The sequence below is a fragment of the Pseudomonas sp. LBUM1673 genome (genome assembly GCF_059695645.1).
The window spans coordinates 5,731,719-6,193,091 of record NZ_CP166780.1; the positions used below are offsets into that span (position 1 = coordinate 5,731,719).

Genomic DNA, 461,373 nt, shown 5'->3' on the forward strand with positions numbered 1-461,373 from the left:
CATCACCGTGAACAAAAACTCGGTACCGAACGATCCACGCTCCCCGTTCGTCACCTCCGGTCTGCGTTTCGGTACTCCGGCTGTGACCACTCGCGGCTTCAAGGAAGCAGAGTGCAAAGAGCTGGCCGGCTGGATCTGCGACATCCTGGCTGACCTGAACAACGAAGCGGTGATCGACGCCGTTCGTGAGAAGGTCAAGGCTATCTGCAAGAAGCTGCCGGTATACGGCGCTTAATCAGCCCGCAAAACCGCAGCAAGGAAAAACCGGCCAACGTGATGGCCGGTTTTTTTTCGTCCGCCATAAAGCTTAAAAGATCGCAGCCTTCGCAGCGCCTACACGTGTACGTAATCCCATGCAGGCGCTGCCGAAGGCTGCGATCTTTTGAGCTTCAACGGGACCGGCATAACTGGTCAGACCGGTCATGCCAATTTTTCTTTTTTCACTTGTAATCCCGAAAATACTCAGCATAGACTGCGCCTGCACTGGACATACCGGTAAGACCACAATAATTAAGTCCTGAATCTGATGCGCTTCGCGCACGGCAGCCAGGACACCGACCAGGATTCCTCCCATGCTCAGATGGTGCTCGCGTTCAATCTTCCTCCAAGTGGTTCTCGGACTGATGCTCGGCATCGTCTGCGGGCTGACCCTTCCCGAATACTCCGCCCAACTCAAACCCCTCGGCGACGGCTTCATCAAACTGATCAAGATGCTCATCGGTCTGATCGTTTTCTGCGTGGTGGTCAGCGGCATCAGCGGTGCCGGCGACCTGAAGAAGGTCGGACGCATCGGCCTGAAATCGGTGATCTACTTCGAAATACTGACCACCATCGCGCTGGTGATCGGTCTGGTGTTCGCCTTCACTACCGGCATCGGCAGCGGTGCGAACATTCATCTGGAGCAACTCTCCGCCGCCGACATGGGCGATATCACCCAGCGCGGTCAGCACATGCACACCACCACTCAGTTCCTGATGAACCTGATCCCGACCTCGGTGATCGGCGCCTTCGCAGAGAACAACATTCTGCAAGTCCTGCTGTTTTCGGTGCTGTTCGGCAGCGCGCTGAACCTGGTGGGCGAAGCGGCGTCGGGCATTTCCCGGCTGATCAATGAGCTGAGCCACGTGATCTTCCGCATCATGGGCATGATCGTGCGCCTGGCGCCGATCGGCGTATTCGGCGCCATCGCCTTCACCACCAGCAAATATGGCCTGGACTCGCTGCAACACCTGGGCAATCTGGTCGGCCTGTTTTATCTGACCTGTGTGGCGTTCGTGACGCTGATTCTCGGCCTGGTGATGCGCCTTTCGGGCCTGAAGATGTGGCCGCTGCTCAAGTACCTGCGCGAAGAACTGATGATCGTCATGGGCACAGCCTCTTCCGATGCCGTGCTGCCGCAAATCATGCGCAAGCTTGAGCATCTGGGCATCGGCAGCTCCACGGTCGGGTTGGTGATTCCGACCGGGTACTCGTTCAACCTTGATGGTTTTTCGATCTACCTGACCCTGGCCATTGTGTTCATCGCCAACGCCACCGGCACGCCGCTGGCCATGACCGATCTGCTGACGATTCTGCTGGTATCGCTGATCACCTCCAAAGGTGCCCACGGTATTCCCGGCTCGGCCTTGGTAATTCTCGCGGCAACCCTGACGGCCATCCCGGCGATTCCGGTGGTGGGTCTGGTACTGGTGCTGGCAGTGGACTGGTTCATGGGCATCGGCCGGGCGCTGACCAACCTGATCGGCAACTGCGTCGCCACCGTGGCCATCGCCCGTTGGGAAAAAGATATCGATATCCAACGGGCGAACAAGGTGTTGTCCGGTCAGGTGGGTTATACCTTCCAGCCGAGAAAACCGGTCGCCCCGGCACATCAACAGGAATTCTAAAACATGGAGTGCCTGCCCACGGGCAGGCACATTCGTTACGACTTGGAGCAAACAGTGATTACCTCGTCAACCGTTGTAAATTCGGTGGTAGAAAAACTTCGGGCCGCACTGGCCCGCGGTCAGTGGCGCTCCGGTGAAATGCTGCCGGGCCAGCGTGAACTGGCCGAACAACTGGGCATCAGCCGCCCGAGCCTGCGCGAAGCCGTGACCGTGCTGGAAACCCTTGGGCTGGTGCGTTCCATGCCGGGCAAAGGCGTGGTGGTGCTGGAGGCCAATCTCAGCGACAGCCAAAGCCACGACATTGCGGTAGCCGGGGCTAGCCTGGAAGACGTACTGCAACTGCGCTACACCCTCGAGCCGTTCATCGTCGGTCTGGTGGCGCAGTCCATCAGCAGCAAGGAAGTCGGGCAACTTCGCCTGACTCTGATGGACATGCGCGAAGCCCTTGAGGCCAACGACAGCGAGGCCGGCGTGAACGCCTACATCGCGTTTCACGAAGAACTCTTCACGCTGACCTCGAACCCGATTTTCCAGAGCGTTGTGCAGCAGACCAGCAATGCCCTCAAGCAAAGCGCCGATGTGCTACGCAATTCTCCAGAGCATCTGGCTGAACGCCTTGAAGAAAATGAAGCCGTCGTGCGAGCGATCCGCAGCAAAAACAGTGCCCAAGCCAGCGCCGAGATGCGTCGGCATATCCTTCGGGAAGGGCAACGGATGGGCATCGAATTGAACATCCCGGACGACCACTTCGGCAGTTGACCCCCTCTTCGAACTGGAGACAGGCCATGAACAGCTTCGCCTCACCACAAATATTCACTGCCCTGCCCTTCTCCCGAATGGACACCGGGAAACTGCCAGCGGATGATCTCTATACACGGATCTTCGACGCCATTCTCGAACAGCGCATCCACGCAGCCAGTCGTTTTACTGAAGACAGACTGGCGCAGATGTTCAACGCTCGACGCAGTGACATTCGTAGCGTGCTGACGCAACTGTCTCATCAGCAGATCATTGTCCTTCGGACCAATCATCGTCCCCGAGTCGCCGCGCCCGATACCGAGCATACTCGGCAGATGCTGCATGCCCGACGACTGACCGAAATCACGCTGGTTCGATTGGCCTGCCAGCAACCTCGCCCACAAGACCTGAAACGCCTGCGTGCCTTGATCGACAGCGAACGCCGGTGCCTGGAGCGTGATCAGCATGGCCCAGCCATTCGATTGTCGGGAGAGTTTCACCTGCAATTGGCCGAAATGGCGGGGAACGCTCCGTTGGCGCATTTTCTCGGCAGTCTGGTGCCTATGACCTCACTGGCGATTGCGCAGTATGACGCGCAAGCGAGCGGTTATTGCGCGTGGCAGGAGCATGTCGCAATTGTCGATGCCGTGGAGCGTGGGGATGCTACGGCGGCCGAGATGTTGATGACCCGGCATCTGGATCATCTTGAGCAGGCACTGCTGAACGCTGGATCGGTAGTCAGCCAGAATCGTGTTGCCGGTTAGATCGCCTTCGCGAGCAAGCCCGCTCCCACATTTGATCCATGTTGCCCACTCTATCCGGGACGACACAAAGCCAATGTGGGAGCGGCGGTGCGACGATTCGACTTGCTCGCGAAAGCGAGCCTCAAACACGCTGAAGATATCCAACCTTACCCGGCTGCGACCCGCGCAAACCCCTCGCGAATCTTCTCTTCCGGCAAATCATCGGCAATGAACACAATCACGCTTTCACGCGATTCATCGTTCGCCCACTCGGTGTCCCAGTCGAATCCGTATAACTTCAAGACCCCTTGAAACACCATGCGCCGCGGTTCGCCAAGGATGTTCAAAACGCCTTTGTAGCGCAGCAGTTGCTTGCCATGGTCTTCCAGCAGTTCGTTCATGAACTCGCTGAGTTTGTCGATATCCAGCGGTTTGTCGGTGCGTAGCACCAGGCTGGTGATGCGGTCGGTGGACGGTGCCTTGCTCACCGGACGCAAACTCATACCACCACCGAGGTCGGCATTGAGGTTGAAGCCGCGCACGTCGAGCAGTTCGGCCAGATCGATCTTGCCGTGCTCGACCACGCGAATCGGCGCGCGACGGTTGATGCGGGTCAGGCGTTCGCTAAGGGCGGTGAAGGTCGGCTCGTCCACCAGATCCCGTTTACTTACCAGTAGCCGGTCGGCAAAGCCTATCTGCGCCTGGGCGATGGTCTGGGTCAGGTGCAGGTCGGCGTGGGCCGCATCCACCAGGGTGATGATGCCGTCAAGGATGTAGCGCTCACGCAGTTCTTCGTCGATGAAGAAGGTCTGCGCTACGGGGGCAGGATCAGCCAGACCGGTGCATTCGATCACCAGACGGTCGAAGGCGATTTCACCGCTGTCCAGGCGCTCAAGCAGCAGGTACAGCGCCTTGGTCAAGTCGGTGTGGATGGTGCAGCAGACGCAGCCGTTGGACAGCGTCATCACTTGCACCGGCTCGTCACCCAATAGCTGGGTATCGATGCCGGCGTCACTGAATTCGTTTTCGATCACGGCGATTTTCAGGCCGTGCTCGGCTTTGAGCAGGTGGCGCAACAGCGTGGTCTTGCCGGCGCCTAGAAAGCCGCTGAGGATGGTTACCGGGATGGGAGAGGACAAACGGGTTCTCCTGTTTCACAAAGTTAAAAAACAACACAAAACAAATGTGGGAGCGGCGGTGCGACGATTCGACTTGCTCGCGAAGAGGTCGTGTCAGTCGACATTAATGTTGAATGACACACCGCTTTCGCGAGCAAGCCCGCTCCCACAGGGATTGCATCAGCCAGGCTGTTGCATCAACAGCACTTCGGTCCACCCTTGCCACCGTAACGGGCTTCCTGACGTTCGCGAAAGAACATCTCGTAGCTCATCACCGGTTTGTCCGGGTGCTTGGTTTGCATATGCTCGACGTAGTTGTCGTAGTCGGGCATGCCGACCATCAGGCGTGCGGCCTGACCGAGGTATTTACCGAGGCGACTCAGGTCATTGAACATGATTGCAATCCTCGATTACGCATCCGGCTGAGCCTGGAATGGCGATTCTTTATCCGTCCGCTCTTTTTTACCCCAGGCGGCGATGCCAACCTTGAGCGCATAGAACAGAATGCTGAACACCACGAACAAGAACAGCGCGGTCAGCGTTGCATTGGTGTAGGCGTTGTAGATTACATGCTGCATCTGCTCGATGCTCTTGGCCGGGGCCAGGATCTGACCGTTGGCCAAGGCATCGCTGTATTTCCTGGCCAGCGCCAGGAAGCCAATCGCCGGGTTGGCGTCGAACAGCTTGATGAAGCCGGCGGTGGTGGTGCAGATCAGCAGCCACACCGCTGGCAGCATGGTCACCCAAATGTAGCGTTGGCGTTTCATTTTGATCAGCACGACGGTCGCCAGCATCAGCGCAATACCGGCCAGCATCTGGTTGGAGATACCGAACAACGGCCACAAGGTATTGATGCCACCCAGCGGGTCGATCACGCCTTGGTACAGCAAGTAGCCCCACATCGCCACGCAACCGGCGGTGGCAATCAGGTTGGCGGTCCAGGATTCAGTGCGTTTCAGGGCTGGCACGAAGGAACCGAGCAAGTCCTGCAGCATGAACCGTCCGGCACGGGTCCCGGCGTCCACCGCGGTCAGGATGAACAGCGCTTCGAACAGGATCGCGAAGTGGTACCAGAACGCCATGGTGTTTTCACCCGGCAGCACACTGTGCAGGATCTGCGCGATACCGACCGCCAGGGTCGGCGCACCGCCGGCACGGGCCAGGATGGTGGTTTCACCGATGTCCTTGGCCACCGCTTGCAGGGCTTCCGGGGTAATCGCGAAGCCCCAGCCGCTGACGGCTTGCGCCACAGCCACCACGTCACCGCCGACGACCGCCGCCGGGCTGTTCATGGCGAAGTACACGCCTGGCTCGATCACCGAAGCGGCAACCATCGCCATGATCGCCACGAAGGACTCCATCAGCATGCCGCCGTAACCGATGTAACGGGCGTTAACCTCGTTATCCAGCAACTTCGGCGTGGTGCCGGAAGAGATCAGTGCGTGGAAACCCGACACCGCGCCACAGGCGATGGTGATGAACAGGAACGGAAACAGACCACCCTTCCACACCGGCCCGGTGCCGTCGATGAACTGAGTCAATGCCGGCATTTTCAGCTCGGGCATGGTGATCAGAATGCCGATCGCCAGCGCGACGATGGTGCCGATCTTGAGGAAAGTAGACAGGTAGTCACGCGGCGCCAGAATCAGCCACACCGGCAGGACCGCCGCCACGAAACCGTAGCCGATCAGCATCCAGGTGATCTGGACCCCGGTAAAGCTGAACGCCTTGGCCCACACCGGATCGGCGGCAATCTGCCCGCCCAGCCAGATCGAACCCAGCAGCAACGCCACGCCGATCACCGAGATTTCACCGATGCGGCCCGGGCGGATGTAGCGCATGTAGATGCCCATGAACATCGCGATCGGGATGGTCGCCATCACCGTGAAAATCCCCCACGGGCTTTCGGCCAAGGCCTTGACCACGATCAGCGCCAGCACCGCGAGGATGATGATCATGATCAGGAAGCAGCCGAACAGCGCGATGGTCCCGGGGATGCGGCCCATTTCTTCACGGACCATGTCGCCCAGGGAACGGCCGTTGCGGCGGGTGGACATGAACAGGACCATGAAGTCCTGAACCGCACCGGCCAGCACCACCCCGGCAATCAGCCAGAGCGTACCGGGCAGGTAGCCCATCTGCGCCGCCAATACCGGACCGACCAGCGGCCCCGCGCCGGCGATGGCCGCGAAGTGGTGGCCGAAAAGGATGTGTTTGTTGGTCGGCACATAGTCCAGACCGTCATTGTTGAGCACGGCGGGTGTAGCCCGACGCGGATCGAGTTGCATCACATTGTTAGCGATGAACAGGCTGTAGTAGCGGTATGCGACAAGATAAATAGCGACGGCTGCGACTACGATCCAGAGGGCGTTGATCGCCTCGCCTCGGCGCAATGCCACTACACCCAGGGCGCACGCTCCTACGATCGCCAGCAGCAGCCAGGGTAAGTGGCGTAGCAGGCTATTATTATTTTTCATTTTATGATTCCAGCCAGAGTGGACAAGAAAGACAGCCATCCGGAGTTTAGCGCTACTGACGGCAAAGGCCATACCCCGACATCGATCCAAGGCCTGTCTTTGCTGGCAGGCTTTAACCATGCGGGTCTATAGTCAGCGGACATTCAGAGGATTGCGCCATGAGTGACCACCCTGCTGATCGCCGCCGCTTCAAACGTATTGCCTTCGATGCCCGAACCGAGCTGAGCCAGGGGGAATTCATCTGGCCGGTGAAGCTGATTGACCTGTCACTCAAGGGGCTACTTATCGAGAAGCCCGAGCCGTGGCTGGGTAATCCAGACTGGCATTTCCTGGTTGATATTCATCTTAACGAAGACGTCGAGATCAAGATGGATGTGATGTTGACCCACGATGACCATGGTCAACTCGGGTTTGTCTGCAAACACATCAGCCTGGAATCGATTGAGCGGCTGCGGCGATTGATCGAGTTCAACCTGGGCGATCCGCAAGAGCTGGAGCGTGAACTGGGCGCACTGATCGAAATCTGAAGACACGACGCAATACCTGTGGGAGCTGGGCTTGCCCGCGATAGCGACTTTAATCCCACCACAAATGTCGACTGACTAACCGCTATCGCGGGCAAGCCCAGCTCCCACAGGATTGTGTGTTGCTTGCAGCTACTCAAACAACGCGTCGAGGGCCTGTTCGAGACGCGTCACGGCAATAATCTGCAACCCCGGCGGCGCCTCTTTCGGCGCATTCCCCTTGGGCACAATGGCGCGCTTGAAGCCGTGTTTGGCAGCTTCCTTCAAGCGCTCCTGGCCACTCGGCACCGGGCGCACTTCACCCGACAAGCCGACTTCGCCGAACACCAGCAGATCATGGGGCAGCGGCCGGTTGCGCAAACTGGACATGACCGCCGCCATCAGTGCCAGGTCGGAGGCGGTTTCCAATACCTTCACCCCACCGACCACGTTGAGGAACACGTCCTGATCGTGAGTCGGGATGCCGCCATGACGGTGCAAAACCGCCAACAGCATCGCCAAGCGATTCTGATCCAGACCGAGCGTTACCCGGCGTGGGTTGGCCAGATGGCTGTCGTCCACCAGCGCCTGGACTTCCACCAGCATCGGCCGGGTGCCTTCCCATGTTGCCATGACCACGCTGCCCGGGACTTCTTCCTGAGCACGGGTGAGAAAAATCGCCGAGGGATTGGAGACTTCTTTCAGGCCCTTGTCGGTCATGCCGAACACGCCCAATTCATTCACCGCGCCGAAACGGTTTTTCACCGCCCGCAGCAGACGCAGGCGCCCATCGGATTCGCCCTCGAAATACAGAACAGTGTCGACCATGTGTTCCAGCACTCGGGGGCCGGCCAGCGCGCCCTCTTTGGTGACATGGCCCACGAGAAAAATCGCTGTGCCACTTTGTTTGGCGTAACGCACCAGCAATGCCGCACTTTCACGCACCTGGGAGACGCCCCCCGGTGCCGATTGCAATTGCTCGGTGAAGATCGTCTGAATCGAATCGATCACCATCACCTTGGGCTTTTCCTGCCGGGCGGTGGCGATGATGGTTTCGATGCAGGTTTCGGTCATCACTCGCAGCTGATCCTGAGGCAAGCCCAACCGCCGGGCACGCATGGCCACTTGCTGCTGAGACTCTTCGCCGGTGACATACAGCGCCGGCATGCTCTTGGCGAGGTTGCACAAGGTTTGCAACAGAATGGTCGACTTGCCGATGCCGGGATCACCACCGATCAACACCACCGAGCCATCCACCAGGCCACCGCCCAGAACGCGATCAAGCTCGCTGGACGCCGTGGAGAAACGCGGAATTTCTTCGACGCTGACTTCAGCCAGGGTCTTGATCTGCGCCTGCTGGCCGGTCCAACCGGTGCGACCGCTGGGGGCTGCGGCGCCGCCACTCTCCACCATGGTTTCGGTCAGCGTGTTCCAGGCCCCGCATTCGCCGCATTGGCCGGCCCACTTGGGGAAGGTTGAGCCGCACTCGGTGCAGCCGTACATGCGCTTGGCCTTGGCCATCTGAACTCCCGGCAAAAACCGCGATGATAGCTCAGCTGACGCGGATCAGCGCGGCGCCGCCGTGCGGATTTCACCGCTGGCCAGACGCGCGGCACTGTTGCCCAACGGATCTTCGGCGTTCATGTCCGCCCCTTTGGCCTTGAGTGCGTCCAACAACTCGACGCGCTTGAACAATCCGGCGTACATCGCGGCAGTCTGTCCCGCGCCATTGCGTTGGTCAGGGCTGCAATGGGCGGCCAGCAGGGTTCTGGCGATCTGCACTTCGCCTTTGAAAATCGCGCCCATCAACGCCGTGTTGCCGCGTTGATCCTGAGCGCAGGCGTCCGCCCCGGCGGCGAGTAAACGCTCCACGGCGGCGCTCTGACCGTGATAGGCGGCCAGAATCAGTGCGGTGTAACCCTTGCTGTCGCGGGTATCGAGGGAATAGCCGGCCTCGATGAAGGTCTCGAGCATCGGCACATCACCGCGTCGAGCGGCGTCGAAGTAGTAATCCTGTAATTGGTCTTTCAGCGCCTCGGGGTCCTGCGAGACTTGCGCGTCGGGTCCGGCGAGCACACTGAGCAACCAGCACGCCAGAAACACAGACAGATAAATACGCATGGCAACGCTCCTTGTATCAGACGGGACCTCGCATGAGGCCCCGCTTCAGGCAGATGGATCAGTCGACCAGCTTGGCCGCCAGCGCCTTGACCCGAGCCAGATCACCCTTGGCCACTTTGGTCACCCCGGTCCCGTATTCCGGGTCGGCTTTGTAAAGGAAGGACAGGATGATGTGCTTGCTCTCATCATCGGTGGTAGCCAGGGAGCCACCGAAGCTGTCGATCAGGTCCTGACGTTCCTTCTGGTTGAACGAGCGATACAGATCGCCGGCCTGCTTGAAGTTCTGCTCACGCTGAATCTTCGCCTGCTGCGTGCTGCCCGACAGGGCCGACTGGCTGTAACGCGCGGTTTGCGGCTCTTCACGAGACAGCAAACGACTTGGCTGGTAATTCACGCCCGTGCTGCTGGCGCCGATGTTCATTGCACCATCCTGATTACCGTTGTTCACGGCGATTTTTGGTGCGTTGATCGGCAACTGCAGAGCGTTGGCCCCCAGACGATACAGTTGGGTATCGGCATACGAGAACACTCGCCCTTGCAATAGGCGATCTTCTGAAGGTTCGATACCGGGAACTAAGTTGGCCGGCGCCATAGCCACTTGTTCGGTTTCCTGGAAAACATTCGCCGGATTACGGTTCAACACCATTTGTCCAACTTTTCGTTCAGGAATACCCGGCCAGATCTTGGTGGCGTCCAGTGGATCGAAATCAAACTTGGACAAATCTTGAGGATTTAAAACCTGGACGTACAAGTCCCACTTCGGAAACGCCCCCTTATTAATGTTGGCGACAAGGTCGTTAGTCATATGACTATAATCTTGACCTTGAACATTGGTAACTTCTTTAGGGTCGAGATTTTTTATCCCTTGCAAACTTTTCCAGTGAAACTTCACATAGTGCACATCGCCTTTAGCGTTAACCAACTTGTAGGCATGTACACCGTTGCCGTCCATTTCCCGATAACTGGCTGGCGTACCTGAATTGGAATACAGCTCGGTCAAAGTGCGAGTGGCTTCCGGAACATGGGAGAAGAAATCGAAACGACGGGAGTCGTCGTCAAGGTTCGTGCGTGGGTCCGGCTTGAAAGCATGGACCATGTCAGGAAACTTGATCGCATCACGGATGAAGAAGGTCGGAAAATTGTTGCCGACCAAATCCCAGTTACCGTCTGCGGTGTAGAACTTGGTAGCAAACCCCCTTGGATCACGCAGGGTTTCCGGCGAATGGTTGCCATGGACCACAGCGGAGAAACGCACAAATACCGGCGTGCTCTGGCCGCCGGCGAACACTTTGGCCTTGGTCAGGTCACTGAGGTCGTCTGTCACAGTGAACGTGCCATGGGCGCCAGTGCCACGGGCGTGCACCACACGTTCGGGGATGCGTTCACGGTCAAAACGCTGGAGCTTCTGGATCAGTTGTACGTCTTGCAATAACACTGGCCCGGTCGCGCCAGCGGTTTGCGAGTTCTGGTTGTCGCCGACGGCGGCACCGTTATCGCGGGTCAACGTCGCCGCGTTGACGGAAAGGGACAGCAGGCTGGCGGTCAGAACGCCGAAGGTACGACGCAAGGGAAAAGCCCCGAGGCCAAGGGGATTTGTCATAGCGGTTTCCTCTGATTTTATAAGGCGCATCCAGATGCGCCCCACAGAGGCTAGTGACCCAAAGGCCAAAACATAAATAGAAATCCCACACCGGGCCGATAGAGAAAAAGGTCTGGAAAGCCTGATCTAGAGCGAGTAGCCGCGCGCGACTGGTGGCACTTTGCAAACTAATTGCCGGAAGATGTGTCGATAAGAGCGAGCATTGTAAGACGGTGTTTCGAGCACGAGCCGATTTGCTGATTTACACTGCCGTCACCAACCTCATCTGTAACAAGGAAATAACCTATGGGCGTGATAAGTGAGTTCAAGGCCTTCGCGGTCAAAGGGAATGTGGTCGACATGGCCGTGGGAATCATCATCGGCGCAGCCTTCGGCAAAATCGTTTCGTCGTTTGTCGGCGACGTGGTGATGCCGCCAATCGGCCTGCTAATCGGTGGGGTGGATTTCAGTGACCTGGCCATTACGCTCAAGGCTGTCAACGGTGAGGTCCCCGCGGTGATGCTGGCGTACGGTAAGTTCATCCAGAGCTTGATCGATTTCATCATCGTCGCCTTCGCGATCTTCATGGGCGTCAAGGCTATCAACCGCCTGAAACGCGAAGAGGCCGTTGCGCCAACCCTGCCGCCGGTTCCGACCAAGGAAGAAGAGCTGCTGGAAGAGATTCGCGATCTGCTCAAGGCCCAGAATAATCGGCCCCCTGAAGGCTGATTGCACACCAAAAAACGGCGTTTTCAAGGCGCCGTTTGTTTACCAGTAGTTTTCCACCGCCACTTGGCCAGGTCGCCGACTGAGGCTCAAGTGCATGTCCCGTTGTTTGAGTAACTTGCGCGTGTCATCGATCATCTGCGGATTACCGCAGAGCATCACCCGCGAATGCTCGGCCGTCAGCGCTACGCCGGCCACCTGCTCCAGCTCGCCACTTTCCATGAGCCTGGTGATCCGCCCATTCAAGGCACCCGGATGCTGCTCTCGGGTAACGGTGGCGATGAACTGCAGCTTGTGCGCGTATTCGGCCAGATAGTCGCGCTGCACCAGCCCCGCAATCAGCTCCTGGTACGCCAGCTCCCGCGCTTCGCGCACGCTGTAGACCAGGATGATTCGTTCGAATTTTTCCCAAACCTCGAAATCCTGCAGGATCGACAGAAACGGCGCCAGGCCCGTGCCTGTTGATAATAACCAGAGATCACGGCCATCGACGAAGCGATCCAGCGTCAGATAACCAAAGGCCTGCCGGTCGACCAGCAGCGTATCGCCGACTTCCAGCCGACTCAACTCACTGGTGAATTCCCCTCCCGGTACAACAATGGAGAAGAACTCAAGGAATTCATCATAGGGCGATGAAACCATGGAATAAGCCCGCCACACCGTGCTGCCGTCTGCCTTGGTCACGCCCAGCCGGGCGAATTGCCCGCCGCGAAAACGAAAGCCTGGATCCCTGGTTGTGCGCAGGGTAAACAGGTTTGGGGTCAATGGCTGGACCTCAAGCAAGGTCTGGCGAGTGAATTTTTCCGCACTGGCAGTCATGGGTCGCTCCATTCAACAGATAACCCCAGTGTCCCGCAAAGCAAGCAGCGTAAACACCGATGATTTGTAATGTCTTTAGGCAACAAACCAAACACGACAAACAATAAACACGCGTTGAGTCTGTTTCTTCGCAGTAATAAAGCTAAGAACCGGCAATGCAGTTGCAGCCATTTCAAGAACGAAAAAATTCAGCATACATATAAGAATTCTCTTACAATCTGTAACGTGCCGAATCCCGGATCCAATCAGCACCCTCAAGAAAGCCGCATGGAGTTACCCAATGAAAGCGTGGAAGGAATCACAGCTAATGCAGCTTTCTTACGCCCAGAAATTAGAGACCGCGTACGAGATTTCTCTCAATCTCGTTAAAACCTTGGGCTTTAATTTTTGCGCATTTTCAATAATACCCCGAACACGAGGGCTCTCTCGCCGCAAGATAAATTTGAATAATTACTCTAGCGAATGGAACACCCAATATGAACAAGAGCATTTCAGTGAGATCGATCCAATACTAGCCCATTGCAATCGCTCCGAAATGCCGATTCTTTGGCAGGAGGACGTCTTCTCAAAGGCACCAACACTGTGGCAAGCACAAAAAGAGCAAGGTTTGTGCTATGGCTGGTCCCAATCCGTTCATGATAAGAACGGGCTTTGCAGCATGCTGAGTCTGGCCAGAGGCCACTGCCCGATCACTACGCATGATATGTATAAAAATCTGGGCTACGCGATGTTCATTAGCCGGCACCTGCATGGGCTTGTCGCGAAAGACCTGCCTGCTTCCTCGCTGAATCTGAACACTGTGCATTTAACATCCCGTGAAATCGAAGTGCTGCAATATTCAGCCAACGGCAAGACAGCGGGTGAAATCGCGATCATCCTCAGCCTGAGTGAAAGCACGGTACAGTTCCATATACGAGGCGCCATCCGCAAATTCGGTGTCAACAACAAGATTGCGGCGGTGATCAGAGCAGCAAGGGAAGGCGTTATCTAAAACTATTCGAATCAGGTAATCCCTGCGAGTAATCCAGACAAAAAAAACGTACCATCTGCGATCCATCCTGAGTGATGACGTGGGAAATCCCACGACGCAGTTCACTCGGATGGATCCGCCCGATACAACGCCCCTGAGCGACGGGCCCCCTCTTGATTATCCTTCGTTGACTACCCAGAGCCCCCTGCCTCATGCCTCTGCTCGAAACCCCCTTCGCTCGACTCGATCTGATCCGCCAGCCAGAACAGCAGAACGAACCGCTGCAAGCATTTGATGCCGCAGACGAATACCTGCTCAATCATCTGGCCGGGCAACAACCGACAGCCGATAGCCGAGTACTGGTGCTCAACGACAGCTTTGGCGCATTGGCCGCCAGCCTGGCAGGCAAGGTCCGGGTGACCAGTAGCGGCGATTCGTTTCTGGCCTTTCAGGGACTGGAAAAAAACCTGATACGCAACGGCCAGGCGTTTGATGCGGTGCCGAGGGTGCCTGCCAGCGAAGCGTTCGTCGGGCCGTTTGACCGGGTCTTGGTCCGGGTACCGAAAACCCTGGCCTTGCTGGAGGAGCAACTGATCCGGCTACAGGGTCAATTGGCTCCCGGCGCTCAAGTGATTGCGGCTGCGATGGTGAAGCATCTGCCACGCGCTGCAGGCGATTTGCTGGAGCGCTACATCGGCCCGGTGCAAGCCTCGCTGGCCGTGAAAAAGGCTCGGCTGCTGATCGCCACGCCCGAAGCCAAAGCCTGCGCGATCTCCCCGTACCCGACCCGCTATCGACTCGACGAGCCTGCGATCGAACTGCTCAATCACGCGAATGTGTTTTGCCGCGAAGGGCTGGATATCGGCACGCGGGCCTTTTTGCCGCACTTGCCGAAGAACCTCGGCACAGCGCGGGTCGCCGATCTGGGGTGTGGTAACGGCGTGCTGGCGATCGCCAGTGCCCTGCAAAACCCCGAGGCCCAATACACCCTGGTGGACGAGTCATTCATGGCCGTGCAATCGGCCGCTGAAAACTGGCGCACGGCGCTGGGTGATCGTGACGTGATCGTGCGGGCCGGCGATGGTTTGGCTGAGCAGGAACCTCAATCCCTGGACGTGGTGCTGTGCAATCCGCCGTTTCACCAACAGCAAGTGGTCGGCGATTTCCTGGCGTGGCGGATGTTCCAGCAGGCGCGTGAATCGTTGGTGGTGGGCGGTGCGCTGTACATCGTCGGCAACCGTCATCTGGGTTATCACAGCAAGCTGGCGCGGTTGTTCCGCGGCGTCGAGCAAGTAGCAGCCACCCCCAAGTTCGTCATCCTCAAAGCACGTAAATAAAAGCGGAAAAAAACCCTCCATCGGGAGGGTTGTAAATCCGTGCCGCAAGGCAACGGGATGGGAATTTCAGTGGGTGCTCAGGCCCGCGGCATTCATGAACATCCGCATCAGGCTGGCCACGATGAACAGTGCCACGACGCTGCCGGTCCAGATCATCGCCAGCCAGCCGAGTCGCTGCCAGAGCGGCTTTTTCTCGGCGGCTTCAATTTCCTGCAAATCAGGTTTGCCAGCCATCATCGCTTTCTCCTCTGCAACGGCGCCGGTATCAATCATGCGCCGTAGTCGGCTAGTGGTAACCATCTTCGTGGGTGACCTTGCCGCGGAATACATAGTAACTCCAGAAGGTGTAACCCAGGATGAACGGGATGATGAACAACGTGCCCACCAACATGAAGCCCTGGCTTTGCGGTGGTGCGGCAGCGTCCCAGATCGAGATCGATGGCGGCACGATGTTCGGCCACAGGCTGATACCCAGACCGCTGTAGCCGAGGAAGATCAGCACCAGGGTCAACAGGAATGGCGTGTAATGCGCATTGCGGGCCACCGCGCGAATCAGACCGTACAGGGTCACCAGCACCAGAATCGGCACCGGCAAGAACCAGAACAGGTTCGGCAGGGTGAACCAGCGAGCGGCAATCTCGGCGTGGGCCAGCGGCGTCCAGATACTGACGATGCCAATCACCGCCAGTAACACGAAGGCCAAGGGGCGTGCCAGGTCATGCATCTGTTCCTGCAGCTTGCCTTCGGTTTTCATGATCAGCCAGGTGCAACCGAGCAGCGCGTAAGCCACCACCAGCGCTGCACCGCAGAACAGGGTGAACGGCGTCAGCCAGTCGAGTGAACCACCGGCGAACTGACGGTTGACCACCGGCAGCCCATCGATGAACGCACCCAACGCCACGCCCTGGAAGAAAGTTGCGGCGATCGAGCCACCGATGAATGCCTTGTCCCAGAGATGGCGCTTATCGTCTTTGGCCTTGAAGCGGAACTCGAAGGCCACGCCGCGGAAAATCAGCCCGATCAGCATGAAAATCAGCGGCAGGTACAACGCCGAGAGCACCACCGAATAGGCCAGCGGGAAGGCGCCGAACAATGCCGCGCCACCCAATACCAGCCAGGTTTCGTTGCCGTCCCAGACAGGGGCGACGGTGTTCATCATGACGTCACGATCGCTCTTGCCCTTGATGAACGGGAAAAGAATCCCGATCCCCAGGTCGAAGCCGTCCATGACCACGTACATCATGATGCCGAAGATGATGATCACGGCCCAGATCAGCGGAAGATCAATACCCATGATTCAAATCTCCTTGGTCAGGCTGGGGCTGTTGTCAGCTTCGCTGCCATCGTCATCGGCTGCAGACAGCGGACGGGCCGGTGTGCGTTTCTGGCCAGGACCACCTTCGTTGGTTTCCTTGCCTTCGTCGATCTTCGGCCCTTTGCGCACCAGACGCATCATGTAACCAAGACCGGCACCGAACAGCGCGAAATACACCACAACGAACATGATCAAGGTGATGCTCATCTGCACGAAGCTGTGCCCGGAGGACGCATCCGCCGTGCGCATCAGCCCATAAACCACCCATGGCTGACGGCCGATTTCAGTGGTGAACCAGCCGGCGAGGATTGCGATCAGGCCGGACGGGCCCATCCACAGTGCCAAGTACAGGAACGGACGCGAGGTATACAGCTTGTCGCGTTTGCGCAGCCACAGGCTCCACAAACCGGTGAAGATCATCAGCATGCCCAGACCGACCATGATCCGGAACGACCAGAACACGATAGTCGAATTCGGCCGGTCTTCAGGCGGGAACTCCTTGAGCGCCGGCACCTGTTTGTCCAGGGAGTGGGTCAGGATCAGGCTGCCCAGGTACGGAATCTCGACGGCGAATCTGGTTTTTTCGGCTTTCATGTCCGGCCAGCCGAACAGGATCAGCGGAGTCGGTTCATCACCGTGGTTTTCCCAGTGGCCTTCGATCGCGGCAATTTTCGCCGGCTGGTGCTTGAGGGTGTTGAGGCCGTGGAAGTCACCGATGACGGCCTGAATCGGGGCCACGATCAAGGCCATCCACATGGCCATCGAGAGCATGGTGCGGATCGCCGGGTTATCCTTGCCGCGCAGTAAGTGCCAGGCCGCCGAGGAGCCGACGAAGAATGCCGTGGCGACGAACGCAGCAGTCGCCATGTGCATCAAGCGGTACGGAAACGACGGGTTGAAGATCACCGCCAGCCAGTCCACTGGAATGACTTGCCCGTTGACGATTTCGTAACCCTGCGGGGTCTGCATCCAGCTGTTGGAAGCCAGAATCCAGAAGGTCGAGATCAGGGTGCCAATGGCGACCATGACCGTGGCGAAGAAGTGCAGGTTGCGTCCGACCTTGTTCCAGCCGAACAGCATGACGCCGAGGAAACCGGCTTCGAGGAAGAAGGCGGTGAGTACTTCATAAGTCAGCAACGGGCCGGTCACGGAACCGGCGAAGTCCGAGAAGCGGCTCCAGTTGGTGCCGAACTGATACGCCATGACCAAGCCGGAAACCACGCCCATGCCGAAGTTGACGGCAAATATCTTCGACCAGAAATGGTACAAATCGCGGTAAGTGTCGTTGTGCGTCTTCAGCCACAGGCCTTCGAGCACCGCCAGGTAACTCGCCAGGCCAATGGTGATGGCCGGGAACAGGATGTGGAATGAAATGGTGAACGCGAACTGAATCCGGGCGAGATCAAGTGCCTCCAAACCGAACATAAGTCTTCCTCTGTCAGGTAATACCGGCTGAAGGCTTGCGGCCTACACCCACTGCCCCCACGGATATGGAGTGTGGCGAATTTGAATTCGTTCTTTTTGTACCATCATCACAACGTAGGGAGTCTGGCCATCTGGCCACCAGATCAATTCCCCGAAGGGTCTTGATCTGGATCAAGCAACGTTGAAAGAGTAGTCGCATTTTTGCCGATGGACGGTGTGGTCTTTTGCCGCGTGACAGGTTGCCTCATGGGTTTGGTCATGAGCTGCAATACATTCCCTGCGGCGAGGGAGCTTGCTCCCACTCGGCTGCGCAGCAGTCGTAAAACCGGGTGATGCGATATGCCTGTGGGAATGGGGTAGCAGGTTCAGGACTGCTTCGCAGCCCAGCGGGAGCAAGCTCCCTCGCCACAGGGGATTTAAGGGCTCCATAGATCGGTGTCTAGCTAACTAAATTTTCCGCTCTCGCAACTTCCAGTTACAGGTTGGTGATAATCTCGCCCTTCCCTCGCTCAAGATCTGCCCTCAGATGCCCATCCAAGCGCCCCTGCTGTTACGTCATCATCGCCCGTTCATCGCGTTCTGGCTGGCACGAGTGTTTACCGCCAGCGGTTTTCAGATGCTGACCGTGGCCATCGGCTGGAATCTGTATCAACTGACCGGCAACGTACTCGATCTGGGTCTGGTGGGGTTGGTGGAGTTTGCCCCACGGGTGTTGTTCATGCTGCACACCGGGCATGTGGCGGATCGCTATGACCGGCGCAAGGTCGCGGCGATCTGTCAGTCCCTGCAAGCGCTGATCGCCCTGTCGCTGGCCATCGGCAGCGCGACCGACCATGTCACCCGGGAGATGATCTTCATCCTCGCGTTCCTGCTCGGTGCCGCCCGCTCCTTCGAAATGCCCACCACTCAGGCCTTGCTGCCGAGCATCGTGCCTGGCACGTTATTCCCCCGCGCCGTTGCTGCGGCGCAATCTGCACAACAATCGGCGACCATCGTCGCCCCGGCCCTCGGCGGTTTGCTCTACGCCTTCGGCAGCGTCTGGGTGTATGGCCCGACGGTGATCCTCTACCTCATCGCCTGTGTGCTGATGCTCAACCTCCCGGCCCGGCAGACGCCGCTGAACAAGGGCAAGGCAACCCTGGATTCGCTGCTGGCAGGCATTCGATTCATTCGCAGTCGCCCGGACATTCTCGGGGCGATTTCCCTGGATCTGTTTGCCGTCCTGCTGGGTGGAGCGACGGCGCTGCTGCCGGTGTTCGCCAAAGATATTCTGCTGACCGGTCCCTGGGGCCTGGGCCTGCTGCGTTCGGCCCCGGCGGTGGGTGCGCTGCTGATGTCGCTATTTCTCGCGCGATTTGCCGTGGAGCGCAACGTCGGGCGGGTGATGTTCACGGCCGTGGGCGTATTCGGCGTGGCAACCATCGCCTTTGGCCTGTCGACTTCGTTCTGGTTCTCCCTCGCCGTGCTGGCGGTATTGGGCGCTGCGGACATGATCAGCATGGTGATCCGCGCCTCGTTCGTGCAACTGGAAACCCCGGACGAAATGCGCGGGCGGGTCAGCGCTGTGAATGGCTTGTTCATTGGCGCGTCGAATCAGCTTGGCGAGTTCGAGTCCGGCCTGACTGCCCACTGGTTCGGCACCGTGCCAGCAGTGGTTATGGGCGGCATCGGCACACTGATGGTGACCGGAGTCTGGATCAAACTGTTCCCGACCCTGGCCAACCGCGACCGCATGCATGTGCCGGTGGAAGAGGTCAGGGCCTGAAGCAGCTCAAGGCAATAGGAAAGTCCTGCAGCTACTTCCAAAAAGACTGGAAACCAGCACAAAGCATAAATTCTCCGACCAAGTGCAATACATAGATAGTGCATCGAGTGTAATGTATCGCCTTACACTTTCAGCATGATCAAATCCTTTCAGCACAAAGGCCTTCGTGGCTTCTACGAAACCGGTTCGACTCGTGGGATTCGAGCAGATCATGCGAAACGTCTGGCTCGCATGTTGCAGTTCATGGATCGCGCAGCGGTTCCCGACGACCTCGACCTTCCGGGATGGCGATTACACCCGCTCAAGGGCGAGCTGACCGAATATTGGTCACTCAGCGTTTCGGGGAACTGGCGGGTTATTTTTCGTTTTATCGGTTCGGATATCGAACTGGTCGACTATCTGGACTATCACTGACAGGAGGCAGGACCATGCCCATGCACAACCCGCCACACCCTGGCGAAACACTCTTGATGGATGTATTGCCCGAGCTTGGCATCAGCGTCACCGAACTGGCCCGGCACCTTGGATTCGCCCGCCCGCATCTTTCGCGAGTGCTGCACGGCCATGCGCCAATTAGTCCAGACCTGGCAGTACGTCTGGAGCGGGCCGGAATCGGCAAGGCCCGGATGTGGTTAGGGGTTCAGACCGACTACGATCTGTGGCAGGCGGAACAACGAGAGCAGCCGCTCATCGAACCTATTGCTGTCCACGCCTGACATTCACTAAACCACCAACTCCCCTGCCACCGCCGACCGCGTGGCTTTGCCGCAGAGTTGCTCCACCAGCGTCAGCGCAAACTCCAACGCGGCACCCGACCCCTGGGCGGTGATGCAGTTGCCGTCGACCAGCACCGGTTGGTCGACGAAGTTGCAGCCGGACAGTTGATTGCTGACGGTGGGCAGGCAGGTCATGCGCCGCTGACGCAATACGCCAAAGGTTTGCAGCGCCAGCGCCGGAGATTCGGCAATGCCGGCGAACAGCCGTCCGGCGGCGACCTGGTCCTTGACCAATTGTTGCAGGGGTTGGTGGGCCGCCAAATGCTGTGCCCCCACGGCACCGCCGGGCAGAACGATCAGGTCGAAGGGCTGGGCCAGTAAATCCACCAACATCGCATCGGCGGTCAGACGGGTGCCGCGAGCGCAGGTGAGCATGCGCCGCGACTCGATGCTGGCCACCACCACTTCAACCTTGGCGCGGCGCAGCACATCGATCAGGGTCACGGTTTGCAGATCGTCGATGCCCTCGGCGAGGGTAATCAGGGCTCTAAAGGTCATGGGCGCAGTCCACAGGATAATCTTTAAAGCGTAGTCAGCTTTCCTGCCCCTTGTTCGAGCCCCGCCGTTACTTGATGTAAAGCTGCGTCGACATCGTGTTGCCCGGCGCGTTGATCGAGGTGTTGCTGAACGTGAAGATGCCGCCCTGCTTGCCTGCCAGGTTGAAGATGTACAGATAGCCGACGGTTTTTTTCCCGGCGGAACACTCGGTCAGGTTGCCGGTATCAAAAGCACAGACAGGGGTTCGGGTGCCGTCCACTACGAAACCGTCCAGTGCGACATGGGCTTCACGGCCGTAGCCGACTTCCAGCACGTACACCTTGATGTTTGGCCCCTTGTGGTCGCAACGGGTTTGCGCTTGGCCGTCCGCGATATTTTCAAAGCCACAGCCTGGCGATTCGACCTTGAGTACCTTTACCTGGCTCAACGGTGGCGCCGTCGCTGCCGAGGCGGTTTGCGCGCCCAGCAACAACGCGATCAATATTGCACATGCGGCAACCACACGCGTCTTCATGCACTTAATACTCACCCCCACCTCCCCCCATAAAAACAGCGCGCAGTATGGCTCAGTTCCCTTTTGGGCAAAACATCGACGACGATCACAGCCATAAGCAGCCATAGCGCCACGCTGCTGGTATGATGCGCGGCTTTTTCCGACCCACAGAAAATTCCCCAGGCGCCTGCAGCGGTCTGTGCTTTGCTGTTGAGGTCGATACATTCACGGCGCCGGGCGCGCCACGGGGAGCAGACATGCTGGAAAGGCTGTTTCAACTCAAGGCACACAACACCAACGTGCGGACCGAGATTCTGGCGGGCGTCACGACCTTTTTGGCCATGGCCTACATTCTGTTCGTCAACCCTAGCATTCTCGGCGAGACCGGCATGGACAAGGGCGCGGTGTTTGTCGCCACCTGTCTGGCAGCCGCCATCGGCTCGACGACCATGGGCCTGATCGCCAACTACCCGATCGCCCTCGCGCCGGGCATGGGCCTGAACGCCTTCTTCACCTACACCGTGGTCCTGCACATGGGCCACACCTGGCAAGTAGCGCTGGGCGCGGTGTTCATCTCGGCCGTGATGTTTTTCCTGTTGTCGATCTTCCGCATCCGCGAATGGATCATCAACAGCATCCCGCTGGCGCTGCGCTCGGCGATTGCCGCCGGTATCGGCCTGTTTCTGGCGCTGATCGCCCTGCACAACGCCGGCATCGTGGTCAGCAACCCCGCGACCATGGTCGGCCTCGGCGACCTGAAGCAACCAGCACCGATCCTCGCGACCCTGGGCTTTGCCCTGATCGTGGCGCTTGAAGCGCTGAAAGTGCGCGGTGCGGTACTGATCGGTATTCTGGCGGTGACCATTGTTTCGATCCTGATGGGCTTCAGCCCGTTCGGCGGCGTGATGTCGATGCCACCGTCCCTGGCCCCGACTTTCCTGCAACTGGACATCAAAGGTGCACTGGACATCGGTCTGGTCAGCGTGATCTTCGCGTTCCTGTTCGTCGACCTGTTCGACAACTCCGGCACCCTGATCGGCGTCGCCAAGCGCGCCGGCCTGATGGGCAAGGACGGCCACATGCCGAAAATGGGCCGTGCCCTGATCGCCGACAGCACCGCGGCCATGGCCGGCTCCTTGCTGGGCACCTCGACCACCACCAGCTACATCGAGTCCGCAGCCGGCGTGAGTGCCGGTGGCCGCACCGGCCTGACCGCTGTCGTGGTGGCGATTCTGTTCCTGCTGGCGCTGTTCTTCTCGCCATTGGCGGCCAGCGTTCCAGCCTTCGCCACCGCGCCTGCGTTGCTGTTCGTCGCCGTACTGATGACATCCGGCCTGGCGGAAATAGACTGGGACGACATCACCGTCGCCGCACCGGTCGTGGTCACCGCCCTGGCCATGCCATTCACTTATTCCATTGCCAACGGCATCGCCTTCGGTTTCATCTCCTGGACAGCCATCAAGTTGTTGTCCGGTCGCGGCCGTGAGTTGAATTCGGCGCTGGTGATTCTGTCGATTCTGTTCGTGATCAAGTTGGGTTGGTTCAACGCATGACTTTTGATTCCCAGGCCTACGCCGTTCAGCTCGAAGAAAAGGTCACACGCCTGCGTGACCTGCTGGCCCCGTTCGATGCACCCGAACCCGCAGTGTTCGACTCGCCGCTGAAAAACTTTCGCCTGCGTGCCGAATTCCGCCTGTGGCGTGAAGCCGGCGAGCGTCACTACGCGATGTTTTCCCAGGAAGATAAACGCACGCCGATCCTGATCGAAGAGTTCCCGATTGCCAGCCTGCGTATCAATCAGTTGATGCCGCAGCTGAAGGCAGCGTGGCAAGCGAGTGCGGCCCTGAGCCACAAGCTGTTTCAGGTAGAGTTCCTGACCACGCTGGCCGGCGATGCCATGATCACGCTGTGCTATCACCGCCCGCTGGACGAGCACTGGCACACGGCGGCGTCGAAACTGGCAGCCGACCTGAACGTCAGCGTCATCGGTCGCTCGAAGGGCAAACGCGAAGTGATCGGTCACGATTACGTGGTCGAGAAGCTCGAAGTTGGCGGCCGCACCTTCAGCTATCGCCAGCCGGAAGGCGCGTTCACTCAACCCAACGGTACGGTGAACCAGAAGATGCTCAACTGGGCGTACGACGCTCTTGGCGATCGCCCCGACGATTTGCTGGAGCTGTATTGCGGCAACGGTAACTTCACCCTGCCACTCGCTACCCGCGTGCGTAAAGTGCTGGCCACCGAGATCAGCAAGACCTCGGTCAACGCAGCACTCAGCAACCTGAGCGAAAACGCGGTGAATAACGTCACACTGGTGCGTTTGTCTGCCGAAGAACTAACCGAAGCCCTGAACGAAGTTCGCCCGTTCCGCCGCCTGCACGGCATCGACCTCAAGAGCTACGAATTCGGTAGCGTGTTCGTCGACCCGCCCCGCGCCGGCATGGACCCGGACACTTGCGAACTGACCCGGCGCTTCGAGAACATCCTCTACATTTCCTGCAACCCGGAAACCCTCGCGGCCAACATCGCTCAACTGCACGACACCCACCGCATCACTCAATGCGCGATGTTCGACCAGTTTCCGTGGACCCATCACATGGAATCCGGGGTGTTGTTGACCCGCCGTTGATTGCAGCCTCTACACACAAGCCGTCCCGGGGACTAATGCCTGTCAGTTAAGCGAAATCCCTGTGTGCGGGCTTGCTCGCGAAGGCGGTGTGTCATTCAACATTGATGTTGACTGACCCGCCGCCTTCGCGAGCAAGCCCGCTCCCACAGGTTTCGTTCCTTAACTGACAGGCATTAATCCCCGGGACGGCTTTTTTGTAGGCGATTGAAACGCCCTGTATTTGTGCCCCCTTATTTGATAAATACAGTCTCAGGCATTTCATTTGATTCCCGGTGTAATCAATCATGCAGCGACATTTCGACGATCTTCAATTAGGCAGCATTGAACTATTTTGCCTGGCCGCCGAAGCTGGCAGCTTTACCGCTGCGGCCCTGGTGGCGGGCGTAACCCCGGCCGCCGTCAGCCGCTCGGTGTCGCGCATGGAAGAGCGCCTGGGCGTACGGCTGTTCGCGCGTACGACCCGCAGCGTCAAGCTGACCGACAGTGGCCGACGTTATTTCGAGGAGTGTCGCGAGGCTCTCGCACAACTGGTCGAGGCCCAGCGCGAAGTCATGGGCCAACAGCAAGAACCTTCCGGCACCTTGCGCATCAGCATTCCCACCACCTATGCACACCACCGTATTTTGCCGCTGCTACCGGCGTTTCGGGCGCGCTTTCCCGCAGTGAAAGTCGAGGCGCACATCAGCAATCGCAACATTGATTTCGTCGGCGAAGGCTATGACATGGCGATCCGCGTGCGAGCCATTCCCGACTCCGGGCTGATTGCCCGGCAGTTGGAAGACGCCACGCTGGTGATGATTGCCAGCCCTGATTACCTGAAGCGTACCGGCACCCCGCAGACCCTGAACGACCTGGCGCACCACGAATGCATTCAGTTCGAGTTGCCCAGCAGCGGGCGGAGGATTGCCTGGCTGTTCAACGACAACGGAGTGCCGCTGGAGATCCTGGCCGAGGGCAATTACTGCTGCTCCGATGATGTATTGGGCGGCGTGACGTTGGCGAAACATGGCGCCGGCTTGTTTCAAACCTATCGCTTCATCGTCGAAAACGAACTGGCTGATGGTTCGCTGGTGGAGGTGCTCAAGCCCTATGGCGGACGTTCCCGCCCCTTCACTCTGCTTTATCCACAAAGCCGCCATGTGCCGTTGCGGCTAAGAGCGTTTATCGATTTTCTGATTGAGCATCTGCCCCGTTGAAAAGGTCGCACCTGTAGGCGCTGCCGAGGGCTGCGATTTTTTTGTATATGTCCGATCACCGCACAAATAATCCAGGCGTGACACCCTCTTCAATTGACCTTATTAACCAGTTAGTACAATTTCTCCCCACAGGCTGAAACCCTCGGCCAATGCCAAAAATAATAAGTGGAGAAACCCGATGTCCCCTATCGTTCTGGTGCTCAACGGCCCGAACCTGAACCTGCTCGGTACCCGTGAACCGGCGACTTATGGCCACGAAACCCTGGCCGACATTTCAGCGCTGTGCGGTCGCGCTGCCGAAGAGTTCGGCCTGACCGTGGAGTTTCGCCAGACCAACCATGAAGGCGAACTGCTCGACTGGATTCACGCCGCCCGTGGCCGTTGCGCCGGGATCATCATCAACCCGGCCGCCTGGACTCATACCTCGGTCGCCATTCGCGATGCCCTGGTCGCCAGCGAACTGCCGGTGATCGAAGTGCACCTGTCCAACGTCCATGCCCGCGAACACTTCCGGCATCACTCCTTTGTCTCGTCCATCGCCACGGCAATCATGTGCGGTTTCGGCAGCCACGGCTATCGTCTGGCACTGGAGCATTTCAGCCAACGTTTGAAGGATTAAGCGTCATGACACAGAACACCGTGGTATTGGCCGGGCTGATCGGTGCCGGCATTCAGGCTTCCCGCACCCCCGCGCTGCACGAACATGAAGGCGATGCACAGGGTTTGCGTTACCTGTATCGGTTGATCGATCTGGATCAATTGAAACTCGACAGCAACGCCCTGCCTGACCTGCTGATGGCCGCCGAACGGATGAATTTCACCGGGCTGAATATCACCTTCCCGTGCAAGCAGACGATTATCCCGTTGCTTGACGAATTGTCGCCGGAAGCCCGCGGTATTGGCGCAGTGAATACGGTGGTGCTGAAGGACGGTAAACGCATCGGCCACAACACCGATTGTCTGGGTTTTGCCGAAGGATTTCGCCGTGGCCTGAAGGACGTTGCCCGTGATCGTGTGGTGCAAATGGGCGCCGGTGGCGCAGGCGCGGCAGTGGCCCACGCGCTATTGAGCGAAGGCGTACAGCTGCTGAGCATTTTCGATGTGGATCAAAGTCGCGCTCAGTCGCTGGCGAACAACCTCAATCAGCATTTTGGTGTTGGCCGAGCCGTGGCTGGTCATGACTTGCCGGGCACGCTGGGTCAGGCAGACGGGCTGGTGAATACCACGCCGATGGGCATGAAAAAACTGCCGGGCATGCCCGTGCCGGTGGAGCTGCTTCGAGCGCAGTTGTGGGTCGCAGAGATCGTTTACTTCCCGCTGGAAACCGAACTGCTGCGCAACGCTCGCGCGCTGGGTTGCCGAACCCTGGATGGCGGCAACATGGCGGTGTTTCAGGCGGTGAAGGCGTTTGAACTATTCAGCGGCGTGGTGCCGGATGCTCAGCGGATGCTGGCGCATTTTCAGAGCATGAATGGTTGAGGTTGAAAAAATTTGAGGGCTGCTTCGCAGCCCTACGGGGCGGTGCGGCGTTCCGACCAGCTCCCTCGCCATAGGTCAGGCCTGCAAATACCGCAAAACCGACTCGCAGATCATCTCCCGATGACGCTGCTTGATGCTTTCGTCCGGCAAGTCGATCTGAAAGATCTCACCGAAGGTATGACGGTTCGACACACGATAAAAGCAAAACGAACTGATCAGAAGATGCACATCCAGCCGATCAAGCCCGGCGCGGAATACACCCTCTGCGGCCCCGCGCCGTAAAATCTCGCCCAGTGAATCGAGGATGGTGTTGTTCATCGCCTTGATCGCATCGGAGCGCTTCACATACTCGGCATTGTGAATGTTCTCGATGCTGACGATACGCACAAAATCGACGTTGCGATCATGGTGATCAAAGGTGAATTCCACCAACCGCCGAATCGCTTCCACCGGTGCCAGTTCTGCCAGGTGCAAACGGTTTTCCGTGCTGCGGATATCCCCGTAGAGTTTCTCCAGTACCTCGACGTAAAGCTGTTCCTTACTGCCGAAGTAGTAATAGATCATGCGTTTTGAGGTATGGATGCGCTCGGCGATTGCATCGACGCGGGCACCGGACAGCCCCTGCTGGACGAACTCGACAATGGCCTCTTGAAGGATGTTCTCGCGGGTTTTTTCCGGGTTGTTCTTGCGACTCTTTCGAGGCTCGGCAATTGGCTTTTCGGGCACTACGGAGAGTTCTGAAATTATTGTCATTGCGGGCTCACGGCCATCACTGCACAAGCAGGCGATTATGGGCTGCCGCGCCCGGTGAAGGAAGCTGCGCAGCAGCGGTTTTGTACCCGTGTTTACGATTTTCCTACAACTTTGCCTGACGTACGCCACCACTTCTGGATTTGGCCATGGCCGCCAGTCGCACTGCCACGTTGGCCGCGCCATAACCCGCGTAGCCGTTTTTGCGCTGGATAATTTCAAAGAAGAAGCGTCCTTCGAACGGCTCGGTGTAAACATGAAACAGCTCGCCGCCCTGAGCATCACGGTCATAGAGCACGTTGAAATAGGCCAGCTCGCTGAGGAACTCATCGTCGAAATCGAACCGCGCGGCGAGGTCATCGTAGTAGTTGAGCGGGATATCCAGCAGCGGTACGCCAGCCTCCTTGGCGCGGCTGACTTCGGCAAAAATGTCGTCACAATCGAAAGCAATGTGATGCACACCGGAACCGCGATAACTCGACAGCGCGTGTGAGATGGCGGTGTTGCGGTTCTCGGAAATGTTCAGCGGCAGGCGGATCGAACTGCAACGGCTGCGCAATGCGCGGCTCTTCACCAAACCATACGGGTCGGGCAGCACCACTTCATCGTCGGCTTCGAAATCCAGCAGGCTTTTGTAGAACAGCACCCAACTGTCGAGGCTGTCGGCCGGCAGTGCCATCGCCATGTGGTCGATACGCTTGAGGCCACCACTGGCCCCGGCCGTCGATTGCAGATTGAAGTCGGTGCCGTAGACGTCGGCGTCCTGGTCCACCAGGTAAATCAGACTGCCATCCGGCGCACGCACCGCCGCCAGTTCAAGCTCGTTGGGGCCTACCAGCCCGCGATAGGGCTGGCCCTTGTACGCAACGGCACGCGCCAGTGCACTGGCACTGTCCTTGACCCGCACGGCAGTGGCGCACAGCGATGGGCCGTGAGCCTCGAAAAAACTGTGGGCGAAGGAGTATGGCTCGGAGTTGAGGATCAGGTTGATATCGCCCTGACGCAACAGGCTGACGCTTTTGGAGCGGTGTTGCCCGGCCTTGACGAAACCCAACCGCTCCAACCAATGGGACAGCTTGGCGCCAAGGCTTTCGTCCACCGCGAACTCAAGAAACTCGATGCCGTTGTATTCGCTGGCGCTTGGGGTGTCGAACAGAATGTCGAGGTTGGCCGCAGGCTTGGCTTCCTGCTCCAGACGCTGGCGGGTTTTCTCTTCCAGGTACAGCAACGAACGCAAACCGTCGGCGGCGTTGGCCCGTGGCGGCGCGGCGCGGAAGCCGTCGTTGAAGATCTCCAGCGACAGCGGGCCGGTATAGCCACTCTTGATGATCGGTGCGAGGAACCCTGGCAGATCGAATTCGCCCTGGCCCGGGAAACAGCGGAAATGCCGACTCCACTCCAGCACATCCATGGCCAGGATCGGCGCATCGGCCATTTGCACGAAGAAGATCTTGTCGCCGGGAATCTGCGCGATCGCCTTCGGGTCGCCCTTGAGCGACAGCGTATGAAAACTGTCCAGCAATACGCCGAGGCTCGGATGGTCGGCCTGGCGAACGATGTTCCACACCTGTTGCCAGGTGTTCACATGCCGGCCCCAGGCCAAGGCTTCGTAGCCGATCCGCAGGCCACGAGCGCCGGCCCGTTCGGCCAGCAGACGCAAGTCGTCGACCAGAATCTGCTCATCACCCATGGAGTCGGCCGCAGCATTGCTGCACACCAGCACCAGGTCGGTGCCCAGTTCCTGCATCAAATCGAACTTGCGCTCGGCCCGCTCCAGATTGCGTGGCAGGCGATCGCGGCGGCAACCTTCAAAATCCCGAAAAGGTTGAAACAGCGTGATGGCGATCCCGAGATCGGCGCACATCTGTTTGATTTCCCGCGGGCTGCCGTCGTAGTAGAGAAGGTCGTTCTCGAAAATCTCCACCCCGTCAAAACCGGCGGCGGCGATGGCTTCGAGCTTTTCCGGCAGGGTACCGCTCAAGGAAACGGTGGCAATGGAACGCTGCATATTTCGACTCCCGGTGGATGGACGGGTCTTGTTAGATAGGTAACAGGCTTTCTGTAGCAGCTGCGAAACCTGCGTTCGGCAGCTGCTACCTGCGGTCGGTTTTATCCTGGGGTAAATTATTGGCTTGACGAATCCACACAGCAATTCAAAGTGTACTACCCAGTTAGTTTTGCGGGCGATTATCGAACACAATGGCGGTTGGCGAATTGACGATTTTTCGTCCACTGCGCACCATCGACAGCACATTGAGTCCGGTCATGAACCCATGGACTCGGTTACCAAAGACCCTGAACACCACATAAAAATTTCAAAAAACGGGTACACACTCATGCACTCATTCAACGCCTTGTTTGCTTGCTCCACCGCCATCACGCCATGCCTGGCGCCCATCCGAACCTTGCGCCCTCTCGGCCGAACCGTGCCGCTCGCTGAATAACCCGTTGTCGTCAGTGCGACGAAAACACCTCAGCCGATCAATCGCACCCGCGCCTGTTGCCGTCGATTGATCACGCGCCCTTGAAGTCCCGACAAGCCTCGCTTGTCAGTCATTGAACGGATGGCACACACATGTTTCCTTCTCAAAGCTCTCAAACGGAAAGCTCTCGCATGGCTGCGGCCCAAGGTGTCGCCACTGGCGGCATCGGCGACAAAATCCGCGGCGCCATGGCGGTCGGCAAAACCCGTTGGGGAATGCTGGCGCTGGTATTTTTCGCCACCACCCTGAACTACATAGACCGCGCCGCCCTGGGCGTCATGCAGCCGATCCTGGCCAAGGAAATGAGCTGGACGGCGATGGATTACGCCAACATCAACTTCTGGTTTCAGGTCGGTTACGCCATCGGCTTTGTGCTGCAGGGTCGGTTGATCGACCGGGTCGGCGTGAAACGCGTGTTCTTCTGCGCGGTGCTGCTCTGGAGCCTGGCCACCGGCGCTCACGGCCTGGCCACTTCGGCGGTGGGCTTTATGGTCTGCCGGTTCATTCTCGGTCTGACCGAAGCCGCCAACTACCCGGCCTGTGTGAAAACCACCCGGCTGTGGTTCCCCGCCGGCGAGCGCGCCGTGGCCACCGGCATCTTCAACGCCGGGACCAACGTCGGTGCGATGTTCACGCCGATGCTGCTGCCGCTGATTCTCCACGTCTGGGGCTGGCAAGCCGCGTTCCTGTGCATGGCGGCACTGGGTGGCATCTGGTTGCTGTTCTGGGGCCTGAAGTACTTCAACCCGGAAGACCACCCGAGCGTCAAACAATCGGAACTGGACTACATCCAGAAGGAAGTCGAGCCGGAACAGTCCCGCGTGCCGTTCTCACGAATCCTGCGCATGCGTGGCACCTGGGCCTTCGCCCTGGCCTACTCGATCACCGCGCCGGTGTTCTGGTTCTACCTTTACTGGCTGCCGCCGTTCCTCAATCAGCAATACAACCTGGGGATCAACGTGACCCAGATGGGTATCCCGCTGATCATCATCTACCTCACGGCTGACTTCGGCAGTGTCGGTGGAGGGATCCTGTCCTCGTTCCTGATCGGTCGCGGGGTCAACCCGATCAAGGCGCGACTGATGTCCATGTTCCTGTTCGCCTGCTGCATCATCGGCGTGGTCATGGCCGCCGGCTCGAGCAGCCTGTGGGTCGCGGTGTTCGCCATTTCCCTGGCCATCGGTGCTCACCAGGCCTGGACCGCGAACATCTGGAGCCTGGTGATGGACTACACACCCAAGCACATGATGAGTACGGTGTTCGGCTTCGGCGGGATGTGCGCGGCAATCGGCGGGATGTTCATGACCCAGTTGGTCGGCCACATTCTGACGGTCACCAACAACAACTACACCGTGCTGTTCACCATGATTCCGGCGATGTACTTCATCGCGCTGACCTGGATGTACTTCATGGCACCGCGCAAGATTCCTACCATCACCGACTGAAATCCCCTCCTCCGGCAGGCCTGATTCCAGGCCTGCCTCACTCCTCTTATCGACGATGCTGCTGCCAAGCCGCCGCCAACCCGCTGCAGCAAATCACCGCGATCCCGATCACGGTGGTCAGGGTCGGCGTGTGAGAAAACAGCAACCATCCCAATAGACCGGCAAACACAATCTGGCAGTAACCGAACGGCGCCAACAACGCCGGCGCGGCGTGCCGGAAGGCCTGGGTCAGAAACAGATGCGCCGTCATCCCGCACGCCCCCAGCGCCACCATCAAAAAACCATGACCCAGGCCAGGCACCTGCCAGAAGAACGGCACCAGCGCGCTCATCACCAACGTGTTGCAGAGCCCGGCGAAAAAATTGCTGGTGGTCGGGCTGTCGATTTCGCTGAGCTTGCGGGTGAGCAATTGATAGAAACAGAAAAACAGCGCCGAGCAGAACGGTAGCAATACGGCGGGCGTGAACAGTTCGCCGCCGGGATGGACAATGATCAACACCCCGATGAATCCGCAAATCACCGCCAGCCATTGGCCGCGAGTCACCTGTTCACCCAGCAGCGGCACTGACAGTGCCGTCACCAATACCGGTGCGAGAAAATTGACTGCCGTGGCTTCGGCCAACGGAATGAACAGCAAACCGGTGGTGAACAGCAGACTGGTCCCCAGCAGGCACAACGCCCGCAGCAGTTGCAGCAATGGCCGTTTGGTCCGTAGGACACGCAATCCAGACTGCGGTAGAAAAATCCCGGCCATCAGCAGCGTGTGAACCACATAGCGGGCCCAGACCACCATGATGACCGGATAGAACCCCGAGAGGTATTTCGACAAAGCGTCGTGGCTGGAAAACAGGAAGGTGGCGACAACGATCAGCAGAATCCCTTTGAAGGGCTGATTGACACCGGAAAGCGGAGTGCTGACGGTCATGGGGTATCCCTTGGGGTCTTGAGATCAGAAGAGGCGATAACTCCAGCACCGTCAGCCAGGGATTGCAGAGGCTGGTAATGCTGCGGGCCCTTTGTTGTCAGTACCGATCAGGGCAATGCGAAGGGGCAAAGTCAAAACGCGAGTCCTCTTGTGATTTTTGCTGGGAAATGAATTCAAATAATTTAGAACCCGGTTCCAGATTTTCACAGGAGTAACAGCAAATAGTGTTCGAACAGCGCACAGATTCGTATGGTTCACACCTATAAAATGTGAGAGCGGGCTTGCTCGCGAAGACGGTGTGTCAGTCGACATCAATGGTACCGGACACACCGCTTTCGCGAGCAAGCCCGCTCCCACAATGAACCGGGGCTGGTTTAACCGAACAACTCCGACGCCAGACTCGCCGCCGAAAGCTCCTCGGTAAACTTCAGCAACAGCGGCGCCAACTCATGCAAACGCGCCCCCGGCATCCGCGCACTTGGCCCGGCGATACTGAGTACACCGATCACCCGACCGTCGCCTGGATGCCGTATCACCGCCGCAATCGCCGACGTGCCGACTGCCGAGCTTTCCTCGACCCAGGCATAGCCCTGCTCCCTGGCCATGCGCAGGCGCTCCAGCAATTCGATGTTGGAGCGCGGTGCGTTCGGCCCGAGGTCCTTGGGCCGGTCACTGCCCTGGCGTTCCACCAGCGACAAGGCCTCGGCATCGCTCATGCACGCCAGCCAGGCATGTCCCGATGCGGTGTAAAACAACGGTGCATCGCGGCCCATGTCCGGGTCATAACGCAAGCCGGATCGGGCACCCTGAGACTTTGCGATCCAGATCTGCCGCTCTCCTTCGATGACACCAAGGCGCACCAGCTCACCGGTTTCCTCAGCCAGGCGATCAAGCACCGGTTGAACGATATCCGCGCCGCTGCCCGACAGATAGCGAAAACCCATGGCAACCAGTTTGGTCGACAAGTGATAACGCAGGTTCTCCGGATTCTGCCGCACGTAGCCAAGCCGAATCAGCTCGGCGAGCAAGCGATGGGTCGCGCTTTTGGGAATATCCAGCTGCTCCGCCAGCGTCTGCATCGGCATACCGCGAGGGTCACTGGTAAGGCTTTCCAACACGCTGAAAACACGTTCGATCTGACTGCCAGCCATGGGAGGTTCCACACGAAATTTGCCCGATTCTAGAAGACAACCGGCCGAATGCGAAATCTGGAACCCGGTATCCGATAGCCGCCTGCCTTGTCGCAATACAACCTCCGAGACACGCATTCCTCCCCACTCGATAAAAACCCATCGCCTGAAGGAATTCGATGGGCCATCCGTGTTCAATACAAGTCTGAAATGTTGCGTGCATGGCAAAAGACGGACGACCGGACTGGCGCCACGCTTACTCACCAGCAACACTCATCACCATGTTCAAACGAGGATCCCCCCATGCTTTGGAAAAAAGGCCGACGCAGCGACAACGTGGTCGATGCTCGTGGCGATGATGTCGGTGGTGGGGGCGGCGGGATGCGCTTCGGTGGGGGCAAAGGCCTGAGCCTGACGGCGATCCTGTTGATCGTCGGGATCGGCTGGATCACCGGCCAGGACCCGTTGCAGATCCTCGGCCAATTGACCGGGCAGATGAGCGAACAATCGGCCCCGGCCACCCCCCAAACCCGCCAGGCGCCACCAGCCAATGACGAAGGAGCCGAATTCGTGCGCTCGATCCTCGGCGATACCGAAGACACTTGGCGCCAGATTTTCCAGCAGGCCGATCGGCAGTACAAAGACCCGACCCTGGTGCTGTTCAGCAACCGCGTCAACTCGGCCTGCGGCCTGGCGACTTCGGCGACCGGCCCCTTCTATTGCCCGGCAGACCAGAAGGTCTACCTGGACATGAGTTTCTTTCAGGAGATGTCCCAACGCTTTTCCGCCGCGGGGGACTTCGCCCAGGCCTACGTGATCGCTCACGAAATCGGACACCACGTGCAGACCTTGCTCGGCGTTTCAGCGAAGATTCAGACCGCTCGCCAACAGGGCCGACAGATGGAAGGCGACAATGGTTTGCTGGTGCGTCAGGAACTGCAGGCCGATTGCCTGGCCGGCGTCTGGGCGAACAACGCGCAAAAACGCCTGAACTGGCTGGAACCCGGTGACATCGAAGAAGCCTTGAACGCCGCCAACGCCATCGGCGACGACCGCTTGCAACAACAAGGTCAGGGCCGCGTGGTGCCGGACTCCTTCACCCATGGCACTTCGGCCCAGCGGGTGCGCTGGTTCAAGGCCGGATTCGCACAGGGCCAGGTCGGTCAATGCGATACCTTTGCGGCGAAGAATCTGTAATGCGTAAGTGGTTGCTGGTTCTGTTGATCACCTGCGCAAGCACCCAGGCTGCCGAGCAGGGGGCCAAGGCGATCAGTTCCGGGCGCCTGCTGTTGAGCGCTGGCGAAATCGCGGTGGGCATCGGCCCGACGCCAACGAAAATCGAACGCGTGCTGATCATCATCCATGGTCGATTGCGCAATGCTGAAACCTACCGCCAGAGCGCCGAGCACGCAGCCGAGCAGGCCGGGCAAAGCGTGAACACGTTGGTGCTCGCCCCGCAGTTTCTCAATGAAACCGACATTGCGAGCCATCCGGTGTCTGACAGCGTTTTACGCTGGCAAGGCAATGACTGGATGGCCGGCGGCTTATCCACCGCGCCGTTCACACTGAGTTCCTATGCGGCGCTCGATGAAATCGTCACTCGACTGGGTGATCGGCGACAGTTTCCCGACGTGAAGCAAATCGTCATCGCCGGTCACTCCGGCGGCGCTCAGGTGGTTCAGCGTTACGCCTTGTTGGGTCACCCTCAGCCAGCCCTCGACACGGAGGGCGTGAAAGTGCGCTATGTGATCGCCAATCCTTCGTCGTACGCCTATTTCAATGAGCAACGGCCGGTGGCGTTCAGTCACGCGGGGTGTCCGAATTTCAATCGCTGGAAGTACGGACTGACGGATTTGCCCGCTTATGCCGATGGGCAAACACCTGCGCAACTCGAAGACAACTACGTCAAACGTGACATCGTTTATTTACTCGGGCAGCAGGACATCGACCCGAATCATCCGGCGCTGGATAAAAGTTGTGAGGCCAAGGCCCAGGGCGCTTCTCGATTGATTCGCGGGCGCAACTATTTCAATTATCTGAAACGGCGCCATCCCCAAGGGTTGAGTCAGCAGCTGATCGAAGTGCCGGGGGTTGGGCACAATGGGGATGGGATGTTTACGTCGCCTGAGGGGCAGAAGGCGTTGTTCGGTCAGTGAGTTTTGTGGGGCCTGATCTGACGCCTTCGCGGGCAAGCCTCGCTCCTACGGGATTGAGGTCGTTCTCGAATAATGTGAACAACACAAACCTGTAGGAGCGAGGCTTGCCCGCGAAGAGGCCCTCAAGCCGAAAGCAGTCGCCGCAACTCGACGCAATCGCGCGCATGCCAATCGGTCAATTCCGGCCAGGGATTATCCGGCAGATTCACCAGCACCGTCCGTGTCCCCGCCGCCCGACCGCAATCGAGATCGAAGCGGTAATCACCGACCATCACCATTTCGCTCGACGGCACCTTCCAGGCTTCGGCCAGTTTCAGCAACCCACCGGGATGCGGTTTGGGCGGTGCTTCATCGCGGCCCAATACATCCTCTTGCGCAAAGCAGTCGGCCAGGCCAATCGCCTCCAGCGTGACATGCGCCAGCTCCCGAGCATTGCGCGTGAGAATGCCCAGGCGGTAACCGCGCCCGGCCAACTCACGCACCAGTTCCACCGCGCCCGGCGCCGGTTTCGAACCCAACGCCAGATCTCGCTCATGCTCCAGCAGCCACGCGTGCTTGGCCGCGGCTTCATCGGCCGGTAGAGCAGCAAGGTGGGTGAGGATGTCGTCTTCGGCGGGAATCGCCAACGCCACGCGGATCGCCGCGAAGTCATGCACGGCCACGGTCAAGGTGCCGTCCATATCGAACACCCAATGCCGCACTTCGGCCAGGCTCATGCCCAATCCTTGCGATGGCGAATCAGACCTTCCTGAGTGACCGAGGCCACCAGTTGCCCAGCCCGGTTGAACACGCTACCCCGGGAGAACCCGCGCGAATTGCCGGCCCACGGGCTGTCCATGGCGTACAGCAACCAGTCATCGGCGCGCAGGTCGGCGTGGAACCACAAGGCGTGATCAAGGCTGGCGACCTGCATGTCTTTCTGCCAGACCGATTTGCCGTGGGGCAGCATAGAGGTGGTCAGCAGGCCGAAGTCCGAAGCGTAGGCCAGCAGGTATTTGTGCAGCGCCGGAGTATCGGCCAACGCACCGTCGGCGCGGAACCACACGTATTTGACCGGATCGGCAGGCTGCGGGTTGTAGGGATCTTTTTCGGTCACCGGTCGGACTTCGATCGGTTTCGGGCACAGCAGTTTTTCGCGCATGTGCTCAGGAATCAGGTGTGCGCGCTGCTGGGTGAGTTCCAGCTCCGACGGCAGGTTTTCCGGGCCGACCACTTGCGGCATCTCAGTCTGGTGCTGGAAGCCTTCTTCGTCGTACTGAAACGAGGCGCTGCAAGTGAAAATCGGATTGCCCTTCTGGATCGCCGTCACCCGGCGCGTGCTGAAACTGCCGCCATCACGTACCCGATCGACCTGATACACCACCGGCAATTTGGCATCGCCCGGGCGCAGGAAATAACCGTGCATCGAATGCACATGGCGCGCCGCCTCGAGTGTCTGACTGGCCGCCGACAAGGACTGGCCGAGCACCTGGCCGCCGAACAACTGACGAAAACCCAGGTCCTGGCTGCGGCCGCGGAACAGGTTTTCTTCAATCGGTTCCAGGGTCAGCAGGTCTACCAGATCTTCCAACACTTGGCTCATTCAGACTCTCCTCACACAAAGCAATGCCGCGCAGTCTTGGCTGCGGCGGTCGATTCAGTTTATGGCCCGGTTCAACATGAGGGCCATTGTAAACGTCCGCGCCTGCTTATCCATGCAAGGTTTGCAGCCATTGCTCACGGGTGATGCGGTACAACACGTGCGGGCGCAGCGGATGATCGGCGGCAAGCCTTGGGTGCTCGAAGTCATCGGCGGGGTCATGGTGCATGCCGATCGCCTGCATGACTTTTTGCGAAGGCATGTTGGTTTCGGTGGTGAACGCCACGACCTCTTGCAGCGCCAAACGGTCGAACCCGCAGCGCAGAGCAGTCCACGCCGCTTCACTGGCATAACCCAGGCCCCAGTGCTCGCGCGCCAGGCGCCAGCCGATTTCGATGGCCGGCGTGAACGGTGCGTCGAAGCCGACCACACCCAGCCCGGTAAACCCGATGAACGCCCCGGTGTCCTTGCGCTCCAGTGCCCAGAGGCCGAAACCATACTCGGCAAAATGCCCGCGAACCCGCCCGATCAGCGAGGCACTTTCCAGTCGGCTCAAAGGTGCCGGAAAATAACGCATCACCTGTGGATCGGCACACATTGCCGCAAACGCCGGCAAATCCTCATCACGCCACTGCCGTAACAACAGTCGCGCGCTTTCGAGTTCCAGTATCGGCTCCATAGTGCCCCCCCCTTTCCATGCCGCAATACTACATCGCTGGTAGGATCCTTCACTCATTCCTACATGCCTTCCTGTATAAATCAGCCATGCCCCTGCCATTGATCTACCACGAAGACTACAGCCCCGAGTTCCCGGCGGATCACCGCTTCCCCATGGACAAGTTTCGCCTGCTGCGCGATCACCTGGTGGACAGTGGCCTGACCCGCGACACCGACCTGCTGCGCCCGGACCTCTGCCCCGCAGAGATTCTCGCCCTCGCCCATGACCCTGCGTATATCGAACGCTACATGGGCGGCGAGTTGTCCCGCGAAGACCAGCGACGCCTCGGCTTGCCCTGGAGCGAAGCGCTGGCCCGGCGCACGGTGCGAGCGGTCGGCGGTTCGCTGCTGGCGGCCGAACAGGCACTGGAGCATGGTTTGGCCTGTCACCTGGCCGGCGGCACTCATCACGCGCATTACGATCATCCCGCCGGGTTCTGCATCTTCAACGACCTGGCGGTGATCAGCCATTACCTGCTGGAAAGTGGCCGGGTGAATCGGGTGCTGATCTTTGACTGCGATGTGCATCAGGGTGACGGGACTGCACGGATTCTCCACAACACTCCGGAGGCAGTGACCGTTTCCCTGCACTGCGAAAAGAATTTTCCTGCACGCAAAGCCGAAAGCGATTGGGATATTCCGTTGCCGATGGGCATGGGCGATGCCGACTACCTGAAGGTGGTGGACGACGCACTCAACTATTTGCTGCCGCTCTACCAACCGGATCTGGTGCTGTACGACGCCGGCGTCGATGTGCATAAGGACGACGCCTTGGGTTATTTGAAGCTGACAGACGAAGGCGTCGCCGCTCGCGATGAAAGCGTGATGCGTCATTGCCTGGGCCGGGATATTCCGGTGGTCGGCGTCATTGGCGGCGGCTACAGCAAGGACCGCAAGGCCCTGGCACGCCGCCATGGCATTCTCCATCACAGCGCACAACGGGTCTGGCAGTCATCAGGTTGTCATTGATGTGTGGGCCTTTACCCACAATGCCTGTGGAACTGCCTGTGGATAACCTGAGTGAAAGGGTCTGCAGCCCATGCTGCCTATAGCGTGCAACGGAGTGGTTGTTTTTTGATCAGCTCTTGAACACACCAATGATCCCTGTGGGAGCGGGCTTGCCCGCGATGAGGCCGGTACATTCAACCTCATTGTTGCCTGACAGTCCGCTATCGCGGGCAAGCCCGCTCCCACAGTTATTGTGTACTGCTAGAATGCGCGGCTACTCCGCCATACCGCAGCTCTCGCCATGACCCAGTCCTCCACTTCCCTCCCCCCTCACGTCGCCATCATCGGCGGCGGCCCCGCCGGTTTGATGGCGGCTGAAGTGCTGAGCCAGGCTGGAATCAAGGTCGACCTGTACGACGGCATGCCTTCAGTGGGGAGAAAATTCCTTCTCGCCGGTGTAGGTGGCATGAACATCACCCACTCCGAAGCCTACCCGGCGTTTCTCTCACGCTATGCCGAACGGGCGCCGCAGATTGCGCCGCTGCTGCGAGCCTTTGGTGCCGAAGCCTTGTGCCAATGGATTCATGACCTGGGCATCGAAACCTTTGTTGGCAGCTCCGGCCGGGTGTTTCCTACCGACATGAAAGCCGCACCTCTGTTGCGCGCCTGGCTCAAACGCCTGCGCGATGCCGGCGTCGTTATCCACACCCGCCATCGCTGGCTCGGCTGGGATGATGACGGTGGCTTGCGCTTCGACAGCCCCGAAGGCGAAAAAACAGTTCAACCCGACGCGGCCCTGTTGGCCCTCGGCGGCGGCAGTTGGTCACGCCTCGGTTCGGACGGTGCCTGGATGCTGCCGCTGGAACAGCGCGGTGTAGGACTGGCACCGTTGCAACCGAGTAATTGCGGCTTCGAAGTGCAGGCCTGGAGCGAATTGATGGTCAGCAAATTCGCAGGCGCCCCGCTGAAAAACATCGCCATTGGCCTCAATGACGATGTGCCGCGACTCGGAGAATGTGTGATCACTGCCACGGGGATTGAAGGCAGTTTGATCTACGCCCTGTCGGCGCCGATCCGCGAAGCGATCAATCAACATGGTTCGGCAACTGTTCACCTCGACCTGTTGCCGGGCAAGCCTGTGGATAAAATTCAGGCAGCGCTGAGCAAACCGCGCGGCTCCCGTTCCATGGCCAAACACCTGCACAGTCAGCTTGGCCTTGATGGGGTAAAAGCGGCGTTGTTGCGGGAACTGACACCGGCTGACTGTTTTGCCGATTCGGCGCTGCTGGCCAAAGCGATCAAGGCATTGCCGCTGACGCTGGTGAAAACCCGGCCACTGGACGAAGCCATCAGCAGCGCAGGTGGCGTGATGTTCGAGGCGATGGACGAAGGTTTGATGCTCAAGCAACTGCCCGGCGTGTTCTGCGCGGGGGAAATGCTCGATTGGGAAGCGCCGACCGGCGGCTATCTGCTGACAGCGTGCTTCGCCAGTGGGCGAGCGGCGGGATTGGGGATGGTGGAGTGGTTGCGGCGCAAGGGCTGAAGACTGAGGCGCGCCCTTCGCGAGCAAGCCCGCTCCCACATTAATCGCATTCTTCCTGAAAGAGCTCGCTCCCACACTGGATCTTCATGTAGCGCCGATCAAATAATGTGGGAGCGAGCCTGCTCGCGATAGCGGCGTATCAGACGCAGCGGGTAATCAAGGCTTACGCTTACGCGGCCCAGTGTTAAACACCGGCACTTTACGCACAGGCTTGATCGACGGCTCCGGCGCCGAGGCATCGCCGCTCTCGACCCATTTACCCAGGTTGCGCTTGCCGCCACTGGAGGTTTTGGGCTTCTTCGGTTTTTTCGGTTTCTTGATCACCTGACCGCTGGCATCGGTATCCGGCACGCGATGCTCAGGCTCGAAGTCCTGCTCCATCTGACGAGTCAACGTCTGACGGGTCAACATCTCGATGGCTGACAGCTGATTCACTTCATCGGCACAAACCAGCGAAATCGCCTCGCCGGTTGAACCCGCACGGCCGGTACGACCGATGCGGTGGATGTAGTCCTCCGCCACGATCGGCAGGTCGAAATTGACCACCAATGGCAAATCTTCGATATCCAGACCACGCGCTGCCACGTCGGTGGCTACAAGGATCTGCACTTCGCTGGCCTTGAAACGATCCAGCGCCCGCTGACGGGTCGCCTGAGGTTTGTCGCCGTGGATGCCGTCGGCATTGATGCCCAGGCCCTGGAGTTTTTCCACCAGTGCGTCCACGCCGTTACGGGTCTTGGCGAACACCAGCACCTGCTTCCACTTGCCCTTGCGCATCAAGTGAACGAACAGCTCCGGCTTGCGCTTCTTGTCCACCGTCACCACCCATTGCTTGACGGTGTTGGCGGCCACGTTGCGCGGGCTGACTTCAATGCTCAGCGGGTCGTTGAGCATCTGCCCGGCCAGGGTGCGGATGGCATCGGAGAACGTTGCGGAGAACAGCAGCGTCTGACGTCTCGAAGGCAGGGCTTTATAGATATTCCCCAGCTCTTCGGAAAAACCCAGATCGAGCATGCGATCGGCTTCGTCCAGCACCAGGGTTTGCAACTGGTTGAACTTCAGAGCGTTCTGACGGAACAGGTCGAGCAAGCGGCCCGGCGTTGCCACCAACAAGTCGACGCCTTTACGCAATTTCATCATTTGCGGGTTGATGCTGACGCCGCCGTACACCGCGTACGAGCTCAACGGCAGGTTCTCGGCGTACTGGCGCACGCTTTCGTGAACCTGCTCGGCCAGTTCGCGGGTCGGCACAAGGATCAATGCGCGCACGGAGTTGGCGCTGACTTTCGGCCCTTCCATGGCCAGCAATTGCAGCAGCGGCAAGGCGAAACCGGCAGTCTTGCCGGTACCGGTCTGGGCTGCGGCCATCAGGTCGCGACCGGCCAGCACCGCCGGAATCGCTTGTGTCTGCACCGGTGTCGGAGTCTGGTAGCCGAGCGTCTCGAGAGCGCGCAGCAAGGGTTCGATCAGGCCAAGGGTGGCGAAAGTCATGGGAGTACCGTAGGAAAATTCAGCGCGGTTGTGCAAAACGAGTGTGCAATGGCGCGCAGTTTACCCTAATTCGCGCGGGATTCTGTCGGCACCACTACGGCAGGCCGATCTGCGCCACGGCGCCACTGCGGCAACCCGATCAACACCACGGCACTGATAATCACTGCCATGGCCAGTGCTTCCTCGATACCGATGGTCTCGCCGACAAATACGATGCCCAGCAACACCGCCACCGCCGGGTTGACGTAGGCATAACTGGTGGCCGCTGCCGGACGCACGTGTTTCAACAGGTACATGTAGGCGTTGAAGGCGATGATCGAACCGAAAATGGTCAGGTAGGCCAAGGCTGCCCAGCCTTCGATGGGTGGCATGCTCTCCAGGTGTTCACCGCTCACCGCGCTACCGATCAACAACACCACGCCGCCCACCAGCATTTCCGCGGCACTGGCCATCGCGCCCTGAGGCAACGGCAAGTGTTTACTCCACACGGAGCCGAAGGCCCAGGACGCTGCTGCGAACACCAGCAATGCTGCACCCAGCGGACTCGACTGCAGGTTGGAACCGAGGTTGAGCATCGCGATGCCGATCAGCCCGAGCACAATCCCGGCCCATTCGAGACGGGTATTACGCGCGCCCCAGAAATATCCGCACAGCAAAGTGAACAGTGGCACCGTCGCCACCGCCAACGCGGCAACACCGGAGGCGACACCGGTGTGTTCAGCCACACTGACCGCGCCGTTACCGCACGTCAGCAGCAAAATCCCGATGATCCCCGCCGCTTTCCATTGCGCCCACGTCGGTGCCGGTGCCCCGCGCCAACGCAGGAACGCGTACATCAACGTACCGGCGATCACGAAGCGAATACCGGCAAGCAACAAGGGCGGCCAGTACTGCACGCCGATTCGAATCACCAGGTAGGTCGATCCCCAAATCACGTACAGCGCGAAAAAAGCAGCGATCAGCGGTAAGGAAAAACGGCGTATGCCAGGCATGGGCAGCTCGAGAACAAGACAAAGAGAGCAGCTATTCTAGAAAGGCAACCCGCGGAAAATAAGCTACAAAACCTGTTTATAGCGCCGGTACACTTTTCAAAACACGGAGTTCAGCGCTATAAACCGTGCTTTCGAAAGTCAGTTATTTTTCAGGAATACCACGATGGACAAATACGACCGCATGCTCCTCAGCGCCCTGTTGGAAAATGGTCGTGCGTCCTACGCCGAACTGGCGCGCAAGGTGAACCTGTCCGCTCCGGCGGTGGCCGAGCGCGTTGCCAAACTTGAGTCCTGTGGGGTGATCACCGGCTACCAGGCAAAAGTCGACATGTCCAAAATCGGCCTGCCGATCCAGTGCGTCATCGAACTGCGCCTGAACCAGCACGGCAACCAGAAAACCTACGACGAACTGGTCAAAATCCCACAGCTCACCGAATGCCATCGCGTCACCGGCGACCCGTGCGTGATCATGCAAGCGGCGGTGGGCTCGATGCCGGAGCTGGAAGAGTTGATCAACCGGATCGCCACGTTCGGGTTCAGCAAGACCTCGATCGTGCTGTCGAGCGCCATCGAGAAGCGGGTGCCGTTGGGGCAGTTGGAAGGGAATGGGAAGACGATCTAAAAGGTGCAGAAGATCCAATGTGGGAGCGAGCCTGCTCGCGATAGCGGAGTGTCAGTCAATATCAATGCTGAATGATAAATCGCTATCGCGAGCAGGCTCGCCCCCACACTCGATCTGCGGTGTACTCAGAACCCGCGATGCCGCTTCAAATGCTCATTAATCTTCGCCGCCGGCACTTTCTGCAAACTGACGAGCAGATCATGGGACAACTCCCGCAACCCATGCTTTTGCCGCAGCTCCTGGGCCAGATGCGCCGTCAGGTTGGCCGCCATTTCGGCATCGGCCATGGCCCGGTGAGCTTTGCCTGTGTGGGGTAGTTTGGCGAACGTGGTGAGCGTGCCGAGTTTGTGGTTTGGCGCGGCGGGCATCAGCCGGCGGGCGAGTAACAGCGAGCAGGCAAAGTTCTGCAAGCGTGTGCGTTTGATTCGCCCGAGCTCAAAGTCCCAGAACTTCTGGTCGAACGCAGCGTTGTGCGCCAGCAGCGGCGTGATGCCAACGAATTCGTTGACCTCGTTCATCACCTGCTCGGCCGAGGGTGCGGTGCGCAGCATGGCGTTGCTGATACCGGTCAGTTGTTCGATGAAGGCCGGCACCCGCACGCCAGCGTTCATCAGGCTTTGGTAACGCTCGACGATGCGCCCCTGTTCAAGGATCACCACGGCAATTTCCGTGGCCCGGCAGCTGCTGCTCGGGGAGATCCCGGTGGTTTCAAAGTCGATGACTGCTATGCGTTCCAAACCTGTTTCCACTCCGTAAAAATCAATTCTTGAGCAGCAACGCGCCTTCGATCGGCACGTAACGGCTGGCGGCGCGGATCAGCGAGTTGGCCGTGAGACCCGGCACGCCATAGGCCACCGCTTGCACCCCGTGCTTGGCGATGATGCGTTCCAGCAGCATGTCGAAATCTCCGTCGCCGGAGGCCAGCACCACTTCGTCGACATGGTCGGCGGCGTCCATGATGTCGAGGGTAATGCCCACGTCCCAGTCACCTTTGGCCGAACCGTCGCTGCGCTGGATATAAGGCTTAAGCTTCACGATGAAGCCGAGATTGCGCAGGATCTGCTGAAACTGTTGCTGTTTGCTGTCGCCACGATCGATCGCATAGGCATAGGCCTCGACGATCTGCCCCTGTTTGCTGACGTCAGCCCACAACGCGGCGTAGTTGAAGTGGCAACCATAGGCCTGACGCACGGTGTAATAGAGGTTCTGGACATCGGCGAACACTGCGATTTTTTTCACCGTACATCCTCTTTAACGTGCCGAAGCGCGGGCAGGATCAGGCAGCAGGCCCGAAAAGTTGCCCAGTATGCCAGCCCGAGGGATTGTTCCGCGAATAATCGGCCATGTGGCGAGGGTGCTTGCTCCCGCTGGGGTGCGAAGCGGCCCCCTTGCTTTAAAACCCAAGGGGCCTGCTACGCAGTCCAGCGGGAGCAAGCTCCCTCGCCACAGATGTATCAGATGAAGGAATCGTCATCGCCACCGAAGAACGATGAGCTGTCATCGCTGTAGTCGGCGTCGGTAAAACCGCCCTGATCGTTGGCGTTATTGTCAGCCACGCGCTGATCGTCGCCCCAGCCGTTGCCGCTGTCGCTCTGATCGCTGACCTGAGCCGGTTCTTCCTTGATGACTTCAACCACTTCCGGCTGCTGATTGTGCTGAAACAGGCTGCTGATGCCTTGCGCCAGCATCACGCCACCGGCCACGCCGGCCGCGGTTTTCAGCGCACCACCGAGGAAACTGCTGCCGGCCGCCGGAGCTTGTTGTTGCGGTGCATAGTTCTGCTGCGGTGCGGCACCGAAGTTTTGCTGTGGCGGCTGAGCATTGAACGATGGCCGCGCCGGTTCACGCCAGCCGCCAGTATTCGCGGGGGCTGCACTTTGAGTCGGCGCAGGTTGTGGATCACGGGAGCCACCACCGAAAATGCTCGACAAAAAGCCACCGCTGCTCGGCGCCGGAGCCGCCGTCTGAGCCTTGGCCGATTGCAGTTCAGCCTGCAATTGCTGGACTTGCTGAGTGAGTTGCTTGTTCTGTTCGTCGAGGCTCTTGATGGCTGCCTCTTGCACCAGAATCGCCTGGGTCATGAAATAGCCCGCCGCTGGCTGGCGAGTCAGGTGTTCCTTGATCCGCGCTTCGGCCTGGGCATCGCGCGGGGCTGAGTCCGTTTCGGCCTGTTGCAGCCGGGAAAACAGTCCATCGATCAGGGTTTGTTCTTCGCTGTTCATGGCGACCTCGTAGATTGCCGGGAATATCGTTGCCCTCATCCACGGTGGATAAGGTGCTCATCCGTAATGGAGGCTAATACAGGATGTTTCAACGACCTTTACCGAACGTTTACGTTTGCGCCCCGAAGGGTTTCATCGGTTAAAGTGAGGCACTGCTTTCAACCTGCGATACCGACTGATGAATCCGTTCGATGTACTGCGTGACTCTCTGTATTTCTTCAAGCGCAATCTGCGTCAGATCGTGCAGCTGTGCCTGCCGCTGGTGATCTTCGAGGCGCTGCTGCAACAAGTGGTCGACCACTCCACCGAGCCGGACAGTTTCCCCGGCATCAGTGTGATGGTCGGCTTGCTGGTGTATCCGTTGTACACCGCCGCGCTGATCCTGTTTCTCGAGGCCCGCAGCCGTGGCGAATCGCCGCGCACCCGCGACTTGCTGGCGACCTCCGCGACCCTGTGGCCGCGTTTCGCCCTGCTGACCGCCCTCAACACGGTGTTGATCCTGATCGGCCTGTCGCTGTATTTCCTGCCGGGGATCTGGTTGATGGTGACGCTGGCGTTCGGTGAGTATCTGCTGGTGCTGCGCGGCCTGGCACCGCTGGCGGCGATGAAGGAAAGCCTGCGCCTGACCCGCGGGCATTTCCTGCGCATTCTGGTGTGCATTCTGTGCGTGATGGGCCCGCTGTGGGTGCTCAAGGGGGCGACACTGGCGGTTTACCCTGACCCACAGAACCCGGTGATCTCGCTACTGATCGACAGCGCTCACAGCTTCCTGCAACTGTTCACCAGCGTGGTGGTGTTCCGTTTATTCATGCTGATTAGCGATGCACCGGAGAAAGCTGACGGGGCGCTCTGAAGAACGATGCAACTCTTGTAGCAGCTGGCGAAGCCTGCGTCCGGCTGCGAAGCAGTCGTGAAATCAGTGTTCACGGTGCATCAGGTAGAACACGTTCGCTGGATTACGACTGCTTCGCAGCCGGACGCAGGCTTCGCCAGCTGCTACAGGGGTACGTGTCGCGGCTAATTGATGGGCATGCCGTTTGCTCTCGGTTATGCTCGGGGTCAATTCTGTAACGCTATAAGCCGAGCCATGATGACCCGTCTACTGCGCTACACCCTGCTGGGCCTGCTGATTGCCATCGGCCTGATTGTATTGCTGATCTACAGCCTGACCTGGCGCCCCGAGGCCAAAGAAGCGCTGCCGGTCAGTTGCAACGCCCAGGCGCCGACGCTGGTACCCGGCCAGGCGCTGAAGGTGATGACCTGGAACGTTCAGTACCTGGCAGGCAAGCGCTACGTGTTCTGGAACGACCTGGCCGCAGGAGACGACGAGCGCCCTACGCCTGAAGACATGGCCTTCAGCCTCGACGAAGTGGCGCGGGTGATTCGCGACGAGCAACCGGACATCGTGCTGTTGCAGGAACTCGATGACGGCGCCAAGGCCAGCGACTACCAGAACCAGCTCAAACTGCTTCAGGCTCGGGTCACCGACCTGTATCCGTGCACCGCTCAAGCCTTCGACTGGAAAGCCGACTTCGTGCCAGAACCGCACATCTTCGGCAGTGTTGGCCGGCAATTGGCAACCCTGAGCCGCTACCGGATCGAACACGCCGATCGCCTGCAACTACCTACCGCACCGGCCAATGTCATCCGCCGTCAGTTCAAGCCGAAAAACGCCTTGCTGGTCACTTACCTGCCGCTGAGCGACGGTGGCCAGATGGCCGTGCTCAATACCCACCTGGACCGCGCCACCCTGCCCGACGAAACCTTGCAAGCCCAGGTGACGGCCGTGGCCAAGGTCCTCGACAAGTTCGAAAGCCGCGGCACGCCGTGGTTGATCGGTGGCGACTTCAATCTGTTGCCGCTGGGCCAGTATCGGCGCCTGCCCGCCGAGCAACGCACGCCCTACTCCGCCGACAGCACGCTGCATGTGCTGTGGGACAAGTACCCGATGATCCCCACCAACAACGAAGCCAGCGGTATCGACCGGGCGCAATGGCTGACCCATTACCCGAATGATCCTGGCTTGAACGGCCCGGACCGAACCGTCGACTACCTGTTTTACAGCCCACACATCAAACGGGTCGAGGCGAGGGTGAGGCAGGACGATACCTTGCGCATTTCCGATCATCTGCCGGTGATTGCGCGGTTTCTGTTGCCGGCAGCGCCTTAAATCAAAAGCTTCGCGAGCAAGCTCCCACATTAGATCTTCAGTGAACACAGCATTGGTGGACCACCGAGATCCAGTGTGGGAGCGGGCTTGCTCGCGAATGCCGCACCACCGATGCAACTGACTACTTACGGGGTTTGATCCGGGCTGTAGCCTCGGCCACCAGCGGATCGTCCGGCCAATAATGCTTCGGATAACGCCCCTTCAAATCCTTCTTCACCTCGACATAGGTACTGCGCCAGAAGTTCGCCAGGTCCTGCGTCACCTGCACCGGCCGCCGCGCCGGGGACAGCAGATGAAGCTTGACCACTTGCCGACCACCGGCAATGCGCGGCGTCTCGGCCAGGCCGAACAACTCTTGCAAACGCACCGCCAGAATCGGCGGCTGTTCACTGTAATCCAGACGAATCGACGAACCCGACGGCACGCTCAAATGATGCGGTGCCAGCTCTTCGAGCCGTTGCGGCAGCGGCCAGGGCAGCAGGTTGTGAACGATGCTCGACAGGTCCAGATTGGCAAAGTGACTGAGCCGCGAGACTTTGCCCAGATACGGCATCAACCAGTGTTCGAGGTTTTTGAGCAACGCAACGTCGCTGACATCCGGCCATTCGCTCTGGCCCTGACTGCTGAGGTCCAACTGGCGCAACAACGCCACACGCGCCTGCCACTGACGCAACTCCGGGGGCCACGGCAACAACTCCAGACCTTTGCGCCGCACCAGGTTCACCAGCGCCTGACTACGAGCACTTTCGTCGAGCCCGGTCAGCGGTTCGCGACTGAGGATCAACTCGCCAACCTTGCGCTGACGCTCGGCCCGCAGCACGCCTTCGCGCTCATCCCAATCCAGTTGATCGACGCAACGCACCTGTTCGGCCAGCACCGAATCGAACAATGCCGGATCGAAATCCGTCGCCAGATAAATTCGCTCCTCACGCTGGCCCTGACGACTGCCCAGGTCAGCGATCACCAGCCACGGTTGCTTCATCAAGCTGTCCGCTTCAGCGAACAGCGCTGCCCGACCGTTGGCCAATCGATATTCAGCACCGCCAGCTCGCCGTTGTTGGGCGACTCGGTCGGGATAAGCCAACGCCAGCAACGCGCCGAGCCAGCGCGGATGTTCGGGATCGCTGACTGGCTCCGACGCTTTGCCCCGCAGATAACCGCGATACTGCCGCGCCAGTTGCCGAGCCCGTTGAACACCGCCCTGCGCGCCACGAGCGGGCCGTTCTTCACCGGACAACAGCACCAATCGACTGTGCAGGTCCGCGCCGACGCCACGCAAGATATCGCGCTCACCGAGCAACGCCGCGACATCACAGGCCATGTTCGCCAAGCCGAGCGCCTGGCCACGCAACAGCAAATGGGCGATCCGCGGATGCGCCGGTAGTTCGGCCATGGCCTGACCGTGACGGGTCAACGCTTCGCCCTCCAGCGCGCCCAAACGTTCAAGCAGATCCTGGGCCTGTGCATAAGCCGCTGCCGGAGGGACATCGAGCCACACCAACTGACCCGGCGTCACACCCCAACGACCGAGTTGCAAGGCCAGCCCGGCGAGGTCCGCCGAGAGGATTTCCGCACTGGCGTAAGCCGCCAGTTGCTCGTGCTGATCCTGCGACCACAGGCGATAACACACGCCGGGCTCCAGACGCCCAGCCCGGCCCGCACGCTGCGTGGCGCTCGCTTTGGAAATACGTTGAGTATCCAGGCGGGTCATACCACTGCCGGGGTCAAAGCGCGGTACGCGCGCCAGTCCGGCATCGATCACTACGCGCACGCCATCGATGGTCAGGCTGGTCTCGGCAATGTTGGTGGCAAGCACCACTTTGCGCTTGCCCACAGGTGCTGGATCGATCGCCGCACGCTGCGCCGCCAGGTCCAGCTCGCCGTGCAACGGGCAAAGCAACACGGGTGTGCCGTCGCCCAGCGCATCGGCCAATTGCTGATGCACCCGACGGATCTCCGCCTGCCCCGGCAGGAACACCAGCAGGCTACCGGTCTCATCGTTCAGCGCGTCGAGGATGGTCTGCACCACCCTTGGTTCAACAAATTCACCGGGCTGAAACGGCCGGCTCCAGCGCATCGCCACCGGGTACATGCGACCTTCGCTGCGCAGGATCGGCGCATCGTCCAGCAACCCGGCCAGGCGTTCGCCTTCCAGGGTTGCCGACATCAAAAGAATTTTCAGTGGCTGATCGTCACGAAACAGCTCCCGACCATTCAGGCTCAAGGCCAACGCCAGGTCGGCGTCGAGGCTGCGTTCGTGGAATTCGTCGAAAATCAGTAAACCCACGCCTTCCAGCGCCGGGTCATCCTGCAAGCGTCGGGTGAGAATGCCTTCGGTGACCACTTCGATCCGGGTATTGGGGCCGACTTTGCTGTCGAGACGAATACGATAACCAACGGTTTCGCCAACCTTCTCACCCAGTTCACTGGCCAACCGCTCCGCCGCCGCCCGTGCTGCCAACCGGCGCGGTTCGAGCATCAAGATGGTCTGCCCGGCCAGCCACCGCTCGTCGAGCAAGGCCAACGGCACGCGGGTGGTTTTACCGGCACCGGGCGGTGCTTCGAGCACGGCTTCGTGGCGTGTAGCGAGGGCTTCACGCAGGGCAGGTAAAACTTCATCAATCGGCAAAGAAATCATGCAGGCTCCCCAAGGCGTGCCCACAGTAAATTGCGAGTCGCGTTGAAGCTGTGGGCGTGCCAGGCAAGGCGCGGGATGCAGGTAAGGGTCGTTTCCTTGCCAAGTCCCGCAACGCAGCATGGCGCGTCCACAGCTTCAGCCCGGAGGGCCGAACCCCAATAAAATTTATCAGCCGTTACGCGTGGTCGATCTGGAAAAAACAACTTCAATACTCAACTATTCCAGGGAGGGGTGAGACGCGTCCGCAATTTACTGTGGGCACGCACTGCCGCCGCGAGTATAACGGCGAACTGCTCAGCGTTTGTCGCGGTCCTAATTCATACAGACGCCCCTTCGTTTCCAGATGACTCAGGAGATTTCAAATGCGTGCTCCCTTTCGCTTGATCGGCGGTGTATTAGTCGCGACCTTGCTGACCCAAGTGACCGCCTGTGGCTCGATTTTCTACCCGGATCGTCGCGGTCAGATCGACGGCAAGATCGACCCCGCCATCGCCGCGCTGGATGCCGTAGGTCTGCTGTTCTATATCATCCCCGGCCTGATCGCCTTTGCGGTGGACTTCGCCACGGGTGCCATTTACTTCGAGCCCGGCCGGACGGCTCAGGTGGCTCCGGAAAAACTCAAGGAAGCCATCGGTACCGACGGCAAGGTCGATAACCACAAGTTGCAGACTATTCTCGAAAGTGAACTGGGGCGCAGTTTCCCGCTGGACGATCCGCGCCTGATCCAGCACAAGGGCAGCGCCCAGCAACTGGCCATGTTCGGCCTGCAACCGGCCGCATAATGGGTGCATGTAAAGGAACACTTAAGGAAAAGCCGCACTGATGACCACCAGCACCGAACACGCCCGCTTGCTGCGGCTGGCGACCCGCGCTTCGGTGGCGGTCGCATGCACGTTGATCGTCGCCAAAGCCATCGCCTGGTGGCTGAGTGGTTCGGTGAGCATGCTCGCCGGGCTGACCGACTCGGCGCTCGATGGCGTCAGCTCGCTGCTCAATCTACTGGCCGTGCATTACGCCTTGCGCCCGGCCGACGACGATCATCGTTATGGGCATGGCAAGGCCGAATCATTGGCGGGCATGGCTCAGGCGCTGTTCATTGGCGGCAGTGCGGTGCTGATTGCCTTGCAGGCGATCGAACGATTGAAACATCCGGAGCCGATAGGCGCAGCGTGGCTCAGCATCGGGGTGATTGTGTTCTCCCTCGCCCTGACCGTGGCCCTGCTGATGTTGCAGCATCGGGTGATCAAGGCAACCGGTTCCAACGCCGTGAGTGCCGACTCCTTGCATTACCGCTCAGACCTGCTGCTCAACGGCAGCATTCTGGTGGCGCTGGTGCTGGCCGGGTTTGGCTGGCATCAAGTCGACCCCTGGTTCGGCCTGGGGATCGCCGCTTACATCCTCTGGAGCGCCATTCATATCGCCCGGCAGAGTTTTGCAGTGCTGATGGATGAGGAACTGCCGCCCGATGTCAGCCAGCACATGCTTGAACTGGCCTGCAGCGTACCGGGTGTTTTGGGCGCCCACGACTTGCGCACACGGATCTCCGGCAACCAGTGGTTCGTGCAGTTGCATCTGGAATTGCCGGGGGACTTGACCCTGTCGGTCGCCCACGGCATCAGCGATCAAGCCGCCGATGCGATTCACGCCGCCTACCCGCGAGCCGAAGTGCTGGTGCACGCCGACCCGCAGGAAGTGGTAAAGGCCGCCAGGGCTCAGTAACTCACCTGATAACCGCGACTGCTCAGGCAGTTGCCCTGGGCCTGTCGGTAGACTTGCACCACCGACGGATCCGGTTGATAGGTGACAGCGCGCGGATCGAAACCGCTCTGCTCCACGGCCCAGCGATAGCACTCGTAACCGTCCCGACTGACCTGCTCCGGCGACTGGCCGTTGGCCGGATACGCCACCACGTCATAGCCACTGCTCACCGGTTGCGGCTGCACGGGTGGTTCGACCACGACGTAATCCTGAGTGCTCTGCTGATAGGCGTAATACGATCCCGCCGCCAGGAACAACAGCGCACCGCCGATCCACACTTCACGGGCGTAATCGGGCAAGTAGCTGACACGAATCCCGCGAGGCGGCTGAACCACCACGTAACGCGGGCCTTGTGGGCGATACCAGTAACCACCGGAATAGAAATAATCCTGGCCACGATATGGCACGCGGTAGTTGCGCTCCGGGAAGCGATCGATCACGTACCCCGGACGATACTGCGGGCCGGGGCCCCAGCCACTGCCGTGCCCATCCGGGCGACCGGGCCAGCGACGGTCATCGTGACCTGAGCCCGGACCGCCGGTCTGCCAGTGCTGATTATCATTGTTGCGCCGCGGTTCGTCCTTATAGTAACCACGCCGGGGCTCCTGGGTCTGGCGCACGGTGTCGGGCCGGCCCTGGATCGGCAGATTGTTACTCGGTTGTTGCTGCGGCCGGCCCTGAGTATTGGGATCGTGCGACGAACGGTTTTGCCGCTGCTCGCCCTGATTCTGGTCGTGGAGCTCGAACTGGCGGCTGTTGTCGCCACGAATGATTTCGTTGTTCTGCGCACGTGGCGGGTTGCTACCGCGATGGCCCTGGTCATTGCCCTGATGATCCGGCCCACGTTGACCGCCATCGGGACCACGATTTTGCGGCTCATCGGCCAGCGATTGCGCAGTGACACTCACACACAGCAAACCAACACCGGCCAAACGCCAGATGCGCGACTTCATGCTTTTCCTCACTGCGGGTTAGGGCCTGTACATAAGACTGGGAAAGCACAGGCCGGTTCTGCAACAGGTTATCAGTCACGCAACTTATTTATTGAGGGGTCGCCCATAAATTCCGGGATCGAGTAGGAGGCGGGGTTGCCCCCGCCGTCCTCTCACACCGTACATACGGTTCCGTATACGGCGGTTCCTGCCTACTGACAAACAACGTCAGCGAGCTTGGTTCCGTTGATGTGTCGCCTGCGGTATCTAAGCGCCCAGACCGGCCCTCGGAGCTTCCGACTCCTACCTCCTGATGGTCTCGACCCCCGCTATGCGGAGTTTCTGCTTTACGCTCCAACAGAGATCACACCCGACTATCCACTCATGGCAGGTTCAGCCCTTCATTGCTCCGGTTTCGAGCAACTACTACGGCCTCTGCTGACTTCTGTCGCCCATCCCGTCATCTCGCGATGCCGGTAGCACATGGCAGGCTAAACAGATCTCCCAGGGTAATTCGCGCGACCTTCCTGCTTATGCCTGTCGGATCTACGTCACAGCGTTCCGTGCAAGTATTGGGCTTTGAAGATATTGGCCTTCTTACCCCGCTGCGCCACCTAATCCGCTTCCTGTTCGTCAGGCCAGCATTTTGCTTTCGGCTTCCTTCAGATTCGCAGTCACCCGCGACACCCTTGCCGTTCAGCTAACACTTCCCCTTGCCGGGTGTGTAGAGGACTTTCACCTCCAAGTCACCAGCGTGGCCACCACAGCCAAGCTGGTTGCGCTTGCGCGCAACGCGCCATGCCTGGCGCACCAATAAAAAAGGGAGACCCGTCGGCCTCCCTTTGAGAACTTCGTCCGTGCTCGACGCTTATGACGTCGGCTCACCTCACGCCGTCTTCTGGACAGTGTGTAGCTCGGGGGCCGACACATCCCCGGTGGGGTGGCGACCGCAGCTGGCCTGATTGAGCGAGCCGCACTGGACTGTTTGTCCGAGCAGTGATTCTGGTGATAAGCATAGGCCCGGAGCACCGGCAGAGGATTGCTAAGATTGCTCAAATAAACATCACTTGCGCAATTTTTAACTCAGGATAGATAATCCGCCGCAATAGTTATGACAAAGGCCTGACCGATGAGCAAACTCGACCGATACGACTTGAGCATTTTGGCGGAATTACAGCGTGACGCACGCATCTCCAATCAGGAGTTGGCCGAACGTATCGGTCTGTCGCCTTCGCCTTGCTCACGGCGGGTCAAGCAACTGGAAGACGACGGTTACATCTCCCGCCAGGTTGCCTTGCTGGACCGCAAGATGCTCGGCCTGAGCCTGACAGCCTACGTGCTGATCGGCATGGACCGCCATACACCCGAGCGGTTCGAGAACTTCGAAGCCGCCATTCGCACCTTGCCGCAAGTGCTGGAATGCAGCCTGGTGACGGGGATGGATGCGGATTATCAGCTCAAGGTGGTGGTGCCGGACATGGATCACTATCAGAAACTGTTGCTGGGGCACCTGACCCGGATTGAAGGAGTGACCAGTGTGCGATCGAGTTTCGTGCTGAACCAGGTGCTCAACAGCACCGAGTTGCCGCTGACTCATTTGCGCAGCTGAGAATGCCTTCGCGGGCAAGCCTCGCTCCTACAGGATTTGTGTCGGTCACGGTATTACGTTCGACACACCCCCCGTAGGAGCGAGGCTTGCCCGCGAAGAGGCCCGCACAGGCGACGAATAGCTGCGGCACACTGCCGCAGGTCAATGCCCCGCCAATCCCCCTTGCCGTATACTCCCCCCGCCCTTTTTAGCCCCACCCGCGCTGGAGATGTTCGATGGATCCTGCAGTACTCGAAGAGTGGATGATGACTGGCCTGGTCAGCATCCTGATCATTTTCATGGGTTTCATCGTCTGGGATCTGGCGAAAAAATCCAAGGCCGGGCGCTTCGGCTCGTTCATTCTGTTCTTCGTACTCGGTTTGGGCGTGGCCGCGTTCGTGATCAAAAGCGTGGTGATCGGCCTGATCGAATCCGGCACTCTATAAGCGCGCCGGCACTTCCTTCCACTGGCCCTGATCGAGCCCTTCGATCGACCAGTCACCGATTCTGACCCGCACCAGACGCAACGTCGGCAAGCCGACTGCCGCGGTCATGCGCCGTACCTGACGGTTGCGGCCTTCGCGAATCACCAGTTCCAGCCAACTGGTCGGCACGCTTTTACGAAAGCGCACCGGCGGGTTGCGTGGCCACAATTGCGGTTCATCCAGTTGTCGCGCTTCGGCCGGCAACGTCATGCCGTCGTTCAACTCGACGCCATCGCGCAAACGCTGCAACTGCTCAGCGCTCGGCTCACCTTCCACTTGCACCCAATAGGTCTTGGCCAATTTGTGTTTCGGGTCGGCAATCCGTGCCTGAAGCTGGCCGTCGTTGGTCAGCAACAGCAAGCCTTCACTGTCACGGTCCAGCCGTCCTGCCGGGTAAATCCCTGGAATCCCGATAAAGTCCTTGAGCGTCGCCCGCCCTTCGCCGTCGCTGAATTGCGTCAGCACATCGAAAGGTTTGTTGAATAGAATCAGCTTCGGCTCGGCCGGCGGCGCTTTGGCGACACGGCGCGGGGCTGTGGACGATTGAGCAGGTTTCACACCGGGGCGGCGGGAAACGGGACGTGGAGGACGAGACATGGCGAGAAGAACATCTAACGGTCAGGGCTGCTAATGCTAGTGCCCCAACCGCCAAATGACCATGACAACTCTCTATCAGCGGAAAGGCGGCTCGTCAAAGCTGCGCAGTTTGCGCGAGTGCAGCGAGTTGAGCTCGGTGCGCAGCAGGTCCACCGCTTCGATGCCGATCTTCAAGTGCTGGCTGACCGCGCGCTCATAGAAGGCGTTGGCCGAACCCGGCAGTTTGATTTCGCTGTGCAACGGTTTGTCCGACACGCAGAGCAATGTGCCGTATGGCACCCGCAAGCGATAACCTTGCGCGGCGATGGTGCCGCTTTCCATGTCCACCGCCACGGCGCGGGACAGGTTGATCAGCGGACGTTCCTGCGCCCAGCGCAGCTCCCAGTTACGGTCATCGTAGGTCAGCACGGTGCCGGTGCGCAGGCGCTTTTTCAGCTCATCGCCCTTCTCACCGGTGATGTTGGCCGCCGCTTGCTGCAACGCCATCTGCACTTCGGCCAGGGCTGGAATCGGAATGTTCGGCGGCACCACCCGGTCGAGAATCCCGTCGCGGCGCATGTAAGCGTGGGCCAGCACGTAATCGCCAATGGTCTGCGACTGACGCAAGCCGCCGCAGTGGCCGATCATCAGCCAGCAATGCGGACGCAGCACCGCCAGGTGATCGGTGATGTTCTTGGCGTTGGACGGGCCGACACCGATGTTAACCAGGGTCACGCCATGGCCGTCGCTGGCGATCAGGTGATAGGCCGGCATCTGGTAACGATGCCAGACCACACCCGCGGCAATCGCCGAGGCTTCGCCGTGGTCCATGCTCTTTTCGATGATCACGTTGCCCGGCAACACCATGCGTACAAAACGCGGGTCGTTGCGCAGTTGCTCCAGGCCATGAACGATGAACTGGTCGACGTAGCGGTGGTAGTTGGTCAACAGAATCCACGGCTGCACATGGCGCCAGTCGCTGCCGGTGTAATGCACCAGTCGGCGCAGGGAGAAGTCCACCCGCGCGGCGTCGAACAGGGCCAGTGGCAGCGGGTCGGTGTTTTCCCAATCGTACAAACCATCAGCGATGCCATCGGTGGCGGCCGACAAATCGGTACTCGGGAACACGCGCGCCAGCACCGCCGCCGTGACGCCGGAACCGGCCAGCTCATCGCCCTGCTCGACCACGTACGGATAAGGAATGTTCTGCTGACTGACGCCGACTTCCACGGTCACGGTGAAGTCGTGCATCAACGGGACAAGTTGTTCCAGCAGATATTTGCGGAAAGCCCGGGGATGGGTGACGGTGACGCTGTAGGTTCCCGGCAGTTGAACCTTGGCATAGGCGCGAGTGGTCTGTGGGACTTCGCCCTGGCAAAGGTAGGTCAGACGCAACTCGGGATAACGAAACAGAGCACGCTGTTCAGCGTCCGGCTCGACGCGATCCTTGAGATAACGCTTGAGCGCTTGATTCAGCGCTGTGGTTGCACGCTCGTGCAAGACAGCAAGCCGATCCACGGCTTGCTCGGCGGTTTGAACGACAATAAACGCTTCGGTCACGATCAGCTTCCTGTGTTCTGACTTGCAGAGCTTCATCTTGCCTGCATCGTCGCTTCACGGGAACAGTGGCGTGTTGGCTGCACATCAATTCTGAGACACAGATAAACCCTGTGGGAGCGGGCTTGCCCGCGATAGCGGTCTATCAGCCAACATCTCTGTTGAATGTATAACCGCAATCGCGGGCAAGCCCGCTCCCACAGGTTTCAGAGGTGTTCATCAAATCGTGGTCAAAACCCTTGCGGGGTCGACCGGACGACAATCGCCTCCACATCCAGCCCGCGTGGCAACGTGCCATACACCCGACCGGCCGAACCGAGGCGGCTGGCGATGAAGGCATCACTGACCGCCGCATTGCCAGCCTCCAGCAACAACTTGGCCTGAAGCCCCAAGGCAATGTCTTCGGTGAGCTGACGGGCGCGGTATTGAATGTCGTCGGTATCCTTGAACGCAGCCTGCAATTGGTTGATGTGCGCGGCCAGGCGTTTGTCGCCATGACCGTCACCCAATTCGCTGAACAGCACATCCAGCACACCCGGCTCTTTCGACAACGCGCGCAACACGTCGAGGCATTGCACGTTGCCGGAACCTTCCCACGTCGAGTTGACCGGTGCCTCGCGGTACAGCCGCGGCAGAATGCTTTCTTCGACATAACCGGCGCCGCCCATGCATTCAGCGGCCTCGTTGATCATTCCGGGCGCGCGTTTGCAGATCCAGTACTTGCCCACCGCCGTGACCAGCCGAGCGAATTTCGCTTCGTGGTCGTCACCCAGATGATCCAGCGCCCGGCCCATGCGCAGGCTCAGCGCCAGGGCGGCTTCGCTTTCCAGGGCCAGGTCGGCCAGCACGTTTTGCATCAACGGTTGCTCGCTGAGCAACTTGCCACCGACCTTGCGATGGGCGCAGTGATGGCTGGCCTGGGTCAGGGCCTGGCGCATCAGCGAGCTGGAGCCGACCATGCAGTCGAAGCGGGTCATGGCGACCATTTCGATGATGGCCGGAACACCTCGGCCCTCTTCGCCGACCATCCAGGCCAGGGCGCCACGGAACTCCACCTCGCTGGAAGCATTGGACCAGTTGCCGAGTTTGTTCTTCAGCCGCTGTATGTAGAACTGATTGCGTGTGTCGTCCGGGCGATGACGCGGCAGCAGGAAACAGGTCAACCCCTTGTTTGTCTGGGCCAGGGTCAGGAAGGCATCGCACATCGGCGCCGAACAGAACCACTTGTGGCCCACCAGTTCATACGCCTGACCGGGACCACTGGCGCCGACCGGATAGGCCTTGGTGGTGTTGGCCCGCACGTCGGTGCCGCCCTGTTTCTCGGTCATGGCCATGCCGATGGTGACCCCAGCCTTGTGGGCCATGCCGACGTTGCGCGGGTCGTATTCGGTGGCGAGGATTTTCGGCAACCATTGTTCGGCCAGATCCGGTTGCAGGCGCATCGCCGGGACGCTGGCGAAGGTCATGGTCAGCGGGCAACCGCTGCCGGCTTCAGCCTGACTGTGTAAATAGGTCATGGACGCGCGGGCAACGTGGGCGCCCGGTTGCGGGTCGGTCCAGGGCAAGCCAGTCAGGCCATGCTCCACCGCCGTGCGCATCAACTCGTGGTAGGCCGGGTGAAACTCCACCAGGTCGATGCGATGGCCGTAACGGTCATGGCTGACGAACACCGGTTTGTTCTGATTGGCCACAAACCCCGCTTCCATCAGCGGCCCGCCCGCCAATGCGCCGTAAGCGTCGATCCGCGACTCGGCCCAACCGGCATCGAAACGCCGCGACCACTCCTGCAACGGCTGGTCGATGCGATAGAGGTTGGTACCGTCCAGCGACGGTGGCTGGTTGGTGACTTCGTGGGTTTCGGCGAACTGATGCAGGTTCATGACGGGGCTCCTTTGGTCAGCCAAGGCACTTTCAGTTAAGCACCGCCCCGAGGTTGAACAAAGTGGCATATCTGCCTAACTGTCGGCGCTTTCGCCTTATCCAGGACAGAGCACCCGCCGATAGAGTGCCGCTTGCAAGTCTTCGAATTTCACCGGTTTGTTCAGGTAATCGACCAAGGTGTCGCTCGGGCAATAAGCTCGGTCCGCACTCAGGGCAATCATGAATACAGGTAATTCGGCGTAACCGGGCAAGGCGCGGATCCGGCAGCAGATCGAGGCGCCATCCAGTGGCGGCAACTGACAATCGAGCAGCACGGCGTCAACGGTTTCACGCTGCAAATGATCGAGCGCGGCGACGCCGCTGTCGGCGGTGCGTACCCGGAACCCAAGCTTGAGCAACATGCCACGCATCACCAATTGATTGATGCTGTTGTCATCGACCAGCAACACCGTGCAGTCCTGGGGTAAACGCAGACAGGCGGGTTGCCGGGTGATCGAGGGCGCAGATTCCACCACCGGTAGTTCGAACTCGACGTCCAGCTGGAAGCGACTGCCGCGACCCGGTTCCGAACGGTGGCTCAGGCGCCCACCGAGCAGTTCGACCAGCTGCCGACAGATCGCCAGGCCAACGCCCAGACCGCCGTATTCACGAGTCATCGAACCGTCGAGCTGGAAGAAGCGCTGGTACAGCGTCGCCGCCCCCAAATCGGTAAAACCGATGCCGGTGTCGATCACCGCAAAGGACAGCGCCAGCCGATCGGTCTCCACCGGTTTACCCGTCACCCGCAACGCCAGCCCGCCGACCCGGGTGAACTTGATTGCGTTGTCCAGCAGGCATTCCAGGCATTGCGTCAGCTTGCTGCTGTCGCCGTGCAAGCGATCCGGCAGCCCGGGCGTAACCTCGACTTTGAAGTCCAGCGACTTGCTCGACGCATTACCATCGAACTGCAGGCGCAAGGCCTCGACCACACCGCGCAAACTGAACGTGTCCGGATAGACCTTGAGCTTGCCGGCCTGCAATTCGGTCAGGGTGAGGATGCCGTTGACCATGCGCATCATGTCCCGCGCCGAACCGGCGGCCGTTTGTTGATACTGCTCCAGCTCAGGGTTCATCTCGACGGTATGCATCAACTCCAGCGAACCGATCACACCATTCATGGGCGTGCGCAGTTCGTGGGTCAAGGTGGCGAGGAATTCGTCCTTGAGCTTGTTACTGTGAGCCAGTTGCTGGTTCAGCACTTCGAGCTTCTGGCCGGCATCGAACAACGTCTGTGCCTGTTGCTCGCGCATGGCGTTGATGCGATCGGCCAGGGACAGGGACAGCAGCGCCACTTCGACCGCCGAGCCGATCTGGCTGGCGTACATGGTCAGGAACACATTGGGCAAATAACCCAGCACCATCATCGTGTTGACGATGCCACCGAGCAGGAACGCCGACCAGGCAATGATGAAGTACCGCGCCACCCGCAGGCCGCGCCACCAGGCGAAAATCCCGGCGGCGAAAATCACCACGGTAAAGACCAGTGCCAGCGCGGTCGCCAGGCGCAAGGCCAGGGCGTAACTGGTCATCAATGACAACCCGACCACCACCGCACTGAACGCAATCAACGCCAGCAGCAAACGGTCGAGCCAGCGACTGTGGGTGGCCGTCTGCAAGAAGCTGCGGGCGAACTGGCTGCCGAACAACCCCGAACAGCCGATGAAGAACGGCGTCGCGGCATTGGCCCACCACGGATTGTTCGGCCAGAGATACTCCACCGCCGCGCCGTTCACCGACAGCTGATACAAACCGAACGAGGCGATATAGACGATGTAATAGAGGTAGCTGGTGTCGCGCACGCTGAGGAAGATGAACAGGTTGTAGACCAGCATCCCCAGCAACACACCGTAAATCAGCCCCAGCGCATAGAGCCGGATCGGCTGCTCTTCAAGGTAAGCGGTGCTCGACCACAAGGTGACGGGCGCCTGAATCGACCCTTCACTTTGCAGGCGCAGGTACACGGTTTGCGCCTGTTCAGGCGCAAAGTCCAGATCGAACAGATAGTTGTTCTGGCGGATCTCGCGACTGGCAAACGGCAACGCATCACCAGTCTGTCGGACCAATTGATAGTCACCGCCGGCATCAGGCAAGTACAGATCAAGGCGATCGAGAGGCGGATAGGCCAGTTCCAGCAACCAGGTCCGTTGCGCTGCCGGGTTGGTCGGGCGGTATTGCAGGTCGATTTTCAGCCAGAACGCCGAACGCGAATAACCGGCGTTGAGCGTGGCTTTATCGTGGGGGTTGAAGTGTCCGGCCGCAGCTTGCGCACGGACATCGGCGATGGTCGCCTGACCGCCCGCGTCTTCATATACCTGCATCGTTCGGCCCAGGGGAAGGCTCTGGGTGAACTCGTCGAATTCGACGGCGCTCGCCAGGAGGGGCAAGCACAACAGCAACATCAGCAAATAGCGCATTTAAGCCCCAGCGTGGCCTGTCCGGTTCTGTCAGGAAGCCCCCCATTCCTTTTGAGTAGACGTAAACCGGTATTACCTGTTATTGGTTTGGATCCACTCTAGCATAGCCGTTGATGGCCATTGAACACCATTGAAATTTTTACTACAAAGGCTCTAGAACAAGCGTTTCAGCGCTATGCATTGAGTTAGAGCTGTTGGCTTGGTCAGGTTGTGACAATGACCCAGTGGGTGGTGAACATCTGTGGCGAGGGAGCTTGCTCCCGCCGGGCTGCGTAGCGGCCCCTTTGCCTTCTGCCTGGAACACCGCATCGGCAGGTTTACGACTGCTCCGCAGCCGAACGGGAGCAAGCTCCCTCGCCACAATGTATCGGCCGGGCCGAACGTCGCAACACCCGAAAAAACATGTTTGGTGGTAAGCTCGCGCACCATGAATATCTACAACTCTCGCCCCGTTGTCCTCTGTCTCTCCGGCCACGACCCAAGTGGTGGCGCCGGCTTGCAGGCAGATATCGAAGCCCTGCTCGCCCAGGGTTGCCATGCGGCTCCGGCCGTCACCGCCCTGACCGTGCAAGACACCGTCAACGTCACTGACTTCCGCGTCCTCGACCGCGAGTGGGTGCTGGCCCAGGCCAATGCCGTGCTCAATGACTCTGAAGTCGCCGCCGTCAAACTGGGCATGCTCGGTTCCCTGGAGATGGTCGACACCGTGGTCGAACTGCTTTCAGCGCACCCGCATTTGCCAGTGGTCTGTGACCCGGTACTGCGCGCCGGCGGCGGCGGACGACTGGGCAAGGACGAAGTCGGCTACGCCATGCGCGAACGCCTGCTGCCCTTGTCCATCATCGCCACCCCCAACCTTCCCGAGGCCCGCATCCTCGCCGAATTGCCCGAAGGCACCGCGGACGAGTGCGCTGAAAAACTCCTGCCGTTCGTCAAACACCTGCTGATCACCGGCGGCCATGGCGATGAACACGAAATACACAATCGCCTGTACAGCCGTGACGGCCACCGCGAAACCTTTACCTGCCAGCGCCTGCCCGGCAGCTACCACGGTTCCGGTTGCACGCTGGCCAGCGCCCTTGCCGGTCGCCTGGCCCTGGGTGAACATCTCGCCAGTGCCGTACAGAGCGCGCTTGACTACACTTGGCGCACCCTGCGGGATGCGGAGCAATTGGGCAAAGGCCAGTTCGTGCCGCGCCGCCTGCCGCTGGATTTCTGTTCGTAACGCCATGAGGGCTGTCCGATGAAACTACGTGGCCTGTACGCCATTACCGACAGCCAGTTACTGGCCGGGAAATTTCTTTCGTACGTGGAGGCGGCGCTCGAAGGCGGCGTCACCCTGCTGCAATACCGCGACAAGAGCAGCGACGAGGCCCGCCGCCTGCGTGAGGCCGAAGCCCTGCGCGATCTGTGCGAACGCTACAAGACCCAGCTGATCATCAACGACGACGCCGAACTGGCCGCACGCCTGAACGTTGGCGTGCACCTGGGCCAGACCGACGGCCCGCTGATGCCGGTTCGGGCACTGCTCGGTCGTCAGGCAATCATCGGTTCGACCTGCCACGCACAACTCGAACTCGCAGAACAAGCTGCCAAGGAAGGTGCCAGTTACGTCGCCTTCGGCCGTTTCTTCAATTCCAACACCAAGCCCGGCGCACCGGCCTGCAGCCTCGAATTGCTCGACCAGGCCCGCAGCAAACTGCATCTGCCGATCTGCGCGATCGGCGGCATCACCCTGGACAACGCCGCCCCGCTGGTGGCCCACGGGGTTGATCTGCTGGCAGTGGTGCATGGCCTGTTTGGCGCCGAGAGCACGACTGAAGTGACACGCCGTGCCCGCGCCTTTAACGAATTGTTCAAATCCTGATTTTTTGAGAGCCCGATCATGTCTCGTTCCGAAACCCTGTTTGCCAATGCCCAGAAACACATTCCCGGAGGCGTGAACTCGCCTGTTCGTGCGTTCAAAAGCGTTGGCGGCACGCCGTTGTTCTTCAAACACGCCGAAGGCGCCTACGTCACCGACGAAGACGACAAGCGTTATGTAGATTACGTCGGTTCCTGGGGTCCGATGATTCTTGGCCACAGCCACCCGGACGTACTGGATGCGGTGCGCAAACAGCTGGAACACGGCCTGTCCTACGGTGCCCCGACTGCGATGGAAACCGAGATGGCCGATCTGGTCTGCTCAATTGTGCCGTCGATGGAGATGGTGCGCATGGTCAGCTCCGGCACCGAAGCGACCATGAGTGCCATCCGTCTGGCCCGTGGATTCACCGGTCGTGACAGCATCATCAAATTCGAAGGCTGTTACCACGGCCACTCCGACAGCCTGCTGGTCAAGGCCGGTTCCGGCGCCCTGACCCAAGGCGTGCCGAGTTCGGCCGGCGTGCCGGCGGCATTCGCCAAACACACCCTGACCCTGCCGTTCAACGATATCGAGGCGGTAGAAACCCTGCTCGCCGAAGTTGGCCAGGACGTGGCCTGCATCATCGTCGAGCCAGTGGCCGGCAACATGAACTGCGTACCGCCGGCACCGGGTTTCCTCGAAGGGCTGCGGACCCTGTGCGACAAGCACGGCGTGGTGCTGATTTTCGACGAAGTGATGACCGGTTTCCGCGTCGCCCTCGGTGGTGCCCAAGCCCATTACGGCGTCACACCGGACCTGAGCACCTTCGGCAAGATCATCGGTGGCGGCATGCCGGTTGGCTGCTTCGGTGGCAAACGCAAGATCATGGAACAGATCGCGCCATTGGGGCCGGTCTACCAGGCGGGCACGTTGTCGGGTAACCCGCTGGCGATGGCCGCTGGCCTGACCACTCTGCGCCTGATCAGTCGTCCTGGTTTCCACGCCGAGCTGAGCGACTACACCAGTCGCCTGCTCGATGGCCTGCAACAGCGCGCCGACGCCGCCGGCATTCCATTCGTGACCACGCAGGCCGGCGGCATGTTTGGCCTGTATTTCAGCGGCGCCGACGACATCGTGACCTTCGATGATGTGATGGCCAGCGATGCCAGCCTGTTTGGGCGTTTCTTCCACCTGATGCTCGAAGGCGGCGTGTACCTGGCGCCAAGCGCCTTCGAAGCCGGTTTCACCTCGATCGCCCACGGCGAAACCGAGTTGAAGCTGACGCTGGACGCTGCCGAGCGTGCATTCGCCGCCTTGAAATAAAACTGCGACGCTGACGTTGGCGATTGTCAGCGTCAGCTTTCACCTACATTCCCGCCCTTTTTCCTACTCGTCTGCTAATAATCCGCCGCAAAGTGGGCGATATATTCCCCGCGCAGCAGAAAAACGAGTAAAGACTTTGTAAGGTTGGCCCTGCTTATTTCATAATGCGCGCTTATTGGATCCCTCGATGGGTCCGCGCGCCCCTCAGAGGTAAGTCGATTCCCATGAACCGCACCGGCCGCACCCTTGCATTGGGCTGCCTGTTGCTCCTTCAGCCCCTGCTCGCGCTCGCACAAGCAGGCGGCAACTCGTTGTTGATCCCGGCGATGGGCCGCTGCACCCTCAATACTCAGCCGCAAGACCTGACGCAAGCGCTCGCTGCCTGTCAGAAAGCGTCGGCTGAAGGGGATGCGCAAGCGCAATACGAGTTGGGTGAGTTCTACTACAACGGCAAAAACGCGCCGCGCGACCTCAAACAAGCCCTGAGTTACTACGAAAAAGCCTCGCTGCAAGGCCATGCCCAAGCGCAATTCAAACTCGGCACCATGTTTTTCCATGGCGAAGGCGTACCGGCCAATAACATTCAGGCGTATATCGTACTGAAGATGGCCGCGGTCAACGGCGCCGAAGAGGCGCTGGACACCGCCGATGAAGTCGCCGAGAAAATGCCCCGCGAAGATCTGGAAGTCGCCACCCAAGTGCTGGGGCAAATTTTCCGTAAATACCTGATGGAATTGCAGAGCGCCGATGGGCGTACGCCGTTTTCGCCACTGCCTTGAAGTAAACACGGCCCCCTGTGGCGAGGGGGCTTGCCCCCGTTCGGCTGCGCAGCAGTCGTAAAGTCAGCAGACGCGGTCTGTCTGGAAGGGAGCAGTGACTGAATTCAGGGCCGCTTCGCAGCCCAACGGGGGCAAGCCCCCTCGCCACAACAACCTCCTCCAACCACTAAACCTGCTTCTTACTTCTCAGGCATCGGCATCGGAAACGGCATGACATTGCCGACCGCGCCGCGGGCTTCGCTGATTTTCGGCGTGCCGAGGCGTTCGACCTCGTCGATGCGCACGATCGAATGCATCGGCACAAAACTGCGCACAACGCCCTCGAACTGAGCCTTGAGCTTCTCTTCGCTCGGATCGACGACCACTTGCGTGCGCTCGCCAAAGACGAACTCTTCCACTTCCAGGAAGCCCCACAGATCACTTTGATAGATCTGCTTGGCGTACATTTCGTACACCTGGCCCTGATTGAGGAAAATCACCTTGTAGATTGGAGCTTCACGTTTGGTCATGGTGGGCGGGTAACACATCGGGGATAAAAATGAGGGCGCGAACTATAGCATAGCCGCCGGACGCGCAACGGTAGGAACCTTGGTGCATGTTCCCTATAATGCGCGGTTCTTTGAATCACGTGATGACTCTATCCATGGCCAAGAAGCTTTACATCGAAACCCACGGTTGCCAGATGAACGAGTACGACAGCTCGCGCATGGTCGATCTGCTGGGTGAACATCAGGCCCTGGAAGTCACCGCTCGCGCCGAAGACGCCGACGTGATCCTGCTCAACACCTGCTCGATCCGCGAGCGTGCCCAGGACCGGGTGTATTCCCAGCTTGGCCGCTGGCGCGAACTGAAACTGGCCAACCCGGACATGGTGATCGCCGTCGGCGGTTGCGTGGCCAGCCAGGAAGGTGCCGCCATCCGTGACCGTGCACCGTACGTGGACGTGGTGTTCGGCCCGCAGACCCTGCACCGCTTGCCGGAAATGATCGACGCCGCACGCCTGACCAAGCTGCCACAAGTCGACGTCTCGTTCCCGGAAATCGAAAAGTTCGACCACTTGCCCGAGCCGCGTATCGACGGGCCGAGCGCTTACGTGTCGGTGATGGAAGGCTGCAGCAAATACTGCACCTTCTGCGTGGTGCCTTATACCCGCGGTGAGGAAGTCAGCCGACCGTTCGACGACGTGATTGCCGAAATCATGCACCTGGCCGAAAACGGCGTGCGCGAAGTGACCCTGCTAGGGCAGAACGTCAACGGTTACCGCGGCACCACTCATGATGGTCGCCTGGCCGATCTGGCGGAATTGATCCGGGTGGTGGCCGCTGTCGATGGTATCGACCGGATTCGCTACACCACCTCGCATCCACTGGAGTTCTCCGACAGCCTGATCCAGGCCCACGCCGATGTACCGGAACTGGTAAAGCACCTGCACTTGCCGGTGCAATCGGGTTCCGACCGGATCCTGGCGGCGATGAAGCGCAACCACACCGCGTTGGAGTACAAATCCAAACTGCGCAAGCTACGGGCCGCCGTGCCGGGAATCTGCATCAGCTCGGACTTCATCGTCGGCTTCCCGGGCGAAACCGAGAAAGACTTCGAACAAACCATGAAGCTGATCGAAGATGTCGGCTTCGACTTCTCCTACTCGTTCGTCTATAGCCAGCGCCCGGGCACTCCGGCCGCCGATCTGGCCGACGAGACGCCGGAAGAGTTGAAAAAAGAACGCCTGAACGCTCTGCAACATCGCCTGAACCAGCAAGGTTTCGAGATCAGCCGACAAATGGTCGGCTCCATTCAGCGGATTCTGGTCACCGATTATTCGAAAAAGGACCCCGGTGAACTGCAAGGCCGGACCGAGAATAACCGTATCGTCAACTTCCGCTGCGACAATCCGACCCTGATTGGCCAGTTCGCCGACGTGCACATCGACGCCGCGCAACCGCACTCGCTGCGGGGCTCGCTGATCCAATAATCACCACAAAACCTGTAGGAGCGAGGCTTGCCCGCGAAGGCCGACTGACATTCAACATATGAATCGTCTGTAATGCCGCCTTCGCGAGCAAGCTTCGCTCCTACAGGACTGTGATCGGCATTGCGTATTTAAGAGCTTTCGCACCCAGGCGACTGGCGTTATCCTTGATTTCATCATAATTGCCCCAGGGCGGCTAAATACGACCTTGAACGCACCCATAGAACCACATCGCTTCATCCTCGAGCCTTTTGAAGCTCGCCGCTTCGCTAATCTGTGCGGGCAATTCGACGAGCATCTGCGCTTGATCGAACAGCGCCTGACCATCGAGATCCGCAACCGCGGAAACCAGTTCGAACTGATCGGCGAGCCCAAGCACACCACCTCCGCGGAAAACCTCCTGCGCCGCCTGTACCGGGAAACCAAGGGTACCGAGCTGTCGCCGGACATGGTTCACCTGTTCCTGCAGGAATCGGCCGTCGAGGAACTGGACAACCACTCCCCCGCCGAACCGTCCGTCGCCTTGCGCACCAAAAAAGGCATGATTCGCCCTCGCGGCTTGAATCAACTGCGCTACGTGAAGGAAATCCTCGGTAACGACATCAATTTCGGTATCGGCCCGGCCGGTACCGGCAAGACCTATCTGGCCGTTGCCTGCGCGGTAGACGCGTTGGAACGCGAGCAGATTCGCCGTATTCTGCTGGTCCGTCCGGCGGTTGAAGCGGGCGAAAAGCTCGGCTTCCTGCCCGGCGACCTATCGCAAAAAATCGACCCGTACCTGCGCCCGCTCTATGACGCGCTCTACGAAATGCTCGGCTTCGAATACGTCGCCAAGCTGATCGAGCGTCAGGTGATCGAAGTCGCGCCGCTGGCCTACATGCGCGGTCGCACGCTTAACAACAGCTTCATCATTCTCGACGAAAGTCAGAACACCACCGTCGAGCAGATGAAGATGTTCCTGACCCGGATCGGCTTCGGCTCCACTGCGGTCATCACGGGTGACATCACCCAGGTCGACCTGCCCAAAGGCACCAAATCCGGGCTGCACCACGTGATCGAAGTACTCAAAGACGTGCCGGGTATCAGCTTCACCCACTTCATGCCCAAGGACGTGGTGCGCCATCCGCTGGTGCAGCGCATTGTCGAAGCCTACGAGCGCTTCGAAAATCGCACAGCCGACGAACCGGCGAAGCTCTCTTCCAAGGACACTCGCCCCGATGCTTGAGCTTGATCTGCAACTGGCTACCGAAGCGCCTGCTCCCAGCGAAGCCGAGTTCCGCCAATGGTGCGAACTGGCCCTGCGCCAGCGCACCGCCGACTCGGAAATGACCATTCGCCTGGTCGACGAAGAGGAAGGCCGCGAACTGAACCACACCTGGCGGCAAAAGGACTACGCCACTAACGTCTTGTCGTTCCCTGCGGATGTACCTGACGAGTTTCTCGACATCCCGCTGCTGGGCGATCTGGTGATCTGCGTAGCGGTGGTCGAGCGCGAAGCGGCCGAACAAGGCAAGGAATTAAAGGCCCACTGGGCGCATCTGGTCATTCACGGCTGCTTGCATCTGCTTGGTTACGACCATATAGATGACGATGAAGCCGAAGAAATGGAAGCCCTGGAACGAACGTTGCTTGCAGAGTTGGGTCATCCGGACCCTTATGCGGACGACGAAACAGACACATCCCCTATCGTTACAACAAAGGATTCAGAGTAATCGCTATGAGCGAAGATCGATCGAGCAACGGGCAGAAGTCATGGCTGGGTAAGCTCACCCAGGCTTTTGCCCACGAGCCGAAGAACCGCCAGGAGCTGCTGGAGCTGCTGCGCGACGCACATCAAAACAAGTTGCTGGACAGCGAAGCGCTGGCCATCGTCGAAGGCGCCATCCAGGTTGCAGACCTGCAAGTGCGGGACATCATGGTCCCGCGCTCGCAGATGATCAGCATCAAGGCGACCCAGACACCTCGTGAGTTCTTGCCGGCCGTGGTCGACTCGGCCCACTCCCGCTACCCGGTGATCGGCGAAAGCCACGATGACGTGATGGGCGTGTTGCTGGCCAAGGACTTGCTGCCGTTGATCCTCAAGGAGAACGGCGACAGCTTCAACATCAAGGACTTGCTGCGCCCGGCCACATTCGTGCCCGAGTCCAAGCGCCTGAATGTGCTGCTGCGCGAGTTTCGCGCCAACCATAACCACATGGCCATCGTCATTGACGAATACGGCGGCGTGGCGGGTCTGGTGACCATCGAAGACGTGCTGGAACAGATCGTCGGCGACATCGAAGACGAGCACGACGTCGAAGAAGACAGCTACATCAAGCCGCTGCCCAGCGGTGACTTCCTGATCAAGGCCCTGACGCCGATCGAGAACTTCAACGAGTTCTTCGACAGCGAATTCTCCGACGACGAATTCGACACCGTCGGCGGTCTGGTGATGAGTGCGTTCGGGCACTTGCCAAAACGCAACGAAATCACTGAAGTCGGCGCGTACCGCTTCCGTATCCTGAACGCCGACAGCCGTCGGATTCACCTGCTGCGTCTGACACCTATTGCCCGTTAAGGATTGACATGCTCCGCGTAACCCGCCCCGGCTGGCCCGGTAACCTGCTGGCCGTGGCGGCCGGTGCACTCACCACGCTGGCCCTGGCGCCGTTCGATATCTGGCCGTTGGCATTGCTGGCGGTCGGTTTCTTTTACGCCGGCTTGCGCGAGCTGAGCCCCCGTCAGGCTCTGGGCCGTGGCTGGTGTTTCGGTTTCGGCCTGTTTGGTGCTGGCACCAGCTGGATCTACTACAGCATTCACCACTTCGGCGGCGCTTCAGTGCTGCTGGCCGGTTTCTTGATGCTGCTCTTCACCGCAGCGATTGCCTGGTTCTTTGCGCTGCCCGCCTGGCTCTGGGCGCGCTGGCTGCGCCGTAACGAAGCGCCCCTGGCCGATGCCTTGGCATTTGCAGCGTTGTGGGTGGGTCAGGAAGCCTTTCGCGGTTGGTTCCTTACCGGTTTCCCGTGGCTCTATTCCGGTTACAGCCAGCTCGACGGCCCACTGGCCGGGCTCGCGCCGGTCGGCGGGATATGGCTGATTTCCTTCACCCTGGCCCTGACGGCCGCGCTGATTTACAACGCCGTGCGACTGGTCCGCACTGGCCGTAAAGGCTTCATCGCTGTCGGTGTGTTGCTGCTGGCGGGGCCATGGGTGGCCGGCATGGCGCTCAAGGAACATGCCTGGACCAACCCGGCGGGCGCACCGCTGAGCGTCGCGGCGATTCAGGGCAACATCGAACAAAGCATGAAGTGGGACCCGTCGCAGCTCAACGCGCAGTTGGCGCTGTACCGCGACATGAGTTTCAGCTCCAAACGCGTCGACCTGCTGATCTGGCCGGAAACGGCGGTCCCGGTGCTCAAGGAGTCTGCCGAGGGCTACCTGAACATGATGGGAAGCTTCGCGGCCGAGCGTAAATCCGCGCTGATTACCGGCGTGCCGATTCGCCAGGAAGTCCGTCACGAGAAGCGCTTCTTCAACGGCATTACCGTTCTCGGCGAAGGCGATGGCACTTACCTGAAGCAGAAGCTGGTTCCGTTTGGCGAGTACGTTCCGTTGCAGGAAGTCTTGCGCGGCCTGATCGCGTTCTTTGACCTGCCGATGTCCGACTTTGCCCGTGGATCAGCCGACCAAGCGCTGCTGCAAGCCAAGGGCTATCAGATTGCGCCGTTCATCTGCTATGAAGTGGTCTACCCGGAATTCGCCGCCGGCCTCGCCGCCCGCAGCGATTTGCTGCTGACCATCAGCAACGACACCTGGTTCGGCACCTCGATCGGCCCGCTGCAACACTTGCAGATGGCACAGATGCGCGCACTTGAAGCCGGTCGCTGGATGATCCGCGCCACCAACAACGGCGTGACCGGCCTGATCAACCCGTTCGGCCAGATCACCGCGCAGATCCCGCCGTTCGAACAAGGCATCCTGTACGGCGAAGTGGTGCCGATGCATAACCTGACGCCGTACCTGGAATGGCGCTCGTGGCCGTTGATCATCATTTGCGTGTTGTTATTTGGCTGGGCGTTGATGGCTAGCCGGATGGCGAAGACCGTTTAAAAGCTTCGCGAGCAAGCCCGCTCCGACATTTGATCTTCTGTGAACACACAATGTGTGAACGACAGAGATTAAATGTGGAACGGGCTTGCTCGCGAAGACGGCCTCACAGGCACAAATCAATCAGCGTCAACATCGCCTCGATAAAACACCCAATACCCGACCTGACCCACCGCCTCATTCAACAACTGCCCTGATTGCCAGATCGATTTGAATTCCGGCATCCAGCCGCCCAGCGGCCGGGCATTGTCCACACCTAAAAACCCTACCGGCGCTGGCACCACCTCAAATCCGGCCTGCTGGAAACTCCAGACCGCCCGCGGCATATGCCAGGCCTGAGTCACGACCACCACCCGCTTGACCCCCTCCGGCAACAATACCTGGGCACTGAATTGCGCGTTTTCCCAGGTCGTGCGGCTGCGCCCTTCCTGCCAACGCACCGTCACACCGAAATCATCGAGCAACGAGTCCGCCATCAGCTTTGCCTCTGTCGGTGGTGTGCCGTAATGCAGGCCGCCGCTGGTCAGAATCGGCAATCCGGACGCTTTGGCCAGGCGCGCGGCATAGCGCTCACGCCCCAGACCTACGCCGGTCGGCTGGTCGACGCCCCAGGCGAGGTCGCCACGCTCACGCCCCGAACCCAGCACCACAATCGCATCGGCGCGCAGGCCCAGCGTTGTCCACTCTTCGCGCGCCAGCGCGGGCTCGCGCTCCAGGACCCTGGCACTCCACTCCACCATCACGGGCAGGCTCATCAACCAGAAACCGCCCACGCCCAAGACGAAACACAACCCCGCCAGCCTCGGCCTTGAGCGACGCCACCACCAGGCGAGCACCAGTAACAGCAAAAGAATGCCAGGCGGCAATAGAAGTTGTTTAATGAAATAACGAAAAGGCATCGGGCATCTCCATAGATGCCCGAAGCCTAAGTGGGTTGACGCAACGCGACAACAAATGCGGAAGGACTTTGTTGCAGAAAACCATATTCCATGGCTTCAAGTGCCCTTACTTGAATTGCAGAGACCGGACCTTACCGCGTCCCTGCCGGGTGCCTTGTCCTTGAGCCAAATGATCTTGGCCGAATGTGGTGCATCGAGTTGCTTCACTGCGGCTGACAAGCATCCGTGCGTCTCACGTTCACTGCGGTCCAGATACGCCTTGACCAGTTCGAACTCTGCGGGGCTCAAACCACGCAGTTCCAGCTCCAGGGGGCGTTCGTCGCGAAGCCGTCTAGCGGTTTTGGCCGCGTCCAGGGCCATTCCCAAACGGTCGATCAGTCTTTCGTACAGCTCCGGTTTTGTGACTTTTCGTTGTGACTCAACCATCCATCACCTCATTGAAGATAAGACTCACTCCCCATTTAGAGCTTAGCTTCGCTGAACAAACCGGCTGAGCGCCGCGACCAACGGCCCTCGGGGCGGGCATTGCCGCCCTCTTGCGTGCAATCAGGGTTTCCCTCGGTAGAGCGCGGTCATGTATGCTACGGCGCTTCCTGTAACTCCACTTCCAGCTCGCCTGGACACCGAAACGCCGATTTGGCGTGCTCACCGTCCAGCGTTGCATTGAAGAGGATTAGGCCACCCCTATTCAGTTCAAAAGTAGCCATGCACGAACAATATCAGCCCCGTGAAATCGAAGCCGCCGCCCAGTCGTTCTGGGACGAGCAAAAGTCCTTTGAAGTCAGTGAACAGCCAGGCAAGGAGACATTCTACTGCCTGTCGATGTTCCCTTACCCCAGCGGCAAGCTACACATGGGGCATGTGCGCAACTACACCATCGGCGACGTGATCTCCCGCTACCAGCGCATGCAAGGCAAGAACGTCCTGCAACCCATGGGTTGGGATGCCTTCGGCATGCCGGCGGAAAACGCCGCGATGAAGAACAACGTAGCGCCCGCCAAGTGGACCTACGAAAACATCGCCTACATGAAAACTCAGCTGCGCAGCCTGGGCCTGGCGGTGGACTGGTCCCGCGAAGTGACCACCTGCAAGCCGGATTACTACCGCTGGGAACAATGGCTGTTCACTCGCCTGTTCGAAAAAGGCGTGATTTACAAAAAAAGTGGCACCGTGAACTGGGACCCGGTCGACCAGACCGTTCTGGCCAACGAGCAAGTGATCGACGGTCGCGGCTGGCGTTCCGGCGCGCTGATCGAAAAGCGCGAAATCCCGATGTACTACTTCAAGATCACCGCTTACGCGGATGAGCTGCTGGAGAGCCTCGACGAACTGACGGGCTGGCCTGAACAGGTCAAGACCATGCAGCGCAACTGGATCGGCAAATCCCGCGGCATGGAAGTGCAATTCCCGTACGACGTCGCTTCCATCGGTGAAACCGGCGCGCTGAAAGTCTTCACCACCCGCCCGGACACCCTGATGGGCGCGACCTACGTTGCCGTGGCCGCCGAACACCATCTGGCGGCCCTGGCCGCGCAGAACAACCCTGAGCTGCAAGCGTTCATCGCTGAATGCAAGGGCGGCAGCGTTGCCGAAGCCGACGTCGCCACTCAAGAGAAAAAAGGCCTGCCGACCTCGCTGTTCGTCGAGCACCCGCTGACCGGTGAGAAACTCCCGGTGTGGGTCGCCAACTACGTGCTGATGCACTACGGCGATGGCGCGGTGATGGCGGTTCCGGCGCACGACGAGCGTGATTTCGAGTTCGCCCACAAGTACAACCTGCCGATCAAGTCGGTGGTGCGCACAAGTGTAGGTGACACCAACCCGGCCCCATGGCAAGACGCTTACGGCGAGTACGGCACGCTGATCAACTCCGGCGAGTTCGACGGCCTCGACTTCGCAGGCGCTTTCGACGCCATGGAAGTCGCACTGATCAAGAAAAACCTCGGCGCCTCGCGCACCCAGTTCCGCCTGCGCGACTGGGGCATCAGCCGTCAACGCTACTGGGGCTGCCCGATCCCGATCATCCACTGCAATACTTGCGGTGATGTGCCGGTCCCGGAAGATCAGTTGCCTGTCGTATTGCCGGAAGACGTGGTTCCAGACGGCGCCGGTTCGCCATTGGCGCGCATGCCCGAGTTCTACGAGTGCTCGTGCCCGAAATGCGGCGCACCGGCCAAGCGTGAAACCGACACCATGGACACCTTCGTCGAGTCCTCGTGGTACTACGCCCGCTACGCCTCGCCGCACTATGAAGGTGGTCTGGTGGAAAAAGCCGCGGCCGACCATTGGTTGCCCGTGGATCAGTACATCGGCGGTATCGAACACGCGATTCTTCACCTGCTGTACGCGCGCTTCTTCCACAAGCTGATGCGTGACGAAGGCCTGGTGAGCTCCAACGAGCCGTTCAAGAACCTGCTGACCCAGGGCATGGTGATCGCCGAGACTTACTATCGTCGCGAAGCCAATGGTGCTTACACCTGGTTCAATCCGGCGGACGTGGAACTCGAACGCGACAGCAAGGCTAAGGTTATTAGCGCCAAGCTGATCGCAGACGGCCTGCCGGTGGAGATCGGCGGCACCGAGAAGATGGCCAAGTCAAAGAACAATGGCGTCGACCCACAGTCGATGATTGACCAGTTCGGCGCAGACACCTGCCGCCTGTTCATGATGTTCGCCTCGCCACCCGACATGAGCGCGGAATGGTCTGACTCCGGAGTAGAAGGTTCGCACCGCTTCCTCAAGCGCGTCTGGCGTCTTGCTCAAGCGCACGTTACTCAGGGCCTGCCAGGAAAACTGGACATCGCCAGCCTGAACGACGGGCAGAAAGCCATTCGCCGTTCGATCCACCAGGCCATTAAGCAGGCCAGCCACGACGTCGGCCAGAACCACAAATTCAACACCGCCATCGCCCAGGTGATGACGCTGATGAACGTGCTGGAAAAAGCCCCGCAAGGCACCGAACAGGATCGCGCACTGGTTCACGAAGGCCTGGAAACCGTAACCCTGCTGCTGGCGCCGATTACTCCGCACATCAGCCACGAGCTGTGGAATCAACTGGGTCACGCTGACCCGGTGATCGATGCAGGCTGGCCGGTGCTGGACGAAAGCGCCCTGGTACAGGACAGCCTGCAGCTTGTCATTCAAGTGAATGGCAAACTGCGCGGCCATCTCGAAATGCCGGCCAGCGCCAGCCGCGAAGAAGTCGAAGCCGCCGCACGGGCCAACGAAAACGTACTGCGCTTCGTCGATGGCCTGACTATTCGCAAAGTGATCGTAGTGCCCGGGAAACTGGTCAATATCGTCGCCAGCTAAATTGGATCGGGCGTCAGGTCATACCTGGCGCCGAGTAAAACCTTTCGGGCCGCTTGACCGGCCCACATGGTTTCAAGGGGAGCAACAAGATGATCAAACGCAATTTGCTGGTGATGGGCCTTGCAGTCCTGCTGAGTGCCTGCGGTTTCCAGCTGCGCGGCACCGGCACCACCGAACTGGCGATCAAGGAACTCGACCTGAGCGCCCGCAATGCCTACGGCGAAACCGTGACGCAAATGCGCCAGGTGCTGGAAAGCAGTGGCGTCAAGGTCTACAGCGGCGCACCTTACAAGCTGTATCTGGCTGACGAGCAGGAAAGCCAGCGCATCCTCAGTTACGCCGGCGCCGGTCGTACTGGCGAGTACGAGCTGACCATGGTGGTGAACTACGACATCCGCGGCCAGGGCAACCTGCCACTGCTCAGCGACAAGCTGCAAGTGCAGAAAGTCTTCATCCACGACGGCAACAACCTGGTGGGTTCCGACCAGGAAGCCAACGATGCCCGCAAGGACATGCGTCGTGAACTGGTTCAACGCATGATGCTGCGTCTGCAACAGCTGACCCCGACTCAGCTGGAACAGATGCAACAGACCGCTGACGCCCGAGCCAAGGCAGAGGCCGATGCGCTGGAAGCGGCGCAGAAGGCTGAAGCGCAGACGCCGCGTCAGTCGCCTGTCGAACTGCCGCAGCAATAAGCCTTACGGGGCGCTCAGGCGCCCCGTTCGCCTCTTCTTATGAAACTCGCCCCCGCCCAACTCGGCAAACACCTGCAAGGCGCCCTCGCGCCTGTCTACATCATCAGTGGCGATGACCCACTGCTGTGTCAGGAAGCCGCCGACGCCATTCGCGCGGCTGCCCGCCAGCAAGGTTTCGACGAACGCCAGGTCTTCGCTGCCGACGCCAGTTTCGATTGGGGTACGCTGCTGCAGGCCGGTGCCAGCATGTCGCTGTTTGCTGAAAAACGTCTTCTGGAACTGCGTCTGCCCTCCGGCAAGCCCGGTGACAAAGGCGCTGCGGCACTCATCGAGTACTGCTCGCGCCCGGCTGAAGACACGGTGCTGTTGATTAGCTTGCCCAAGCTTGATGGCAGTGCGCAGAAAACCAAGTGGGGCAAGGCGCTGGTCGAAGGTCCGCAGACCCAGTTCGTGCAGATATGGCCAGTGGACACCAACCAGTTGCCGAACTGGATCCGTCAACGCCTGTCCCAGGCCGGGCTTTCCGCCAGCCAGGACGCTGTCGAACTGATCGCCGCTCGGGTCGAAGGCAATCTGCTGGCTGCCGCCCAGGAAATCGAAAAGCTCAAGTTGATGGCCGAAGGTGGCCAGATCACCGTCGAAACCGTGCAAGCGGCGGTAGCCGACAGTGCGCGTTTCGATGTTTTCGGCCTGACCGACGCGATACTCAACGGCGAAGCGGCCCACGCCTTGCGCATGCTTGAAGGGTTGCGCGGCGAAGGCGTCGAACCGCCGGTGATTCTCTGGGCGCTGGCCCGGGAGTTGCGTCTGCTGGCCAACCTGTCGCTGCAATACAGCCAGGGCGTGCCGCTGGACAAAGCCTTCAGCCAGGCCCGACCGCCGGTCTGGGACAAGCGCAAACCGCTGATGAGCAAGGCGCTGCAACGCTACTCGGCGCAGCGCTGGGCACAGTTGCTGCTCGAAGCGCAGCGCATCGACGCACAGATCAAGGGCCAGGCCGCGGGCTCGCCGTGGATGAGCCTGAGTCGGTTGACGCTGTTGATGGCCGGGCAACGATTGTCGTTGCCTGCCGAGTAAGTCTTTTTGTGGCGAGGGAGCTTGCTCCCGCTGGGTTGCGAAGCGACCCTAAAACCAGTCACCGCGCGTCTTCAAATGTTCTTCGGTTATCAGTTTTACGACTGCTGCGCAGCCGAGCGGGAGCAAGCTCCCTCGCCACAAGTATCATTTCCTACACAATGCAGGGACTAGACAGAATCCCTGCTTCGGCAGATTATTCCCCCCGCAAAACCCACTCACTTGCGAGAAATCATCATGAGCAAAAAGCCATCCAGGCATGGCCCCAACAAGGCCAAGTCCATCATCGCCCAGCCACTGTTCCGCAGCCGTCAGGAACGAGCCGGCAAGGGCAAAGGCAGCTACCGCCGCGAAGCCTTCCAGTCTAATAGCTGGGAGGTTTCTTACTTTCTGGCGGCCTGAAAGGCAAGCCATCGCTCAACATGTTAAGGTCTGCACCTGATTCGTATCCTCTGGACCTGTGCATGCCCCTTTGTCTTTCCCGTCGTTGGCACCTTCGCCAACTGATAGCTGCCTCCAGCCTCGTTCTGCTTGTCGCTTGCGCGGAAAAACCCACCGCCGCCGACGCCCAACCGCTTCAGACCCGCACCGTTGCGACGGCCCCTGCGGTCATTCCACCGGTGGTTCCAACCGGTGAGAGTCTCGACATCCAGCCCACCCAGACCTTTGCCGAATGGCAGGCGGGTTTTCGTAAAGACGCCCTCGCCGCCGGCATTCGCGCCGACCTGTTCGACCGCGCATTTGCCAATGTCAGCGTGGACAACAGCGTGATCCGCGCCGACCGCAGCCAACCGGAATTTACTCGCCCGGTGTGGGAATACCTCGATGGCGCCCTGTCGCCGCTGCGGGTACGCAAAGGTCAGGTGCTGGTCAGCCAATACGCCGACATCCTGCAAAGCATCGAGCAGCGCTACGGAGTCGACCGTCAGGCGCTGGTCGCGGTGTGGGGCATGGAGAGTAATTTCGGCCAGTTCCAGGGCAGCAAGTCGGTGATCAACTCCCTGGCGACCCTGGCTTATGAAGGTCGACGTCCGGGTTTTGCTCACGCGCAACTGATCGCTGCCCTGCAAATCCTGCAACAGGGCGATATCGAACCTGAGAAAATGCTCGGTTCCTGGGCCGGCGCCATGGGCCAGACCCAGTTCATCCCGACTACCTACAACACTCACGCCGTAGACTTCGACGGCGATGGCCGCCGAGACATCTGGAACAGCTCCGCTGATGCATTGGCCTCGACCGCGCACTACCTGCAAAGCTCCGGCTGGCAGAAAGGCCAGCCATGGGGCTTCGAAGCGCAACTGCCGAGCAACTTCAATTACGCCCTGGCCGATGGCTCGATTCGCAAGAGCGTTGCCGAGTGGCGACAACTGGGGGTGACACTGCCCAATGGCGGCCAGGTTCCGGCAGGCTCCGAACACCTGTCGGCCGCCCTGCTGCTACCGGCAGGCTATCGCGGCCCGGCGTTCCTGGTCCTCGATAACTTTCGCGCGATCCTCAAGTACAACAACTCTTCGTCCTACGCCTTGGCCGTGAGCCTGTTGTCCGAGCGTTTCAACGGCGGCGGTTTGATCAGCGGTCTATGGCCAAAAGATGACTTGCCGCTGAGCCGTACCGAGCGAATCGAACTGCAAACCCTGCTGAGCGCCCGGAACTACGACGCAGGGACCGCCGACGGGATTATCGGCGCCAATACCCGTATGGCGATCCGCGCCGCCCAGCAGTTCTTCGGCTGGCCGGCGGATGGTTATCCGACGCACAAGTTGCTGGAAGGGTTGCGTAGCCGCTAGAAGCTTCGCGGGCAAGCCTCGCTCCTACAGGATTATGGCGACCCAACAATCCCGTAGGAGCGAGGCTTGCTCGCGAAGACTGACTGTCAGGCGATGAATTCCTAAGCCTTGATCACCACATCCTGCTCCAACACCAACGTCTTGTCCCCCGCATCCAGCCTGACTAGCGCACCCATCGGCAGCGTCAAATTCGGATCACAATGCCCGCTACGCCATCCGGCCAGCACGGGTATGCGAAGCGGTGCAAAGGTCTGCTTGAGCAACCTCTCCAGCGCAATCGCATCAACCCCTGCCACATCCCCCACAAGAACCCCACGCAGCTTGTGCAGCGTGCCGGCCAGACGCAAATGAGTCAGTAGCCGGTCTATGCGATACAGCGGCTCGTTAATGTCCTCGATGAACAGAATGACGCCCTCGGCATCGATCTGGTAAGACGTGCCCATGGTCGCGGCGATCATCGACAGATTGCCCCCCAGCAAACGCCCGTGAGCGATGCCGGGCTCGATTGTGGTCAACGGCCAGGCCACCGGGTGAGAAAGCACACTGCCCGCCTTTACCTGCCCGCGCAGCATGTTGAAAAACGAGAACTCAGTGGGTTGCTGCTTGTCACCCAGCAGGTCGGCGTTGAGCATCGGGCCATGAAAGGTCACGAACCCTGCATAACGACTGATGGCCGAGTGCAGTGCAGTGACGTCGCTGTAGCCGATAAACGGCTTGGCGTTGTTGCGCAGTAATTCGAAATCGATGCGATCAAGCAAACGCGGCGTACCGTAACCGCCACGCAGACAGATGATCGCATCGACCTCGCTGTCGGCGAATGCGCCATGCAAGTCATTGAGCCGCACATCATCGCTGCCGGCCAGATAACCCTCTTGCTCATAAACGCCGGGAAACACTCGCAGCGAATAGCCGCGAGCGCGCATCCAGGCAATCGCTTTATCGGTGTCCAGCGCTGCGGGGCCGGCAGGCGCGATCACGCCGATCAGCCCTGCAGGCGGCAAGGCCGGAACGGGGGCGTGGGGACAGAGGGTGTGGTTCGGTCGAGCAGTCATCCATGATTCTCCCTGTGTGAACGCTTCAGCACACAGTAGTCAGGAACGGAAATAAACAGAAGAGGGTCAGTCGCACCATAGCTTGCAGGAAAAGACTGTAATCGCCGTGGGCACTGCTAAAAAAGGCCCGCAAGGCCTGAGAAGCCTTGCGGGCCTTTTTTGTTCTCACCGCGGGATCAGGACGACATCAGCTCGGCCTTGACCAGTTTCGCTTGCTCGTCGGCGTGGTACGAGGAACGTACCAGTGGGCCGGAAGCAACGTTCTTGAAGCCCATCTTGTAACCTTCCTCGGCAAACCAGGCGAAGGTGTCCGGGTGCACGAAGCGCTGGACCGGCAAGTGGCTGCGGGACGGTTGCAGGTATTGGCCCAGAGTCAGCATGTCGATGTCGTGTTCGCGCATGCGCTTCATGACTTCGATGACTTCTTCGTCGGTTTCGCCCAGACCCAGCATCAAACCGGACTTGGTTGGAATGTGCGGCATCATCTGCTTGAAACGTTGCAACAGGGTCAGCGACCACTGGTAGTCCGAACCCGGACGCGCAGCCTTGTACAGGCGTGGCACGGTTTCCAGGTTGTGGTTGAACACATCCGGTGGCTCGGCGGCGGTGATTTCCAGCGCGACGTCCATACGGCCACGGTAGTCCGGGACCAGGGTCTCGAGCTGCACGTTCGGCGACAGTTTGCGGATTTCGCGGATGCAGTCGGCAAAGTGCTGGGCACCGCCGTCACGCAGGTCGTCGCGGTCTACCGAGGTGATGACCACGTACTTGAGTTTCAGGTCGGCGATGGCAATGGCCAGGCTTTCCGGTTCGTTGACATCCAGTGGCTTTGGACGGCCGTGGCCGACGTCACAGAACGGGCAGCGACGGGTGCAGATGTCACCCATGATCATGAAGGTTGCGGTGCCGCCAGAGAAGCACTCGCCCAGGTTCGGGCAGGACGCTTCTTCGCACACGCTGTGCAGCTTGTGTTTGCGCAGCAGGGCCTTGATGCGGTCGACCTCCGGGGAAACCGGGATGCGCACGCGAATCCAGTCGGGTTTCTTCGGCAGTTCAGTGGTCGGGATGATCTTCACCGGGATGCGTGCAACCTTCTCGGCGCCGCGCAGCTTGACGCCGGCTTCAACCTTGGCACGCGGGGCCGGACGCTCGGTGACATCGAGCGTCGGGATCATGGTTTGCACTGCATCAGTAGTCATATCAGTCGATTCCGCCCGTTAGGGTCGTCTGCTCAGCATAGTCGAGGTGTTTGACGAGCTGCGCGCGCAGCCGGGCACTTACCTCGGCAAATTCAATCGATCCTGCGTGATCGCGCAGCTGGGTCATCGCCAGCCCGGCGTAGCCGCAGGGATTAATCCGTCGAAACGGTTCCAGGTTCATATCCACGTTCAAGGCCAGGCCATGAAAGGAGCAACCGTGGCGGATCCGCAGACCCAGAGAAGCGATTTTCGCGCCATCGACATAGACACCCGGCGCATCCGGCTTGGCCACCGCGGTCACGCCGTAGCTGGCCAGCAGCTCGATCAGGCATTGCTCCATGCGACTGACCAGATCACGCACGCCGAACCCCAGCTTGCGCACGTCCAGCAACAGGTAGGCCACCAATTGACCGGGACCGTGATAAGTCACCTGACCACCGCGGTCGACCTTCACCACCGGAATATCCCCCGGAAGCAACAGGTGCTCAGCCTTGCCGGCCTGGCCCTGGGTGAACACCGGTGGGTGTTCCACCAGCCAGATCTCGTCGGCGGCATCGTTGCCGCGTTCGTTGGTGAAGCGTTGCATGGCATGCCAGACCGGCTCGTAAGCCATCTGGCCGAGCTCGCGAAAGCCCAGCGTGCCGGACATCACAGCACCATGTGCACGAAACCGGTAGCCCGCAACTCGCTGTTGATGTCGTACAGCTGTTCCTGGCCGGTGGCGATAATGTGCAACTGGATGGTCGTGTACTTGCCGTTGGTACTCTGCCGTTCGGCAAAGGTGTTGTGGTCAACGGTCGCGTGTTTCTCAAGGATCGCGATGATCTTGTCCTTGAAACCCACGCCGGTATCGCCGATTACCTTGATCGGGTAATCCGCGCAGGGGAATTCGATCTTTGGCGCCTTTACTTCGGAGTCTGTCATGGCGTAACGGCCTCGTAAGCCGTGGCAACGGACATGGCCCCGTTCCGGATTGGAACGGGGCCATGTGAGTCCACACTAATTCAGTTGAACAAGCCGTAGAAGAATAGACGGATGCTATCCCACATGCGGCGGAAGATACCACCTTCGTCGACCGCGTCCAGTGCGATCAGGTCGGCGCTGTGCACCACTTTGTCGTCCAGTTTCACTTCGACTTTACCGATCACGTCGCCCTTGGCGATGGGCGCGACCAGTTGCGGACTCATGGTCATGCTGGCAGCGAGCTTTTTCAGCTGGCCTTTGGGCAGGGTCATGGTCAGGTCTTGAGCCAGGCCGGCCTTGACTTGATTGGTGCTGCCTTTCCAGACAGGGGCCTGGGCCAGCTCGGTGCCTTTCTGATAGAAGGTCTGGGTTTCGAAGAAGCGGAAGCCGTAAGTCAGCAGTTTCTGGGTTTCAGCAGCGCGAGCCACTTCGCTGTTGGTGCCGAACACCACGGCGATCAGGCGCATGCCATCACGTACAGCAGAAGACACCATGCAGTAGCCGGCTTCGTCGGTGTGACCGGTTTTCAGGCCATCGACGGTCTTGTCGCGCCACAGCAGCAGGTTGCGGTTAGGCTGCTTGATGCCGTTCCAGAAGAACTCTTTCTGCGAGTAGATGGCGTAGTGAGCCGGATCTTCGTGGATGATCGCGCGGGCCAGCACGGCCATGTCGTGAGCCGACGAGTAGTGCTCCGGGTTCGGCAGGCCGGTCGGGTTCATGAAGTGGCTGTTGCTCATGCCCAGGTCGGCTACGGTTTTGTTCATCATGTCGGCGAACGCGTCTTCGCTGCCGGCGATGTGCTCGGCGAGCGCAACACTGGCGTCGTTACCCGATTGAATGATGATGCCGTGCAGCAGGTCGCTGACAGTCACTTGCGAGCCGACCTTGATGAACATCCGCGAACCGCCGGTACGCCAGGCGTTCTCGCTGACGGTCACCGGATCGTTTTCGCCGATCTGGCCACGACGGATTTCCAGGGTCGCGATGTACGCGGTCATCAGCTTGGTCAGGCTGGCCGGAGGCAGACGCTGGTCACCGTTGTTCTCTACCAGCACGTTGCCGCTGCTGGCGTCCATGAGTACGTAGGCTTTGGCGGCCAGTTGCGGTGGCGACGGCATCATCTCGACCGCGAAAGCGGCAGGCGAGAGGAGCAGCGGGACTAGCAGGCACAGGCGTTTGGCAAAGGTGGTGATGTTCATCCGTCTCTCGAAATCGCTAATGGAAACTGCCCTAAGGCAAAACTAATCAGACAGCCCTACGGGCCGTCGCGTGTTCAGTTGCTCACTCTGTAACCCTTGCCGGGCTTTTGTTCTTCACGAGCCAACAACCCGGTTCGCCCCCCAAACCGCAAGCGAACCGTCAAACAAGAACCAGGTATTACTCGGCGCTGACCAGGCTCGGCGAACCGAGATTGGCCAACCGCACGCTGTTCTGCACTTGCTGGATTTCACCCGGCGAGCCAATCGGCCCCAGGCGCACCCGATGCAATGTCTGTTGGTTACGCACGATCGAGCTGATGAACACTGGAGCGCTCACCATCCCGCTGAGCTTCGATCTCAGGAGTTCTGCAGCGTCCGGGTTGGCGAACGCGCCCACCTGCAGATACTGGCCAGAGGCTGGTACAGAAGCGTTTTTTTTTGCATCGATCTGCACCGGCACAACAGCCGCGGCGTGTTGCTGCGGCGGTGGCGTCCATTGCTCGACGGTGCCGGTGGAAGCTGTCACGGTCGGCGCGGCATTTTTCGCCACTTGCGGTTCGTTGAGCATCAACGGTGCCGGACGGCCCTTCTGTGCCCACCACTCTTGCGGGTCGATGCCTTCGACTTTGACCCGCGCCGTGCCGGTTTCAGCGTAGCCTAGCTTCTTGGCGGCCGCGTAGGACAAGTCGATGATCCGGTCCGAATAGAACGGCCCACGGTCGTTGACCCGCAAAATCACCGCCTTGTTGTTGTCCAGGTTAGTCACCCGAACGTAACTTGGCAGTGGCAATGTCTTGTGGGCGGCGCTCATGCCATACAGGTCATACACCTCGCCATTGGCGGTGTTCTGACCGTGGAACTTGGTGCCGTACCAGGACGCAGTGCCCGAGGCCACGTAGGTCTTGGATTCTTGCAACGGGAAATAAGTCTTGCCCAGTACAGTGTACGGGTTGGCCTTATAAGGACCGGAGTGCAGGGTCGGCGTGGCATCCGGGATGCGCGAAACGTCGACATCCCACCAGGGTGCGCCATCCTTGTGAGCCCGGTTGATATCCAGGCCGGGAGCCGAACGCACAGCGGTCGGGGATTTCTGAGTCGGCGAGCGGCTGGTCGAACAACTGGCGACCAGCACCGCCAACGCGGCGAATGCCATGAGCTTCAGGGGTTTATTCATAGGCAATGCCCGCATTACTTGACGCCCCGTGCTTGGACCAGCTGTTCAGACAGTTGATGTACGGCCATGGCGTACATCACGCTGCGGTTATAACGCGTTATCGCGTAAAAATTCGTCAGGCCCATCCAGTATTCCGGGCCATTGTCACCTTCCAGGCGGAAAGCCGTGACCGGCATATCATCGCGCAGCGCATCATGACTCGACCAGCCCAGCGCCCGCAACTCCCCGACGGTTTTCGTCGGTTCGATGCCCGCGGTCAGCCCGTCGTCCACCTGATCGCCGCGCACATCGGCGCGGCTGACCACAGGTTCGCCGGCGACCCAGCCGTGACGCTTGAAATAACTGGCGACACTGCCGATGGCATCAATCGGGTTGTTCCAGATATTGATATGGCCGTCACCGTCGAAATCCACCGCATAGGCGCGAAAACTGCTCGGCATGAATTGCGGCAAGCCCATGGCCCCGGCGTAGGAGCCTTTGAGGGTCAACGGATCGACCTGCTCTTCACGGGCCAGCAGCAGGAATTCACGCAACTCCTTGCGGAAGAATTCGGCACGGGGAGGATAGTCGAAACCCAGGGTCGACAAGGCGTCGATCACCCGAAAATTACCGGTATTGCGACCGAAAAAGGTCTCAACACCAATGATCGAAACAATAACCTGCGCCGGCACGCCGTATTCCTGCTCCGCGCGAGCCAGTGCTGCTTCGTGCTGCCGCCAGAAGTCCACACCACGGGCGATGCGCGCATCGGTGATGAACATCGGGCGATATTCTTTCCACTGTTTAACCCGTTCGGCGGGTTTGGAGATTGCGTCCAGAATCGACTGCTTGCGCTCGGCCTCGCGGAACACGCCCATCAGCTGTTCACCGGCAAAGCCGTAGTCACGGGTCATTTCACCGACGAACTCGGCCACCTGGGATGTGCCTTCGTAATCGCCGGCCAACGCTTCCTGCGCGGAACCAAGGATGCCTACCAGGCCGACCCACGGCGCGTATCGAGTCGCCCAGCCACGCATTACTTGCATTGAAATTTTCACCTTATTCAAACCTGTGCGATCCACTTACGATGGGTATGGATCGACATCAAAACCCCAAACGCTGACAGCAGCGTCACCAGCGAAGTTCCTCCGTAGCTAATGAACGGCAACGGCACCCCCACAACCGGCAACAGGCCACTGACCATACCGATGTTGACGAAAACGTAAACAAAAAACGTCATGGTCAGGCTGCCCGCGAGCAATTTGCCGAACAATGTCTGGGCCTGGGCGGTAATCACCAGCCCGCGACCGATCAACAGCAGGTAAATCAACAGCAATGCGCAGATGCCCACCAGGCCGAACTCTTCGCCCATTACCGCAATAATGAAGTCGGTGTGGCTTTCCGGCAGGAAGTCCAGGTGCGACTGAGTCCCGAGCAACCAGCCTTTACCGAACACGCCGCCGGAACCGATGGCTGCTTTCGATTGAATGATGTTCCAGCCCGTGCCCAGCGGATCGCTCTCGGGGTCGAGGAAAGTCAGGATCCGCTGCTTCTGGTAGTCGTGCATGATGAAGTACCACATGCCGACCGCCACCGGCACAGCCGCGGCAACCACGCTGAGAATCCAGCGCCAGCGCAGGCCGCCCATGAACAGAACGAACGCGCCACCGGCAAGGATAAGCAACGAAGTGCCGAGGTCGGGCTGACGTACGATCAGGATGAACGGTAACCCGATCAGAAACAGACTGACGCCCACATGCTTGAGCTGCGGCGGCAAGGAGCGCTTGGCCAGGTACCAGGCAATGGTCGCAGGCATCAGGATCTTCATGAATTCCGAGGGCTGGAAGCGAATCACTCCGGGAATGTTGATCCAGCGCGTGGCCCCCATGGCGTTGTGGCCCATGACGTCCACCACTACCAGCAAGAGCACGCCGATCACATAACCGACCGGCACCCAGCGGGCCATGAAGCGCGGCTCGAACTGGGCGATGACGATCATCGATATCAAGCCGATGCCGAACGAAGTAGCTTGCTTGGCCAGCAGATCCCAGCTCTTGCCGCTGGCCGAATACAGCACGAACAGGCTGCCGGCAGCCAGGGTCAGCAACAGGATCAGCAACGGACCGTCGATGTGCATGCGTTGCAGCAGCGTCGCGCGGCGACGCATCACATCCTCGCTGGAGAGGATGCGATCGAAATTACTCTTCACGGGCCGTAGCCTCCGCACTAATAGGGCTGGCGTATTCGGCTTTCAGTCGGCCGTCCTGGTCCAGGAGCCAGGCGTCCATGACTTGACGCACCACCGGCGCGGCGACGCCGGAACCGGACTCGCCGTTCTCGACCATCACCGACACCACGATTTTCGGGTTGTCGGCCGGCGCGAAGCCGACGAACAAGGCGTGGTCGCGGTGACGCTCCTGAACCTTGGAGCGGTCGTACTTCTCGCCCTGCTTGATCGCGACCACCTGCGCCGTACCACTTTTACCAGCGATCCGGTATTGCGCACCGATGGATGCCTTGCGTGCCGTACCGCGGGCACCATGCATCACCTGTTGCATGCCGTGGTTGACCTTGGTCCAGTCGGACGGGTCGCGCAGGATGATGTCCGGCATCGGATTTTCATCCACCGGCTTCGCGCCTTCGAGGGTCTTGGCCAGGTGCGGACGATTCCAGACACCCTTGTTGGCCACCAGGGCCGTGGCCTGGGCCAACTGCAACGGAGTGGACTGCATATAGCCCTGACCGATCCCGAGAATCAGCGTTTCGCCCGGGTACCAGGCCTGACGACGGGTCGCGCGCTTCCATTCCCGGGTCGGCATCAATCCCGGCGACTCTTCGAACATGTCCAGGGAGACCTTCTGGCCAATGCCGAATTTGCTCATGTAGGCCGACAACCGATCAATCCCCAGCTTATGGGCCAAGTCATAGAAGTAGGTGTCGTTGGACCGCATGATTGCCGTATCCAGATCCACGTAACCGTCGCCGGTACGGTTCCAGTTACGGTATTTGTGATCGTAATTGGGCAGTTGGTAGTAACCGGGGTCGTAGACCCGGGTCGATGCCGTGACCACGCCCGCATCCAGGCCGGCAATCGCTACCGCCGGTTTAATCGTCGAGCCCGGCGGGTACAGGCCGCGCAACACGCGGTTGAACAGCGGCCGGTCGATGGAATCGCGCAGCTCGGCATAGGCCTTGAAGCTGATGCCGGTGACGAACAGGTTCGGGTCGAAACTCGGCTGACTGACCATCGCCAGCACTTCGCCGGTGCTCGGGTCCAGCGCCACGACCGCGCCACGGCGACCGCCAAGCGCGGCTTCGGCGGCTTCCTGCAATTTGATGTCCAGGCTCAGGACAATGTCCTTGCCAGGAATCGGATCGGTACGCTTGAGTACGCGTAATACGCGGCCTCGTGCGTTGGTTTCGACTTCCTCGTAACCCACCTGGCCGTGCAACTCGGCCTCATAGAAGCGCTCGATACCGGTCTTGCCGATGTGGTGGGTGCCGCTGTAGTTGACCGGATCGAGCGACTTCAGCTCTTTCTCGTTGATCCGCCCCATGTAACCCACCGAGTGCGCAAAGTGCGCGCCCTGCGGGTAATGACGCACGAGTTGCGCGACCACTTCCACACCGGGCAGACGGAACTGGTTCACCGCGATGCGGGCAATCTGCTCTTCAGTCAGCTCGAACAAAATCGGCACCGGCTCGAACGGGCGGCGCCCCTGACGCATGCGCTTCTCGAAGATCACCCGGTCCTCGGGCGTCAGCTCCAGCACTTCGACAATCACGTCGAGCACTTGCTGCCAGTCGCCGGAGCGTTCGCGGGTCATGCTCAGGCTGAAGCTGGGCCGGTTGTCGGCCACCACCACGCCATTGCGGTCGAAAATCAGCCCGCGCGTCGGCGGAATCGGCTGCACATGGACCCGGTTATTTTCCGACAGGGTCGAGTGGTACTCGTACTGGATCACCTGAAGGAAATACAGCCGCGCGATCAGCACGCCAATCAGCGCCACTACCGCAATGGCCCCGAACACGACGCGGCCACGCACCAGACGGGCGTCTTTTTCGTGGTCCTTGATACGGATCGGCTGGGGCATGAGGGCAGAACTACTTGTGGTAAGGGTGGCCGGACAGCACTGTCCAGGCACGATACAGCTGTTCGCCGATCAGAATCCGCACCAATGGGTGCGGCAACGTCAACGGTGACAACGACCAGCGTTGATCCGCCCGGGCACAGACTTCCGGCGCCAGCCCCTCGGGGCCGCCGACCATGAAATTCACTGTGCGCGAGTCCAGCCGCCAGCGATCGAGTTCGACCGCCAGTTGCTCGGTGCTCCAGGGCTTGCCGTGGACTTCGAGAGTGACAATGCGCTCGTTCGGCCCGACCTTGGCCAGCATGGCTTCGCCTTCCTGACGGATAAAGCGCGCCACGTCGGCGTTCTTGCCCCGGGTGTTGAGCGGAATTTCCACCAGTTCCAGCGCCAACTCGGACGGAAGACGCTTGGCATATTCATGCCAGCCTTCTTCCACCCACTTGGGCATGCGGGAACCGACGGCGATCAGTCGCAGTCGCACAGCGTTCCCTTATTGCTGGTCTTTGTTGAGCTTGATGAAATGCTCATGGGTGTTTTCCGGGCTGTGGTGCGCGGCGCTGCCGGCACGACTCTGCTCGGCACCCTGCCACAACCGCTCCAGGTCATAGAACTGGCGAGCGCTGGCAGTCATCATGTGCACGATGACGTCATCCATGTCCAGCAACACCCAGTCGCTGTCGCCCTTGCCTTCTTCACCCAACGGCTTGACGCCCTGGGCCTTGACCGCTTCGCGGACCTTATCCAGCATCGCGCCGATCTGGCGGTTGGAAGTACCTGTAGCGATGATCATGAAATCAGTGATGCTCTGCTTTTCACGAACGTCGATCACCAGAACATCCTGGGCCTTGACGTCTTCCAGGGCCGCTACGGCGACCTTGACCAGCTCTTCGCCGCGCAGCTCCGGGCCGGTATTGGCCACTACTGGCAGCGGAGCGCTCTTGAACGTGCCCTTGCGCTTTACTTTGTTTACGTCTTTGTCAGTCATATAAAACTCGTTTTGCTCGTATGTTCGGGCGCTTCGATACACGCATTCACGTGCCTTGAAGCGCGCCCTTTTTCAGTTCGACGCACGGTAAAGTCCGTGCGCATCGATGTAGGCCAGGACCGCGTCGGGCACCAGGAAACGTACCGACTTACCGCTGGCCAGCAGTTGACGGATCTGGGTGGCGGATACCGCGAGCGGTGTCTGCCAGACGAATGCAATCTGTCCGCTCGGCCCGTTGAGGGCCAGCGGGTCGCTCACCGAGCGAGCCGCCAGCAGGTTGCGCAAGGCATCCGGCGGTTCGCTGTCGGCATCCGGGCGTTGCAGCACCAGGATGTGGCAATGCTGGAGCAACTCTTCCCAGCGGTGCCAAGTGGGCAGGCCGCAAAATGCGTCCCAGCCCAAAAGTAGAAAAACCTGGTCTGGGGCGGCCAGTTCGGCGCGCATCAGTTCCAGGGTATCGATGGTGTAGGACGGTTTGTCCCGCTGCAATTCGCGGGCGTCCACCACCAACGGTGGCACACCGGCCACCGCGCACTTGACCATCGCCAGACGGTCCTTCGCCGACACCTGCGGCGTGCCGCGATGAGGCGGCCTGGCACTGGGTGTCAGACGCAACTCATCGAGCGCCAGCGATTCGGCGACTTCCAGCGCACCGCGCAAATGGCCGATGTGCACCGGGTCGAAAGTCCCGCCCAGTACGCCAATGCGTCGAGGCTGGGGCTCGCTGGCGGTCAGTTGGGCTGACGGGTCGAGGTCGCCCAAGTCAGACCGACGCCTGGCCGCGCAACTGACCGTCACCGACCACGATGTACTTCTCGCAGGTCAGACCTTCGAGGCCCACCGGGCCGCGGGCGTGCAGCTTATCAGTAGAAATGCCAATCTCGGCACCCAATCCGTATTCGAAGCCATCGGCGAAGCACGTCGGGGTGTTGATCATTACCGAAGACGAATCGACTTCAGCCACGAAACGCCGGGTGTCGGCCAGGTTTTCACTGACGATCGAGTCGGTGTGATGGGAGCCGTACTTGTTAATGTGCTCGATGGCCTGATCCAGTCCGTCGACCACACGGATCGAGAGGATCGGCGCCAGGTATTCGGTGTGCCAGTCTTCTTCAGTCGCGGCAACGGCCTCGATGATCGCCCGGGTACGCTCGCAACCGCGCAGTTCGACGCATTTTTCGCGGAACTGGGCAGCCATCGACGGCAGGAACGCCTGGGCGACTGCCTGATCGACCAGCAGGGTTTCCATGGCACCGCAGATGCCATAACGGTAAGTCTTGGCGTTGAACGCAATGCGCTGGGCTTTCGGCAGATCGGCGTGGGCGCTGATGTAAACGTGGCAAATGCCATCCAAATGCTTGATGACGGGCACGCGAGCATCACGACTGACCCGTTCGATCAGACCACGGCCACCACGGGGCACGATGACGTCGACGTATTCCGGCATGGTAATCAGCGCGCCGACGGCTGCACGGTCGGTGGTTTCGACCACTTGCACCACGGCGGCCGGCAGGCCGGCCTCGGCCAGGCCGCGCTGGATGCAGGCGGCGATGGCACGATTGGAATGAATCGCCTCGGAGCCGCCCCGCAGGATTGTCGCGTTACCGGACTTCAGGCACAGGCTGGCGGCATCGATGGTTACGTTCGGCCGCGACTCGTAGATGATGCCGATCACGCCCAGCGGCACGCGCATCTTGCCGACCTGAATGCCCGACGGCCGATAACTCATGTCGCGGATCGCACCGACCGGGTCTGGCAGTGCTGCTACCTGACGCAGACCGACGATCATGCCGTCGATACGCTCAGGGGTCAGCGCCAGACGCTCAAGCAATGCCGGCTCAAGGCCATTGGCGCGGCCGGCGGCCAAATCCAGTTCATTGGCTGCGGTCAGCTCGGCACGGGAAGCGTCCAGCGCATTGGCAGCCGCCTGCAATGCGCGGTTTTTCTGCGCGGTGCTGGCACGGCCGATCACGCGGGAAGCTTCGCGGGCGGCGCGACCCAAACGGGTCATGTAGTCAAGAACGGACTCAGTCATGGTCTGCAATGGTCTTTGCTAAGGTCTTGGTAAAGAGTAAAGCGGCAGATTATAGCTGTCGCGTCCCCCGACTAACAGCGGTGACGGGCGGATGGTCGAAATGGAGGGCAATTTGCCGACGTTCAGCCGTGATTAAGTTGCATATTGTTATCATCACCGCTCAATCAGCCTTGATAAACGCTGTTCATCATGACCAACCTGCCTATTCGCCCGTCCGCTACGCGCCAGCCCAAGGGGCTGCCGGATGCATTTTTCGACCGCGATGCCCAAACGCTGGCCCGGGATTTACTGGGCAAAATCATCCGTCATCGGGTCGACGACCTGTGGCTCAGTGCCCGGATCATCGAGACCGAAGCCTATTACTGCGAAGAAAAAGGCAGCCACGCCTCCCTTGGTTACACAGAAAAACGTAAGGCTTTGTTTCTGGATGGCGGCCACATCTATATGTATTACGCCCGCGGCGGCGATTCCCTGAACTTCAGCGCCCAGGGGCCGGGCAACGCGGTGCTGATCAAATCCGCCTATCCATGGGTCGATGAACTGAGCGGGCCGGCAAGCCTGGCGCAGATGCTGCTGAACAATCCCGATGCACAGGGCCGCCCTCGCCCCTCACAAAAGCTGTGTGCCGGGCAGACGTTGCTCTGCAAGTCGTTGGGGCTGAAGGTGCCCGTCTGGGATGCCAAACGTTTCGACCATGAAGTGCTGCTGGTGGAAGATGTCGGGCCCGCGCCCGGCCACATCATCCAGACCACACGCCTGGGCATTCCCCATGGGCGCGACGAACATTTGATGTACCGCTTTGTTGATGCGGCTTATGCACTTTACTGCACGCGCAACCCGCTGCGCCGAGGGCAAGTCGAAGGTCGCGATTATTTTTTGCTGACTTGATGATGGAAAAATCCATTGTGGGAGCGAGCCTGCTCGCGATAGCGGACTAACAGTCGAAGTAGATGTCGTCTGACACTCCGCTATCGCGAGCAGGCTCGCTCCCACATGAGACCTGTAGTGTTTTGAAGATTGCGTTCGTCCCTTGGGACCGATTGATTATTCGATGGAGTTGTTTTTATGGGCCCATGGCTCGATAGCGTGACCGGTTGGTTGACGGTCAATCCGCAATGGCTGGCCGCGGCAGTGTTCGTAGTGGCTTGTATGGAATGCCTGGCGATTGTCGGACTGATCGTGCCCGGCACGGTGTTGCTGTTTGCCGTGACGGTGCTGGCCGGCAGTGGCGCGTTGTCATTGGGTGAAACGCTGTTGCTGGGCTTTCTCGGCGGCGTGCTGGGCGACATCGTTTCATATTTTCTCGGGCGACATTTCCACCAGAACATCCGGCGCCTGCCAGGGTTGCGCCATCATCCGGAATGGATGGCCGGAGCCGAGGCGTATTTTCAGCGTTATGGCATCGCCAGCCTGCTGGTCGGGCGCTTCATCGGTCCGCTGCGGCCCATGCTGCCGATGGTCGCGGGGATGTTCGACATGCCGTTCCCGCGTTTCGCCGTCGTCAGCCTGTTGGCTGCCGCGGGCTGGAGCCTCGCCTATCTCCTGCCGGGCTGGGCCACCGGGGCGGCGATCCGCTTGCCATTGCCGGAAGGTTTCTGGCCTGAAGCCGGGATTGTCGCCGGCAGCATTGCGGTGATGGTCGGTCTGAGCGCAAACAGCAGCCTGCGCCGCCATCGCCGGGCGACCATCTGGATCTGCAGCATGAGCCTGTTGATCCTGATCGGTCTGTTCATCGGCTACCCGCACCTGACCGCCCTCGACCAAGGATTGATGACCCTGATACAGGAACACCGCAGCCCGATGCTCGATGAAGTGGCCGTGGTGTTCACGCTGATTGGCGAATTCCGCAACATGTTTATGCTCAGCGCGCTGCTGACAGTCTTGCTGTTGCTGACACGACAATGGCGGCACGCGATCTTCGCTGGCGGCACCCTGCTGTTCACCGCGCTGGGCAACACCGCGACCAAGCACTTTTTCGCCCGTGTGCGCCCGGAAGTGCTGAGTGATCCACTGACCAGCTACAGCATGCCCAGCGGCCATGCCTCGGGCTCTTTCGCACTGTTCTTGACGCTCGCGGTGCTGGCTGGGCGCGGACAACCGCCGCGCATGCGCCTGACCTGGTTACTGGTGGGCTGCTTGCCGGCGCTGACGATTGCCTTGTCACGGGTGTACCTGGGCGCGCACTGGCCGACCGATGTACTGGCTGGCGCGATGCTGGCGGCGTGCGTGTGTGCGGCCAGCCTTTGGCTGATTCAACGCCAGACTTCGCTCACCGCCATGCCGCCAAGGATCTGGTGGCTGGTGCTGCCGTCATTGGTGGCGTTGCTCGGTTTCTTTGTGTTGAGGCACATGCCGCATGCGATGTTGCGGTATGCGTACTGAAGATCAAAAGATCGCAGCCTTCGGCAGCTCCTGTAACCTGTAGCAGCTGCCGAGCCTGCGTTCGGCGGCAAAGCCGTCGTAAAACCAGACAACGCGGTCTTTCAGGCAAACCCCATAAGCAGGATTTGCGAGGACTTTGTCCTCGAACGCAGCCTCGCAAGCTCGACAGCTGCTACGGGCTGCGATCTTCTAGCGGACGTCAGGTAAACAACTCACCCTGCAACTCATCCAGCAACGCCTGAATGGCATCCAGGCGCTGCTGCGGATCGTCGAGTTGCAGCAGGTCGATCTTGTCTACTTCGGCAAACGGCAACAGGTACGCCAACTGATTGGCCAGCGACTGTTGCCCGGTTGCTTCGGTGCCCATGTTCAACGCTTCGACCATGGGGTGTTCGGCCAGGGCCTTGAGCAGTGCGACCAGATCGGCGTCTTCATCTTGTAACGGTTGTTCCGGTTCGTCTTCCAGCCACTCGACCTCGGCGACAGTCAACTGATCGCGCTGAACCTCGGTGCACAATACGTGGAAACGCCGCCCGCCCTGCACCCGAATGCCCAACAGACCGTTGTCCTGCTGCTTGAAGTCGGTGATCAGCGCCTCGCAACCCACCAGCGCGTAGCCGGCCGGGGCGATGCCGACTTCTTCACCGTCGAGGATGCACACCACGCCGAAGCCGCCGCCCTGTTTCATGCAGCGACTGATCATGTCCAGGTAGCGCGCCTCGAATATCTGCAAGTCGAGGATGCAGCCAGGAAACAGCACCGTGTTCAGCGGAAAAAGCGGCAGACTCATAGATATTTCCTTACACCACCATCGACACCGCCAACGGCAGGAACACCGCCGTAGCCACGCCCATCAGACTCATCGCCAACGCCGCGAAGGCGCCGCACTCTTCACTTTCCTGCAAGGCCACCGAGGTACCGACCGCATGGGCGGTCATGCCCAGGGCCATACCGCGGGCCTCAGGGCTATGGACACCGAGCCTCGTCAAAAGACTCGGCCCGAAGATCGCACCGATCACCCCGGTGATCAATACAAACACCGCCGCCAGCGCCGCGACGCCACCGATCTGCTCCGCCACCAGCATGGCAATCGGCGAAGTCACCGACTTGGGCGCTATGGTCATCAGGATCATGTGCTCGGCGCCGAACCACCAACCCAGCAGCACACCCATGCCCGTAGCGACTACGCCACCTATCACCAGCGTAGTAAATATCGGCCAGAACAACTGCCGAATCCGTCGCAGATTGAGGTACAGCGGCACCGCCAGTGCAACGGTGGCCGGCCCGAGCAAGATGCTGAGGATCTCGGTGCTCTTACGGTATTCGGCATAGCTCAGGCCACAACCCACCAGCACGCCAATCACCAGCAGCATCGATACCAGCACTGGCTGTAGAAAGATCCAGCGGGTTTTCTCGAAAACCGCCAGCGCCAACTGATACGCGCCCAGCGTAATGCCGATGCCGAACAACGGATGATGAATCACCGACGTCCAGGCGCCATGCCAATCGAGGATCATTGGCTGTCCTCTTGATGAGCGTGACGCTTGATCAGGCGCTGCATCAGAACGCCGGCAAAGGCCATGGACAACACCAGCGACAACACCAGCGCTCCGATGATTGCCCAAAAGTCCGCAGCGATATCGGTGGCATAGACCATGACACCCACGGCCGGCGGCACCAGCAGCAACGGCAAATAACGCAGCAAGCTGCTGGCCGCGAGGTTCAGCGGTTCACCGACTTGACCGCGGATAATCAGATACCCCAGCAGCAACAGCAGGCCAATGATCGGCCCCGGCAGCACCGGCAAAAACAGATGGTTGAGGGCAGTGCCGAGCAATTGAAAAAGCACCAGCCAGGTCAGGCCACGTAACAACATCCATTATCTCCCGCGCGCGCTCCCCACAAAGAAGGGGCCCGACATTATAAGCACGCCAACGCTATGAATCGGCATTCGCCAAAAGCATGATTAGTTGACCGGAGCAATTTGCCATGTTGATCTAAAGTGGTTCTCAGGGAGGTCAAATCCTCCACCCGAAAAACTATAAAACCGATCACCCAAGGAGAGTCTCAATGCCCTACGTTCCAGTTGCGGAGCTCAAGGATTATGTCGGCAAGGAACTCGGACGTTCCCAATGGCTCACCATCGATCAGGAACGCATCAACCTGTTCGCAGAAGCCACAGGCGATTATCAGTTCATCCATGTCGACCCGGTCAAAGCCGCGCAAACACCCTTTGGCAGCACCATCGCCCATGGTTTCCTGTCGTTGTCGCTGATCCCCAAACTGATGGAAGACATCCTCATCCTGCCCGAAGGCGCGAAGATGGTGGTCAACTACGGTCTGGACAGCGTTCGTTTCATCCAGCCTGTGAAGGTCAATTCCAGGGTTCGACTCAAGGTCGACATGAACGACGTCACCGAGAAGAAACCCGGCCAATGGTTGCTCAAGGCCACCGCTACGCTTGAAATCGAAGGGTCGGACAAACCGGCGTTTATCGCCGAGCCACTGTCCCTCTGCTTCGTGTAAACCATCCCGGATGCGAAGCAGGTCACGCTGTTTCGCGCCGTCTGCTTTTCTACCAGCTATGTAAGGACACATAGCTGCGGCATACTCGGTCGCCTAATTGTCCGGATCCCGCTATGCGCTCACTTGCACTCCTTGCTCTGACCCTGTTGCTCACCGCTTGCGGCGATGGCGAATCGCTGATGCCCCCCGATGCCCGCCTGCCGGACGGCGGACGCTATCGCGGTGATCTGGTAAACGGGCTGCTGCAAGGCGAGGGCCGCATCGATTACCCGAACGGCAGCTGGTACGCCGGCCAGTTCGACAAAGGCCAATGGCATGGCCAGGGCGAATGGCACGGCAGCAATGGCGAGGTCTATCGCGGGCAGTTCCAGCAGGGATTGTTCGACGGCCAAGGCACGCTGACCACCACGGGCAGCCGCTACACCGGCGGTTTCAAGGCCGGTCGACGGGATGGCGAAGGCACCCTCAAAGAAAACACCATGACCTACCGCGGCGAGTTCAAAGCCGATCAATATTCAGGGCTCGGTCGTCTGGAACTCGAAGACGGCAGCCAGTACCAGGGTCAGTTCGCCCACGGCAAACCCAACGGCGAAGGCCAGCGCAGCGACGCCAGCGGCAATCAGTTCACCGGGCATTTCGCCGACGGTCAGCTGGAAGGCACCGGCACTTTCAACAGCGCCGATGGCGATATCTATGTCGGCGGTTTCAAGAACAATCAACTGCACGGCAAGGGTCGCTACGAGAACGCTGATGGCGATGTCTGGCTCGGTCAGTTCAAGGAAGGCGTGCTGAACGGCAAGGGCGAGTTGATCGGCGCCGACGGCAGTCACTATATCGGTCAGTTCAGCGACTGGCGTTTCACCGGCCAGGGCCGTTTGAACCTGGCCGATGGCAGTTTCTATGTCGGCCAGTTCGAGGGTGACAACTATCAGGGCCAAGGTACTTTGGTGTTGACTGATGGCACGGTGCTGAGCGGCACCTGGATCAATAGTCAGCGCGTGCGCGACGCCGACGACAAGCTGCTGCCGGACACCCTCGAACTCGGTTTGCTGGCCCAGGGCCGCTTGCTCGACGATGCACTGGCCAACGTGCCTGCCTCGACCCCGGCGGTCGAGCTGTACACCTTGACCCTGGGCGGTGACGGCAAGCAGAGCGTGTTCCTGCGTGAATCCGACTACGTCGCCAACATGCTCGCCAGCCGTTTCGGCGCCTTTGGCCAGATCCGCCTGGTCAACCATCGCGACCACCTCGGCGACCGACCAATGGCCACCCGGGAGAACCTGCGCCGCGCCGCCCAGACCCTGGCCGAACGCAGCGGCCCGGAAGACTTGTTGTTCATCTACCTGACCAGCCACGGCACCAGCGAACACGAACTGGTGCTCGACCAACCACGCATGGAGCTGGCCGATCTGCCGGCCGACGAACTCGCCGCCGTCCTCGAGCCCCTGAAAAAGCGCGACAAAATCATCGTGATTTCCTCCTGCTATTCCGGCGGCTTCATCCCCGCGCTCAAGGACGAACGCACCCTGATCATGACCGCCTCGCGCGCCGACCGGGTGTCCTTCGGGTGTTCGGAAGAAGCCAACTTCACTTATTTCGGCGACGCACTGTTCGCCCAGGCGCTGAACCAGACCGACGATCTGGAGCAAGCCTTCAAGCTGGCCAGGGGCACCGTGGCCGAGCGTGAGCTGGCCGATAACTTCGAAGCCTCCGAGCCGCAAATCTGGGCCCCGAAAACCGTTCTCGCCCACTGGCAATTGTTACGCAAACAGCAGGCACGAAAAGCACTGCAAAGTGTCTCTATCAGCAAGGATGAAAAGAGCAACTAAGCTGAATAGTATCAAGGGGGAATTACTATGTACTTGACGCCTCAGCATGTATTGCTTGCCGGAGCTACCGGGTTAACCGGTGAACATTTGCTTGACCGCCTGCTCAATGAACCAACGATTACTCGAGTATTGGCCCCCTCACGCCGGCCGCTGGCCGAACACCCTCACCTGGAAAACCCGGTCGGCGACCCAGCGGCGTTTTTGCCGCAATTGAACGGTCGCGTCGACATTGCCTATTGCTGCCTCGGCACCACGATCAAGCAGGCCGGCTCCGAGCAAGCGTTTCGCGCGGTGGACCTGGACATGGTCGTGGCCTTCGCCAAACGTGCGCGGGAAATGGGCGCACGGCACTTGATTGTGATCAGCGCCTTGGGAGCCGATCGCAGATCCTCGATTTTCTACAACCGGGTTAAAGGCGAGATGGAACACGCATTGCGCGCACAGGATTGGCCGCAGCTGACCATTTGCCGGCCTTCGCTGTTGTTGGGCGATCGCGTCGAGCCGCGACTAGGCGAGCGGGTTGCCGGCCCGTTGTCGAAACTGATTCCGGGCAAGTACCACGGGATCGAAGCCTGCCACCTGGCCCGCGCCATGTGGCGCCTGGCGCTGGAAGAGCAGGATGGCGTGCGGATTGTCGAGTCGGATGAGTTGCGCAAGTTAGGCAAATAATTTCAGGCCGACGCGGACCTGTGGCGAGGGGGCTTGCCCCCGTTGGGTCGCGCAGCGGCCCTCCGCTTCTTCAGCTGCACCGAGTCACCTGGATTTACGACTGCTTCGCAGCCGAACGGGGCGATGCGGCGTTCCGACAAGCCCCCTCGCCACAGGGATCGCAGCTGCCTTTACAATCCGCCGGTCGCTTGAAAACTTACGCCAATCACCGTCAACAACGACAGCGGCAACAGCAGCGTGTCGAGCAACGCACTCGCCGGCAGATCAACACCCGGATAACTCGGCGCTTCTGCGCCAAATCTGTCCATCGCGCAGCACCCGCCATTCATCGCATACAAATCCAGACGCGTCCCCGAATACACCACCGGTGCCCCTGGCTTGGCGGCATCGAGGGTGCGCGCCGTGGCGCAGCCCGTCAGTTGCAAAGCCAGCAGGATGATCAGCAGCTTATTCATCGCTGCTCAAATGGTGTTCACCCCAGCGCGGCAGCATGTCTTGTGGAATGTTCAGCAGATTGAGAATTCGCGCCACGACAAAGTCGATCAAGTCATCAATGGTCTGCGGCTGGTGATAGAAGCCCGGCGACGCCGGCAGAATCGTCACGCCCATGTTCGACAGCTTGAGCATGTGCTCCAGATGAATGCTCGAATACGGCGCCTCGCGCGGCACCAGAATCAGCTGGCGGCGCTCCTTCAAGGTCACGTCGGCAGCCCGTTCGATCAAGTTGTTGCAGGCCCCGGTCGCGATAGCCGACAAGGTCCCGGTGGAACACGGCACCACCACCATCGCCGCTGGCGAGCCAGAGCCCGAAGCCACCGGCGACATCCAGTCTTCCTTGCCGTACACCCGAATCTGCCCGGCAGCAGCGCCAGTGTATTCAGTGAGGAAGGCTTGCATCATTTGCGGTTTGGACGGCAGCGAGACATCAGTCTCGGTGGCCATCACCAACTGCGCAGCCTTGGAGATCAGGAAGTGCACCTCGCGGTCTTCACGCACCAGGCAGTCAAGCAGGCGCAAGCCATACTGGGCGCCCGAAGCGCCGGTCATCGCCAGCGTGATGCGCTCCGGACCGTTGTTCATTGCAGCGCCTCGGCCAGTTTGCCGTGCAGGCCGCCGAAGCCGCCATTGCTCATGATCACCACGTGAGTGCCAGGCTGGGCCTGGCTCTTCACGCGCTCGATGATGCCTTCCAACGAATCGCTGACGATCGACGGCACGGTGCACAACGCTGCTGTGGCGCCCAGGTCCCAACCGAGGTTGGCCGGCGAATACCAGATCACCTGATCGGCATCGACCACGCTTTCCGGCAAGCCATCACGGTGAGCGCCAAGCTTCATGGAGTTGGAGCGCGGCTCGATGATCGCGATCAACGGTGCGTCGCCAATACGCTTGCGCAAACCGTCGAGGGTGGTGGCGATGGCGGTCGGGTGGTGAGCGAAGTCGTCGTAAATGGTGATGCCACGAACTTCCGCGACTTTTTCCATCCGCCGCTTCACGCTTTTGAACGCACTCAGTGCCGCAATGCCCATTGATGGCACGACGCCGACGTGGCGAGCGGCGGCCAAAGTGGCCAAGGCGTTGGCGACGTTGTGCTGACCGGTCATGTCCCACTCGACCACACCTTGGGCGACGCCTTCGAACATCACTTCGAATTTCGAACCATCTTCACTGAGCAGTTTGACCTGCCACTGACCGCCGGCACCAGTGGTTTGCACCGGGGTCCAGCAGCCCATGTCGATGACCCGCAGCAATGCCGGCTCGGTGGTCGGATGGATCACCAGGCCTTCGCTCGGGATGGTCCGTACCAAATGGTGGAACTGCCGCTCGATGGCTGGCAGATCGGGGAAGATGTCGGCGTGATCGAACTCCAGATTGTTCAGGATCGCCGTGCGCGGGCGGTAGTGAACGAACTTGGAGCGCTTGTCGAAGAACGCGCTGTCATATTCGTCGGCTTCGATCACGAAAAACGGCGTGTCGCCCAGACGCGCCGACACCGAGAAATTCTGCGGCACGCCGCCGATCAGGAAACCCGGGCTCATGCCGGCATGTTCCAGCACCCAGGCAAGCATGCTGCTGGTGGTGGTTTTGCCGTGAGTACCGGCAACCGCCAATACCCAGCGGCCTTGCAATACATGATCCGCCAGCCATTGCGGGCCGGAAACGTACGGCAGGCCTTTGTTCAGCACGTATTCGACGGCCGGGTTGCCGCGGGACATGGCATTGCCGATCACCACCAGGTCCGGGGCCGGATCGAGCTGCGCCGGGTCGTAACCTTGGGTCAACTCAATGCCCTGGGCTTGCAGCTGAGTGCTCATCGGTGGATAGACGTTGGCATCGGAGCCGGTCACGTGATGGCCCAGCTCTTTGGCCAGAACCGCCATCGAACCCATGAAAGTGCCGCAAATACCAAGAATATGAATGTGCATAGTCGACCTCGTAAACATGGCCGCAGGTTAGCGTAGGGAGGGGAAAATCGCACCTTGTGTTTCAAGATCAAACACCACCCCCTCTGTAGGAGCGAGGCTTGCCCGCGAAGAACGATAACGCGGTGTATCAGGCAAACCGCGTGATGGCCTTCGCGGGCAAGCCTCGCTCCTACAGGGGGTGTGGTGTACCTAACGGGCGATACCGTGCTTGCGCAGTTTTCGATAGAGGGTATTGCGACTGACGCCCAACTGCTCAGCCGTGTTAGTCATGTGCCAGCGCTGCTGCTCCAGCACCGTCAGCAATGCCAACCGTTCGGCGTCGTCCAGCGGATACTCGGACGGTTCTTCAGCTGCCGACGCCGTCACCGGCCGGGCCTGGCGAATCATCGCAGGCAAATCCTCCAGCCCGATCCGGCCGTCATCACACAACGCCGCCAGGGTCCGCAACACATTGCGCAACTGCCGCACATTCCCCGGCCAGGCAAAGTCCAGCAAGGCCTGCCGCGCCGGCCCGTCGATCAATACCGTCTCCTCGCCCGCCTCTTCGGCCAGCAAAAAGTCGAGCAACTGCGATTTGTCAGAACGCTCACGCAACGCCGGCAATGCGACCTCCAGCCCATTGAGCCGGTAATACAAATCCTCGCGGAAACTGCCGTCCTGCACCCGTTCAAGCAGATTGCGGTGAGTGGCGCTGATGATCCGCACATTAACCGACTCCGGTTCGCCACCGATCGGTACCACCTGACGGTCTTCCAGCACCCTTAATAAGCGGGTCTGCATGCTCAGCGGCATGTCACCGATTTCATCGAGGAACAAAGTCCCGCCATCGGCCTGCTGCAACTTGCCGCGCATGCCTTCCTTGCGGGCCCCCGTGAAACTGCCGCCGCGATAGCCGAACAGTTCGCTTTCGATCAGGCTTTCGGGGATCGCGGCGCAATTGAGGGCGATGAAAGACTTTTCTGCCCGTTGACTGGCCTGATGCACGGCTTTGGCAAAGGCCTCCTTGCCTGAGCCGGTTTCGCCGTTGATCAGCAAGGGCACATCCCGTTCAAATACCCGCAAGGCCTTACGGAAATCCTCCTGTAACGCGGCATCGCCCAGGCAAATACCCGACAAGCGCGCACGCTCGGCAATCATCGGGCTTTGCACCACCGGCACCGGAATGCTGCGAGGCTGCCCGCGCAACACAGCAAACAGCCGCCGCCCGTCACGGGTGCGCAACGGCCAACTGGCGCTGGCATTGGCGCTCGCGCGGCCGAGCAATTCATCCAGCGAACAGTCGAAAAACGCCTCCACCGGTTTGCCCAACAGCCCACCACGAATATGCCCCAGCAAATTCAGCGCACTCTGGTTCACCGCACTGATCCGCCCTTCACCGTCGAACGCCAACAACCCTTCGCTGAACAGCCCGACGGACTCGGCCTGCAAGTGAAAACGCAGCAACCATTGATTGTCGAAGTAACGCAGGAAATAGCAGCTCTCGATCATCTTCGCCGACAGATTGACCAGGGCCATGGTGTGGAACTGGCTCTGACGCGAAACCTCGTGACGCGCCGAAGACACGTCGAGCACCGCCAGCAGCTCGCCGTGGGGGTCGAACACCGGGCTCGCCGAGCAGGTCAGGCCGGTGTGACGACCACGAAAATGTTCGTCCTGATGGATGGTCAGGGACTGACGCTCCACCAGGCAGGTGCCGATGCCGTTGGTGCCTTCGCAGGCCTCGCTCCAGTCGGCACCAAGCCAAAGGCCGGCACGCTCGAAAATCTTCCGTTCGGTGGGCGCGGTGACGCAGTTGAGGATCACCCCGCGGGCGTCGGTCAGCAGCACCGCATGGCCGGCGCCGGAAAGTTGCTGGTGGAGGCTGGTCATTTCGTTGCCGGCGATCTGCAGCACTTGTTGCAAGCGTTCGCGGCTTTCCAGCACGCGGCCATGCTCCAGCACCGTCGGCGCCATGGCCAGAGCCGGGTCGAGGTGATAATCCTCCAGACAACGCAGCCAGGAACGGGCAATGGACGGATCGCTGCCGGGACCGTGCAGGTGGGATTTACCCTGGGTCACGGTCAACACTTGCTGGGCATGGCGACTCAAATGGTTGTCGTGCATTTCTTATTATTCTCCCCGAAAGGTGAGTGCTTATCTGGCCACTCCTGTGGCGAGGGGGCTTGCCCCCGTTCGGCTGCGCAGCAGTCGTAAATCCTGAGCATGCGGTGTGTCTGGTAAATCGAGGTGAATGGTTTGGGGGCTGCTTCGCTGCCCAACGGGGGCAAGCCCCCTCGCCACAGCGGATTACCTGTGTGGCAATTTGAGGCTCAGCATCCTCCAGCCATCGATGCATTGCAATGCTGGCAAGACCCACCAGTCACAGGCTGCGCCACAAACGGTACAAAGTGTCACGGGGGCTGTACCGCAAGCGCCACAAACACCGCCCACCCGTCCGACAAAAAACACGCAAAGCCTTGATTTACCTGACCTGCAAGGCGCTGGCCCGACCTTTGCTCTACGCTTAATGCAGCGCTTTAGCGCGTCCTCCCTTATAAGCACAAAAGCCAAGGAGAAACCCATCATGCGTTACGCTCACCCCGGTACTGAAGGCGCTATCGTTTCGTTCAAGAGCAAGTACGGTAACTACATCGGCGGCGAGTTCGTCGCGCCTGTCAAAGGTCAGTACTTCACCAATACGTCGCCGGTCAACGGCCAACCTATTGCCGAATTCCCACGCTCCACAGCCGAAGACATTGAAAAGGCCCTGGACGCTGCCCATGCCGCCGCCGATGCCTGGGGCGCCACGTCCGCCCAGGCACGCTCGCTGGTCCTGCTGAAAATCGCCGACCGCATCGAACAGAACCTGGAAGTGCTGGCGATCACCGAATCCTGGGACAACGGCAAGGCCGTACGCGAAACCCTCAATGCCGACATCCCGCTGGCCGCCGACCACTTCCGCTACTTCGCCGGTTGCATTCGCGCCCAGGAAGGCAGCGCCGCCGAGATCGACGGCAACACCGTGGCCTATCACATCCATGAACCGCTCGGCGTGGTCGGGCAGATCATTCCGTGGAACTTCCCGATTCTGATGGCCGCCTGGAAACTTGCCCCGGCCCTGGCCGCCGGCAACTGTGTGGTCCTTAAACCTGCCGAGCAAACCCCACTGGGCATTACCGTGCTGATGGAACTGATCGGCGACCTGCTGCCGCCTGGCGTGCTCAACGTGGTGCAAGGCTTCGGCAAAGAAGCCGGGGAAGCCCTGGCCACCAGCAAGCGCATCGCCAAGATCGCTTTCACCGGCTCGACCCCGGTCGGCTCGCACATCATGAAATGCGCCGCCGAAAACATCATTCCGTCCACCGTGGAGCTGGGTGGCAAGTCGCCGAATATCTTCTTCGCCGACATCATGCAAGCCGAACCGACCTTCATCGAAAAGGCCGCCGAAGGCCTGGTGCTGGCGTTCTTCAACCAGGGCGAAGTCTGCACCTGCCCGTCCCGCGCCCTGGTGCAAGAGTCGATCTACGACGAGTTCATGAAAGTGGTCATGAACAAAGTCCTGCAAATCAAACGCGGCGACCCGCTGGACACCGACACCATGGTCGGCGCCCAGGCGTCCGAACAGCAATTCGACAAAATCCTTTCGTACCTGGAAATCGCCAAGGGCGAAGGCGCCGAGCTGCTGACCGGCGGCAAGGTAGAAAAACTCGAGGGCAGCCTGGCGACCGGGTATTACATCCAGCCGACCCTGCTCAAGGGCACCAACAAAATGCGCGTGTTCCAGGAAGAAATCTTTGGCCCGGTGGTGAGCATCACCACCTTCAAGGACGAAGCCGAAGCCCTGGCCATTGCCAACGACACCGAGTTCGGCCTGGGCGCCGGTCTCTGGACCCGCGACATCAACCGCGCCTATCGCATGGGCCGTGCCATCAAGGCCGGTCGTGTGTGGACCAACTGCTACCACCTGTACCCGGCGCACGCCGCGTTCGGCGGTTACAAAAAGTCCGGCGTCGGCCGTGAAACCCACAAAATGATGCTCGATCACTATCAGCAGACCAAAAACCTGCTGGTGAGCTACGACATCAATCCGTTGGGCTTCTTCTAAAAACCCGGGGGCGATACAGGTAGTTCTGTATCGCCCTTCAGATGGTCATCGCGGGCAAGCCCGCTCCCACAGTGTTTTGGGTCAACCCCAAAAGGTGAATTTATCCCATAACCCTGTGGGAGCGGGCTTGCCCGCGATGGCGTCCTTAAACGCACCGTAAATCATCGCCCTGCTGGTCTGGCACGGGCTTTGCGTACCCGCATCACACGAAAACGCCATACCCGAAAGTCCAACAGATCAAACAATAAAAAAGACAGCGAGGACTTATGACTTCTACGACACAGCTCAAACCCACACTCGGCACCCTGCACTTATGGGGCATTGCCGTCGGCCTGGTGATTTCCGGCGAGTACTTCGGCTGGAGTTACGGCTGGGGCACCGCAGGGACCCTGGGTTTTCTCGTCACCGCACTGATGGTGGCGACGATGTACACCTGTTTCATCTTCAGCTTCACCGAATTGACCACCGCCATTCCCCACGCTGGCGGGCCGTTTGCCTACAGCCGCCGGGCCTTCGGCGAAAGAGGCGGACTGATTGCCGGCATTGCCACCCTGATCGAATTCGTCTTTGCGCCACCGGCGATTGCCATGGCCATCGGCGCCTACCTCAACGTGCAATACCCGGAACTGGACCCGAAGATCGCCGCGGTTGGCGCCTATTTCGTGTTCATGACGCTGAATATCCTCGGTGTGAGCATTGCAGCCACCTTCGAACTGGTGGTCACTGTGCTGGCGGTCGCCGAATTACTGGTGTTCATGGGCGTGGTCGCACCGGGCTTCAGCTTCAGCAACTTCGTACTCAACGGTTGGTCGGGCGCCAACGAATTCACCATGGCCTCGATCCCCGGCATGTTTGCGGCGATACCTTTCGCGATCTGGTTCTTCCTCGCCATTGAAGGCGCCGCCATGGCCGCCGAGGAAGCCAAGGACCCGAAACGCACGATTCCCAAGGCTTATGTCAGCGGCATTCTGACCCTGGTGTTCCTGGCCATCGGCGTCATGGTCATGGCCGGCGGTGTTGGCGACTGGCGTCAACTGTCGAACATCAACGATCCGCTGCCTCAGGCGATGAAAGCCGTGGTCGGCAATAATTCGACCTGGATGCACATGCTGGTATGGATCGGCCTGTTCGGCCTGGTGGCGAGCTTCCACGGGATCATTCTTGGCTATTCGCGACAGTTCTTCGCCCTGGCTCGCGCCGGTTACCTGCCTCAAGGGCTGGCCAAGCTCTCGCGCTTCCAGACGCCGCACCGGGCGATTCTGGCGGGCGGCGTGATCGGCATCGCGGCGATCTACAGCGACGGCCTGATCAACCTGCAAGGCATGACGCTGACGGCTGCGATGATCACCATGTCGGTATTCGGCGCCATCGTGATGTACATCATCAGTATGCTGAGCCTGTTCAAATTGCGTAAAACCGAACCGAACCTGGAACGCACCTTCCGCGCGCCGGGCTACCCGATCGTGCCGGGGATTGCGCTGTTTCTGGCGGTGGTGTGCCTGGTGGCGATGGCGTGGTTCAACACCTTGATCGGGTGTGTGTTCCTCGGGTTCATGGCGGCCGGTTACCTGTATTTCCAACTGACCGCCAAGCAGCGCGCCGATGCACCGGCGGACGCTATGCTCGAAGGCATCTGAGTTGCACCGGCGCCGGGCCTGTCGCTTGGCGCACGCCCTATTTGAGGTCGGCAACCCGATCCTGTAGGAGCGAGGCTTGCCCGCGAAGAACGATAACGCGGTTTGCATGATGCACCGCGTTATCGTTCTTCGCGGGCAAGCCTCGCTCCTACGGATCATCATTTAATCAGGAGGACACCGTCCCATGGCCGCATTTGCCCATACCGTCGGCGCCCAGACCTACCGCTTCGACAGCCTCAAGGACGTCATGGCCAAGGCCAGCCCGGCGCGCTCCGGGGACTTTCTGGCCGGCGTTGCCGCCCTCAACGATGGCGAGCGGGTGGCCGCGCAGATGGCCCTGGCTGACATTCCGCTGACTCACTTCCTGCAGGAAGTACTGATTCCTTACGAGGCCGATGAAGTCACCCGACTGATCATCGACACTCACGACAAACAGGCTTTCGCGGTCGTCAGCCACCTCACGGTCGGCGGCTTTCGTGACTGGCTGCTCAGCGACGCCGCCGATGAACAGAGCCTGCGCGCCCTCGCTCCGGGCCTGACCCCGGAAATGGCCGCCGCGGTGTCGAAGATCATGCGCGTGCAGGACCTGGTGCTGGTGGCGCAGAAAATCCGCGTGGTCACGAAATTCCGCGGCACCCTGGGCCTGCGCGGCCGGCTCTCGACGCGCCTGCAACCCAATCATCCCACCGACGAACCGGCCGGCATCGCCGCGAGCATTCTCGACGGCCTGCTGTACGGCAACGGTGACGCGATGATCGGCATCAACCCGGCCACCGATAGCATCGCTTCGATCTGCGCCATGCTGGAAATGCTCGACGCGGTCATCCAGCGCTACGACATTCCGACACAGGCCTGCGTGCTGACCCACGTCACCACCTCCATCGAGGCGGTCAATCGTGGCGTTCCGCTGGACCTGGTGTTCCAGTCGATTGCCGGCACCGAAGCGGCCAACGCCAGTTTCGGTATCAACCTCAACGTCTTGCAGGAAGGCTATGACGCGGGCTTGAGCCTGAATCGCGGCACGCTGGGCCAGAACCTGATGTATTTCGAGACCGGCCAGGGCAGCGCCTTGTCGGCCAACGCCCACCACGGCATCGATCAACAGACCTGCGAAACCCGCGCCTACGCCGTGGCGCGCCATTTCAAACCGTTTCTGGTGAACACCGTCGTAGGCTTCATCGGTCCGGAATACCTCTACAACGGCAAACAAATCATCCGCGCCGGTCTCGAAGATCACTTCTGCGGCAAACTTCTGGGCGTGCCCATGGGATGTGACATCTGTTACACCAACCATGCCGAAGCCGATCAGGACGACATGGACACTCTGCTCACCCTGCTGGGCGTGGCCGGGATCAACTTCATCATGGGCATCCCCGGCTCCGACGACATCATGCTCAACTACCAGACCACGTCGTTCCACGACGCCCTCTACGCCCGGCAAACCCTAGGCCTGAAACCGGCGCCGGAGTTTGAACAGTGGCTGGCGAAAATGGGCATCTTCACCCAGGCAGGCGGCAAAATTCACTTCGGCGACAACCTGCCACCGGCCTTCCGTCAGGCCATGGCGCAACTGGGATGAGTATTGAGATGGATAAACCACCTGTCGATCCGAAAAACCCATTGCTGGAACTGCGTCGCCTGACCCCGGCACGCATTGCGCTGGGCCGCACCGGCACCAGCCTGCCCACGAGTGCGCAGCTGGAATTTCAGTACGCCCATGCACAGGCCCGGGATGCGGTGCATCTGCCGTTCGACCACCCGGGGCTCAGCTCACAACTGGCCGAACGTGGACGTGAGAGCTTGTTGCTGCACAGCGCCGCCACGGACCGGAACAGCTATTTGCAGCGCCCCGATTTGGGGCGCAAGTTGAGCGATGAGTCGGCGCAGACGCTACGCGATTACGCGCAATCCAATCCTGGTGGGGTGGATCTGGCCGTCGTGGTGGCCGATGGCCTCTCGGCGCTGGCCGTTCATCGCCATACCTTACCGTTTCTGGCACGCATGGAAGAACAGACAGCCGTTGAGGGCTGGACCCTGTCGCCGGTGATTCTGGTGGAACAGGGCCGGGTCGCGGTGGCCGACGAAATTGGCCAACTGCTGGGGGCAAAAATGGTGGTCATACTGATCGGCGAACGCCCAGGATTAAGCTCGCCAGACAGCCTGGGGTTGTATTTCACCTATAATCCCAAGGTCGGACTGACGGACGCCTATCGCAATTGCATCTCGAATGTCCGGCTTGAAGGCTTGAGTTACGGCATGGCGGCACACCGTTTGCTGTATTTGATGCGCGAAGCCTGTCGGCGGCAGTTATCGGGGGTCAGTCTGAAGGACGAAGCCCAGGTTCAGACGCTGGAGTCGGACTTTGATGCAGTCATGAAAGGTAATTTCCTACTCAGCCCGTCGGATGCCTGAACCGTTTCCGCATTGCGTTTCTATTCAGGTTTCAGGCAGGATCGATGCACGGCCGCCAAGGGTTTCCCATCGCCGTCACCATGTAAGACAGCCACTTGAAGACGAGACCTACCATGCGGATTATTCAAGCGACCCTCGAACACCTGGACCTGCTGACCCCGTTGTTCGTCAAATATCGCGAGTTTTACGGTTCCCTGCCATATCCGGACTCGTCCCGGTCGTTCCTTGAGAAGCGCCTGCGGCGCAAGGAATCGGTGATCTACCTGGCCCTGGCCGATGACGACAACAACAAACTGATGGGTTTCTGTCAGTTGTACCCGAGCTTTTCGTCGCTTTCGCTTAAACGTGTGTGGATCCTCAACGACATCTACGTCGCCGAAGACGCCCGCCGTCAGTTGGTGGCCGACAACCTGATCCGCACCGCGAAAAAAATGGCCAAGGAAACCAATGCCGTGCGCATGCGCGTTTCCACCAGCAGCAATAACGACGTCGCGCAGAAAACCTACGAATCCATCGGGTTCAAGGAAGACACCGAGTTCAAGAACTACGTGTTGCCGATCAGTGACGGGCTGTAACACACAGCGTGGGCTCTTGTGGTGAGGGGGCTTGCCCTAATGCCAGTCAGTTAAGCGCAATCCATGTGGGAGCGGGCTTGCTCGCGAAGACGGTAGCACCGTCAACATTGATGTCGCCTGACACACCGCTTTCGCGAGCAAGCCCGCTCCCACAGGTTCCGCTCCTTAACTGACCAGCATTAGGGCTTGCCAGCAAATGAGCTCGTCAGACAAACCGCGCATGTCAGGTTTTGGGAGTGCTCCGCACTCCAACGGGGGCAAGCCCCCTCGCCACAGAGGATTGTGCAAAGCCACAGACCTGTAGTCGACCCATCGACATCCCCCGCTACAAACTCGACGCGTTTTTCACCTCTCCCCCCGTATAATGCCCATTCTTCCGGCTCGTAAGAAAAATCACACTTAGCTGTAGTCTTACGCGAAGCCATCCGCACAGGCCTGCAGAGTCGGGCCATCACCACAGGTGCTTTCCATGGATTTCAACCCGATCGACCTTATCCTGCATCTCGACGTTTACCTCGACTTGCTGGTGACTAACTACGGGTCATGGATTTACGCCATTCTGTTTCTGGTGATTTTCTGCGAAACCGGTCTGGTGGTGATGCCGTTCCTGCCGGGCGATTCCCTGCTGTTCATCGCGGGCGCCGTGGCGGCCGGTGGCGGCATGGACCCGGTGCTGCTGGGCGGTCTGCTGATGCTGGCGGCGATTCTCGGCGACAGCACCAACTACCTGATCGGCCGAACCGTCGGTGAACGGCTGTTCAGCAACCCGAAATCGAAAATCTTTCGTCGCGACTACCTGCAACAAACCCATGACTTCTACGACAAGCACGGCGGCAAAACCGTGACCCTGGCGCGTTTCCTGCCCATCATCCGCACCTTTGCCCCATTCGTCGCCGGCGTCGCCAAAATGCCTTACCTGCGTTTCTTTGCCTTCAGTATTCTCGGCACCATCTTGTGGGTGGGTGGCCTGGTGACCCTCGGTTACTTCTTCGGCAACGTACCGTTCATCAAGAAAAACCTGTCGCTGCTGGTGGTGGGCATCATCCTGCTGTCGCTGCTACCGATGATCATCGGCGTGATCCGCAGCCGCCTCGGTCATACCGCGTCCAAAACCGAACCGCACTGACTCGCGATGTGGTCCCTTAGCGCCTGGCGACGCCAGCGCACCCTGGCCAGGCATCCGATTGCCGACGACCTGTGGCAACGGGTGCGCCATCACCTGAGCTTTCTCGATGGCCTCAGCGCAGCCGAAGACCAGTGGCTGCGGGAAGCCTGCGTGCTGTTCCTGCAAGACAAACACCTGACCGCCCTGCCCGGTGTGGAACTCCATCAGGAGCAGCGCCTGCTGCTCGCCGCCCAGGCCCAATTGCCGCTACTGCATCTGGGCGATCTGAACTGGTATCAGGGCTTTCACGAAATCATCCTCTACCCCGACGACTTCCTCAGCCCCCAGCGCCATCGCGATGCCAGCGGTGTCGAACACGAGTGGGACGGCGAACACAGCGGCGAGGCCTGGCAGCAAGGCCCGATCATCCTTGCCTGGCCCGGCGTGATGGCCAGCGGTGGCTGGGAAGGCTACAACCTGGTGATCCACGAACTAGCGCACAAACTCGACATGCTCAACGGCGACGCCAATGGCCTGCCACCGCTGCACGCCGACATGCGCATCAGCGACTGGGCCAGGGTGATGCAAGAGGCCTATGACGACCTCGACCGGCAACTGGACCATAACCCTGACACGCAAACCGCCATCGACCCGTACGCAGCGGAAAACCCCGCCGAGTTCTTCGCGGTCACCAGCGAATACTTCTTCAGCGCCCCGGATTTGCTGCACGAGGCTTATCCACAAGTCTATGAGCAGCTGAAGCTCTTCTACCGTCAGGACCCTTTAGACAGGCTGCGGCAACTTCAGGCTCATAACCCTGTCTATCAGGCACACGACTAAGGTCTACACGACCTCTGGTCCATAGCGTCGAAGGCGGAATATGCCTATAATCGCCGCCACTTTTTGGTCAATCCGGCCAAGTGTTTTTGGTCAACTAACGGGGGCACCGCCCAATGAGCTACAGCAAGATTCCGGCTGGCAAAGACCTGCCGAACGACATCTACGTCGCGATCGAGATCCCGGCCAACCACGCGCCGATCAAATACGAAATCGACAAAGACAGCGACTGCCTGTTCGTTGACCGTTTCATGGCCACCCCAATGTTCTACCCGGCCAACTACGGTTACATCCCTAACACCCTGGCTGACGACGGTGATCCCCTCGACGTGCTGGTCGTGACCCCTTACCCGGTTGCCCCAGGTTCGGTGATCCGCGCACGTCCGGTCGGCATCCTGAACATGACCGACGACGGCGGCGGCGATGCCAAAGTGATCGCGGTTCCACACGACAAGCTGTCCCAGCTGTACGTCGACGTGAAGGAATACACCGACCTGCCACCGCTGCTGATTCAGCAGATCGAGCACTTCTTCGCGAACTACAAAGACCTCGAAAAAGGCAAATGGGTGAAGATCGAAGGCTGGGCCGGCGCAGATGCCGCCCGCGAAGCGATCACCAAGTCGGTTGCTGCCTATAAAGGCTGAGAAGCAGCGGTAGGCTTCTAGCGGCGACGCTTGAAAAAAACCCCGGTTGATCCGGGGTTTTTTGTGGCCGATTGGAACCCGCCTTAAACAGCACGTTTAGCACTTCTTGGCTTCGGTTTTTTCTTGTTTAATTTCCACTAAAAGCGTCTTACATCCGGTCTTAAATTTCCCTCGAAATTTGAACGGGTCGTTTATTCAAACCCCCACCCCGCGCCAGTAGACTCGTGTTTATGAAAAAGAACACTAGCGGCCCACGGTTTAAAGCGCTCCTCGAAAAAGCGAACATCACGACGACAGGATTTGCTGCTTTTTTCGACACGGAAGCGCAAAACATCCATAACTGGTACACCCGCGGTGTGCCCGCCTACCGCATGGAAGAGGTTTCCAGACTACTGTCAGTAAACAGCGACTGGCTAAAAACCGGCGAAGGTCCACAAGACTCCAAACACCTGCGCCTGCTCGACGAGTCAGGCAACACCTTCGATGCCCAAGCCATCCGCGGCATCTACACAGTCATCGAGCCCACCGACGTCGAGCTGCCCTTCTACAAAGAAACAGCCACCGCCCCGGGCTCCAACAAAACCCACGTCATCGAAGACCCCAGCCAATCCATCCGCCTGCCCCGCAGCCACCTCGACTCCCTGGAAATCAATCATGCTGATGCCATTTGTACCTACATGATCGGCAACAGCATGGCCGAAAAGATTGAAGACGGCTCCACCCTTGCCATTGATCGCGGGCTTACGCAGATTGTCGACGGGGAAATTTATGCGATCGAGCATGACGGGATGTTACGGATCAAATACCTGCATCGAATGCCGGGGAACGCTCTGCGGTTGCGCAGTTACAACAAAGCCGAGCATCCGGATGAGATCTTCAGTGCCGAGCAGATCGACAAGCAGAACATCAGGGTATTGGGGTGGGTGTTTTGGTGGTCCACGCTGAATAAACGCAGGCCGCCGCTGCCGTTCCTGTGACTACGTAGCCCAGCGACCCAATGTGGCGAGGGGGCTTGCCCCCGTTCGGCTGCGAAGCAGTCGCAAAACCTATGCATGCGGTGCATCTGAATAACCCACTTCAGGGCCGCTCCGCGTCCCAACGGGGGCAAGCCCCCTCACCACAGGATCTGTATAAAGCACATCAACTGGCGATCCCGCGGCACAAGATCGCCCTCACAACGGCCCTACCCGCACTCCAAGCTGGGAATTCCCCAAAAAAATCAGTATGCTGCGCCCCACATTTGCGCATCGACCCTTCCCAAGGCTCAGATCGCACCGACAAGGCAGATCACTTTCTCGCCAAGTCCCACAGCCGGACGAAGATCCGGGTGTACGTTTTGAAGGCTGGCGCGGTTTACCAAAAATGAACCAAGCCAGTCCCCGAGAAGCCGGCCACAAGCCGGCTTTTTTAACGTCCGAAATAATCCTATCCCGACCCGGGATGCCTCCTGATAGCCTAGTTATGTCGCTGGCTTCAGGCATTCCCCTGTCCGATGACGTCCAACGCCATTTGACCTCATCCGACGATGAAGTGGGGGGACAGGTGGGGGGACAAAAGGGATCACAGGGGAAATCAAACGACCCGTTGATCAAACGCTTCGACCTGCGCCTGGAAACCCGCAGCTCCCGCCGCGACCACGACTTCGAAAAAAACCAGGCTTCGATGTGGGCGCTTGAATACAGCGGAAAAGGAACGACGTTGCTTGATCATCAGACAGCTATATCTGGCGAGCATTCTCGCCTCAACGGGTATCCAACTTAAGTCCACTACAAAAGGGTGATCGCTACCGCATAATCGGTCGATACATTTATGGCAAATTGCTTTGCGCCGCTAGTAAGAGCCGCCGGCAAGTCCCCTTCCCCAACTTTTGAGCGAAGTACAGATGATGCTCTCCATGGAAACGGACGCTTTAACCGCACGGACGGCGCAATCCCAACTGTTCGAGGCCACCTTCGATCTGGTGTCCTCCGCCCTGGTTCTACTTGATGGCCAGGGCCAGATATTGAAAGTCAATGACGCTTTTGCCGGGCTGTTCGGCTACACAGCCCCGGAATTGCTCGGCATCCCTTTTTCAGAGCTGCTCCATCGCATCGACCTCGAGGGCTTACAAGCCTTGCATGGTCACGTCTTGCCGGTTTACCTCGCTGATCGACCACTTGAACTGCGCTATCGGCGCAAGGATGGCAGTCTGCTGCACGGGCACAGCAAGCTGGTTGCCGTTGGCACATTACTGCTCGGCGAAATCGTCCCGGTTGAAGCCCCACAGAGCCTGGACGAGCGGCTGGAGCAGGATCAGTGGCTGCAACGGATCGTTGACACCACACCTGGCATCATCGGCACCTTTCGCTTGGGCAACGATGGCAAGGTTTCCATGCCCTGGGCCTCGCCCGGCTATGAAGAATACTATGGCGGGACCGTGGACGAACTGAAGCAGGACGCCAGCATCCTGTTCGAACGCATCCACGCCGAGGATGTCGCCCGGGTTCAAGACTCGCTCGCGGAGTCGGCGCGCACATTACGCCCTTGGCAGTGCGAATACCGGGTACGCCATCCGCTAAAGGGCGAGATCTGGCTCGAGGGCCGCTCCAAACCGACGCGAGAAGCCGACGGCGCGGTTCTCTGGTTCGGTTTCCTGCACGACATCAGCGAGCGCAAACGCATCGAACAGGCACTGCTGGAAAGCGAAGTGCGCCTCTCCCTGATGGATTTCGCCCTCAGTCATGTGCACGAGGCCGCCTACCTGATCGATAGCCAGGCCCGCTTCTGCTACGTCAACGACGAAGCCTGCCGAAGCTTGGGTTACAGCCGTGAAGAAATGCTGCGAATGACAGTAGCCGAAATAGATCCTGACTGGACCAACGAGCAGATACTGGCAGACTGGCACAACATTCCAGAGCGCCCTCCCGAGATCATCGAGAGCCGTCACCGAACCAGGGACGGCTGCATCTTTCCGGTCGAAATCAGCATCACTTGCATCGAACTCGGTGGTCAGAACTACAACTTGGCGCTGGCTCGTGACATCACCGACCGCAGGCGCCTCCAAGCTACCCAGTGGGACAGCGAAAGGCGCTACCGGGAAGTCTTCGACTACTCGGCGGACTGCCTCTATCTATTGGAGGTGACTGCGGATCATCAGTTTCGCTACGTCGAGATCAACGCCGCGTTCGAACGATCGTCGGGGCTCTGCCGCGAACAGTTGATTGGCCGCTACCTCGGAGAGTCGGCTGGAGCGGAAGCGTCGCGCGAGATACTCGCTCAACTCGACCACTGCCTCGTGAGCGGAAAAAATATCGAATGGGAAGGTGAACTTGAGCTACCCGCAGGGCTCATCGCCATGCATTCGACCTTCATTCCTGTACACGACGAGCGGGGCCACATTTATCGCATCGTCGGAATCAGCCGCAACATCAACGAGCGCAGGCAGATGGAGACCCGTCTGCTGACCAGCGAGCGGCAGTTCCGTGCACTGGCTGAGAACTCGCTGAACCTGATCATTCGCTACGACCTGAACTGCCAGCGCACCTACATCAACCCGGCCTTCGAGCGGGAGACCGGCATCCCTGCCGCCCGAGCGTTACAACTCCCGCTTGAAGACAGCTGGAGCGCGAACATGCCGGTGACCGAATACCTGGCACTATTGCGTCAAGTGATTTCCACTGGAGAGCCTCTGGAAACCGTCGTGGAGTGGCCAAGTCCCGAAAGCGGAGAGATCGTCGCACACGCCATACAGATGATTGCCGAACGCGGCGTGAATGGCACGGTGGTCAGCGTTCTGGTCAAGGGACACAACATCACTGCACTGAAGCGCCACGAACGCCTGGAAGAGGCCCGACTGTGTATTTTCGAGCGGCTGGCACGGGGCACCCCGCTGCCGGAAGTTTTAGCGCTGGTGACGAAATATATTGAGCAGGCCCGCCCGGACTTCCTGGCCAGCATCATGCTGGTGGACGACGACGGCCGCTACCTGCTCCTCGGCTCGGCACCCCGCCTGCCGCCCGACTATCAGGACGCTCTTGGTCGCATCGAGATCGGCGATGGCATCGGCATTTGCGGCACCGCCGCCTGGCGCGGTACTACGGTCATCGCCGAGGATCTGGCCTCGCATCCCTACTGCGACGCGTTCCGCGAACTGACCATCAATACCGGGTTACGAGCTTGCTGGTCGGAGCCGATTAAGGACTCAGTCGGGAAGGTCCTGGGTACCTTCTGTATCTATTTGCGCCAGCCGGGGCTGCCGACGGACGATGATCTCAAACTGGTGCATCAGGCCAGCCATCTGGCTGCCATCGCTATTGAACGTAAACGAGCCGAGACATTGCTGCTCGAGAGCGAACAACGTTACCGGGAAATCTTCGACAACTCCCTGGACTCCCTGTTTTTACTGGAGGTGACTGACGAAGGACACTTCCGCACCATCGAGGTCAATCCTGCCACCGAACGTAACCTAGGCATGGGGCGTGCCGAACTGATCGGCAAGAACATTGAGGAAATAGTGCCGCCACATATCGCTGCCGTTGCCATCGCCGAGTATCAACGTTGCGTGGATAGTGGTGCTCCTCTCGACTCGGAAATGGAACTCGATCTGCCCGCCGGGAACTTGACCTTTCACTCGACGCTGATCCCGGTACGCGGCGCTTACGGGCGCATCCAGAGGATCGTCGGTATCTTCCGCGACATCACCGAGCGCAAGCATGCGGAACGCATCCTGCACGTCCGCGAGCAGGAATTCCGCGCGCTGGTGGAAAACAGCCCCGATGTCATCGCCCGCTTCGATCTGCAAGGTCGCTTCATCTACACCAACCCGGTCACGCAAGCCCTCCTTGGCAAACCCTTGGACAAAATTCTCGGCAAACGCCCCGATGAGGCATTGCCCCACTTGAATGCGTCACGCGCCTTCCGGAACACGCTCGAACGCATTGTGCGAACCGGCGAGGCCACTGAAGAAGAGATCATCATGGATGCCGCACCGGGCACTGATGCGGCCCGTTACGAGGCCCGCCTGGTGCCAGAACGCGATCGACAGGGGCGGCTGGTTAGCATTCTCTCGATCGGCCGCGACATCAGCGCCATGCGCGCAGCAGAACGGCGCCTGAAGGAATCCCATGCACAACTGCGCCAGCTGTCCAGCTACCGCGAAACCGCTCGGGAAGAGGAGCGCAAGCGTATCGCCCGGGAAATCCACGACGAACTGGGCCAGCAACTCACCGCTCTGCGCATGGGCATTTCCCTGCTGCGCCTGCAATTCGGTAAAGACCATCCGCCGCTGGTAGAACGGGTCCAGGCGCTGATGACCCGGGTCGACGAAACCATCCAGGTGGTTCGCAACGTGGCGACCAGTCTGCGCCCCGCTGCCCTCGACATGGGCCTGCCCTCGGCGCTCGAATGGCTAGTTTCTGAGTTTTCCCGGAACACCAGCATTCCCTGCCGGCTGAAGGCGCCATCGGCTCGCCTGGAACTCGATGACGAGCGCGCCACCGCGGCCTTCCGAGTCATTCAGGAATCCTTGACCAACGTCGCTCGGCATTCTCGGGCTAGCCGGGTAGACATCCGACTAGAGTGCGGCCTAGAGCAGGTGCTGATCGAGGTGCACGACAACGGCAGGGGCTTCGATCCAAAGCAACTGACCAAGGGCACGCTTGGGATGCTCGGCATGCGAGAGCGCGGGCACATGCTCGGTGGTAAAGTTACCATAGACAGCAACCCAGGACAGGGTGTCCGTGTGCGGGTTCACATCCCTATTCAGGTAGACCCAGAGGCCCCATGATCCGAATGATGATCGCTGACGATCACGCAATTATGCGCGAAGGTCTGAAACAGCTGTTTGCCCTGGCTGGTGACCTGCAAGTCATAGCTGAAGCGGAAAACGGCACGATGCTGCTCGAACGGCTGCGCCAGGGCGACATAGATTTCCTGTTGCTCGACATGAGTATGCCAGGCATCAGCGGCGAAGATCTGGTTGCGCGCATCCGCACCCACTATCCACAACTGCCGATCCTGGTGTTGAGCATGCACAATGAAGTACAAATCGCCCAGCGTGCGCTCAAGTCGGGTGCTTCCGGCTATCTGACCAAGGACCGCGACCCCGAGACCCTGCTCGCGGCCATCCGCAGAGTGGCTGCCGGTGGGCGCTATATCGACGCCGGATTGGCCGAACAAATCGCCTTTGCCGCCAGCGGCCTGGGACCCTACTGTCAGCACGACACGCTCACCGACCGGGAACTGCAGGTCATGCGCCTGCTCGCCCATGGCTTCAGCGTCTCGCGGATCGCTACGGAACTGGCCATCAGCCAAAAGACCGTCAGCACCCACAAGGCTCGCCTGATGGAGAAGATGGGCTTCACCAGCACGGCCGATATCGTCCGCTATGCGATGACGCAACGGCTGCTCTGACCATTGGGGTCAGGGATCATACTGGCCGATCCCTGCCTTCAATGGATATTCCCCTACCCAAAAATCAGCCCCCCGCTTATAGCCGCAAGAGCCTGGGCATGTCGTTTCTCTAAAGCACAGACTTGCTCATGCAAGCACTGATGGGGTCATCAACAGATGTTTGTAGTGATCTGTACATCGATGAACTACCGTTCGACGTTGTGTACAGGGTATGAGGGAGAGTTAGGTCATGCAGGGATCGGTAAACCGCTGACTTTTGAACTTCAATGTATCCAGCAATTGGAGCAGGAAAATCACCAATTCAAAATGGACTGCGACATTCTGAGGGAGATGCCATCGCCTTCTTTGTCGCAAGCTTAAGGTGGCTCATCGACTGGTTCGACAACTCCCCAGAAGGCCAATGCGGTACAGAAATCTTGGTTGGTTGCAAATGGCCTCGAACATCTCTAAGTGCCGTGATGCAAGGCTTTGGCTCTATGTCGCCGCCTGCAGTTTATGGCTCTTAGCGGCACCTAAGGGCGGTTACCTGAGGCACAAAACACGAAATTTGAGCTGCCGGTTTTTGACCACTAGCCAGCACTGTCACTCGTCCTGCCGTCTGCATGGAAAACGTGCATGTCGACTAGCTGACGACTGGGGTAGCGGTACCGGGTACCCTTTAGCTGATAACGGCCGTTCAGCGAGTGATTATGGCGATATGAAAACATAAGGCGATCTACAAAGATCACTTTGGCCCAAGCTTCATCACCGCCAACGATACCGATCAGCGCAAGGTTGCTCAGGCTGGCCGAGGTGGTGCCGTCGTAGGTTTTATTGGCCGCGTCGGCGGTGGCGGTCAATACCTTGCGGTCGATCTGGCCAACATTACCGCTGACGCTAGAGGCATCGACCTGATAGCCGTATACCTTGACATCACCATTGGTCGCTTCGGACACGTCGACGTCGTCCACGGTTACCAGCTTGCCCGCACTAGCGTTCTTGTCCGCGTAATAGGCGTCGCCGAACGAAAGCACATCGATGGTATCGCCATCGATTGCACCACTCATGGCAAAGTTGGCGTCCGTCACGCTCGCGGTGGCGTCTCCATCATAGGTCTTGCGCACCTCCCCCTGCAGCTCAACATTGACCTTGGGCGCATAGCTGTAGAGGTTGCCATTGCCCGTAGTGCAGACCAAAACAACCACCTATCTCCTTCATACTGTAGCCGCCACTTGCCAAGTAAAAGGCAGGACCTGCCCCCAATTTCTTTTCTTGCCTGTCTCGTACGCGGTCAGGCCTGGGGGATGACCTCCCCGGCGGCCTCCACCCGGTTGCGACCCAGTTGCTTGGCCCGATAGAGGGCGAGGTCGGCCTGGTGGATCATGCTCTCCGGTGTGTGCCGGACGGCCTGACTGGTGTGGATAATGCCTGCGCTGGCCGTGAAGCGCACGGCCTCGCCGGTATCGGTGGGGGTGACCAACTCGGCGACGGCCTGTAGCACACGTTCGGCAAGCTGGAGGCTCTGCTCCAGGTCCATATCCGGCAGGATCAGCGCGAACTCCTCACCGCCGAAGCGGGCGGCGAGATCGCCCGGGCGCTGGCTGAAGCGGTGCAGCACACCGGCCAACTGGCGCAGGCAGTCGTCGCCGAGCAGGTGTCCGTGGCGGTCGTTGAGAGCCTTGAAGTGGTCTATGTCGATGAGCAGCAGGGTGAGGCCGTGGCCGTGGCGACAGGCACGGGCGTGTTCTCCGCCGAGCACGCTGTCGAAATGGCGTCGATTGCTCAGGCCGGTCAGGCCGTCCTGCTGGGAAAGCTGCATCAGCTCTTGGTTGGCGTGCTGCAATTGGCGGGTCATGTCGCCGTACTGGCGCACGCTCCGGCAGATGGTGTCCAACTCGCGGAACAGGGTGCGCTCTGGCAACTGAGCGGAGTGCTCGCTGTTCAGTTGCTCCAGCGCTTGGTTGCAGAGCAGGATCGGGCGCAGCAGAAAGCGCTGGAAGACGAACAGCACGACAGGGGTTATGGCGCCGAGCAGCAGCAGGATCAGCAGGCCGTAGCGGCGTACCTGGGTCGCTTCGAGGCCGACGGCGTTGGCGATCCGCTGGGTCTTCAGCGCGGTATCGGTATTCAGGGTCGCCGCCAGGTGCTTCTGCTGCTCGAGGACCTGCCGGTAAATCCGTTCGATCTGCGCCTCCTCGGCCTGCAACTGTGTGAAGTGGCGCTGTAGGCGAGCGAGGGCATTCGCCGTCTCTGCGGAGAAGGGAGCCGGCAGGTTGCCAACTTCCTGTTGCAGGGCTTGCCAGTCCGTGCCGACCAGGGCGAGCCGGGTACAGGCCGCGGCGAAACGTCCAACTCGATCGGTGCCGTCGCCGTGCCTCTCGGTATCGTCGTGCAGCAAGACGCCCGCCAGGGCCTGCACCTCACTCAGGCTGGTGCGCTGGCTGTCGCGCAGCCTGGCCAGGGTTTGGATGTTGCGGAGAATCCATCCGGACTGCTCCGCCAGCTCGCTGCTTGGGGCGAAGGCGAAGCTGTCGAGCAGCACTTGGGCCTGCAGGCGGCTGCTGCGCGCCACCTGGGCGTCGCTGCTCCAGTAGAGGGTCTGGATGAAGCCGTAGAGCTGCTCGACACGCTGGGTGTTGTAGCGCCAGCGGGTCAGGTCAGGTAGATACTCGTCGCGCACCTGGTTGGCCTTGTCGACGATGCCGCCGAGCAGCGGCAGGGACAGCCAGATGGCAAGGCCGAACAGCAGGAGCAGGCTGCCCAGCCCCAGCCGTACGGTGGTCGCCAGACGAGGGCAGAAGCGTGCTGGGCGCCGGTCACTCATTCGCTATGGTTCTCAGTAGATACTGAAGGGGAAGTAGTGGCGGTTGATGCGGTCGTAGACGCCATTGAGGCGGAGTTCCTCCAGCGCGCGATTGAGTCGCTGAAGCAGGCTTCCGTCGCCCTTACGCACAGCAATGTGCGCCTTGCTATTGAGGGCGGCGGCAAGCAGCGGGGGGCCGATGAAGTCGTAGCCGGCAGCCTTGGGCTGCTGCAAGAAGTCGAGCAGGTTGATGGTGTCGGAAAGCACCAGGTCGACCTTGCCGGCCAGCAGCAGGTCGAAGGCCTCCTCCTGGTGGGCGACCAGCCGCAGGGGACTGTGCGGGTAGTGTTTCTGGGCGAAGGTGGCCTGGATGGTGCCGTCGATGATCGCCAGGCGCAGACCCGCCAGCGACTCCGGCGAGGCGTCGGGGGCAACCCCGGTGCGACCGGCAAATACCGAGTGGGACTGGTAGTAGTAGTCGCTGAAGGCGACCCGCAGCTCTCGCTCAGGGATGCGTGCCATGCTGGCGACTATCATGTCCACCTTGCCGGATTCAAGACTGGGGATCAGGCCGTTCCAGGTGATCGCCTGGAGTTCACATTTGACCTGCATCTGGTGGCACAGGGCCTGGGCGATCTCGACATCGAAGCCGGTCAGCGTCCCCGACTCGTCGTGATAGCTGAACGGCATGTAGTTCCCCTCGGTGGCCACGTGGAGGGTTTCGGCATGGACGGACGGCATCAGCAGCAGGCCGAACAGCAGGGAAAGCAGGGGCAGCCGGGAGCGTATCATCGGAGAATCCTTTACTCGGGTTTGCGGCGCGAAACAAGAGGGGGCAGGTCGTGTCGTTTGCCTTCGCTATTATGCGGCTGACACGCGAATAGTGCAGACCAAAATAATCACCTATTTCCTTCGTGCTGTAGCCGCCTCGCGATAGTTGGCGCCCAACGTTCGAGGTAAGGGGCGGCTTGCGCCCTGGCGCAAGACGTCCCCTTGGCCGTACTCGATGATCTCCTTGACGCTCAGGCTACCGACGGCAAAGTTCTCGCCGGCGAGGGTGAAGGTCAGGTAGTGGCGGGTTGCCGGCGCGTTGCTGGTGTTTTCTATCTTGATCAACTGGCTCATGGCGGTTACTCCTAAAACCAGTGAAGACATTGCCGCAACCGAGCGCTCAAGCCCTGGGGTTGCTTGCCTCAGACAGGGCTGGGGGCTTAAGTTGATGACATTGACCATGACACCCCGCTGATCCTGGTCACCAACGACTTTTCCCGCAACGCAGCAGAGATCGCCGCGTTTTATAAAGAGCGCTGGCAAATCGAGCTGTTCTTTAAATGGCTCAAGCAAAAACTCAATCTTAAACGCCACCTCGGATTCTCCGAAAATGCCGTGCACATCCAGATTTACAGCGCCTTGATCACCTACTTTGCTGATGACGGTGTATCTACAGCGCTCAGACTACAAAGGGTCCATTTCCGAGCGGGCTATCATGTTGGCGCATTGCTTGTTTGAGCGAGCCGACACCCGCCACTTCCTTCAGCGGCGAAGGCGACAACAGGAAGAGGAACTGAACGGTATTCAGCAAAGCATCATTTTTCAGTGATTTTTACCAGACACTAGTGACGCAGAGCATGGGAACCAGTCCAATGAAATCCGTTCGCGGCCCCAGGCTACTGAAACAATTCCGGCCTGGCGACGCCATAGCCCTGAGCATAATCCACACCGATTTCCTTCAGGATGCGGATAATGTCTTCGTTCTCGGCGAACTCGGCTATCGTGTGCAAGCCCATCACATGGCCTACTTGACTGATAGAGGCGACCATGGCGCGGTCGATTGGATTGTCGGCGATGGCCTTGACGAACATGCCGTCGATTTTGAGGAAATCCACTTCCAGGTTTTTCAGGTAGGCAAAGGACGACAGGCCGCTGCCGAAATCGTCCAGTGAAAAGCTGCAGCCCAGTTCGCGCAGCGCCCGCATGAACTGGCGCGCCTTGTCCAGGTTGGCGATCACGGAGGTTTCGGTGATCTCGAAACAGAAGCGTCGAGGATCCAGGCGGTAGTGCCCGATCAGATCAGTCACGTAATCGAGAAATCCCTCTTCCGATAAGGTCTGGCCGGAGAGGTTGATAGCGCATACATAAGGAAAATCAGAGCCCTTGCGCGCCATGATGGAAAAGGCTTCCCGCACCACCCAGCGATCCAGTTGCGGCATCAGATGATAGCGCTCCGCCGCCGGCAGGAAATAGCCTGGCGGATACAACGTACCATCGTCGCCACGCATGCGGATCAACACCTCACAATGCGGTTCGCTGCCCTCTGTCAGGCTTTCCATGCGCTGGTAATACAGAACAAACTGATTCCTTTCCAGTCCTTGATGTATCCGCGACACCCATTCGAGCTGGCTGTAGCGTTGTTGCAAGTCCTGGTCGTCCGGTCGATAGACGTGGATACGATTGCCGCCCTCGTCCTTGGCTGCATAGCAGGCGGAATCCACCGTGCTCAACAATTCACTCAGGGTGTAGGCATGCGTCGGCGAAATTTCGGTAAGGCCGACGCTTGCGCCGATCTTGAACACCTTGTCCTCCAAGACAAAACGGAATTCGCGGACGATTTGCAGCAGGCCCTCGGTGACTTCCCTCGCTTTTTCCAGACCGCAGCCCATTAGCAATATGGCAAACTCGTCGCCGCCCAGACGCGCCAGCGTATCGGAACTGCGCATCCTGGCCTTCAACTGGCCCGCAAGCTGGCGCAGCAGCGTGTCGCCGGCCATATGGCCGCAGGTATCGTTGACGATCTTGAATTGGTCCAGATCAACATAGGCAATGCAATGCGCGCGTTCGCCTTGGGCGGCATCTTCTAGCGCAACCTGCGCCAGGCGGTCGAACTCGTAGCGGTTGATGAGTCCGGTCAGTGCATCGTGCCGTGCCTGGAAACTGAGCTGGTTGGAAAGGGCGCGCAGCATGGAAACGTCATGCAACACGGTCACGAAACCGAAGCCGTCACCGTTATAGTTATGCAACGGCGCCGTCGATTTACGCACGACGAATTCCTTTCCATCGGCACGTTGCAGGATCACCTCTTCCTGAGTTGCCGCCGGATCGGTCAACCAGGCGCCATCCACAGGCGTGGTTTTGTTCTCTGACATCAGCCGGAATAGCGATTGCAGCGATTTCCCGCCGGCTTCAATGGCAGAAATACCGGTCAGACGCTCCGCCGCCGTATTCATGTATACGACGTTGCCGGCCGCGTCGCTGGTGACAACGGCGTCGGCGATACCCGCCAGCGTGGTCTGGGCACGCTCTTTCTCGAAATGCAGGGCATGCTGCGACTCGTGGAGTCGTGCCAGCATGTTATTGATCCTGCTGGACAGCCTGGCGAGTTCGTCATTACCGCGCAATGCCGGGATGCGCACCGTTGTATCAGCGGATTCACCGATACGGCTGACGTGATCACTCAGATGGGCCAGCCGCACCAGCACCAGCCGGTCGAACAGCCAATGAAACACGCCCAACACCAGCACTATCAGGGCTGTAGCCCAGATCAGAAAATTCAGGCTGGATTGCCCTTGCTTGAAAATGCCGCGGTCGTCAACCGCGCGCACCAGCAATGGCGTGGTGCCGCCGACGTCATGCACCAAGGCATAACCGGCCACCTCCATATCGTTCAGCGGTTTTATCACCATGCCGCCCCGGGTTTGCATGTGCGCCAACGCCTTAAGCCGATCCGCGGCCAGTTCCTGCTCGTCGGCCCGTTCGATGGCAATCTGCATACCGAGCAATTGGCCGATATGATCCAGCAATGCCTGGTCGAGGCGGCGAACCATGATCAGCGTGCCGCGGCGCGCACCATCGACGCCACCACTGGGCCGTACATCGAAGGCGGAGACGATGAAGAGGCCTTCCGGCGTCCAGAAAAACCCCGATACATGATTCCTGCCGCCGGAGCTATCAATCAGTGCTCCACCCTTCGATGCCGCCCGCTCTATCATGGCCGGGATGCGCCACCGCTGCCCGTCTTCCACGCCTCTTTTGAACGCGATCTTGCCGTTGGCATCGACCAGCAGGAATGCGCTGATCTTGAGGTTATCGAAGGAGTCGTCAGTGTAGTTGGAGTCGATATAGTCCTGATTAGGCTCGACCATGTGCTGGTAGGTGTCGTCCCAGTGCGCCCAGTCAATGGCGATGCTGTCAAGCTGCCGGGATTGTTCTTCAAGCAGGCTCATCGCGCTGCCGACCTTGATCAGCATCTTGTCCTGCTCCAGTCGTGAGTATCCCTCCAGTAGCACCAGCCGCGCAGCGACGAATTGCACGGAGAACAGCAGCAGCAATCCTGCTGCCACCACCGCCAACACCTTGTATCGCAGTCCATTCAAACGCAAGCTTGACTCCCGGTCTGAAAACTAGTGAATAAAAAGGACAGCGCCGGATTATATTCAATCAACCCCAACATGCACTTTAAGGCCGATATTGCGGCCTTCCTGGATGAATATCTCTTAGCTCCAATGCGTTGGACAGATCCGCCCCATGTGACGCTGGGGAGCAAAATCAGTGCCGCCGGCTGCAACCGCATGCCCAAGCCCTGGGATTGCTTGTACCAGACAGGTCTGGGGCCTTAAGTTGATGACATTGGTGTGGGAGCGCCCCCACGGGGATGGCGGCATTCGCCGACGGCAACACTATGACTCTCGGGTAAAAGCACGTCTATGAGGGGGTTCTGGTTTTGTCGTAGGTGAATCGTTGCAGTGGGTAGGGCATGCGCTCGATACTTGTAGGGCATTGCCGAATCTCGTCGGGACCGGTCGCGATGTACGGAGGTATGTAGTGGTCGCGTAGTGGATGGAGCGTCGCGGGTGGTGTTCCCACGCGGAACGAACTGAATCGCGCGAGCACGGCTCGCCCTAGTGTGCCCCCGGGGCATGTTCCTGCTCCGGCGCGTGGCTGGCCGAGGCCAGCGCGACCAGTTCGTCCACCGAGAGTACCCGGCCGATATCCAGCAGGATGATGAATGTGCCGCCGACCTTGCCCATGCCCTGGATGAAGTCGGTGCGGATATGCGCGCCGAAGGCCGGCGGCGGCTCGATATCCGCCGGGGCGATTTCCAGCACCTCGTTCACCGCATCGACCAGCACGCCGATCACCTGGTGCTCGTCGCTGCGCTCGACCTTGAGGATGACGATACAGGTGCGCCGGCCGACTTCGGTCTGCCGCCCGCCGAAGCGCGCGCCGAGGTCGATCACCGGCACCACGGCGCCGCGCAGGTTGATCACCCCGCGGATGCTCGGCGGCATCATCGGCACGCCGGTGAGCTGGCCGTACTCGATGATCTCCTTGACGCTCAGGGTGCCGACGGCGAAGTGCTCGCCGCCGAGGATGAAGGTCAGGTACTGGCGGGTTTCCGCGGTGTCTCCAGGGCTTTCTGCCTTGATCAACTGGCCCATGGGATCACTCCTGGAAGCGCACGAAGCCGGCCGGTACGGCGGGAGCCGCTGCTGCTGGTCACTTTGCTGGGGGCTGGCGCGGCGGCCTTGGGGCGCGCGGCGGCGCTGGCGATCGGGGTGCCGCGCTCGCTGGCGGCGAGGCTGGCCAGGGTGAAGAAGCCCATCAGTTGCTGCAGCTGTTCGGCCTGGCCGCTCATCTCCTCGGCGGTGGCGGCCAGCTCTTCGGATGAGATGGCGTTCTGTTGGGTGATCCGGTTGAGCTGGTTCATCGCCGTGTTGATCTGGCCGACGTCGGCGGACTGCTCGGCAGAGGCTGCGGCGATCTCCTGGACCAGGTCGCTGGTCTTGGCGATGCCGGGGACGATCTCGTCGAGCAGGCCGCCGGCGCGTTCGGCCAGCGCCACCGACCCCTTGGCCACCTCGCCGATTTCCTGGGCCGCGACCTGGCTGCGCTCGGCCAGCTTGCGCACCTCGGCGGCGACCACGGCGAAACCCTTACCGTGCTCGCCGGCACGGGCGGCTTCGATGGAGGCGTTAAGGGCGAGCAGGCTGGTCTGATAGGCGATGTCGTCGATGATACCGATCTTCTCCGCGATGCTCTTCATCGCGTCGACCGTGTCCTTGACCGCTTCGCCGCCTTCGACGGCCTGCTTGGCGGCACTGCCGGCGATACCGTCGGTGATCCGCGCGTTCCCGGTGTTTTGGGTAATGGATGCGGACATCTGCTCCACCGAGGCGCTGCTGCGCTCCACCGAGGCAGCCTGTTCGTTGCTCGCCTGGCTCATGCCGTGGGCGGTAGTGGACAGCTCCTCGGAGGCGCTGTTCAAGGCGTTGGCCGCGCCGTGCACCTCGCCGATGATGCGTGCGAGCGTGGCGTTCATGCGCTTGATCGCCGCGAGCATGCTGCTCTCGTCGCCGGGCCGGGTGTCGATGGTCAAGCTGAGGTCGCCCGCCGCCACGCGCGCCAAGGCTTCCACGGCAATGGCCGGTTCGCCGCCGAGGGGGCGGATGACCAGGCGCCGCACCAGCAGGTTGAGCGCGCCGATCAGCAGCACGCAGAGCACGATGCCGCCGGCGCGGTCGAGCACCGCGACGAAGCCGCCATCAAGGATCCGTGCGCGGCCGACGATATCGCGCAGCACCTGCAACTCGATCTGGTAGCCGACGTACCAGATACCGATTACCTGGCCCTGTTCGTCGAGGATCGGCTCGTAGGCGGTGAGGTAGGGATGGCCGAGAATGTCGACCAGCCCGTAGAAGGCCTTGCCTTCGCGGATCGCGACGATCGCCTTGCCCTTGGGGTCGAGCATGGTGCCCACCGCCCGTGCGCCGTCGTCGAGCTTGACGTTGGTCGATACGCGCACGAACAGGGTCGCGGTGCCACCCATCAGGGCCGTCACGGTATCGACCAGGGCCATACAGTTCAATCAATAAACGAAGTCAACGGACTCGTTTTTTTGCGCGATGATCTGTACTCCAAAACTCTTGATACTGGGTAAGGTAGCATTGTGGTGAGCGATAATCTGGTTTGCGTCAGCATGTGCTTTGTCGTGAGTGGTATGAGCATCACTTACCAATGTGACGTCATACCCCAGAGCGGCGGCACGCCGAACCGTTGTCTCAATGCAAAACTCCGTGGCGTAACCACAGACGACGAGATGTGAAGCTCCGCACACTTCTAGAACGGCGCTGAGCGTTGTTCTCAAAAATGAGTCGGGGGTAGTTTTGCGGACGTAGTGATCACCCGTTCCTGTGATCAATCCCGCATCCAAAGCCCATGCCTCACTTTCATACTTGAAAAAATCGCCTTCCGTTGCCTCGTGTTGGACAAAAATGACCGGTGCTCCATCCGACCTAGCGCGCTGCGTTAACTCATTAATGCGAGCAACGATATTGGGCGCTGACGCAGGGCATGGTAGAGGCTTGAAAAGACCTTGTTGGACGTCAATAACAACTAGCGCTTTCACTATGTCTATCTCCTTTGAGAAAACGGATTAGCAATTTTTAGCAATCCCACATTTTCCGTTGCCTAGTGAGGTATTTGGCGAGATTAGACGGTATCACTCGTATACCACCTGTGCGGCAGCAGTGCACCGTTCTCACTCGCTCGGTGCATAGGCAACCGAGTCAGCACATCCGGTCGCGGTAGGGATGGCAGTTACCTGCCACCCCTCGCACAGATCCGTACGTGCGGAACTACCGCATACGGCTCCTGCCTCGGGTATGTGACGCGAAATGATCCTCAGGGGTAACTCCATTTGGCCGATTGATGCCCATTGTAACGAAGCAATCGGCGCAAAGCGGGCGGTGATGTTGTGAAACTGTATTGGTAGAGCGCATGCCAAGGCCTTGTGCCGCTCTACAAATATCTGGATCGGAGAAGGTTTTTCACCTCATCCGTAACGATAGAGATCAATCGCTCGGTAATCGGATCAAGCTCAGCTTCTTTACGATAGATGGACAACACGATTGAGGGCAAAGGGGGAAGGCCGCTTTCGGTCTCATCAAGCACTCTCACACTGGGCGGCAAACCCAGCGGTGTGCGGATAGTTAGTCCGAGACCGGCCTCCACACCAGCCCAGAGTCCTGACAGGTTTGGGCTAGTCAGCGTAATTCGCCATGGATGATTGGCGCGATCCAACGCCGCCGTACCGGTCGAACGGAACCAACAGGCATCGTCATAGGAGACTTTGTAAAGCCCTACGCGTCGTCACCCAATACACTAGGCTGACCTAACCACTCCCGGCGCACGCACAAGTAAGCCTCCATGCAGGTAAGGGCTGTCTCAGCAATAATCAAACCGAGGTTATGGTACTCGCGCCCTCTGGGCAGAATCAGGGACCGGGAAAATCGCTATAGCGCCCGGTTCCTGATTTAGCCATAACGTCCATTATGCGAGACTGCCTGCTACTCGGTGTTCTTCGACAAGGAGAACGTCATGATCTACAAGGACAAAACCGATTTAACCCTTAGGTGTATGCTTTCCCAGCCCTTAAGCTTGATTGTATTGACAGATCACTACGTTCATATTCAGCGCAATGGCATTTACACAGAGATCAGTATTCAGCTGGATCAAGACTGTCCGTTTGCGACCAGTATCGAGGTCAAAGTCGGCGATAAGGTCCTGCGTTTTTTTATTGATTCAATCACCAGTCTGGGCACGCTATACACGTTTCATTGTCTGCCCATAGTGATTGATAACCTCGACCTGTCCGCAGGACACAAGGTGCTACGCTCACGAGAGCCAGGCTAAGAAACCTCCGCGCCGGTACCCGGCAAAGTCGGCCGTTCTTCCGTCGAAAGAAAAACCCCAGCGATCGCCAAATCGCTGGTTTTTTTTATCGCGTGCAAAACTCTCCACCCTTGGCAGAATCGTCTGTTCAAGCAGAAAGTTACTTTCGCGTTTAAATGCGACAGTAATGTCGCCAGGACCTCTCGACCCCCTTCGGAGACTTTTCCGGGGGAGTATGCCTGTCGACTGCTAAATATCAGTTGATCCGGGTTTTATGAGGTGCATAACTAACCGCATCCAAGATGCCCGTGCCAGCGATTGGTTCCGTCGTTTACAACTCAAGGTATCGTTTACTGCCAGTGGAGATTGTTATGGCTGAGTTGTTAGCCCGACACCAGTTCGTACCTATAACCGTCGCCGAAGCCACCGAGACGCGCATGGCAGCACCATCATGCGCTGCAAATTCGGGCAGCGCGTCAGCCTGAGCGCCGTGGACTGGCATCTGCAAATAAGCCGCGAGCACCTGGGTCGACGCTATCGCCACCTGTTCGAAAAACCGTGACCTATGGTCTACCTCTGCCATGCAAACCGTGATCTATGCCTGGCACCACGCACCACCCAAACGTTAGCAACCACGTAAGACCAGACACGTTACATCCCTCCCCTCTACGCCAGACTGGCTGTACACGCCCCCCCTGCATGCCGGGCGCAGCCTGAGCCCCTGCCGAGGCATAGCTGATATACAGCGACGTACGTCCGCCAGTGGGCGCCACGCAATGTAGGGCCATGCCTACCGGCGCTACCAGAACTCCTACCAAAAATCAGCATAGCCCGATGGCCGACCGCTGCGCATGGCCTGCATTATGAATTGGCATTTTGCTATTACTGGCTTCGATGCAGATAAATCGGTGCAGATGTTAGCACGCAAAGCTGGTCAGCCAGTACGAGCTGGATGCCATCGTAAGCTCGCTGTGTGTTCCTTGGCCATCAAGGACTGGCTGCGTGAGGTGATGAAGCTTCGCCGAGCAGCTATGGGGGAAGGTCCAAGATGTAGGCAATATTGCCAAGGTTGAAGGGAAGGAGAAGTACGCTTGAGTCATGTCACCTTAGCTGTCAGGCATCTCCTGGATGAGCAGATACTGATGCGTCAAGGTGGGTTGTATTGGATGGTCATCGACCAGACCAGCGATGCCGAAGTACTGGCGCTACAGTTCCTGATGGCATTACCTGCGCAACATCGGGCCACTCTGGTGTGGTGCGGTCATTACCCCGAACAACTAGTTTGCGCTTTGGACGACCAATCCGGGCCTGCCGAGTTGCGGTTGTTCGAAGTGCCCGAGCCAGTCATCCGTTTGGCTCTCAAGTCGTTGCCGTCTGAGTTGAGACGCGCTGAAACGGCTCCGGGCAGTCAGGTACTGTTGATGCTGCCTGCTACCAGTTGGCAATCCTTTGACGCGGTGCAGCTACAGCACTGGTGTGAGGGTATGAGGCAGTGGTTACGCGAACAGAACTGCACCCTCCTGGTGCTGTGCCATGGACAGGCGCCGCGACTGCATGCAGAGCTGATCCGCCTCAATGAACATCTGTCCGGCTTGGGGCAGTTGTACCGGCGTGATGGTGGTATTCGCTATCAATTGCACTACTGGCACAGCGAACTGGGCGTGTGCAGCGGGCAGGAGTTCGAACTCGACTTGCAGTCCATGGGCTTCGGTCTGACCCAGGTCGAACGGGCCCGTCCGCAGCCAACACACACCGATGACCAGCGAATCTACCTGACCCAGCGTTCAGTGCTTGAAGGCTCGCCGCCGTTGTCGGATCAGTGGAGGCTGTTCGAGAACCGCGAGGACTTGCTCCAGCAAGCCAGCCACGCTCGGGCTGCCAGCATCATCGTGGCCATCGACAGCAACCAGCAGGTCGAAGAGTTGGCCCGCCAGATTCATGCCCTGCGCGAGCGCTGCGGCATCGCGCTGAAGATCATCGTACGTGAGATGGAGCCCTGCCTGCGTTATCGGGACGAGCGTCTGCTGGTGTCCTGCGGCGCCAACATCACCGTGCCCTATGGGACTACGCTGGCACACTTCTTCAGCATCATCGACAGTGCCCAGGGTCAGATCTGGCGCCGGAGCCGCACCAGCGACTTCCAATCGCTATTCGAACGCCTGCGGCCTCCCGCCGAGCGCGGTCTGTTAGCGCCCCGGGAATTCATCAGCACGGTGGAGCGCGTCTACGGCGGCGCCTCTGGCGAAATCAGCCACCAACTGCTCAAACTGATACCGCGCGGTGGTCTGGAAATCGAGCAGTACTTGAATCAAATTGGCTTGCGTCGTTTCGGTGACGTCGCCTGCGTGGTCAACGGTGCCTTTTATCTGTTCCTGTTTGCCTGTCGCGCGGACGGGCTGGAGCCCGCATTGGGAAATATCTGCCGGCTGGCCTGGCGCGATCTGTTCAGCGACTTCCAGATTCTCCCCGGCGTTGAAGCGTTGCCGCGCGAGGACTTCCTCACGGCAGCCTCGCTGCCTCCCACGTTCCTTCTGGCAGGAGAACGCACGGCCGGTAGCTCCACCGAAGCCGCTGGGCGTGGCGCCTACTCGCCTCAACGCACCACACTACCCATTACGGATCCCTGTTCATGAGTTATCCCGAGCTGATCCAGGTGATCGGCCTCAGCAGCCTGCTGACCCTGGCGCTGTTCGTGGTACTGACCAGGTTCGGTCGCCATTTTCTGGCCGTCGTGCAGGGCCTCTTGCCTCCGCGTTACCTGAAATCCCGTGGCGTGCGTCGTCGCGCGCCGGCTCAGAGCGAGCCCCATGAGCCGGTATGAAGTCATTAACCCGGCGTCAGTGCGCGTCTGGCCGGGCCTGGGTCCCTGGAATCTGTATTTCATCTTCAAGTTCGTACTGCTGTGGGCTGGCTACCTGAACCTGCAGGTATTGCCCAACCTGGTGTTCGCTGCGGCGTTGCTGCTGCCGTTGCCGCACCGTTATTTGCGCATCCTGCGCACGGTCATTGCGATCCCCGTGGGCGTTGCGCTGTTTTACCAGGACACCTGGCTACCCCCCTTCAGCCGCCTGCTGGCCCAGCCTGGTGTGCTGAGTTTCACCGGCGCGTACGCGGTCGAGCTGGCTGGTCGTTTCATCGACTGGAACCTGTGTGCGCTGCTGGCGGTGCTGGCGGTGGTCTATGCCTTCGTCCGTCACTGGCTGCGCCTGACCACCCTGAGCGTGCTGGGTTTGGCCTGGCTGGCCAGCGCCAATGTGCTGTCCCCGCACGCCAGCAGCGAGCCGGTCGAGGCGTCGGCCAGTGGCGCCTCCATGGCTGCGGTGAGCACGGCCGCCCCGGACAGCGCGACACTGGAAGCCTATCTGCAGAAGTTCTATAGCTCCGAGGCCGGGCGTCAGGTGGAGTTCAAACCTGCGACTTCTGCCGTGCAGCCTTTCGACCTGTTGCTGATCAATATCTGCTCCATGGCTTGGGATGATCTGGAAACCGTGGGCCTGCGCGATAACACGTTGTTCCAGCAGATGGACGTGATTTTCGACAGCTTCAACTCGGCCACTTCCTACAGCGGGCCGGCGGCCATCCGCCTGTTGCGCGCCAGTTGTGGGCAGGTTCCGCACAGCCAGCTCTACGGCACCGCCCCGGAGCAGTGCCTGTTGATGGACGATTTGAGCAAGCTGGGCTTTGCCAGCGAAGTGATGCTCAACCACACCGGGCAGTTCGAAGGCTTCCTTGACGAAGTCCGCGCCCAGGGTTCGTTGCCGGCCCCCGCCGTCAGTACCAGCAAATTGCCGCGTGCACTGGTGGGCTTCGACGGTTCGCCAATCCTGCGCGATGCACAGGTATTGGACACCTGGTGGAAGCACCGCGAAGAAGAAAAGAGCGATCGCGTGGCGCTGTTCTACAACACCACCACGCTGCATGACGGCAACCGTGTGTTGACCGCCGATGGCGGCACCAGGAGCAGCGATTACAAACCGCTTGCCCAGGGGCTGATCGATGACCTCAATGGCTTCATTAAACAACTGGAGCTCAGTGGCCGTCGGGTGGTGGTGGTGATTGTGCCGGAGCATGGCGCGGCGCTGCATGGCGACCGCATGCAGATATCCGGCATGCGCGAGATACCGAGCCAGTCCATCACCCACGTGCCGGTCGGCATCAAGCTGGTGGGCATGGGGCGCAACCCCGGTGCCGCACCACTGCACATCACCGCGCCGAGCAGTTTCCTGGCCTTATCGGAAATCATCAGTCGCCTGTACAGCGCCCAACCCCAGGTGGATGGCCAGGGGCCCAGCTGGTCGGCCCTGCTGAGCGACCTGCCGCAGACGGCGGCAGTCTCCGAGAACGCTGGCACTGTGGTCGTTGACTACGCCGGAAAACCTTACATACGAATCAAGGAGAAAGCAGGATGGCTGCCCTACCCACAGCGCTTCAAGTGAAGGCCAGGGTGCAGTCGCGTGCGGATCGTGCCGATGACATCGCCCGCCTGAAACTGGAGCTTGAGCTGCCCGAACTGGACTACGTGGACATTTCTGCGCAGATCGAATTGCAAAGGGCCCTACATCGCTGGCCGCTGCTGGCGGAGATGGAGTGCCGGCAGCCGGCGGTCCTGCCGCTGATGCACAAGTCCGAACTGGAGACGCTGTCGTGACCGCCCTTAGTCTGCGTGGTCTGCGCGGCGGCGTCGGCACCAGCTCGCTGCTAGCGGCCACTGGCCATGCATTGCATAGTCTTGGCGAGCGCGTGCTGCTGGTCGACATGTGCCCGGAGAACCTGCTTCGCCTGCACTTCAACGTCAGTGTCAGCGAACCCAGCGGCTGGGCGCGCGCCATGATCGACGGTGTGAGCTGGAACACCCAGGCCTGGACCGTGGAACCGGGATTGAGCGTGCTGCCTTATGGCCGCTTGAAACTGGAAGAGCAGGATCAAATCGAGCAATACCTGCTCAAGGAGCCGAAGCTGTGGCACCGCCGACAGGCCAGCCTTGCCGAACACTTTGACTGGATCCTGTTCGATGTGCCCTTGCGATTGCCCGGTCATGCTCGTGTCGGGCCCTGTGCGTTGCGCCTGCGGATTGTCGAGGCGGATGCCGCCTGCCATGTGCTGTTGCAGCAGGAAAAAGCCCCCAGCGGGCATCTGCTGATCAACCGCTTCGACCCGGTCAGCCAATTGCAGCGCGACCTGCTATTGATCTGGCGCAAACAATATGGTGCCTGCCTGTTGCCACTCAGCGTGCATCAGGATGAAGCCATGCGCGAAGCTTTGGCGTTCAAGAAGCCGGTGGGAGCTTATGCCGAAGCCAGCCTGGCTGCCCAGGATGTGATGAGCCTGGCTACCTGGTGCCTGACTCGACGCTTGGGGACGGTATGATCGCCCGCGTTTTCCCTTATGCTCACCTGCGTCGGCGCTATGACTGTGCGCCGCCAGTTGCGCTGCTGCTGGCGACAATGAGCGCCCTGGCGTGGCTGCTGTTGCGCCTGGAGTCACCGCACTGGCGCGCTGTGCTCGATCAGCCCAAGCGCTGGTATCCGCAACTGACCAACAAGACACCGAGCCTGGGCGACCCGTTGCGCTATGCGGTGCAAAGCCTCTGGCTGCTGCTGGTTCGCCCGGCCAGGCCGCAGGCGTGGACTCTGGCGACCCCAGCCTGGCTCAAAGCCGTCGGGGCGCTGTACCTGCGGCTGTGGACTCGGATCGGCAAGGCGCTGGAAGAGTTGCCCGTGCGCGCCGAGGCCAGTCAGCAGATTCGCCAGAGCAGCCATTGGTGGAAAGGCCTGGACCGTCGCAACCAACGATTGGTCAACTCGGCCATCGGTGTCGTCGCCTTCATTTTTACGTTGTTGTGCATCACCGAGCCCTTCGGCTACGTCGCCCAACTGGTGTTCGTCTTGCTGCTGTGGGGGCTGGCCATGCTGGTGCGGCGGGTTCCGGGACGCTTTCCGACGTTGCTGATGGTGGTGTTGTCGATCATCGTCTCGTGCCGTTACCTGTGGTGGCGCTACACCTCGACCCTGAACTGGAACCAGCCCCTGGACCTGGCTTGCGGGATGATCCTGCTGGTGGCCGAAACTTATTCTTGGGTGGTGCTGATCCTGGGGTACATCCAGACTTGCTGGCCCCTGGGACGCAAACCGGCGCCGCTGCCGCGCGATACGCGTCTGTGGCTCGACGTCGACCTGTTGATCCCGACCTACAACGAAGATCTGTCAATCGTGCGGGGTACCGTGTACGCAGCCATGGGCATCGATTGGCCCGCCGACAAGCTGAATATCTACATTCTCGACGACGGCAGGCGCGAGAGTTTCCGTCAGTTCGCCGCTGAAGTAGGAGTGGGCTACATCACTCGCAGCGACAATCGTCACGCCAAGGCCGGTAACCTCAACCACGCGCTGAAGCAGCTGAACAGCGAACTGGTCGCCATTTTCGACTGTGACCACGTACCTGTGCGCTCATTTCTGCAAATGACCACCGGGGGCTTTTTGCGTGATCCGAAACTGGCGCTGGTGCAGACTCCGCACCATTTCCTGTCACCGGACCCCTTTGAGCGCAACCTCGATGTGTTCCGCGAGCACCCCAACGAAGGCGAGCTGTTCTACGGGTTGATTCAGGACGGCAACGACATGTGGAACGCGGCGTTTTTCTGCGGCTCATGCGCGGTGCTGCGGCGCACCGCGCTGGACGCGATCGGCGGCTTTGCCGTCGAGACAGTTACCGAAGACGCCCACACGGCGCTACGCCTGCACCGCAACGGTTGGAACTCGGCCTATATCAAGGTGCCGCAAGCGGCCGGCCTGGCAACCGAGAGCCTGTCAGCGCACATCGGCCAGCGCATTCGCTGGGCCCGTGGCATGGCGCAGATCTTCCGCACCGATAACCCCTTGTTCGGAAAAGGCCTGACCTTCTTCCAGCGCATCTGCTACGCCAACGCGATGATGCACTTTTTGGCCGGCCTGCCGCGCCTGGTGTTTCTGATGGCGCCGCTGGCGTTTTTGTTCCTGCATGCATACATCATCTACGCCCCGGCGCTGATGATCCTGCTGTATGTGCTGCCGCACATGATCCACGCAAGCCTCACCAACTCGCGGATGCAGGGCGCCTATCGTCGGACGTTCTGGGGTGAGGTGTACGAGACCGTGCTGGCCTGGTACATCGCGCGTCCCACCACCGTGGCACTGTTCAACCCCAGGAAGGGCAAGTTCAACGTCACCGCCAAGGGCGGCCTGATGGAGCACAATCAGTTTGACTGGAAAATCGCCCAGCCGTACTTGCTATTGGCGTTGCTGAACATTGCCGGCCTGGGGTTTGCCATCTGGCGACTGATCTGCGGGCCGCTCGACGAGATCGTCACCGTTGTGGTGAGCATTCTCTGGGTAGTCTACAACCTGCTGATCATCGGGGGCGCTGTGGCGGTCGCCGCTGAAACGCGCCAGGTTCGCCAGACCCACCGTGTACACGTCAAGTTACCCGCTGCAGTGCGCCTTGAAAGTGGTCACTCTTACCCTGGCATGTTGCAGGACTATTCCGACGGTGGCGCAGGCATCCAGCTCGACACCTCGCTGTCGCTGGCGGTGGGCGGGAGCATCTCGCTGATGATGCAGCGCGGCACTCGTGAATTCCTGTTCCCGGGCTACATCAGCCGCAGCCACAAGAACTTCATCGGCATCAGCTTCACTGGCCTCAATGCACAACAGAAAATCGACTTTGTGCAGTGCACGTTCGCCCGCGCCGACGCCTGGCTCAACTGGGGCGAGAACTTCACCCCGGATCGCCCGCTGCACAGCTTTTTGGACATAGTAAAACTGGGCGGCACCGGTTACTACCGCCTCTACGAATACCTGCCTACCTGGATACGCCGCATCGCCGGCCCGCCTTTGCGAATGTTGCGTTGGCTGGCCAGTTTCCTGCCGCGCATGCCGGCGGCTGTCCCAATTTCCAACTCCCGATCAGTGAGCGCACCATGAGCCGCTACTTCAGCAAATCCCTTGTTGCCAGTCTGGCGCTCCTGGCCGCCGGTTGCGCCCAGGCCGCCACTGCACCTGCGCCTGTCGCGCCGGCCGCGGTCAGCAACGTACCGAGCTGGAGCACCGCGTACAGCTTCGAACAACTGGGCCGTCCCTCCGACAGCCTGTTGCTGGGCATCCACAATAGCGACCAGATTGAATTCAGCCTGCGCCGCGATCGCATCACCAGCGACGCGAAACTGCAGTTGGAGTACACGCCTTCGCCTTCGCTGCTGCCACAGATCTCGCATTTACGTGTGTATCTCAATGACGTGCTGATGAACGTTGTGCCGATCGAGAAGGACCAATTGGGCAAGAGGGTCAACCAATCGGTAGCCCTGGACCCGCGTCTGATTTCGGACTTCAACCGCATACGCCTGGAGTTCGTCGGCCACTACACCGATATCTGCGAAGACCCGGCCAACAGCACGCTATGGTTGAACGTGGGGCGCAGTAGCCAGATTCAATTGCAGGAGCAGGCACTAACCCTCAAGAACGACCTGGCCTATTTTCCGATGCCTTTCTTCGACACCCGAGGCCAGGACAAGCCGGTCATCAATTTGGTCTTCGCCGATGCGCCGACCCTGGGCGAGCAGCGTGCAGCCGGTATCCTGGCGTCCTATTTCGGCAGCCAGGCCACTTGGCGTGGTGCGCAGTTCCCTGTTCTGTTCGACCAGCTGCCGCCCGTCGATGAACACCATCGCGCCAAGTCGGCCATTGTCTTCGCCACCAACGATCATCGCCCGTTCTTCCTAGCTGACACAGACAAGTTCCCGGTGGTGGATGCGCCCGTTGTACAGATGATCGACAACCCACAGGATCCCTACAGTAAGGTGTTGCTGGTGTTGGGGCGCAACGACGATGACCTGGCCGTGGCTGCCCGCGCCCTGGCCTTGGGCGCAGGCGCGTTCCGTGGCTCGCACGTGACCGTCAACAAGGTCGAGCAGCTCAAACCTCGGGTGCCTTATGACGCGCCGAACTGGATGCGCACGGACCGCTCGGTACGCTTCGCCGAGTTGATCAAGTACCCCGAGCAGCTTCAGGTCAACGGTCAGCAGCCACGGTCCATCACGGTGGACGTGAATCTGCCGCCTGACCTATTCGTCTGGCGTAACCAAGGGATTCCGCTGCAAACCAAGTTCCGTTATACGCCACCGTCGGTTAACGACGAGTCGCGCTTGACCATCAGCCTGAACAACCAGTTCATCACCAGCCTGCCGCTGCAAAGCAAGACCGACAGCCGTCTGGAGGAGTTGCGTCTGGCGGTGTTGTCCAACGAGTCGGCTAACCTCAGCGACAAGTTGCTGGTGCCAGCGCTGAAGATTGGCGACCGTAACACCCTGCGTTTTGACTTCAACTTCGCCAGCACCTTTGGCAGTGCCCAGCGCGACCGTTGCCAGACTTCGCTGCCGGTGAACAACCAGGCCGTGATCGATGAAGAGTCGACCATTGACCTGTCCGGCTACCATCACTACATCGCCATGCCCGACCTGCGCGCCTTTGCCCGAGGCGGTTTTCCATACAGCCGGATGGCTGACCTGTCGGAAACCCTGGTAATGGTCCCGGCCCGCAGTCGTCCTGTGCAACTGAGCACTCTGTTCGAGACCATTGCTGGAATCTCTGCGCGCTCAGGCCTGCCAGCGTTTGGCCTGCGGCTGTCGGACAACTGGGACGACGCCAGGGCGGATGTCGACCTGCTGGTATTCGGCGCCATGGCGCCGGGCGTGGGCGATGGTGCCGATGCCAATCTGGTGCTGGACAAGACGCGTGCCTGGCTACTCAAACCGTCCAATGAGCAGAACGGTAAGTCGGCCCGCGTCGGGCAATTCAGCGATGAACGCGACCTGGGTGCCAACCGCGTCGAAGTCAGCGCTCAGGCACCGATCGCCGCCATCGTCGGTTTGCAGTCGCCGTATCACCCACAGCGCAGCATTGTGGCCTTGCTGGCCAGCGATGACGCCGATTACCAACTGCTGCGCGACACCTTGGGCGACACTGGAAAAATAGACGCCGTTACCGGTTCCGTCGCGCTGATCCGCAGCAGTGGCGTAGGCAGCAGTTGGGTGGGCCAGCAGTACTTCGTCGGCCACCTTCCGTGGTGGCTGTTGCTTTGGTTCCAATTGTCCGAGCACCCGATCCTGCTGGCGGCCATGGCCACCATCAGTGTGCTGCTGACGGCCTTCCTGCTGTGGCGTGCACTACGTTGGGCCGCCCGTCGTCGTCTGGCTGGTCAGGAGTAGTAGGGTGAAATCCTTTCTCACTCTGGCTTTGACCGCGATCATCGTAGCGCCTGGCTTTGCCGGTGCCGCGGAATGCGCCTGGCCGGCCTGGCAGAATTATCGCCAGGCGATGCTTAGCTCGGACGGACGAGTAATTGACCACTCCTCGGAGCAGTTGATCTCCACGTCTGAAGGACAGAGCTACGGGCTGTTTTTCGCCCTGCTGGGCAATGACCGCGAAAGCTTCGCCAAGGTTCTGCACTGGACCGAGGCCAACCTGGCCGGCGGCGACCTTAACCGGCAGCTTCCGGCGTGGCAGTGGGGTCGCGACAACGTTGGCCGCTGGCACGTACTTGATAGTAACAACGCCACCGACGCCGATTTGTGGATCGCCTATAGCCTGCTGGAAGCTGGGCGTCTGTGGCGTCAACCGACTTACCTGGCATTGGGCCGCAACCTGCTCTGGCGCAGTGCTGCGCAAAGCCTGCGCAAGCTACCAGGCTTGGGGCTGATGCTGTTGCCCGGCGACGTCGGATTCGACAATGCCGAGGGTTGGCGTCTGAATGCCAGCTATCTGCCACCGCAATTGCTGGCACGCTTCGCCCAGGAAGCACCGATTTGGGCGGAGCTGGCCAGCAACACCGAGCGTCTGCTGATCGAAAGTTCGCCCAAGGGCCTGGCATCCGACTGGCAACTGTGGAAAGCCGGTCAGGGTTGGGCCGTGGACAGTCAGAAGGGCAGAGTTGGAAGCTATGACGCCATTCGCGTCTACCTCTGGCTGGGCATGCTGGACAAGGATGCGCCGGGGCGCGCCGGGTTGATTGAGCACTTCAAACCCATGCTGGACCTGACGACGCGGCTGGGCCATGTGCCGGAAAAAGTCGACATAACCACCGGCCTCGACAACGGCACCGCCCCGGTCGGCTTCAGTGCCGCATTGTTGCCGTTGCTGGCCGCGAGCCCGGACAGTGTGGGTGCCCTCAAGGCCCAGCGCCAACGCCTGCAACAACAGCCTCCCTTGGCGGATGCCTACTACAACCAGTCACTGACGCTGTTCGGGCAGGGTTGGGACCAACAACGTTATCGCTTCGATAAAAACGGACGCCTCGTGCCAAACTGGACTGCCGCATGCACAAATTGACCGGTTTTGGGCTGCTGTTGAGCAGCGTTTACGGGGTCGCTCTGGGTCAGCCTCTTAGCCCACCCGACCAGCAGCAATGGCTGCTGGAGCAAGTACGCATTGGTGAGGCTCAATACCGAGAAGACCTGGTGCATGACTCGCTGGCTCGTCTGGAGCTGATCGCCCCGGACAATCCGCTGGTGAAAGTCGTTGAAGTCCGCCAGGTACTGCTGCAAAAGAACCAGCCGGAAGCCGAACGCCTGGTTGCCCAACTGCGCCAGCAGGCGCCAGGCACTGCGGCCCTGCGTCAGGCCGAGAGCTTACTGAAAATGCATAGCACCTATGGTCAGAGGGCCTTGCAGGAGGCGCGCCTGCTGGCCGTCGCCGGCCGTTCCGAAGACTCGGTCAAAGCCTTTCGGCAATTGTTCGGCGATGACATGCCAGACTTTGCCACTGGCCTGGAATACCTGAACGTGCGTAGCGGCATCAAGGCGCAGCGCCCGGTCGTGATAGAGCAGTTACGCGAGTTGGACCGGCAGTACCCCGGCAATGCCTCGCTGCGCCAGACCTTGGCCGGCCTGCTGTTTGCCGAAAAACGTGATCCCGAGGCGCTGGACGTCCTGCATCAATTGGCTGGCGATCCGAACGCCAGCAACAACGCTGCCGAACGCGAATACAACTATTGGCTCAAGCAGCCGGTAGGGCGCGAAACTACGCAGGGCTGGCGGGCTTTTCTGAAGTTCTACCCCTACACCAGCTTGCGCGCTGATGCGGCCAGGCAGTTGCAAGAGCAGAAACAATACTTGGCTGATCCGGCCTGGCAAGCCGGTGTCAAAGGCAAGGCATTGCTCGATGCCGGCGACAACGTCGGCGCTGAAGCCAGTTTGCTTCGGGCGATCAAGCGTTATCCGCAAGACTCCAGCCTGCTCGGTTCGCTGGGTATTTCGCTGATGCGCCAGAACAAGCACGAAGCGGCATACAACACTTTCGTCCGAGCCTCGGCCATTGAGCAGGACACCTACTGGATCGCCAAGTGGCAGGAACTCAAGGCTGCCAACTACCAGTGGATGCTGTTGCAAAAGGGTGATGAAGCCCTCGAGCGAAAGGATTATCCCGTCGCAAAAAAATGGTACCGGCAGGCGGGCAAAGCCAAGCCGAACAATCCTGCGCCGCTGATCGGCCTGTCCTACGCTGCTCGGGGCGAATCCGATGACATCACCGCAGAAGCGCTGTTGGTGCAGGCGCGCAAGCTCGATCCGAACAACGCAAGCGTGGTGCGTGCCATGGTCCGTCTGTACCAGTCGCAATCACCGAAAAAGGCCGAGCACTACCTCGACAGCCTGACGCCCAAGGAGCAGCAAGAGTTCCAAGGCGTGCGTCGGGGGCTGGCGCTGGATCGCCTCGACGCGCAGGCCGATTACGCCACCCGACGCAGCGATTGGGCGCAGGTGACGGTAGCCTTGAGCAAGGCTCGAGTGCTGGACCCGGACAGTCCCTGGTTGGTGTACCGCTTGGCCAATGCCCAGCGTGAACTGGGCCTCAATGCCGAGGCCGACCAGAGCTTCCAATTGCTGTTACAACGTCAGGGCCTGAACACCGAGGCGCGCTATGCCCACGGTCTGTTTCTCGCCAATGGTGAACGTGACGGCGATGCCATGGTCAGTCTGCAACAGATCCCCCGCGCCGCCTGGAGCGACAACATGAACGAGCTGTGGGCACGTCTGCAGCGTCGCCAGTTGCTCGCGAAGGCCCGGACACTGCGCGACCGCGGCCATGAGACCCAGGCCGAAGCGCTGCTGATGCGTGCGCCGACCACTGACGACTACCTGACCTTGGCCGACTGGGCCCAGCAGCGTGGCGACCTGGCGCAGGCCGAAAGCCGCTACCGCAAGGTGCTGGCCAGCGCGCCGAAAAATACCGAGGCCCAACTGGGCCTGAGCGAAGTGCTGATCGCCCGCGGTCAGCCGAAGGCCGCCAAGGCCAGCCTTATGGCAGTGACCGCGCCAGTACCGGTCGATTCGTCGCTCCAGCGCCGCGTGGCCAATGCCTGGGCATCGCTGGGCGACGAGACGCGTGCGAACGCACTGTTCGCGCAGTTGCTCGAGACCCCGCAAAGCGATCCGCTGGTATATCGGGATGCGGCGCGTCTGCTGTCCCGAGAAGAACCGCAGCGGGCTTTGGATGACTATGCACGCAGCATGGGCGCGGGAAGGATGATCGAACCTCAACAGACCGAACCGCGTGACAACCGTGCCATGACCTTGGCCAGCCGTGCCAGGGACAGTGATGACTGGTTGCAGCGCAGCATCCGCAGCGACGTCGACGAGCTGTACCAAAAGCAGAACCCGACGGTGAATCTGTACCATGACTTCGTCTGGCGCACCGACAACAGCTCATCGGGGGTCTCGGACCTGACCACCCAGACCACCATCCTGCGCATCGACGCGCCGGTGGCGCAAGGACAGGGTTTCGTCCAGGCCGAAGACATCAATCTGGATGTCGGGAATTTCTCCAGTGCCGACCCGTTCGGCTTGTGCGCGGTGGTGCAGGGTGGTTGTGCCACCGCTTCGCAGAGCGTGCGCGGCACCATGTTGGGCGTGGGCTGGCACGATGATCGCTGGGCCTTCGACCTTGGTCATACGCCACAAGAGTTCACGGTGTCCAACTGGGTGGGCGGTGTCACCTACAGCGGTGACTGGAGCAGCCTGGGCTTCCGCCTCACGGCATCGCGGCGGCCCCTGACCAACTCACTGGTGTCGTATGCCGGTGCGGTCGATCCGGTCAGCGGAACCAAGTGGGGCGGCGTTACGGCCAACGGCTTCACTCTGGGCCTGAGCCATGACAAAGGCGGCGATGATGGCGTGTGGGCAAGCCTGAGCAGTCATTGGTTAATGGGCCAGAACGTTGAGAACAACCAGCGGCGCACAGCCATGGGCGGCTATTACTATCGTCTGGTGGAACGCGCCGACGAACGTCTGCGCACTGGCCTGACCCTGATGTACATGGGATACGACAAGGACTTAAGCGAATTCACTCTCGGCCAGGGCGGCTACTACAGCCCACAGCAGTACTACTCGGTCAGCGTGCCGGTGAACTATGCCTGGCGCAACGCTGACTGGTCGGCTCTGCTTGAAAGCTCGGTGGGCTGGTCGTTCGCGAAAAACGACGGCTCAGACCTCTACCCCAAAGACAACCGCGAAGCCGAACTGCAAAACCTGCTAGCGCAATCGAATCAGACCCTGGTGGACAGCCCGTCCCTGACCAAGAGTGGCAGTAGCAGCAATGGCATCAACTTCCGTGTCCAGGGCCTCGTGGAGCGTCGTCTTTCCGACAGCCTGGTGCTGGGTGCCGGTATCACTTGGCAGCACAGCGAAGGCTATGCACCGAGTCGCGCCCTGTTGTACTTGCGCTACACCTTCGACTCCTGGCAAGGCAACCTGCCATTGCCGGTTGAGCCGATATCGTCATATGCGGATATGCGTTGAGGGGCTCGACCCTCCAAGGTGAAGTTGGAGCACGGGCGCTACCGTAAGCCTTCAACGGCGAAAACACCACGTGTCGGTGGGTATTTAAAATCTGTCGCAGAGATTTAATGCGGGCCAATACGCTGCCTTCGGAAGATGAGTGGAGAGGAGTTCGATAGATGGTGCAAGAAGCCCCCGGGTTCACATCCAATAAGAGCTCGCTCACCGCGCGAGCCCTCCGTCTGGCTGTATTACGGATTGGTCTGGTTTCGTTGTGTGGTGGTGCGATTTCCTATTATGTCAATCTATCCTCGATCGAAAGGGCTATTACCACGCAGCTGCTTCTGTCTACCGAGCAAACGTTGCAGCGCGAGTCCTTGCCGTTTAGGGAGATCAAGGATCTGCAGCAGAATTTCCTGAGTGAGTTCAAGAATATCCTCGCCAGCCCGGGCATGAATGCCACTCTGGTGCAAGACTTTGACCAGATTTTCTACCGCCACGAGGATGGCTCCTATACGCAGCGTCCGATGCTGTTCGAAGGAAAACCACTTGCCGACGGTCGCCGTTTCGCCGGGGTGTCGGCCACCTACGCGCCCGATATTCCACCAAACGATGACATCAAGGCACGGTTTGCCCTGTCTTACATCCTGTCCCACAAATACGGCTCCAGCGCCAAGGGGCGGCTGTTTAATTTCTATGGCGTGCTGCCTGAAAAAGGCTTCCCCATCTATCAGGAAGCGGATATCGCCAAGGTGTTTACCTACTCGGGCCCGGATGCCCTCAAACTCGAAACCTATGAGTTTTATGAGCGCGGCTTCGCTATGGCAAGTAACGAAACGCTGTTTACCCGTATGTATTGGGATTTCTCCAACAACGCTTGGATGACAACCATCGCCACACCCGACGTGGCTGATGCCTCCGGCAAGCACCACATCCTGGTCTGTGTCGATTTGCTGCTGGATGAACTCATGAAACGCACCGCCAGGACCTTCGTGCAGGGAGCGCACAGCACCATGTTCATAGCCGATGGCGAAGGCACGCTGGTCTACCATCCCGACTTCATGGACCAGGTCAAAAGCAGCGAAGGCAAGGCGTCCATCCAGTCGCTCAAGATTACCCAAGACTACCCGCTGCTAAAAGCCGTTCCCTCTCTGATGCCTGGCAAAGCGATGGTGGTGCAGACACGCGACGACATCGTCGCGATGGGTATCATTCCCGGTACGCCCTGGGTGCTCGCAGTCCACTACCCCCGAGCGCTGATGAGCCCGGCCATTTTGAGCAACCTGACCATCGTGATCGCTCTCGGGCTGCTCACCCTGCTGGTGGAAATCTTCATCCTGCGCTCCATTCTGCAGAAGCAGGTGGCCATTCCGCTGTCCCGGCTGATCCAGGCGACGCGGCTGCTCGGTTTGTCCAATGAGCGCCTGGGCCATGACACCCTGCCGACCCAGTCCACGGACGAAATTGGTGAGCTGGCCCGCGACTTTGCAAATATGGCGGACCGGATCCAGGACGCGCATGAGCAGTTTGAACTCAAAGTGCAGGAGCGCACTGCCGCGCTCGAAGAAGCCAACCGCCAATTAACGGTGCTGAGCACCACCGATGGCTTGACAGGCATTGCCAACCGCCGCCACTTCGATGAAGCGCTGGTCAACGAATGGCATCGCTCGTTGCGCGCGGGAACACTTTTGTCGCTGATGCTGATCGATCTGGACTACTTCAAGAAATATAACGATCACTACGGGCACCAGGCCGGTGACGATTGCCTGCGAAGCGTCGCCAGAACGCTGAAAGCCCATGCCCTGCGGGCGGGCGATCTGGTGGCGCGCTACGGCGGGGAGGAGTTTGTACTCATCACTCCAACATCCAACGCCGACAAGGCCCTACAGCATGCCCAGACGCTTTGCCATGCGTTGGAAAAAATGGCGCTGCCGCATGCGATGTCGCCGTTCGGCTTCGTTACAGCGAGCATTGGCGTAGCCGTCATGGCCCTCACGGAGGAGCGGACGGCAGAAGACCTGCTCAAGCAAGCCGATCAGGCCCTCTACAGCGCCAAGGCCCAGGGCCGTAATCAGACCGTGCTGGCCAATATTCTGTAACCCCTCAGGAGCCCGGAGCAGATGGCAAGCACGCCTGCACAGTCTGTTACAGACGTTCAGCGCCGGGTATGACAACACCACTCGACCTTGCACAAGTCTGGTGGATGCCCTGACCAGGCACAGTCGGCATAGACGCAATGCGCAAGTGGTCTGCTGGTGCACGCTTCGTCGCTGACCCGCGGTGAGCCCTGCGTCTTTCTACCTATCCCGTTACAGGCACGTAAGTAGTCATTAGCCTACCAAATAGCAGCAATAGCCTACCAAAAAACCAGCACTCCCCGATAGCCAGCCTACTAGCAACATGCCACTCTCACTCCAGCTTCAGGTCAGCTTTGGCTACCGGAACTCCCCCCTTATCGCCCACCCGGTTCGCTTAGCCAATGCATCCATAATCTATGCCCAAAAAAATCCGCCTGCTGATCGCCGATGACCACGCCATCATGCGCGAGGGGTTGAAACAGCTGTTCACCCTGTCCGACGACCTACGGGTAGTCGCCGAAGCCGAGAACGGCGTCATAGCACTGGAGCGGTTGCGCCAGGGCGATATCGACCTGCTGCTGCTCGATATGAACATGCCCGGACTCAGCGGCGAAGATCTGGTGGCACGCATCCACGCCCAGCATCCCAACCAGAAAATACTGGTGCTGAGCATGCATAACGAGCCGCAGATCGCTCAGCACACACTCAAGGCCGGAGCCGCTGGCTACCTGTGCAAGATGTGCTCACTCGAGACCCTGCTTAACGCGATCCGCCGCGTAGCCTCCGGTGCGCGATTCATCGACCCGCAAATAGCCGAACGCATAGCCCTAGAAGCCAGCGGACTGCAACGGCAGCCCCATCAGCACTCCCTTACCGAACGCGAGTTCCAAATTCTGCGCCTGTTCGCCCGTGGCGACAGCGTGACCCGGATCGCCGAGACGCTGACCATCAGCCACAAGACTGTCAGCACCCACAAGGCACGGCTGATGGAGAAGATGGGCTTTTCCAGTAATGCCGAGATCGTCCGCTATGCCTTGAGCCAACGGCTTATCGAGTGACAGGACCTCGGCCCCCACACAAAACATTCGCGATCATTTCCACGAATCGGCAGGCGCGAGACGGCGCACACAGCTTCCCACTCCATTGCGATAGCCCCATAGCATGAGCATTTCCCCCCCCATCACCTGGTTCGGCGGCAAGGCCAAGCTGGCCACCCGGATCATCCGCCATTTCCCTCCCCACCACACCTATGTCGAGCCTTTCGGCGGCAGCGCCGCGGTACTGCTAGGAAAGCCCGCAGCGAAAGTTGAGGTCTACAACGATATCGATCGCGAACTGCTCAATCTCTTTTCTATCCTGCGCGAGCCGGCCACCTACCAACGCCTGAAAACGGCCTGCGAAGCCACGCTCTACTCCCGCGCGGAGTTCGAGCTGGCCCAGCAAGCAACCACTGATCCGGTGGAAGCAGCGCGGCGCTTCATCGTCCGCCAACGCCAATCCCACAGCGGTATGGGCCGACGCTGGAGCTACTGCATCGAGGATGCCCAAAGCGGCATGTCGTCGGCGGTGCGTCGCTGGCTGTCCGGTGTCGAGCGCCTGCCGGCCATTCATCAGCGACTGCGTAGCGTACAGATCGAAGCCGACGACTGGTCCCATGTGATAGCCCGTTACGATGCCAGCCGGACCCTGTTCTATCTTGACCCACCCTATGTCGCCTCTACCCGGGTCGGCGGCGGTTACCGGCATGAACTGGCGCTTGGCGAACACCAGCGCCTGGTTGAGACCATTCTTGAGGTCAAAGGCATGGTGGTGCTGTCCGGTTACCAGTGCGACACCTACCAACCTCTGGAAGAGGTCGGCTGGCAGCGCGTCGATTACAACGTACCCGCCTATATTTCCCCGCAACGTGGCCGCCGCCAGGAAAGCCTCTGGCTGTCGCCGCGGACACTGGCTGCCGCCCGCCAGGAACCCACCCCCTTCATCGACAGCATGCGCGAAGGCGCCTACCACACCCACAGAGTCCGGGTCGAAGCCACCGAGGCGCGCATCCGTGCCAGCATTGCGGCATTGCGCAAATCCGGGCAGCGCATCAGCCTGAGCGCCGTGGCCCGGCACCTGCAAATAAGCCGCGAGCACCTGGGTCGACGCTATCGCCACCTGTTCGAAAAACCGTGACCTATGGTCCGCGTCTGTCGAGCAAGCCGTGATCTATGCCAGGCACCACGCACCACCCAAACGCTAGCAACCACGCACGACCACGTTGCATCCCTTCCTCATTGCGCGCAGCCCCGGCATGCCGGGCGCAACCTGAGCCCCCTACGTAGTAAAACTGCGTACGGCCAACCCAGGGGGGCCACCAAAGGGAGTGTCCCCTACCGATGGGTAGGGGGATTCCTTGTAAAAACCAGCATAAGCCGATGGACGAGCACTTCGCATGGTCTGCATGATGCACTTTGTCGCCAGCTTTCGACGGAAAACCGCCAGCGTAGACATGTATCGGCGCCGATTAATCCGCATCGAGGCAACAACCAACTCCGTTACCCCGGCAGGAGGGGGCATGAACCCCTTACCTATCCTGCACCAACCATTCACTATCCCAGGATCACACATGACAGTCGCGCGTCGCCTATACCTGCTGATTTTCACCGCTGCCCTCGGTTTGCTGTGCCTGGCGGGGAGCGCTCTTCACCAGATGAACCGCATCTATGAGAGCGTCAATCATGTCAACGTCAAGATTATGCCCAGCATGATCATGCTCGATGAGGCAGCGCATGCCCTGACCGATACCCGGGTACGTCTCGACCGTTATTTGCTGAATACCGACCCGGCACGGGTAAGCAAGCTCGAAGCGTCAATCCAGACCGGTCGTGACGATCTGCTCGACAGCCTACAACGCTACGAAGCCCTGATTAGCAATAGCGAAGACCACACGTTGTTGGCTGCAGACAAACAGGCGCTCACCGAGCATCTATTCCCTGCACTGGACAAAGCACTGGCCCTCGTCCGCGCAGGTCTGGTCTCACAGGCTGTCGAGAGCATGCTGACAGAGGTGACGCCCGGCGCCCAAGCGGTGGAGGCGGCGCTCGATTCACACAAGCAATTCAATATCGAGCAGTCCCACAAATTGGTGGTCGACTCGGTGCAAATACGTGAAAGCGCCCTGCTGGGATCGTCCTTGATTGCCTTGCTGACATTAGTGGTGGTGCTAACGATGGGCTTGCTGCTGGCACGCAACCTGATGCGCCAATTAGGTGGCGAGCCGCAATTCGCCGCCGACATCTCGCGGCGTATCGCCGAAGGCGACCTCAGCGTAGCGATTCCATTGCGCAAGGGTGACAAAGACAGCCTGCTCGCCACCATGAAGGGTATGGTGGAGAAGCTGGCACAAATCATCGGCGAGGTACGCAGTTCAGCCAATGCCCTGACCAGCGCCTCCGAGGAAGTCTCCGTTACCGCCCAATCAATGAGCCAGGTCTCCAGCGAACAGGCCGCCAGCGTCGAGGAAACCTCGGCCTCGGTCGAGCAGATGTCTGCCTCCATCGAACAGAACACCGAGAACGCCCGGGTCACCGACGGCATGGCCGGCAACGCCGCCAGGCAGGCCGTCGAAGGCGGCGCGGCGGTCAAGGACACGGTCAGTGCGATGAAGAGCATCGCCGAGAAGATCGGCATCATCGACGACATCGCTTACCAGACCAACTTGCTCGCCCTCAACGCCGCCATCGAGGCCGCCCGCGCCGGTGAGCACGGCAAGGGCTTCGCCGTGGTCGCCACTGAGGTGCGCAAGCTGGCCGAGCGCAGTCAGATCGCCGCCCAGGAAATCGGCGAGGTGGCCAAGAGCTCGGTGGACTTGGCCGAACGCGCCGGCGGCCTGCTCGACGAGATCGTCCCCGGCATCGCCAAGACCAGCGACCTGGTGCAGGAGATTGCCGCCGCCTCCGAAGAGCAGTCCTCCGGCGTCGGCCAGATCAACATGGCAATGAACCAGCTTAACCAGATCACCCAGCAGAACGCCTCGGCCTCCGAGGAGCTGGCCGCCACCGCCGAGGAAATGAGCGGCCAGGCCGAGCAACTGCAGCGACTGATGGACTTCTTCACCCTCGCCAGCAATGGCGAAAGCGAACGCAACACAACCACCACCCGGGCCAAGCCGACCGTGAACCAGTCCGAGCTCACCCTCGTCAAGGCAGCCCGCATCCCCCGGGACTCGGCCGTGCCGGCCGGCTTCGTGCGTTTTCAGGAGTGATGCCATGGCCCAGCGGTTCGAAAACCGTGATCTATGGCCTGTAGTCGCCGGACAAAGCGTGATTTATGCCCGGCGTGACATATCTATTTGTCGTCGGCAATTGGGGTGCGGCCAAGCACACTGCCTCACCCTCCTGATGCTTTCCCCTACAGCCATACAGTAGCCGGACGGAGCCAGGCGCATATCTGTCTGCGGGCTGGGCACCTATGGACGCAAAACTTCGCGGGATACGAGGTAGGGCGATACCTATCTATACCACCAGCATGCCTACCTAAAAACCAGTATATCCCGATGGCCGACCGCTACGCATGGCCTGCATCATGAACTGCTGGCATTTTGCAGCCAGTTTTTTCGACGCAGGACTACCGGCACCGGCATCTGCCAACAACTCCGGTCACCGGATGGAGCATCCACATTGAGCGTAACAATCGACTCCCCTAGCCCCTCATCATCAGGAGCGTCAGTGGCTTTCCTGGCCCTGGCAGTTCTAGGCGCCGCCTGCGTACTGGTGGCGGGAGGGCTGGACATCCAAGCTGCCGGGCTTGCTGCTTTGCTCATGGCACTGGGCACGGCTGCAGCCCTTTACTACCACTCGCACAACCGTACCCTGCGCCACGCTCAGCAATCAGCCGGCAAAGAACAGCAAGCGGTCAGGGAACGGGACAACCAGCCCACCTGCCGCTGCGGTCTGGAACCGGTGTGCCGCGGTGTGCTGCCGGTCTGGGCGGGGCAGATCGAAGTCGCCCGCAGCCAAACCGAAGAAGCTATTACCGCGCTGGCCGCGCGCTTCGCCGATATATCCCAGCGTGTCCATTTCGCCGTAGCGGCCACACAGGACGGCACCGCTGCGGATGGCGGACTGGTCGCGATGTTAGGCACCAGCCAGCACGAACTGGATGCCATTGTCACCTCGCTACGTGCCGCCCTGGCTACCAAGGAGATGCTGCTGCATGAGGTGATGGCACTCTCCAGCCTCACCGAACAACTGCAGACGATGGCCCAGGATGTCGGCAATATCGCCAAGCAAACCAACCTGGTCGCCCTCAATGCCGCCATCGAGGCCGCCCGCGCTGGCGAGGTAGGTCGCGGCTTCGCCGTGGTGGCGGATGAAATCCGCAAGCTCTCCAGCCTCTCTGGGGAAACCGGCAAGCGCATCGGTGAGACCGTGGACACGGTGAATGCGGCTATCGCCAGCACCTTGGCGATCTCCCGCCGGTATGCCAAGCAGGACGAAGCCATGGTGAGCAATTCCGGCCAGGTGATCGAACAGGTGATCCAACGCTTTCGCGGCGCCACCACCACTCTCCTCGACTCCTCCCGCGAGTTGCGCAAGGAGAGCCAGTCCGTCGGCCAGGAAATCGCCCAGGTGCTGGTTGGTCTGCAGTTTCAGGACCGCGTCAGCCAGGTGCTGAGCCTGGTCCGCGACGACCTGGAAAAGCTGCACCAGAGCCTTGCTCAAGGGCAACGGGACAGCGCCGCCGGCCATATCCCGACACCGCTCGACGCCGAGGTCTGGCTCGAGCAACTGGCCCGCACCTACACCATGCCCGAGCTGCATGACGTGCACCGGGGCGGCGCCCAGGGCGCACTCAGCAATGAATCCGAAATCACCTTCTTCTAGGAGCCCCCAATGGCCAAGACCATCATGATCGTCGACGACTCAGCCTCCCTGCGCCAGGTCGTCAGCATCGCCCTGAAAAGCGCCGGCTACGAGACCGTCGAAGCCTGCGACGGCAAGGACGCCCTGAGCAAGCTCGACGGCCGCAAGCTGCACTTGATCATCAGCGACGTCAACATGCCGAACATGGACGGACTTTCCTTCGTCCGCGCGGCCAAGCAGTTGCCGGCCTACAAGTTCACCCCGGTGATCATGCTCACTACCGAAGTGAGCGACGCCAAGAAGCAGGAAGGCCAGGCGGCCGGGGCCAAGGCCTGGGTAGTCAAACCCTTCCAGCCGGCGCAGATGCTCACCGCGGTTTCCAAACTCGTTCTGCCGTAAACACCTCTAGGGAGGCCCTAAGAGCAACCTGTCCCAGAGCTGTGCCAGATGCGACAGCCATAGATATCGACTAGAGAGAAGCCAATGAATACCGACGCTCATCAGCGCATCGCCATTGAAGGCGAGCTGAGCATCTACACCGCAACCGAATGGAAGAAGCGGCTGGACGATCTGATCGGCCAGGGCGGCAATCTCGAACTGGATCTGGGGGCGGTGCAGGAGCTGGATATGGCAGGGTTGCAACTGCTGATCATGGTCAAGAAAGCAGCGACCACCCGTAGCCAGCAATTGCGGCTTAGCAACCACAGCCCAGCGGTACTGGAAGTGTTCGAGCTGTGCGGCATGGCCGCCTTCTTCGGCGACTCCATCCTGCTGCAATCCAAGCAATTTTGAAAAGGCAGTGGCCATGAACCTGGATGACGCCCAACAGACCTTCATCGTCGAGAGTCTCGAATTGCTGCAGCAGATGGAGGATGCTCTGCTGCAGATTGAGTTGGCCCCGGACGACCCCGACACGATCAACGCGATTTTTCGCGCTGCCCACACCATCAAGGGTTCTGCCGGCCTCTTCGGTCTGGACGATATCGTCGCCTTCACTCATGTGGCGGAAAGTGTGCTGGATCGCGTTCGCGACAAGCAGTTGCACTTCAGCGAAGAGTTGACGGCGCTGTTCCTGAAGGTCTGCGACCACATCGGCGTGTTGGTGAAACTGGCCGCTGACAACAAGGTGGCAGAGAAAACCGTGCAGCGTAATGGTGCCAATCTGCTCAACTGGCTGCGTGGACTGTTGGATGACGTTCCTGAATCGGCGCCGGACGACTCCCTTGCGGAGCGAACCTTGCTGCCCGTCGAACAAGGCTTGGGCATCCAGCGCAGCGGCGGTGGCACGGAGGAAGCCGATCACTGGCATATTTCCCTGCGCTTCGGTCGTGACCTGCTGCGCAACGGCATGGACCCGCTGGCGTTCATTCGTTACCTGTCCACCCTGGGGCAAATCTGCAACATCGTTACCCTCAGCGACAACCTGCCACAAGGGGCGGAGATGGACCCGGAAAGCTGCTACCTGGGCTTCGAGATCGGCTTTCATAGCGATGCCGACAAGGCCACCATTGAGGGTGCCTTCGAGTTCATCCGCGAAGACAGCCAGGTGCACATTCTTCCGCCGCACAGCAAGACCGACGAATACCGGCAATTGATTCGGGAGCTGCCACAAGAGAGTCTACGTATGGGGGAAATCCTCCTCATACGCTGTGGCACCCTCACCACCTCGGAACAGAACGATGTACTGCGCGACCAGTCCCCCCAGCAGCAACAGCAGCAACAGCAGCTAATCGGCCAGGTGGTGGAACAGCCAATCGTTCACGCCCCGGAGATCGAAGATGCGGTAAAAAAGCAACCGCAGATCAAAGAGAACCGCAATGCGGAGAACAGCCTGATCCGCGTCGATGCCGGCAAGCTCGACCAACTGATCAACCTGATCGGCGAGCTGATCATCGCTGGCGCCGGCGCCAATCTCGCCGCCCAGAACGCCGGTGCCAGTGAGTTGATTGAAGCCACGGCGGTCCTGGCGCGCTTGGTGGAAGAGGTTCGCGACTCGGCACTGACCCTGCGCATGGTGCAGATCGGTTCGACCTTCAACCGTTTCCAGCGGGTGGTGCGCGATGTTTCCAAGGAGTTGGGCAAGGATATCCGACTGGAAATCAGCGGTGGCGAGACCGAGCTGGACAAGACCGTAGTGGAACGGATCGGCGATCCGCTCACACACCTGGTGCGCAACGCCATGGACCACGGCATCGAATTCGCCGAAGTGCGCCGGAGTCAGGGCAAACCAGCCCAAGGGCAGCTGCGCCTGAATGCTTTCCACGACGCAGGCAGCATTGTCATCGAGGTCGCTGACGACGGCGCTGGCTTGAACAAGGCTAGGATCCTGCGTAAGGCCGTCGAGAGAGGCCTGGTCAGCGAAGGGCAGAGCCTCAGCGACCAGGATATTTTCAAGCTGATCTTCGAACCCGGTTTCTCCACCGCCGAGCAGGTCAGCAATCTCTCCGGCCGCGGTGTCGGCATGGATGTGGTCAAGCGCAACATCACCGCCCTGCGCGGCAGCGTCGAACTGAACAGCGTGGAGGGGCAGGGCACCACTCTGCGTATCCGCCTGCCGTTGACCCTGGCGATCATCGACGGCTTCATGGTTGGCGTCGGCAGCGTCAGCTACGTGATCCCTCAGGACATGGTGGTGGAATGCATCGAGCTGCCCGCCAACGACGGGCTCGACTACCTCAACCTGCGCGGCGAGGTGCTGCCGTTTATCCGCCTGCGCGAGTTGTTCAACTACGTGGGCACTGCACCGCGCCGGGAAAACGTGGTGGTGGTGCAGTTCGCCGGGCAGCGTGCCGGCCTGGTGGTGGATCACCTGATGGGCGAATTCCAGACCGTGATCAAACCGCTCGGCAAGGTCTTCGGCCAGATCGGCGGGGTTGGCGGTTTCACCATCCTCGGCAGTGGTGAGGTGGCACTGATTCTGGACGTCTCAGGGCTGGTCAAACAGGTCGTCGGCAAGAGACAGCGGACCATCGCCGACAGTTGGCGATCGTAAATCTCCACTTTATGCGCAAATCCCCCTCAACTATCCAACAAAAGAGAACCCTATGATGAGCATTTTTTCCAGTATGAGGGTCGGCACTAAACTCGGTTTGGGATACGCAGTCGTGCTCCTGATGATGCTGACGCTGGCCATCACCAGCATGAGCGGTCTTTTTAACGTGCACATGATCGTGGACGACATCACTGACAATGCCTATCCGAAGGTCCAGGTCAGCAACGACATCAGCAGCGGCCTGAACGATACCAGCGCCACGCTCCGCGACCTGATTCTCAAGACCGACGAACAGCAACTGAAACAGCTTCGCGACCGATACCAGACGATCCGCCAGGAGCAGTCTGCACGGATGGACGCTCTGGAGAAGCTGCTGGACAACCGGCAAGAGCAAGACCTGTTCAAGAATATACAAAGCACCGGTGCGAGCTATGCCCGGATCGTGGACCGCCTGGTCGAGCTGGCATCGGCCAACATGAACGATCAGGCTACTGAGCTACTTTATGGTGACCTGGAGCGGGCACAAACAGAATACGCGAAGCTTCTCAACGACATGATCGAGCTGCAGGAAGCGTCTTTCGCCGATAACGATAAACAGGAACAAGCCGAATACGACCAGACTCGTTTTCTTTCCTTCACCCTGCTCGGCGTGGCGTTGGTCATCGGCGTTGGCCTGGCAATCTGGATTACCCGCAGCCTCATTCGCCAGTTGGGCGGTGAACCGCAATTCGCCGCCGACATTTCGCGGCGTATTGCCGAAGGCGACCTCAGCGTGACGATTCCATTGCATCACAACGATACCGGCAGCATGCTCGCCGCCATGAAGAGCATGGTCGAGAAACTCTCGCAGATCATCGGCGAGGTACGCGGCTCAGCCAATGCCCTGACCAGCGCCTCCGAGGAAGTCTCCGCCACTGCTCAATCGATGAGCCACGCCTCCAGCGAACAGGCCGCCAGCGTCGAGGAAACCTCTGCCTCGGTCGAGCAGATGTCCGCCTCTATCGAACAGAACACTGAAAACGCCCGGGTCACCGACAGCATGGCCGGCAACGCCGCCAAACAAGCCGTCGAAGGCGGCGAAGCGGTCAAGGACACGGTCAGAGCGATGAAGAGCATCGCGGAGAAGATCGGCATCATCGACGACATCGCTTACCAGACCAACTTGCTCGCCCTCAACGCCGCCATCGAGGCCGCCCGCGCTGGCGAGCACGGCAAGGGCTTCGCCGTGGTCGCCGCCGAGGTGCGCAAGCTGGCTGAGCGCAGCCAGATCGCCGCCCAGGAAATCGGCGAGGTGGCCAAGGGCTCGGTGGCCCTGGCCGAGCGTGCCGGCAGCCTGCTCGACGAGATCGTCCCCGGCATCGCCAAGACCAGCGACCTGGTCCAGGAGATCGCCGCCGCATCCGCCGAGCAGTCCTCCGGCGTCGGTCAGATCAACACCGCGATGAACCATCTTAATCAGATCACCCAGCAGAACGCCTCGGCCTCCGAGGAGCTGGCCGCCACCGCCGAGGAAATGAGCGGCCAGGCCGAGCAGCTGCAACAGCTGATGAGTTTCTTCAGCCTCACGAGCCACGGTGAAAGTGATCGTGGTACCCCTCCCGCTGCTTCTGCCAGATCCAAGGCAGTTGCGACCCTGCCCGCCCTCAGTCGGGTGGCTGATACTCGCGGCTCGGCCGTCCCGGCCGGCTTCGTGCGCTTTCAGGAGTGATGCCATGGGCCAGTTGATCAAGATGGAAAACCCCGGCAGCGCGCCGGAAACTCGGCAATACCTGACCTTCAGCCTCGCCGGCGAACCGTTTGCCGTGGGCACACTCAGCGTCAAGGAGATCATCGAGTACGGCCAGCTCACCGGCGTGCCAATGATGCCGCCAAGCATCCGCGGGGTGATCAACCTACGTGGCGCGGTGGTGCCGGTAATCGACCTTGGTGCGCGCTTCGGCGGCCGGCACACCGAGGTCGGCCGGCGCACGTGCATCGTCATCCTCGAGGTGGACCATGCCGACGAGCAACAGGTGATCGGTGTGCTAGTCGACGCGGTGAACGAGGTGCTGGAAATCGCCCCGGCGGATATCGAACCGCCGCCGGCCTTCGGCGCGCATATCCGCACCGATTTCATCCAGGGCATGGGCAAGGTCGGTGGCCGCTTCGTCATCCTTCTGGATATCGGCCGGGTGCTGTCGGTGGATGAACTCGCGGCCTTGAGCGACGTGTCGGGAGACCACTTGGTCGACGTGTGAGCAGCAGTTTTCCTCTACTCAAGGTGATCATCCACAATGAAGTACTTTCAGGATCTGACGTTGGGCACCAAGCTCGGCGGCAGCTACGCTTTGCTGGTGTTGCTAATCGCTCTATGTGCGGTCATCAGTTGGATGGGGCTGGTCAAGGTCGACCAGCACGCCGACTCCTTGACGCATGAGCTGTGGCCCAAGGTCAAACTCTCGCAAAGCGTGATCAACCTGATCAACGATAACGCGCAAGACGTACTGGCGACTATGTACCTTGACGACCCCACGCAGATCCGCGCGGAGATCAAGCGCATAACCGCTAAGGCGGTGACAAAGAGTAAGTACTACACCGAACTTGCCGAGCGTATGCTGACCACCCCCGAGGGCAAACTCTCGCTGACCAAGGTACTGGCGGCACGCAAGCAATACATCGACAGCAGCACGGCGGCGCTCGAGCTGCTGTCGACCGGAGAGCCGGCTGCCGCCCGCGCGAAGCTGATGTCCGAGACCATGCCCCTGCGACAGCAGTATGTCGATGCCATCACCACTGGCATCGAGCGTGAAGAACAGTCGATGGAGCAGGCATTGACTGCGCAGCGCAACGAAGTCGCCATCATCCGCCGCGCTATGCTGGTCGCCACGCTGCTCGCCATCGGCATCGCCGCGCTGATGGCCCTGGTGCTGACTCGCGCCTTGACCGGCAACATCCGCAATGCATCGCAGGCGGCGCAACGCTTGGCCAAGGGCGACTTCACCGTCAGGCTGGAAGCGACCTCGAACGACGAGGTCGGCCAGTTCGTGTTGGCGATGAAGGCCATGGCCGAGAAACTGGCGCAGATCATCGGCGAGGTACGCGGTGCGGCCAACAGCCTGTCGTTGGCATCCGCAAAGGTCAGTTCCACGGCTCATTCCATGAGCCACGCCGCCAGCGAACAGGCCACCAGCGTCGAGGAGACTTCCGCCTCGGTGGAGCAGATGTCCGTATCCATTACCCAAAACACCGGGAACGCGCGGATCACCGACGGTATCGCCGGCAGTGCCGCCAAGCAGGCCGTCGAAGGCGGCGAAGCGGTCAAGGACACGGTCACCGCGATGAAGAGCATCGCGGAGAAGATCGGCATCATCGACGACATCGCCTATCAGACCAACCTGCTCGCCCTTAACGCCTCCATCGAAGCCGCCCGTGCCGGCGAGCACGGTAAGGGTTTCGCCGTGGTCGCCGCCGAGGTGCGCAAGCTGGCCGAGCGCAGCCAGGTCGCGGCCCAGGAAATCGGCGAGGTGGCCAAGGGGTCGGTGGCGCTGGCCGAACGCGCCGGTGGCCTGCTCGACGAGATCGTCCCCGGCATCGCCAAGACCAGCGACCTGGTCCAGGAGATCGCCGCAGCCTCTGCCGAGCAGTCCGCCGACGTCGGCCAGATCAACACGGCGATGAACCAGTTCAACCGGATCACCCAACAGAACGCCATCTCATCCGAAGAGCTGGCCGTCACCGCCGAAGAAATGAGCGGCCAGGCCGAACAGCTGCAGCAACTGATGAGGTTTTTCACTCTCGCCGGCCATAACGCAACCGAACACGCCAGCGCCCCATCCGGGCAACGCGCCACGACGAGCGCCGGCCAGCCGTCGGTCGCTCGCGGCAAGACCGGTGGCCGTCCGGACATGGCCGTGCCGGCCGGCTTCGTGCGCTTTCAGGAGTGATGCGATGGGCCAGCTGATCGAGATGCAAACCTGCAATAGTCTTGCGCGCGCCCGGGCCCGTATCCCTGGCAATACAGGCTCAGCTCATGCGGTGGATGAAGTCGCAGACTTGACCCCTCCAGCCACGGAGCAGGGGAGTCGCCCGGCATGAATATCGTCCTGCTCCTGGTATTGCTGCTGTCTTTTGGCGTAGCAGCTGGCGCGGCTACTTCAATCGATATGAGTGATCTATCGTTCTGGTTGTTGCTGGCCGTAGCCCCCGGCATCGTGATGCTTGTCGCCTTGGGCATTCACTACCGGGGCAACCCGCGCATCAACGCTAAGCCGAGCGCTCCCATCGAGCCGCTTGCCGAGGTTGAACCCGACGAGCTGGAGCGGCTCAAGCGAAATGCGATCGAGCAGCTCAGCGTCATCTCTGCGGTTCTGCGCAGTTCCACGGCTACCACCTTGATAGCCGAGCAGACATCTGGCCAAGCGGCTTCCAGTGCAACGGGGCAAGCGCTTCTGTGCTTACAGGATTGCGATGGAAGCCGGGACTCGGCGATCGCGACAGAGCGCTTCGACAAGCCGGTCGATACACGCGAAGAAACTGTTTCCCAGACCCATTTGCTGGAGCTCAGCTCTGTCATCGAAGCGACACGTCACGTCACTCGTGACAAGGCCCTCACCGAACTCGCCGCCAAGATGCGGATAATGGCCGAGCTTACCTCTCGCCTACATGAAAAAAGGCAGACCCTTAACCATATTCCCATCGGCCCGCTTTCGGCATCTGACAACACAACACCAAACAGGCACTACCTTTCCTTCACTCTCGGCGACGAGCGTTTCGCGATGAGCACGTTGAGCGTCTACGCCATCGTCGAGGCCTCTCAACTCATCAGCAAGCCGAGCATGCCGAGCATGCCGACGAAGCTCCGCCGGGCGATCAGGTTGCGCAATGCGCTGGTGCCGGTGATCGACCTGGGCGCACACCTTGGTGGACAGCCCATCAAGGTTGGCTCGGGCACCAGTATCGTCATCCTCGAAGTGACCAGTGGCAATCGTATGCAAATGATCGGCGTGGTGGTCGACGCGGTCGGCAAAGTACTGGAAATCCCCCTCGTGGAAATCGGACCGCCAGCGTCCTCCGACAGCAAGATCCGCAATGACTTCACCCTAGGCTCGGTCACGGTCAACAACCATACGGTCACCTTGCTCGACATCGAGCGAGGGGTTTCGGCGAATGAATTCGTCGTGCTGCGCTCGGCAGTCCAATCGGTAGCACAGGAAAACATCCCGACATGAGCATTCGCCAACGCCTTCTCCTGCTGGCCAGCGTCAGCAGTCTGCTGTTGCTGCTTGTCGGTGCCACCGCCCTGTACCAGATGCAGGGACTCAAGAACACTCTGGTCGGCAGCCTCGACGAGTTCGACAAGCAGGCCCGCATGCTGATCGACATCGAAACGGCCCATAGCCATTTCAAGACTCAGGTGCAGGAGTGGAAGAACATCCTCCTGCGCGGCCAGGACCCGCAAAGTTTCAAAAAATACCGGACACACTTCGGCGACGAAGAAGGCAGGGTGCAAGCGCTGCTGGGCAAGGTGCGGGAACAGATGCAAACGCAAGGTCACGATAGCAGCGAGGTCGCGAACCTGATCGAGCACCATACTGAGTTGGGGCGGCGTTATCGCACAGCCCTGGACAGCTTCGATGCGCAGGCGATGAATCCGGGGCAACTCGTCGACCGTCAAGTCCAGGGCATCGACCGCTCGACCAGCGATGCGTTTCAGGCCCTCGTCGCGCAAATCGAAACCCGTGCGCAACAGCAGGCAGCCCAGGCGATCGCCGTTGCCGAGGCTCGCTTCGTTGACATGCGCAACTTCTCCGTGGTGTTGGGGCTGGCCGGTCTGCTCGGCGTCATAGCCCTCGCTATCGGGGTCATTCGCAGTCTGGGCAAGGGCCTGCGGGCCGCTATGAACAGCGCTCGGCATCTGGCCGCTGGCAATCTGGGTTTCCAGGTGGAGTACCGGGCCAACGATGAGCTAGGAGAGCTGTTGCAGTCCATGCAGGACACGGCCGGGCAGCTCAATCGCATCATCGGCGAAGTGCGCGGCGCGGCCAATGCCCTGACCAGCGCCTCGGAGGAGGTTTCGTCCACCGCCCAATCGATGAGCCAGGCCTCCAGCGAACAGGCCGCCAGCGTCGAGGAAACCTCGGCCTCGGTCGAGCAGATGTCTGCCTCCATCGAACAGAACACCGAGAACGCCCGAGTCACCGACGGCATGGCTGGCAACGCCGCCAAGCAGGCCGTTGAAGGCGGCGCGGCGGTCAAGGACACGGTCACCGCGATGAAGAGCATCGCGGATAAGATCGGCATCATCGACGACATCGCCTACCAGACCAACCTGCTCGCGCTCAACGCCGCCATCGAGGCCGCCCGCGCCGGCGAGCATGGCAAGGGCTTCGCCGTGGTCGCCGCCGAGGTGCGCAAGCTGGCTGAGCGCAGTCAGGTCGCCGCCCAGGAAATCGGCGAGGTGGCCAAGGGCTCGGTGGCCCTGGCCGAGCGTGCCGGCAGCCTGCTCGACGAGATCGTTCCCGGCATCGCCAAGACCAGCGACCTGGTCCAGGAGATCGCCGCCGCATCCGCCGAACAGTCCTCCGGCGTCGGTCAGATCAACACCGCGATGAACCAGCTTAACCAGATCACCCAGCAGAACGCCTCGGCCTCCGAGGAACTGGCCGCCACTGCCGAGGAAATGAGCAGCCAGGTCGAACAGCTGCAGCAACTGATGAGGTTTTTCACTCTGAGCGAAGCCACGGGCCCAAAAACCGCAAGTTCCCTGACAACGCGTCGAGAGTCTGCCTATGAAAGCGCTTGAACGTCTATCTTTGCCCGGCAAGTTTTCACTGCTGGCTGTGCTGTGCCTGGCGCTTATTGCCGCGCCGACCTCTCTGTATGTGCTCGGCGCCTTGAGTCAAAGTCGCCAGGCCGTGCAAGAGTCTCGCGGCATGCAACCCGTGCAGGAGTTGCTCCAGCTTATTCAACTGACGCAGCAGCATAGCGGCCTCTCCTCCGCTGTGCTGGGCGGCAACCGAGCGCTACTCGAAACGAGGCAGCGAAAGCAGGCCGAGGTGGAGCGCGAGTTCGAGCAAACCGAACGTGCGCTGCGCGAGTCTCTGGTCCCTTCCAGTATTCTGGATTCCCTGCGGCAGGTGAACCAGCAATGGCGCGAACTGGCCAACAAGATCTCGCAGGCCGCAGTCGACGGCCCTCAAAGCCTGATGCTGCATGTCCAGTTGATCGCGGCCTGTCTTCAAATCGAGGACTCGCTGCTCGATCACTTCGAGTTGTCGCTGGATCCGATCTTCGAAACCTACTACCTGATCACCGGCGCCTTGGTCGAATTGCCGCAGACCAGCGAATTGCTTGGACAGTTGAGCGCGACCGGAGCATTGCACCTGGCGCAAGGGCGGATCCAGCCCGAGCAACGTGCCGCTCTGAGCAGCCTGACTACCCAAGCGTTGAATAGCTTCGACAAACTGTCCCGCGCTTTCGCCAAGGTCAATGCCGCCAGCCCGGAGTTCAATGCCCTGTTGAGTGCTCCTCTGGCGACACTGCGTCCGCAGATCGAGCAGACGCTGAAACTGACCGACACACACCTGATCTCGGCCAGTGAACCCGGTTACCCGGTCGCCGACTATATAGCGGCCTATACCAAGACTGTCGACGCCCTGTTTGCCTTCAACCGTCCAGCGTTGGCCGCCCTCACCGAGGCGCTTGAAGCGCGGCGCGACAGTGCCCGGCACAGCATCATCCTGATGTCGGCCGGTCTGCTGGCGCTGCTGCTGGCCAGCGCTACGCTGGCAACGTTGATGGTGCTACGGCTGCTCAAGCAACTGACCGTCGCCTTGAAGGCGGCCGAACGCATCACCGGAGGCGACCTGAGCCATCCGATCGACTCGCTCGGCACCGATGAGCCGGCACGTTTGCTGAGCGCGCTGCAGCATATGCAAGAAGGACTGCGCGGCACCGTCAAACAAATCATGAACTCCGCCGAGCGCCTGGCCTCGACCGCCGGGGAGTTGAGTACGGTGACTCAAGGCGCCACTCGCGGCCTGAGTCGACAGAGTGGCGAACTTGACCAGGCTGTCACCGCTGTCACCGAACTGACCACAGCGATTGAGGACGTAGCGCGCAATGCCGTCTCGGCTTCTCAGGTCTCCCAGTCTGCCGACCAACGCTCCCGCCAGGGCCAGGAGAGCGTCGGCCGGACAGTCGGTGCCATCGAGTCGTTGGCCGGCGATATCGAACACACCACAGACACCCTGCAATTCCTGGCGAGACAGATAGGCGGCATCACCTCCGCGCTGGATGTCATTCGCGGTATAGCCGAGCAGACCAATATGCTGGCCTTGAACGCCGCGATCGAGGCGGCCAGGGCAGGCGAAAGTGGGCGCGGCTTCGCAGTGGTAGCGGACGAAGTCCGGGCCTTGGCGCAGAGGACTCAGGAATCGACCAAGCAGATCGAAAACATCATTGACTCGGTGCAAAAGGGCAGTCAGGGCGCCCTTAGCGCCATGCAGATCAGCAACGGAAAAACCAGGAAAACCCAGGAGGTTGCCCGCGAGGCTGGCATCGCGCTAGGCGTGATTGCAGAGGCCATCGTGCAGATCAACGAGCGCAACCTGAGCATTGCCAGCGCCACCGAAGAGCAATCCCACGTGGCCCGCAAGGTCGACAGCAACCTGCTCAATATCCGCGATGTTTCTGCGCAGACATCGATCGGGGCGAACCAGACCCATGCATCCAGCCGGGAACTCGCGGGCCTGGCCGGCGAGCTGAATGCCATGGTCAAGCACTTCATCGTCTGACGGAGATACGCCGCATCATGAAACACCTGCAAGGACCCATACAGAATGAATAACCTGGTGCTCTCCGATAAGGAGTTCCAGCAGTTCCGCGGCATGATCTTCGAGATCGCCGGAATCAGCATGTCTGACGCCAAGAAGCCGCTGGTCAGCGGCCGTCTGGCCAAACGTGTCCGCCAGCAAGGCCTGTCCAGCTATGGCGACTACTTTCGCCTGCTGATGCGCGAGCGTGCGGAACTGCAGATGGCGGTGGACCTGTTGACCACCAACGAAACCTACTTTTTCCGCGAACCCAAGCATTTCGGTTTCCTCCGTGAGCGAATCCTGCCAGAGCTTGTCAATTGCTCCACGCTGCGTATCTGGAGCGGCGCCTGCTCCACCGGCGAGGAACCCTACAGCATTGCCATGACCCTGGCCGAAGCCCTTGGTAATCGGCCCTGGGAGCTGCTCGCCTCGGACCTCAGCACGCGGGTATTGGAAAAGGCCCGCGCCGGCCTGTATCGCATGGTCGACGCCGAAGACATCCCGCGGCCACTGCTGGTCAAATACTGCCTCAAGGGGGTCGGCGAGCACGCCGGCACCCTGCTGATCGATCCAGCCCTGCGCAACCGCATGAGCTTCCAACAGATCAACCTGAACGCAGCACTGCCCGAGCTGGGTGAGTTCGAGGTGATCTTCCTGCGTAACGTGATGATCTATTTCGACCTTGAGACCAAGCGTCAGGTGCTGCGGCGCATGCTGCCGCTGCTGAGGCCGGGCGGCTACTTCATCGTCAGCCATTCTGAGAGTCTGAATGGCGTCTGCGACGAGCTGCAAGTCGTCGCCCCTTCCATCTATCGGAAGCCTCATGCGTAAACCCGACGGCATCATCGAGATTTTCCTGCAGCCAGGAGAGCTGTATTTCGGCGATCGCTACACGCGCATCCGCACCCTGCTGGGGTCCTGTGTGTCCCTGGTGTGCTGGCATCCCAAACTGCTGATCGGCGGCATGTGCCACTTCATGCTACCGACCCGGCCTCAGCCGCCGACGGATGAACTGGACGGCCGCTATGGCGACGAAGCCATCGAGCTGATGCTGCGCGAAGCCCGCATCCATGGCATCTCGCCCACGGAGTTTCGCATTCAGCTGTTCGGCGGCGGCAACATGTTCCCCACTATTGACAGACAAAAGGACAACCACGTGGGCAAGAAGAATGTCGACGCCGCCAAGCAACTGCTGCAGGTCCATGGCCTGACCTGCAGCGGCGCCCATGTAGAGGGCGTCGGCCACCGCAATCTGATCTTCGACCTGTGGAGTGGTCAGATCTCGCTCAAGCACATTCCGCCCACACTGGATGCACGCCAGGGTAAACGCGCATGAAGCCAATCAAGGTGATGATCGTCGACGACTCCGCCGTAGTGCGCCAGGTGCTCTCGGCCACGCTCGCCAAGCACCCGGGGATCGAGGTGATCGGAGTGGCCGCCGACCCGCTGTTCGCCCTGGAGAAGATGCAACGCCAGTGGCCCGACGTGCTGGTGCTGGATGTGGAAATGCCGCGCATGGACGGTATCACTTTCCTGAAAAAGCTGATGGCCGAACGACCGACCCCGGTGGTGATCTGCTCCACCCTCACCGAAGCCGGAGCACAGACCACCCTGCAGGCGCTGGCGGAAGGGGCAGTCGGCATAGTCAGTAAGCCCAAGCTGGGGCTCAAGCAGTTCCTCCACGATGCCGCCGACGAACTGGTCCAGGCAATCCAGAGCGCGGCGCGGGCCAACCTGCGCCGCCTGGCGCCCCAGGTCGCCGTCAAACTGTCCGCCGACGCCATCCTGCCGGCCACCAGCCAAGCCATGGCACAGACCACCGAGACACTGGTGGCCATCGGCACCTCCACCGGCGGCACCCAGGCTCTGGAGGCGATACTCACTCGCCTGCCGCGGGTTTGTCCTGGCCTGGTCATCGTCCAGCACATGCCGGAGCGCTTCACCGCGGCCTTCGCCGAGCGGCTGAATCGGCTGTGCCAGATCGAGGTGCTCGAGGCACGCAATGGCGATCGGGTAATGCCAGGGCGCGCGCTGATCGCTCCTGGCGGGCGGCACATGCTGCTCACGCGCAGCGGCGCCCAGTACCAGGTGGAGGTTCGCGACGGCCCGCCGGTCAGCCGGCACCGCCCTTCGGTCGACGTGCTGTTCCGCTCAACCGCCCGCGCGGCCGGCGGCAATGCCCTAGGCATCATCATGACTGGCATGGGCGACGACGGTGCGCGCGGCCTGAAGGAAATGCGCGAGGCCGGCGCCCGCACTCTGGCCCAGGACGAAGACAGCTGCGTGGTCTTCGGTATGCCCAAGGAAGCGCTCAAGCTGGGTGCGGTGGAGCGTGTGCTACCCCTCGGCGAAATCCCTGCGGCGATCCTCGCCAGCATGACCGGCAGGCGTTGAGCATGAGCATTCACCAAACCCCAATATGCATCGACAAGCCCTGGCGCCCCGATCGACCAGACCCGGCCCGGAAAGTTCTCATGACACGCGATGACGCCTTCACCGGCAAAACAAGGTGGCGAACATGAACGAAAAGCTACCTCTCCCCACCCCGCTCGACGGCATCCCGCCCGCCGAGCAAGCGGCTACCTGCGCCCGGCTCTATCATGAGGCATTCGAGAACAATCCGGATTGCCTGGCTTTTTACGAACTCGGCGACGACAATCGCTTACGCATCCACGAAGCCAATCCGGCGTTTGAATGGCTGCTCGGCCTGGACAGAGCTGAACTGCTCGGACGGTACCTGGATGAGTTGTTGCCTGAGACCATCGCCCGCCAGATAACGGCCGACAGCCACACCTGCGTCGCTACCGGCATGCCGTTCAACACCGAGTACGAACTCGACCTGGCCATCGGCCGCCGTTACTTCCTGCACAGCCTGGTCCCCCTGCGCGATGGGGCCGGGGGGATTGCGCGTCTCCTGCACATCACGCGCGACGTCACGGCGAGCAAGCGCTATGAACGGCAACTGCTGAGCGACAAGTTGGCATTCCGCACCTTGGCGGAGCATACCCCTGACACCATCGCTCGCTACGACCGCAACCTCCTGCGTACCTATGCCAATCCCGCATTTGCGCGCATGACCGGGTTCTCCACGAAGGACTTACTCGGCAAGAAACCCAGCCACGTTACCAACACCCCCGAGATACTCGCCTACGAAGCAACGCTGCTGGAGGTGCTGCGCAGCGGTCAGCCCGACGAATACGAACTGGCTTGGCCTGGTGCCGACGGCGGTCTGATCACCAGTCACATCCGCATCGTCCCGGAGCGAGTGGCCGGCGGCGAGGTGGTCAGTGTGCTGGCCGTGGGCCGCGATATCACCCAACTGCGTCGCACCGAGCAGGAACTGCGGATCAGGGAACAGGAGTTCCGCACCCTGGTGGAAAACTCGCCGGACGTCATCGTGCGCTACGACCGAGAAGGCCGGCGTGTCTACATCAACCCCGCCTACGAGCGGTTATACGGCATTCCGACCGACGAGATCATGGGCACGCCCATTACCCACAGAAGCCCTCTGCCGGCAGAGGTGACGAGGCGCTATCACCAGGGCATCCTGAACATCCTGCATAGCGCCCAGCCCATTGCAGTGGAGGCTACCTGGACCAAGGCCAACGGCGAGCAGATCGTCCAGCATGTCCGGGCGGTGCCCGAATTCGACCAGCACGGCCAGGTCGCCAGCGTGCTCACCATCGCCCGCGACATCTCCGCTCTCAAGGTAACCGAACGGCGTCTCGAACAGGCCGAGGCCATGGCCCGCCTCGGCCACTGGCAGCTGGATAATCGACTCGGCACCTTGCGGCTGTCGGCGGAACTCTGTCGCATGGTCGACAAGCCTCGCGATTGGTCTCCGACCCAGAAGGAAGTCCTCGCCATGCTCGTGTTCAAGGATCGTGGGCGGGTCCTCGATCGTATCTGCCAAGCCTGCTCCGAGCGCCACACATCCTTGGCGCTGGAGTACTGCATCGCGGTGGGCGAGCAGTATCTGCATCTACATTCCGAGCTGAGCATCGAATACGCGGCCGATGGCACGCCCCTGCAAATGCTCGGTACCGTCCAGGACATCAGTGAACTGAAAGCCTATCAGCAGCGAATGCATGCTCTGGCCTTCTATGACGCGCTGACCGAACTGCCCAACCGCGAACTGTTCAAAGAGCGCCTGCAGCAAGCGTTGCTCCAGGCCGGACGCAGCGGCCGTCAGGTCGCGGTGGCGATTCTCGACCTCGATAACTTCAAGGTGGTAAACGATACTCTGGGCCACGGGGCAGGCGATGAGTTGTTGCGGGAAGCCGCCAAGCGCTTGCGGCGTTTCGTGTGCAGCAACGATACCGTGGCGCGCCTCGGAGGTGACGAGTTCGCCCTGGTTCTTACCCGGTTCAGCAACGCAATTGACTTGGACAACCGGGGCAAAAAAGTCCTGCAGGCCATTACGGGGATCTACCGGATCCAGGGCCGGGAAGTCTTCGTATCCGGCAGCCTCGGCATCGCCCGCAGCCCGACAGATGCCGACAACATCGACGAGCTCTTGCAGTACGCCGATTCGGCCATGTACCACGCCAAGGCGCGCGGACGGAACAATGTGCAGCTCTATACGCCGCGCCTGACCCAACAGACCACAGAGCGACTGGCCCTGGCGGCCAGTCTGCGTCATGCACAGCACAACGGCGAGCTGACGCTGCACTATCAGCCGCAGATCGACCTGGCCAGCGGGCGCCTGATCGGCGCCGAAGCCCTGTTGCGCTGGAACCATCCGCAGTATGGGCAGGTGCCTCCCGACAAATTCATTCCGATCGCCGAGGAAACCGGGTTGATCGTAGGCATCGGCGAATGGGTCCTGGAAAAGGCCTGCCGCTGTGCCGCCGCCTGGAACCGTGGCGACCGCTACCCGCCGCTGAAAATAGCCGTCAACCTGTCGCCGCGGCAGTTCCAGATGAACGACCTGCTCGCTTCAATCCGAGCCATCTTGCAGGACACCAGCTGCGAGCCGGGCTGGTTGGAGCTGGAAATCACCGAAGGCTTGCTGCTGGACAACAGCATCGCCGTGCGCGAGACCCTCGAACAGCTCAATGCCATGGGCCTTTCCATCGCCATCGACGATTTCGGTACCGGTTATTCGGCACTCGGCTACCTGAGTCGCTTCCCCATCGAAACCCTGAAGATCGACCGCTCCTTCATCCACGACATCGAACACAACTGCGACAGCGCCGAACTGGTCAAGGCGATCATCTCCATGGCCCACAGCCTGCGCTTGTCGCTGGTAGCCGAAGGCGTCGAAGAAGCCTCCCAGCAAGCGTTCCTGCAATGCTACGGCTGCCACAGCGCACAGGGCTGGCTGTATGGCAAACCCATGCTGCAGGAGGATTTCGAAAACCTGCTGCTATTCCAGGCCAATAAAACAGCCCCCATCACCATATGAGAGTCGAACACTCAGATGAAAAGCCTTCGCAATATGCCCATTAACCGCCGGCTGTGGATCGTGCTCTTGCTTGCCATGACTATGCTCCTTGCACTCAGCCTTTTGATGTTGCGCGAGATCTACACGGAGGAACACGCAGCCAAGGCAGGTAAGACCCGGGAGGTGGTTGAAACCACTATGGGCATCCTCAAGCATTACCAAGGGTTGGAAAAAACCGGCGCACTGAGCCGTGAAGACGCACAGAAACAAGCCATCGCGATGGTCCGCGAATTGCGGTACGACGGGGATAACTACTTGTGGATCAACGATCTCAGGCCGAAGATGCTCATGCATCCGACCAACCCCAAGCTCGACGGCCAGGACCTCTCCGGCTTCAAGGACCCGGATGGTAAGGCACTGTTCATGGACATGGTGGCCGTCGCAAAGAGCCAGGGCGGCGGCCTGGTGGGCTACCGCTGGCCTAAACCAGGCTCCAGCGAGCCAGTGGAAAAAATCTCTTACGTCGAACTGTTCCAGCCTTGGGAATGGGTACTCGGTTCAGGCACCTACATTGACGACGTGCAAGCCGCGTTCCGTGCACAGATTTGGAAAGCTGCCGGTGTGCTCCTGGCCATAGGCCTGCTACTGAGCACCTTGGTGATACTCATCAGCAAGAGTATTACCCGACCGTTGAACGAGGCGGTGCGAGCCATGGCTGACATAGCCAGCGGGGACGGCGACCTCACGCGCCAACTGGACGCCCAGGGCCATGATGAACTGGCCGCACTGGCAGGCCATTTCAACGGCTTCACCGAGAAATTGCGCCATGTGATCGGCCAATCGTTGCAAGCCGCCAAGGCGCTGAACCAGGCATCCGCTGCGCTCGATGGCATCGCCAACCAAGGCCAGGGGCACAGCGAGCAGCAGTCACAGCAGATGGATCTGGTGGCCACAGCCATCAATGAGGTCACATACGGCGTTCAGGATGTGGCGAAAAATGCCGAACAGGCTGCCAGCGAAGTACGTAACGCCGATGAGCGCGCCCAGCAGGGACAAAGCAGCATTAGCCGTTGCTCGCGGCAGGTCGAGCAATTGTCCGGAACCATCCAGCAGGCCGTGGAGGTCATTCAGAACCTGGCGCAGGAAAGTACGCAGATCGGAAGCGTACTTGAAGTGATTCGCGCCATCGCAGAGCAGACCAACCTGCTCGCCCTCAACGCCGCCATCGAAGCGGCACGAGCAGGGGAGCAGGGTCGGGGCTTTGCCGTGGTGGCGGACGAAGTACGCATGCTGGCCCAGCGCACTCAACAGTCCACCACGGAGATTCAAGGCATGATCGAAACCCTGCAGCGTAACTCCGACGCCGCCGTCAAGGTGATCGACGAGAGCAGCCAGGGCTCGCAGCTGACCATCGAGCAGGCCAACCTGGCTAGCCAGAGTCTGGATCAAATCAGCCAATCCCTGCGTAACCTGACGAGTCTGAATGCCTCCATTGCCAGCGCTACCCTGCAACAATCGCACGTGGTCGAGGATATCAATCGAAATGTCACCCACGCCGCCGGCCTTGCGCAGGACAACGCCCAGGCCTCTGAGCGAACCAGCGCAGCCAGCCAGAATTTGCGGCAGCTAGCTGACCAACTGAATCGTCTACTGGGCCAATTCCGGGTTTAACGTATGCATTGACATTGATCTGGCTACAAATCTTAACCATATGGTCAATCGCTTTCGTATGTAGTCTCGGTAAGTGTCCGCCCATTACACCTTGCGTAAACCCCGATGACACACAACTCTGCCCTCCTCCCACCTGGGCATCGACGCGCGGGGTGATAATCTGGTAGCCGAGCAGATGCTTACGGAATATGAGCAAAAGATGTATTACGTACAGCCTTAATGGAGGGACAAAAATATCGACCTCGAAAATAGCCAGTAAAACCAGCAAGAGCTAACCAATAACGCCGGCCACCAGCCAGCTTTTTTATTGTCCGAAATAATCCTATCCCATTCGAGAATCCACCTGATAGCCTAGCTATTCTGGTGGCTTCAGGCATCCTCCTGTCTGATGACGTTCAACGCCATTTGACCTCATCCGACGATGAAGTGGGGGGACAGATAGGGGGACAAAAAGGACAACAGGGGAAATCAATGGGTAAGCTGAATCCGAAACAAGTCGAAAACCTGACCGAACCCGGCACCTATGAAGATGGTGATGGTCTTCGCTTGGTCGTCAAACCAACCGGGCGTAAGTCCTGGCTACTTCGCTTCCAGCTGGCAGGCCGTCGCAGAGAGATGGGCTTGGGCTCATTCCCTGAAGTAGGTCTCAAGAAAGCCAGACAAGAAGCCAGTGCCAAACGAAGCCTGTTGAGCGACGGTGTAGATCCTCTAGCCGCTCGCGACATCGAACGTGCAGCCCAACGCGAAGCACAGCGAACCAGCGAGGCGAAACAGCTGAAGTTCGAGACGCTTGCGAGAGACTACTGCGAAGCGCACGGGGGCACCTGGTCAGAGAAGTGGCGTAAAGGCTGGTTGCGGAAGCTGGAGCTGTATGGGTTTGACCACATCGGCAAGCTGTCAGCCGAGGAGATCGGCACTCCCCAGGTGCTCAAGGTACTGCAACCGATCTGGGCCACCAAAACCAGAACCGCCGACGAGGTACGCGGGCAAATTGAACAGGTTCTGGACGCCGCCAAGGCACGCAACCTTCGGGGGGGCGAAAACCCTGCTCGTTGGCGCGGGCACTTAGAGAACCTTTTGAGTCGTGCCGAAAAGAAGAAGGCTCGAAAGCGCGAGCACTTTGAAGCCTTACGCTGGCAGGACGTCCCAGCCTTGATGACAAGCCTCAGCGCAAACAACACACTGGCGTCGTTGGCTGCTCAGTTGCTAATAATGACCAGCGCACGCGCCCACATGGTGCGGTTCGCTTGTTGGGATGAGTTTGATTTGGACGCTTGCACTTGGTCTCTGCCTGATGAGCGAATGAAAATGCGAGTAGCTTTTGTAATCCCGCTTGCCGAGCAAGTCGTGAAGCTGGTGAAGAGCATTCCGCGAGGTGAAAGAAGCGCCTTTTTATTTCCAGGTCAGGGCAAGACAGGGGTAATGCATGCAAACGCCATACGCACGCTCCTGCATGGCATGGGATACAAGCAGATCACTCGACACGGGTTTCGTTCTTCATTTCGTGATTGGGCAGGTGAATGTACCCATTATCCACGCGAGGTTTGTGAGATGGCACTCGCGCATGATGAACGAGACCAAACTGAAGGGGCATACTCTCGTACTGACTTTCTCGATAAACGGCGCGACCTAATGAACGATTGGAGTAAATTCATTTCACCCCCACCAACAGTCACCCAACGTTAAGCATGCGACCTTCCTATCAATATTTTTTTCTCCAGTCCGAAAAATGATGTATCGGAAAAATACGACTTAAAGGAATACCGTCAAGAGGTATGCGATGAAAGAAATGAAGCCTCCACTATTTACGCGAGCTCAACTCGCAACGCACACAAATGAACGCATAGGCAATACCACAATTGATGAAGCCATTGCTAGAAACCATGCGATACTTCAGCTCCATTTTTTCGAGCCGCCTACTAAGCCCGATGAATATATTAAGCTGTTAGACAATATCCGCTCTTGCACAAGCGATCCAGCGCTACAGGGTCAGCTAGAGGAGAACTGGAACAACGAAATCAACGAGGATGACGAAGAAACTACTACACTATTCCAGCATGTGAGATATGCATGCTTATATCTGGAACTGGCTAGAGCTGCCAATCAGACTAAAGCTAGCGACCGAGCCTGGGCTTTCAATAACTACGCCAGCTTAATGATTGGTGAAATTATAGAACAATCAGCGGTCATTCAAAACCGTATTGAAATTGAAAAGCGCTCAAAACGAAATAGTAAAAATGCCCAAGGACGAAACAAATCCATCTTGTTAGTCAAAGAGGAAGTTGCAAGACTGCTAGAGGAGATGAGACCAGAAGCAGGCTGGCCATATAAGGCAACAGTAGTTGCGGTGCTAGAGAGCCCTCTGACTGGGTTCATCGAAAACAATAATATCCTTGATATACAACCCTCAAACATTGAAAAATGGCTGAGAAAATGGTTGCTTGAAGATGAACTCGTGAATCGTGCTTGGGAGAAGAGCAAACGGACACAAGGAAATAATAAAATTTAGCTTACGCCCTAATCATGCTTTCAACATCGACCATACGGCCCTCAGTAGTACTGAGAGCCTTCAGCAGCGCCAAGCCCTAGGCCATGCATCCATTGATAGAGATTGCAGCCCTTGGCCTGCCACGAGGGTCTTTGGGGCTTGGGCTTAACCCTTTCCCCATACCACGACCTTCAGTTTGAAGTTTCATGTATAGATCCGTCTTGGTGAGGTAGACCACCGCGTTGCGCAACCCCTTGCGTAGCTGGGTATCAGTATGGTCGACCATGCCGATACCACAGCTCTTATAGGCAAGCTTACCCACGTTGCAGTTGAAATACAGACCTCGACCTTTCGTAACTATGCCCGTCCAATACTCACCAATCCGCTTGGCCAGAGTTATGTCTTCTCGAACCTTGGAGCCGTCAAAGAAAAACATCATATGATAATGGAAGCCTTTCTCCGGCCCGTGCTCCAGCTTCCAGATGTAGCCCACCATGTCATCAAACAGCTTGTTCGACCTCGCGTTTTCGAATAAACGCTCTCGATCTCGCTTAGCTTGAACCTGCGTTGTTTTGGAGTTCTCCTTCGAATAGGAAAGATCAACCCTCAACACGAGCAGTCTAGAATAGCGCTCAAACAACGCATCAGCGTACCCCGTGAGTTCCTTGTAGTTTTTATTACTCGACCGCTGATAGCTGTTGAGTTTTGATAGAAACTTCTCAGACTTGACCTCCTGGCGAATTTTATCCACACACTCGTTCAAGTGCGCCATGAGCTTGCGAGCATCACTAACGGGCATTTCAATTCGCCGTGACAAAGGGATCTGGTACAGACCAGATTCCGTGATGTGATTCACTGCCATTTCTATATACGGTTCAAATTTGTAAAGCGCATTAAATCGACTATCGTTAGGAATGTGAGCTTTTACTAGCTTGAGCAGGATATTGCCTGGAGCACTGCTCTCCAGGCATGCATTTTCAAACTCATCCACAACACAGACTTTAAAAGCTTCCCCTTCTGTGCTTATAAGCTTTCTGACCAACAACGATACGCTCTTCAGAGTACAGATTAATCCAGCATCCAAAGCACCTACTCGGCCTATGCCTTTCACATGCATATCGATCTTACTCACGAGCGCTGCATGGCGCTCATCATCACCACCTCTCACAAACACCTCATCATATTTCAAGACATTTAACCACCAATGACAACTGCTGATTGACTTGACTATTGATCAAGTCAATCCATTCCAATTTGGTATCTATAGGCACACCTCCTTCTCCACTAGATGAAAAAGCATTGATAATATTCGCTGAATAGTTACTAACTGCCAATTACTAATAACATATAAACCAGAAATATTAAGGCAAGCCGATCCCGATCAAAGCACTGCCAGTAGTGCACCTCACAATAAAAATATTAATTAAACTGTTATACGGAGTTAGTGTCCGAGCTCAGCACAAACTAAAAAATAGGGTTCTCAGCCTTTTCACCGGTGAAGAGGCAGCTCAATTATTAACGGACCTCCTTGGCAGACATGCGTAGCTCGATCCAGGTCGTGATTTCGGAGTCAATCCAGCCGATGGCTGCTGCCCCCAGCTTGATAGGTTTTGGAAACGTAGCGTCGTACCTCGGCGACTGGGTGTCCATGCGGTCATAGATCGTTGACCGCCCAAGGCCGATACGCTCGGTCAGTTGCTTAAGACGTAAAATCCTCGGGTAGAAAACAGTTTGTGTGTTTGTCACTTGCCTTCTCGTCATGTGTTTGGGAGTGACGCGACTTTAGGCCCCCCTCGCCCCAACAAGTAGGCTCCAGCGGCGAGTATTTTTTTCCTGAGCGTCGAGAGCACACTTTGACTCGGACTGAGCGAGTACGGCACCCAATAGGAACCAACTACGTATACGAGGAACTAACTCCGTATGGGCTTTGGCTAACAAACGCTGACCGTTCAGGGCGCGACGAGCCCCTGCCCTCACCACAAACGATATTGAAACTCATTTCATACCTATATCACGGCACTGAATATCCATCATGGAACACTAAACCATGTCATTTCAGTGCCCTTCCTGTAACTCTCAAAAAATTGCTTTCTACAGAACAGCCATGAAGATAGGTGCCGTTGTCGGCGCTGTCGGAGGCGCCGCACAAGGAGTAAGCACCGCGCTCGCTGCAAGCCAAACAGGCACTACTGTCGATGCTTTTGCCGGTCCGTTTGTCATCACCATCGGTACAGTCTCTAGCGCCATCCTCGGCGGACTAGCCGGAGGCGTAGGCGGTTGCATTATTGGTGCTCAACTTGGCGAAAAGCTTGATCGCCATGTGCTGGCCAATAACCTCTGCCTGGCCTGCGGGCACCACTTCAACCTCCCTACTTAATCAACCTCCCCCAATTGCCCCGGCTAGTGCTGCGCTCTGCGTAGCGCTTATGCCGTTCCATACCCAAAGGAATCATTCTCATGGCACATCTCATTGAACAAATGGCATACGTGGGTGATGCACCCTGGCACGGTCTTGGCTCCGCACTGTCACCGAAACAGCCTTTAGAAATCTGGCAACGTGAAGCTGGCATGAACTGGCAGATACAGGAAAGCCCGGTTCATTTTAAAGCGGATGCATCTGGTCACCTGGGGACAATTCACTCGTTCCCAGAACAAAAGGTACTGTATCGCTCCGACACCAAAGCTCCGTTATCGGTGGTCTCCAATCGCTACCAAGTGGTGCAGCCGCGTGAAGTTCTGGAGTTCTACCGAGACCTCACCGAGGTCTCAGGGTATGAGCTGGAAACCGCTGGCGTGTTGAAAGGTGGACGCAAGTTCTGGGCTCTTGCCAGAACGGGCCAAGCGACCACGCTGAAGGGGAATGATCAAGTGAATGGCTATCTGTTATTGGCAACCTCCTGCGATGGCACACTGGCCACCACAGCGACTCCAACAACCGTTCGCGTGGTCTGCAACAACACGCTGACTATCTCCCTGAACGGAGCCACCCGCGCCATCAAGGTTCCCCACAGCACGCGTTTTGATCCGCAAGCGGTAAAAAAGCAATTAGGCATCGCCGTCTCGCAATGGGACGAATTCATGTACCGAATGCGTGCCCTAGCTGAGCGCAAGATTCAGACGAAAGAGGCTCTCGGATTTTTTATGGAAGTGCTGTGCGATACCAGCGCCCATAGCCCAATTCCCAATGTACTGCCAAACAAGCGAGCGATGGAGAAGGTACAAAGCCTGTACGAAGGTAGAGGCCGAGGATCAGATTTGGAATCTACTCGCGGTACAGCATGGGGGTTGCTGAACGCTGTGACGGAGTATGTGGATCACGAACGACGCGCCCGCAGTTCGGAATACCGAATGGATTCGGCATGGTTTGGCCAAGGCGCGGTAATCAAACAGAAGGCACTTGATGCAGCTCTGCAACTCGCTGCCTGAGAGCACCGTCAGCCTTCTCAAAAGCGCCTGGCTTGCAGACTAGGCGTTTCTACTCCTGCATATTGCTCATAACCCTGCATCGAGAAGCAAATCGGAAGGCATGCATCCGATGGCTTTCGCTATACGCAAAATGTTCAAGAACGTGACATTCCGCTCTCCACGCTCAATTTTCCCCATATGTGATCGATCCACCCCAGCGGAGTCCGCCAAGGCTTCCTGAGACAAGCCTAGCGCCAAGCGCCGTGCTCGTACGGAGGCCCCTAACCGCTGGAGATCAAGGTCTTTGTCTAGGTGTGCAGATATTCTTCCCATGCCGCAAATCGTTACGCTATGATGCCTAATCGACCACGGTATTTACGACCCATTTCAGATTCGAGTCCTCATCTTAGGGCACTTTGATCTGCACCGTTAAACGGGATCGGAACTCAGGCCCCAGGGTGCAGGGGAATTGACAGAGATATTCTAAAAAAGGAATTACTATGAAAATTTATCTGTTAGAAGCAAAAAACCCAGAAACTATTCGTACGATTCATGCAGTGCTTCTCAGGACCCCAAACCTGGAGTTTGTATTTCTGGATGATGACGTAACTAAACATGGAACCTCTTTTACGGGTTCCCTATCGTAGGCGGTCTTGATCTAGCAGCTCAAATCAAAGAGCACGATGTAAAAATCGTAAACTTGATTAGCGACTCTCCTCATATTCGCCGTGAGAATACGAATAAAATCATTAAGGCGGGAGGCTCCCTAGACAATCTCATACATCCTGACATTGACTTAACCATGGTCAAGGTGGGCGTAGGTAATTATATTCAAGCTACTGCGATCTTACAGGCTGATGCAGCTATAGACGATAACACCAGCATTCATGCTGGCGCATTCGTCGGATATAGCTCTCAAATTGGCAATTCGGTAATTATTGCGCACGGAGCAACCATATCTAAACACTGTAGGATTGGCGACGAGTGCTTCATTGGCACTAACGCAACTATTCTGCCCTACGCAAACATCGGAAAGGGAGTCACCATCGGCGCGGGGACCGTTGTTAGTGGAGACATACCTGACTACTCCTGCGTATTAAGCAACCCCACGAGAATTATAAAAAGCAACAACGCCCCTTTATAAGAACCATCTCAATTTAAACAAAAATCAACCCCATGACAAAATTCTGTTTTTCTCCCGGACGACAAGTACCCTCAGCATTCTAGTACCTACATCTACCTAAGCATTATGAAAAACAACAAACCAAGGCGACCTGCCGCCCGAAAACCAACTTATTCCGTTTAACCAACCAACAAAACCCGAAAACCAGGAAAGCCAAACAAAATGAAACCTCTTTACTTACTTGCTATTTCGACAAGCCTTCTCGCCCTCGCCGGCTGCGGCTCCAGTGAACTTGACTTCAGAAACGCACAGTTTTCTAATGGCAAGATATACGCAAGCAACAATAATAAGCCGTTTACCGGATTCGTGACAAACCTGCCTGATCGTAATATTCGGACAGCCAATAGCTTTAATGAATTCCTTGTTAGCTACAATCAGACCATGACTAAATTTAAGACTGACGGAAACCTACTCTATGGACGAAACCTTATTTGCAACTCAGAAGTTAAGGACGGCTACCTGTCAGGCCAAACAACCTGCTACAAACCCAATACAACTATCAAACGCTACACAGCTCAGTATGACGCTGGCAACCTTGACGGGGAGGTAGAAGTTTACGCTTTAGATGGAGCCACCTTGTTAGCTAAAGCCGGTTTCAAGAATGACTTAAGGAACGGCAAGACTGAGATTTATGGTCCTCACACTGGCAAGCTGGTCGGTGAATACAGTTCTACTAATGGCAAAGCCGACGGAGATCAAACTTCTTGGGACGAAAACACCGGAAAAATGACTTATCACGTCACCACTAAAAACGGGGCCTACGTGGGTTCTATGAAGCTATGGACCCCCGAGGGTGTGCTCACTGCCGAAGTTCCATTTGTGGACGGAATGAAAACAGGATTAGTCAAGACATGGCATGAAAACGGTAGGCCTTTGAAGTTCGTCACGATGGTAGACGGCATAAGAGATGGCTCATCTCAAGAGTGGGACGAGGACGGCAACCTTACCAGCTCTGGCAACTACAAACGGGAAGCGTGGAATCCAGACGAAGTCCCCAAAGTAAATGCATCCACTCTGGTTTCCACCGAGGATAATTCCTGCGCCACCAAATGGATTGATGCCTTCCACAAGGAAAACGGCGAAGATTCCATGATCACCAACGACCAACTTGGCGAATGGGACCAATGGTGCGCAGAAGGAAAACTACCGAACTAGTTTACTCCACGCATGAAAACCCCAGAGAACTATCCCAACAAAATAAATAGTTCTCTGGTTTTTTCATGGACAACACACTCTAAAAAACGGCAATTATCTCTCTGCAATGATGCAATAGCGTCGAGTAACCAGCTTCATAACCAAGTGCAACACTTGATGTAAGGTGTCGCCATGCCAGCGAAGTAAACACACCTCAGCTCCGACAAATCGAGCCACACCGAAACTTCTCTCATTCGCAAACCAACCTAGAGACAAGCGCTATGAGCAACGAGCACGCAAAAATAGAGTCAGCGCAAGAACCGATGAGCCCGAGGCTTGTAAATACTGTATCAAACCGCAAGTCGAAAGTACTATTCCTTGGATATTCGGAAGGACAAACCAAGCTAATCGACGAGCTTATTAAGCTTAACTGTGAAGTTTGGCACACTGAAGAAGAAATCAAATCCACATCTAACTACGACCTAGTAATTAGTTACGGATACAGGCACATCCTTAAAAAAGACACCATAAAAAACTCTCCAATTCCTATCATCAACCTACACATCTCACATCTACCATGGAATCGCGGAGCCCACCCTAACTTCTGGTCTTTTTACGACTCAACTCCAAGCGGAGTGTCTATTCACCTGATAGATGAAGGTATAGATACTGGACCTATCATCTACCAAAAATATGTGAATTTCAGCACTAAAGAACAAACATTCGTTCAAACATACAAAAGACTAATACAAGAGATAGAACAGCTTTTTAAAGAGAACGCTGAAAACATCATAACAAAAAACTTTGTCGCCATACCGCAAAGAAGAAAAGGCTCTTATCATCGCACATCTGAGTTACCTAAAGATTTTAGCGGTTGGGATTCCGATATCCAAACCGAAGTAACTAGACTAGACAAAATTCTGCTAGCGAAGTAAGGAGGCTTTACATACTCCAGATTAACAGCAGAGAAATTGGCGACCGCCCTCCTCACATAATCGCAGAGTTGTCTGCTAACCATAGCGCTATCCCTTTTGTTGGGGGGCTTCTCTGGTTTTTTCATGTTTTTTTGGGGGGGGGGGAGATTAGTTTGGTCGCGGTAGGGATGGCAGTTACCTGCCACCCCCCGCACAGATCCGTACGTGCGGAACTACCGTATACGGCTCCTGCCTCAGGTACGTGACGCGAAGCGTTCCCCTGGGTAAGGATGAGCGGTTCTGGACCTTGGTATATAGAGGTCTGCTAGGCGTCCATATCGCGACCACTGAAGCCTGTTCCTCTGGCTACGTCGTTTGAGGGCTTGCCGCCATAAGCGGCAGACCGCAACTCGAAAACCATCAAGACGTAACAGGTTTCCCGGCACCGCATGGTAATTGAAGTATCCCGTGACCACCCGGGTAAGCCACTGACCCACGATTTGAACAGACTCGTGGCGTCGACGTTTCAGCTCATCCCGAATATGGGGCCTCAGTGGAGACGCATTGAATGTGCGTATCCCGCTCCGAGGTAATCTAGCGGGGCTCGAATGCTCAAAAGGAGGTATATGCTGATGATCTTGGGATGCTCCTCTACTCCAGCATGCGGGATGCAGAGTTCGGCTCAAAAAATGTACCCGCCAATAGTCCCTGGCTAATGTCGAGTAAGGAGATAGAGCGGTTGTCGATCCTGATTGTTCCGATGGTATAGCGGCTACGAATATCCACTTTCTGAACGAGTGGCGGCTCGATGCTCGACGGGGTGATGTTCAATATCTTGCAGATAGCATCCACCTTAACGCCGATCATTTGCCGATGCTCACCCCGGCTCACCACCAGAATGATGATGAGGGTACTTTGATTGACTTCGGTTGGTTTTCCACCGAAATGTCCACTCAGGTCGATCACCGGCACCACCGAACCACGTAGATTGATCGCTCTGCGGATCTTCCGCGACCTATCCGATTCAAGGATGAGCCTATTGGCTTCTACGATTTCTTTAACGGAGCAAATACTCACCGCGAACAATTCATCGCCTAGAAAAAAAGGAAGGTATCGTCTGGTTTGTGATGAGCTATCTACATGTCCCGTCTTCAGCGACGGTGCTATGTTGTAGCGATCAAAAGTCTGCGCTGCTACCTGCAGGCGCTGGGAAAGCTCGACCAGCTCGCGCATCTTGACCGCGACTTCGCTGAGGTCTTGTTCGCTATTGTCTGTCCCCGACACTTCGTGGGTGGACCCAGATGACAGCAAGTTGGTCTGATGGCTCGTTTCGCCCCTACCGGCGACGTTCTCTGTTGATATCGACCTATTGTTACCCTCTCTGCTATGTCCGGAAGGAAACGACAGGGCTGATGCAGTGGTTATATCCAGACCAGTTCCCAGCCTGATCTCCAGGATGGTTTTGCTGGCATTTTCTATATCGCTACGTATGCAACTGAGTCGCTCAACCACACTACGTTTGAGCTGCGCTTGCTCCTTGGGTTCTACCTCAACAGACCGTTCAATGGAGAAGCGAAGTCTGCACAAATAAATGCACAAGGTAGCGAGTATCATGATTCCAAAGAGAATGATTAATATCAGCGAAGTAGAGAGGTGATGCAGATTGACGAAGGATGCCTCATCCGGCACTACGCCGAGAGGTTGTTGCATTCGGGAGATGCTCATGTTGGATATTTTTTTGCTCAGATGTTGGACATGCCGAGATCATGTCCAAGTTGGTTTTCTCATTGCGAACGGTTCCTGCAGCAGTTAAAAGCCAGGCACTACCGCTTGCACAACCAGAGATCCAAGTCGGTAAGGCAGCCCGGATACGGCTGTCAGAAATTCGTTCGGTAATAGATCATTTCTACCATTGCATCACTGTTGACTAATCAGCTGACCGCTCCCGCTCAAAGCTTGGGAGCGATCTCGCTTCGTCAGACCTTGAAATGGCTGACCATCATCTGCAACTGATTGCCCAGCCGTGCCAATTCGACGCTGGAGGCAGCAGTTTCGTCGCTGGCGGCAGCGGTCTGTTCGGAGACGTCGCGCACGTTGATGATGCTACGACTGATCTCTTCGGCCACGGCGTTTTGTTGCTCGGCTGCGGCCGCGATCTGCTGATTCATCGATTGGATGTTCGATACGGTACGAGTGATGTTTCCCAGTGATACACCGGCCTTGCGAGTCAGCGCCACGCTGCTGTCGGTCAGGCTGCGGCTGTTGTTCATGATGCTGGCCACCTGCTCGGTACCGCTCTGCAAACCGGCGACCAGCCCTTCGATTTCCTCGGTGGACTTCTGGGTACGCTGGGCCAGGCCGCGAACTTCGTCGGCGACCACGGCGAAACCACGACCGGCCTCACCGGCACGAGCAGCTTCGATGGCGGCGTTGAGGGCCAACAGGTTGGTCTGTTCGGCCACGGCCTTGATCACGTCCATGACACTACCGATCTTGTTGCTTTCCTGCTGCAAGAGGGTCATGGCCTCAGTAGAACGCACTACTTCCGCAGCCAGGCGTTCGATCTGCACAATCGCTTCACTCACGACTTTGTCGCCTTCGCGAGCCTCGCCATCGGCCGTCGCGGCAGCTTGCGAGGCCTGATCGGCGTTGCGGGCGACTTCCTGCACGGTGGCGGTCATTTCGTGCATGGCAGTAGCGACCTGATCGGTCTCGACTTTCTGGTTGTTGACCCCGACGCTGGTTTGTTCGGTGACGGCCGACAGCTCTTCCGCAGCGCTGGCGATCTGTGTCACGCCGTCGCGAACACCACTGATGAGGTTGCGCAGGGTCTCGCCCATGTGCTGGATGCCTTGTTGCAGCGCGCCCAATTCATCGCGGCGGGTGACCACCAGGTTCTGGGTGAGGTCGCCGGCAGCAATGCGTTCGACGACGCCGAGGGTTTCGCGGATCGGACGGGTGATCTGGCGGGTGATGATGACGGCGGCCAGGATGCCAAACAGCAAGGCCAACAAGGTGCTGCCCAACTGCAGGGTGCGAGCCTTGGTGACTTCGCTGTCGCGGCTGTCCAGTTGCCACTGGTAAAGGGCGTCGCTGCGGGTCCACAACTCGAGCCCTAGGTCGACCAGTTCCTTACTTGCCAGGGCCACAGTACTGGCCGCCGTCTTGTACGACTGAAACGCGGTACGGTAATTATTCAGCGCACTTTCCAACTGACGCAGCTTGTCTGGCTGGGTGCCGCTGAAACGCTCGTTGAGTTGCGTCAGTCCGCTGACGACTTCATTCAGTTGGTTAACCGCTTTTTTCTCGGCTTCGGGATCGACGTTGGCAGCGTAGGTGTATCCGCGCACTTCATAGCGGGCCAGCAGGAGCGCTTCCTTGACCTTAGTGATGGCCTGGTACTGATCGAAGCGCTGATCGCTAAAAGGTATTTGGCGTAAGCTGATGTCGATGGCTGCGATCAGACCACCAGCCACTTCGGCGTTATCGCCTAGGGCTTGGCGTGCAGAGTTGGCTGTGCGGTAAGCATCGCGCATCTTGTTCAGCGATTGCTGGAAGTTGCCGATAATGGCCGCTTGTTCTTTGAGCAGCTTGACGTTTTCCGGGCTCTTGAAACTACCGATCAGTTTTTGCTGCTGGGCGATGAACGCATCCAGGTTGACCTGCACGTTCTGTGCTGCGGCTTCATCGCCTTTGGACAGTAGGTATTGCAGGCGGGCCACGCGTATTTTACTGAGCAGCGTGTTCAACTGGGTGACATCGCCCATTCGGTTGCTGCGCCACACCAGGCTGTCCACGCTGCTCCAGCCGGTCAGGGCCAGGATGGTGGTTAAGGCCAGAACCAAGCCGAACCCCAAGCACAGCTTGAGGTTGACGCTAATATTACCGAAAAATTTACTCATTCTATTCCTAGCAGGGCACTCTGCTCTTAGTGTTCAGGTAGCTCAATTCCTGCTCCTAGCGGTCAGGCTTTGATTTCTCGTAGCCTTTATCGACAGAATATTCACTTGCTGAAACGATTTTTCATTCTTTTTTCTTGCTTTTCTTGCGCTATTTTGGTGCGAATTTTTTGATAGTTACTTCTCTGGGCATTGCCGTCTCGCAATGGGACGAATTCATGTACCGGGTGCGCGCCCTCGCAGAACGCAAAGTTCAGACGAAAGAGGTCATCGGCTTCTTTATGGACGTGCTGTGCGACACCGGCGCGCATGACCCCATTCCCAATGTACTGCCCAACAAACGAGCTATGGAGAAGGTACAAAGCCTCTACGAAGGTAAAGGCCGAGGATCTGATTGGAGTCCGCTCGCGGAACAGCATGGGGCTTGCTGAATGCCGTGACTGAATATGTGGATCATGAAAAGCGTGCCAGGAGCTCTGAGTATCGAATGGATTCGGCATGTTTGGGCAAGGCGCAGTAATCAAACAGAAGGCACTCGATGCAGCCTTGCAACTCGTTGCATGAACCATCGAGCCACATCACTACCGAGAGCTCTCGCCTAAGGGGGCGCTCGGAATCATTTAATCCCAACCCACATTCCAGCAACTGCGCCACCTGCCCTCCAATGCTTTCACGCGTTCGGATAGGAACATCAGCATGAAATATCCAAAGCTCAAAGCCGGTGAAATGCCCGACACCTATGTCATGGAATCACCGGTCACTGAAGTCGACATCCTGCAGATGGCTCAACAACTCGCGATGTATCGTCTGTCTAAAGGACGGGCATTGACTGAGCGCCGACTCGTTTCCAGTCACCTACAAACGCTGCTGCAATTCCATGACTACAAAGTTTTTGCTTTGCTACTGCTCGATATCGAGCACCGACTTATTGGCTTCAGAGAACTATTCAGGGGCGCATTGGAAGTTGCCTGCGTGTCCCCTCGGGAGGTGATCAAGATCGCCCTGGAAGATAACGCAGCAGCCGTGATCCTAGTGCACAACCATCCTTCTAGCGACTTCGAGCCCAACCAAGCCGGTCGTGTACTGACCTCAACCCTCAAGAATGCTCTCAACATGATTGGTACCCAAACATTGGATCATGCGGTGGTGGAACGTGAGGGCTGCATATCACTTGCCGACCAAGGCTACCATTAACCCGAGGGGCTTAATCATCCTGTGCGACTGACTACCCTTGGCCAATGCTGGGGTGGTCTTCAGCACATGGGGCCTGCAGTTCACGTACATTTTTTTGTGTTCTCGGCGCTACAATGAGGAAAAGTGGAACAAATGCTTCGAAGGGATATGACCAGTGCATTTGAGTTACTTGGCCGGACATTTATGCAAAGTTGATCTTTTGATCCAGGCGAAAATTCCAATGGACATGAGTCGCATGAGCATTGAAAGATGCGTTATAGCGATTACCGCTACATAGACGAATTCGATTACATAGGCTGCTCCACTACTACCATCCAGCTATTCGAAATGGTGGATAGCTACCAACCACCCACCTTTTTAATCACTTACGAATAAACACCAGACCTCACTTAACACCAAACCAAATATAAGCGATAAATAATACTTCTAACGCAATATATCAGGCACTACAAAAGGCTGACTTGATCTGGTCTAGATGCACGCATCCAATCTAACAAGTTGGCCAGATCATCCAGATCAACGTCATTTCCTAGCGAACCGTCCTCCTTCACCCACTTCAACCGACTTTGATCTTTTGTCAAAAATAGAACCTTTCCATAAAATGCGGGTACGTGCTTAGCCTTTCGGGCTGCATCCTTACTGTCATGCTTGGTCTCAACCAAACGCAAGATTGGGGTATCTCCAGGGTAATGCGACAAGCACACAACAAAATCCGGGTAAAAATTATTACGGTGTTCTCCACGTACCAGTTTTACTGAATAAGGTTTACGATCTGGATTTCGATGCCACCACGCCACAAAATCACTGCGATCAAGTGCACGTGCAAAAGCTAACTCCTCCTTATTCAGTGCTGCAGTAGTATCGTATTGGCCGACTCGGTACGAACCATCATCTAACGACCAAGACTTGTCTTTCAGCAATACCCTATCATCAGCTAAAAGATGTTGCGTTAGTAGTGGTATCTCATCTTGCGTCGGAGGGAAAACACCATAAATATTACGACTAGACTTAACTAGTGGAAGTGCAGAAGCAAAAGCCATCGCGTCCGGCAATGGCTCTGCCATTATGGACTCAGCCTGTTGAGCGATCTCAGCGTACAGAGCTTCTGCTAACTTATCTGCCTGCTGCTTCGCTACCCAATTGGCGGCATCACGAGCCATGCGCTGCAAAATTGCATCTTCAGGCATTTGCTCTGAGTCGAAGTCCTCTAATTTCTCACGCAAAAGCGGTAACAACCGTGCTGCAAGCACCGACAAAATCTCACGAACATCCTCTTCTTCCACTTGTGGCAGTTTCGCTAATTCAGCGCGAGCCTCTTTCGCCAGAGCATTACGATCGGTCACGATAAGGACTTTTTCATCCTGAAACTTACCCGATGTTAATTCAGTCCGGCGCTCAGTGTCTTTTAACTGATTACGTGCAGCCTTAATAGCGTTATCCGCAAGTACAGAAGGAATTTCTAGTTTGGCTGCAACACCACGTGATAGTAATGACATATTACTGAACAAGGGTTTTTGCTCTGCTGGCAAGGCTGCCGGTAGCGTGGCAATATCCGTACGACGGGAGTACAGACGAATTTCGGACTGCGCCAGGCGCTTGATAAGATCTGCTTGTGTACGAGGTTGAGAGGGAGGAATCACACTTTTTTTATCTACCGCTACTTGAGCAACCCCTTGCCACTCATCTAACGGCTCATCATCTTCATCCAACACCGCGTCCGTGAACATATCGACTTGCGGACCCGCAGTAGCCAAGGGGACCGTTGGAGTTGCTGGGGACGCGACTACTTGAGCCACTTTTTTGAGCGACTGGCTCGTTTCATAACTCAGTGGGTATTGCGGTGTCTGCTTATTCGTTAATACAGTCGCACCGCTAGCAGTACGACGCTGCTGCAGTCTTTCAGTTTGACCTTCCAGCTGGCTCTGCACCAAGCTAGTTGCGTGAACTGCTTGTTCAAAACCACGCTGGGCGGTGGCATCTGCTAAATATACATACGCCGTATCAAATGATTCTGGCAAAGACGCTGCCTTATCCGGAAAAGCGTTACGCATAGCGAGTGCCACCCGCATCACGCGACCGATAAACTGCATTGCAAAGTCCGGATCGTTAACCGGTTTTGTAGAAGCTAAAACAAAAGCGCGCGGCGCATCAAAACCGGTACCGGCTGACTGTTTAAAGATCAGCACTTCTTTGGTGCTATCGTTGGCAATCGCCGCCATTAAGACAGGATCGGGGTCATCCGAAGAATGTTTTCCAATGGCGCCCGGCGGAACTTTACACAGTTTAATTAAGTCCTGCTCCGCCCCCTCCACTGTTTTATCACCATTTGCCACTTGAACCAGTAGTAACGGCGTAAGTGGGATACCAGCAGCGGCTAATTTTTGCTTGAGCTGTTGGTTACGCTTCCAGGCCTGACGTAACACAGTGCGTTTGAGGTCAGCTACTGTTTGCACCCCCTGAGCGAGGTCGTAAATCACCGCTTCTATATAGCGTTTATTCAAACGCGCAGCTACCACATCATCACGGCTAACAGAAAATGACTCAAAGTCTGATTTGCCTGCGCTATCCAGAAAATCCAACAAGCGCTGATCTTTTGGCGTAGCTGTTGCCATTAGCAAAAAATCCGGTCTCAACCATTGGGCGAACTTACCGAACTCTGTCGCTTTATCCAATGCGATATGTGCCTCGTCAACCACCATCCCAATGGCGTACTTACGCTCACGCGCCAAGGAGACCCACTCGGCTATGGTACGGGTGTCATCATCACTGTCAGCGTTATAACCTTTGATACGCCACTGAGCTCTGGCTACGGCCTGAGTAGTAGCGATCATCACTAGCCCCTCGTCCGGCTGCTGATTACGCCCCATAGCCAACGTAGTAGGCGTCAGATCACTAGCATTGCTCTTCAGAGCATCTAATGTCTGCGCCACTAGATTCACGAATGGTACGAACCAGAACCAAACCGTCGGAGTTTCAGCACTGACATCAGCCAGTACCCGCGCCAGCATAAAGGTCTTCCCTGACCCAGTTGGGGCACGTAACAGGCAGGGTGGCCGGCTTTCACGTAATAGAGTCTTAGTTATATTGCTTATTAAGGCGCTCTGAAACTGCTCAGGCTCCAGCAACGGACCTTGTGCTGTAGTAATCAGCGCTTGAATAGAAATCGCAGTTTCGGACATATCACGACACTCGTTGAGTAGTCTGGCCGCGCATCAGCGCATCCAGTAGGCTGTAACTGTTGACGGATTTGCCGCTGCGAGTCAGGTAATCTGCAACACTTTCTGGGCGTGTCGAGTACACCGCAAGGCGACGAGCGGGCCACGAGGCCAACCTTTCTAGAATTTCATCGTCAACATGCGTCAGCAGCAGTACCGCCAGCTCGCCGTCAAATGCAAGTTGCAGAATGGCATCATTAGCAAGATTGGTCGCAGCCGCTTGCCGATAACGCAACATCAACAACTGAGCTGCGTTAGCTGGACTACCATCAAACGGCACATCGGCAATGTCTAACTTGTCCAGCTGCAGATAGGAAAAACCGCCATCAAGCCCCGGTCGCTGACCATATCCTCCCATCACTCGGCGCATTCGTTCTGCGCACACGTCTCGGCAGAGATTTTTGGCAGGGTCTTTCGTCGTTGCCTCTGTGCTGGAGCAAAGGATGAAGCGACGCGCCCCCTCATCTTCTGCATTCAGCTCCATTACGGCATGGCCAGTAGTGCCAGAGCCCGCGAAAAAATCCAACACAATGTCGCCCGGACGCGTGGCTTGCGATAGCAAATTTTTGATCAGAGATAATGGTTTCGCATAGTTGAACGCACGGTCCCCAAATATTTCAGCCACTACCCGTGCGCCCTCCTGATTGGTTCCGGAAACAAACGTACCTTCCGCCTCGTAATCCCCCTCTTCAAAGGTAGGGACGATCCAGCTGGACAGCGGCTGGTTTTGATTGCGCAGGTCTGCTTTGTAACGTTTGAATTGCGGACGACCAAAGCCGACCTTGCAACCAACCCAATATTCTAAATTGGGTAAATCGCGACGCAGCAACGGTGTTTTTCCGCTTTTCGGCACATCCCCACGATCAATTGCGTCCAACAGTTCATCCATACTGTGCCAAGTTTCCACGCGCTGCTCGGTAGATGGAAACAGAATCTGACCTAACTCAATAAACTCATCCATGGATTTTGCTTGTAAGACCTGTCCATCTTTTAAGCGGTCACGAGAGGCATAAACCCAAACACGGTCTGGGTTAGGAGGATAAGCAATCCCCGACTTTGGATTGACGAGTGGGTAATAAAGGTTGGGGCGTTCACGATAGGAAAAACCCAAAGTCAAATCGCTGGTGCGCCAGTCCCCACGCGGGTCGTCATCCGGATTACTGTACATCTCGTAACTTTTAACAAAGCCCTTGAACGCGAAACCGGGGTTGCCATACACCAAAATATGTTCGTGATCGACTGACAGAAAGCACTGCTGGTCCGCATTCGAACCCTGTCGAGTACGCCAAGCGATTGTACCTAGCCGCCGTCCTGGCATTACTTCATCCATAAGTAGCTCCAACCGTGACCGGTTTTCGTCGTTGATCGATATCATGATCACGCCGTCCGGTGTCAAAAGGTCACGTGCGAGCGTCAAGCGACGATAGAGAAATTCCAGCCATTGCGAATGGCGAAACCTATCGTTAACTCCTACGAAATGGTCGTTGTAAACCCAATCTTTGTTGCCAGTGTTGTATGGTGGATCAATGTAAATGACACGAATTTTCCCGCGATGAGTAGCGCGCAGCAAACGTAAAGAGTCGAAATTATCACCCTCTATGATCAAATTTGCCGCTGAAGCTGGACTGTCCAGCGCATGCGAAAACTCGGGCACGAGGCGTGGTAACACAACATTCGCATTCAGCGCTTCATCACGCTCAATGGCATTGGATTCCCAGTTCAGGCCCAGTTTCTTCTGAGTGAGCTGTTCCACCAAAAGGCGGCGCATTTGCGCTAGCGTCATGTTGTCAAGGTGTGCCAGCAGGTTGTCCGATTTTGCGCTCATAAAGGCAGTCACATCTCTTTGCATATCTTCTTGCGCGGATTATCCGGGGTTAACAAGAGTACGTCACCCTGTTATCCACAGGTGGTCTGTTCTCATTGGATTTACTGCTATTGGACGGTTTTGCATGAGAACATGATGGATTCACAATCTGCTTGATTTAACCAAGCGCCCCCACCAGCCGGCCGTTCAGCTCAGCAAGGCCTAGGGAACGACACAACGTCCAAGGATAAGGGAAATGTAGCAGCGCTTCTCGCAGAACAAGAGTGGGGGGATAAATGGGGGGACAGAAACCAAGTCCATCATTAACTCTAGTAAAATATGACCATAACCAATAAATAACGCCGCCCACAAGCCGGCTTTTTAATGTCTTTTTGAAAGCTACTCCCCCTGAGAGCCCCGAAAGTGCGGAGCCGCTTTAGCGCTGCGTAGCGTCTCCATCCCCTCGTTCCAGGCATGCCGCATATGTTTGGCCACATCGCGCCAGGCTGGCTCGTTCCTTGCCGCTTCGATCACGTCCTTTCCCACCACGACAGCCGACTCGCATAGTTGCTCGACCATCGCGGCGTACTGACGTGGGGGAATACCTAAACGGCCATTAAAGAAGATTTCGAGGGTCCGTCCCGGCGTTCAGGTTTGCCGACCGCCGACGGATAGTCCTGGGGGGCTCGAAGCGAAACGTGGATAAGCCTGAGTGGTCACCAAGTCATAGACCAGCGTAAACGCTGCCGCATAGGTGGCAACTGGTATAAGTTAGGCAGAACGGGGTCCCCGACGCATCAGACCACCACATTCTCTTACTACGACGACAGAGCTAAATCCTCATGAAAACGACTGTTAGCTGCACGTTTCAGATAACTGGCTGGGACGAGAAGCCGTCCCAGGAACTTGAGGACACTCCGAAACTCTCACACGCCAAAGTCACGCAGTCCTATGCCGGCGCCATTGAGGGAACAAGTAGCGTCGAATACCTCATGTCTTATAGCGTTGATGGCACAGCTAGCTTTGTTGGTTTTGAGCGGATTTGCGGTGTGGTGGCAGGTAAAAGCGGAACATTTGTTGTTCAGCATTCGGGATCATTTTCCGAAGGTAAGGCGCGCAGCACTTGGAGTGTCGTGAAGGGTGCAGGCACGGGGGACCTGGTAAATCTTAGCGGTAATGGTAACTACGTTGCTGGCCATGGCGAGCCGGCACAAGTGTCATTTGAATACTCGTTTGAACCTGACAGCTAAAGTGTATTGGCTGGTCTTGAGAAAGTGCACGTTCTTCGATGAAGAATGAATCTAATATTGGTCAGCAGCCTGCTGACCAATCGGGCAGCAAGCCGCTGCCCAATTCAAACTGTCCAACAACCCGTTGGACAATTCCCCCTCACGGATAACTAAACCCCTTAACCAACGTCAACTCCCCCACCGCCCGCATCGGCACCAGAAACGTCTCCATCTTCTCATTCGGCGTCCCCTCCTCCGTAATCACCGTCACTTGCGCAGTCGTCAGCGGCTGAACCGCATCCTCCTGCCCTTCGTCATCACTGCGATACCCGCCCCCGAAGTAATTCACATACACCAGATACTGCCCCTTGATCGGTGCCGGCATGGCGAAGATTTCCGGACCGTAGCCGGTGGTGACGTCGACGTCGAGTGCGCCGCCGTTGGCCGCGACGCGGTCGCCGTACCAGATGTGGCCACCGTCAGGCGTGACGAGGTGCAGATCAAGGTCGGTGCCGTCGCTGTCCCAGGCCAGCAGCACTCGCAATTTGGCCGGGGTGGCGCCGCCGCTGGTGTTGAGGAATTGGGTGCGATGGCGTTGTTGGCCATCGGGGCTGCGGACTTCAACACTGTTGCTGCCGTTGGGGAATGAGAACGGGCGATCAAACCGCCCGGCGGGGTCGATCTTGAGCGGCATGCTGACGCCGTTGACGATGAGCTTGCCGGGCTCGTTGCCTTTGGGCGTCGCTTTGATTTGTCCGGTAATGCGAGCAGTGTTGGCCTGCCCCACCGGGGTGTTGACCGAGGAAGCCGGGTAGTTGACGGTCTGGCGGAAATTTTCACCTTCGCCCTCAACAGCGCCAGTGCGCCAGCCGCCAACCGGAGTATCTAGTTTGACGCCGTTATCGGCCGCGAACGTTGTTGGCAACACGCAAAAGGAGCAAAGGAACAGGAAGACCTGTGGGTAACGGAGTTTCATGGCCTATTCCAGCAAGAGGTGGCGGGCGAGCCCTTCGATGTAGGTTTCATCCTGGCCGTTGGGGTGTGCTTCGAAGGCCAGGTGCAGGTATTCGTGGGTCAGGTCGAGGCGGTCTTGCAGCGACAGCACGCCGCGCACGTAGATGCGCTGGCGTTCGCGGTCGACGAAAGGACGACCGAAGGCCAGGCGGCAGACGGCGAAGGTACTGACTTCGTTGTAGCCGATCTCGTTTTCGAGGCGTTGGCGCCAGCCGCGGCGCTGGCTCAGCAGCCAGTCTTGGGCCGCGGGAAGCGCTTCGCAGGAGGCGACGGGGCTGTCCCAGCGGCTGAGGCTGGCGCGCGGGTAGGCGTGCAGCAGGATGGCGTCGTAGCGTTGACCGGCGTTGGCTTGTTCGACGGCTTGCTGCCAGGAGAGTTTGTCCGGCCCCGGTTGATCGGAGTGATAGGTGACGGTGCTGCCGGCGAGGACCAGGTCGCTGGTCCACGCGGCGATGTTGCGCGATTCGGTGGCGGCCGGGCGTGGGGCGACGCGTTGTCGACTGCTGCTGTCGTCGATGCTCAGGCAGTCGCCGTTACGGGTGGCGTTTTGCAGCAGGTAGGTGCGGATGGCGATGGCCAGTGCTTTGGCGGCTTCGACGGGTTCGGGTCTGGCTTCGCGCTGCAGGACGCGGGCGACGTATTCTTCGCGGTCCAGGCGGGCGACCAGCTTGTCTTTGAGCAAGAACAACTCGCCGTCGCTGTGGATATCCAGTTGATTGCCATTGGCGAACTCGACGCGATAGTCGCCCTGCAAGGGCCCGGGCGCTAACACGCGATCCCCTGACAGCACGCGTTTCAGCGGATATCGCGCGAACAGGCCGACCTCGACGCACTTCCCCGCCTCGGCTGGCCATGACGTGGGCAGCACCGTCGCCAGCGACTGACCATAATTGCGCAAGACCATCTGACTGGTGCCGCGCCCACCGGCCCAGATCGGCGTGCCGTCCGCCGTCCAGCCAGCGAATCCGCCCTGACGCGACGAAGGATCCTGATCCCCCAACCAGCTCCAGGTTTTCACCCGCAACCGGCCACCGAGTTCACCCACGACATTGCCGTCAGCGGCATTGAGCACCACATCGAGCAACACCCGGCGCGCTTGGTCCTGAGCCGGCATCACGGCCAATACCTTCAACAACTCAGCCACCGAAACCCGGGTCTGCGGTTGCAACGACGGTAAATCCAACAACCACGTCGGTGCCTGTCTCGCCTGCCAATACTCGCGCCACTGCGCGCCGGCAATGCCCAAACGCGCAGGCTCGAAATACAACCCGCAAGACTTCACCAACGCCTGATCGCGACCGATCTTGCCGCCCGCTGTGCAGCAATACACTTCTTCCTTCGATTGCCCGCGACACTCATAAGCCGGTTCACGCGCGCCGGTGTCCACCAACCAGCCGTAGACAAACAGCTTCCACAAACTGCCCAGCGGCGTCTGCAAATCAGCAGGCAATGGCTCACGGGAGATCACCTGGGTCGGGCTCAACGAAAGCAATTCACCCTTGAAACCCAGGCGCAACGGCTCTTCCTGCGCTGTCGCCAGCGCAGGAATCAAACACAGCAGCCACCAGACCAGACGCCGGGTCATGTCAGTGGACCGTGACCTGGCCGAGCGCCGGTTTCTGTTCCTGGGCCTGATGCTGTGGCGCATAGACCTGAATGAAACGCACCGGAGGCAGGTTGAACTGGCCTTTTTGCGAGAAGCGCACCAGATGACGCAGGCGCAATTCACCGCTCAGGGCATCCACCGGGATCGCGTAAGCCATTTGCCCCGGTTCGAAACGGGCTTTCTCCAACGAAGTCGGTTCGGTGCCGGCCTTGCCCATCAGCTGGATGCCCCACGTGGTGCGCTCGACGTCCGCGCCCGGTGGCAGCGGCACTTCGAGCATGCCGTAGCGCAGCGGTTTCGCGGCCTTGCTGGTGATGATCACTTCGTCCAGATACAAGCTGTCGCTGGACAGTGGTTTGGTGCCGACCGCTTCGAGTTTGAAGTTGAACGCTTCGTCGCCCGGCACCAGACGCGACAGACGACGGGTGATGGTCACGGCCATCGGGTCCACTGGCGGTTGCTTGCTCTGGAAGCTCAGCGCGGCGCGAAGCGGGCGTTCTTGCTCCCCGGTCAGCGACAACACTGCCGGCACGGGCGTCGCACCTTGCCACATCCAATACATCTCACCGGTATCACCGTACTTTTTCTTCCAGCCTTCACCCGGTGCCAGTGCGATGGTGGGCGAGGCCTGTTCGATGCTGCGTTGCAACCAGGTCAATGCCAAGGCTCGTTCCAGGGTCGATTGCTGCGGCAACAGGCGTTGCAACAACGTTTGTGCCTGCGCCTGATCGAAGGCTTGCAGCGACAGGTTCAGGGCTTCGGCAAACGGTTGAGAGCTGACGGCCACTTGTTGTTGCGCAGCGTCCAATTGACGATTGAAGGCCTCCGGCAGATTGACCTTGGCCTGACGCGCCAAAGACGCAGTCAGCACCCGAGCGCTGGCCAGCCCCAATGCCGAATCCGGATCGCTCATGACGAGGCTCTCTTGGCCATCGTCCATCATGCTCGCCGCCTTGCCTTCGCCTGCTTTCACCAAGTCGTCGATCAAACCGCTGAGCAGCGTGTTCACCGGCAATTGCATCTGTTTGGCAAACGACAGAATCAACGCACGCTGCAACAGCGGCGTGTTCTGCGCTTGTTTGGCGTACACCTCCAGCACCCGCTGCCAATGCTCCGGCGGCAGGCTCAGTTCCAGCGCCTTGCTGGCGTGCCAGTCGGCGTAATAGGCGTAAGCGGTGAGGAACGCATCCGGCTCACCGTCGTAGCCCCACCAGGTGAAGCTCGCCGACGGCCCGGCCATTTGCACCAGACGCAGGCGGCTGTTCTGCATGATCAAACGCAAGCGATCGCGGATTTGCGGGTTCGACGACAAGGTCGGATACGCGATGCTCAGTGGCAACAGTCGACTGGCGGTTTGTTCGACGCCGCCGTACGGATAGCTCAACAGATCATCAAGCGCGGAACGGAACAGCGCCTGCGGGCTGTCATCCAGACGCAGGCGAATGTCCGTGGCGTCCGCCGGCAAGGTCAGCGGCGTATCACCGCTGGCCACGTCCAGGCTTTGGCTTTGCGTGACCTGCCAGCCTTCGCCGGTCGCGGTCAGGCGTACGGCCAAGGCATCAGCGGTTTTGCCGTCCTGCACCAGTTCGGCAGTCCACTCGCCAGTGGCCAATGCGAACCCTGGCAATGGGATGTAGTTGATGCCGTTGTTCAAAGTGACCGGCACACGTTGCTCGGCACCCGCGTAATGAATCACCAACTCAGCCTTGACCTGTTTCTCGGCCTGACTGAAAGCGAACACACCGAGATCCGGTTTGTCGCCGTTGCGGAATTTGGTTGGGCCGCTCCACTTCAGGTACAGCGGTTTTTCCGAGCGCACGAATTGCTTCTTCTGCCCGACCTGACCGTCATCGGCGATGGCTCGGGCGGTGATGCGCCAGCGGGTCAGCGAGTCCGGCATCTTGAAGGTGAAACGGGTTTTGCCGTTGGCATCAGTCACCAGTTCCGGCTGCCACGCGGCGGTGTCGACGTCTTCGCGACGCGGCCGCTCCAGCACTTTCACCCCGCGCTCGCTACGGTTGGCTTTGCCCGGCGCACCTGGGCTGCCCGGCAATGCCACGTCGTAGCTGATGAACGACAAACTGGCGCTGGTGCGCACGTTGTTACGGCGTGGGTGATAGAAGAACTGGTCGATGGTGGGCGCGACTTCCGGTTGCAACGCGTAGACCATTTCGTCGACCACACTGACCGTCAGGTGCGCCGGAATCGGCTTGCCGGCGAACTGGGTGGTCAGGTCCACAGACACGGTATCGCCGGGTTGATACGCCTCTTTATCGGTGACGATGGCTACGTCAATCTGCGGCGCAACCACCTTGATGCCGGTGTTCTGAAAACTGTACTGACCACCCTTGGTATAGAGCACGGAGAAGGTCAGGTTCGGTGCGAAATTGTCCTTCACCGGGATCCGCGCGCGGTATTGGGTGTCGCTGAGCTTCTCCATCTTCAGCCAGTCGCCGCCCTTGGACAGCAGCGCAGTGGCCTCGACCTTGTCGCGCTCGAGCGACAACAACGCATCGATAATCGGCTCCGGGAAAGTGATCAACGCAAGCGCTTCGTCGCCGGCCTTGTACTCGGGTTTATCGAGGACGATTTCCACGGTGCCGGGCACGGCTTTGATGCCATCGCCAGTGACCGAATGGCCCGTCGCGCCAAGCACGCGCCCATGATCATCCTTCAGCGTCAGGTTGTAAGTGCCCGGACGGTCGAAGGCCAAGGTGAAGCCTTTATCTTTTGCGGCGAGTTTACCTTCGCCAGTGGTCTGGTCTTCGAGCCGCACCCAGCTATAGCTGCCGGGCACAACCGACTTGCTTTGCTCACTACCACCTTCATTCAAGTAGCTGAATGCAACCTTGTCGCCCACTGCGCTGAACCGCCGAGGCGCGCTCAGGCGGAAACTGGCGGCGCCGCGATCGATGAGGATTTCCTTGGTGGTCTTGACCCGATACGCCGCGCCATCGCTGGCGAACACGGTGAGCATGTAGCGGCTCGGTTTCTCGGCGGCCGGCAGGTCGAGCGTCGCGTTGCCCTTGGAATCGGTGGTCAGTTCGGCGCTGGTCAGTTCCACCGGGAATTGCCCGAGGTATTGCAGTTCGTTATCGACCATCGACAGTTGTTGGGCGCGCAGGCTCAGGCTCAACTTGGCGTTGGCCACCGGTTTGCCGTCCGGGTACAACAACACCAGACTGCCCTTCACCGGTTCGCCGGTGCGGTAATCCTGCTTGGCCAGGTTCAGGGAAATTTCGAAGTGCGGCTTGATGTATTCGGCAACGCGGAAGGCGCTGCTGTAGGCCTGATCCTTGTAGTTGAAACGCAGTTCATAACCGCCCGCCACCGCGTTATCCGGCAACTGGAAACGGCCCTGAGTGCCAGCCTTGGAATCGAGCTTCAGCGCCAACGATTGCAGCGCAGTGCCCGTGGCATCAAGCACGGTCACGTTGACGTCGGCAGCGGTCGGTGCCACGGAATCCCGGGCATTCTTGAACTCGCGGCCGACGATTTTCAGCGACACCCAATCCCCCGGCCGATACAGCGGCCGGTCGGTGAATGCATAGAGTTTGGTGTCGTAAATTTCGCTGTCGTAATAGAAGTTCTCGGAGACGAACACCCCGCCCTCTTCGTCCTCGCCGATCACGAACGAACGCTCGGGGCTAACGTGTTTCAGCCGCAGCAAACCATCGGCGTCAGTAGCGCCGCTGCTCATCACGCCCAGGCCATCAGTCCACAGCACATTGACCTTGGGCACCGAACTGCCTTCGTGTTTGCGCGCGGCCCACACCAGCAATTCATCGCCGGCAATCTTGCTCACCGCCACGGTATTGGAAACGAAGACCATGGTGGTCGCGCGGTACTTGCCGATCAGTGCTTCCACCAGATACAGGCCCGGTTTCAGGTTACCCAACGGGATGTACACGTTGCCCGGCGAGACACTGACGAACTCACTGGAAGAACCGGCCAGGTTCACACCCTCAGGCGGTTGGATCGGCTTGGCTTGCCACAGCGGATAACGGAATTGGCTGACCACCGGCAGGCCCGGAATCAGCGCGAATTGCGGCTGTGCGTCGTAGGGCGTTGGCGCGGCGATGGCGGTGCCCATCTTCAGTTCCGGCACTTCCTCGGTGACTTGTTGGCGCGACTCGTAGGAAAACGCCCGCTGCATCACCCGACGGGATTTGCGGTACCAGTTGTCCCACAGGTACGCGAGGGTGTTCGACAGGCCTTCGCCCTTGAACTGGCCGTCGCTGACCACCCGGTGCAGGTTCTTCTGGCGCTTGAGGAAGTCCAGCGGCTTGTCGATGCGATACACGCGAATGTCCGCGCCGCCGTAAGGCTCCATGCGGAATCGGCGGTAATCGCGGCCCGGCGCTTCGAGGCGAACCATCGCCTGTTCGTCGCTGGCGAAACTGCTGTCGGCCAGCAGGAAGAAACTCTCACCGGCCACCGGCGTATAGCCGCTCGGTTCGACGGTGTCTTCGGCATTAACCGTGGTTAAAGGAGCCAGCAGGGCCAGCAGCAATGGAATTCGAGAGCAAATGCGCAGCATGCGGGCACCGATCATTGGGAGAGAAAGTTCAGTCGATAGACGCCGATGAAGTTGGGGTTGGCTGCGTCGGGTATCCATCGGGTGTCCTTCCATGTCATGAGTTGTTGCAGGCTTGCGGAGCGCATGCCGTTGTCGGTGGGGGTGCTGGTGCCGGTGTGATAGGCGATGAAGCGGCCCATCCAGATCATCAGGTGCTGGTCGTCGCCCTGATCGAAAAACATCAGGTCGCCGGGCCGAGCCTGGGACAAGTCACGGCCGATCAGATGACTGTTGAACTGGATCAGTTTGATCGCGTTGACGTAAGGCCCGACCTTGCCGTCGCCCTGCTGCCATTGCTGGGCGAGGCCGCGTTGGGCGTCGCTCAATTGCAGTTCCGGCGGCAGGTAGCGATTGGACAGGCCATTGCTGCGCAGCCATTTGTCGTCATGTTTTTTTAGCGCTTCGTTGGCGGCAAACCGCACCAGCCCGGCGCAGTCCTGCTGATACCAGCGCGGGCTCGGGCCTTGGGTCAGTTGTTCCTGGGCGATGCGCACGAACCAGGCGCGGAATACCTGGGATTGCTGCGGGTCGAGCGCTGCGGCTTCGCTGGCAAATGTGCGAGTCCCCAGCAACAACGCCAGCAGGCCGAGGCCTCGGATGAGTGTTGTCACAGGGCTTTCCACTCCAGCGGCAGCCACTGCCAGTGGCCATCGGGCTCGCTGCCTTTGGGCAAGGTCAGGGCGTATTTACCGTAGCCGCCGAGGGTGCGCAGTTTCGGGATCAGGTAGGTTTGCGCGGCGTTGTAGAACACCGGCTCCATGTCCTGCGGCAGGCTGTCGAGGGTTTCCTGTTGCATCAGTTGCGCCATGGAATCCGGGCCGAAATAGATCGGCATCAGCAGGTCTTTGGGCAGCACGTCAGCCAGCGGCGGGAAGCGTTTGTCGAGGGTGCCCAGCGCTTTGTCGACGAGTTTGTCGTCGAGGGAGAACAGCAGCGTCGAACCGTGGCGCGCCAGGCTCACCTTCATGAACGCCTTGCCGGTGATTGCGTCCGGGTTCTCGGCGTCCTTGGCCTTATAGGGACCGAAGTTGGAGCTGACCTGGCGCTGCCACTGATGGGTTTGACCTTCCTGTTTCTCGACCACCGGGAAGGCGTGCTCGGCGACGTTGCCTTCGTAAGCGCCGACCATCGAGCCGAACAGGTTGCCCAGGTCGCCGTCGAGTTTGGCGCTGTCATCGTCGTTCAGGCTGGCCACCAGCAGCGGCGTGTACAGCCGCGAATCGGCGTACCAGCACAGGCCGGCGGCACCGGCCATGTGTTCGGTCAGGGCCTGGGCCACGGACTCTTCGGCGCCGAGTTTCACCAGCAGCGGTTGCTGTTGTTCGGCGGCCAGTGGCAAGGTCACGCAGGCACTGGCGCCCATGGGCATGGCTTGCCAGATCGGCTTGAAGTCGAAGTCCGGCTGGTTGTCCAGTTCATCCATGGCGAGGAAGCTGTGCCAGCCCTTGTCGTCCATGTCGAAACGCAGGCCGGCGAAATTCGGGATGAAACGCTGGTAACCCATGGCCAGAACGCTGGAGTTGACCGAGAGGCGTTGTTTTACCTCGGGCGTACGCGGTGGCAGGCCGAAGGCTTCGGGGAACAGTTTGTCGCCGTTGAGCAACGCGGCGATGGCCTTGGTCGAAACGCTGCCCGTTTCCTCCGAGGCGCCGTTTTCCGGATCGTAGAGCTTGGCCGGATTGGACAGCACCACCAGTTTGTCGCCATGGGAGGCGAACACCAATGCCTTACTGGCGTTGTAGTTGAGCTGATAGAGCGTGACGGCGTCGGCGCCGACTTTCACCTCGCTGAGTTTGCTCAGCTGCGTGTCATCCAGCGCCACTTTCGCCAGCGGCTCCAGCACCTTGGCCAGCCCGCCGCGATCCATCACCAACAGGAAATCCTTGAGACGCCCATCCGCGCCGCGCCACAGCGCCACATCCGCCGGTTGATCGAACAGCTGCTCGATCAGGCTGTCCTGCAACTTCAGGTCATGCTCGTAAATGATCCGCCGCAGACTGCCAATCAAGCCAAGACGATCGGCGTGGGCTTCGTAATAGAAGACGAAATCTTCGGTCAGGGTTTCCTTGAGAAACGGCACCGCCAGCAGATCCTTTGGCAGTTGGCTCAGGGAGTGGGTTTCGAGCAAACCGTCCGGCCGGCTCATGCCCAGTTTGTCACTGGCCAGTTCCGCAGGCGGAGCCTTGGGTTTGTTCAGGAACCACCCCAACCCGCCTGCCACGCCGGCCACCAGGCACAGCCCGATTACCAGCGCCGGCCAGCGACGGGAAGTGTTGGCAGCAGGTGCGTCGGCGGCCGGAGAAACTGTCTTATCACTCATGTTCACAAACCCAATTCATCCGTGGTACGGGATGTTCAATAGTTGAAAGTCTTGACCAGCAGCAGATCGCCGATCGCCCGCAAAGGCACGATGAAGGTCTCGCGTTTTTCGTCGACGGTGTTTTCGTTGAGCACCAGATTGATTTGCGAGGTGATCACCTCGTTCTGGTTGCTGGTCTCATCGAAGTTATAGCCGCCGCTGCCGAAGTTGCCCCAATAGTTCACGTAAACCAGATAAGTGCCATGCATCGGCGCGGTCATGGTGAACATTTCCGGACCGGGACCATCGACCCCGTCCGGGTCCAGGCCACCGCCGTTGCTCATCGCCGGGCGAGCCCAGAACGCATGCTGGCCGTCGGGGGTAATGATGTGCAGATCGAGTTCGGCTTTGGGATCGTCCCAGCCCAGCACCACGCGAATGCGCGCCGGCGTGCGCAGGTTGTTGGCTTCATAGAACTGAACGCGCTTGAGCGACCGGCCCTCGGAGCTGCGCACTTCGACGCTGTTGGACCCGGCGCCGAACGCATACGGCCGGGCAAAACGCCCTTGGTCGTCGGTGTACAAATTCAGGGGATTGCCGTTGACCGCCAGGCTGTGGGGCGGTCGGAGCGTGCCGAGGGCCTTGAGCTGGCCTTCGATCATTGTGCGATTGCGCTGCACGCCCCGGTCGATGGGCGGCGTGGGGTAGGCGACTCGAGGGTTTTCACTGCGGTCCAGCAAGCCGTGATAGCGCCAGCCACCCACCGGCTCCGACAACTCGGCCGTGGGCTCGGCCCACGCAACCTGGGCGCAGACCAGCGTGATCAGCAGTGAAAGAACACAACGCATGTAACGCCTCCTGCCATGCATAACGAAACCTGGCGCCCGATCCCTCAGCGCGTTACAGATCCAAAAACTGCGTTTCGTCAGAAAGACCCGTGAATATAGGGCCGTAGAAGCCGCGAAGATTAGCCATTCGGCGGTTTTTTAACAATCGGATACATCTTTATTTGTGGTGCGAATCACGGTGATGGTTGGGCGTGAGCCGAATAACGATCTTATTCGGCTCATAAAGTGAGCGAATAGCTCACATCACTCTTGGTCACGACATACATCTGTGGCGAGGGAGCTTGCTCCCGCTCGACTGCGAAGCAGTCGCAAATCGCTGAATGCGATATGCCTGATGAAACGCGGTGTTTGGGTTAGGGGCCGCTGCGCGACCCAACGGGGGCAAGCCCCCTCGCCACAGCAGCTCCCTCGCCACAAGGTGTATTTTCACCCTGGAACTGCTGCTCCAACGACCCCGCTCATTTGCCCATACCCCCCATGTCTGCTAGTGTCGCGCCGGTTTAACGTCAACCGGAAATAGCCGCCATGGCCCGCAAAAAAGCTGCACTGGATTTCGAACAATCCCTCGCTGACCTGCAAACGCTGGTAGAGCGTCTGGAGAACGGCGAATTGTCGCTGGAAGACTCGCTGACCGCTTTCGAGCAGGGCATCGGTCTGACCCGCGACTGCCAGGCGGCGCTGGCCCAGGCCGAGCAGAAGGTTCAAGTGCTGCTCGAGCGTGATGGCGAGTTGGCCGAGGAACCCTTCGACGCGGATCAGCCAGAATGATTGCAGCGTATTCGGCGACCAGCCAGGCCCGCGTCAACGCAGCACTGGAAACCCTGTTCAACGCGCCAGGCCCTGAACTTGCCCGTCTGTACGAAGCCATGCGCTACAGCGTGATGAATGGCGGCAAACGCGTGCGCCCGTTGCTGGCCTACGCGGCATGTGAAGCGCTGGGCGGCAAGGCCGAGCAAGCCAACGGCGCGGCCTGTGCGGTGGAACTGATCCACGCCTATTCGCTGGTGCACGACGATTTGCCGGCCATGGACGACGATGATTTGCGTCGCGGCCAGCCAACCACCCACAAGAAATTCGACGAAGCCTGCGCGATCCTCGCCGGTGACGGTTTACAGAGCCTGGCCTTCAGCGCCCTGCTCGACCCGCGCCTGAGTTCGTCAGATGCCGAAACCCGCCTGCAGATGGTCAGTGCGCTGGCGTTGGCGGCAGGCCCGGCGGGCATGGTCGGAGGTCAAGCCATCGACCTCGGTTCGGTGGGTCTGAAGCTCGATCAAAAGGCCCTTGAATACATGCACCGGCACAAGACCGGCGCGTTGATCGAAGTCAGCGTCAAGCTCGGCGCCCTGGCCAGTGGTCATGCCGCGAAGGACGAACTGAAGTCCCTGCAGAGTTACGCACAGGCCATCGGCCTGGCGTTTCAGGTCCAGGACGACATTCTCGACGTCGAAAGTGACACCGAAACCCTCGGCAAACGCCAGGGCGCCGACATCGCCCGGGACAAACCGACCTACCCGGCCCTGCTCGGCCTTGATGCGGCCAAGGCTTACGCCCTGGAACTACGCGACCAGGCCCTGCACGCGCTGCGACCGTTTGACGCGGCGGCCGAACCATTGCGCGATCTGGCCCGGTACATCGTCGATCGCCGCAGCTGATGGCGTATCCGCCAAAAAAGACCAACGCGTGGGCAGGGGGCGATGCATCAGGTAAACTGCCGCATCTTTTATACCTATAACGATTCGCCTGATGCCCACGACGTTTCATGAGATTCCCCGCAAGCGCCCGACCACGCCCCTGCTCGACCGTGCCAACACGCCGGACGGCCTGCGCCGGTTAGGCGAAGCCGAGCTGGAAACCCTGGCCGATGAGCTGCGCCTGGAATTGCTCTACACGGTCGGTCAGACCGGTGGGCATTTCGGTGCCGGCCTGGGCGTCATCGAGCTGACCATCGCGTTGCATTACGTCTTCGACACCCCGGACGACCGGCTGGTGTGGGACGTGGGTCATCAGGCCTACCCGCACAAAATCCTCACCGGCCGTCGCGAGCGCATGAGCACCCTGCGCCAGAAGGACGGCGTAGCCGCCTTCCCGCGTCGTTCCGAGAGCGAGTACGACACCTTTGGCGTCGGTCACTCCAGTACCTCGATCAGCGCAGCGCTGGGCATGGCGATTGCCGCCCGCCTGCAACACAGTGATCGCAAGGCGATCGCGGTGATCGGCGACGGCGCATTGACCGCCGGCATGGCTTTCGAGGCGCTGAACCACGCGCCGGAAGTGGACGCCAACATGTTGGTGATCCTCAACGACAACGATATGTCGATCTCGCGCAACGTCGGCGGGCTGTCGAACTATCTGGCGAAAATCCTTTCCAGCCGCACTTACGCAAGCATGCGCGAAGGCAGCAAAAAGGTCTTGTCGCGCCTGCCCGGCGCCTGGGAAATCGCCCGTCGCACCGAAGAATACGCCAAAGGCATGCTGGTCCCCGGCACGCTGTTCGAAGAGCTGGGCTGGAACTACATCGGCCCGATCGATGGCCACGACCTGCCGACCCTGATCGCCACCCTGCGCAACATGCGCGATCTGAAAGGCCCGCAATTCCTGCATGTGGTCACCAAGAAAGGCAAAGGCTTCGCCCCGGCGGAAGTCGACCCGATCGGTTACCACGCCATCACCAAACTTGAACCCCTGGACGCCCCGGCCAACCCGCCGAAGAAGGCCGGCGGGCCGAAGTATTCCGGTGTGTTCGGTGAGTGGCTGTGCGACATGGCCGCGGTCGATTCGCGTCTGGTGGGGATCACCCCGGCGATGAAGGAAGGCTCCGATCTGGTGGCCTTCAGCGAGCGCTTCCCGCAGCGTTACTTCGATGTGGCGATTGCCGAGCAACACGCCGTGACCCTCGCGGCCGGCATGGCCTGCGAAGGGGCAAAACCGGTGGTGGCGATCTATTCGACCTTCCTGCAGCGCGCTTACGACCAACTGATTCATGACGTCGCGGTGCAAAACCTCGACGTGCTGTTCGCCATTGACCGCGCTGGCCTGGTGGGCGAAGACGGCCCGACGCACGCGGGCAGCTTCGACCTGTCGTTCCTGCGTTGCATCCCCGGCATGCTGGTGATGACCCCGAGCGACGAAAACGAACTGCGCAAAATGCTCAGCACCGGTCACCTGTACAACGGCCCGGCGGCGGTGCGTTATCCGCGCGGCACTGGCCCGAATGCGACCATCGAGAAAGACCTCGAACCGATCGAAATCGGCAAGGGTGTGGTTCGCCGTCAGGGCAGCAAAGTCGCCCTGCTGGTGTTCGGCGTGCAACTGGCCGAGGCACTGAAAGTTGCCGAGACGCTGGATGCGACCGTGGTCGACATGCGTTTCGTCAAACCGCTCGACGAAGCACTGGTTCGCGAAATCGCCGGCAGCCATGAATTGCTGGTGACCGTCGAAGAGAACGCAATCATGGGCGGTGCCGGTGCCGCGGTCAGCGAGTTTCTCGCCCGCGAAAACATCCTCAAGTCGATGCTGCACCTGGGCTTGCCGGACATCTATGTCGAGCACGCCAAGCCTGCACAAATGCTGGCCGAATGCGGGCTGGATGAGGTCGGGATCGAGGCTTCGATTCGTCAGCGGCTGCAACTGCTGAACATCTAAACATCAGACATCTGCAAAACCCTGTGGGAGCGGGCTTGCCCGCGAATACGGTGTGTCAGTCGGCATCAATGTTGACTGACACACCGCCTTCGCGAGCAAGCCCGCTTGTGTCTTGCGCAGGAATTAGACTGAGGGTGAGAGCGGTGAGTGGCAAGCTGAATGCCCGGAGTGCTTAAAGCACGTGTGGGAGCCCATGCTGCCATTCACCTCTCCGCTCTGGTTATTGAGTCCGAACAGTTGAACGAGCCGACCTCGAACATTACAAGCGTGGTGCCCAGCCAGGCGGGCCTCTTCGCGGGCAAGCCTCGCTCCTACAGAGGTTGGTGTTGTTCGCAAATTCTTTGATCCACTCAACCCCTGTAGGAGCGAGGCTTGCCCGCGAAGGCCGCGCCTCGGCCTCAACGGTCGGGCGCGATCAACTGGCACAACTTGGCCGTCGCTTCGATCATTTGCCCACTTGGCCGCTCCAGGCCTTTATCGGTCACCAACAGCAATTGCCCCTGCGTCACCGCCGCCACCTGGGGCCAGGCCTTCCACGCATCAAGCTGCGCTTGGTCACCGGCCAGAATCACCTCGGGATTGCGCTGCAACACCGCCTCCACACCGACCTGTGGTGCAGGCTGTGACAGGTCGGCAAACACATTGCGTGCACCACAAATCTCCAGCGCATCGCTGATGATCTGCCCACCTCCAACGGTGTACAGCGGCCGATCCCAGACTTGATAAAACACCCGTAACGGCTCATCCCTTCGATAGCGCTGGCGCAGGGAATCGAGCCGCTGACGCAGATTTACGGCCAACGAAACGCCACGTTCCGGGCGGCCGAGTTGCGCAGCGATCATTTCAATCTGGGCGGTCAGTTGTTCGAGGTTGTGGGAGTCGGCGACATAGGTGGGAATGTTCAGCCGTTTGAGTTGCTCACGCTGAGCCGGCCCTACACTGCCCGGCCAGAGCAGCAACAAATCGGGCTTGAGGCTGAGCAATCGCTCCATGTCCAACTGGCCGTAGCGGCCTACCGAAGGAATGTCTTTGAGCTCAACGGGACGTTCACCGCCATCCAGCACACCGACCAGAAGGTCAGCCGAGCCCAGTTCCACGACAATTTCAGAAAGCGACGGTGCCAGACTGACGACCCGCTCGACCGCAGCCACCGAGCCACTGACGGCCAGCAACAACACCGCCAGCCAGACGCTGCGCATCAGCCGAGTTGACGCGGGATACGGTAGAGGTAGAACAGCACCGTGGTCGACAGCGCCAGCAGCACCAGCGGCACGGCTTCAAGACCGACGAATACCGCCAGCGCACCGATCCAGGCGGGCAAGCCGGCGGCCAGAAACGCGGCGCGGCGTTTCGCGGCCAAGGTGATCCAGGCGGTGGGCTCTTCAGGGGTGTCGAGGGCTTTCTGGGTGGCGATCAGTGCGCGCTTGTAGCCGCCAAAGAACTTCAGACTCACAAACATCGAGGCCACACCGGCGATGAACAATGGCATGGCCAGCACCGGCAGAATCGCCTCACTTTGGCCGAATACGCCATTGATCACGAACAGCGGCACCAAGGCCAGCGCCAGGTATTGCCACCAGTTGACGGACAGTCGACGCCGTACCTGACCGCGGGTCACGCCCGGTCAACCTCGCCCTGATGCTCGTTACCCATCATATGGTCGAGCTTGCTGGCCTTGGTCGCCAGATAGAGTTTGTTGTGCGGGTTGTGCCCGGTGTGCAACGGCACGCGTTCGGCAACCACGATGCCCATGTCGGTCAAGGCTTTGACCTTGCGTGGGTTGTTGGTCATCAGACGCAGGGACTTCACGCCCAGGTGCTCCAGCATCGGCAGGCACATGGCGTAGTCGCGCTGGTCTGCGGCGAAACCCAGACGCTCGTTGGCTTCTACGGTGTCGGCACCGCCGTCCTGCAATTCATAGGCGCGGATCTTGTTCAACAGGCCAATGCCGCGACCTTCCTGACGCAAGTAGAGCAACACGCCACGGCCTTCCCGGGCGATCGCCTGCAACGCCGCCTCGAGTTGCGAACCGCAGTCGCAACGCTGGCTGAACAAGGCATCGCCGGTCAGGCACTCGGAGTGCAACCGGCCGAGTACCGGAGCACCGTCGGCGAACTCACCCAGGCTCAGCACCACGTGCTCGCGCCCGTTCTCTTCATCGAGAAAGCCATGCATTGTGAATTGCGCAAAAGGCGTTGGCAGCTTGGAAGCGGCGACAAAAACGACAGGCACCGGTGTGCTCCTGATCTAAAAGTACTGAAGATTCGCAGAGGCGGCATTGTAACAGCACGTTCCTACAGACGCTTAGGCTGAATTATGGGGCATAACGATCAATAAGTTAGATATCGGCCCTGCTGTCGACCGTGTGGGAGCGGGCTTGCTCGCGAATGCGGTATGTCAGCCGGCATCAATGTTAACTGATACACCGCATTCGCGAGCAAGCCCGCTCCCACATTGACCGTGTTCAGTTCGGGTCGAACGGATAGGGTTGTTTCCAGCGCTCGAAGATCGGTTTCAGCTGGCCGTTTTTCACCAGTTTCTCCATGCGCTGATCGAACAGCGCCATCAGTGTCCGGGCCTTGGGGGTCTTGGCAAAGCACAGATACAGCGGCAATTCCGCGATGTGGGTGCGACGGAACTGCGACGGATCCTTGGCCCATTTGAGGACATAGTCGACCTCGGTCAGCGCGTCGATGTAAAAGTCGGCGCGATTGTGGGTCAACATCGACAAAATCCCGGTACGCCGCATGACTTCGTTATAGCGGCGTATGTTGGGCAGGTAATCCTGAAAATCGTAGCCGCGGACCCAGGCCAGTCGATAATTGCCCAGGGTTTCCGGGGTCGGTGCTGGGTTGCTGGCCAGTCCCAGGGCATAGATGTGATCGGTATCGAAGTTCCAGCGCGGATAGAGCAGATCGCTGGACTCATCACGATAGGAGCCGACACAGGCATCCACTTCGCCGCGCAGGGCCAGGCCCATGGAGCGCACGTAGGGTTCGCTGCGGATGTCCAGTTTGACCCCCGCCGGCTCGAAGACTTCCCGCAACACGTCCCAGCCCAGACCATGGCCATCGGCGGCGGTGTAGTCTTCCCAGTCTTCGCTGGCCAGATGAATCACCGACGGCGTCGTCGCCTCGTCACCCGCCTGGGCGAGCGAGCAAAACATCGCGAAAACCATCACAGCCAACCAGCGTCGAGCCATCCCTAGTCCCCTGTTTTGCCCGTCAGGCAAAAATCCATACCAGCCCTTGCATCGCCAACCATGCGAACACCCCGGCCAGCACGTCGTCGAGCATGATCCCGACGCCACCGTGCACATGCCGGTCGATCCAGTGAATCGGCCAGGGCTTCAGGATGTCGAAGAAGCGGAACATCAGGAACCCCGCCAACAACCAATACCAACCTTCCGGCACCAGCCACAGAGTGATCCACATCCCGACCATTTCGTCCCAGACGATGCCTTCGTGGTCGTGCACGCGCAAATCGTCAGCGACCTTGCCGCACAGCCAGAAGCCGAACAGCATGGTGATGCCGAGCATCAGCCAGTAGCCCCAATCGGGCAGCATCTGCCACAACGGAATGAAGGGCAACGCTACTATCGAACCCCAGGTGCCAGGCGCTTTTGGCAAAGTGCCCGAGCCGAAGCCGAACGCCAGGAAATGCCATGGATTACGCCAGACCGACGGCGGTACGAACTCCGCCGGGACCTGTTTGGGATGATCTGTCACGGTGTCTCCCGAAAATGTTGATAGCCCCGGTTTTGCGGGGTGATGTCGTGTCCGTTGGCGTCCAGCAGCACCACACCCTGCCCCGTCACAACACGTCCGACCACATGGATCGGCCAGCCGTCGCTCAACAATTGCGGCAACTCCACGGACGGCAAGGTAAAGGCCAGCAGGTAATCATCACCCCCGCTCAGGGCCGCGACTTCTGCCCCCGATTGACCGAGGAAGGCGACTAACGCTTTCGACAATGGCAGCGTGTCCCGTTCAAGCTGAATGCCGACCTTCGACGCGAGAGCGATGTGCCCGCAGTCCGCGAGCAGGCCGTCGGAGATGTCCAGCGCCGCAGTGGCTCTGCCGCGTAACGCCATGCCCAGACCAAGCTGCGGTTGCGGCGACCAGTATTGGGCCAGCAACGGATCGGCGATGGCCGCTTCGGCAGTCCGCTGGCCAAGCACCAACGGCAATGCGCCCGCGCCGTTACCCAGCTCACCGCCCACGCAGAGCAAATCGCCCGGCTGTGCGCCGCTGCGGGTCAATGCCAGACCGGTCGGCACCCGACCGAACACGGTCATGGTCAGGCTCAACGGCCCACGGGTGGTATCGCCGCCCACCAGGGCCACACCGCAATTTTGCGCCATGAGGCTCAAACCACGGGCGAAGGCTTCCAGCCAATCGGCGGTCACCGTCGGTAAGGTCAGGGCAAGGGTAAAGGCAATGGGAGTGGCGCCCATGGCGGCCAGGTCACTGACGGCCACGGCCAGCGAGCGCTGACCAAGCAGAAACGGGTCGCAGGGGTCTGCGAAATGCACACCGGCCACGAGCGTGTCGGTGGAAATCGCCAACTGCTCCCCGGGGGGAACAGCCAGCAAGGCGCAGTCATCGCCGATCCCGAGGGCAACGCCTTCGCCGCCTTGCGCACAAGGCGCGGCGGCGAAGAAATTGCGGATCAGCTCAAACTCGCCCATCGCAAACTCAAGCGCCGATCAGCGCTTGAACGCCTTCACTTCAGCTTCACGCAGACGCGGGGCCAGCTTGTCGAGCACACCGTTGACGAACTTGTGGCCGTCGGTGGAACCGAAAACCTTGGCCAGTTCGATACCTTCGTTGATCACAACGCGGTATGGCACGTCGACGCGCTTGAGCAGTTCCCAGGTGGACAGACGCAGAACCGCCAGTTCAACCGGATCCAGCTCTTCGATGGTCAAGTCCAGGCATGGCTTGAGTGCGGTGTCGATTTCGGTACGGTGCGCCGGAACCCCGTGCAGGATTTCGCGGAAGTACGCGGCATCGACATCGCTGAAATCGTTATCGACCCGGAACTGCGCTTCGATCTCGTTCAGCGACTGCTTGGCCATGTGCCATTGGTACAGCGCCTGAGTCGCGAGCTGACGGGCTTCGCGACGCTTGGCGCTTTTCGATGGCTTGCCGGCATCCGCAGGCTTTGGATCGCGCGGGTTGAAACGATCGCTATCGTCGCTAATCACTTGGCCTCCAACTGCGCCAGCAGGCTGACCATTTCCAGAGCGGACAGGGCTGCTTCAGCACCTTTGTTACCGGCCTTGGTGCCGGAACGTTCGATGGCTTGTTCGATGGAATCAACGGTCAGCACGCCGAAAGCGACCGGTACGCCGAACTCCATGGACACCTGGGCCAGGCCCTTGGTGCATTCGCCAGCCACGTATTCGAAGTGCGGAGTACCGCCACGAATGACTGCGCCCAGGGCGATGATTGCCGCGTATTCGCCCTTCTGAGCGACTTTCTGCGCAACCAGCGGGATTTCGAAGGCGCCAGGCGCACGGATGATGGTGATGTCGCTTTCGCTCACGCCATGGCGAACCAGGGCATCAACTGCACCGCTGACCAGGCTTTCAACGACGAAACTGTTGAAACGGCCCACTACCAAAGCGTAGCGGCCTTTAGGGGCGATGAAGGTACCTTCGATGGTCTTCAGGGTCATTCGTTAGATCTCTTAAAGAGCCGGGACGCGTTTTCTACGCGTCCCTCAGTGATATTAGCCACGAATACAGCGCCGGAAACCGCAACGATGTTCACTTGCAAATCGTTGTGGCGAGGGAGCTTGCTCCCGCTGGGCTGCGTAGCGGCCCCTGTTGTGGGCGCTACGCACCCAAGCGGGAGCAAGCTCCCTCGCCACAGTAGATCAAACAAGCCTCAACGATGCCAAAGTCCGGGTCATTATTCGGAGGGCACGTATTCTACAACTTCCAGATCGAAACCGGATATCGCATTAAATTTCATCGGCGCACTCATCAGGCGCATTTTACGTACGCCCAGGTCCCGAAGGATCTGTGAACCGGCACCGACGATGCTGTAGGTGGTCGGTTTTTTCGTCGGTACGTGCTCCGCTGTTTCACGGATGTGCGCCAGCAACACGTCGCCATCAAGCGGGTGACCGAGCAACAGCACCACGCCGCTGCCAGCCTCGGCAACCGCAGCCATGGCGGCGCGCAGGCTCCAGCGGCCCGGTTGTTTGACCATCAACAGGTCACGCAGCGGGTCCATGTTGTGCACCCGGACCAGCGTTGGCTCTTCAGCGCACACGGTGCCCAGCGTCAGGGCCATGTGCACGTCGCCTTCCACCGAATCACGATAGGTCACCAGGTTGAACTGGCCCAATTCGCTGTCCAACGGCTGCTCGGCAATCCGCTGAACGGTACGTTCGTGGATCATCCGGTAGTGAATCAGGTCGGCGATGGTACCGATCTTGATGTCGTGTTCGGCGGCAAACGCTTCGAGTTCGGCGCGACGGGACATGGTGCCGTCGTCGTTCATCACTTCGCAGATCACGCCGCTTGGCTCGAAACCGGCCATGCGCGCCAGATCGCACGCAGCTTCGGTGTGGCCGGCGCGAGCCAGGGTGCCACCGGGTTGGGCCATCAGCGGGAAGATGTGACCCGGGCTGACGATGTCTTCAGCCTTGGCGTCTTTGGCGGCGGCCGCTTGCACGGTGCGCGCGCGATCGGCCGCGGAGATACCGGTGGTGACGCCTTCGGCGGCTTCGATGGACACGGTGAACTTGGTGCCGAAGCCGGAACCGTTGCGTGGCGCCATCAACGGCAGCTTGAGCAGTTCGCAGCGCTCGCGGCTCATCGGCATGCAGATCAGGCCACGGGCGTGCTTGGCCATGAAGTTGATGTGTTCAGGCTGGCAGCACTCGGCGGCCATGATCAGGTCGCCTTCGTTCTCGCGGTCTTCGTCATCCATGAGGATGACCATCTTGCCTTGGCGGATGTCTTCAACCAGTTCTTCGATGCTATTGAGCGCCACAAGGCACCCCCCTTCTTTCAAAAATTGAGTTTCAGGAATTGAGGTAGCCGTTCTCGGCCAGAAAGCTTTCTGTAATGTTGCCTGGCCTTTGCGAAGAGTCGCTTGGCTCTGCCGCCTTGTCGCCGAGCAGAAGGCGCTCCAGATAACGGGCCAGCAAGTCCACTTCCAGATTCACCCGGCGACCCGGCTGGTACGACGCCATGATGGTTTCGCTCAGGGTGTGAGGAATGATGGTCAGCAAGAACTCGGCGCCATCGACCGCGTTCACGGTCAGGCTGGTGCCGTCGACGGTGATCGAGCCTTTATGGGCGATGTACTTGGCCAGGTCTTTCGGAGCACGGATGCGGAACTCCACCGCGCGGGCATTTTCGGTGCGGGCAACCACTTCGCCCACGCCATCGACGTGACCGCTGACCAGATGCCCACCGAGGCGGGTGGTCGGAGTCAGGGCTTTTTCCAGATTCACCGGGCTGCCGCTTTTGAGGTCATTCATGGCGGTGCAGTCGAGGGTTTCGCGACTGACGTCCGCCGCAAAACCATTACCCGGCAGTTCAACCGCCGTCAGGCACACGCCGTTGACGGCAATGCTGTCGCCCAGTTTGACGTCGCTCAGGTCAAGCTTGCCGGTTTCTACGTAAACCCGCACATCTCCGCCTTTTGGGGTCAATGCACGAATACTGCCGATGGATTCGATGATGCCGGTAAACATGGAGTCCTCCTCGAGAACAGGGCCAGCGCTAGAGCAATGGCCGGGAATTATACGCTTGCCGATGGCGCAGGGATGGCAGTGACTCGCCAGTCATCGCCAACCGCGCGGATTTCGGTGATTTTGAGCTCGGGCGCGTCTTTCATCTGCGCCAGTGGCCAGTCCAGTAAGGGTCGGGCCGAGGAGCCGAGAAACTTGCCGGCGATGAATATCTGGAATTCGTCCACCAGCCCTTGCTGAGCAAACGCCCCGGCGAGACGCGGGCCGGCCTCGACCAACACCTCGTTGACGCCACGGGCAGCCAGTTCAACCAGCAGTTTGCGCAAGTCGACCAAGCCATCGTCGCCAGCCACGATCAGGCATTCCGGACCGTTGGCGTATTGCTCTTCAATCGCCATGCACGTCGCGACCAGCGCCGGGCCGGCCTTGAAGAACGGCGCATCCAGCGGCACCCGCAGGCGACCGTCGATCAGCACGCGAAGCGGCGGGCGGCTCATGGCCAAGGCCGTTTGTTCGGGGTCCAGGCCCAATTCATCGGCGCGCACGGTCAAACGCGCATTGTCCGCAAGCACCGTATCGGCGCCGGTCAGCACCACGCTGGCCTGAGCGCGCAGCCGTTGTACCGCTGAACGCGCCGCTGTACCTGTGATCCACTGGCTCTCGCCGCTTTCCATCGCCGTGCGACCGTCGAGGCTCATCGCCAACTTGACCCGCACGAACGGCAAGCCGTGCTCCATGCGTTTGAGGAAACCTTCATTGAGCTTGCGCGCCTCGCCTTCCAGCACGCCGCGTTCAGTGGCGATCCCGGCCTGGGCCAGACGTTGCAGACCGCGACCGGCGACTTCCGGGTTCGGGTCCTGCATCGCCGCAACGACGCGCGCCACACCGGCATTCACCAGTGCATCGGCGCAGGGCGGCGTACGGCCGTGGTGGCTGCAAGGTTCGAGGGTCACGTAAGCCGTGGCGCCCCGCGCCTTGTCGCCAGCTGCTCGCAGGGCGTGGACTTCGGCATGGGGCTCACCGGTGCGCACATGCCAGCCTTCGCCGACAATCTGCCCGTCACGCACCACCACACAACCCACCCGAGGGTTGGGGTGCGTCGTGTAATGACCTTTGCGCGCCAGTTCCAGGGCGCGGGCCATGTAATGGGCGTCGAGGATGGCTTGTTCAGGAGAGGTCGTCATTCTTTCACCGGCTCACGGGCGAGGCGATCGATCTCTTCGCGGAACTCGTTGAGATCCTGGAAGCGTCGATACACCGAAGCGAAGCGGATATAGGCGACTTCATCGAGCTTTTGCAGCTCGGCCATCACCAGTTCACCGACCACAAGGGATTTGACCTCGCGTTCGCCGGTGGCGCGCAGCTTGTGTTTGATGTGCACCAGCGACGATTCCAGGCGCTCGACACTCACCGGGCGCTTCTCCAGCGCCCGCTGCATACCGGCGCGCAGTTTTTCTTCGTCGAACGGCTGGCGGCTGCCGTCGGTTTTGATCAGGCGCGGCAACACCAGTTCAGCGGTTTCGAACGTCGTGAAACGTTCGCCGCAGGCCAGGCATTCACGCCGGCGGCGCACCTGTTCGCCCTCGGCGACCAGACGCGAGTCGATGACCTTGGTGTCGTTGGCACCGCAGAAGGGACAGTGCATGGTGGCAGGCAACAAAAAATGGGAGGGCCATGGTAGCGCATCCCGGTGGCAAGACAAGCCATAGGGTTTGCGGTATACAGACGGGCTATATAGTTTGATCCATGGATTTCACCTTGCTGGAGCCGCAAATGTCCCTAAGACCGCTCGTCCTGCTCAGTGTTTTCAGCCTGCTGGTGGCCTGCGGCAGCGATGCGCCCAAACCCCAGCCACCGACACCCGGCCCTGCACCGCAACAGGCGCAAAAGAAAGCCAAGGCGTCGACCGAGCTCGGTCCGCTGCCGGCTTATCAACGTGAATTGAGCGGAGCCCTGCAGGGCGTGCCGACCGGTGCCGAGGTCGAACTGGCGTTGCTGGTGATCGACGAAAAGGACCGCCCACAACAATTGCTCGCCAGTTCCAGCCTGATCGGCACCAATCAGGTGTTGCCGTTTCGCCTGCGTTTCAACCCTGAATCCTTTCCGGTTGGTGCCCGCGTCGAGCTTCGCGGCCGCGCCAGCCAGTCCGGGCAGTTGATTCTGCATCTGCCGGCGCAAGTCATCAGCCAGCCAACGACGCAAGCACTGGGTCAGCTGCAATTTGTCAAAGCGCCATGATTGCACCGCTCGACCTGCAACAGGCGTTGGGTGAACTGCTCGGTGATGCACAGCTGGTTGCCTGTGAGTTGCCGGAGACCGATCTGAAGCTTTGGCTGATCGACGGCGACAACATGGACCGCGCGTTCAGCCCGGAAGAAACCCGGCGGATTCTCCATGAGCCGCCCTACTGGAGTTTCTGCTGGGCCAGCGGCCTGGCGGTCGCCCGCTACCTCGCCCAATTCCCTGAGTGGGTCAAAGGCAAACGGGTGCTCGATTTCGGTGCCGGCTCCGGAGTGGCGGGGATCGCGGCAGTCAGGGCCGGAGCGCTGGAAGTGGTGGCCTGCGACCTGGACCCGCTGGCGATTGCCGCGTGTCGAGCGAATGCCGAACTCAATGATGTACAACTCAGCTATTCGACGGACTTTTTCGCCGAGGCAGATCGGTTTGATCTGATTCTGGTAGCCGATGTGTTGTACGACCGGGCGAATTTGCCGTTGCTCGACGAGTTTCTCAGCCGTGGCCGGGAAGCGTTGGTGGCGGATTCGCGGGTGAGGGATTTTCGCCATCCGCTGTATCGGCGCATCGAGATGCTGCAAGCGATGACCTTGCCGGACCTGGCCGAACCCGAAGAGTTTCGGCATGTGAGCTTTTACCATGCGCGGCGTGGATAGCAAAAAGCTTCGCGGGCAAGCCTCGCTCCTACAGGGTTGGTTCAGCGTGGAACTGTAGGAGCGGGGCTTGCCCGCGAAGGCGCCCTGTCAGGCAACACATCTCTCAATGGTTACTCCGCTTTCAGCCACCCCCCACCAAGCCTTATAGTGACCTCATTCACGCTTTTACGAGATCCCCCATGAGTCAGGAAACGCCGTACATTTTCGACGCCACGACTGCCGATTTTGACCAGTCGGTGATCGAGAACTCTTTTCACAAACCGGTGCTGGTGGATTTCTGGGCCGAATGGTGTGCGCCGTGCAAGGCCTTGATGCCGATGCTGCAAACCATCGCCGAGAGCTATCAGGGCGAGTTGCTGCTGGCCAAGGTCAACTGCGACATCGAGCAGGACATTGTTGCGCGCTTCGGCATCCGCAGCCTGCCGACCGTGGTGCTGTTCAAGGACGGTCAGCCGGTGGACGGCTTTGCCGGTGCGCAACCGGAATCGGCTGTACGCACGATGCTCGAACCCCACGTGCAAATGCCGCCGCCCGCTGCGGCCGATCCGTTCGAACAGGCTCAGGCGCGGTTCGATGACGGCCGCTACGCCGACGCCGAAGCCGTGCTCAAAGTACTGCTGGCTGAAGACAACACCAATGCCAAGGCGCTGATCCTCTACGCTCGCTGCCTCACCGAGCGCGGCGAGCTGGGTGAAGCGCAAATCGTGCTCGACGCGGTCAAGACCGATGAACACAAGGCCGCGCTGGCCGGCGCCAAGGCGCAAATCCAGTTCCTCGGTCAGGCCAGGGATTTGCCGGATGCGGCAGATCTGAAAGCGCGTCTGGCGAAAAATCCGCAGGACGATGAGGCGGTCTATCAACTGGCGATCCAGCAACTGGCCCGCCAGCAATACGACGCTGCACTGGATGCGTTGCTGAAACTGTTCATCCGCAATCGCAGCTACAGCGAAGGCTTGCCGCACAAGACCTTGCTGCAAGTGTTCGAACTGCTGGGCAACGATCACCCGCTGGTGACCACGTACCGTCGCAAGTTGTTTGCCGCTCTTTATTAAAATCAAAAGATCGCTGCCTCAGGCTGCGATCTTTTTCGCGGCTTACTCGCGCCAGATGTAGAGCGGCGTATCCCCGCCGCTCACCACTTTGACGTCTGCGCAGTGGCGCAAGCGCACCAACAAGCGCTTGCCCGCTGCTGCGCTGCCGGTCAGCCCTTCCAGTTGCTCCAGCAAGTCCGGCCCGCTGAGCTGCCCGGCCTTGCGCAGCAGTTCTTTGGCGATCTGCCACAGCGCCTCGTCCTGATTCACCGGTTTGGCAGGCGTAGCACTCGCCTCGGGCTTTGCTGCCTGCAACTGCGCACCAAGCTGTGCCCAGTCGCCCTCATCCAGTTCCAGCGTCAAATCCACCGGCCAGTCGCCGATGCTTCCGCGTATTCGCAACATAAGTCTGCTCCTGCACATACCTGACTCGCATGCTCCCATGGGTCTTGCGCAACGCCAAGCAGACGGTCAAACTCTCGGCACTTTCGTTATAAGATCACATAACAAATTCTTCATTCTACTTTTCGGAGACCCGCCATGCGCCGTCTGCTGCTCGCTTTGCCGTTTGCCTTGTTGCCGCTGGCTGTCGTCCATGCCGCTGTCGAGCATGATCACGATCACGATGAGCACGGCAGTCTCGGCGCCCACGAACATGGCGTAGGTCGTCTGAACGCGGCACTGGACGGCCAGACCCTGGAGCTGGAGCTGGAAAGCCCGGCGATGAACCTGGTGGGTTTCGAACACGCTGCCACCACCGACGCCGACAAGGCCAAGGTCGCCGCCGTCCGTGCCCAGCTGGAAAAACCGCTGGTGCTGTTCAACCTGCCAAAAGCCGCCGGTTGCGTGATTGCGACCCAGGCACTGGAAAGCCCGCTGTTCGGTGACAAGCCAGATGCCGATGATCATGACGAAGATGATCACGAAGACGCCAAGGACGGTCACGAGCATCACCATGACCACAGCGAGATTCACGCCCATTACCAATTCAGCTGCTCGGCCCCCGGCGCGCTGAAAACCCTGGACCTGGCGACTATCTTCAACATATTCCCGGCCACCCAGAAGATTCAGGTACAACTGATCAGCCCGAGCGGGCAACAAGGGGTTGAAGTGACGGCCAAGGCGGCTGCCCTGAAATTCTGATCCGACACCAATCCTGTAGGAGCGAAGCTTGCCCGCGAAAGCGATCTGACAGTCGACATCACTGTTGAATGTAATGGCCTCTTCGCGGGCAAGCCTCGCTCCTACAGGGATCGGTGTTGTATGTGACATTGAGACAAGTACCCCAACCCCATGAAATCGGCGCTATGACCCAAGCACTCATCGAACTGTCCGACCTGGGCTTCAGTTGGCCCGGTCATCCGCCGCTGCTGGACATCCCGGCATTTCGTCTGGAACCAGGTGAAACCCTGTTCCTCAAAGGCCCCAGCGGCAGCGGCAAGACCACCCTGCTGGGCCTGCTCGGCGGCGTGCAAAAGCCTGATCGCGGCAGCATTCGCCTGCTTGGCCAGGAGCTGACCGAACTCTCGGCCGGTGCCCGCGACCACTTCCGGGTCGATCACACCGGCTACATCTTTCAGCAGTTCAATTTGCTGCCGTTCCTCTCGGTGCGCGAGAACGTTGAGCTGCCCTGCCACTTCTCCAAACTGCGTGCCGAACGGGCGAAACAGCGTCACGGCAGTGTCGATCAGGCGGCAGCCACCCTGCTCGCCCACTTGGGTTTGACCGATCAGAACCTGCTCAGTCGCCGCGCCGATTCGCTGTCCATCGGTCAGCAACAACGGGTCGCCGCCGCGCGCGCCTTGATCGGTCAACCGGAACTGGTGATCGCCGACGAACCGACCTCGGCCCTGGACTACGACGCCCGCGAAAACTTCATTCGCCTGCTGTTCGCCGAATGCCGCGAAGCCGGGTCGAGCCTGTTGTTTGTCAGCCATGACCAGAGCCTCGCGCCGCTGTTCGATCGCCACCTGTCGCTGGCCGATCTCAATCGTGCCGCCACCCCGTCCGAGGTCTGAGATGTATTTGTTTCGTCTAGCCATGGCCAGCCTGGCTAACCGTCGCTTCACCGCGATCCTCACTGCGTTCGCCATCGCCCTGTCGGTCTGCCTGTTGCTGGCCGTGGAGCGGGTGCGCACCGAGGCCAAGGCCAGTTTCGCCAGCACCATCAGCGGCACCGACCTGATCGTCGGCGCGCGTTCCGGCTCAGTGAACCTGTTGTTGTATTCGGTGTTCCGCATCGGCAACGCCACCAACAACATCCGTTGGGACAGCTTTGAAAATTTCGCCAACAACCCGAAAGTGAAGTGGGCGATCCCGATGTCCCTGGGTGATTCCCATCGCGGTTATCGCGTGATGGGCACCACTGAGGCGTACTTCGAACATTACCAGTACGGCCATCAACAGCACCTGGAGCTGGCCGACGGCCGCGCCTTCGCCAGCGATCCGTTCGAAGTGGTGCTCGGCGCCGAGGTGGCCGACGCGCTGCATTACAAGCTCGGCGACAAACTGGTGCTGGCCCATGGCGTGGCGGCGATCAGCCTGGTCAAGCACGACGACAAACCGTTCACCGTGGTCGGCATTCTCAAACGCACCGGCACCCCGGTGGACCGCACGCTGCACATCAGCCTCGGCGGGATGGAAGCGATTCACGTCGACTGGCACAACGGCGTGCCGGCGCGCGGTAAAGGCCGGATCAGTGCCGACCAAGCGCGCAACATGGACCTGAAGCCGCAAGCGATCACAGCGTTCATGCTCGGCCTCAACAGCAAGATTTCAACGTTTGCGCTGCAACGGGAGATCAATGAATTCCGTGGCGAGCCGATGCTGGCGATCCTGCCGGGTGTGGCATTGCAAGAGCTGTGGAGTTTGATGAGCACGGCGGAAAAAGCCTTGTTCGTCGTCTCGCTGTTCGTGGTGCTGACCGGGTTGATCGGTATGCTCACGGCGATCCTCACCAGCCTCAATGAACGGCGCCGCGAGATGGCGATTCTGCGCTCGGTCGGCGCTCGGCCGTGGCACATCGCGACCTTGCTGGTGCTGGAAGCCTTTGCCCTGGCGTTGTCCGGAGTGATTGCCGGTGTGGCGTTGCTGTATGTGTGCATTGCCGCAGCTCAGGGTTACGTGCAGGCGAATTACGGCTTGTACCTGCCGCTGGCCTGGCCGAGTGAATATGAATGGGCGTTGCTCGGTGGCATCCTGATCGCCGCGCTGCTGATGGGCTGCGTGCCAGCCTGGCGTGCGTATCGCCAATCGTTGGCCGATGGCCTGTCGATACGACTATGAGGACGTTAATGATGCCCCGCGCTCTGCTTGCTCTGTTGATGCTGGTCGCCCTGCCGCTGTGGGCGGCCGAGCCGAAAGACCTGACCTGGTCGGAAATGATCCCGCCAGATGCGGCGCCAGAAGTGCCGAACATGACGCCGCTGCACGATCTGTCGAAGATGAGCGACGCGTTGTCCGCGGAGTCGGCCCCAGCGGCCAAGCAGGACATGCCGAACGCCCCGGTGGTGAAGAGCCTCGACGGCAAGAATATTCGTTTACCGGGGTACATCGTGCCGCTGGAAGTCAGTGAAGAAGGCCGCACCACGGAGTTTCTGCTGGTGCCGTATTTCGGCGCCTGCATTCACGTACCGCCTCCTCCGTCGAACCAGATCGTGCATGTCAAAAGTGAAGTCGGCGTGAAGCTGGATGAGCTGTATCAGCCGTACTGGATTGAAGGTGCGTTGCAGGTCAAGGCGTCCACCAGCGAGTTGGCGGATGCCGGGTATCAGATGGAGGCGGACAAGATTTATGTGTATGAACTGCCGGAGTGAATCCGGTGGTTTTGTTTGGGTAGTGAGGACGCCTTCGCGGGCAAGCGTCGCTCTACAGGTCATGCGTAGCCCCTGTAGGAGCGAGGCTTGCCCGCGAAGAGGCCATCAAAGATTCCACCAAAACCCGCCCATCACTGTTTTATTGAGCTGAGTCAAAAGACCATATCAGTTGGATCCCTACCATTGGACATCGAACATTTTTAACATCCTTTGGAGCCCCCATGCACAAGTCCTTGCTCTGCGCTTCGCTATTCGCCCTCGCGCTCGCAGCCCCGCTCGCCCATGCTCACACCGCCGGTGACATCATCGTTCGGGCCGGTGCGATCACCGTCAACCCGGATGCCGACAGCTCCAGCGTCAAGGTCGATCAAGGCCCGCTGAAGGGCGCCGATCTGGGTGGCAAGGCCACCATGAGCAGCGACACACAACTGGGCCTGAACTTCGCCTACATGATCACCAATAACCTGGGGATCGAATTGCTCGCAGCCTCGCCGTTCGAGCATGACGTGAAGCTCAAAGGCACCGCCCTCGGCGCCGCCAACGGCAAACTCGGCACCCTGAAACACCTGCCGCCAACCCTGAGCCTGGTCTACTACCCGCTGGACGCCAAGTCCGCGTTCCAGCCATACATCGGCGGCGGTATCAACTACACCTGGATCTACGACGAGCACGTCGGCAGCGAAGCCAGCGCCAACGGTTTCAGCAACTTCAAGGCGAAAAACTCCTGGGGCCTGGCCTGGCAGGTCGGTGCTGACTACATGCTGACCGACAACGTAATGATCAATGCGCAGGTGCGCTACATTGACATCGACACCACCGCGACCGTGGAAAACAACGCCGTCGCGCCGGGCACCCGGGCCAAGGTCGACGTTGATGTGGACCCGTTCATTTACATGGTTGGTTTGGGTTACAAGTTTTAAGTAACCCATCTGGCGAAGGATATCCTGTGGCGAGGGGGCTTGCCCCCGTTCGACTGCGCAGCAGGCGCCATCCAGTCGATGAGGACTGTCAGGCGAAATGTGCTGGGGCTGCTTCGCAACCCAACGGGGGCAAGCCCCCTCGCCACAGGGAACTGCATTGGTCATGAAAAAGGCGCCTTCAAAGGCGCCTTTTTCATGGCTGTGTAAAACCTCAGTGCCCCAACAACCGAGCCAGGCCAACACTCATCGGCGTCTGCTCCGGATAGGTAAACTGCTCCAGTAAACGCCGGTTGTTCGCTCGTGAATGACGGATATCACCGGAACGCGCCGGGCCGTAGCTCACGGGCGGCAGCTTGCCCACCACCGCTTCAAGGGCTGCAAGCATTTGCTTGAGGGTCGTGGCCTGATTCCAGCCGACATTCACCGCGCCGACCTCGACCTGCGGCTTCTCGATGGCTTGCACCAACACGTCCACCAAGTCCTCGACATACACAAAATCACGAGTCTGCTCGCCGTCGCCAAACACCGTGATCGGCAGGCCTTTCTGTGCGCGCTCGCTGAAAATGCTGATCACCCCGGAATAGGGCGAGGACGGATCCTGGCGCGGGCCGAAGATGTTGAAAAAGCGGAAAATCACCGGTTCCAGATCATGCTGGCGACGATAGAAATCGAAGTAATGCTCGCTCGCCAACTTGTCTGCCGCGTATGGCGTCAACGGTGCCTTGGGCGTGTCTTCGTCGATCGACTCGCCTTCGCCATTGTTGCCATAGACCGCTGCGCTGGACGCGTACAGCACCCGTTTGACGCCGGCCTGACGCATGGCTTCGCAGACATTCAGCGAGCCGATGAAATTACTCTGATGCGTCTTCACCGGGTCATCCACCGAAGCCTGCACTGAAGCCACCGCCGCCAGGTGCGCCACAGCGCTGCAACCGACCATCGCCTGCGCCACCAGTGCGGCATCGGCGACGTCGCCCACGATCAGTTCAACGAGGGGGTTGTCCAGCGGCAGGTTGCTGCGTTTGCCGGTGGAGAGGTCATCGAGAATACGCACCGAATGCCCTTTGGCGAGCAAGGCGTCAGTCAGGTGCGAGCCGATGAAACCGGCGCCGCCGGTGATTAAAACAGGGCCGTCAGCCATGGCGATAAAACCTATCCAGTAAGCCCGGGAGTGCCGCGCGCCAGGCGCGGGGCTTGATCCCGAAAGTGTGCAGAATTTTCTTGCAGGCCAGCACCGCGTGTTGCGGTTCTTCGGCGGCGTCGGGCCGCGCGGCGTGAGCCTGGGCGGTCGGTGCTTCGATGGCCAGCGGGTGCAGGGCGCGTGCTTCGGTGAGGATCGCCTGCCCCAGTGCCAGCGGCGTGGTCGCCTCATGCCCGGCGTAGTGGTAGGTGCCCCATAGCGGCGCCGCGCAATCGAGTTGTTTGAGCACCGAAATGATCACCCGGGCAGCATCGTCCACCGGCGTCGGATTACCGCGACGATCATCAGCCATCAGCAGCTCCTCCGCTTTCTCGGCCCGCCCCAGGAATCGCCCGAGGGTGCCGTCGGGGCTGTCATCGAGCAGCCAGCCGAAACGCAGCAGCACGTGCTGCGGACAGGTGGCGCGCACGCTTTGCTCGATTCGCCACAAGGCCTGACCGCGCAGGCCCAGCGGGACCGGTTCGTCTTTTTCGCTGTAGGCGGTCGCCCGGGAGCCATCGAACACGCGATAACTCGACGGTTGCAGCAGAACGATGTTGTGATGCTGGCACAGCTCGGCCAGCCGCTCGATGGCTCGCTCCTGCCCGGCCAGACGCGGCTCGCTGACGGCCTCCGCCTGGAACCAGTCGAAGTAGTAGGCGAGATTGATCAACGCATCCGGACGGGTATCGTCGAGCAGTTGCGTCAGGCTTGCGGCGTCCCAGCCGTCTTGTGGTGGGCGGGGGGCGAGGAAACCGATGTCTTCCTCCGCACCGAGGCGAATCAGCGCCTGCCCAAGGGCATTTCCGCCGCCCAGTAACATAAGGCGCATTCGCATAGAGTCAGCAGGCCCAGTCTGATTGGAACGATGGCTTTATCGACAGCGCCCGCAGGCGATGTCCTCGATAGTTGCCGGAATCGTTGCATTTTGCGGGTTTAGTGCGCAACCGTCATCCGTAAAGTGTAGTTCCCAGGGATTTGTGGTGCTTGTGAGGGCCTCTTCGCGGGCAAGCCTCGCTCCTACAGGTTTTATCGTGATCAACACATATTCCGTGTAGGAGCGAGGCTTGCCCGCGAAGAGGCCCTCAGCACCGACACAGATCCTGAGCGGTACTTGCAACTTCCCGCCCCCGCCCGCATAAATTACTCCATGAATCTGCCCATCCCCACGGACGCTGCCCTGGCAGGCTTTCACCCCGCCGTCAGCGCCTGGTTCAGCAATACCTTCGCGACGGCCACCGCCGCCCAGGCCCGGGCGTGGCCGTTGATCCGCCAGCACCGTTCGACCCTGATTGCCGCGCCCACTGGCTCCGGCAAGACCCTCACCGCGTTTCTGGCCGTGCTCGACGATCTGGTCCATCGCGGCCTGGAGAACCCGGACGGCCTGCCGAACGCAACCCTGGTGGTTTACGTTTCGCCGCTCAAAGCCCTGTCCAACGACATCCAGATCAACCTGCAAAACCCGCTGGCCGGCATCACCGAGCAGTTGCGCGTGATGGGCCTGCCCGACGTGCCGATCAGCACTGCCGTGCGCACCGGCGATACGCCGCAAAAAGACCGTTCGGCCATGCGCAAAACCGCGCCGCACATTCTGGTGACCACCCCGGAATCCCTTTATGTGTTGCTCGGCTCCGACTCTGGCCGGCAAATGCTCCGCACCACGCGCACGGTGATCGTCGACGAAATCCACGCCATCGCCGCCAGCAAACGCGGCAGCCACCTGGCCCTGAGCCTGGAGCGTTTGCAGGCGCTCTGCTCGCAACCGCTGGTGCGTATCGGCCTGTCCGCCACACAAAAACCCATCGAAGCGGTGTCGCGTTTTTTGGTCGGCCGTGATCGCGACTGCGACATCATCGACATCGGACACGCCCGCCCACGGGATCTCGATATAGAGGTGCCGCCAGTGCCGTTGTCGGCGGTGATGGCCAATGACGTCTGGGAACTGGTCTATGACCGACTCGCCGCCCTCGCCCGTGAACACCGGACCACGCTGATTTTCGTCAACACCCGGCGCCTGGCCGAACGCCTGAGCCGACACTTGAGCGAACGCCTCGGCAAAGAGGCCGTTGCCGCCCACCATGGCAGCTTGGCCAAGGAATTTCGCCTGGACGCCGAACAACGGCTCAAGCGCGGCGAGCTGCAAGTGCTGATCGCCACTGCTTCGCTGGAATTGGGTATCGACATCGGCGACGTCGACCTGGTGTGCCAGATCGCTTCGCCACGCTCGATTGCCGGGTTTCTGCAACGGGTCGGCCGCTCCGGGCACCAGGTCGGCGGCACGCCCAAAGGCCGGTTGTTCGCCACCACCCGCGACGACCTGATCGAATGCGCCGCCCTGCTCGACTGCGTACGCCGTGGCGAACTCGACACGTTGCTGATCCCCGAAGCACCGCTGGACGTCTTGGCCCAGCAGATCATCGCGGAAGTCAGCTGCCAGGAATGGCAGGAGCAGGCGCTGTTGGAGATGCTGCGTAAAGCCTCGCCCTATGCCGAACTCGACGAAAAACATTACCAGGCACTGCTGCAAATGCTCGCCGAAGGCTACAACGGTCGCCAGGGCATTCGCAGCGCTTACCTGCACCGGGACGCCGTAAGCCGCACCTTGCGCGGCCGCCGGGGTGCCAAGCTGACCGCCGTGACCAGCGGCGGGACGATTCCGGACAACGCTGACTACAGCGTTTTGTTAGAGCCTCAAGGGCTGAACATCGGCAGCGTCAACGAAGACTTCGCGGTGGAAAGTATCGCTGGGGATATCTTTCAGCTGGGCAATACGTCGTATCGGATTCTGCGGGTCCAAACCGGCAAGGTCCGGGTCGAAGACGCTCAGGGTCAGCCGCCGACCATTCCGTTCTGGCTCGGTGAAGCACCCGGTCGCAGCGATGAACTGTCGTTCGCTGTGGCACGCCTGCAAGCGCAACTCGATGAACGGCTCGGCACCACGCCCGGCAATCTGCAGCCGGCCCTCGACTGGCTGACCGACACCCTCGGCCTGAACCTCGCCAGCGCCGAGCAATTGGTCGACTACCTGGCCCGGGCACGCCAGACCCTCGGGGCCTTGCCGTCGCAAGACACGCTGCTGATGGAGCGGTTTTTCGACGAGTCCGGCGGTACACAGCTGATCATCCACTCGCCGTTCGGCAGCCGCATCAATCGCGCCTGGGGCCTGGCCTTGCGCAAGCGTTTCTGCCGCACGTTCAACTTCGAATTGCAGGCCGCCGCCAGCGAGGACGCCATCGTGCTGTCGCTGTCCACCAGCCACAGCTTTGAGCTGGACGACGTCTGGCGCTACCTGCACAGCAACAGCGCCGAACATACCCTGACTCAAGCGGTGCTCGAGGCCCCGCTGTTCGGCGTGCGCTGGCGCTGGAATGCCGGGGTCGCCCTGGCGCTGCCACGCTACAGCGGCGGACGCAAAGTACCGCCGCAGATCCAGCGGATGAAAAGCGAAGACCTGATCGCCAGTGTGTTTCCCGATCAGATCGCCTGCGTGGAAAACCTCGCCGGCGAGCGCGAGATTCCCGACCATCCGCTGGTGGAACAAACCCTCGCCGACTGCCTGCACGAGGCCATGGACAGCGAAGGCTGGCTGGCATTGTTGCGGCGCATGGAACAGGGCGACATCCGCCTGATCAGCCGCGACCTGCCGGCGCCCTCACCACTGGCGGCGGAGATTCTCAGCGCCCGCCCCTACACCTTCCTCGACGATGCGCCACTGGAAGAGCGCCGCACTCAGGCGGTGCTCAACCGTCGCTGGAGCGATCCGCAGTCCACCGACGACCTCGGTGCCCTGGACGCCGAGGCGATTGCCGCGGTGCGTGACGAAGCCTGGCCAGCCCCCACTGGCATCGATGAAATGCATGAGGCCTTGATGAGCCTGGCGTGCATTGCCGATACCGAGGCCCAGGCCAACCCGAACTGGCTCGATTGGCTGAACACCCTGGCCGACAGTGGCCGCGCCAGCCGTTTGCAAATCAACGCCGAGCAATCGCTGTGGTTGGCACTGGAGCGACTGACCTGCCTGCGGGCGATTTATCCACAGGCCACATTGTTTCCACCGCTGGAGGCGTTGCCCGGTTTCGATGAATCCTGGGAGCCAGACGAAGCGATGCTGGAAGTGATCCGCGCGCGGCTCAGCGCATTTGGTCCGTTGCCGCTGCAGGCGATTGCCGAACCGCTTGGATTACCGGCGATTCAAGTCACTCAGGCCCTGGCTCAACTGGAGCGCGAAGGTTATGTGCTGCGCGGGCAATTCAGCCCTGGCGCCCGTGAAGAACAATGGTGTGAACGGCATTTGCTGGCGCGGATTCATCGCTACACGGTCAAACGACTGCGAAGGGAAATCGAGCCGGTGGCGTTGCAGGACTTCATGCGTTTTCTGTTCGACTGGCAGCACCTGTCCGCCGCGAGCCAAGGCCAGGGCCGCGCGGTGTTGCCGGCAATCATCAGCCAGCTCGAAGGCTACCCCGCCGCCGCGTCGGCGTGGGACAGCGACATTCTGCCGGCGCGGCTCAAAGACTATTCGGCGACCTGGCTGGATGAGTTATGCCGCAGCGGCAAACTGGTCTGGACCCGCCTCACCGCGCGCAACAAGAGCGCCGGCACGGCATTGCGCAGCACGCCGATTCTGCTGCTGCCACGTAGCCAGGTCGGGTTGTGGAGCAGTTTGACCGAGCAGACGCCGGTCAGCGAACTGTCGCCCAAAACACAAAAAGTCCATGAAGCGCTCAGCCAACATGGGGCGCTGTTTTTCGATGAACTGATTCACGAAGCCCATCTGCTGCGCTCGGAACTGGAAATCGCCTTGCAGGAACTGGTGGGGGCCGGATTGGTAAATGCCGACAGCTTCGCCGGCCTGCGAGCGCTGATTACCCCGGCCAGCAAACGCCAGAATCGCAGCAGCCGACGCGGGCGCGGAGCGTTTGTCGGCGGGATGGACGACGCCGGACGCTGGGCATTGTTGCGCCGCGGTGCTGCCGCGCCGGTTGTGGATAACCGACGCTCGGCGCTCACCCCCAGCGATACCCTTGAACACATCGCCATGACCTTGCTACGCCGTTATGGCGTGGTGTTCTGGCGCTTGCTGGAGCGTGAAGCGGATTGGTTGCCGAGTTGGCGGGAATTGCTGCGCACGTTCCATCGGCTGGAGGCCCGGGGGCAGATTCGCGGCGGGCGGTTTGTCAGTGGCCTGGCCGGTGAGCAATTTGCGTTGCCTGAGGCGATTCCGTTGCTGCGTGAAGTCAGGCGGCGCGCCCATGACGCAAGTCTGATCGCGGTGTGCGGGGTGGATCCGCTGAACCTTGCCGGCACCCTGTTGCCGGGGGCGAAAGTGCCGGCGGTGGCGAGTAATCGACTGGTGTATCGCGACGGTTTGCCGGTCGCCGCCGAGATCGCCGGCAAGCAGCATTTCTGGCTGGAGCTGGATCAGCAGGCCAGTGCCGAGGTGCGTAGTAAATTGATCCGGCATTGATGTTGGTTGGCCTGGCGCCTTCGCGAGCAAGCCCGCTCCCACTGGGATCTCCTGTGTACTCACATTTTGTGACCGACACTGTTCAACTGTGGGAGCGGGCTTGCTCGCGAAGAGGTCATCACAGCCAACAAGATCATTGGGTACGCGGCTGACCCGGCAACAACACCGGCGAATCCTCCAGCGTCGGCCTATCATCTTCCGGCTCATCCACGTGCCTTTTGGGGATCAATACCTGCTGTGGATAAGTCTGCGCGAAATGCACCCATGGACTGTTATCCACAAGCTTTTTCAAACGCTGATTGAACGCTCGGCTCACAGCATATTGCCCACCCGCCACGGTACGAAACTGCGCCGTCAATACCACGCCGTTAAGGTCCATTTTGTCGACACCGAACACATCCAGCGGCCCTTGCAGGTTGTACTTGAGAAACGCATCGTCACGAATCGAATCCCCGGCCTCGCGGATCAGTTCTATGGCCTTGTCGACATCAGTGTCGTAGGTGAACTGCACCGAGAAAAATGCAAATGCAAACTGCCGCGATTGATTGGTCACGGCCTTGATCTGGCCGAACGGCACCGAGTGCACAAAGCCCTTACCGTCGCGCAAGCGCAGAGTGCGGATGGTCAAACCCTCGACGGTGCCGGCGTGGCCGGAATCGAGCACCACCCAATCACCGATCGACAAAGTGTCTTCGATGATGATGAACAATCCGGTGATCACGTCCTGCACCAGTTGCTGGGAGCCGAAACCAATCGCCAGACCGACCACCCCGGCACCGGCCAGCAGTGGCGCGACGTTGATCCCCAGATTGGCCATGGTGGTGATCGCGCAAATCACCACCAGGATGATTTTGATCGCGTTGCGCAGCAGCGGCAGGATGGTTTTAACCCGCGTGCTCGGCTGGCGCACCGAGCGCTTGTTGACCGGTGGTTTCAAGGCTTCCTGAATCGCGGTGTCGAGCACCACCCAGAGCAGCCACGTCACCAGAAAGATCATGCCGATACTGCTTAACGAATTACTGATCGCTCGGCCCACAGAGTTGCGTTCAGCAAACTCGAACAGCGACACGCCCCAGATTCGCCCGAGGATTTCGATGAACGCCACGGCCATGACGATCCGCAGCAAAGCGTGAAGCAAGCTGAGAAAACGCTCCTTGTAAGCACTGCTGCGCTGGATCGCTTCGGCCCTGCGCGATTTGAACAAGTGCTGGAAAATCGTGCTGAGAAACACCATCGCGATCAGCAGCACGGTGGTGAATAACGCACAGCGCAGTGCCTTTTGGTTGTCTTCGCCAACGCCAATCAGGTTGATCGCCGAGACCAGCACCATCAGCAGAATCGGCCAGTACCAAAGCCCGGAAAAGATTCGCAGGGACTCCTGCAATGAGGGCTGTTTGAGGCGCTGGGCCAATGGGCGGTTACGGATCAGATGCGCCACCGGACGACGCAGGCGAATCACCAGCAAACCGAAGATGATCGACGCGAACAGCCCAGTGAAGACCGCGATGCTGCTGGTGATGTTGCCGCCCAATTGCCGGGCGATCTGCGGGCTGGTCAAGGCATCGCTCAGCGCCGCGAGGAAGCCAATCATGAACAGCGGTCTGGGGCAGTAGTCACGGATAATCTGCACCGCCGGGCGCTTGTGGCCCGTATTGAACATGACGATTACGCAGAGCAACATCGAGGTCGAGAAAATGCCGCTGCTGGTGGCGTAGGCGAAACACAGCGCCAGGGCGCGACCAACCGAAGATTGCAGGAAATGGCTGACGTAGAGGGTCAGCGGCAGACAGATCACGGCGGGCAAGGTGAAAGGCATCAAATACTTGAGGAGGTCCTGGCTGCGCTGGCGCGTTCGCAACCAACGGCCCAGGTTCAAATGCCTGGCCAGAATGCCGCCGAGTACCGTGAGCAAGGCAAACGTGCCGAGCCATACACCGGACAACAACAGGAAGTGAGCGGCCACACCCCAAGAAGAACGGGACGATGGCTGATTCACCAGTTTGTCCACTTCATCCGCCGCCCGATCGGCGCGCAGACGCCAGGCATCCACCAGATTTTGGTTGAGATCGAGTTTGGCCTGAACATCGTCGATGCTGGAGCTGATGGCCCCCAGCAGGCCGCCCTGGACCAACGGCTCAGCCTTGGCGGGCTCTTCGACTGCAGCGGGAACGCCTGGCAACGTGGCAGCTTCCAGTTCGTTGCTGCCCGCGAACAGCAACGCCCCCAGTAGTATCGCGGTCTTGAACTTGAACAAAACGCGGAGCTCCTTCAGAAGGGTCTGTAAGGAACTGATTGGTAAATGGCGGCCAAGTTCGGTTTTGGACATCAGATATCGAGCACTACAGATACTTGTGGCGAGGGGGCTTGCCCCCGTTCGGCTGCGAAGCAGTCGTAAATCCAGCATATACGGTGGGTCTGAAGGAACTCGGTCGGCAGGTTTTAGGGCCGCTTCGCAGCCCAACGGGGGCAAGCCCCCTCGCCACAGGGTCCCATTCGCCGTTCGATATTTGACCAGCACGCAAATATCAAATGCCCATCCCTATATTTTTCCGCACGACCCAAACCCCGACACTGCTCGCCATCAATCAATCCCACCCAAGAGTCGCGTGTATGCCGAACCGGCTGAGGATTCGGCCCGTATCGTCGCCGGTCACTGATGGACACCCTGTGGGAGCGGGCTTGCTCGCGAAAGCTGCGGCACATCCAGCATTGATGTGACTGACACACCGCCTTCGCGAGCAAGCCCGCTCCCACATTTGATTTGTGGTGTTTTGGCGAGTTTTTACCGTCCGTAGCCCCGTCGAAACTTTCTCGCACGCCCGGCAGTCATCAAAAGACAGAGGCTGTCCGAGGGCTACATAGACGGGAGGCGACATGGCGGCGATTCATATTGGTATTTCAGGCTGGCGCTACACGCCTTGGCGGGGGGAGTTCTACCCGAAGGGGCTGACCCAGAAGCGCGAATTGCAATTCGCTTCACGGGCGGTCAACAGCATCGAAATCAATGGATCGTTTTACGCCCTGCAACGGCCCGAACGTTATGCCCAGTGGTACACCGAAACCCCGGCGGGCTTCGTGTTCAGCGTCAAGGCGCCGCGCTTCATCACCCACATCAAGCGCCTGCGGGACATCCATAAACCGCTGGCGAATTTTTTCGCCTCCGGGTTGCTGGAACTCAGGGAAAAACTCGGCCCGATCCTCTGGCAGTTTCCGCCCAGCTTCAAATTCGATCCCGAGTTGTTCGAAAGCTTTCTCGAACAATTACCCCACGACACGGAACAGGCCGCCGCCCTCGCCCGCCAGCATGAGCCGCGCTTGAACGGTCACGCCAGTATGAAGGCCTACGGCAAAAAACCGCTGCGCCATGCCGTGGAAATTCGCCACGAAAGCTTTGTTGATCCCGCCTTTATCCGCCTGCTCAAACGCTACAACACCGCGCTGGTCATTGCCGACACCGCCGGCAAATGGCCGTACCGCGAAGACCTCACCAGCGATTTCGTCTACCTGCGCCTGCACGGTGCCGAAGAACTCTACGCCAGCGGTTACACCCCGCAAGCGCTGAAACGCTGGGGCGACCGGATCGAGGCCTGGTATCACGGCCAGCAGCCGGCAGACCCGCAATTGATCGCGCCCCGGCAAAAACCCAAGACACGCAAATCCCGGGAAGTGTTCTGCTATTTCGATAACGACATCAAAGTCCGTGCGCCCTTCGATGCCCGCCGCCTGCTTGAGCATTTCCATCTCGATAAAGACCTCGTCACCGCTCCCGGAGAGCCGGCTGCCGAAGGGGTGCTGCCATGAGCATTCCCGAACCCGTCGGCACGACGGATGAACAGCAGCCAATCATCAGTGCCGTGAGCCGTTTCACCGTGCTGACGGTCAACACCCACAAGGGTTTCACCGCGCTCAATCGGCGCTTCATCCTGCCCGAGTTGCGTGAAGCGGTGCGCAGTGTGTCCGCCGACGTGGTGTTTTTGCAGGAGGTCCACGGCACCCACGAGCATCACCCCCAGCGCTACAACAACTGGCCGGCGATGCCCCAATACGAATTCCTTGCCGATACCCTGTGGCCGCAATTTGCCTACGGGCGCAACGCGGTCTACCCCGCGGGCGATCACGGCAATGCGCTGTTGTCGAAATTCCAGATCATTCGCCACGACAACCTCGACGTGTCCTTCCGCGGCCATGAAAACCGTGGAATCCTGCATTGCGTGCTACGGATGCCCGGTGATGACCGGGAAGTCCATGCCATTTGCGTCCATCTGGGGCTTCGCGAAAGTCACCGCACGGCACAACTCCAGCTGCTGACCCAACGTATGGAAGAGTTGCCGCAGGATGCTCCGGTGGTGGTCGCCGGCGACTTCAATGACTGGCGCCTGCGCGCCGATGCGCTGCTCAAGCCTTGCGGTTTGCGTGAAGTCTTCGCGCAGCTGCATGGCAAACCGGCGCGCAGTTTCCCGGCGCGTCTGCCGGCGTTACGCCTGGACCGCATCTACGTGCGCAACCTCAAGGCCAGCCATCCGCAAGTACTGGCGGCACGGCCCTGGTCACACCTTTCCGACCATGCACCGCTATCGGTGGAGATCGAGCTATGACCGGCCCATTGATGGAAAAAACCACGATCGAACACGTTTCCCCACCTCCGCCCGTGCGTGAGCCGGCGGTCGTTGGCGTCGAATACGGCTGGCACGGTAATAACCGGGTCCAATTGCTGGAGAACGGCGAGGAATACTTTCCACGGGTGTTTGAAGCGCTGCGCCAGGCCCAGAGTGAAATCCTGCTGGAGACCTTCATTGTGTTCGAGGACAAGGTCGGCAATGAGCTGCAAAAAATCCTGATTGAAGCGGCTCAACGCGGCGTACGCATCGCCGTCAGCCTCGACGGTTTTGGTTGTGGCGAACTGAGTACGGAGTTCCTCGCCGCCCTGAGCAATGCAGGTGTGCGCCTGCAAATATTCGACCCCGCTCCGCGTCATCTGGGCATCCGCACCAACTGGTTCCGCCGCCTGCACCGCAAGATTGTGGTGGTCGACGGGACGATTGCGTTCCTCGGCGGAATCAACTTTTCCGCCGACCATTTGGCCGACTTCGGCCCCGAGGCCAAACAGGATTATTCGGTTGAAGTGCAAGGCCCGGCGGTGGCCGATATTCATCATTTCGCCTTGCTGCAAAGCGGTCGCCCGGCCCGGGCCAAGTACTGGTGGCAACGCCGCAGACAGAGACGCGCGGAACTGGCGGTCAGCGATCATGATGGTCAGGTACGGCTGGTGTATCGCGATAATGGCGAACACCCGGGCGATATCGAAGAGGTGTACTTGCAGGTCGTGCGCAGTGCCCGACGTCGCGTGGTGATCGCCAACGCCTACTTCTTTCCAGGCTATCGGCTGCTGCGGGAGATCCGCAATGCGGCGCGCCGAGGGGTCGAGGTGCGCCTGATTCTTCAGGGGCAGCCGGATTTGCGAGTGGCCAGGCTCGCCGCACGCATGACCTATGACTATCTGCTGCGGGCCGGGGTAGCGATTTACGAATATTGCGACCGTCCCCTGCATGGCAAAGTCGCCCTGGTCGACGAGGACTGGAGTACCGTCGGCTCAAGTAACCTCGACCCGCTGAGCCTGTCCCTGAACCTGGAGGCCAATGTGTTGATCCGCGACCGAGCCTTCAACCGCGACCTGTTCGAGCGTCTCGACGAGTTGAGCAGCAACCACTGCAAGATCATGTCGACGGACAAAGCGCCTCGCGGACGGGTCTGGCACATGACCATCGGCTTTCTGGTGTTTCACTTCCTGCGGCATTTCCCGGCGTGGGCCGGTTGGCTGCCGGCGCATAAACCGCGCCTGAAACCCTTCATCCATCCGACCGGGAGCGATAAGGCATGAGCCATTCTGATGCGCAGCCTGCCCCTCACTCCGACACGCCGCGAAAATCCCACTGGCACCGCTGGAAAAAGCCTCTGACGATGCTGTTTTTTCTGGCGTTGATCGTACTGTTCACGATGCTCGCCCAACGCATCGAATGGGGCGAAGTGTTCGATACCCTGGCCGACTTCAAAGTGCGCACACTGATCATCGCGTCCGGGGTGACGCTGATGAGTTTTCTGGTGTACGCCTGTTTCGACCTGATCGGCCGCACCTACATCCGACAGGACCTGACCTGGCGACAGATCCTGCCGGTGGGGATCATCAGCTATGCCTTCAACCTTAACCTGAGCGCCTGGGTCGGCGGCGTCGCCATGCGTTATCGGCTGTATTCGCGGCTCGGGGTGAGCAAAAGTAACATCGCGAAAATCCTTGGACTGAGCCTGGCGACCAACTGGTTCGGCTACATGGTGATTGCCGGCACAGTGTTCAGCAGCGGACTGGTAAGGATGCCGCCAGGCTGGACGCTGAGCAGCGGTGCCCTGCAAGGCGTGGGCGCGTTGTTGCTGCTGTTGAGCGCGGGATATCTGGCGGCCTGTCGGTTTTCCAGGCGGCGGGAGTGGTCGATTCGCGGCGTGGAAATCAACCTGCCGTCGCTGCACATGGCGGTCCTGCAACTGGCCCTCGGCGCGCTGAACTGGTCGCTGATGGCGGCGGTGATCTTCACCCTGTTGCCGAGCAAACTGGACTATCCGCTGGTGCTTGGCGTATTGCTGATCAGCGCCATTGCCGGGGTCATCACCCACATTCCGGCCGGGCTCGGCGTGCTGGAGGCGGTGTTCGTGGCGCTGCTGCAACACGAGGCCTCGCGGGGAAGTCTGGTGGCGGGGTTGCTCGCTTATCGGGCGATCTATTTCCTCCTGCCGCTGCTGATTACCGTGGTGATGTATCTGGTGGTGGAGGCCAAGGCCAAGTCGTTGCGAATTTCGAAAACACCGGGGTGAGTGGTGGCGTTCGGGATGACGCTTTCGCGGGCAAGCCTCGCTCCTACATTTGATCCGCGCTGCCTGTCTGAACGCGGATTAATGTGGGAGCGAGCCTGCTCTCGATTGATCGCAAGACCACCGCAAATCTCAACTCGACTGAATAATGCTCAACCGCTCGCCCACCACCATTTCCGTGATCCAGCCAACGAGGATCGAGGTGTACGCCTGTTGCGAGACAGGCTCGCTCAAGGCGTGATCGGCACCGTCGATGATCCGGTGAGTCAGCGAGTGGGTCTGCTGACACGCGGCGCGGTAACTCATGATGGTCGCGTGGGGCACATAGGCGTCGGTCTCGGACTCCACCAGCAACACATCCCCGGTAAATTGCGAACAGGCATGCAACGCGCGATTGCTGTCGGCGCGGATCCGCGTGCTGCGGTAATCGCGCAAATCGATCTTGTCCAACTCACGCTTGGGCGTGTGCCAAAAGTCGTCGCGATACAACGCCGGCACCCGCAGCGCCAGCCAACGCACCGGGCGCAAGGAAGTCAGGATCGCCGCCAGGTAACCGCCATAACTGGTACCGACCACCGCGACAGCAGAAGTGTCGAGCGCCGGATGGGCGAGCAGTCGATCGTAGGCCGCCAGCAGGTCACGCAGGTTGTCTTCGCGGGTTATCCGGGACAACGGAATACCGGTCCCGCCAGTATGGCCGCGCAAGTCGAACGTCAGGCACACGCAACCCAACCCGGCAATGCCTTTGGCACGCTCCAGGTCGCGCTCCTGACTACCGCCCCAACCGTGGACGAAAAGCACCCCCGGAACTTTCGATTTGGGGCTGAGGAAGGTCCCGCTCATCTGTTCATCGTCGATGTCGATCGCAATGGTTTCGCTTCTAGCCGTCATAGGATTTGACCGTTACGTACTTGAGAAGAAAGTCACTGTGTTCCGCCGGTCCGCGGTAGACCTCGATGGCGTTGGCCGGCAGCGGTTGGTCGGTATAGGTTTCGACCGACGACACGCGAATCGCGCGCAGGCCGGGGTCGTTGACGAAGCTCTGCAACGCCGCGACTTCGGCGCTGCTGGCACCGCCCAGGCGCCAGGATTGTTCGAGCACGCCGCTGCGGTGTTTGCCGTTGCAGTCCAATCCCCGGGCAATGTCATAGTTGCGCCGCGAGGCGTAGAAACCGGGGTAGGCTTCATCCGCCGCGCTGTCGAATACCTGCGCCTGCTCGATCGCCAGCCTCACGTCGTCCGGCAGTTCCAGCGCCAGCAGATCCTCGTAATAACCCTGCACCACCAACAGGTTTGATCCTCCATAAACCTGCTCGCCCTGACCGTCTTCGGTCAAGTATTGATCACCGCAATAACTCAGCACTTTGTCGCCGATAAAACTCTGACCGACGCTGTGGGTGATCACCTCGGTCAAGTCCTGTTCCAGCACCACGCCTTCGGTGAGCAGTGTTTTGGCATCGGGGCGAGCGAGAATCGCATCAAACTGGTCGAGGCTTTTGATCACTTCCTGACCCCGTCCGGCGCAAGCATGGATAGGTTTGATGCGGATCGGGCCGCTATAGAGCAGGTGCTCCGCTGCCGGGCGCGCATCGTCCAGGGAGAACACACTGAGGCCATCGAGCACGACGCTGCGTACCCGTTCGGAAAACAACGGCGCCCAGCCTTCAGGCGCGAACGCATAGCGGTTCAACAACCCATGACTGATGGCTTTGGTGCAGATGAAGTCGTGGTCGACGTAACCGCCCCACAAATCCTCCGGCCCCTTGACGCCCAGTTGCCGGGCGGCGGCGACGCCTACCAGCGTTTGGGTCGGTAACAGATAAAGGTCACGGCCGCTGTGCAGCTGCGAGTCGTAACTGCCACCGTATTCGAGCCCGACGATCTGCGCCAGCCAACGGGCCAGGGCGCGATTGGTTTCGACTTCGTGCAGCGGCGCATCAGGCCGTACCGAATGGGCGAGCACGAGTTTCTTGCGGTTTGTTGGGGTCATGCGTTCCCCTTCAATCTGCGCGTGATGAATGTAGCTGAAGAGGTGCAGAGATCAGGCCAACGGCGACTGGAAAGAAACGGTTTTTAAATCAGCCAGTTGCGAAACAGGTGGTAGCACAAGGCCTGTTTTATTCTGCACGACACCTTTCAATGCTCCCGGCATTTTGCACGACCAAAGCCTGGCACAGATCCCATGTGGGAGCGGCGGTGCGACTTGCTCGCGAATGCGGTGGGTCAGTTAGCATCAATTTCGACTGATAGACCGCTTTCGCGAGCAAGCCCGCTCCCACAATGGGTGCTGCGGTGATGCTCGCTACCGAGCCACGGCCGCGGTCGCAGACACCCCAAACCGCACACGGTAATCACTCGGCGCCAGCCCGGTAATCTTCTTGAAGATCGCCCGAAACGCACTCGGGTCCTGATAACCCACGGTCCAGGCAATATGATCAATGGTGCCGTTGGTGAACTCGAGCATTTCCCGCGCCTTGCCGACTCGCAGGTGTTGGCAGTACTCGGTGGGTTTCAACCCGGTCGCCGCACGAAAACGCCGCAGGAAGGTGCGCTCTTCCAGGCCCGCCCGCTCGGCCATTGCCGCCAACGAGACATCGGTCGCCCCGGTGCTTTGCAGCCAATGCTGGACCTTGAGAATCGCCCCGTCGCCATGGCTGAGAATCGGCGAAAAGTTGCTGCCGCACTCGCTCGCGCTGTCGCTGTGTTCCACCACCAGAAACCGCGCCGTGGCGGTGGCGATGCTCGGTCCGAGCAAGCGGTTCACCAGCCGTAACCCCAACTCTGACCAGGCCATCAACCCGGCAGTGGTGATCAGGTCACCGTCGTCGACGATGGGCGTATCGGCCTTGAGCTTGATCGCCGGGTAACGCTCGGCGAAGGCCTTGGCCGAGGTCCAGTGGGTGGTGGCGCTACGGCCGTCGAGCAGACCGCTTTCGGCCAACAAAATAGAACCCACACAGACTCCGCCGAGAGTCGCACCGTTGGCGTGTTGCTGACGAAGCCAGCGAATCAGCCCCTGGGGCGCCTGCCCCTCGGAAAAACCTCCGATCGAGGGCGGGATCAACACGGCGACCAATGCCCCGGCCGGACCGGGCTGAGAGTCATAGATCCGCCCGGGCACCTGATCGTCCTCGACCTGCCAATGACTGACCCGCAGCAACGGTAGCTGTGCCGCCTGATGCTCGGCAGCGATCCTGTTAGCCACGCCGAACAGGTCCGTCAGCCCATGCACCGCCGCCATCTGCGCACCGGGATAGATCAGTACCCCCAGTTCGGCGACAGCCCTTTCCATACCCATTGTCAGTTTTCCCCCTTCTATTGTCGGTGTGGCCAATCCTCGAACGGAGGGCCAGCACCAATACTTCATTCCACACCCAATACACACTTCAAGGAAACAGTCATGGCCAAGCAAGCACTCATCGTAGTCGATATCCAAAACGACTACTTCCCCCAGGGCAAGTGGCCGCTGGTGGGCGCCGACGCCGCAGCAGACAACGCCGCGCGGTTGATCCAGGCGTTTCGCGAGGCCGGTGATCCGGTGGTGCACATCCGCCACGAATCCACCTCCGACGCCGCACCGTTCTTCACCCCTGGCTCCGACGGCGCGAAGTTGCACCCCAAAGCCCTCAACCGCGCCGACGAGCCGGTGGTGCTCAAACACTTCGTCAACTCATTCCGCGAAACCGAACTGGAGTCGATCCTCGACCAGCAAGGCATCGAGCACCTGGTGGTGGTCGGCAGCATGAGCCACATGTGCATCGACGGCATCACCCGCGCCGCCGCCGACCTTGGTTACACCGTCACGGTGATCCACGACGCCTGTGCCACCCGCGATCTGGAGTTCAACGGCGTCACGGTTCCGGCCGCCCACGTCCACGCCGCCTTCATGTCAGCCCTGGGTTTTGCCTATGCAAGCGTGGTGTCCACCGACGATTTTCTGGCTGCCAGCCACTAAGCCGTTTGCCAAGCGCTGATCGACGCCAATAGGCCAATCAGTGCGAAACCTGTGGGAGCGGGCTTGCTCGCGAAAGCGGTGTATCAGGCAACAGCAATGTTGACTGTGCCGCCGCTTTCGCGAGCAAGCCCGCTCCCACATGGCCTTCTTTTGCCTTACGCCTACCGACAGTCGAAAAATCTCACGCGTGAGCTATTGAAGGCCGTAAAAATTGCCTGTAGTGTTTCTCACGCGTGAGTTATTTCACAACGGGGTCAGCACCATGAAAAGCAGCTCTCCATCAGATCCGCCTACCGGGTCTGTTACCGATTCAGCGAGCCGCAAGGGAGAGCGCTCGAAACCGTCCGCGAAAAAACCATCCAGCTTCTACATGAAGCAGATGCGCGCGGGCCTGGGTGCCGCCGGGTATGTGAAACACGAGACTTGGGTGCTTCCCGAAAACCGAAGCCTGCTCAAGCAGATGGAGAAACAGCTACGCCAACCGATTCTGGCTGGCTCATTCATGTCGGAGAATTACATGAGCGCAGGTAATAACTGGAACATCGACCGCCTCTACAGCGCCCTTCAGGCCCTCGACGAAGTGGTTACGAACGAAATCACCCTCTCCCTCGTTCAAGGCTCCGAGTCCAGCATCAAGCTGGAAATGAACGATTTCGGTGGCTTGCCGATTTACATCGCAGTGGTTGGCGATCAGGTCATCGTCGATACCGTTCTGGTCGATGTCGAGTCCATCAACGACGTACCGGCCTTCAATGATGCCGTTCTGCGCAGCCGGGAAATGTTCCCGCTGTCCTCGATCGGTATCGAGTCCATGCCCAACGGGCAGATCGTTTACAACATGTTCGGCGCGCTGAGCTCCGACTCCAGCCTGACCAACGTCGTGACCGAGGTCAAAACCCTCGTCGACAACGTCCAGCGTGCCAGCGAAGCCTTCGAACGTTTCTTCATTTAATTTTTCGGGAACAGGAAATATCCAATGACTCAGTCCATCTGGAGCAAATTGTTCACCGCGCTGCGTGGCGGTGCCACCGAAGTCGGCGAGTCGATCGTCGACCAACAGGCCCTGCGCATCCTCGACCAGGAAATTCGCGATGCTGACAGCGCGCTGGCCAACGCCAAGCGTGAGCTGGTCACCATCATGGCCAAGCACAAACTGTCGGCTGATCGCGTCAGCGAGTACAACGCCAAGATCAAAGACCTGGAATCCAAGGCCCTGGCCGCGATCCAGGCCAGCCGCGAAGACCTGGCACTGGAAGTGGCCGAAGCCATTTCGACCCTGACCAATGAACTGGATGTCGAGCAAAAGCAGGCCACCGAATTCGGCGGCTACGCGGACAACATGCGCAAAGACATCACCAAAGCCGAAAACCGCATCAAAAGCCTGCGTCAGCAAGTGGACATGGCCAAGGCTCGTGAAAGCGTCCAGAAAGCCCAGGTCAGTGCTTCGATCGCCAGTGGCGGCGCCAACGGCAAGCTGGAAACCGCCGTTGGTACGCTGAACCGCCTGCAAGCCAAGCAGCAGCAACGCGCCGCTGAACTGCAAGCCCAGGACCAACTGGCCGATGCGTCGACCGGTACCGACCTGGAACGCAAGCTTCGTGAAGCCGGAATCACGCCGAACGAAGGCAGCGCCAATGCGATTCTGGAACGCCTGAAGAAAAAATCGGCTGAGTAATTCGCCAAGCCGCGGAACCTGCGGGAGCGGGCTTGTGTGGCGAGGGGGCTTGCCCCCGTTGGGGCGCGAAGCGCACCTGAAACCGGTCACCGCAATCTTGAATTAGAAAGCGGTGACCGGTTTTACGACTGCTTCGCAGTCGAACGGGGGCAAGCCCCCTCGCCACACAAGCCCGCTCCCACATGGATTGCCCTTCTTTTTGTCGAGTCGAGGTCAAGGATGGATGCCCTCAAGGGTTTCAAGACAATCGCAGGCGTGGCCATCTTCATGGTTGTGCTGCAAGTGCTCAATGCTGCGACCGGCTATAGCCTTACAGCCTTCGGCCTGGTTCCGAGAACTCTGCACGGACTGGTCGGCATCATCACCTCGCCGTTCTTGCACGGGTCCTTTGCGCACCTGAGCACCAACCTGATTGCTTTTTTGATCCTCGGCACCCTGGTCATTATCGAAGGGCTCAACCGGTTCATGGCCGTCAGCGCTATCATTATTTTGCTGGGCGGCTCGCTGATCTGGCTGTTCGGTTTTGCAGGCGTACATATCGGTGCCAGCGGATGGGTATTCGGGCTGTGGGCGTACCTCCTGTCGCGCGCCTGGTTCCAGAGGAGCTGGAGCAACCTGATCACGGCCAGTGTCGTAGTCCTGCTCTATGGCGGGCTGATTTTTGGCTTCCTTCCTCGCCAGGGTATTTCCTTCGAAGGACATATCTTTGGTGCGATCGCCGGATTTATTGCAGCCAAGGTACTTTTATCTACGCCGCGCAGCAGGTTTAATGCCGCCCGGTAACCGCACTTGAGCACTCAGACGCCAGAGCGATTACGTCGCCAGGAATGAGCCCCCACGGAGTCAGGGATGTAATGTCGATTTTCCTTTTGTTGCGCACGTACGCCTCGTCCTTCTTCCATCGGTTCGGCTGGGCAGGCCTGGCCATTGCGTTGGGCGTACACCTGACCACCGCCTGGCTGGGTCTGGTGCTTCTGGGCGAACAACACCTCACCGCCCCCGCCACGTTTACCTACTTCTATCTCACCACCACGCTCACCGTCGGCTATGGCGATCTCGCGCCACAGACATCCGCGGGACGAATTTTCGTGGCTACCTGGGTCATGCTCGGGGGCATTGCGCTGCTGACGGCAGCCATCGGCAAAACCACCAGCAGTGTCATCGATGTATGGAGAAAAGGCATGAAGGGCAAAGGCGATTTCACCGGCAAGGTCGGCCACACCGTTCTCATCGGCTGGGAAGGCGCGTCCAGCGAGCGGGTGATTGAATTATTGCTGCAGGACGAAACGTCCAATGACAACCTGATCGTCATTTGCGATTGCACCCTTGAAGAAAACCCCATGCCGGGCAAAGCGGCCTTTATCAAAGGCGAAAGCCTGTCCGCTGCCGCGCTTTTGCTGCGTGCCGGCGTGCCTGGTGCCGAACGCGTACTGGTACGAACCCATTCAGACGATCTGACCCTGGCCACCGTGCTGGCGGTCAATCAACTGAGCCCTGTCGGGCATGTGGTCGCCCACTTCAATGAAAGTGAAATCGCTGCCCTTGCCAGCGCCTACGCACCCAGCCTGGAATGCACCTCAAGCATGGCCATCGAGATGTTGGTGCGCGCCTCTCAGGATCCGGGCTCGTCAGTGGTCATCAATGAATTACTGTGCGTAGGTCAAGGCGCCACCCAATACCTGATGCGACTGCCCGAGACCTTTGAAGCAACCTTCGGCGATCTGTATGCACAGATGAAAGAGCACCATAACGCTACCCTCATCGGCTACCGCGCCAAAGGCGCCCGGCACCCTTCGATCAACCCGCCCGGCGCCACTCGCGTTGAAGGCGGTGAACTCTTCTACATCGCCTCCACTCGCCTCAAGGAAATCTCCAATGGGATGGTTTAAACAATTGATGGGGCTTGAGGCCCCGAAAGCGAATACGGAATCGAAATGGACAGCCGACGAAACCCAGCCGGTCACAGGTCCGCTGGGTTTGGCATTGGGCAAAGGCGTGATGTTCGACACGACCCTGAAATTGTTGCTCGACGGCAACACCGCTGTGACCATCCCTGGCTCCCAGCAGATCTGGAGCGCCGGCACCATTGAGCTCGGGCAGTCGACCTGGCTGTCGCGCTATTACATGAACGACGAGGAATACTGGCTGCAAGTGCACACCACCGGCGACATCGCCGGACAGGTCGAGTCGGTGATCCTGTTCAATTACCTCAGTTACATCACTATCAACAGCGAATCCGAACTGCGTCGGCTGGCCGGTCCTCAAAGCTTGATCGGCCTGCCGACCTACACCCACAACGGTGTCGAATACACCCGTGAATGGGGCACCGAGGACGGCCAGACGGAACTGGTGGCGCTGAGCGAACGCCTGAAAAACCCGGATGAGTCCTACAGCATCGAGCACCGTTCGATGCTGTACGCCCGTGAAACCGGCCTGACCGATCGCCGGGAATTCCTGCTTTTTTCCGTCGAAGAAGACGCCGAAGGCACCATCAGCTTGAGCACCTCGCTGGGCATTTCGCTGTACACCACTGACCTGAACACTTTTTAAATAAGGAAGAAGTCCATGCTTGAAGCGCTCTCCATCTCCCTGAACAAAGCCGCCGTGCTCGGGTTTGTTTTGTACATCCTCGGCGCCGCCGTGCTGTTCTCGCTGTTCCAGTTCATCTACACCCGAATCACCCCGCACAGGGAGTTCGAACTGATCCGTTCGGGCAACGTGGCGGCGGCGATCGCCCTGGGAGGCGCCATCGTCGGCTTCGCCATTCCGGCCAGCAATGTGATTGCCTACTCGATCAGCATTCTGGACTTCGTCGTCTGGGCAGTGATCGCCGCTTTCGTGCAACTGCTGGCGTTTTTGATGACCAGCCTGGTGCTTAAAGGCGCCTCTGAACGCATTAAAAAAGGCGAAATCGCTGCGGGTATCTATATCGCGGCAGTGGCCATCAGCGTCGGCATGTTGAACGCCGCGTGCATGACCCCTTCCCAGAACTGATTGCGCCACGGAGATCCCGATGAAACGAAGCAAGTACGTTCAGCTCTCGCTGGCAGCGTCGGTCGCCATGGCGATATCAGGTTGCGGGCAGGCGGAAAAAACCTACGAGATACACAAAAAGTACAACTTCCAGTCCGTCCAGCAGTGCGCCGATGAAAAGCTCCCGGTCGACATCTGTTCTGACGCCTATATGAAGGCCATGGGGCAGCATCGAAGCATTGCGCCGGTGTACGACAACCAGGCTGATTGCGACGCCGACTTTGTCGCCGACTGGTGTCAGCAGGATTCCGCCGGCAAGTTCATCCCCAAGCTCGGCGGTTTCGAGCTGAGTGCCGATGGCGAAGTGACGCAATCCGAAGTAGACGCAGCCAAGTCAAAATTACCCGCTTCGGAAGCGGCTGCCGCCGGGTCGGGATTCTCCGGCAGCAGCCTGCTGACCGGACTATTGATCGGCAACATGCTCAGCAGCAACCGCAACAGCTACTACTCCGAGCCGGTCTACCGCTATCGCGATGATCGCGGCAGCTACTCGTCCTCGACACTCAGCCAGCGGGTATCGTCAGGTTCAACCTTCGGCAGGTCCAATCAGGCGCGCTACGGCAGCAGTAGCAGTTACACCGACACCATCACCCGCAGTAAGCCGGTGTCTGTTGCGGCCTCCACTTCCCGCGGCGGCTTCGGCAGCCAGGCCAGCGCACGCAGCGGCTGGGGCGGATCGAGCAAGAGTTTTGGCGGGTCGAGCAGTTAAGGAAAAAGGGCCATGAAGAAAATCCTCTGCGCAGAGCGTCATGACTGGAAACAGACCGCCGACAGTCTCGGCTTTCTGTTCCATACCATCGACGACGAACCCTATTGGGACGAGAGCGCGTATTACCAGTTCACGCTCAAGCAGATCGAGAACGATCTCGAAGACCCGACCACCGAGATTCATGAGATGTGCATGGATCTGGTGGCCCGAGTGGTTCAGAGCGAGGAGTTGCTGGAGCGCCTGAGCATTCCCGCACCGTTCTTCGACATGATTCGTACTTCATGGCTCGAAGGCCACCCGCACCTGTATGGGCGTATGGACTTCTCCTACAACGGCACCGGGCCCGCCAAGCTGCTGGAACTGAACTACGACACGCCGACCAGCCTGTATGAGGCCGCGGCGTTTCAGTGGGGCTGGTTGGAGCAATGCATCGAACGTGGCTTGCTGCCCAAGCATGCCGACCAGTTCAATAGCATCGACACCAAGCTGCATCAGGCCTTTGCGCAACTGCAGCTCAAGAAACCGTTCTATTTTGCTTCGATGAAAGACTCGGTCGAAGACAAAGGCACCACCGATTACCTGCGCTTGGTCGCGGAAAAAGTCGGCATCGAATCGCGGCACATCGATATCGAAGACATTGGCCTCACCAGTGACGGGCGTTTCGTCGACCTCGAAGATCGCTGGATCCCTCACCTGTTCAAACTGCATGCCTGGGAGTTCATCTTCCACGAACCCTTCGGCGCAGCGATTGCGCAGAGCGACACACAGTTTTTCGAGCCGGCCTGGAAATCCATCATCTCCAACAAGGGCATCCTGCCGCTGCTGTGGGAGTTCAACAAAGGTCACCCGAACCTGCTCGCGGCGCACCTGGATACAGACCCGGGCAAAGCGGTGCCCAAAGGCTGGGTGCGCAAACCCTTCTTCTCCCGGGAAGGCGCCAACATCGAACTGCAAACCGCTGAGGGTCTGATCGTGAAAGAGGACGGCCCCTACACCGACGCGCCGTTTATCCTTCAGGAATTCGCCCCGCTGCCGAAGTTTGGCGACAGCTTTACGCTGGTGGGTTCCTGGGTGATTGGCGATCAGGCAGCCGGTATTGGCGTGCGGGAAGACAATAGTTTGATCACCAAGGATTCGAGCCGGTTCTTACCGCACCTGATACTCGACTGACCCATCCATCGCCGGTGTGGACATAAGTAAGATGCCCGCAAGACTTACGGCTGAAATACCGGATAATGGCGGCCAAATCGTCTAGCCCGTTACTCTGGTAATCCCCCATGGAAATCAAGGTCAACTTTCTCGACAACCTTCGGCTTGAAGCCAAGTTCGATGACTTCACGGTGGTGGCCGATCAACCTATCCGCTACAAGGGCGATGGCTCGGCACCGGGTCCGTTCGATTACTTTCTGGCTTCATCGGCTTTGTGTGCGGCCTATTTCGTGAAGTTGTACTGCGACACTCGCAGTATTCCCACCGAGAACATCCGCCTGTCGCAGAACAACATTGTTGACCCGGAAAACCGCTACAACCAGATTTTCAAGATCCAGGTCGAGTTGCCGGCGGACATCTCCGACAAGGACCGCCAGGGCATCCTGCGTTCCATCGACCGCTGCACCGTGAAAAAAGTGGTGCAAGCCGGACCTGAGTTTGTGATCGAAGAAGTCGAAAACCTCGACGCCGATGCCCAGGCGTTGCTAATGCCTGCGTCTAATTCAGAGGCAAGCACTTATATTGCGGGCAAGGATCTGCCGCTGGAGCAAACCATCGCCAATATGTCGGCCATTCTGGCGGACCTGGGCATGAAGATTGAAATCGCCTCGTGGCGCAATATCGTGCCCAATGTGTGGTCGCTGCATATCCGCGATGCACACTCGCCGATGTGCTTTACCAATGGTAAGGGTACGACCAAGGAAGGCGCGTTGGCGTCGGCGTTGGGCGAGTTTATCGAGCGACTCAACTGCAACTTCTTCTACAACGACCAGTTCTGGGGCGAAGACATCGCCAACGCAGCGTTTGTACACTATCCGGACGAACGCTGGTTCAAGCCTGGCCGAAAAGATGAGCTGCCAACTGAAATGCTCGACGAGTACTGCCTGAAGATTTACAACCGCGACGGCGAGTTGCGTGGCTCCCATCTGATCGATACCAACTCGGGCAATGAAGAGCGCGGCATCTGCTCGCTGCCGTACGTGCGCCAGTCAGACGGCGAGGTGGTGTATTTCCCGTCCAACCTGATTGAAAACCTGTTCCTGAGCAACGGCATGAGTGCCGGTAACACGCTGGCCGAAGCCCAGGTGCAGTGCCTGTCGGAGATCTTCGAGCGCGCGGTAAAACGCGAAATCATCGAAGGTGAATTTGCACTGCCGGATGTGCCAGCCAACGTGCTGGCGAAGTACCCCGGGATACTGGCCGGTATTCAGGCGCTGGAAGAGCAAGGGTTCCCCGTGTTGGTGAAGGATGCGTCCCTGGGCGGTGAATTCCCGGTGATGTGTGTCACGTTGATGAACCCGCGTACCGGCGGTGTGTTCGCCTCGTTCGGCGCGCATCCGAGCCTGGAAGTGGCGCTGGAGCGCAGCCTGACCGAATTGTTGCAGGGCCGCAGCTTCGAAGGCCTCAACGACCTGCCCCAGCCGACTTTTGAAGGTCATGCGGTGACCGAACCGAATAACTTCGTCGAGCACTTTATCGACTCCAGCGGCGTGGTGTCGTGGCGATTCTTCAGTGCCAAGTCGGATTACGAATTCGTGGAGTGGGATTTCTCCGGCCAGGGTGAAAACTCGAACGCCGAGGAAGCCGCGACCTTGTTCGGCATTCTCGAAGGCATGGGTAAGGAAGTGTACATGGCGGTCTACGAGCATATCGGTGCGAAGGCATGCCGCATCCTGGTGCCGAACTATTCGGAAATCTATTCCGCGGACGATCTGATCTGGGATAACACCAACAAAGCGCTGTTTTTCCGCGCCGACATCCTGAACCTGCATCGCCTGGACGAAGACGAACTGCAGGCACTGGTTGAGCGTCTGGTGGAAAGTGAGCTGGACGACTACACCGACATCACCACCTTGATCGGCATCGAATTTGACGACAATACGGCTTGGGGTCAGCTGACGATCCTGGAGTTGAAGCTGCTGATTTATCTCGCCTTGCAGCAATTTGAAGAGGCGAAAGAGGCGGTGGAAATGTTCCTGCAGTACAACGACAACACGGTTGAGCGTGGCTTGTTCTACCAGGCCGTCAATGTGGTGCTGGAGATGAAGCTGGACGAAGACCTGGAACTGGAAGACTACGAGGCCAATTTCCGCCGGATGTTTGGCAACGAGCGGACAGATGCAGCAATCGGATCGGTGGACGGCAGCGTGCGCTTCCATGGCTTGACGCCCACCAGCATGAAACTGGAGGGGCTCGACAGGCACCTGCGGTTGATCGATAGCTACAAGAAACTGCACTCGGCACGGGCCAATGTGACCACTTTATTCAGTTAACAGCGCCCACAAAAAAAAAGCGAAGCCAGATCAATGGCTTCGCTTTTTTATTACTTACTGTTTTTTAGAACGGAATATCGTCATCAAAGCTGTCGAAATCCGGAGCCGGCTGCGGAGCTGCCTGCGGTGGAGCCGGGCGCGACTGTTGCGGTGCCGACTGCTGTGGACGCGGAGCCTGTTGGCGTGGGGCTGGAGCGGATTGTTGGTAGTTATTGCCCCCACCTTGTTGGTCGCCCTGTTGTGGACGGCCGCCCAGCAGTTGCATGGTGCCTTGCATGTCGACCACGATTTCGGTGGTGTAACGCTTGATACCGTCTTTTTCCCACTCGCGGGTCTGCAACTTGCCTTCGATGTAGACCTGCGAACCTTTGCGCAGGTATTCGCCGGCAATTTCGGCTACCTTGCCGAACATCGAAACACGGTGCCATTCGGTCTTCTCGACCTTCTGACCGGTTTGCTTGTCGGTCCACTGTTCGCTGGTCGCCAGACTCAGGTTGGTCACGGCGTTACCGTTAGGCAAGTAGCGAACTTCGGGATCCTGGCCGCAAGTGCCGACCAATATGACTTTGTTAACCCCACGGGCCATAACGTTCTCCTAGGCTACGCACGCTGCCCCGGCCGGGTTGTTCACCAGGCGCTCAAGGGTGGTGCGATCCAATAGTTCGGTGTCCAATTTGATGTAAATCGCCGCTTCGTCTGCGACGATCACTGCATCTGTTACCCCTACGACGGCCTTCAGGCGCTCGACCAGACCCGCTTCGCGGATCGCCTCGGGCGACAACGGCAAGCGCAGGCTCGTCACGTAAGGTGGTTCGCGCATGGTAACAGCAAAGGCCAGCCAGAGGGCAGCCAGGCCGGCGCATCCGAGGAATACAACCGACAAACCGCCGTGCTGGAACATCCAGCCGCCGAGGATCCCACCCAGCGCCGAACCAAGGAACTGACTGGTGGAATAGACCCCCATCGCCGTGCCCTTGCCACCTGCCGGTGAAACCTTGCTGATCAGCGACGGTAACGAAGCTTCCAGCAGATTGAACGCGGTGAAGAACACCACCGTCCCGATCACCAGAGCCCGCAAGCTGTCGCCGAACTGCCAGAAGAATAGCTCAGTGAGCATCAGCGTCAGCACGGCGCCCAATAAAACTCGTTTCATTTTGCGTTTCTTCTCGCCGTAGATAATGAACGGGATCATGGCGAAGAAAGAAATCAGCAGCGCAGTCAGGTACACCCACCAGTGCTGCTCCTTGGGCAAACCGGCTTTTTCGACCAGCGCCAGGGGCAATGCGACGAAGCTCGACATCAACATCGCGTGCAACACAAAAATACCCAGGTCCAGACGCAGCAGGTCCGGGTGCTTGAGCGTCGGTATCAGCGCCTGACGCGCAACGCCGGACTCGCGGTGCTGCAGCGGGCCGGTTGCGCGCGGCACCATGAACATCACAATGACGATGCCCACCAGCGCCATGCCGCCGGTGGCGAAGAACAATCCGGACAGGCCGAAAGCACGGGTCAGCAACGGTCCGACAACCATGGCGACAGCGAACGACAGACCGATCGTCATGCCGATCATGGCCATGGCTTTGGTCCGATGCTGTTCCCGGGTCAGGTCCGATAGCAACGCCATGACCGCCGCGGAAATCGCCCCGGCGCCTTGCAGGATACGTCCGGCAATGACGCCCCAGATCGAATCTGCATTGGCCGCCAGCACGCTACCCAGCGCGAAGACGATAAGCCCCACGTAAATCACCGGACGTCGACCGATGCGGTCGGAAATGAAGCCGAAAGGAATCTGAAAGATCGCCTGGGTCAAGCCGTAAGCACCAATCGCCAACCCGATGAGGGCCGGGGTCGCTCCTGCCAGGTCCATCCCATAGGTCGCCAGTACCGGCAACACCATGAACATGCCAAGCATACGGAAGGCGAACACCAGGGCCAGACCGCTTGCTGCGCGCGTCTCATTGCCACTCATGCGTTCGCTGTGGGGATCGTGCATGGAAAAACCTCATGTGAACCGGCGGCGATTCTACCAGTCCCATCGATTGACGGGGTATATCGCGACGCTATGACGCGCACAGATGACGCAGTCTTCATGCAAGGCTTCACGCCCCTCATTTGATAGTGTGCATCCATCCAGTATTTGGTCGTATACTCCTACGTTTTCGACGCCCGCCGAGCGAGGCCACTTTGGACAAGATCCTGATTCGTGGGGCCCGAACCCACAACCTGAAGAACATCGACCTGACCCTGCCACGGGACAAACTGATCGTCATCACCGGCCTGTCCGGATCCGGCAAGTCGTCCCTGGCCTTCGACACGCTGTACGCCGAAGGCCAGCGCCGTTATGTCGAATCGCTGTCGGCCTACGCCCGGCAGTTCCTGTCGATGATGGAAAAACCTGACGTCGACACCATCGAAGGTCTGTCGCCAGCGATCTCCATCGAACAGAAATCGACCTCGCACAACCCGCGCTCGACGGTTGGCACCATCACCGAAATCTACGACTACCTGCGCCTGCTCTACGCTCGCGTCGGTATTCCGCGCTGCCCGGATCACGACACTCCACTGGAAGCCCAGACCGTCAGCCAGATGGTCGACCTGGTGCTGGCACAACCGGAAGGCAGCAAACTGATGCTGCTGGCCCCGGTGATCCGCGAGCGCAAAGGTGAACATCTTTCAGTTTTCGAAGAACTGCGCGCCCAAGGCTTTGTTCGAGCCCGGGTCAATGGAAGGCTCTGCGAGCTGGACGAGTTGCCGAAGCTGGATAAACAGAAAAAACACTCGATCGATGTGGTGGTCGACCGCTTCAAGGTCCGCGCCGATCTGCAACAGCGCCTGGCCGAGTCGTTCGAGACGGCTTTGAAGCTGGCAGATGGCATTGCGCTGGTTGCGCCGATGGACGACGAGCCCGGCGAAGAGATCATCTTCTCCGCGCGCTTCGCCTGCCCGATTTGTGGCCACGCCATCAGTGAGCTGGAACCCAAGCTGTTCTCTTTCAACAACCCGGCCGGCGCCTGCCCGACTTGCGATGGTCTGGGTGTGAAGCAGTTCTTCGACATTAAGCGACTGGTGAACGGCGAGCTGACGCTGGCCGAGGGTGCGATTCGCGGATGGGACAGGCGCAACGTCTATTACTTCCAGATGCTCGGGTCGCTGGCTTCGCACTACAAGTTCAGCCTTGAAGTGCCGTTCAACGAACTGCCGGCCGATCAGCAGAAATTCATTCTGCACGGCAGCGGCTCGCAGAATGTCGACTTCAAGTACCTGAACGACCGTGGCGACATCGTCAAACGCTCACACCCGTTCGAAGGCATCGTGCCGAACCTGGAACGCCGCTACCGCGAAACCGAATCGGCTTCGGTCCGTGAAGAACTGGCCAAATTCCTCAGCACCCAGCCCTGCCCGGATTGCCGCGGCACCCGTCTGCGTCGTGAGGCGCGGCACGTGTGGGTTGGCGAGAAGACCTTGCCGGCAGTGACCAACCTGCCGATCGGCGATGCCTGTGAATATTTCGGTGTGCTGAAACTCACCGGCCGCCGTGGAGAAATTGCCGACAAGATTCTCAAGGAAATCCGCGAGCGGCTGCAGTTTCTGGTCAACGTGGGCCTGGACTATCTGTCCCTGGATCGCAGTGCCGACACGCTGTCTGGTGGTGAAGCCCAACGGATTCGTCTGGCCAGTCAGATCGGCGCCGGCCTGGTGGGGGTTCTGTACATCCTGGATGAACCGTCAATTGGCCTGCATCAACGAGACAACGACCGGCTGCTGGGCACCCTCAAGCACCTGCGGGACATCGGCAACACGGTGATCGTGGTCGAGCATGACGAAGACGCTATTCGTCTGGCCGACTATGTGGTCGATATCGGCCCGGGCGCAGGTGTGCACGGCGGGCATATCGTCGCCGAAGGAACACCAGCCGAGGTCATGGCACACCCTGATTCGCTGACCGGCAAGTATTTGTCGGGCCGAGTAAAGATCGCCGTTCCAGCCAAACGCACGCCACGTAACAAGAAGTTGTCGCTGGCCCTCAAAGGCGCTCGCGGCAACAATTTGCGCGATGTCGACCTGGAGATTCCGATCGGTCTGCTGACTTGCGTGACCGGTGTCTCCGGCTCGGGCAAGTCAACGCTGATCAACAACACGCTGTTTCCTTTGAGCGCTACAGCACTCAATGGGGCAACGACTCTGGAAGCGGCTGCTCACGACAGCATTAAAGGTCTGGAACATCTGGACAAGGTTGTGGACATCGATCAGAGCCCGATCGGTCGCACGCCGCGCTCCAACCCGGCAACGTATACCGGGCTGTTCACGCCGATTCGCGAATTGTTCGCCGGCGTACCGGAATCCCGCTCTCGCGGTTACGGGCCGGGACGTTTCTCCTTCAACGTGAAAGGCGGACGCTGCGAAGCCTGTCAGGGCGACGGTCTGATCAAGGTGGAAATGCACTTCCTGCCGGATATCTATGTCCCGTGCGACGTCTGCAAGAGCAAGCGTTACAACCGCGAGACTCTGGAGATCAAGTACAAGGGCAAGAGCATCCACGAAACCCTCGAAATGACCATCGAGGAAGCCCGGGTGTTCTTCGACGCCGTTCCAGCCTTGGCGCGCAAGCTTCAGACGTTGATGGACGTAGGCCTTTCGTACATCAAGCTGGGGCAATCGGCGACGACGCTCTCAGGGGGTGAAGCCCAGCGGGTGAAACTGTCCCGCGAACTGTCCAAGCGCGATACCGGCAAGACCCTGTACATTCTCGACGAACCCACCACCGGCCTGCACTTCGCCGATATCCAGCAACTGCTCGACGTGCTGCATCGTCTGCGCGACCACGGTAATACCGTGGTGGTGATCGAGCACAACCTGGACGTGATCAAGACCGCCGACTGGTTGGTGGACCTGGGGCCGGAAGGCGGCTCCAAGGGTGGTCAGATCATTGCCGTTGGTACGCCGGAAGAAGTGTCGGAGATGAAGCAGTCTCACACCGGCTACTACCTCAAGCCGCTACTGGCTCGCGACAGGGCCTGAATCGGGCCCATGAAAAAGCCCCTGTCACTTCATCAGTGACAGGGGCTTTTTTGTGCAACAGCGTCAGAACTGCGATTGCAGATAATTTTCCAGACCGATCAGCTTGATCAAACCCAGCTGTTTCTCCAGCCAATAGGTGTGATCTTCCTCGGTATCGTTCAGCTGAATGCGCAGGATTTCGCGGCTGACGTAGTCCTTGTGCAGCTCGCAAAGCTCGATGCCCTTACAGAGAGCTGCGCGAACTTTATATTCCAGTCGCAGGTCAGCGGCGAGCATGTCAGGCACGGTGGTGCCGACATCCAGATCGTCCGCACGCATCCGCGGAGTACCTTCGAGCATGAGGATCCGACGCATCAGAGCGTCAGCGTGCTGCGCCTCTTCTTCCATCTCGTGGTTGATACGTTCGTAGAGCTCGGTGAAACCCCAGTCCTCGTACATCCGTGAATGGATGAAATATTGATCACGGGCTGCCAGTTCGCCTGTCAGCAACGTGTTGAGGTAATCGATTACGTCTGGGTGACCTTGCATCGCCCTACATCTCCCTGCTTGAAAGTCTGTAGTTTGAACCAACCTGACCGGAAGGTCACTCGCCCGACGCGACAAAAGCGAAGATATTCTGAGAAAAACAGTTTAAATAACGCAAAAACCGCCAAAATGAGGGCGGTTCTGCTTATCGTTTAGACTTAGTTAAGCTGTACGTTGAGCGCCTTTGCGATTGCTTCTCCATACGCTGGGTCGGCCTTGAAGAAATGCTGCAATTGGCGATCAAGCACATCGCTGGAAACACCAGCCATTGCGCCGGCAATGTTGTTGACCAGCAGGTTTTTCTGCTCCTCGCTCATCAAACGGAACAACGCACCGGCGTGGCTGTAGTAGTCGGTATCTTCGCGATGATCGTAACGATCAGCCGCGCCGCTCAAGGCCAAAGCAGGTTCCGCGTAACGCGGTGCCTGTTTCGGTGACTCTACGTAGCTGTTCGGCTCATAGTGTGGCGCTGCACCACCGTTGCTGCCAAACGCCATGGAGCCGTCGCGCTGGTAGGTGTTGACCGGGCTGCGAGGTGCATTCACCGGCAGTTGCTGGTGATTGGTACCCACTCGGTAGCGGTGAGCATCGGCGTAGGCGAATACACGACCTTGCAGCATGCGGTCAGGCGACAGACCGACACCCGGGACCATATTGCTCGGCCCGAATGCGGCCTGCTCGACTTCAGCGAAGTAGTTCAGCGGATTGCGGTTGAGCTCCAACTCACCCACTTCGATCAACGGAAACTCTTTCTGCGACCAGGTCTTGGTCACGTCGAACGGGTTCTCGTAGTGAGCCGCGGCCTGGGCCTCGGTCATGATCTGAATGTTGACACTCCATTTCGGGAAGTCACCACGTTCGATGGCGCCGAACAGGTCACGTTGTGCGTAATCCGGATCAGTACCAGCCAGGCGCGCCGCTTCCGCCGGGGCGAGGTTCTTGATCCCTTGCTTGGTTTTGTAGTGCCACTTCACCCAGTGACGCTCGCCATTGGCGTTGATCAGGCTGTAAGTGTGGCTACCAAAGCCATGCATGTGACGGTAACCGTCAGGGATGCCGCGGTCCGAGAACAGAATGGTGACTTGGTGCAATGCCTCAGGCGAATGCGACCAGAAATCCCACATCATCTGCGCGCTTTTCAGGTTGCTCTGCGGCAGGCGCTTCTGAGTGTGGATAAAGTCGGGGAATTTCAGCGGATCACGGATGAAAAACACCGGTGTGTTGTTGCCGACAATGTCCCAGTTGCCTTCCTCGGTGTAGAACTTCAGGGCAAAACCGCGTGGATCACGCTCGGTGTCCGCCGAACCGCGTTCGCCGCCCACGGTGGAGAAGCGCAGGAAGGTCGGGGTTTGTTTGCCAACGGACTCAAACAGCTTGGCACTGGTGTACGGGGTGATATCGCGAGTCACGGTGAACGTACCGTAAGCACCCGAACCTTTGGCGTGCACTCGACGCTCAGGGATATTTTCACGGTTGAAGTGAGCAAGCTTCTCGATCAGATGGAAATCGTCGAGCAGCAAAGGGCCACGAGGGCCGGCGGAGCGGGAATTCTGGTTGTCAGCAACAGGAGCGCCACTGGCGGTCGTAAGCGTTTTATTCTGGCTCATGCGATCTCTTCCTCTGTCAGTCTTGGAACTGCCGGCTAATCGGCTGGGAGGGAGTATTAACCATGCGCATGGCACCATCAAATTCATTACATTGTGGGCAGTGATAGAAATTTTCTAACGATATCGGAGATGGATAGTCAAAGGGCCACACTTTTCAGACGCGCACAAAAAACCGGGCACTAGGCCCGGTTCCTTGTTTCAGACTGACGTCTTACTCAGCGGATACAGCTTCACCGCCGACAGCACGATCAACCAACTCGACGTACGCCATAGGCGCGTTGTCGCCAGCGCGGAAACCGCACTTGAGGATGCGCAGGTAGCCACCCTCACGGGTAGCGTAACGCTTGCCCAGGTCGTTGAAGAGCTTACCAACGATAGCTTTCGAACGAGTACGGTCGAAAGCCAGACGGCGGTTAGCCAGGCTGTCTGTCTTGGCCAAAGTGATCAGCGGCTCAGCAACGCGACGCAGTTCTTTGGCTTTTGGCAGTGTAGTTTTGATCAGCTCGTGCTCGAACAGCGACACCGCCATGTTTTGAAACATGGCCTTGCGGTGCGAGCTGGTGCGGCTCAGGTGACGACCACTTTTACGATGACGCATGGTTCATTCCTTACCAAACACAACGTTCGGTGATTACGACGATCAGGCAGTCGCCTTGTCGTCCTTCTTAAGACTTGCAGGCGGCCAGTTGTCGAGGCGCATGCCGAGGGACAGACCGCGGGAGGCCAGAACGTCCTTGATTTCAGTCAAGGATTTCTTGCCAAGGTTCGGAGTCTTCAACAGCTCTACTTCGGTACGCTGAATCAGGTCACCGATGTAGTAGATGTTTTCCGCCTTAAGGCAGTTAGCCGAACGTACAGTCAGTTCCAGATCGTCAACCGGGCGAAGCAGGATCGGATCGATCTCGTCTTCCTGCTCAACAACCACTGGCTCACTGTCACCTTTGAGGTCGACGAACGCAGCCAACTGCTGTTGCAGGATGGTTGCAGCGCGGCGAATGGCCTCTTCAGGATCCAGGGTACCGTTGGTTTCCAGATCAATAACCAGCTTGTCCAGGTTGGTACGCTGTTCGACACGGGCGTTTTCCACCACGTATGCGATACGGCGAACCGGGCTGAACGAAGAGTCAAGCTGCAAGCGACCGATGCTGCGGCTTTCGTCTTCATCGCTCTGACGCGAGTCTGCCGGTTCATAACCACGACCACGAGCTACGGTGAGCTTCATGTTCAGGGCGCCGTTAGACGCCAGGTTAGCGATTACGTGATCGGGGTTAACGATCTCGACATCATGATCCAGCTGAATATCGGCAGCGGTAACCACCCCCGAACCCTTCTTCGACAAGGTCAGCGTAACTTCGTCACGACCGTGCAGCTTGATAGCCAGACCTTTAAGGTTCAACAGGATTTCAATTACGTCTTCCTGTACACCTTCGATGGCGCTGTACTCGTGGAGCACACCGTCAATCTCGGCCTCGACTACTGCACAGCCGGGCATTGAGGACAACAGGATGCGGCGCAGCGCGTTGCCCAGGGTGTGGCCAAAACCACGCTCGAGAGGCTCGAGAGTGATCTTGGCGCGGGTTGGACTGACAACCTGCACATCAATATGGCGGGGTGTCAGGAACTCATTTACCGAAATCTGCATGGATGCACCTATTTTCTAGCCCTTACTTGGAGTAGAGCTCGACAATCAGGCTTTCGTTGATGTCGGCGGACAGATCACTGCGAGCTGGAACGTTCTTGAAAACGCCCGACTTCTTCTCAGTGTCTACTTCTACCCATTCTACGCGGCCACGCTGGGCACACAGATCGAGAGCTTGGACAATGCGAAGTTGGTTCTTTGCTTTCTCGCGAACTGCGACCACGTCACCAGCACGAACCTGGTAAGACGGAACGTTTACGGTCTGACCGTTAACGCTGATCGACTTGTGCGATACCAGCTGACGGGATTCGGCACGAGTAGAGCCAAAACCCATACGGTATACAACGTTGTCCAGACGGCATTCGAGCAGTTGCAACAGGTTTTCGCCAGTTGCGCCTTTCTTGCCAGCAGCTTCTTTGTAGTAGCCGCTGAATTGACGCTCGAGAACGCCGTAGATACGACGGACCTTCTGCTTTTCACGCAGTTGGGTGCCGTAATCGGACTGGCGACCGCGGCGTTGGCCGTGGATACCAGGTGCTGCTTCGATGTTGCACTTCGATTCGATCGCGCGCACGCCGCTCTTCAGAAAGAGATCGGTGCCTTCGCGACGAGCGAGTTTGCATTTTGGACCAATGTAACGAGCCATTCTTTACAATCTCCTGGATTACACGCGGCGCTTCTTCGGCGGACGGCACCCGTTGTGCGGGATTGGCGTCACGTCGGTGATGCTGGCGATCTTGTAGCCACAGCCGTTCAAAGCGCGGACTGCGGATTCACGACCTGGGCCTGGACCTTTGACGTTAACGTCGAGGTTTTTCAGGCCGTATTCCAGCGCAGCTTGACCAGCACGTTCAGCAGCTACTTGAGCAGCGAACGGGGTGGACTTGCGGGAACCGCGGAAACCCGAACCACCGGAGGTAGCCCAGGAAAGAGCGTTGCCTTGACGGTCGGTGATGGTCACGATTGTGTTGTTAAAAGAAGCATGGATGTGGGCGATGCCATCAACCACTGTCTTTTTAACTTTTTTACGAGGACGAGCAGCAGGTTTAGCCATGATTAATTTCCTGTCGATTCGCTGGGGCGATTACTTGCGGATCGGCTTACGCGGACCTTTACGGGTACGCGCGTTAGTCTTGGTACGCTGACCGCGCACTGGAAGACCACGACGATGACGCAGACCGCGATAGCAACCGAGGTCCATCAAACGCTTGATTTTCATGTTGATTTCGCGACGCAGGTCACCTTCAGTGGTGAACTTCGCCACTTCGCCACGCAGCTGTTCAATCTGCTCGTCGCTCAGATCTTTGATCTTTGCGGCTGGGTTTACCCCAGTCACTGCACAAATTTTCTGTGCAGTAGTGCGACCAACACCATAGATGTAGGTCAGCGAGATAACAGTATGCTTGTTATCTGGAATGTTAACGCCTGCAATACGGGCCATTCAGTGGGACTCCAATTGACAGCTACCTACGCCCCGGAAGCCAAGAAATAGGGCGCGAGATAATATCGCTGTAATAACAAATAATCAACCCGGCAGCGCACTAGCTGCCGGGCTTGAAGCACAATCACACTCAGCCTTGGCGCTGTTTGTGACGCGGTTCCGCGCTGCAAATTACTCGAACAACACCTTCGCGGCGAATAATCTTGCAGTTACGGCACAGCTTTTTCACCGATGCACGAACTTTCATCACCAACTCCTCGAACCTTATGGGTACTCAGCGCAACATGCCGCTGCCGTAACCCTTCAGGTTGGCTTTCTTCATCAGGGATTCGTACTGGTGCGAAACGAGGTGCGATTGTACTTGAGACATGAAGTCCATCACAACCACGACGACGATCAGCAACGAGGTCCCGCCAAGGTAGAACGGAACGTTTGCTGCAACCACCAGGAACTGGGGCAACAGGCACACGGCCGTCATATATAGAGCACCGAACAGGGTCAAACGAGTCAGAACGCCATCAATGTAGCGCGCAGACTGCTCACCTGGACGGATGCCCGGAATAAAGGCACCGGACTTCTTCAGGTTTTCCGCTACGTCTTTCGGATTGAACATCAACGCCGTATAGAAGAAGCAGAAGAAAATAATCCCTGCACTAAACAGCAGAATATTCAACGGCTGACCAGGAGCGATCGACTGCGAGATGTCCTGCAGCCAGCCCATACCTTCAGACTGACCAAACCAGGTACCCAACGAAGCCGGGAACAGCAAAATGCTGCTCGCGAAAATGGCTGGAATAACACCGGCCATGTTCACCTTCAACGGCAAGTGGCTAGTCTGCGCAGCAAAGACCTTACGGCCCTGTTGACGCTTGGCGTAATGAACAGCAATACGACGCTGACCACGCTCAATGAACACCACGAAACCGATAATCGCTACTGCCAGCAAACCGATGGCAACCAAGGCAAAAATGTTGATATCACCCTGACGCGCAGACTCGAAAGACTGCCCGATCGCTCTCGGAAGACCGGCGACGATACCTGCGAAAATCAACATCGAGATACCGTTGCCAACACCACGCTCAGTAATCTGCTCACCCAGCCACATCATGAACATCGCACCAGCCACAAAAGTGGATACCGCGACGAAATGGAAGCCAAAGTCACCAGTGAACGAAACGCCCTGCCCCGCCAGACCAATGGACATGCCAATTGCCTGAACGAGAGCGAGGACGACAGTGCCGTAGCGGGTGTACTGAGCGATCTTGCGACGCCCAGCTTCACCTTCCTTCTTCAACTGTTCCAGCTGCGGGCTGACGGCGGTCATCAGCTGCATGATGATCGATGCCGAAATGTACGGCATGATCCCCAGTGCAAAGATGCTCATCCGTTCCAGCGCGCCGCCGGAAAACATGTTGAACAAGCTAAGAATGGTCCCCTCATTCTGTCGAAACAGGTCCGCGAGTCGGTCCGGGTTGATACCTGGAACCGGGATGTGTGCGCCTATTCGGTAGACGATAATCGCCAAGAATAGAAAACGCAGACGAGCCCAGAGTTCAGACATACCGCCTTTGCCGAGCGCAGAGAGAGCACCTTGCTTAGCCATTTATTCCTCGAACTTGCCGCCAGCTGCTTCGATAGCCGCACGCGCACCTTTGGTGGCGCCGATTCCCTTTCCGATGGTAACAGCGCGAGTAACTTCGCCGGACAGCATGATTTTCACACGCTGTACGTTGACGTTGATCACGTTGGCATCTTTCAGGGACTGCACGGTGACGATGTCGCCTTCCACTTTAGCCAGCTCGGACAAACGCACTTCTGCGCGATCCATGGCTTTCAGGGAAACGAAACCGAACTTCGGCAGGCGACGATGCAGCGGCTGTTGACCGCCTTCAAAGCCTGGAGCAATGGTGCCACCGGAGCGGGAGGACTGACCTTTGTGGCCGCGGCCACCGGTCTTGCCCAAACCACTACCGATACCACGGCCCGGACGATGCTTTTCGCGACGGGAACCCGGCGCTGGACTCAGATCATTGAGTTTCATCGATTAACCCTCGACACGCAGCATGTAGTAAGCCTTGTTGATCATCCCGCGATTCTCGGGAGTATCAAGTACTTCTACAGTGTGACCGATGCGACGCAGACCCAGACCCTTAACGCACAGTTTGTGGTTAGGGATGCGGCCGGTCATGCTTTTGATCAGCGTAACTTTAACGGTAGCCATGATCAGAAGATCTCCTTGACGCTTTTGCCACGCTTGGCGGCAATGGACTCAGGAGACTGCATTGCTTTCAAACCTTTGAAAGTGGCGTGAACCACGTTTACCGGGTTAGTCGAGCCGTAGCACTTGGCCAGAACGTTCTGAACGCCAGCAACTTCGAGGACAGCACGCATAGCGCCACCAGCGATGATACCGGTACCTTCAGAAGCAGGCTGCATGTACACCTTCGAAGCGCCATGGGCAGACTTCATTGCGTACTGCAGAGTGGTGCCGTTCAGATCAACTTGGATCATGTTGCGGCGAGCAGCTTCCATTGCCTTCTGGATCGCAGCAGGCACTTCACGCGACTTGCCACGGCCGAAGCCAACACGCCCTTTACCATCACCCACCACGGTCAACGCGGTGAAAGTGAAGATACGGCCGCCTTTAACGGTTTTGGCTACGCGGTTAACTTGAACCAGCTTCTCAATGTAGCCTTCGTCGCGCTTTTGGTCGTTATTTGACATAACTTAGAACTCCAGCCCAGCTTCACGAGCAGCATCAGCCAGCGCCTTGACGCGGCCGTGGTACTTGAAGCCAGAGCGGTCGAAAGCCACCTGCGAGACACCAGCGGCTTTAGCACGCGTAGCGACCAGCTGGCCAACCTTAGTGGCCGCGTCGATGTTGCCAGTGGCGCCATCACGCAGTTCTTTATCCAAAGTCGAGGCGCTTGCCAGGACTTTGTTGCCGTCGGCCGAAATGACCTGGGCGTAGATGTGCTGCGACGAGCGGAACACGCAGAGACGCACGACTTCGAGTTCGTGCATTTTCAGGCGTGCTTTGCGAGCGCGACGCAGGCGAGTAACTTTTTTGTCGGTCATTTGCTATGCCCTACTTCTTCTTGGCTTCTTTACGACGGACGACTTCGTCCGCGTAGCGCACACCTTTACCTTTGTAAGGCTCTGGTGGACGGAAGTCGCGGATCTCGGCGGCCACTTGACCTACTAGCTGCTTATCGATGCCCCGGATCAGGATATCGGTTTGGCTAGGAGTCTCAGCGGTGATGCCTTCCGGCAGTTCGTAATCCACTGGATGCGAGAAGCCAAGAGCCAGGTTCAGCACTGTGCCTTTTGCTTGCGCTTTGTAACCAACACCGACCAGCTGGAGCTTGCGCTCGAAGCCTTGGCTTACGCCTTGGACCATGTTGTTTACCAACGCACGAGTGGTACCAGCCATTGCGCGAGTCTGTTGATCGCCATTGCGAGCAGCGAAACGCAGCTCACCAGCTTCTTCAACAATCTCAACGGACGAATGGATGTTCAGTTCAAGAGTACCCTTGGCACCCTTCACCGAAAGCTGTTGGCCTGCGAATTTTACTTCGACACCGGCTGGCAGCTTAACGGGGTTCTTAGCGACGCGAGACATGCTTATCCCCCCTTAGAACACAGTGCAAAGAACTTCGCCGCCGACACCGGCAGCGCGCGCAGCACGATCCGTCATCACACCTTTGTTGGTGGAGACGATAGACACACCGAGACCGCCACGAACTTTTGGCAGATCATCGACGGACTTGTACTGACGCAGGCCTGGACGGCTAACGCGCTTCACTTCTTCGATGACCGGACGGCCTTCGAAGTACTTCAGCTCGATGGACAGCAGTGGTTTGATTTCGCTGCTGATCTGATAACCCGCAATGTAACCTTCGTCCTTCAGGACTTTGGCAACAGCTACCTTCAAAGTAGAAGATGGCATGCTTACGACGGACTTTTCAGCCATCTGGGCATTACGGATTCGAGTTAGCATGTCCGCTAACGGGTCCTGCATACTCATGGGCTAGACGCTCCTAATACAAAAAAATTAGCCTTGCGGCTACTACTTGTCGCCGAGGACATCCATGCAAAAAAAGCACGGGCTCAGGCGAGCCGGGTATTCTAGACACACCCCACAAATGAATCAAGCCCCAATAGGGGCTTGATTCAAGTTCAAGGTCACCGATGGTCAGGATCTTGCGATCCCGAGCACCGAGACTTTGACAGTGCTTACCAGCTGGCTTTAACCAGACCAGGTACGTCACCACGCATAGCAGCTTCACGCAGTTTGTTACGGCCGAGGCCGAACTTGCGGTAAACGCCGTGTGGACGACCGGTCAGGCGGCAGCGGTTACGCATGCGCGAAGCGCTTGCGTCACGTGGCTGCTTCTGCAGAGCTACTGTAGCTTCCCAACGCGCTTCTGGACTTGCGTTCAGATCAACGATGATAGCTTTCAGTGCTGCACGCTTTTTGGCGTACTTGGCAACCGTGAGCTGACGCTTCAGCTCGCGGTTTTTCATGCTCATCTTGGCCATTTTCCTACTCCAATCAGTTGCGGAACGGGAATTTGAAAGCGCGCAGCAGAGCGCGACCTTCATCATCGTTCTTGGCAGTGGTGGTCAGGGTAATGTCCAGACCGCGGAGAGCATCGATCTTGTCGTAGTCGATTTCCGGGAAGATGATCTGCTCTTTAACGCCCATGCTGTAGTTACCACGACCATCGAAGGACTTGGCATTCAGGCCGCGGAAGTCGCGAACCCGAGGCAGGGAGATCGACAGCAGACGATCCAGGAATTCATACATACGCTCACGGCGCAGAGTCACTTTGACGCCGATCGGCCAACCTTCACGGACTTTAAAGCCAGCGATGGATTTCCGAGCGTAAGTCACAACGACTTTCTGACCGGTGATCTTTTCCAGGTCGGCAACAGCGTGCTCGATGACTTTTTTGTCACCGACCGCTTCGCCCAGACCCATGTTCAGGGTGATTTTGGTAACGCGTGGAACTTCCATCACATTCGAAAGCTTAAGTTCTTCCTTAAGCTTCGGTGCGATTTCCTTCCAGTAAATCTCTTTTAGTCGTGCCATGGTCTTCTACCTAGCAGTGTTCAAGCATCAACCGCTTTTTGGGTCGACTTGAAGACACGAATTTTCTTGCCGTCTTCTACTTTAAAACCAACGCGGTCAGCCTTGTTGGTTTCGCCGTTGAAAATGGCGACGTTAGAAGCATCCAGAGGAGCTTCTTTTTCGACGATACCGCCCTGCACGCCCGACATCGGGTTAGGCTTGGTATGACGCTTAACCAGGTTCAGACCGCCAATAACCAAACGGTTGTTAGCGAGAACCTTAAGCACCTTACCGCGCTTACCTTTGTCTTTGCCGGCGATCACGATGATCTCGTCGTCACGACGAATCTTTTGCATGTCGGATCTCCTTACAGCACTTCTGGGGCGAGCGAGACGATCTTCATGAACTTCTCAGTACGAAGTTCACGGGTCACTGGCCCAAAGATACGGGTGCCGATCGGCTCTTGCTTGTTGTTCAGAAGAACAGCAGCGTTGCCATCAAAGCGGATAATGGAGCCATCAGCACGGCGAACGCCGTGGCGAGTGCGGACTACTACAGCAGTCATCACTTGGCCTTTTTTCACTTTACCGCGAGGAATTGCTTCCTTCACGGTAACTTTGATGATGTCACCGATACCAGCGTAACGACGATGGGAGCCACCCAGCACCTTGATGCACATAACACGGCGAGCGCCGCTGTTATCGGCCACATCGAGCATGGATTGAGTCTGAATCATATAATTTCTCCGACCCCTAGTCCTTAGACTTCCACAGCGCGTTCGAGAACATCAACCAGCGCCCAAGACTTGGTCTTGGCCAAAGGACGAGTTTCACGAATAGTGACTTTGTCGCCGATGTGGCACTGATTGGTTTCGTCGTGCGCGTGCAGCTTAGTCGAACGCTTAACGTATTTACCGTAGATCGGGTGCTTAACGCGACGCTCGATCAGAACGGTGATGGTTTTGTCCATCTTGTCGCTGACAACACGGCCAGTCAGCGTACGGACAGTTTTTTCGGCTTCAGCCATGATTACTTACCTGCCTGCTGGTTGAGCACAGTCTTCACGCGAGCGATGTCACGCTTAACTTGCGAGAGCAGATGAGACTGCCCCAACTGGCCAGTTGCTTTCTGCATACGCAGATTGAACTGGTCGCGCAGCAAGCCGAGCAGTTGCTCGTTCAGCTGCTGTGCGGATTTTTCACGAAGTTCATTCGCTTTCATCACATCACCGTCCGTTTAACAAAGGCGGTGGCGAGCGGCAGCTTTGCAGCAGCCAGGGCAAAAGCCTCACGCGCCAGCTCTTCAGAAACACCCTCGATTTCATACAGGACTTTGCCTGGCTGAATCTGGGCAACCCAGTACTCCACACTACCCTTACCTTTACCCATCCGAACTTCGAGTGGCTTTTTGGAAATAGGCTTGTCCGGGAATACACGGATCCAGATCTTGCCGCCACGTTTAACGTGACGGGTCAGAGCACGACGCGCTGACTCGATCTGACGAGCGGTGAGACGACCACGAGCTACAGACTTCAGCGCGAACTCGCCGAAGCTGACTTTGCTACCGCGCTGAGCCAGACCACGGTTGTGGCCTGTCATCTGCTTGCGGAACTTCGTACGCTTTGGTTGCAACATTTGGCGTACCCCTTACTTAGCAGCTTTTTTACGAGGCGCTGGTGCTTGTGGTTTCAGCTCTTCTTGGCGACCACCAATTACTTCGCCTTTGAAGATCCAAACCTTTACACCGATCACACCATAAGTGGTGTGAGCTTCGTAGTTGGCATAGTCGATGTCGGCACGCAGGGTGTGCAGTGGCACACGACCTTCGCGATACCATTCAGTACGTGCGATTTCAGCACCGCCGAGACGACCGCTCACTTGGATTTTGATGCCTTTGGCACCAATGCGCATGGCGTTCTGAACAGCGCGCTTCATAGCGCGACGGAACATTACGCGACGCTCCAGCTGCTGAGCTACGCTCTGCGCAACCAGCATACCGTCGAGCTCCGGCTTACGGATCTCTTCGATATTGATGTGCACAGGCACACCCATTTGCTTGGTCAGGTCCTGACGCAGTTTCTCAACATCTTCACCTTTCTTCCCGATAACGATACCTGGACGAGCGGTGTGGATGGTGATACGTGCAGTCTGAGCCGGACGATGGATATCGATACGGCTTACGGACGCGCTTTTTAGTTTGTCTTGGAGATACTCACGCACCTTCAGATCAGCGAACAAATAGTCCGCATAAGTCCGACCGTCTGCGTACCAGACGGAGGTGTGCTCCTTGACGATTCCCAGGCGAATGCCAATGGGATGTACTTTCTGACCCATCTCTTCGACTCCGTTACTTGTCAGCAACCTTGACAGTGATATGGCAAGACCGCTTGACGATGCGATCAGCACGGCCTTTGGCACGTGGCATGATTCGCTTCAGCGAACGCCCTTCGTTGACGAAAACGGTGCTGACTTTAAGGTCATCAACGTCTGCGCCTTCGTTATGCTCGGCGTTGGCTACGGCCGACTCCAGCACTTTCTTCATGATCTCGGCGGCTTTCTTACTGCTGAAAGCCAACAGGTTGAGCGCTTCGCCCACCTTCTTCCCGCGGATCTGGTCGGCGACCAAGCGGGCTTTCTGGGCGGAGATTCGAGCGCCCGACAACTTAGCGGCTACTTCCATCGTTCCTTACCCCTTAACGCTTGGCTTTCTTGTCTGCCACGTGCCCACGATATGTGCGGGTACCGGCAAACTCGCCCAGTTTGTGGCCGACCATGTCTTCGTTCACGAGAACTGGAACATGTTGACGACCGTTATGCACTGCAATGGTCAGACCGACCATTTGTGGCAGGATCATCGAACGACGCGACCAGGTTTTAACTGGTTTGCGATCGTTCTTTTCCGCCGCCACTTCGATCTTCTTCAGTAGGTGAAGATCAATAAAAGGACCTTTTTTCAGAGAACGTGGCACTGTCGTATCCCTCTATTTACTTGCGACGACGGACGATCATTTTGTCGGTACGCTTATTACCACGAGTCTTCGCGCCCTTAGTCGGGAAGCCCCATGGCGATACCGGATGACGACCACCAGAGGTACGACCTTCACCACCACCATGTGGGTGGTCAACCGGGTTCATGGCAACACCACGAACGGTTGGGCGAACGCCACGCCAGCGTTTGGCACCAGCTTTACCCAGCGAACGCAGGCTGTGCTCGGAGTTCGAGACTTCACCCAGGGTCGCACGGCATTCAGCCAGCACTTTACGCATCTCACCAGAACGCAGACGCAGGGTCACGTAGACACCTTCACGAGCGATCAGCTGAGCCGAAGCACCAGCGGAACGAGCGATTTGCGCGCCTTTACCTGGCTTCAATTCGATGCCGTGTACGGTGCTACCAACTGGAATGTTACGCAGTTGCAGAGCGTTGCCCGGCTTGATCGGTGCCAAAGCACCTGCGATCAGCTGGTCACCAGCACTCACGCCTTTAGGGGCGATGATGTAGCGACGCTCGCCATCTGCGTACAGCAGCAGAGCGATGTGAGCAGTACGGTTTGGATCGTATTCAATACGCTCGACAGTGGCAGAGATGCCATCTTTGTCGTTGCGACGGAAATCGACCAGACGATAATGCTGCTTATGGCCACCACCGATGTGACGAGTGGTAATACGACCATTGTTGTTACGACCACCAGTCTTCGATTTTTTCTCGAGCAGCGGTGCGTGAGGAGCGCCTTTATGCAGCTCCTGGTTGACCACCTTGACCACAAAACGGCGGCCAGGGGAAGTCGGTTTGCATTTAACGATTGCCATGATGCACCCCTTCCTTACTCAGCACTGCTGCTGAAATCGAGATCTTGGCCTGGCTGAAGGGAGATAACTGCCTTCTTCCAGTCATTACGCTTGCCCAGACCGCGAGCAGTGCGCTTGCTCTTACCCAGAACATTCAGGGTAGTAACACGCTCTACTTTCACGCTGAACAGGCTTTCGACGGCCTTCTTGATTTCCAGCTTGGTTGCGTCAGTTGCAACCTTGAAAACGAACTGGCCTTTCTTGTCAGCCAGAACCGTAGCCTTCTCGGAAACGTGCGGGCCGAGCAGAACTTTAAATACGCGTTCCTGGTTCATCCCAGCAGCTCCTCGAATTTCTTCACGGCCGACACGGTGATCAACACCTTGTCGTATGCGATCAGACTAACTGGATCGGAACCTTGCACGTCACGTACATCAACGTGTGGCAGGTTGCGAGCAGCCAGGTACAGGTTCTGATCAACCACTTCAGACACGATCAAGACATCAGTCAGGCCCATGCCGGTCAGTTTGTTCAGCAGATCTTTGGTCTTCGGTGCATCAACAGCGAAGTCCTGAACCACAACCAGACGATCAGTACGCACCAGCTCAGCAAGGATGGAACGCATTGCTGCGCGATACATCTTCTTGTTCAGCTTCTGGGTGTGATCCTGAGGACGAGCTGCGAAAGTGGTACCGCCGCCACGCCAGATTGGGCTACGGATAGTACCGGCACGAGCACGGCCAGTACCTTTCTGACGCCATGGGCGCTTACCGCCACCACGAACGTCGGAACGGGTCTTTTGCTGCTTGCTACCCTGACGGCCGCCGGCCATGTAGGCCACGACTGCTTGGTGAACCAGCGTCTCGTTGAATTCGCCGCCAAATGTCAGTTCGGAAACTTCGATCGCTTGAGCGTCATTTACATTTAATTGCATGTCAGCTTCCCCTTAACCGCGAGCCTTGGCTGCTGGACGTACAACCAAGTTGCCGCCAGTAGCGCCAGGAACAGCGCCCTTGACCAACAACAGATTGCGTTCAGCGTCCACGCGCACTACTTCGAGGGACTGCACGGTCACGCGCTCAGCGCCCATATGACCGGACATTTTTTTGCCCTTGAATACACGACCAGGAGTCTGGCACTGGCCGATAGAGCCTGGAACGCGGTGGGACACGGAGTTACCGTGGGTATTATCTTGCCCGCGGAAATTCCAACGCTTGATCGTACCCTGGAAGCCTTTACCTTTGGACTGACCGGTTACATCAACCAGTTGACCAGCAGCGAAGATTTCAGCGTTGATCAGATCGCCGGCCTGGTACTCGCCTTCTTCAAGACGGAATTCCATTACGGTACGACCAGCGGCAACGTTCGCTTTAGCGAAGTGGCCAGCCTGAGCAGCTGTAACACGCGAAGCACGACGCTCGCCTACAGTGACTTGCACTGCACGATAGCCATCGGTCTCTTCAGTTTTGAACTGGGTGACGCGATTCGGCTCGATCTCAATGACCGTGACCGGAATGGAGACACCTTCTTCGGTGAAAATACGGGTCATACCGCATTTACGACCGACTACACCAATAGTCATGTTGTAAACCTCATGAGTGTACGGGGCTTTCACCCGCTATGGCCGCCCATTTCAGAGCGTTACACGACTAAGACCGAGTCTTAGCCGAGGCTGATCTGCACTTCCACACCGGCCGCAAGATCAAGCTTCATAAGAGCATCAACGGTTTTATCCGTTGGCTGGACGATGTCCAGAACGCGCTTATGAGTACGGATCTCGTACTGGTCACGCGCGTCTTTGTTGACGTGCGGGGAGACCAGAACGGTGAACCGCTCTTTACGGGTAGGCAGTGGAATTGGACCACGCACTTGAGCACCAGTACGTTTCGCGGTTTCCACGATTTCCTGGGTGGATTGGTCGATCAGGCGATGGTCAAAAGCCTTCAACCTGATACGGATTTGCTGATTTTGCATTGGATTTCAGACTCCGGCTGCTATTCCCACCGAGCGCAATACGCCCGTTAAAAGGAGGCGCAATTCTATAGACGCCCCATATAGGTGTCAACCCAATAAAAAAGCCCCCGCTAAGCGGAGGCTTTTTCAACTCATCGAAGCTTACTCAAAAAAGAGCTTACTCGATGATTTTGGCTACGACGCCAGCGCCGACGGTACGACCGCCTTCACGGATAGCGAAACGCAGACCGTCTTCCATTGCGATGGTCTTGATCAGGGTGACAACCATTTTGATGTTGTCGCCTGGCATTACCATTTCAACGCCTTCCGGCAGTTCGCAGTTACCAGTCACGTCAGTAGTACGGAAGTAGAACTGTGGACGGTAGCCTTTGAAGAACGGAGTGTGACGACCGCCTTCTTCTTTGCTCAGTACGTAGACTTCAGCTTCGAACTTGGTGTGCGGCTTGACCGAACCCGGCTTAACCAGAACCTGGCCACGCTCAACGTCGTCACGCTTGGTACCACGCAGCAGAACGCCGCAGTTCTCGCCAGCACGACCTTCGTCGAGCAGCTTACGGAACATTTCAACACCGGTGCAGGTGGTGACGGTAGTGTCACGCAGACCAACGATTTCCAGTGGATCCTGAACCTTGACGATACCGCGCTCGATACGACCAGTTACAACAGTACCGCGACCGGAGATCGAGAATACGTCTTCGATTGGCATCAGGAACGGCTTGTCGATAACACGGACTGGATCTGGGATGTAGCTATCCAGAGTCTCAACCAGTTTACGAACGGCAGTGGTGCCCATTTCGTTGTCATCTTGGCCGTTCAGAGCCATCAGAGCCGAACCGATGATGATCGGAGTGTCGTCACCTGGGAAGTCGTAAGTGCTCAGCAGATCGCGCACTTCCATCTCAACCAGTTCCAGCAGCTCAGCGTCGTCAACCATGTCAGCCTTGTTCAGGAAGACAACGATGTACGGAACGCCAACCTGACGGGACAGCAGGATGTGCTCACGGGTTTGTGGCATCGGACCATCAGCGGCCGAGCAAACCAGGATAGCACCGTCCATCTGAGCAGCACCGGTGATCATGTTCTTCACATAGTCAGCGTGACCTGGGCAGTCAACGTGAGCGTAGTGACGGATCAGCGAGTTGTATTCAACGTGCGCGGTGTTGATGGTGATACCACGAGCCTTTTCTTCCGGAGCGCTGTCGATTTTGTCGAAAGCAACAACGGCCGAACCGAAAACTTCGGAGCAGACGCGAGTCAGAGCAGCGGTCAGCGTGGTTTTACCGTGGTCGACGTGACCGATGGTGCCAACGTTGACGTGCGGGAGGGTACGGTCAAATTTTTCTTTAGCCACGACAATTAACTCCTAGCCTAAAGGGGCTGAATCAGCCTTGTTTTTTGGTAACGGTTTCGACGATGTGCGACGGAGCCGTATTGTATTTTTTGAATTCCATAGAGTAGCTTGCGCGACCTTGGGACATGGAACGGACGTCGGTCGCATAACCGAACATCTCACCCAGCGGAACTTCGGCGCGAATCACTTTGCCGGAGACCGTGTCTTCCATACCCAGGATCATGCCGCGACGACGGTTAAGGTCGCCCATCACGTCACCCATATAGTCTTCAGGCGTAACCACCTCTACCGCCATGATCGGCTCAAGCAACTCACCACCGCCCTTCTGGGCCAGTTGCTTGGTTGCCATGGAAGCAGCCACTTTAAACGCCATCTCGTTGGAGTCGACGTCGTGGTAGGAACCATCAAACACGGTAGCCTTCAGGCCGATCAGCGGATAGCCGGCAACAACGCCGTTCTTCATCTGCTCTTCGATACCCTTCTGGATAGCCGGGATGTATTCCTTAGGAACCACACCACCCACTACTTCGTTCAGGAATTGCAGACCTTCCTGACCTTCGTCAGCAGGAGCAAAACGAATCCAGCAGTGACCGAACTGGCCACGACCGCCGGACTGGCGAACGAACTTGCCTTCAATCTCGCAGCTCTTCGTGATGCGCTCACGGTACGAAACTTGAGGCTTACCGATGTTGGCTTCGACGTTGAACTCACGGCGCATCCGGTCAACCAGGATGTCCAGGTGCAACTCGCCCATGCCGGAGATGATCGTTTGACCAGTCTCTTCATCAGTCTTGACGCGGAAAGACGGGTCTTCCTGAGCAAGTTTGCCCAGAGCGATACCCATTTTTTCCTGGTCGTCCTTGGTCTTTGGCTCTACGGCAACCGAAATAACCGGCTCCGGGAAGTCCATGCGAACCAGGATGATTGGCTTGTCAGCGTTGCACAAAGTTTCACCAGTGGTGACGTCCTTCATGCCGATCAAGGCCGCGATGTCACCAGCGCGTACTTCCTTGATTTCTTCACGGGCGTTTGCGTGCATTTGCACCATACGACCCACGCGCTCTTTCTTGCCTTTAACCGAGTTGATCACGCCGTCGCCGGAGGCCAACACGCCCGAGTAAACTCGAACAAAGGTCAAGGTGCCCACGAATGGGTCGGTAGCGATCTTGAACGCCAGAGCCGAGAACGGCTCGCTGTCGTCTGCGTGACGCTCCATTTCCTTGGTCTCGTCATCCGGGTCAGTACCCTTGATGGCAGGAATGTCGGAAGGAGCCGGCAGGTAGTCGATCACGGCGTCGAGAACCAGGGGAACACCCTTGTTCTTGAAGGAAGAACCGCAAACAGCCAGAACGATCTCACCAGCGATAGTACGCTGACGCAGAGCGGCCTTGATTTCCGCGTTGGTGAGTTCTTCACCTTCGAGGTACTTGTTCATCAGCTCTTCGCTGGCTTCGGCCGCAGCCTCAACCATGTTGCCGCGCCACTCGTCAGCCAGTTCCTGCAGCTCAGCAGGGATAGGCTCGCGACGAGGAACCATACCTTTGTCAGCGTCGTTCCAGTAAACAGCTTCCATGGACATCAGATCGATCTGACCCTGGAAGTTGTCTTCGGAACCGATGGCCAACTGGATTGGCACCGGAGTGTGACCCAGACGCTGCTTGATCTGACCGATCACACGCAGGAAGTTGGCACCAGCACGGTCCATCTTGTTTACGTAAACAAGACGTGGAACGCCGTATTTGTTGGCTTGACGCCATACGGTTTCCGACTGAGGCTCAACACCCGAGGTGCCGCAGAACACAACGACCGCGCCGTCGAGAACACGCAGGGAACGCTCAACTTCAATAGTGAAGTCAACGTGGCCCGGGGTGTCGATGACGTTGAAGCGGTATTGGTCCTTGTGCTGCTTCTCGGAACCCTGCCAGAAGGCGGTAATGGCAGCAGAAGTAATGGTAATACCACGCTCCTGCTCCTGCACCATCCAGTCGGTGGTCGCGGCGCCGTCATGCACCTCGCCCATCTTGTGACTTTTGCCAGTGTAAAAAAGGACGCGCTCGGTGGTGGTGGTTTTACCAGCATCCACGTGAGCAACGATACCGATGTTACGGTAGCGATTAATCGGTGTTGTACGAGCCATAAAGCCCTCGCAAAATTAGTGACGCTAAAATTAGAAGCGGTAGTGCGAGAAAGCCTTGTTGGCTTCAGCCATACGGTGCACGTCTTCACGCTTCTTAACTGCAGCACCTTTACCTTCGGCAGCGTCCAACAGTTCGCCAGCCAAACGCAGAGCCATAGACTTCTCGCCGCGCTTACGGGCGAAGTCTACCAACCAGCGCATTGCCAGAGCGTTACGACGGGACGGACGAACTTCGACCGGAACCTGGTAAGTAGCACCGCCTACACGGCGCGACTTTACTTCGACCAGCGGAGCGATGGCGTCGAGAGCTTTCTCGAAGATTTCCAGGGGATCGCTGTTCTTGCGTTCTTTAACCTTTTCCAGCGCGCCATAAACGATACGCTCGGCAACGGCTTTCTTGCCGCTTTCCATTACGTGGTTCATGAACTTGGCCAGGATCTGGCTGCCGTATTTTGGATCGTCAAGCACTTCGCGCTTGGCTGCTACGCGTCTTCTTGGCATGGATAAGCCCTCAAACGGTCTTCAGGTTCGCTCGGAATCGGTGCCCTTTCGGGACGCCTCCGACCTTACTCTTATCGACTCAGAAAAATAGAAAATCAGTTTTTACAAAAAGCCACTACTACTTAGGCTTCTTGGTACCGTACTTCGAACGACCCTGGTTACGACCTTTAACGCCGGAAGTATCCAAAGAACCGCGTACGGTGTGGTAACGAACACCTGGCAAGTCTTTTACACGACCGCCGCGGATCAGTACCACGCTGTGCTCTTGCAGGTTGTGGCCTTCACCGCCGATGTACGAGGAAACCTCGAAACCGTTGGTCAGACGCACACGGCATACTTTACGCAGTGCCGAGTTAGGTTTTTTCGGCGTGGTGGTATACACACGGGTGCATACGCCACGACGTTGCGGGCAGTTCTGCAGCGCAGGCACGTCGGATTTCTCGACGATACGCTTACGCGGCTGACGTACCAGCTGGTTGATAGTTGCCATCTACTAGCTCCACTGTTGTCTTGCGACGCTATTGTCTTGCAAGAAAAGCAAAATGGCAGGAACGAATTCCCGCCAAATTTAGGGGTACAAGAGTCTAAAGAGGATCTTGCCCCCAGTCAAGGCAAGGCCCCGATCTCCCCGCTCATCCAACCTCGACGAATTGTCTCGATTCGATGAACGGAGCGACCAGGGCCTCACGCTCATTTACCGCAGAACTCAGTTACCGCTCGAGTTCAATGCTTCGGTCAGTGCAGCTTCCACTTCACTGGCGCTTACGCGCAACGGTTTGTCAGCTTCACGGCGACGCTTGCGCTCGCTGTGATAAGCCAGACCGGTACCCGCCGGGATCAGACGACCCACGACCACGTTTTCTTTCAGGCCGCGCAGGTAATCGCGCTTGCCGGTTACCGCCGCTTCGGTCAATACGCGAGTGGTTTCCTGGAAGGAAGCCGCCGAGATGAACGATTCGGTGGACAACGACGCCTTGGTGATACCCAGCAGCACGCGAGTGAACTTGGAAACGAATTTCTCGTCGCCCGCCAGACGCTCGTTTTCTACCAGAACGTGAGTCAATTCCATCTGGTCGCCCTTGATGAAAGTGGAATCGCCGGATTCAGCGATTTCAACTTTACGCAGCATCTGACGCAGGATGGTCTCGATGTGCTTGTCGTTGATCTTCACGCCTTGCAGACGATAAACGTCCTGGATCTCGTTCACGATGTACTTGGCCAGCGCACTCACACCCAGCAGACGCAGGATGTCGTGTGGATCGCTCGGGCCGTCGGAGATAACTTCGCCGCGGTTTACCTGTTCGCCCTCGAAGACGTTCAGGTGACGCCACTTCGGAATCAGCTCTTCGTACGGATCGCTACCGTCGTTCGGGGTGATAACCAGACGGCGCTTGCCTTTGGTCTCTTTACCGAACGCGATGGTGCCGCTGACTTCAGCCAGAATCGAGGCTTCTTTCGGACGACGAGCTTCGAACAAGTCGGCAACACGCGGCAGACCACCGGTGATGTCACGGGTCTTCGAAGTCTCTTGCGGAATACGAGCGATAACATCACCGATCGCGATTTTCGCACCGTCCGCTACACCGACAAGGGCGTTAGCAGGCAGGAAGTACTGAGCAATTACGTCGGTACCCGGCAGCAAGAGATCCTTGCCGTTGTCATCAACCATCTTCACAGCAGGACGGATATCTTTACCGGCTGCTGGACGGTCTTTGGCGTCGAGTACTTCAATGTTGGTCATACCGGTCAATTCGTCAGTCTGACGCTTGATCGTGATGCCTTCTTCCATGCCCACGTAGGTCACGGTACCTTTCATTTCGGTAACGATTGGGTGAGTGTGCGGATCCCACTTGGCCACGATTGCGCCAGCGTCGACCTTGTCACCTTCTTTAACCGAAATCACAGCACCGTACGGCAGCTTGTAACGCTCGCGCTCACGACCGAAGTCATCAGCGATCGCCAGCTCACCGGAACGGGACACAGCAACCAGGCAACCATCCACTCGCTCAACGTGCTTCAGGTTGTGCAGACGGACGGTACCGCCATTCTTCACCTGAACGCTGTCGGCTGCGGAGGTCCGGCTTGCCGCACCACCGATGTGGAACGTACGCATGGTCAGCTGGGTACCCGGCTCACCGATGGACTGGGCAGCGATAACACCGACCGCTTCACCGATGTTCACCTGGTGGCCACGAGCCAAGTCACGGCCGTAGCACTTGGCGCAAATGCCGTAGCGCGTTTCACAGCTGATCGGCGAACGCACGATCACTTCATCGATGCTGTTCAGCTCGATGAACTCAACCCACTTCTCATCTACCAGCGTGCCGGCAGGAACGATGATTTCTTCGGTACCTGGCTTGTACACGTCACGGGCAATAACACGACCCAATACGCGCTCACCCAACGGCTCAACAACGTCACCGCCTTCAATGTGCGGAGTCATTACCAGGCCATGTTCGGTGCCGCAATCGATCTCGGTTACTACCAGATCCTGCGCCACGTCTACCAGACGGCGAGTCAGGTAACCGGAGTTCGCAGTTTTCAACGCGGTATCCGCCAAACCTTTACGAGCACCGTGAGTGGAGATGAAGTACTGAAGTACGCTCAAACCTTCACGGAAGTTCGCAGTAATCGGCGTTTCGATGATGGAACCGTCCGGCTTGGCCATCAGGCCCCGCATACCGGCGAGCTGACGGATCTGCGCAGCAGAACCCCGTGCGCCCGAGTCGGCCATCATGTACATCGAGTTGAAGGATTCCTGGTCGACTTCGACACCATGACGGTCGATGACTTTCTCTTTCGAGAGGTTGGCCATCATCGCCTTGGAAACTTCGTCGTTCGCCTTGGACCAAAGGTCGATCACTTTGTTGTACTTCTCGCCCTGGGTTACCAGGCCAGAGGCGTACTGACTTTCGATCTCTTTCACTTCATCAGTGGCAGCACTGATGATGCGAGCTTTTTCATCCGGGATAACGAAGTCGTTAACACCGATGGAAACGCCGGAAATGGTCGAATAGGCAAAACCGGTGTACATCAACTGGTCAGCGAAGATCACGGTCTCTTTCAAACCAACCACGCGGTAGCACTGGTTGATCAGCTTGGAGATCGCCTTTTTCTTCATCGGCTGGTTGACGACGTCGTACGACAGGCCAGGTGGAACAACCTGGAACAACAGCGCACGGCCGACAGTAGTGTCGACAATACGGGTGTTCTTGACACTGCCACCATCACGATCGTTGACGGTTTCGTTGATCCGCACTTTAACCTTGGCGTGCAGTGCGGCTTCGCCGGCACGGAACACACGGTCAACTTCCTGCAGATCCGCGAACACACGACCTTCGCCCTTGGCGTTGATCGCTTCACGAGTCATGTAGTACAGACCCAATACAACGTCCTGCGACGGAACGATGATTGGCTCACCGTTGGCTGGCGACAGAATGTTGTTGGTCGACATCATCAACGCACGCGCTTCCAACTGGGCTTCCAGTGTCAGCGGTACGTGCACGGCCATTTGGTCGCCGTCGAAGTCGGCGTTGTACGCAGCACAGACCAGGGGGTGCAGCTGGATAGCCTTACCTTCGATCAGTACCGGTTCAAACGCCTGGATACCCAGACGGTGAAGGGTCGGTGCACGGTTGAGGAGAACCGGGTGTTCGCGAATCACTTCAGCGAGAACGTCCCAAACCTCTGGCAGCTCGCGCTCGACCATCTTCTTGGCAGCTTTAATGGTGGTAGCAAGACCACGCATTTCCAGCTTGCCGAAAATGAACGGCTTGAACAGCTCGAGAGCCATCTTCTTCGGCAGACCGCACTGGTGCAGACGCAGGGTCGGACCAACGGTAATTACCGAACGACCGGAGTAGTCAACACGCTTACCGAGCAAGTTCTGACGGAAACGACCCTGCTTACCCTTGATCATGTCAGCCAGGGATTTCAGAGGACGCTTGTTGGAACCGGTGATAGCGCGGCCACGACGACCGTTGTCGAGCAGTGCATCGACAGCTTCTTGCAACATACGCTTTTCGTTGCGCACGATGATGTCCGGAGCGGACAGATCGAGCAGACGCTTCAAGCGGTTGTTACGGTTGATCACTCGACGATACAGATCGTTGAGGTCGGAAGTCGCGAAGCGACCGCCATCCAGCGGGACCAGTGGACGCAGATCTGGCGGCAGAACCGGCAGAACGGTCAGCACCATCCACTCTGGCAGGTTGCCGGAACCCTGGAAGGCTTCCATCAACTTCAGACGCTTGGACAGCTTCTTGATCTTGGTTTCGGAGTTGGTTTGCGGAATTTCTTCACGCAGGCGGCCAATCTCGTGTTCCAGGTCGATAGCGTGCAGCAGTTCGCGGACAGCTTCGGCACCCATGCGGGCATCGAAATCGTCGCCGAACTCTTCCAGCGCTTCGAAGTACTGCTCATCGTTGAGCAGCTGACCTTTTTCAAGGGTGGTCATGCCTGGGTCGATAACGACATAGCTCTCGAAGTAGAGAACGCGTTCGATATCACGCAGGGTCATGTCCATCAGCAAGCCGATGCGGGACGGCAGCGATTTCAGGAACCAGATGTGGGCAACTGGCGAGGCCAGTTCGATGTGCGCCATGCGCTCACGACGAACTTTTGCCAGCGCGACTTCAACGCCGCACTTCTCGCAGATCACACCACGGTGCTTCAAGCGCTTGTACTTACCGCACAGGCACTCGTAATCCTTTACCGGGCCAAAGATCTTGGCGCAGAACAGACCGTCACGCTCAGGTTTGAACGTACGGTAGTTGATGGTTTCCGGCTTTTTAACTTCACCGAACGACCACGAACGGATCATCTCAGGCGATGCCAATCCAATACGGATGGCGTCGAACTCTTCGACTTGACCCTGGTTTTTCAGCAAATTCAGTAGGTCTTTCAAGGCCTTTCCTCCTGGCGGAGCAGAGAGCGGGCAATCCTGCCCCGCTCTCGATTCGCGTCACGTGTTATTCGGTTTCCAGATCGATATCGATGCCGAGGGAACGAATTTCCTTGATCAACACGTTGAAGGACTCGGGCATGCCCGGCTCCATACGGTGATCGCCATCCACGATGTTTTTGTACATCTTGGTACGGCCGTTCACATCGTCCGACTTCACTGTGAGCATTTCTTGCAGAGTGTAAGCAGCACCGTATGCTTCCAGTGCCCAGACCTCCATCTCCCCGAAACGCTGACCACCGAACTGTGCCTTACCACCCAGCGGCTGCTGGGTAACCAGGCTGTACGAACCGGTAGAACGAGCGTGCATCTTGTCGTCTACCAAGTGGTTCAGCTTCAGCATGTACATGTAGCCAACTGTAACCGGGCGCTCGAACTTGTTGCCGGTACGGCCGTCGGTCAGCTGCATCTGGCCGCTTTCTGGCAGGTCTGCCAGTTTCAGCATGGCCTTGATTTCGCTTTCCTTGGCGCCGTCGAACACTGGAGTGGCCATTGGTACGCCGCCACGCAGGTTCTTCGCCAGATCCAGGATTTCCTGGTCGGAGAAGCTATCCAGATCTTCGTTACGACCGCCGATCTGGTTGTAGATCTCGTCCAGGAAAGTGCGAAGTTCAGCAACTTTACGCTGCTCTTCGACCATCCGGTTGATCTTCTCGCCCAGACCTTTGGCCGCGAGGCCGAGGTGGGTTTCAAGGATCTGACCAACGTTCATACGCGAAGGTACGCCCAACGGGTTGAGGACGACGTCGACCGGGGTGCCATTGGCATCGTGCGGCATGTCTTCAACCGGCATGATCACGGAGACCACACCTTTGTTACCGTGACGACCGGCCATCTTGTCGCCCGGCTGGATGCGACGACGGATTGCCAGGTAAACCTTGACGATTTTCAGCACGCCTGGAGCCAGGTCATCGCCCTGCTGCAGTTTGCGCTTCTTGTCTTCGAACTTGTCGTCCAGCAGACGGCGGCGATCAACGATATAGGCCTGAGCCTTCTCGAGCTGCTCGTTCAGAGCATCTTCAGCCATGCGCAGTTTGAACCACTGACCATGCTCAAGACCGTCGAGAACTTCGTCGGTGATTTCCTGACCTTTCTTCAGACCGGCGCCGCCTTCGGCTTTGTGGCCGACCAGAGCGGAACGCAGACGTTCGAAAGTGGCGCCTTCAACGATACGGAACTCTTCGTTCAGGTCCTTGCGGATCTCGTCGAGTTGAGTCTTCTCGATCGACAGTGCACGAGCATCACGCTCAACGCCGTCGCGGGTGAAGACCTGTACGTCGATGACAGTACCTTTGGTGCCGGTAGGCACACGCAGGGAAGTGTCTTTAACGTCGCTGGCTTTTTCACCGAAGATGGCACGCAGCAGTTTTTCTTCCGGAGTCAGTTGGGTCTCGCCTTTCGGGGTGACCTTACCAACCAGGATGTCGCCTGCGCCAACTTCAGCACCTACGTAAACGATACCGGCTTCGTCCAGCTTGTTCAGTGCAGCTTCACCCACGTTCGGGATGTCTGCAGTGATTTCCTCTGGCCCAAGCTTGGTGTCACGTGCCACACAGGTCAGTTCCTGAATGTGGATCGTGGTGAAACGGTCTTCCTGAACAACACGCTCGGACAGGCAGATGGAGTCTTCGAAGTTGAAGCCGTTCCATGCCATGAACGCGATGCGCATGTTCTGACCCAGCGCCAGCTCACCCATATCGGTGGATGGACCGTCGGCCATGATGTCGCTGCGCTGAACCCGATCACCCTTGCTCACCAGCGGACGCTGGTTGATGCAGGTGTTCTGGTTGGAGCGGGTGTACTTGGTCAGGTTGTAGATGTCGACACCAGCTTCGCCGGTTTCAACTTCGTCATCAGCAACACGAACCACAATACGGCTGGCGTCGACGGAATCGATCACACCGCCACGACGAGCCACGACGCAAACGCCGGAGTCACGGGCTACGTTACGCTCCATGCCGGTACCGACCAGCGGCTTGTCAGCGCGCAGGGTTGGTACAGCTTGACGCTGCATGTTCGAACCCATCAACGCACGGTTGGCGTCGTCGTGCTCGAGGAACGGGATCAGCGACGCTGCAACCGAAACTACCTGCTTCGGCGATACGTCCATCAAGGTGACGTCTTCCGGCGCCTTGACGGTGAACTCGTTCAAGTGACGAACAGCTACCAGCTCGTCGATCAGGACTTTCTTGTCGTTCATCGTGGCCGAAGCCTGAGCGATCACGTGATCAGCTTCTTCGATGGCGGACAGGAATACGATCTCGTCGGTGACCAGAGCGTCTTTCACCACACGGTACGGGCTCTCGAGGAAGCCGTACTGGTTGGTGCGCGCATAGGCAGCCAAGGAGTTGATCAGACCGATGTTCGGACCTTCTGGCGTTTCAATCGGGCATACACGACCGTAGTGAGTCGGGTGTACGTCACGCACTTCAAAGCCAGCACGCTCACGAGTCAAACCGCCAGGGCCGAGTGCAGAAACACGACGCTTGTGGGTGATCTCGGACAGCGGGTTGTTCTGGTCCATGAACTGGGAAAGCTGGCTGGAACCGAAGAACTCTTTCACCGCCGCAGCCACTGGCTTGGCGTTGATCAGGTCTTGCGGCATCAGGCCTTCGCTTTCAGCCATCGACAGACGCTCTTTGACCGCACGCTCAACACGTACCAGGCCAACGCGGAACTGGTTCTCGGCCATTTCGCCTACACAGCGAACACGACGGTTACCCAGGTGGTCGATGTCATCGACGATGCCTTTACCGTTACGGATGTCGACCAGAGTCTTCAGTACCGCGACGATGTCTTCTTTGCACAACACGCCCGAACCTTCGATTTCGGTACGACCGATACGACGGTTGAACTTCATCCGGCCGACCGCAGACAGGTCATAGCGCTCAGGGCTGAAGAACAGGTTGTTGAACAGGGTTTCGGCAGCGTCTTTGGTTGGCGGCTCGCCAGGACGCATCATGCGATAGATCTCGACCAGCGCTTCCAATTGGTTGCTGGTGGAGTCGATCTTCAGAGTGTCAGAAACGAACGGACCGCAGTCGATATCGTTGGTGTACAGAGTTTCGATGCGAACAACCTGAGACTTGGCGATTTTTGCCAGGATCTCGGTGTTCAGTTCGGTGTTGCACTCTGCCAGGATTTCGCCGGTTGCCGGATGCACGATGACCTTGGCGGTAGTGCGACCCAGGACGTAGTCCAGAGGCACTTGCAGCTCTTTGATCCCTGCTTTTTCCAGCTGGTTGATGTGGCGAGCAGTAATACGACGACCTTGCTCGACAATAACCTTGCCTTTGTCATCCAGGATATCCAGGACAGCAATTTCACCACGCAGGCGCTGAGGCACCAGTTCCAGGCTGAGGTTTTCACCTTGCACGTGGAAGACGTTGGTGGTGTAGAACGCGTCCAGCACTTCTTCAGTGGTATAGCCCAGCGCGCGCAGCAGTACCGATGCAGGCAACTTGCGACGACGGTCGATACGCACGAACACGCAGTCTTTCGGATCGAACTCGAAGTCCAACCACGAACCGCGGTAAGGAATGATGCGCGCGGAGTACAGCAGTTTGCCGGAGCTGTGCGTCTTGCCACGGTCGTGGTCGAAGAACACGCCCGGGGAACGGTGCAGCTGGGAAACGATTACACGCTCGGTACCGTTGATTACGAAGGTACCGTTTTCAGTCATCAGGGGGATTTCACCCATGTAGACTTCTTGCTCTTTGATGTCCTTGATCGCTTTGTTCGACGATTCTTTGTCGAAAATGATCAGGCGCACTTTTACCCGCAAAGGTACGGCGTAAGTTACACCGCGCAACACGCATTCTTTGACATCAAATGCCGGTTCGCCCAGGCGATAACCGACGTACTCCAGCGCAGCATTGCCGGAGTAGCTGATGATCGGGAAAACGGATTTGAAGGCCGCATGCAGGCCCACGTCGCGGAACTGATCTTTAGTCGCTCCCGCTTGCAAGAATTCACGATACGAATCCAGCTGGATGGCCAGGAGGTACGGCACATCCATGACGTCCGGCAACTTGCTAAAGTCCTTGCGGATACGTTTTTTCTCAGTATATGAGTAAGCCATCAGCGTTCCCCAGCTTGGTCACCTGCTTGTTTGGCCCCTCCCGACGGGAGCAGCCAGAAAATCGTGCAAACCCCATGGTTTGCGCCACCGCATCGGGTGGTTACAGCTCGTTACCAGCACCGACCCAGTCGGCTGCCAATAACGGAAAAAGGCCGGTGGCAAGAGCCACCAGCCATCAGCCTTTCGCTTAACGCTCGGGCTGGAGGTGCAAAGTCGATGCTTACTTCAGCTCGACTTTAGCGCCTGCTTCTTCCAGAGTGGCTTTTGCTTTGTCAGCTGCGTCTTTCGAAACAGCTTCCAGAACGATGCCAGGAGCGCCGTCAACTACAGCCTTGGCTTCTTTCAGGCCCAGACCGGTCAGCTCACGTACTGCCTTGATCACGTTAACTTTCTTCTCGCCAGCTTCGGTCAGCATGACGTTGAATTCAGTTTGTTCTTCAACAACAGCGGCAGCAGCAGCTGGACCAGCCGATGCAGCAGCAGCGGTAACACCGAAGGTTTCTTCCATCGATTTGATCAGCTCAACGATTTCCACTACGGATTTCTGGCCGATTGCTTCGATGATTTGTTCGTTAGTCAGAGACATGACTCAATTCCTGAATTGGGGGACGGCCTACGCGACCATCGAAATAAACAAAAAACGCGAGAAGTTGACGAGCCTTAGGCTGCAGCAGCTTCTTTCTGGTCGCGAATTGCCGCCAGAGTACGAGCCAATTTGCTGGTAGCGCCTTGAATCACGCTCATCAGCTGGGAAATTGCTTCGTCACGGGTCGGCAGAGTTGCCAGTACGTCGATCTGATTAGCTGCGAGGAACTTGCCCTCGAACGCAGCTGCCTTGATCTCGAACTTGTCCTGACCCTTGGCAAACTCTTTGAAGATACGGGCAGCAGCGCCCGGATGTTCGTTCGAGAATGCAATCAGGGTCGGGCCGGTGAACACGTCGTTGAGAACACTGTATTCAGTGTCAGCAACAGCGCGCTTGAGCAGGGTGTTACGTACAACACGTACGTAAACGCCAGCTTCACGAGCCTCTTTACGGAGTCCGGTCATTGCGCCTACTGTTACGCCACGGGCATCAACCACGACAGCGGACAGAGCGACTTTGGCAGCCTCGTTGACTTCAGCGACGATGGCCTTCTTGTCTTCGAGTTTAATTGCCACGGGTTTAACTCCTGCTTGTTACCGTTTCATCCAACCGAAGCCGGATGTCGTTTTGGTGTCTGATTCGGTAAGGAACCGGGAGCACCATCTGCGTAGGCTTGTGGTTTAAGACTTGCGTCGCCTACGGTCTTGGATAGCCCCCGCCAGGCAGGGACCCCAATCTTTCAATTGGCGCAATCGCTTGCGCCAACCTGTGTCTTACGCGTCGAGCGAGCCTTGGTCGATGACCAGACCTGGACCCATGGTGGTGCTCAGGGTAACGCGCTTGACGTAAATACCTTTCGAGGAAGCCGGCTTGATACGCTTCAGATCAGCGATCAGGGCTTCAACGTTTTCCTTCAGCTTGACGGCATCGAAGCCGACTTTGCCAACGGAGGTGTGGATGATGCCGTTTTTGTCGGTGCGATAACGAACCTGACCAGCCTTGGCGTTTTTAACCGCGGTAGCTACGTCTGGAGTTACAGTGCCGACTTTAGGGTTAGGCATCAGGCCGCGTGGGCCCAGGATCTGACCCAACTGACCAACAACGCGCATGGCATCCGGGGATGCAATAACTACGTCATAGTTCAGGTCGCCGCCTTTCATTTCGGCAGCCAGGTCGTCCATACCTACACGGTCAGCGCCGGCAGCCAGAGCGGCCTCAGCAGCTGGACCCTGGGTGAACACAGCAACGCGAACAGTCTTGCCAGTGCCGTGTGGCAGCACGGTAGCGCTACGTACGACCTGGTCGGATTTACGCGGATCAACACCCAAGTTTACAGCAACGTCGAACGACTCGCTGAACTTGACAGTCGACAGCTCAGCCAGCAGAGCAGCAGCGTCTACAAAGTTGTAGGACTTGCCTGCTTCGATTTTGCCGGCGATAGCCTTTTGACGCTTGGTCAACTTAGCCATTACACACCCTCCACGTTGAGGCCCATGCTACGAGCAGAACCGGCGATAGTACGCACGGCTGCTTCCATATCAGCTGCAGTCAGATCCGCGTTTTTGGTTTTCGCGATTTCTTCCAGCTGAGCACGGGTCACGGTGCCAACCTTAACGGTGTTCGGACGAGCGGAACCGCTAGTCAGACCAGCAGCCTTCTTCAGCAGAACCGAAGCAGGTGTGGATTTGGTTTCGAAAGTGAAGCTACGGTCGCTATAGACAGTGATGATCACTGGAGTCGGCAGACCTGGCTCAATACCCTGAGTACGGGCGTTGAAAGCCTTGCAGAATTCCATGATGTTCACGCCGTGCTGACCCAGAGCAGGACCAACAGGTGGGCTTGGGTTAGCCTGAGCGGCCTTCACTTGCAGCTTGATGTAAGCGGTAATCTTCTTGGCCATGAGGCACTCCAATTACGGGTTCGAACGCCTCGAAAGGCTCCCCGGTTACTTGCGCGTTTATCCCAGTGACGACAAAACCCCACAGCCTGGGGCTGCGGGGTTGGGATGCTTGCTCAGCTAGACCTTTTCGACCTGGCTGAACTCTAGCTCTACCGGAGTAGAGCGACCGAAAATGAGCACCGCCACTTGGATCCGGCTCTTTTCGTAGTTAACTTCTTCAACCGTGCCGGTAAAATCGGCAAACGGTCCGTCGTTGACACGTACCGACTCACCTGGCTCGAACAACGTCTTCGGCTTCGGCTTGTCGCTACCATCAGCAACACGACGCAGAATCGCTTCTGCTTCTTTATCCGTGATTGGCGCAGGCTTATCAGCGGTACCGCCAATGAAACCCATCACCCGAGGAGTATCCTTGACCAAGTGCCAAGTACCCTCATTCATGTCCATCTGAACCAGCACATAACCTGGGAAGAATTTGCGCTCGCTTTTGCGTTTCTGGCCATTACGCATTTCAACCACTTCTTCAGTGGGAACCAGAATTTCGCCAAAGCCATCTTCCATGCCAGCCAGCTTTACGCGCTCTACCAACGAGCGCATGACATGCTTCTCGTAACCGGAGTAAGCATGCACAACGTACCAACGCTTAGCCACGGGACACCCTTAGCCGACAATCAAGGAAACAAGCCAGCCGAGCAGGGAATCAAGCCCCCACAACAGCAACGCCATAACCAGTACAACAGCCACAACAATCAATGTGGTCTGCGTGGTTTCTTGGCGAGTTGGCCATACGACTTTACGAATCTCGGTGCGAGCTTCCTTAACCAGTACAAAGAAAGACTTGCCCTTGACCGTCTGCAGGCCTACAAAGGCAGCTACAGCAGCAATGACAAGCAACGCAAGTACACGGTACAGGATCGGCGAAGCAGAGTAATACTGATTGCCAACAACGCCAACAACCACCAAAGCGACTACTACTAGCCACTTGAGTAGATCGAAGCGAGAGCCTTGAGCTTCAGCTTTAGGAGTCATCTATGAAGATCCTGTGAAAAGAAAGCCAGACACACAAAGTGAATCTGGCAGGTCAGGAGGGAATCGAACCCCCAACCTACGGTTTTGGAGACCGTCGCTCTGCCAATTGAGCTACTGACCTAAAACAAAATCAGGCCGACCATTATGCCGGCCCGAAAAAGACATTACAACAACTTACTCGATGACTTTTGCTACGACACCAGCACCGACGGTACGACCGCCTTCACGGATAGCGAAACGCAAACCATCTTCCATCGCGATGGTCTTGATCAGGGTAACGGTCATTTGAACGTTATCACCTGGCATCACCATTTCAACGCCTTCTGGCAGCTCGCAGTTACCAGTCACATCAGTCGTACGGAAGTAGAACTGTGGACGGTAGCCTTTGAAGAATGGCGTATGACGACCACCCTCCTCCTTGCTCAGAACGTAAACCTCAGCAGTGAACTTGGTATGCGGCTTGACAGTGCCTGGCTTGACCAGAACCTGGCCACGCTCAACATCATCACGCTTGGTACCACGCAGCAGAACGCCGCAGTTCTCGCCCGCACGACCTTCGTCGAGCAGCTTGCGGAACATTTCAACACCAGTACAAGTAGTTTTGACAGTGTCACGAAGACCAACAATCTCAACTTCTTCCTGAATGCGGACAATGCCACGCTCAACACGACCAGTCACAACAGTACCGCGACCGGAGATCGAGAACACATCCTCGATCGGCATCAGGAACGGCTTGTCGATAGCACGCTCAGGCTGCGGAATATAGCTATCCAGTGTCTCGACCAACTTCTTGACGGCAGTAGTACCCATCTCGTTGTCGTCTTGACCATTCAGCGCCATCAGCGCCGAACCAATAATGATCGGAGTGTCATCACCTGGAAAGTCGTAAGTGCTCAGCAGATCGCGCACTTCCATCTCAACCAGTTCCAGCAGCTCAGCATCGTCAACCATGTCAGCCTTGTTCAGGAAGACAACAATGTACGGAACACCAACCTGACGGGACAACAGGATGTGCTCACGGGTTTGCGGCATCGGACCATCAGCGGCCGAGCAAACCAGGATAGCGCCATCCATCTGAGCAGCACCAGTGATCATGTTTTTTACGTAGTCGGCGTGACCAGGGCAGTCAACGTGCGCATAGTGACGCACAGCCGAATCGTACTCAACGTGAGCAGTATTAATGGTGATACCGCGAGCTTTCTCTTCTGGAGCGCTATCGATCTTGTCGAAGTCAACCTTTGCCGAACCGAAAACCTCGGAGCAGACACGGGTCAGGGCGGCGGTCAAAGTCGTCTTGCCATGGTCTACGTGACCAATGGTGCCAACGTTGACGTGCGGCTTGTTACGTTCGAACTTTTCCTTAGCCATCGAAATCACCCCTAGCAGAAGAATTAAGCAAGTAGTATCAGCCATTAAAACAAAGGCAGATATTTTCATATCTGCCTTGTTATATGGAGCTCTTGAGCGGATTTGAACCGCTGACCTCACCCTTACCAAGGGTGTGCTCTACCAACTGAGCTACAAGAGCGCAACACTTTGCAGGACCTGCAAACTTGGAGCGGGTAGCGGGAATCGAACCCGCATCATCAGCTTGGAAGGCTGAGGTTCTACCACTAAACTATACCCGCGGAGCTTGCAGCTCTCGCTAAAAATGGTGGAGGGGGAAGGATTCGAACCTTCGAAGTCGTAGACGTCAGATTTACAGTCTGATCCCTTTGGCCGCTCGGGAACCCCTCCTAAGCGAGCCGGCATTCTATATCATGCCAGCCTTCTGTCAAGCATTTTCTCATTAAAAACCTGAGGTTAGCTGCGTTGACCTCGCCTCACACTGCTAACCGTTAAAGGTCTTCACTGCGAAGCGGGCGCCATTCTATGCAAACTATTCGGCGGGTGCAACCCCCTCGCACGGCATTATTTTATGTTTTAACTCATTGAATTCTTTAGAAAGGTTTTGCAACTGCGAGTCACCCAGCAAACGCCGGCTTTCCGGGGCTATGCGCACCCAGTAACCAGCATATTCGGTGAGATCCTTCGGCAAGGACTGAAACTTGATATCCATGTCACTCAACCGACGCTCGATTACCTGGGCGACTTCCTGTCGAGCAGAACCTCCCAGATAGAGGCAACCGCTATCCGCCTGCGTAGATTTACCTTTGTCTCGAGCCGTATCAGTCGCCTCGCTCAACAAACGAATATCCTGCTGCGAGCCGCGATACAAGCTCAAGGGGGTTACATCTTTCGCGCGAAGCGGAGCCTCCTGCTGGTGCCAGACGTAATAGAACACATTGAGAACAAGCAACAGCAGAAACAACCAACGCATAAAAACCTCAGGACAAGGGACATGCCATCGCCAAACCTACAAATACCAGGTCTGGAACCACCCTGGCCTTGGGCACAATCTCGGAGACCAGATCCGCATCCCCCCCAGTCAGGAATACAGCGAAATCCTCTCCCCAATAGCTACGCGCCAACTCTAGCTGAGTCATGACAAAACCTCTCAACATCAGCAAGCAACCTCGCTCGACTGCCTCGACGGTTGTACGGCCAGGAACGAGACTCTCCAAAGCGCGCTCGGCAGCAAGATCTCCATAGCGAATTCTACGGGTGTGGGTGCGCAACTGGTTGCGCATCAAAGACATTCCAGGACAGATAAATCCTCCGAAATGCTCGCCATCCCCGGCGATAAAGTCAGCCGTAACCGCCGTACCAAAGTCGAGCACCAGACAAGCACCCGAAGCCAGATGAAATCCTCCGAGCATTGCAAGCCAGCGATCGAGCCCTAGTCGCTCGAACTCCTCATAGCCATTTCGTACCCCGGACATTTCGCGAGCCGGTGCCGCACACACTGCGGAAACACCGAAAGCCTCTGCCAGCAGAGAAATCAATGCACTAGTCTCTTCGGCGGTTCTAACGCTGACCAACCGACAATGCGTGAGAGTGAGTCCCTTGAGCCCTTTCAAGCTCTCCAGCAATGCCAGATCCGAATCAACGACACCCTCACCAACCACCCGCCGAACATCCGCGCCGAGCACTCGCCATTTGATGAAACTGTTTCCGCAATCGAGCTCAAGAATCATCACGCAACCTCAGGCTGAGCTCACCACCACTAAAGACTTTTTCCACACCATCCACCTTCAAGCGCAAGGCACCCTGACCATCGATACCCAGCACCTCTCCATCTATCTGACTCACACCGGCTATCAACGACACCGCCCGCCCCTGCCATAGATGATTTTGCTCCCACTCCGCCTGGATAGCTGAAAATCCACTGACTTGGTGGCGACTCAAGTAGGCCTGAAGCATCAACCCTAACTCCGCAACCAGGTGATTGCGATCAACAGCCTTACCCAACTCAAGTCGCATGGACGTCCATTGCTGATCAACCTCATCAGTCATCTGCATGTTCACATTGATTCCGACACCAATCACCACGTGACAAACATCAGCAGGATCCCCCACCAATTCGAGCAGTATTCCAGCGATCTTTTTCTGACCAACCAGAACATCATTGGGCCACTTCAACCCCACGCCCGAAACACCCAGCTCTCGCAAGGCCTGCATTACCGCAAGCCCGACAACAAGACTCAAGCCCTCCAGCTGCCGCATCCCACCATCAATACGCAGCACCAGACTGTAATAGATGTTTTCCGCGAACGGACTGACCCATTTGCGTCCACGCCGTCCGCGACCGGCCGTTTGCCGCTCAGCGAGCACCAGAAATGGCGTAGGCTGGCCACACTCGATAGCGCGCAAGGCCTCAGCGTTGGTAGAGTCAATTGAGTCGAAGACTAGAATGGGCCACTCACAAGAAGGCGCCCCCGCGCTTATCTCTGCAGGATCAAGCAGCGTCAATGGCGCAGCCAGTTGATAACCGCGACCGCGCACTTTGTGAATGGATAAACCGAGTTCAGCCTCCAAATGCTGAAGTTGCTTCCATACAGCGCTACGACTGACACCCAAGGCAGCGCCCAGAGCCTGGCCCGAATGGAATCGGCCATCCTTAAGAAGCTTTAACAACGTCAGCATGCAAGTCTCGCCTCACAATGAGGCCCGCATGATAGCCATGCCCCGGGCCGTTGCATAGAAACCCTACAAGCGAGATTTTCCCGCAGACAAAACAAAACCCCTACCTGCATACGCAGATAGGGGTTTCGGAATTTAATCTTGACGATGACCTACTCTCACATGGGGAAACCCCACACTACCATCGGCGATGCATCGTTTCACTGCTGAGTTCGGGATGGGATCAGGTGGTTCCAATGCTCTATGGTCGTCAAGAAATTCGGTAGCCAGGTCGTTTTCTCTTGCGAGATCACGCTCCAGCGAATGGGTATGTGATAGATCTGGTGTTTCGTGAGTGTCACAAACTTTCGGTTCGTTTCGTCTTCACACACCGCAATCTGGTGCCCGTTCGGGCCAACAAATTGCTTGGGTGTTATATGGTCAAGCCTCACGGGCAATTAGTATTGGTTAGCTCAACGCCTCACAGCGCTTACACACCCAACCTATCAACGTCGTAGTCTTCGACGGCCCTTCAGGGGACTCAAGGTCCCAGTGAGATCTCATCTTGAGGCTAGTTTCCCGCTTAGATGCTTTCAGCGGTTATCTATTCCGAACATAGCTACCCGGCAATGCCACTGGCGTGACAACCGGAACACCAGAGGTTCGTCCACTCCGGTCCTCTCGTACTAGGAGCAGCCCCTCTCAAATCTCAAACGTCCACGGCAGATAGGGACCGAACTGTCTCACGACGTTCTAAACCCAGCTCGCGTACCACTTTAAATGGCGAACAGCCATACCCTTGGGACCGGCTTCAGCCCCAGGATGTGATGAGCCGACATCGAGGTGCCAAACACCGCCGTCGATATGAACTCTTGGGCGGTATCAGCCTGTTATCCCCGGAGTACCTTTTATCCGTTGAGCGATGGCCCTTCCATACAGAACCACCGGATCACTAAGACCTACTTTCGTACCTGCTCGACGTGTCTGTCTCGCAGTCAAGCGCGCTTTTGCCTTTATACTCTACGACCGATTTCCGACCGGTCTGAGCGCACCTTCGTACTCCTCCGTTACTCTTTAGGAGGAGACCGCCCCAGTCAAACTACCCACCATACACTGTCCTCGATCCGGATAACGGACCTGAGTTAGAACCTCAAAGTTGCCAGGGTGGTATTTCAAGGTTGGCTCCACGCGAACTGGCGTCCACGCTTCAAAGCCTCCCACCTATCCTACACAAGCAAATTCAAAGTCCAGTGCAAAGCTATAGTAAAGGTTCACGGGGTCTTTCCGTCTAGCCGCGGATACACTGCATCTTCACAGCGATTTCAATTTCACTGAGTCTCGGGTGGAGACAGCGCCGCCATCGTTACGCCATTCGTGCAGGTCGGAACTTACCCGACAAGGAATTTCGCTACCTTAGGACCGTTATAGTTACGGCCGCCGTTTACCGGGGCTTCGATCAAGAGCTTCGCGTTAGCTAACCCCATCAATTAACCTTCCGGCACCGGGCAGGCGTCACACCCTATACGTCCACTTTCGTGTTTGCAGAGTGCTGTGTTTTTAATAAACAGTCGCAGCGGCCTGGTATCTTCGACCGGCATGAGCTTACGGAGCAAGTCCTTCACCCTCACCGGCGCACCTTCTCCCGAAGTTACGGTGCCATTTTGCCTAGTTCCTTCACCCGAGTTCTCTCAAGCGCCTTGGTATTCTCTACCCAACCACCTGTGTCGGTTTGGGGTACGGTTCCTGGTTACCTGAAGCTTAGAAGCTTTTCTTGGAAGCATGGCATCAACCACTTCGTGTTCTAAAAGAACACTCGTCATCAGCTCTCGGCCTTGAAATCCCGGATTTACCTAAGATTCCAGCCTACCACCTTAAACTTGGACAACCAACGCCAAGCTGGCCTAGCCTTCTCCGTCCCTCCATCGCAATAACCAGAAGTACAGGAATATTAACCTGTTTTCCATCGACTACGCTTTTCAGCCTCGCCTTAGGGACCGACTAACCCTGCGTCGATTAACGTTGCGCAGGAAACCTTGGTCTTTCGGCGTGGGTGTTTTTCACACCCATTGTCGTTACTCATGTCAGCATTCGCACTTCTGATACCTCCAGCAAGCTTCTCAACTCACCTTCACAGGCTTACAGAACGCTCCTCTACCGCATCACCTAAGTGATACCCGTAGCTTCGGTGTATGGTTTGAGCCCCGTTACATCTTCCGCGCAGGCCGACTCGACTAGTGAGCTATTACGCTTTCTTTAAAGGGTGGCTGCTTCTAAGCCAACCTCCTAGCTGTCTAAGCCTTCCCACATCGTTTCCCACTTAACCATAACTTTGGGACCTTAGCTGACGGTCTGGGTTGTTTCCCTTTTCACGACGGACGTTAGCACCCGCCGTGTGTCTCCCATGCTCGGCACTTGTAGGTATTCGGAGTTTGCATCGGTTTGGTAAGTCGGGATGACCCCCTAGCCGAAACAGTGCTCTACCCCCTACAGTGATACATGAGGCGCTACCTAAATAGCTTTCGAGGAGAACCAGCTATCTCCGAGCTTGATTAGCCTTTCACTCCGATCCACAGGTCATCCGCTAACTTTTCAACGGTAGTCGGTTCGGTCCTCCAGTTAGTGTTACCCAACCTTCAACCTGCCCATGGATAGATCGCCCGGTTTCGGGTCTATTCCCAGCGACTAGACGCCCTATTAAGACTCGCTTTCGCTACGCCTCCCCTATTCGGTTAAGCTCGCCACTGAAAATAAGTCGCTGACCCATTATACAAAAGGTACGCAGTCACCCAACAAAGTGGGCTCCCACTGCTTGTACGCATACGGTTTCAGGATCTATTTCACTCCCCTCTCCGGGGTTCTTTTCGCCTTTCCCTCACGGTACTAGTTCACTATCGGTCAGTCAGTAGTATTTAGCCTTGGAGGATGGTCCCCCCATATTCAGACAAAGTTTCTCGTGCTCCGTCCTACTCGATTTCATGACCAAGAGATTTTCGCGTACAGGGCTATCACCCACTATGGCCGCACTTTCCAGAGCGTTCCGCTAATCTCAAAGCCACTTAAGGGCTAGTCCCCGTTCGCTCGCCACTACTAAGGGAATCTCGGTTGATTTCTTTTCCTCAGGGTACTTAGATGTTTCAGTTCCCCTGGTTCGCCTCTTAAGCCTATGTATTCAGCTTAAGATACCTAACTTATGTTAGGTGGGTTCCCCCATTCAGACATCTCCGGATCAAAGTCTGTTTGCCGACTCCCCGAAGCTTTTCGCAGGCTACCACGTCTTTCATCGCCTCTGACTGCCAAGGCATCCACCGTATGCGCTTCTTCACTTGACCATATAACCCCAAGCAATCTGGTTATACTGTGAAGACGACATTCGCCGAAAATTCGCGATTAAACTCACAAATTTTACCTTAGCCTGATCCACCACCAGTGAAAGTGGCGTTCAGTCTATCTTTCTATCACATACCCAAATTTTTAAAGAACGATCTAGCAAAAGACTAGAAATCAACATTCACCATCATCACAATGGAATGCTCATTTCTAAGCTTTCAACAACAGAAGCAGTTAGTGGTGGAGCCAAACGGGATCGAACCGTTGACCTCCTGCGTGCAAGGCAGGCGCTCTCCCAGCTGAGCTATGGCCCCGTATTTCTACAGGCGTTTCCCACACAAAATTGGTGGGTCTGGGCAGATTCGAACTGCCGACCTCACCCTTATCAGGGGTGCGCTCTAACCAACTGAGCTACAGACCCAATTTCGGGCTGCTTCTTATCGTCTTCTTCAATGAATCAAGCAATTCGTGTGGGAACTTATGGAGCAGCTGATGTCGTCGATTAAGGAGGTGATCCAGCCGCAGGTTCCCCTACGGCTACCTTGTTACGACTTCACCCCAGTCATGAATCACACCGTGGTAACCGTCCTCCCGAAGGTTAGACTAGCTACTTCTGGTGCAACCCACTCCCATGGTGTGACGGGCGGTGTGTACAAGGCCCGGGAACGTATTCACCGCGACATTCTGATTCGCGATTACTAGCGATTCCGACTTCACGCAGTCGAGTTGCAGACTGCGATCCGGACTACGATCGGTTTTCTGGGATTAGCTCCACCTCGCGGCTTGGCAACCCTCTGTACCGACCATTGTAGCACGTGTGTAGCCCAGGCCGTAAGGGCCATGATGACTTGACGTCATCCCCACCTTCCTCCGGTTTGTCACCGGCAGTCTCCTTAGAGTGCCCACCATTACGTGCTGGTAACTAAGGACAAGGGTTGCGCTCGTTACGGGACTTAACCCAACATCTCACGACACGAGCTGACGACAGCCATGCAGCACCTGTCTCAATGTTCCCGAAGGCACCAATCCATCTCTGGAAAGTTCATTGGATGTCAAGGCCTGGTAAGGTTCTTCGCGTTGCTTCGAATTAAACCACATGCTCCACCGCTTGTGCGGGCCCCCGTCAATTCATTTGAGTTTTAACCTTGCGGCCGTACTCCCCAGGCGGTCAACTTAATGCGTTAGCTGCGCCACTAAGAGCTCAAGGCTCCCAACGGCTAGTTGACATCGTTTACGGCGTGGACTACCAGGGTATCTAATCCTGTTTGCTCCCCACGCTTTCGCACCTCAGTGTCAGTATCAGTCCAGGTGGTCGCCTTCGCCACTGGTGTTCCTTCCTATATCTACGCATTTCACCGCTACACAGGAAATTCCACCACCCTCTACCATACTCTAGCTCGACAGTTTTGAATGCAGTTCCCAGGTTGAGCCCGGGGATTTCACATCCAACTTAACGAACCACCTACGCGCGCTTTACGCCCAGTAATTCCGATTAACGCTTGCACCCTCTGTATTACCGCGGCTGCTGGCACAGAGTTAGCCGGTGCTTATTCTGTCGGTAACGTCAAAACAGATACGTATTAGGTAACTGCCCTTCCTCCCAACTTAAAGTGCTTTACAATCCGAAGACCTTCTTCACACACGCGGCATGGCTGGATCAGGCTTTCGCCCATTGTCCAATATTCCCCACTGCTGCCTCCCGTAGGAGTCTGGACCGTGTCTCAGTTCCAGTGTGACTGATCATCCTCTCAGACCAGTTACGGATCGTCGCCTTGGTGAGCCATTACCTCACCAACTAGCTAATCCGACCTAGGCTCATCTGATAGCGCAAGGCCCGAAGGTCCCCTGCTTTCTCCCGTAGGACGTATGCGGTATTAGCGTCCGTTTCCGAGCGTTATCCCCCACTACCAGGCAGATTCCTAGGCATTACTCACCCGTCCGCCGCTCGCCACCAGGTACAAGTACCCGTGCTGCCGCTCGACTTGCATGTGTTAGGCCTGCCGCCAGCGTTCAATCTGAGCCATGATCAAACTCTTCAGTTCAAACATCTTTGGGTTTTGAGAAAACCCTAAACTTGGCTCAGCAATCGTTGGTTACATCTTTGATTTCTCGCGGAGTAACTTGTGATGCTGATAATCTTGTTGACTATCAGTCTGACTCCACAAGCACCCACACGAATTGCTTGATTCAGTTGTTAAAGAGCGGTTGGTTAAGATCTTTCGTCTCAACCGAGGCGCGCATTCTACAGCAGCCTCTGTTACTGTCAAGCGGTTATTTTCAGAAGTTTTCAAAGTTTCGCTTGGAAATCCTTAACAACTTCAACCACTTGCGCTTCCGATCTCTCGTTAGCGGGAGGCGAATTCTACAGCGTTACTCGCTGCTGTCAACACCTCTTTTTCTCCGCTTTCGACCGAGAAGATCGAACCGTTAAAAGAGCCAAACAACACTGCCCTTTCAACTCCTTCTGGCTTCGATGAACTGAAGCGTAACCGCTGTCGAAAACTGCGTAACTCTTTGTTTACCAAGGAGTTTTCCGTTTCGACTGCGCCGGAAGTGGGGCGAATTATAGACTTCCAGAATCTGCCGTCAACCCCTAATTTCAGCTTTATTCGGATTTGAGCGTAATACGCGCAAATGCCTTCTTCCCAGCCTGGCAAACATGGGTCGCGCCCCGTACGTATATAAAGGTGCGATCGACAACCTCACCATCTATACGCACACCACCAGAGCCCAGAAGGTCGCGCGCCACGGCGGAGTTCTTCACCAGACCTGCCTTATTAAGGACGGCAGCGATCGGCATATCTTCGGTAGCGGTCAATTCGATCTCTGGCAGATCATCAGGCAGCTCACCGTCTTTCATACGATTGCCCGCCGCACGATGAGCATTGGCCGCAGCTTCTTCACCATGGAAGCGCGCAACGATCTCTTCGGCCAGCTTGATCTTGATATCACGCGGGTTCGCACCCGCTTCGACGTCAGCCCGCAAAGCATTGATCTCTTCCATGGAACGGAAGCTGAGCAATTCGAAGTAACGCCACATCAACACATCAGGAATAGAGACCAGCTTGCCGTACATGACACCCGGCGCCTCCTGGATACCGACGTAGTTGCCCAGCGACTTGGACATCTTCTTCACGCCATCCAGACCTTCGAGCAACGGCATGGTCAGAATGCATTGAGCCTCCTGACCATAACTACGTTGCAGCTCACGCCCCATCAGCAGGTTGAACTTCTGATCGGTACCGCCCAGCTCTACATCCGCGCGCAAAGCGACCGAGTCATAACCCTGAACCAGCGGATAGAGGAACTCGTGAATAGCGATTGGCTGATTGGTCGTGTAGCGCTTGTCGAAGTCGTCGCGCTCGAGCATGCGAGCCACGGTGTACTGCGAAGTCAGGCGAATGAAGTCGGCTGGCCCCATCTGATCCATCCAGGTGGAGTTGAACGCCACTTCGGTCTTGGCTGGATCAAGAATCTTGAAGACCTGAGTCTTGTAGGTCTCGGCATTGTCGAGAACCTGCTCACGGGTGAGCGGAGGACGTGTCGCGCTCTTGCCGCTCGGATCACCGATCATCCCGGTGAAGTCACCTATAAGGAAGATCACCTGGTGACCCAGATCCTGAAATTGGCGCAGCTTATTAATAAGCACGGTATGACCCAGGTGCAAATCCGGCGCGGTCGGATCGAAGCCTGCCTTAATACGTAGCGGCTGGCCACGCTTGAGCTTTTCGATCAGCTCGGACTCGACCAACAGTTCTTCCGCACCACGTTTGATCAGCGCTAGCTGCTCTTCAACCGACTTCATAACAGACCCGCAAGGCTCGAATTCAAAGGGAACCAACCATACAAGATCGCGCACCAAATACAAGTTTTGCCCGGCGCACGGACACCAATCCACGGACAGAGCGTCCGCAGGCTTGCCTCAGAGATGATTTGGTTATATTTTATACAGTTATTTCGTCTTCATCATGTCATTCATCTTTTCCAATTCATTTTTTCAAAGTCAAAATTACCTATGACCACAGAACCGTCTAAAGCGCCACCGCTTTACCCGAAGACCCACCTGCTCGCAGCAAGTGGTATCGCCGCCCTTCTCAGCCTGGCGCTTCTGGTATTCCCTTCCAGTGATGTTGAAGCCAAAAAGACGACCCTGAGTCTTGAACTGGAAAGCCCTGCAGAACAACTGACACAAGATCAAGACGCCGCCGGTGCCGTCCAAGCCACAAATGAGCCGGCAGCCTCCCCTTTCACGCAGATCGAAGACAGCGCCAAAGATACTCAGGAAACCGCCCAGGTCGCCCCCACGCCAATCGTCGAAGAAAAGAAGGCGCCAGGCCACAGAGAAGTGATCGTTGCCAAAGGCGACACTCTCTCGACTTTGTTCGAGAAAGTCGGTCTTCCGGCCACTTCGGTGCATGAAGTACTGGCCAGCGACAAGCAGGCCAAGCAGTTCAGCCAACTCAAACATGGCCAGAAGCTCGAGTTCGAACTGAGCCCGGATGGCCAGCTGACCAATTTGCACAGCAAAGTCAGTGACATGGAAAGCATCACCCTGACTAAGAGCGACAAGGGTTTCGTGTTCAACCGCATCACCGCGAAACCGACCGTTCGCTCCGCCTACGTTCATGGCGTGATCAACAGTTCGCTGTCGCAATCTGCCGCCCGAGCCGGTTTGTCCCACAGCCTGACCATGGATATGGCCAGTGTGTTTGGCTATGACGTCGACTTCGCCCAGGATATTCGCCAAGGTGACGAGTTCGATGTGATCTATGAACAGAAGGTCGTCAACGGCAAAGCAATCGGCAACGGCCCGATCCTCTCCGCACGCTTCACCAACCGCGGCAAGACTTATACCGCGGTGCGCTACACCAACAAACAAGGCAACAGCAGCTACTACACGGCTGACGGCAACAGCATGCGCAAGGCGTTTATCCGTACCCCGGTAGACTTCGCCCGCATCAGCTCGAAATTCTCCATGGGCCGCAAGCACCCGATCCTGAACAAGATCCGCGCCCACAAGGGTGTCGATTACGCCGCCCCACGCGGTACGCCGATCAAGGCTGCCGGTGACGGCAAAGTATTGTTGGCAGGTCGTCGCGGCGGTTACGGCAACACCGTGATCATCCAGCACGGCAATACCTACCGTACGCTGTACGGCCATATGCAAGGCTTCGCCAAAGGCGTCAAGACTGGCGGCAGCGTCAAGCAAGGTCAGGTGATCGGCTACATCGGCACCACCGGTCTCTCCACCGGCCCGCACCTGCACTACGAATTCCAGGTCAATGGCGTGCACGTCGATCCATTGGGCCAGAAAGTAGCGATGGCCGATCCGATCTCCAAAGCTGAACGCTCACGCTTCCTCGCGCAAAGCCAACCGCTGATGGCGCGCATGGATCAAGAGAAAACCACCCAGCTGGCTTCGAGTAAACGCTAAGCCATGGCGCTCTATATAGGTGTGATGTCCGGGACCAGCCTTGATGGCCTGGACATTGCGTTGATCGAGCAAACCCCGGCGATCAAGCTGATCGCCACCCATTACATCCCTATGCCTGATTCCCTGCGCGCCGAGCTGCTTGGCTTGTGCGCCAGCGGCCCGGACGAGATTGCCCGCTCCGCCATCGCCCAGCAGAACTGGGTGAAACTGGCCGCACAGGGCATTCACACTCTCCTCGACCAACAAAACCTGAAACCCGCCGACATTCGCGCGATTGGCAGCCACGGCCAGACCATTCGCCACGAGCCGGCGCGCGGGTTCACGGTGCAAATCGGTAACCCGGCCTTGCTCACCGAACTGACCGGCATCACCGTAGTCAGCGATTTCCGCAGCCGCGATGTAGCCGCAGGCGGGCAAGGCGCGCCATTGGTTCCAGCCTTTCACGAAGCCCTGTTTGAAGATCGGTCTGATAACCGCGCAGTGCTGAACATCGGTGGGTTCAGCAACCTCAGCCTGATCGAGCCCGGCAAGCCTGTTGCCGGGTTCGACTGTGGCCCGGGGAACGTTCTGCTGGATGCCTGGATTCACCAGCAACGCGGCGACAACTTTGATCGTGACGGCCAATGGGCTGCCAGCGGCAAAATTGAACCTGTTCTGTTGAACGCGCTGCTCAGTGATCCGTTCTTTGTGACCCAAGGCCCGAAGAGCACCGGCCGCGAAGTGTTCAATCTGCCGTGGCTGATGCAGCATCTGTCACAATTGCCAACCTTCGCTACCGAGGACGTACAGGCCACGCTGCTTGAGCTGACCGCGCTGACCATCATCGAGTCGTTACGAAGCGCCCAATCGGATACTGAGGAACTTCTTGTCTGCGGCGGTGGCGCGCACAATGCCACGCTGATGAAGCGCTTGGCCAGTCTGTTGCCGAACGCAAAAGTCAGCAGCACCGCGACTCATGGTGTAGACCCGGACTGGGTCGAGGCCATGGCCTTCGCCTGGCTGGCCCATTGCTGCCTGGAAGGTATCGCGGCCAACCGACCGAGCGTCACCGGTGCTCGCGGCTTGCGCATTCTCGGCGCCATCTACCTCGCCTGATCATGAATCCCGGACAGCAAAACGCCGCAGAATCCTGAAACCCTGCGGCGCCTGTTGATGCAGTGAGGTGCGATCAGATCGAGAACGAAGAGCCGCAGCCACACGTGGTGGTAGCATTCGGATTCTTGATCACGAAACGCGAACCTTCCAGACCTTCCTGGTAATCCACTTCGGCACCTGCCAGGTACTGGAAGCTCATCGGATCGACCACCAGGCTGACGCCTTCGCGCTCGACGATGGTGTCGTCATCGGCCACTTCTTCATCGAAGGTGAAGCCGTATTGAAACCCTGAACAACCGCCGCCCGTAACGAATACGCGCAGCTTCAAGCGATCATTCCCCTCTTCATCGACCAGGCTCTTCACCTTGTGCGCGGCACCGTGGGTGAATTGCAAAGCCGTGGGGGTGAAGGATTCGACGCTCATGCTGACTATCTCCCGGCGTTACGCCGCCATAATGCGTGATGACGCGCATTATCCGCTTCTCCCAGAAAATCGGTCAACTATTGTTACGGTATATCAATCAACCCAATCGCCAGACCAAAATGCAAAAAGGCCCGTTCAACGGGCCTTTTTGCTAAGCGGGATACAGCCTTACGGCAGCATGCCTGCATGGGAGAGGCCCAAGCGCTCATCCAGGCCGAACAGGATATTCAGGTTCTGCACCGCCTGACCCGACGCGCCCTTGACCAGGTTATCAATGACCGACAACACCACCACCAGATCACCATCCTGCGGACGATGCACAGCGATACGGCAAACGTTGGCACCGCGCACGCTGCGGGTTTCCGGATGGCTGCCAGCGGGCATCACATCGACGAACGGTTCATTGGCATAACGCTTTTCAAACAGCGTCTGCAGATCCACCGAACGATCCACGACAGTCGCGTAGAGCGTCGAGTGAATGCCGCGGATCATTGGCGTCAGGTGCGGAACGAAGGTCAGACCAACGTCCTTGCCCGCGGCACGACGCAGCCCCTGGCGGATTTCCGGCAAGTGACGGTGCCCTTTGACGGCGTAAGCCTTCATGCTTTCCGACGTCTCGGAGTACAGAGAACCTACAGAAGCGCCACGACCGGCACCGCTGACGCCGGATTTGCAGTCTGCGATCAAACGAGTGGTATCGGCCAGACCGGCTTCAAGCAATGGCAGGAAGCCCAATTGCGTGGCAGTCGGGTAGCAACCCGGCACGGCGATCAGGCGCGCTTGCTTGATCTGCTCGCGATTGACTTCCGGCAAGCCGTAGACCGCCTCCTCCAGCAGTTCCGGCGCGCCGTGCGGCTGGCCGTACCATTTGGCCCACTCATCGGCGTCTTGCAGACGGAAGTCTGCCGACAAGTCGATGACCTTGGTACCGGCAGCCAGCAACTCACCCGCCAGGGCATGGGCGACACCATGCGGCGTGGCGAAGAACACTACGTCGCAGGCGCCCAATGTCTTGATGTCCGGAACGCTGAACGCCAGGCCGTCGTAATGACCTCGCAGGTTCGGGTACATATCAGCCACGGCCAGGCCGGCCTCGGATCGGGAAGTGATCACCACCACTTCTGCCTGCGGATGCTGTGCCAACAGACGCAGCAGTTCGACACCGGTGTAACCCGTGCCGCCGACGATACCGACCTTGACCATAAACCTGCCCTCAACGAACCCACTGGAAAGCCGTCGATAATAGGGCGCGCGCGGCCCTGCGACAACCGTCAAGGTGACGTGCGGACGCTCATGTGTCCCGTCTCGGGCATACGTTCAAGTTTTGGCGAGTGGATTTTGTTGCCAGACAAGGCACCGCGACGAGTCATAGCCCGCTATGGCGAGGAGTGGCAACGCAGTATGGCGACAAAAGACGCCGCCAAAATTGAACAGTTATGTCCGAGACGGGACACTTTCTCTACTATCTTCGCTACCGTGAACCTGGGAATAACTAAAAATGCTTTATCTGTGGCTCAAAGCGCTTCACATCATCAGCATGGTCTGCTGGTTTGCCGGCCTGTTCTACCTGCCGCGCCTGTTCGTCTATCACGCCCAAAGCGAAGACACCGTCAGCAAGGAACGCTTCAGCATCATGGAGCGTAAGCTGTACCGGGGCATCATGGGCCCGGCGATGATCGCCACATTGGCGTTCGGCATATGGCTGATCAGCCTCAACCCGAGCGCCTATTTCAGCCAAGGTGCGTGGATGCACGCCAAGTTGACCCTGGTGGTGATCCTGATCGGCTACCACCACATGTGCGGCGCACAGGTAAAACGTTTTGCCCGTGGCGAAAACACCCGCAGCCATGTCTTTTATCGCTGGTTCAACGAAGTGCCGGTTCTGATATTGCTGGCTATCGTAATTCTGGTCGTCGTCCGGCCGTTTTAAATCTGACAGGCACACTCACCCGGGGTACTTCCAATGTCGCTGCCCGCTTTGCTCGAACAACGTTTGCGTCTGCCCGTGGTGGTGGCGCCGATGTTCCTGATTTCCAACCCCGAACTGGTGCTCGCCTGCTGCCGTAATGGCGTGATGGGCAGTTTCCCCGCGCTGAACCAGCGTGAGAGCAGCGGTTTCAAGGCCTGGCTGGAAGAAATCGAAGCAGGGCTGGCGACACAGGAAAACCCCGCGCCTTACGCAGTGAACCTGATCGTCCACAACAGCAACCCGCGATTGCAGGCAGACCTGGCGATCTGCATCGAGCACAAAGTACCGATCGTGATCACCAGCCTCGGCGCAGTGAAGGAACTGGTCGATGCCGTGCATGGCTACGGCGGCTTGGTGTTTCACGACGTGACGACACGTCGCCACGCTGAAAAAGCGGCCCTGGCCGGTGTGGACGGTTTGATCGCTGTGGCTGCGGGCGCCGGTGGTCACGCCGGGACCTGGAGCCCGTTCTCGCTGATCGCCGAAATTCGCCAGTTTTTCGACAAGACCCTGTTGCTGGCCGGCTGCCTGAACCATGGCCACGAGATTCTTGCCGCGCAATTGCTCGGTGCGGATCTGGCCTACTTCGGTACGCGATTTATCGGCACCACGGAAAGTCATGCGCCTGACGCTTATAAGGAGATGCTGCTGACTTCCAGAGCTGCGGACATCGTCCATACTCCAGCGGTGTCGGGAGTACCGGCCAGCTTCATGCGTCAGAGCCTGGAGGCTGCCGGTTTCGACATGGCGGCACTGCAAGGCAAGGGCGAGGTGAGTTTCGGTTCAAAGCTCAAACCGTTGAGTGATGAAGCCAAAGCCTGGAAAACCGTGTGGTCCGCAGGCCAGGGCGTCGGAGAAATCGAGGACCTGCCGAGTGTCGATCAACTGGTCGCACGTCTCGACGCCGAATACCGTAACGCGCTGGAACTGGCAGCGGCGCTGCCCAAGCGCTGGCCGCGCTGACAGGAAAAACTTGGCCAGCCCCTCCCGGCTGGCCTTACACTTCATGTTTGCAACACTTTCTATCAAACTCTCGCGACAAGGATGCCTCGGCCATGAGCGAAAACCGTTTCAAGATCGTCTTCGATGGTGCTCTGCTGCCAGGTGTTGACGCCTGCACCGCAAAGTTCAATCTCGCCGAGTTGTTCAAAAGCGATATCGCTGCCATCGAACGCCTGTTCAGTGGCCGGACGGTTGCACTCAAACGCGATCTGTCACACACCGACGCGCAGACTTATCTTCAGGCACTGTCGAAAACCGGCATCGATGCCCGAATCGAAACAGAACCCTCGATCGAGCTGAACCTGTCCGACGTTCACGAACCCTCCCCTGCGCCTAACCAATGGGCATCGCCAGACGCCGAATCACCTTATGCGCCACCGCACGCCTCCGTCGGTGAGGCATTACCAGAGTTCGGCCCACTCAAGGCCTTCACATTCACAGGACGCATCGGCCGTCTGCGCTATCTGGCCTGGACAATGGCCTTGACGCTGGTATTGATGGGAGTCGCCGGGGTGTTCGTCTCCATCGGTTTGTCACTCATTGCCCTTACGTCAACGGTTGGTCTGGTAATCGGCGGATTGGTAGGCACGGCGATATGCATCGCGTTTATCGTTGTCAGCATTCAGATCAGCGTTCAGCGCCTGCACGACCTGGGTTGGTCCGGATGGATTTATCTACTGACACTGGTGCCATTCGTGGGCGGGCTCCTGCCAATTTTACTGGCGGTACTGCCGGGCAATACCGCAGCCAACCAATACGGCGCACCACCACCGCCCAACAGCACCGCGGTAAAATTACTTTGTGCCCTTTGGCTGGTGTTCGTCGCGGTTGTATTCATTAGCGCAGTCACCGGCGGCATCGGTGCTCTGCAGGATGAATATGAAAGTGCTACCGAGAGCAGCTATGACAGCTCGATGACCACCGACGAAGTTGAAGTCGAGCCGGCCGAAGAGGCCGAACAAGCGCCAAATTCATCCGATGATGCAGCCGAAGCAACCGAGCCCCCTGTAGACTCTGAGAAAGAATGAACAGCGCTCCCCGCCCGTGACACCTGCGTCGCTGGCGCGGAGCCGTTGCGATGGAGAACTGCATGACCCGTTACGCTCTGATCACTGGCGCTTCCAGCGGCATCGGCCTGGCGATGGCCGAAGCGCTGGCCCGGCGCGGCCGCAGCCTGATTCTGGTGGCCCGACAGCGTGATCAGCTGGAAAGTATTGCGATTGAACTGACTCAACGTTTTGGTGTGGAAGTGTTGTTTCGTGCCTGTGACCTGGGCGAGCCGCTGAGACTGTCCGGTTTTCTACTGGAGCTGGAAGAAGGCGACCGGCAGATCGATCTGCTGGTCAACTGTGCCGGCATCGGCACTTGCGGCCCGTTCCTGGCCCAGGACTGGATGACCGAGCAAGACCTGATCGAAGTGAACATCCTGGCCCTCACTCGCTTGTGTCATGCCATCGGCAACAGCATGGCCTTGCAGGGCGGTGGGCAGATTCTGAACGTCGCCTCGGTGGCGGCGTTCCATCCCGGCCCATGGATGAGCACTTACTACGCCAGCAAGGCTTATGTGCTGCACTTCTCCGAAGGTTTACGCGTCGAACTGAAAAAATGCGCGGTCAAGGTGTCGGTGCTCTGCCCCGGCCCGACCCGCACGGCGTTTTTCCGCACCGCGCAACTGGACACCGACAAACTGGTCGAGAGCAAACTGCTGATGAGCCCCGAGGAAGTCGCGCTCTATACCGTGCGAGCCCTGGAGAAAAATCGCGCCATTATTATCCCCGGTCGCCTGAATCGCTGGTTCGCCTTCCTGCCGCGGCTCGGCTCGCGTTGGCTGACCCGAACAATCGCGGGCATGGTCAACAAGGCGTACTGCCCCCGCTGACCACCCTAAAGGTAAAAAGCTGGGCTCGAACATGGCCCATGAGTACACTCATGCCAGCCCAAACAACGGAGAAAACAGCTGTGGATACTCTGTTCACCAAGATCATCAACCGGGAAATCCCGGCCAGGATCATTTACGAGGACGACCAGGTACTGGCCTTCCACGACATCGCGCCACAGGCCCCCGTGCACTTTCTGGTGGTCCCGAAGAAACCGGTGCGCACCCTTAACGACCTCACCGAGGACGACAAGGCACTGGCTGGGCACATACTGTTCACCGCACAGCGTCTGGCTCTGGAGCTGGGCTGTGAAGAAGGCTTCCGGGTGGTCATGAACTGCAATGAACTGGGCGGGCAGACCGTTTATCACATTCATATGCACGTGCTGGGTCAACGCCAGATGCACTGGCCGCCGGGCTGATTCACCTCCCTTCCCTTGTAGGAGCGAGGCTTGCCCGCGAAGCTTTTGGCGCACATGAGGACGCCTTCGCGGGCAAGCCTCGCTCCTACAGGATTGGTGTCACTCCCACCGGAAATGACCCAGCGCAAACCCTCCCCGGCCGATTCGGTTAAACTGGCCGCCGAGATTCTTTCCGGAGGTCAGCATGACTACCCAACGTCACTACTCGCCGATTGACCGTCTTCTGCTGCAAGCCGATGCCGCGATGCGTACTTTGCTGCCCTTCAGCGGCCAGCCGTACCGTCCGTCGCCAGCCATCGTGCAGCCGGATGCAGCAATGAGCGACGAGGACACCCGACACGTCGCCGGTTTGATGCGCATCAACCATACCGGCGAAGTCTGCGCCCAGGCGCTGTATCAAGGTCAGGCCCTGACCGCCAAGCTGCCGCAAGTGCGCGCCGCCATGGAGCACGCCGCCGAAGAAGAAATCGACCATCTGGTCTGGTGCGAACAACGCATTCATCAGTTGGGCAGCCACACCAGCATCCTCAATCCGCTGTTCTACGGTATGTCGTTCGGGATTGGAGCGGTGGCGGGGTTGATCAGCGACAAAGTCAGTCTGGGTTTCGTTGCCGCCACCGAGCATCAGGTCTGCAAACACTTGAACGAACACCTTGAGCAACTGCCGGCCGAGGACGAAAAATCCCGGGCGATCCTTGAGCAGATGCGCATCGATGAAGAACACCACGCTGAAAGCGCGCTGGATGCGGGCGGCTTCCGCTTCCCGGCACCGGTAAAGTTCGGCATGAGTCTGTTGGCCAAGGTGATGACCAAGAGTACTTATCGGATCTGACGCAAGCGTCGTCAGATCGGGCCTCTTCGCGAGCAAGTCGGATCGCCGCACCGCCGCTCCCACACTGGAACTGTGTCCACAGAACTAATGTGGGAGCGGCGGTGCGGCGATCCGACTTGCTCGCGAAGGCCATCACACGGTCTATCTGACAGCAATAAAAAAGGCGACTACCGCAAGGTAGTCGCCTTTTTTGTGTCCGAAAAATCTTAGCTCGGCATGTTGCGCGCATAGAAGATTTCGAGCATTTCGTGTTTCACACGCTCAGTCACCTGAGCACGTTGCTCAGAGGACAGGTTGCTGGTCGCGTCGCCGAACAGGTAGTTATCCAGTTCGAAGTTCTTCAGCAGCATTTTGGTGTGGAACAGGTTTTCCTGATACACGTTCACGTCGGTCATCTGGTACGCGTCGCGGGTGTCTTCGGAGAGGTAGTTCTGGATCGAGTTGATCTCGTGATCGATAAAGTGCTTCTTGCCCTCAACGTCACGGGTGAAACCGCGCACGCGGTAATCCACAGTCACGATATCCGAATCGAACTGGTGAATCAGAAAGTTGAGCGCCTTGAGCGGTGAAATGACGCCACAGGTCGACACGTCGATGTCCACACGGAACGTCGCGATACCGTCCACCGGATGGATTTCCGGGTAGGTGTGCACCGTGATGTGGCTCTTGTCGAGGTGGGCCAGGATGATCTCGGGCAGCGGGCCCGGAGACTCTTCGATCTGACTATCGGTCGGGGTCACCGGCTCTTCAGAGATCAGAATCGTGACACTGGCGCCCTGGGGTTCATAATCCTGACTGGCGATGTTCAGGATATTGGCACCAATGATATCGACAACTTCTGTGAGGATCTGCGTCAGGCGCTTGGCGTTGTACTCTTTATTGATGTACTCGACGTAAGCCTGTTGGTCTTGCGGGGTTTCCGCGTAGCAGATGTCATAGATGTTGAAGCTCAAGGTCTTTGTCAGGTTATTGAACCCGTGGAGCTTGAGTTTGCTTTTCACCGTTAAAAACTCTCTATGTATTGCGGGCTGGCCGCGTGATCAAGCATGCCCGTCAGATGCGAACGACGCACCTGCGTAGGACGGTTAACACCTCTTCGCGATGGCGATTTTGGTTGTCTGTTCAGGCAAGCGATCTGTCGGCTGACCGATCACTGCCCTGAAAAAAGTGGCGCATTATGCAGACGTCAGCTACGGATCGCCAGAGTCTGCACTGCTTTTATGATAGTTGAATGTCGATTCAACCGAGCTCGATGATCTCGTAATCATGGGTAATCGCCACACCGGCCGCGCCCAGCATGATCGAGGCAGAGCAATACTTCTCGGCCGAGAGCTCAATGGCGCGCTTGACCTGAGCTTCTTTCAGCCCACGGCCCTTGACCACGAAGTGCATGTGGATCTTGGTGAAAACCTTCGGATCTTCGGTCGCACGTTCGGCTTCGAGGAAGGCTTCGCAGCTTTCGACGGCCTGACGGGACTTCTTGAGGATGCTGACCACATCGAAGTTACTGCAACCGCCAACACCCAGCAGGAGCATTTCCATCGGCCGGACACCCAGGTTACGACCACCGGCATCGGGCGGACCGTCCATGACCACGACATGACCGCTACCGGATTCACCGAGGAACATGGCTTCGCCAGCCCATTGGATGCGTGCCTTCATCGCCAAGACTCCACTGTCTAAAAAAGGGTCGCCAGCTTAGCACAGGGCCCTTGATTGGCAGCGCTTCGCCTTCCTAAGACATAACCATCTTCGTCGTAGGTAAATTCTCGAATCTTGAAGGAATGTGTCTGTTAAGCTGGCGCCAACCCAGTGGCGCATAGCCATCTTTGTAGCGAATAAAAAGATCGCGGACTTCGCCAACGCCTACAAAAAAACAAACACACCGTGCAGTCTTTTCGGGATACAACCATGGTTGCTATTACCCCCACACCCAGAATCAAGAACCTCGACAAACTGTTGATGCACTGCCAGCGCCGTCGTTATGCCGTCAAGAGCAACATCATTTGTGCCGGCGACCGCTCGGACACGCTGTTTTTCATCATCAAGGGTTCGGTGACCATCCTGATTGAAGATGACGACGGCCGTGAAATGATCATTGCCTACCTCAACACCGGCGACTTTTTCGGCGAACTGGGTCTGTTTGAGCAAGCCGGGCTGGAACAGGAACGCAGCGCCTGGGTACGCGCCAAAGTCGAATGCGAAGTCGCGGAAATCAGCTACGCGAAATTCCGCGAGCTGTCCCAACAGGATCCAGACATTCTTTACGTGCTCAGCGGACAAATCGCACAACGCCTGCGCAATACCACGCGCAAGGTCGGCGACCTGGCGTTCTTCGACGTGACCGGTCGCGTTGCACGCTGCCTGCTGGAGCTGTGCAAGCAACCAGACGCCATGACCCACCCGGACGGAATGCAGATCAAGGTGACCCGTCAGGAAATCGGCCGGATTGTCGGTTGTTCGCGGGAGATGGTCGGTCGCGTGCTCAAGGATTTGGAGGAGCGCAACCTGGTCGACGTCAAAGGCAAAACCATGGTGGTCTTCGGTACGCGCTAGGCTCGAAACCTTAAGCTTCGAAAACTTGAGCTTCGAAAAGCAAGCTTCGAAAAACTTAGACTCCGAGCATTTCTGCCAGCAACTGGCGGTATAGAGCGTCAAGCCGTTCCAGCGCCTCAGGAGCGGCAAATTTTTCATGCAGGGCGATGTGGCTTTCAGCGCGAACCCGCTGTTCCAGGCCACAGGCTTCGTTGAAGCGATTGACCGACGCGACCATTGACTCTCGCTCGTTATCAATCAACATCGCCCCATGTACCAGACCGACCGGACGCTGACCGCCCTTGCTCTGGCGCCAGCGCTGAGCCGTGCCGACCATCTTGCGGCCATCGAGGTTGACGTTGAAACGGCCGTCGCAGAACGCACCCTCGATTTCACCCAGGGACGACACACCGCCCAACTCATCAAGCAGCTGACAAATCGGGTCGCAGAGCCGACGATAAGCGGTTTCGATCCGATTCTGGTCACCTTCGCTGCGCGGTGGCGCATAGACCAGCGCGATGTTGATCGTCGATGCCGATTGCGGCACCGGCTCACCACCGGTTTCACGCAGCAGTACCGGCCAACCGGCGGTGGCGGAGACTTCGCACGCTGCCTCGAACTGTGGCAGACGATTCAAGCGCCGGGGCATGACCAACGCGCGGTCAGTGGGTTGCCAGAACAGCAGGCCGAATTCTGACTCACCGGCGCACACATGGGCCAACAGATCCTGTTCGGCGAGCAGGCCGGCTTCGATGGTCAGAGGGGTTGGTGAGGTCATAAGGTATTCCATAGGACGATCAGTCTGTGGCGCATCCTATGCCGCCTTCGCGAGCAAGCCCGCTCCCACATTAGCCAGCGTCCATCCAGGCACCGCTGATCAACTGTGGGGAGCGGGCTTGCTCGCGAAGGACGCGCCCCGATTGTCAATCAGTCGAGCGTAGAACCGCTCACTGGCGTGCCACGCTCGGGAAAGAACAGGCGCTGCAGTTCGGTACCCGGGCTTTCGGCGCGCATGAACGCTTCGCCGACCAGGAACGCATACACATCGCTGATTTCCATCAGCTCGACATCGGCACGGTTAAGAATGCCACTTTCGGTGATCACCAGACGATCACGCGGGATGCGCGGCAACAGGTCGAGGGTGGTTTCCAGATTGACGTCGAAGGTGTGCAGGTTGCGGTTGTTTACCCCGACCAGCGGCGTGTCGAGGGTTTTCAAGGCCCGCTCCAGCTCGTCGCCGTCATGGACTTCCACCAGCACATCGAGGCCGACGCTTTTGGCCACGGCCGCCAGCTCGACCATTTTCACGTCATCCAGCGCGGAGACGATCAACAGCACGCAGTCAGCGCCCAAGGCACGAGACTCGACGATCTGGTACGGATCGATCATGAAGTCCTTGCGGATCACCGGCAGCTTGCACGCCGCCCGGGCCTGTTGCAGATACACATCGGCGCCCTGGAAGTAATCGATGTCGGTGAGCACCGACAGGCAAGTGGCGCCGCCCTTCTCGTAGCTCTTGGCGATGTCCGCAGGCACGAAGTTCTCGCGAATCACGCCTTTGCTCGGCGAAGCTTTCTTGATTTCAGCAATGACCGCCGGCTGTTTGAGCTTGGCCTGAGCGATCAATGCATTGGCGAACCCCCGGGGTGCATCAGCTGCCTTGGCCAAGGCTTCCAGTTCGGCCAGGCTTACGCGGGCGCTACGCTCGGCCACTTCCTGGACTTTGCGGGCCAGAATATTTTCCAGAACCGTCGGTACACTCATCCCTCATTCTCCACTTTGAATACCGCGGTAAATGCACCCAACTCCTCAAGTTTTTCCCGAGCGAGGCCTGTGTGCAGCGCATCGTGCGCCAGGGCAACGCCTTCTTTCAAACTGCTGGCATGGTCGGCGGCGTACAACGCGGCGCCGGCATTGAGCACGATCATCTCGGCGGCTTTCTGACCGTTCTCGGTCTTGCGCTTGCCCAAGGCATCGCGAATCAGCTCAAGGGAGGCCGCCGGGCTTTCCACCGCCAGACCGTGCAGGCTCTGACTCTTCATCCCCAGGTCTTCGGGCTCGACCCAATACTCGGTGATCTGGTCATTCTTCAATTCCGCCACAAAGGTCGGTGCCGCCAGACTGAACTCATCCAGGCCATCCTTCGAGTGCACCACCAGCACATGCTTGCTGCCCAGACGCTGCAAAACCTCGGCCAATGGCCGGCACAGCGCCTGACTGAACACACCCACTACCTGATGTTTCACACCGGCCGGATTCGTAAGCGGGCCAAGCATGTTGAACAAGGTGCGCAAGCCCAGCTCGCGGCGCGGGCCGGCGGCGTGCTTCATGGCGCTGTGATGAGTTTGGGCAAACATGAAACCGATGCCGACGTTATCGATGCAGCGCGCCACCTGGACCGGCGTCAGGTTCAGGTAGATACCGGCCGCCTCCAGCAGATCAGCGCTGCCGCTTTTGCCGGACACCGCACGGTTACCGTGTTTGGCCACGGTGCAACCAGCCGCGGCGACGACAAACGACGAAGCAGTGGATACGTTGAAAATGTTCGCACCGTCGCCGCCGGTGCCGACCACATCGACCACGCCATCGAGGGTGTTGAGTTCGACCTTGTCCGCCAGCTCGCGCATCGCTGTTACGGCGCCGACGATTTCGTCGATGCTTTCGCTCTTCATGCGCATGGCCATCATGAACGCGCCAATCTGCGCATCCGTGCATTGCCCGGTCATGATTTCGCGCATGACATCGCGCATCTCATCGGTACTGAGGTCGAGGTGGCCGACGATACGGCTCAGGGCTGTCTTGATATCCATGGAAAGTCCTTAGCGCGTGCCGCCGGTTTGTTTGAGGAAGTTGGCGAACAGCTCGTGGCCCTGTTCGGTGAGAATAGACTCAGGGTGGAATTGCACACCTTCAATGTTCAGTGTCTTGTGGCGCAGGCCCATGATTTCGTCGACCGAGCCGTCTTCGAGCTGGGTCCAGGCGGTCAGTTCCAGACATTCGGGCAGGGTTTCGCGCTTGACGATCAGCGAGTGATAGCGGGTCACCGTCAGCGGGCGATTCAGACCTTCGAATACGCCCTTGTCCTCGTGGAATACAGGGCTAGTCTTGCCGTGCATGACTTGACGGGCCCGAACCACATCGCCTCCAAAGGCTTGGCCGATGGACTGGTGACCCAGGCAAACACCGAGAATCGGCAGTTTGCCGGCGAAGTGCTTGATCGCTTCGATGGAAATACCGGCTTCGGTCGGAGTGCAAGGACCGGGAGACACAACGATGCGCTCGGGGTTGAGGGCTTCGATTTCGGCAATGGTGAGTTCATCGTTGCGCACGACTTTGACCTCGGAGCCCAGCTCACCGAGGTATTGCACAACGTTGTAAGTAAAAGAGTCGTAGTTATCGATCATCAGCAACATGGCGTTAAGAACCTCTTGAATTCACTGACTTTTAATACAGCCTTCGAATGATTTACCCGCAGTGCACTGCGCTTTGTCAGGTGCTGGAGTGGCGCCAGCAAAGCGGCATTTCATACAGATAAAGAAGGCAAAGCGGTACAGGTCCGGCCAGGCCGGCAGAAAAGATTCAGGCGCGCCAACGCCAACGGGCGTGTGCCTTGATGACTTGATCCAGAAGTTTGCTGACGATCAACACGGGGAAGGTCTCATTCATACGTTTGGGCACAGTAACTTAGCTGGGCAGAGCGTGCAATATGGCCGGGGCGACAGCTCGCGAAACAATTGGTGGGTTCACGACAGATGGCAAAAGGCCGGAAGTTTTTGGTACTGTCGTTTCGTTTACTACAACAATAAATAAATGGACTTGCTCATGATCAAACAGACTTTGTTTGTACCGCTTGCTGGATGCCTACTCACCATGGCCTGCGCCCAGGCGATCGCCGCGCCCAATCCTTACTCGAATTTCGTCGTCTTCGGCGACAGCCTCAACGATGCCGGGCAGTTTACCGACACGGGGGGGCCTGCCGGTGCGACACAACGTTTTACCAACCGGACCGGACCGCTCTACCTGGATGGCAGTGGCGAATTACACTCGCTGAACTCCACGCAACTGTTAGGGGGACGTCTCGGGTTCTCCCCTGACCAGACCGCCGCCTCGACTTCGGCGGCGCGTGCCAGCCAAGGACTGCCGGACGGTAACAACTGGGCTGTCGGCGGCTATCGCACCGACGAGATACTTGACTCGATCACCACCGAATCCGCCACGGGTGAACGCACCCGAGCAGGTTATCTGCCAACGAACAACTTCCGTGCCGATCCGAATGCGCTGTATTACATTTCCGGGGGTGGCAACGACGTCCTTCAGGGCTTCGTGCTCAATACCGCCCAGGCCAACGCCGCGGCGGATCGACTGGCCGACAGCGTGCAGACCCTGCAAACTGCCGGCGCCAAATACATCGTGGTCTGGCTGCTGCCCGACCTGGGACTGACACCCGCCGTCAATGGCACCTCATTACAAGCATCGATCTCACAGCTGAGCACCGAATTTAATCAGCAGTTGGTCACACGCCTCGCGGGGATCAATGCCGAAATCATTCCGCTGAACATTCCATTGCTGCTGCAGGAAACCTTCGCCGACCCGGCGCGCTTCGGCCTCGCCACCGGTCAGAACCTGACGGCGACCTGCTTTAGCGGCAACGGTTGCACGGAAAACGCCGTATATGGCATCAACAGCGCCACCCCGGACCCGAGCAAGCTGATCTATAACGACTCGGTTCACCCCACTGAAACCGGGCAAAAGCTGATATCCGATTACGCCTATTCCTTGCTGGCGGCACCTTGGGAACTGACGCTGCTGCCGGAAATGGCCCACGCCACCTTACGTGCCCACCAGGATGAACTGCGTAGCCAGTGGCAATCCGACTGGGAGAACTGGCAAGCCGTCGGCCAATGGCGCGCGATTGTCGCCGGTGGTGGTCAGCACCTGGATGTCGATAGCCAAAGCAGCAGCGCCAGCGCCGATGGCAGCGGCTATAACCTGAATATCGGCAGCAGCTATCGCCTCAATGAAGCCTGGCGCGTCGGTGTGGCAGCAGGCTTCTATCGCCAGAACCTTGAAGCAGGCAGCAACGATTCGAACTACAAACTCAACAGCTACCTGGCGACCGCCTTCGCCCAGTTCCAACAGAATCGCTGGTGGGCCGATGCCGCGTTGACCGGTGGCAAACTGGATTACGACAATCTCAAACGCAAATTCGACCTGGGTGTCAGCGAAGGGGCGGAAAAGGGTGATACCGACGGTCATCTCTGGGCGTTCAGCACTCGCCTTGGCTACGACATTGCCCAACCGGGCAGCGAGTGGCACCTGTCACCGTTCATCAGCGCCGATTACGCAAAAGTGGAAGTCGACGGCTACTCGGAAAACAGCAACCGCTCCACGGCACTGACCTTCGATGACCAGACCAGAGACTCGAAACGTCTGGGAGTCGGTTTGCAGGGCAAATACAACTTCACCCGTCAGACCCAAGTGTTTGGCGAATATGCCCACGAGCGCGAGTACGAGGACGACACCCAGAAAGTGAACATCGCCCTCAACAGCCTGCCGTCCCTCGACTTCAATCTCCAGGGCTACACGCCGCAAAGCCATCTCAACCGCTTAAGCCTGGGGGTCAGCCACAAATTGACCGCCGACCTGGCATTGCGTGGTGGTTACACGCTCCGCAAGGATGATGACTTTACCCAGCAAGGCTTGACCGTTGGGGTAGCGCTGGACTTCTAAGTCGCAGGCAATAAAAAACGCGGCGCCCTTACAGGCGCCGCGTTTTTTTATGAAGCAAGTACTCATGTGGCGAGCGAGCTTGCTCGCGTTCGGCTGCGTAGCAGTCGTCAGAGGGCCTGCTTCGCAGTCCAGCGGGAGCAAGCTCCCTCGCCACAAAAGCCCGTTCCCACAGGTTTTGCGTGAACTCAGGTGTCCGGGGTTTGTTCGGCCAGGGCCACGGCGCGGAACATGGCGCGGCGCTTGTTCAGGGTTTCTTCCCATTCCAGTGCCGGCACCGAGTCGGCGACGATGCCGCCACCAGCCTGTACGTGCAGCTCTCCGTTCTTGATCACTGCGGTGCGGATCGCAATCGCCGTGTCCATGTTGCCGTTCCAGGCGAAGTAACCGACCGCACCGCCGTAGACGCCACGCTTGACCGGCTCCAGCTCGTCGATGATTTCCATCGCGCGAATCTTCGGCGCGCCAGACAAGGTGCCCGCTGGCAGGATCGCTCGCAGTGCGTCCATAGCCGTCAGCCCGGCCTTCAATTGGCCGGTGACATTGGACACGATGTGCATCACGTTGGAATAACGCTCGATGACCATCTTCTCGGTGAGCTTCACCGAACCGACTTCCGAAACGCGACCGGTGTCGTTACGGCCCAGATCGATCAGCATCAAGTGCTCGGCGATTTCCTTGTCGTCCGACAGCAGGTCTTTTTCCAGCGCCACGTCAGCCTCTTCGTTGGCGCCTCGCGGACGAGTGCCGGCAATCGGGCGCACGGTGATCAGGTTGTCTTCGACCCGCACCAGCACTTCCGGCGAACTGCCGACGACATGGAAGTCGCCGAAGTTGAAGAAGTACATATAAGGCGTCGGGTTGAAGCAGCGCAGCGCCCGGTACAAATCGATGGGCGCAGCCTTGAAGTCGATCGACATGCGCTGGGACGGCACAACCTGCATGCAGTCACCGGCCAGGATGTATTCCTTGATGGTGTCGACGGCTTTTTCGTAATCGTTCTGGGTGAAGCTCGAACGGAACACCGGATCAGCCGATTGCTGTTTGCTGAAGTCCAGGCCACGGCGCGGAGTGATCGGCTGACGGAGTTGTTCCAGAAGCGCTTGCAGACGCGCCTGACCTTGCTCGAAGGCGTCTTCCTGCGACGGATCGGCCAGGACAATCGCGTGCATTTTGCCGGCGAGGTTGTCGAACACCACCACCGCGTCGGACACCATCAGCAGAATATCCGGTACGCCCAGAGGGTCCGGGTTCGGGCATTTGCCCAGACGCTTCTCCACATAGCGCACGCAGTCGTAACCGAAGTAACCCACCAGACCGCCATTGAAGCGCGGCAGACCGGCGATGGTCGGCACGTTGTAGCGCGCCTTGAACGCTTCGACGAAGGCCAGCGGGTCTTCAACATCGTGGCTTTCGATCTCGACGCCGTCGTGGGTCACGCTGACGTGGTGATCGTGAACCCGTAGCACGGTGCGGCACGGCAGGCCGATGATCGAATAACGGCCCCACTTCTCGCCGCCCTGCACCGATTCCAGCAGGTAGGAGTTGGGCTCGTCGGCCAGTTTCAGGTAGATCGACAACGGCGTGTCGAAGTCGGCCAGGGTTTCGCAGGCAAGCGGGATGCGGTTGTAGCCGGCAGCGGCCAAACGCAGGAATTCTTCGCGGATCATGAGGTGCCTCGTGGCTTGAGGGTCTAACGGTCAGGTATGCAAACGCGCCGGTACGCCGGCCAGGAACAAGTCAGGCGCGCCAACGCCAGCGGGCCAAGGCCTTGATGACTTTCATCCAGAGTTTGCGAGTGACCACCACGATGGGATTTCCAGGAGGGGATTGAACAGCGTCGGGCAACGTTATCCCAGTGGCCGGATCCAGGCAACCGGGAATTAGTTTGCGCAGATCATCGATCACCAGCGCCGGTGATTCTTCGGCAATCGGACGCCCGTGGTTATAGCCATAGCTCAAGGCCACGCACTTGACCCCCGCCGCTTTCGCCGCCAGCACATCGCTGCGCGAGTCGCCGACGAACAAGGATTGCGACGCCGGGATGTTGGTCATTTTCATCACGAAAAACAGCGCTGCCGGGTCCGGCTTTTTCTGTGGCAGGGTGTCGCCGCCGATGATCAAGCGGAAATAACGGCCGATCTTCATCTGATCCAGCAACGGCGCGACGAAGCGCTCCGGCTTGTTGGTGATCAGCGCCATCTCGACACCCTGCTTGTGCAACCATTTCAGGGTGTCGCGCACGCCAGGGTAAACCACCGTCAGTTCGTGACCGTCCTCATAAAAGCCGTTGAACAACTCCAGGGCATGCTCGGCCTCGCCCTCATCGACACCCTCGGCGTCGATGTGGTTGGCCAAGGCCCGGCGCACCAGCACGTGCACGCCATTGCCCACCCACTCACGCACCGATTCGATGCCGGCAGGTTGACGCCCGAGTTTGAGCAGCATGTTATCCACAGCCGCCGCGAGGTCGGGGACCGAATCGACCAGCGTGCCATCCAGATCGAACATCACCAGCCGCGGCAGACGCCCCGGGAACAACTGCTCAAAACCGCTCATGGGCGAGCCAGCGCCAGTTCGGAGCGCATTTTTTCAATCACTTCCTGGTAGTTCGGTGCATTGAAAATCGCCGAGCCGGCCACGAAGGTGTCGGCGCCAGCAGCAGCGATTTCACGAATATTGTTCACGTTCACCCCACCGTCGATTTCCAGGCGGATGTCACGACCGCAGGCATCGATCAGCGCCCGCGCTTCACGCAGCTTGTCGAGGGTGCCGGGAATGAACTTCTGCCCGCCGAATCCCGGGTTGACGCTCATCAGCAGGATCATGTCGACCTTGTCCATCACGTACTTGAGCACGTCCAGCGGGGTCGCCGGGTTGAACACCAGGCCGGCCTTGCAGCCGCCTTCGCGGATCAGTTGCAGGGAACGGTCGACGTGCAGCGTGGCTTCCGGGTGGAAGGTGATGTAGGTCGCACCGGCCTCGATGAAGTCACCGACGATGCGGTCCACCGGGCTGACCATCAGGTGCGCGTCGATCGGCGCGGTCACGCCGTACTTGCGCAGCGCGGAGCACACCATCGGGCCGATGGTCAGGTTCGGCACGTAGTGGTTGTCCATGACATCGAAGTGCACGAAGTCGGCGCCGGCGGCCAGGACATTGTCCACTTCCTCGCCCAGGCGGGCGAAGTCGGCGGAGAGAATCGAAGGAGCAATGACGAAGGGCTGCATGACGCACCTTTTTTGAGCAGAATCACGATGGCGCGCATTGTATACCTCATGCTTTGACGCGCGCACCGTGCTGCGATGATTGGGTCCTAATAGGCTGCCCGGTAAATCTTCTCGATATCGACGGCGCTCAGCTTGCGCGGATTGTTGCGCATCAGGCGTTCGATACCGGCAGCTTCCACGGCCATGGCCGGGATCGCATCCTCCGGCACTCCGAAACTGCGCAGGCCCCGCGGGATTTCCACCGCAGCACACAGTTCGGTCATCGCCTCCACGGCTTTGTCCGCCGCTTCGTTGGCGCTCAGATGAGCGGTCTTCACCCCCATGGCCTCGGCAATATCCTGCATGCGCTCCACGCAAGCCATCTTGTTCCAGGTCATGACATACGGCAGCAGCAAAGCATTGCTGACGCCATGGGCAATGTTGAAACGCCCGCCCAGGGGATACGCCAACGCATGCACCGCGCCGACTCCGGCATTACCGAACGCCATGCCGGCCATCAGGCTGGCGGTGGCCATGTCTTCGCGGGCTTGCAGATGGGAGGGATTGGCGTAGGCCTTGGGCAGCGCCTTGGTAATCAGCTTGATCGCGCCAATGGCCAAGGCATCGGTGATTGGCGAAGCATTGAGCGACAGGTAAGACTCGATGGCATGCGCCAGCGCATCGACGCCACTGGAAGCGGTGACACTGCGCGGGCAGGTCAAGGTCATTTGCGGGCTGACCAGTGCCACGTCCGGCAACAGGTAATCGCTGATAATGCCTTTCTTCAGCTGCGCGACCTTGTCGGAGAGGATAGCCACGTTGGTCACTTCCGAACCGGTGCCGGCAGTGGTCGGGATGGCGATCAGCGGCGGACCTTTGCGCGGTACCTGATCGACGCCGAACAAGTCCTCCAGCGCGCCATGGTAACCGGCATAGGCTGCAACACTCTTGGCGATGTCGATGGCACTGCCGCCACCGAGGCCGATCAGCCCGTCATGCCCGCCTTCGCGATAAACCCGCATGCAATCTTCGACGATGGCGATTTCCGGGTCCGGCAGCACCCGGTCGAAAATCTCGTAACTGCGTTCGCCCAGTTGCGCCAGCGCCAGCTCCACCGTGCCCGACTTGACCAGTGCGGCGTCGGTGACGATCAGCGGGTTGTCGATGTCCAGGCGTGTGAGTTCCGCCGCCAGTTGCTCGATGGCACCTGCGCCGGTGATCAGTTTGTGAGCGATTTTGAAAGAGGAAAGACTCATGTGCGCAGCCTCTTATAGATAGGGGAGCTGGGCACAATAGTAGCTGGGGATTGGGGTTTGTCTGCTATTCAGATCATAAATGACTCATGATCCAGTGAAGATCCAATGTGGGAGCGGGCTTGCTCGCGAAAGCGGTATGCCAGTCGACATCATCGTTGACTGACACGCCGCCTTCGCGAGCAAGCCCACTCCCACATTTTGAGCTGCGTGTAACTTCAGACCTGTGCAGTACGCAACTTCTCGCTGCGCCCGCGCAGCCATTCCAGCGTCAGCAACAGGATCACCGAGAACGCAATCAGCAGCGTCGCGGCAGCGGCAATCGTCGGGCTGAGGTTTTCGCGGATGCCGCTGAACATCTGCCGAGGTAAGGTCGCTTGTTCGGGGCCGGCAAGGAACAGCGTCACCACCACTTCATCAAACGAAGTGGCGAAGGCAAACAGCGCACCGGAAATCACGCCCGGTGCAATCAACGGCAAGGTCACCCGACGGAACGTCGTCAGCGGCGAAGCACCCAGGCTTGCAGCGGCCCGCACCAGGTTCTGGTTGAACCCCTGCAAGGTCGCCGATACCGTGATGATCACGAACGGCACGCCCAGCACGGCGTGCACAACGATCAGCGAGATATAGCTGTTGCCAAACCCCAGTGGAGCAAAGGTCAGGTAACTGGCCACACCAATGATCACCACCGGCACCACCATCGGCGAAATCACCAGCGCCATCACCAGCGCTTTGCCCGGGAAGTCGCCCCGGGTCAGGCCGATCGCCGCCAGCGTACCGAAGATCATCGCCAGCACGGTCGCTGCCGGGGCGACGATGAGGCTGTTCTTCAACGAACGCATCCATTCCGCCGAAGTAAAGAAGTCCTCGTACCAGTGCAGCGAGAAGCCTTGCAGTGGATAGACCAGAAAGCTCCCGGAGTTGAACGACAGCGGAATGATCACCAACACCGGCAGGATCAGGAACAACAAAATCAAGCCGCAGAGAATCCGCAAACCGTAGAACCACACCCGTTCGATGGGCGACATATAAGGACTCAGCATTTCGTTCTCCCCTTAGCTCAGGCGCAGGCGACTGGCGCCCACCAGCCAGCTGTAAATCAGATAAAGCACCACGGTCGCCAGCAGCAGCAGACCACCGAGTGCGGTCGCCATGCCCCAGTTGATGCTGGTGTTGGTGTAGAAGGCAACGAAGTAGCTGACCATCTGATCGTTCGGGCTGCCCAGCAACGCCGGGGTGATGTAGTAGCCGATGGCGAGGATGAACACCAACAGGCAACCGGCGCCGACACCGGCATAGGTCTGCGGGAAGTACACCCGCCAGAAACTGGCAAACGGGTGGCAGCCGAGGGAAATCGCCGCGCGCATGTAAGTCGGCGAGATGCCTTTCATCACGCTGTAGATCGGCAGAATCATGAACGGCAGCAGGATGTGCACCATCGAGATGTAGACCCCGGTGCGGTTGAACACCAGCTCCAGCGGTTTATCGATGATGCCCATGGCCATCAGACCGCTGTTGATCAAGCCGCCCGACTGCAGCAACACAATCCACGCGGCGACCCGCACCAGAATCGAGGTCCAGAATGGCAACAGCACCAGAATCATCAGCAGGTTGCTCTGGCGTGACGGCAGGTTCGCCAACAGGTAGGCCAACGGATAGGCCAGCACCAGGCAGATCAAGGTAATGATCAGGCCCATCCAGAAGGTCCGGGCGAAGATATCGAGGTAGATCGCCTGATCAGGAGTGGCCGGGGCCAGTTCACCGAGGTCGTCGATACGGTGATCGACGGCGGCCAGCAGGTAATAAGGCGTCACACCACTGGTGTTGCGGCGCACGACCTGCCAATAGGCCGGATCGCCCCAGCGCTCGTCCAGCCCTTCCAGCGCTTCTTTATAAGAAGCCGGTTCGGTGGCGAACGGCAAGGCACGAGCGGTTTTGGTCAGCAGGCTGCGGTAGCCGGCCAACTCCATGTTCAAGCGCTTGGACAAGTCGCCCAAGGTCTGATTCTTGCGGGCTTCGGCGAGGTCTTCGCTGGCGGCCTTGTACACAGGTTCTGCGGGCAGGCCTCGGCCATCCCAACTGGCGATGGCCGCCACGGTGCGCGGCATGGTGCCGACTACTTCCGGGTTACCGACGCTTTTGTAGAGCAGCGCCACGATCGGTACCAGGAACACCAGCAACAGAAACAGCACCAGCGGCGCGATCAAGGCTTGTGCTTTCCAGCGGTTGATCCGCTCGGCGTGCTTGAGCCGCTGCTTCAAGGTGGGGTCGGTGCCCGCGTTCAGGGGAATGGCGGTGGCCATGGCGTACTCCGGAAATCTTTGATCGTTACAGAGGGCGGCACTCCCTATCCGGGAGGCCACCTCTGTTCTTGTTCGCTACACATCACCCCTGTAGGAGCGAGGCTTGCCCGCGAAGGCGGCGTGTCAGTCAACATTGATGTTGAATGTGCTGACGTCTTCGCGGGCAAGCCTCGCTCCTACAAGAGTGGGTAAGCCCACGGGGTGGTCTTACTTCGCAGCCCAGGAATTGAAGCGCTGTTCCAGTTGCTCGCCGTTGTCAGCCCAGAAGCTGACGTCGATCTGCACCTGGTTGGCGATGTTTTCCGGGGTGGTCGGCATGTCCTTCAGGATGTCCTTGGACAGCAACGGTACGGCCTGAATGTTGGCCGGGCCGTAGGCGATGTTTTCCGAGTAGGTCTTCTGCTGCTGCGGAGCCACCGAGAACGCGATGAATTTCTTCGCCGCTTCGGCACGGGTTTTATCCAGACCTTTTGGGATGGCCCATGCGTCGAAGTCGTAGATGCCGCCGTTCCACACCACTTTCAGGTTGCTTTCTTTCTGTACCGCTGCGATCCGGCCGTTGTAGGCCGAGCTCATGACCACGTCACCGGACGCGAGGTATTGCGGCGGTTGTGCGCCGGCTTCCCACCACTGAATGCTTGGTTTGAGCTCATCGAGCTTCTTGAACGCGCGATCCTGACCATCCTTGCCGGCCAGAACCTTGTAGACGTCTTTCGGCGCCACACCATCGGCCATCAAAGCGAATTCCAGGGTGTACTTGGCACCCTTACGCAGGCCGCGCTTGCCCGGGAATTTCTTGGTGTCCCAGAAATCGACCCAACTGGTCGGTGCGGATGCCAGCTTGTCGGCGTTGTAAGCCAACACGGTCGACCACACGAAGAAGCCTACGCCGCAAGGCTGGATAGCACCTTTGACGTAGTCTTCGGACTTGCCGAACAGCTTCGGATCCAGCTGCTCGAACATGTCTTCGTCGCAACCACGGGACAGTTCTGGCGATTCAACTTCCACCAGGTCCCAGGACACGCTCTTGGTATCGACCATGGCTTTGACCTTGGCCATCTCGCCGTTGTATTCGCCGGCGACGATCTTGCCGTTGCCAGCCGCTTCCCACGGTGCGTAGAAGGCTTTGACCTGCGCCGCCTTGTTCGCCCCGCCAAAGGACACCACGGTCAGGTCCGGACCCGCCGCCATCGCGTGCGCCGCACCCATCATGCCTACGACCAGGGCTGTGAATTTCAGGGATCTCAACATTTATTGTTCTCCAACTGCAGGGTTAGTGTTGGTGAAGCGGGGGCGATCAGTGCGCCTCTAGAAGTGGGTCGAGCGCGCGAACGTGTTCGACCTGCCAGCCAAGCGGTACCACATCGCCGACAGCCAGCGCGGGATCGAGCTCGGCAATCGGTTGTTTCACAAAGAAGTCGGTCTTGCCGCAGACTTCCAGGCGAACCCGGACGTGATCGCCCAGATAGATGAATTCCGCCACCCTCCCTGAGAAGCGGTTGTCGCATTGATCGCTTGCGCCATTGAGGCTGATGCGCTCGGGACGAATCGACAGCGTGACCGGTTCGCCGGTCTTGCCGACGTTGACCGCCAGGGCTTCAACCTTTTCACCGCGACCCAGCTCGACCACGCAGCGGTCGCCGGTGTGGCTGTGCAAGCGGCCGTTGAGGCGGTTGTTCTCGCCGATGAAGTTGGCGACGAAGGTATTTTTCGGCTCTTCGTAGAGTGTGCGCGGTGGCGCAATCTGCTGAATCTCGCCCTGGTGGAACACGGCGACACGGTCGGACATGGTCAGGGCTTCGCCCTGGTCGTGGGTCACGTAGACCACAGTCACGCCGAGGCGCTGGTGCAGGTGCTTGATTTCCATCTGCATGTGTTCGCGCAATTGTTTGTCCAGTGCGCCGAGGGGTTCGTCCATCAGCACCAGTTGCGGTTCGAACACCAGGGCGCGAGCCAGGGCCACACGCTGCTGCTGACCGCCGGACAGTTGCGCCGGATAGCGCTGGGCGAAGGCATCGAGCTGAACCATGCTCAGCACACGTTTGACCCGGTCACTGACGTCGCTTTTGTTCAAGCCGCGCACGGTCAGCGGGAACGCCAGGTTCTCGGCAACGGTCATGTGCGGGAACAGCGCATAGTTCTGGAACACCATGCCGATGTCGCGTTTATGCGGCGGCACGTTGTTGATGGAACGCCCGGCCAGTTGAATCTCCCCGGCGGTCGGTGTTTCGAAACCGGCGAGCATCATCAGACTGGTGGTCTTGCCGGAGCCGGACGGCCCGAGCAAGGTCAGAAATTCGCCTTTGCGAATATCCAGGTTGAGGTCCTTGACGATCAGGTTCTCGCCGTCGTAGCTCTTTTGCACTCCACGAAAGCTGACCAGAATATCGCTGGCCCCTGCGTTTGAATCGACCTGGCTCATACCCACACCTTTGTTGTTGATGACTGCTGTTGACTAAGCCTAGTGGACGCTGAGGACCACGCAAATCGGGGTGCAGGAGAGAATCGCCTAAGCCGGATGGAAGGTTGTGGGTAGGGATTGCCCTACAAGGATGGCGGGGATGGATAGGGGTAGCCGTTAGCTTGACGCTGCAAGCCGCAAGAACGGGCAAAAGCGGCTTTGTGAGCATGTCGTAAATGGACATGCCGACACGGCCCCTGTAGGAGCGAGGCTTGCCCGCGAAGGCGTCCTCACTGACGCTAAAAGCTTCGCGGGCAAGCCTCGCTCCTACATTGATCCGCGGTGAATCGTGTATCAGAGGAGTTTGTGCTCCATGGCGTACTTCACCAGTTCAGCCAGGGAGGTGATGTTGAGTTTCTGCATCAGCCGCGCTTTGTGGGTACTGATGGTTTTGCTGCTCAGGGCCAGTTGTTGGGCGATGTCGTTGACGTTGGCGCCCTGGGCCAGGCGTTCGAACACCGAAAATTCACGCTCCGACAGCAATGAGTGTAACGGCCTCGCATCGGTCAGGCCGACTTCGAAAACCATGCGGTCGGCCAGGTCCGGGTCGATGTATCGCCCTCCCGCCGCGACTTTGCGGATCGCCGTCAGCAGCAACGCTGGATCGCTGTCCTTGGTTGCGTATCCAGCGGCGCCGACTTTCAACGCCCGAGCGGCCATTTGCGCTTCGTCGTGCATCGACAACACCAGAATCGCCGGGGGATTGTTCAAGGCGCGAATCCGCGGAATCGCTTCCAGACCGTTGACCCCAGGCATGGAGATATCCAGCAACACCACTTCGCAGGGAACATGACGCAAGGTCTCGAGCAACTGTTCGCCATTGCTTGCCTCCCCTACCACCAGCAAGTCCTTGGCCAGGCCGATCAATTGCTTGATGCCTTCGCGAACGATAGTGTGGTCTTCGGCTACCAGTACACGGATCACGTTCTTCTCCATTCTTCTTATGTCAGAGCCAAGATCATCGCGAGCAGGCTCGCTCCCACATTGGATTTCGGTGTGTCAAAGATCTGTGTAATTACCCCAATCCCTGTGGGAGCGAGCCTGCTCGCGAAGACGTCAGCACAGACACCACAAATTCTTCAGGCTTCATCCAGCGGCACTCGCACACTCAGGGTCGTGCCTTCACCTGGTTCACTCTCAAGCAACAACTGCCCGCCCATGATCAACACCCGCTCACGCATGCCGACCAGACCAAAGGATGTCGGCCTGCCCGTGGCGGCGACAAATCCTACGCCATCATCGCTGACGGTCAGACAGAGCTCATCGCCCTCAAGGGCCAGTGTCAGTTCAACAGTATGCGCCTGGGCGTGACGCATGACATTGGTCAGTGCTTCCTGAAGGATCCGGAACAGCCCGATGGCCTTGGCGTCGCTGAGCACCGGCAAGTTATCCGGCACCTGCACCAGGCACGGGATCTGCGTGCGTGCCTCGAACCGCCGGGCCTGCCATTCGATGGCCGAGGCGATCCCGGCATCGAGAATGGGCGGCCGCAAGGCCGTGGCCACATCGCGCACCAGTTGAAACAGCTGAGCGATCAAACGCTTCATGCTGTTCAAGCGCTCGTGCAGGCCCGGATCGAGCTGGGCGTAGGCCAGTTCGCACATGGACGTTTCCAGCTTCAACACGGTCAACATCTGACCCAACTCGTCATGAACTTCCCGGGCAATGCGCGCCTTTTCCTCTTCCCGCACACTCTCCAGGTGCGCGGACAACTCACGCAATTGCTCGCGGGAGCTGGCCAGTTCCAGTTCGATGCGCTTGCTCTCGGTGATGTCCCAGACGATGCCGTCCCAGACATAGGCGCCGTCTTCGAGCCGACGGGTGATGGCCTTGATCTCGGCCCAGCGCTGTTCGCCCTGACGGGTCAGAATCCGTCCCTGCCACGACCAGTCACTGTCGGTGTCCAGTGCATGGTCCTGGGTCTGGTGATAACTGGCCTTGTCGTCCGGATGCACCAGGCTGCGCAGGCCTTTGTCCCGATGGGCCAGAGTGGCCGGCGAGTACCCCACCAGGCTCTCGCTGCCTTCACTGATGTAGGCAAAGTCGATCTGCCCGGTCACCGATGCGCGCTCCAGACGAAAGACCAGTCCAGGGACGTTGGCGGCGATCCCCTGAAGCCGCGCTTCGCTTTCCTGCAATGCGGCCAGGGCGCGACGACGTTCGGTGACGTCATTGAGGTAAACCACCAGGTATTCGCCCTCGCGAAAACGCAAGAAGCTCAACGAAACATCGGCCGGCAGAATACTGCCATCCGCTCGCACACAATTGGTTTCGAAACTTTGCGGCCCTTCTTCACTGGCCCGAGCGCGTTTCCACAGGCTCAGCCAGCGATCCATGTGCAAACCAGGTTCGAAGTCGATCAATGGCCGATCAATGATTCCGCCTGCCGGGTAGCCGAGCATGGTTTCGGCCGCACGGTTGGCGTAGCGCACATGGCTGTCCCAGTTGACCCAAAGGATGCCAACGGTGCTCTGATCGATGGAAAACTGCGTGAGGCGCAAGGCCTCTTCGCTGGCCTCGCGCAGGGCAATGTCTTCGCGCGCCGCCAGTAATCGCTGCTCCAGACTGTGTTGTTGACGGCGCTGCCAGAACACAATGGCCATGCTGCTCAGCAGCAACACCACCAAGAGCAGGCAGAGGTTCTGCCAGAAACCCGGCGACTCGGACAGTCGCGGGTACTTGGGTTGCACCCATTGGTTATGCAGTTGCTCCAGGTCCTTGGCCGGGATCGCTCGCAGCGCGCTTTCGACGATGCCGGCCAGTTCCGGCCAGTCTCGACGTGTGGCCACTCGCAACAGTTGCGGGAAACCGATGTCACCCACCACGACCAGCCCGGAGAACTCGGGCTCGACAGACAGACGCCCGAACTGCGCTTCATCGACCACGGCGTAACCGGCCTGTTGACTCAACAACAGTTGCAGCGCCTGACGTTCCAGCGGCACGCCTTGCAGGTTCAGATGGGGATAATTGCTGCGCAGATAATCGGCAGTGACGCTGGGCATGCGCACGGCGACGCGGGTCTGGCTGTCGAGCTTTTCCAGCTCCACCACACCGGTGCTCTTCTGGTCGCTGACCACCAGTTGCGATACACGCATGTAAGGATCGGAAAACTGCCAGAGCCGTAAACCAGTGGGGGTTTGCGTCAGCCCCGGCGCGATATCGATATCGCCTTCCCGCCCGGCGGCCTCCAGTTGCGCAAGATCAGGATAGTTGCGCCAGCTCAACTCAACCTTGAGCGCCTTGGCCAGCCACTTCATCAGCTCGACGTTAACCCCGGACAGGCGCTGCAAGCGGCGATCGTATTGAGCATAGGGCGTTTGCAACACCACCCCGACCCGCAACTCGCCATGCTGCGCCAGCCATTGCTGTTGCGCTGGCGACAGGTGCACGACATGCGCCGGTGGCGCGGGCGCCGCCCAGCCCATCAAGGGAAACCACAAACAGCCGATAACCCACAGGCAGCGAAAATGCATCATCGAAGTCTCACACACTGACAAATACTGACCAACCCATTAGGCTGCCGGAATAACTTCTGGCCTGGAATATCCGATGCCCCCTGTCTACCGCCTGGCACTGCCAGCATTGTGCCTGTCGCTGATCCTGCCGTGCGCCTTTTCCGTCGAGGCGGCCGACCCGGCACCTGCCTCTGCGGAAAACCCCGCCGAAGAAAAACCGGTCGAACGCCAGCCGCTGCTTGAACGTAGTCAGGAAGAAGCGGCAGCACTTGAGCGAAAAATCCCTGCCCAGGAACAGCAACAACTGCAAGCCGGTACCGACAGTTTTCTCGCCTTGTGGAAACCGGCCAATACCGCCGAACCCAAAGGCGCGGTGATTATCATCCCGGGCGCCGGCGAAACCGCTGACTGGCCACAAGCAATCAGCCCATTGCGGCGTAAATTGCCGGACGCCGAATGGAGCAGCCTGAGTATCACCTTGCCGGACCTGCAAAGCGAAGCCATTGCGCCACGTATCGTCGAAGTGGCGCCAGCGCCCAAGGCGCCTGATGCCGGTAGCAAAGATTCCACGACCGCGGCGCCCATCGAACAGGCGGCCGGCGGCGAAGCGGAAGTGGCCGACAAAGCCATCGCCGAAACCACCGAAGAACAGGCCAAAGCCGATGCAGAGCGAATCTTCGCCCGCATCGATGCAGCCATCGCCTACGCCGAACAGCAAAGCGCTCGCCGTATCGTCGTGCTGGGGCATGGTACTGGCGCTTACTGGGCCGCGCGGTATCTGAGCGAGAAGCAGCCCTCGCAAGTCGAGAAGTTCGTGATGGTCGCAGCCCAGACGCCTGTTACGGCAAAACCCGAACTGGCCGAACTGACGCCGACGATCAAGCTGCCTACCGTCGACTTTTTCTATATGGACAAGCCGCTGGATCGCAACGCAGCACTGGAACGTTTGCAGGCCAACAAACGCTTGAAGACTTCGGCGTTCAGCCAGGTATCGCTCAAGGCGCTGCCGGGCAATGCCAAGGCCGAGCAAGAGCAGTTAGTCCGTCGGGTGCGCGGTTGGTTGAATCCGCAGCCTGCGGCGGACTGATAGACCGAGTTGTCCCATTCGCGGGCAAGCCTCGCTCCTACAGGTTTTATGTTTGTGCCCAAATATGCGGCGATTATAAAACCTGTAGGAGCGAGGCTTGCCCGCGAAGACGGAATCACTGTCGATACAACTCATCCCTGCTACCGAAAATCCCGCCGCTCACGAATCAACGTGTAGGCATTGTGAAGTTCTCGAGTTTTGTCCGTCGCCTCACGAACCTGCAACGCTGTCGCACCACTGCCGGCAATCTTGTCCGGGTGATGGCGACTGAGCAGGCGTCGATAGGCGCGCTTGATTTGCGCCGGCTCGCTGGTTGCCGACACGCCCAATAACCGCAAGGCATCCTGATAAGTCACGGCGCTGCTGACCAGTGGGCGCTTCTGCGGTTCATAGTCGGTCGCCAGGGCTTGCACCTGTTGTGGCGTCCACCCCAACCATTTACCCCACTGGGCAATCAGTTCGCGCTCACTGCTACCGGCGCGACCATCGGCCCAGACCATCCGCCAACAGGCACGCAACACGCCTTCCGCCGCATGGGGTTGAGCACTCAAGCGTCGCAGATAACTGCGCAATCGGTCATGCCCCGACTTACCGCGATTGAACGCGGCAATCGCCCGACGTTGCGCCGACTCGGTCATCTCCAACGAACGCATTTCCTGCCGCGCCTGCTGGATGTGCCCATCCACTACCCGCCCATCGCTCTTGGCCAATCGGCCCAGCAACACGAACAGCAGTTCATCGTTGCGCAGCACCGAGCGACCACCGAACTTTTCCCAAAAATGCGCCCAGCTCTGCAGGTGCAAGCGTCGATCCAGCGCCTGTCCCAACAAAGCGCCGAGCATGGCCCCCGGAATGCTGGCTATGGCAAAGCCCGCTCCGGCTCCAATCAGAGTCCCTGGCCACAACATGTCAGCGTCTCGCTTCTATCAAAGTGTCTACTTCAGCCAGGCGCTCGTGAGTGCCGACATCCACCCAATGCCCGTTCAGGCGCTCGCCGCTCACTTGCCCGTCAGCCATGGCTTTGCGCAGCAGCGGCGCGAGCTTGAAGACACCGGCCGAGCAACCGTCAAACAGCTGCGGGTGCAGCACGGCGATGCCGCTGTAGGTCAGGGTTGATGTATCCGGCTGACCGTCCTGCACACGGCCATCGACCAAGGTGAAATCTCCGCTTGGGTGATGCGCCGGGTTGTCCGCCAATACCAAATGAGCCAGCCCGACGATGGGCTGATGCAACACGCTGAAGTCGTAGTCGGTCCAGATGTCACCGTTGACCACCACAAAGGCCTCCTCACCCAACAACGGCAACGCGCGGAAAATGCCGCCACCGGTTTCCAGCGGCTCACCTTCCGGCGAGTACTGAATGCTCACGCCATACTGCGAGCCATCCCCTAGATAATCTTCGATCTGCTGACCAAGCCAGGCATGGTTGATCACGATCTCGGTAAACCCTGCAGCCGCCAGGGCGCGCAGGTGATACTCGATCAGGGGCACTCCGCCGGCGCGAACCAGCGGTTTTGGCGTGGTCAGGGTCAGCGGACGCATTCGCTCACCTTTACCCGCAGCCAGAATCATTGCCTTCATGCAGTCGCTCCAGCACGCAGACTGGCCAGCAGTACATCCAGCTCCGCCAGTTCAGGGCGACGGGCGATGACCGCGTCTATATAAGCAAAGAAGCGCGGCACGTCGCCGAGGTAGCGCGACTTGCCGTCGCGATGGCAGATGCGAGCGAAGATGCCGATGACTTTCAAGTGACGCTGCACGCCCATCAGGTCGCTGGCACGCAGGAAATCTTCAAAGTCCGGTTGAACCGGGATGTCGAGCGCACCCGCTTGCTGCCAGTAATCTTCCAGCCAGCCGCGCACCCGCTCTTCAGGCCAGCTGAGGAAGGCATCCTTGAACAGGCAGGTCACGTCATAAGTCACCGGCCCGTAGACCGCGTCCTGGAAATCCAGCACGCCAGGATTCGGCTCACTGACCATCAGGTTGCGCGGCATGTAGTCGCGATGCACCAGGACTTTGGGCTGAGCCAGAGCACTGTCGATCAGCAGATCGCTGACCTGCTGCCAGAGCACTTGCTGCGCCGAATCGAGTTCGATGCCCAATTCGCGTTTCACGTACCACTCGGGGAACAGTTCCAGCTCGCGACGCAGTAGCGCCACGTCATAACTCGGCAGCGGCGCCACCATCGGCAACTGTTGGAAAGCCAGCAGCGCTTGCAGGGCATCCTTGAACAAATCGCCGGCATTTTCGCTGTCGATCACGTCCAGGTAAGTCTTGTTGCCCAGGTCATTGAGCAAAAGAAAACCACGCTCGAGGTCTTCAGCATAAATTTTCGGCACATTTATTCCGGACTTCGCCAGCAGAAAAGCAATATCCACGAAGGGTTTGCAGTTTTCCTGGGGCGGTGGCGCGTCCATCACGACGAAGCTTCTGCCCGCGCCTTCCCAGCGAAAATAGCGCCGAAAACTCGCGTCGCTACTGGCCGCGGTCAACGTGGCCGGGGGTACGGCGCCCCAACCTTGTTGTGCAAAGAGGATAGCCAACTGTTCATCGAGCCAAACTTTCAGGTGTTGCAAGCGTACATCTTGGTCAGGCATTGCAAGGGTCTCCGACGGCGCTAGCCGTCAAGCGGGTCATGCTTTATTATCCAGCATCTTTTTCAGACCATCGAGAGGCGTGCGGCCCACACCGCGGGCAGATGGCACGCAGGAAGCCCGGACTAATAAGATGGCATTGAAATCCCCCGCGTTTCGTAAAAAATTTCCGTTGTTGGTCACCGGCAGTCTGCTGGCCCTGCAACCTCTAGCCACTTCGTTCGTGGTCGCCGCGGAACAGTATGACTGCTCAGTCTCTGCTTCGGGTGCCTGGGACTGTGCGCCAAAGTCGCCGGCAGCTGCATTGCCGCCGCGTCCCGTCCATGACGGCAGCGCAGTTTCCGCCACTGGCGAAGCCCCGGCAGACACCGGCTCCAGCGCAGACACCGGCACCAAGCCCGTGCTGGTTACCGAGTCCAAAGGCCGCGTCCTGAAGTCGCGTAGTGAAGACTACAGCCACCTCGACTGGGTTCCGCGCGAGAAGCTCACTGCAGCGCAATTGGCCGAAACAGGTCCTTACTGCGCTGGTTCCTATATCGAACCGATTCGTCCTGGCATGAATGACAAGACGAATAAAAGTGACGCACCGACCTTTATCGGCGCCAAGGCCTCCCGCTATAAGCAGGATGAGCAGGTCGCCACCCTGGCCGGTGACGTGGTCATGCGTCAGGGCAGCATGCAGGTCGAAGCCGACGAAGCGAACCTGTACCAGGCCGAAAGCCGTGGCGAACTGAGCGGCAACGTGCGCATTCGCGACAACGGCGCACTGATCGTGGGCGATCACGCCGACGTGCAGCTCGACACCGGCGAAGCCAAGGTCGACAACGCCGAATACGTGATGCACAAATCGCGCGTCCGCGGTAACGCGCTGTACGCCAAACGTGCCGAGAACGCGATCATCCGCCTCAAGGATGGTACGTACACCACGTGCGAACCGAACAGCAACGCCTGGCAGCTCAAGGGCAACAACATCACCTTGAACCCGGCGACCGGTTTCGGTACCGCGACCAACGTGACGCTGCGGGTCAAGGACATTCCGGTTCTGTACACACCGTACATTTATTTCCCGATCGACGACCGTCGCCAGTCCGGTTTCCTGCCGCCGACCATTGGCACCGGCACCGATACCGGCTTCCTGCTGGTCACCCCGTACTACTTCAACCTGGCACCGAACTACGATGCCACGTTGTACCCGCGCTACATGAGTAACCGCGGCCTGTTGATGGAAGGCGAATTCCGCTACCTGACCAAGTCCAGCGAAGGTCAGTTCGGCGCCGCCTACCTCAACGACGAGGAAACCGAGCGCAGCAAGCAGACCGACTACGAAAAAACCCGCTACATGTATAACTGGCAGCACAAGGGTGGGCTGGATTCGCGGGTCTTCACGCAGGTCGACTACACCAAAATCAGCGATCCGTATTACTTCCAGGATCTGCAGACTGATCAAATCGGTGTAAAAAGTGCCGACTTCGTGAACCAGCAGGGTTCTGTCACCTATCGCGGCGACAGCTATACCGCTCGTTTGAATGCCCAGGCTTATCAGCTGGCGACCGTTTCGAACATCACACCGTATGATCGTTTGCCGCAGATCACCTTCAATGGTCAGCTGCCGTATCATCCGGAAGGCCTGAATTTCGATTATGAGACAGAGGCCGTGCGGTTCGAGCGAGACTTGAACAGCGGGAACTTCGTAAACGAAGATGGCACTGTTGAATCGCGCCTTGATAACAACGTACAGGGCCTGGCACGTGCCAACGGCAACCGCTTGAACCTCAAGCCGGGTGTCAGCCTGCCGTTGAACTGGACTTATGGTTTCCTGAAACCATCCCTGAAGTATCAATACACCCAGTACGATCTGGATCTGGATGGTACCGGCAAGACCCAGATTGCCGCACAAAGCGCAGAAACGGACCGACTCAACGGCACCTACAGCCGTAACCAGGACCGTGGCGTGCCCATCGCAAGCATCGACAGCGGTCTGTACTTCGATCGCGACACTCAATGGTTCGGCAAGAACTATCGCCAGACCCTCGAGCCGCGCCTGTTCTACCTTTATGTGCCAGAGACGGACCAGCAAGACATTCCGATCTTCGATACAAGCGAATCCACCTTCAACTATTCATCGCTGTTCCGCGAGAACCGTTTCTCCGGCTCCGACCGCGTCGGCGATGAGAACAAGTTGTCCCTGGGCATCACCAATCGCTGGATCGAAGAAAACGGTTTCGAGCGTCAACGCATCAGCGTCGGTCAGGCGATGTACTTCAAGGATCGCGAAGTCCAGTTGCCGGGTATCGATGCGAAAACCCGCGCCGATGCTCAAGCCAAGGTTTCACCCTACGCGCTGGAGTACGAATATCGCTGGAACCGCGACTGGCGCACCACCGCCGACTACAACTGGGACCCGGACAGCCGCAGCCCTCGCTCGGGCAGCGCGATGTTCCACTACCAGCCTGAAGACAACCCGAACAAGGTCATCAACGCCGGTTATCGCTATCGCAATGACCAGGTACGTTACGACCAGAATACCGGCCGATGGTCGGTGGGCGGTGGCGACTACGGTTCTCCGGGTGACGCGAACTACGTGAAGGACTACTACAAGATCAAACAGCACGACTTCTCGGTGATCTGGCCGATCGTGCCTCAATGGAACGCTATCAGCCGCTGGCAGTATGACTACAACCGCAACCGTACCCTGGAAGCCTTCGGTGGTTTCGAGTACGACAACTGCTGCTGGAAACTGCGCCTGATCAACCGTTACTGGGTTGCGTATGACGAGTCCAGTCAGAACGCTCCGGAAAACGAAAAAGGCGACCACGGCATCTTCCTCCAAATTGTTCTGAAGGGCCTCGGCGGTGTCATGGGCACCAAAGTAGAGAGCTTCCTCGACAAAGGCATCCAAGGTTATCGTGAACGTGAAGACCAAGCTTTCTGATTGTTTGCGCCCGCTGATGCTGGGCGCGCTGTTCCTGGGTACCGCGGCCAACGCCGCGGTGCAGTCCATCGATAAAGTGGTGGCCATCGTCGACAACGACGTGGTCATGCAGAGCCAACTGGACCAGCGCGTCCATGAAGTTCAGCAAACCATCGCCAAACGAGGTGCTGCCGTACCGCCTGCGGGTGTGCTGGATCAGCAGGTGCTCGAGCGTCTGATCGTCGAAAACCTGCAACTGCAGATCGGCGAACGCTCCGGCATCCGCATCACCGATGAAGAACTGAACCAGGCAGTCGGCACCATTGCCCAGCGCAATAACATGTCGATCGAACAATTTCGCGCCGCCCTGGCTCGCGACGGCCTGTCTTATGACGACGCTCGTGACCAGATCCGCCGCGAAATGATCATCAGCCGTGTGCGTCAGCGCCGTGTAGCTGAACGTATTCAGGTGTCCGAGCAGGAAGTGAAGAACTTCCTGGCGTCCGACCTGGGCAAGATGCAGCTGTCCGAAGAGTTCCGTCTGGCCAACATCCTGATTCCTACGCCGGAAAGCGCCAACTCCGACGCCATTCAGAATGCCGCCAAACAAGCCGACGCGGTTTACCAGCAACTCAAGCAAGGCGCTGACTTCGGTCAGTTGGCAATCGCCAAATCCGCCAGCGAAACCGCGCTGGAAGGCGGCGACATGGGCTGGCGTAAAGCCGCTCAACTGCCACCTCCGTTCGATCGCCTGCTGGGCACCATGGCCGTTGGCGATGTGACCCAGCCTATGCGCACCCCGGGCGGCTTCATCATTTTGAAGATCCTCGACAAACGTGGCGGCGAAGCCCAGGTGCGTGACGAAGTTCATGTGCGTCACATCCTGGTCAAACCGAGCCCTATCCGCGACGAAGCAAAAACCAAGGCTTTGGCTCAGTCGCTCTACACCCGAATCGAAGCAGGCGAAGATTTCGGCGAACTGGCGAAAAGCTTCTCGGAAGATCCGGGTTCCGCCCTCAACGGTGGTGACCTTAACTGGATCGACCCGAACGCCCTGGTGCCTGAATTCCGCGAAGTGATGGCCAAGACCCCACAAGGTCAGCTGTCCAAGCCGTTCCAGACCCAGTATGGCTGGCACGTCCTGGAAGTCCTTGGTCGCCGCGCCACCGACAGCACCACCCAGGCCCGTGAACAGCAAGCGATGACCGTACTGCGTAACCGCAAATACGACGAAGAGCTGCAAACCTGGCTGCGTCAGATCCGTGACGAAGCGTATGTAGAAATCAAGCTCCCTGGTGCAGACCAGGCAACGCAGTGAAACCCAAGCGTTTCGCGTTGACCCCCGGCGAACCAGCCGGCATAGGTCCCGACCTGTGCCTGCTGCTCGCCTCGCAAGCTCAGCCACACCCTCTGATTGCCATTACCAGCCGCGACCTGCTCCTCGAGCGGGCCGCGCAGCTGGGCGTGGTTGTCGATCTGCTACCGGTAACGCCGGACAACTGGCCGAACGCTCCTGCACCCGCCAACAGCCTGTATGTGTGGGATACGCCACTCAACGCCAGGGTCACCGCCGGGCAACTGGACAAGGCCAATGCGGCTTTCGTGCTGGAAACCCTGACCCGCGCTGGCCAGGGCTGTCTGGACGGGCATTTTGCCGGCATGATCACCGCCCCTGTGCACAAGGGTGTGATCAACGAATCCGGGATCGCCTTTTCCGGGCACACGGAATTTCTCGCAGACCTGACCCACACCGCACAAGTGGTGATGATGCTCGCCACCCGCGGCTTGCGCGTGGCGCTGGTCACCACTCACCTGCCCCTTCGTGAGATTGCCGACGCGATCACGCCGGAGCGTCTGGAGCGGGTCACACGGATTCTGCATACCGACCTGCAAGAGAAATTCGGCATCGCCCAGCCACGCATCCTGGTTTGCGGGCTTAACCCGCACGCCGGTGAAGGCGGTCACCTGGGCCATGAAGAAATCGACATCATCGAACCTACATTAGAGCGCCTGCGCGGCGAGGGCATGGACCTTCGCGGCCCCCTGCCCGCCGACACTCTGTTTACCCCCAAATATCTGGAGCACTGCGACGCGGTGCTGGCGATGTACCACGACCAGGGCCTGCCCGTGCTGAAATACAAAGGCTTCGGCGCGGCAGTCAACGTGACCCTCGGCTTGCCGATCATCCGCACGTCGGTCGACCACGGCACCGCCCTGGACCTGGCCGGTAGCGGCAAAATCGACACCGGCAGCCTGCAAGTCGCCCTGGAAACCGCCTACCAGATGGCCGAGACCCGTTTATGACCGAGCATTACCAGCACCGGGCGCGCAAGCGCTTCGGCCAGAACTTCCTGCACGATGCCGGCGTTATCGACCGCATCCTGCGCTCCATTCACGCCAAACCCGAAGACCGCCTGCTGGAAATCGGCCCGGGCCAGGGTGCGCTGACCAAAGGCCTGCTCAACAGCGGCGCCCAGTTGGACGTAGTAGAGCTGGACAAGGACCTGATCCCGATCCTCAACCAGCAGTTCGCCGACAAGAGCAACTTCAACCTGCATCAGGGCGACGCACTGAAGTTTGACTTCAACAGCCTGAACGCCGCGCCGAACAGCCTGCGAGTGGTCGGCAACCTGCCGTACAACATCTCTACGCCGCTGATCTTTCACCTGTTGCACAACGCCAACCTGATTCGCGACATGCACTTCATGCTGCAAAAAGAAGTGGTCGAGCGTCTGGCGGCGGGTCCAGGTGGCGGAGACTGGGGGCGTCTGTCGATCATGGTTCAGTACCATTGCCGGGTCGAGCATCTGTTCAACGTCGGCCCAGGCGCGTTCAATCCTCCGCCGAAGGTCGATTCCGCGATCGTGCGCCTGGTGCCCCACGCGGTGCTGCCGCACCCGGCCAAGGACCATCGCCTGCTGGAGCGCGTCGTGCGCGAAGCCTTCAACCAGCGCCGCAAAACCCTGCGCAACACGCTGAAACTGTTGCTGAGCAACGCTGAAATCGAAGCCGCTGGCGTCGATGGCAGCCTGCGCCCCGAGCAGCTCGACCTGGCTGCCTTCGTGCGCCTGGCCGACAAGCTCAGCGAACAAGCCCTACAAAAGCCTGCCACCGACTGACAGGCGATGAGCGCTATCGGGTAGGACGCCACTCTGGTTTACTACCCGATACTTGGCCTAGACTGATCTTCATCAGCTATGCCCCGCGTCCCGCTTCGTTTCTAAGGCCTTTTGCATGTCCGATCCTCGTTATCAGGTCGACGTCAGCGTCGTCACCCGCTATCTGGCAGAACAATCGCAACCCGAGCACAACCGCTTTGCCTTCGCCTACACCATCACCGTGCACAACAATGGCCTGGTACCCGCCAAGCTGCTGTCCCGGCACTGGGTGATCACCGACGGTGACGGGCATGTCGAGGAGGTTCGCGGTGCAGGCGTCGTCGGCCAACAACCGTTGATCGACGTTGGCCAGAGCCACACTTACAGCAGCGGCACCGTCATGACATCCAAAGTCGGCACCATGCAGGGCACCTACCAGATGCTCGCCGACGATGGTAAGCACTTCGACGCCATCATCGCGCCGTTCCGCCTGGCGGTACCCGGAGCGCTGCACTGATGGCGACGTATGCCGTCGGCGATGTACAAGGTTGCCTTGAACCGCTGCAATGCCTGCTCAAGCAAGTCGCCTTCGACCCGGCCCGGGACCGTTTGTGGCTGGTGGGCGATCTGGTCAACCGTGGCCCACAGTCGCTGGAAACCTTGCGCTTCCTCTATAGCATCCGCGAATCGCTGATCTGCGTACTCGGTAACCATGACCTGCACTTGCTGGCGGTCGGGCACAACATCGAGCGCCTGAAGAAAGCCGACACTCTGCGCGAGATTCTTGAAGCACCCGATTGCCCGGAGCTGCTGGAGTGGGTTCGGCAACAAAAGCTCATGCATTACGACGAACAGCGCGATATCGCCTTGGTCCATGCCGGTATCCCGCCACAGTGGTCGCTGCGCAAAGCCTTGAAGTGTGCCGCCGAAGTCGAAGAAGCCCTGCGTGACGACAACCGCTTCGCACCTTACCTGGACGGCATGTACGGCAACGAACCGGTGAAATGGGACAATGACCTCAAAGGCGCGGCCCGCCTGCGAGTCATCACCAACTATTTAACCCGGATGCGCTTTTGCACCAGCGACGGCAAACTCGATCTCAAAGGCAAGGAAGGCATCGACACCGCACCGCCGGGTTATGCGCCGTGGTTCAGGCACAAGGCACGCAAGACCAAAGGCCTGAAGATCATCTTCGGCCATTGGGCGGCACTCGAAGGCCAGTGCAACGAGCCGGGTCTGTTTGCGCTCGACACCGGATGCGTCTGGGGCGGTGCCATGACCCTGATGAACGTTGACACTGGCGAACGCCTGCAATGCAAATGCGACGCCCATGGCCACGTTCGGCCACCAGTCGCCACCTCTATTCCCGAACAAACGTCAGCCAGCGTCCCGCGCTAGACTGCGCTTTCAGCCGAGCCACAGGAGCCCGCCATGAGCGAATTCAAACGTATCCCCCCAGAACAGGCCCAGGCCCTGCGCGAACAAGGCGCGGTGGTGGTCGATGTCCGCGACCCGGCAACTTTTGCCGCGCTGCACATCGTCGGCTCGAAGCATCTGGACAACCATTCCATCGCGGATTTCATCCGTGCCGCCGACCTCGACGCGCCAACTGTGGTGGTCTGCTACCACGGTAATTCCAGCCAAAGTGCCGCCGCTTACCTGATCAGCCAGGGCTTCTCCGACGTCTACAGCATGGACGGCGGTTTTGAGCTGTGGCGTACGACTTATCCTTCGGAAACGGCGCAAGGTACTTCCGAATAATTTTTTGTAACGCACAAGCCCCGGCTACCGTGGGCTCGCACGGTGGCAGACGAACGGTCTGCCACAACTAATTACGTATCTCGCCTTTACCTCCCGAATTCCCAACTATCCTTAAGCGCAGGCCATCCAAAACAGGGGAGAGCCGGTACACCGGCGCACGGGTCATCGGGAGTAGCTTTCGGGGTTTATACCCCGGAGGTGTTCTGGGGGGTAAACAGCAACTGCATATTCAGTTGCTTGCCAGCATCGACTGACTGATCCGGCGTCGGCTCCACGTATCGAGCGAGGTGACGTCATGAGTATCTTTAGCCACTTCCAACAACGCTTCGAGTCCACGCGCCAGGAAGAACTCTCGCTGCAAGAGTACCTGGAGCTGTGCAAAAAGGACCGCAGCGCCTACGTTTCCGCGGCCGAGCGACTCTTGCTGGCCATCGGTGAACCGGAGCTGCTCGACACCTCGACCAACTCGAGGCTGTCGCGAATTTTCTCCAACAAGGTGATCCGCCGCTATCCGGCCTTTGAAGACTTCCACGGGATGGAAGAATGCATCGACCAGATCGTGTCGTATTTCCGCCATGCCGCTCAGGGCCTGGAAGAAAAGAAACAGATCCTCTACCTGCTTGGCCCTGTCGGTGGCGGTAAATCGTCCCTGGCCGAAAAGCTCAAACAGCTGATCGAGAAAGTGCCTTTCTACGCGATCAAGGGCTCCCCGGTTTTCGAGTCCCCCCTGGGTCTGTTCAACGCCACGGAAGATGGCGCGATCCTCGAGGAAGACTTCGGCATTCCCCGGCGCTATCTCAATACCATCATGTCGCCATGGGCCACCAAGCGTCTGGCCGAATTCGGCGGCGACATCAGCCAGTTCCGCGTAGTGAAACTCTATCCGTCGATCCTCAACCAGATTGCGGTCGCGAAAACCGAGCCGGGAGATGAAAACAACCAGGACATCTCGGCACTGGTGGGCAAGGTCGATATTCGCAAACTGGAAGAGTTCCCGCAGAACGACGCCGATGCCTACAGCTACTCGGGGGCGCTGTGCCGGGCCAACCAGGGCCTGATGGAGTTCGTCGAAATGTTCAAGGCACCGATCAAGGTGCTGCACCCATTGCTGACGGCCACCCAGGAAGGCAACTACAACAGTACCGAAGGCCTTGGGGCGATTCCGTTTACCGGGATCCTGCTGGCTCACTCCAACGAATCGGAATGGCACACCTTCCGCAACAACAAGAACAACGAAGCGTTCATCGACCGGATCTACATCGTCAAAGTGCCATACTGCCTGCGGGTCAGCGACGAAGTGAAGATCTACGACAAGCTGCTGTTCAACAGCTCCCTGGCCAAGGCCCATTGCGCGCCGGACACCCTGAAGATGCTGGCGCAGTTCACCGTGCTGTCGCGCCTCAAGGAGCCGGAAAACTCCAACATCTACTCCAAGATGCGCGTGTATGACGGCGAAAACCTCAAGGACACCGATCCGAAGGCCAAGTCGATCCAGGAATATCGCGACGCCGCGGGTGTCGACGAAGGCATGAACGGTCTGTCGACCCGCTTCGCCTTCAAGATTCTGTCGAAGGTCTTCAACTTCGATCCACACGAAATCGCCGCCAACCCGGTACATCTGCTTTACGTGCTGGAACAGCAGATCGAACAGGAACAGTTCCAGGCCGAGACCCGCGAACGCTATCTGCGCTTCCTGAAAGAGTACCTGGCGCCGCGTTATATCGAATTCATCGGCAAGGAGATCCAGACTGCCTATCTCGAGTCTTACAGCGAGTACGGCCAGAACATCTTCGATCGCTACGTGCTGTACGCCGACTTCTGGATTCAGGATCAGGAATACCGCGATCCGGAAACCGGCGAAATCCTCAACCGCGTAGCCCTGAACGAAGAACTGGAGAAAATCGAAAAACCGGCCGGCATCAGCAATCCGAAGGATTTCCGCAACGAAATCGTCAACTTCGTACTGCGCGCCCGAGCCAACAACAACGGCAAGAACCCAACCTGGCTCAGCTACGAAAAACTGCGGGTGGTCATCGAGAAGAAAATGTTCTCCAACACCGAGGACCTGCTGCCGGTCATCAGCTTCAACGCCAAGGCCAGCAAAGAGGACCAGCAGAAGCACAACGACTTCGTCACACGGATGGTCGAGCGGGGCTATACCGACAAACAGGTACGACTGCTGTCCGAGTGGTACCTGCGGGTCAGAAAATCACAGTAACCCGCTGCCGGTCAGACCGGTTGTCGTTAGCCCGAGGCCTGTTTACGGTTTTTCTGTTACACAGGCCTCTGGAGGTGTCCGAAATTCGGTAGCGAGATTCAGGCAGCACCCAAAGCGCTTGGGGGAGCGTGAACACCCTCAGGCACTCGCCCTTGCTGCGTTTAACGCTCGCCCCTTTCAGGACAGCTTCTAAGGAGCAGTCATGAGCTATGTGATCGACCGACGTCTCAATGGCAAGAACAAGAGCACGGTAAACCGTCAGCGTTTTCTGCGGCGCTACCGTGATCACATCAAAAAGGCTGTCGAGGAGGCGGTCAGCCGGCGCTCTATTACCGATATGGAGCACGGCGAGCAAATCAGCATTCCCGGCCGCGACATCGACGAGCCAGTGCTTCACCACGGCCGTGGTGGCAAGCAGACCATCGTGCACCCAGGCAATAAAGAGTTCATCAGCGGCGAGCACATAGCCCGTCCGCCAGGGGGTGGCGGTGGCAGAGGCCCCGGCAAGGCCGGCAACTCGGGTGAAGGGATGGACGAGTTCGTCTTCCAGATCACTCAGGAGGAATTCCTCGAATTCATGTTCGAGGACCTTGAACTGCCTAACCTGGTCAAACGCCACCTGACCGGCACCGACACCTTCAGGACCGTACGCGCGGGCATCAGCAACGAGGGCAACCCGTCGCGGATCAACATTATCCGCACGCTACGTTCGGCCCATGCCCGGCGCATCGCCCTGTCCGGAAGCAGTCGGGCGAAATTGCGCGAAGTCAAAGAGGAACTGCTGCGGCTTAAACGGGAAGAACCGGACAACTTCGGCGATATCCAGGAGCTCGAAGCAGAAATCGAGAAACTCAGCGCACGCATCCACCGGGTGCCCTTTCTCGACACCTTCGACCTCAAGTACAACCTGCTGATCAAGCAGCCGAACCCCAGCTCCAAAGCAGTGATGTTCTGCCTGATGGACGTGTCCGGCTCCATGACCCAGGCGACCAAGGACATCGCCAAACGCTTCTTCATCCTGCTGTACCTGTTCCTCAAGCGAAACTACGACAAAATCGATGTCGTGTTCATCCGCCACCACACCAGCGCACGTGAAGTGGATGAGGAAGAGTTTTTCTACTCACGGGAAACCGGCGGCACCATCGTCTCCAGCGCCCTGAAACTGATGCAGGAGATCATGGCCGAGCGTTACCCGAGCAATGAGTGGAACATCTACGCCGCCCAGGCATCCGACGGCGATAACTGGAACGACGACTCCCCCATCTGCCGCGATATCCTGATCAACCAGATCATGCCGTTCGTGCAGTACTACACTTATGTTGAGATTACCCCGCGCGAACACCAGGCCCTGTGGTTCGAGTACGAACGCATCGCCGAAGCCTTCTCTGACACTTTTGCCCAGCAGCAACTGGTTTCGGCCGGGGATATCTACCCGGTCTTCCGTGAACTCTTCCAGCGCAGGTTAGTGACATGACCGCCAAAGAGCAGAAGCGCCAACCCATTTCCACCGGCTCCGAATGGACGTTCGAGCTGATCCAGGCCTACGACCGCGAAATCAGTCGTCTCGCGGCTCGCTACGCGTTGGATACGTATCCCAACCAGATCGAAGTGATCACCGCCGAGCAGATGATGGACGCCTATGCCTCTGTCGGCATGCCCCTGGGTTATCACCATTGGTCCTATGGCAAACACTTCCTCAGCACCGAAAAATCCTACAGCCGCGGCCAGATGGGGCTGGCCTACGAGATTGTGATCAACTCGGACCCTTGCATCGCCTATCTGATGGAAGAAAACACCATCTGCATGCAGGCTCTGGTGGTGGCCCACGCCTGCTATGGCCATAACAGTTTCTTCAAAGGCAACTACCTGTTCCGCACCTGGACCGACGCCAGCTCGATCATCGATTACCTGGTGTTCGCCAAGCAGTACATCATGCAGTGCGAAGAACGCCACGGCATCGACGCGGTAGAGGACTTGCTCGACTCCTGCCATGCGTTGATGAATTACGGCGTCGACCGTTACAAACGCCCTTATCCGATTTCCGCCGAAGAAGAACGCCGTCGGCAGAAGGATCGGGAAGAGCATCTGCAGAAGCAGATCAACGATTTGTGGCGGACCATTCCAAAAGGCGCGGACAAGTACAGCGACAAGGACAACGCACGCTTCCCCGCCGAACCTCAGGAAAACATCCTGTACTTCATCGAAAAGCACGCCCCGTTGCTGGAGCCCTGGCAGCGCGAAATCGTGCGCATCGTGCGCAAGATCGCCCAGTATTTTTACCCGCAGCGCCAAACCCAGGTGATGAACGAAGGCTGGGCCACGTTCTGGCACTACACCTTGATGAACGACTTGTATGACGAAGGCCTCGTCACCGATGGCTTCATGATGGAATTCCTGACTTCCCATACCAGCGTGGTCTTTCAACCCGGCTTCGACAGCCCCTACTACAACGGCATCAACCCCTACACCCTGGGTTTTGCCATGTATCGCGATATCCGCCGGATATGCGAACAACCCACCGAAGAGGACTATCGCTGGTTTCCGGAAATCGCCGGCACCGACTGGCTGCCCAGCATCAAATTCGCCATGAGTAGCTTCAAGGACGAGAGCTTTATCCTGCAGTACCTGTCGCCCAAGGTGATTCGCGACCTGAAGCTGTTCAGCATCCTTGATGACGATCAGAAGGACGATCTGCTGGTTCCGGCGATACACGACGAAGACGGCTATCGAACCATTCGTGAAACCCTGGCGGCGCAATACAACCTGGGCAATCGCGAACCCAACATACAGATCTACAGCATCGACCGGCGTGGCGACCGCTCCCTGACCTTGCGCCACCAGCAACACGACCGCAAACCGCTGGGCGATTCCACTGACGAAGTGCTCAAACACCTGCACCGCCTCTGGGGCTTCGACATTCACCTGGAAACCCTGCAAGGGGATCAGGTGATGAAAACCCACCATGTTCCGCCCAGAGGCGAACATGGCGAGGGGGATTACGGCCGGCTGGACCTGGCAGTCATTCATCTTTGATCCTGTTTCTGCCTCCGGAAGTTCGACGCAAAGGTTATTCTGTCGGGCTAACGGAGGTTTTTTATGCAGATTTATAAAGTCGGTGGAGCGGTCCGCGATCGCCTGCTGGGCAAACCGGTTACCGATATCGACTGGGTCGTTGTAGGCGCCACCACTGAAGAAATGCTCGCCAAGGGCTTTCGTCCAGTGGGCGCGGATTTCCCGGTATTTCTTCACCCCAAAAGCGGTGAGGAATACGCCCTCGCCCGCACCGAACGCAAAAACGGGCGCGGCTACGGCGGCTTCATCTTTCACGCCAGCCCCGACGTCACGCTCGAAGAAGATCTGATTCGTCGCGACCTGACGATCAACGCCATGGCTGAAGACAACCAGCAGAACCTGACCGACCCCTACCATGGCCAGCGGGACCTCGAGGCTCGCCTGCTTCGTCACGTTTCCCCCGCGTTCGCCGAAGATCCGCTCCGTGTTCTGCGCGTTGCCCGCTTCGCCGCGCGTTATGCGGAACTGGGTTTCACCGTTGCCCCCGAGACATTGGAGCTGATGCGTCAACTCAGCGAATCAGGTGAATTGGAGGTATTGACCGCGGAACGCAGCTGGAAAGAAATCGCCCGTGCGCTGATGGAAGACCAACCCCAAGTATTCATCGAGGTGCTGCGCGAATGCGGTGCTCTCAAGGTACTGATGCCGGAAGTCGACGCGCTGTTCGGTGTACCGCAACCCGCAGCCCATCACCCGGAAATCGATACGGGCGTGCATACCCTGAGCGTGCTGGAGCAAGCGGCGCGGCACCAACAACCGCTGACCGTACGCTGGGCCTGCTTGCTGCATGACCTGGGCAAAGGATTGACGCCCGAGGAAGAATGGCCCCGCCACATTGCCCACGAGCACAAAGGCCTGAAGCTGATCAAAGCGGTCAACGAGCGTTTCAAGGCACCGAAGGACTGCCAGGAACTGGCGCTGCTGGTGGGCAAATATCATACCCATGGCCATCGCGCTCTGGAGCTTAAGCCGTCGACCTTGCTGGAGTTGCTGCAGAGTTTCGACGTCTATCGTCGACCTCAGCGCTTTGAGGAATTTATCGCGGCGTGCGAGATGGACGCGCGTGGGCGCAAGGGGCTGGAGCAGCGAAGTTATCCACAGGCGGATTATTTGCGAGGCGCGGCAACTGCGGCGCGAAGCGTTGCGGTTCAGCCGTTGCTGGAGAAGGGCTTCAAGGGACCGGAGTTGGGCGAGGCGATCAAGCGTGAACGGCTCAAGGCGTTGAAGGCTTACAAAGAAGCGGCGTCTGCCTGAAAAGCTTCGCGGGCAAGCCTCGCTCCTACAGGTTGGCGCCGATAGTGTGAACGGTGCCTTGTAGGAGCGAGGCTTGCCCGCGATAGCGTCATCCGCCTCACAGCAAATTCAAAGGGGTCAATTGCTCTCCACGCCACTCAAAAGCCACCGGCGCCAGCACCTGATCGATCTGCGCCTCATCCCACAAAACCGCAAAGCTCTTGCCTACACCCGGATGCACCCTATCCGGCGCAATCAGCGACAACGGCCACAGCACGAAGGCATTTTTCAGAATCTCTGCGCGCGGCAAGATCAAGCCGTCGAAGTTGCCCACCAGATCGCCAAAGAGCAGCACGTCGATATCCAGCGGCAAGCCCTTGCGGTCCGGCGCGTAGCGGCCGTTATCCGCTTCGATGAATTTCAACCGTCGATCCAGCTCCATCAGCGGCAGATCGGTGAAGGCCGAGACCACGAAGTTGAAAAACGGCCCGCTCTTGATCCCCACCGACTGGCTTTCGAATACCGCCGAGCAGCGCATATCAACCAGAAAACCCGCCAGGGCGTCCAGGCCAGCCTGCAAATGGGTTTCGCGCTCGATATTGCTACCGAGCCCAAGATACACCTGAGTCAGCGACATCCGCGCTCGATCTCCACGCCCACGCCTGTGGCCGCCGGGACGGCACCTGGCTTGGTCAGCTTGAGGTGCATCCAGGTGATTTTGAATTCGCTCATCAGCACTTCTGCCAAACGCTCGGCAAAGGTCTCGACCAGCTGGAACTGCGCCTGCTCGGCGAACGCCTGGATGCGTGACGAAACGCTCGCGTAGTCGAGCGCCAGGGTCAGGTCATCACCAGCGGCGGCCGGCCGATTGTCCCAGGCGAAGCTCAGATCAAGTCGCAGACACTGTCGGATGCCTCGTTCCCAGTCGTAGGCACCAATCACGGTGTCGACTTCCAGGCCCTCGATAAACACTCTGTCCAAGCACTTCTCTCCGCTGCACGACAAGGGCGCAATGCGCCGTTAGAATCAGGGCGTCCTCGCCCGGAATAGTTAGCATGTTTTGGTTACTGGCGATCCTCGCCTACCTGCTCGGCTCTCTGTCCTTCGCCATTTTGCTCAGCCGCCTGACCGGTAACCCCGATCCGCGAATGAGTGGCTCGGGCAATGCCGGTGCCACCAACATGTTGCGTCTGGCCGGCAAGAAACTCGCCACCCTGACGTTGCTCGGCGACCTCTGCAAAGGCCTGCTGCCAGTACTAATCGCAGGCGTGGCGGGGCTTTCGCTACAAGATCAGGCCTGGATCGGCGTCTGCGCCGTCATCGGCCACCTGTTTCCGTTGTACTTCCGCTTTCGCGGTGGCAAGGGTGTCGCCACCGCCGCCGGCATGCTACTGGGGTTCTATCCGCCCGCCGCGCTGCTGGCGGTCTGCGCCTGGCTGCTGACCTTCTACCTGACCCGCACCAGCTCACTCGCCGCCCTGATTGCCACACCTCTGACCCTACCGCTGCTGGCCTGGCAAGAACCGGCGGCGCTGCTGCCCATGAGCGCGCTCACGGGACTGATCGTCTGGCGTCATCGCGGCAATCTACGCGACCTGTTTGCCGGGCGCGAACGGCATTTTTAAATACCGCACATGAGCGCCGCTCATCACAGCGCCGACAGCTGCTCCATCGGCCAGCGCGCCTGCACGCTGATCGCCAGGCTTTCATGCTGACCGGCCTGCAAGCGCTGGCAGCCGGCAAACGCAATCATCGCGCCGTTGTCGGTGCAAAACTCTGGACGGGCATAAAACACATCGCCCTTCATATCGCCGAGCATTTTCTCCAGTGAAGACCGCAACGCTTTGTTGGCGCTGACGCCTCCTGCGATCACCAGACGCTTGAGACCCGCCTGTTTCAGGGCACGCTTGCACTTGATAGTCAAAGTCTCCACCACGGCCTGCTGGAACGCCAGCGAGATGTCGCAACGGGCTTGATCGCCGTCGTCCCCGGCGCTGACGCTTTGCTGCCAAGTGTTCAGGGCGAAGGTTTTCAAACCGCTGAAGCTGAAATCCAGGCCGGGACGATCACACATCGGACGAGGGAAGACGAAACGTCCTGCAAGCCCTTGTTCCGCCAAGCGAGCGATCTCCGGACCGCCCGGATAATTGAGGCCCATCATCTTCGCAGTCTTGTCGAAGGCTTCACCGGCAGCATCGTCGAGGGTCTCGCCCAAGAGCGTGTATTGGCCAATTCCGTCGACCTGAACCAGTTGCGTATGACCACCCGACACCAACAAAGCGACGAACGGGAACTCTGGTGGTTGCGACTCCAGCATCGGCGCCAGCAGGTGACCTTCCATGTGGTGCACACCCAAGGCCGGAATGCCCCAGGCGAAGGCCAGTGCCTGGGCGCAGGAAGCCCCCACCAGCAAGGCTCCGACCAGGCCGGGGCCTGCGGTATAAGCGATGGCGTCGATTTCGGTCGTCACGCAGTCGGCCTCGGCCAGCACCTGACGGATCAAGGGCAGCATGCGCTTGACGTGATCGCGCGAGGCCAGCTCCGGCACCACGCCACCATAGGCGCGGTGCAGGTCGATCTGACTGAACAGCGCGTCGGCCAACAACCCGCGTTCACTGTCGTAAAGTGCGACACCGGTTTCGTCGCAAGAGGTTTCTAATCCCAGTACTAGCATGGGTTTGCGCCTTGTAGAGGCTGAATTCGAAGGCGCGCATAATAGTCGCCGCGTGATGCCCCGGCCAGCGGTTTTCGATCAGAGGCTTTGCATTCCGAGCGATGAGGGGTTAACATCCGCAACCCTTAAAAACCGACGTCTTCAAGTGCTCTTTTGCCGCGAGGATGTTGACCCCGGTAATGAATGAAGGTAGCTCTGGATGCCAGCCGTCAAAGTTAAAGAGAACGAACCCTTCGACGTAGCTCTGCGTCGTTTCAAGCGCTCCTGCGAAAAAGCCGGTGTACTGGCTGAAGTTCGTAGCCGCGAATTTTACGAGAAGCCTACTTCTGAGCGTAAGCGCAAAGCAGCAGCCGCTGTTAAGCGTCACGCCAAGAAAGTACAGCGCGAACAGCGCCGCGCCGTTCGTCTGTACTAATACACAGACGATCGTAGCAAGCTTCTGCCAAGCCCGGCCCTCAGCCGGGCTAATGGCATTTGCGGACATCGCTTGATGCTTCACCGTCAAAGCCGCAGACGCGACCGAGACAAATCTGCTTCACAGCGTCAGACCTGGCTCTTTTGCCAGCGGTGCACGTCTTTTCTGACGAGCCTTTCAAGGCTACTGACGAGCACACCCACTGATTCCTCTCACGACGATCAGCCCAAGGCACTTTCTTGCGTGCCCGCTTATGAGCTATCCGAGGCCATTGACTGGCCGCTGCCGGACTCAGCGCAACACTTTCAAATAGTCGATTACTGATTGGTACTAACGTCAGTGGATTTTCGGCAGATACACTTCCCGACAGCGATTACGCAGACGACACGGTCGAGCCGCACATTTTGCGCGCCTCAAACAACGACCCGCGTTCGGCCGCCCTTCGCTTTGGGTCCATTTCAGCGCAGATGACGAGAACGCCATGGCCGGGCTAATTCCCCAGAGCTTCATTGACGACCTTCTGAACCGTACCGACATCGTCGATGTGGTCAGCTCGCGCCTGCAAATGAAAAAGGCCGGCAAGAACTACACCGCCTGCTGCCCGTTTCACAAAGAGAAAACCCCGTCCTTCAGCGTCAGCCCCGATAAACAGTTCTATTACTGCTTTGGCTGCGGCGCTGGCGGTAACGCCCTCGGCTTCATGATGGACCATGACAACCTGGATTTCGTCCAGGCTGTCGAAGAACTGGCCAAAGCCGCCGGCATGGAAATCCCCCGCGAAGAAAGCGGCCGACCGCACAAACCGCGGCAGCCCACCGATTCGCCGCTGTATCCGCTACTCACCGCTGCCGCCGACTTTTACCGCCAGGCCCTGAAAAGCCATCCGGCGCGCAAAGCGGCGGTGGATTACTTGAAAGGTCGCGGCCTGACCGGCGAGATCGCCCGGGACTTCGGCCTCGGTTTTGCTCCACCCGGCTGGGACAATCTATTCAAGCATCTGAGCAGCGACACCCTGCAACAAAAAGCCATGATCGATGCCGGCCTGCTGATTGAAAACGCCGAAACCGGCAAGCGCTATGATCGCTTCCGCGATCGCGTGATGTTCCCGATCCGCGACAGTCGCGGGCGCATCATCGCTTTCGGCGGCCGGGTATTGGGCGACGACAAGCCGAAATACCTGAACTCACCGGAAACCCCGGTATTCCATAAGGGCCAGGAACTCTACGGTCTTTATGAAGCACGCAAGAACAACCGCAACCTCGACGAAATCATCGTCGTCGAAGGCTATATGGACGTCATCGCCCTCGCCCAGCAAGGCCTGCGCAATGCCGTCGCCACCCTGGGCACCGCCACCAGTGAAGAGCACCTGAAGCGGCTGTTTCGCGTAGTACCCAGTGTGCTGTTCTGCTTCGACGGCGACCAGGCTGGCCGCAACGCCGCGTGGAGAGCGCTGGAAGCGACGCTGCCCTGCCTGCAGGACGGGCGCCGGGCGCGTTTTCTGTTCCTGCCCGAGGGCGAAGACCCGGACACTCTGGTTCGCTCCGAGGGCACTGACGCCTTCCGCGCACGGATCAATCAGCATGCCCAGCCATTGGCGGACTATTTTTTCCAACAGCTGACCGAGGAATCGGACCCGCGCTCGCTCGAAGGCAAGGCCCACATGGCCACCCTCGCCGCGCCGCTGATCGACAAGGTCCCGGGTGCCAACCTGCGCACCCTGATGCGTCAACGCCTGAGTGAAATCACTGGCCTCAATAGCGAAGCCGTAAGCCAGTTAGTGCACAGCGCGCCTCAGGAAGCGCCACCGGCGTACGACCCGGGCATCGATTACGACGCCATGCCGGATTACAGCGACTACCATCAGCCGCAGGCACAAGAGATGTATGTGCCGCAGCAGGAATGGACGCCGAAGAAACCCGGCGCAGGCGGCAAGAAATGGGACAAGAAGCCGTGGGACAAAAATGGTAAACGCGGCGGCGATCGCGACCAGCCCCGCGCACCACGGGTGCCAGCCGCTGTAGAGCCGCCCACCCTGGCAGCCTTGCGCACGCTGCTGCATCACCCGCAACTGGCCGAGAAAGTCGAGGATGCCGGGCACTTCGCGGCCGAAGACCATACCAACACGCAACTGCTGGTCGCCCTGCTCGAAGCCGTACAGAAGAATCCCAAGCTAAACTCATTTCAGTTGATTGCTCGTTGGCACGGCACCGAACAAGGCCGTCTGCTCAAGGCACTGGCAGAAAAGGAATGGCTGATTGACGGAGATAACCTTGAACAACAGTTTTTCGACACCATTACTAGCTTGTCAGCCCGCCAACGCGAGCGAAACCTGGAACAACTTCTTCGAAAAGCACGTCAAAGTGAGCTGAGTGCCGAAGAGAAAAATCAACTGCGCGACCTTTTAAGTCGCAATGTTTCCGCATCAAGCCCGACCTCAACTGGCGCGTGAGGTCATAGCTCAGGTATAATCCTCGGCTTGTTTTTTGCCCGCCAAGACCTTCAGTGGATAGGGTGTTATGTCCGGAAAAGCGCAACAGCAGTCTCGTATCAAAGAGTTGATCACACTTGGTCGTGAGCAGGGCTACCTGACTTACGCGGAGGTCAACGACCACCTGCCGGAGGATATTTCAGATCCGGAACAGGTGGAAGACATCATCCGCATGATCAATGACATGGGGATCAACGTATTCGAGGTTGCGCCAGATAAGGATTCCCTTATGCTGGCCGACGCCGATACCGACGAAGCCGCGGCCGAAGAGGCAGCAGCAGCGTTGGCAGCGGTCGAGACCGACATTGGTCGCACCACCGACCCAGTGCGCATGTACATGCGTGAAATGGGTACGGTAGAGCTCCTCACACGTGAAGGCGAAATCGAAATCGCCAAGCGTATTGAAGAGGGCATCCGCGAAGTGATGGGCGCAATCGCGCACTTCCCTGGCACGGTTGACCATATTCTCTCCGAATACACTCGCGTTACCACCGAAGGTGGCCGCCTGTCCGACGTCCTGAGCGGTTATATCGACCCGGACGACGGCATTGCGCCGCCAGCAGCCGAAGTGCCACCGCCTGTCGACCCGAAAGCCGTGAAAGCGGACGACGACACCGACGACGATGACGCCGAAGCGAGCGATGACGAAGAAGAAGCCGAAAGCGGTCCGGATCCGGTCGTCGCCGCACAGCGTTTTGGCGCTGTCTCCGATCAGATGGAAATCACCCGCAAGGCGCTGAAAAAGCACGGTCGTGGCAACAAGCTGGCAATTGCCGAGCTGGTGCTTCTAGCTGAGCTGTTCATGCCGATCAAACTGGTGCCGAAGCAATTCGAAGGCCTGGTCGAGCGTGTTCGCAGTGCCCTGGATCGCCTGCGTCAGCAAGAGCGCGCGATCATGCAACTTTGTGTTCGTGATGCCCGCATGCCGCGTGCCGACTTCCTGCGCCAGTTCCCGGGCAACGAAGTTGACGAAAGCTGGACCGATGCACTGGCCAAAGGCAAAAGCAAATACGCTGAAGCCATTGGTCGCCTGCAACCGGACATCATTCGTTGCCAGCAGAAGCTGACCGCGCTGCAAACCGAAACCGGTTTGACGATCGCCGAGATCAAGGACATCAACCGTCGCATGTCGATCGGTGAGGCCAAGGCCCGCCGCGCGAAGAAAGAGATGGTAGAAGCGAACTTGCGTCTGGTGATCTCCATCGCCAAGAAGTACACCAACCGTGGCCTGCAATTCCTCGATCTGATCCAGGAAGGCAACATCGGCTTGATGAAAGCGGTAGACAAGTTCGAATACCGCCGCGGCTACAAATTCTCGACTTATGCCACCTGGTGGATCCGTCAAGCGATCACTCGCTCGATCGCCGACCAGGCCCGCACCATCCGTATTCCGGTGCACATGATCGAGACGATCAACAAACTCAACCGCATTTCCCGCCAGATGTTGCAGGAAATGGGTCGCGAACCGACCCCGGAAGAGCTGGGCGAACGCATGGAAATGCCTGAGGACAAGATCCGCAAGGTATTGAAGATCGCTAAAGAGCCGATCTCCATGGAAACCCCGATCGGTGATGACGAAGACTCCCATCTGGGTGACTTCATCGAAGACTCGACCATGCAGTCGCCAATCGATGTCGCCACTGTTGAGAGCCTTAAAGAAGCGACCCGCGAAGTCCTGTCCGGCCTCACTGCCCGTGAAGCCAAGGTTCTGCGCATGCGCTTCGGTATCGACATGAATACCGACCACACCCTGGAGGAGGTTGGTAAGCAGTTCGACGTGACCCGTGAACGGATTCGTCAGATCGAAGCCAAGGCGCTGCGCAAGCTGCGCCACCCGACGAGAAGCGAGCATTTGCGCTCCTTCCTCGACGAGTGATCACAGAACCCCCGGCCCAGGCCGGGGGTTTTGCTTTATGCAGATTAAATGCCCCGCACGTCCCCCCCGCCGAATAGCCCGTCTACACTCGAAACATTCCCCCAAGCCATAACGAGACCGTTATGCCCAGATTGCCGACCGTGCTTTTTTTGCTGTCGCTGATGACCTGGACCGCAACGGCTGGCGCGCTGACTCTGACCGACGAAGAACGTAGCTGGCTGACGGCTCACCCGGAATTACGCCTGGGCGTGGACGCGTCGTGGCCGCCGTTTGAATTTCGCGACGAACATGGGCGTTATCAGGGCCTGGCGGCGGACTATATCAACGTCATCCGTCAACGGCTGGGCATCAAGCTCACGCCCATCGAACCGGTCAGCTGGACCGAAGTCTTGCAACAGGCCAAACAAGGCAAACTGGACATCTTGCCGGGCATCATGTCGACCCCCGAACGCCAAACGTATCTGTCTTTCACCCGCCCCTACCTGGACTTTCCGATTGTCATTCTGGCTCACGTCGGAGGCCCCCAACCGCGCAAAATCGAAGACCTGTACGGGCTGAAAATCGCAGTGGTGGAAAACTACGCTCCCCATGAACTGTTACGCACCCACCATCCCGACCTGAATCTGGTGGCGATGCCCAATGTCAGCTCGGCGCTGCAGGCGCTTGCCACCGACGCAGTGGACGCCGTAGTGGGCGATCTTGCCTCCAGCGTCTGGAGCCTGCGCCAGCTCAAGCTCGACGGGCTCTACGTCAGTGGTGAAACACGCTATCGCTACCAGTTGGCGATGGCCGTCCCCCCCAACAACAAACTGCTGGTCAGTATTCTGGACAAAGTCCTGGCAGACATGACCCCGAGTGAAATCAGTGCCATCCAGGAACATTGGGTCGGTAATGTCCTGGATCATCGGACCTTCTGGTACGACGTGCTGATTTACGGCCTGCCAGGACTACTGTTTCTGATGATCGTGCTGGCAGTGGTTATCCGGATAAATCGCCGATTGAGTTCGGAAATTGCTCGTCGGGTCGATCTGGAACAGGAGCTGCGCAGCAGCGAATACCATTACCGCGGGCTGGTGGAGAGTCTTTCAGCCATCGCCTGGGAAGCGCAGATCAGCGATTACACCTACAGCTACGTGTCCCCCCATGCTCAGGATCTCCTTGGCTATCCCCTAGCCCATTGGCTGATTCCGGGCTTCTGGCGCAACATCATCCATCCCGCAGACCTGACCCGGGCCCAAACCTTCTGCGACCGTGAAGTGGCGGCCGGGCGCGATCACAGTGTCGATTACCGGGTCATCACCGCTGACGGCCGCTGCCTGTGGGTCCGCGATATCGTCAGCCTGATCGAGCATGGCCATGAACCGGTACTGCGCGGGCTGATGATCGACATCAGCGAAGCCAAGCGCACCGAAGAGGCTCTGCGCCTGTCGGAGCAGAAGTTCGCCTCGGTATTCCAGCAATGCCCGGACATTCTGGTGATCGCGCGGCTTTCCGACGGTTGCCTGCTGGAAGTCAACGAAGCGTTCGAGGAACAGATCGGCCTCAAGGCCGAAGAAGTCGTTGGCCAGACCGCCACCGACCTGAACATCTGGGGCGTACCCGGCGTGGGGCCGGGCTTGCTGCAGCGGCTGCAGGCCGGCAGCATCCGCAACCTGGAGATGCCCTTTCGCCGCAGCAATGGCCAGGTGTTTACCGGCCTGATTTCCGCCGAGCCTTTCGATCTCGATACCACCCCCGCCCTGGTGGTGGTCGTGCGGGACATCAGTCAGCTCAAGGAAACCCAGCAACAGCTGCAAACCTCTGAAGAGAAATTCGCCAAGGCCTTTCATGCCTCCCCCGACGGCTTACTGCTGTCCCGGCAGAGCGACGGCTTGCTGTTGGAGGTCAACGAAGGCTTCAGCCGTATTACCGGTTTCAACAGCGCGATGTCCGTGGACCGGTCAGCTCTGGAGCTGGGGATCTGGGTCAATCTCAACGAACGCAAACAGATGCTCGAGTTGCTGCACCGGGATGGTTTCGTCCGCGACTTCAGTTGCCACATCCGCCGCAAAGACGGTCAGATCAGGCTCTGCGAGGTTTCAAGCCGTCCGCTGCCCATCGGCGACGAAGACTGCATGCTGACCATCGCCCGGGACATTACCGAGCGGCACCTGATGCAGGAGAAACTGCAACAGGCCGCCACGGTGTTCGAGAGCACCGCCGAGGGGGTATTGATCACCGACACCCAACAACACATCAGCGCGGTCAATCGCGCGTTTACCGAAATCACCGGCTACAACGAGAGCGAAGCACTGGGCCACACCCCTCGCCTGCTCGCCTCAGGCCTGCACGACAGCGCATTCTATGCGGCGATGTGGCATCAATTGACCGCCGAAGGTCATTGGCAAGGCGAGATTTCCAACCGACGCAAGAATGGCGAGCTCTACCCGAGCTGGCTGACCATCAGCGCGGTGCGCAACCGAGATAAATTCATCACTCACTTTGTTGCGGTGTTCGCAGACATTTCCAGCCTCAAGCACGCACAGGCCAAACTCGACTACCAGGCGCACCACGACCCGCTGACCGGCCTGCCGAACCGCACGTTGTTCGAAAGCAGACTACTGACCGCGCTGAACAACCAGCAGGAAAACGGTGGCCAGGGCGCCGTGCTGTTCCTGGACCTGGACCGCTTCAAGCACATCAACGACAGCCTCGGCCACCCGGTCGGTGACCTGCTGCTCAAAGGCATCGCCGTGCGCCTCAAGGAACAGCTGCGCGATATCGATACCGTGGCGCGGCTGGGTGGTGACGAATTCATCATCCTGCTTCCCGGCCTGCAACAGTCCAGCGACGCCGATAACATTGCCACCAAGCTGCTCAACTGCTTCGCAGCCCCTTTCCAGGCCGGTGAGCATGAATTTTTCATCAGCGCCAGCATCGGCACCAGCCTGTATCCCAAGGACGGCTGCGACGTTGCCACGCTGGTCAAGAACGCCGATGCAGCGATGTATCGCTCCAAGGCCAAGGGCCGTAACCGGGTTGAAAGTTACACCCGTGACCTCACCGCCCAGGCCAGCGAACGCGTGGCGCTGGAACATGAACTGCGGCGCGCCATCGAACGCAATGAGCTGTTTTTGTACTACCAGCCCAAAATCAGTCTCGAAGATCATCGACTAGTCGGCGCCGAAGCGCTGATTCGCTGGCATCACCCCACCTTCGGCGACGTGCCTCCCGAGCACTTCATTCCCCTGGCCGAAGAAAACGGCATGATCCTGCAAATTGGCGATTGGGTACTTGAGACCGCCTGCCGGCAGATGTGCGAGTGGAATCAGGCCTATGAGTGCCTCGGCCCGCTCTCGGTCAACCTCGCGGGCGCACAACTGCGTCAACCGAGCCTGCTCGGCCGGATCGAGCAATTGCTCAAGGACAACCGCCTCAAACCCGACCTCCTGCAACTGGAGATCACCGAAAACTTCATCATGAGCCAAGCCGAAGAAGCGCTGGCGGTGCTCCATCAACTCAAACGGTTGGGCGTGCAACTGGCAATCGACGATTTCGGCACCGGCTATTCGTCCCTGAGCTACCTCAAACGCCTGCCGCTGGACATCCTCAAGATCGACCAATCCTTCGTCCGCGGCCTGCCAGACGATCCGCACGACGCGGCGATTGTTCGCGCGATCATTGCCCTGGGCCGCAGCATGCAATTCACCGTCATCGCCGAGGGCGTCGAAACCCAGGCCCAGCAGCAATTCCTCGCCGCCGAAGGCTGCGAACAGATCCAGGGCTACATCGTCAGCCTGCCACTTTCCCCCGACGAATTCGCCGCGACGTTTCTTCGTATAGCTGTTTCAGACTTTTCGGATAGCACAGCCGAGAAACCATCGCTATAATCCGCGGCCTACTGAGGGCCTATAGCTCAGTTGGTTAGAGCAGAGGACTCATAATCCTTTGGTCCACGGTTCGAGTCCGTGTGGGCCCACCAAACAAGAAAGCCGCGCATTGCGCGGCTTTTGCGTTTTCTGGTCGGCCACCGCTGATACAGGCCTGTGGACACCGTCGCGATCCAGGACTGGTGACTTCTTCGTTGCAAAGGCTTGCGTGATCCGCCTTAGCTCGATTCGTGAACTCCCTTTTCAGCCGGTGCAAGTTCGGGGAACTCAACCAGCAGTGCCTTGTTACCCCTGGCAATGTGTTCCATCACTGCCAAGGCGATGTTTTCACGCACCATCCCGAACGAGACGTAATACATGGCCCAGGCTTGTTCGGGCGTGCAGTGGCCGATCTGCTCCTCAATCTCCTTGTAAGCCTTGTATTCGTCCGACTCCAAGTAGCATTGGCAATCACCTTGGTACATGATTTTTCTCCTTCCCTGGGACCTCTGTGACAACCCCCAAGTAAGTCGGCTGATAAGGGCTGTCCCTGCTCCCTACGTGATTACCGGTGCTCCAAATAAACGCGGGCTATCGCAGGAAACGCACCAGCCTTGCATACACAGAACCTTCCTATCAGGCGCCCTTCAGGAGCCCGAACTGTTAGGCGCAGGGGATATTGGTTGGTTTGAAAGAATCAGCTTTATCCGTCTCCGAGCCCTGAAGATCGAATTGATATTTCTCCGCCAAATACTGACAGAAAGAACACTTCAAATTGACAAGCCGAAAAGCCCAGAAAAGCCCGCTCGGCTTGCAGGCCAACAAACCAACATAAAGCCGAAACAGATTAACTTAAATTATAAACCCACATCATACTTACGGAGCAATTCTTCAATGCGGCCCAACCGTTGATCATTAAAAATAACTGACTGGTTATCCAGCGACACAAAGCCATTTGCAATTAGCGCTTCATATCTCTCAGTCATTTTTATCAGCACTACCAATTCTTTAATTTCGCTTTTAATTTCTCTGTAAATACCCATAGCACCCTCATATAAAATAAAGATCCTCACAGAACAACAAAGACGACAACCCAGTCAGATCACGTACCACTCTTCACTTTGGTCCAAACCCGGGTGCGGATTCGCTCCAGTTTCAATGGCAGTGGCTCAAGTGGAATAAGTGTAGCAACAGTTTTTTTGTCTGGGTAAACCCAAGTATTGTCGCGTAGCTTCCGCTCAACAAATTCAGTGGCATCTTTATTAGCGTTAGGATACAGAGTGTGATTTGAGGTCTTGGCAATAATTTTTGGTCGCAACATATAATTAATAAACGCCATGCCTTCCTTTGGATGGGGAGCATCTTTTAACAGAACCAGATTTTCCGACCAAACCAGCGCTCCCTCGCGAGGAAGGCTGTAGGCAATCTTGCGTCCAGTGTTGGCCTTCTCGTTGATGGCCTGGGCAGCAAGGGCACCATTAGCCCATCCCACAACTGCACAAATATTGCCATCAGCCAGGTCAGAGTCGATTCTGGACGAGTCGAAATAGAGGACGTAGGGGCGGATTTTTAACAGCAGGGCTTGAGCCTTCTGGTAATCATCCGGATTCCTACTGTTGCTAGGGAGCCCAAGGTAATGCAAAGCAATCGAAATGATCTCACTTGGAGAGTCGAGCATTGCCACACCACACGACTTGAGTTTGCTGATGTTTTCTTCTTTGAAGATCAAATCCCAGCTATTCACCGGAGCATCATCACCCAATGCCGCTTTGACTTTATCAACGTCATAGCCAATGCCGGTGGTGCCCCATAAATAGGGCACAGCGTAGCGGTTACCCGGATCATTGACCGCAACCTGGGACAAGATATCAGGATCGATGTGTGACAAATTACTCAGTTGATTACGATCCAACGGCTGAAGTACTCCCGCCTGGATCAGGCTTGGCAACACATTGGAGGTAGCCACAACCACGTCATACCCCGTGCGCCCAGCCATTACTTTACTCTGCATGATTTCGGCACTGTCGAACGCATCCATATGAATTCTGGTGCCGGTTTCCTGCTCAAACTCCTTTGGGGTCTCCGGTGCGATAAACCCGAACCAGTTATACAGATACACCCCTGGCTCTACAGCCCCCACTGATGTGCTTATCCCTACACAGAGAAGCGAGGCTGCAAAAATGGTTCGCAAAGGGGATTTGCTCATACAACTATCCTTGTCAAGACGACATGCCCTCATGGCCATCGTGAATCCTGATCGTGAATATACCCGGCATTGACGAATAGTAAATACCTACGAATACTTACCTGCGACCTACGAATCCCTAACCCTAAAGGGGTAGAAAATGCCACTCGACCTTCATAGCCTGGCTTGGCACCGATCGATTGGAAAGCTGATCATGCAGTTGAACCGTCCAGAATTCTGGAGCTCACTTATTCGTACGTTAAATGAATATGTGCAAATCGATAACTGGGTTGTATTAATATTTAGCAGTCACCAAGTGCAAGTTGTGAGTCTTCCTGAAGTAGCAGATACAGAAGAGATCGATGCGTTCACTCATCGCTACGTGAAAGGACTTTATATGCTGGATCCATTCTATGTAGCTAATCGAGAAAACCCACAGAGCGGTTTCTTCCATATGCTGGATATTGCACCGGAGCACTTCCTTGAAACTGAGTACTATCATCAATACTTCGCACAGTATATTTCTGTAGATGAAGCGCAGTACAATGTCCAGCTCGACGCCGATAGAACGCTATGCATTTCCTTTGGTAGTAACGTCCGCTTTAACCAAGAGCAAATAACAATACTTGATATTATCAAACCATGGGTAATTGCATTGATGCATCAACGCATGTGTTTTGAGGTTGACGTAGAAAAGGATCTTCCTGAACCAACTCTATGGCCAGAAACAATTCTCCAGCTTGGCACACAAATAACAGCGCGCGAAAAGGACGTACTCAAATTATTACTTAGCGGCTTCTCTAACAAAGAGATAGCAGGAAAACTTTCCCTGTCGGCAGAAACGATAAAAGTTCACCGCCGAAATATTTACGCCAAATTAAACATCAAATCACAACCCGAATTGTTTGCTCGATTTTTTATGCCCAAACAGGATATCCCCCCTGCAAATTGAAGTCAGCGCCTGGCACTTTTCAGACCCAAACACTCAACGATGGAATGGCCTGCACTGGCCGCAGCCGTTCAAGTATTTCCCCCGTCAACACGACCTCATACGTATCCGCCCCCCTACCCCATTGCTCCACAATGACCATGCCGTCTACCAGCGTCGCGCCCAATCCGGTAATCGTATCGGCCAACGCCTCTACGATTTGTTGAGTCCGTAGCCATACACGATCAGTAATCTCTTTAAGCTCGGCAGTTATGCGCTCGGACGACACTGGATCCGTATCGGGGTAGGAGATATTTCGCAGCAAGTGCCGTAACTCCCTTACTTTTGCGTAATCCTGTTCCGCCCCAAGCTCTCCATTCAGGATGGCTGTCGCTTTCGATTTATTGACGAGTTTCTTGGCCGAATGCTTTACAGGTAAGGTCTGACTCATGGCTCCAGCAAAGAGGACGATCAGCCGACCTTCCAAATGTTCCTTCATTTCTTCTATCGAGGAGATTGACCTCGTCAAGAGAATGGAAGCCCCAGCCTGATGCCTCAAGTCCATGGTCACTTTCAGGGTCACATCACCCGTTTCAAAACCCAGGGCTCGGGCTACTACGTAGTGCCCCATTTCGTGATTCGCAATCTGCAGTGCATAGTCTCGCACAGCAGCAGGCATGCTCTTCATTTCGATCGTCTCGCTTCACAGTCCATGGTTGCGATTCGACTACGAGTGACAGTTTGTGTCCATCCAATTAACCCGTTGATGGCGTGGAGTGCCTGTAACATGCTGCCCCTTGCTCTGTGCCGCTGGAGACGACCTTTGCCTGACACCCGCCCACCCGTTCTTGACGAAATCGACCGCCAATTGATCGCGGCCTTGCAGATCAATGCCCGTGAAAGCGTGGCCATGCTCGCCCGGCAATTGGGCATTGCCCGCACCACCGTCACGTCGCGTCTGGCGCGACTGGAAAAGGCCAGGGTAATCACCGGTTATGGCGTGCGTTTGGGTCAGCGCGTGATAGATGGCGGATTGCAGGCCTACGTGGGGATTACGGTGCAACCGCGCTCCGGCAAGGAGGTGTTGCGGCGCCTCAGCGCCATGGCTCAGGTGCAGCAGCTGTGCGCCGTGAGTGGCGAATTTGATTATGTGGCGTGGTTGCGCACCGACTCGCCGGAGCAGTTGGATCAGTTGCTGGATCAGATTGGCAGTGTGGATGGGGTGGAGAAGACCACGACTTCGATCATCTTGAGCAGCAAGATTGATCGGGGGCAGCCGGTTTGAGTTTTTACCGGCAGGTCTTCGGTGTTTGGTCGGGCCTCTTCGCGAGCAAGCCCGCTCCTACAGGGGTCGTGTTTTGTCAGTCTGCATAGTGATGTCGTCATAGTGCGCAAACAACAAGCAAAACGACGACACATTGCGTCTTATTAACGTGTTCTACGCTCTCTAGAATGGCTGCCATCTTTCCCTATACTCAGACGCGCATGCGTCGGGTCGCCAGCAAGGTCAGCCATGAACAAGAACAATCGCCATCCTGCAGACGGTAAAAAACCGGTCACCATTTTCGGTCCGGATTTTCCTTTCGCCTTCGACGACTGGATCGAGCACCCAGCCGGGCTGGGCAGCATCCCGGCGCACAATCACGGCGCCGAGGTGGCGATTGTCGGTGCGGGTATTGCAGGTCTGGTGGCCGCCTATGAACTGATGAAGCTGGGCCTCAAACCCGTCGTCTACGAAGCCTCGAAAATGGGCGGTCGTCTGCGCTCCCAGGCGTTCAACGGCGCCGAAGGTATCATCGCCGAGCTCGGTGGCATGCGTTTCCCGGTGTCGTCTACCGCGTTTTACCACTACGTCGACAAGCTCGGCCTCGAGACCAAATCCTTCCCGAACCCGCTGACGCCTGCGTCGGGCAGCACGGTGATCGATCTGGAAGGCAAAACCCATTACGCACAGAAACTGGCGGATCTTCCTGCATTGTTCCAGGAAGTGGCTGACGCCTGGGCGGATGCACTGGAAGCCGGCTCGCAGTTCTCCGATATTCAACAGGCGATCCGCGACCGTGACGTGCCACGCCTCAAAGAGCTGTGGAACACCTTGGTGCCGCTGTGGGACGACCGCACCTTCTACGACTTCGTCGCCACCTCCGAAGCGTTCGCCAAACTGTCGTTCCATCACCGTGAAGTGTTCGGCCAGGTCGGTTTCGGTACCGGCGGCTGGGACTCGGACTTCCCCAACTCGATGCTGGAAATCTTCCGCGTGGTGATGACCAACTGCGACGATCACCAGCACCTGGTGGTCGGCGGCGTTGAACAAGTGCCGCTGGGCATCTGGCGCCATGTGCCGGAACGCTGTGCGCATTGGCCCGAGGGCACGAGCCTCAGTTCGTTGCACAGGGGCGCTCCACGCTCCGGCGTGAAGAAAATCGCCCACGCAGCGAACGGCCGTTTTGCGGTCACCGACAACTATGGCGACACCCGCGAATACGCTGCCGTTCTGACCACCTGCCAGAGCTGGCTGCTGACTACCCAGATCGAATGCGACGAAACCCTGTTCTCGCAAAAAATGTGGATGGCCCTGGACCGCACCCGCTACATGCAGTCGTCGAAAACCTTCGTGATGGTCGACCGTCCGTTCTGGAAGGACAAGGACCCGGAAACCGGCCGCGACCTGATGAGCATGACCCTCACTGATCGCCTGACCCGCGGTACCTATCTCTTCGACAACGGCGACGATAAGCCCGGGGTAATTTGCCTGTCGTACTCGTGGATGAGCGACGCGCTGAAAATGCTTCCGCACCCGGTGGAAAAACGCGTGAAGCTGGCGCTGGATGCGTTGAAGAAGATCTACCCGAAAGTCGATATCGCCGCGCGGATCATTGGTGACCCGATCACCGTGTCGTGGGAAGCCGACCCGCATTTCCTCGGAGCCTTCAAAGGCGCCCTGCCCGGCCACTATCGCTACAACCAGCGCATGTACGCGCACTTCATGCAGGCCGACATGCCTGCCGAGCAGCGCGGGATTTTCATCGCCGGCGACGACGTCTCCTGGACGCCAGCCTGGGTCGAAGGCGCGGTGCAGACCTCGCTCAATGCGGTATGGGGCATCATGAAACACTTCGGCGGTGAAACTCACGCCGAGAACCCGGGTCCAGGAGATGTGTTCAACGAGATCGGGCCGATCGCCCTCCCCGAGTAAGAGGAATCCGAAATGCGCGTAGCTCTTTACCAATGTCCACCGCTGCCCCTGGATGTCCCGGGCAACCTGCAACGCCTGCATCAACTGGCGTTGGAGGCTAAAGGCGCCGACCTGCTGGTGCTGCCGGAGATGTTCCTGACCGGCTACAACATCGGCCTCGATGCGGTCAGCGTGCTGGCGGAGGTGCACAACGGTGAATCGGCGCAACAGATTGCGCGCATCGCCAAAACCGCCGGGATCGCCATTTTGTATGGCTACCCGGAGCGTACCGAAGACGGGCAAATCTACAACGCCGTGCAGTTGATCGACGCCAGTGGCGAGCGGTTGTGCAACTACCGCAAGACTCACCTGTTCGGCGACCTCGATCACTCGATGTTCAGCCCCGGGCCGGATGAGTTTGCGCTGGTTGAACTCAACGGCTGGAAGCTTGGCTTTTTGATCTGCTACGACCTGGAGTTCCCGGAAAACGCTCGGCGTCTGGCATTAGCCGGCGCAGAGTTGATCCTGGTGCCGACGGCGAACATGATTCCCTACGACTTCATCGCCGACGTCACCGTCCGCGCCCGGGCCTTCGAAAACCAGTGTTACGTGGCCTATGCCAACTACTGCGGGCACGAAGGCGATATCCAGTACTGCGGCCAAAGCAGCATCGCCGCGCCGGATGGCAGCCGTATTGCCCAGGCCGGTCTCGATGAAGCATTGATCGTCGGTGAGCTGGATCGCCAGTTGATGATCGATTCCCGCGCCGCCAATCGCTACTTCCTTGATCGCCGCCCAGAGCTTTACGGCGAGCTGAACAAGCGCTGATCCACTCAGGGGGCGTTCTCAATTGGTTTCCCCGGTGTGGAAACTAATTGAGAACGCCCCCTAATCCGCTAGCATTAGCGCTTCTCTGCTCTGGAAGTGCTCATGCCTGCGCTGAATCACCCCCACCTTCACTCTGAAACCCTGGCCAACGGCCTGCGGGTGACGCTGCGTCACGCTCCCGGTTTGAAGCGCTGCGCCGCCGCGTTGCGAATCGCGGCCGGCAGCCACGACGTGCCACTGGCCTGGCCGGGGTTGGCGCATTTTCTTGAGCATTTGCTGTTCCTGGGTACAGAACGCTTTCCCGCAGGCCAAGGACTGATGGCCTACGTGCAAGGTCATGGCGGCCAAGTCAATGCGCGAACCAATGAGCGCACCACAGACTACTTCTTCGAACTGCCGCCTCAGGCGTTTAGCGGTGGACTGGAGCGTCTGTCAGACATGCTCGCTCATCCGCGTATGAATCCGGACGATCAGCGGCGGGAACGGGAAGTGCTGCACGCCGAATTTGTCGCCTGGTCGCGGGATGCGACGGCCCAACAGCAGTTCGCGCTGTTTGATGGACTCTCGGCAGCTCACCCTTTGCGGGCATTCCATGCTGGAAACCGTTACAGCCTGCCAGTGCCTCAGCCCGAATTTCAGCAAGCGTTGAAGGACTTCTATCAGCGGTTTTACCAGACCGGGCAGATGACGCTGAGCCTGACCGGCCCACAGAGTCTCGATGACTTGAAGGGGATGGCGCAGGCGTTTGCCATTTCCCCTGGCGAGAAAGTCCCTCAGACAAAACCCACCCTGTTGATGGACTCTTCAGACAATAGTTATCAACAGGCTGGAGAACGTCGGCTGGATCTGCTGTTCGCCTTCGAAGCGCTGCCCGACTCGTCGCCCGAAGCGCTGGCGTTCCTGTGCCATTGGTTGAACACCGCAAAACCCGGCGGCCTGTTGGCGCAGCTGCGAGACGCCGGGCTGGCGGACACCCTGAAAGCCGCGCCGCTCTATCACTACGCTGGCCAAGCCTTGCTGCACATCGAATTCTCACTTCCCGTCACCACCACGCAACCGGGCAGTGAAACCCGCGAACGGCTTCTGGATTGGCTTGGCTTTTTTGCCTCCCATCAGGATTGGGCGCAATTGCGCGAAGAATATGCAGCCCTGCTACAACGCCAACAGCAAGTCAGTAGCGCTTTGCAACTGGCCCAGCGAGACAGCGAGCAACTTGAACTCGGGTTATCCGAACAAGGCGTTGTCGCTCTCAAGACGATCCTGAAACAAATCGGCGCTGTGGATAACTTCACCGGTCAGTGGCAACTGCCGATACCCAACCCGTTTTTGCGCACCGAGACTCTGGCCGCGAATGCCGGGTTGATTCGCGGCCAGACCAGCGCCCACCGCGGCCTGCGGACCTTTGCCCAGGATCGCTCACGCAGTCGCCGTGAACGATCGCCGATGCAGTTCAGTCAGGCGTTGCCGGATAACACGGATGAAGGTGCGGTTTATCTGCGCTGGCGCCTGGAATTCGCCCCTGATAGCCGCCTTCAGTCGAATCTGGAAAACAACCTGCGGACGCTGCGCGAAGATGCGCGTCAGACCGGTGTCGACTTTTCCTTCAGCGCTTCGGGCAATGAATGGTTGCTGAAGATGACAGGCCTGCAGGAGCCGATGCCAACAGTCCTCGAACATGCGCTGAAAGAGCTGACAAAACCTGATGCCCGTTTCTCACAGGAAGAACCGACGGCCATTGCGTTGATGCCGATTCGACAATTGCTCAAGGCACTACCCGATCTATGCCTTGAGCACACCGTAGCCTCAGATGACCTACAGCAACTCTGGTCGAACGCACGCTGGGATGGTCTGGCGACAGGTCTGTCTGCCCAGACGCAGGCGGCAATGGGGCTTGCGTTGAGTCGTATTCCCGGCGCTGCGGACAATCAATTGACGCCATCTGCGTCGATTCGCTCGCAACATCTCTGGAGTACTGTCGCCACCGAGTCCAGCGAACATGCGCTACTGCTCTTTTGTCCGACGGCAACCCATGACATCGCCGATGAAGCCGCCTGGCGTTTGCTCGCACACCTGTGCCAGACGCCGTTCTACCAGCGTTTGCGGGTGCAGCTGCAACTCGGTTACGCCGTGTTCAGCGGACTGCGCCAGATAAACGGTCAGACCGGGCTGCTGTTCGGCGTGCAATCGCCGAGCGTTGCGCCTCTGGACCTGCTGGAGCACATCGAACAGTTCTTCCGCGAATTGGAAGGGATGATCGAAAGCATCGATGAAGCCACCTTCATCGCTCAGCGCCAGGCCCTGGCCGATCAATTCGACAGCACCGCCCTGCTCAACGCCCAGGCTGCCGAACTGCTCTGGCAAAGCAAACTGGCCGGTCACTCGTCGGACTACCTGAAGCATCTGCCTCAGGCGATTCTGATGAACGACCGTGCAGCCTTGCTGGCGGCGGCACAACGACTGAACCAGGCCGAAGGTGGCTGGCGCTGCCTGGCCAGCGGGCCTTGCCCGACTACACGTTGGCAAGTGGCAAAATGATCATTACCGGCGCTGCAATTAGCTTTCTCAAAGATTCGCGGCCAATCGCTCTGTAATTTTAAGTAACATAGCCGCCTAACTATCTGAACATCTCCGACTGGAGGTGGACTATATGTATAGGTCTCAACTATCCCATCCACCTGAAGGAGCGCTCCTATGTCCTGGTCCAAACCTGCTTACACCGACCTGCGTATCGGCTTCGAAGTCACCATGTACTTCGCCAGCCGCTAAGCTCTGCCGTTCGGTAGAGAATGCAGTGCTACGCCTCGGCTCGCCGGGGCGTTTTTATTTTCAGCTTTCAATGATGGAGCGGCCATGTTTGTCCAGATTCTAGGTTCCGCCGCCGGCGGCGGTTTCCCCCAGTGGAACTGCAACTGTGTGAACTGCGCAGGTTTTCGCGACGGCAGCCTGCGGGCCGAGGCGCGTACCCAGTCGTCCATCGCGATTTCCGATGACGGCGTGAACTGGGTGTTGTGCAATGCTTCGCCGGACATCCGCGCCCAGCTCCAGAGTTTCGCGCCGATGCAGCCGGGCCGCGCGCTGCGTGATACCGGCATCAGCGCAATCATTCTGATGGACAGCCAGATCGACCACACCACCGGCCTGCTCAGCCTGCGCGAAGGTTGCCCGCATCAGGTCTGGTGCACCGACATGGTCCACGAAGACTTGAGCACCGGTTTCCCGTTGTTCACCATGCTGACCCACTGGAACGGTGGGTTGAACTGGAACCGTATCGAACTCGACAACAGCTTTATCATCCCGGCGTGCCCAAACCTGCGTTTCACCCCGCTGCCCCTGCGCAGCGCCGCCCCACCGTACTCGCCGCATCGCTTCGACCCGCACCCGGGCGATAACATCGGTCTGATCGTTGAAGACCTGAGTACCGGGGGCAAACTGTTCTACGCACCGGGCCTGGGCAAGGTCGATGCACCGCTGCTGAAGATCATGGCCAGCAGCGACTGCCTGTTGGTGGACGGTACGATGTGGGACGACGACGAAATGCAGCGCCGTGGCGTCGGCACACGCACTGGCCGGGAAATGGGCCACTTGGCGCAGAACGGCCCCGGCGGCATGCTCGAAGTGCTGGAACAACTGCCCAAGCAGCGCAAAGTGCTTATCCACATCAACAACACCAACCCGATTCTCGATGAGGATTCGCCAGAGCGCGCGGAACTGGCCCGACGCGAGGTTGAAGTGGCGTATGACGGCATGAGTATTGTGTTGTAGCGGATGGCCCTTTCGCGGGCAAGCCTCGCTCCTACAGATTCGGCGCTATCCCCTGTAGGAGCAAGGCTCGCCCGCGAAGGCGTCAGGCCAGACACCAAAGAATCCACCGGTATACCCCGGAGAACCGCAATGACTGACATTCCAATGTCCCCCGCCGAATTCGAAGCGGCCCTGCGCGCCAAGGGCGCCTACTACCATATCTATCACCCCTATCACGTGGCGATGTATGAAGGCCGGGCGACCCGCGAGCAGATCCAGGGCTGGGTCGCCAACCGTTTCTATTATCAGGTGAACATCCCGCTCAAGGACGCCGCGATCCTGGCCAACTGCCCAGACCGCGAGATTCGTCGCGAGTGGATTCAGCGCCTGCTGGACCATGATGGCGCCCCCGGCGAAGACGGCGGTATCGAAGCCTGGCTGCGTCTTGGGCAAGCGGTCGGCCTCGACCCGGATCAACTGCGCTCTCAGGAACTGGTGCTGCCCGGCGTGCGTTTCGCCGTGGATGCCTACGTCAACTTCGCCCGCCGGGCCCGTTGGCAGGAAGCCGCCAGCAGTTCTCTGACCGAGCTGTTCGCGCCGCAGATCCACCAATCGCGCCTCGACAGTTGGCCGCAGCATTACCCGTGGATCGACCCGGCCGGTTACGAATATTTCCGCACGCGTCTGGGCCAGGCGCGTCGGGATGTGGAGCACGGTCTGGCGATCACTTTGCAGCACTACACGACGCGGGAAGGCCAGGAGCGCATGCTGGAAATTCTCCAGTTCAAACTGGACATTCTTTGGAGCATGCTCGATGCCATGAGCATGGCCTACGAACTGAACCGCCCGCCGTACCACAGCGTGACCGAACAGCGGGTCTGGCATAAAGGAATCACCTTATGAGTTTCGATCGCAGCAAAACCCCGACATGGCGCCCCGGCTACCGTTTCCAGTATGAGCCGGCGCAAAAAGGCCATGTGCTGCTCTACCCGGAAGGCATGATCAAACTCAACGAAAGCGCCGCACTGATTGGCGGCTTGATCGATGGCCAGCGGGATGTCGCGGCGATCATCGCCGAACTGGACGCGCAGTTCCCCGGCGTGCCAGAACTCGGTGAAGACATCGAGCAATTCATGGAGGTCGCCCGTGCTCAGCACTGGATCGAACTTGCCTGATTCCGTGTCAGACAAGTTACCGCCCAAACCTGAAATCGGCTTGCCGCTCTGGCTGCTCGCCGAGCTGACGTATCGTTGCCCGCTGCAATGCCCGTACTGCTCCAATCCATTGGATTTCGCCGAGCAAGGCAAAGAGTTGTCCACCGAGCAGTGGATCAAAGTCTTTCGCGAAGCGCGGGAGATGGGTGCGGCGCAGTTGGGTTTTTCCGGCGGTGAGCCGCTGGTGCGCCAGGACCTCGCCGAGTTGATCTTTGAGGCGCGCAAGCTGGGTTTTTACACCAACCTGATCACCTCCGGCATCGGCCTCACCGAGCAGAAAATCAGCGATTTCAAGAAGGCCGGTCTGGACCACATTCAGATCAGTTTTCAAGCCAGCGACGAGCAGGTGAACAACCTGCTGGCCGGCTCGAAAAAGGCCTTCGCGCAAAAGCTCGAAATGGCCCGCGCGGTGAAGGCTCACGGCTACCCGATGGTGCTGAACTTCGTTACCCATCGGCACAACATCGACAAGATCGACCGGATCATCGAGCTGTGCATCGCCCTTGAAGCGGACTTCGTCGAACTCGCAACATGCCAGTTCTACGGTTGGGCGCAGCTCAATCGAGTAGGTCTGTTGCCGACCAAGGAACAACTGGTCCGCGCCGAACGCATCACCAACGAATACCGCGCCAAACTGGAAGCCGAAGGGCATCCGTGCAAGCTGATTTTCGTGACACCGGACTATTACGAAGAACGTCCGAAAGCCTGCATGAATGGCTGGGGCAGTATTTTTCTGACGGTCACGCCAGACGGAACCGCCCTGCCCTGTCACGGCGCCCGACAGATGCCGGTGCAGTTTCCCAACGTGCGCGACCACAGCATGCAGCACATCTGGTACGACTCGTTCGGTTTCAACCGCTTTCGCGGCTACGACTGGATGCCCGAGCCGTGCCGTTCCTGCGATGAGAAAGAAAAAGACTTCGGCGGCTGCCGCTGCCAGGCGTTCATGCTCACAGGTGACGCGAGCAACGCCGACCCGGTGTGCAGCAAGTCGGAACATCACGGCGTGATCCTCAAGGCCCGCGAAGAAGCCGAGCACGCAACCCAGACCATCGAACAACTGGCCTTTCGCAATGAACGAAACTCACGCCTCATCGCCAAAAGCTGAACCCTTGAGCGCTGCCAGGGCCGTCGCGGCCGGCATCGATTTCGCCGAGCTGCAAGTCGGCAAGCATGGCCTGTTCTGGAACGAGTATCGCCCCGAGGATGCCGCCTGCCGGATCTGGCAGTGGCGCGACGGCCAGGCTCATTGCCTGACGCCGCCCACGTTCAGTGTGCGCAGCCGGGTGTACGAATATGGCGGCGGCGCGTTTTGTCTGACCGATGACGGGCTTGTTTTCGTCAACGAGGCAGACCAGCAGCTGTATCGGCAATCGCTGACGGGTGAGACGCCTGAGGCGCTGACTTCAAGTGAATGCCGCTACGGCGATTTGCAATTCGCCAACGGGCAAGTACTGGCGGTGGAAGAGAACCGCGATCGACATCGTCTGGTAGCTATCGATCTGACTGACGGCCAACGTCATCTGTTGGCCGAAGGCGCCGACTTCTATGCTGCACCGACCGTGAGCCCTGACGGTCAGCGTCTGGCCTGGATCGAGTGGAATCGCCCGGATCAGCCCTGGACCGCCACTCGCCTGATGGTTGCCGAGCGCCAGAGCGATCATGGTTTTGCACAACCGCGCTGTGTGGCCGGCGACAGTGCTCAGGAGTCACTGCAACAACCCCGATTCGATGACCGCGGCCGCCTGTTTTGTCTGACCGATCGCGGCGGTTTCTGGCAGCCGTGGGTGGAATCGGCCAGCGATCTGAACCCACTGCCAAGTGCCGCTGCCGACCATGGACCGGCGCCTTGGCAACTGGGTGGTTGCACCTGGTTGCCGTTGGGCGAAGACACTTATCTGGCGAGTTGGACCGAAGGTGGTTTTGGTCGACTGGGGCTTTGTCATGGCGATGGTTCCCGTGACGATTTCACCGGTGACTACAGTCGTTTCCGCCATCTCGCACTGGACGAGCAATTCATCTACTGCATCGCCGCTTCGCCGGTCAGTTCGTCGGCGGTGATTGCCATTGACCGCCAGAGCCGGAAGGTGAAGACACTCGCCGGCGGTGTTGCACCGCTGCCCGCCGAACAGATCAGCCACCCGCAAACCCTGCGCTATCCGAGCGGTTCGGGCGAGGCCCACGGTTTCTTCTATCCGGCGATGACCGGCGCCCCGAACCCGCCCTTGGTGGTGTTCATTCACGGCGGTCCGACATCAGCCTGCTATCCGATGTTCGACCCGCGGATCCAGTATTGGGCACAACGCGGCTTCGCCGTGGCCGACCTCAACTACCGAGGCAGCAGCGGCTACGGCCGGGCTTATCGCCATGCATTGCATTTGAGCTGGGGCGATGTGGATGTGGAAGATGCCTGCGCGGTGGTCGCCTACCTCGCCGAACGCGGACTGATCGACGGCGACAAGGCATTTATCCGTGGTGGCAGCGCCGGCGGATACACCACGCTGTGCGCACTGGCCTTTCACAAGGTCTTTCGTGCGGGCGCCAGCCTGTATGGCGTCAGCGATCCCGTTGCGCTGGGCCGCGCTACCCACAAGTTCGAAGGCGATTATCTGGATTGGTTGATCGGCGACCCGGTGCAGGACGCTGAACGCTACGCCACGCGCACGCCGTTGCTGCATGCCAGCAACATCAGCGTTCCAGTGATCTTCTTTCAGGGTGAACTGGACGCCGTGGTGGTGCCGCAACAGACCCGCGACATGGTCACTGCGCTACAGGACAACGGCATTCAGGTCGAAGCGCATTACTACGCCGACGAGCGCCATGGCTTTCGCAAGGCCGGCAATCAGGCCCATGCGCTGGAGCAGGAGTGGTTGTTTTATCAAAGGGTGATGGAGTTGGCGGACTGAAGTCTGCGCTCAGCGCAGGTATTTGCGACGCCCCATTCGCGAGCAAGCCCGCTCCCACACTGGACCTTCTGAGAACACATTATTTGTGAACACCAGAGATCAAATGTGGGAGCGGGCTTGCTCGCGAATGCGATTTAACCAGCGCCGCAAAACTCAGCGCTTGGCGATGATATACACCGCATGCACGATCCCCGGAATGTAACCGCACAACGTCAGCAGAATGTTCAGCCAGAACGCCCCAGCAAAACCGACTTGCAGAAACACACCCAGTGGCGGCAACAGAATGGCGATGATGATTCGAATAAAGTCCATGGGGTAGCTCCTGATTGAAGTTGGTTCTTGTGAAACCATACAGCTAATCGACCTGCGGCGTTCTTCAGGGTTCATTACGGCTCTTCAAGGCCAGTATTCGAGACCGTACTTCTGAACGACGGTTCTGCCCGGGCGCTCGCAAAAGACCGATGGCGATCAGGCTTTGCTGTGGAAGCCATTGAGCGAGCCGCGGGTACCACTGAAAGTCGGATTGGTGTGTCGGGATGTGCAGCGGCAACAGGCTTCGCTGGCGTTGTTGCGGACATTGCTGGAAGAAGTGATGAAGGGACCGGATGACCCACTGAGTAGCTCGGCGACACTGGACGGGTTGAACTGAGCACTTTTTTGCAGGCAAAAGAAAACCCCGCCGAAGCGGGGCTTTGCAGACTGTTTCCCTGACATCCATTTCACTCCGCCGTCCTGGCAGAATCCTACGTGTCCGTGTTGTTGCTTTGCGCTTCCTGCGCGACGTCCTTGATAAGTAGATTAGCTCTGGATCCAATTATCGCCTATGGGAAAACAGCAGCACGTTATGTAAGAGAAAGCTTACATAACGCTACAGCATCAGAATTGTCCTGCGTCCAGCAGGAACAGCGACTCGCTACCCGCCTTTACCGACGCGCTCAACGAGTGAATACGCGGTAGTAGACGGGCGAAATAGAACCGCGCCGTGCCCAACTTGCTCGCGTAGAAATCGTCCTGCGCTTCTTTACCGAAGGCTGCCTTGGCCATCAGTGCCCACATGTAGGCGTAGGCCGTGTAACCGAATGCCTGCAAATACTCGACCGAAGCAGCACCGATTTCGTTCGGGTTGTTTTTCGCCCGGTCCAGTAACCACTCGGTCAGCTCATCAAGGGTGTCCACCGCATCATTCAGCGGCTTGGTGAACTCCGCCAGGTCAGCACTGGCCGTCGTGGTGAAATGACGAATCTCGTCAGCGAACAGTTTGTAGAACGCCCCACCACTGCCGACGATCTTGCGTCCTACAAGGTCCAGCGCCTGAATACCGTTGGTGCCTTCGTAGATCTGAGTGATGCGCACATCACGAACCAGTTGCTCCTGGCCCCACTCACGGATGTAGCCGTGGCCGCCAAAAATCTGCTGGCCGTGAACCGTGGTTTCCAGCCCCAGGTCCGTCAGGAACGCTTTAGCCACCGGGGTCAACAAGGCCACCAGGTCTTCCGCACGGTTGCGGGTGGTGGCGTCTTCGCTGAACTTGGCGGTGTCCAGTTGCATCGCCACGTAAGTGGAGAATGCGCGGCCGCCTTCGTTCGAGGCTTTCATGGTCAGCAGCATGCGACGCACGTCCGGATGGACAATGATCGGGTCAGCTACTTTGTCCTTGTTTTGCGCACCGGTCGGCGAACGGCTTTGCAGGCGGTCGCGAGCGTATTCGATAGCGTTCTGGTAAGAGCGCTCGCCAGTGGCCAGGCCCTGGATGCCGACGCCCAGACGCTCATAGTTCATCATGGTGAACATCGCCGCCAAGCCCTTGTTCGGCTCGCCAACCAGGTAACCCACCGCTTCGTCGAAGTTCATCACGCAGGTCGCGGACGCCTGGATGCCCATCTTGTGTTCGATCGAACCGCAGCTCGCCGGGTTACGCGCCCCCAGGCTGCCATCGGCATTGACCAGAAACTTCGGCACCAGGAACAGCGAAATGCCTTTCGGCCCCGCTGGTGCGTCCGGTAGTTTGGCCAGTACCAGATGGATGATGTTCTCGGTCAGGTCGTGTTCGCCGCCGGTGATGAAGATCTTGGTGCCGCTGACTTTGTAGGAACCGTCGGCCTGAGGCTCGGCCTTAGTGCGGATAATCCCCAGGTCAGTACCGGCGTGCGGCTCGGTCAGGCACATGGAACCCGCCCAGACACCGGCGTACATGTTCGGCAGGTACGCCGCTTTCAACTCTTCGCTGGCGTGGGCGTTGATCGACAGGCAAGCGCCGGCGGTCAGCATCGGGTACAGACCGAACGACAGGCTCGCGGAGTTGACCATTTCTTCGACCTGCGCCGAAACAGCTTTGGGCATGCCCATGCCGCCGTAGGTCGGATCGCCACCGACACCGACCCAACCGCCCTCAGCGTAGGTCTGATAAGCCTGTGGGAAACCGCCCGGGGTGGTGACGGCACCGTCGGCCCAGTGGCAACCTTCTTCGTCAGCTGCACGGCTCAGGGGCGCGATGCTTTTGCTGGTGACCTTGCCGGCTTCTTCCAGAATGGCTTCGACAGTTTCAGCATCGACGGTCTCGGCCAGCGCAGGCAGTTCGGCCCAGAGTTTGGCGACCTCGAAAACTTCATTGAGGACGAAGCGCATATCGCGCAGGGGCGCTTTGTAGTCAGCCATGGCAAACCTCGCAAGATCTAAACAGGTGGTTCGTAGGAATAGTGATTTCGTTGTGTCCGAGTGTACCTCAACAACTTTTACGACACATAGGGTCAACTCATGACTGCTTTGTTATTTTTAGTCACCAGCGTTTCAGCTGAGATAGTTTCTCGCCTGCCAGAACGCATTCGCGGGCAAGCCTCCGTCCTACAGGTCGTGTCGCACGCATTTCACGTGAACGACATAGAACCGTAGGAGCGAGCGGTGCGGCGATCCGACTTGCCCGCGAAGCTTTTCAAGCCTAACCGTCAGAGCGAAAACAACTCCGCCGGCAGCGTCATCAGACAATCGCTGCCCGCCTCGATGGCCGCCCGATGTGCGGCGGTACGCGGCAACAAACGTTTGAAGTAGAACTCGCTGGTCGCCAGCTTGCCCCGGCAGTAATCGGCATCACCGTTGCCCGCATCCAGCTGCGCCTGAGCCACCAATGCCATGCGTAGCCATAGGTAACCGAGGATGATGTAGCCGCTGTACATCAAGTAGTCCACCGACGCGGCGCCGACTTCATCCGGATTTTTCATCGCGGCCATGCCGACCTTGGTGGTCAACTCGCCCCACTGCTGATTCAGACCGTTGAGTTGCGCCACATAGCCGCCGAGTTGTGGATGTTCAGCGTTTGCCGCACAGAACATGTGGACGATTCTGGTGAAGCCGCGCAGTAGTTTTCCCTGACTGCCAAGGACTTTTCGCCCAAGCAAGTCCAGCGCCTGAATGCCGTTGGTGCCTTCATAGATCGGCGCGATCCGGCAGTCGCGAACCAGCTGTTCCATGCCCCACTCACGAATGAATCCGTGACCGCCAAACACCTGCATGCCGAGGTTGGTTACCTCCAGACCGGTGTCAGTCATGAACGCTTTGCAGATTGGCGTCAGAAGCGCCAGCAAGTCTTCGGCATCCTGACGTGCCGCTTCATTCGCACTCAGATGCGCGATGTCCAGCAACTGTGCGGTGAAATAGGTCAGTGCCCGATTGCCTTCGTTGAAGGCCTTCATGGTCAGCAACATCCTGCGCACATCGGGATGAACGATGATTGGATCGGCGGGTTTTTCCGGCGCTTTCGGGCCGGTCAGCGCGCGCATTTGCAGACGGTCGTTGGCGTACTTGATCGCCCCCTGGAAGCTCGCTTCCCCCAGACACAAACCCTGCATACCAGTGCCGAGCCGCGCGTGGTTCATCATGGTGAACATGCAATTGAGGCCCTTGTTCGGCTCACCGATCAAGAAACCCTTGGCGTCGTCGAAATTCAGCACACAGGTGGCCGACGCCTTGATGCCCATCTTGTGTTCGATCGAACCGCAGGAAACGCCATTGCGCTCTCCCGCCTCACCCTCGGCATTGGGTAGAAACTTTGGAACGATAAACAGCGAAATACCCTTGGTCCCCGCCGGCGCGTCCGGAAGTTTGGCCAGCACCAGATGAATAATGTTGTCACTCATGTCGTGTTCGCCGGCAGAGATGAATATCTTGCTGCCGGAAATCGCGTAACTGCCGTCTGCCTGAGGCACGGCGCGGGTCTTGATGATGCCCAGATCGGTGCCGCAATGGGCTTCGGTCAGGCACATGGTGCCGGTCCATTGGCCAGCCGTGAGCTTGCTCAGGTAGATCTGTTTCTGTTCTTCGGTGCCATGGGCATGAATCGCCGACATCGCACCGTGAGTCAGGCCGGGATACATGCCCCAAGAGGTATTGCTGGAACCGACCATCTCACTGATGACCAACCCCAAGGAGCTTGGCAAACCCTGGCCACCGTAAGCCGGATCCGCCGCCAGACCATGCCAGCCGCCTTCGACGTATTGCGCGAAAGCCTGCTTGAAGCCTGTAGGCGTTGTGACCACGCCGTTGTCGAAATGGCAGCCTTCTTCGTCGCCACTGCGGTTCAAAGGTGCGAGAACGTTCTCGCAGAATTTCGCACCTTCTTCCAGGATCGCATTGACCATGTCCGGGCTGGCATCGGCGGCCCCCAACGCGGCGTAGTTGCTATGAAAATCGAACACGTGATCGATCAAAAAGCGCATGTCGCGCAGAGGAGCTTTGTACTCGGGCATGGTCATTTCTCCGGCAGCAGATTGTTCAAACCTACTGCCGCACACCACGCCTCACAATCACAGTCCAGACGCTGAATGCGCCATCATCACTCAACCCGCAGCGGCGTCCATACGCACCGCGCCACGGCGGTTCTGACCAAAGGCCATCACACAGTTTCGCCCCGCGCCTTTGGCGCTGTAGAGCGCCTGGTCGGCGGATTTGAGCACTTCTTCGGGGGTGCGTTGTTCCAGCCGTTCGGCGACGCCGATGCTGACGGTGACCGATACACTCGAGGCGCCTGAACCCGCGCGGCGCTGGCGTCCCTGCTGGTCATCCTGGGGACGGTTATCCTGATTGCGCAACTGGATGTTGTAGGTGGCGATAGATTCGCGGATGACTTCCAGGTGCGGCATACACTCTTCGAGGGTCTTGCCTGCGAACACCAGAGCAAATTCTTCACCGCCGTAGCGATATGCCCTACCGCCCCCGCTGATTTTCGACAGCTTGCTGGCGACCAGCCGCAACACTTGGTCGCCGACATCGTGACCATGTGTGTCGTTGAATTTCTTGAAGTGATCGACGTCGCCCATGGCCAGCACGTAATTGCGCCCCAGCCGTTGCATGCGTTCGTTCAGGGCGCGGCGACCCGGCAGGCCGGTGAGCTCATCGCGGAACGCCATCTGATAGGCCTCATGGGCAACCGCCGCGGCGATCATCAACATCACCTGGCTGCACATGATGTTCAGGGTGAATGGCAGGATGAAGGTTTTCGGCAACATCCAGAACAATCCCAACAGCCCCACCAATTGCGCAGCATGCAAGGGTCTTGGGTTGCGCCAGTATTGCCAGGCCAGTAACAGGAACGAGGCGATGAATACCGGGTAGGACAATTGGATCAGGCTCATCCAGGCGCCATGCAAAGCTGGCCAGCGGATCTCCGACAGCCACATCAACAGCGCGTGTGGATAACTTTGTTCCAGCCCCAACGCCACGCTGCCGAACGCCAGCAACACGGCGAAGCGCGCCACCATGTCCTGGAACAGGTGAGTACGCTCTTGCCAGGCGGCGAACAAGCCAAAGAGCAACGGCAGCAACAGACAGCACAGATGGAAGACCACCGCGGCGTCTTCACGGACTTTGCCGTTGTCGCGGTAGTAGTCGGTCTGGGTGTCGAGCAGGAAGTAGGCGATGTACACCGTGACCATCAGAAACAGTTCACGCTGACGTCGGTAAACCGCGCAATACGCCCCGCCGAGCAACAGCACCAGAGTAGGCAGCACGTTGAACAGCGAAGTGAAGAAGACGTTGAGATCCTTGACGTAGGCAGCCGCAAGCCCCGCAAGCAACAACAGCAGCGATGGCAAAAAGTGACTGAAACGTACAGCGGAAGAACGCGGCAAGGGTAAAAGCTCCGACCCGGCAAACAAAGATGGCATTGTGCCTGCATTTAGCGCAGCTAAGCACGTGCAATGTGACGTGTGTCACATCGCCACCCTCTTTAACGGCAGCAAAGTCGTTCTTCTTAGCGTTTTAGTCAGGAATATTTACAGGTAGAGCGGGTTTGCGTCAGGCGCAAAAAAGCCGCTGCTCCCGAGAAAGCAGCGGCTTTGTGGAATGGACTGCGCAGGGCTTAGTAACCCAGAGCGAAGTCTTCTTCTTTCATGTCCATCAGGTTGTTGGCGCCCGACAGCATGGTCACTACGTGAGTGCGGGTACGCGGCAGGATACGCTGGAAGTAGAAGCGCGCAGTCTGCAGCTTGGCGGTGTAGAACGCCTCTTCGGTGGTGCCGGCAGCCAGTTTTTCGGCAGCCAGGCGCGCCATGTCAGCCCAGAAGTAAGCCAGGCAGGCGTAACCGGAGTACATGAGGTAATCCACCGATGCCGCGCCGACTTCTTCGCGGTCTTTCATGGCAGCCATACCGACCTTCATGGTCAGCTCGCCCCACTCTTTGTTCAGCGCAGCCAATGGCTCGACGAACTCTTTAACCGCTTCGTTGCCTTCGTTGGTCTGGCAGAACTTGTGGACGATCTTGGTGAAGCCTTTCAGGGCTTCGCCTTGAGTCATCAGCACTTTACGGCCCAGCAAGTCGAGTGCCTGGATACCGGTGGTGCCTTCGTACAGCATCGAAATACGGCTGTCGCGAACGTTCTGCTCCATGCCCCACTCAGCGATGAAGCCGTGGCCGCCGTAAATCTGTACGCCGTGGTTAGCGGATTCGAAACCGACTTCAGTCATGAAGGCTTTGGCGATCGGCGTCATGAAGGCCAACAGTGCATCGGCTTTCTTCTTCTCTTCTTCATCTACGCCGTACTTGACGATGTCGACTTGCTTGGCGGTGAAGTAAACCATCGCACGGTTGCCTTCGGCGAAAGCCTTCATGGTCAACAGCATGCGACGTACGTCAGGGTGAACGATGATCGGGTCAGCGGCTTTGTCCGGTGCTTTCGGGCCAGTCAGCGAGCGCATTTGCAGGCGATCGCGAGCGTATTTCAGACCGCCCTGGAAGCCGATTTCGGCGTGCGCCAGACCTTGCAGCGCAGTCCCCAGACGGGCGGTGTTCATAAAGGTGAACATGCAGTTCAGGCCTTTGTTCGCCGGGCCGATCAGGTAACCGGTGGCCGCGTCGAAGTTCATCACGCAGGTGGCGTTACCGTGGATGCCCATCTTGTGTTCCAGGGAACCGCAGCTCACAGCATTGCGTGCGCCGATCGAGCCGTCTGCGTTCGGCAGGAACTTCGGAACGATGAACAGGGAAATGCCCTTGGTGCCGGCCGGTGCGTCCGGCAGACGTGCCAGAACGATGTGGACGATGTTGTCGGCCATGTCGTGCTCGCCGGCCGAGATGAAGATCTTGGTGCCGGAAACTTTGTAGGAGCCGTCGGCCTGAGGCTCGGCCTTGGTGCGCAGCATGCCCAGGTCGGTACCGCAGTGCGGTTCGGTCAGGCACATGGTGCCGGTCCATTCGCCGGAAACCAGTTTGGTCAGGTAAGCGTCTTGCTGCTCAGGCGTACCGTGTTCGGAAATGGTGTTCATCGCGCCATGGGACAGGCCTGGGTACATGCCCCACGACCAGTTGGCTTCGCCAACCATTTCGCTGACGGCCAGACCCAGAGACTCTGGCAGGCCCTGGCCGCCGTGCTCTACGTCGTGGGCCAGGCTTGGCCAGCCGCCTTCGACGAATTGCTTGTAGGCTTCTTTGAAGCCAGTCGGGGTTTTAACGCCGGACTCACTCCAGGTGCAGCCTTCGGTGTCACCCACGCGGTTCAACGGAGCCAACACCTGCTCACAAAACTTGGCGCCTTCTTCGAGAATGGCGTCAACCATGTCTGGAGTTGCGTCCTGGCAAGCCGGAAGGCTCTGATAGTGCGCTTCGTAGCCGAGCAGTTCGTCACGAACGAAGCGAATATCACGCAAGGGGGCCTTGTAGTCAGGCATAGCGATAAACCTCTGCTGATGTAACCGGGAATGAACGACCGTGTTGATTTGTTGTGACGGTCAAACAGTTGTTTGAAACATACGTTTACGCCCAAATCTTGTCAAGCACCGATCTTTTGCCTTTCGTCATCGCGCCATGGAAACCTCGGGCACACAGTTGCGCAGCGCCGTTGACTTAGCAACACGCCATGTAGGAGAGATTAGTTGAGGCAGAAGGACTTACGCAGAAAAACGCCGCGAATGATCGCGGCGTTGGAGTAGCGGATTCAGCGAGGGATCAGGCGAAGGTATCGATCAACGTACCCAGCATTTCATCAGATGCCTTGGCGACTTTGACGCCGAGTTCCACCTGTAATTTACCTTGAGACATTTCGACCATATTGCTGGCCAGATCCGATTGCTGGCTGCGGTCAACCGAGCGCAGGCGGTCGACCTGAATCTCGGAAGATTGGCTCGTGACCGAACGCTCGATGGTGCTGCTGGCGATCTGGCTTGAAGACTGATCGACACGGTTCTGCCCTGTCTGAATAGTGTTCAGACCGGCATAAAAAGCGGTGTTTCCTGAGATTTCCATAGAGGAACTCGTCCGATAAAGGATCAACAGCGGCCATTGAATCAGACACGCCGACAAAAGGCCCGACAAAAACACTAATGGCACAGTGCCTTGTCATAGGTAAAACCCAAGCCAAAAAACTTCAGTCCAGCAAATCCAGCTGCAGATGCTCGGCCACCGCTTCGACTGTCACCGACTTGAGTTTCGGCACCCGCCCCAGGCACGGTGCGGGAATGCGCTCGGCCAGCGTCGCGAGGTTCTCTTCCAGGCGCGAGGTCTTCGGATCAATGATGTTGGCCACCCACCCTGCCAACTGCAAACCATCCCGTGCAATCGCCTCAGCCGTCAGCAATGCATGATTGATGCAGCCCAGGCGCACGCCGACCACCAGGATCACCGGCAGGTCCAGTGCCATTGCCAGATCCGACAGATTGTCCTGATCCGCCAACGGCACTCGCCAGCCGCCAGCACCTTCGATCAACGTGAAGTCCGCCTGCATATCGAGAATCTGCCGCATCGGTGTCAACAGGGATTGCACGGTCAACGCAACGCCAGCCTCCCGCGCCGCCAGATGCGGTGCGATCGCCGGCTCGAAGGCAACTGGATTGACCTGATCGTAAGTCAACGGTATCGAGCACTCGGCCAACAGTGCCAGCGCATCGGCGTTGCGCAATCCCTTGGGCGTCAGCTCGCAACCGGAGGCCACCGGTTTGCCCGCTGCCGTGCTCAAGCCCGCCAATCGCGCGGCATGCAGCAAACCTGCGGCGACGGTGGTCTTGCCGACATCGGTGTCAGTACCGGTGATGAAATAGGCTGCGCTCATAAGGGTTTCTCCAACACGGCGTAAACCACTTGATAAGTCGCCGGCAGTCCCTGTGCCTGACGAAATTGCTCGTAAGCCTCGATCAGGCCGAGGATCCGTGCCCTGCCGGTCAAACCGCCCGGCCGACCGGGGTTCAGGTTATGCGCCCCAAGCGCTTTCAGCTCATGGGTCAGGCTGCGGACATCGGGGTAATGCAACACATGCGGATGTGTTTCGAGGCTTACGACCTTCAAGCCGCTGCCCGCGCAAAGCTGTTGGTAAACAGCGAACTCGCGGAAGCGGTTGACGTGCACCATGCCATCCACCTGACGCCAACTGTCGCGCAATTCGTACAGCGTGCCTACACACAGACTAGCAAACGCGAAAATACCGCCCGGCTTCAGCACCTGATACGCTTCATTGAGTACCGAGGCGAAATCCGCGCACCATTGCACCGCCAGGCTGGAGAAGACCAGGTCGCAGGTCGAATCCTGCAACGGCAAGCGTTCGGCATCGCCGGCGATGAAATGTGTAGCTCCGCCCAAAGGTCGGGCGTGATTGAGCATGCCTTCTGCGATGTCCAACGCCACTCCGGCGCTTGCAGGAAACTTGCCCCCCAAGGCTCGGCTGAAATATCCGGTGCCGCAGCCCATATCCAGCCAACGAGCGGGGACAAAATCTTCTGGCAACCGACGCAACAACTCGCTGCCAACGTCGCGCTGCAATTCGGCCACGCTGTCGTAGCTCGCCGCCGCACGGGAAAAGGACGCCGCCACCTGGCGTTTGTCGGGCAAGCCGCCGGGCAGGTTGGGAAGGGATAAATCAGTCATCACCGAACTCATGCAAAAAGGCCTGAATCGCCCCCGCCACACCGTGGGGGTCCTCCAGAAGAAACGCGTGGCTAGCCTGTTCAATCAGACCGATTTCGACATCCGGCAGCAGCGCCAACAAATCACCCGCCGCTTCGGCCGGGACCAGCCCGTCGAGGCCGCCAAACAAGTGCAATTGCGGGCCACGAAACGCCTGCAACGCTTGCCGGGTATCCAGTTGTGCGAGCAACTCCAGGCCGCTCATCAGTACTGGCGAAGATGTATGCGGTGCGCCAGCGAGCAAGAGCCGCGACAGCCCGCGCGGGTCTTCGGCACCTTGGGCGCACAGCAGCGAGAAGCGTTTCAACGTCATGCGCGGGTCAGCCTTGCAGCCGGCCAGAAACGCATCGAAGGTCTCGCCAGGCATCGCGCTTGGCCATTGCTCATGGGCGACAAAAGAAGGGTTGCTCGCCAGGGTCAGCAAGCCGCAGCAGCGGTCACCACGTCGAGCCGCCAATTCGGACGCCAGCATGCCGCCCAATGACCAGCCACCGAGCCAGGCATCCTGTGGCAACGTCGAGTCCAACTCATCGAGCCATTCTTCAAGGTCGCTCGATTCCAGTTCCGGCAGTGGCTCGATCTCGACGCGCAGGTGCTCATCCAGGCCCTGCAAGGCGGCCGCCAAGGGTTCCAGCGGCGATATCCCGAGGCCCCAGCCCGGCAGCAGAATCAGACGATCACGCATGGCTTGGCTCCGGTCCCAGTTGTTGAAAACAATCTGCCAGTCCATTTAACAGTAGCTGTACCTGCGTCTCGCTGTGAGCGGCGGTCAGGGTTACGCGCAAGCGTGCGCTGCCCGCGGGCACGGTCGGGGGACGGATCGCGGTCACCATCAGACCGCGCTCGCGCAGCATCTGCGACAAGCGAACCGCGCGCCCGGCATCGCCAATCATGATCGGCTGGATCGGCGTGAAGCTGTCCATCAATTCCAGGCCAATCTGTTCGGCGCCCTGGCGGAACTGGCGAATCAGCGTTTGCAGATGCTCACGTCGCCAGTGTTCGCTGCGCAACAGCTCCAGGCTTTTCAGCGTTGCGCAGGCCAGCGCCGGCGGTTGGCTGGTGGTGTAGATGTAAGGGCGAGCGAACTGGATCAGGCTTTCGATCAGCTCTTCACTGCCAGCGACAAAAGCACCGGCCGTACCGAAAGCCTTGCCGAGGGTGCCGACCAGCACCGGCACGTCTTCCTGGCTCAGACCGAAATGTTCGACGATCCCGCCGCCATTGGCGCCCAGCGGACCAAAGCCGTGCGCGTCATCAACCATCAGCCACGCGCCTTTGGCCTTGGCTTCCCGGGCCAGCGCCGGCAGGTCGGCGATGTCGCCGTCCATGCTGAACACACCGTCGGTGACTACCAGCATATTGCCGGTGGCCTTCTCGAGTCGTTTGGCCAGACTCGTCGCGTCGTTATGCAGATAACGATTGAAACGCGCACCGGACAGCAGCCCGGCATCCAGCAACGACGCGTGATTGAGCCGGTCTTCCAGCACCGTATCGCCCTGCCCGACCAGTGCGGTGACCGCGCCGAGGTTGGCCATGTAACCGGTGGTGAACAGCAGCGCTCGCGGCCGGCCGGTGAACTCGGCGAGGGCTTCTTCCAGTGCGTGATGCGGGCCGCTGTGGCCGATCACCAGATGCGAAGCGCCACCACCCACGCCCCAACGTGACGCGCCGGCGCGCCAGGCTTCGATCACTTGCGGGTGATTGGCCAGGCCCAGGTAATCGTTGTTACAGAACGCCAGCAACGGCTGGCCGTCGACCACCACTTCCGGGCCCTGAGGGCTTTCGAGCAGCGGGCGCTGGCGATAAAGGTTTTCGGCACGACGGGCAGCAAGGCGCGCGCTGAGATCGAAAGACATGCAGGCCTCGAAGGTCAGATGTGGGGAGCTGTCCTGACTTGTCTGGAGACCGAGTCACGGCCATCGCGGGCAAGCCACGCTCCCACAGGTTGAGCGCGGTTAATGTGGGAGCGGGTTTGCTCGCGAAAGCGGTAGCCCAGTCGACATAAATGTTGAATGTCAGGCCGTCTTCGCGAGCAAGCCCGCTCCCACATTCGATTTGTGCTGGATCAGACAGCAGCGTTATAGAACTGCTCGCTGCTCTTCTGCTCCACCAGTGCCTGTTCGATGGCGGCCTGATGTACTTCGTCGGCGTGCTCTTCACGGGCTTCCGGCAGGATGCCCAAACGCGAGAACAGTTGCATGTCCTTGTCCGCTTGCGGGTTGGCGGTGGTCAGCAGTTTTTCGCCGTAGAAAATCGAGTTGGCACCGGCAAAGAAGGCCAGGGCCTGCATCTGCTCGTTCATCGCTTCGCGACCGGCGGACAGGCGCACGTGGGATTTCGGCATCAGGATGCGGGCGACAGCGAGCATGCGGATGAAGTCGAACGGGTCGACGTCGTCGGCATTTTCCAGCGGCGTACCGGCGACTTTCACCAGCATGTTGATCGGCACCGACTCTGGATGCTCGGGCAGGTTGGCCAGCTGGATCAGCAGGTTGGCGCGGTCGTCGAGGGACTCGCCCATGCCGAGAATGCCGCCGGAGCAAATCTTCATCCCCGAATCACGCACATAAGCCAGGGTTTGCAGACGTTCGCTGTAAGTACGTGTAGTGATGATGCTGCCGTAGAACTCCGGCGAGGTATCGAGGTTGTGGTTGTAGTAGTCCAGGCCGGCTTCGGCCAGGGCGACGGTCTGGTCCTGATCCAGACGACCGAGGGTCATGCAGGTTTCCAGGCCCATGGCTTTCACGCCCTTGACCATCTGCAGCACGTACGGCATGTCTTTGGCCGACGGGTGTTTCCACGCCGCGCCCATGCAGAAACGGGTCGAACCGATGGCCTTGGCGCGCGCGGCCTCTTCGAGGACCTTCTGCACTTCCATCAGTTTTTCTTTTTCCAGGCCAGTGTTGTAGTGGCCCGACTGCGGACAATATTTGCAATCTTCAGGGCACGCACCGGTCTTGATCGACAACAGCGTCGAGACCTGAACGCGGTTGGCGTCGAAATGCGCGCGGTGCACCGTCTGCGCCTGGAACAGCAGGTCATTGAATGGCTGAACGAAGAGTGCTTTGACTTCGGCCAAAGACCAGTCATGACGCAGGGTTGCAGTGGTGCTGGCGCTCATGGGCGTTTCCTTGTTTATGCTTGGCAAGCGGCTGGGGAATGGAATACCCACAGACGCGACACGGATGTTCGGCATATTTAAGGAAGAGTCATGCGCTGTCAACCACGATACGAAGGACAGGTTTACATCTGGTTAAAAAACAAACAATTCTGTTTGCTCTGCGCAGAAGCCGCGGACGACACCACGCCGATCTGCATGGCCTGCGAAACCGAGTTGCCCTGGCTGGGCGAGCACTGCCAAACCTGCGCCCTGCCCTTACCCACCACGGGCCTGACATGTGGCCAATGCCTGAAACAACCGCCAGCCTTCAAGCGAGTCGCCGCGCCCTGGACTTACAGCTTTCCCGTCGACAGTTTGATCACCCGCTTCAAGCACAACGCGAAGTGGCCGTTTGGCCGCCTGCTCGCCGAACTTCTCGCTCAGTTCCTGCAACATCGCTTCGATGAAGATCTGGATCGGCCCGATGCGCTGATACCGGTACCGCTGGCCTCCAAACGTCTGCGCCAGCGGGGGTTCAACCAGGCAGCGATGCTCGCCCGCTGGCTCAGCGCCAGCCTCGACATCCCTTGCGATGAAACGCTGTTGCGCAGGACTCAAGACACCAGCGCCCAACAAGAGCTGAATGCCGACGCACGTAAAAAGAACCTGCGCCACGCCTTTGCCCTGGCGCCCGAGGCTTCGATCAAGGGCCGCCATTTCGCATTGGTGGATGATGTGCTGACCACCGGCGCCACCGCCCAGGCCCTGGCCAGCCTGTTGATGGAGGCGGGCGCCACGCGGGTCGACGTCTACTGCCTGGCTCGTACCCCCAAACCTGGCGATGGGGCCTGACTTGACTCCCGCGCGCCAAGCCGCCAACGTCCCCCCATCGCCACAGATCAAAGCGCCTTGCCATGTCCTTGCCTACGTTATTGTCCCAGCACATTGTCCGTCGCCCGCAGCGCATCGCGTTGCTGCAACACATCGCCGAACAAGGCTCGATCACCCGCGCTGCGAAAAGCGCAGGCCTGAGTTACAAAGCAGCGTGGGACGCCATCGATGAGCTGAATAATCTTGCGCAAAAACCGTTGGTAGAGCGTAGCGTCGGCGGCAAGGGCGGTGGTGGCGCCAGACTGAGCAGCGAAGGCGAACGCGTGTTGCGCCTGTATCAAAAGCTGCAAGCCTTGCAGACTCAGGTGCTGGAAGCTGCCGAAGAAGCCAGTGACCTGGACCTGCTCGGTCGACTGATGCTCAGAACCAGCGCACGCAATCAACTGCACGGCAAGGTCGTGGCGATCGATGCACAGGGGCGCAACGACCGAATCAGTCTTGAACTGGCCGAAGGCTTGCGTATCGACGCACAGATCACCCACGACAGCACCCTGCGCCTGGAACTGCAAACCGGCACCGAGGTGGTTGCACTGATCAAGGCCGGTTGGCTGGAGCTGCTGGGCATCGATCAAACCGTAACGCCCGGCAACAATTGTTTGAAGGGCACGATTGAAGAAATCCTCGACGCCGACGACGGCCCCAGCGAAGTGCGCATCGGCTTGCCCAATGGCCAGACACTCTGCGCCCTGGCCGAGCCACTGCACCTGAAAACCCTCGCGCTTGCCGCAGGCAAAGCGGTGCTGGTGCAATTCGCACCGTCCAACATCCTGCTGGGCACACCGCTCTAGATCAGACGCTACGCAACCCTGTAGCAGCTGCCGAAGGCTGCGTTCGATCGCGAAGCGGTCGTAAACCGGATGGCGACTGCTGCGCAGCCGAACGCAACCTTCGGCAGCTGCTACAAAATCAATGCAGTGGCTGCAACAAAACCTTCATCGACCACCATTAAGGTGACTGCAAAAACCCGCAGGGAGCCTGATGTGAGCCTATTAGAAGACAACCAACCCACCGACCTCGAAAAGATGGTCGGCCTCAGCCGTCGTGGCTTCATCAGCGCTGGCGCCCTCTGCGGGGCAGCGATGTTTCTCGGTGGTAACCTGCTGAGCCGCAGCGTGCTGGCCGCCAGTGTCAGCGCCGGCTCCAGCAAACTGTTGGGTTTCGACAGTATTGCCGCCGCCACGACTGACGCCATCACCCTGCCGCCGGGCTACAAATCCTCGGTACTGATCAGCTGGGGCCAGCCACTGCAAAAGAATGGCCCGGCGTTCGACCCGAGCGGCAACGGCACGGCCCAGGCGCAGGAAGTCCAGTTTGGCGACAACAACGACGGCATGAGCCTGTTCGAGTTCCCCGGCGAACACGACCGGGCGCTGATGGCGATCAACAACGAATACACCAACTACCGCTACCTCTACCCCCACGGCGGCATGCCGCAATCGGCGGAAGATGTGCGCAAGGCCCTGGCCTGTGAAGGCGTGTCGGTGATCGAAGTACAGCGCAAGAACGGCCAGTGGCAGTTCGTCCAGGGCTCACGCTACAACCGGCGCATTCACGGTAACGCGCCGTTGCGCCTGAGCGGTCCGGCGGCCGGTCACGAGCTGATGAAAACCAGCGCCGACAAACACGGCAAGAAAGTCCTCGGCACCTTCCAGAATTGCGCCAACGGCAAGACGCCATGGGGCACTTATCTGACCTGCGAAGAGAACTTCACCGACTGCTTCGGCAGCAGCAATGCCGAGCAGAAGTTCGACGCCGCGCAGAAACGCTACGGCGCGGTGGCGGCCAGCAAAGAGATCAACTGGCATCAACACGACCCGCGCTTCGACCTGGCGAAGAACCCCAACGAACTCAATCGTCATGGCTGGGTGGTGGAAATCGACCCGTTCGATCCGCAGTCGACGCCGGTCAAACGCACCGCGCTGGGCCGCTTCAAACATGAAAACGCCGCCCTGGCCGAAACCAACGACGGTCGCGCCGTGGTGTACATGGGCGACGACGAACGTGGCGAATTCATCTATAAATTCGTCAGTCGCGACAAGATCAACCACAAAAACCCCAAAGCCAACCGCGACCTGCTGGATCACGGCACGTTGTACGTGGCGCGTTTCGACACAGGCGATGGCAACACCGATCACCCGAAGGGCCAGGGCCAGTGGATCGAACTGACTCACGGCAAGAACGGCATCGATGCCAGCAGCGGTTTTGCCGATCAGGCCCAAGTGCTGATTCATGCACGCCTCGCAGCCAGCGTTGCGAGCGCCACGCGCATGGACCGCCCGGAATGGATCGTCGTCAGCCCCAAGGATGGCCAGGTTTATTGCACCCTGACCAACAACGCCAAACGCGGCGAAGAAGGCCAACCGGTGGGCGGGCCGAACCCGCGCGAGAAGAACGTCTACGGGCAGATCCTGCGCTGGCGCACCGACCGCGACGATCACGGCTCGAAAAGCTTTGCCTGGGATCTGTTTGTGGTCGCCGGCAATCCGGGCGTTCACGCGGGTACGCCGAAGGCCGGTTCGTCGAACATCACCCCGCAGAACATGTTCAACAGCCCGGACGGCCTGGGCTTCGACAAGGCCGGGCGCTTGTGGATTCTGACGGATGGCGACTCGAGCAACGCAGGCGACTTCGCGGGCATGGGCAATAACCAGATGCTCTGTGCCGACCCGGTGACTGGCGAGATCCGTCGCTTCATGGTCGGCCCGGTGGGCTGCGAGGTGACGGGGATCAGCTTCTCGCCGGATCAGAAAACCCTGTTTGTCGGGATTCAGCATCCGGGGGAAAACGGCGGGTCGACGTTCCCTGAGCATCTGCCCAACGGCAAGCCGCGGTCTTCGGTGATGGCTATTTCCCGGGAAGATGGCGGGGTCGTCGGCGCCTGATAGGGCCCATTCGCGAGCAAGCCCGCTCCCACAGGTGATCTTCTTTGTGTCACAAATAGTGCGCACACCAAAGATCCCATGTGGGAGCGGGCTTGCTCGCGAAGGCGTCATCCCAGACAACACTTACCTCAACCCCAACCACTAAAGCATCCCCGTCTGCGCTACCATGCTTGGCCGGACGCGGCAGCCTGCTGCGCGCAGGAGTCAGCATGGCCCACCCGTTTGAAACCCTCACCCCAGACCTCGTGCTCGATGCCGTCGAAAGCATCGGCTTTCTCAGCGACGCCCGCATTCTGGCGCTCAACAGCTACGAGAACCGCGTTTATCAGGTTGGCATCGAAGACTCCGAGCCGCTGATCGCCAAGTTTTACCGTCCGCAACGCTGGACCAACGAAGCGATTCTCGAAGAACACCGCTTCACCTTCGAACTCGCCGAGTGCGACATACCGGTCGTCGCGCCTATGGTTCACAACGGTGAAAGCCTGCACGAACACAACGGTTTCCGTTTCACCCTGTTCCCCCGCCGGGGCGGCCGTGCACCGGAGCCGGGCAATCTCGATCAGCTGTATCGCCTGGGCCAACTGCTGGGTCGCCTGCACGCCGTTGGCGCTACCCGACCGTTCGAACACCGTGAAGCGCTGGGGGTAAAAAACTTCGGTCACGACTCACTGACCACCTTGCTTGAAGGCAATTTCGTACCCCGCAGTCTGCTGCCAGCCTACGAGTCCGTGGCCCGCGACCTGCTCAAGCGCGTGGAAGAGGTCTACCAGGCCACCCCGCACCAGAACATCCGCATGCACGGCGATTGCCACCCCGGCAACATGATGTGCCGCGACGAGATGTTCCACATCGTCGATCTCGACGACTGCCGCATGGGCCCGGCGGTGCAGGATATCTGGATGATGTTGGCGGGTGACCGTCAGGAATGTCTGGGGCAGTTGTCGGAATTGATGGACGGCTACAACGAGTTCCATGACTTCAACCCGCGGGAACTGGCGCTGATTGAGCCGCTGCGCGCCTTGCGCCTGATGCACTACAGCGCCTGGCTCGCCCGTCGCTGGGACGATCCTGCCTTCCCTCGCAGCTTTCCGTGGTTTGGCACCGAGCGCTATTGGGGTGATCAAGTGTTGGCGTTGCGTGAGCAATTGGCTGCGCTCAATGAAGAGCCACTGAAACTCTTCTAAACACCACGGCTCCCCATACCAACAGAGATCCAATGTGGGAGCGGGCTTGCTCGCGAATACGGTTTCACATTCAACAGAGATGCTGACTGAATTACCGCTTTCGCGAGCAAGCCCGCTCCCACAAGGTCCGCGACATGTCCCGACAAATCTCCTTACAATCCCCTCTTTGTTAGCTGCCTAAGCAAGGATTCTCATGCAAGCTCCCAACCCGCGTCGCGGGTACATCCTGGGCCTGAGTGCCTACATCATCTGGGGCCTGTTCCCGCTCTACTTCAAAGCCATCGCCAACGTGCCCGCCGTGGAGATCATCATCCACCGAGTGCTTTGGTCCGCGCTGTTCGGCGCCTTGCTGCTGCTCGTCTGGAAGCATCCCGGCTGGTGGCAAGAGCTGCGTGAGAACCCGCGGCGGCTGGCGGTCCTGGCCCTGAGCGGCACGCTGATCGCAGCCAACTGGCTGACCTACGTCTGGGCGGTGAACAACGGACGGATGCTCGAAGCCAGCCTCGGTTACTACATCAACCCGCTGGTAAACGTGCTGTTGGGGATGCTGATCCTCGGCGAACGGCTGCGGCGCATGCAATGGTTGGCGGTTGGCCTGGCAGCGGTCGGTGTCGCGCAGCAAGTGTGGCAAGTCGGCAGTCTGCCCTGGGTGTCGCTGTTGCTGGCCTTGACCTTCGGCTTCTACGGATTGATCCGCAAGCAGGCACCGGTCAAGGCGCTGCCGGGGCTGGTGGTGGAAACCTGGATGCTGGTGCCGATTGCCGTCGCCTGGTTGCTGTTCAACCCGACGGCGACCAGCGCTCAAGCGCAATTCTGGACCACCTCCGAAGCCTGGTGGCTGGTAGCTGCCGGTCCGGTGACGCTAGTGCCACTGGTGTGTTTCAACGCCGCCGCCCGGCACTTGCCCTACACCACCCTCGGATTTCTCCAGTACCTGGCGCCGACGCTGGTGCTGTTACAAGCCGTTCTGCTGTTTGGCGAGCACTTGTCGTCCAGCACATTGGTGGCGTTCATCTTTATCTGGGCGGGTCTGGCGGTTTACAGCGTCGATGCGTGGATAAGTCTGCGCCGCCGCAGCTGATCAAAAAACATACAAAACCCTACAGGACACGTCTGACGTGGCCTGCATTCATCCTTCCCAAGGTTATCCACAGCGTGATCCCCGGCGTTTGTGCGCAAGTCACTGAAACTGCTGGTTTTTTGATCAGATCCTGAAGAGCCCCGGCCGACGTGGCCTGGCAGGGTGTCTCTACAGGTTATCCACAGGCAGGTGCACGTATAACTTGGATAACCTTTTCAAGGTTCGCTGCGCAGCACCAGTTCGACCATCAGATCGTCCGCCAGGGTTTCCAGGCGCGATTGCAGCACCTCCAGAGACAACGTCAGCGGCACCGCGAGAATCGCCTCGGCATGGAACAGTGGCTCGCTGCTCATCGGTGCGGGGCGCACTTCGGTCACCAGCTGCTCCAGGTTCACTCCCTGTTCACTCAGCAACCGCGTAATGTCTCGCACAATACCCGGCCGATCATTGCCCACCAGTTCCATGGCAATCGGCTTCCAGGTACAGGATTGTTCGATGCCACTTTCGGCGATCAACACGCGGATCCCCTGGGCTGACAATCCTTGTAGGGCATCTACCAGTTCATCGTAGGCCTCAGCCGGCACACCCACCCGAAGAATCCCTGCGAACTGGCCGGCCATGCGCGACATGCGACTCTCCAACCAGTTGCCGCCGTGTTCCGCAATGCATTGGGCAATGCGCTCGACCTGCCCGGGCTTGTCTGGAGCGATTACAGTGAGTACGAGATGGTCCATGGCGCAGCCCTCTGGTCATGACTTTTGTTATAGAAAAACAAGTATAGGCAAGGGTGGGGACCACGCTGATTGGTCTGGCGCCATCGCGAGCAGGCTCGCTCCCACAATGTTCTGCGCAGTCCCTGTGGGAGCGAGCCTGCTCGCGATTGGGTCACCACCGATAAACCTGCCAACAAACAAATCGTGTACAAGTTTTTATATTTAACTGGAACAATCTAATAGTTTTTTGAGAACATCCCGCTCCCCGACATGACCGCAATGCGTCATGGGGTCGCAGAACGACGTAATTAGTCTAATTTTCACAACCGCAATTCATCATGTAGTATGCCGCAGCGCGCACTACATAACGTTGGATCGATGTCTGCCGCAGGCGCCGTCGCAACCCTGAAAGCCCTGTCAGCAAGGCCGCAAAGCCGTTGATCGGACCGACCCCAGCCGCCAGCAATGGCATGTACTGGTAGAAGGGTTTGTGGTTTAAATGGCCAGAGGCTTCATTGTTAAATTGAAGAGCTGAAAAGCGAAATAGCTGAGCAGAGTGAGGCAAGCAATGACTGAACACGTTCAAGTCCGTGGCCTGCAGGTCGCCAAAGTCCTGTTCGACTTTGTGAACAACGAAGCCCTTCCCGGAACCGGCCTCACCGCCGACAAGTTCTGGGCCGGTGCCGACAAGGTCATCCATGACCTGGCGCCGAAGAACAAAGCCCTACTCGCCAAACGCGATGATTTCCAGGCACGTATCGATGCCTGGCACCAGGCTCGTGCAGGTGTTGCGCACGATGCGGTGGCCTACAAAGCCTTCCTGCAAGACATCGGTTATCTGCTGCCAGAAGCGGCCGATTTCCAGGCAACGACACAAAACGTCGATGACGAAATCGCCCGCATGGCCGGTCCACAGCTGGTGGTACCGGTGATGAACGCGCGCTTCGCGCTCAACGCCTCGAACGCCCGCTGGGGCTCGTTGTATGACGCGCTCTATGGCACCGACGCCATCAGCGAAGCCGACGGCGCGGAAAAAGGCAAAGGCTACAACAAGGTTCGCGGCGACAAGGTCATCGCCTTCGCCCGCGCCTTCCTCGACGAAGCCGCGCCATTGGCTGCTGGCTCCCACGTCGACTCCACTGGCTACAAGATCGTTGACGGCAAACTGGTCGTCGCCCTCAAAGGCGGCAGTAACACCGGCCTGCGCAACGATGCCCAACTGATCGGTTTCCACGGCGATGTAGCGGCTCCAACCGCGATCCTGCTGAAAAACAACGGCCTGCACTTCGAAATCCAGATCGACGCCAGCACCCCGGTCGGCCAGACCGACGCGGCCGGCGTCAAAGACATCCTGATGGAAGCTGCGCTGACCACCATCATGGACTGCGAAGACTCGGTTGCCGCGGTCGATGCCGATGACAAAGTGGTGATCTACCGCAACTGGCTCGGCCTGATGAAGGGCGATCTGTCGGAAGAAGTCTCCAAGGGCGGCCAGACCTTTACCCGCACCATGAACGCCGACCGCACCTACACTGGCGTCGACGGCAAAGAACTGAGCCTGCACGGTCGTTCGCTGTTGTTCGTGCGCAACGTTGGTCACCTGATGACCATCGATGCGATCCTCGACAAGGACGGCAACGAAGTGCCGGAAGGCATTCTCGACGGCCTGGTGACCTGTCTTGCGGCGATCCATAGCCTCAATGGCAACAGCTTGCGCAAGAACAGCCGTACCGGCTCGGTTTACATTGTGAAACCGAAGATGCATGGCCCGGAAGAAGCCGCGTTCACCAACGAGCTGTTCGGTCGCATCGAAGAAGTCCTCGACCTGCCGCGCAACACCCTCAAGGTCGGGATCATGGACGAGGAGCGCCGTACCACGGTCAACCTCAAGGCCTGCATCAAGGCTGCCAGCGAGCGCGTGGTGTTCATCAACACCGGTTTCCTCGACCGTACGGGCGACGAAATCCACACTTCCATGGAAGCCGGCCCGATGGTGCGCAAGGCGGACATGAAGGCTGAGAAGTGGATCGGCGCCTACGAGAACTGGAACGTCGACATCGGCTTGAGCACCGGCCTGCAAGGTCGTGCCCAGATCGGTAAAGGCATGTGGGCCATGCCGGACCTGATGGCCGCCATGCTGGAACAGAAAATCGCCCACCCGCTGGCTGGCGCCAACACCGCCTGGGTTCCATCGCCGACCGCGGCAGCGCTGCACGCGCTGCATTACCACAAGGTCGACGTGTTCGCCCGTCAGGCCGAACTGGCCAAACGTGCGCGTGCTTCGGTGGACGACATCCTGACCATCCCGCTGGCCGTCAATCCAGACTGGAGCGCGGAACAGATCAAGAATGAACTGGATAACAACGCCCAGGGCATTCTCGGTTACGTGGTGCGCTGGATCGACCAGGGCGTGGGTTGCTCGAAAGTGCCGGACATCAATGACGTCGGCCTGATGGAAGACCGTGCGACGCTGCGTATTTCCAGCCAGCACATCGCCAACTGGCTGCGCCACGGCATCGTCACTGAAGATCAGGTGATGGAAAGCCTCAAGCGCATGGCGCCGGTGGTTGACCGTCAGAATGCCAACGACCCGTTGTACCGGCCGCTGGCACCGAACTTCGACGGCAACATCGCCTTCCAGGCGGCGGTCGAACTGGTGGTCGAAGGCACCAAGCAGCCGAACGGCTACACCGAGCCGGTTCTGCACCGTCGTCGTCGCGAGTTCAAGGCTGCCAATGGCCTTTGAGTAAACGCTGACACCGGACATGAAAAAGCCCTGATCGAAAGATCGGGGCTTTTTTATTTGTGAATACTACTTCTGTGGCGAGGGGGCTTGCCCCCGTTGGGTCGCGAAGCGGCCCCATGCATTTTTTCAGTGAGAATCTACGACTGCTGCGCAGCCGAACGGGGGCAAGCCCCCTCGCCACAGCTGAGATCCGCGCTACACATCCATCCCCAGCTCATGCTTGACCAATTCAAGCAATTTGCCGCTATCGATGGGCTTGAGCAGAAAGTCCACTACGTGCAAGTGCATGGCTTCGATCGCATCCTTCACATCGGCGTCGCCGGAAACGATGATGATCGGCAACGCCGCACGCGCCGACTCCCGCACCTGGCGGATCAGTTCCAGGCCATCGACGTGCCCCATCCGCAGATCGGTAATCACCAGCCCGATCGACGGCTTCGTCTCCAGCAATTTGAGCGCCGTTTCGCCGCTGGCCGCCGTCATGCAGTGAATGCCATCCAGCCCCAGAATTTCCGACAGCAATTCCCTGGAGTCCTTATCGTCATCGACGATCAGCGCCCGCTGCGGCGGCAAGTCTGGTTCCAACATGACTGCACTGAGCGCTTCGCGCTCGGCATCACTCAAAATATCGTGGTCGGACATGGTTTTCTCAACGTTTTCGATTCAATCCCTGACACAGTGGTCAGACATCGCCCAGCTGCACTTCAATGTGCACTTCGTCGGAAATTATTCCTATAGGCAATGTAGGAGGTTTTTCCCACAATTGTGTCAGACATTTCCCTTATTCCGGCCGCGGCACTGCCTACCTAGACTTACGTCCAATGGGCACCCTGCCTTCAGGGGCCGACCATGGCTAGAACGATTCGATAACAACAATTCGAAAAAGACTGCGGTAATGGTTATGAGTAAAGCGGACGCCTTCACCCAGGCAGGGAAAACCGCGGTGTTGCAGAACATCCAGGGCACTTTGCAATTCCTACAGCGCTTCCCGCCGTTCAATCAGATGGAAAACGCCCACTTGGCCTATCTGGTCGAGCAATGTCAGCTGCGTTTTTATGCCCCCGGCGAGAGCATCATCAAACCCGCCGATGGCCCGATTGAGCACTTCTACATCGTCAAACAGGGCCGAGTCGTGGGTGAACGCCCGCACATGGCCAAGGGCGGGACCGAAACCACGTTCGAAATCACCACTGGCGAGTGTTTCCCCCTCGCGGCACTACTGGGGGAACGGGCGACCCGCACCGAACATCTGGCGGCCGAAGATACCTTTTGCCTGCAGCTGAATAAGCTGGCGTTCATCAAACTGTTCGCACTTTCCAGCCCGTTTCGCGACTTTGCCCTACGCGGTGTCAGCAGTTTGCTGGATCAGGTCAATCAACAAGTCCAGCAAAAAGCCGTGGAAACCCTCGGCACCCAATACTCGCTCAATACCCGGCTGGGCGAGTTGGCCATGCGTCATCCGGTAACCTGCAGCCCGATCACCCCCCTGCGTGAAGCCGTGACGTTGATGCACGATCAGCAAGTCGGCAGCATTGTGGTGGTCGATGAGCAAAAGGCGCCGCTGGGCATCTTCACCCTGCGCGACTTGCGACATGTGGTGGCCAACGGCACCAGCGATTTCAATGAGGCCATCGAAGGGCACATGACGCGGGCGCCGTTCTATCTGACGCCAGACCACAGCGCCTTCGACGCCGCGATTGCCATGACCGAGCGGCACATCGCCCATGTCTGCCTGGTCAAGGACCAGCGCCTGTGCGGCGTGGTCTCGGAGCGCGACCTGTTTTCCCTGCAACGGGTCGATCTGGTGCACCTGGCACGCACCATTCGCAGTGCCCAGAAGCTGGAAAACCTGGTGGCGATGCGCGGCGAGATCGGCCAATTGGTGGAGCGGATGCTGGCCCACGGCGCGTCCTCGACCCAGATCACCCACATCATCACCCTGCTCAACGACCACACCGTATGCCGGGTGATCGAACTGGTGCTCGCCGAGAAAGGTGACCCTGGCGTGCCGTTCAGTTGGCTGTGTTTCGGCAGCGAAGGCCGCCGCGAGCAGACACTGCACACCGATCAGGACAACGGCATTCTGTTCGAAGCCCGCGACGCGGCCCACGCCGCCGAGATTCGCGGCAAGTTGCTGCCCATCGCCCAGCAGATCAATCAGAACCTGGCGCTGTGCGGCTTCACCCTGTGCAAGGGCAACATCATGGCCGGCAACCCCGAGCTGTGTTTGTCCCGGGCCGAATGGGCGCGACGCTTTGCGGCGTTTATCCGCGAGGCGACACCGGAAAACCTGCTGGGGTCGAGCATCTATTTCGACCTGCGCGTGGTCTGGGGCGACGAGCAAGGCTGCGAGCAGTTGCGCCGTGGGATTCTCGATCAGGTCGGCGACAACCGCTTGTTCCAGCGGATGATGGCCGAGAACGCCCTGCGCAACCGTCCCCCCGTAGGACGTTTCCGCGAATTCGTGCTGGCGCGCAAGAATGGCGAGAAAGCCACTCTCGACCTGAAACTCCAGGGCTTGACCCCTTTCGTCGATGGCGCTCGAGTGCTGGCCCTGGCCCACGGCATCGACGCCAACAATACCCTGGAGCGCTTTCGTCAATTGGTGGCCAAAGAGGTCATCGAACGGCTGGACGGCGCAGCCTATGAGGAGGCGTATCACTTCATCCAGCAAACCCGCATGCAGCAACATCAGCTACAGACCCGGGAGAATTTGCCCTACTCCAACCGCGTCGATCCTGACAGCCTCAATCATCTGGACCGACGCATCCTGCGTGAATCCCTGCGCCAGGCCCAACGCCTGCAAAGCAGCCTGACCCTGCGGTATCAGCTATGAGCCTGTTTTCATGGCTGCGGCCGGTAAACCCCATTTTGTCCGGCGAACTGCACCAACGTCTGGAGCGCTTGCCTGCCGTGGCCGAACTGGGCGATTGCAGCCTGCGCGAGCAACGCTGGGTGGTACTCGACCTGGAAACCACCGGCCTGAACTTGAATAAAGACCGGCTGCTGTCCATCGGCGCGGTGGTGATCGAGGACGGGGCGATTGATTTCAGCCAGCAGTTCGAGCGCACGCTGCAATGCACCGAACTCAAACTCGGCCCCAGCGTGTTGATTCACGGTCTGGGCCCGAGCGCCATTGCCGCCGGCAGCGACCCCGCGCAGGCCTTGCTGGAATTCATGGAATTCGTCGGCGACAGTCCGGTGTTGGCCTTTCATGCGCCGTTCGACCAGCACATGCTTGGACGCGCGCTCAAAGAGCATCTGGGTTACAAGTTGCAGCATCCGTTTCTGGATGTAGCGGACATCGCGCCTCTGCTTTGCCCCCAGGCGCACGTTCGTGAAGCCGGGCTGGACGAGTGGATCGACTGGTTCAAGCTGGAGGTCTTCGAGCGGCATAACGCCAGTGCCGATGCGCTGGCGACGGCGGAACTGATGCTGATTTTGTTCAGCCGTGCGCGACAGCAGCAGATTCATAGTCCGTTGAACCTGCAACAGCGGCTGAGTCAGTGGAAGCGACGGCGGCAAGCGCCGTCTTTCTAGGCTTCACAAATCTCTGTGGCGAGGGAGCTTGCTCCCGCTGGGGTGCGCAGCGCCCCTAAAACCATTCACCACATTTCCCCAGACACACTGCGTTCGCTGATTTTTCGACTGCTTCGCAGCCGAGCGGGAGCAAGCTCCCTCGCCACAGGTTAGTGTTCGTCTTCAGACTTGTGGCCAAATCCACCCGACCGGCGCCAATTGCTTACCTCCCCCGCCTCTGCCACAATCGCGAACAATTCTCGTTACTTAACACTTCCCATTCGGTGATTGCTGCGTGTCCTCAGTCCAAAGCCCCCTGAGTGAGCTCGTTGGTGCGTTGTATCGCGACCATCGCAGTTGGCTATTGGCTTGGCTGCGGCGCAACGTGGCCTGTCCGCAACGGGCCGAAGACCTGAGCCAGGACACCTTTGTGCGGCTGCTGGGCCGTGACGAACTCAGGGAGCCTCGCGAACCCCGGGCGTTTCTGGTGGCGATCGCCAAGGGTCTGCTGTTCGACTATTTCCGCCGCGCCGCGCTGGAACAGGCCTACCTCACCGAGTTGATGCTGATCCCCGAAGGCGAACAACCGTCGGTGGAAGAACAGCAACTGATCCTCGAAGACCTCAAAGCCATCGACCGCTTGTTGGGCAAGCTCTCGAGCAAGGCCCGGGCGGCGTTTCTCTATAACCGTCTCGATGGTCTCGGCCACGCAGAAATCGCCAAGCGTCTGGGGGTGTCGGTGCCCCGGGTCCGCCAATACCTGGCCCAAGGCATTCGTCAGTGCTACATCGCCTTGTACGGTGAGCCGGTATGAGCCCGGTCAGCTCCAAACCCGTGTCGGCACAGGTGCTGGATGCCGCGATTGCCTGGCAGCTGTCGCTGGATTCCGGCAACGCGGTCGAGCGCGAAGAGTTTGCCAAATGGCACGCCGCCCACGAAGAACACGCTCGGGCCTGGCGTCAGTTGGGCATGCTCGACCAGCGTTTCAGCGTCGCCAACGGCCCGGCCCGCACTGCCCTGCTGCAATCGCGCGAAAGCATCCGGCGACGGGTGCGCAAGCTCGGCAGCGGTCTGGCCAGCGTCGTCGCGGTGATCGGCCTGGCGCTGTTCGCCGGTGATCGCTATCTGCCCATCGACTATTGGCTGGCCGACCAGCGCACCGCCACCGGCGAGCAGCGCACCCTGCGCTTGACCGACGGCACACTGATCAACCTCAACACTCACAGCGCAGTGGATGTGCGCTTCGATGAGAAGCAGCGACTGATCGTCCTTCAGGAAGGGGAAATCCTCGTCGAAACCGGCCATGGCGATGCCCGGCCGTTTATCGTCGAAACCCGCGAAGGCAGCATGCGCGCACTGGGGACGCGGTTCCTGGTCAAGCGCGAAGACGAAGGCACGCGCCTGAGCGTGTTGAAATCAGCGGTAGCCGCCCATCCCGAATCGAGCCCCGAGGAACAAATCCTGCACGAAGGCCAGCAAGTGCTGATGCGCAGCAATGGCCTGGGCCCCATCATCGCCCTCGACCTCGGCGCCGATGCCTGGACCCGCGGCATGCTGGTGGTGGACAACGCGCGGCTGGAGGATCTGGTCCAGGAGCTCGGCCGCTATCGTCGCGGGCATCTTGGCGTCACGCCAGAGGTCGCCGACCTGCGCATCACCGGCAGCTTCCCCCTGAACGATACCGACAAGGCGCTGAGTGCGCTTTTACCGACCCTGCCGGTGCAGATCGAACAGCACACGCCATGGTGGGTAACGGTCGCGAAGGCTGATGCCAAGCCCTGAGATTTTTTGTGCTGACCCGACGCCTTCGCGGGCAAGCCTCGCTCCTACAGGTTTTGTGTTGTTCGCGAAATTGGCGCACGGCACAAAACCTGTAGGAGCGAGGCTTGCCCGCGAAGAGGCCCGTATAAACACCCCAGATCCAGAATCCGGGCTCAGACCAATAACTGAATAGAAATTATTTTCATCTTGCCCTATCACTTTTGGATTCTCGTCCGGCACCTAGGCAATTGAGAAATATTTCCATTCAGGAGCCGCTGTATGTCCCGTTCGCTAGACACCGTGTTGCGCCCCCATTTACTGGCGCTCGCCATTGCCCTTTGCGCCCCTCTGGTCAGCAGCCCACTGATTGCCGCTGAACAGGCGTCCAGCGTTCGCGCCTACAACCTGCCGGCGGCGCCATTGGCCAGCACGCTGAACCAGATCGCCAGCCAGGCCGGCCTGGCACTGTCGTTGAATCCGTCGCTGGCGGCGGGCAAGACTTCGGCGCCGGTGAAGGGCCAGTTCGACGCCACCGGCGCCCTGCGTGAAGCCTTGCGCGGCACCGGCCTGCAACTGGAACAGAGCAGCGCCGGTACCTACAGCCTGGTGGCCGTGCCCGAAGGCGTAATGGCCTTGCCGGAAACCGCCGTCATTGGCCTGGAAAATGCGGAAACTGCCTGGAGCCCAGTCGAAGGTTATGTTGCCACGCGCACCGCCGCTGGCACCAAGACCGACACCGCGCTGGTCGAAGCGCCGCGTTCGATTTCCGTCGCCACTCGCCAGCAAATGGAAGATCGCGGTGTGCAAAACCTCGATGACGCCGTGCGCTACATGCCTGGCATCGTCGCCAGCAGCTACGGCAGTGACACTCGAGACGACTGGCTGCGGGTACGCGGTTTCGAGCCGACCCAGTTTCTGGATGGCCTGCCCCTGCCGAGAGGCGTTTACGCCAACCCGAAACAGGAAACCTGGAACCTTGATCGCCTGGCCCTGTTGCGCGGCCCGGCCTCTTCGGTTTACGGCCAGACCCCGCCGGGCGGCCTGCTGGACATGGTCAGCCGCCGTCCCAGCGCCGAGTCGAGCAATGAAATCCAGCTGCAATACGGCAGCGACAACCATCGTCAAATCAGCTTCGCCAGCACCGGCAAGATCGATGACGAAGGCCGGTTTACCTATGGTCTGAGCGGTGTATTGCGCGACAGCGGCACACAGGTCGATCACATCGACAACAAACGCTACAACATTGCACCGAGCCTGACCTGGAACATCGACCCTGACACCAAGTTAACGCTGCTGACGCAATTTACCCGCGATGACACAGGCATCACCAGTCAGTTCCTGCCAGTGCAAGGCACGAAGATCCATTCGCCGCTCGGCGATATCTCCCATCACAAAAACCTCGGTGACCCGGACTGGGAATACTACGACCGTACCTACTACGCACTGGGCTACGCCTTTGAACATCGTTTGAATGATGTTTGGCAGTTCAAGCAGAACCTGCGTTACACCAAGTCGGACCTGTCCTTCCAGACCCTCACGCCGGGCGCCTACCCGTTCACCCAGGTCGACGCCCAGGGCAACGTGGGTCGTTCAAGCACCAGTGCCGACGAGGACATCAGCCAGTTCGCCGTGGACAACAATTTCCAGGGTGACTTTGCAACCGGTGACATCCGCCACACCCTGCTGATCGGTCTTGATCACCAGCGTAGCAACAGCAACTACACCTCGATCTTCGGCGACGGTCTGACCACCAACGTCAACAACCCGATCTATGGCCAGCCAATCGTTCGCCCGCCACGCTCAACGGCGTTCTATGACTATGACCAGAAGACCTACCAGACCGGCTTGTACGTCCAGGACCAAATGGCCCTCGACCAATGGCGCCTGACCCTCGGTGGTCGTGAGGACTGGGTCCACACGGGCACCAAATTCTTCAACAAGGGTGATGCCACCAACACCGAACGGGACAAGAAATTCAGCGGCAACGCGGCGATCAGCTATGTGTTCGACTCGGGCTTCGTGCCCTACCTGTCCTACGCCGAGTCGTTCCAGCCCACCAGCAAAGCCACGGCATCGCCGACCGAGTCGTTCAAGCCGACTGAAGGCAAGCAGTGGGAACTGGGCATCAAGTACCAACCGCCGGGCAGCAACACCCTGCTGACGGCTGCGGTCTATGACCTGACCCAGAAAAACGTCTCCGTCACCACGACCAACTCGGACAACGTCTCGATTACCAGCCAGACCGGCGAAGTGAAGGTCAAAGGCCTGGAGCTGGAAGCCGTTTCCGACGTCACCGACAACCTGAAAGTCATCGCCGCCTACACCCTGGCCAAGTCCGAAGTGCAAAAGGGTGACTTCAAGGGCAATCGCTTGCAACTGATGCCTAACCAGCAAGCGTCGCTGTGGGCCGATTACACCTGGCACAACGGTGTGCTGGATGGTTTCGGCATCGGTGCCGGCGCACGCTACACCGGCAATACCTATGGCGACCAGGGCAACACCTGGCTGGGCAAGGCTGATGCCTACACGGTGTTCGACGCGGCGGTCCATTACGACTTGGGCCGTCTGGACAACAGTCTCAAAGGTGCATCGCTGGCAGTGAATGCCACCAACCTGTTCGACAAGGACTACATCTCCACTTGCGACAGCTTCTACTGCTACTACGGCGACCAACGCAGCGTCGTCGCCAGTGCTACATACAAGTGGTAATCGCCTGAACTGACACGCGCCACGACCAGACCGTCCTTCGAGGACGGTTTTGGTCTTTCTGAAGGCCATGAAATGAAGAGTAAAACCATCCGCCGCTGGTCTTGCATCCACACCTGGACCAGCCTGATCTGCACGGTCTTCCTGCTGATGCTGGCCCTCACCGGCCTGCCGTTGATCTTCCACCACGAGATCGACCATCTGCTGGGCGACGCCGCCGAGTTGAAATCGATGCCGGCCGATACCCCGCAGCTGAATTTGCAGCAATTGGTGCAAGCGGCTGAGAAGCATCGTCCCGGCGAGGTCATGCAGTATTTCGGCTACGACGAAGAAGACCCTAACGGCGTAATCGCAATCATGGCGCCCACCGCCGGCACCGAGCCGAACTCGTCCCACACCTTCATGCTCGACGCTCGCACCGGCGAAGCATTGGAAATGCCATCGGCCAATGGTGGGCTGATGATGGTCATGCTGCGCCTGCACGTAGACATGTTCGCCGGCCTGCCGGGCAAGTTGCTGCTGGCGTTCATGGGGATTCTGTTTGTACTGGCGATTGTTTCCGGAACAGTGCTGTACCTGCCGTTCATGCGGCGCCTGACGTTCGCCACTGTGCGCCATGACAAATCCACCCGCTTGCGTTGGCTCGACCTGCATAACCTGATCGGTGTGGTAACCCTGACCTGGGCCCTGGTGGTCGGCGTCACAGGCGTGATCAGCGCCTGCGCCGACTTGCTGATCGCCGCGTGGCGCAACGACAGCCTGAGCGCGATGATCACGCCCTACCGCGATGCGCCGCCGCTGACTCAATTGGCACCTGCGTCCCGCTTACTCGACATCGCCAAAGAAGTCGCGCCGGGCATGCAGCCCGATTTCATCGCCTTCCCCGGCACGCGGTTTTCCAGCGAACACCATTACGCCGTGTTCATGAAAGGCAGCACCCACCTGACCTCACACCTGTTGACGCCGGTACTGATCGACGCCAGCACCCTGCACGTCACGGCGGTGACCGAGCGGCCGTGGTACATGGACGCCATGGGCATGTCGCAGCCGCTGCACTTCGGTGATTACGGCGGCATGCCGATGAAAATCCTCTGGGCGACCCTCGATGTACTGACCATCATCGTGCTCGGCAGCGGGGTTTATCTGTGGGTGGTGCGGAGCAAGGTCGCCAAACCTGTACTCGAAAAAGCGCAGAACCCAACATGAGGCCGAGACAGTCAAATTTCTGGAAGGTCTTCGCCACGCCAACGGTCATCGCCCTGTTCAGCGCTGCGGGGCTGTTTGCCGCGTTGCTGGGCGATGGCGTGTGGGATGCATTGAGTTGGCTCGGGCTGGGCATCCCTGCTGCCCTCGCCTTGCGCGGGCTGCTGCAACGCCACTGAACGGCACAAAACCTGTGGAAAATGTGGGAGCGGGCTTGCTCGCGAAAACGGTGTATCAGTTGGCATTTATGACGCCTGACACCCCGCTTTCGCGAGCAAGTCGGATCGCCGCACCGCCGCTCCCACAGTCAAGCCCTAAAGGGCTATGCTGCCGACACTGCCCACGAGCGAGAGGTTGCCATGGCCGCCCCCAGCATGACCCTGTTCCACAACGCTGCTTCGCCCTTCGTCCGCAAAGTCATGGTGTTGTTGCACGAAACCGGTCAACTGAACCGCGTGCTACTGCAAGCCTGCCAGATTACGCCGGTCAGCCCCGATCTCACGCTCAACGAAGACAATCCTCTGGGCAAAGTCCCGGCTCTGCGCCTGGCCGACGGCAATGTGTTGTACGACAGCCGGGTGATCCTCGACTATCTCGATCATCAGCACGTCGGCAATCCGCTGATCCCTCGCGACGGCTCGGCACGCTGGCGGCGCTTGACCCTGGCCTCCCTGGCCGACGGGATCATGGATGCCGCCGTGATGATTCGCTATGAAGTGGCCCTGCGTGCCCCGGAAAAACATTGGGACGAATGGCTAGACGGTCAGCGCGACAAAATTCGTCGCGCCTTGGCGCTGCTGGAGGCCGATGCGATTGCCGAGCTGACCAGCCATTTCGATGTGGCGGCGATCAGTGTTGCCTGTGCCTTGGGTTACCTGGATCTGCGCCATCCGGATCTGGAATGGCGCAACGCGAATCCGAAGCTGGCAGAGTGGTATTTTGAGGTGAGTCAGCGGCCTTCGATGATCGCGACGATGCCGAAGGTTTAGATTCTCGCTAACTGTGCCGGCCTCATCGCGAGCAGGCTCGCTCCCACATTTGATCTTTGGTGTGCATAACCTTTGTGTTCACTGGAGATCTTTTGTGGGAGCGAGCCTGCTCGCGATGGCACCACACCGGATCAAACGGAAACAACCCGGCAATCCGCGTCGCCAACACCTCACCCACCCGCTGATCCTCGCGCAACCCCAACGACCGGCTCATTCCACTGCACCTATATCAAAGGCCAAAGGTTTCGCGGTTTTCTGCCCGATCCCGTACCAGTCCAGCTTGCGGGTCAGCACCATGAACACGCCCAGCAGACCGAACAACAGCAGCGACCCCATCAACAGCGCGTAATCCTCGGCACTCAGCAAGCCATAGAGCAAGCCATACAACGCCGCCAGCCCCGTCGAAAAACTCAAACCGTGATGCACGCTGCGCAGCACATGGCAGACATAGAATCCGATCAACAACACACAACCACTCGCCGACAGCAGATACGCCAGCGCAAAGCCGATGTGTTCGGACAGCGACAACAGCAACAGGTAGAAGAACGCCAGCGCCACCCCCACCAAAGCGTATTGCACCGGGTGTACCGCCAGGCTTTTCAGCACTTCGAAGAGGAAGAAACCGGCAAAGGTCAGGACGATGAACAGCAACGCGTATTTGATTGCCCGGTCGCTTTTCAGGTACTGGTCCACCGGGTCGATGAAACTCACGCCGAAGCTGCGACCGTTGAACGCCTCGCACTGGCCGCCAGACACGCAACTGTTCAAGGCTTCTTGCAGGTTGGTGGAGAAAAACGAGGTCTGCCAATTGGCGGTGAAACCCTGATCGGTAATTTCACGCTGGGCCGGCAGGTAATTGCCGATGAAGCTGGGGTGAGGCCAGTTGGCGGCCAGCGAAACCTTGCTGGTCTTGCCCACCGGGAGAATCTGCAACTGGCCGGTGCCTTGCAGGCGCAAGTCGAAACCGAAGGCCAGTTCCGTGGCCTGTCTGGTGTCCAGCGCTGGCAGCGTCACGTGCACACCCTCGCCCAACCAGCCCACTTGGCTACCGGGTACAAAGTCCAGGTTCTGGCCATTGAGTTCGAGTTTCAGTGCATTCTCGATGCCGCGAATGTCGCTGATGCCGACAGCCAGGAACGGTTGGTCGAAGCGGTAGTCGGCAAAATCCTCCTTGATGCCCAGTTGTGCCGGGACCGAGAAATGCCCGCTGATGCGGTTATCGGCGTGGAACAGCCGCGCCTCGTAGATACCACGGGCACGCAGTTCGGTCTGGACCTGGCCGTCCAGTTCGAAGCGCTCCGGCAGGAAATACAAACGGCCACGCTCCTCGCCGACGTCCTGGTAACGCTGGTTGGTTTTTTCGTTGGTTTTCCAAGTGCGCACCGTTTTGCGATAGGGCACCACCATCAGCGGGCCGCTCAGTTGCTGGCTGTAACTAGAACTGCGGGCGATGTCTTCGAGCACACCGTCGCGCAGTTGCTGGCGCTCCTGGATCACGCCATTGATCATTAGCAACGGGATCAGCAGCAACAGAATCAAAAGGGCAATCGCCCCGAGTTTTAGGGTCAGGCTACGGTTCATGGGTTCTCTCCCTGTTCGAATGAAGGAGAGTCTGGGATTTGTATGTGGAGGGAGTGTGAGTGGAATATGGAGAGTGTGTGGAGACTGGGCCGGCCTCTTCGCGAGCAGGCTCGCTCCCACAATGGAATTGTGCCGTACCCATCTTTTGTGTTCGCCTCAAATCCCATGTGGGAGCGAGCCTGCTCGCGATGGCCGCAACTCGGTCCTAAGGCAGGCGCAACGTGACCTCTACACCGCCGTCGACATTACCGATATTCATCGCCCCGCCATGCAACTTGACCACTTCTTCAACGAAGTTAAGCCCCAGCCCGGTACTCTTGCGCCCACTGTCCGGACGCGGCAGTGAGTAGAAACGCTCGCTCAAGCGCGGCAATGCATAGTCGGGAATCGCCTTGGCCTGGTTGAACAGCCTGAACTCAATGCACTCATCGACTCGTTCGGCGCTGAATCGCAGCACGCCGCGGGCCGGGGTGAAATCCAAGGCATTCTCCAGCAGATTGCCCAGCGCCTGGCGCAACAGAAACGGCTCGCCGAGCAGATTCAGATCCGGTGAAACTTGCCGTTCCACACGCAACTGCTTGCCTTCGATTCGCGCAGCCTGCCCGCTCAATAGTTCGTCTACCAAGCCAGCCAACGGCACCGCCACCCGTTCTTCCAGACCTTGACGCTGTTCCACCTGCGCCAGGTTCAGCAGTCGTTCGATCAACTGCTGCATGCGCGCACTTTCGCTGTCGATGTTGCTGACGAAACGCTGCTGCTGAGCCGGCGGCATCTCGCCTTGCAGTAACTCCGCTGCGCCACGAATCGCCGCCAGCGGGCTTTTCAATTCATGGGTCAGGGTGTGCACATAACGCTCGACATAGGCTTTGCCCTCAAGCTGGGTGCGCATCTGTTCCACCGCCGTGGCCAGTTGCTCCAGCTCGCCGCCACGGTAGTGCGGCACCTCGACCCGCCGGCCTTCACTGACCGCCTGGGCATAAGCCGTCAACCGCCGCAGCGCCGCGCTCAACCACCAGGACAACAACGCACCGAACAACAAACCGAGGGCGACCAGCCCGGCGCCATACGCCAGCAATCGCCGTTCGGTGCGATCAACATAAGGCTGCAGCGAGCTGTTGGGCTTGGCCACCGTCACCACGCCGATGATCTGGCCGTTGTCGCGAATCGGCGCACCGACGTGCATCACCGACGAGTTCGAGTCATCCGGGTGGCTGCGAGTCGAACGAGCGCCGTACTGGCCACGCAGGGTCAGGTAGACATCGTTCCAGCGCGAGTAGTCCTGGCCCACCGCAGTGCCGCTGGAATCCAGCACCACAATGCCCTTGGCATCGGTGACGTAAATGCGGTGGTTGACCTGATTCTTCGGCAGGCCCCAGATATTCGCCTTCGGTTGCCGCTCCCCGTAAGCCTTGAGCAATTCGGGCCAGCGATTCTGGTTGAGGGTGCCAGCCTTGAAGTCGTCCCGCAGGATCTCGGCCATCAAGTTGGCGGTGTCCACCAGGGTTTCTTCAGTGGACTGGCGCACGCCGGGGCGGATTTCTTCCATCACGGTGTTGAGTACGAAGTAACCGGTCAGGCCGATGAACAGCACGTAGACCAGGAAAATCCGGATCCCCAGCGGCATCAGCTGTGCCCCGGGCTGTAGCTGTAGCCGAGGCCACGATGGGTCTGGATCGGCTCGGCGTCGGTCTTCACCAGGCGCAGTTTAGCGCGCACGCTCTTGATGTGGCTGTCGATGCTGCGCTCGTAACCGGCATCGGCGGCCACGCCCAGTGCATCGAGCAATTGCTCGCGGCTGAAGACTCGCTCGGGTTGTTCCAGCAGGCATTGCAGCAAACGAAATTCATGGCGGGTCAGGCTCAGTGGCTGGCTGCGATAGCTGATCTGCACCCGTTCGCTGTCGATGCGAAACAGCGCTGACGCCACCTCCGCCACCGCTCGTGGCGCCATGCGCTTGAGAATCGCCCGGACCCGCGCCGCCACTTCCCGGGGGCTGAACGGTTTGACCACGTAATCGTCGGCGCCGATCTCCAGGCCCACCACGCGGTCGATCTCCGCATCACGGGCGCTGAGGAAGATCACCGGCACTTCGCTGAAACGCCGCAACTGCTTGCAGGTTTCGAAGCCGCTGATGTCTGGCAAGCCGATGTCGAGAATGATCAGGTCAGCTGGCGTGGCGCGCTGATGCTCGAGCGCCGCCGCGCCGAGGCCCAACCAAGTGGTGGTAAAGCCCTCGCCCTGCAAGGCGAAAATCAGGGTGTCGGCAATCGCCGCTTCGTCTTCGACAATCAGGATATGAGGCATGGCGTCCGAGCCCGGAAGTTAAGTTGCCGAACGGTGCCCCAAGGCTGGTTCGCCGTCAATCAGCAGTCGGGTTTGTCGGCCGTAAAGCGACGCGCCGGGTTCACCGCCGCACCGAACTCACGCAAGGCTTTGGCGCCGATCAACAACGGGTAGTTGAAGCTACTGCGGTCGGTGAGGTTGACCTCGACGGTGCGCTTGACGTTGCCCAGGCACAGTTCCAGATCGACCACTGGCCGCTTGGTGGGTTCGATCGCTTCCTTGTCATCCTCGTCTTCTTCGGAGCGGGTCTTGATCTTGCTGATCCGTGCGACCTTGTGTTCGTAGACCTTATTACTGGCATCTTTGGTGCCGAGGCGGAAACGCACCCACTCGTCACCGTCGCGGGTGAAGGTTTCGATGTCTTTGGCCGACAACGACGCAGTCAGGGCGCCAGTGTCCATTTTGGCCTTGAGGACTTCGCCGCCGATTTCCGGCAACGCGATGTATTCGTAACGCCCGTACAAGGTCGGCTCAGCAGCCAGGACCGGCAAGGCCACGAGGGAAAGCAGTGCAAGGAGAGATTTCACGTAAGGGGCTTCCTTGGGGGATGTTGACGCATGACGGAATTCTAGACCGCAAAAAACAACGATAGTTAGAGCACCATCAACCTCTGTGGCGAGGGAGCTTGCTCCCGTTCGGCTGCGCAGCAGTCGTAAAAACCGTTTCATGCGGTGTGCCTGAAAAACCGCGGCGCATGGTTTTGGGGCCGCTTCGCAGCCCAGCGGGAGCAAGCTCCCTCGCCACAAGGCAATTGCGATAAGCCGAAAGCATACCGCCGCAAACGTGAAACATTCGTCACCACCGATTTGGCCTGCCGACTGAAGCTGCATATCATGGCGCGCCCAAACGCTTTCAAGAGTTACTTATGCGCCGCCTGCTCACCGGCTGTTTCGTTACCTTGCTGTTGTTGCTCAACACCCTGGTCCTGTTCGGGCCGCTGATGGTGTTCGCCCTGCTCAAACTGGTCCTGTCCGGACGGCTGCGTGATGACGCCTCATTGGCGGTGATGTGGATTGCCGAAACCTGGGCCGAAATCGACAAACTGATTTTCCGGCTGTGCATTCCCACCCAATGGGACATTCGCGGTGGCGATGATCTGCGCGGCGATACTTCGTATCTGGTGATCAGCAACCACCCATCCTGGGTCGATATCCCGGCGCTGATCCAGACGCTTAACCGGCGCACGCCGTTCTTCAAATTCTTCCTCAAGAAAGAGCTGATCTGGGTGCCTTTCCTGGGTCTGGCCTGGTGGGCATTGGACTATCCGTTCATGAAGCGCTACACCAAGGCGTTCCTTGCGAAGAACCCTGAACTGGCCGGCAAGGATCTGGAGATCACCAAAGCGGCTTGCGAGCTATACAAGCGTCAGCCGGTGACGGTGGTCAATTATCTGGAAGGCACCCGATATACCGCAGCGAAAAGTGCCCAGCAGCAGTCACCGTTCACCCACCTGCTCAAGCCCAAGGCGGGCGGCGTGGCCTTCGTACTGGCAGCGATGGGCGAACAGCTGGACGCCATCCTCGATGTAACCGTGGTGTATCCGCAGCAGAAAATTCCGGGATTCTGGGATTTGATCAGCGGCAACGTGCCGAAGGTGATCATCGACATCCAGACCCGCGAACTGGACCCGGCGCTGTGGCAAGGCGATTACGAAAACGATCCGGCGTTTCGCGAAACGGTCCAGAACTGGGTCAACCAGCTCTGGATCGAGAAGGATCGGCGCATCAAGGCATTACGCGCCGAAGGCTGATTCAGCTACCGGTGCCGGCGCCCCAGATCCCGCCGAGGTTTTGCAGCAACGAACCGGCGACGCCTTGCTGACCGAGGTATTGCAGGATCACCGGGGCAAACTGGCCGATCATCCCACTGTCCATGCCCAGGGCGCTGAAGGCGTTGTTCAGGTCGTTGGTGTCCTTGACGTTACCCAGCAAGCCATCGAGCAACGCATTCTTGTCAGAACCCGCGCCGAGCAGCCCGCCCAATCCGTTCAGGCCACCGATGGCGCCGTTGCCGGCGATCTGATCGAGGCCCGGCACGTTTTTGCTCAGCTCGGAAAAGTCCTGGCCGCTGAGCTGATTCTTCGCCAGCCCCAGCATCGCACCAGCACCGCCGACGGCCTGTTCCGGCGTGACGTTGAGTTGCGAGCCCAGGGTATTGAGCAAACCGGCCGCCTTGGGTGCCGCCGCCACAGCGCCGTCGCCCTGATCGCCCTGTATCGCCGAAACCGCATTGGCCGCATCGCTGAGGCTGAACTGTGCAAAGGCCGGGCTGGCACCCAGCGTCGTCAACGAAGCAACAGCCATGAGCGATGCCAGTGCAAAACTGCGTGAAACTTTCATCCAGACATCCTCTTGCGCCATGAAAACCACCCGGTAACGGACGGTAAAACTGCCGATTTGACCGGGTATCTGCCGGCATGTTCCTCGTTTGCGCGGCATTTTTACCCAAGTGGCGTTTATGAAACGTGAAAACCCGGACTCGCGCTGGTGGCGTTGTGACCAACGGTACATTTCAGCAGCAACGCACTCCATGTAGCAGCTGGCGAAGCCTGCGTTCGGCTGCGAAGCAGTCGTAAAGTCAGAATCTGCGGTACGTCAGGCAGACCGCGTCAGGCGGATTCACGACTGCTTCGCAGCCGAACGCAGGCTTCGCCAGCTGCTACAGATCGCATTGAAGGCTTATCTGACAGACATTGGGGCTTGCCACAGGGTGGTGTGATCCCCATAAAAAAAACGGCGACCCGAAGGTCGCCGTTTTGCTTTGCATGAAGCCTTACGCCGCGCTGAACAACTTGTGCGGATCGATCACAAACTTCTTCGGCACACCCGCATCGAACTCGCCATAACCCCGTGGTGCGTCATCCAGGCTGATGACTTCAACACCCACGATGTCGGCAATCTTGATGCGGTCCCACATGATCGCCTGCATCAACTGGCGGTTGTACTTCATCACTGGCGTCTGGCCGGTGTGGAAGCTGTGGGATTTGGCCCAGCCCAGACCGAAACGAATGCTCAGACTGCCCATTTTCGCGGCCGCATCCACAGCACCCGGGTCTTCAGTCACGTACAGGCCAGGGATACCGATTTTGCCGGCCACGCGAACCACGCCCATCAGCGAGTTGAGCACGGTTGCCGGAGCTTCGTGTTTCACGCCGTCATGGCCGTGACCGCGGGCTTCGAAGCCCACCGCATCAACAGCGCAATCCACTTCAGGCTCACCCAACAGCGCGGCGATTTGTTCGTGCAGTGGGGTGTCCAGGGACAGGTCGGCGATTTCGAAACCCTGCGCCTTGGCGTGCGCCAGGCGGACAGTGTTGACGTCACCGATGATCACCACGGCAGCGCCCAACAGGCGAGCGGAAGCGGCAGCGGCCAGACCAACCGGACCGGCACCGGCGATGTATACGGTGCTGCCAGGGCCAACGCCGGCGGTCACTGCGCCGTGGTAACCGGTCGGCAGGATGTCGGAGAGGCAGGTCAGGTCGCGGATTTTTTCCATCGCGCGATCACGATCAGGCAGTTTCAACAGGTTGAAGTCGGCGTACGGCACCATCGCGTACTCAGCCTGACCACCGGTCCAGTCGCCCATGTCGACATAACCATAGGCACCGCCCGGACGCGCCGGGTTAACGCTGAGGCAGACACCGGTGTGCATCTCTTTGCAGGAACGGCAGCGCCCGCAAGCTACGTTGAACGGTACGGACACCAGGTCGCCGATTTGCAGGTTCTCGACGTCGCTGCCCTTCTCGATCACTTCACCGGTGATCTCGTGGCCGAGCACCAGACCGGTCTGAGCAGTGGTACGGCCGCGCACCATGTGCTGGTCGGAACCACAGATGTTGGTGGAAACCACACGCAGGATGACGGCGTGGTTAATCTTCCTGCCGCGCGGGTCCTGCATTTTCGGATAGTCGATTTTTTGTATTTCGACTTTGCCATTGCCGAGATACACCACACCACGATTGCCAGACATGCTTTCACCTCGCTGTTGTTTTTATGTAGCGGTCGCGTCGCCATGGATCGGCGGCGCGTTGATTGCTCGGTAAATCAAAAGATCGCAGCCTTCGGCAGCTCCTACAGAGACATGCGATCGGCGTAGGAACTGCCGAAGGCTGCGATCTTTTCAGGCAGTGAAAACGCTAGAGAACAACTGTCCTGTTAGCGTTAAGGAACACGCGTCTTTCAATGTGATACCCCACCGCCCGCGCCAGGGTCAGCCCTTCGATATCCCGCCCCTTGGCGATCAAGTCTTCGGGATAGTGGCTGTGGTCCACGGCCTCCACGCCCTGGGCGATGATCGGGCCTTCGTCCAGGTCGTTGTTGATGTAGTGCGCCGTGGCGCCAACCAGTTTCACGCCCTTGTTGTAGGCCTGGTGATAGGGCTTGGCGCCCTTGAAACCGGGTAGCAGGGAGTGATGAATGTTGATCGCTTTGCCATCGAGTTTGCGGCACAGCTCTGGCGACAGGACTTGCATGTAGCGGGCAAGAATCACCAGTTCAGCGCCGGACTCTTCAACCACCTGCCAGACCTGACGCTCCTGCGACGGTTTGTCGTTCGGGTCCAGCGGGAAATGGTAGTACGGAATCTGGTGCCAGTCGGCCAATGGCTTGAGGTCCGGGTGGTTGGAGACCACGGCGACCACGTCCATCGACAACTGGCCGATGCGCTGGCGGTAGAGCAAGTCGTTGAGGCAGTGATCGGCCTTGGAGACCATGATCACTACTTTTGGCCGGTGGTGCGGCGGGGTCAGCTCGAAGACCATCCCGAAGGCGTCACCACGCTCTGCCAAACCGGCGCGAAAGGCTTGTTCGTCGAAGCCATCAGGCTGACGGAACTCCACGCGAATGAAGAAACGACCCGAGAGCCGGTCATCGAAGGAATGGTGCTCGGTGACGTAGCAGCCCTGCTCGAACAGAAAGCGGGTCACCGCATCCACGGTGCCGAGGACGCTAGGGCAATCGGCGGTCAGAATCCATGTGTCTGGGGCGCGGCTCATAGTGCGGTGACTCCTGCTGCAACATCTGTGATCAGAGAGAACTCTGTGAGTAAGGGCTTGCCTGTGGCGAGGGGGCTTGCCCCCGTTCGGCTGCGAAGCAGTCGTAAATCCGGAAAACGCGGTGTATCAGACAGACCGCGCTTTCAGGATTTGGGGCCGCTTCGCAGCCCAACGGGGGCAAGCCCCCTCGCCACAAAAGCTCCCTCGCCACAACTACGCCTGAACGCTAAGCCCGTACTCAGCCGCAGCATCCTGCAACCACAACCACCAGTAATCCGAAAAGCTGCGGCGGATCAGCAGTTCCCAGGTGTCTTCGGCGGTATGGCGGATCACCAGTTGCGATTTGGCGAACACCGTGCCCACCGCCTTGCCCACCGGGAAGCTGTTGGGGTGCACGTCGTAGCTGGTGGATTTCATCAGCACCTGACGCACGTTCGGGCCGCTGAGTTCGAGGATCTGCTGGCCACCGCTGACGTTGACGATCTGGATGTGCAGGTCGCCCAGCGCTTCGCGGAGTTTTTGCTCGGCGGCGAATTCTTCACCGGTCGGGACGATCAGCAGCCATTCATCCGGCCCCATCCATTGCAGGCTGGTTTCGCCTTTGACGATAACAGTCAGCGCACCTGGTAATTCGATGCCGAGGGCCTTGTGCACACCAGCGGCGAAAGCCGCGTCGTGGCCATCGCCACGGATGGTCAGGTGGCCGAGGAGTTTTTTCTCACGCACGATGACGCCGGCGTTCTTGCGGCCCTTGCCCACCAGGCTGGCGAGGTCGGCATGATGCAGCGACGACTCGGCCTTGGCCCCGGTGGTTGGGCGTTGTTGGTAAACATTGGCTGCGGTCATAAAGCACCTGTCTTGAATTCTGTTGGTTCCGGCCCTTGTGGTGGCTGTTCTGCCGCCATCGCGAGCAGGCTCGCTCCCACATTTGACCGCGTTCCCCTGTGGGAGCGAGCCTGCTCGCGAAGGCGATAACAGGCACCCCACAGGAGCCGAGACCGTTAAACGTTCTGGCGATCACCCTTGGGATCGAAGAACACCGAAGAAACGATTTCCGCCTCGATCACGCTGCCGTCGGCCAGCGGTGCGAACACCCGCTCACCCATGCGCTTCAAGCCGCCCTTGACCACACCCATGGCAAACGAATAGCCGAGGGAGTTGTGCAAGTAGCTGGAAGTCACGTGACCGACCATGGTCATCGGAATGGCTTGCTTGGTGTTGAACACCAGTTGCGCACCTTCCGGCAGCCATTTGGTCGGATCGATCGGCTTAAGACCGACCAGTTGTTTGCGTTGATCACGCACACAGTCTTCGCGGTTCATGCCACGCCAGCCGATCCACGAGAACGGTTTGGTGCGACCGACACACCAGCCCATGTTCAGGTCGTCCGGGGTCATCGAACTGTCAGTGTCCTGGCCGACGATGATGAAGCCCTTCTCCGCCCGCAGTACGTGCATGGTTTCGGTGCCATACGGGGTCAGGTTGTATTGCTTGCCGGCCTCGACGATTTTTTCCAGCACGCCCATGGCGTAGTCGGCCTGCACGTTGACTTCGTACGACAGCTCACCGGTAAACGAAATCCGGAACACCCGCGCCGGGACACCACCGACCAGAGCTTCTTTCCAGGTCATGAACGGGAAGGCTTCGTTGCTCAAGTCGATGTCGGTGACTTCGCTGAGCAGCTTGCGGCTGTTCGGCCCCGACAGGGTCATGGTCGCCCAGTGGTCAGTCACGGAAGTGAAGTACACCTTCAGGTCTGGCCATTCGGTCTGATGGTAGATTTCCAGCCATTGCAGCACGCGTGCAGCGCCGCCGGTGGTGGTGGTCATCACGAAGTGGTTATCGGCCAGGCATGCAGTCACGCCGTCGTCGAACACCATGCCGTCTTCTTTACACATCAGGCCGTAACGCGCCTTGCCCACATCGAGCTTGGTCCAGGCGTTGGTGTAGATGCGGTTGAGGAACTCGCGGGTGTCCGGGCCCTGGATGTCGATCTTGCCCAGGGTCGAAGCGTCCAGCAGGCCGACGCTGTCGCGCACGGCTTTGCATTCGCGCTTCACGGCGGCATGCAGGTCTTCACCGTTTTTCGGGAAGTACCAAGGACGCTTCCACTGACCGACGTCTTCGAATTCGGCGCCGTTCTTCACGTGCCAATGATGCAGCGCGGTGAAACGAACCGGTTCGAAAATGTGCCCACAGTGACGACCGGCTATGGCGCCGAAGGTCACCGGCGTGTAGTTCGGACGGAACATGGTGGTGCCCATCTGCGGGATGGTCACGTTCAGCGAACGGGCGGCAATGGCCAGACCGTTGACGTTACCGAGCTTGCCCTGATCGGTGCCGAAGCCCAGCGCGGTGTAGCGTTTAACGTGCTCGACCGACTCGAAGCCTTCGCGGGTCGCCAGCTCGATGGCGGCAGCGGTGACGTCGTTTTGCAGGTCGACGAATTGCTTCGGCGCCCGTGCGGTGGCTTTTTCGTGAGGCACCTGGAACAGCGCCAACGTCGGTTCTTCCAGACGGCTCAGGGCTTTCGGCAAGGTCGCTTCGACCCCGCTGAATCCGGCTTCGCTGGCGGCGCGAGCGCCCCCTTCAAAACCATCGGCCAGCGAATCGCCGAGGCCGTAGACGCCGTTGATGCCACCGACGCACACGCGTTTTTGCGGTGCTTCGCCCGGTACGAAACCGAGGATGTCTTCACGCCAGATCGGCTTGCCACCCAAGTGCGACGCCAGGTGAACCACCGGGCTGTAACCGCCGGAACTGGCAACCAGATCGCAATCGAGCCACTCGCCCGGGCTGGTCACGGTGTGTGCTTTTACGTCAATCGCGGCAACGCGAGCGGCGGTGACGTGTTTGCTGCCACGGGCCTCGATCACGGCGCTGCCGGTCAGGATGCGAATGCCTTTGGCGCGCGCTTCTTCCACCAGCGCACCGCGAGGGTTGCTGCGGGCATCGGCGATAGCGACCACTTGCAGACTGGCATCGAGCCAATCCAGCGCTACGCGGTAGGCGTGGTCGTTGTTGGTCGACAGCACCAGTTTCTTGCCCGGTGCCACGCCGTAACGGCGAACATAAGTCGACACGGCGCCGGCGAGCATGTTGCCCGGCACGTCGTTGTTGCCGTAAACCAGTGGACGCTCGTGAGTACCGGTCGCCAGCACTACACGTTTGGCGCGAACCCGGTGGATGCGCTGACGCACCTGGCCGATCGGGGCGCGGTCGCCGAGGTGATCGGTGAGGCGCTCGTGAATGGTCAGGAAGTTATGGTCGTGGTAACCGTTGACCGTGGCGCGCGGCAACAGCAGCACGTCCGGGGTGTTTTTCAGCTCGGCGATGATGCTGGCGACCCACTCGGTAGCCGGTTTGCCGTCGAGGCTTTCGCGGGAATCGAGCAGGCTGCCACCAAACTCCTCCTGCTCATCGGCCAGGATCACGCGCGCACCGCTACGGGCAGCCGCCAGTGCAGCCGCCAGACCCGCAGGGCCAGCGCCGACGATCAGCACGTCGCAGTGCTGGTTCATGTAGTCGTAGGTGTCCGGATCGTTCTCGGTCGGCGAGCGGCCAAGGCCGGCGGCCTTACGGATGTACTTCTCGTACGTCATCCAGAACGATTGCGGGTACATGAAGGTTTTGTAGTAGAAGCCCGGCGGCATCAGCTTGCCGCCGACCTTGCCGAGAATCCCCATCATGTCGTTGTTCACGCTCGGCCAGCCGTTGGTGCTGGTGGCGACCAGGCCTTGATACAGCGCTTGTTGCGTGGCGCGCACGTTCGGGATCTGCGTGGCTTCGGTCGCACCGATCTGCAGCACGGCGTTCGGCTCTTCGGCACCGGCGGCGAAGATGCCGCGCGGGCGCGAGTACTTGAAGCTGCGGCCGATGATGTCGACACCGTTGGCCAGCAAGGCGGCGGCGAGGGTATCGCCTTCAAAGCCTTTGTAGACCTGGCCGTTGAAGGTGAAGCTCAGCACTTTGTTGCGGTCGATGCGTCCGCCGTTGGACAGGCGATTGATCTGGCTCATACCTTCTCTCCCAGAGCCGTGGCGGCCGCTTTCGGGCTGTCGGTCTTGTCGGTGAACTGCGGCTTGGCGCCGATCTTGTAGGTTTCGAGAATCTCGTAGGTCACGGTGTTACGGGTGACGTTGAAGTACTGACGGCAACCGGCAACGTGATCCCACAGTTCGTGGTGCAGACCGCGAGGGTTATCGCGGAAGAACATGTAGTCGCCCCACTCCTCGTCGGTGCAGCTGTTCGGATCCAGTGGACGCGGGATGTGCGCCTGGCCGGATGCGTGGAATTCCTCTTCGGAGCGCAGTTCGCCGCAGTGAGGACAGAAGATATGCAACATGGGGATTTCTCCTGTTAGTGGGCAACCGCAGCAGCGCCGTGTTCGTCGATCAACGCACCGTTGTGGAAACGGTCGATGGAGAAAGGTGCGGCCAATGGGTGCATTTCACCCTTGGCCAGACTCGCGGCAAACACGTTGCCCGAGCCAGGTGTTGCCTTGAAGCCACCGGTGCCCCAACCGCAGTTGAAGAACATGTTCGGGACCGGGGTTTTCGAAATGATCGGGCACGCGTCCGGCGTGGTGTCGACGATGCCGCCCCACTGACGGTTCATGCGTACGCGCGACAGCACCGGGAACATCTCGACGATGGCCTGAATGGTGTGCTCGATCACCGGGTATGAACCACGCTGGCCGTAGCCGTTGTAGCCGTCGATACCGGCGCCGATCACCAGGTCGCCCTTGTCGGACTGGCTGATGTAACCGTGCACGGCGTTGGACATGATCACGCTGTCGATAATCGGTTTGATCGGCTCGGACACCAGCGCTTGCAGCGGGTGCGATTCGATCGGCAGACGGAAACCGGCGAGTTTGGCCATGTGCCCGGAGTTACCGGCGGTGACCACACCGACGCGCTTGGCGCCGATGAAGCCTTTGTTGGTTTCAACGCCGATGCACACGCCGTTTTCCTTGCGGAAACCGATCACTTCGGTCTGTTGAATCAGGTCCACGCCCAAGGCGTCAGCGGCACGGGCAAAGCCCCAGGCCACGGCATCGTGACGGGCCACGCCGCCGCGACGCTGGACGGTTGCGCCCATCACCGGGTAGCGAGTGTTTTTCGAGCAGTCGAGGTACGGAATCTCGTCGGCTACTTGTTTGGCATCGAGCAGTTCGCCGTCCACACCGTTGAGGCGGTTGGCGCTGACCCGACGCTCGGAGTCACGAATGTCCTGCAGGGTATGGCACAGGTTGTAGACACCGCGCTGGGAGAACATCACGTTGTAGTTCAGGTCCTGGGACAGGCCTTCCCACAATTTCATCGCGTGTTCGTACAGGTGCGCCGACTCGTCCCACAGGTAGTTGGAGCGAACGATGGTGGTGTTGCGCGCGGTGTTACCGCCGCCCAGCCAGCCTTTCTCGACCACGGCCACGTTAGTGATGCCGTGTTCCTTGGCCAGGTAGTAGGCGGTCGCCAGACCATGCCCGCCACCGCCGACGATGACCACGTCATAGACCTTTTTCGGGGTCGGCGTGCGCCACATTTTCTGCCAGTTTTCGTGATGGCTGAGGGAGTGTTTGAAGAGGCCGAAGCCCGAATAGCGTTGCATAGTCATTTACTCCAAAACCGCGCTCAGCGATAAACCGGGAAGTCCGCGCACAGGGCTGCCACTTGCTGCGCGACATTGGCCTCGACATCGGCGTCGCCGAGGTTGTCGAGGATGTCGCAGATCCAGCCAGCCAGCTCCGTGCACTGCGCGACCTTGAAGCCGCGAGTGGTCACCGCCGGGGTGCCGATACGCAGGCCGGAGGTCACGAACGGCGACTGTGGATCGTTCGGGACAGCGTTCTTGTTCACGGTGATATGGGCGCGACCGAGAGCTGCGTCCGCCTCTTTGCCGGTAAGGCCCTGACGGATCAGGCTGACCAGGAACAGGTGGTTATCGGTGCCGCCGGACACTACATCGTAGCCGCGCTTGATAAATACGCCGGCCATGGCCTGGGCGTTGTCGATCACTTGCTGCTGGTAAACCTTGAAGCCAGGCTCCAACGCTTCCTTGAAGCACACCGCCTTACCGGCGATCACGTGCATCAGCGGGCCACCCTGGGCACCAGGGAAGACCGCTGCGTTGAGCTTCTTCTCGATTTCTTCGTTGGACTTGCACAGGATCAGGCCGCCACGAGGACCGCGCAGGGTCTTGTGGGTGGTGGTGGTGACCACATCAGCGTGCGGCAGCGGGTTCGGGTACAGGCCGGCAGCGACCAGACCTGCGACGTGAGCCATGTCGACAAACAGCAGCGCTCCAACCTTGTCGGCGATCTGACGGAAACGTGGGAAGTCGAGGGTCTTGGAGTAGGCCGAGAAGCCGGCAACGATCATCTTCGGCTTGCATTCGACAGCCAGACGCTCGACTTCGTCGTAGTCGATCAGCCCGGTTTTAGTGTCAATGCCGTACTGCACAGCGTTGTACAGCTTGCCCGAGGACGACACTTTGGCGCCGTGGGTAAGGTGGCCACCGTGGGCCAGGCTCATGCCGAGGATGGTGTCGCCAGGCTGGATCAGGGCCAGATACACAGCGCTGTTGGCCGAAGAGCCGGAGTGCGGCTGCACGTTGGCGTAATCAGCACCGAACAGCTGCTTGGCGCGTTCGATGGCCAGCGCTTCAACTTTATCGACGTGCTCGCAGCCACCGTAGTAGCGCTTGCCCGGATAGCCTTCGGCGTATTTGTTGGTCAGGCCGCTGCCTTGCGCTTCCATGACGCGTTTGCTGGTGTAGTTCTCTGACGCGATCAGCTCGATGTGATCTTCCTGGCGTTGCTCCTCGGCATTCATCGCCGCCAGCAGTGCATCGTCGTAACCCTGGATCTGGTCTTGCTTGCTGAACATCGCGTCTCTCCCAGCGGCATCTATGCGCCATTCGTCTCGGTAAGGCACTGGCGTTACGGCAGTGCCCTTTGGATGCGATGGTATGACCGGCGCAGACAGGTCAAATGCCTATGGACGCCACGCAAAGGTGCGTTTACGACATGGCGAGAAATGGACACGTCGGACACGATCGCAAGATCAACATACCCCCCTGTAGGAGCTGCCGAAGGCTGCGATCTTTTGACTTGGCTTTTTAGAAGATCAAAAGATCGCAGCCTTCGGCAGCTCCTACAGGGGGTCAGAGGTCAGGCGATGAGTTGGCGTAAAGCCAGAAGCACGAGGAAATGCGCGGGATAGAGCGCGTACGCCCAACGGCGCATCGGCGGTGGCTGGATGCCTCGGGCGTGTCGCAATAGCAGCAGCCCCAGCAATGGCGCAATCAGACAAGCGGCAATGCCGAGGATGGCTGCACTGCTATGAAGTCGCGCGCCGTAATACAGCACCTGCCATTGATTCGCCGCAAGACACACCAGCCCCGGCAACAAGGCGAAATACCAGGGACGCTGGATCACCAGCAACATCGTCAGCGGCAACAGCACGCCGAAGAAACCGAACATCAGTCGCTCCGGGAACAGTGCCGCCAGCAACAAGGCACCGACCGCCAGCAGTCGCGATTGCAGCATTGCGTGCTGCCAGCCACGGGCCACCAACAGACCCAGAACCAGTGTGGGCAACACGTTTAAGGTGTCGTGATCAGGAATGTACATCCGATAGGGAATTTCGCTCAGCGCACTAAACAGCAACAACCAACCGAGGTAGCGCCACTGGCCGTCAGTCGTTACTGCGCGGGCACGCGACAGGTTCACCGCCATCGCCAGGCAGAACCATGGAAACGCCAATCTGCCCGGTACATACAGAAAATCGACGGAGTAACCGACATATCGCAGGTGATCGAGCACCATGCTCAGCAGCCCCAGCCACTTGAGCAGATCCAGCGCCCCATCCCGTTGAGTCATGTGCATAATTGCCCGGCATCCTTGTATTTTTCTGACAGAAGCATCCCGTGCGCTCCCCGGACGATCTTCGGTAAAGTGTGCACCATCATTGACCACGAGAGGCTTCACCATAAGCGTCTCGACCACGGAAGCAGGCCATGACCGATAAGAGCCAACAATTCGCCAGCGACAACTATTCCGGTATCTGCCCTGAAGCCTGGGCTGCCATGGAACAGGCCAACCACGGCCACCAGCGCGCTTACGGCGACGATGAGTGGACTGCTCGCGCGTCCGATCAATTCCGCAAACTGTTTGAAACCGACTGCGAAGTATTCTTCGCCTTCAACGGCACCGCCGCCAACTCGTTGGCCCTGTCGTCGCTGTGCCAGAGTTACCACAGCGTGATCTGCTCGGAAACCGCCCACGTTGAAACCGACGAATGCGGTGCGCCGGAGTTTTTCTCCAACGGTTCCAAGCTGCTCATAGCCCGCACCGAAAACGGCAAGCTGACCCCGGAATCGATCCGCGAAATCGCCCTCAAGCGCCAGGACATCCACTACCCGAAACCCCGCGTAGTGACCCTGACCCAAGCCACCGAAGTCGGCAGCGTGTACACCCCGCAAGAGATCCGCGCCATCAGCGTCACCTGCAAAGAACTGGGCCTGAACCTGCACATGGACGGCGCACGCTTCTCCAACGCCTGCGCGTACCTGGGCTGCTCGCCCGCCGACCTGACCTGGAAGGCCGGCGTCGACGTACTGTGCTTCGGCGGCACGAAAAACGGCATGGCGGTGGGCGAAGCGATTCTGTTCTTCAACCACAAACTGGCTGAGGACTTCGACTACCGCTGCAAACAGGCCGGGCAACTGGCGTCGAAAATGCGCTTCCTCTCGGCCCCCTGGGTCGGGATTCTGGAAAACGACGCCTGGCTCAAATACGCCCGTCACGCCAACCACTGCGCGCAGTTACTGGCCGAACTGGTGAGCGATATTCCTGGCGTGGAGCTGATGTTCCCGGTGCAAGCCAACGGCGTGTTCCTGCAACTGTCGGAACCGGCCATTGCCGCGCTGACCGCCAAGGGCTGGCGCTTCTACACCTTCATCGGCAACGGCGGCGCACGGTTCATGTGCTCGTGGGACACCGAAGAAGAACGCGTGCTGGAACTGGCAGCGGATATTCGGGAAGTGATGGCGGGCTGACACCCGCAAGCTTTTGTGGCCAGGGAGCTTGCTCCCGCTCGGCTGCGCAGCAGTCGTAAAAACCAACCAACGCGGTCTACCTGACAGACCGCATGCCCAGGCTTTGGGGCTGCTTCGCAACCCAGCGGGAGCAAGCTCCCTCGCCACAGGCTCTGTGTTCAACCTCCGCTAATTGATTGAAATGAAATCCTGTGGCGAGGGGGCTTGCCCCCGTTCGGCTGCGCAGCAGTCGTAAAAACCAACCAACGCGGTCTACCTGACAGACCGCATGCCCAGGCTTTGGGGCTGCTTCGCAACCCAGCGGGAGCAAGCTCCCTCGCCACAGGCTCTGTGTTCAACCTCCGCTAATTGATTGAAATGAAACCCTGTGGCGAGGGGGCTTGCCCCCGTTCGGCTGCGCAGCAGTCGTGAAGCCAGCCAGCGCGATCTGCCTGACAGACCGCATGCTCAGGGTTGGGGCTGCTTCGCAACCCAACGGGGGCAAGCCCCCTCGCCACATAAAGCCCGCATGCGAAATGATCATGCAAGAGTTGGTCTACATTGACTGGCGAGCCGTTTCGATCCGCTCAGATAACAACAATCAGGAGCGTATGCATGTCACTACAAGGCAAAACCCTGTTCATCACCGGCGCCAGCCGCGGGATCGGTCGTGAGATTGCGCTACGGGCAGCAAAGGACGGGGCCAACATCGTGATTGCCGCCAAAAGCGCCGCGCCACACCCCAAGCTCCCAGGCACGATTTTCAGCGTGGCGGCGGAAGTCGAAGCCGCGGGTGGCAAGGCGCTGGCCTTGCAGGTGGATGTGCGTGATGAAATAGCCGTGCGCCAGGCCATGGCCGACGCCAGTGCACATTTCGGCGGCATCGATGCGTTGGTCAACAATGCCGGGGCGATCAAGCTGACCGGCGTGCAACACATCGAACTCAAGCGCTTCGACCTGATGCACCAGATCAACACCCGCGCCGTGCTGCTGTGCAGCCAGGCCGCCCTGCCCTATCTGAAAAAAAACGGCGGTCACATCCTCAACCTGTCGCCACCGCTGAACCTGGCCACCAAGTGGTTCGCCCAGTACAGCCCCTACACGGTGACCAAGTACGGCATGAGCATGCTCACCCTGGGCATGAGCGAGGAATTCGCCGCCTACGGCATCAGCGTCAACTCCCTATGGCCGCAGACCATGATCGCCACCGCCGCCATCGAATTTCAGCTGGGGTCGCGCGAGTCCTTCAAGCATGCGCGTACGCCCGCGATCATGGCGGATGCCGCTTACGCGATTCTGAGCAGCAGTGGCCGCAGCATTACCGGGCGCTTGCTGATTGATGAAGAGATTCTGCGGGAGCATGGCGTGACCGAATTCGATCATTACCGCTTTGAGCCCGACACCCAAGACAAGCTGATGCCAGACTTGTTTGTGGACTGAAATACCAACCATTGTGGGAGCGAGCCTGCTCGCGATGAGGCCGGAACATTCAACATTGATATTGACTGATCCACCGCTATCGCGAGCAGGCTCGCTCCCACAGGTTCAAAACTCGATCCGCACATCCCCCTTCGGCACGCTGCAGCACGACAGGATGAACCCCTCGGCTTCGTCTTCCTCGGTAATTCCGCCGTTGTGGTCCATTTCGACTTCGCCCCCGAGCTTCATCACCTTGCAGGTCCCGCAGATCCCCATCCCACAAGCCTTCGGAATCAACAGGCCAAGCTTGGCCGCCGCCGCGTGGACGGTTTCGCCCGGTGCCACGCGAATGCTTTTGCCGGACGCGGTGAATTCCACCTGATGCAGATCCGCCGCGTTGACTTCCGGTGCGTCCGCCGCTTGTTCGGCTTGCTCCACCGCGTCGGCACGGGCTTCCGGCGGCGTCGCGCCGAAGGATTCCTCGTGATAGCGCGTCATGTCGAAGCCGGCCGTTTCGAGCATGCGCTTGACCGCGTTCATGTACGGGGTCGGGCCGCAGCAGAAGACTTCACGCTCGAGGAAGTCTGGCGCCATCAGTTCGAGCATCTTGTGGTTCAGGTAACCGCGATAACCGGCCCACGGTTCGCCCAGACCATGTTTCTCGCAGATCAGGTGCAGGCTGAAGTTGTCGATCCGCGACGCCATGTGCTCCAGCTCGCGGTGATAAATGATGTCTTTGGGCGAACGGGCGCTGTGGATAAACACCATGTCGACATTGCCGTTGGTGTCGTAGAACCAGCGCGCCATGGACATGACCGGCGTGATGCCGACACCGCCGCTGAGGTAGAGTACTTTCGGCGCGGTGAAGTCCATGGCGTTGAACAGCCCGACCGGCCCGTGCACCGCCAGTTCCTGGCCTTCATGCAGGGTGTCGTGCAGCCAGTTGGACACCTTGCCCCCCGGCACGCGCTTGATGGTCACCGAAAAGCTGTACGGCACCGACGGCGAACTGGAAATGGTGTAGGAACGCATGATCGGCACGCCGTCGATTTCCAGCTCCAGGGTGACGAACTGCCCGGGCTTGAAGAAGAACAGGATCGGCTGATCGGCCATAAAGCAGAAGGTGCGCACATCCCAGGTTTCCTGGATGACTTTGACGCAACGGACAATGTGTCGACCATTGGCCCAGGTCTGGGTGGTTACCGGGTTCAGGAAGCTGTTGGACATGCTGATCTCCACGGCCGACTGCCGGCCTTCATGTTGGCGATTCTGCGTATAGCGCAGATCACCCATTTACCTATCTGCGACATTCACATACTTATCGCGACCAGCCCCCAACTACCGGGGGTTGCGCGTCGGGAACAGATTGGGCCATGTCGCCCATGGATAAGGTTCCGGGCAGCGCCGGCCCCACACTCGCCCCATACCAAGACACAATTTTTACACCTTGCGTAGCAACCCTGAGCAGCAAACCTGATTAGCCACTTTCGTCGGCCACACACAATGGCCTTGAGGATTAAACGATGGACGTCACCACCACCCTGAGCCTGGGCGATCCACTGGAACCCGCACGCAAGGCCACCGCGCAGATGCTGCAAGAGCGCGAGCGCACTTTTTCGCTGCCGCAGCCGTTTTACTCTGACGAGCGGCTGTTTGATATCGACATGCAGGAAATCTTCCAGAAAGAGTGGTTGATTGCCGGCATGACCTGCGAGATCCCGACCAAGGGCAACTACCTGACCCTGCAAGTCGGCAAGAACCCGATCATCGTGATTCGCGGTGCCGACGGCGTGGTGCATGCGTTCCACAACGTCTGCCGCCACCGCGGTTCGCGGTTGTGCACCAGTGAAAAAGGCAAAGTCGCCAAACTGGTCTGCCACTACCACCAGTGGACGTATGAGCTGGACGGCCGCCTGCTGTTCGCCGGCACCGAAATGGGCGCCGACTTCGACATGAAGCAGTACGGCCTCAAACCAGTGAACGTGAAGACCGCCGGCGGTTACATCTTCATCAGCCTGTCGGAAAACCCGCCGGCCATTGATGACTTCCTGTCGACGCTGAACCATTACATGGAACCGTACGACATGGAGAACACCAAGGTGGCGATTCAGACCACCTTGTTCGAAAAAGCCAACTGGAAGCTGGTGCTGGAAAACAACCGCGAGTGCTACCACTGCAACGCGTCGCACCCGGAATTGCTGAAAACCCTGCTGGAATGGGACGACGTCACCGACCCGCGCGCCGATCAGGCCTTCAAGGACCACGTGGCGGCCTCCGCTGCCGCCTGGGAAGCCGAGAAGATTCCTTACGCCCACGCCAGCTTCGGCCTGCGTAACCGTATCGTGCGCATGCCGCTGCTCAAGGGCACCGTGTCGATGACGATCGACGGCAAGCAGGGCTGCAAAAAACTCATGGGCCGGATCCAGAACCCGGACCTGGGTTCGATGCGCATCCTGCACCTGCCGCACTCATGGAACCACTGCATGGGCGACCACATCATCGTGTTCACCGTGTGGCCGATCAGCGCTCAGGAAACCATGGTCACCACCAAGTGGATCGTGCACAAGGACGCGGTCGAAGGCGTGGACTACGACGTGGAGCGCATGCGTCAGGTCTGGGATGCGACCAACGACCAGGACCGTCGCCTGGCCGAAGAAAACCAGCGCGGGATCAACTCCACCGCGTACCAGCCAGGGCCCTACTCCAAGACCTATGAGTTTGGTGTGGTGAACTTCGTGGACTGGTACAGCGAGCGCCTGCTGAACAACCTTGGGGCCGAGCCTGCGTCGTACCTCAAGGGGGTGCCGGTTCAAGGCTAAGAACAAAAGCATCGCGAGCAGGCTCGCTCCCACACTGGATCTATGTGCACTGAAGATCCCTTGTGGGAGTGAGCCTGCTCGCGATGACGGCCTACCCGTCGCCACAAATCAATGGGCTGACGAAGACCACCGCACCGACCCATCCTCCCCAATAAACTCCTCGACGATGTTCTCCCCCACCAACCGCACTTTCACATAACCGTTCAACACCCGATCCGGGTACGCCTCATCCCGCGCATTTTGCGTTTCCGACCACAGCACCCGCGAATGCCCGTTCAGCTCGCTGGCATTGCCATAGGGAATCGCCCCGTGCCCGGCGCAACGCGCATGCAACCCGCCTTGCGTGGCGTAGCAGATGCCATTGTGCAAATGCCCCCAATACCAGTAATCCGGCTCGCGGCCCAAGGCATCGCACACCGGTTGATACAACGCCGTCTTGTTGTGCCCGGAGATGTCAAAGCCCTGGTGATGACTGAGCACCATGATTTTCTTGCGCTGGGGCAGATCTTTCATCCAGTCGATCTGCTGCTTGTTCAGCGCACCGTCCATGTACAGGTTAATCGGATCCGAGGCATAAGCCGTGTCGAGCCCGATCACCAGCCAGTCATCGTTGTACAACGCAAAATAACTGGTGCCCTGCTGCGCCGGGAAACGCTTGGCCAGCTCCTTGAAGTAGCCATGGGCGCCGCTGTACATCTCATGATTGGAGTTGAGGGTGAACGAGCCGTGCTTGCCCATGGGCCAGCCGACCATATCGACGTCTTCCTGGGAATGGGTGCCGGCGTAATACACGTCCCCCAGGTGAATGGTGAAATCAGCCTGGGCCAGTTGCATCTGGTTGGCCACCGACACCGCCGGGGCATGGCTGTCGAACGGCCCGGTGCCCCAGTCGCCGGCGATGGCCAGGGTCACGTCACTGTCCATGCGCATCATCGCCGGATTAGTGGCGAACGGCGCGTGATGCCGCAGGTTCTCGATCCACTTGAGCAGCGCCTCGCTCCACAACAGATCCAGCAGCTCCCATTTGCGACAACCGAGCAAGCTGCCGTCCTTGAGCACCCGGGTTTGCAGCTCGTCTGCCGATTGCGGCAAGGGAGTGGCGTTACCGATATGCAGGATCGACAAACCGTGGGCCAACTCCCACGGCACACTCGGCTGATCGTCGGGCAAGTCGCCGTTCTTGAGCACGTAGTGCGCCTGATCGTGCCCCCTTTGCAGCAGAGCGACGATGGCCTCGTACTCCTTGGGTTCAAGCTCGCTGACGAGTTTCTTCCAGGCCATTTCCAGACGAGTGACCACGCCGTGCAGCCGTAGTTTGACCTTGTCGTACTCGTGTTCCCAATGACTGACCAATGACATGTCGTCTTCCTCCATCCGTAGTGGAATTACAGGGTTTTCATGAACTCGATGAGCGCCCGCTTATCGAGTTCCGACAGCTGCGTGCCGTACAGGTGACCACCGTTGTGGTTACCCTCCAGACGGGTGTCGTATTTGAAGTCCGCCGAGGCTTTCATTTGCTCGCCACTGGTGACGAAGCCGACCTTGTCCTGGTCGTACACATCGGAGCCGGTGAAGAACACCATCGGTCTCTTTTCCGGTGGTTGCAGCAAATCCCACAGGGTCGGTACCGAACCATTGTGCAAGTACGGCGCGCGCAACCAGACGCCGTCGGTGGGTGTGTTGCTGTAGCTCTGGGTCTTGCGATAGGCGCCAAAGTCGAACGGCGATTTCTTGAAGCCATGGAAAGCCGTCACTAAACCTGTGGTGAACGAGTTCAGCCGATGGGGATCGGTGCCCAGCTCTTCGATGTTGGTGGTGACCTGACCGGTGTCGGTACGGCCGAAATCATGGCAACCGGCGCAATTGTTTTCCCAGACCGGCCTGCCCCGGGCGGCCTTGGCTTGGTCCAGCGCGAACGGCCAGGCCGGTGCTTTGTGGCCCAGCAGCCAGTTGGTCACCCGATTGAAACTGGCCGGCAGCACCGACTCCGGCGTCGCGCCCACGGCCATGGCCGCCGCGTAGTTGCGCTCATGGATGTCGTTGTTGTTGCCGTCCCAGTGCAGGTACAGCGACTCTCGGGGTTTCTGGTTCCACACTTGCGGCAAGTCGACGGTGCCGATAGTCGAGTCATCCGGGAAGCCGAACACCACCATTTTCGTCGGGTTGAAGGTGTCGGTGCGCCCCGGCCCTTGCGGTGCGCGCAGTTGCTGCCAGGCATAGGACTGCTTCTGCTTGATCAGCGCGCTCGTGGCCATCGGGATGATCAGATAACGGTTGTACAGACGCTCGAAGAACCCGAGCTGGAACTTGCTGTTGATCGCCGTCATCACCGCGTCGGTGGTGAATTTCGGGTCGCTCGCGCAATCGTAGGCGAACCACTGGAAGGCCTGCAGTTGCAGGGTGTTGGCCGGCGCGGTGGCCACCGGGATGGCGACGTCGCTGGTATTGGCCCGGTAGGAACCGGTGTGGCACAGGGCGCAGTTGGGCTCCACGGTCGGGTAGCCGATCTGCCGCTTGGCCATGCCGATGGGCAAGTCCTTACCGTTCTCGTAGAGGAAACCGAAGACTTCGTAGCCGCCGGGTTTCGGCAGTTTATCCGGACACATCTGCGGCAACACGGCGAACAGGTAATAGGGAATCCGCGCTTCGATGCCCAGGCCGATGGCGCCGTACTTGTAGTGGTCCTCATCGGAGGCGTATTGCTCGGCCGGCACCACCCGCAGCATCTGGTACCAGGTTTCGTAACCGATAAACCCCAGCGCCAGTACCACGACCAGCGTGGCGACCTTGAAGCTGTGCCGCTGCCAGCGTCGCGCCCAGGCTGCGCGCCACTCACGCCAGCCGTCACGAAGCAACGCCAAGGGCCGATTGGCCGGTGCGCTGCCCAGGTACAGCAGAACGCCGAGGATCAGGAACATGCTCAGATCACCCAGCAGCATCGGCACGAACACCTGGGCCTGGTTGCTGGTGTTGATCAGGTAGATCCAGAACGCCACGGCGATCAATCGCGACAACACGCAGAGCCACGAATGCACGACGTATCGCGGTGCGTTGAAGCCTGACGGCATGTAGAACAGGCTGATCCCCACCAGCAGCATGCCGGCATTTTCCAGCCATGGGTCGGAGAGTTGCGGCGCCATTCCGAGCATCGAGGTCAGCAATGCCGGCGCAAACAGCGCCGGAATCGCAAAGACCATGTTCATCACAATGCCTAGCCAGATGAAGCGTTGAAACCAGCGGATGTAACTGTCCATAGCATCCATTTCCTTTTTGTCCCAATCCACCAACAAAAATCTTGAGTGGGCACATACCTGTGGCTAGAGACTTTTGTGGCGAGGGGGCTCGCCCCCGTTCGGCTACGAAGCAGTCGTGAAACCTGCAATCGCGGTTTTCCTGAATGACCGCATTTGCCGATATGGGGCCGCTTCGCGGCCCAACGGGGGCAAGCCCCCTCGCCACAGGCAAGCCCCTTCTCCACAATAAGCGCCTCAGGCCACAGGTAAGCAGTGCTAGCCGAGGGCCGTTTTCTCCAGGTGTTGCAGGATGATCGGGTACACATCGACCACCGCATTCTTGCCGAACATGCAGTCGATATGCCCGTAACCCGGCACCACATGCCGGCTGTAGCGCTCCGGCCCATGGGCGTTGCACACGCGCTCATAGGTCTTGAGCGTGCTTTCGGGCAGGTAGCACTGGTTGTCTTCGCCGCTGATGAAGCAGATCGGCATGGTCAGCCGGTCGAAGTGCGGCATGTAGACGTCCTGGCCCTTGAAGTCCACCAGATGGCCTTTGCGCAGGATCAGCGCCAGGTGCTCGAAGGTCTGCATGTTCGACTCGCCGAACAGCTCGTGCAGGTTGTCGTGCAGGGTGTCGTTGAGCGTGTCGTGGCGGTACAGCGACGCGTACATGAAGGTGATGCGATGGCACACCGGATTGGTGCAGTAGCCCTGAGCCTCGATGCGGGCGTAGCCGTTGAGGGCCTTGTCGTAGAGCTTGTTAAACCAGCTCTCCTTGTTGTCCGCATACGCGGTAAGGGATTTGATGCCGATGGCGTCGAGCATCCCCGGAAGGTGCAGGCCAGCCTTGAGCCCCGTTGCCGTGGCGACCACCGTATCCGCCGCGATCTGCGAACACACCACCGAACGCACCCCCTGCAACCCGGCCAGCAGCGACATGAAGAAAGTCGTCGCTCCGTAGCAATGCACCACGCATTGCACGTCCGCCGCCTTGGTTACCTGCTGGATCTGCTCGATGGCGGCCTTGAAGTCGTACTGCGCAATCTGGTCGCCGTTCCACTCCTTCTTGCTCGCGGGCAACAGAATGCTCACCCGCAAATCCAGCAGCCAAATGTCGTACTCGTGCTTGCACAAGTACTCCAGCAGGTTGGTCTGGATGGTGTCGGTGGAGAAAATATTCGAGCCCACACCCAAGCCATGCACCAACATTACCGGCCCTTTACTGCCGGCCTGATAGCGGGTCAGGCGTAGCTGGACGCTGTCTTCGGTCTGGAAGAAATGCACACTCGGGGTTGGCGTATCCAGCGGCCGCTTCTGCCGGGGCGGCGCATCGGGGTTGAAGTAGATGTCGCCAGCGAATACCCCGCCGTAGCTCTCCCACAGAATGCCGGCGAAGAACTTGCCGAACCGCGCCAGCCCTTCGACGCGCTCGCGTTCGTTGCGGGCATTGAGCACCTTCATGGTGGTCATCTGCTTGGCGAAGTCGGTCGGGAGGATGTGCATCACGCCTGAGCCGATGACTTCGCCGGTGTTGTCCGGCCCGCGGTACAGCGTCACGTAGAGGGTGCTGGTGTCGTGCCAGACGTTCAGCACGCCGTTGTCTTCGGGCACGGTTTTGAACGCGCTGAAGTAATAATCGCTGCCGTCCTCGGCGGTCAGCTTCATGTCGTAGTTCATGTGCCGCACGCCAACCTGTTCCTGATATTCCTCGAACAGGTTGAACACGCCGTTGCTGGCGGTCAGCGGTTCCGGCGACAGGCCCGGCGCATTCAGGGTGCCGACCAGCGTCGCAGCGTGTTCCGGCTCCTTGATCATGCGGTTGAGGTCGTTGGCGGTGATGGTCAGGGTGAACTCGATCGGCGAGTTGTCCGACTCGCCGCGTTTGGCCGCCGCCTCGTAGAGTTTGAGATCGGTGCCCTGAGGCTGGGTGAAGTCTTTGGAGAAATAGCCCTTCATGGTTTCGGTGAACTGCACGCCAAGGGTCGGCGGTGCTACCTGTTTGCGCGGCGCCGAGGGCAGCGTGTAGTCGATGTGCCAACCGCGATCGGCGGCCAGCAGGCCCATGTTGCGCTCACTCACGGCGGAGATGGTCAGCAGCGGATTGACCGCCAGGGAGGTCGGAATCACCGCGCCGTCGGTCACGTACAACCCGGCATAGACATCGGTGCCGTTGACGCCACTGAACACCTGGCCCTTGTGGTTGACCACGCCCTGCACCGCGTCCTCGCCCATGACGCAACCGCCCAACGGGTGAACGGAAACAATGCTGTGTTTGAGCAGCTCGGTCCAGATCGGGTTCTCGACCCAGATCCCGCCCAAGGCCTTGGTGCTCTGGTGTAGCCGCTCGTTACCGAGTTTGACGTTTTCTTGCTCGCCAACGCCTGGCCAGTCGATGCGCAGCTGATCCTTGCTGTCGAGCACCATGCGACCCTTGCCGTCGTCGTGACTCATGATCAGGTAGGTCTGCATGTTATGCAGGGCGCCGTGATACGGGCCGCGCAGGAAGCTTTCGGTTTCGCGCTCCGCGTACTTGAGCTTGCCGCTGAAGCTGTCATCGGTGGGCTTGCCGATCAACCCGGCGAACGCGGCCATGCTCGGCACCATGGGCCGGCCGAGAGCACCGGGGATCGAGCCTTCCTCGATGACCATGCGGCTGCGCCAGTCGCCTTCAGTGCGCATGTCGATGATCGACGTGATGCACGGGCCTACCGGTTTCATTTCATTGGCCGGATGCGCGCCGAAACCGATGCCGTTGATCGCTTGGTCGCAGTTGTGGCCGAAACCGAGGATGTCGCCGTTGCCGCTCATGTTCTCGCCGAGCTGATTGGACGTCGAAAGGCCTTTGTCCCGAGAACGCAGGAGGATTTCCGTGGAACCCAGGGTGCCCGCCGATACCACGACAATGTCAGCCTTGACGAACAGCGTCGGCGCGGAGAACTTCTCGCGGCCGCTGTCCAGGTATTGGAAATGCACAATCCAGCCGTCGCCATCGCGCTCCAGATGCCGCACCTCGGCCTGGCAGAAAATCTCTGCGCCATGGTTCCAGGCATCCGGCAGGTAATTCATCAACGTGGTGTTCTTGGCCTTGTTGTTACAGCCCGACACGCAGTCGCCGCAGTGATTGCACGGTAATTGCTCGACGCCGACGTGGTTGAGATTGTTCGGCAGTTTGTCGAAGGTCACGTTGATCGGCGGTTTGTAGAAATGCGCGCCTTGCTTGAGGTAGTCGGCCGATTTTTTATTGGCCTCCAGTTTCGGCAGCACCGGCGAGGTGTTTGGGTAGGGATTGGGCTTGAGCATCTCCCGAGCCCGGGCATAACCGTCCTTGAGCAAGGTGTCGCGATGCTCGCGCACCGCCAGTGGCCAGCGCGGATCGTCGAACACGCCGGGTTCCGGTTCCAGGGCGACGTTGGCGTTGATCAACGACGTACCGCCCAGGCCGCAACCGACCACCACGTTCTGCTGGGCATTGACGTGCAGGTCGAACAGCCCGGTGCGCGAACCGATGTGCCCGTCCGGGTCATGAACTTGCAGTTCTTCGGTGGCCGCCAACATCGTATTGGGGTATTCGCCAGGCTGGATTTCCCGGCCTCGCTCCAGCAGGCACACCCGCTTGCCAGCCCGGGACAAGCGCGACGCCGCGATCCCCCCGCCGTAGCCGGAGCCGATGACGATCACATCGTAATGTTCCTTGATATCGCTGATGGACGTGGCGATCCGTGTCATGGGTCATTTCCTCTCAGGGCAGATGGGCAACTCTGCGGTTGCCTGCAATCGGTAGACGAACGAACACCTGGTCATCGGGCACGGTCGGGCCTCAATGGCAGCTGCGTTATGGCATGGGAAAAGGGGGGCAGGCGCTATAGACGAGCGCGCTGATTGGCGGCGCGACGGTGAATCCGCTTTCGCAGCAAGGTGGTGGGTATCGGAACACAGGTCATGCAGGGGCTGGGGTGCGAATGCGGCTGCGAGCGATGTAGCTGGCTATCCATCACGCGTTCTCCCTGAACCAAATGTGGATAAGTGACGGTGGTCCTTGCGCTTCTGAGTGAAGACAGGCGACAGATCGAAGTCAAGGAAGTGCCTTAGAACTGTATGAAATCTGATCTATCGCGTTCCAGCCTATGCGGGCCGTGGCTTGCAGGGTTCAGCGAACAAGTTATCCACATCTCCACCCACAGCTAATGGGGACAACTGTGGATGACAGGCGAAATTTCTTCACAAAAACCGAAGAAAAACCGTGACTTATCCAGAAGCAGGGTTTTATCCAGGCACTGGTTGTTTTTTAATCAGAAGTTTGCAGGCCACGTTTTACATGGCGTGCAGGGGATGGCGAACACCTTATCCACAGAAGCACCAACAGACTTTGGGGGCAACTTTGCGGGATCTGTGGAAAACCGCTGAAACCCGCGAGGATTCGGGGTTTTCGGGAGGATTAGCGAGGGAAAACGCCGAATTGAACAATATTTGATCAACCCACTGAAAGCCGTGATCTATATGGCCTGTAGCGGACAGCGAACATCTTATCCACAGAAGCGCCAACAGAGATTGGGGGCAAGTATCGGTCTGTGAGCGACGTCACTCTGTGGAAAAAGCTCGAAAAAACCGTGGGTTAGGATGGTTGTTTTTTGTACGGAGGGCTAGAGGGCTTGATTGGTATGGGGTGTAGCGAGGGGTGAACATGTTATCCACAGAAGCGCTAACAGCTATTGTGGGTAACCACTCTGAATATAGGCACAAAACAATGTGGGAGCGGGCTTGCTCGCGAAAGGGGACTGACATTCAACATCAATGTCGTCTGACACTCCGCTTTCGCGAGCAAGCCCGCTCCCATAGGTTTTGCGTTGATTCAAGGCTTAGCGGACGACACCTTCTTCAATCAGCAGTTTAAGGATAGCCTCGGCACCCGCCTGCGCAGTCACACCCTTGAGCACCTGCCCGCCGCCGCCACTGGCCTTGGCTGTGGCGGCCTTCATGCGGTCCGCCCCGCTCTTGGCCTTGATCACTTTCAAGCGTTTGGGCCGTGGCTTGGCCGGTTGCAATGTAGCGACCGCCAGCAGGTCATCGTCGATCACTTCGACTTCATCCGCCTGCAACACCCCGCGCCGCGCCGGGCCATAGGCACTCTGCCGAGGCTTGGGCGCGGCGTTATCCACAGTCGCCAGAAACGGCAGGCGTACTTTCAAGCGACGGCGCTGGCCGCGAGGCAAGGCCTGCAGCACCAGCGCCGAACCACCGTCGATGGATTCGACCTGGGCCAAACCCACCACCAGCGGCCAACCGAGGCTTTCGGCCAACAGGAATGGCAACATGCCCGAGCCTTCACCGGTTTCCGCCTGACTACCGGTCAGCACCACCTGCGCCCCGGCGTCACGCAAATAAGCCGTCAACGCCGGCAACGCATCCGCGCCGACCGGTTGCTCCAGCACATGCAACTGCTCCAGGCCCATACCCAGATAAGCGCGCAGTGCCGGTTCCGCGACGTCGCCGGCATGCAGCACTTGCAGGTTGTCCCCAGCCAGTTGCAAACCCAGTTCAACCGCCCGCGCATCCTGCTCGGCGCGGCGTGGCCGGCCGGAGGTCGGGTGGGCGCCGATGGACACCAGGCTGATGATTTTCGTGCTCATAACCCTTTCCTTTCCTTAAGCCGCATCGCGCTTGGCTTCATTGCGGTAAGCCGCTACCGCATCGATCAAGGCTTGAAGAATCTCGGCGCTCTCGCCGATCACCGACAGGTCGGCCCGTTTGATCATGTCGCAACCCGGATCGAGGTTGATCGCCACCACCTTGTCGCAGGCACCGATGCCTTGCAGGTGCTGGATCGCTCCGGAAATGCCCACCGCCACGTAAACCCGTGCCGTGACCCAAGTGCCGGACGCACCGACCTGACGGTCGCGGGCCATGAAACCATCGTCCACCGCCACACGCGACGCACCTTCGGTCGCGCCCAACGCTTCGGCCGTCCTGTGGAAAAGTCCCCAGTCCTTGACCCCGTTGCCGCCGGAGAAGATGAACTCCGCTTCGGCCATCGGAATCGCTGCCGGGTCCACCGCCACGGCGCCCAGATCCTCGATCCGCGACAAACTGCGCGCCACAGCTGTGGATAACTCCACCGGCAAGGCTTCGTGACGGGTTTCGCTGACCGGTTCGGCGCATTCGGCGGCGGCCAGAATCAAGCGTGCCACTGGCCGTGCAAGATCCTGCAACCCAGCACCGGCGCGGCCGATGCACTCCTGATCCTTGACCTGCCAGACCCGCGTGGCCGGGCGTTCGCCCAGTGCGGCGGCAAAGCGCCGGCCGAGTTCACCACCACCGCTGCGGCTGTCCGGCAGCAACCAGTGACGGGGGCTGAACTGGTTATCCACAGCCCGCAGGCCCTGGACGCGTTGTTCCGGTGCATAACCGCTGAATTCGTCGCCCTCAAGCACCAGCAAGCGATCCACGCCAGCCGTAGCGAAAGCGTTTTCCTTGTGCTCACCGAAGACCACGGCCAATACCGCGCCGTCCTTGCCGGCCAACTGATGGGCCAGGCCAAGCAAGTCGCGGTCGTGGCTGCTCAAGCGGCCGCCGACCATGTCCGGCACCACGCTGATGTAGAACGCAGGTGCAGCCACTTGATGCAGCGGCAATTGCACTTCAACCGCGGCTGAGCGTTTGGTCGCCCCACCCTGCTGAGCGCCGCTGCGGTCAATCCGTTTGATGCCGTTGGGGCCGATAAAACCGATCCCGTGAGGATTCTTGCGGATGAGACCGTTAGGCCCCATCCAGCTGTGTTGCGCCGGTTGCATGGCCGCGTGCAGCGGGTGCAGACGGTTGCGGGCGATCCATTCGGCGCGTGGGTCGCGGCGGATAATGTCGCTCATCAATGCACCTCCGCAGGTTCACGTTTGGCCGGTGCCGATGGCTTTCCCGGCGTTGCGTCTTCGAGCAACGCATCAGCCACCAGTTCGGCGATGTCCTTGATCATTGGACGCGGTTCGACCACGCCTTCGAGCATCGCAGTGCACTGTGGACAACCCACGGCCACCAGTTCGGCGCCGGTTTCGCGGATGTCTTCCATGCGCATGTCGGGGATCCGCTGCTTGCCCGGAATGTCGGTGATCGGCGCACCACCACCGCCGCCGCAGCAGCGCGAACGGAAACCGGAGCGTTGCATTTCCTTGATCTCGATGCCCAGGGCGCGCAGCACTTCGCGCGGCGCCTCGTATTCGCCGTTGTAGCGACCGAGGTAGCACGGGTCGTGATAAGTCACGCTGCTGCCTTTGTGCTGGCCGAGGTTCAGGGCGCCTTCGCCAATGATCTCAGCCATGTAAGTGCTGTGGTGCTGCACGAGGTAGTTGCCGTCGAAGGCGCCGTACTCGTTTTTCAGCACGTGGAAACTGTGCGGGTCGCAGGTGACGATGCGGTTGAAGCTGTACTTGGCCAGGGTCTGGATGTTGCGTTTGGCCAACAGCTGGAAAGTCGCTTCGTCGCCCAAGCGTCGTGCCACGTCACCGCTGTCTCGCTCTTCAAGACCCAACACCGCGAAGTCGACCTTGGCCGCTTTCAGCACTTTGACGAAGGCACGCAGGGTGCGCTGGTTGCGCATGTCGAAGGCACCGTCGCCGACCCAGAACAGCACGTCGGTGGATTTCTTCTCGCTGAGCAGGTTCAGGTTCAAATCCGCCGCCCAGTTCATCCGCCCGCCCGGCGCGAAGCCGCCAGGGTTATCGGTGGCGATCAGGTTTTCCAGGACTTCGGCACCCTTGTTCGGGGTCGCGCCTTTTTCCAGGGTCAGATGGCGGCGCATGTCGACGATGGCATCAACGTGCTCGATCATCATCGGGCATTCCTCGACGCAGGCACGGCAAGTGGTGCAAGACCACAGGGTTTCAGCGTCCACCAGACCGTTGACGATCGGTTGATGCGGATTGCCACCGTGTTCGCCAATTGCTTTGCCTGGATAAGGGCTGCCAGCGAACTTGGCGTCGGTACCGCCCGCCAGGCCAACCACCATGTCCTGAATCAGTTTTTTCGGGTTCAGCGGCTGGCCGGCAGCGAACGCCGGGCACGCAGCTTCGCATTTACCGCACTGCACGCAGGCGTCGAAGCCGAGCAGTTGGTTCCAGGTGAAATCCTTGGGTTTTTCCACGCCCAGTGGCGCGTTCGGGTCATTCAGATCCAGCGGCTTCAAACCGGTGGAACGACCACCACCAAAGCGTTCGGCGCGACGGTGCCAGGCCAGGTGCAGGGCACCGGCGAAGGCGTGCTTCATCGGCCCGCCCCAAGTCATGCCAAAGAACAGTTCCGACACGCCCCAGAGCACGCCGACGCCGAGGATTGCAGCTACCACCCAACCACCGAAGTTTTCCGGAAGGATGCCGGCAACCGGCAGAGTCAGCAGGAAGAACGACGCCGAGAATGCCAACAGGCTTTTTGGCAGGCGCATCCACGGGCCTTTGGACAAGCGGGCCGGCGGGTTGCGACGGCGCAAGAACATAAAGATCGCGCCGACAAACATCACCGCCGACATCAACAGCAGTGCATAACCGAGGATGCGGTTATGCAGGCCAAAACCATGAACCAGAATCGCCAGCACAATGGACGCCACTGCACCACCGGCCGTGGCGACGTGGGTGTTGGCAATGTATTTGTCCCGCGCGACGACGTGGTGCAAATCGACCATGTAGCGTTTGGGCATGGCCAACAGACCGCCGATCAGGTCGACTTTCGAAGCCCGGCCCTGACGCCACATAGCCACCCGCCGCAACGCGCCCAGGACAGCCAGGCCCAGGGCAGCGAACAACAGGATTGGAAGAAGGGTGTTCAACATGTGGAGCTCCCAAAGACCTCGGGGTCTTGCAAGGATTCATGTGCGTGCCGATGAAGGCTATGCACCTACTTGTGGCGAGGGGGCTTGCCCCCGTTCGGCTGCGAAGCAGTCGTAAATCCGGCCAATGCATTTTTCCTGACAGACCGCATTGGTTGAATTAGGGCCGCTTCGCAGCCCAACGGGGGCAAGCCCCCTCGCCACAGGTGATGTGGTGATGCCGTTAGAAATCCTTGCACAACCGCAACGCGTCATAGATCGCCGCGTGGGTATTGCGCTGGGCCACGCAGTCACCGATGCGGAACAGCAAGTAGCCGTCGCCCGCCTGACTCAGCGAAGGCTGCGGCTTGATCGCGAACAAGGCTTCGATGTCCATCTGGCCTTTGTTGCGCGAGCCCTCCTTCAGCGCGTAGTAGATTTCTTCATCCGGACGCACGCCGTTTTCGACGACCACCTGATCCACCACCCGCTCCTCTTTGGCGCCGGTGTATTCGTTTTCCAGTACCGCCACCAGCTTGTCGCCTTCGCGGTAGACCTTCTCCAGCATCATGTCGCCGGTCATGATCACTTCTTTCGGGTACATGCTGCGGTAGTAGGTCGGGAACGAGGTGCCGCCAATCGCCACTCCCGGTTTGATGTCGTCGGTGACGATCTCGACCTGGCTGCCCTTGTCGGCGAGGAAGTCGGCGGTCGACATCCCGGTGAACTCGCAAATGGTGTCGTAGACCAGCACGTTCTTGCCCGGCGCAACCTTGCCGTCGAGGATGTCCCAGCTGCTGACCACCAGACCTTCAGCCGCGCCCCAATGCTCGTTCTGCTCAAGGAACGGATGACCGCCGACGGCGAGCACCACCACGTCCGGACGCAGGTCGAGAATGGTCGCCGCATCCGCCGCCACGCCCAGGCGCAGGTCGACTTTCAAGCGCGCCAGTTCCAGTTGGAACCAACGAGTGATACCGGCGATCTGGTCCCGTTGCGGCGCTTTCGACGCGGTAGTGATCTGCCCGCCGATAAATTCTTTCTTCTCGAACAGGGTCACGTCGTGGCCACGTTCGGCCGACACGCGAGCCGCTTCCATCCCGGCAGGGCCGGCACCGACCACCACGACTTTGCGCTTCACACCGGTCGATTTCTCGATGATGTGCGGCACGCCCATGTATTCACGGGAGGTCGCGGCGTTCTGGATGCACAAGACGTCCAGGCCCTGGTATTGACGGTCGATGCAGTAGTTGGCGCCGACGCACTGTTTGATCTGGTCAACCTGGCCCATTTTGATCTTGGCGATCAGGTGCGGGTCGGCGATGTGGGCGCGGGTCATGCCGACCATGTCGACGTAACCGCCTTCCAGAATACGGGTCGCCTGGTTCGGGTCCTTGATGTTCTGCGCGTGCAGCACCGGCGCCTTCACCACTTCTTTGATACCGGCGGCCAAATGCAGGAACGGCTCCGGTGGATAACTCATGTTCGGAATCACGTTGGCCAGGGTGTTGTGGGTGTCGCAACCCGAGCCCACGACGCCGATGAAGTCGATCATGCCGGTGTCATCGTAGTACTTGGCGATCTGCTTCATGTCCTCATGGCTCAGGCCATCAGGGTGGAATTCGTCACCGCAGATACGGATGCCGACGCAGAAGTCCGGACCGACTTCCTTGCGCACAGCCTTGATCACTTCCAGGCCGAACCGCATGCGGTTTTCGAAGCTGCCGCCCCATTCATCGGTACGCTTGTTGACCCGCGGGCTCCAGAACTGGTCGATCATGTGCTGGTGCACGGCAGACAGCTCGACGCCGTCCAGGCCGCCGGCCTTGGCCCGTGCCGCAGCGCTTGCGTAGTTGCCGATCACCCGCCAGATTTCTTCCGGCTCGATGGTTTTGCAGGTCGCGCGGTGCACCGGTTCACGGATGCCCGACGGCGACAGCAGGGTTGGCCAATGCTCGCCGTCCCAGCGCGAACGTCGGCCCATGTGGGTAATCTGGATCATGATCTTGGCGCCATGCTTGTGCATGGCATCGGCCAGGTTCTGGAAGTGCGGAATGATCCGGTCGTCGGCCAGGTTGACCGACTTCCACCAGCCTTGCGGGCTGTCGATGGCCACGCTGGAGGAACCGCCGCAAATCGCCAGGCCGATCCCGCCCTTGGCTTTCTCTTCGTAATACTTGACGTACCGGTCGGTGGTCATGCCGCCGTCGGTGGCGTAGACCTCAGCGTGCGCGGTGCTGAGCACGCGGTTGCGGATGGTCAGTTTGCCGATCTGGATCGGCTGGAACATTGCTTCGAAAGCCATGGCGGGTTCCTCGACTTACAACGGCTTGACGGTGAACAGGCCGTCGTCGTGGCCTTCTTCGGAGCCACCGTAAACCTGTTCGGCAACGGTGCGGATCTTGCTGCCGCGGGCTTGCAGAATCTGGTCCATGGCACCGGCAAACCAGCCAGTGAACATGTAGTCGACCTTGCGCCCGACCTTGCCGTACACGTAGACGAACGCGGAGTGTTCGAGCTTGACGCTGGCGGTGCCTTTGTCGAGGTCGATGTCCTGGATCTTGAACAGGCCCCAGCCGCGCTGCGACAGGCGCTTCATGTAGTGCTCGAACACCGCGACGCCTTCCAGGCCGTGGCATTCAGCTTCTTTTTCACACCAGTGCCAGGCGGATTTGTAGCCGGCCTTGTAAAGGATTTCCGCGTAGGCTTCGGCGCCCAGCACTTCCTCGATGCCCATGTGGTTGTTGACGAAGAAATGACGCGGCACATACAGCATCGGCAGGGCGTCGGAGGTCCAGACACCGGTTTCGCTGTCGACTTCGATTGGCAATTGCGGGGCGATCTTGGCCATGAATAAAACTCCGGAATTCGATGTATTGAGGCGATAGGTAGCCGTAGCAGCTGCCGAGCCTGCGAGGCTGCGTTGGGCTGCGAAGCGGCCCCCGAGGGCGGTCCTGCGGACCGCAACGCAGCCTCGTGCCTCGGCAGCTGCTACAGAGATTGTTGGTTGTGGGGTTACTCGCCCCAAACGTCTTTCAAGACGTTGACCCAGTTCTCGCCCATGATCTTGCGCACCACCCGTTCGGAATGGCCGCGCTTGAGCAAGGTCTCGGTCAGGTTCGGGAACTCGCCTACGGTGCGGATGCCCAGCGGGTTAATGATCTTGCCGAAGCTGGTCAGACGGCGGGCGTAGCCCTTGTCATGGGTCAGCATTTCGAAGAAATCCTGGCCATGGCCCTGGGTGAAGTCGGTGCCGATGCCGATGGCGTCTTCGCCGACGATGTTCATGGTGTATTCGATGGCTTCGGCGTAGTCGTCGATGGTCGAATCGATGCCCTTGGCCAGGAACGGCGCGAACATGGTCACGCCGACGAAACCGCCATGGTCGGCGATGAACTTCAGCTCTTCATCGGACTTGTTGCGCGGGTGCTCTTTGAGGCCCGACGGCAGGCAGTGGGAATAGCAGACAGGCTTCTTGGATTCGAGAATGACTTCTTCAGAGGTCTTCGAGCCGACGTGGGACAGGTCGCACATGATGCCGACACGGTTCATCTCGGCAACGATTTCGCGACCGAAGCCCGACAGGCCGCCATCACGCTCGTAGCAACCGGTGCCGACGAGGTTCTGGGTGTTGTAGCACATCTGCACCACACCAACGCCGAGCTGCTTGAAGATCTCGACATAGCCGAGCTGGTCTTCAAACGCATGGGCATTCTGGAAGCCGAAAATGATCCCGGTCTTGCCCTGTTCCTTGGCGCGACGGATGTCCGCGGTAGTTTTCACCGGGATGACCAGGTCGCTGTTCTCGCGAATCAGCTTCTGACTGGCGGCAATGTTGTTGATAGTGGCCTGGAAACCCTCCCACACCGACACGGTGCAGTTGGCCGCGGTCAGACCGCCCTTGCGCATGTCTTCGAACAGGTCGCGGTTCCACTTGGCGATAATCAGCCCGTCGATAACGATGCTGTCGGCGTGCAATTCGGCTGGGCTCATCAGGCTGTCCCCTATTAGCGATTCATGCGCCGAATCGTGTGCCGGCGCTTTGGGGCCAGCATATGCCTGAGGACCGGGGCAGCCGGGTGCAAAAACGACAGGGGGTTTGCCGAAAGCGTCAATCCGCGACAAAGGGTCACCGCCGGACGTCATGGGCCACCTGTTCAAGAACCTGCGCATGGGCCAGAATTCGCCGCATCACTGGATGCTTTACTGGAATAAGGGGCGGCGACGCAATGAAATCGATCTTCCTGGTGTTAGCACTGATAGCGACTGGCGTACAAGCAGCTGAGGAGGCCGACGACAACCCCTGCGACGCCGTCGAAAACGAAATCCAGACACTGGAATGCTCGGCCTACAGCAGAACCACCGCCGAACAGTTGTTGAGCGACAACTATCAGAGCCTGGCCGAGCGCATGCAAACGCGCTACGGCAACAACAAGGCGCAATTGGCCGACATCACCGCCAAAATCAAGGCCGCGCAACAGCAATGGCTGAAAACCCGGGATGCCGATTGCACGGTTGAAGCGTTTCCAGCGACGAGCGGCAGCAAGGCGTTCACCATTGCGCAAAATGATTGCGTGGCGCGCATGAGTGACGAGCGGTCGGAGTTTTTGGAGTCGATTGGGCAGGAGTAAAGACATAAGAATGGAGAATTATTTGATCCCCCACGAAGTAGTGAGCCGCATCGTCGATGGAGCACTCCCTATTCGCGCCTGGCGCGAACACCTGAACCTTACGCAGGATGAGGTTGCCAAACGCATGGGCATCTCCCAACCGGCCTTCGCCCAGCAGGAGACCGTCGCCAAGCCCCGCAAGGCAACCCGTGAAAAGATTGCCGCGGCTTTTGGCATCACCGCCAACCAACTAGAGTTGTAAGCTGAACGCCAGCATCAGGAAAAGGGATTGAAATGAAAATCTGCGGCATCGAAATCAAAGGCAGCGAAGCAATCATCGCCGTGGCCTCCCTCGACGGCCAGGCCCTGAGCCATGTTGAACTGAACACCAAGAAGATCGCCCTCGACGATGACGACGAAGCGGCCAACGTCAAAGTCTTTGCCGCTCAGGTCGCGTCGTTTGTTCGCGAGAATTCCATCGACCGGATCGCGATCAAGAAGCGCAGCAAGAAAGGCGAGTTCGCCGGTGGGCCGACCACGTTCAAGATCGAGGGAATTTTCCAGCTACTGGAAAATTGTGAGGTGACGCTGCTGTCGCCGCAGACCATCAATGCGCAGAACAAGAAGTTCGATTTTGCACTGCCGGCCACGCTGAACAAGTATCAGCATGAGGCGTACAAAGCGGCGTGTTCGGTGTTAATGAAGAAGTAAAAACGACACATCTCCTGTAGGAGCGAGGCTTTGTGGCGAGGGGGCTTGCCCCCGTTCGGCTGCGAAGCAGTCGTAAAACATTGCATGCAGTGCGGCTGACACACCGCGGCGGCAGGTTTTGGGGCCGCTTCGCGACCCAACGGGGGCAAGCCCCCTCGCCACATAAGCCTCGCGCCTACAGGGGGTCGGTTTCAGGCCTTCTGGCTTTGCCGGCGGTCTTCACGCGGGCACCGCTCAAATCTCGCCCGATAACTGCGGGTGAAATACGACGGCGATTCAAACCCGCAGGCAATACTCACTTCCAACACACTCATGTTCGTCTGGCGCAGCAGTTGCCGCGCCTTTTCCAGCCGCAGTCGCAGATAGAAATTGCTCGGCGTGTCATTCAGGTGCAGGCGAAACAGGCGTTCCAACTGGCGCCGGGTCACCTTGATTGATTCCGCCAGTTCCAGGGTGCTGAGCGGCGGTTCGCTGTGCTGTTCCATCTCGCCGATCACCTGCACCAGTTTCTTGTTGCTGATGCCATACCGCGTGGCGACTTCCATGCGCTGGTGGTCTTTGCGCGGGCGGATGCGGCCGAGTACGAATTGCTCGCTGACCTGTATCGCCAGTTCCGGGCCATGAGCCTGGCCGATAAGGTCAAGCATCAGGTCAATGGAGGCGGTGCCGCCGGCGGAGGTGATGCGCCGGCGGTCGATCTCGAACAGTTCCTGGGTGACGCTGAGCTGTGGATAAGATTCCTTGAAGGCGTCGATGGCCTCCCAGTGCAGGGTCAGCCGGTGACCGTCGAGCAGGCCGGCTTCAGCGAGGATGAAACTGCCGGTGTCGATGGCACCGAGGGTCACGCCTTCGTTGTCCAAACGGCGTAACCAGTGCTCCAGGGCCGGGGTGGCGAATTTCAGTGGCTCGAAACCGGCGACCACCAGCAAGGTCGCGCCTTTCTTCAGGGGTTCCAGCGCTGCATCGGCGTTGACCGACATGCCGTTACTGGCCAAAACCGCCCCGCCATCAGCGCTCAACACGTGCCAGCGGTACAGCTCGCCGCGAAAGCGATTGGCGACCCGCAGCGGCTCGATCGCCGAGATGAAACCGATGGCCGAAAAACCCGGCATCAACAAGAAGTAGAAATCCTGGGACATGGAGCGCACTCGGTTGGCGGGTAGCGTGTGGAGGTTGATACGCCACTTGCCAGCGGCATTCAAGCGCTCAGGTCGCTGCAGTGCAAGAGCTGGTCGCCGCAGTGCGTTTTTACAGGGCCTTTGCTGCGTAACTTGGCATCACCGGAGCATCAGACACCGGAACCCACAATAACGACCTGCCGAGGAACCCGACATGAAACGACTGATCAGCAGCTGTGTTCTTGCACTCAGCGGTACCGCATTCTTGAGCGCCAGCGTCATGGCGGCCGAACCTGCGTCGTGCCAGAACGTGCGCATGGGCGTGGTGAACTGGACCGATGTCATTGCCACCAGCGCCATGACCCAGGTCCTGCTCGATGGCCTCGGCTACAACACCAAACAGACCAGCGCCTCCCAGCAAATCATCTTCGCCGGGATTCGCGACCAGCGCCTGGATTTGTTCCTCGGTTACTGGAACCCGCTGATGACGCAGACCATCACGCCTTTCGTCGAGGCCAATCAGGTCAAGGTCCTTGAAGCACCCAGCCTGAAGGACGCCCGCGCCACCCTCGCCGTTCCGACTTACCTCGCCGACAAAGGCCTGAAAACCTTCGCCGACATCGCCAAATTCGAAAAAGAACTGGGCGGCAAAATCTACGGCATCGAGCCGGGTTCGGGCGCCAACACCCAGATCAAGGCGATGATAACCAAGAATCAATTTGGCCTGGGCAAGTTCCAGTTGGTCGAGTCCAGCGAGGCCGGCATGCTCGCGGCGGTGGATCGCGCCGTGCGCCGCAAGGAAGCCGTGGTGTTCTTCGGCTGGGCGCCGCACCCGATGAACGTCAACGTGCAGATGACCTACCTCACCGGCAGCGAAGATGCCCTGGGCCCGAACGAAGGCATGGCCACGGTCTGGACCGTCACCGCGCCGAAATATGCCGAGCAATGCCCGAACATCGGCCGCCTGCTGAGCAACCTCACTTACACCGCCGAAGACGAGAGCCGAATGATGCAGCCATTGCTGGATCACAAGGACGCTTTCGAATCGGCCAAGCAATGGCTGAAAGATCACCCGCAAGACAAGCAACGCTGGCTCGAAGGCGTGACCACCTTCGACGGCAAACCGGCGGCTGAAAATCTGAAACTGACCAGTCAATAAACCCGAAGTGAACTCCGCCTCGCAGCCCGTCCGGGCTGCGAACGCCATGGCCACGCCCAAAATCATGCCTGCAAGGAACCCCCTCATGAACCACGACGTCATCATCACCTGCGCACTCACCGGTGCTGGCGACACGACCGCCAGAAGCCCACACGTGCCGGTCACCCCGAAACAAATCGCCGCGGCCGCCGTGGAAGCCGCCAAGGCTGGCGCCACCGTGGTCCACTGCCACGTTCGCGACCCGCAAACCGGCAAATTCAGCCGTGACGTGGCGCTGTACCGCGAAGTGATGGAGCGCATCCGCGAGGCCGACGTAGACATCATCGTCAACCTCACCGCCGGCATGGGCGGCGACCTGGAAATCGGCGCGGGCGAGAACCCGATGGAGTTCGGCCCCAACACCGACCTGGTCGGCCCGCTGACCCGTCTGGCCCACGTCGAAGAACTGCTGCCGGAAATCTGCACGCTGGATTGCGGCACCCTGAACTTCGGCGACGGCGACACCATTTACGTCTCCACCCCGGCGCAGCTGCGTGCTGGCGCCAAACGCATTCAAGAGCTGGGCGTGAAGGCCGAGCTGGAAATCTTCGACACCGGCCACCTGTGGTTCGCCAAACAGATGATCAAGGAAGGCCTGCTCGACAACCCGCTGTTTCAGCTGTGCCTGGGCATCCCGTGGGGCGCACCGGCCGACACCACCACCATGAAAGCCATGGTCGACAATCTGCCGGCCGATGCGGTCTGGGCCGGGTTCGGCATCGGTCGCATGCAGATGCCAATGGCGGCGCAAGCCGTGTTGCTGGGCGGCAACGTACGGGTCGGTCTGGAAGACAACTTGTGGCTGGACAAGGGTGTTTTGGCGACCAACGGCCAACTGGTCGAACGCGCCTCGCAAATCCTCAGCCGCCTCGGCGCCCGCGTTCTGACGCCGGCTGAAGGGCGCACAAAAATGGGCCTGACCAAGCGCGGTTAACCCCCCACACAATACCTGTAGGAGCGAGGCTTGTGTGGCGAGGGGGCTTGCCCCCGTTCGGCTGCGAAGCAGTCGTAAACCAGACAATTTGGTCTGTCTGGACGGGCACCGGGGGCCGCTTCGCGACCCAACGGGGGCAAGCCCCCTCGCCACATAAGCCCACTCCCACATTGGATCATCGAACTTTTTAGGATGCCGCCATGAGCTTTATCACTGATATCAAAACCTTCGCCGCTCTGGGCAGCGGTGTCATCGGCAGCGGTTGGGTGTCCCGCGCCCTCGCCCACGGCCTCGACGTGGTGGCCTGGGACCCGGCACCCGGTGCCGAAGCAGCCCTGCGCAAGCGCGTCGCCAATGCCTGGGGGGCGCTGGAAAAACAAGGCCTGGCACCCGGCGCGTCGCAGGATCGGTTGCGCTTTGTCGCCACCATCGAAGAATGCGTTCGCGACGCCGATTTCATTCAGGAAAGTGCCCCGGAACGACTGGAGCTGAAACTGGAACTGCACAGCAAAATCAGCGCGGCGGCCAAGCCTGATGCCTTGATCGGTTCCAGTACTTCGGGGCTGTTGCCGAGCGAGTTCTACGAGAGTTCGACCCACCCGGAACGCTGCGTGGTCGGACACCCGTTCAACCCGGTTTACCTGCTGCCATTGGTGGAAGTGGTCGGGGGCAAGAACACTGCGCCAGAAGCGGTGCAAGCCGCGATGAAAGTGTATGAATCCTTGGGCATGCGCCCGCTGCACGTACGCAAGGAAGTGCCGGGTTTTATCGCCGACCGTCTGCTCGAAGCGTTGTGGCGTGAGGCATTGCACCTGGTCAACGACGGCGTGGCGACCACCGGTGAAATCGACGATGCAATTCGTTTTGGCGCAGGTCTGCGCTGGTCGTTCATGGGCACCTTCCTGACTTACACCCTGGCAGGCGGCGATGCGGGGATGCGGCACTTCATGGCGCAGTTCGGCCCGGCGCTGCAGTTGCCGTGGACGTACCTGCCGGCGCCGGAACTGACCGACAAATTGATTGATGATGTGGTGGATGGCACCAGCGATCAGCTGGGCAAGCACAGCATTTCAGCGCTGGAGCGCTATCGTGATGATTGCTTGCTGGCGGTGCTGGAGGCGGTGAAGGCCACCAAGGAGAAGCATGGGATGGCTTTCGCAGACTAAACGCCTCCCCTGTAGGAGCGAGGCTTCAACCATTTCGGATGTGACGACATGCCCACCCTTACCACCTACCAAACCAGAATCATCCCCGACTGGGTCGACTACAACGGCCACCTGCGCGATGCCTTCTACCTGTTGATTTTCAGCTACGCCACCGACGCGTTGATGGATCGACTGGGCATGGACAGCAACAACCGCGAAGCCAGCGGCAACTCGCTGTTCACCCTCGAGCTGCACCTCAATTACCTGCACGAAGTGAAGCTCGATGCCGACGTTGAGGTGCATACCCAGATCATCGGCCACGACAGCAAACGCCTGCACCTCTACCACAGCCTGCACCTGGTGGGCGGTGACAAGGAGCTGGCCGGCAACGAGCAAATGCTGTTGCACGTCGACCTCGCCGGGCCGCGATCCTCACCGTTCAGCGAAGAAACCTTGAGCCAGCTGCAAGCCATCGTCGCCGATCAAGCCGACCTGCCCGCCCCTGGCTACGTTGGCCGAGTGATCGCATTACCCCCAAAAAAATAATAAGGAGATTGCCATGAACACCGCCGCCGCTTTTGCCGATTTCCGCACCTACCCGTTGATCAGCGCGTTGACCGCCGTGCACACCCTCGCGGACCGAGTTCAAGTGACGTGGGCCGATGGTCGCGTCAGCCCCTTTCATCATCAATGGCTGCGGGACAACTGTCCGTGTCCGTTGTGCGTCTACACGGTGACCCGCGAACAAGTGCTGGAAGTCGTCGATGTCGCTGAAGACCTGATGCCCACCACGGCACGTGTGGATGCCGAGGGCAGCCTGTGCGTCGCTTGGCAGGATGGGCACCTCAGCCGCTTCGATCCGGGCTGGTTGCGGGCACATGCCTATGACGACGAATCCCGTGCTGAGCGGCGGGCAGGCAAACCGAAATCCAGGCTGTGGAACAGCGATTTGCAGTTACCGGTGTTCGAGTATCAGGCACTGATGGACGACAATGACGCATTGTTGCAATGGCTGCTGGCGGTGCGGGATATCGGCCTGACCCAAGTGCGTGGCGTACCCACCGAACCCGGCTCGTTGAAGCTGATCGCCCAGCGGATTTCCTTCATCCGCGAGAGCAACTTCGGCGTGCTGTTCAATGTGCAATCGAAGGCCGATGCCGACAGCAATGCCTACACCGCCTTCAACCTGCCGCTGCACAGCGACCTGCCAACCCGGGAGTTGCAACCGGGACTGCAATTTCTGCATTGCCTGGTCAATGACGCTGACGGTGGCGAGAGCATTTTCGTCGACGGTTTTGCCATCGCCGAAGCCTTGCGCGAGGAAGATCCCGAAGCGTTTCAAGCCTTGTGTGAAATCCCCGTGGAGTTCCGCAACAAGGACCGCCACAGCGACTACCGCTGTCTGGCGCCGATCATCGCCCTGGATGCATTCGGGCAGGTGTCGGAAATCCGCATGGCGAACTTTCTGCGCGGGCCGTTCGATGCTTCAGTCGAGCAAATGCCCAGGCTTTATCGCGCTTACCGTCGCTTCATTGCAATGACCCGCGAGGGGCGGTTCAGGCTGATGCAAAGGCTCAACCCCGGCGAGCTGTGGTGCTTTGATAACCGCCGCACCCTGCACGCGCGCAACGCTTTCGACCCCGCCACAGGTGCCCGGCATTTCCAGGGGTGTTATGTCGACCGGGATGAGTTGCTGTCGCGAATTTTGGTGTTGCAAAGATAAACCGCGTCATCGTTCATCGCGGGCAAGCCACGCTCCCACAGGTTATTCGCAAGTCCTGTGGGAGCGTGGCTTGCCCGCGATGGCGTCCGCACAGGCAACACAAAACCCTCTGATTCACAGGCAAAAAAAGCCCCGATCAAGCCGTGACAGGATCGGGGCAGAGGGTACTGTTGAGGAGCTGTTGCGCGAGGGTGACCAAACCTTCGTGAAACCAGCTGAGTCCAGTGTGCCCACTCCCATCGTCCGCAAGTTAGCCGAAAGCGACCTGTTCATAGGTATTGCGGCCATTGCGACAAATCGTCCTTGCCGACGCCCACAGCCCCTACCAGAATCGAGCCACGACACCGTTCCCTGAAGAAGGATTGCGTCATGATGCACGCCGATTTGATAGACCAGGAAGACCTGTTGGGCCAGCTGAAGTCGTTGGGTTTTCAAGTGCCGAATGGCTCTACAGCCGAGCAGGCTTGCGAGTGTGCAGTGCGAGGCTTGAACGATGAGCGGGCGATGACGCTGCGGACCATGGTCAAGCAGATGTATACCAGCAGCGCGACCATCCTGCCGGCCGTGCGCCAGGCGATCGACAGGCAATTGCTGCCTGCGTTGGCGGAGTATCAACAGAGCCGTAGCGCCTGATAGCCTGTGGCGAGGGGGCTTGCCCCCGTTGGGTCGCGAAGCGGCCCTAAAATCTTTGCGACTGCTACGCAGCCGAACGGGGGCAAGCCCCCTCGCCACAATAGCCCGCGCGGTTTAAAGCCTTACGCTGGCAAACGTCGATTCATTGCGCGCCTGGCTCAACGCCGACAGCGGCCCGGACAACGGCGACAGCACCAGTGCTTGCGGCAGCGGCATCATCGCCACTTGTTGCGTGGTGTTGGAGCCTACGCGTTCATCGCGCGGCGGAATGCCGAAGTATTCGCGGTAGCACTTGGAGAAGTGTGGCGTGGACACGAAACCACACACTGACGCCACTTCGATGATCGACATCGGCGTTTGCTTGAGCAATTGCCGAGCACGGATCAGGCGCAGTTTCAGGTAGTAGCGCGACGGCGAGCAGTGCAGGTATTTCTGGAACAGCCGCTCCAGCTGACGACGCGAAACAGCGACGTACACCGCCAGTTCGTCGAGGTCGATCGGCTCTTCGAGGTTGGCTTCCATCAGCGCCACGATTTCCTGCAACTTCGGCTGGTTGGTGCCGAGCATGTGCTTGAGCGGCACGCGCTGGTGATCCTGCTCGTTGCGGATGCGTTCGTAGACAAACATTTCCGAGATCGCGGCCGACAGTTCACGACCGTGATCGCGGCTGATCAGGTGCAGCATCATGTCCAGCGGTGCGGTGCCGCCGGAGCTGGTGAAACGGTTACGGTCGAGGGTGAACAGCCGGGTACTCATGGCTACCCGCGGGAAAGCTTCCTGCATCGACGCCAGGCATTCCCAGTGCACGCTGCAATCGAAACCGTCCAGCAGGCCGGCGCACGCCAGGGCCCAGCTGCCGGTGCAGACTGCACCGAGACGACGGGACTGACGCGCCTGGCTTTGCAGCCACGACACGTGCTCGCGGGTCACAGTGCGCTGGATACCGATACCGCCGCAGACAATGATGGTGTCCAGGGGCGGCGCTTTGTGCATGGAGGCGTCGGGGGTGATCTGCAAACCGTCACTGGCCCAGACCTGACCGCCATCGACGGTGAGTGTGGTCCAGCGATACAGCTCGCGGCCGGACAATTGGTTGGCCATGCGCAGAGGCTCGACTGCGGAGGCCAGAGAAATCAGCGTGAAATTGTCCAGCAGCAAAAAGCCGATGGATTGAGGCGCACGGTTCTGGGGTTGAGCCCCGGAGTTGAACGTCGTCATCGCGGTATCTCCTCACACAAAGCGGGTGATGGCCTCAGGCGGAGGCTCTTTTTATTGCCATCGTTCTCGCGTGGGAGACGGGCTTTGTAATGACAGAGCAATTGCCATGCCTAAATTGAATGCGCGTTCAATAACTCCTGAAAACGACGTCGCGATGCGTCTAAATATGACGCGCAGAGAGGGGAGGCTATAAGTGCCATCAAGGTCCGCAAACGCTCTACCCCGTTGCGTGTGAGCAAATCGGTAGCACTTGTGGGAACAGGGCTGCGACGCTCCAGGGGAGAGTGTCACCGCAAGCACGGGGGACAGGCGGTAATGGCTAGCCTGGATCCCTGACTTGGGTGAAGTCGCTTATCTGTAAGCGACGCGCCAAAACGTGGCGTGTTTTGATTTCGGTGTTCACTTTGCGCGCAGTTTTGACTGGTCTGGTGTGGCGAGGGAGCTTGCTCCCGCTGGGGCGCGAAGCGGCCCTAAAATCTTTACGACTGCTGCGCAGCCGAGCGGGAGCAAGCTCCCTCGCCACAGGGTCAACCCGGCTTCAGCACTCAACCGCGCTAACCGCCAACCCACCCCGCGATGTCTCTTTATATTTGTCATGCATGTCGGCACCGGTATCGCGCATGGTGCGGATTACCCGATCCAGCGAGATAAAGTGCTGACCGTCGCCGCGTAGCGCCATCTGTGCTGCGTTGATCGCTTTCACCGCGGCAATCGCATTGCGCTCGATACACGGCACCTGAACCAGCCCGCCCACCGGGTCGCAGGTCAGGCCAAGGTTATGTTCCAGGCCGATTTCCGCCGCGTTGCACAGCTGCTCCGGTGTAGCACCGAGAATCTCCGCCAACCCGGCTGCGGCCATGGCACAAGCCGAACCGACTTCGCCCTGGCAACCGACTTCGGCACCGGAGATCGACGCGTTCTTCTTGCACAGAATCCCTACCGCCGCGGCACCGAGGAAGTAATCGACCACGTTGGCGTCGGTCACGGCCTCGCTGAATTTCATAAAGTAGTGCAACACCGCCGGAATGATCCCCGCCGCACCGTTGGTCGGTGCCGTGACCATGCGCCCGCCGGCGGCATTTTCTTCGTTGACCGCCAGGGCGAACAGGTTGACCCACTCCATGGCGCTCAACGTCGAGCCGATCACGTTAGGCTTGTTCAGTTCTTGCAGGCTACGGTGCAACTTGGCCGCGCGACGGCGCACATTGAGGCCACCGGGCAGGATGCCTTCGTGCTTGAGGCCTTGTTCCACACAATCCTGCATGGCTCGCCAGAGCTTCATCAGGCCGCTGCGGATTTCTTCTTCACTGCGCCAGACCTTCTCGTTGGCCATCATCAATTCGGCCACGCGCAGGTTGTGCTGCTGGCAGAGGCTGAGCAATTCGACGGCACTGGAGAAGTCGTAAGGCAGCACGGTGCGGTCCAGATCCACCACGCCGCTGCAAGCCTGTGCCTCATCGACGACAAAACCACCGCCGATGGAATAGTAGGTGTCGCGATGCAGCTCGCCGTGATCGCTTTCGGCAATCAGAGTCATGGCATTGGGGTGGAACGGCAGGTTCTCGTCGATCAGACGCATGTCCCGGGCCCAGATAAACGGGATCGACAAGCGTCCGTCGAGCAATAGCGTGTGGGTCTCACGCAGGGCCTCGATGCGGATGCCGATTTGCGACGGATCGATCGCGTCCGGCCACTCGCCCATCAGCCCCATGATCACCGCGTTGTCGCTGCCGTGGCCGATGCCGGTGGCCGAGAGCGACCCATAAAGCTGAACTTCAACGCGCCGCACCTGTTCCAAAAGACCCTGCTCGCGCAAACCTTGCACGAACAGCGCCGCAGCGCGCATAGGCCCTACGGTGTGCGAACTGGAAGGGCCGATACCGATTTTGAACAGGTCGAAAACGCTGATAGCCATTACTGCTGAACTCCTGGATGTGCCTGTTCCAGGCGCAAAAGCGCCCAGTGACGGAGCTGCTACGCTCAAGCTGCAATCCGTCGAGATGGCCGCATCATCAGGCTTTTACCATGTCGTTCAACGTCTCACACCGACGCACTCATGCCCACCAACGCCGCGGGCCTTTTACGCTGTGTTTTCGCCGTTTTTTTGCGGATCAGAGGGGCAAACAGGGCTGAAAAAAGCTGTAAACGACGTCACCGACACTGGATGCGACCATCCCTGTACTGGTTACGACGCACCCTGTAGGCGTCAGATTTTCACTGGTACATGATCGTATCGACTCGATTGCACGGCGCCTTGGTAGAGCTGTCTCCAAAACGCCATCCAACCGCAACCTATAAGTGCGGTGGTCCAGTCGGAACACTGCCAAAAAAAACACCTAGGAGTCCATCCATGAAAGGTTCCCCGTCGTTGTTGTTGGCCGCCATGCTGAGTCTGCCATTCCTGGCTCAGGCCGCAGAACCGGCCCAATGCAGCACCGTAAACTTCTCCGATGTCGGCTGGACGGACATTACCGTCACCACCGCCACCACCAGCGTCGTTCTCGATGCCCTGGGCTACAAGACCAAAACCACGATGATTTCCGTGCCGGTGACCTACAAGTCTCTGGCGGACGGCAAGAACATGGACGTGTTCCTCGGTAACTGGATGCCGACCATGGAAAACGACATCAAGGCCTACCGCGATGCCGGCACTGTGGACACCCTGCGCGCTAATCTGGAAAACGCAAAATACACACTCGCCGTCCCCGAAGAGTTGTATAACAAAGGTCTGAAAGATTTCGCCGACATCGCCAAGTTCAAGAAAGAACTCGACGGCAAGATCTATGGCATCGAACCGGGTAACGACGGCAACCGCCTGATCCAGAGCATGATCGACAAGGACGCCTTCGGCCTGAAAGCCGCCGGCTTCAAGGTGGTCGAGTCCAGTGAGGCAGGCATGCTCTCGCAAGTCGATCGTGCCCAGCGCCGCAACACCGCCGTGGTGTTCCTGGGGTGGGAACCGCACCCGATGAACACACGTTTCAAGATGAAGTACCTGACCGGCGGCGACGAATACTTCGGCCCGAACTTCGGTCAGGCAACCATCTACACCAACACCCGCAAGGGCTATGCGCAGGAATGCAGCAACGTGGGTCAGTTGCTGAAAAACCTGGCGTTCACCCTCGACATGGAAAGCACGCTGATGGGCAACGTCCTGGACGACAAAATGAAGCCTGACGCGGCCGCCAAGGCCTGGCTGAAAAAGAATCCACAGGTGCTCGATACCTGGCTCGCTGGCGTGACCACCATTGACGGTAAACCTGGCCTGGAGGCCGTGAAAGCCAAGCTTGCGCAGCCTTGAATTAGGGAGCATCGCTTACGCCGGGCGGACAAGTCCGCCCGGGCTGTTTATTTCCTTGCATGCGGACGTTCACTACCATGCTGATTGATCAGAAAATACCTTTAGGCCAGTACATCGCGGGCTTCGTTGAATGGTTGACGCAAAACGGCGCCAGCACTTTCGACGCAATCGCCGTGTCACTGGAAACGATGATCCACGGCGTGACTTTTGCGCTGACCTGGTTCAACCCGCTGGCATTGATCGGCCTCATCGCGCTACTGGCACACTTCATCCAACGCAAATGGGGCCTGACCGTTTTCGTCATCGCCTCCTTTCTGCTGATCCTCAATCTGGGGTACTGGCAGGAAACCATGGAAACCCTCGCCCAGGTGTTGTTCGCCACCCTGGTGTGCGTGCTGATCGGCGTGCCGTTGGGCATCGTCGCCGCGCACAAACCGATGTTCTACACAGTCATGCGGCCGGTGCTCGATCTGATGCAGACCGTGCCGACCTTCGTGTACCTCATTCCTACCCTGACCCTCTTCGGTCTGGGTGTAGTCCCGGGTCTGATCTCGACGGTGGTGTTCGCGATTGCCGCGCCTATCCGCCTGACCTACCTGGGTATTCGCGATGTTCCGCAGGAATTGATGGACGCCGGCAAAGCCTTCGGCTGCTCGCGCCGTCAACTGCTTTCACGGATTGAACTGCCCCACGCCATGCCAAGCATCGCGGCCGGTATCACTCAGTGCATCATGCTGTCGTTGTCGATGGTGGTGATCGCGGCACTGGTGGGCGCCGACGGCCTGGGCAAACCCGTGGTCAACGCACTGAACACTGCTGATATCGCACTGGGCTTCGAAGCAGGCCTGGCGATCGTATTGCTGGCGATCATGCTCGACCGTATCTGCAAACAACCCGACGCCAAAGTAGGGGGTGACGCATGAGCATTATTCGCTTCGAAGACGTGGACGTGATCTTCTCCAAAGACCCGCGCGAGGCCCTCAAACTCCTCGACCAGGGCATGACCCGCGACCAGATCCTGAAAAAGACCGGGCAAATCGTCGGTGTCGAAAAAGCCAGCCTGGACATCGAAAAAGGTGAAATCTGCGTACTGATGGGCCTGTCGGGCTCCGGCAAATCCAGCTTGTTGCGCTGCATCAACGGCCTCAACACCGTCAGCCGTGGCAAGTTGTTCGTCGAGCACGAAGGCAAGCAGATCGACATTGCTTCCTGTACCCCGGCAGAACTGAAAATGATGCGCACCAAGCGCATCGCGATGGTGTTCCAGAAGTTCGCCCTGATGCCTTGGCTGACGGTGCGCGAGAACATCAGCTTCGGTCTGGAAATGCAGGGTCGCCCCGAGAAAGAACGCCGCAAACTGGTGGACGAGAAGCTTGAGCTGGTGGGCCTGACCCAGTGGCGCAACAAGAAACCCGATGAGCTTTCCGGTGGTATGCAGCAACGTGTGGGCCTGGCCCGCGCACTGGCGATGGACGCCGACATTCTGCTGATGGACGAACCGTTCTCAGCCCTCGACCCGCTGATCCGCCAAGGTCTGCAAGACGAACTGCTGGAGCTGCAACGCAAACTGAGCAAGACCATCGTTTTCGTGAGTCACGACCTCGATGAAGCCCTGAAGCTCGGCAGCCGTATCGCGATCATGAAAGACGGCCGGATCATCCAGTACAGCAAGCCGGAAGAAATCGTCCTCAACCCTGCGGACGATTACGTACGCACCTTCGTCGCCCACACCAATCCGCTGAACGTACTGTGCGGTCGCAGCCTGATGCGCACCCTGGACAACTGCAAACGCATCAACGGCTCGGTGTGCCTGGATCCGGGCGGCGATTCGTGGCTGGACCTGGCCGAAGGCAACACCATCAAAGGCGCGCGCCAGAACGGCTCGAGCCTGGACCTGCAGAACTGGATGCCGGGGCAAGCGGTTGAAGGTTTAGGTCGTCGGCCAACGTTGGTGGACTCCAACATCGGCATGCGCGATGCGCTGCAGATTCGTTACCAGACCGGCAATAAGCTGGTGCTGCACGACAACAACAAGGTTGTCGGGATCCTCGGCGACAGCGAGCTGTACCACGCGCTGCTCGGCAAGAACCTGGGGTAAGAAGCAGCAGATACAAAAACGCCGCGACAGGATCGCGGCGTTTTTGTTAGTGCAGATATTTGGCTTGGAATACTGACAACTGTGGCGAGGGAGCTTGCTCCCGCTGGGTTGCGAAGCGACCCCAAACCCTGACACCACGGTCATTCAGACAGATCATGCTATCCGGATTTGCGACTGCTGCGCAGTCCAGCGGGAGCAAGCTCCCTCGCCACAATGGATGTGCGGTGCAACAACTTGCACCGCATCACCTCAAGTCTTAGCTATAAACCCGGCCAAGAAGCTGCCGATGGCTTTCAAACTGATCGAGCACATCACGGGTGATCTGATCCTGAGTGAAGCCCATCAAGTCGTAGTCCTGGCTGCCGTTGTGCAGGTACACCTCGGCGCGGTAGTAACGTGCGCGCGGTTCATCAGCGCTTTCAGCAGACACCGTGTCACTCGCCGCCGCCAGATAACCGTCCAGGCTCACTTCGTAGACAAAAGGGTTGCCCTCTTCCATCTCGATCCGCACGCCCATGCAGCGTTTCGACTTGCCCAGCAACGTCTGCACATCCAGACCTTGTGCACGCAATTGCACAGCCGCATCTTCCAGCGCCGGGCTGACTTGCTTGTCCATGAAGCGCTGAACGATCGACTGATTCGGTTGCAGATCCAACTGGGTCAGACGCTCGCTGAAACCACGACGACCACGCGCCGCCAGTTCCGCTTGCTCCTGTTCGATCTGCACGTCCTGGCGCATGGCCTTGTGCAAGCCAAACATGAAGAACACCAGCACTACCGAGAACGGCAGACCGGCCAGCACCACCATGGTTTGCATGGCTTCGAAGTTACCGGCGAACAGCAGACCGATGGTCACCAGGGTGATCACCGCCGACCAGAAAATCCGCAGCCAGTGCGGCGCATCCTCATCAACATTGCCGCCCTTGCAGGAAAGGTTGGCCATCATCACCGCGCCGGAATCCGCCGGGGTCAGGAACAGCACGAAGCCGACAAAAATCGACACGCCGATCACGATCTTCGACGCCGGGTAATGCTCAAGCAACTGATAGATCGCCATCGACGGCTGTTGCAGCGCCGTCTTCCCGAGTTCCACCGCCCCATGGTTCATCACCAGGTCCAGGGCCGAGTTACCGAAGATCGACAGCCATGCCAGGGTGAAGCCCAGCGGAATCAGCAACACGCCGGCCACTAGTTCACGCACCGTGCGACCACGGGAAATACGCGCGATGAACATGCCTACGAATGGCGCCCAGGAAATCCACCAGGCCCAGTAGAACAGAGTCCACAGGCCCAACCAGCGGTCAGACTTCTCACTGTCGCCTTCATACACATAGAGATCGAAAGTCTTCAGCACCACGCCGTTCAGGTAGTCGCCAATGTTTTGCACAAAGCCGTTGAGCAGGTGCAGGGTCGGGCCGAACAACAGCACGAAAATCAGCAGACCGCTGAACAGCACGATGTTCAGGTTGGACAGACGGCGAATACCGTTTTCCACGCCAGACACCGCGGCGATGGTCGCCACGGTGCTCATCACGATGATCACGATCAGCAGGTTGGTATTGCTGTGCTCCATGCCGAACAGGTTTTCCAGCCCCGACGACACTTGCAGCGAACCGATCCCCAGGTTCGTCACCAGCCCCAGCAGGGTCACGAACATGCCGAAGCCGTCCACCGCGTGACCGGCCGCGCCTTTAACCCAACGCTCGCCGACCAGCGGATACAGTGCCGAACGCAACGCCAGCGGCTGGTTGTGACGGTAAGCAAAGTACGCCACGGCCAAGCCGACCAATGCGTAGATCGCCCAGCCATGCAGGCCCCAATGCAAGAACGTCAGCTGCACCGCCTGACGAGCCGCAAGGTTGCTGCCGGCCACACCTTCCGGCGGGTTGAAGTAGTGGTCCAGCGGCTCGGAAGCACCAAAGTAAAGCAGCGAGATGCCGATACCCGAGGAGAACAGCATCCCCGCCCAGGCGCCGTAGCTGAAGTCCGGGGTGTCGTCCTTGCTGCCCCAGTTTGAGTTTGCCGTAAGACGAAAACGCCAGGCCAACCACAAAAACCAGATAAGCGGCGATCACCACCATGTAGTACCAGCCGAAGCTGCGGGACAACCAGGCCTGGGCAATGCCGAGCATTCTGCCAGCCTCTTGCGGGGCGATGATCAGAATGGCGGTCAACAGCAGGATCAGCGCGGTAGAGGTGTAGAACACCCAACCGTTGACCGTCACCTTCTCGGGCGGGGTCTTTATAAGAGAGGCAGAACTCATGGCACAGATGCTCCGGCAGTGCGAGAGAAGAACACAAGGCAACGCGGTACCCGA

General features: G+C 59.0%; 402 protein-coding genes, 7 tRNA genes, 3 rRNA genes and 9 pseudogenes (1 of these 421 cut by a window edge). 200 read left to right on the forward strand and 221 right to left on the reverse strand.

The annotated features are described in order from the left end of the window. A protein-coding gene (gene glyA / locus ACA044_RS26265; RefSeq protein WP_030129473.1) for a serine hydroxymethyltransferase crosses the window boundary here: on the forward strand, positions 1-235 show its final stretch. Its footprint begins 1,019 nt before the window's first position; 235 of the gene's 1,254 nt are visible here — the last part of the coding sequence; the start codon falls outside the window, past its left edge; the stop codon is at positions 233-235. Positions 236-307: 72 nt separating this feature from the next. Here the strand turns inward: glyA (ACA044_RS26265) and ACA044_RS26270 are convergent, their stop codons facing one another. Then, complete coding sequence (locus tag ACA044_RS26270) at positions 308-574, reverse strand: hypothetical protein (protein ID WP_497443924.1); 267 nt, start codon at positions 572-574, stop codon at positions 308-310. Here ACA044_RS26270 and ACA044_RS26275 point away from each other — a divergent pair. The 3 genes from ACA044_RS26275 to ACA044_RS26285 are packed head-to-tail and all read left to right on the forward strand — an operon-like array spanning position 573 to position 3,388. Further along, positions 573-1,886, forward strand: coding sequence for a C4-dicarboxylate transporter DctA (locus ACA044_RS26275; RefSeq protein WP_497443925.1), 1,314 nt, complete (start codon positions 573-575; stop codon positions 1,884-1,886). The genes ACA044_RS26270 and ACA044_RS26275 overlap by 2 nt on opposite strands. Before the next feature lie 54 nt (positions 1,887-1,940). Continuing rightward, positions 1,941-2,645, forward strand: a complete 705-nt coding sequence (locus ACA044_RS26280; protein WP_497443926.1) for a FadR/GntR family transcriptional regulator — start codon at positions 1,941-1,943, stop codon at positions 2,643-2,645. 26 nt (positions 2,646-2,671) lie between these two features. Next, positions 2,672-3,388 (forward strand): GntR family transcriptional regulator, encoded by a 717-nt coding sequence (locus tag ACA044_RS26285; protein WP_497443927.1) that lies wholly within the window; start codon positions 2,672-2,674, stop codon positions 3,386-3,388. Between the two features lie 146 nt (positions 3,389-3,534). Here the strand turns inward: ACA044_RS26285 and yjiA are convergent, their stop codons facing one another. From yjiA to ACA044_RS26300, 3 genes are all read right to left on the reverse strand, one after another. After that, positions 3,535-4,506 (reverse strand): GTPase, encoded by a 972-nt coding sequence (gene yjiA / locus ACA044_RS26290; protein ID WP_497443928.1) that lies wholly within the window; start codon positions 4,504-4,506, stop codon positions 3,535-3,537. A 176-nt stretch (positions 4,507-4,682) separates the two neighbouring features. Next, positions 4,683-4,880 (reverse strand): YbdD/YjiX family protein, encoded by a 198-nt coding sequence (locus ACA044_RS26295; RefSeq protein WP_007895266.1) that lies wholly within the window; start codon positions 4,878-4,880, stop codon positions 4,683-4,685. Positions 4,881-4,895: 15 nt separating this feature from the next. After that, the gene (locus ACA044_RS26300) at positions 4,896-6,962 is read right to left on the reverse strand and encodes a carbon starvation CstA family protein (RefSeq protein ID WP_497443929.1); all 2,067 of its coding nucleotides are present in this window, start codon (positions 6,960-6,962) and stop codon (positions 4,896-4,898) included. Positions 6,963-7,120: 158 nt separating this feature from the next. Here ACA044_RS26300 and ACA044_RS26305 point away from each other — a divergent pair, with 158 nt between their 5' ends. Beyond that, entirely contained in the window at positions 7,121-7,489 is a 369-nt protein-coding gene (locus ACA044_RS26305; RefSeq protein WP_048396474.1) for a PilZ domain-containing protein, read from the forward strand. A gap of 129 nt (positions 7,490-7,618) precedes the next feature. On the opposite strand, the gene radA is transcribed toward ACA044_RS26305, so the two are convergent. Genes radA through katB form a run of 3 tightly spaced genes read right to left on the reverse strand, consistent with a single transcriptional unit; the run spans position 7,619 to position 11,186 of the window. Next, complete coding sequence (gene radA / locus ACA044_RS26310) at positions 7,619-8,986, reverse strand: DNA repair protein RadA (RefSeq protein ID WP_007937264.1); 1,368 nt, start codon at positions 8,984-8,986, stop codon at positions 7,619-7,621. 45 nt (positions 8,987-9,031) lie between these two features. Further along, positions 9,032-9,586 carry an ankyrin repeat domain-containing protein gene (locus ACA044_RS26315; protein WP_497443930.1) on the reverse strand — a complete coding sequence of 185 codons (555 nt, stop codon included), beginning with the start codon at positions 9,584-9,586 and terminating at the stop codon, positions 9,032-9,034. A 58-nt stretch (positions 9,587-9,644) separates the two neighbouring features. After that, positions 9,645-11,186: a catalase KatB gene (gene katB / locus ACA044_RS26320; RefSeq protein WP_497443931.1), complete on the reverse strand. Its 1,542-nt coding sequence runs from the start codon at positions 11,184-11,186 to the stop codon at positions 9,645-9,647. Positions 11,187-11,471: 285 nt separating this feature from the next. Between katB and mscL the strand changes: the two genes are divergently transcribed. After that, positions 11,472-11,894 carry a large-conductance mechanosensitive channel protein MscL gene (gene mscL / locus ACA044_RS26325; RefSeq protein ID WP_497443932.1) on the forward strand — a complete coding sequence of 141 codons (423 nt, stop codon included), beginning with the start codon at positions 11,472-11,474 and terminating at the stop codon, positions 11,892-11,894. Positions 11,895-11,933: 39 nt separating this feature from the next. On the opposite strand, the gene ACA044_RS26330 is transcribed toward mscL, so the two are convergent. Continuing rightward, complete coding sequence (locus tag ACA044_RS26330; protein ID WP_497443933.1) at positions 11,934-12,710, reverse strand: ferredoxin--NADP reductase; 777 nt, start codon at positions 12,708-12,710, stop codon at positions 11,934-11,936. Positions 12,711-12,990: 280 nt separating this feature from the next. Here ACA044_RS26330 and ACA044_RS26335 point away from each other — a divergent pair, with 280 nt between their 5' ends. Beyond that, positions 12,991-13,701 carry an autoinducer binding domain-containing protein gene (locus ACA044_RS26335; RefSeq protein WP_497443934.1) on the forward strand — a complete coding sequence of 237 codons (711 nt, stop codon included), beginning with the start codon at positions 12,991-12,993 and terminating at the stop codon, positions 13,699-13,701. 191 nt (positions 13,702-13,892) lie between these two features. Next, on the forward strand, positions 13,893-15,017 hold the full coding sequence (locus ACA044_RS26340) for a methyltransferase (protein WP_497443935.1): 1,125 nt from the start codon (positions 13,893-13,895) through the stop codon (positions 15,015-15,017). 66 nt (positions 15,018-15,083) lie between these two features. On the opposite strand, the gene ACA044_RS26345 is transcribed toward ACA044_RS26340, so the two are convergent. From ACA044_RS26345 to ACA044_RS26355, 3 genes are read right to left on the reverse strand one after another with little or no spacing between them, the layout of a single operon-like run. Beyond that, positions 15,084-15,251 (reverse strand): DUF2474 domain-containing protein, encoded by a 168-nt coding sequence (locus tag ACA044_RS26345; protein ID WP_052967973.1) that lies wholly within the window; start codon positions 15,249-15,251, stop codon positions 15,084-15,086. 52 nt (positions 15,252-15,303) lie between these two features. Further along, positions 15,304-16,311, reverse strand: a complete 1,008-nt coding sequence (cydB, locus tag ACA044_RS26350; protein ID WP_497443936.1) for a cytochrome d ubiquinol oxidase subunit II — start codon at positions 16,309-16,311, stop codon at positions 15,304-15,306. 3 nt (positions 16,312-16,314) lie between these two features. Next, positions 16,315-17,757 carry a cytochrome ubiquinol oxidase subunit I gene (locus ACA044_RS26355; RefSeq protein ID WP_497443937.1) on the reverse strand — a complete coding sequence of 481 codons (1,443 nt, stop codon included), beginning with the start codon at positions 17,755-17,757 and terminating at the stop codon, positions 16,315-16,317. 526 nt (positions 17,758-18,283) lie between these two features. On the opposite strand from ACA044_RS26355, the gene ACA044_RS26360 reads away from it, so the two are divergent. The 3 genes from ACA044_RS26360 to ACA044_RS26370 all read left to right on the forward strand — a co-directional run bounded on the left by ACA044_RS26360 (position 18,284) and on the right by ACA044_RS26370 (position 20,238). Beyond that, positions 18,284-19,522: an MFS transporter gene (locus tag ACA044_RS26360; RefSeq protein ID WP_497443938.1), complete on the forward strand. Its 1,239-nt coding sequence runs from the start codon at positions 18,284-18,286 to the stop codon at positions 19,520-19,522. A 135-nt stretch (positions 19,523-19,657) separates the two neighbouring features. Continuing rightward, positions 19,658-19,936, forward strand: coding sequence for a type II toxin-antitoxin system RelE/ParE family toxin (locus tag ACA044_RS26365; protein WP_497443939.1), 279 nt, complete (start codon positions 19,658-19,660; stop codon positions 19,934-19,936). A 14-nt stretch (positions 19,937-19,950) separates the two neighbouring features. Further along, on the forward strand, positions 19,951-20,238 hold the full coding sequence (locus ACA044_RS26370) for a HigA family addiction module antitoxin (RefSeq protein WP_019581299.1): 288 nt from the start codon (positions 19,951-19,953) through the stop codon (positions 20,236-20,238). Positions 20,239-20,244: 6 nt separating this feature from the next. Here the strand turns inward: ACA044_RS26370 and ACA044_RS26375 are convergent, their stop codons facing one another. Next, complete coding sequence (locus ACA044_RS26375) at positions 20,245-20,796, reverse strand: DJ-1 family glyoxalase III (protein WP_497443940.1); 552 nt, start codon at positions 20,794-20,796, stop codon at positions 20,245-20,247. 67 nt (positions 20,797-20,863) lie between these two features. Beyond that, positions 20,864-21,310, reverse strand: a complete 447-nt coding sequence (locus tag ACA044_RS26380) for a DUF4879 domain-containing protein (RefSeq protein WP_497443941.1) — start codon at positions 21,308-21,310, stop codon at positions 20,864-20,866. A gap of 236 nt (positions 21,311-21,546) precedes the next feature. On the opposite strand from ACA044_RS26380, the gene ACA044_RS26385 reads away from it, so the two are divergent. From ACA044_RS26385 to ACA044_RS26405, 5 genes are all read left to right on the forward strand, one after another. After that, positions 21,547-22,842 carry an NCS2 family permease gene (locus tag ACA044_RS26385; RefSeq protein ID WP_497443942.1) on the forward strand — a complete coding sequence of 432 codons (1,296 nt, stop codon included), beginning with the start codon at positions 21,547-21,549 and terminating at the stop codon, positions 22,840-22,842. Beyond that, positions 22,839-23,918, forward strand: a complete 1,080-nt coding sequence (trmA, locus tag ACA044_RS26390; protein WP_497443943.1) for a tRNA (uridine(54)-C5)-methyltransferase TrmA — start codon at positions 22,839-22,841, stop codon at positions 23,916-23,918. Before ACA044_RS26385 ends, trmA begins: the two co-directional genes overlap by 4 nt. A 284-nt stretch (positions 23,919-24,202) precedes the next feature. Continuing rightward, on the forward strand, positions 24,203-25,114 hold the full coding sequence (locus ACA044_RS26395) for a LysR family transcriptional regulator (protein ID WP_497443944.1): 912 nt from the start codon (positions 24,203-24,205) through the stop codon (positions 25,112-25,114). A 178-nt stretch (positions 25,115-25,292) separates the two neighbouring features. Beyond that, complete coding sequence (gene aroQ / locus ACA044_RS26400) at positions 25,293-25,733, forward strand: type II 3-dehydroquinate dehydratase (protein WP_497443945.1); 441 nt, start codon at positions 25,293-25,295, stop codon at positions 25,731-25,733. A 5-nt stretch (positions 25,734-25,738) separates the two neighbouring features. Further along, a complete protein-coding gene (locus ACA044_RS26405; protein ID WP_497443946.1) occupies positions 25,739-26,593 on the forward strand; it encodes a shikimate dehydrogenase in 855 nt (284 codons plus the stop codon). 75 nt (positions 26,594-26,668) lie between these two features. On the opposite strand, the gene ACA044_RS26410 is transcribed toward ACA044_RS26405, so the two are convergent. Both ACA044_RS26410 and quiC read right to left on the reverse strand, forming a co-directional pair. Further along, on the reverse strand, positions 26,669-27,346 hold the full coding sequence (locus ACA044_RS26410; protein WP_497443947.1) for a TetR/AcrR family transcriptional regulator: 678 nt from the start codon (positions 27,344-27,346) through the stop codon (positions 26,669-26,671). 103 nt (positions 27,347-27,449) lie between these two features. Continuing rightward, positions 27,450-29,351, reverse strand: coding sequence for a 3-dehydroshikimate dehydratase QuiC (quiC, locus tag ACA044_RS26415; protein WP_497443948.1), 1,902 nt, complete (start codon positions 29,349-29,351; stop codon positions 27,450-27,452). A 567-nt stretch (positions 29,352-29,918) separates the two neighbouring features. On the opposite strand from quiC, the gene ACA044_RS26420 reads away from it, so the two are divergent. Beyond that, the gene (locus ACA044_RS26420) at positions 29,919-31,271 is read left to right on the forward strand and encodes an MFS transporter (protein ID WP_497443949.1); all 1,353 of its coding nucleotides are present in this window, start codon (positions 29,919-29,921) and stop codon (positions 31,269-31,271) included. A 46-nt stretch (positions 31,272-31,317) separates the two neighbouring features. Here the strand turns inward: ACA044_RS26420 and ACA044_RS26425 are convergent, their stop codons facing one another. Both ACA044_RS26425 and ACA044_RS26430 read right to left on the reverse strand, forming a co-directional pair. Further along, a complete protein-coding gene (locus ACA044_RS26425; RefSeq protein WP_497443950.1) occupies positions 31,318-32,196 on the reverse strand; it encodes a DMT family transporter in 879 nt (292 codons plus the stop codon). 374 nt (positions 32,197-32,570) lie between these two features. Then, positions 32,571-33,347: an IclR family transcriptional regulator gene (locus tag ACA044_RS26430; protein ID WP_497443951.1), complete on the reverse strand. Its 777-nt coding sequence runs from the start codon at positions 33,345-33,347 to the stop codon at positions 32,571-32,573. Between the two features lie 282 nt (positions 33,348-33,629). On the opposite strand from ACA044_RS26430, the gene ypfJ reads away from it, so the two are divergent. Together ypfJ and ACA044_RS26440 are read left to right on the forward strand one after the other, a co-directional pair. Further along, positions 33,630-34,523, forward strand: a complete 894-nt coding sequence (ypfJ, locus tag ACA044_RS26435) for a KPN_02809 family neutral zinc metallopeptidase (RefSeq protein ID WP_497443952.1) — start codon at positions 33,630-33,632, stop codon at positions 34,521-34,523. Next, positions 34,523-35,482, forward strand: a complete 960-nt coding sequence (locus ACA044_RS26440; RefSeq protein WP_497443953.1) for an alpha/beta fold hydrolase — start codon at positions 34,523-34,525, stop codon at positions 35,480-35,482. Before ypfJ ends, ACA044_RS26440 begins: the two co-directional genes overlap by 1 nt. A 122-nt stretch (positions 35,483-35,604) precedes the next feature. Here the strand turns inward: ACA044_RS26440 and ACA044_RS26445 are convergent, their stop codons facing one another. From ACA044_RS26445 to ACA044_RS26455, 3 genes are all read right to left on the reverse strand, one after another. Then, positions 35,605-36,198: an HAD family hydrolase gene (locus ACA044_RS26445; RefSeq protein ID WP_497443954.1), complete on the reverse strand. Its 594-nt coding sequence runs from the start codon at positions 36,196-36,198 to the stop codon at positions 35,605-35,607. Then, on the reverse strand, positions 36,195-37,064 hold the full coding sequence (gene tesB, locus ACA044_RS26450) for an acyl-CoA thioesterase II (protein ID WP_497443955.1): 870 nt from the start codon (positions 37,062-37,064) through the stop codon (positions 36,195-36,197). The genes ACA044_RS26445 and tesB overlap by 4 nt, the downstream gene beginning before the upstream one ends. A gap of 106 nt (positions 37,065-37,170) precedes the next feature. After that, positions 37,171-37,740, reverse strand: a complete 570-nt coding sequence (locus tag ACA044_RS26455; RefSeq protein WP_497443956.1) for a GNAT family N-acetyltransferase — start codon at positions 37,738-37,740, stop codon at positions 37,171-37,173. Positions 37,741-37,826: 86 nt separating this feature from the next. On the opposite strand from ACA044_RS26455, the gene ACA044_RS26460 reads away from it, so the two are divergent. Continuing rightward, a complete protein-coding gene (locus ACA044_RS26460) occupies positions 37,827-38,747 on the forward strand; it encodes a histone deacetylase family protein (RefSeq protein ID WP_217858136.1) in 921 nt (306 codons plus the stop codon). Between the two features lie 280 nt (positions 38,748-39,027). Further along, a complete protein-coding gene (locus tag ACA044_RS26465) occupies positions 39,028-40,269 on the forward strand; it encodes a TIGR03862 family flavoprotein (RefSeq protein ID WP_497443957.1) in 1,242 nt (413 codons plus the stop codon). Positions 40,270-40,425: 156 nt separating this feature from the next. Here the strand turns inward: ACA044_RS26465 and rhlE1 are convergent, their stop codons facing one another. Then, positions 40,426-41,760, reverse strand: a complete 1,335-nt coding sequence (gene rhlE1, locus ACA044_RS26470; RefSeq protein ID WP_497443958.1) for an RNA helicase RhlE1 — start codon at positions 41,758-41,760, stop codon at positions 40,426-40,428. A 65-nt stretch (positions 41,761-41,825) separates the two neighbouring features. After that, the gene (gene yedA / locus ACA044_RS26475) at positions 41,826-42,752 is read right to left on the reverse strand and encodes a drug/metabolite exporter YedA (RefSeq protein WP_497443959.1); all 927 of its coding nucleotides are present in this window, start codon (positions 42,750-42,752) and stop codon (positions 41,826-41,828) included. Positions 42,753-42,915: 163 nt separating this feature from the next. On the opposite strand from yedA, the gene ACA044_RS26480 reads away from it, so the two are divergent. Beyond that, positions 42,916-43,374 (forward strand): Lrp/AsnC family transcriptional regulator, encoded by a 459-nt coding sequence (locus ACA044_RS26480; RefSeq protein WP_497443960.1) that lies wholly within the window; start codon positions 42,916-42,918, stop codon positions 43,372-43,374. Positions 43,375-43,499: 125 nt separating this feature from the next. Here the strand turns inward: ACA044_RS26480 and ACA044_RS26485 are convergent, their stop codons facing one another. From ACA044_RS26485 to ACA044_RS26495, 3 genes are all read right to left on the reverse strand, one after another. Next, complete coding sequence (locus ACA044_RS26485; protein ID WP_497443961.1) at positions 43,500-44,111, reverse strand: 3'-5' exonuclease; 612 nt, start codon at positions 44,109-44,111, stop codon at positions 43,500-43,502. Between the two features lie 22 nt (positions 44,112-44,133). Further along, entirely contained in the window at positions 44,134-44,613 is a 480-nt protein-coding gene (locus ACA044_RS26490) for a LabA-like NYN domain-containing protein (RefSeq protein ID WP_007895393.1), read from the reverse strand. A 215-nt stretch (positions 44,614-44,828) separates the two neighbouring features. After that, the gene (locus ACA044_RS26495) at positions 44,829-45,596 is read right to left on the reverse strand and encodes a DUF2076 domain-containing protein (protein WP_497443962.1); all 768 of its coding nucleotides are present in this window, start codon (positions 45,594-45,596) and stop codon (positions 44,829-44,831) included. A 178-nt stretch (positions 45,597-45,774) separates the two neighbouring features. On the opposite strand from ACA044_RS26495, the gene ACA044_RS26500 reads away from it, so the two are divergent. After that, the gene (locus ACA044_RS26500) at positions 45,775-46,449 is read left to right on the forward strand and encodes a DUF7847 domain-containing protein (RefSeq protein WP_497443963.1); all 675 of its coding nucleotides are present in this window, start codon (positions 45,775-45,777) and stop codon (positions 46,447-46,449) included. Between the two features lie 237 nt (positions 46,450-46,686). Then, on the forward strand, positions 46,687-47,766 hold the full coding sequence (locus ACA044_RS26505) for an endonuclease/exonuclease/phosphatase family protein (protein WP_497447312.1): 1,080 nt from the start codon (positions 46,687-46,689) through the stop codon (positions 47,764-47,766). Positions 47,767-47,887: 121 nt separating this feature from the next. Here the strand turns inward: ACA044_RS26505 and hrpB are convergent, their stop codons facing one another. Beyond that, the gene (gene hrpB / locus ACA044_RS26510; RefSeq protein ID WP_497443964.1) at positions 47,888-50,404 is read right to left on the reverse strand and encodes an ATP-dependent helicase HrpB; all 2,517 of its coding nucleotides are present in this window, start codon (positions 50,402-50,404) and stop codon (positions 47,888-47,890) included. A gap of 362 nt (positions 50,405-50,766) precedes the next feature. On the opposite strand from hrpB, the gene pmcY reads away from it, so the two are divergent. Together pmcY and ACA044_RS26520 are read left to right on the forward strand one after the other, a co-directional pair. Beyond that, positions 50,767-51,186, forward strand: coding sequence for a periplasmic Zn2+ metallochaperone PmcY (pmcY, locus tag ACA044_RS26515; RefSeq protein ID WP_497443965.1), 420 nt, complete (start codon positions 50,767-50,769; stop codon positions 51,184-51,186). A gap of 40 nt (positions 51,187-51,226) precedes the next feature. Then, positions 51,227-52,123: a cation diffusion facilitator family transporter gene (locus ACA044_RS26520; protein ID WP_497443966.1), complete on the forward strand. Its 897-nt coding sequence runs from the start codon at positions 51,227-51,229 to the stop codon at positions 52,121-52,123. Here ACA044_RS26520 and ACA044_RS26525 read toward each other — a convergent pair. Beyond that, positions 52,117-53,115 (reverse strand): DUF6515 family protein, encoded by a 999-nt coding sequence (locus ACA044_RS26525; protein WP_497443967.1) that lies wholly within the window; start codon positions 53,113-53,115, stop codon positions 52,117-52,119. The two genes, ACA044_RS26520 and ACA044_RS26525, sit on opposite strands and share 7 nt — an antisense overlap. A 1,108-nt stretch (positions 53,116-54,223) precedes the next feature. Between ACA044_RS26525 and ACA044_RS26530 the strand changes: the two genes are divergently transcribed. Together ACA044_RS26530 and ACA044_RS26535 are read left to right on the forward strand one after the other, a co-directional pair. Beyond that, positions 54,224-54,703 carry an Lrp/AsnC family transcriptional regulator gene (locus ACA044_RS26530; protein WP_007937367.1) on the forward strand — a complete coding sequence of 160 codons (480 nt, stop codon included), beginning with the start codon at positions 54,224-54,226 and terminating at the stop codon, positions 54,701-54,703. 215 nt (positions 54,704-54,918) lie between these two features. Then, a complete protein-coding gene (locus tag ACA044_RS26535; RefSeq protein ID WP_007894445.1) occupies positions 54,919-55,128 on the forward strand; it encodes a DUF2788 domain-containing protein in 210 nt (69 codons plus the stop codon). Here ACA044_RS26535 and ACA044_RS26540 read toward each other — a convergent pair. The 4 genes from ACA044_RS26540 to ACA044_RS26555 form a co-directional block, all read right to left on the reverse strand. Further along, the gene (locus ACA044_RS26540; RefSeq protein WP_497443968.1) at positions 55,123-55,764 is read right to left on the reverse strand and encodes a pseudouridine synthase; all 642 of its coding nucleotides are present in this window, start codon (positions 55,762-55,764) and stop codon (positions 55,123-55,125) included. The genes ACA044_RS26535 and ACA044_RS26540 overlap by 6 nt on opposite strands. Before the next feature lie 75 nt (positions 55,765-55,839). After that, positions 55,840-57,339 (reverse strand): AMP nucleosidase, encoded by a 1,500-nt coding sequence (gene amn, locus ACA044_RS26545; protein WP_497443969.1) that lies wholly within the window; start codon positions 57,337-57,339, stop codon positions 55,840-55,842. A 191-nt stretch (positions 57,340-57,530) separates the two neighbouring features. Continuing rightward, positions 57,531-59,180: an acyl-CoA dehydrogenase family protein gene (locus ACA044_RS26550; protein ID WP_497443970.1), complete on the reverse strand. Its 1,650-nt coding sequence runs from the start codon at positions 59,178-59,180 to the stop codon at positions 57,531-57,533. 96 nt (positions 59,181-59,276) lie between these two features. Then, the gene (locus ACA044_RS26555; RefSeq protein ID WP_497443971.1) at positions 59,277-61,634 is read right to left on the reverse strand and encodes a 7TM diverse intracellular signaling domain-containing protein; all 2,358 of its coding nucleotides are present in this window, start codon (positions 61,632-61,634) and stop codon (positions 59,277-59,279) included. Positions 61,635-62,061: 427 nt separating this feature from the next. Between ACA044_RS26555 and ACA044_RS26560 the strand changes: the two genes are divergently transcribed. From ACA044_RS26560 to ACA044_RS26575, 4 genes are all read left to right on the forward strand, one after another. Then, positions 62,062-62,859, forward strand: coding sequence for a hydroxymethylpyrimidine/phosphomethylpyrimidine kinase (locus ACA044_RS26560; protein ID WP_497443972.1), 798 nt, complete (start codon positions 62,062-62,064; stop codon positions 62,857-62,859). An 18-nt stretch (positions 62,860-62,877) separates the two neighbouring features. Beyond that, on the forward strand, positions 62,878-63,501 hold the full coding sequence (thiE, locus tag ACA044_RS26565) for a thiamine phosphate synthase (protein WP_497443973.1): 624 nt from the start codon (positions 62,878-62,880) through the stop codon (positions 63,499-63,501). A gap of 18 nt (positions 63,502-63,519) precedes the next feature. Next, on the forward strand, positions 63,520-64,803 hold the full coding sequence (gene hemL, locus ACA044_RS26570; RefSeq protein WP_497443974.1) for a glutamate-1-semialdehyde 2,1-aminomutase: 1,284 nt from the start codon (positions 63,520-63,522) through the stop codon (positions 64,801-64,803). A gap of 224 nt (positions 64,804-65,027) precedes the next feature. Then, complete coding sequence (locus tag ACA044_RS26575; protein WP_497443975.1) at positions 65,028-65,582, forward strand: tetratricopeptide repeat protein; 555 nt, start codon at positions 65,028-65,030, stop codon at positions 65,580-65,582. Between the two features lie 179 nt (positions 65,583-65,761). On the opposite strand, the gene ACA044_RS26580 is transcribed toward ACA044_RS26575, so the two are convergent. After that, the gene (locus tag ACA044_RS26580; protein ID WP_007894425.1) at positions 65,762-66,091 is read right to left on the reverse strand and encodes a DUF1820 family protein; all 330 of its coding nucleotides are present in this window, start codon (positions 66,089-66,091) and stop codon (positions 65,762-65,764) included. A 134-nt stretch (positions 66,092-66,225) separates the two neighbouring features. Between ACA044_RS26580 and miaB the strand changes: the two genes are divergently transcribed. From miaB to lnt, 5 genes are all read left to right on the forward strand, one after another. Beyond that, entirely contained in the window at positions 66,226-67,554 is a 1,329-nt protein-coding gene (miaB, locus tag ACA044_RS26585; protein ID WP_497443976.1) for a tRNA (N6-isopentenyl adenosine(37)-C2)-methylthiotransferase MiaB, read from the forward strand. 205 nt (positions 67,555-67,759) lie between these two features. Further along, positions 67,760-68,776 carry a PhoH family protein gene (locus ACA044_RS26590; RefSeq protein WP_497443977.1) on the forward strand — a complete coding sequence of 339 codons (1,017 nt, stop codon included), beginning with the start codon at positions 67,760-67,762 and terminating at the stop codon, positions 68,774-68,776. Beyond that, on the forward strand, positions 68,769-69,263 hold the full coding sequence (ybeY, locus tag ACA044_RS26595; protein ID WP_497443978.1) for an rRNA maturation RNase YbeY: 495 nt from the start codon (positions 68,769-68,771) through the stop codon (positions 69,261-69,263). Before ACA044_RS26590 ends, ybeY begins: the two co-directional genes overlap by 8 nt. Before the next feature lie 5 nt (positions 69,264-69,268). Next, positions 69,269-70,108, forward strand: a complete 840-nt coding sequence (locus tag ACA044_RS26600; RefSeq protein ID WP_497443979.1) for a CorC family transporter — start codon at positions 69,269-69,271, stop codon at positions 70,106-70,108. A gap of 8 nt (positions 70,109-70,116) precedes the next feature. Then, positions 70,117-71,640 carry an apolipoprotein N-acyltransferase gene (lnt, locus tag ACA044_RS26605; RefSeq protein WP_497443980.1) on the forward strand — a complete coding sequence of 508 codons (1,524 nt, stop codon included), beginning with the start codon at positions 70,117-70,119 and terminating at the stop codon, positions 71,638-71,640. A 116-nt stretch (positions 71,641-71,756) separates the two neighbouring features. On the opposite strand, the gene ACA044_RS26610 is transcribed toward lnt, so the two are convergent. Further along, positions 71,757-72,536: a YdcF family protein gene (locus tag ACA044_RS26610; protein ID WP_497443981.1), complete on the reverse strand. Its 780-nt coding sequence runs from the start codon at positions 72,534-72,536 to the stop codon at positions 71,757-71,759. 106 nt (positions 72,537-72,642) lie between these two features. Beyond that, positions 72,643-72,962: pseudogene (locus ACA044_RS26615) on the reverse strand (hypothetical protein). A gap of 279 nt (positions 72,963-73,241) precedes the next feature. Here ACA044_RS26615 and leuS point away from each other — a divergent pair. From leuS to ACA044_RS26640, 5 genes are all read left to right on the forward strand, one after another. Continuing rightward, positions 73,242-75,848 (forward strand): leucine--tRNA ligase, encoded by a 2,607-nt coding sequence (leuS, locus tag ACA044_RS26620; protein WP_497443982.1) that lies wholly within the window; start codon positions 73,242-73,244, stop codon positions 75,846-75,848. An 89-nt stretch (positions 75,849-75,937) separates the two neighbouring features. Next, the gene (locus tag ACA044_RS26625; RefSeq protein WP_497443983.1) at positions 75,938-76,543 is read left to right on the forward strand and encodes an LPS-assembly lipoprotein LptE; all 606 of its coding nucleotides are present in this window, start codon (positions 75,938-75,940) and stop codon (positions 76,541-76,543) included. A gap of 39 nt (positions 76,544-76,582) precedes the next feature. After that, positions 76,583-77,620, forward strand: coding sequence for a DNA polymerase III subunit delta (holA, locus tag ACA044_RS26630; RefSeq protein WP_497443984.1), 1,038 nt, complete (start codon positions 76,583-76,585; stop codon positions 77,618-77,620). Positions 77,621-77,854: 234 nt separating this feature from the next. Then, complete coding sequence (arfA, locus tag ACA044_RS26635) at positions 77,855-78,019, forward strand: alternative ribosome rescue factor ArfA (protein WP_413695111.1); 165 nt, start codon at positions 77,855-77,857, stop codon at positions 78,017-78,019. 62 nt (positions 78,020-78,081) lie between these two features. Beyond that, positions 78,082-79,404, forward strand: a complete 1,323-nt coding sequence (locus ACA044_RS26640) for a lytic murein transglycosylase (RefSeq protein WP_497443985.1) — start codon at positions 78,082-78,084, stop codon at positions 79,402-79,404. A gap of 101 nt (positions 79,405-79,505) precedes the next feature. Here ACA044_RS26640 and ACA044_RS26645 read toward each other — a convergent pair whose 3' ends face one another. From ACA044_RS26645 to ACA044_RS26705, 13 genes are all read right to left on the reverse strand, one after another. Next, positions 79,506-80,456 (reverse strand): S66 peptidase family protein, encoded by a 951-nt coding sequence (locus tag ACA044_RS26645; RefSeq protein WP_497443986.1) that lies wholly within the window; start codon positions 80,454-80,456, stop codon positions 79,506-79,508. Between the two features lie 176 nt (positions 80,457-80,632). Beyond that, positions 80,633-81,655: a lipoyl synthase gene (gene lipA / locus ACA044_RS26650; RefSeq protein WP_007946663.1), complete on the reverse strand. Its 1,023-nt coding sequence runs from the start codon at positions 81,653-81,655 to the stop codon at positions 80,633-80,635. Between the two features lies 1 nt (position 81,656). After that, on the reverse strand, positions 81,657-82,304 hold the full coding sequence (gene lipB / locus ACA044_RS26655) for a lipoyl(octanoyl) transferase LipB (protein ID WP_497443987.1): 648 nt from the start codon (positions 82,302-82,304) through the stop codon (positions 81,657-81,659). Then, positions 82,304-82,579 carry a DUF493 domain-containing protein gene (locus ACA044_RS26660; protein WP_258698925.1) on the reverse strand — a complete coding sequence of 92 codons (276 nt, stop codon included), beginning with the start codon at positions 82,577-82,579 and terminating at the stop codon, positions 82,304-82,306. The genes lipB and ACA044_RS26660 overlap by 1 nt, the downstream gene beginning before the upstream one ends. Before the next feature lie 80 nt (positions 82,580-82,659). Beyond that, complete coding sequence (locus ACA044_RS26665) at positions 82,660-83,817, reverse strand: D-alanyl-D-alanine carboxypeptidase family protein (protein ID WP_497443988.1); 1,158 nt, start codon at positions 83,815-83,817, stop codon at positions 82,660-82,662. A 178-nt stretch (positions 83,818-83,995) separates the two neighbouring features. Beyond that, positions 83,996-85,006 (reverse strand): septal ring lytic transglycosylase RlpA family protein, encoded by a 1,011-nt coding sequence (locus ACA044_RS26670; protein WP_497443989.1) that lies wholly within the window; start codon positions 85,004-85,006, stop codon positions 83,996-83,998. Beyond that, entirely contained in the window at positions 85,006-86,016 is a 1,011-nt protein-coding gene (gene mltB / locus ACA044_RS26675; protein WP_497443990.1) for a lytic murein transglycosylase B, read from the reverse strand. Before mltB ends, ACA044_RS26670 begins: the two co-directional genes overlap by 1 nt. A gap of 17 nt (positions 86,017-86,033) precedes the next feature. Then, a complete protein-coding gene (gene rodA, locus ACA044_RS26680) occupies positions 86,034-87,137 on the reverse strand; it encodes a rod shape-determining protein RodA (RefSeq protein WP_497447313.1) in 1,104 nt (367 codons plus the stop codon). A gap of 31 nt (positions 87,138-87,168) precedes the next feature. Further along, on the reverse strand, positions 87,169-89,064 hold the full coding sequence (gene mrdA, locus ACA044_RS26685; protein WP_497443991.1) for a penicillin-binding protein 2: 1,896 nt from the start codon (positions 89,062-89,064) through the stop codon (positions 87,169-87,171). A gap of 10 nt (positions 89,065-89,074) precedes the next feature. Then, a complete protein-coding gene (gene rlmH / locus ACA044_RS26690; RefSeq protein WP_003185785.1) occupies positions 89,075-89,542 on the reverse strand; it encodes a 23S rRNA (pseudouridine(1915)-N(3))-methyltransferase RlmH in 468 nt (155 codons plus the stop codon). A gap of 9 nt (positions 89,543-89,551) precedes the next feature. After that, complete coding sequence (gene rsfS / locus ACA044_RS26695; protein ID WP_038981377.1) at positions 89,552-90,046, reverse strand: ribosome silencing factor; 495 nt, start codon at positions 90,044-90,046, stop codon at positions 89,552-89,554. Positions 90,047-90,118: 72 nt separating this feature from the next. Beyond that, positions 90,119-90,808 carry a nicotinate-nucleotide adenylyltransferase gene (nadD, locus tag ACA044_RS26700; RefSeq protein ID WP_497443992.1) on the reverse strand — a complete coding sequence of 230 codons (690 nt, stop codon included), beginning with the start codon at positions 90,806-90,808 and terminating at the stop codon, positions 90,119-90,121. Between the two features lies 1 nt (position 90,809). Further along, entirely contained in the window at positions 90,810-92,081 is a 1,272-nt protein-coding gene (locus ACA044_RS26705) for a glutamate-5-semialdehyde dehydrogenase (protein WP_497443993.1), read from the reverse strand. Positions 92,082-92,270: 189 nt separating this feature from the next. On the opposite strand from ACA044_RS26705, the gene ACA044_RS26710 reads away from it, so the two are divergent. Both ACA044_RS26710 and ACA044_RS26715 read left to right on the forward strand, forming a co-directional pair. Then, positions 92,271-92,969, forward strand: a complete 699-nt coding sequence (locus ACA044_RS26710; protein ID WP_497443994.1) for a DNA-3-methyladenine glycosylase — start codon at positions 92,271-92,273, stop codon at positions 92,967-92,969. A 177-nt stretch (positions 92,970-93,146) separates the two neighbouring features. Continuing rightward, the gene (locus ACA044_RS26715; RefSeq protein WP_497443995.1) at positions 93,147-94,463 is read left to right on the forward strand and encodes a bifunctional DedA family/phosphatase PAP2 family protein; all 1,317 of its coding nucleotides are present in this window, start codon (positions 93,147-93,149) and stop codon (positions 94,461-94,463) included. Positions 94,464-94,662: 199 nt separating this feature from the next. Here ACA044_RS26715 and ACA044_RS26720 read toward each other — a convergent pair whose 3' ends face one another. From ACA044_RS26720 to ACA044_RS26730, 3 genes are read right to left on the reverse strand one after another with little or no spacing between them, the layout of a single operon-like run. Then, positions 94,663-95,253, reverse strand: coding sequence for an LON peptidase substrate-binding domain-containing protein (locus ACA044_RS26720; protein WP_497443996.1), 591 nt, complete (start codon positions 95,251-95,253; stop codon positions 94,663-94,665). A gap of 10 nt (positions 95,254-95,263) precedes the next feature. Continuing rightward, positions 95,264-95,980, reverse strand: coding sequence for an LrgB family protein (locus tag ACA044_RS26725; protein ID WP_497443997.1), 717 nt, complete (start codon positions 95,978-95,980; stop codon positions 95,264-95,266). Further along, positions 95,977-96,339, reverse strand: coding sequence for a CidA/LrgA family protein (locus ACA044_RS26730; protein WP_497443998.1), 363 nt, complete (start codon positions 96,337-96,339; stop codon positions 95,977-95,979). The genes ACA044_RS26725 and ACA044_RS26730 overlap by 4 nt, the downstream gene beginning before the upstream one ends. Positions 96,340-96,533: 194 nt before the next feature. On the opposite strand from ACA044_RS26730, the gene ACA044_RS26735 reads away from it, so the two are divergent. The 3 genes from ACA044_RS26735 to ACA044_RS26745 all read left to right on the forward strand — a co-directional run bounded on the left by ACA044_RS26735 (position 96,534) and on the right by ACA044_RS26745 (position 99,487). Further along, positions 96,534-96,989 (forward strand): MaoC family dehydratase, encoded by a 456-nt coding sequence (locus tag ACA044_RS26735; protein ID WP_497443999.1) that lies wholly within the window; start codon positions 96,534-96,536, stop codon positions 96,987-96,989. Between the two features lie 113 nt (positions 96,990-97,102). After that, positions 97,103-98,818 (forward strand): C13 family peptidase, encoded by a 1,716-nt coding sequence (locus tag ACA044_RS26740; RefSeq protein ID WP_497444000.1) that lies wholly within the window; start codon positions 97,103-97,105, stop codon positions 98,816-98,818. Positions 98,819-98,845: 27 nt separating this feature from the next. Beyond that, entirely contained in the window at positions 98,846-99,487 is a 642-nt protein-coding gene (locus ACA044_RS26745) for an oxidoreductase (RefSeq protein ID WP_497444001.1), read from the forward strand. 170 nt (positions 99,488-99,657) lie between these two features. Here ACA044_RS26745 and ACA044_RS26750 read toward each other — a convergent pair whose 3' ends face one another. The 4 genes from ACA044_RS26750 to ACA044_RS26765 form a co-directional block, all read right to left on the reverse strand. Next, positions 99,658-99,942, reverse strand: a complete 285-nt coding sequence (locus ACA044_RS26750; RefSeq protein ID WP_497444002.1) for a YceK/YidQ family lipoprotein — start codon at positions 99,940-99,942, stop codon at positions 99,658-99,660. After that, the gene (gene ubiX / locus ACA044_RS26755) at positions 99,935-100,567 is read right to left on the reverse strand and encodes a flavin prenyltransferase UbiX (RefSeq protein WP_007937469.1); all 633 of its coding nucleotides are present in this window, start codon (positions 100,565-100,567) and stop codon (positions 99,935-99,937) included. The genes ACA044_RS26750 and ubiX overlap by 8 nt, the downstream gene beginning before the upstream one ends. Continuing rightward, positions 100,564-101,913 (reverse strand): UDP-N-acetylmuramate:L-alanyl-gamma-D-glutamyl-meso-diaminopimelate ligase, encoded by a 1,350-nt coding sequence (gene mpl, locus ACA044_RS26760; protein WP_497444003.1) that lies wholly within the window; start codon positions 101,911-101,913, stop codon positions 100,564-100,566. Before mpl ends, ubiX begins: the two co-directional genes overlap by 4 nt. A 189-nt stretch (positions 101,914-102,102) precedes the next feature. Then, positions 102,103-104,016: a sigma-54-dependent Fis family transcriptional regulator gene (locus ACA044_RS26765; RefSeq protein WP_497444004.1), complete on the reverse strand. Its 1,914-nt coding sequence runs from the start codon at positions 104,014-104,016 to the stop codon at positions 102,103-102,105. Between the two features lie 460 nt (positions 104,017-104,476). Between ACA044_RS26765 and exaC the strand changes: the two genes are divergently transcribed. The 12 genes from exaC (at position 104,477) to ACA044_RS26825 (ending at position 119,597) form a co-directional block, all read left to right on the forward strand. Further along, the gene (gene exaC / locus ACA044_RS26770) at positions 104,477-105,997 is read left to right on the forward strand and encodes an acetaldehyde dehydrogenase ExaC (RefSeq protein WP_030129557.1); all 1,521 of its coding nucleotides are present in this window, start codon (positions 104,477-104,479) and stop codon (positions 105,995-105,997) included. Between the two features lie 266 nt (positions 105,998-106,263). Beyond that, on the forward strand, positions 106,264-107,634 hold the full coding sequence (gene eat, locus ACA044_RS26775; protein WP_497444005.1) for an ethanolamine permease: 1,371 nt from the start codon (positions 106,264-106,266) through the stop codon (positions 107,632-107,634). Between the two features lie 184 nt (positions 107,635-107,818). After that, positions 107,819-109,213, forward strand: coding sequence for an ethanolamine ammonia-lyase subunit EutB (locus ACA044_RS26780; protein WP_497444006.1), 1,395 nt, complete (start codon positions 107,819-107,821; stop codon positions 109,211-109,213). A gap of 8 nt (positions 109,214-109,221) precedes the next feature. Next, positions 109,222-110,046 (forward strand): ethanolamine ammonia-lyase subunit EutC, encoded by an 825-nt coding sequence (eutC, locus tag ACA044_RS26785; RefSeq protein WP_497444007.1) that lies wholly within the window; start codon positions 109,222-109,224, stop codon positions 110,044-110,046. A gap of 113 nt (positions 110,047-110,159) precedes the next feature. Then, the gene (locus ACA044_RS26790; protein ID WP_497444008.1) at positions 110,160-110,621 is read left to right on the forward strand and encodes a GNAT family N-acetyltransferase; all 462 of its coding nucleotides are present in this window, start codon (positions 110,160-110,162) and stop codon (positions 110,619-110,621) included. Positions 110,622-111,090: 469 nt separating this feature from the next. Next, positions 111,091-111,747, forward strand: coding sequence for a DedA family protein (locus ACA044_RS26795; protein WP_497444009.1), 657 nt, complete (start codon positions 111,091-111,093; stop codon positions 111,745-111,747). Positions 111,748-111,753: 6 nt separating this feature from the next. Then, on the forward strand, positions 111,754-112,566 hold the full coding sequence (locus ACA044_RS26800) for a M90 family metallopeptidase (RefSeq protein WP_497444010.1): 813 nt from the start codon (positions 111,754-111,756) through the stop codon (positions 112,564-112,566). Between the two features lie 113 nt (positions 112,567-112,679). Next, on the forward strand, positions 112,680-113,207 hold the full coding sequence (gene ppa, locus ACA044_RS26805; RefSeq protein WP_003205933.1) for an inorganic diphosphatase: 528 nt from the start codon (positions 112,680-112,682) through the stop codon (positions 113,205-113,207). Between the two features lie 230 nt (positions 113,208-113,437). Continuing rightward, the gene (locus ACA044_RS26810; RefSeq protein WP_497444011.1) at positions 113,438-114,184 is read left to right on the forward strand and encodes a S24 family peptidase; all 747 of its coding nucleotides are present in this window, start codon (positions 113,438-113,440) and stop codon (positions 114,182-114,184) included. 484 nt (positions 114,185-114,668) lie between these two features. Further along, on the forward strand, positions 114,669-114,968 hold the full coding sequence (locus ACA044_RS26815; RefSeq protein WP_497444012.1) for a hypothetical protein: 300 nt from the start codon (positions 114,669-114,671) through the stop codon (positions 114,966-114,968). Positions 114,969-115,101: 133 nt separating this feature from the next. Beyond that, the gene (locus ACA044_RS26820; protein WP_497444013.1) at positions 115,102-118,971 is read left to right on the forward strand and encodes a PAS domain S-box protein; all 3,870 of its coding nucleotides are present in this window, start codon (positions 115,102-115,104) and stop codon (positions 118,969-118,971) included. Continuing rightward, on the forward strand, positions 118,968-119,597 hold the full coding sequence (locus ACA044_RS26825) for a response regulator transcription factor (protein WP_497444014.1): 630 nt from the start codon (positions 118,968-118,970) through the stop codon (positions 119,595-119,597). Before ACA044_RS26820 ends, ACA044_RS26825 begins: the two co-directional genes overlap by 4 nt. A 569-nt stretch (positions 119,598-120,166) precedes the next feature. Here the strand turns inward: ACA044_RS26825 and ACA044_RS26830 are convergent. The 4 genes from ACA044_RS26830 to ACA044_RS26845 all read right to left on the reverse strand — a co-directional run bounded on the left by ACA044_RS26830 (position 120,167) and on the right by ACA044_RS26845 (position 123,744). Then, positions 120,167-120,781, reverse strand: a complete 615-nt coding sequence (locus tag ACA044_RS26830; protein ID WP_497444015.1) for a YDG domain-containing protein — start codon at positions 120,779-120,781, stop codon at positions 120,167-120,169. An 86-nt stretch (positions 120,782-120,867) separates the two neighbouring features. Beyond that, a complete protein-coding gene (locus tag ACA044_RS26835) occupies positions 120,868-121,431 on the reverse strand; it encodes a GGDEF domain-containing protein (RefSeq protein ID WP_497447314.1) in 564 nt (187 codons plus the stop codon). Positions 121,432-122,412: 981 nt separating this feature from the next. Continuing rightward, entirely contained in the window at positions 122,413-123,171 is a 759-nt protein-coding gene (locus ACA044_RS26840; protein ID WP_497444016.1) for a transporter substrate-binding domain-containing protein, read from the reverse strand. Between the two features lie 111 nt (positions 123,172-123,282). After that, entirely contained in the window at positions 123,283-123,744 is a 462-nt protein-coding gene (locus tag ACA044_RS26845; RefSeq protein ID WP_497444017.1) for a hypothetical protein, read from the reverse strand. Here ACA044_RS26845 and ACA044_RS26850 point away from each other — a divergent pair. Beyond that, positions 123,664-123,888: a transposase gene (locus ACA044_RS26850; protein ID WP_497447315.1), complete on the forward strand. Its 225-nt coding sequence runs from the start codon at positions 123,664-123,666 to the stop codon at positions 123,886-123,888. The two genes, ACA044_RS26845 and ACA044_RS26850, sit on opposite strands and share 81 nt — an antisense overlap. A 158-nt stretch (positions 123,889-124,046) precedes the next feature. Here ACA044_RS26850 and ACA044_RS26855 read toward each other — a convergent pair whose 3' ends face one another. The 4 genes from ACA044_RS26855 to ACA044_RS26870 all read right to left on the reverse strand — a co-directional run bounded on the left by ACA044_RS26855 (position 124,047) and on the right by ACA044_RS26870 (position 129,781). Further along, positions 124,047-126,728, reverse strand: a complete 2,682-nt coding sequence (locus ACA044_RS26855) for an EAL domain-containing protein (protein ID WP_497444018.1) — start codon at positions 126,726-126,728, stop codon at positions 124,047-124,049. A gap of 546 nt (positions 126,729-127,274) precedes the next feature. After that, positions 127,275-127,814 (reverse strand): chemotaxis protein CheW, encoded by a 540-nt coding sequence (locus ACA044_RS26860; RefSeq protein ID WP_497444019.1) that lies wholly within the window; start codon positions 127,812-127,814, stop codon positions 127,275-127,277. Next, entirely contained in the window at positions 127,802-129,232 is a 1,431-nt protein-coding gene (locus ACA044_RS26865) for a methyl-accepting chemotaxis protein (RefSeq protein WP_497444020.1), read from the reverse strand. The genes ACA044_RS26860 and ACA044_RS26865 overlap by 13 nt, the downstream gene beginning before the upstream one ends. A gap of 9 nt (positions 129,233-129,241) precedes the next feature. Further along, the gene (locus tag ACA044_RS26870; protein WP_497444021.1) at positions 129,242-129,781 is read right to left on the reverse strand and encodes a cysteine hydrolase family protein; all 540 of its coding nucleotides are present in this window, start codon (positions 129,779-129,781) and stop codon (positions 129,242-129,244) included. A gap of 971 nt (positions 129,782-130,752) precedes the next feature. On the opposite strand from ACA044_RS26870, the gene ACA044_RS26875 reads away from it, so the two are divergent. The 34 genes and pseudogenes from ACA044_RS26875 to ACA044_RS27040 all read left to right on the forward strand — a co-directional run bounded on the left by ACA044_RS26875 (position 130,753) and on the right by ACA044_RS27040 (position 175,123). Next, positions 130,753-131,067, forward strand: coding sequence for a hypothetical protein (locus ACA044_RS26875; protein WP_497444022.1), 315 nt, complete (start codon positions 130,753-130,755; stop codon positions 131,065-131,067). Between the two features lie 1,070 nt (positions 131,068-132,137). After that, entirely contained in the window at positions 132,138-133,679 is a 1,542-nt protein-coding gene (gene bcsE / locus ACA044_RS26880; protein ID WP_497444023.1) for a cellulose biosynthesis protein BcsE, read from the forward strand. Continuing rightward, on the forward strand, positions 133,676-133,867 hold the full coding sequence (gene bcsF, locus ACA044_RS26885) for a cellulose biosynthesis protein BcsF (protein WP_497444024.1): 192 nt from the start codon (positions 133,676-133,678) through the stop codon (positions 133,865-133,867). Before bcsE ends, bcsF begins: the two co-directional genes overlap by 4 nt. Then, on the forward strand, positions 133,854-135,482 hold the full coding sequence (gene bcsG / locus ACA044_RS26890; protein WP_497444025.1) for a cellulose biosynthesis protein BcsG: 1,629 nt from the start codon (positions 133,854-133,856) through the stop codon (positions 135,480-135,482). The genes bcsF and bcsG overlap by 14 nt, the downstream gene beginning before the upstream one ends. Beyond that, positions 135,452-135,694, forward strand: a complete 243-nt coding sequence (gene bcsR / locus ACA044_RS26895; RefSeq protein ID WP_497444026.1) for a cellulose biosynthesis protein BcsR — start codon at positions 135,452-135,454, stop codon at positions 135,692-135,694. The genes bcsG and bcsR overlap by 31 nt, the downstream gene beginning before the upstream one ends. Further along, the gene (bcsQ, locus tag ACA044_RS26900) at positions 135,691-136,413 is read left to right on the forward strand and encodes a cellulose biosynthesis protein BcsQ (protein WP_497444027.1); all 723 of its coding nucleotides are present in this window, start codon (positions 135,691-135,693) and stop codon (positions 136,411-136,413) included. The genes bcsR and bcsQ overlap by 4 nt, the downstream gene beginning before the upstream one ends. Next, positions 136,410-139,004: a UDP-forming cellulose synthase catalytic subunit gene (bcsA, locus tag ACA044_RS26905; protein ID WP_497444028.1), complete on the forward strand. Its 2,595-nt coding sequence runs from the start codon at positions 136,410-136,412 to the stop codon at positions 139,002-139,004. The genes bcsQ and bcsA overlap by 4 nt, the downstream gene beginning before the upstream one ends. Further along, a complete protein-coding gene (bcsB, locus tag ACA044_RS26910; RefSeq protein ID WP_497444029.1) occupies positions 139,001-141,283 on the forward strand; it encodes a cellulose biosynthesis cyclic di-GMP-binding regulatory protein BcsB in 2,283 nt (760 codons plus the stop codon). Before bcsA ends, bcsB begins: the two co-directional genes overlap by 4 nt. 4 nt (positions 141,284-141,287) lie before the next feature. Further along, a complete protein-coding gene (gene bcsZ / locus ACA044_RS26915) occupies positions 141,288-142,403 on the forward strand; it encodes a cellulose synthase complex periplasmic endoglucanase BcsZ (protein WP_497444030.1) in 1,116 nt (371 codons plus the stop codon). Further along, positions 142,391-145,867 (forward strand): cellulose synthase complex outer membrane protein BcsC, encoded by a 3,477-nt coding sequence (gene bcsC, locus ACA044_RS26920; RefSeq protein ID WP_497444031.1) that lies wholly within the window; start codon positions 142,391-142,393, stop codon positions 145,865-145,867. The genes bcsZ and bcsC overlap by 13 nt, the downstream gene beginning before the upstream one ends. A gap of 158 nt (positions 145,868-146,025) precedes the next feature. Further along, on the forward strand, positions 146,026-147,945 hold the full coding sequence (locus ACA044_RS26925; RefSeq protein WP_497444032.1) for a sensor domain-containing diguanylate cyclase: 1,920 nt from the start codon (positions 146,026-146,028) through the stop codon (positions 147,943-147,945). Positions 147,946-148,340: 395 nt separating this feature from the next. After that, positions 148,341-148,982 carry a response regulator gene (locus ACA044_RS26930; RefSeq protein ID WP_497444033.1) on the forward strand — a complete coding sequence of 214 codons (642 nt, stop codon included), beginning with the start codon at positions 148,341-148,343 and terminating at the stop codon, positions 148,980-148,982. Positions 148,983-149,085: 103 nt separating this feature from the next. Continuing rightward, on the forward strand, positions 149,086-150,099 hold the full coding sequence (locus tag ACA044_RS26935) for a DNA adenine methylase (protein WP_497444034.1): 1,014 nt from the start codon (positions 149,086-149,088) through the stop codon (positions 150,097-150,099). Positions 150,100-150,532: 433 nt separating this feature from the next. Further along, positions 150,533-151,042: pseudogene (locus ACA044_RS26940) on the forward strand (MCP four helix bundle domain-containing protein); the annotation flags it as partial. A gap of 21 nt (positions 151,043-151,063) precedes the next feature. Further along, on the forward strand, positions 151,064-152,170 hold the full coding sequence (locus tag ACA044_RS26945; RefSeq protein WP_497447316.1) for a methyl-accepting chemotaxis protein: 1,107 nt from the start codon (positions 151,064-151,066) through the stop codon (positions 152,168-152,170). A 940-nt stretch (positions 152,171-153,110) separates the two neighbouring features. Continuing rightward, entirely contained in the window at positions 153,111-153,791 is a 681-nt protein-coding gene (locus ACA044_RS26950; RefSeq protein WP_497447317.1) for a methyl-accepting chemotaxis protein, read from the forward strand. 9 nt (positions 153,792-153,800) lie between these two features. After that, on the forward strand, positions 153,801-154,169 hold the full coding sequence (locus ACA044_RS26955) for a response regulator (RefSeq protein WP_433861544.1): 369 nt from the start codon (positions 153,801-153,803) through the stop codon (positions 154,167-154,169). An 84-nt stretch (positions 154,170-154,253) separates the two neighbouring features. Beyond that, positions 154,254-154,562, forward strand: coding sequence for an STAS domain-containing protein (locus tag ACA044_RS26960; RefSeq protein ID WP_497444035.1), 309 nt, complete (start codon positions 154,254-154,256; stop codon positions 154,560-154,562). Between the two features lie 13 nt (positions 154,563-154,575). Next, positions 154,576-156,762: a chemotaxis protein CheA gene (locus tag ACA044_RS26965; protein ID WP_497444036.1), complete on the forward strand. Its 2,187-nt coding sequence runs from the start codon at positions 154,576-154,578 to the stop codon at positions 156,760-156,762. Between the two features lie 73 nt (positions 156,763-156,835). Continuing rightward, entirely contained in the window at positions 156,836-158,470 is a 1,635-nt protein-coding gene (locus tag ACA044_RS26970) for a methyl-accepting chemotaxis protein (RefSeq protein WP_497447318.1), read from the forward strand. 4 nt (positions 158,471-158,474) lie between these two features. Further along, positions 158,475-158,999 carry a chemotaxis protein CheW gene (locus ACA044_RS26975; RefSeq protein WP_497444037.1) on the forward strand — a complete coding sequence of 175 codons (525 nt, stop codon included), beginning with the start codon at positions 158,475-158,477 and terminating at the stop codon, positions 158,997-158,999. Between the two features lie 36 nt (positions 159,000-159,035). Next, a pseudogene (locus tag ACA044_RS26980) lies at positions 159,036-159,548 on the forward strand (MCP four helix bundle domain-containing protein); the annotation flags it as partial. A gap of 12 nt (positions 159,549-159,560) precedes the next feature. Next, entirely contained in the window at positions 159,561-160,685 is a 1,125-nt protein-coding gene (locus ACA044_RS26985; protein ID WP_497447319.1) for a methyl-accepting chemotaxis protein, read from the forward strand. Between the two features lie 147 nt (positions 160,686-160,832). Next, positions 160,833-161,969 (forward strand): chemotaxis protein CheW, encoded by a 1,137-nt coding sequence (locus ACA044_RS26990; RefSeq protein ID WP_497444038.1) that lies wholly within the window; start codon positions 160,833-160,835, stop codon positions 161,967-161,969. A 416-nt stretch (positions 161,970-162,385) separates the two neighbouring features. After that, positions 162,386-163,543, forward strand: coding sequence for a methyl-accepting chemotaxis protein (locus ACA044_RS26995; RefSeq protein ID WP_497447320.1), 1,158 nt, complete (start codon positions 162,386-162,388; stop codon positions 163,541-163,543). 994 nt (positions 163,544-164,537) lie between these two features. Beyond that, a pseudogene (locus tag ACA044_RS27000) lies at positions 164,538-164,678 on the forward strand (HAMP domain-containing protein); the annotation flags it as partial. A gap of 30 nt (positions 164,679-164,708) precedes the next feature. After that, complete coding sequence (locus tag ACA044_RS27005) at positions 164,709-165,536, forward strand: methyl-accepting chemotaxis protein (RefSeq protein WP_497447321.1); 828 nt, start codon at positions 164,709-164,711, stop codon at positions 165,534-165,536. 45 nt (positions 165,537-165,581) lie between these two features. Next, positions 165,582-166,388, forward strand: coding sequence for a CheR family methyltransferase (locus ACA044_RS27010; RefSeq protein WP_497444039.1), 807 nt, complete (start codon positions 165,582-165,584; stop codon positions 166,386-166,388). After that, positions 166,381-166,893, forward strand: coding sequence for a chemotaxis protein CheD (locus ACA044_RS27015; protein WP_497444040.1), 513 nt, complete (start codon positions 166,381-166,383; stop codon positions 166,891-166,893). The genes ACA044_RS27010 and ACA044_RS27015 overlap by 8 nt, the downstream gene beginning before the upstream one ends. Next, entirely contained in the window at positions 166,890-167,951 is a 1,062-nt protein-coding gene (locus tag ACA044_RS27020) for a protein-glutamate methylesterase/protein-glutamine glutaminase (RefSeq protein ID WP_497444041.1), read from the forward strand. The genes ACA044_RS27015 and ACA044_RS27020 overlap by 4 nt, the downstream gene beginning before the upstream one ends. Positions 167,952-168,075: 124 nt before the next feature. Next, positions 168,076-170,964 carry a sensor domain-containing protein gene (locus tag ACA044_RS27025; protein ID WP_497444042.1) on the forward strand — a complete coding sequence of 963 codons (2,889 nt, stop codon included), beginning with the start codon at positions 168,076-168,078 and terminating at the stop codon, positions 170,962-170,964. A gap of 15 nt (positions 170,965-170,979) precedes the next feature. Then, a complete protein-coding gene (locus ACA044_RS27030) occupies positions 170,980-172,614 on the forward strand; it encodes a methyl-accepting chemotaxis protein (protein ID WP_497444043.1) in 1,635 nt (544 codons plus the stop codon). Positions 172,615-173,085: 471 nt separating this feature from the next. After that, a complete protein-coding gene (locus ACA044_RS27035) occupies positions 173,086-174,300 on the forward strand; it encodes a tyrosine-type recombinase/integrase (protein WP_497444044.1) in 1,215 nt (404 codons plus the stop codon). A 94-nt stretch (positions 174,301-174,394) separates the two neighbouring features. After that, positions 174,395-175,123, forward strand: coding sequence for a hypothetical protein (locus ACA044_RS27040; protein ID WP_497444045.1), 729 nt, complete (start codon positions 174,395-174,397; stop codon positions 175,121-175,123). Positions 175,124-175,199: 76 nt separating this feature from the next. On the opposite strand, the gene ACA044_RS27045 is transcribed toward ACA044_RS27040, so the two are convergent. Next, positions 175,200-176,291, reverse strand: coding sequence for a YagK/YfjJ domain-containing protein (locus ACA044_RS27045; RefSeq protein WP_497444046.1), 1,092 nt, complete (start codon positions 176,289-176,291; stop codon positions 175,200-175,202). A gap of 326 nt (positions 176,292-176,617) precedes the next feature. Continuing rightward, positions 176,618-176,863, reverse strand: a complete 246-nt coding sequence (locus ACA044_RS27050) for an AlpA family phage regulatory protein (RefSeq protein WP_454834186.1) — start codon at positions 176,861-176,863, stop codon at positions 176,618-176,620. A 286-nt stretch (positions 176,864-177,149) separates the two neighbouring features. On the opposite strand from ACA044_RS27050, the gene ACA044_RS27055 reads away from it, so the two are divergent. Both ACA044_RS27055 and ACA044_RS27060 read left to right on the forward strand, forming a co-directional pair. After that, positions 177,150-177,479, forward strand: coding sequence for a hypothetical protein (locus tag ACA044_RS27055; protein WP_497444047.1), 330 nt, complete (start codon positions 177,150-177,152; stop codon positions 177,477-177,479). An 80-nt stretch (positions 177,480-177,559) separates the two neighbouring features. Beyond that, positions 177,560-178,528: a DUF932 domain-containing protein gene (locus ACA044_RS27060; RefSeq protein ID WP_497444048.1), complete on the forward strand. Its 969-nt coding sequence runs from the start codon at positions 177,560-177,562 to the stop codon at positions 178,526-178,528. A gap of 66 nt (positions 178,529-178,594) precedes the next feature. On the opposite strand, the gene ACA044_RS27065 is transcribed toward ACA044_RS27060, so the two are convergent. Further along, positions 178,595-178,840 (reverse strand): helix-turn-helix domain-containing protein, encoded by a 246-nt coding sequence (locus tag ACA044_RS27065; RefSeq protein ID WP_454834183.1) that lies wholly within the window; start codon positions 178,838-178,840, stop codon positions 178,595-178,597. A gap of 469 nt (positions 178,841-179,309) precedes the next feature. Here ACA044_RS27065 and ACA044_RS27070 point away from each other — a divergent pair, with 469 nt between their 5' ends. The 3 genes from ACA044_RS27070 (at position 179,310) to ACA044_RS27080 (ending at position 181,759) form a co-directional block, all read left to right on the forward strand. Next, positions 179,310-179,651 carry a DapH/DapD/GlmU-related protein gene (locus ACA044_RS27070; protein WP_497447322.1) on the forward strand — a complete coding sequence of 114 codons (342 nt, stop codon included), beginning with the start codon at positions 179,310-179,312 and terminating at the stop codon, positions 179,649-179,651. 201 nt (positions 179,652-179,852) lie between these two features. Next, positions 179,853-180,845, forward strand: coding sequence for a toxin-antitoxin system YwqK family antitoxin (locus ACA044_RS27075; RefSeq protein WP_497444049.1), 993 nt, complete (start codon positions 179,853-179,855; stop codon positions 180,843-180,845). 260 nt (positions 180,846-181,105) lie between these two features. Further along, positions 181,106-181,759 (forward strand): formyltransferase family protein, encoded by a 654-nt coding sequence (locus ACA044_RS27080; RefSeq protein ID WP_497444050.1) that lies wholly within the window; start codon positions 181,106-181,108, stop codon positions 181,757-181,759. A gap of 630 nt (positions 181,760-182,389) precedes the next feature. Here ACA044_RS27080 and ACA044_RS27085 read toward each other — a convergent pair. From ACA044_RS27085 to ACA044_RS27095, 3 genes and pseudogenes are all read right to left on the reverse strand, one after another. Then, entirely contained in the window at positions 182,390-183,448 is a 1,059-nt protein-coding gene (locus tag ACA044_RS27085) for a chemotaxis protein CheW (RefSeq protein ID WP_497444051.1), read from the reverse strand. 266 nt (positions 183,449-183,714) lie between these two features. Next, positions 183,715-184,578, reverse strand: a complete 864-nt coding sequence (locus tag ACA044_RS27090) for a methyl-accepting chemotaxis protein (protein ID WP_497447323.1) — start codon at positions 184,576-184,578, stop codon at positions 183,715-183,717. 42 nt (positions 184,579-184,620) lie between these two features. Further along, positions 184,621-185,640: pseudogene (locus ACA044_RS27095) on the reverse strand (methyl-accepting chemotaxis protein); the annotation flags it as partial. Positions 185,641-185,822: 182 nt separating this feature from the next. Here ACA044_RS27095 and ACA044_RS27100 point away from each other — a divergent pair. Beyond that, positions 185,823-186,201, forward strand: a pseudogene (locus tag ACA044_RS27100) (DUF932 domain-containing protein); the annotation flags it as partial. Positions 186,202-186,333: 132 nt separating this feature from the next. Further along, positions 186,334-186,831 carry a JAB domain-containing protein gene (locus ACA044_RS27105; RefSeq protein ID WP_497444052.1) on the forward strand — a complete coding sequence of 166 codons (498 nt, stop codon included), beginning with the start codon at positions 186,334-186,336 and terminating at the stop codon, positions 186,829-186,831. Positions 186,832-187,277: 446 nt separating this feature from the next. On the opposite strand, the gene ACA044_RS27110 is transcribed toward ACA044_RS27105, so the two are convergent. Both ACA044_RS27110 and ACA044_RS27115 read right to left on the reverse strand, forming a co-directional pair. Next, on the reverse strand, positions 187,278-190,010 hold the full coding sequence (locus ACA044_RS27110) for a DEAD/DEAH box helicase (RefSeq protein ID WP_497444053.1): 2,733 nt from the start codon (positions 190,008-190,010) through the stop codon (positions 187,278-187,280). 1 nt (position 190,011) lies between these two features. Beyond that, a complete protein-coding gene (locus ACA044_RS27115; RefSeq protein WP_497444054.1) occupies positions 190,012-191,895 on the reverse strand; it encodes a site-specific DNA-methyltransferase in 1,884 nt (627 codons plus the stop codon). A gap of 797 nt (positions 191,896-192,692) precedes the next feature. Here ACA044_RS27115 and ACA044_RS27120 point away from each other — a divergent pair. Then, complete coding sequence (locus ACA044_RS27120) at positions 192,693-193,100, forward strand: DUF3224 domain-containing protein (RefSeq protein WP_497444055.1); 408 nt, start codon at positions 192,693-192,695, stop codon at positions 193,098-193,100. A gap of 139 nt (positions 193,101-193,239) precedes the next feature. Here ACA044_RS27120 and ACA044_RS27125 read toward each other — a convergent pair whose 3' ends face one another. The 6 genes from ACA044_RS27125 to ACA044_RS27150 are packed head-to-tail and all read right to left on the reverse strand — an operon-like array spanning position 193,240 to position 203,425. Then, entirely contained in the window at positions 193,240-194,055 is an 816-nt protein-coding gene (locus tag ACA044_RS27125) for a YfaP family protein (protein WP_497444056.1), read from the reverse strand. Between the two features lie 3 nt (positions 194,056-194,058). Then, positions 194,059-195,678 (reverse strand): DUF2300 domain-containing protein, encoded by a 1,620-nt coding sequence (locus ACA044_RS27130; protein WP_497444057.1) that lies wholly within the window; start codon positions 195,676-195,678, stop codon positions 194,059-194,061. Position 195,679: 1 nt separating this feature from the next. Continuing rightward, positions 195,680-200,254, reverse strand: coding sequence for an alpha-2-macroglobulin family protein (locus ACA044_RS27135; protein WP_497447324.1), 4,575 nt, complete (start codon positions 200,252-200,254; stop codon positions 195,680-195,682). Continuing rightward, positions 200,251-200,889, reverse strand: a complete 639-nt coding sequence (locus ACA044_RS27140; RefSeq protein WP_497444058.1) for a DUF1175 domain-containing protein — start codon at positions 200,887-200,889, stop codon at positions 200,251-200,253. Before ACA044_RS27140 ends, ACA044_RS27135 begins: the two co-directional genes overlap by 4 nt. Then, a complete protein-coding gene (locus ACA044_RS27145) occupies positions 200,886-202,598 on the reverse strand; it encodes a DUF2138 domain-containing protein (protein WP_497444059.1) in 1,713 nt (570 codons plus the stop codon). The genes ACA044_RS27140 and ACA044_RS27145 overlap by 4 nt, the downstream gene beginning before the upstream one ends. Before the next feature lie 35 nt (positions 202,599-202,633). After that, the gene (locus tag ACA044_RS27150; RefSeq protein ID WP_497444060.1) at positions 202,634-203,425 is read right to left on the reverse strand and encodes a YfaP family protein; all 792 of its coding nucleotides are present in this window, start codon (positions 203,423-203,425) and stop codon (positions 202,634-202,636) included. A gap of 525 nt (positions 203,426-203,950) precedes the next feature. Here ACA044_RS27150 and ACA044_RS27155 point away from each other — a divergent pair. The 3 genes from ACA044_RS27155 (at position 203,951) to dxs (ending at position 207,067) form a co-directional block, all read left to right on the forward strand. Further along, positions 203,951-204,193, forward strand: a complete 243-nt coding sequence (locus ACA044_RS27155) for an exodeoxyribonuclease VII small subunit (protein ID WP_007894317.1) — start codon at positions 203,951-203,953, stop codon at positions 204,191-204,193. Beyond that, positions 204,190-205,077 carry a (2E,6E)-farnesyl diphosphate synthase gene (ispA, locus tag ACA044_RS27160; RefSeq protein WP_497444061.1) on the forward strand — a complete coding sequence of 296 codons (888 nt, stop codon included), beginning with the start codon at positions 204,190-204,192 and terminating at the stop codon, positions 205,075-205,077. The genes ACA044_RS27155 and ispA overlap by 4 nt, the downstream gene beginning before the upstream one ends. Before the next feature lie 91 nt (positions 205,078-205,168). Continuing rightward, positions 205,169-207,067, forward strand: coding sequence for a 1-deoxy-D-xylulose-5-phosphate synthase (gene dxs, locus ACA044_RS27165; protein ID WP_497444062.1), 1,899 nt, complete (start codon positions 205,169-205,171; stop codon positions 207,065-207,067). A 398-nt stretch (positions 207,068-207,465) separates the two neighbouring features. On the opposite strand, the gene ACA044_RS27170 is transcribed toward dxs, so the two are convergent. The 12 genes from ACA044_RS27170 to nrdR all read right to left on the reverse strand — a co-directional run bounded on the left by ACA044_RS27170 (position 207,466) and on the right by nrdR (position 216,428). Further along, positions 207,466-208,266 (reverse strand): cobalamin-binding protein, encoded by an 801-nt coding sequence (locus ACA044_RS27170; protein WP_497444063.1) that lies wholly within the window; start codon positions 208,264-208,266, stop codon positions 207,466-207,468. Continuing rightward, the gene (locus ACA044_RS27175; protein WP_497444064.1) at positions 208,266-208,685 is read right to left on the reverse strand and encodes an MFS transporter; all 420 of its coding nucleotides are present in this window, start codon (positions 208,683-208,685) and stop codon (positions 208,266-208,268) included. Before ACA044_RS27175 ends, ACA044_RS27170 begins: the two co-directional genes overlap by 1 nt. Continuing rightward, entirely contained in the window at positions 208,682-209,299 is a 618-nt protein-coding gene (ribA, locus tag ACA044_RS27180) for a GTP cyclohydrolase II (protein WP_007906827.1), read from the reverse strand. Before ribA ends, ACA044_RS27175 begins: the two co-directional genes overlap by 4 nt. Positions 209,300-209,531: 232 nt before the next feature. Next, positions 209,532-210,269, reverse strand: coding sequence for a substrate-binding periplasmic protein (locus tag ACA044_RS27185; RefSeq protein WP_497444065.1), 738 nt, complete (start codon positions 210,267-210,269; stop codon positions 209,532-209,534). Between the two features lie 22 nt (positions 210,270-210,291). Further along, entirely contained in the window at positions 210,292-210,795 is a 504-nt protein-coding gene (locus ACA044_RS27190) for a phosphatidylglycerophosphatase A family protein (protein ID WP_497444066.1), read from the reverse strand. Further along, positions 210,792-211,757, reverse strand: a complete 966-nt coding sequence (gene thiL / locus ACA044_RS27195; protein ID WP_497444067.1) for a thiamine-phosphate kinase — start codon at positions 211,755-211,757, stop codon at positions 210,792-210,794. The genes ACA044_RS27190 and thiL overlap by 4 nt, the downstream gene beginning before the upstream one ends. Before the next feature lie 18 nt (positions 211,758-211,775). After that, positions 211,776-212,276 carry a transcription antitermination factor NusB gene (nusB, locus tag ACA044_RS27200; RefSeq protein WP_497444068.1) on the reverse strand — a complete coding sequence of 167 codons (501 nt, stop codon included), beginning with the start codon at positions 212,274-212,276 and terminating at the stop codon, positions 211,776-211,778. Beyond that, the gene (gene ribH / locus ACA044_RS27205; protein WP_003185938.1) at positions 212,273-212,749 is read right to left on the reverse strand and encodes a 6,7-dimethyl-8-ribityllumazine synthase; all 477 of its coding nucleotides are present in this window, start codon (positions 212,747-212,749) and stop codon (positions 212,273-212,275) included. The genes nusB and ribH overlap by 4 nt, the downstream gene beginning before the upstream one ends. Before the next feature lie 236 nt (positions 212,750-212,985). After that, a complete protein-coding gene (gene ribBA / locus ACA044_RS27210; protein WP_497444069.1) occupies positions 212,986-214,077 on the reverse strand; it encodes a bifunctional 3,4-dihydroxy-2-butanone-4-phosphate synthase/GTP cyclohydrolase II in 1,092 nt (363 codons plus the stop codon). A gap of 31 nt (positions 214,078-214,108) precedes the next feature. Further along, positions 214,109-214,786, reverse strand: a complete 678-nt coding sequence (locus ACA044_RS27215; protein WP_497444070.1) for a riboflavin synthase — start codon at positions 214,784-214,786, stop codon at positions 214,109-214,111. Positions 214,787-214,833: 47 nt separating this feature from the next. Continuing rightward, a complete protein-coding gene (ribD, locus tag ACA044_RS27220) occupies positions 214,834-215,967 on the reverse strand; it encodes a bifunctional diaminohydroxyphosphoribosylaminopyrimidine deaminase/5-amino-6-(5-phosphoribosylamino)uracil reductase RibD (protein ID WP_497444071.1) in 1,134 nt (377 codons plus the stop codon). Continuing rightward, positions 215,964-216,428 (reverse strand): transcriptional regulator NrdR, encoded by a 465-nt coding sequence (nrdR, locus tag ACA044_RS27225; protein ID WP_003228656.1) that lies wholly within the window; start codon positions 216,426-216,428, stop codon positions 215,964-215,966. Before nrdR ends, ribD begins: the two co-directional genes overlap by 4 nt. 128 nt (positions 216,429-216,556) lie before the next feature. Here nrdR and ACA044_RS27230 point away from each other — a divergent pair, with 128 nt between their 5' ends. The 3 genes from ACA044_RS27230 (at position 216,557) to trxA (ending at position 218,726) form a co-directional block, all read left to right on the forward strand. Continuing rightward, on the forward strand, positions 216,557-217,021 hold the full coding sequence (locus tag ACA044_RS27230) for a hypothetical protein (RefSeq protein ID WP_497444072.1): 465 nt from the start codon (positions 216,557-216,559) through the stop codon (positions 217,019-217,021). Further along, positions 217,018-217,674: a class I SAM-dependent methyltransferase gene (locus ACA044_RS27235; RefSeq protein ID WP_497444073.1), complete on the forward strand. Its 657-nt coding sequence runs from the start codon at positions 217,018-217,020 to the stop codon at positions 217,672-217,674. The genes ACA044_RS27230 and ACA044_RS27235 overlap by 4 nt, the downstream gene beginning before the upstream one ends. 179 nt (positions 217,675-217,853) lie before the next feature. Then, positions 217,854-218,726: a thioredoxin gene (gene trxA, locus ACA044_RS27240; RefSeq protein ID WP_497444074.1), complete on the forward strand. Its 873-nt coding sequence runs from the start codon at positions 217,854-217,856 to the stop codon at positions 218,724-218,726. Positions 218,727-218,768: 42 nt separating this feature from the next. Here trxA and ACA044_RS27245 read toward each other — a convergent pair whose 3' ends face one another. Next, positions 218,769-219,110: a hypothetical protein gene (locus ACA044_RS27245; protein WP_497444075.1), complete on the reverse strand. Its 342-nt coding sequence runs from the start codon at positions 219,108-219,110 to the stop codon at positions 218,769-218,771. 135 nt (positions 219,111-219,245) lie between these two features. On the opposite strand from ACA044_RS27245, the gene ACA044_RS27250 reads away from it, so the two are divergent. The 5 genes from ACA044_RS27250 (at position 219,246) to ACA044_RS27270 (ending at position 223,440) form a co-directional block, all read left to right on the forward strand. Then, a complete protein-coding gene (locus ACA044_RS27250) occupies positions 219,246-219,848 on the forward strand; it encodes a DUF2796 domain-containing protein (RefSeq protein WP_497444076.1) in 603 nt (200 codons plus the stop codon). 164 nt (positions 219,849-220,012) lie between these two features. Beyond that, positions 220,013-220,723: an ABC transporter ATP-binding protein gene (locus tag ACA044_RS27255; protein WP_497444077.1), complete on the forward strand. Its 711-nt coding sequence runs from the start codon at positions 220,013-220,015 to the stop codon at positions 220,721-220,723. A gap of 1 nt (position 220,724) precedes the next feature. After that, entirely contained in the window at positions 220,725-221,990 is a 1,266-nt protein-coding gene (locus tag ACA044_RS27260; RefSeq protein WP_497444078.1) for an ABC transporter permease, read from the forward strand. A gap of 11 nt (positions 221,991-222,001) precedes the next feature. Next, positions 222,002-222,520: a DUF3299 domain-containing protein gene (locus tag ACA044_RS27265; protein WP_030131348.1), complete on the forward strand. Its 519-nt coding sequence runs from the start codon at positions 222,002-222,004 to the stop codon at positions 222,518-222,520. Positions 222,521-222,741: 221 nt separating this feature from the next. Beyond that, positions 222,742-223,440, forward strand: coding sequence for an OmpW/AlkL family protein (locus ACA044_RS27270; protein WP_497444079.1), 699 nt, complete (start codon positions 222,742-222,744; stop codon positions 223,438-223,440). Between the two features lie 211 nt (positions 223,441-223,651). Here the strand turns inward: ACA044_RS27270 and pgnE are convergent, their stop codons facing one another. Together pgnE and ACA044_RS27280 are read right to left on the reverse strand one after the other, a co-directional pair. Next, a complete protein-coding gene (gene pgnE / locus ACA044_RS27275; protein WP_497444080.1) occupies positions 223,652-224,581 on the reverse strand; it encodes a UDP-N-acetylglucosamine epimerase PgnE in 930 nt (309 codons plus the stop codon). Next, positions 224,574-225,458 carry a sugar nucleotide-binding protein gene (locus tag ACA044_RS27280; RefSeq protein ID WP_497444081.1) on the reverse strand — a complete coding sequence of 295 codons (885 nt, stop codon included), beginning with the start codon at positions 225,456-225,458 and terminating at the stop codon, positions 224,574-224,576. The genes pgnE and ACA044_RS27280 overlap by 8 nt, the downstream gene beginning before the upstream one ends. 312 nt (positions 225,459-225,770) lie before the next feature. Here ACA044_RS27280 and ACA044_RS27285 point away from each other — a divergent pair, with 312 nt between their 5' ends. Further along, complete coding sequence (locus tag ACA044_RS27285) at positions 225,771-230,087, forward strand: Lhr family helicase (protein ID WP_497444082.1); 4,317 nt, start codon at positions 225,771-225,773, stop codon at positions 230,085-230,087. A 133-nt stretch (positions 230,088-230,220) separates the two neighbouring features. Here ACA044_RS27285 and ACA044_RS27290 read toward each other — a convergent pair whose 3' ends face one another. Then, positions 230,221-232,341 carry a mechanosensitive ion channel family protein gene (locus tag ACA044_RS27290; protein WP_497444083.1) on the reverse strand — a complete coding sequence of 707 codons (2,121 nt, stop codon included), beginning with the start codon at positions 232,339-232,341 and terminating at the stop codon, positions 230,221-230,223. A 620-nt stretch (positions 232,342-232,961) separates the two neighbouring features. Between ACA044_RS27290 and ACA044_RS27295 the strand changes: the two genes are divergently transcribed. From ACA044_RS27295 to ACA044_RS27310, 4 genes are read left to right on the forward strand one after another with little or no spacing between them, the layout of a single operon-like run. Then, entirely contained in the window at positions 232,962-233,888 is a 927-nt protein-coding gene (locus ACA044_RS27295) for a DUF72 domain-containing protein (protein WP_497444084.1), read from the forward strand. Then, the gene (locus ACA044_RS27300; protein ID WP_497444085.1) at positions 233,885-234,682 is read left to right on the forward strand and encodes an endonuclease/exonuclease/phosphatase family protein; all 798 of its coding nucleotides are present in this window, start codon (positions 233,885-233,887) and stop codon (positions 234,680-234,682) included. Before ACA044_RS27295 ends, ACA044_RS27300 begins: the two co-directional genes overlap by 4 nt. Then, entirely contained in the window at positions 234,679-235,965 is a 1,287-nt protein-coding gene (gene clsB, locus ACA044_RS27305; RefSeq protein WP_497444086.1) for a cardiolipin synthase ClsB, read from the forward strand. The genes ACA044_RS27300 and clsB overlap by 4 nt, the downstream gene beginning before the upstream one ends. Then, positions 235,962-236,948: a lysylphosphatidylglycerol synthase domain-containing protein gene (locus ACA044_RS27310; RefSeq protein WP_497444087.1), complete on the forward strand. Its 987-nt coding sequence runs from the start codon at positions 235,962-235,964 to the stop codon at positions 236,946-236,948. Before clsB ends, ACA044_RS27310 begins: the two co-directional genes overlap by 4 nt. Positions 236,949-237,077: 129 nt before the next feature. On the opposite strand, the gene ACA044_RS27315 is transcribed toward ACA044_RS27310, so the two are convergent. The 3 genes from ACA044_RS27315 to ACA044_RS27325 form a co-directional block, all read right to left on the reverse strand. Then, a complete protein-coding gene (locus ACA044_RS27315; protein ID WP_497444088.1) occupies positions 237,078-237,836 on the reverse strand; it encodes an alpha/beta hydrolase family protein in 759 nt (252 codons plus the stop codon). Continuing rightward, positions 237,826-238,935 (reverse strand): DUF3182 family protein, encoded by a 1,110-nt coding sequence (locus ACA044_RS27320; RefSeq protein WP_497444089.1) that lies wholly within the window; start codon positions 238,933-238,935, stop codon positions 237,826-237,828. The genes ACA044_RS27315 and ACA044_RS27320 overlap by 11 nt, the downstream gene beginning before the upstream one ends. A gap of 312 nt (positions 238,936-239,247) precedes the next feature. Continuing rightward, entirely contained in the window at positions 239,248-240,243 is a 996-nt protein-coding gene (locus ACA044_RS27325) for a GlxA family transcriptional regulator (RefSeq protein ID WP_497444090.1), read from the reverse strand. Positions 240,244-240,345: 102 nt separating this feature from the next. On the opposite strand from ACA044_RS27325, the gene ACA044_RS27330 reads away from it, so the two are divergent. From ACA044_RS27330 to ACA044_RS27375, 10 genes are all read left to right on the forward strand, one after another. Beyond that, on the forward strand, positions 240,346-240,900 hold the full coding sequence (locus ACA044_RS27330) for a cysteine hydrolase family protein (protein ID WP_497444091.1): 555 nt from the start codon (positions 240,346-240,348) through the stop codon (positions 240,898-240,900). Between the two features lie 370 nt (positions 240,901-241,270). Next, positions 241,271-241,852 (forward strand): YjfI family protein, encoded by a 582-nt coding sequence (locus ACA044_RS27335; RefSeq protein ID WP_497444092.1) that lies wholly within the window; start codon positions 241,271-241,273, stop codon positions 241,850-241,852. 24 nt (positions 241,853-241,876) lie between these two features. After that, entirely contained in the window at positions 241,877-242,575 is a 699-nt protein-coding gene (locus tag ACA044_RS27340; protein ID WP_497444093.1) for a PspA/IM30 family protein, read from the forward strand. Between the two features lie 219 nt (positions 242,576-242,794). Then, positions 242,795-243,358, forward strand: a complete 564-nt coding sequence (locus ACA044_RS27345; protein WP_497444094.1) for a rhomboid family intramembrane serine protease — start codon at positions 242,795-242,797, stop codon at positions 243,356-243,358. Between the two features lie 71 nt (positions 243,359-243,429). Further along, positions 243,430-244,464: an ion channel gene (locus ACA044_RS27350; RefSeq protein WP_497444095.1), complete on the forward strand. Its 1,035-nt coding sequence runs from the start codon at positions 243,430-243,432 to the stop codon at positions 244,462-244,464. After that, entirely contained in the window at positions 244,451-245,125 is a 675-nt protein-coding gene (locus tag ACA044_RS27355; protein WP_497444096.1) for a DUF2491 family protein, read from the forward strand. The genes ACA044_RS27350 and ACA044_RS27355 overlap by 14 nt, the downstream gene beginning before the upstream one ends. Before the next feature lie 15 nt (positions 245,126-245,140). After that, positions 245,141-245,569, forward strand: coding sequence for a DUF350 domain-containing protein (locus ACA044_RS27360; protein WP_497444097.1), 429 nt, complete (start codon positions 245,141-245,143; stop codon positions 245,567-245,569). A gap of 19 nt (positions 245,570-245,588) precedes the next feature. After that, positions 245,589-246,317, forward strand: coding sequence for a DUF1190 domain-containing protein (locus ACA044_RS27365; protein ID WP_497444098.1), 729 nt, complete (start codon positions 245,589-245,591; stop codon positions 246,315-246,317). A 12-nt stretch (positions 246,318-246,329) separates the two neighbouring features. Further along, a complete protein-coding gene (locus ACA044_RS27370) occupies positions 246,330-247,487 on the forward strand; it encodes a glutathionylspermidine synthase family protein (RefSeq protein WP_497444099.1) in 1,158 nt (385 codons plus the stop codon). Positions 247,488-247,594: 107 nt separating this feature from the next. Beyond that, on the forward strand, positions 247,595-249,799 hold the full coding sequence (locus ACA044_RS27375; protein WP_497444100.1) for an OsmC domain/YcaO domain-containing protein: 2,205 nt from the start codon (positions 247,595-247,597) through the stop codon (positions 249,797-249,799). 64 nt (positions 249,800-249,863) lie between these two features. On the opposite strand, the gene ACA044_RS27380 is transcribed toward ACA044_RS27375, so the two are convergent. Together ACA044_RS27380 and ACA044_RS27385 are read right to left on the reverse strand one after the other, a co-directional pair. After that, positions 249,864-250,385 carry a single-stranded DNA-binding protein gene (locus ACA044_RS27380; RefSeq protein ID WP_007933689.1) on the reverse strand — a complete coding sequence of 174 codons (522 nt, stop codon included), beginning with the start codon at positions 250,383-250,385 and terminating at the stop codon, positions 249,864-249,866. Positions 250,386-250,394: 9 nt separating this feature from the next. After that, positions 250,395-251,792 carry an MFS transporter gene (locus tag ACA044_RS27385; RefSeq protein WP_497444101.1) on the reverse strand — a complete coding sequence of 466 codons (1,398 nt, stop codon included), beginning with the start codon at positions 251,790-251,792 and terminating at the stop codon, positions 250,395-250,397. Between the two features lie 191 nt (positions 251,793-251,983). On the opposite strand from ACA044_RS27385, the gene uvrA reads away from it, so the two are divergent. After that, positions 251,984-254,818, forward strand: coding sequence for an excinuclease ABC subunit UvrA (gene uvrA, locus ACA044_RS27390; RefSeq protein WP_497444102.1), 2,835 nt, complete (start codon positions 251,984-251,986; stop codon positions 254,816-254,818). 63 nt (positions 254,819-254,881) lie between these two features. Here uvrA and bfr read toward each other — a convergent pair whose 3' ends face one another. The 56 genes from bfr to tyrS form a co-directional block, all read right to left on the reverse strand. Beyond that, entirely contained in the window at positions 254,882-255,346 is a 465-nt protein-coding gene (bfr, locus tag ACA044_RS27395; RefSeq protein WP_497444103.1) for a bacterioferritin, read from the reverse strand. 155 nt (positions 255,347-255,501) lie between these two features. Continuing rightward, on the reverse strand, positions 255,502-256,950 hold the full coding sequence (locus ACA044_RS27400; protein WP_497444104.1) for a catalase: 1,449 nt from the start codon (positions 256,948-256,950) through the stop codon (positions 255,502-255,504). A gap of 211 nt (positions 256,951-257,161) precedes the next feature. Beyond that, positions 257,162-257,548 carry a 50S ribosomal protein L17 gene (gene rplQ / locus ACA044_RS27405; RefSeq protein WP_007924175.1) on the reverse strand — a complete coding sequence of 129 codons (387 nt, stop codon included), beginning with the start codon at positions 257,546-257,548 and terminating at the stop codon, positions 257,162-257,164. A gap of 42 nt (positions 257,549-257,590) precedes the next feature. Next, a complete protein-coding gene (locus tag ACA044_RS27410) occupies positions 257,591-258,592 on the reverse strand; it encodes a DNA-directed RNA polymerase subunit alpha (RefSeq protein ID WP_003186012.1) in 1,002 nt (333 codons plus the stop codon). 22 nt (positions 258,593-258,614) lie between these two features. After that, positions 258,615-259,235 carry a 30S ribosomal protein S4 gene (rpsD, locus tag ACA044_RS27415; RefSeq protein ID WP_003176404.1) on the reverse strand — a complete coding sequence of 207 codons (621 nt, stop codon included), beginning with the start codon at positions 259,233-259,235 and terminating at the stop codon, positions 258,615-258,617. Positions 259,236-259,253: 18 nt separating this feature from the next. Then, complete coding sequence (gene rpsK, locus ACA044_RS27420) at positions 259,254-259,643, reverse strand: 30S ribosomal protein S11 (RefSeq protein WP_002555466.1); 390 nt, start codon at positions 259,641-259,643, stop codon at positions 259,254-259,256. A gap of 30 nt (positions 259,644-259,673) precedes the next feature. Continuing rightward, positions 259,674-260,030, reverse strand: a complete 357-nt coding sequence (gene rpsM / locus ACA044_RS27425) for a 30S ribosomal protein S13 (RefSeq protein WP_003186020.1) — start codon at positions 260,028-260,030, stop codon at positions 259,674-259,676. Between the two features lie 130 nt (positions 260,031-260,160). Next, a complete protein-coding gene (gene rpmJ / locus ACA044_RS27430; protein ID WP_002555468.1) occupies positions 260,161-260,277 on the reverse strand; it encodes a 50S ribosomal protein L36 in 117 nt (38 codons plus the stop codon). A gap of 27 nt (positions 260,278-260,304) precedes the next feature. Beyond that, on the reverse strand, positions 260,305-261,633 hold the full coding sequence (gene secY / locus ACA044_RS27435; RefSeq protein ID WP_008073883.1) for a preprotein translocase subunit SecY: 1,329 nt from the start codon (positions 261,631-261,633) through the stop codon (positions 260,305-260,307). Beyond that, positions 261,634-262,071, reverse strand: coding sequence for a 50S ribosomal protein L15 (rplO, locus tag ACA044_RS27440; RefSeq protein ID WP_007896782.1), 438 nt, complete (start codon positions 262,069-262,071; stop codon positions 261,634-261,636). Between the two features lie 3 nt (positions 262,072-262,074). Then, complete coding sequence (rpmD, locus tag ACA044_RS27445) at positions 262,075-262,251, reverse strand: 50S ribosomal protein L30 (protein ID WP_003186033.1); 177 nt, start codon at positions 262,249-262,251, stop codon at positions 262,075-262,077. A gap of 2 nt (positions 262,252-262,253) precedes the next feature. Then, a complete protein-coding gene (gene rpsE / locus ACA044_RS27450) occupies positions 262,254-262,754 on the reverse strand; it encodes a 30S ribosomal protein S5 (protein ID WP_003186035.1) in 501 nt (166 codons plus the stop codon). A 3-nt stretch (positions 262,755-262,757) separates the two neighbouring features. Next, the gene (gene rplR, locus ACA044_RS27455) at positions 262,758-263,108 is read right to left on the reverse strand and encodes a 50S ribosomal protein L18 (RefSeq protein ID WP_003186037.1); all 351 of its coding nucleotides are present in this window, start codon (positions 263,106-263,108) and stop codon (positions 262,758-262,760) included. 10 nt (positions 263,109-263,118) lie between these two features. After that, on the reverse strand, positions 263,119-263,652 hold the full coding sequence (rplF, locus tag ACA044_RS27460; protein ID WP_007896774.1) for a 50S ribosomal protein L6: 534 nt from the start codon (positions 263,650-263,652) through the stop codon (positions 263,119-263,121). A 12-nt stretch (positions 263,653-263,664) separates the two neighbouring features. Further along, positions 263,665-264,057: a 30S ribosomal protein S8 gene (rpsH, locus tag ACA044_RS27465; protein WP_003186040.1), complete on the reverse strand. Its 393-nt coding sequence runs from the start codon at positions 264,055-264,057 to the stop codon at positions 263,665-263,667. A 209-nt stretch (positions 264,058-264,266) separates the two neighbouring features. Further along, positions 264,267-264,572, reverse strand: a complete 306-nt coding sequence (gene rpsN, locus ACA044_RS27470) for a 30S ribosomal protein S14 (RefSeq protein WP_003176414.1) — start codon at positions 264,570-264,572, stop codon at positions 264,267-264,269. A gap of 13 nt (positions 264,573-264,585) precedes the next feature. Further along, positions 264,586-265,125: a 50S ribosomal protein L5 gene (rplE, locus tag ACA044_RS27475; RefSeq protein WP_003176415.1), complete on the reverse strand. Its 540-nt coding sequence runs from the start codon at positions 265,123-265,125 to the stop codon at positions 264,586-264,588. A gap of 20 nt (positions 265,126-265,145) precedes the next feature. Continuing rightward, complete coding sequence (gene rplX, locus ACA044_RS27480) at positions 265,146-265,460, reverse strand: 50S ribosomal protein L24 (RefSeq protein ID WP_003176416.1); 315 nt, start codon at positions 265,458-265,460, stop codon at positions 265,146-265,148. An 11-nt stretch (positions 265,461-265,471) separates the two neighbouring features. Continuing rightward, positions 265,472-265,840 (reverse strand): 50S ribosomal protein L14, encoded by a 369-nt coding sequence (rplN, locus tag ACA044_RS27485; RefSeq protein WP_002555479.1) that lies wholly within the window; start codon positions 265,838-265,840, stop codon positions 265,472-265,474. Between the two features lie 23 nt (positions 265,841-265,863). Further along, positions 265,864-266,130, reverse strand: coding sequence for a 30S ribosomal protein S17 (rpsQ, locus tag ACA044_RS27490; RefSeq protein WP_003176419.1), 267 nt, complete (start codon positions 266,128-266,130; stop codon positions 265,864-265,866). A 2-nt stretch (positions 266,131-266,132) separates the two neighbouring features. Next, entirely contained in the window at positions 266,133-266,324 is a 192-nt protein-coding gene (gene rpmC / locus ACA044_RS27495) for a 50S ribosomal protein L29 (RefSeq protein ID WP_002555481.1), read from the reverse strand. Further along, positions 266,324-266,737, reverse strand: coding sequence for a 50S ribosomal protein L16 (gene rplP / locus ACA044_RS27500; protein WP_007896757.1), 414 nt, complete (start codon positions 266,735-266,737; stop codon positions 266,324-266,326). Before rplP ends, rpmC begins: the two co-directional genes overlap by 1 nt. A 12-nt stretch (positions 266,738-266,749) precedes the next feature. Further along, the gene (rpsC, locus tag ACA044_RS27505) at positions 266,750-267,436 is read right to left on the reverse strand and encodes a 30S ribosomal protein S3 (RefSeq protein ID WP_003176422.1); all 687 of its coding nucleotides are present in this window, start codon (positions 267,434-267,436) and stop codon (positions 266,750-266,752) included. A gap of 13 nt (positions 267,437-267,449) precedes the next feature. Beyond that, positions 267,450-267,782, reverse strand: a complete 333-nt coding sequence (gene rplV, locus ACA044_RS27510; protein WP_003103908.1) for a 50S ribosomal protein L22 — start codon at positions 267,780-267,782, stop codon at positions 267,450-267,452. 13 nt (positions 267,783-267,795) lie between these two features. Further along, positions 267,796-268,071: a 30S ribosomal protein S19 gene (rpsS, locus tag ACA044_RS27515; RefSeq protein WP_002555486.1), complete on the reverse strand. Its 276-nt coding sequence runs from the start codon at positions 268,069-268,071 to the stop codon at positions 267,796-267,798. A 16-nt stretch (positions 268,072-268,087) separates the two neighbouring features. Further along, a complete protein-coding gene (gene rplB, locus ACA044_RS27520) occupies positions 268,088-268,912 on the reverse strand; it encodes a 50S ribosomal protein L2 (RefSeq protein ID WP_003176423.1) in 825 nt (274 codons plus the stop codon). 14 nt (positions 268,913-268,926) lie between these two features. Further along, positions 268,927-269,226: a 50S ribosomal protein L23 gene (gene rplW / locus ACA044_RS27525; protein ID WP_002555488.1), complete on the reverse strand. Its 300-nt coding sequence runs from the start codon at positions 269,224-269,226 to the stop codon at positions 268,927-268,929. Further along, entirely contained in the window at positions 269,223-269,825 is a 603-nt protein-coding gene (gene rplD / locus ACA044_RS27530) for a 50S ribosomal protein L4 (RefSeq protein ID WP_007896707.1), read from the reverse strand. Before rplD ends, rplW begins: the two co-directional genes overlap by 4 nt. Before the next feature lie 12 nt (positions 269,826-269,837). Then, positions 269,838-270,473 carry a 50S ribosomal protein L3 gene (rplC, locus tag ACA044_RS27535; RefSeq protein ID WP_003186059.1) on the reverse strand — a complete coding sequence of 212 codons (636 nt, stop codon included), beginning with the start codon at positions 270,471-270,473 and terminating at the stop codon, positions 269,838-269,840. An 80-nt stretch (positions 270,474-270,553) separates the two neighbouring features. Next, positions 270,554-270,865: a 30S ribosomal protein S10 gene (gene rpsJ / locus ACA044_RS27540; protein ID WP_003186070.1), complete on the reverse strand. Its 312-nt coding sequence runs from the start codon at positions 270,863-270,865 to the stop codon at positions 270,554-270,556. Between the two features lie 157 nt (positions 270,866-271,022). Beyond that, the gene (gene tuf / locus ACA044_RS27545; protein WP_007896660.1) at positions 271,023-272,216 is read right to left on the reverse strand and encodes an elongation factor Tu; all 1,194 of its coding nucleotides are present in this window, start codon (positions 272,214-272,216) and stop codon (positions 271,023-271,025) included. 31 nt (positions 272,217-272,247) lie between these two features. Continuing rightward, on the reverse strand, positions 272,248-274,353 hold the full coding sequence (fusA, locus tag ACA044_RS27550) for an elongation factor G (RefSeq protein WP_497444105.1): 2,106 nt from the start codon (positions 274,351-274,353) through the stop codon (positions 272,248-272,250). A gap of 30 nt (positions 274,354-274,383) precedes the next feature. After that, positions 274,384-274,854 (reverse strand): 30S ribosomal protein S7, encoded by a 471-nt coding sequence (rpsG, locus tag ACA044_RS27555; RefSeq protein ID WP_002555493.1) that lies wholly within the window; start codon positions 274,852-274,854, stop codon positions 274,384-274,386. Positions 274,855-274,972: 118 nt separating this feature from the next. Continuing rightward, positions 274,973-275,344, reverse strand: a complete 372-nt coding sequence (gene rpsL, locus ACA044_RS27560) for a 30S ribosomal protein S12 (protein ID WP_002555494.1) — start codon at positions 275,342-275,344, stop codon at positions 274,973-274,975. A 216-nt stretch (positions 275,345-275,560) separates the two neighbouring features. After that, on the reverse strand, positions 275,561-279,760 hold the full coding sequence (gene rpoC, locus ACA044_RS27565) for a DNA-directed RNA polymerase subunit beta' (protein ID WP_282379310.1): 4,200 nt from the start codon (positions 279,758-279,760) through the stop codon (positions 275,561-275,563). A gap of 64 nt (positions 279,761-279,824) precedes the next feature. Continuing rightward, complete coding sequence (gene rpoB / locus ACA044_RS27570; RefSeq protein ID WP_038981299.1) at positions 279,825-283,898, reverse strand: DNA-directed RNA polymerase subunit beta; 4,074 nt, start codon at positions 283,896-283,898, stop codon at positions 279,825-279,827. Positions 283,899-284,118: 220 nt separating this feature from the next. Beyond that, a complete protein-coding gene (rplL, locus tag ACA044_RS27575; RefSeq protein WP_038981298.1) occupies positions 284,119-284,484 on the reverse strand; it encodes a 50S ribosomal protein L7/L12 in 366 nt (121 codons plus the stop codon). A gap of 74 nt (positions 284,485-284,558) precedes the next feature. Beyond that, positions 284,559-285,059 (reverse strand): 50S ribosomal protein L10, encoded by a 501-nt coding sequence (gene rplJ, locus ACA044_RS27580; protein WP_038981297.1) that lies wholly within the window; start codon positions 285,057-285,059, stop codon positions 284,559-284,561. A 198-nt stretch (positions 285,060-285,257) separates the two neighbouring features. After that, on the reverse strand, positions 285,258-285,953 hold the full coding sequence (gene rplA, locus ACA044_RS27585) for a 50S ribosomal protein L1 (protein WP_007896626.1): 696 nt from the start codon (positions 285,951-285,953) through the stop codon (positions 285,258-285,260). Beyond that, complete coding sequence (gene rplK, locus ACA044_RS27590; RefSeq protein WP_008008888.1) at positions 285,953-286,384, reverse strand: 50S ribosomal protein L11; 432 nt, start codon at positions 286,382-286,384, stop codon at positions 285,953-285,955. Before rplK ends, rplA begins: the two co-directional genes overlap by 1 nt. 117 nt (positions 286,385-286,501) lie before the next feature. Then, positions 286,502-287,035, reverse strand: a complete 534-nt coding sequence (gene nusG / locus ACA044_RS27595; protein ID WP_007896622.1) for a transcription termination/antitermination protein NusG — start codon at positions 287,033-287,035, stop codon at positions 286,502-286,504. A gap of 9 nt (positions 287,036-287,044) precedes the next feature. Beyond that, entirely contained in the window at positions 287,045-287,413 is a 369-nt protein-coding gene (gene secE / locus ACA044_RS27600) for a preprotein translocase subunit SecE (RefSeq protein ID WP_007896620.1), read from the reverse strand. Positions 287,414-287,458: 45 nt separating this feature from the next. After that, positions 287,459-287,534: transfer RNA gene (locus ACA044_RS27605), tRNA-Trp, on the reverse strand. Between the two features lie 53 nt (positions 287,535-287,587). Further along, entirely contained in the window at positions 287,588-288,781 is a 1,194-nt protein-coding gene (tuf, locus tag ACA044_RS27610) for an elongation factor Tu (RefSeq protein WP_007896619.1), read from the reverse strand. 84 nt (positions 288,782-288,865) lie between these two features. Further along, positions 288,866-288,941: transfer RNA gene (locus tag ACA044_RS27615), tRNA-Thr, on the reverse strand. Between the two features lie 26 nt (positions 288,942-288,967). Then, positions 288,968-289,041, reverse strand: a tRNA-Gly gene (locus ACA044_RS27620). A gap of 24 nt (positions 289,042-289,065) precedes the next feature. After that, positions 289,066-289,150 (reverse strand) — tRNA-Tyr (locus ACA044_RS27625). 142 nt (positions 289,151-289,292) lie between these two features. Continuing rightward, positions 289,293-289,733, reverse strand: coding sequence for a hypothetical protein (locus tag ACA044_RS27630; protein WP_497444106.1), 441 nt, complete (start codon positions 289,731-289,733; stop codon positions 289,293-289,295). A gap of 7 nt (positions 289,734-289,740) precedes the next feature. After that, on the reverse strand, positions 289,741-290,490 hold the full coding sequence (locus ACA044_RS27635) for a pantothenate kinase (protein WP_497444107.1): 750 nt from the start codon (positions 290,488-290,490) through the stop codon (positions 289,741-289,743). Further along, entirely contained in the window at positions 290,480-291,439 is a 960-nt protein-coding gene (birA, locus tag ACA044_RS27640) for a bifunctional biotin--[acetyl-CoA-carboxylase] ligase/biotin operon repressor BirA (protein ID WP_497444108.1), read from the reverse strand. Before birA ends, ACA044_RS27635 begins: the two co-directional genes overlap by 11 nt. A 136-nt stretch (positions 291,440-291,575) precedes the next feature. After that, positions 291,576-291,691 (reverse strand): 5S ribosomal RNA (gene rrf / locus ACA044_RS27645). A gap of 161 nt (positions 291,692-291,852) precedes the next feature. Continuing rightward, positions 291,853-294,744 (reverse strand): 23S ribosomal RNA (locus tag ACA044_RS27650). A gap of 236 nt (positions 294,745-294,980) precedes the next feature. Beyond that, positions 294,981-295,056 (reverse strand) — tRNA-Ala (locus tag ACA044_RS27655). A 30-nt stretch (positions 295,057-295,086) separates the two neighbouring features. Further along, positions 295,087-295,163: transfer RNA gene (locus tag ACA044_RS27660), tRNA-Ile, on the reverse strand. 82 nt (positions 295,164-295,245) lie between these two features. Continuing rightward, a 16S ribosomal RNA gene (locus ACA044_RS27665) occupies positions 295,246-296,784 on the reverse strand. Together the 16S, 23S and 5S rRNA genes with 2 tRNA genes alongside form the textbook arrangement of a ribosomal RNA operon. A gap of 563 nt (positions 296,785-297,347) precedes the next feature. Next, a complete protein-coding gene (tyrS, locus tag ACA044_RS27670; protein ID WP_497444109.1) occupies positions 297,348-298,547 on the reverse strand; it encodes a tyrosine--tRNA ligase in 1,200 nt (399 codons plus the stop codon). A 210-nt stretch (positions 298,548-298,757) separates the two neighbouring features. Between tyrS and ACA044_RS27675 the strand changes: the two genes are divergently transcribed. Together ACA044_RS27675 and ACA044_RS27680 are read left to right on the forward strand one after the other, a co-directional pair. Next, the gene (locus ACA044_RS27675; RefSeq protein WP_497444110.1) at positions 298,758-300,176 is read left to right on the forward strand and encodes a peptidoglycan DD-metalloendopeptidase family protein; all 1,419 of its coding nucleotides are present in this window, start codon (positions 298,758-298,760) and stop codon (positions 300,174-300,176) included. A 3-nt stretch (positions 300,177-300,179) separates the two neighbouring features. Further along, positions 300,180-301,271, forward strand: a complete 1,092-nt coding sequence (locus ACA044_RS27680; protein WP_497444111.1) for an anhydro-N-acetylmuramic acid kinase — start codon at positions 300,180-300,182, stop codon at positions 301,269-301,271. 73 nt (positions 301,272-301,344) lie between these two features. Here ACA044_RS27680 and erpA read toward each other — a convergent pair whose 3' ends face one another. Next, positions 301,345-301,695: an iron-sulfur cluster insertion protein ErpA gene (gene erpA / locus ACA044_RS27685; protein ID WP_007906865.1), complete on the reverse strand. Its 351-nt coding sequence runs from the start codon at positions 301,693-301,695 to the stop codon at positions 301,345-301,347. A 168-nt stretch (positions 301,696-301,863) separates the two neighbouring features. Further along, positions 301,864-302,898 (reverse strand): N-acetyl-gamma-glutamyl-phosphate reductase, encoded by a 1,035-nt coding sequence (argC, locus tag ACA044_RS27690; RefSeq protein ID WP_497444112.1) that lies wholly within the window; start codon positions 302,896-302,898, stop codon positions 301,864-301,866. A 295-nt stretch (positions 302,899-303,193) separates the two neighbouring features. On the opposite strand from argC, the gene hemJ reads away from it, so the two are divergent. The 6 genes from hemJ (at position 303,194) to coq7 (ending at position 307,796) form a co-directional block, all read left to right on the forward strand. Then, positions 303,194-303,625, forward strand: a complete 432-nt coding sequence (gene hemJ, locus ACA044_RS27695; RefSeq protein ID WP_497444113.1) for a protoporphyrinogen oxidase HemJ — start codon at positions 303,194-303,196, stop codon at positions 303,623-303,625. 33 nt (positions 303,626-303,658) lie between these two features. Beyond that, positions 303,659-304,627 carry an NAD(P)H-dependent flavin oxidoreductase gene (locus ACA044_RS27700; RefSeq protein ID WP_497444114.1) on the forward strand — a complete coding sequence of 323 codons (969 nt, stop codon included), beginning with the start codon at positions 303,659-303,661 and terminating at the stop codon, positions 304,625-304,627. 92 nt (positions 304,628-304,719) lie between these two features. Beyond that, a complete protein-coding gene (locus tag ACA044_RS27705) occupies positions 304,720-305,694 on the forward strand; it encodes a DUF805 domain-containing protein (RefSeq protein WP_497444115.1) in 975 nt (324 codons plus the stop codon). Positions 305,695-305,756: 62 nt separating this feature from the next. Next, positions 305,757-306,545: an SDR family NAD(P)-dependent oxidoreductase gene (locus ACA044_RS27710; protein WP_497444116.1), complete on the forward strand. Its 789-nt coding sequence runs from the start codon at positions 305,757-305,759 to the stop codon at positions 306,543-306,545. 80 nt (positions 306,546-306,625) lie between these two features. After that, positions 306,626-306,964, forward strand: coding sequence for a histidine triad nucleotide-binding protein (locus tag ACA044_RS27715; RefSeq protein WP_454187960.1), 339 nt, complete (start codon positions 306,626-306,628; stop codon positions 306,962-306,964). A 184-nt stretch (positions 306,965-307,148) separates the two neighbouring features. Further along, positions 307,149-307,796, forward strand: coding sequence for a 2-polyprenyl-3-methyl-6-methoxy-1,4-benzoquinone monooxygenase (coq7, locus tag ACA044_RS27720; protein ID WP_497444117.1), 648 nt, complete (start codon positions 307,149-307,151; stop codon positions 307,794-307,796). Between the two features lie 206 nt (positions 307,797-308,002). Here the strand turns inward: coq7 and speD are convergent, their stop codons facing one another. Together speD and ACA044_RS27730 are read right to left on the reverse strand one after the other, a co-directional pair. Continuing rightward, complete coding sequence (gene speD, locus ACA044_RS27725; RefSeq protein WP_018928874.1) at positions 308,003-308,797, reverse strand: adenosylmethionine decarboxylase; 795 nt, start codon at positions 308,795-308,797, stop codon at positions 308,003-308,005. A gap of 238 nt (positions 308,798-309,035) precedes the next feature. Then, positions 309,036-309,458: an OsmC family protein gene (locus ACA044_RS27730; protein WP_007941657.1), complete on the reverse strand. Its 423-nt coding sequence runs from the start codon at positions 309,456-309,458 to the stop codon at positions 309,036-309,038. Between the two features lie 249 nt (positions 309,459-309,707). Here ACA044_RS27730 and crp point away from each other — a divergent pair, with 249 nt between their 5' ends. After that, on the forward strand, positions 309,708-310,352 hold the full coding sequence (crp, locus tag ACA044_RS27735; protein WP_497444118.1) for a cAMP-activated global transcriptional regulator CRP: 645 nt from the start codon (positions 309,708-309,710) through the stop codon (positions 310,350-310,352). A gap of 55 nt (positions 310,353-310,407) precedes the next feature. Here the strand turns inward: crp and ACA044_RS27740 are convergent, their stop codons facing one another. From ACA044_RS27740 to ACA044_RS27755, 4 genes are all read right to left on the reverse strand, one after another. Then, positions 310,408-311,109, reverse strand: a complete 702-nt coding sequence (locus ACA044_RS27740) for a lipoate--protein ligase family protein (protein ID WP_497444119.1) — start codon at positions 311,107-311,109, stop codon at positions 310,408-310,410. Between the two features lie 149 nt (positions 311,110-311,258). Next, on the reverse strand, positions 311,259-312,095 hold the full coding sequence (gene trpC, locus ACA044_RS27745) for an indole-3-glycerol phosphate synthase TrpC (protein WP_497444120.1): 837 nt from the start codon (positions 312,093-312,095) through the stop codon (positions 311,259-311,261). Further along, a complete protein-coding gene (gene trpD, locus ACA044_RS27750; protein ID WP_007906883.1) occupies positions 312,092-313,141 on the reverse strand; it encodes an anthranilate phosphoribosyltransferase in 1,050 nt (349 codons plus the stop codon). The genes trpC and trpD overlap by 4 nt, the downstream gene beginning before the upstream one ends. 9 nt (positions 313,142-313,150) lie before the next feature. Continuing rightward, a complete protein-coding gene (locus tag ACA044_RS27755) occupies positions 313,151-313,744 on the reverse strand; it encodes an aminodeoxychorismate/anthranilate synthase component II (RefSeq protein ID WP_497444121.1) in 594 nt (197 codons plus the stop codon). Positions 313,745-314,153: 409 nt separating this feature from the next. On the opposite strand from ACA044_RS27755, the gene estP reads away from it, so the two are divergent. Beyond that, positions 314,154-316,061, forward strand: coding sequence for an esterase EstP (estP, locus tag ACA044_RS27760; protein ID WP_497444122.1), 1,908 nt, complete (start codon positions 314,154-314,156; stop codon positions 316,059-316,061). Between the two features lie 185 nt (positions 316,062-316,246). Here the strand turns inward: estP and trpE are convergent, their stop codons facing one another. The 10 genes from trpE to ACA044_RS27810 form a co-directional block, all read right to left on the reverse strand. Beyond that, the gene (gene trpE / locus ACA044_RS27765) at positions 316,247-317,728 is read right to left on the reverse strand and encodes an anthranilate synthase component I (protein WP_497444123.1); all 1,482 of its coding nucleotides are present in this window, start codon (positions 317,726-317,728) and stop codon (positions 316,247-316,249) included. A 70-nt stretch (positions 317,729-317,798) separates the two neighbouring features. Next, positions 317,799-318,617 carry a phosphoglycolate phosphatase gene (locus ACA044_RS27770; RefSeq protein WP_497444124.1) on the reverse strand — a complete coding sequence of 273 codons (819 nt, stop codon included), beginning with the start codon at positions 318,615-318,617 and terminating at the stop codon, positions 317,799-317,801. Further along, positions 318,614-319,288: a ribulose-phosphate 3-epimerase gene (rpe, locus tag ACA044_RS27775; protein ID WP_497444125.1), complete on the reverse strand. Its 675-nt coding sequence runs from the start codon at positions 319,286-319,288 to the stop codon at positions 318,614-318,616. The genes ACA044_RS27770 and rpe overlap by 4 nt, the downstream gene beginning before the upstream one ends. Before the next feature lie 86 nt (positions 319,289-319,374). Beyond that, a complete protein-coding gene (locus tag ACA044_RS27780) occupies positions 319,375-320,523 on the reverse strand; it encodes an iron-containing alcohol dehydrogenase (RefSeq protein WP_497444126.1) in 1,149 nt (382 codons plus the stop codon). Between the two features lie 215 nt (positions 320,524-320,738). Beyond that, the gene (locus ACA044_RS27785; RefSeq protein ID WP_497444127.1) at positions 320,739-321,563 is read right to left on the reverse strand and encodes an ABC transporter permease; all 825 of its coding nucleotides are present in this window, start codon (positions 321,561-321,563) and stop codon (positions 320,739-320,741) included. A gap of 12 nt (positions 321,564-321,575) precedes the next feature. Further along, on the reverse strand, positions 321,576-322,823 hold the full coding sequence (locus tag ACA044_RS27790) for an ABC transporter permease (RefSeq protein ID WP_497444128.1): 1,248 nt from the start codon (positions 322,821-322,823) through the stop codon (positions 321,576-321,578). A gap of 207 nt (positions 322,824-323,030) precedes the next feature. After that, entirely contained in the window at positions 323,031-324,074 is a 1,044-nt protein-coding gene (locus ACA044_RS27795; RefSeq protein WP_497444129.1) for an ABC transporter substrate-binding protein, read from the reverse strand. Between the two features lie 46 nt (positions 324,075-324,120). Further along, positions 324,121-325,245 carry an ABC transporter ATP-binding protein gene (locus ACA044_RS27800; RefSeq protein ID WP_497444130.1) on the reverse strand — a complete coding sequence of 375 codons (1,125 nt, stop codon included), beginning with the start codon at positions 325,243-325,245 and terminating at the stop codon, positions 324,121-324,123. A 333-nt stretch (positions 325,246-325,578) separates the two neighbouring features. Beyond that, entirely contained in the window at positions 325,579-326,208 is a 630-nt protein-coding gene (locus ACA044_RS27805) for a response regulator (RefSeq protein ID WP_223487535.1), read from the reverse strand. Between the two features lie 155 nt (positions 326,209-326,363). After that, complete coding sequence (locus tag ACA044_RS27810) at positions 326,364-328,760, reverse strand: PAS domain-containing sensor histidine kinase (protein WP_497444131.1); 2,397 nt, start codon at positions 328,758-328,760, stop codon at positions 326,364-326,366. Positions 328,761-328,833: 73 nt separating this feature from the next. Here ACA044_RS27810 and ACA044_RS27815 point away from each other — a divergent pair, with 73 nt between their 5' ends. Further along, on the forward strand, positions 328,834-329,826 hold the full coding sequence (locus ACA044_RS27815) for an alpha/beta hydrolase family protein (RefSeq protein WP_497444132.1): 993 nt from the start codon (positions 328,834-328,836) through the stop codon (positions 329,824-329,826). Between the two features lie 140 nt (positions 329,827-329,966). Here the strand turns inward: ACA044_RS27815 and ACA044_RS27820 are convergent, their stop codons facing one another. The 3 genes from ACA044_RS27820 to ACA044_RS27830 are packed head-to-tail and all read right to left on the reverse strand — an operon-like array spanning position 329,967 to position 332,423. Continuing rightward, positions 329,967-330,734, reverse strand: coding sequence for a TerB family tellurite resistance protein (locus ACA044_RS27820; protein WP_497444133.1), 768 nt, complete (start codon positions 330,732-330,734; stop codon positions 329,967-329,969). Between the two features lies 1 nt (position 330,735). Next, positions 330,736-331,407, reverse strand: coding sequence for an N-acetylmuramate alpha-1-phosphate uridylyltransferase MurU (gene murU, locus ACA044_RS27825; RefSeq protein ID WP_497444134.1), 672 nt, complete (start codon positions 331,405-331,407; stop codon positions 330,736-330,738). Further along, positions 331,404-332,423, reverse strand: coding sequence for an aminoglycoside phosphotransferase family protein (locus ACA044_RS27830; protein WP_497444135.1), 1,020 nt, complete (start codon positions 332,421-332,423; stop codon positions 331,404-331,406). The genes murU and ACA044_RS27830 overlap by 4 nt, the downstream gene beginning before the upstream one ends. Before the next feature lie 130 nt (positions 332,424-332,553). Here ACA044_RS27830 and ACA044_RS27835 point away from each other — a divergent pair, with 130 nt between their 5' ends. The 11 genes from ACA044_RS27835 to ACA044_RS27885 all read left to right on the forward strand — a co-directional run bounded on the left by ACA044_RS27835 (position 332,554) and on the right by ACA044_RS27885 (position 346,734). Beyond that, positions 332,554-335,352, forward strand: coding sequence for an LPS-assembly protein LptD (locus ACA044_RS27835; protein WP_497444136.1), 2,799 nt, complete (start codon positions 332,554-332,556; stop codon positions 335,350-335,352). Continuing rightward, the gene (surA, locus tag ACA044_RS27840) at positions 335,333-336,649 is read left to right on the forward strand and encodes a peptidylprolyl isomerase SurA (protein WP_497444137.1); all 1,317 of its coding nucleotides are present in this window, start codon (positions 335,333-335,335) and stop codon (positions 336,647-336,649) included. The genes ACA044_RS27835 and surA overlap by 20 nt, the downstream gene beginning before the upstream one ends. After that, positions 336,646-337,635: a 4-hydroxythreonine-4-phosphate dehydrogenase PdxA gene (gene pdxA / locus ACA044_RS27845; RefSeq protein ID WP_497444138.1), complete on the forward strand. Its 990-nt coding sequence runs from the start codon at positions 336,646-336,648 to the stop codon at positions 337,633-337,635. Before surA ends, pdxA begins: the two co-directional genes overlap by 4 nt. Next, on the forward strand, positions 337,632-338,450 hold the full coding sequence (rsmA, locus tag ACA044_RS27850; protein ID WP_497444139.1) for a 16S rRNA (adenine(1518)-N(6)/adenine(1519)-N(6))-dimethyltransferase RsmA: 819 nt from the start codon (positions 337,632-337,634) through the stop codon (positions 338,448-338,450). The genes pdxA and rsmA overlap by 4 nt, the downstream gene beginning before the upstream one ends. Before the next feature lie 115 nt (positions 338,451-338,565). After that, positions 338,566-338,946, forward strand: coding sequence for a Co2+/Mg2+ efflux facilitator ApaG/CorD (gene apaG, locus ACA044_RS27855; RefSeq protein WP_497444140.1), 381 nt, complete (start codon positions 338,566-338,568; stop codon positions 338,944-338,946). Then, a complete protein-coding gene (locus ACA044_RS27860) occupies positions 338,946-339,827 on the forward strand; it encodes a symmetrical bis(5'-nucleosyl)-tetraphosphatase (RefSeq protein ID WP_497444141.1) in 882 nt (293 codons plus the stop codon). The genes apaG and ACA044_RS27860 overlap by 1 nt, the downstream gene beginning before the upstream one ends. 33 nt (positions 339,828-339,860) lie before the next feature. Next, a complete protein-coding gene (gene glpE, locus ACA044_RS27865; RefSeq protein ID WP_497444142.1) occupies positions 339,861-340,190 on the forward strand; it encodes a thiosulfate sulfurtransferase GlpE in 330 nt (109 codons plus the stop codon). Positions 340,191-340,485: 295 nt separating this feature from the next. Then, a complete protein-coding gene (locus ACA044_RS27870) occupies positions 340,486-342,408 on the forward strand; it encodes a PrkA family serine protein kinase (protein WP_007904259.1) in 1,923 nt (640 codons plus the stop codon). A 202-nt stretch (positions 342,409-342,610) separates the two neighbouring features. Then, entirely contained in the window at positions 342,611-343,882 is a 1,272-nt protein-coding gene (locus ACA044_RS27875) for a YeaH/YhbH family protein (protein ID WP_497444143.1), read from the forward strand. Further along, a complete protein-coding gene (locus tag ACA044_RS27880; RefSeq protein ID WP_497444144.1) occupies positions 343,879-345,441 on the forward strand; it encodes a SpoVR family protein in 1,563 nt (520 codons plus the stop codon). Before ACA044_RS27875 ends, ACA044_RS27880 begins: the two co-directional genes overlap by 4 nt. Positions 345,442-345,504: 63 nt before the next feature. Then, on the forward strand, positions 345,505-346,734 hold the full coding sequence (locus ACA044_RS27885; RefSeq protein WP_497444145.1) for a multifunctional CCA addition/repair protein: 1,230 nt from the start codon (positions 345,505-345,507) through the stop codon (positions 346,732-346,734). A 97-nt stretch (positions 346,735-346,831) separates the two neighbouring features. On the opposite strand, the gene folK is transcribed toward ACA044_RS27885, so the two are convergent. Together folK and folB are read right to left on the reverse strand one after the other, a co-directional pair. Then, complete coding sequence (gene folK, locus ACA044_RS27890; RefSeq protein ID WP_497444146.1) at positions 346,832-347,350, reverse strand: 2-amino-4-hydroxy-6-hydroxymethyldihydropteridine diphosphokinase; 519 nt, start codon at positions 347,348-347,350, stop codon at positions 346,832-346,834. Beyond that, on the reverse strand, positions 347,341-347,694 hold the full coding sequence (gene folB / locus ACA044_RS27895) for a dihydroneopterin aldolase (protein ID WP_253552248.1): 354 nt from the start codon (positions 347,692-347,694) through the stop codon (positions 347,341-347,343). The genes folK and folB overlap by 10 nt, the downstream gene beginning before the upstream one ends. A gap of 74 nt (positions 347,695-347,768) precedes the next feature. Between folB and plsY the strand changes: the two genes are divergently transcribed. Continuing rightward, entirely contained in the window at positions 347,769-348,338 is a 570-nt protein-coding gene (gene plsY / locus ACA044_RS27900) for a glycerol-3-phosphate 1-O-acyltransferase PlsY (RefSeq protein ID WP_497444147.1), read from the forward strand. A gap of 23 nt (positions 348,339-348,361) precedes the next feature. On the opposite strand, the gene tsaD is transcribed toward plsY, so the two are convergent. Then, a complete protein-coding gene (tsaD, locus tag ACA044_RS27905; RefSeq protein WP_497444148.1) occupies positions 348,362-349,387 on the reverse strand; it encodes a tRNA (adenosine(37)-N6)-threonylcarbamoyltransferase complex transferase subunit TsaD in 1,026 nt (341 codons plus the stop codon). 199 nt (positions 349,388-349,586) lie between these two features. On the opposite strand from tsaD, the gene rpsU reads away from it, so the two are divergent. From rpsU to ACA044_RS27930, 5 genes are all read left to right on the forward strand, one after another. Beyond that, complete coding sequence (gene rpsU / locus ACA044_RS27910; protein WP_002551877.1) at positions 349,587-349,802, forward strand: 30S ribosomal protein S21; 216 nt, start codon at positions 349,587-349,589, stop codon at positions 349,800-349,802. A gap of 481 nt (positions 349,803-350,283) precedes the next feature. Then, positions 350,284-352,251, forward strand: coding sequence for a DNA primase (dnaG, locus tag ACA044_RS27915; protein WP_497444149.1), 1,968 nt, complete (start codon positions 350,284-350,286; stop codon positions 352,249-352,251). Between the two features lie 67 nt (positions 352,252-352,318). Next, the gene (rpoD, locus tag ACA044_RS27920) at positions 352,319-354,166 is read left to right on the forward strand and encodes an RNA polymerase sigma factor RpoD (RefSeq protein WP_497444150.1); all 1,848 of its coding nucleotides are present in this window, start codon (positions 352,319-352,321) and stop codon (positions 354,164-354,166) included. Between the two features lie 122 nt (positions 354,167-354,288). After that, positions 354,289-358,035, forward strand: a complete 3,747-nt coding sequence (locus ACA044_RS27925) for a bifunctional diguanylate cyclase/phosphodiesterase (RefSeq protein WP_497444151.1) — start codon at positions 354,289-354,291, stop codon at positions 358,033-358,035. A 15-nt stretch (positions 358,036-358,050) separates the two neighbouring features. Then, a tRNA-Ile gene (locus ACA044_RS27930) sits at positions 358,051-358,127 on the forward strand. A gap of 126 nt (positions 358,128-358,253) precedes the next feature. Here ACA044_RS27930 and ACA044_RS27935 read toward each other — a convergent pair. From ACA044_RS27935 to ACA044_RS27945, 3 genes are all read right to left on the reverse strand, one after another. After that, positions 358,254-358,499: a hypothetical protein gene (locus tag ACA044_RS27935; RefSeq protein ID WP_497444152.1), complete on the reverse strand. Its 246-nt coding sequence runs from the start codon at positions 358,497-358,499 to the stop codon at positions 358,254-358,256. A 372-nt stretch (positions 358,500-358,871) separates the two neighbouring features. Then, positions 358,872-359,057, reverse strand: a complete 186-nt coding sequence (locus tag ACA044_RS27940; protein ID WP_497444153.1) for a hypothetical protein — start codon at positions 359,055-359,057, stop codon at positions 358,872-358,874. A gap of 59 nt (positions 359,058-359,116) precedes the next feature. After that, the gene (locus ACA044_RS27945; protein WP_497444154.1) at positions 359,117-360,220 is read right to left on the reverse strand and encodes a polyamine ABC transporter substrate-binding protein; all 1,104 of its coding nucleotides are present in this window, start codon (positions 360,218-360,220) and stop codon (positions 359,117-359,119) included. Positions 360,221-360,359: 139 nt separating this feature from the next. Here ACA044_RS27945 and ACA044_RS27950 point away from each other — a divergent pair, with 139 nt between their 5' ends. Then, the gene (locus tag ACA044_RS27950) at positions 360,360-361,151 is read left to right on the forward strand and encodes a helix-turn-helix domain-containing protein (RefSeq protein WP_497444155.1); all 792 of its coding nucleotides are present in this window, start codon (positions 360,360-360,362) and stop codon (positions 361,149-361,151) included. 19 nt (positions 361,152-361,170) lie between these two features. Here the strand turns inward: ACA044_RS27950 and ACA044_RS27955 are convergent, their stop codons facing one another. After that, positions 361,171-361,815, reverse strand: a complete 645-nt coding sequence (locus ACA044_RS27955; protein WP_497444156.1) for a peptidase M41 — start codon at positions 361,813-361,815, stop codon at positions 361,171-361,173. Between the two features lie 135 nt (positions 361,816-361,950). On the opposite strand from ACA044_RS27955, the gene ACA044_RS27960 reads away from it, so the two are divergent. The 10 genes from ACA044_RS27960 to ACA044_RS28005 all read left to right on the forward strand — a co-directional run bounded on the left by ACA044_RS27960 (position 361,951) and on the right by ACA044_RS28005 (position 372,991). Next, positions 361,951-362,412 carry an Lrp/AsnC family transcriptional regulator gene (locus tag ACA044_RS27960; RefSeq protein ID WP_320393121.1) on the forward strand — a complete coding sequence of 154 codons (462 nt, stop codon included), beginning with the start codon at positions 361,951-361,953 and terminating at the stop codon, positions 362,410-362,412. 228 nt (positions 362,413-362,640) lie between these two features. After that, positions 362,641-364,323 (forward strand): flavin monoamine oxidase family protein, encoded by a 1,683-nt coding sequence (locus tag ACA044_RS27965; protein ID WP_497444157.1) that lies wholly within the window; start codon positions 362,641-362,643, stop codon positions 364,321-364,323. A 12-nt stretch (positions 364,324-364,335) separates the two neighbouring features. Then, a complete protein-coding gene (locus ACA044_RS27970; RefSeq protein ID WP_497444158.1) occupies positions 364,336-365,130 on the forward strand; it encodes a carbon-nitrogen hydrolase family protein in 795 nt (264 codons plus the stop codon). Between the two features lie 102 nt (positions 365,131-365,232). Continuing rightward, complete coding sequence (gene pqqF, locus ACA044_RS27975; RefSeq protein WP_497444159.1) at positions 365,233-367,665, forward strand: pyrroloquinoline quinone biosynthesis protein PqqF; 2,433 nt, start codon at positions 365,233-365,235, stop codon at positions 367,663-367,665. Between the two features lie 156 nt (positions 367,666-367,821). Next, positions 367,822-367,896 (forward strand): pyrroloquinoline quinone precursor peptide PqqA, encoded by a 75-nt coding sequence (gene pqqA, locus ACA044_RS27980; protein ID WP_009045898.1) that lies wholly within the window; start codon positions 367,822-367,824, stop codon positions 367,894-367,896. Between the two features lie 84 nt (positions 367,897-367,980). After that, positions 367,981-368,892, forward strand: coding sequence for a pyrroloquinoline quinone biosynthesis protein PqqB (gene pqqB, locus ACA044_RS27985; RefSeq protein WP_497444160.1), 912 nt, complete (start codon positions 367,981-367,983; stop codon positions 368,890-368,892). 129 nt (positions 368,893-369,021) lie between these two features. After that, complete coding sequence (gene pqqC / locus ACA044_RS27990; RefSeq protein WP_490135067.1) at positions 369,022-369,774, forward strand: pyrroloquinoline-quinone synthase PqqC; 753 nt, start codon at positions 369,022-369,024, stop codon at positions 369,772-369,774. After that, positions 369,771-370,046: a pyrroloquinoline quinone biosynthesis peptide chaperone PqqD gene (gene pqqD, locus ACA044_RS27995; RefSeq protein WP_497444161.1), complete on the forward strand. Its 276-nt coding sequence runs from the start codon at positions 369,771-369,773 to the stop codon at positions 370,044-370,046. The genes pqqC and pqqD overlap by 4 nt, the downstream gene beginning before the upstream one ends. Before the next feature lie 4 nt (positions 370,047-370,050). Then, positions 370,051-371,193: a pyrroloquinoline quinone biosynthesis protein PqqE gene (gene pqqE / locus ACA044_RS28000; RefSeq protein WP_497447325.1), complete on the forward strand. Its 1,143-nt coding sequence runs from the start codon at positions 370,051-370,053 to the stop codon at positions 371,191-371,193. Further along, positions 371,159-372,991: a S9 family peptidase gene (locus tag ACA044_RS28005; RefSeq protein ID WP_497444162.1), complete on the forward strand. Its 1,833-nt coding sequence runs from the start codon at positions 371,159-371,161 to the stop codon at positions 372,989-372,991. The genes pqqE and ACA044_RS28005 overlap by 35 nt, the downstream gene beginning before the upstream one ends. A 153-nt stretch (positions 372,992-373,144) precedes the next feature. Here ACA044_RS28005 and ACA044_RS28010 read toward each other — a convergent pair whose 3' ends face one another. Further along, positions 373,145-373,303: a YqaE/Pmp3 family membrane protein gene (locus tag ACA044_RS28010; RefSeq protein ID WP_007904205.1), complete on the reverse strand. Its 159-nt coding sequence runs from the start codon at positions 373,301-373,303 to the stop codon at positions 373,145-373,147. A gap of 118 nt (positions 373,304-373,421) precedes the next feature. Between ACA044_RS28010 and ACA044_RS28015 the strand changes: the two are divergent. After that, a pseudogene (locus ACA044_RS28015) lies at positions 373,422-373,640 on the forward strand (LysR family transcriptional regulator); the annotation flags it as partial. A 227-nt stretch (positions 373,641-373,867) separates the two neighbouring features. Here the strand turns inward: ACA044_RS28015 and ACA044_RS28020 are convergent. The 10 genes from ACA044_RS28020 to bioB all read right to left on the reverse strand — a co-directional run bounded on the left by ACA044_RS28020 (position 373,868) and on the right by bioB (position 386,491). Continuing rightward, positions 373,868-375,646: an acyl-CoA dehydrogenase C-terminal domain-containing protein gene (locus tag ACA044_RS28020; protein WP_497444163.1), complete on the reverse strand. Its 1,779-nt coding sequence runs from the start codon at positions 375,644-375,646 to the stop codon at positions 373,868-373,870. Between the two features lie 287 nt (positions 375,647-375,933). Further along, positions 375,934-377,730 carry an acyl-CoA dehydrogenase C-terminal domain-containing protein gene (locus tag ACA044_RS28025; protein ID WP_497444164.1) on the reverse strand — a complete coding sequence of 599 codons (1,797 nt, stop codon included), beginning with the start codon at positions 377,728-377,730 and terminating at the stop codon, positions 375,934-375,936. Positions 377,731-377,820: 90 nt separating this feature from the next. Then, complete coding sequence (locus tag ACA044_RS28030) at positions 377,821-379,110, reverse strand: GGDEF domain-containing protein (RefSeq protein ID WP_007904190.1); 1,290 nt, start codon at positions 379,108-379,110, stop codon at positions 377,821-377,823. 230 nt (positions 379,111-379,340) lie between these two features. Then, positions 379,341-381,146 carry a phenylacyl-CoA dehydrogenase gene (locus ACA044_RS28035; protein WP_497444165.1) on the reverse strand — a complete coding sequence of 602 codons (1,806 nt, stop codon included), beginning with the start codon at positions 381,144-381,146 and terminating at the stop codon, positions 379,341-379,343. Between the two features lie 277 nt (positions 381,147-381,423). After that, positions 381,424-381,720 carry a pyrroloquinoline quinone biosynthesis protein PqqE gene (locus ACA044_RS28040; RefSeq protein WP_497444166.1) on the reverse strand — a complete coding sequence of 99 codons (297 nt, stop codon included), beginning with the start codon at positions 381,718-381,720 and terminating at the stop codon, positions 381,424-381,426. 121 nt (positions 381,721-381,841) lie between these two features. After that, entirely contained in the window at positions 381,842-382,522 is a 681-nt protein-coding gene (gene bioD / locus ACA044_RS28045; RefSeq protein WP_497444167.1) for a dethiobiotin synthase, read from the reverse strand. Beyond that, a complete protein-coding gene (gene bioC, locus ACA044_RS28050; protein ID WP_497444168.1) occupies positions 382,519-383,331 on the reverse strand; it encodes a malonyl-ACP O-methyltransferase BioC in 813 nt (270 codons plus the stop codon). Before bioC ends, bioD begins: the two co-directional genes overlap by 4 nt. After that, the gene (locus ACA044_RS28055; RefSeq protein WP_497444169.1) at positions 383,324-384,055 is read right to left on the reverse strand and encodes an alpha/beta fold hydrolase; all 732 of its coding nucleotides are present in this window, start codon (positions 384,053-384,055) and stop codon (positions 383,324-383,326) included. Before ACA044_RS28055 ends, bioC begins: the two co-directional genes overlap by 8 nt. Next, entirely contained in the window at positions 384,048-385,226 is a 1,179-nt protein-coding gene (gene bioF, locus ACA044_RS28060; protein WP_497444170.1) for an 8-amino-7-oxononanoate synthase, read from the reverse strand. Before bioF ends, ACA044_RS28055 begins: the two co-directional genes overlap by 8 nt. 209 nt (positions 385,227-385,435) lie before the next feature. Beyond that, a complete protein-coding gene (gene bioB, locus ACA044_RS28065) occupies positions 385,436-386,491 on the reverse strand; it encodes a biotin synthase BioB (protein WP_476217609.1) in 1,056 nt (351 codons plus the stop codon). A 90-nt stretch (positions 386,492-386,581) separates the two neighbouring features. On the opposite strand from bioB, the gene ACA044_RS28070 reads away from it, so the two are divergent. The 5 genes from ACA044_RS28070 to rarD all read left to right on the forward strand — a co-directional run bounded on the left by ACA044_RS28070 (position 386,582) and on the right by rarD (position 392,508). Next, a complete protein-coding gene (locus ACA044_RS28070) occupies positions 386,582-387,322 on the forward strand; it encodes a ComF family protein (RefSeq protein ID WP_497444171.1) in 741 nt (246 codons plus the stop codon). A gap of 62 nt (positions 387,323-387,384) precedes the next feature. Beyond that, a complete protein-coding gene (locus ACA044_RS28075; protein ID WP_497444172.1) occupies positions 387,385-388,149 on the forward strand; it encodes a TOBE domain-containing protein in 765 nt (254 codons plus the stop codon). A 192-nt stretch (positions 388,150-388,341) separates the two neighbouring features. Then, positions 388,342-390,243, forward strand: coding sequence for a PhoX family protein (locus tag ACA044_RS28080; RefSeq protein ID WP_497444173.1), 1,902 nt, complete (start codon positions 388,342-388,344; stop codon positions 390,241-390,243). 209 nt (positions 390,244-390,452) lie between these two features. Next, on the forward strand, positions 390,453-391,427 hold the full coding sequence (locus ACA044_RS28085; protein ID WP_497444174.1) for a serine/threonine protein kinase: 975 nt from the start codon (positions 390,453-390,455) through the stop codon (positions 391,425-391,427). A gap of 193 nt (positions 391,428-391,620) precedes the next feature. Beyond that, complete coding sequence (gene rarD / locus ACA044_RS28090) at positions 391,621-392,508, forward strand: EamA family transporter RarD (RefSeq protein WP_497444175.1); 888 nt, start codon at positions 391,621-391,623, stop codon at positions 392,506-392,508. Positions 392,509-392,723: 215 nt separating this feature from the next. Here rarD and ACA044_RS28095 read toward each other — a convergent pair whose 3' ends face one another. Continuing rightward, positions 392,724-393,242: a glycine cleavage system transcriptional repressor gene (locus ACA044_RS28095; protein WP_497444176.1), complete on the reverse strand. Its 519-nt coding sequence runs from the start codon at positions 393,240-393,242 to the stop codon at positions 392,724-392,726. A 547-nt stretch (positions 393,243-393,789) separates the two neighbouring features. Between ACA044_RS28095 and ACA044_RS28100 the strand changes: the two genes are divergently transcribed. After that, the gene (locus ACA044_RS28100; protein WP_497444177.1) at positions 393,790-395,967 is read left to right on the forward strand and encodes a malate synthase G; all 2,178 of its coding nucleotides are present in this window, start codon (positions 393,790-393,792) and stop codon (positions 395,965-395,967) included. Between the two features lie 195 nt (positions 395,968-396,162). Here the strand turns inward: ACA044_RS28100 and ACA044_RS28105 are convergent, their stop codons facing one another. Continuing rightward, positions 396,163-396,609 carry a response regulator gene (locus tag ACA044_RS28105; RefSeq protein WP_497444178.1) on the reverse strand — a complete coding sequence of 149 codons (447 nt, stop codon included), beginning with the start codon at positions 396,607-396,609 and terminating at the stop codon, positions 396,163-396,165. A 253-nt stretch (positions 396,610-396,862) separates the two neighbouring features. On the opposite strand from ACA044_RS28105, the gene ACA044_RS28110 reads away from it, so the two are divergent. The 8 genes from ACA044_RS28110 (at position 396,863) to ACA044_RS28145 (ending at position 406,145) form a co-directional block, all read left to right on the forward strand. Continuing rightward, complete coding sequence (locus ACA044_RS28110; RefSeq protein ID WP_497444179.1) at positions 396,863-398,803, forward strand: putative nucleotidyltransferase substrate binding domain-containing protein; 1,941 nt, start codon at positions 396,863-396,865, stop codon at positions 398,801-398,803. Then, positions 398,800-399,507 (forward strand): 3'-5' exonuclease, encoded by a 708-nt coding sequence (locus tag ACA044_RS28115; protein WP_497444180.1) that lies wholly within the window; start codon positions 398,800-398,802, stop codon positions 399,505-399,507. The genes ACA044_RS28110 and ACA044_RS28115 overlap by 4 nt, the downstream gene beginning before the upstream one ends. Positions 399,508-399,781: 274 nt before the next feature. Beyond that, entirely contained in the window at positions 399,782-400,300 is a 519-nt protein-coding gene (locus ACA044_RS28120; RefSeq protein ID WP_497444181.1) for an RNA polymerase sigma factor, read from the forward strand. After that, the gene (locus tag ACA044_RS28125; protein ID WP_497444182.1) at positions 400,297-401,268 is read left to right on the forward strand and encodes a FecR domain-containing protein; all 972 of its coding nucleotides are present in this window, start codon (positions 400,297-400,299) and stop codon (positions 401,266-401,268) included. The genes ACA044_RS28120 and ACA044_RS28125 overlap by 4 nt, the downstream gene beginning before the upstream one ends. A gap of 258 nt (positions 401,269-401,526) precedes the next feature. After that, on the forward strand, positions 401,527-403,956 hold the full coding sequence (locus tag ACA044_RS28130; RefSeq protein WP_497444183.1) for a TonB-dependent siderophore receptor: 2,430 nt from the start codon (positions 401,527-401,529) through the stop codon (positions 403,954-403,956). Positions 403,957-404,028: 72 nt separating this feature from the next. Continuing rightward, the gene (locus ACA044_RS28135; protein WP_497444184.1) at positions 404,029-405,159 is read left to right on the forward strand and encodes a PepSY-associated TM helix domain-containing protein; all 1,131 of its coding nucleotides are present in this window, start codon (positions 404,029-404,031) and stop codon (positions 405,157-405,159) included. Beyond that, positions 405,156-405,335, forward strand: a complete 180-nt coding sequence (locus tag ACA044_RS28140; protein ID WP_497444185.1) for a hypothetical protein — start codon at positions 405,156-405,158, stop codon at positions 405,333-405,335. The genes ACA044_RS28135 and ACA044_RS28140 overlap by 4 nt, the downstream gene beginning before the upstream one ends. A gap of 180 nt (positions 405,336-405,515) precedes the next feature. After that, positions 405,516-406,145: a glutathione S-transferase gene (locus tag ACA044_RS28145; RefSeq protein WP_497444186.1), complete on the forward strand. Its 630-nt coding sequence runs from the start codon at positions 405,516-405,518 to the stop codon at positions 406,143-406,145. A 210-nt stretch (positions 406,146-406,355) separates the two neighbouring features. Here ACA044_RS28145 and creD read toward each other — a convergent pair whose 3' ends face one another. The 4 genes from creD to rloA2 all read right to left on the reverse strand — a co-directional run bounded on the left by creD (position 406,356) and on the right by rloA2 (position 410,596). Next, positions 406,356-407,726, reverse strand: coding sequence for a cell envelope integrity protein CreD (gene creD, locus ACA044_RS28150; RefSeq protein WP_497444187.1), 1,371 nt, complete (start codon positions 407,724-407,726; stop codon positions 406,356-406,358). Positions 407,727-407,931: 205 nt separating this feature from the next. Further along, the gene (gene creC, locus ACA044_RS28155) at positions 407,932-409,350 is read right to left on the reverse strand and encodes a two-component system sensor histidine kinase CreC (RefSeq protein ID WP_497444188.1); all 1,419 of its coding nucleotides are present in this window, start codon (positions 409,348-409,350) and stop codon (positions 407,932-407,934) included. Then, positions 409,350-410,030 carry a two-component system response regulator CreB gene (gene creB, locus ACA044_RS28160; RefSeq protein ID WP_497444189.1) on the reverse strand — a complete coding sequence of 227 codons (681 nt, stop codon included), beginning with the start codon at positions 410,028-410,030 and terminating at the stop codon, positions 409,350-409,352. Before creB ends, creC begins: the two co-directional genes overlap by 1 nt. A 59-nt stretch (positions 410,031-410,089) precedes the next feature. Continuing rightward, positions 410,090-410,596 (reverse strand): retropepsin-like aspartic peptidase RloA2, encoded by a 507-nt coding sequence (rloA2, locus tag ACA044_RS28165; RefSeq protein WP_497444190.1) that lies wholly within the window; start codon positions 410,594-410,596, stop codon positions 410,090-410,092. Between the two features lie 338 nt (positions 410,597-410,934). On the opposite strand from rloA2, the gene yihG reads away from it, so the two are divergent. Then, positions 410,935-411,819, forward strand: a complete 885-nt coding sequence (gene yihG / locus ACA044_RS28170; protein ID WP_497444191.1) for a 1-acylglycerol-3-phosphate O-acyltransferase, YihG family — start codon at positions 410,935-410,937, stop codon at positions 411,817-411,819. Position 411,820: 1 nt separating this feature from the next. On the opposite strand, the gene ACA044_RS28175 is transcribed toward yihG, so the two are convergent. From ACA044_RS28175 to ACA044_RS28215, 9 genes are all read right to left on the reverse strand, one after another. After that, positions 411,821-412,408, reverse strand: a complete 588-nt coding sequence (locus ACA044_RS28175; RefSeq protein ID WP_497444192.1) for a DUF2780 domain-containing protein — start codon at positions 412,406-412,408, stop codon at positions 411,821-411,823. A 433-nt stretch (positions 412,409-412,841) separates the two neighbouring features. Further along, the gene (gene fdhA / locus ACA044_RS28180; RefSeq protein WP_123719614.1) at positions 412,842-414,041 is read right to left on the reverse strand and encodes a formaldehyde dehydrogenase, glutathione-independent; all 1,200 of its coding nucleotides are present in this window, start codon (positions 414,039-414,041) and stop codon (positions 412,842-412,844) included. Between the two features lie 166 nt (positions 414,042-414,207). Next, positions 414,208-415,065 (reverse strand): formyltetrahydrofolate deformylase, encoded by an 858-nt coding sequence (purU, locus tag ACA044_RS28185; protein WP_007907570.1) that lies wholly within the window; start codon positions 415,063-415,065, stop codon positions 414,208-414,210. A 213-nt stretch (positions 415,066-415,278) separates the two neighbouring features. Continuing rightward, a complete protein-coding gene (locus ACA044_RS28190) occupies positions 415,279-415,911 on the reverse strand; it encodes a sarcosine oxidase subunit gamma (protein ID WP_497444193.1) in 633 nt (210 codons plus the stop codon). Between the two features lie 155 nt (positions 415,912-416,066). Beyond that, positions 416,067-419,084, reverse strand: coding sequence for a sarcosine oxidase subunit alpha (locus tag ACA044_RS28195; protein ID WP_497444194.1), 3,018 nt, complete (start codon positions 419,082-419,084; stop codon positions 416,067-416,069). Beyond that, on the reverse strand, positions 419,081-419,410 hold the full coding sequence (locus ACA044_RS28200) for a sarcosine oxidase subunit delta (RefSeq protein WP_038981140.1): 330 nt from the start codon (positions 419,408-419,410) through the stop codon (positions 419,081-419,083). The genes ACA044_RS28195 and ACA044_RS28200 overlap by 4 nt, the downstream gene beginning before the upstream one ends. A 14-nt stretch (positions 419,411-419,424) precedes the next feature. Beyond that, positions 419,425-420,675, reverse strand: coding sequence for a sarcosine oxidase subunit beta (locus ACA044_RS28205; protein WP_007947735.1), 1,251 nt, complete (start codon positions 420,673-420,675; stop codon positions 419,425-419,427). Between the two features lie 23 nt (positions 420,676-420,698). Continuing rightward, positions 420,699-421,952, reverse strand: coding sequence for a serine hydroxymethyltransferase (glyA, locus tag ACA044_RS28210; RefSeq protein ID WP_497444195.1), 1,254 nt, complete (start codon positions 421,950-421,952; stop codon positions 420,699-420,701). Positions 421,953-422,236: 284 nt separating this feature from the next. Next, complete coding sequence (locus tag ACA044_RS28215) at positions 422,237-422,953, reverse strand: TraX family protein (RefSeq protein WP_497444196.1); 717 nt, start codon at positions 422,951-422,953, stop codon at positions 422,237-422,239. 131 nt (positions 422,954-423,084) lie between these two features. Between ACA044_RS28215 and ACA044_RS28220 the strand changes: the two genes are divergently transcribed. Both ACA044_RS28220 and ACA044_RS28225 read left to right on the forward strand, forming a co-directional pair. After that, complete coding sequence (locus tag ACA044_RS28220) at positions 423,085-424,125, forward strand: threonine aldolase family protein (protein WP_497444197.1); 1,041 nt, start codon at positions 423,085-423,087, stop codon at positions 424,123-424,125. Positions 424,126-424,719: 594 nt separating this feature from the next. Beyond that, on the forward strand, positions 424,720-425,544 hold the full coding sequence (locus tag ACA044_RS28225; protein WP_497444198.1) for an SDR family oxidoreductase: 825 nt from the start codon (positions 424,720-424,722) through the stop codon (positions 425,542-425,544). A gap of 105 nt (positions 425,545-425,649) precedes the next feature. Here the strand turns inward: ACA044_RS28225 and gbcB are convergent, their stop codons facing one another. Then, positions 425,650-426,750, reverse strand: a complete 1,101-nt coding sequence (gbcB, locus tag ACA044_RS28230; protein ID WP_497444199.1) for a glycine betaine monooxygenase reductase subunit — start codon at positions 426,748-426,750, stop codon at positions 425,650-425,652. A gap of 296 nt (positions 426,751-427,046) precedes the next feature. Between gbcB and gbca the strand changes: the two genes are divergently transcribed. After that, the gene (gbca, locus tag ACA044_RS28235; RefSeq protein WP_497444200.1) at positions 427,047-428,342 is read left to right on the forward strand and encodes a glycine betaine monooxygenase oxygenase subunit; all 1,296 of its coding nucleotides are present in this window, start codon (positions 427,047-427,049) and stop codon (positions 428,340-428,342) included. A gap of 108 nt (positions 428,343-428,450) precedes the next feature. Here gbca and ACA044_RS28240 read toward each other — a convergent pair whose 3' ends face one another. The 3 genes from ACA044_RS28240 to ACA044_RS28250 form a co-directional block, all read right to left on the reverse strand. Beyond that, a complete protein-coding gene (locus ACA044_RS28240; protein ID WP_497444201.1) occupies positions 428,451-429,701 on the reverse strand; it encodes a metallophosphoesterase family protein in 1,251 nt (416 codons plus the stop codon). Between the two features lie 26 nt (positions 429,702-429,727). Further along, entirely contained in the window at positions 429,728-431,596 is a 1,869-nt protein-coding gene (locus ACA044_RS28245) for a c-type cytochrome (RefSeq protein ID WP_497444202.1), read from the reverse strand. 255 nt (positions 431,597-431,851) lie between these two features. After that, positions 431,852-435,304 carry a GMC family oxidoreductase N-terminal domain-containing protein gene (locus ACA044_RS28250; protein WP_497444203.1) on the reverse strand — a complete coding sequence of 1,151 codons (3,453 nt, stop codon included), beginning with the start codon at positions 435,302-435,304 and terminating at the stop codon, positions 431,852-431,854. Between the two features lie 474 nt (positions 435,305-435,778). On the opposite strand from ACA044_RS28250, the gene ACA044_RS28255 reads away from it, so the two are divergent. Then, positions 435,779-435,982: a hypothetical protein gene (locus tag ACA044_RS28255; RefSeq protein ID WP_497444204.1), complete on the forward strand. Its 204-nt coding sequence runs from the start codon at positions 435,779-435,781 to the stop codon at positions 435,980-435,982. 452 nt (positions 435,983-436,434) lie between these two features. Here the strand turns inward: ACA044_RS28255 and etfB are convergent, their stop codons facing one another. From etfB to ACA044_RS28285, 6 genes are all read right to left on the reverse strand, one after another. Further along, the gene (etfB, locus tag ACA044_RS28260) at positions 436,435-437,205 is read right to left on the reverse strand and encodes an electron transfer flavoprotein subunit beta (RefSeq protein WP_497444205.1); all 771 of its coding nucleotides are present in this window, start codon (positions 437,203-437,205) and stop codon (positions 436,435-436,437) included. 15 nt (positions 437,206-437,220) lie between these two features. Continuing rightward, on the reverse strand, positions 437,221-438,441 hold the full coding sequence (etfA, locus tag ACA044_RS28265; protein ID WP_497444206.1) for an electron transfer flavoprotein subunit alpha: 1,221 nt from the start codon (positions 438,439-438,441) through the stop codon (positions 437,221-437,223). After that, complete coding sequence (dgcB, locus tag ACA044_RS28270) at positions 438,441-440,390, reverse strand: dimethylglycine demethylation protein DgcB (RefSeq protein ID WP_497444207.1); 1,950 nt, start codon at positions 440,388-440,390, stop codon at positions 438,441-438,443. Before dgcB ends, etfA begins: the two co-directional genes overlap by 1 nt. 220 nt (positions 440,391-440,610) lie before the next feature. Beyond that, positions 440,611-442,671, reverse strand: coding sequence for a dimethylglycine demethylation protein DgcA (gene dgcA, locus ACA044_RS28275; protein WP_258698727.1), 2,061 nt, complete (start codon positions 442,669-442,671; stop codon positions 440,611-440,613). 15 nt (positions 442,672-442,686) lie between these two features. Beyond that, positions 442,687-443,217 (reverse strand): DUF5943 domain-containing protein, encoded by a 531-nt coding sequence (locus tag ACA044_RS28280; protein WP_007947752.1) that lies wholly within the window; start codon positions 443,215-443,217, stop codon positions 442,687-442,689. Positions 443,218-443,381: 164 nt separating this feature from the next. Continuing rightward, the gene (locus ACA044_RS28285) at positions 443,382-444,359 is read right to left on the reverse strand and encodes a dipeptidase (RefSeq protein ID WP_497444208.1); all 978 of its coding nucleotides are present in this window, start codon (positions 444,357-444,359) and stop codon (positions 443,382-443,384) included. 236 nt (positions 444,360-444,595) lie between these two features. On the opposite strand from ACA044_RS28285, the gene ACA044_RS28290 reads away from it, so the two are divergent. The 3 genes and pseudogenes from ACA044_RS28290 (at position 444,596) to ACA044_RS28300 (ending at position 445,687) form a co-directional block, all read left to right on the forward strand. Beyond that, positions 444,596-444,997 (forward strand): lysozyme inhibitor LprI family protein, encoded by a 402-nt coding sequence (locus ACA044_RS28290; protein WP_497444209.1) that lies wholly within the window; start codon positions 444,596-444,598, stop codon positions 444,995-444,997. 7 nt (positions 444,998-445,004) lie between these two features. Continuing rightward, positions 445,005-445,238: pseudogene (locus ACA044_RS28295) on the forward strand (helix-turn-helix domain-containing protein); the annotation flags it as partial. Between the two features lie 32 nt (positions 445,239-445,270). Then, positions 445,271-445,687: a DUF3010 family protein gene (locus tag ACA044_RS28300; RefSeq protein WP_497444210.1), complete on the forward strand. Its 417-nt coding sequence runs from the start codon at positions 445,271-445,273 to the stop codon at positions 445,685-445,687. A gap of 191 nt (positions 445,688-445,878) precedes the next feature. Here ACA044_RS28300 and ACA044_RS28305 read toward each other — a convergent pair whose 3' ends face one another. Further along, positions 445,879-446,826 (reverse strand): GlxA family transcriptional regulator, encoded by a 948-nt coding sequence (locus ACA044_RS28305; protein WP_497444211.1) that lies wholly within the window; start codon positions 446,824-446,826, stop codon positions 445,879-445,881. 193 nt (positions 446,827-447,019) lie between these two features. Here ACA044_RS28305 and choX point away from each other — a divergent pair, with 193 nt between their 5' ends. The 6 genes from choX (at position 447,020) to ACA044_RS28335 (ending at position 452,438) form a co-directional block, all read left to right on the forward strand. Next, entirely contained in the window at positions 447,020-447,964 is a 945-nt protein-coding gene (gene choX / locus ACA044_RS28310; protein ID WP_497444212.1) for a choline ABC transporter substrate-binding protein, read from the forward strand. A gap of 85 nt (positions 447,965-448,049) precedes the next feature. Next, on the forward strand, positions 448,050-448,937 hold the full coding sequence (gene cdhC, locus ACA044_RS28315) for a 3-dehydrocarnitine:acetyl-CoA trimethylamine transferase CdhC (RefSeq protein ID WP_497444213.1): 888 nt from the start codon (positions 448,050-448,052) through the stop codon (positions 448,935-448,937). Between the two features lie 200 nt (positions 448,938-449,137). Further along, positions 449,138-450,103, forward strand: coding sequence for an L-carnitine dehydrogenase (locus ACA044_RS28320; protein ID WP_497444214.1), 966 nt, complete (start codon positions 449,138-449,140; stop codon positions 450,101-450,103). 48 nt (positions 450,104-450,151) lie between these two features. After that, positions 450,152-450,628: a thioesterase family protein gene (locus ACA044_RS28325; RefSeq protein WP_497444215.1), complete on the forward strand. Its 477-nt coding sequence runs from the start codon at positions 450,152-450,154 to the stop codon at positions 450,626-450,628. Between the two features lie 13 nt (positions 450,629-450,641). Beyond that, positions 450,642-451,805, forward strand: coding sequence for a gamma-butyrobetaine dioxygenase (locus ACA044_RS28330; RefSeq protein ID WP_497444216.1), 1,164 nt, complete (start codon positions 450,642-450,644; stop codon positions 451,803-451,805). Between the two features lie 369 nt (positions 451,806-452,174). Beyond that, positions 452,175-452,438 carry a hypothetical protein gene (locus ACA044_RS28335; RefSeq protein ID WP_123359165.1) on the forward strand — a complete coding sequence of 88 codons (264 nt, stop codon included), beginning with the start codon at positions 452,175-452,177 and terminating at the stop codon, positions 452,436-452,438. 114 nt (positions 452,439-452,552) lie between these two features. On the opposite strand, the gene gbdR is transcribed toward ACA044_RS28335, so the two are convergent. Continuing rightward, entirely contained in the window at positions 452,553-453,656 is a 1,104-nt protein-coding gene (gene gbdR, locus ACA044_RS28340) for a choline metabolism transcriptional regulator GbdR (protein ID WP_007907526.1), read from the reverse strand. A 538-nt stretch (positions 453,657-454,194) separates the two neighbouring features. Next, a complete protein-coding gene (locus ACA044_RS28345) occupies positions 454,195-455,571 on the reverse strand; it encodes an L-serine ammonia-lyase (protein WP_497444217.1) in 1,377 nt (458 codons plus the stop codon). A 435-nt stretch (positions 455,572-456,006) separates the two neighbouring features. Between ACA044_RS28345 and ACA044_RS28350 the strand changes: the two genes are divergently transcribed. The 3 genes from ACA044_RS28350 to choV all read left to right on the forward strand — a co-directional run bounded on the left by ACA044_RS28350 (position 456,007) and on the right by choV (position 459,055). After that, the gene (locus ACA044_RS28350; RefSeq protein ID WP_461988891.1) at positions 456,007-456,957 is read left to right on the forward strand and encodes a choline ABC transporter substrate-binding protein; all 951 of its coding nucleotides are present in this window, start codon (positions 456,007-456,009) and stop codon (positions 456,955-456,957) included. Positions 456,958-457,034: 77 nt separating this feature from the next. Next, the gene (choW, locus tag ACA044_RS28355) at positions 457,035-457,880 is read left to right on the forward strand and encodes a choline ABC transporter permease subunit (RefSeq protein ID WP_030128579.1); all 846 of its coding nucleotides are present in this window, start codon (positions 457,035-457,037) and stop codon (positions 457,878-457,880) included. After that, a complete protein-coding gene (choV, locus tag ACA044_RS28360) occupies positions 457,877-459,055 on the forward strand; it encodes a choline ABC transporter ATP-binding protein (protein ID WP_497444218.1) in 1,179 nt (392 codons plus the stop codon). The genes choW and choV overlap by 4 nt, the downstream gene beginning before the upstream one ends. 256 nt (positions 459,056-459,311) lie before the next feature. Here the strand turns inward: choV and ACA044_RS28365 are convergent. After that, positions 459,312-461,262 (reverse strand): annotated as a pseudogene (locus ACA044_RS28365) (BCCT family transporter). Between the last annotated feature and the right edge of the window lie 111 nt (positions 461,263-461,373).

Coding starts and splice junctions, on each gene's coding strand:
- ACA044_RS26275 (WP_497443925.1), top strand. CDS start 573: ATGCTCAGATGGTGCTCGCGTTCAATCTTCCTCCAAGTGGTTCTCGGA.
- ACA044_RS26270 (WP_497443924.1), bottom strand. CDS start 574: ATGGGAGGAATCCTGGTCGGTGTCCTGGCTGCCGTGCGCGAAGCGCAT.
- ACA044_RS26285 (WP_497443927.1), top strand. CDS start 2,672: ATGAACAGCTTCGCCTCACCACAAATATTCACTGCCCTGCCCTTCTCC.
- ACA044_RS26295 (WP_007895266.1), bottom strand. CDS start 4,880: ATGTTCAATGACCTGAGTCGCCTCGGTAAATACCTCGGTCAGGCCGCA.
- ACA044_RS26300 (WP_497443929.1), bottom strand. CDS start 6,962: ATGAAAAATAATAATAGCCTGCTACGCCACTTACCCTGGCTGCTGCTG.
- ACA044_RS26305 (WP_048396474.1), top strand. CDS start 7,121: ATGAGTGACCACCCTGCTGATCGCCGCCGCTTCAAACGTATTGCCTTC.
- radA (WP_007937264.1), bottom strand. CDS start 8,986: ATGGCCAAGGCCAAGCGCATGTACGGCTGCACCGAGTGCGGCTCAACC.
- ACA044_RS26315 (WP_497443930.1), bottom strand. CDS start 9,586: ATGCGTATTTATCTGTCTGTGTTTCTGGCGTGCTGGTTGCTCAGTGTG.
- katB (WP_497443931.1), bottom strand. CDS start 11,186: ATGACAAATCCCCTTGGCCTCGGGGCTTTTCCCTTGCGTCGTACCTTC.
- mscL (WP_497443932.1), top strand. CDS start 11,472: ATGGGCGTGATAAGTGAGTTCAAGGCCTTCGCGGTCAAAGGGAATGTG.
- ACA044_RS26330 (WP_497443933.1), bottom strand. CDS start 12,710: ATGACTGCCAGTGCGGAAAAATTCACTCGCCAGACCTTGCTTGAGGTC.
- ACA044_RS26335 (WP_497443934.1), top strand. CDS start 12,991: ATGAAAGCGTGGAAGGAATCACAGCTAATGCAGCTTTCTTACGCCCAG.
- ACA044_RS26340 (WP_497443935.1), top strand. CDS start 13,893: ATGCCTCTGCTCGAAACCCCCTTCGCTCGACTCGATCTGATCCGCCAG.
- ACA044_RS26345 (WP_052967973.1), bottom strand. CDS start 15,251: ATGGCTGGCAAACCTGATTTGCAGGAAATTGAAGCCGCCGAGAAAAAG.
- cydB (WP_497443936.1), bottom strand. CDS start 16,311: ATGGGTATTGATCTTCCGCTGATCTGGGCCGTGATCATCATCTTCGGC.
- ACA044_RS26355 (WP_497443937.1), bottom strand. CDS start 17,757: ATGTTCGGTTTGGAGGCACTTGATCTCGCCCGGATTCAGTTCGCGTTC.
- ACA044_RS26360 (WP_497443938.1), top strand. CDS start 18,284: ATGCCCATCCAAGCGCCCCTGCTGTTACGTCATCATCGCCCGTTCATC.
- ACA044_RS26365 (WP_497443939.1), top strand. CDS start 19,658: ATGATCAAATCCTTTCAGCACAAAGGCCTTCGTGGCTTCTACGAAACC.
- ACA044_RS26370 (WP_019581299.1), top strand. CDS start 19,951: ATGCCCATGCACAACCCGCCACACCCTGGCGAAACACTCTTGATGGAT.
- ACA044_RS26375 (WP_497443940.1), bottom strand. CDS start 20,796: ATGACCTTTAGAGCCCTGATTACCCTCGCCGAGGGCATCGACGATCTG.
- ACA044_RS26380 (WP_497443941.1), bottom strand. CDS start 21,310: ATGAAGACGCGTGTGGTTGCCGCATGTGCAATATTGATCGCGTTGTTG.
- ACA044_RS26385 (WP_497443942.1), top strand. CDS start 21,547: ATGCTGGAAAGGCTGTTTCAACTCAAGGCACACAACACCAACGTGCGG.
- trmA (WP_497443943.1), top strand. CDS start 22,839: ATGACTTTTGATTCCCAGGCCTACGCCGTTCAGCTCGAAGAAAAGGTC.
- ACA044_RS26395 (WP_497443944.1), top strand. CDS start 24,203: ATGCAGCGACATTTCGACGATCTTCAATTAGGCAGCATTGAACTATTT.
- aroQ (WP_497443945.1), top strand. CDS start 25,293: ATGTCCCCTATCGTTCTGGTGCTCAACGGCCCGAACCTGAACCTGCTC.
- ACA044_RS26405 (WP_497443946.1), top strand. CDS start 25,739: ATGACACAGAACACCGTGGTATTGGCCGGGCTGATCGGTGCCGGCATT.
- ACA044_RS26410 (WP_497443947.1), bottom strand. CDS start 27,346: ATGACAATAATTTCAGAACTCTCCGTAGTGCCCGAAAAGCCAATTGCC.
- quiC (WP_497443948.1), bottom strand. CDS start 29,351: ATGCAGCGTTCCATTGCCACCGTTTCCTTGAGCGGTACCCTGCCGGAA.
- ACA044_RS26420 (WP_497443949.1), top strand. CDS start 29,919: ATGTTTCCTTCTCAAAGCTCTCAAACGGAAAGCTCTCGCATGGCTGCG.
- ACA044_RS26425 (WP_497443950.1), bottom strand. CDS start 32,196: ATGACCGTCAGCACTCCGCTTTCCGGTGTCAATCAGCCCTTCAAAGGG.
- ACA044_RS26430 (WP_497443951.1), bottom strand. CDS start 33,347: ATGGCTGGCAGTCAGATCGAACGTGTTTTCAGCGTGTTGGAAAGCCTT.
- ypfJ (WP_497443952.1), top strand. CDS start 33,630: ATGCTTTGGAAAAAAGGCCGACGCAGCGACAACGTGGTCGATGCTCGT.
- ACA044_RS26440 (WP_497443953.1), top strand. CDS start 34,523: ATGCGTAAGTGGTTGCTGGTTCTGTTGATCACCTGCGCAAGCACCCAG.
- ACA044_RS26445 (WP_497443954.1), bottom strand. CDS start 36,198: ATGAGCCTGGCCGAAGTGCGGCATTGGGTGTTCGATATGGACGGCACC.
- tesB (WP_497443955.1), bottom strand. CDS start 37,064: ATGAGCCAAGTGTTGGAAGATCTGGTAGACCTGCTGACCCTGGAACCG.
- ACA044_RS26455 (WP_497443956.1), bottom strand. CDS start 37,740: ATGGAGCCGATACTGGAACTCGAAAGCGCGCGACTGTTGTTACGGCAG.
- ACA044_RS26460 (WP_217858136.1), top strand. CDS start 37,827: ATGCCCCTGCCATTGATCTACCACGAAGACTACAGCCCCGAGTTCCCG.
- ACA044_RS26465 (WP_497443957.1), top strand. CDS start 39,028: ATGACCCAGTCCTCCACTTCCCTCCCCCCTCACGTCGCCATCATCGGC.
- rhlE1 (WP_497443958.1), bottom strand. CDS start 41,760: ATGACTTTCGCCACCCTTGGCCTGATCGAACCCTTGCTGCGCGCTCTC.
- yedA (WP_497443959.1), bottom strand. CDS start 42,752: ATGCCTGGCATACGCCGTTTTTCCTTACCGCTGATCGCTGCTTTTTTC.
- ACA044_RS26480 (WP_497443960.1), top strand. CDS start 42,916: ATGGACAAATACGACCGCATGCTCCTCAGCGCCCTGTTGGAAAATGGT.
- ACA044_RS26495 (WP_497443962.1), bottom strand. CDS start 45,596: ATGAACAGCGAAGAACAAACCCTGATCGATGGACTGTTTTCCCGGCTG.
- ACA044_RS26500 (WP_497443963.1), top strand. CDS start 45,775: ATGAATCCGTTCGATGTACTGCGTGACTCTCTGTATTTCTTCAAGCGC.
- ACA044_RS26505 (WP_497447312.1), top strand. CDS start 46,687: ATGACCCGTCTACTGCGCTACACCCTGCTGGGCCTGCTGATTGCCATC.
- hrpB (WP_497443964.1), bottom strand. CDS start 50,404: ATGATTTCTTTGCCGATTGATGAAGTTTTACCTGCCCTGCGTGAAGCC.
- pmcY (WP_497443965.1), top strand. CDS start 50,767: ATGCGTGCTCCCTTTCGCTTGATCGGCGGTGTATTAGTCGCGACCTTG.
- ACA044_RS26520 (WP_497443966.1), top strand. CDS start 51,227: ATGACCACCAGCACCGAACACGCCCGCTTGCTGCGGCTGGCGACCCGC.
- ACA044_RS26525 (WP_497443967.1), bottom strand. CDS start 53,115: ATGAAGTCGCGCATCTGGCGTTTGGCCGGTGTTGGTTTGCTGTGTGTG.
- ACA044_RS26530 (WP_007937367.1), top strand. CDS start 54,224: ATGAGCAAACTCGACCGATACGACTTGAGCATTTTGGCGGAATTACAG.
- ACA044_RS26535 (WP_007894445.1), top strand. CDS start 54,919: ATGGATCCTGCAGTACTCGAAGAGTGGATGATGACTGGCCTGGTCAGC.
- ACA044_RS26540 (WP_497443968.1), bottom strand. CDS start 55,764: ATGTCTCGTCCTCCACGTCCCGTTTCCCGCCGCCCCGGTGTGAAACCT.
- amn (WP_497443969.1), bottom strand. CDS start 57,339: ATGAAGCTCTGCAAGTCAGAACACAGGAAGCTGATCGTGACCGAAGCG.
- ACA044_RS26550 (WP_497443970.1), bottom strand. CDS start 59,180: ATGAACCTGCATCAGTTCGCCGAAACCCACGAAGTCACCAACCAGCCA.
- ACA044_RS26555 (WP_497443971.1), bottom strand. CDS start 61,634: ATGCGCTATTTGCTGATGTTGCTGTTGTGCTTGCCCCTCCTGGCGAGC.
- ACA044_RS26560 (WP_497443972.1), top strand. CDS start 62,062: ATGAATATCTACAACTCTCGCCCCGTTGTCCTCTGTCTCTCCGGCCAC.
- thiE (WP_497443973.1), top strand. CDS start 62,878: ATGAAACTACGTGGCCTGTACGCCATTACCGACAGCCAGTTACTGGCC.
- hemL (WP_497443974.1), top strand. CDS start 63,520: ATGTCTCGTTCCGAAACCCTGTTTGCCAATGCCCAGAAACACATTCCC.
- ACA044_RS26575 (WP_497443975.1), top strand. CDS start 65,028: ATGAACCGCACCGGCCGCACCCTTGCATTGGGCTGCCTGTTGCTCCTT.
- ACA044_RS26580 (WP_007894425.1), bottom strand. CDS start 66,091: ATGACCAAACGTGAAGCTCCAATCTACAAGGTGATTTTCCTCAATCAG.
- miaB (WP_497443976.1), top strand. CDS start 66,226: ATGGCCAAGAAGCTTTACATCGAAACCCACGGTTGCCAGATGAACGAG.
- ybeY (WP_497443978.1), top strand. CDS start 68,769: ATGCTTGAGCTTGATCTGCAACTGGCTACCGAAGCGCCTGCTCCCAGC.
- ACA044_RS26600 (WP_497443979.1), top strand. CDS start 69,269: ATGAGCGAAGATCGATCGAGCAACGGGCAGAAGTCATGGCTGGGTAAG.
- lnt (WP_497443980.1), top strand. CDS start 70,117: ATGCTCCGCGTAACCCGCCCCGGCTGGCCCGGTAACCTGCTGGCCGTG.
- ACA044_RS26610 (WP_497443981.1), bottom strand. CDS start 72,536: ATGCCTTTTCGTTATTTCATTAAACAACTTCTATTGCCGCCTGGCATT.
- leuS (WP_497443982.1), top strand. CDS start 73,242: ATGCACGAACAATATCAGCCCCGTGAAATCGAAGCCGCCGCCCAGTCG.
- ACA044_RS26625 (WP_497443983.1), top strand. CDS start 75,938: ATGATCAAACGCAATTTGCTGGTGATGGGCCTTGCAGTCCTGCTGAGT.
- holA (WP_497443984.1), top strand. CDS start 76,583: ATGAAACTCGCCCCCGCCCAACTCGGCAAACACCTGCAAGGCGCCCTC.
- arfA (WP_413695111.1), top strand. CDS start 77,855: ATGAGCAAAAAGCCATCCAGGCATGGCCCCAACAAGGCCAAGTCCATC.
- ACA044_RS26640 (WP_497443985.1), top strand. CDS start 78,082: ATGCCCCTTTGTCTTTCCCGTCGTTGGCACCTTCGCCAACTGATAGCT.
- ACA044_RS26645 (WP_497443986.1), bottom strand. CDS start 80,456: ATGACTGCTCGACCGAACCACACCCTCTGTCCCCACGCCCCCGTTCCG.
- lipA (WP_007946663.1), bottom strand. CDS start 81,655: ATGACTACTGATGCAGTGCAAACCATGATCCCGACGCTCGATGTCACC.
- lipB (WP_497443987.1), bottom strand. CDS start 82,304: ATGTCCGGCACGCTGGGCTTTCGCGAGCTCGGCCAGATGGCTTACGAG.
- ACA044_RS26660 (WP_258698925.1), bottom strand. CDS start 82,579: ATGACAGACTCCGAAGTAAAGGCGCCAAAGATCGAATTCCCCTGCGCG.
- ACA044_RS26665 (WP_497443988.1), bottom strand. CDS start 83,817: ATGAACATCACCACCTTTGCCAAACGCCTGTGCCTGCTAGTCCCGCTG.
- ACA044_RS26670 (WP_497443989.1), bottom strand. CDS start 85,006: ATGCGGGCATTGCCTATGAATAAACCCCTGAAGCTCATGGCATTCGCC.
- mltB (WP_497443990.1), bottom strand. CDS start 86,016: ATGCAAGTAATGCGTGGCTGGGCGACTCGATACGCGCCGTGGGTCGGC.
- rodA (WP_497447313.1), bottom strand. CDS start 87,137: ATGCGTCGCCGCGCGACGCTGCTGCAACGCATGCACATCGACGGTCCG.
- mrdA (WP_497443991.1), bottom strand. CDS start 89,064: ATGCCCCAGCCGATCCGTATCAAGGACCACGAAAAAGACGCCCGTCTG.
- rsfS (WP_038981377.1), bottom strand. CDS start 90,046: ATGACTGACAAAGACGTAAACAAAGTAAAGCGCAAGGGCACGTTCAAG.
- ACA044_RS26705 (WP_497443993.1), bottom strand. CDS start 92,081: ATGACTGAGTCCGTTCTTGACTACATGACCCGTTTGGGTCGCGCCGCC.
- ACA044_RS26710 (WP_497443994.1), top strand. CDS start 92,271: ATGACCAACCTGCCTATTCGCCCGTCCGCTACGCGCCAGCCCAAGGGG.
- ACA044_RS26715 (WP_497443995.1), top strand. CDS start 93,147: ATGGGCCCATGGCTCGATAGCGTGACCGGTTGGTTGACGGTCAATCCG.
- ACA044_RS26720 (WP_497443996.1), bottom strand. CDS start 95,253: ATGAGTCTGCCGCTTTTTCCGCTGAACACGGTGCTGTTTCCTGGCTGC.
- ACA044_RS26725 (WP_497443997.1), bottom strand. CDS start 95,980: ATGATCCTCGATTGGCATGGCGCCTGGACGTCGGTGATTCATCATCCG.
- ACA044_RS26730 (WP_497443998.1), bottom strand. CDS start 96,339: ATGTTGTTACGTGGCCTGACCTGGCTGGTGCTTTTTCAATTGCTCGGC.
- ACA044_RS26735 (WP_497443999.1), top strand. CDS start 96,534: ATGCCCTACGTTCCAGTTGCGGAGCTCAAGGATTATGTCGGCAAGGAA.
- ACA044_RS26740 (WP_497444000.1), top strand. CDS start 97,103: ATGCGCTCACTTGCACTCCTTGCTCTGACCCTGTTGCTCACCGCTTGC.
- ACA044_RS26745 (WP_497444001.1), top strand. CDS start 98,846: ATGTACTTGACGCCTCAGCATGTATTGCTTGCCGGAGCTACCGGGTTA.
- ACA044_RS26750 (WP_497444002.1), bottom strand. CDS start 99,942: ATGAATAAGCTGCTGATCATCCTGCTGGCTTTGCAACTGACGGGCTGC.
- ubiX (WP_007937469.1), bottom strand. CDS start 100,567: ATGAACAACGGTCCGGAGCGCATCACGCTGGCGATGACCGGCGCTTCG.
- mpl (WP_497444003.1), bottom strand. CDS start 101,913: ATGCACATTCATATTCTTGGTATTTGCGGCACTTTCATGGGTTCGATG.
- ACA044_RS26765 (WP_497444004.1), bottom strand. CDS start 104,016: ATGCACGACAACCATTTGAGTCGCCATGCCCAGCAAGTGTTGACCGTG.
- exaC (WP_030129557.1), top strand. CDS start 104,477: ATGCGTTACGCTCACCCCGGTACTGAAGGCGCTATCGTTTCGTTCAAG.
- eat (WP_497444005.1), top strand. CDS start 106,264: ATGACTTCTACGACACAGCTCAAACCCACACTCGGCACCCTGCACTTA.
- ACA044_RS26780 (WP_497444006.1), top strand. CDS start 107,819: ATGGCCGCATTTGCCCATACCGTCGGCGCCCAGACCTACCGCTTCGAC.
- eutC (WP_497444007.1), top strand. CDS start 109,222: ATGGATAAACCACCTGTCGATCCGAAAAACCCATTGCTGGAACTGCGT.
- ACA044_RS26790 (WP_497444008.1), top strand. CDS start 110,160: ATGCGGATTATTCAAGCGACCCTCGAACACCTGGACCTGCTGACCCCG.
- ACA044_RS26795 (WP_497444009.1), top strand. CDS start 111,091: ATGGATTTCAACCCGATCGACCTTATCCTGCATCTCGACGTTTACCTC.
- ACA044_RS26800 (WP_497444010.1), top strand. CDS start 111,754: ATGTGGTCCCTTAGCGCCTGGCGACGCCAGCGCACCCTGGCCAGGCAT.
- ppa (WP_003205933.1), top strand. CDS start 112,680: ATGAGCTACAGCAAGATTCCGGCTGGCAAAGACCTGCCGAACGACATC.
- ACA044_RS26810 (WP_497444011.1), top strand. CDS start 113,438: ATGAAAAAGAACACTAGCGGCCCACGGTTTAAAGCGCTCCTCGAAAAA.
- ACA044_RS26815 (WP_497444012.1), top strand. CDS start 114,669: ATGTCGCTGGCTTCAGGCATTCCCCTGTCCGATGACGTCCAACGCCAT.
- ACA044_RS26820 (WP_497444013.1), top strand. CDS start 115,102: ATGGAAACGGACGCTTTAACCGCACGGACGGCGCAATCCCAACTGTTC.
- ACA044_RS26825 (WP_497444014.1), top strand. CDS start 118,968: ATGATCCGAATGATGATCGCTGACGATCACGCAATTATGCGCGAAGGT.
- ACA044_RS26835 (WP_497447314.1), bottom strand. CDS start 121,431: ATGACCCGCCAATTGCAGCACGCCAACCAAGAGCTGATGCAGCTTTCC.
- ACA044_RS26840 (WP_497444016.1), bottom strand. CDS start 123,171: ATGATACGCTCCCGGCTGCCCCTGCTTTCCCTGCTGTTCGGCCTGCTG.
- ACA044_RS26860 (WP_497444019.1), bottom strand. CDS start 127,814: ATGGGCCAGTTGATCAAGGCAGAAAGCCCTGGAGACACCGCGGAAACC.
- ACA044_RS26865 (WP_497444020.1), bottom strand. CDS start 129,232: ATGGCCCTGGTCGATACCGTGACGGCCCTGATGGGTGGCACCGCGACC.
- ACA044_RS26875 (WP_497444022.1), top strand. CDS start 130,753: ATGATCTACAAGGACAAAACCGATTTAACCCTTAGGTGTATGCTTTCC.
- bcsF (WP_497444024.1), top strand. CDS start 133,676: ATGAGTTATCCCGAGCTGATCCAGGTGATCGGCCTCAGCAGCCTGCTG.
- bcsG (WP_497444025.1), top strand. CDS start 133,854: ATGAGCCGGTATGAAGTCATTAACCCGGCGTCAGTGCGCGTCTGGCCG.
- bcsR (WP_497444026.1), top strand. CDS start 135,452: ATGGCTGCCCTACCCACAGCGCTTCAAGTGAAGGCCAGGGTGCAGTCG.
- bcsA (WP_497444028.1), top strand. CDS start 136,410: ATGATCGCCCGCGTTTTCCCTTATGCTCACCTGCGTCGGCGCTATGAC.
- bcsB (WP_497444029.1), top strand. CDS start 139,001: ATGAGCCGCTACTTCAGCAAATCCCTTGTTGCCAGTCTGGCGCTCCTG.
- bcsC (WP_497444031.1), top strand. CDS start 142,391: ATGCACAAATTGACCGGTTTTGGGCTGCTGTTGAGCAGCGTTTACGGG.
- ACA044_RS26925 (WP_497444032.1), top strand. CDS start 146,026: ATGGTGCAAGAAGCCCCCGGGTTCACATCCAATAAGAGCTCGCTCACC.
- ACA044_RS26930 (WP_497444033.1), top strand. CDS start 148,341: ATGCCCAAAAAAATCCGCCTGCTGATCGCCGATGACCACGCCATCATG.
- ACA044_RS26935 (WP_497444034.1), top strand. CDS start 149,086: ATGAGCATTTCCCCCCCCATCACCTGGTTCGGCGGCAAGGCCAAGCTG.
- ACA044_RS26950 (WP_497447317.1), top strand. CDS start 153,111: ATGCTGCTGCATGAGGTGATGGCACTCTCCAGCCTCACCGAACAACTG.
- ACA044_RS26955 (WP_433861544.1), top strand. CDS start 153,801: ATGGCCAAGACCATCATGATCGTCGACGACTCAGCCTCCCTGCGCCAG.
- ACA044_RS26960 (WP_497444035.1), top strand. CDS start 154,254: ATGAATACCGACGCTCATCAGCGCATCGCCATTGAAGGCGAGCTGAGC.
- ACA044_RS26965 (WP_497444036.1), top strand. CDS start 154,576: ATGAACCTGGATGACGCCCAACAGACCTTCATCGTCGAGAGTCTCGAA.
- ACA044_RS26970 (WP_497447318.1), top strand. CDS start 156,836: ATGAGGGTCGGCACTAAACTCGGTTTGGGATACGCAGTCGTGCTCCTG.
- ACA044_RS26975 (WP_497444037.1), top strand. CDS start 158,475: ATGGGCCAGTTGATCAAGATGGAAAACCCCGGCAGCGCGCCGGAAACT.
- ACA044_RS26985 (WP_497447319.1), top strand. CDS start 159,561: ATGGAGCAGGCATTGACTGCGCAGCGCAACGAAGTCGCCATCATCCGC.
- ACA044_RS26990 (WP_497444038.1), top strand. CDS start 160,833: ATGAATATCGTCCTGCTCCTGGTATTGCTGCTGTCTTTTGGCGTAGCA.
- ACA044_RS26995 (WP_497447320.1), top strand. CDS start 162,386: ATGAATCCGGGGCAACTCGTCGACCGTCAAGTCCAGGGCATCGACCGC.
- ACA044_RS27005 (WP_497447321.1), top strand. CDS start 164,709: ATGAACTCCGCCGAGCGCCTGGCCTCGACCGCCGGGGAGTTGAGTACG.
- ACA044_RS27010 (WP_497444039.1), top strand. CDS start 165,582: ATGAATAACCTGGTGCTCTCCGATAAGGAGTTCCAGCAGTTCCGCGGC.
- ACA044_RS27015 (WP_497444040.1), top strand. CDS start 166,381: ATGCGTAAACCCGACGGCATCATCGAGATTTTCCTGCAGCCAGGAGAG.
- ACA044_RS27020 (WP_497444041.1), top strand. CDS start 166,890: ATGAAGCCAATCAAGGTGATGATCGTCGACGACTCCGCCGTAGTGCGC.
- ACA044_RS27025 (WP_497444042.1), top strand. CDS start 168,076: ATGAACGAAAAGCTACCTCTCCCCACCCCGCTCGACGGCATCCCGCCC.
- ACA044_RS27030 (WP_497444043.1), top strand. CDS start 170,980: ATGAAAAGCCTTCGCAATATGCCCATTAACCGCCGGCTGTGGATCGTG.
- ACA044_RS27035 (WP_497444044.1), top strand. CDS start 173,086: ATGGGTAAGCTGAATCCGAAACAAGTCGAAAACCTGACCGAACCCGGC.
- ACA044_RS27040 (WP_497444045.1), top strand. CDS start 174,395: ATGAAAGAAATGAAGCCTCCACTATTTACGCGAGCTCAACTCGCAACG.
- ACA044_RS27050 (WP_454834186.1), bottom strand. CDS start 176,863: ATGACGAGAAGGCAAGTGACAAACACACAAACTGTTTTCTACCCGAGG.
- ACA044_RS27055 (WP_497444047.1), top strand. CDS start 177,150: ATGTCATTTCAGTGCCCTTCCTGTAACTCTCAAAAAATTGCTTTCTAC.
- ACA044_RS27060 (WP_497444048.1), top strand. CDS start 177,560: ATGGCACATCTCATTGAACAAATGGCATACGTGGGTGATGCACCCTGG.
- ACA044_RS27065 (WP_454834183.1), bottom strand. CDS start 178,840: ATGGGAAGAATATCTGCACACCTAGACAAAGACCTTGATCTCCAGCGG.
- ACA044_RS27070 (WP_497447322.1), top strand. CDS start 179,310: ATGGTCAAGGTGGGCGTAGGTAATTATATTCAAGCTACTGCGATCTTA.
- ACA044_RS27075 (WP_497444049.1), top strand. CDS start 179,853: ATGAAACCTCTTTACTTACTTGCTATTTCGACAAGCCTTCTCGCCCTC.
- ACA044_RS27080 (WP_497444050.1), top strand. CDS start 181,106: ATGAGCAACGAGCACGCAAAAATAGAGTCAGCGCAAGAACCGATGAGC.
- ACA044_RS27085 (WP_497444051.1), bottom strand. CDS start 183,448: ATGCAACAACCTCTCGGCGTAGTGCCGGATGAGGCATCCTTCGTCAAT.
- ACA044_RS27090 (WP_497447323.1), bottom strand. CDS start 184,578: ATGGGCGAGACCCTGCGCAACCTCATCAGTGGTGTTCGCGACGGCGTG.
- ACA044_RS27105 (WP_497444052.1), top strand. CDS start 186,334: ATGAAATATCCAAAGCTCAAAGCCGGTGAAATGCCCGACACCTATGTC.
- ACA044_RS27110 (WP_497444053.1), bottom strand. CDS start 190,010: ATGTCCGAAACTGCGATTTCTATTCAAGCGCTGATTACTACAGCACAA.
- ACA044_RS27115 (WP_497444054.1), bottom strand. CDS start 191,895: ATGCAAAGAGATGTGACTGCCTTTATGAGCGCAAAATCGGACAACCTG.
- ACA044_RS27120 (WP_497444055.1), top strand. CDS start 192,693: ATGAAAACGACTGTTAGCTGCACGTTTCAGATAACTGGCTGGGACGAG.
- ACA044_RS27125 (WP_497444056.1), bottom strand. CDS start 194,055: ATGAAACTCCGTTACCCACAGGTCTTCCTGTTCCTTTGCTCCTTTTGC.
- ACA044_RS27130 (WP_497444057.1), bottom strand. CDS start 195,678: ATGACCCGGCGTCTGGTCTGGTGGCTGCTGTGTTTGATTCCTGCGCTG.
- ACA044_RS27135 (WP_497447324.1), bottom strand. CDS start 200,254: ATGATCGGTGCCCGCATGCTGCGCATTTGCTCTCGAATTCCATTGCTG.
- ACA044_RS27145 (WP_497444059.1), bottom strand. CDS start 202,598: ATGAGTGATAAGACAGTTTCTCCGGCCGCCGACGCACCTGCTGCCAAC.
- ACA044_RS27150 (WP_497444060.1), bottom strand. CDS start 203,425: ATGCGTTGTGTTCTTTCACTGCTGATCACGCTGGTCTGCGCCCAGGTT.
- ACA044_RS27155 (WP_007894317.1), top strand. CDS start 203,951: ATGGCCCGCAAAAAAGCTGCACTGGATTTCGAACAATCCCTCGCTGAC.
- ispA (WP_497444061.1), top strand. CDS start 204,190: ATGATTGCAGCGTATTCGGCGACCAGCCAGGCCCGCGTCAACGCAGCA.
- dxs (WP_497444062.1), top strand. CDS start 205,169: ATGCCCACGACGTTTCATGAGATTCCCCGCAAGCGCCCGACCACGCCC.
- ACA044_RS27170 (WP_497444063.1), bottom strand. CDS start 208,266: ATGCGCAGCGTCTGGCTGGCGGTGTTGTTGCTGGCCGTCAGTGGCTCG.
- ACA044_RS27185 (WP_497444065.1), bottom strand. CDS start 210,269: ATGGCTCGACGCTGGTTGGCTGTGATGGTTTTCGCGATGTTTTGCTCG.
- thiL (WP_497444067.1), bottom strand. CDS start 211,757: ATGGGCGAGTTTGAGCTGATCCGCAATTTCTTCGCCGCCGCGCCTTGT.
- ribH (WP_003185938.1), bottom strand. CDS start 212,749: ATGACCCTGAAGACCATCGAAGGTACCTTCATCGCCCCTAAAGGCCGC.
- ACA044_RS27215 (WP_497444070.1), bottom strand. CDS start 214,786: ATGTTTACCGGCATCATCGAATCCATCGGCAGTATTCGTGCATTGACC.
- ribD (WP_497444071.1), bottom strand. CDS start 215,967: ATGACGACCTCTCCTGAACAAGCCATCCTCGACGCCCATTACATGGCC.
- nrdR (WP_003228656.1), bottom strand. CDS start 216,428: ATGCACTGTCCCTTCTGCGGTGCCAACGACACCAAGGTCATCGACTCG.
- ACA044_RS27230 (WP_497444072.1), top strand. CDS start 216,557: ATGTCCCTAAGACCGCTCGTCCTGCTCAGTGTTTTCAGCCTGCTGGTG.
- ACA044_RS27235 (WP_497444073.1), top strand. CDS start 217,018: ATGATTGCACCGCTCGACCTGCAACAGGCGTTGGGTGAACTGCTCGGT.
- trxA (WP_497444074.1), top strand. CDS start 217,854: ATGAGTCAGGAAACGCCGTACATTTTCGACGCCACGACTGCCGATTTT.
- ACA044_RS27245 (WP_497444075.1), bottom strand. CDS start 219,110: ATGTTGCGAATACGCGGAAGCATCGGCGACTGGCCGGTGGATTTGACG.
- ACA044_RS27250 (WP_497444076.1), top strand. CDS start 219,246: ATGCGCCGTCTGCTGCTCGCTTTGCCGTTTGCCTTGTTGCCGCTGGCT.
- ACA044_RS27255 (WP_497444077.1), top strand. CDS start 220,013: ATGACCCAAGCACTCATCGAACTGTCCGACCTGGGCTTCAGTTGGCCC.
- ACA044_RS27260 (WP_497444078.1), top strand. CDS start 220,725: ATGTATTTGTTTCGTCTAGCCATGGCCAGCCTGGCTAACCGTCGCTTC.
- ACA044_RS27265 (WP_030131348.1), top strand. CDS start 222,002: ATGCCCCGCGCTCTGCTTGCTCTGTTGATGCTGGTCGCCCTGCCGCTG.
- ACA044_RS27270 (WP_497444079.1), top strand. CDS start 222,742: ATGCACAAGTCCTTGCTCTGCGCTTCGCTATTCGCCCTCGCGCTCGCA.
- pgnE (WP_497444080.1), bottom strand. CDS start 224,581: ATGGCTGACGGCCCTGTTTTAATCACCGGCGGCGCCGGTTTCATCGGC.
- ACA044_RS27280 (WP_497444081.1), bottom strand. CDS start 225,458: ATGCGAATGCGCCTTATGTTACTGGGCGGCGGAAATGCCCTTGGGCAG.
- ACA044_RS27285 (WP_497444082.1), top strand. CDS start 225,771: ATGAATCTGCCCATCCCCACGGACGCTGCCCTGGCAGGCTTTCACCCC.
- ACA044_RS27295 (WP_497444084.1), top strand. CDS start 232,962: ATGGCGGCGATTCATATTGGTATTTCAGGCTGGCGCTACACGCCTTGG.
- ACA044_RS27300 (WP_497444085.1), top strand. CDS start 233,885: ATGAGCATTCCCGAACCCGTCGGCACGACGGATGAACAGCAGCCAATC.
- clsB (WP_497444086.1), top strand. CDS start 234,679: ATGACCGGCCCATTGATGGAAAAAACCACGATCGAACACGTTTCCCCA.
- ACA044_RS27310 (WP_497444087.1), top strand. CDS start 235,962: ATGAGCCATTCTGATGCGCAGCCTGCCCCTCACTCCGACACGCCGCGA.
- ACA044_RS27315 (WP_497444088.1), bottom strand. CDS start 237,836: ATGACGGCTAGAAGCGAAACCATTGCGATCGACATCGACGATGAACAG.
- ACA044_RS27320 (WP_497444089.1), bottom strand. CDS start 238,935: ATGACCCCAACAAACCGCAAGAAACTCGTGCTCGCCCATTCGGTACGG.
- ACA044_RS27325 (WP_497444090.1), bottom strand. CDS start 240,243: ATGGGTATGGAAAGGGCTGTCGCCGAACTGGGGGTACTGATCTATCCC.
- ACA044_RS27330 (WP_497444091.1), top strand. CDS start 240,346: ATGGCCAAGCAAGCACTCATCGTAGTCGATATCCAAAACGACTACTTC.
- ACA044_RS27335 (WP_497444092.1), top strand. CDS start 241,271: ATGAAGCAGATGCGCGCGGGCCTGGGTGCCGCCGGGTATGTGAAACAC.
- ACA044_RS27340 (WP_497444093.1), top strand. CDS start 241,877: ATGACTCAGTCCATCTGGAGCAAATTGTTCACCGCGCTGCGTGGCGGT.
- ACA044_RS27345 (WP_497444094.1), top strand. CDS start 242,795: ATGGATGCCCTCAAGGGTTTCAAGACAATCGCAGGCGTGGCCATCTTC.
- ACA044_RS27350 (WP_497444095.1), top strand. CDS start 243,430: ATGTCGATTTTCCTTTTGTTGCGCACGTACGCCTCGTCCTTCTTCCAT.
- ACA044_RS27355 (WP_497444096.1), top strand. CDS start 244,451: ATGGGATGGTTTAAACAATTGATGGGGCTTGAGGCCCCGAAAGCGAAT.
- ACA044_RS27360 (WP_497444097.1), top strand. CDS start 245,141: ATGCTTGAAGCGCTCTCCATCTCCCTGAACAAAGCCGCCGTGCTCGGG.
- ACA044_RS27365 (WP_497444098.1), top strand. CDS start 245,589: ATGAAACGAAGCAAGTACGTTCAGCTCTCGCTGGCAGCGTCGGTCGCC.
- ACA044_RS27370 (WP_497444099.1), top strand. CDS start 246,330: ATGAAGAAAATCCTCTGCGCAGAGCGTCATGACTGGAAACAGACCGCC.
- ACA044_RS27375 (WP_497444100.1), top strand. CDS start 247,595: ATGGAAATCAAGGTCAACTTTCTCGACAACCTTCGGCTTGAAGCCAAG.
- ACA044_RS27380 (WP_007933689.1), bottom strand. CDS start 250,385: ATGGCCCGTGGGGTTAACAAAGTCATATTGGTCGGCACTTGCGGCCAG.
- ACA044_RS27385 (WP_497444101.1), bottom strand. CDS start 251,792: ATGCACGATCCCCACAGCGAACGCATGAGTGGCAATGAGACGCGCGCA.
- bfr (WP_497444103.1), bottom strand. CDS start 255,346: ATGCAAGGTCACCCAGACGTAATCGATTACCTCAACACGTTGCTGACA.
- ACA044_RS27400 (WP_497444104.1), bottom strand. CDS start 256,950: ATGAGCCAGAATAAAACGCTTACGACCGCCAGTGGCGCTCCTGTTGCT.
- rplQ (WP_007924175.1), bottom strand. CDS start 257,548: ATGCGTCATCGTAAAAGTGGTCGTCACCTGAGCCGCACCAGCTCGCAC.
- ACA044_RS27410 (WP_003186012.1), bottom strand. CDS start 258,592: ATGCAGATTTCGGTAAATGAGTTCCTGACACCCCGCCATATTGATGTG.
- rpsD (WP_003176404.1), bottom strand. CDS start 259,235: ATGGCTCGTTACATTGGTCCAAAATGCAAACTCGCTCGTCGCGAAGGC.
- rpsK (WP_002555466.1), bottom strand. CDS start 259,643: ATGGCTAAACCTGCTGCTCGTCCTCGTAAAAAAGTTAAAAAGACAGTG.
- rpsM (WP_003186020.1), bottom strand. CDS start 260,030: ATGGCCCGTATTGCAGGCGTTAACATTCCAGATAACAAGCATACTGTT.
- rpmJ (WP_002555468.1), bottom strand. CDS start 260,277: ATGAAAGTTCGTGCATCGGTGAAAAAGCTGTGCCGTAACTGCAAGATT.
- secY (WP_008073883.1), bottom strand. CDS start 261,633: ATGGCTAAGCAAGGTGCTCTCTCTGCGCTCGGCAAAGGCGGTATGTCT.
- rplO (WP_007896782.1), bottom strand. CDS start 262,071: ATGAAACTCAATGATCTGAGTCCAGCGCCGGGTTCCCGTCGCGAAAAG.
- rpmD (WP_003186033.1), bottom strand. CDS start 262,251: ATGGCTACCGTTAAAGTTACGCTGATCAAAAGCATGACCGGCCGCATC.
- rpsE (WP_003186035.1), bottom strand. CDS start 262,754: ATGTCAAATAACGACCAAAAGCGCGACGAAGGCTACATTGAGAAGCTG.
- rplR (WP_003186037.1), bottom strand. CDS start 263,108: ATGACCGACAAAAAAGTTACTCGCCTGCGTCGCGCTCGCAAAGCACGC.
- rplF (WP_007896774.1), bottom strand. CDS start 263,652: ATGTCTCGCGTCGCTAAGAACCCCGTTAAGCTGCCAGCCGGTGTCGAA.
- rpsH (WP_003186040.1), bottom strand. CDS start 264,057: ATGAGTATGCAGGACCCGTTAGCGGACATGCTAACTCGAATCCGTAAT.
- rpsN (WP_003176414.1), bottom strand. CDS start 264,572: ATGGCCAAGATGAGCATGAAAAACCGCGAGCTGAAGCGTCAGCTCACG.
- rplE (WP_003176415.1), bottom strand. CDS start 265,125: ATGGCACGACTAAAAGAGATTTACTGGAAGGAAATCGCACCGAAGCTT.
- rplX (WP_003176416.1), bottom strand. CDS start 265,460: ATGCAAAAGATTCGTCGTGACGACGAGATCATCGTGATCGCCGGCAAA.
- rplN (WP_002555479.1), bottom strand. CDS start 265,840: ATGATTCAGACTCAATCCATGCTCGATGTGGCCGATAACAGCGGCGCT.
- rpsQ (WP_003176419.1), bottom strand. CDS start 266,130: ATGGCTGAAGCCGAAAAAACTGTCCGTACGCTGACTGGCCGTGTTGTC.
- rpmC (WP_002555481.1), bottom strand. CDS start 266,324: ATGAAAGCGAATGAACTTCGTGAAAAATCCGCACAGCAGCTGAACGAG.
- rplP (WP_007896757.1), bottom strand. CDS start 266,737: ATGTTGCAACCAAAGCGTACGAAGTTCCGCAAGCAGATGACAGGCCAC.
- rpsC (WP_003176422.1), bottom strand. CDS start 267,436: ATGGGTCAGAAAGTACATCCCATTGGCATTCGCCTGGGAATCGTCAAG.
- rplV (WP_003103908.1), bottom strand. CDS start 267,782: ATGGAAGTAGCCGCTAAGTTGTCGGGCGCTCGAATCTCCGCCCAGAAA.
- rplB (WP_003176423.1), bottom strand. CDS start 268,912: ATGGCAATCGTTAAATGCAAACCGACTTCCCCTGGCCGCCGTTTTGTG.
- rplW (WP_002555488.1), bottom strand. CDS start 269,226: ATGAACCAGGAACGCGTATTTAAAGTTCTGCTCGGCCCGCACGTTTCC.
- rplD (WP_007896707.1), bottom strand. CDS start 269,825: ATGCAATTAAATGTAAATGACGCTCAAGCGATCGAAGTTTCCGAACTG.
- rplC (WP_003186059.1), bottom strand. CDS start 270,473: ATGACTATTGGTGTAGTCGGTCGTAAATGCGGTATGACCCGTATTTTC.
- rpsJ (WP_003186070.1), bottom strand. CDS start 270,865: ATGCAAAATCAGCAAATCCGTATCAGGTTGAAGGCTTTTGACCATCGC.
- fusA (WP_497444105.1), bottom strand. CDS start 274,353: ATGGCTCGTACAACACCGATTAATCGCTACCGTAACATCGGTATCGTT.
- rpsG (WP_002555493.1), bottom strand. CDS start 274,854: ATGCCAAGAAGACGCGTAGCAGCCAAGCGCGAAGTGCTTGACGATCCA.
- rpsL (WP_002555494.1), bottom strand. CDS start 275,344: ATGGCAACTATCAACCAGCTGGTACGTCAGCCGCGTAAGCGTATCGTC.
- rpoB (WP_038981299.1), bottom strand. CDS start 283,898: ATGGCTTACTCATATACTGAGAAAAAACGTATCCGCAAGGACTTTAGC.
- rplL (WP_038981298.1), bottom strand. CDS start 284,484: ATGTCTCTGACTAACGAACAAATCATCGAAGCAATCGGCCAGAAATCC.
- rplA (WP_007896626.1), bottom strand. CDS start 285,953: ATGGCTAAGTTGACCAAGCGTCAAAAGGCTATCGCCGGCAAAATCGAA.
- rplK (WP_008008888.1), bottom strand. CDS start 286,384: ATGGCCAAGAAGATTACCGCTTACATCAAGCTGCAAGTGAAGGCCGCT.
- secE (WP_007896620.1), bottom strand. CDS start 287,413: ATGACTCCTAAAGCTGAAGCTCAAGGCTCTCGCTTCGATCTACTCAAG.
- tuf (WP_007896619.1), bottom strand. CDS start 288,781: ATGGCTAAGGAAAAGTTCGAACGTAACAAGCCGCACGTCAACGTTGGC.
- ACA044_RS27630 (WP_497444106.1), bottom strand. CDS start 289,733: ATGCGTTGGTTGTTTCTGCTGTTGCTTGTTCTCAATGTGTTCTATTAC.
- ACA044_RS27635 (WP_497444107.1), bottom strand. CDS start 290,490: ATGATTCTTGAGCTCGATTGCGGAAACAGTTTCATCAAATGGCGAGTG.
- birA (WP_497444108.1), bottom strand. CDS start 291,439: ATGCTGACGTTGTTAAAGCTTCTTAAGGATGGCCGATTCCATTCGGGC.
- tyrS (WP_497444109.1), bottom strand. CDS start 298,547: ATGAAGTCGGTTGAAGAGCAGCTAGCGCTGATCAAACGTGGTGCGGAA.
- ACA044_RS27675 (WP_497444110.1), top strand. CDS start 298,758: ATGACCACAGAACCGTCTAAAGCGCCACCGCTTTACCCGAAGACCCAC.
- ACA044_RS27680 (WP_497444111.1), top strand. CDS start 300,180: ATGGCGCTCTATATAGGTGTGATGTCCGGGACCAGCCTTGATGGCCTG.
- erpA (WP_007906865.1), bottom strand. CDS start 301,695: ATGAGCGTCGAATCCTTCACCCCCACGGCTTTGCAATTCACCCACGGT.
- argC (WP_497444112.1), bottom strand. CDS start 302,898: ATGGTCAAGGTCGGTATCGTCGGCGGCACGGGTTACACCGGTGTCGAA.
- hemJ (WP_497444113.1), top strand. CDS start 303,194: ATGCTTTATCTGTGGCTCAAAGCGCTTCACATCATCAGCATGGTCTGC.
- ACA044_RS27700 (WP_497444114.1), top strand. CDS start 303,659: ATGTCGCTGCCCGCTTTGCTCGAACAACGTTTGCGTCTGCCCGTGGTG.
- ACA044_RS27705 (WP_497444115.1), top strand. CDS start 304,720: ATGAGCGAAAACCGTTTCAAGATCGTCTTCGATGGTGCTCTGCTGCCA.
- ACA044_RS27710 (WP_497444116.1), top strand. CDS start 305,757: ATGACCCGTTACGCTCTGATCACTGGCGCTTCCAGCGGCATCGGCCTG.
- coq7 (WP_497444117.1), top strand. CDS start 307,149: ATGACTACCCAACGTCACTACTCGCCGATTGACCGTCTTCTGCTGCAA.
- ACA044_RS27730 (WP_007941657.1), bottom strand. CDS start 309,458: ATGAAGGCACGCATCCAATGGGCTGGCGAAGCCATGTTCCTCGGTGAA.
- crp (WP_497444118.1), top strand. CDS start 309,708: ATGGTTGCTATTACCCCCACACCCAGAATCAAGAACCTCGACAAACTG.
- ACA044_RS27740 (WP_497444119.1), bottom strand. CDS start 311,109: ATGACCTCACCAACCCCTCTGACCATCGAAGCCGGCCTGCTCGCCGAA.
- trpC (WP_497444120.1), bottom strand. CDS start 312,095: ATGAGTGTACCGACGGTTCTGGAAAATATTCTGGCCCGCAAAGTCCAG.
- trpD (WP_007906883.1), bottom strand. CDS start 313,141: ATGGATATCAAGACAGCCCTGAGCCGTATCGTCGGCCACCTCGACCTC.
- ACA044_RS27755 (WP_497444121.1), bottom strand. CDS start 313,744: ATGTTGCTGATGATCGATAACTACGACTCTTTTACTTACAACGTTGTG.
- estP (WP_497444122.1), top strand. CDS start 314,154: ATGATCAAACAGACTTTGTTTGTACCGCTTGCTGGATGCCTACTCACC.
- trpE (WP_497444123.1), bottom strand. CDS start 317,728: ATGATCCGCGAAGAATTCCTGCGTTTGGCCGCTGCCGGCTACAACCGC.
- ACA044_RS27770 (WP_497444124.1), bottom strand. CDS start 318,617: ATGAGCGGTTTTGAGCAGTTGTTCCCGGGGCGTCTGCCGCGGCTGGTG.
- rpe (WP_497444125.1), bottom strand. CDS start 319,288: ATGCAGCCCTTCGTCATTGCTCCTTCGATTCTCTCCGCCGACTTCGCC.
- ACA044_RS27780 (WP_497444126.1), bottom strand. CDS start 320,523: ATGAGTCTTTCCTCTTTCAAAATCGCTCACAAACTGATCACCGGCGCA.
- ACA044_RS27785 (WP_497444127.1), bottom strand. CDS start 321,563: ATGCTGAGTCCTTATATGTCGCCCATCGAACGGGTGTGGTTCTACGGT.
- ACA044_RS27790 (WP_497444128.1), bottom strand. CDS start 322,823: ATGGCCACCGCCATTCCCCTGAACGCGGGCACCGACCCCACCTTGAAG.
- ACA044_RS27795 (WP_497444129.1), bottom strand. CDS start 324,074: ATGTTGAGATCCCTGAAATTCACAGCCCTGGTCGTAGGCATGATGGGT.
- ACA044_RS27800 (WP_497444130.1), bottom strand. CDS start 325,245: ATGAGCCAGGTCGATTCAAACGCAGGGGCCAGCGATATTCTGGTCAGC.
- ACA044_RS27810 (WP_497444131.1), bottom strand. CDS start 328,760: ATGATGCATTTTCGCTGCCTGTGGGTTATCGGCTGTTTGTGGTTTCCC.
- ACA044_RS27815 (WP_497444132.1), top strand. CDS start 328,834: ATGCCCCCTGTCTACCGCCTGGCACTGCCAGCATTGTGCCTGTCGCTG.
- ACA044_RS27820 (WP_497444133.1), bottom strand. CDS start 330,734: ATGTTGTGGCCAGGGACTCTGATTGGAGCCGGAGCGGGCTTTGCCATA.
- murU (WP_497444134.1), bottom strand. CDS start 331,407: ATGAAGGCAATGATTCTGGCTGCGGGTAAAGGTGAGCGAATGCGTCCG.
- ACA044_RS27830 (WP_497444135.1), bottom strand. CDS start 332,423: ATGCCTGACCAAGATGTACGCTTGCAACACCTGAAAGTTTGGCTCGAT.
- ACA044_RS27835 (WP_497444136.1), top strand. CDS start 332,554: ATGGCATTGAAATCCCCCGCGTTTCGTAAAAAATTTCCGTTGTTGGTC.
- rsmA (WP_497444139.1), top strand. CDS start 337,632: ATGACCGAGCATTACCAGCACCGGGCGCGCAAGCGCTTCGGCCAGAAC.
- apaG (WP_497444140.1), top strand. CDS start 338,566: ATGTCCGATCCTCGTTATCAGGTCGACGTCAGCGTCGTCACCCGCTAT.
- ACA044_RS27860 (WP_497444141.1), top strand. CDS start 338,946: ATGGCGACGTATGCCGTCGGCGATGTACAAGGTTGCCTTGAACCGCTG.
- glpE (WP_497444142.1), top strand. CDS start 339,861: ATGAGCGAATTCAAACGTATCCCCCCAGAACAGGCCCAGGCCCTGCGC.
- ACA044_RS27870 (WP_007904259.1), top strand. CDS start 340,486: ATGAGTATCTTTAGCCACTTCCAACAACGCTTCGAGTCCACGCGCCAG.
- ACA044_RS27875 (WP_497444143.1), top strand. CDS start 342,611: ATGAGCTATGTGATCGACCGACGTCTCAATGGCAAGAACAAGAGCACG.
- ACA044_RS27880 (WP_497444144.1), top strand. CDS start 343,879: ATGACCGCCAAAGAGCAGAAGCGCCAACCCATTTCCACCGGCTCCGAA.
- ACA044_RS27885 (WP_497444145.1), top strand. CDS start 345,505: ATGCAGATTTATAAAGTCGGTGGAGCGGTCCGCGATCGCCTGCTGGGC.
- folK (WP_497444146.1), bottom strand. CDS start 347,350: ATGTCGCTGACTCAGGTGTATCTTGGGCTCGGTAGCAATATCGAGCGC.
- plsY (WP_497444147.1), top strand. CDS start 347,769: ATGTTTTGGTTACTGGCGATCCTCGCCTACCTGCTCGGCTCTCTGTCC.
- tsaD (WP_497444148.1), bottom strand. CDS start 349,387: ATGCTAGTACTGGGATTAGAAACCTCTTGCGACGAAACCGGTGTCGCA.
- rpsU (WP_002551877.1), top strand. CDS start 349,587: ATGCCAGCCGTCAAAGTTAAAGAGAACGAACCCTTCGACGTAGCTCTG.
- dnaG (WP_497444149.1), top strand. CDS start 350,284: ATGGCCGGGCTAATTCCCCAGAGCTTCATTGACGACCTTCTGAACCGT.
- rpoD (WP_497444150.1), top strand. CDS start 352,319: ATGTCCGGAAAAGCGCAACAGCAGTCTCGTATCAAAGAGTTGATCACA.
- ACA044_RS27925 (WP_497444151.1), top strand. CDS start 354,289: ATGCCCAGATTGCCGACCGTGCTTTTTTTGCTGTCGCTGATGACCTGG.
- ACA044_RS27935 (WP_497444152.1), bottom strand. CDS start 358,499: ATGTACCAAGGTGATTGCCAATGCTACTTGGAGTCGGACGAATACAAG.
- ACA044_RS27940 (WP_497444153.1), bottom strand. CDS start 359,057: ATGGGTATTTACAGAGAAATTAAAAGCGAAATTAAAGAATTGGTAGTG.
- ACA044_RS27945 (WP_497444154.1), bottom strand. CDS start 360,220: ATGAGCAAATCCCCTTTGCGAACCATTTTTGCAGCCTCGCTTCTCTGT.
- ACA044_RS27950 (WP_497444155.1), top strand. CDS start 360,360: ATGCCACTCGACCTTCATAGCCTGGCTTGGCACCGATCGATTGGAAAG.
- ACA044_RS27955 (WP_497444156.1), bottom strand. CDS start 361,815: ATGAAGAGCATGCCTGCTGCTGTGCGAGACTATGCACTGCAGATTGCG.
- ACA044_RS27965 (WP_497444157.1), top strand. CDS start 362,641: ATGAACAAGAACAATCGCCATCCTGCAGACGGTAAAAAACCGGTCACC.
- ACA044_RS27970 (WP_497444158.1), top strand. CDS start 364,336: ATGCGCGTAGCTCTTTACCAATGTCCACCGCTGCCCCTGGATGTCCCG.
- pqqF (WP_497444159.1), top strand. CDS start 365,233: ATGCCTGCGCTGAATCACCCCCACCTTCACTCTGAAACCCTGGCCAAC.
- pqqB (WP_497444160.1), top strand. CDS start 367,981: ATGTTTGTCCAGATTCTAGGTTCCGCCGCCGGCGGCGGTTTCCCCCAG.
- pqqC (WP_490135067.1), top strand. CDS start 369,022: ATGACTGACATTCCAATGTCCCCCGCCGAATTCGAAGCGGCCCTGCGC.
- pqqD (WP_497444161.1), top strand. CDS start 369,771: ATGAGTTTCGATCGCAGCAAAACCCCGACATGGCGCCCCGGCTACCGT.
- ACA044_RS28005 (WP_497444162.1), top strand. CDS start 371,159: ATGAACGAAACTCACGCCTCATCGCCAAAAGCTGAACCCTTGAGCGCT.
- ACA044_RS28010 (WP_007904205.1), bottom strand. CDS start 373,303: ATGGACTTTATTCGAATCATCATCGCCATTCTGTTGCCGCCACTGGGT.
- ACA044_RS28020 (WP_497444163.1), bottom strand. CDS start 375,646: ATGGCTGACTACAAAGCGCCCCTGCGCGATATGCGCTTCGTCCTCAAT.
- ACA044_RS28025 (WP_497444164.1), bottom strand. CDS start 377,730: ATGCCCGAGTACAAAGCTCCTCTGCGCGACATGCGCTTTTTGATCGAT.
- ACA044_RS28035 (WP_497444165.1), bottom strand. CDS start 381,146: ATGCCTGACTACAAGGCCCCCTTGCGTGATATTCGCTTCGTTCGTGAC.
- ACA044_RS28040 (WP_497444166.1), bottom strand. CDS start 381,720: ATGGAAATCTCAGGAAACACCGCTTTTTATGCCGGTCTGAACACTATT.
- bioD (WP_497444167.1), bottom strand. CDS start 382,522: ATGAGCGCAGCCTATTTCATCACCGGTACTGACACCGATGTCGGCAAG.
- bioC (WP_497444168.1), bottom strand. CDS start 383,331: ATGACTGATTTATCCCTTCCCAACCTGCCCGGCGGCTTGCCCGACAAA.
- ACA044_RS28055 (WP_497444169.1), bottom strand. CDS start 384,055: ATGCGTGATCGTCTGATTCTGCTGCCGGGCTGGGGCCTCGGGATATCG.
- bioF (WP_497444170.1), bottom strand. CDS start 385,226: ATGTCTTTCGATCTCAGCGCGCGCCTTGCTGCCCGTCGTGCCGAAAAC.
- bioB (WP_476217609.1), bottom strand. CDS start 386,491: ATGAGCGCCAGCACCACTGCAACCCTGCGTCATGACTGGTCTTTGGCC.
- ACA044_RS28070 (WP_497444171.1), top strand. CDS start 386,582: ATGCGCTGTCAACCACGATACGAAGGACAGGTTTACATCTGGTTAAAA.
- ACA044_RS28075 (WP_497444172.1), top strand. CDS start 387,385: ATGTCCTTGCCTACGTTATTGTCCCAGCACATTGTCCGTCGCCCGCAG.
- ACA044_RS28085 (WP_497444174.1), top strand. CDS start 390,453: ATGGCCCACCCGTTTGAAACCCTCACCCCAGACCTCGTGCTCGATGCC.
- rarD (WP_497444175.1), top strand. CDS start 391,621: ATGCAAGCTCCCAACCCGCGTCGCGGGTACATCCTGGGCCTGAGTGCC.
- ACA044_RS28095 (WP_497444176.1), bottom strand. CDS start 393,242: ATGGACCATCTCGTACTCACTGTAATCGCTCCAGACAAGCCCGGGCAG.
- ACA044_RS28100 (WP_497444177.1), top strand. CDS start 393,790: ATGACTGAACACGTTCAAGTCCGTGGCCTGCAGGTCGCCAAAGTCCTG.
- ACA044_RS28105 (WP_497444178.1), bottom strand. CDS start 396,609: ATGTCCGACCACGATATTTTGAGTGATGCCGAGCGCGAAGCGCTCAGT.
- ACA044_RS28110 (WP_497444179.1), top strand. CDS start 396,863: ATGGTTATGAGTAAAGCGGACGCCTTCACCCAGGCAGGGAAAACCGCG.
- ACA044_RS28115 (WP_497444180.1), top strand. CDS start 398,800: ATGAGCCTGTTTTCATGGCTGCGGCCGGTAAACCCCATTTTGTCCGGC.
- ACA044_RS28125 (WP_497444182.1), top strand. CDS start 400,297: ATGAGCCCGGTCAGCTCCAAACCCGTGTCGGCACAGGTGCTGGATGCC.
- ACA044_RS28130 (WP_497444183.1), top strand. CDS start 401,527: ATGTCCCGTTCGCTAGACACCGTGTTGCGCCCCCATTTACTGGCGCTC.
- ACA044_RS28135 (WP_497444184.1), top strand. CDS start 404,029: ATGAAGAGTAAAACCATCCGCCGCTGGTCTTGCATCCACACCTGGACC.
- ACA044_RS28140 (WP_497444185.1), top strand. CDS start 405,156: ATGAGGCCGAGACAGTCAAATTTCTGGAAGGTCTTCGCCACGCCAACG.
- ACA044_RS28145 (WP_497444186.1), top strand. CDS start 405,516: ATGGCCGCCCCCAGCATGACCCTGTTCCACAACGCTGCTTCGCCCTTC.
- creD (WP_497444187.1), bottom strand. CDS start 407,726: ATGAACCGTAGCCTGACCCTAAAACTCGGGGCGATTGCCCTTTTGATT.
- creC (WP_497444188.1), bottom strand. CDS start 409,350: ATGCCGCTGGGGATCCGGATTTTCCTGGTCTACGTGCTGTTCATCGGC.
- creB (WP_497444189.1), bottom strand. CDS start 410,030: ATGCCTCATATCCTGATTGTCGAAGACGAAGCGGCGATTGCCGACACC.
- yihG (WP_497444191.1), top strand. CDS start 410,935: ATGCGCCGCCTGCTCACCGGCTGTTTCGTTACCTTGCTGTTGTTGCTC.
- ACA044_RS28175 (WP_497444192.1), bottom strand. CDS start 412,408: ATGAAAGTTTCACGCAGTTTTGCACTGGCATCGCTCATGGCTGTTGCT.
- fdhA (WP_123719614.1), bottom strand. CDS start 414,041: ATGTCTGGCAATCGTGGTGTGGTGTATCTCGGCAATGGCAAAGTCGAA.
- purU (WP_007907570.1), bottom strand. CDS start 415,065: ATGAGCCGCGCCCCAGACACATGGATTCTGACCGCCGATTGCCCTAGC.
- ACA044_RS28190 (WP_497444193.1), bottom strand. CDS start 415,911: ATGACCGCAGCCAATGTTTACCAACAACGCCCAACCACCGGGGCCAAG.
- ACA044_RS28195 (WP_497444194.1), bottom strand. CDS start 419,084: ATGAGCCAGATCAATCGCCTGTCCAACGGCGGACGCATCGACCGCAAC.
- ACA044_RS28200 (WP_038981140.1), bottom strand. CDS start 419,410: ATGTTGCATATCTTCTGTCCTCACTGCGGCGAACTGCGCTCCGAAGAG.
- ACA044_RS28205 (WP_007947735.1), bottom strand. CDS start 420,675: ATGCAACGCTATTCGGGCTTCGGCCTCTTCAAACACTCCCTCAGCCAT.
- glyA (WP_497444195.1), bottom strand. CDS start 421,952: ATGTTCAGCAAGCAAGACCAGATCCAGGGTTACGACGATGCACTGCTG.
- ACA044_RS28215 (WP_497444196.1), bottom strand. CDS start 422,953: ATGCACATGACTCAACGGGATGGGGCGCTGGATCTGCTCAAGTGGCTG.
- ACA044_RS28220 (WP_497444197.1), top strand. CDS start 423,085: ATGACCGATAAGAGCCAACAATTCGCCAGCGACAACTATTCCGGTATC.
- ACA044_RS28225 (WP_497444198.1), top strand. CDS start 424,720: ATGTCACTACAAGGCAAAACCCTGTTCATCACCGGCGCCAGCCGCGGG.
- gbcB (WP_497444199.1), bottom strand. CDS start 426,750: ATGTCCAACAGCTTCCTGAACCCGGTAACCACCCAGACCTGGGCCAAT.
- gbca (WP_497444200.1), top strand. CDS start 427,047: ATGGACGTCACCACCACCCTGAGCCTGGGCGATCCACTGGAACCCGCA.
- ACA044_RS28240 (WP_497444201.1), bottom strand. CDS start 429,701: ATGTCATTGGTCAGTCATTGGGAACACGAGTACGACAAGGTCAAACTA.
- ACA044_RS28245 (WP_497444202.1), bottom strand. CDS start 431,596: ATGGACAGTTACATCCGCTGGTTTCAACGCTTCATCTGGCTAGGCATT.
- ACA044_RS28250 (WP_497444203.1), bottom strand. CDS start 435,304: ATGACACGGATCGCCACGTCCATCAGCGATATCAAGGAACATTACGAT.
- ACA044_RS28255 (WP_497444204.1), top strand. CDS start 435,779: ATGACAGGCGAAATTTCTTCACAAAAACCGAAGAAAAACCGTGACTTA.
- etfB (WP_497444205.1), bottom strand. CDS start 437,205: ATGAGCACGAAAATCATCAGCCTGGTGTCCATCGGCGCCCACCCGACC.
- etfA (WP_497444206.1), bottom strand. CDS start 438,441: ATGAGCGACATTATCCGCCGCGACCCACGCGCCGAATGGATCGCCCGC.
- dgcB (WP_497444207.1), bottom strand. CDS start 440,390: ATGTTGAACACCCTTCTTCCAATCCTGTTGTTCGCTGCCCTGGGCCTG.
- dgcA (WP_258698727.1), bottom strand. CDS start 442,671: ATGGCTTTCGAAGCAATGTTCCAGCCGATCCAGATCGGCAAACTGACC.
- ACA044_RS28280 (WP_007947752.1), bottom strand. CDS start 443,217: ATGGCCAAGATCGCCCCGCAATTGCCAATCGAAGTCGACAGCGAAACC.
- ACA044_RS28285 (WP_497444208.1), bottom strand. CDS start 444,359: ATGAGCCCAGCCGAATTGCACGCCGACAGCATCGTTATCGACGGGCTG.
- ACA044_RS28290 (WP_497444209.1), top strand. CDS start 444,596: ATGAAATCGATCTTCCTGGTGTTAGCACTGATAGCGACTGGCGTACAA.
- ACA044_RS28300 (WP_497444210.1), top strand. CDS start 445,271: ATGAAAATCTGCGGCATCGAAATCAAAGGCAGCGAAGCAATCATCGCC.
- ACA044_RS28305 (WP_497444211.1), bottom strand. CDS start 446,826: ATGTCCCAGGATTTCTACTTCTTGTTGATGCCGGGTTTTTCGGCCATC.
- choX (WP_497444212.1), top strand. CDS start 447,020: ATGAAACGACTGATCAGCAGCTGTGTTCTTGCACTCAGCGGTACCGCA.
- cdhC (WP_497444213.1), top strand. CDS start 448,050: ATGAACCACGACGTCATCATCACCTGCGCACTCACCGGTGCTGGCGAC.
- ACA044_RS28320 (WP_497444214.1), top strand. CDS start 449,138: ATGAGCTTTATCACTGATATCAAAACCTTCGCCGCTCTGGGCAGCGGT.
- ACA044_RS28325 (WP_497444215.1), top strand. CDS start 450,152: ATGCCCACCCTTACCACCTACCAAACCAGAATCATCCCCGACTGGGTC.
- ACA044_RS28330 (WP_497444216.1), top strand. CDS start 450,642: ATGAACACCGCCGCCGCTTTTGCCGATTTCCGCACCTACCCGTTGATC.
- ACA044_RS28335 (WP_123359165.1), top strand. CDS start 452,175: ATGATGCACGCCGATTTGATAGACCAGGAAGACCTGTTGGGCCAGCTG.
- gbdR (WP_007907526.1), bottom strand. CDS start 453,656: ATGACGACGTTCAACTCCGGGGCTCAACCCCAGAACCGTGCGCCTCAA.
- ACA044_RS28345 (WP_497444217.1), bottom strand. CDS start 455,571: ATGGCTATCAGCGTTTTCGACCTGTTCAAAATCGGTATCGGCCCTTCC.
- ACA044_RS28350 (WP_461988891.1), top strand. CDS start 456,007: ATGAAAGGTTCCCCGTCGTTGTTGTTGGCCGCCATGCTGAGTCTGCCA.
- choW (WP_030128579.1), top strand. CDS start 457,035: ATGCTGATTGATCAGAAAATACCTTTAGGCCAGTACATCGCGGGCTTC.
- choV (WP_497444218.1), top strand. CDS start 457,877: ATGAGCATTATTCGCTTCGAAGACGTGGACGTGATCTTCTCCAAAGAC.